The organism is Agromyces mariniharenae (genome assembly GCF_008122505.1).
GTDB lineage: Bacteria > Actinomycetota > Actinomycetes > Actinomycetales > Microbacteriaceae > Agromyces > Agromyces mariniharenae.
This window is the reverse complement of record NZ_VSSB01000001.1, coordinates 1,650,688-2,096,781: the sequence shown is the minus strand read 5'-3', so window position 1 is coordinate 2,096,781 and position 446,094 is coordinate 1,650,688. Positions and strand designations below refer to the sequence as shown.

Sequence of the window (446,094 nt, the reverse complement as noted above, 5' to 3'; positions counted from 1 at the left end):
GAGCGCGGCAAGCAGGTGCATGCCCCTGATTCTCGCAGGGGCATGATCGCGGGAATGTCACGGGATGCTGGGAATCCCGCCCGTCCGACGCTGGACCACGCTCGCCCACCGGGAGTACCGTCGAAGTGCAACGGGGGGTGAGCATGATGACCACAGCGGATGCCGCGCGGCCGATGCCGTGGCTCCGCCTCGCCCTGCTGGGGGTCATCGCCGCTGCGATCTGGCTCGCGTTCAGCCTGTTCTCCTCCGCGTATGCGGCATCGGCCGAGGAGGCTCCGCCCGATGCCGCGACGGATGCCGCGACCGCGGCCACGCCCGAGGTCGAAGCGCCCGCGCCCGAGGTCGAAGCGCCCGCGACCGAACCGCCCACGCCCGCGCCCGAGGTCGAACCGCCCTCGCCCGAACAGCCAGCGCCCGAACCGCCTTCGCCCGCGGTCGAACCGCCCGCGCCCGCGGCACCGCTCCCGGCGCAACAGTCGATCGTCGGTCCGGCCGCGCCCGAGTCGCCGTCGGCCGCTGCCGCGACCGCCCCGTCAGGGCCGCCCGACGCGGGCCATGCGCTGCCCGCGAAACCCGGGCAGGAGGCGATCCCGGTCGCCGGGGAGCACGCCGCCACCGCCGCCGACACGTCCCCGACGCCGCGGGGTTCGGAGGGGCGAGCCGTCGCCCCACCAGTCGACACCCCGGCCGCGGGGAAGGCGACTCCGCCGGCCCGACCCGACACGACCGCCCCGCCCGGTCTCGCCGACAAGCCGGCCGATCACGCAGCCCCGCCATCGCCGAGCAGTTCGGTGCCCATGGACGGGACGGCGCCCCAACCCGGTGCCCAGCCGGCATCGACGGGCAAGCCCGCCGACCGCACCCCGCCGGCCTCGCACGGCGCTCCCGCCCCGACGAGCACGGCGACTCCCCAGGACACGACGGCGTCGCAGCCGGTCGAACCGCCCGGACACGCGCAGAAGCCCGCCGACCCTCCCACAGTCGCGCACGTGCCCGCGGCGCCCGCGGTCGACCCCCTGCCGGTCCACCCGGTGACGACGGGCGACGTGCCACCCGGCCTCGTCGAGACGGCCGCGACGTCGACGACGGACGTGACGCCGACCACGACCGCGACGCCGACGGCGGCCGCGACGCCGACGACGGCCGCGACGACGGCCTTCGCAGCGACGGCCGACGAGGACGTCAGCGGGCCGATCGCCTGGGCGGTCGGCGACCCCGGCGCCTCCGCCGACGCGAACGTTCCCCACGACCCTGCGGGCGCGATCCTGCCCGCCGACGGCACGCCGAGCGGCCCGGCCGCGTCGGGTTCGCCCGCGGCGGGCGGCGGCGCCGGGACCGGTGGATCCGGTGCAGGTGCCGGCTCGGCCGGGGCATCCGGAACCTCGGACGCGATGCTCGCCGCGTTCGGCCTCGACGCGCTCGCGTCGCTGGTGCTCGGCTCGGTCGACGACGAACTGCCGTCGTCGCCGGTGTTCGGCACCGACACCACCCCTGACTGATCGGGGTCCGCTCCGCCTGCCCTGATGCAGGCGCAGACGGGCATGCTCCCTGCGCGGGAGCGAAATCCCCACCAGCCAGTCAGGAGGACCGGGTCATGCCGCGATCGACCGCCGATGCACGTCACGTGATGCGCCGCCCCCGCGTCCTCCGCCACGCCGCCGTCGAGCACGGGGCCCCCGAGCTCCGCAGCGGGAGGTCCCCGATGCGACGTTGACCGGGTGGAGTCCGGTGCACCGCCCCCAGCGCCGGGCCCCACCCCTCCCAGGCCGCGCAGCGACCCGACGCGCGCGGCCCCGGCCGCGATCTGGAACGCGGCCAGGTGCGGGGCGGCGGAGACACCCGCCCGCCGCCCCGCACCATCTCAGGCCCCGAGGGACATTCGGCTCGGAAGTGCTCGACTCGGAGTCGATCGGTGAGCTCTCGGCGGCGCCGGCGGTCGTCAGACGACCGACGCGAGGAGCTCGGGCTCGGGCTCGCCGACCGGCACGTGCCCGAGCGAGCGCCAGGCGCGGGCGAGCGCCTGCACCGCGGCATCCGTCGTCTCGGGGGAGTAGCAGACGGGCAGGCGCAGGAAGCGCTCGAACGCGCCGTCGATGCCGAACCGCGGCCCGGCCGCGACGATGAGGCCCTCGCGCCGGGCGGCCAGGGCGAGCTGCGAGCTCACCGGGGCGCCCAGGCCGACCCAGGTGACGATGCCGCCGTCGACGTGCGGCACCTCCCACTCGGGCAGGTGGCGGGCGACGAGCTCCTCGAGGCGGTCGCGGCCGGCGCGCAGCTGCTCGCGCCGCAGTTCGAGGATCTCGTCCATGCGCGGCATGAGCCGCGTGACGATGAGCTGCTCGAGGATGGGCGTGCCGAGGTCGCCGGGCGAGCGCACCGCGAGCAGGCGACGGATGAGCGGACGCTCGGCGCGGATCCAGCCGACGCGCAGCCCGCCCCAGACGGTCTTGCCGACCGAGCCGATGAGCACGGCCGGCCCGTCGGCGGCCATGGGCGGGAAGTGGCCGGGCCGGTCGATCGACAGCTCGGCGGTGGTCTCGTCGGCGACGACGACCGTGCCCTGGCGGGCGGCAGCGTCGAGCACACGCGCCCGCGAGGCTCGGCTCATCGTGCGGCCCGTCGGGTTCTGGAAGTCGGGGATCACGTAGGCCATGACCGGATTCGAGTGCCGGATCGCCTGCACGAGGCCCATGGTCTCTTCGCGGACGTCGACGTCGTCGTCGACGTCGTGCGGCGAGACGGGCACGGGAACGAGCCGGGCGCCCGCTGCCCGGAGCGCCTCGTAGGCGTGCGGGTAGATCGGCACCTCGGTGACCGCGCGGTCGCCGCGGCCGATGAGCGCCCGGGACAGCAGCGCGATGGCGTGCTGCGCGCCGATCGTGACCATGATCTGGTCGGGCGTCGTCGGCAGGCCGCGTGCGGTGTAGCGATCGGCGATCGCCTGCCGCAGCGCGGGCGTGCCGATCGGGTCGAAGCCGGCGTCGAGGAGGTGCGCTGGGAGGTCCTCGACGGCCTGCCGGGCGATCTCGGGCAGCCACGGCAGCGCGGGCGGCGCGGCCTTGGAGAAGTCGATGTACTCGGCCTCGGGCGGCGCGGGGAGGATGGCGGGCGCCCCGGTGAGGCGGGCGACACTGCCCGAGCCGCGCACGCTGTGCAGGTTGCCCTGTTCGCGCAGGTGCCGGTAGGCCGCGGTCACGGTCGTGCGGCTCAGCCCGAGCCGCTCGGCGAGGTCGCGCTCGGCGGGCAGGCGGGTGTCCACGGCGATGCGCCCGTCGACGATGAGCAGGCGGATGCGCTCGGCGAGCGCCTCGTAGGCACTGCCGGGTCCACGCCAGTCGCCGAGGAGGAGCTCGAGGGAACGCGCGGTCAGCGCGAGGTCGGCCATAAGGCCACTTTACGCGAATTGGCTCTATACGAGAAGGCCAATCATGGAATTGGATTGGGACATGCTTCGCCGACCGACCGATCCCGCGCCCGTGCTCGTCCGCCGATTCGTACAGCTCTTCGTCGGGCTGTTCCTCTACGGCATCGGCATCGCGCTCATCGTGCGCGGCGAGCTCGGCGTCGCCCCGTGGGACGTGCTGACGCAGGGCATCGCGAAGCAGACCGGCCTCAACTTCGGCCTCATCACGATCATCACGAGCGGCGTCGTGCTGCTGCTCTGGATCCCCATCCGGCAGAAGCCCGGCTTCGGCACGGTCATGAACGCGCTCCTCGTCGGCCCGTTCGCCGACCTCGGCCTCTGGCTCATCCCGCCGGGGCTCGACCTGTGGGTGCGTGCGCTCCTGCTGCCCGCGGGCATCGTGGTGCTCGCCATCGCGACCGGCCTCTACATCGGCGCGCACTTCGGTCCCGGCCCGCGCGACGGCCTGATGACGGGCCTGCACCGGGTGACCGGCTGGAAGATCTGGATCGTGCGCACGGGCATCGAGGTGATCGTGCTCGCCGCGGGCTGGCTGCTCGGCGGCAACGTCGGCATCGGGACGCTCGCCTTCGCGCTGCTCATCGGCCCGCTGTGCGGGTACACGATCCCGCTCTTCGCGATCCGGGGCTCGGGCCGGATGCCGGCGGATCGCGTGCCGGCGCGGCGGACGCGGGTCCGCACGCGGACGGGCGCCGTTCCGGTGGTCGAGTAATTCCGGCCGCACCAACCCGGTGGTCGAGTAGCGCCGGCCGCAGGCGGACGCGTATCGAGACCGATCATGTTGCGTCTCGATACGCGTCGCGCTCCGCGCGGCGCTACTCGACGACCGACCTAGAGGTTGCGCTCCGCGTACGCCGTCATCGCGTCGCGCACGAACTCGGCGCCGGCCTGGCCGCCGTAGTTCGCGCCGAAGCGCGGGTCCGCCACGTACATCTCGGCGAGTCCGAGGAAGTACTCCTTCGAGGGACCCTCCGCGCCGCCGCCGGGCGTGCCGGGAATGCCGCGGAGCCAGTCGAAGTGGCGCTGGGCGAGGGCCTGCGCCTCGTCGCCGGCGGGGTCGACGCCCCGCTCGTGCGCCGCGATCCAGTCGCTGCCGAGCTGCGCCGCGCGCTGCTGCCATGCGGCCTTGTCGTCAGCGCTCATCGAGCGCCACCACGCGTCGCTCCTCGCGTACGCGTCCTCGCCCCAGCGCTCCTCGACCTCGTCCTTGTACTGCGTGTGGTCGAAGCCGTCGAACATCTGCTCTGCCATGAGTCGTTCACCTCCCTCCAGAGCTCCGATGGTGCGTTCGACCGACGCGATCTGCCGCGCCAGCCGGTCCTGTTCCTCGCGCAGCCACTCGAGGTGGCGGCGCAGGGCGTGCTCGGCGTCGGCCTCGCGATCGAGCACCTCCGCGATCGCGGGGAGCCCGAGCCCGAGGTCGCGCAGCAGCATGATGCGCTGCAGCCGCACGAGCGCGTCGTCGTCGTAGTAGCGGTAGCCGTTGCCGCCGATGCGCGTCGGCGGCAGCAGCCCGATGTCGTCGTAGTGCCGCAGCGTGCGGCTCGTCGTCCCGGCGACCTTCGCGATCTCCTGGATCGACCAGTCGGCGACCCTCGTTCCCGTGTCCATGCCGTTCACGCTAAACGTTGACGCTGCGTCAATGTCAAGCGGTGCAGCATCCGATCGCTTGCATTCGCGCCAAACGCGATATATCGTGATCTCATCACAAACGCGATATATCGCGAAAGAAGGAGACATACCATGGCCATCGAGAAGTGGGTCATCGCACCCGGCGACTCCCGGGTCATCGACCTCGAACTCGTCCGCAAGCTCAAGGTGAGCCTGATCGGCGGCAAGGTCGACGTGATCGCCCACGACGAGCCCGGTGCGCGCATCGAGGTCTCGGGCGTCACCGGCAAGGACCTCATGGTCTCGATCGACGGCGACTCCCTCGAGATCGACCACCCGCAACTGCGGTGGGACAACTTCCTCGAGGCGTTCAAGGGCTTCGTGGGGAGCGCCAAGGCCGAGGTCTCGATCCTCGCGCCGCGCAGCGTCGCGCTGAAGCTCGGCGTGGTCTCGGGCGACGCGCTCGTGTCGGGCTTCGCGGGCGACGCCCGGTTCAGCACCGTCTCGGGCGACGTGGTCGTCGACAGCCACGAGGGCGACATCGAGCTCTCGAGCGTGTCGGGCGAGCTCTCGGCCGGCAACCACACGGGCCGCATCACCGCGCACACGGTCTCGGGCGACGTGGTCGCGACCGGCGACATCGTCTCGTTCAACGCCGACACGGTCGCGGGCAACATGATCGTCGACGCGTTCAGCACGCCGAGCCGCATCGACAGCAACACGGTGTCGGGCGACCTCACGGTGCGCTTCGAGCCCGGCTCGGGGGCGCGCTACCGCATCAACACCGTCGGCGGCACGGTGCTCCTCGACGACATGACCGTGAAGGGCATGCTCGGCAAGGGCTTCGAGCGCACCGTCGGCGAGCTCGCCGGCAAGTGGCTCGACCTCGGCGCGAACAGCGTGTCGGGCAGCATCTCGATCATGCGTCGCGAGGCGTCGGCGACGGCGGGTGCGGCGAGCGCCGCGGCCGGCACGGGCGCGGGCGACGGCGAGGCGTCGGCATGACCCCGCCGGTCTTCGCCCACGGCAACCTGCGCCTCTACCTGCTCGCGCTGCTCGAGGAGCAGCCCCGTCACGGCTACGAGCTCATCCAGGCGCTCTCCGACCGGTTCGGCGGCACCTACAGCCCCAGCGCCGGCACGATCTACCCGCGCCTCGCGAAGCTCGAGGAGGAGGGGCTCGTCACGAAGACCGCCGACGGCCGCAAGACCGTCTACGAGATCACGGCCGCCGGGCGCGCCGAGGTCGACTCCCGCCGCAACGACCTCGACGCCATCGAGGACGACCTCACCGACTCCGTGCGACGCCTCGCCGACGGCGTGCGCGCCGAGGTGAACGACGCGATGCGCTCGCTGCGCGCCGAGCTCGCGAGCGCCGCCCGCGAGGCGAAGCGTGCCGCGACGAGCACCTCGGCGAGCGCCGCGTCGAACGTGCCGGGCTACGGCACCGACACCAGCCGCGCCGTGCACGAGGCCGATCTGGTGCTCAACGAGTTCCGGCAGCAGCTGCGCACCGACCTGCGCACGCACGCCCACCGCGGCGCGGTGACCGCCGACTCGGTGGGGCTGCTCAAGGCCCGGCTCGCCCAGGTGCGCGCCGACGTGCTCGCATCGCTCGTCGAGCGCTGACGCCGCCCCCGCACGGCCTCGCGCCGTGTCGGGGGCCGGTGCTGTGATGGTCGCATGACGGATGTCACGCTCCATCCCTGGTCGCCCGACGACCTCGACCTGCTGCGCCGGGCCAACACGCACGAGCTCATGGACCAGCTCGGCGGGCCCGAGAACGACGAGCAGGTGCTCGCGCGGCACGAGCGCTACCTCCGGCTGCAGCGCGAGGGCACCGCGCACCAGTTCCGCATCGCGACCCCCGACCACCCCGAGGGCGTCGGCATCGTCGGATACTGGGACCGCGAGGAGGACGGCGAGCGGGTGCTCGAGGCCGGCTGGTCGGTCGAGGCGGCCTACCGCGGACAGGGCATCGCACCCGCGGCGGTCATCGCCATGCTCGAGTGGGCGCGCGCCAACGGAGACACGCTGCCGGTGCACGCCTATCCGCGAGTCGACAACCCCGCGTCCAACGCCGTGTGCCGCAAGGCGGGCTTCACGCTCGTTCGCGAGGCCGACGTCGAGCTCACGCCCGGCAACGTGCACCGCCTGAACGACTGGGTCGTCGAGCTCGCCCCCGCGCGGGCGTAGCCTTCAGGGGTGCTCGCCTACCTCGCCGTCGCCGTCGGCGGCCTCATCGGCACCGGCCTGCGGCTCGCATGCGACCTGGCGTTCCCCCACGGCGACGGCGACTTCCCCGTCGAGACGCTCCTCGTGAACCTCGTCGGCGCGTTCGTGCTCGGCTGGCTCGTCGGCGGCCTGTGGACGCGGCCGACCACCCCGGTCTGGTTCAAGGCCGGCCTCGGGTCGGGCGTGATCGGCTCGTTCACGACGCTGTCGGCCGTCATGGCCTCGCTCATCGTGCTCACCGGGGCGGGCGAGGCGTGGCTCGCGGCGCTCTACCTCCTCGTGTCCGTCGTCGGCGGCCTCGCCCTCGCGGCGGCGGGCCTGCGCATCGGCTCGCTCATCGCGCACCGCCCGATGCCGACCGAGATCACGGATGCCGGAGAGACCCTGTGACGGGCGGCCTGACCCCGGTCGTCGTGATCGCCGTACTCCTGGCCGGGGCCGGCGGCGCCCTGCTGCGGTACGCGCTGTCGCGCGCGCTCCCCGTGCGCCCGGGGCACCTGCCCGGCGGCATCCTCATCGTCAACGTCGTCGGCTCGGGCGTGGCGGGCGCCCTCATCGGACTGGCCGAGCGCGCGGCGCTCGACGGCGACCTGCGGCTCATCCTGGTCACGGGGTTCTGCGGCGGCCTCACGACGTTCAGCACCTGGACGGTCGAGACCGTGGAGCTGCTCGACGGCGGGCGCTGGCGCGCGGCGATCCTCAACGTCGTCGTGACCCTGTCTCTGGGGCTCGCGGCGGCGGCGGGCATGTACCTGATCACGCGCTGAAACATTGAACCCGACCCCGCTGAAACGCCGACTTGACTTGCGCCGCCGCGGGTGTAGTGTCGACCGCCGTGATGAACGAGGCGGACTCCCCCGCTGAACCCAGGTCGACTGAACCCAGGTCGGCCGAATCCAAGTCGGCGCCCGCCGAGTTGAAGTCGGCGAAGCACTGGATCATCGGCGAACCGCTGCCCACGGAGCATCTCGAGGGGCAGCTGCTCCCGAAGCGCTTCGCGCTCCCGATCTTCGCGAGCGACCCGCTCTCCTCCGTGGCGTACGCGCCGCAGGAGCTCGTGATGATCCTGCTCGTCGGCGGGCTCGCGTTCCTGTCGTTCACCCCGTGGGTCGCGCTCGCGGTCGTCGTGCTGCTCGTCACCGTCGTGGCGAGCTACCGCCAGCTCATCCGCGCGTACCCGTCGGGCGGCGGCGACTACGAGGTCGCGCACCGCAACCTCGGCGAGAAGGCCGGCCTCGTCGTGGCATCCGCCCTGCTCGTCGACTACGTCATGACGGTCGTCGTGTCGGTCGCCTCGGGCGTCGACAACATCATCTCGGCGATCCCCGAGCTGAATCCGTTCCGCGTCGAGCTCGCGATCGTGTTCGTCATCATCCTCGCGGCCGTGAACCTGCGGGGCGTCAGCGAGTCGTCGAAGGCGTTCGCGATCCCGACCTACCTGTTCATCGGCAGCGTCTTCATCATGATCGTCGTGGGCCTCACGCGCACCGCGCTCGGCGACCCGCCCGTGGCCGAGTCCGCCGCGTACGACGTACAGGGGGAGTCGCTCACGCAGGCCGCGATCATCCTGCTGCTGTTGCGCTCCTTCGCGAGCGGATGCTCCGCGCTCACCGGCGTCGAGGCGATCTCGAACGGCGTGCCCGCGTTCCGCCTCCCCAAGATCCGCAACGCGCAGGCGACCCTCGTCGCGATGGGCGGCATCGCGATCATCCTCTTCTCGGGCCTCACGGCGATGGCGCTCATCTCGAACGTGCACTACGCCGAGGACCCGTGCCACCTCATCGGCTGGGCGGAGTGCGCCACCGAGCCGCAGCCGAGCCTCATGGCACAGGTCGCGGCGGCGACGTTCGGCGGCGACTCGTTCCCGTTCTACGTGATCCAGGCGGCGACGGCGCTCGTGCTGCTGCTCGCGGCGAACACGGCGTTCAACGGATTCCCGCTGCTCGGGTCGGTACTGGCGCGCGACGGCTACGCGCCGAAGTCGCTTTCGACGCGCGGCGACCGCCTGATCTACTCGAACGGCGTGATCATCCTCGCGCTCGTGGCGATCGCGATCCTCGTGATCTTCCAGGCGAACCTGACGGTGCTCATCCAGCTCTACATCATCGGCGTGTTCGTGTCGTTCACGATCGGGCAGACCGGCATGGTGCGGCATTGGCTGCGGGAGCTGTCGCGTCGACGTCACCCCGCGAAGGGTGCGCCGAAGCGGCCAGCGGGGCGCGACGACGACGGCGCCCAGCCGCTCTCGCAGGGCGCGATCATGCGCGCGCTCGTGATCAATGCGATCGGCGCGGCCATGACCGCGGTGGTGCTGATCGTCGTCACGGTCACGAAGTTCACGCACGGCGCGTGGATCGTCTTCGTGATGATGCCGATCCTGTTCTTCCTCATGCTCGGCGTGCATCGCTACTACCGCGACGTCGAGCGGGAGATCGAGCCCGACCCGACCACGACCTTCGGCGCCGAGGGCGACCATGCGATCGTGCTCGTCGGCCGCATGCAGAAGCCCACGCTGAAGGCGCTCGACTACGCCATCGCGGCCCGCCACGACTCGCTCGAGGCCGTGCACGTGTCGCTCGACGAGGCGCAGACCAAGCAGCTCAAGAAGGACTGGGTGAAGCAGAACATCCACGTGAAGCTGCGCATCCTGTCCTCGCCGTACCGCGACCTGAGCTACCCGCTCATCCAGTACATCAAGCAGCACCGCGCGGAGCACGGCTCCGAGGTGATCACGGTCTACATGCCGCAGTACATCGTGGGCCACTGGTGGGAGAACCTGCTGCACAACCACAAGGCCCGCCGCATCCGCCAGAAGCTCATGCTCGTGCACGGCGTGACGGTCGCGCTCGTGCCGTGGCTGCTCGACTCCTCGGACCTGATCTACGGACGCCGCTCGCGCCCGCTGCCCGGCCAGGACCGTCGCGGCGAGCCCGTGCGTCCCGTCCCCCGCCGCGCGCCCGCGAACGAGAAGCCGACCGGGGCGGGCCGCCGGTAGACTCCCCGCATGGCCGACGTCGACCCCGAGGTCCGAGCGCTCATCGAGTCCGTACAGAACCCGGTGCGGCGCCGCGACGCCGAGACGCTCGTCGAGCTCATGTCGCGCGCGACCGGACAGCCCGCGCGGATCGCCTACTCGGGCATCATCGGGTTCGGCACCTACCACTACCACTACGAGAGCGGCCGCCAGGGCGACGCACCCGGCGCCGGGTTCGCACCGCGCAAGCCCTCGACCACGATCTACCTCAACGACGGCATCGCCTCGCACGCCGGCGAGCTCGATCAACTCGGCCCGCACACCACGGGCGTCGGATGCCTCTACGTCAAGGACCTCGAGCAGGTCGATCTCGAGGTGCTCGAGCGGGTCGTGCGCTCGTCGTACGAGACGCTGACGGCCGGCACGTTCGGCCGGCGGGCCCGCGAGGGCGACTAGAGCATCGCCATGATCTGGCGCGCGATCATGCGGCCCGCGCGGTTCGCGCCGATCGTCGACGCCTGCGGCCCGTAGCCCGCGAGGAAGATGCGCGGGTCGTTCCACGACGCGCCCTGTCCGACCGTGACGCCGCCGGCCTTCTCGCGCAGTCGCAGCGCCGCGAGGTGGCGCAGCTCGGGGCGGAAGCCCGTCGCCCAGATGATCGCGTCGGCGCGGGCCATGCCGCCGGCAGCGCCGTCCCACACGACGCGGTCGGGTTCGATGCGGTGGAACATCGGTCGGGCGACGAGCAGGCCGCGGTCGATGCCCGCGGCGATGCGGCGGCTCTTCGGCACGCCCGTGCCGCTCACGACCGAGGGCAGTGCGCGGCCCGATCGCGCGGCCTCGTCCTGCCGGGCGACCGCGGCGGACGCCCCCTCGAGGTCGAGCTCCTGGCGGTCGAGCCAGTCGATCGGCCGTCGTGAGACCCAGGTGAGCCCGGCCGCGACCTCCTCGAGCTCGAGCATGAAGCCGATGGCCGAGGTGCCGCCCCCGACCACGACCACGTGCCGGTCGCGGAAGTCCTCGGCGTCGACGAAGTCGGACGTGTGCACGTGCCTCCCCGTGAAGTCGGACATGCCGGGGTAGTACGGCACGAACGGCGCGCCCCAGGTGCCGGTCGCGTTCACGAGGAACTGAGTGACGATCCCGTGGCGCGGCGTCCCGGCCTCCTCGTACGTGCGGCGTCGGCGCCCGAAGAAGCCCCGCGTCCTCAGCTCCTCGATCGGCTGGGGCGACAGGTCTTCGTAGCTGACGAGCAGGTCCGCGCCGTCGTTGACCACCGAGCGCACGTTCATCGGCCGACGCACACGCAGGTCGAAGTGCTGCTCGAACCGGCCGTAGTAGTCGGCGACGACCTCCTTGGCGGGCAGCGTGCGGTCGGCCGTGTCGAAGCTCAGGCCCAGCTCGGCCATGCCGGGCAGGTCGTTCACGCGGTGCGCGGTGCCGAGTCGAAGGGACGACCAGCGATGCTGCCATGCCCCGCCGGGCCCCGGCGCACGGTCGAGCATGACGAAGTCCTCGTCGGCGACGAGCTCGAACCGACGCAGGTAGTAGGCGACGGAGAGGCCGGCCTGCCCGGCGCCGATCACCACGACCTTCACGCGTTCAGGGTCCGACATCACGGAGACCATCTCAGCACGTGATCCTGTGTGCTCGTGCACGTCGATCCCCCGTCCCGGGGGGCGGTCACGACGTTGTGCACCACCGCCGACCGAGCCCGATCCGCGGTGCTAAACTGGCAGTCGGACGAATTTCATCTATCAGAGAGCGCCGGGTGACGACCATCCCACCCGGCCAGACGTCGTAAGGGGGTCACGCATGGGGCGCGGCCGTCAGAAAGCCAAGCACACCAAGGTCGCTCGGGAGCTGAAGTACTTCAGCCCGAACACCGACTATTCGGCGCTTGAGCGCGAGCTCACCAACTCGCACCATGACGAGCACGATGACGAGATGTCGAAATGGTCGGAGTACGCCGACGACGACGACACCTACGTCACGGGCGACGAGCAACGCGCCTGAGCGCGAGCGACGTCGCAGCATCCCTGCGGATCACCTCCCGCCGCTGAGTCGGCGACTCGTCTCCTGAGGCGTCTTCCGCGGGCTGTTCGTGCACTGACGGGCCGTGTCGACCCGTCACGCCACGGCGTCGCGCCAGCGCGCCGTCGTCTCGGCGAACCGCTCGAGCTCGGCGAGCGTCCCGGTGGGCGTGATCGCGCGCAGCACGACCTCGTCGACGACGTCGAACGCGCCGAGGCGAGCCGCGTCGTCGACCGTCGCGTCGATCGCGCGGATCCCCGCCCGCTCGAAGTTCGCGGCGTACGACGGCACCGTCTCGTAGCGCCGGGCCTCCGCCTCGAGCGCCGGCCGCGCCGCCTCGTCGGCGATGGTGCGCACGTACAGGATGCTGCGCGCCGTCCGCGCGCCCGCGTCTCGCCGCAGCTCGGCGGTCGCCTCCGCCGCCACGTCGGGCGTGAGCCAGTTGAGGAGCACGCCGTCGGCCTCCTCGGCGGCGAGCCGCCGCATGCGCGGCCCGAGCGCGCCGACGACGACCGCGGCATCCGTCGCCCGTCGCAGTGCCGCGATGCCGTCGCGCACGAGGGCGAGCGGATGCCGCGCCCCACCCGACCCGATGCCGAGCACCGTGCGGTCGGCCGGGAGTCCGGCGAGGTCGAGCGCGTCGACCGGGCGACGATCGAGCGGGATCACGCCGGTCGCCAGGCCGAGCGTCGTGGTCGCGTCCGCCGCGACGCGGAGTCCGGCGAGCGAATCGCCGCCGGGGATGTCGTTGATCCACAGGGCGTGGAACCCCAGCCGCTCGACGAGGGCCGCGAGGGTGCGGACCGTCGCGGCATCCGTGCGCCCGGTGATGCCGATCGAGACCGCCGCGCGCATCGGGTCAGTCCGCGTACGCGCCCACGAGCCGCACGGCGCCGCCGTCGACGCCCTTGGCGCCCTGCTCGAATCCGTCGAGGTCGCGATCGCCGATCGTGACGGTCCCGGCGGGCCACGCCGGGAGGCCGAGCGCGCCGAGCGCGGCCACGACGTCGGACGCGGCATCCGCCGCCACGACCGCGAAGAAGCCGATGCCGAGGTTCCAGGTGCCCTCGGTCGATTCGAGCGTGGTGCCCGCGAGGTCGTTCAGCACGCGGAAGACCGGTGCGGGCGACCACGTCGACCGGTCGAGCTCGACCCATGAGCCGCGCGGCAGCACGCGCGCGAGGTTCGCCGCGATGCCGCCGCCGGTGACGTGCGAGAGCGAGTGCACGGATGCCCCGAGCCGCTCGTCCTCGAGGAGCTGCACGAGCGGGCCGGTGTAGAGCCGCGTCGGCTCGAGCAGCGCCTCGCCCCACGTGGTGCCCAGCTCATCGGACCGATCGGCGTAGCCGATCTTGGCCCGACGAATGATACTGCGGACGAGCGAGAAGCCGTTGGAGTGCAGGCCGCTCGAGGCGATCGCGATGACCACGTCGCCGTCGCGCACGCGCTCGGCGCCGAGCAGGCGGTCGGCCTCGACGACGCCGACCGCGGCGCCGGCCACGTCGTAGTCGTCGACGCCCATGAGGCCGGGGTGCTCGGCCGTCTCGCCGCCGACGAGCGCGGTGCCCGTCTCGGCGCAGGCGCGCGCGATGCCCGTGACGATCGCCGCGATGCGCTCGGGCACGACCTTGCCGCAGGCGATGTAGTCGGTCATGAAGAGGGGCTTGGCGCCCACCACGACGATGTCGTCGACGACCATGCCGACGAGGTCCTGGCCGATCGTGTCGTGCCGGTCGAGGGCCTGCGCGATCGCGATCTTCGTGCCGACGCCGTCGGTCGAGGTGGCGAGCAGCGGCCGTTCGTAGTCCTTCGCGAACGAGAGGTCGAACAGGCCGGCGAAGCCGCCGACGCCGCCGAGGACGCCGGGTCCGTGGGTCGCGGCGACGGCCTCCTTCATGAGTTCGACGGCCAGGTCGCCCGCCCGGGTGTCGACACCGGCGGCGGCATAGGAGGAATTCGCGTCGGTCACCCGTCAAGGCTACCCGCCGGCCGGAGGTGCCCGGCGTACAATGCCCCCATGAGCGCGGGGGGCACGCCGTCGTGGGTGATTCGCGAGAACGCGTCTCGCTCCGTCCTGCTCGCCCTCTACCTGCGCGAGGTGCTCGGCATCGCCTCGCCCGTCGAGCTCCCGCGGCTGCGTGACGTCGGCCCGGTCGGCGCACGGCTCGAGATGGACGACCACGACCTGCTCGAGCGCCAGTGGCGCGCATGGTGGGCCATGACGGTCGAGCCCGAGGTGCATCCGTCGCCCGTTCCGCTCGAGCTCGTCGACGCGTACGGCACGGAGGTGGCGCTGCCCGTGTCCGACGCCGAGATCCTCGCCGCCGCCATCGTGCCCCACGCCGAGGCCGCTCGGGCCTGGGCCGACTGGGCGCACCAGAACTACCGCACGGCGTCGGCGTCCCGGCGCGGCGACTCCTACCGCGCCTACGCCGGCACCATCGCCGAGCACGAGCGCGAGGTGGGCCGCCGGGCGCACTCGTTCGAGCTCAACGTCGAGGTCGTGCCGCTCGCCACGCAGGGCGTGTGGTGGATCGGTGCGATGACCGTCGCGGTCACCGACACCCTGCGGTCGGATGCCTCGGCGTTCGACGACGCGATCCACCCGATCATCGCCGAGCTCGCGTAGGTCAGGCCTTCGACCACGCGGGGCGGCGGGCTCGGTCGAGCACGACGGATGCCGCGAGCAGCACGGTGCCGACCAGGGCGAGCTGCAGGTCGAGGAACCACTGCATGACCGTGAACGGCGGGATGAACGCGAGCACCGCCGCGGCCACGATCGCCCACCCGGCCGGGCGCCGGAAGCCCTCGGGGATCGCCGTCGGGACGCGCTCGAACCGTGCCAGCGGAAGCGCGATCGCCCACACCGCCGCGAGCACGACGATGAGCACGACGGGGCGGCTCGCCCACCACGCGGGGCTCGCCGGCTCGGGAGCCGCGCCCCGGACGAGGAGGGACAGGCCGGCGATCGCGACGATCACCGGGAGGTGCCAGAGGTAGACCGTCATCGCACGGCTGCCCACGGCGAAGACGAGGGCCTGTGCGGGCCGTGTCTCCATGAGCCGTGCGAGCGGCGCGTGCAGCACCGTGAGCAGGCAGACCTGCGCGACTCCGAGCAGCATCAACGGCACGGTCGGGGGATTCAGGTTGGTCAGCATGTCGGGCGAGTACCAGCCGGCAGAGACGCCGGCCCAGATGACCAGGTAGGCGAGCGCGGCGAGGGCGACCAGTCGCGGGAAGGTGAGCCGGCGGAACCACCCGTCGGCGTACCAGAAGCCGAGCTGCTGCACGAAGCCCCAGGCGAAGACGAGGTTGAGGAGTCCGATCTCGTCGACGCCCGTCGCGACGCGCGCGGCGTCGACGGCGACCGCGGCGAGCGCGAGCACGGCGAGGGTGCGTCGAGGCGCCCGGGCGTGCCATCCGGCCAGGACGGGCACGAGGCACTGCACGAGCAGGAACGCCGCGAGGAACCAGAGGGGCGTTCCGACGCCGGCGGCGACCGTCTCGAGCAGGGCAGGGTCGACGCCCGCCAGGGTCGCCGCGCCGAGCACGACGGCGAAGAACGCGAACAGCACGAGCGCCGGCGTGGCGAGCCGCATCGTGCGGGCACGCACGAAGTCGGCGGCCGACCCACCGCGTCGGGTCGTGCTGCGCCACGATGTCAACGCCGTGAAGCCGCCGAGCGCGAAGAAGAGCGGCATGACCTGCCCGACCCAGCTCGCGGCGTCGAACCACGGCTGCGCCTCCAGCGGCCGGGAGACCACGATCGCGCCGGTGTCGTCGATGCCGACGCCGATCATGAGGAGGTGGATGACGACGACGAGGAGGATGCACGCCACGCGTGCGAGGTCGACGACGAGATCGCGACGGGCGAGGATCGCAGCGCGGGCCGTGCCGTCGACGTCGACGGCGCCCTTCGGGTCAGGCATGGAGACCATCATGCAGCAGCGCGCATGCCAGACTCGACGGCATGAGCATCTGGTTCGGCGAGCCCTCACTCGACTGGGCGACCTCCCGTCGCGAGGGCACCCTCCTCGAGACCCTCGACATCGAGCTGACGGAGCTGACCGAGGACGCGCTGAAAGGCAGGATGCCCGTCGACGGGCGGACGCGCCAGCCGGGCGGCGTGCTGCACGGCGGGGCATCCGTCGCCTTCGCCGAGACCCTCGCGAGCTGGGGCTCGACGTTCACGGTCGACCCCGATTCGTACTACTGCGTCGGCATGGAGATCAACGCGAACCACGTGCGGCCCGTCGCAGAGGGCTGGGTCCTCGGCGAGGCGCGACCGATCTCGCGCGGACGCACGACGCAGGTGTGGGACATCCGCATCACCGACGAGCAGGGGCGCCTCGTCTGCGTCTCGCGCTGCACCATGGCAGTGCTCGCGCGGCCGTCGGAGTACTGACAGCCGAGTACTGACAGCGGCGGGGCCGCGCGAATATCGTGGTCCCGTGAAGCCATTCGTCCTCCTCGCCACGCGCGCGGAGGACCTGCCCGCCGACGCGGAGTACGCGCTCTTCCTGCGCTACTCCGGCCTCGACGAGCGCGACCTCGTCCGGGTGCGGCTCGAGGCGGAGCCGATGCCGCACCTCGACCTCGATGCGCTGTCGGGCATCTTCGTCGGCGGTGGGCCGTTCAACGCGTCAGATCCACCCGAACGGAAGTCGGCGGCGCAGCACCGCGTCGAGGCGGAGTTCGCCGCCCTGCTCGACGAGGTCGTGGCCCGGGACTTCCCCTTCCTCGGCGCCTGCTACGGCGTCGGGCCGCTCGGCCTGCACCAGGGCGGCTCGATCGATCGCAGGTACTCCGAGCCGATCGGCGTGGTGCCGGTCACGCTGACCGACGCCGGCGCATCCGACCCGATCCTCGCCGGCGTGCCCCGCCTGTTCAACGCCTTCGTCGGCCACAAGGAGGCCATCCGGCAGCTGCCGTCGACGGCGGCCCTGCTCGCCTCGTCGCCGACCTGCCCGGTGCAGATGTTCCGGGTCGGCCGCAACGTGTACGCGACGCAGTTCCACCCCGAGCTCGACCTCGAGGGCATCATCCTGCGCATCCACGCCTACGGCGGCTACGGCTACTTCGCCGACGACGAGGTCGATGCGACCATCGCCGCGTCGAGCCGGGCGCCGGTCGAGCATCCGCGCCGGATGCTGCGCAACTTCGTCGAGCGGTACGCGCGGTAGGGCTCAGCCGACGCGCGCCACCTCGATCGCCCGCACCACCTCGGCCAGCGCCTCCTCGAACCGGTGCGCGGGCGGGGCGCCGAAGCCGACCACCATGCTCGGCGGCCGGTCCCCGGCGAGCGCGGGATCGGCGGCGTACGCGGCGAGGCCGTCGATGCGCAGGCCGCGGGCCGCCGCCGCGGCGGAGACGTCCGCCTCCGCGACCCCGGCGGGGAGCTCGAGCAGGCAGTGCAGGCCGGCGGCGAGTCCGCGCACGCTCGCGTCGGGCGCCCCGGCCGCCATGACCTCCTCGAACCGCTCCCGTCGCGCCCGATACGACTGGCGGAGCGTGCGCACGGTGCGGTCGTAGTCGCCGGCCTCGAGGAACGCCGCGAGCGTCAGCTGCGTGATCGCGTCGGTGGCGGTGCCCGAGCGTCGCCGTTCCCCGAGCACGTCGTCGAGCCACGTCGGCGGGATGATGCCCCAGCCGATGCCGAGGGCAGGCGAGAGCGACTTGCTCGCGGTGCCGCCGTAGACGACGTGCTCGGGGGCGAGGGCCTGCAGGGCGCCGATGGCCCGGCGGTCGAATCGGTACTCGCCGTCGTAGTCGTCCTCGATCACGAGCCCGCCACCCCGTTGCGCCCAGTGCACGAGGTCGGCGCGCCGTGAGGCCGAGAGCGGCACCCCGGTCGGGAACTGGTGTGCCGGCGTCAGCAGCACGGCGTCGACGGATGCCGCGTCGAGCCCGTCGGTCATGAGTCCGTCATCGTCGACGGGCACGGGCACGAGCTCGAGACCGGCCGCGACGAGCACGTCGCGGTGGGACGCGTGCCCGTATCCCTCGACCGCGATCCGCGTGCCGCCGCGGCGCGCGACGGCGCGCGCGACGAGGCCGATGAGCTCGCCGAATCCGTGGGTGACGACCACCGCGTCGGGCGCCGCGTGGACCCCGCGCGTGCGCGCGAGGTACTCCGCCAGGGCGGCGCGGAGCGGCTCAACTCCTTCCGTCGGGGCGTAGCCGAGCGCCGCCGTCGACGCCGCTGACAGCGCGCGGTGGGTCGCCGCCGCCCATGCGGTGCGCGGGAAGGCGGATCCGTCGGGGAGTCCACCGCGCAGGTCGAGGTCGAAGCGCGTCGACCGGTGGACCGGCGCGATCGTGACCGTCCGCGGCATCGGTCGGTCGGCGACCCAGGTGCCGGCGCCGACGCGCGCCTCGAGGCGTCCCTCGGCGACCAGCCGGCCGTAGACCTCCGCGACGCTGTTGCGGGCGATGCCGAGGTCGACGGCGAGCGTGCGGCTCGGGGGCAGGCGCGTCCCCGGCGCGAGCCGCCCGGAGGCGATCGCGTCACGCAGGCCGTCCTCGAGCGACGCGACCTTGCGCGTGCGGTCGACGACGAGGTGCAGGTCCAATCCAGAATCGGCCCAATCGCGCGCCATGGGATTGGACGGTACCAGCAGCAGGCCCGATCCGTAGCGTCGAGACATGACCATCACCGATGCCGCCACCACGCCCGCCACCGCCACCGCACCCGCCGTCGATGCTGCGCCCGACGCCTACGTCGTCCCGGTCCGCCGCCTCGACTTCGACGGGGTCGCGCCCGCGTTCGCCCGCGCCGTGAGTGCGCTCGACGACGCCGCCGAGGCGGAGGCCGATCGCGCGGGGCTCGGCGCCGGCATCCGCGAGCTCGTGCGGCTGCGCGCCTCGCAGCTGAACGGATGCTCCTACTGCGTCGACCTGCACTCGCGCGACGCCCGCGCCGCGGGGGAGCCCGAGCAGCGCGTCCACGCCATCGCGGTCTGGCCGGAGTCGAACTTCTTCACCGCGCGCGAGCGCGCCGCCCTCGGCCTCGTCGACTCGGTGACGCGCCTCTCGGAGACGCACGTTCCCGATGCGGTCTGGGCCGAGGCCGCCGAGCACTGGTCGCCCGACGAGCTCGCGGCCATCCTGTCGCTGATCGTGTCGGTCAACGCGTGGAACGAGCTCGCGGTGTCGACGCGCGGATGGCGGCCGCGGCTGCGGACGTGACGGCGCCCGCGCCCACGTGAGCTGCGGCATCCGCTGCCCACGACGACGCCCCCGTGCCGGAAGGAGTCACGGGGGCGCCGGGTCGGGGCGGGTCGGCGACCTACGAAGCCGCTGCCGCGGCGTACGCGGACTGCGCGACCGAGCCGTAGTACGGCCCGAACATCACGTTCGGGATGTTGTTGTACCCGAAGCTGTTGAGCGAGTTCTGCGCGCCCGACGACAGGAACCAGGGGCCGCCCGACGAGCCGCCGGTCATGTCGCAGGGGATGCCCTGCGACTGCGTCTGGCCGTAGGGGTCGGCGCTCGCGGTGCCGGAGCACGACTGCAGCGTCTGGCCGTCGAACGGCGCGGCGGCGGGGTAGCCGAACGCGTCGTACGCGAGGCCGCGTGCCTGGTTGAACGCGACCGGCGAGGCGCCCACGGCCTGGGCGAGCGTGCGTCCGTTCAGCGTGCCGACCTTCACGAAGGCCGTGTCGTAGGTGAGGTCGCCGCCCTTCGTCCACTGGGTCGGCGCCGAGAACGAGGTGGCCGCCCACTGGCCGTAGGGCGCCGCGCCGTTCTCGTAGGCCGGTACGAAGATCCACTTGCTGGCGTACTTGCCCTTGCCGCCGTGGACGCAGTGGCCCGCAGTCGAGACGACGCTGCCGTTGGTCGCGCTCACGGAGTTCGCGGAGCACACGTAGTTGCGTCCGCTCAACGTGAAGAACACCTTGCCGATGTTCGACACGGGCGCCTCGGCCGTCGCCTGCAGCTCCACGCCCCCGCCGGCCACGGGCTTGCCGTAGGTGACCGGCGCGCCCTTCGCGACGTCCGCCGCCGGTGTCGACGCGACCTTGTCGGCCACGAGCACGTCGGCCGGCGTCGCGGACCGCATGCGGTCGGGCGTCCAGTACTCGGCGGCCACCGCCGCCTCGTTCGACGGCACGGTGACGTGGTCGACGCCCGGCGACGACGTGGGCGGCGCGGCGAGCGCCGCGGTCGGCGTCGCGAGCAGGCCGCAGGCGACGAGCGCGGCGCCGGCGAGGCCGACGCGGAGTGAGGTCAGTCTCATGAACGATGCATCCTCTCTGATGCGGAGCGGCCCGATCCCCCATGTTCCGGTGCACCGGGGCCGCGGTGAACGGAATGCCCGAGAGCGTGTCACACGTGCCTCGTTCGGGGGGAGTGCTGTGCGACGAGTTCGTGGAGATCCACCAAGATCGGCGCGGAACCGAAGAATCCGACCCACGGATGCCGCGGAGGGGCTACGTTGATCGGCCGCCGCGAACGACCGGGCTCGGGGCTCGCGCTCGCGCTCACGTGAGCTGCGGCATCCGTTTCGCTCGCCCGTGCTCAGGTGAGCAGCGGCATCCGCTCAGCCGGCTCACACGCGCGGGTGTGGGAGGATGGAACGTCCAGCTCGGACGCTTCACCTCCACCCCCGAGGAGCCATCGCTCGCATGTGCGGCATCGTCGGCATCGTCTCCACCGAGCCCGTCAACCAGCAGATCTACGACAGCCTCCTCCTCCTGCAGCACCGCGGCCAGGACTCCACCGGCATCGCGACCGCCGACGGCCCCGTCTTCCACATGACGAAGGCGCGCGGGCAGGTGCGCGAGGCGTTCCGCACCCGCGACATGCGCTCGCTGCTCGGCAACATCGGCCTCGGCCACGTGCGCTACACCACCAAGGGGGCTGCCGAGCGCGAGGAGGAGGCGCAGCCGTTCTACGTGAACGCGCCGTACGGCATCATCCTCGTGCACAACGGCAACCTCACGAACACGCGCGAGCTCTCGAACGACCTGTTCTCCATCGACCGCCGGCACGTGAACTCCACGAGCGACACCGAGATGCTGCTCAACGTGCTCGCCACCGAGCTGCAGGGGCAGATCACGGGCCTCGAGCTCGACCCCGACCAGGTGTTCGACGCGGTGGCGCAGGTGCACGAGCGCGTCGAGGGCTCCTACGCGGTCATCGCGATGATCGCCGGGCACGGCCTGCTCGCGTTCCGCGACCCGTTCGGCATCCGTCCGCTCATCCTCGGCAAGCGGGTGTCGGATGCCGGCAAGACCGAGTGGATCGTGGCATCCGAATCGCTCGTACTCGAGAACGGCGACTACGAGGTCGTGCGCGACGTCGAGCCCGGCGAGGCGATCTTCATCACCCTCGACGGCGAGATGACCTCGCGGCAGTGCGCCCGCGACCCGCGGCTCGTGCCGTGCTCGTTCGAGTACGTGTACCTCGCCCGACCCGACTCGGTGATGAACGGCATCTCGGTGTACGAGGCGCGCCTGCGCATGGGTGACCGGCTCGCCGACACCATCGCCACGCACATGGACAAGGGCGACGTCGACGTCGTCATGCCCATCCCCGACTCGTCGCGGCCCGCGGCCATGCAGGTGGCGCAGAAGCTCGGCATCGAGTACCGCGAGGGCTTCTACAAGAACCGCTACGTCGGCCGCACGTTCATCATGCCCGGGCAGGCGCAGCGCAAGCGCTCGGTGCGCCAGAAGCTCAACGCCATGGGCACCGAGTTCAAGGGCAAGAACGTGCTCATCGTCGACGACTCGATCGTGCGCGGAACGACGTCGCAGCAGATCGTCGAGATGGCGCGCGCTGCGGGGGCCAACAAGGTCACGTTCACGTCGGCCGCTCCCCCGGTGCGGTTCCCGCACGTCTACGGCATCAACATGCCGAGCCGGCAGGAGCTCATCGCGCACGGACGCAAGATCCCCGAGATCGCGCGGGAGCTCGGCGCCGACCACATGATCTACCAGGAGGTCGAGGACCTGCAGGCGGCGATCACGCAGGGCACGTCGATCGACCGGCTCGACCTGTCGTGCTTCACCGGGGACTACGTCACCGGCACCGTCACCGAGGAGTACCTCGAGTGGGTGGAGAAGACGCAGCTCAGTTGAGCTGAGGTGGCGCGGCCGCGCTGCAGGCCACTACTCGTCGACGCGGTGCGTCGACTCGTGCACGACCTCGACCGCCCTCGAGCGCCTCGCGGAGGCCCGGTCGATGATGAGCGCAACGACGGCACCGAGGGTGGCGCCGATCACGCCGCAGAGCAGCAGCAGGAACCCGAAGACCTGGCCCTTGTCGAACCCGGGCTCGAGCTCGGGCTGGGCCGGCTCACCGGAGAAGGCGAACGTGAGGATCAGCGCGACCACCGCGCCGACGACCGCGCCGAGCGTGATGAAGCGGCCATAGCGGGGCGCACGGCGCACGGTGACGACGTCGTCCGTCACGTCGGTCTCGAGCGGCTCGCCGCTGTCGCCCTCGGGGCGGGGGAAGTCATCGGTGTTGCTCACCGGTCCATTGTCCCATCAGCTGCTGGGTGCTGGTGCCCGCCTGCAGTCACCCCGCTCGCGCGGTCGACCCACGCTCGGAACCCGACTCGTCGGACACGGCGCGCACGTCGGGCGGCAGCTCGAACCAGCGGCCGGCAGGACTGCGCCAGCGCACCACTCCGTCGGCGCCCTGCCACATGCGCCAGCCCGTGTGGTGCTTAAGCCGGTGGTGATGTCGGCAGAGGTGCGCGAGGTTGTCGTGATCGGTGCAGCCGCCGTGCTCGAACGCGGTGGTGTGGTCGAGGTCGCAGGCGATCGCCCGCTTCTCGCAGCCCGGGAACCGGCAGCCGCCGTCGCGCAGCCGCAGCCACTCCGCGAGCTCTGCCGGGACGCGTCGGCGCGTGCGGCCGAATCGGAGCACCACGCCCGTGACGGGGTCGGTGAGGATGGGTCGGATCGAGGGCACGTGCGAGGCGATGAGACGGGCGGTCTCGACGTCGATCGGGCCGTGCCCGTCGAGCGACGCCGGCACCTCACCGTGGCCGAGCAGCGACAGCGCCGGGATCGTGAGGTGCACCGTCGCGCGGACCGCTCCCAGGTCGCCGACCTGGGGCGCGGCGCTCGCATCGGCTCGACCGAGGAGCAGGGCGACGGCCGCGTCGGCCTCGCGCTGTGGCCGCGTGCGCTTGTCGTCTGCGGCGCGCGCGACGCACGCGGCGACGCGCGCCCGGATCGCCACCGCCTCCTCGGCGGCGCAGAACAGGTTGACCCAGGCCATGCCGTCGGGCGCGGACTCGATGACGAGCCGGCGGTCGTCGAGAGCGCGCTGCCTTCGCGCGACGGCTGCCGTGCTCGAGTAGCGATGCTCGAGCCGCCGCAGCGCCTTTCGGAAGGCGACCGGCGTCATGCGTCGCGCCTTGTCGAGCGCCTCGTGTTCGAACTCCTCGACGCGCTCCGTCGGGATGAGGGCCACCGAGTCGACGAGGTCGCGCACCTGCTGCAGCGACACGTCGCCCTCGGCGAGCGCGGATGCCGCCGACGTCAGTCGTGTCGCGAGGGCGACGGCGTCGTGCATCTGGCGCACGGCCGTGCGCTCGTGCACACGGAGAGCCGTGGCGAGCTCGGACGAGCATGCGCGATCGGCCCACTCCCGGTTCTCGCGGTCGGTGCGCGCCGGGTGCTGCTCGACCTCGCCCATCGCCACGCGCAGCTCGTGCACCCAGTGCAGCTGCTCGGCCTGCGCGGCACGGATCGAACGCTCGAGCCTCGTGATGTGCTCGAGCGCCGCTTCGAGTCGTGCGATGGGCTCCATGGATCCATCCGACCACGACCCTCCGACATCGGAATATCGCGCTGACCGGCGATTTTCCCTGTGGAGAATTCGAAGGAACCCGGACCTGTGGAGGACGAGTCCTCAGCCCTCGATCACCGGCAGGTGCCCCGTGAGATCCGCCCGCTGCCCCGACGCGTGCACGCGGCCGGCGGCACGCGCGTCATCCCACGACAGGTCGCCGCCGGCGAGCGCGATCCAGGTCGCGGCATCCGTCTCGATGACGTTCGGGGGCGTGCCGCGCGTGTGCCTTGGCCCCTCGACGCACTGCACCGCGGCATACGGCGGCACCCGCACCTCGACGGTGCCGCCCGGGGCCTGCTCGGCGAGCAGCTGCAGCGAGTAACGCACCGCGAGCGCGAGGGTCGTGCGGTCGACGGATGCCGCGAGCCCCAGTCCATCGCCGGATGCCGCGTGCCCCGCCGCGATCGCCCGCACGGTGGCGAACGCCGCGCGTCCGAGTTCGTCGTCGATGCGTGCCCGTGCCATGGCTCCATCCTCCCGCACGCCTGCGACGCACGGGCCGTGCGCCTGCGACGCAGGGGCCGCACCGGCCCCACGACCGGCCCGTCACACGGGGTCCCGCCCCGGGGCGCGCACACCCCGATCCGGTAGCCTGATCCGGTGAGAATCCTCGTCCTCGGCTCGGGCGCGCGCGAGCACGCCATCATCCTCGCGCTCCTCGACGAGGAGGCCGGCCACGAGATCATCGCAGCCCCCGGGAACGCCGGAATCGCGGCATCCGCGACCTCTGCGGCCCGCGACAGTGTGACCACGATCGCCCTCGACCCGACCGACCCGGTGATCGTCGCCGACTACGCGATCGACAACGACATCGAGCTCGTCGTGATCGGCCCCGAGGCACCCCTCGTCGCGGGCGTCGCCGACGCGCTGCGCACCCGCGGCATCGCGGTGTTCGGCCCGGGCAAGGCGGCCGCCGCGCTCGAGGGCTCGAAGACGTTCGCGAAGCGCATCATGGAGGCCGCGGGCGTGCCGACCGGTCGCGCGACGCTGGCCGAGACGCTCGCCGAGGTCGAGGCGACGCTCGACGAGTTCGGCGCCCCCTACGTCGTGAAGGCCGACGGCCTCGCCGCAGGCAAGGGCGTCCTCGTCACGCACGACCGCGACGCCGCGCTGGCGCACGCCACCCACTACCTGCAGCAGGGCCCCGTGCTCGTCGAGGAGTTCCTCGACGGCCAGGAGGTCTCGCTCTTCCTCCTCTCCGACGGCACCAACGTGCTGCCGCTCTCGCCCGCCCAGGACTACAAGCGCCTGCACGACGCCGACGCAGGCCCGAACACCGGCGGCATGGGCGCGTACTCGCCGCTGCCGTGGCTCGCCGACGACTTCGGCAGCGAGCAGGCGTTCGTCGACGAGGTGATCGAGACCATCGCCCTCCCGACCGTGCGCCGGCTCGCCGAGGAGCAGACGCCGTTCATCGGGCTGCTCTACGCCGGCCTCATCCTCACGTCGAAGGGCATCCGCGTCATCGAGTTCAACGCCCGGTTCGGCGACCCCGAGACGCAGGCGGTGCTGCCGCGCCTCGTGACGCCGCTGTCGGGCCTGCTGTTCGCCGCCGCCACCGGCGGGCTGGGCGAGCTGCCGCGGCCCGAGTTCCGGCCGGATGCCGCGGTGACGGTCGTGCTCGCGAGCGAAGGGTATCCCGAGGCCCCCGTGACCGGTCGCGTGATCGAAGGACTCGACGACGCGGCATCCGTGCCCGGCGTGCACGTCGCGCATGCCGCCACGGCCATCGGCGCCGCGGCCGGCGAAGGCCGCGAGGCGCCCCTCATCGCCACCGGCGGTCGCGTGCTCAACGTCGTCGCGGTGGGCGCCGACTTCGCCGAGGCCCGCAGCCGCGCGTACGACGCGCTCGGCCGCCTGCGCCTCGAGGGCGGGCAGTACCGCACCGACATCGCCGCGCGCGTCGCGGAGTGATCGCCGCGCACGCCGCGGAGTGAGGAGCACGACACATGAGCGGAACGGCTGACCTGCCCGGCTGGACCCACGTCTACTCGGGCAAGGTGCGCGACCTGTACGTGCCGAGTTCGGCGCTGACCGACGACGACACGTGGACCGGCGACCCGCTGCAGCTGAGCCGCATCGTGCTCGTGGTCGCGAGCGATCGCGTGAGCGCGTACGACCGGGTGCTCGAGCCCGCGATCCCCGGCAAGGGCGCCATGCTCACCGCGCTCACGCGCTGGTGGTTCGACCAGCTGCCCGACGTGCCCAACCACCTCGCCTACGCCGAGGACGACCGCCTCCACCTGCCGGCCATCCCCGCCGAGGTCGCCGACCGGGCCACGCTGGCCCGCACGCTCGACATGTTCCCCATCGAATGCGTCGTGCGCGGCTACCTCACGGGCGGCGGGTGGAAGGAGTACCAGGCCACGGGCGCCATCGGCGGCGTGCCGCTGCCCGAGGGCCTGCAGAACGGCGACCGATTCCCCGAGCCGATCTACACGCCCGCGTGGAAGGCGCCCCTGGGCGAGCACGACGAGAACATCACCTACGAGCGCACCATCGAGCTCGTCGGCGAGACCGTCGCCGAGCAGCTCCGTGCCATCTCGCTCGAGACGTTCGCGCACGCGTCGATCATCGCCGAGCGTCGCGGCCTCATCCTCGCCGACACGAAGTTCGAGTTCGGCGCCGACCGCGACATCGGCATCGTGACGCTCGCCGACGAGGTGCTGACGAGCGACTCGAGCCGCTACTGGGATGCCGACGCATACCGCACGGGAGCGACGCCCGAGCAGCGCATGGCGAGCTTCGACAAGCAGATCGTGCGCGACTGGCTCGCCGCGAACTGGGACCAGGCGGCCTTCGAGGCGCCGCCGACGCTGCCGCACGAGATCGTCGAGCAGACGGCCGAGCGCTACCGGGCGCTGCTCGACCGGCTGACGCTCGGGCTCTGAGCGAAAGCGCCGAGAACTCCGGGAACAGATCGGCCACAGCTCGGGTTAGAATTAGTTGTGACTACAACCAATGACCTCCCGTCGGGCGGGCTCCTGGCCGCCGACACCGGCATGGGCGCGGTGACGCTGCGCGTCGCCGACCTCGACGCGATGATCCGCTACTACCGCGACGGCGTCACCCTGCAGCTGCTCAGCCATGACGGCCCCGTCGCCGTGCTCGGACGCGGCACCACGCCGATCGTCATCCTCGAGCACGCGCCCGAGCTGAAGCACGCGTCGCCGCGCAGCGCCGGCCTCTTCCACACCGCGATCCTGTTCGACTCGCGCGAGGCGCTCGCGACCGCCATCTATTCGGTTGCGTCGAAGTACCCGGGCACCTTCACGGGCAGCGCCGACCACCTCGTGAGCGAGGCGTTCTACTTCACCGACCCCGAGGGCAACGGCGTCGAGCTCTACTTCGACCGCGACCGCTCCACCTGGAGCTGGACCCACGGGCAGATCGAGATGGCCACGATCTTCCTCGACCCGAACACGTACCTGCGCGAGCACCTCGGCCAGGCCGGGGCGGATGCCGCGGCATCCGGCCTCGGGCTCGGCGACGCCGTGGTGGGCCACGTGCACCTCTCGGTCGGCGACATCGACAGCGCCCGCGAGTTCTACGTGCACCGCCTCGGCTTCGAGACGACGGCCGACGGGTGGCCCGGCGCGCTGTTCGTCTCGGCGGGCGGCTACCACCACCACATGGCCATGAACACGTGGAACAGCGCCGGCGCCGGTCGCCGAGGCCTCGCGCTCGGGCTCGGCAAGGTCGAGATCGTCGTGCCCACGGCCGACGACCTCGGCGAGCTCGGCGAGCGGATGTCGCACTACGACGTCGCGACGCGCGACGACGGTCGCACGCTCGCGTTCGACGACCCGTGGTCGAACCTCGTGGAGGTGCGCGCCGAGGAACGGCGCTGACGCCGCTCAGCCCGTCGGCGCCGCTTTCGGCCCCTTCGCGTGCGACATGTCGTGGAACGCGTCGAACGACTGCCCCGCGCCCGGCAGCGGCGTGAGGTCGGGCCGGGCGCGGAGGCCGTCGAGCACGACCGTCAGCTGGCGCCGCCAGTAGGGCAGGTAGGCGCCGCCGTACTGCCCGATGGAGCCGAGCATGTCGACGAGCACGCCGAGGTCGACGGCCGTGACGTCCTCGCGCAGCGCGCCCTCGGACTTCGCCCGAGCGACGATGCCGTCCATCGTGTCCGCGAACTCGGCGCCGGGCTTGTAGTCGGGATCGAGCTCGGCCATCCGGCGCATCACGGCGGGGAGGTACGGCGACTCGGCGACCCAGGCACCCAGTCGCTCGAGCCAGAGCTCGATCGCGCGCCATCCGGTCTCGGCGCCGACGATCTCGGGTGCGAAGTCATGCAGGTCGCCGACCGCGGTGTCGTAGAGCTCCCGGATGAGCGCATCGCGCGTCGGGAAGTGCCGGTAGACGGTGCCCGCACCGACGCCGGCCCGCGTCGCGAGCTCGTCGAGCGGGGCGTCGATGCCGCGCTCCCCGAAGAGCACCCTCGCCTCAGCGAGGAGCCGCTCATGGTTGCGCCGTGCATCGCGACGCGGCGACGCGGTCGGGTTCACGACTTCACTGTACGCCCGGATGTCGGCTATCATTCGGAGAGTCGCCTCCGCTTCATTTCGGGACGTTGGCGGACGGCCCTCTTGGGGGAGAGGGACGCGGCGCGGCGGGTAGCATGCCGGTCTGACCGGGTGGGGGCGCCCGCCGCGCCCGATCCGCGCGAGGTGCCGCGGGCTAGGCTGATCACGTGCCCGAAGCCCCCGAACCCGAGCAGCCCGTCGCGGCCAACACGCGCCGCATCGAGGCATCCGTCGTCACCGACTTCAGCGATCGCATGAGCTACGGCGGGTACCTCGACCTGTCGACGCTGCTCGCCGCCCAGCGGCCGATCTCGCGGCCCGAGCACCACGACGAGCTGCTGTTCATCATCCAGCACCAGACCACGGAGCTGTGGCTGAAGCTCGTGCTGCACGAGCTCGAGACGGCGTGCGAGCTGCTGCGCGCCGACGAGCTCGCGCCGGCGCTGAAGTGCATCGCGCGCGTCAAGCACATCCAGAAAACGCTCACCGAGCAGTGGTCGGTGCTCGCGACGCTCACGCCCACCGAGTACGCACAGTTCCGCGGCGTGCTCGGCAACGCGAGCGGCTTCCAGTCCTACCAGTACCGCGCGGTCGAGTTCGTGCTCGGCAACAAGAACGCGAAGATGATGCAGGTCTTCGAGTCGGATGCCGCGGCGACCGCGATCCTCCGCCGTGCCCTCGAGTCGCCCAGCCTCTACGACGAGTTCCTGCGGCTGCTCGCACGGGCGGGCTACCCGATCCCCGCCAGCGTGCTCGAGCGCGACGTCACCCTCGCCTGGACGTTCCAGGCCGACCTCGTGCCGGTGTTCGCCGAGATCTATGCGAACCCCGACGAGCACTGGGCCGCGTACGAGACGTGCGAGGAGCTCGTCGACCTCGAGGACAACTTCCAGCTCTGGCGCTTCCGCCACCTGAAGACCGTCGAGCGCATCATCGGCTCGAAGACCGGCACCGGCGGGTCGAGCGGCGCGCCGTTCCTGCGGCGCGCGCTCGAGCTCACCTTCTTCCCCGAGCTCTACGCCGTGCGCACCGAGATCCCGGGATGAGCCGATGACCGACGCCCCCGCGGATCCGTTCACCGCACCCGTCATCGCGCTCGACCTCGGTCCGCTCGCCGTGCCGGTGCGGCGCTCGCTCAACGGCGACCACCCCGGCGAGACGGGCACCATGCTGCCGCCCCTCGTCGATCACCACGTGCACCTCATGCTCGTGGGCGCCGACGCGCTCGCCGACACCGCGATCGCCGGCATCCTCGACCTGGGGGCGCCGCTCGACCTCGTGGCGGCCCGCGTCCACCGCGACGGCCTGCCGCGGGCCGACTTCGCCGGCGCGTTCCTCACCGCGCCGGGCGGGTATCCGATCGGACGTCCGTGGGCGGCGCCCGGGTGCGCACGCGAGGTGGAGCCCGTGCGCGGCGACGGCCGGTCGGCGCTGCCGAGCGCCGCCGAGACGGCGGTCAGCGAGCAGCAGGCGTTCGGGGCATCCGTCATCAAGGTCGCGCTCAACGCCGACGTCGGGCCCGTGTTCGACGCGTCGACGCTCGACGCGATCGTGCGGGCGGCGCACGAGCGGGGCATGCCCGTGGTCGCCCACGTCGAGGGCGACGGGATGACGCGACTCGCGGTCGAGGCCGGCGTCGACGCGCTGGCCCACACGCCGTTCACCGAGCACGTCGACGACGCCCTCGTCGCCCGGGCCGTCGCGATCGGCCAGCGCTGGATCTCGACGCTCTTCGTCACCGGCTACGGCACGGTAACCCCCGAGTCCGAGCGCGCCGCCGACAACCTGCGGCGCTTCCTCGACGCCGGCGGACGCGTGCTCTACGGCACCGACCTCGGCAACGGCGACCAGCCGCTCGGCGTGAATCCCGACGAGCTCGCGCTGCTCATCGGGGCCGGCCTCGACGCGCCGGCGCTCCTCGCCGCGATCGCCGATCCGTGGCCGCGCCCGGCGCGAGCGGAGGGCATCGCGACGTTCGTGCCCGGCCCCGTGCCCGACATCCTCGACGACGTGCCCGCGTGGCTCGCGACCGCGTGCGTCGTGCCCACGGAAGACCTGGAGGCCCTGTGACCCTCGACCCGCACCTCGCGTACGCCCGGCGGATGGACCGCGCCGACGGGCTCGCGCACTACCGCAAGCGCTTCGTCGGCGCCGAGACCGACCTCGTCTACTTCGACGGCAACTCGCTCGGACGGCCCCCGGTCGCCGCGATCGAGCGGATGGACCGGTTCCTGCGGGAGGACTGGGGCGGGCGGCTCATCCGCGGGTGGGACGAGGCCTGGATGCAGCTGCCGTTCGAGATCGGCGACCGCATCGGCCGCGCCGTGATCGAGGCGAAGGCCGGGCAGACCGTCATCGGCGACTCCACGACCGTGCTGCTCTACAAGCTCGCGCGCGCCGCCGTCGACGCGCAGCTCGCCCGCGACCCCGGCCGCCGGGAGATCGTGGTCGACAGCGACAACTTCCCGACCGACCGCTACGTGCTCGACGGCATCGCGCGCGAGCGCGGCCTGCGCCTCCGCTGGATCGAGGTCGACACGTCGTCGGGCGTCACGCCCGAGCACCTCGCGGAGGCCGTCGGCCCCGACACGGCGCTCGTCGTGCTCTCGCACGTCGCCTACCGGTCGGCCTACCTCGCCGACGCCCAGGAGCTCACGCGCATCGCGCACGACGCGGGCGCCCTCGTGCTGTGGGACCTCTGCCACTCCGCCGGGTCGGTGCCGGTGCGAGCCGACCACTGGGGGTTCGACCTCGCGGTCGGCTGCACGTACAAGTACCTCAACGGCGGACCCGGATCCCCCGCGTTCGCCTACGTGCGCGACGACCTGCAGGACGTGCTCGCGCAACCCATCCAGGGGTGGATGGGCACCGCGGACGTGTTCGCGATGGGCCCCGAGTACCGGCCGGCCCGCGGCATCCGTCGCTTCATCAGCGGCACGCCGCCCATCGTGGGCATGCTCGCGATGGAGGAGACGCTCGCGATGATCGAGGAGGCGGGCATCGGGGCGATCCGCGCGAAGTCCGTCGCGCTCACGTCCTACGCGATGACGGTCGCCGACGAGTGGCTGGCGCCGCTCGGCGTGCAGCTCGCGTCCCCGGTCGACTCCGAGGAGCGCGGCGGGCACGTGACGCTGGAGCATCCGGCCATGCGCGAGGTCACGGCGCGGCTGTGGCAGCAGGACGTGATCCCCGACTACCGCGACCCCGGCGGCCTGCGACTCGGCCTCTCGCCGCTCTCGACGAGCTTCGAGGAGGTGCACCGCGGCCTCGCGGCCACGCGCGACCAGCTGCGGGCCGTGCTCACCGAGCGGGCCGGGCTGGCGTAGCCACCGGCTCGGCGGGCGCGTCCGTGGTGGTCCGTCGGTTTGGGAGCACGATCGCGAGGATCACGGCGAGCGCCAGGCCGAACTCGAACACCGCGGAGAGCCAGAGCTCGGGCGCAGTGACCACCAGCGAGACGCCGAGCACCACGTGCATGCCGGAGATCGTGAGGATGATCGCGCGGCCCGCGGCGGCCTGCGCACGGTGCACGAGCACCAGGCCGACGACGATCGCCAGCCCCATGAGCATGTTGTAGACGCCGACGTTGCGCGTCCACAGGGCCACCGCGTCGTACTCGTCGGGTTCGATGAGGAAGATCGGGTACAGCTCGGGGCTGCGGAAGAAGAACGACTCGAGCAGGCCGACCGTGATGAGCGTCAGCGCCTCGAGGGCGGCGAGTACGTGTGCGACGCGATTCATGGGCGCATCCTCGTCGGGTGCCGCAGCCGCCGCATCGGGGCCTTCCCCACCTTCTGACCGCGGATGCCCCGACCCCGACTAGCAGCCCGGTCGGCGCGTTGGCAAGCCCTCGGGTCCCTGCAGGCGGCTCCAGAGGAGCGCGCGTAGCATGACCGGATCGCAACGACGAGGAGGGTGGAACCATGACCGACACGGACCGCAAGATCGCCGACGCGACCCAAGCCGCACGCGAAGCCGCGTACAAGGTGACGGATGCCGCCGGCGATGCCGGAGACGAACTGCTCGACGAGGCGGGCGACGCCGTCCGCGACGCGAGCGCGGCCGCCCGCAGCACCGCCGACGAGCTCTTCGACGGCGGGACCGACGCGAAGGAGCACGTGGCCGCGGTCGTCGGCGACGTGATCGACGACGTGAAGGCCGCGGCATCCGATGCCGCCGAGGCCGTCACCGCGCAGGCCAAGGAGGCGTACGCGAACGCGAAGACCGCCGCCGACGACGGCGTGACCTACGTGCAGGCGCGCTACCGGGAGAACCCGGTGGCCGTGATCGCCGCAGGCGCCGCGATCGTCGTGGGCGTCGTGCTCGTGCTGCGGGGGATCTTCAAGCGCTGAGCCTGACGTGGGAGGCCCGGTCGGGCGTGCATCGCCGACCGGGCCTCCTCACGCGGTCACGGCGATCAGCACCTCGTCGCCGCGTCGATCGGGGGCTGTGATCGCGACGGGCGCCGCGATCACCCGTCGGGCACGGCCGCGCTCGACCCGGGATCCGCGATCACTGGCGTCCCGGGATGACGGCGCGCGAACCTGACGGCACGGCGCCGGAACGGCGCTCGAACGACGGGAGCCGACATGTCCACCTCATCCGCCTCCGCGCCCGCCTCCGGCTCCGAGTCCGGCTCCGGACCTGAGAGCGCAGCCCGCGACGCCCGCTGGCCGGAGCGGCGCCTGTACCGCACCGCCGGCCTCGGCGGCATCATCGCCGTCGGCGCCTGGCTCGGCCAGCCCGTGGTGGTCGCCGTGGCCTCCGCAGCCGCGGGCGACGAGTTCGCGACCATGGCGCTCCTCCAGGAGCGCCCGTACTCCGGAGTGATCGAGGCCGTGATCTTCCTCGGCATGGCCGTCGGCCTGTTCGCGTTCGTCCGTGCGTCATCGCGGCTCGTCCGACGTCGGACCGGCCCCGACGAGCTCACCTGGGCGAGGGTCGGCGAGGCGTTCGGGTATGTGGGCGCCGCCGCATGGATCGGGGTCGCGAGCGCGAGCCTCACTCCGTTCACGTCCGTCGGGCTCGGACTCGCGGAGACGTTGCCCGACGCGACCTCGCAGATGGCGGTCCTGTACGCCAACGCCTTCCTCATCACCGCCTTCGGCCTGACCGGAGCGATCGGCCTCGGCGGTTATGCGGCGTTCCTGGCGACCGCGGGGCGGCGCGCGGGGGTCATCGGCTGGCCGGTCGCCCTGATCGGGTTCGCGGCGACCGTCGCACTCGCGGTGCCCTTCTTCGTGCCGTTCTCCGCGCCGTGGGGAGCCGTCGGCGTCCTGACCTTCGTGCTCGTCGCCGGCGGCGCGTTCCTCCTCCGGAGCAGGCGGCCGGCGGTCGAGTGACTCGAGCCGGCAGGTCACCCTGCCTCTGGCAGGCGGATCGCCGCGGTGGCAGGATCGGGTCATGACGGGCGGGCAGGCCGCGCTCCTCGCCTCGCAGGCCGTCGTCGTGACGATCGGCCTGCTGGGTGCCGCCCTCGTGGTCGTGGCAGTCGCCCCGAGGCGAGGCGCGCCCATCGACCGACGCGTATGGCTGCCGGCGGCCGCCGTCGTGGCGATCCTCCTGAGTTCGGCCGTGGCCGCCGCGGTCCCGGTCGCCACGATCGCCTCGGCCGTCTGGTTCGGGGCCTTCCCGCTGCTCGCGGCGACCTACCCCGACGGGCGATTCGTCCCGCGGTGGTTCATCGCGCCCGTCGTCGTGCTCAGCGCGTGCATGGCCGCCGTGTTCGCGACCGGCGGCGCCATCACCGACGAGCCGTGGTGGATCCTCGTCGGATGGTCCGGCCTGCTCCTCGTCCTCGGGCAGGTCTACCGATATCGGTACCGGTCCGACACGCGGCAGCGCGAGAGCCTCCGGTGGGCGCTCCTGGGCATCCTCACGAGCGCCGAGCTCTTCGTCCTCGTCTTCGTCCTGGAAGGCGGCCCGATCGGCGAGCGGGGGCCTGGATTCGAGGCCGCCGCGAACCTGGCCATCGTGCCGGCGCTTCTGGGCTTCGTCATCGGCCTCGTACGACCGAGGCTCTGGAACGTCGATCCGCTGCTGCACGCCCTGCTCGTGTTCACGTTGGCCGCGCCGGTGCTCGCGTCCGCGTACTGGGCCGGGAGGTCGGTCGGTGCACCCGGAAGCGAGGCGGCCGGATGGATCGGGGCTGCCGTGGTCGCCGTCGTGGCTGTTCCCGTGATCCGGGCCGCCTCGTGGGTCGCCGAACGGGTGGTGTACCGCGGTCGCGTCGACCCCGCCGCGGCGGTCGACGCCCTCGGACGGGCTGTCGCCGACGAGCCCGAAGCCGTGCGGGTGCCCGAGGCGATCCTCCGCAGCGTGGTCGACAGCCTCTTCCTCGACGGCGCGGCCCTCCGCGGCGAGCAGGTCGACGCGCAGGTGGGCATGATCGAGGGCCGAACGGAGGAGTTCCCGGTCGTGCACCTCGGCGAGGAACTCGCCCGCCTTCGGATTCCGCCGCGACCGGGCGAGTCGGAGCTGACCGCACGCGACCGGGAGGTCGCGAAGGCGTTGGCCCTCCACGCCGGACCCGCCCTGCACGGGGTGCGCGCGCTCGCCCGGCTCACCGAGTCGCATGCGCTGCTCGTCGCGGCACGCGAGGAGGAGCGGCGTCGGCTGCGCCGCGACCTCCACGACGACCTGTCTCCCAGCCTGGCCGGGCTCGCGCTGAGTGCCGCGGCCCTCGCGCGACGCCTCGCAGCGACCGGCGGCGACCCGCAGCTGGTCGCGATCGCCGACGAGCTCCACCGCGACATCCGCTCGGTGATCGTGCGAGCCCGCGAGATCTCGCACGACCTGCGACCGGCCGTGCTCGACGAACAGGGCCTCGTGGCCGCCATCCGGTCGCGCGTGACCGCACCGCGTCCCGACGACATCGAGATCCGCCTCGAGGCCGACGACGAGCGGATGGCGCTCCCCGCCGCCGTCGACGTGGCGGCGCTGCGCATCGTGCAGGAAGCGGTCTCGAACGTCCGGCGGCACGCCGCCGCCACGACCTGCACGGTCTCGCTCCACCGCGAGGCGGATCACCTCGACGTCACCGTGCGCGACGACGGGATCGGGATGCCCGAGCGCGTGCCGGACGGGCTGGGCATCTCGTCGATCCGCGAGCGTGCACGGGAGCTCGGCGGCGTCGCCGAGATCGGACGCGATCCCGGCGGCGGGAGCCGCGTGCACGTGCGGCTTCCGCTCGAGTGGGGGGCGACGTGACCACGCTGGTGGTCGTGGACGACCATCCGCTGTTCCGGAAGGGACTCGTCGCGCTGCTCGAGGCGAGCGGCTTCGACGTGGTGGCCGAGGCGGCGAGCGCCGCCGAAGCGGTGGAGACCGTGATGTCCCATCGACCCGACGCGGTGCTCATCGACCTCGGCCTGCCCGATCGAAGCGGCCTCGCCGCGACCGAGCAGCTCTCCGCCGCGCTGCCCGAGACGCGGTTCGTGGTCATCACGATGTACGACGACGCCGACACGGTCCGGCGCGCACTCGAAGCCGGCGCCACGGCCTACGTCACGAAGGACGCCTCCCCCGACCACGTCGTGGCGGCCGTGCAGGCGGTGCTCATGGGAGCGCAGTGGCTCGACAGCGGCGTGCCACGGCCGCTCCTCGATTCCGGCACCGCGACACGAGCCGCCGTCGAGAGCCTGCCCGGGCTGACGCCGAGGGAACGTTCGATCGCCGAGCTGATCGGCAAGGGGCTGCCGAACGAGGCCATCGCCGAGCGGCTCGGCGTCTCACGGAAGACGGTCGCGAACTACGTGTCGAGCGTGCTGCTCAAGCTGGGGGCGGAGGACCGACCCGACGCGATCCGCATCGTCCGACGCGCGACCGATCGATGAGGAACGGCCCCGGGATCGGGGCACGCGCCGCCACCGTTAGAATCGAGGCATCCACACCCTCGACACCGGACGGAGAACCGCGGTGCCCACCATCGTCGTCGACGTGATGCCCAAGGCCGAGCTGCTCGATCCGCAGGGGAAGGCCGTGGCCGGCGCCCTCGCGCGCACGGGCCGCACCGGATTCACCGGAGTGCGCATCGGCAAGCGATTCGAGCTGACCGTCGACGGGCCCGTCGACGACGCGCTCAAGGCGCAGGTCCAGCAGATCGCAGAGGAGATCCTCTCGAACTCGGTCATCGAGGACGTCGTCGGCATCCACTACGAGCAGTCGAACGTCGAGCTCGCCGAGGAGGCCGCACACGCGGCAGCCGAGCACGCCGACACCGGCTACGTGGCGCCCGCGGGCGAGACCCACTGAGGCCGGCCGTCATGCGCATCGGCGTCATCACCTTCCCCGGCTCGCTCGACGACCGCGACGCCCAGCGGGCCGTGCGGCTCGCCGGCGCCGAACCCGTCGCCCTCTGGCACGGCTCGCACGACCTCGAGGGCGTCGACGCGCTCATCCTGCCCGGCGGCTTCAGCTACGGCGACTACCTCCGCTGCGGCGCGATCGCCTCGCTCAGCCCGATCATGACCGAGGTCGTGGATGCCGCGAACCGGGGCCTGCCCGTGCTCGGCATCTGCAACGGCTTCCAGATGCTCACCGAGGCGCACCTGCTCGAGGGCGGCCTCATCCGCAACGACCACGGCTCGTTCATCTGCCGCGACCAGGTGCTGCGCGTCGAGAACGCCGAGACCGACTGGACGAGCGGCTTCGAGGCCGGCCAGGAGATCACGATCCCGCTGAAGAACGGCGAGGGCGGCTTCATCGCCGACGACGAGACGCTCGACCGCCTCGAGGGCGAGGGCCGCGTGGTGTTCCGCTACGTCGACGTGAACCCCAACGGCTCGCTGCGCGACATCGCCGGTATCACGAACGCCCGCGGCAACGTCGTCGGGCTCATGCCGCACCCCGAGCACGCCGTCGAGCCGGGCTTCGGCCCCGACACCCCCGCCGCCATGCGGTCGGGCGTCGACGGACTCGGGTTCTTCACCTCGGTCGTGCAGCGCGCGCTCGTCGAGGCGTAGCCCCCCCGAACACGTCGAACGGCGGCAGGTCCCATGCGGGTCCTGCCGCCGTTCGCGTTCAGCGCGTCGGTGCCCAGCGTTCAGTACCTCAGCGCTCCGTGCGTCAGAACGAGGCCGGGATGATGCCGTCGTCGGTCTGGTAGCCGGTCACCGGAGCGTGGGGGATCTCCTCCCAGCGCGCCGGGTCCTCCTGCTGCACCTCGCCGGTCGCCATGCCGGTCAGCAGCTCCTGCAGCGCCAGCACGTTCTGCTTGATCGACTTGCCGCGCGCCTTCTGGCCGAGACTGCCGTCGGACGTGTTGCCGCTCGTCTCGAAGAAGATCGCCGGGTTGCTGTGGCCCTCGGGGTTGAGCCCGTCGTGGTCGAGTCCGAGCATCATCGCCGAGACGACCCCGCCCTTGATGTCGATCTCGAGGCTGCCGCCGACCTGGTAGCGGTCCATGTTGACGTACCCGGCCTTCGCGAGCTCGTCGTAGACGTGCACGTGCATCTGGCGGGTGAGCACGTCGTAGGCACCGCCCTCGACGCCCGGGAGGGTCGGGCCGCCGGGTGCCAGCGAGATGCCGAGCGACAGGGTGACGTCGTCGCCCGTGCCGTACTCGCGCTTCAGGCCCTGGTGGTGGATGTCGACCGCGAAGGCCGGGTCGACCATCGTCCAGTACTCGTAGAAGGCCTCGGACTCGACCGCCTCGAACTTGCCGACGCCCCAGTCGCGGTTCAGGTCGATCCGCTTCTCCGAGCCGTCCTGCAGGATCGTGTGCCGGATGTTCAGCTCCGAGCCGTCGGGGTTGTACATCGGGATGACGTGGAACGTGTAGGTCTCGCGGAGCAGGGTCCAGTCGGGCGATCCGTTGGTCCCGAGCTCCTTCAGCACCGCGAGGAGCGACTCGGCGCCGTAGGGCTCGTTGCCGTGGATGCGGCCCTGCAGCCACACGGCCTCGGGGCCCTCGCCGACTGTCGCGACGTAGAGGTCGCGACCCTGCTCCGACGTGGACACCTCGGTGCCCGCCTCCGCGAGCGTGAAGACGTCGAGGCCGAAGCGCGAGGTGCGCTCGAGCTTGTCGAGCTCGGCGACCAGGTCTGCATAGTCGAGGATGCTGGCGGTGCTGGTCTCGCCCTCGGTCGACGGGAAGTTCGCGTCGGCCACCGCGGGTGCGGTCGCGGCGAGCGGCGCCGCGATGGCGAACGCGGCACCGGCCGCGAGCGCCGCAGCGGTACGTCGGCGGCGGTTCGGTGATCTCGTGCTGATGGTCATCGGTGACTCCCCCTTCGGTACGGCATGCCGCGGTCGCGACACGAGCCCTCGGCCCGGCCGGAAGGGCCTTTCCCGAGGGCTTGCACGGGAGCCTACGGAGGAACTTCTCCGCTGCTCAATGGACGGGCGTCCGTATTGTGGAACGATCCCCCGCCATTTGTCCACTCGATGCCGAAAGTTGCAAGGTCGGCGACGGATGCCTCGCGTCGATCTGCATTCGTGGCCCCTCCATGGGCGGTTGAAGGGCAGCGCATAGCGACGGGCCCGATGCTTCGGAGAGCCGCGGGGATCCGCCCCGCTTCGCCGGAGGAGCATCATGACCGCCACCGCACCCCATCACCCGACCACGTGGGCCCCAGAGCCATCCACCGAAGCCGCACGGACCCCGTGGTACCGCCGCGCCTGGGTGCTGGCCGTCTCGGTCGTGCTCATCGCCGTGCTGGCGTTCTTCAGCGGGTTCGTCGCCGGGAACGCCACGGCGTTCCTCAACCGGCTCGGCGCCCCCGGCATGAGCGTCGACGGCCCGGGCTTCCCCGACGGCGTTCGACCCGGCGACGGCCAGCTGCCGCAGTTCCCGGGCGACGGCACGACGGACGGCACCGGGTCCTGAGCGGCCTCGCGACTCGGCGGAATCCCGCTCGTGTCGTGGAATCCCGATCGAACGGGATTCCGTCGCACCAACGGGATTCCTGCCGCGGAGTCGGCGCTCGTGGTGGCAAGCGGGGCAGGATGAGGGGATGACCTCCGCCGATGCATCCGCCCCCGAGCCGCTCACGCCCGAGCTCGCCGACACGATCGCCGACATCTTCGGCCGGCGCGACCGCGAGCACATGCAGCCGACGATCGACGCGTTCCTCGCGCTGCTCGCGGAGCACCCGAACCAGCCCGAGGTCCTCTACGAGGTCGGCGGCTCGTACGACACCGACGGCCAGGAGCAGACCGCGCTCGGCTACTACGAGGCCGCGATGGCCGCGGGCCTGTCGGGCGACGCGCTGCGCAGGTGCCTCCTGCAGTACGGCAGCACCCTGCGGCTGCTCGGCCGCCACGAGGACTCGGTCGTCGCCCTCGATCGTGCGCTCGCGGGCTGGCCGGAGTCGCCGTCGGTGCGCGCGTTCCACGCGCTCGGGCTGCACGCGGCCGGGCGCAGCGACGGCGCCGTCGGCGAGCTGCTGGCGCTCGTCGCGGAGGAGATCCGCACGCCCGACGTGCTCCGCTACGAGGCTGCGCTGCGCGGCAACGCCGGCTACCTCATCGGACGCGACCAGCAGCGGGGACGCTGACCGTCGCCGGTCAGGCGCCGTCCTGCACTGTGATCCAGGCCCGGATCAGCTCCTGCAGCGCATCGCGCTTCGCCGCCAGGTCGTCGGCGTCGACGAAGCGGGCGACGCGCGACACGTCGCCTTCGCCCTCGAGCAGGCCGTCGGGATCGGGGAGCGAAGCTCCGCGGTGGAACATCAGGCTCGCGTGGGTGCGCGTCTTCGGGTAGAACGACGCGATGTTGCCCTTGTAGACGAACGTCGGCGCCTGCCACTTGATGACCTCGGTCACGCGATCGTCGGCGTCGAGGATCGCCTCCCGCACGGCGAGCACGAGCTCGCGCTGCGGATTCTCGTATCGGTCGAACCAGTCGTCGACCTCGGGGTGGTGCCTCGCCATGAGGGTCTCCCTTCGTCGGAGCGGCGCCGCGGCATCCGCTGCTCAGTGCACGAGCGAGCCGAGCCAGATCATGATGATCCCGAGGCTCGCCGTGACGAGGGCGCTGAGCAGCCACCAGCCCCAGTGCCCGCCGCGCCGCTTGGCGGAGAACCATCCGATCACCGCGAGCACGACCGTGCCCGCCCAGAGCGCCAGGTAGTAGGCCACGTACTCGTCGAGCACGTCGATCACCGCGAGCAGCAGGAAGATCGTGGGCAGCACCATCGCCAGCAGCATCCCCGACGTGTGCGCGGCCGACGTACGGGCCGCGACGAGGATCGCGCGCAGGCGCGGCGAACCCGTGTCCTCGCGCGAGATCGTGCCGGCGTACACGTGCGCGAGCCAGAACACCACCATCGCGCCGACCGTGAAGCCCAGCACCTCGAGGTCGTCCTCCTCGTACCAGCCGATGGCGATGAGGGAGCTCACGAGCACGACGCCGTAGATCGCGGACTCGGTGCGATACGCGCGGAGGACGAGCGCGGCATCCTTCAGCATCGAGCGCGGATTGCGCTCCGGCGGCTCCGCGGCCGCCTGCGGCTCGTCGTCGATCCCGGACATGGCCCCTCCCGCCTCGCGAGCACATCGTATCGCCGGGCACCCGGTTCCATCCTTCGACGGATGCCGCGCCCAGCGGGCCTTGACACGATGGGAGGACCCCGAACCCTGGAGCACGTGTGTCACCGAAGCGCCTCTTCCGCGCCCTCGCCCTCGCCAAAGCCGTCACCTGGACGATCCTCATCGTCGCCATGATCCTGAAGTACGCCGCCGGCGTCGACGCCGCGGTACTCGTCGGCGGCTCGATCCACGGGTTCGTGTTCCTCGCCTACGCGTTCGCCGCCGTGCTCGTCGGCGTCAACCAGCGCTGGCACCTCGGCCTCATCGCGTTCGCCGTGCTGACGGCGATCGTGCCCTACGCCACGATCCCGTTCGAGGTCTGGCTCGTGCGCCGCGGCCGTCTCGAGGGCGAGTGGCGCCGTGAGGCCGGCGAGCACCCCGCCGACGGCCACTGGGTGAACCGGATGCTGCGCTGGTTCCTCGCCCGCCCGGTGCTGCTCACCGTGGTCGCGGTCATCGGCATCGCCGTCGTGTTCTCCGCGCTGCTGGTCATCGGCCCGCCCGGAGGCCGCGAGGCGTAGGCGTCGCCGCCCGCCCGCGAGGGCGCGAGAATGGACCGCATGCCCATCCTCAACAAGGACATGTCGGTGTGCATCTCGCTCGCCGGCCGTCCGTCGAACCTCGGCACGCGCTTCCACAACTTCCTCTACGACGAGCTCGGCCTGAACTTCATCTACAAGGCGTTCACGACCGACGACATCGAGGGGGCCGTCCGCGGCATCCGTGCGCTCGGCATCCGCGGATGCTCCGTGTCGATGCCGTTCAAGGAGGCGGTCATCCCGCTCGTCGACGTCGTGGAGCCCTCGGCCGCGGCGATCGAGTCGGTGAACACGATCGTGAGCGACGACGGCGTGCTCTCGGCGTCGAACACCGACTACGAGGCGATCGCGCAGCTCATCGCCGAACACCGGCTCGACCCGGCGCAGCGCGTGCTCGTGCGCGGCTCGGGCGGCATGGCGAAGGCCGTGGTCGCTGCGTTCCGCGGCGCGGGCTTCACGGATCTCAGCATCGTGGCCCGCAACGCCGACGCGGGCGGGGCGCTCGCCGAGAAGTACCGCTACCACTGGGTCGCCGACGATCCCGAGCCCGACTTCGACGTCATCGTGAACGTCACCCCGCTCGGCATGCACGGGGCGGATGCCGCGGCGCTCGCGTTCGCGCCCGAGTCCATCGAGCGCGCGAACACGGTGTTCGACGTGGTGGCGTTCCCCGCCGAGACCCCGCTCATCCGCGCCGCACGCGCAGCCGGGAAGCCCGTGATCACGGGCGCGGAGGTCATCGCGCTGCAGGCCGCGCGGCAGTTCGAGCGCTACACGGGCGTGCCGCTCACGCGCGAGCAGGTCGAACGGGCGTCGGCCTTCTCCCGGGAGGAGTAGCGCACGAGGGCGGGCTGCTCACCTGAGCAGCGCAGGTAGACTCGGAGGGTCCGGCATCCGCCCGCGGCATCCGCTCGCCGCTGTTCCCTGGAGCTCGCCACTCGTGACCACCGAAACCGCCGCCACGACCGCTGCCCCGACGACTCCGGCCCTCGACACCGTCGAGGTCGCCGCCGTCACGCCCGAGAAGGAGCAGCCGTACGCGGCGCTCGGCCTGAAGCCCGACGAGTACGAGCGCATCCGCAACATCCTCGGCCGCCGCCCCACGAGCGCCGAGCTCGCGATGTACTCGGTCATGTGGAGCGAGCACTGCTCCTACAAGTCGTCGAAGATCTACTTGCGCCAGTTCGGCAAGAAGGTCACGCCCGACATGAAGCAGCACCTCATGGTGGGCATGGGCGAGAACGCGGGCGTGCTCGACATCGGCGAGGGCTGGGCCGTCACCTTCAAGATCGAGTCGCACAACCACCCCTCGTACATCGAGCCGTTCCAGGGCGCAGCGACCGGCGTGGGCGGCATCGTGCGCGACATCATCTCGATGGGCGCGCGGCCCGTCGCCGTCATGGACGCGCTGCGCTTCGGCGCCATCGACCACCCCGACACGGCGCGCGTGGTGCACGGCGTCGTCGCGGGCATCAGCTTCTACGGCAACTGCCTCGGCCTGCCGAACATCGGCGGCGAGACGTGGTTCGACCCGACCTACCAGGCGAACCCGCTCGTGAACGCGCTCGCCGTCGGCGTGCTCCGTCACGAGGACCTGCACCTCGCCAACGCGAAGGGCGCCGGCAACAAGGTCGTGCTCTTCGGCGCACGCACGGGCGGCGACGGCATCGGCGGCGCGTCGATCCTCGCGTCGGACACGTTCGCCGAGGGCGGCCCCACGAAGCGCCCTGCGGTGCAGGTCGGCGACCCGTTCGCCGAGAAGGTGCTCATCGAGTGCTGCCTCGAGCTGTTCCAGCAGGACCTGGTCGAGGGCATCCAGGACCTCGGCGCCGCCGGCATCTCGTGCGCCACGTCGGAGCTCGCGAGCAACGGCGACGGCGGCATGTCGATCGTGCTCGACGAGGTGCTGCTGCGCGACCCCACGCTCACGCCCGAGGAGATCCTCATGTCCGAGAGCCAGGAGCGCATGATGGCCATCGTGCGCCCCGAGAAGCTCGAGGGCTTCCTGAGGGTCGTCGAGAAGTGGGACGTCGAGACGAGCGTGCTCGGCGAGGTCACCGAGACGGGCCGCCTGAGCATCACGTGGCGCGGCGAGGAGATCGTGAACGTCGACCCGCGCACGGTCGCCGTCGACGGCCCCGTCTACGAGCGCCCGGTCGCCTACCCGTCGTACCTCGACGCACTGCAGGCCGACGGGGCATCCGACCTCGCTCGGCCCCAGACCGGCGACGCCCTGCGTGCGCAGTTCATGGCGCTCGTGGGCTCGGCCAACCAGGCGGATGCCGCGTGGGTCACGAACCAGTACGACTCCTACGTGCTCGGCAACACGGCGCTCGGCGCACCCGACGACGCCGGAATGGTGCGCGTCGACGAGGAGTCGGGCCTCGGGGTCTCGGTCGCCACCGATGCGAACGGCCGCTACTCGCAGCTCGACCCGCGCCAGGGCGCGAAGCTCGCGCTCGCCGAGGCGTACCGCAACGTCGCCGTGACCGGCGCGAAGCCCATGGGCGTCAGCGACTGCCTGAACTTCGGCTCCCCAGAGAACCCCGAGGTCATGTGGCAGTTCTCCGAGACCGTCGAGGGCCTCAGCGACGGATGCCTCGAGCTCGGCATCCCCGTCACGGGCGGCAACGTGTCGTTCTACAACCAGACCGGCGACGTGCCGATCCACCCGACGCCCGTGATCGCCGTGCTCGGCGTGATTGACGACGTCGCCCGGCGCGTGCCGAGCGGGTGGCAGGACGACGGCCACAACATCTACCTGCTCGGCGACACGTCGGCCGAGCTCGACGGATCCGCCTGGGCCGGCGTCGTGCACGACCACCTCGGCGGCCGTCCGCCGGCCGTCGACCTCGGGCGCGAGAAGGCGCTCGCCGAGCTGCTCAACGCGGCCGCGCTCGAGGGCCTCATCGACTCGGCGCACGATCTCAGCGACGGCGGCCTCGCGGTCGCGCTCGCCGAGGCGGTCGGCCGCTTCGGCGTGGGCGCGCGCATCGTGCTCGACGAGGTGCTGCAGGACGCCGGCATCGACGCCGCCACCGCGCTGTTCTCGGAGTCGACCGGCCGCGTGATCGTGTCGGTCCCCCGCGAAGACGACGTGCGGTTCCGCGGGCTCTGCGAGGGCCGGGGCTATCCCGTGCGCCGCATCGGCGTGACGGATGCCGCGTCGGGCGCGCTCGAGGTGCAGGGCCTGTTCACCGTGCCGGTCGAGGAGCTGCGCCGCGTCAACCGCGCCCCGCTCGCCGACGCGTTCGGCCCGGTCGTCGGGTACTGACACGGCGGCACGGGCGGGACGCGCGGATCCGGCGATGAGCGACGAGCGGCAGCACTACACGGCGGGCTACGCCGCGGAGCACGGCCGGTTCACCGTCATCCCGGCGGCCTACGTGTTCCTGCTCGACGGCGGCCGCGTGCTGCTGCAGCTGCGTGCCGGCACCGGGTACTACGACGGCTGGTGGGGCGCCTCCGCGGCCGGTCACGTCGAGGCGGGCGAGTCGGTGTTCGACGGGCTCATCCGCGAGGCGGCCGAGGAGATCGGCGTCGGCATCGCGCCCGACGCGCTCACGCCGCTCACCACCATGCACCGCACCGGATCCTCGGCCGCGATCGACCAGCGCGTCGACTTCTTCTTCGCGTGCCGGGCGTGGACGGGCGAGCCGCGCCTGCTCGAGCCGAAGGCCGACGAGGTGCGCTGGTTCGACCTCGACGACCTGCCCGAGAACGTCGTGCATCACGAGCGCTTCGTGCTCGACGGCATGGTCGCGGGCAAGCTGCCGGTGATCACGGCGTTCGGGTTCTGAGGAGGCCCGCGTCATGGAAGCGGTGATCACCACCCTCGTCGTGCTGTTCGTGGTAGCGCTCGTCGTCGGCATGACCGTCCGCGCGGTTCGTGCTCCGCGCGGGCAGCGCCTGCGCGCCGCGTTCGGGCCCATCATGGGTGCCGGCGAGACCTACCAGGAGCTGCACACGGGCCAGAAGGGCCTGCAGGACACGGTCATCGAGTCGATCCAGGAGTCGGAGGTGCGCCCGTCGCGCACCGACGGTGACGACCGGTGAGCCGTCCCGCAGCGACGGTACCTGCGGTCGCATCGCCGCGCGCGATGCGGGTGCGCGCCGTCGTCGGCGCGCTCGCCTGCCTCGGTCTGGGCCTCGGGCTGCAGTTGCTCGATCGGTCGTCCGTCGTCGACCTGCTCGGCAGCGTGCTCTACGTGATGCTCGTGGGCCTGCTGGCGCTGCTGATGCGTCCGTCGCTGCGCGCGGTGACGGTCGCTGCGATCGCGCTCGCGTTCGCGACGCTGGTCGAGCTCCTGCAGCTCACCGCGATCCACGCCGCGGTCGTCGAGGCCGTCCCGATGGCCGGACTGGTGCTCGGCAACGCGTTCGACCCGATGGACCTCCTGGCGTACCTCGTCGGGGCCGTGGTGCTGGTGCCGATCGTCGCCGTGATCCGGCGCCCCGGGAACGCGGCGGGAGCGCGCGACGCCTGACACGGAATACCGACGCCCGACTCAGAAGACGATGACGCCCGCGAGGTAGCTGAGGGCCATGGTCACCGCTCCGATGGTGATGGTGCGCGCGAGCGCCCGCGGCACCGACGTGCGTGCGGAGATCGCGATCAGCACGCTCGTGATCGCCAGCGAGATCAACACGGCGACGAAGACCGCCCAGCTCTCCCACGCCGCCGGGTAGGCGAGCAGGATGCCGAGCGGGAGCGCGGAGCCGGCGGCGAAGGCCAGCGCCGTGGCGAACGCCCCCAGGTACTGCTCCGCCGGGCCGGTCGGTCCGGTGATGCCGTGCTCGGTCTCGAGCTGGGCGGCGAGCGCGTCGTGCGCGAACATCTGCTCGGCGGTCGAACGGGCGAGCCCGGGTTCGACGCCGCGCTCCTCGAAGTGCGCGGTGAGCTCGGCGAGCTCGTCGGAGGAGTCCTCGTGCAGGTCCTTCGTCTCGGCGGCGATCACCGCCCGCTCGGCGTCGCGTTCGGCGGCGAGCTCGGCGTACTTCGAGCCGAAGCCGGCGGCGGATCCCGCGACGAGCGCCGAGATCGAGGCGACGAGCAGCGTCGAGCTCGATGCTCCGGCGCCGGCGAAGCCCTGCAGCACACCGGCGGTGCCGATGATGCCGTCGGTCGCCGCGACCGCGAGCCCCCGGAATCCCGGCGATCGGTACCAGCCCATCTCAGGTCACGTCCCCTCGGGCGGATGCACGAGCAGGTCGACCCGGTCGCGCAGGTAGGCGTCGAGCGGCGTGAGGGCGTCGGGCTGCGCCGGGCTCCAGCGCACGCGCACCTCGCTCTCGCGCACGACGAGCGGGCCGGATGCCCCGACGCGTCCGAGCTCGTCGAGGTCCACGGCCGGCGCGTCGAAGTCCACGGTCTCGCCCTCGGGGATCCCGCCCTTCACCGCGGCCGCCCGCCACGCGCGCTGCTGCACGACCGCCTCCGCGGTGATGCTCTTGCGGGCGGCGCGTTCGGCGCGCACCACGTGCCCCGTCGCGTACGCGCGACCGGTCTCGTCGAGGAGGAGCACGCCGAGTCGCCACACCGGCCCGATCGGGGTCATGCGGGCGGCGCGGGGCATCCCGAGCACGCGTCGGGCGGGAGCGAGCTCCGCGAGCGTCTCGTGGCGGGCTCCTCCGTCGCGCAGGGCCGCGGCGGCCTCGAGCAGCAGCTCGCGGGCGCGAGCGACGGCGCCCGCGGCATCCGGTGCCGGGTCGGGCGGGCGCGCGGCATCCGTCATCGCGACCGGCCGATGAGCTCGAGCAGGGCCATGCCGTAGGCCTCGGCGACCTCGGGGTGCTCGAAGCGCCGTCGCTCGCCGCCGAGCTCCACGTCGACCGCGAACGTGTCGTCGAGGCGGGTGAGCGAGCGGAACGTGGCGCGCAGGAGCTCGCGGAGCTGGTCCTCGCGGGGCAGCCACACCGCGTCGACGAGCGCGACCGAGTCGAGCGCCCACTCGGTGGTGCCGTTGAAGGCGAGGATCGTGCCCGTGGGGTAGCGGCGCGCCTCGATGGTCATCTCGCTCACGGTGAAGACGTCGGCCTCGACCTCGGGCTCGACATGCTCGGGCAGGTCGAGCTGGAACCGGTCGCCCGACTCGGGGTGCCACACGAGCCCCGCGTCGCGCAGCTCCCGCGCCAGCTCCCTCGAGATCATCCCCCCATGCTGCCGTGAACCGGCCCCCGCGTCACGCCGGACACGGCCTCCGCACCGGCTGCGCCGCCCGACTCAGACGGGCCGACGACCGGGCGCCACGCCCACGCGCACGAACTCGCCCGTCGCCGCCTCGGCGATCGCGTCGTCGACCTCGGCGAGCGGATGCGTCGCACCCACGAGCTCGTCGAACGGCACGTTGCGCCACGACCGCTCGAGGAACGCGACCGCCCGGCGCAGCTGCGCGCCCGTGTAGTCGTGCACCGCCGAGATCGTCACGAGGCGGCGCGTGAGCGACGCCGGGTCGAGGCACACCTCGGATCCGGGCGGCACGTTGCCGACGAGCAACGCGACACCGCCCACGCCGAGCGCGCCGACCGCGGTGTGCACCGACTGCGGGATGCCGGTCGTCTCGACGGCGACGAGCACCTCGGGCACGTCGCGCGCCTCCAGGGCCGCGAGCGCGGTCGCGAGGCGTTCGGGCGACGGCGGACGTGCGGCCGGGTCCGCCGTCAGGGCGCCGAACCCGCGGGCGAATGCCCGCCGCGCGGCATCCGGGTCGGACACGATCACCTGGGCGCCCGCCTCGATCGCCATCGCCGCGGCGGTGAGGCCGACCAGTCCGGCGCCGGTCACGAGCACCCCGGTGCTCGCGAGGTCGACCCGGGCGGATGCCGCGTCGAGCGCCGCGACTGCGGTCGCCGTCGCGCACGAGGCCGGCGCGAGCACCCGGCTCGGCACCTCCTCGCTCACCCGCACGACCTCGGTTCCGGCGCGGAGCTGCACGTGCGTGGCGAACCCGCCCGAGAGCTCCCAGCCGCGGTGCACGCGCTCGTGGCCGTACTTCGCGAGCGACCGGCACCGCTGCGGCAGGCCCCTCAGGCACCGGTCGCACTCGCCGCAGCTCACGGTGACCGACCACACGACGCGGTCGCCGAGTTCGAGCGGCACGCCGTCGGACCGCACCGCCCCCTCGCCGATCGCGACGACGCGACCGACCTGCTCGTGTCCGAGCACGAGGGGCGTGGTGACCTGTCGCTCGCCGCGCACCATGCGCACGTCGGACTCGCAGATCGTGGCGAGCTCGACCTCGACGAGCGCCTCCCCCGGCGAGAGCCGCACTCCCGGCGCCGCGATGGCGTCGTGCGGGCGGCCGGGCTCGTTCCAGACCATGGCGACGGGCGAGGGCTTCACGATGACGTCGAGGGCGCCGACGCGCTGGACGGTGTGCACTCCGGCGCCTAGCGACGCGGGGTCGATCGGGCGGTGCCGGCGCGACGGCCGGTGCTCGCGGCGGCCTGAGACCCGAGCCCGAGCGCGTCGACGAGCAGGTCGATGTCGTGCTCGTCGACGTCGTCGATGACGTCGAACAGGTCCACGATGGTGCTGTGCCTGGACATGCAGGGCCCTCCTCACGACGACCCGCCATCGGGGCCGCTCCGCCACGCGGTGCGACCGCCCGCGATACCTTGCCTCGACGCTAGGGAGCGGTCGCCAACGACACTCGAAGCGGGGGTTGCGCGCAGGTGAACGACGCGCGGCGGTGGTGGCGCCGGCGCGGCGCACGGAGCGTGGTCGGGCCGCGCGATCCGGGCCGTCGGGCCACCGTCAGCCGCGGGCCCGAGCCGGTCCCATCGCGGCGCCGAGGCCGATGACGAGGATGCCCGCGAAGAGGAGGCCCCAGCGCGCGGTGAGCATCCCGATGAGCCCGAGCACCGCGCCGACCACCACGACGATGCGCGCCAGCACGAGCCGCGTGCGCGGCGAGAGGCGACGGCGCTTCTGCGGCTCGAGCGTCATGACGCCTCGCCGTCCGGCACCGGGAACGGGCGACCCGTCGTCTGCTCGGCGAACGCCCACACCCGGGCGCCGATCACCGGGTCGGATGACGCCCGGGTCGGCCGCTGCAGGGTCGGGACGCCGTGCGTCAGGTAGCGCGGACCCCAGAACTGCCCGCCCTCGACCTCCGGCGCGGTCAGCGCGTGCAGCGGCACCTCGGCGCCGCGGTGCTTGCCCTGCGACCACGGCGACTGCAGCGCGTCGGCGAACCGCTTGCCCCGGCTCGGCTCGTTGACCCCGGGCACCGTCGGCGTGCTGCCCGAGATCGAGTAGCCCGGATGCGCCACCACGCTCGCGACCGGCACGGACGCCGCCCGGAGCCGCCGGTCGAGCTCGAACCCCAGCGACTGCGACGCGATCTTCGACTGCGCGTAGGCGCGCCAACTGTCGTACCCGCGCTCGAGTTGCAGGTCGTCGACGCGGAACGTCGAGAGCTTCGTCGACAGCGACCCGAGCCACACGATCCGGGCGCCGGGGACGAGGTGCGGCAGCAGGCGTCCGAGCAGCGCGAAGTGGCCGAGCACGTTCGTCGCGAGCACGAGCTCGTTGCCGTCGACCGACTCCCGCCGCTGCTCCGGCGTGTGCACCATGCCCGCGTTGGCGACGACGCCGTCGAGCGGCCCCTCCGCGAGCAGCCGCTCGGCGCCGGCGTCGACCGACGCGAGCGACGACTGGTCGATGACGAGCGCCTCGACGGATGCCGCGGGCCGGGCGCCGAGGATCGCCGCCGTCGCGGCATCCAACCGCTCGCGGCTGCGCCCGGTCACCACGACGTGCGCGCCCGCCGCCGCGAGCCGCGCCGCGGTGAAGAACCCGAGCCCCCGGTTCGCGCCCGTGACGAGATAGCGGCGGCCCGCCTGGGGAGGCAGGGGGAACGGGTACCGGGTCACAGGCCGTCGCCGGGGCCGCCGTTGCCGGCGAGCTCCTCGTGGTGCTGGATGACCTCGGCGACCACGAAGTTGAACCACTTCTCGGCGAACGCCGGGTCGAGGTGCGCGTCGACGGCGAGCGCCCGGAGGCGGGCGATCTGCCGCTTCTCGCGCTCGGGGTCGCTCGGCGGAAGCCCGTGCTCGGCCTTCAGCCGGCCGACCTGCTGCGTGAACTTGAACCGCTCGGCGAGCAGGTGGATGAGGGCCGCGTCGATGTTGTCGATGCTCGAGCGGATGCCGAGCAGCTCGCTCATCGCCGCATCCCGTTCGTCGATGGACCCGTCAGTCATGCTTCGACCCTACCCGCGGGTCGGCGTCCCTCAAGCGGCGATGGCGGCCCGATCGAGCACCGGACGCGTCGCGAGGAGTCCGAGCCACACGATGCCGATCCCGGCCGCGAGCACGGCGGCGATGACCAGCAGCGACGCGGGTGCGACGATGAGCGACACCCCCGTGAGCGGCAGCATCACGATCGCGGCCGTGACCGCGGAGCCGATCGCGGTGATGCGCAGCGGCGACATGACCGCACGGCGGCGCGCGGCATCCATGGTGCCCGTCGGCATGCCGAGCATGCCGAGGCTGCGGTACAGGTCGCCGCGGTCGAGGATGCCGGCCGCCTGGTTGACGCCCACGGAGCACGCGACCATGAGGAAGGAGCCCACCACGGTGATGACGATGCCGGTGCGGATGTCGGCGAGCAGCAGGTCCGATTCGGCATCGGCCGACGTGCCCATGGCCTCGAGCACCGCGACCCCCGTGCCCGCGAACACCGCCATGAAGCTCGTCATCGCGACGCCGCCGACCTGCCGCCATGCGGCCTTCGGGGACTCCAGCACCGAACGGGCCGCGATGAGCCGGGCGGGCGTCTTCGCACGCCGCGCCTGGCCCTTCGCGACGAGCCGGATGACCCACGGTCCGATGAGGTTGAGCACGGCGAGCGATCCGCCGAAGGCGAGCGCGAGCATCCCGAGGATGACGAGCACCGACGGCGCGACCTGCAGTACCGACATGATGCCGAACGCCAGCGCGACCACGCCCAGCCCCACCACGAGGCGCAGCCAGTGCATACGTGGCGCCTCCTGGCGGGTGCGCACCCCGAGCGGCGAGATGACGACCTGGCGCAGCCCGAGCACGGCGCTCGCCGCGGCGAGCGCGCCGATCGCGAACGGCACCGCCACGAGCGCCCACCACGGCAGCAGCACCCCGGATGCCCCGAGCGGCTCGCCGCGGAAGTGGATGAGCCCGAGCAGCGGCACGCCGGCGAGGTACACGGCGACGCCGAGCACGGCGCCGACGAGGGCGAGCACGACCGATTCCAGCACCGCGAGCGCGGACACCGTCGCCGGCGTCGCGCCGAGCAGCCGGAGCGTGGCGAGCCGGTCGTCGCGGCGGCGGGCGCTGAGCCGCGCGGCCGCTCCCCCGAGCGACACGAGCGGCACCACGAGCAGCGCGAGGGCGATGACGGCGAGCGCCTGGTAGAGCACCCCGTCGTCGTCCTGCCAGGTCCAGAACGTCTGCGCGCCCCCGAGCACCGTGAGCAGCAGCGCCGTCACGATGGCGAAGGCGGTGACGGGCAGCACGGATGCCGCGGCGCCCGCCGATCCCGGGCGGGCCAGCAGCAGCGCGATGCGGGCGATCATGCGGCCACCCGCTCGCCGACGATCCGGCCGTCGCGCATGTCGACGATCCGCGAGCAGCGAGCGGCCACCTCGGCGTCGTGCGTGACGAGCACGAGCGTGCGTCCCTGGCCGGTCGTCGAGTCGAGCAGCGCCGTCATCACGTCGGCCGACGTGGCCGAGTCGAGGGCGCCCGTCGGCTCGTCGGCGAAGACGACGGCGGCGCCGGTCACCTGCGCCCGCGCGATCGCCACGCGCTGCGCCTGGCCCCCCGAGAGCTGGCCGATACGCCGATCCTCCATGCCGGCGAGGCCGAGGGCGGCGAGCCAGCCGCGCGCGTACTCCTCGGCGCGGGCGCGCGGCATCCCGTTGAGCATGAGTGCGAGCGCGACGTTCTCGACCGCGGTGAGCTCCGGGATGAGGAGCCCCTGCTGGAAGACGAACCCGAACGCCTCCCGGCGCAGTCGGGAACGCTCGCGCTCGCCGAGCCCCGTGACCGCCACCCGTCCGGTGCCGGCCCGGAAGCCGACGGTCCCGGCATCCGGACGGGTGATCCCCGCGAGGCAGTGCAGCAGCGTCGTCTTGCCCGAACCCGACGCGCCCATGATGGCGAGCGACTCGCCCGTGCGCACCGACAGGTCGACGCCCGCGAGCGCGCGTGCCGACCCGAACGACCTGCTGAGGCCTGCTGCCTCGATCACGTAGGAACTCATGCCCTCGAGCCTGCCCCGCGGTGACGCACGGCGCGTCGGGCCGGAGGCTGATCTCGCGCGGCATCCGTCATCCTGGGGAATGACGTGGCGGCGCGGCATCCGAGCCCCCGCCGGATGCCGCGCCGCGGCCTGTGCGCGCCTCGATCAGCGCGGCGTGGCCCGCCGGATCACCAGGTAGCCCGCCACGGCGCAGACCGCCGCCAGGCTGAGCAGGACCGTGAAGACGCCCACGATGCCGATGTTGCCGAACCAGTCGAACACGGCCGGCCAGGATTCGGTGAAGGTCAGGCCCGCGATCAGGGCGAGCACGACCGCGATGGCCCCGAACAGCAGGATCATCATGCCCTTCATGCGCCAGCGCATGAACACCGTGGTGATGCTCGCACCGATGAACAGCACGAGCAGCTGCAGCGAGAAGGTCGTGTAGAAGTCGACGAGCCAGCCGTTCTGCCCGTACCAGAGGGCGTCGAACATGCCCGCCCCGATCCACCAGCCGCCGGTCAGGATCTCGAGCTGCACGAGCGTCGCGATCGCCGCCGCCATCTCGATCGAGACGAAGAGGAACATCGCCGCGGTGCCGAGCCAGTAGTCGCGGCGGGTCGCGCCGAAGCCGAGGGCGAAGGGGAACGTGTACGCCACGGCCTGCACGCCGACGACGATCAGGTACCACTGCGGCGAGAGCACGGCCCAGGAGTAGCGGAAGCCGTCCTCGGCGTCGGAGATGCCGGCGCCGCGGAGGATGAGCGCGATGACCATGGTCACGGCCCACGCACCGCCGAGGATGATCCACGGCACGCCGAAGAAGATCGACGGGTTCACCGTGTGCAGGCGCACGATGCGCCAGATCTCGTGCGGGCGGAAGCGCGACGCGGTCTCGGTCACGGGTTCCATGACGACGGCGGTCATGCTGCGGCCTCCTGTTCGGTCGAGCCGGCGAGGTCGGCGCCGGTGAGGTGGACGATGAGCTGCTGGAGCGAGACGGGCGCGAGCTCGAGGCCGAGCTCGGCGGCGCGGAGGCGCTCGGCCTGGTCGAGTCGGCCGTCGATCGTGACGGACGCGAGGCCGCCGAGCGACTCGCGGCCGATCACCGGGCGGTCGGCGACGAACCCCTCGACGACGCCCCGCGCACCGGCGATCGTGGTGGCGGAGCCGCGCACCTCGTCGGCGTCGCGGTCGAGCAGGATCCGGCCCTGGTCGATGAGGATCACGTGCTCGAGGAGGTTCGCGACCTCGTCGATCAGGTGCGTCGACAGCACGACCGTGCGCGGGTGCTCGGCGTAGTCCTCGAGGAGGCGGTCGTAGAAGATGTGGCGGGCCACCGCGTCGAGGCCGAGGTACGGCTCGTCGAAGAACGTGAGCGGCGCGCGCGACGCGAGGCCGACGATGACGCCGACCGCCGAGAGCTGGCCGCGCGAGAGCTTCTTCACGCGACGCTTCACCGGGAGCCGGAAGTCGGCCACGAGCCGCTCGGCGTACTCCGGGTCCCAGTTCTCGAAGAACCAGGGCGCCGCCTTGAAGACGTGCGCCGGGGTGAAGTCCTCGGGGTACCGCTGCGCCTCGGCGATGAAGCACATCCGGCGCAGCACGTCGGAGTGCTCGGCGGGGGTGCGGCCGAAGACCTCGAGCTCGCCCTCGTTCGCGAAGATCTGCCCGGTGAGCAGCTGCATGATCGTGGTCTTGCCCGCGCCGTTGCGGCCGAGCAGGCCGTAGATGCGGTGCTCCTCGATCGCGAGGTCGACGGCGTCGAGCGCCGTGAACGTGCCGTAGCGCTTGGTGAGTCCGCTGGCGCGGACCACGGTGCGGGTCATGACTGGATCCTTTCGGCGCGGAGGAGTCCCGCGAGTTCGTCGATGTCGATGCCGAGCTTCTCGGCCTCGACGATGAGGGGTCGGATGTACTGGGCGGCGAATTCGGCCCGGCGACGTTCGATCAGCCGTTCGCGGGCGCCGACGGTCACGAACATGCCGATCCCCCGTCGCTTCTCCACGATTCCGTCGTCGACAAGGCGATTCACCCCTTTCAGTGCGGTGGCCGGGTTGACCCGGAGGAACGCGGCGAACTCGTTCGTCGACGGGATCTGGCTGCCCTCGGCCAGCGACCCCGCGATGATGTCGTTCTCGACCTGCTCGGCGATCTGGATGAAGATCGGTCGCGATTCGTCCATTCCGGCCCATCTGGTGCGGGTGGTGCGTGGTGCGCTGAACCTCGTTGGTTCATTACTTGTGTAACTAACCAACCATCCCAGCGCGGAGTTGTCAAGGCCCGGCCGGTGATCGAGTAGCGCCGCGCGAAGAACGACCCCCGACCATTGAGCGGCATTGCGCCACTGTGCCGCGCTCTGCGCCAGTTGGAGGGTGCGGAAGGCGCCGAAGTGGCGCAACGCAGGGGGCCGGGCGTGTGAGCAGGTCGCCGGGTCAGGCGGCGCGGCATCCGCTCGATCTAGGCAGCAGGCGCAGCGGATGCCGCGGCGCGCCGCCGCCCGAGCCGCAGGCGCCCCTGCGCGAACAGGATGCCCACGAGCACCAATGCGCCGCCGACGGGCTCGTGCCAGGAGAGCTGCTCGCCGAGCAGCAGGATGCCGAGGCCGACGCCCACGACGGGCGTGACGTAGGTCACCGTCGAGACGTTCGTCGGGCCCCAGGCGCGCAGCACGTTGATGTTCCAGATGTAGGCGAGACCGGTGCCGAGCACGCCGAGGGCGAGGAGGGACGAGACGATCGCCCAGTCGAGCTCCACCGGCTCGAGCGCGAGCCACGGTGTGAGCGCGAGCATGACGACCGCCGAGACGCCGATCGAGAGGAAGGCGAAGGTCGCCGGGGCGATCGGCCGCTGGCTGAGGAACTTCCGCTGGTACCCGAAGGTGAACCCGTAGCAGAGCGTCGCGACCAGGCAGGCGAGCTGCCCCGCGAGGCTGCCCGTGAAGCCGGCGATCTGCCACGGCCCGATCACGACGAGCACGCCGATGATGCCGAGCCCGACGCCGAACCAGCGGCTGCCCGAGAGTCGCTCGACACGGAACACGAGCGTCGCCATCAGCGCCGTCATGATCGGCGTGGTCGCGTTGTAGATCGACGCGAGGCTCGACGACACGTACTGCTCGGCCCACGCGAAGCACAGGTACGGGATGACGCAGGTCGTCACCGACACGACGAGGAAGTGCCCCCACACGACGGGCTCCCTGGGCAGCACGGGGCCCTGCCGGCCGTCGGGGGCGGTGACCCGCGGCCGCGTCACGAGCACGATGAGGCCGAGCGCGATCGCGCCCAGCAGGGTGCGCGACCAGGCCACCTGGCCGAACGAGACGCCCTCGAGGGCGACCTTCATGAACAGGAAGCTCGCACCCCAGATGACGCCCATCGCGAGGAACTGCAGCCACGCCGAGACCGCCCCCGGTCGGCCGACGGATGCCGCGGGCGGGGCTTCGACGGTAGTCGTGCGTTCGCTCACCGGTCGAGGCTACGTCGCCCGCCGGTGCCACCGTCACCGTTCCGGGGGTGCTTGTCCGGAATCCGCCGAAGAACGGCAGGGCGTGAGCCGCGTCGGATCAGGGATCGGTGGTGCTCGGCCTTCGGTGCGCTCCCTGATGTCCCGGGCTGGACGCCCGAGTAGCCTGCTGGTGGAAGCCTTCGGGGCCGTCCTGGCCCGGGCGCCGGGGGTGACGCCCAATGAGCACGATCATCGAGTTGCAGATCGGCGCCGGCGATGAGCCGGGCACCTATACCGCACGCGTCCTCCGATCGGCCGGCGTCGGCGCTGAGTCCGCCGAGTTCCGGCTCGACGTCGAGCGGCTGATCGCCGGCCTCCCGGTCATCCAGGCAACCGTGATCGCCTCGGCTCTGCCGGAACACGTGCTCGGCGCGGAAGACTTCGAGATCCACCACATCGGGCGCCAACTCTTCGACACGGTCTTCACCGGAAGCGTACTGACCGCGTATCGAGCGAGCGCCGCAGTGGCGAAGGCGAAGAGCGAAAGCCTCCAGGTCCGCCTGCGACTCACCGACCCACGACTCGCTGCACTCCCCTGGGAGTCGTTGTACGACTCGTCTGCAGATGCGTACCTCTGTCGCAAGGAACCGTTCATCCGCCAGTACCCGAGGCCGGACACGCTCGACGTCCTGCAGGTGGACCCGCCGTTGCGCGTCCTCGCCATGGTCGCCACGCCGCGGAATCTCCAGCCGATCGACGTGAAGTCGGAACAGCTCCTTCTCCGCTCCTCACTCGGTTCTCATATCGCCGATGGCAGGATCCAGCTCGAATGGCTGAACGAGGTCACGTGGACCAACGTGCACGACAAGCTGCTCTCGGCACCATGGCACGTGCTGCACTTCATCGGCCACGGTTCATACGATCCCTCGACCGAAGAGGGCCTGCTCGCCTTCGTCGGCCACGACGGGGACGCTCACAACATCAGCGCGCGGCGCTTGGCCGACCTCCTCGACCAAGCGGAACCGACACCTCGGCTCGTCGTGATCAATTCCTGCATGTCGGGTGCGGGAGGCAGGACCAATCTGTTCTCCGGCACGGCTGCAGCGCTCGTGCACAGCGGCATCAATGCCGTCGCGGCCATGCAGTTCGCCATCAGCGACCCGGCCGCACTGGCCTTCTCGCATGGGTTCTATACGGCGCTCGCCTACGGTCGCCGCATCGACGAAGCCGTCGTGAGCGGCCGGATCGGGATCCTCGGCCTGGGCGAGGACACACTCGAATGGGTGACGCCGGTCCTCTGCCTCCGTGGGGACGAGACACGGCTGTTCGACGTGTCGGGGCCGCCGGCCCCCGTGGAGCCCGGCACACGCCTGGACACTGAGCCACGCGACGTGCCGCAGGCGGCCGTAGAACGAGCATGGTCGGCGACCAGCGACGTTCCCGGCGCTGACAGAATGCTCAATGCGATGTTGACCGCGGGGTATCAAGACCTCATCAGGCTGCGCGATGCTCGAGGGGTCCATGAGCCGCCGCCTCCGCCGCCCACCGTCGTCAGCCCGGCGTACCCCTCGGGGAAGCCGCCGCCCGCAGATGCGCCCCCGCCCCCGCCCCAGCCGAAGCCGAGTGGACCACCGACCGAATCCGAGGACGCTCGTCGTCGAAGGATCATCACGATCCTGCTCATCGGCGTCCTCGTCGCGGTCGTCGTTGCAGCTGTCATCCTGATCGCCCTGTCTCTCGGAAACGGAGAGCGCCGTTCCCTCCCGGCCGACCTCTCGGTGGCTGGGGACTCCGGGCTGGCGTCGGTGCACGTCCGCTGCGAGGACGGGCAGCACCTCCACCTCTCCGCGACCGACGACGTGCAGGACGGCGGCTCTTCGGGAGCGTCGGCGACCCCCGACGGCATGAGCGGGGTGCTCATGGCTGACGATCCAATCCCGAGCGCGAACCACTTGGCACTCATCGGCAGGTTGGGTGGAACGACGTTCGTCGTCGGGACCGCGCTTTCGCTCGCGTGTCCGGCCGCGGGCGACCTCGAACTCGGCGTCAACGACGGCGAGCCCGCCGGGAACACGGGCGAGTTCACGGTGTCGATTCAGGATGTCACCGGCGACCCAGGGGTCGTACCCGATGCACTCACGCCCACGACCGTCAAGGTGGAGCCGAAGTCACCGTGGACGAGCACGCCGGTCGTCTGCGAGGCAGGTGCGATCTATCGGGTGCATGCGACCGGCACCATGTCGTGGGGGAATCCGGCGGAGACGACCGTCGATGCGGACGGGGTCGAGCAGGGAAGTGATGACCCCGGATCGGATCCCTCGAGAAGCCTCGAGGGTCTCGAGGACGAGGAACGGGGCATGCTCGTGGGTGCTCTCGACGCGCAGCCGCCGTACACGCCGCTCGGCGTCGACGCCCAGTTCACCTGCGACCGGGCAGGGCAGTTGCACCTTGGCGCGAACGACCTCGATTTCGACGACAACGACGGAGGGTTCGTCGTGACCCTGACTCGCGTCGCGGCGGGACCATGACCGATGACCGGTCAGCCCCTCCAGTTCCAGATTACCGCAGGGAGGGGGCCTTGCCGCAAGGCCCGGGTCGTGGGGGATGATGGTCGGTCTGCCGAACCCCCGGATCGGAGCCGTCGTCGTGAATCCCCTGACCACCAGCGTGTTCGACCTGCCCGAACGCCTCGCGCAGAAGGCTGACCCCGAGCTCATCGCCACCGACGAGGCGCACTTCGACGCCGTCGCCGAGTGCCTCGATCGATCGATCGCCGACGTCTCCGATCGCCTCGACGTCGTGCGGCGCGAAGGCGGGGGCGACGGCGACGGACAGGCAGCGCTCGACCGCGACCTCGAGGTGCACCGGCTCACCGGTCGGTTGCGCGTCCTCCGTCGCTTCGGGCTCGACCTGTGCCTCGGGCGCGTCGTGCACGCCGACGATCCCGAGCCCGTCTACATCGGGCGCAACGGCCTCGCCGACGAGACGGGCCGTCGGCTGCTCGTCGACTGGCGCTCCCCCGCCGCCGAACCGTTCTTCGCGGCCACGCACGGCGACCCGATGGGCCTCACCAGCCGTCGGAGGTACCGCTGGACCCGCGGGCGGATCAGCGACTACTGGGACGAGGTGTTCACGGCCGAGGGGCTCGAGCACCACGCCGCGCTCGACGACCAGTCCGCGTTCATCGCGAGCCTCGGCAGCAGCCGGTCGGACCGGATGCGCGACGTGCTCGCCACCATCCAGGCCGACCAGGACGCGATCATCCGCGCCGGGTCCCGCGGCGCGCTCGTCGTCGACGGCGGCCCCGGCACGGGCAAGACCGTCGTCGCCCTGCACCGCGCCGCCTACCTGCTCTACGCCGACCCCCGACTCGGCCACCGCCGCGGCGGCGTGCTCGTCGTCGGCCCGCACCAGCCCTACCTCGACTACGTGGCCGACGTGCTCCCGGGGCTCGGCGAGGAGGGCGTGCAGACGTGCACGCTGCACGACCTCGTGCCCGAGGGGGCAGCGGCCCTGCCCGAGGCCGACGCCCGCGCGGCCACGCTCAAGGCCTCCGCCCGGCTCGTGCAAGCCGTCGAGGCGGCGGTCACGTACTACGAACGACCGCCGAGCGGCGACCTCACCATCGACACGCCGTGGGCCGACGTCGACGTGGACCCCGAGGACTGGGCGGAGGCGTTCGAGGCCCCCGAGCCCGGCACGCCGCACAACGAGGCGCGCGACGAGGTCTGGGAGGACCTGCTGCGGATCCTGTGCGACAAGCACGACGACGTGTCGCCGCACCTCCTGCGCCGGGCCCTGGCGCAGAGCGAGGAACTGACCGGCACGTTCCGCCGGGCCTGGCCGGTGCTCGACCCGGCGGGCGTCGTCGCCGACCTGTGGTCGGTGCCGGCGTACCTGCGGCGATGCGCGCCATGGCTCGCCGCCGACGATGTCGCGGCACTGCAGCGTGCGAACGCCCGGGCGTGGACGATCGCCGACCTGCACTACCTCGACGCCGCCCGGCGCCGGATCGGCGACCCCGAGGCATCCCGTCGCCGCCGTCTGCGCGAAGCGGCCCTCGCCGACGAGCGCGAGCAGCGCGAGCTGGTGCTCGAGCACCTCATCGCGGCCGACGACTCCGAGATGGCCGTCATGTCGATGCTGCGCGGCCAGGACGTGCGGAACACGCTCGTCGACGAGGCCGCCCTGCCGACGGTCGATCCCGACCTGCTCGCCGGCCCGTTCGCGCACGTCATCGTCGACGAGGCCCAGGAGCTGACGGATGCGGAGTGGTCGATGCTCCTCGCGCGGTCGCCGTCGCGCAGCTTCACGATCGTCGGGGACCGCGCCCAGGCCCGGCACGGGTTCACGGCGTCGTGGCGGGAGCGGCTCGAGCGGATCGGCCTCGACCGCATCGACGTCGCGACGCTGAACATCAACTACCGCACGCCGACCGAGGTCATGGAAGAGGCCGAACCCGTCATCCGGGCGGTGCTCCCCGACGCCAACGTGCCCACGTCGATCCGCAGCACCGGCGTGCCCGTGACCCACGGCGCCGTCTCGGAGCTCGGCGCGACGCTCGACACGTGGCTCGCCGAGCACGCCGAGGGCATCGCCTGCGTCATCGCCTCGCCCGCGATCGAGGCCGACCGGCTCCCCGCGACGACGCGTGTGCGATCGCTGACGCCCGAGCTCGCGAAGGGGCTCGAGTTCGACCTGGTCGTGCTCATCGACCCCAAGCGATTCGGAACGGGCATCGAGGGCGCGGTCGACCGCTACGTCGCGATGACCCGGGCGACTCAGCGGCTCGTCGTCCTGACGAGCACCTGAGGACCTCCTGAGGCGCACATGACGCGACGGCACCGACGGTCCTAGGCTCTTGCGCATGACCGAACAGTTCGATGTCGTCGTCCTCGGCGCGGGTCCTGGCGGCTACGTGGCCGCGATCCGCGCCGCCCAACTCGGCCTGAAGGTGGCCGTCGTCGAGGAGCGGTACTGGGGCGGGGTCTGCCTCAACGTGGGCTGCATCCCCTCGAAGGCCCTCCTGCGCAACGCCGAGCTCGCCCACATCTTCCACGCCCAGGCCGCGACGTTCGGCATCTCGGGCGACGTGCACTTCGACTTCGGCGTCGCGTTCGACCGCAGCCGCCAGGTCTCGGAGAAGCACGTCAAGGGCGTGCACTTCCTGATGAAGAAGAACGGGATCACCGAGTTCGACGGCCGGGGCTCCTTCCGCGACGCGAACACGCTCGACGTGACCAGGGCCGACGGCACGGTCGAGTCGATCTCCTTCCGGAACGCGATCATCGCGACCGGCTCGCAGGTGCGGCTCCTGCCCGGCGTGCAGCTCTCGCAGAACGTCGTCACCTACGAGACGCAGATCCTGACGCGCGACCTGCCGCGCTCGATCGCGATCGTCGGCGCCGGCGCGATCGGCATGGAGTTCGCGTACGTGCTGCGCAACTACGGCGTCGAGGTCACGGTCATCGAGTTCCTCGACCGCGCCCTGCCCAACGAGGACGTCGAGGTCTCGAAGGAGATCACCCGGCAGTACCGCAACCTCGGCATCCCGATCCTCGCCTCGACGAAGGTGGAGACGGTCGTCGACAACGGGGCATCCGTCACCGTCTCGTACACCGGCGCCGACGGGCAGCCCGGCTCGCTCGAGGTCGACAAGGCGCTCATCTCGGTCGGCTTCGCCCCGAACGTCGAGGGCTTCGGGCTCGAGAACGCGGGCGTGCAGCTCACCGATCGCGGCGCGATCGCCATCGACGAGCGGATGCGCACCAACGTGCCGCACATCTACGCGATCGGCGACGTCACCGCCAAGCTCATGCTCGCCCACGTCGCCGAGGCGCAGGGCGTGGTCGCGGCCGAGACCATCGGCGACGCCGAGACCATGGAACTCGGCGACTACCGGATGATGCCGCGCGCGACCTTCTGCTCGCCGCAGGTCGCCAGCTTCGGCCTCACCGAGCAGCAGGCCCGCGACGAGGGCTACGACGTGGTCGTCGCGAAGTTCCCGTTCACCGCGAACGGCAAGGCGAACGGCCTCGGCGACCCGGTGGGCTTCGTGAAGCTCGTCGCCGACAAGCAGCACCTCGAGCTCGTCGGGGGCCACCTCATCGGCCCCGACGTCTCGGAGCTGCTGCCCGAGCTCACGCTGGCCCAGAAGTGGGACCTCGGGGCGCTCGAGCTCGCGCGCAACGTGCACACCCACCCGACGCTGTCGGAGGCGCTGCAGGAGGCGTTCCACGGCCTCACCGGCCACATGATCAACATGTAGGAGGGCGAGCACGAGATGAACGGGTTCCTGATCGGCCTCGGCGCCCTGATAATCGTGGTCGGCGGGGTCTGGACGCTGCAGGGCGTCGGCGTGCTCTCCGACTCGGTGATGAGCGGCGTGGCCCTGTGGGCGATCCTCGGGCCGATCGTCGCGCTCGTCGGCGTCGCACTGCTCGTCTGGGGGATCGCGCGTGGGCGACGCCGAGCTGGCGGCTAGCGGCCCTCCGGCGGATTCGCGGCCCGCTCAGCCGGTCGTCGGGAACGGGTCGTAGCAGTCGTACGCCTCCACCCGCCGGATCCGGTCGCCTTCGATACCGAAGCTGATCACGCTGTTCGAGTGCAACCGGGTGCCGACGGGCACCGAGCCGAGCGACTGCGCCACCCGGCCGTGCCAGTCGACCTGCACGACGACGTCGTCCCCCGACGCGACGACCCGTCGCACGTCGTAGCGCTGCTCGTCGATGATGCCCGCGCCGGCCGCGCTCGCCGCGAGGATCTCCGCCAGTCCGCGGCGACCGCCCTGCGGGTTCATGAGGCTGGGGTGGTCGACCTGCTCGACGTCGGGATGGAGGAACTCGAGGAGCGCATCGCCGTGCGTTCCGGACTCGATGGACCGGATGAACCGCTGGACGAGGTCGAGCTGCGGCGAGGTCGTTCCACTCATGGGCTCAACCTACCCACGCCGACGCACAGGGTGAAGGGGGCGGATGCTCGCGGCATCCGCCCCCTTCACTGCTATCCACGCGGCACGGGCAGGCGTTCCCGCCGCGTCGATGGCTGCCCGGCGGCCGGTCCCCCGACCACCGCCGGAACCCCTAGTGGCTCACCGCCTTCTCGGCGCCGATGCCGGTGAGCGAGCGCACCTCCATCTCGGACTGCTTCTTCGGATCCTCGGTCGTCTTGTCGAGCACGCTCACGATCCAGCCGAGGAGGAAGGCCAGCGGGATCGAGACGATGCCCGGGTTCGACAGCGGGAACCAGGCGAAGTCGATGGCCTCGGTCTTCAGCATCGACGTCTCGGAGCCCGAGACCACCGGCGAGAAGACGATCAGCACGATCGCCGAGATGAGGCCGCCGTACATGCTCCAGAGGGCGCCCTTCGTGGTGAAGCGCTTCCAGAAGAGCGAGTACACGATGGTCGGCAGGTTGGCGGATGCCGCGACGGCGAACGCGAGGGCCACGAGGAACGCGACGTTCTGGCCGTTGGCGCCGATGCCGCCGATGATCGCGACGATGCCGATGATGACCACCGTGCGGCGGGCCACCTTGACCTCGGCGCCCGGCTCGGGCTTGCCCTTCTTCACGACCGACGCGTAGATGTCGTGCGCGAACGAGGCGGCCGCGGTGATCGTGAGGCCGGCCACGACCGCGAGGATCGTCGCGAACGCGATCGCCGAGATCAGGCCGAGCAGCAGCGGTCCGCCGAGCGAGAACGCGAGCAGCGGAGCGGCCGAGTTCGGGCCGCCGGGCGCCGCGGCGATGACCGCCGGGCCGACGAGGGCCGCCGCGCCGTAGCCGAGCACGAGCGTGAACACGTAGAAGATGCCGATGAGCCAGATCGCCCAGACGACCGACTTGCGCGCCTCCTTGGCCGTGGGAACGGTGTAGAACCGCATGAGCACGTGCGGCAGGGCCGCGGTGCCGAGCACGAGGGCGAGGCCCAGCGAGAGGAAGTCGACCTTCGAGACATCCGACACGCCGTACTTCAGGCCCGGGTCGAGGATCGCGGGGTTCTCGGCCACGGCGACGGCCTTGTCGAGCAGCGCCGAGAAGTCGAACCCGTTGAGCGCGAGCACCCAAACGGTCATCACCCCGGCGCCCGCGATGAGCAGCACCGCCTTGATGATCTGCACCCACGTGGTGCCCTTCATGCCGCCGATCAGCACGTAGAGGATCATGAGCGCGCCGACCACGGTGATGACGAGAGCCTGTCCCACTTGGTCGCCCACGCCGAGCAGCAGCGACACGAGGCCGCCGGCGCCCGCCATCTGGGCGAGGAGGTAGAAGAAGCAGACGACGAGCGTCGTGGTGGCCGCCGCGATGCGCACCGGTCGCTGCTTGAGGCGGAACGACAGCACGTCGGCCATCGTGAACTTGCCGGTGTTGCGCAGGAGCTCCGCGACGAGCAGGAGCGCGACGAGCCACGCGACGAGGAAGCCGATCGAGTAGAGGAACCCGTCGTAGCCCGTCATGGCGATGGCGCCGACGATGCCGAGGAACGAGGCCGCCGACAGGTAGTCGCCCGCGATCGCCGAGCCGTTCTGGCCGCCGGTGAACGAGCGTCCAGCGGCGTAGTAGTCGGCCGCGGTCTTGTTGTTCCGGCTGGCGCGGAACACGATGACCATCGTGACGGCGACGAACGCGCCGAAGATGGCGATGTTGAGCCAGGGCTCGCCGGGCGAGGTGCTCGCCGCTTCGAAGTGCAGCATCAGCGCGCCTCCTCGTTCTCGAACGCGCCGGTCTCGATCTCGTCGCGGATCTCCTCCGCGAGCGGGTCGAGCCGCTTGTTCGCGTAGTGGACGTACCACATGGTCACGGCGAACGTCGTGACGACCTGGGCGAGGCCGAGGATCATCGCGACGTTCACGCTGCCGAACACGCGGGTCGACATGAAGTCGTGGGCGTAGCTCGCGAGCAGCACGTAGGCGAAGTACCAGGCGAGGCAGGCGCCCAGGACCGGGAAGACGAAGCTCCGATGCGTGCGCCGGAGCCGTTGGAACTCGGGTGATGCTTGGACCGCGCCGTAGTCGACCTCTGCGAGGGTCGTGCTGGTGGCGCTCGGGGCCTCGTTGCCCATGGCGTCTCTCCTTCGAGGGGGGATCGGCGAGGCCGACGGCCGCGCCGCTGCGTCGAGTTCGTCCCTGAGGACTCGGCAGTGCGACCATGCTTCCCCTCGGCTCGGAGCGCTTGGGGCGGTCGCCGCTCGTCGTCGCTGAGCGGCGTCCACGGTGCGACGAACGGCGGATCGGCGACGACGAACGACGGCTACGCTGGCGTGCATGCCCGAGTCGATGCTGCTCGCCGCTGCCGCCGGCGTCGTCGCCGGGGCACTCGCGGTCGGCGTGGTCATCCTCCTCCGGCGCATCGTGGTCGCGTCGAAGGACCTCGGCACCGACGTCGAGCAGGCGACCTACCAGACGCTGCACCTCGCGAGCCGGGCGGCGAAGCACCTCCGCGGGGGCATCGCCGAGGGCGACGCGGTCAAGGCCGGGCGGCACCTGCGCGCCCTGCTCGGCTGCGAGACGCTCGCGCTCGTCGGTCCGGCGGGCGACGTGACGGTCGAGGGCGACGACGCCGTGCGCGCCGTCGCGGGCCGGCTCGCCGCCGAGGCGCGCGCGTCGGGGCGTCCGCAGGTGCAACGACGCATCGGGCTCGGCGAGCGCGAGACGGATGCCGTCGCCGCCCCGATCCTCGCGAGCGGCGTGCCGGCCGGGGCGATCGTCGCCTTCGCGCCCCGCGTCCGGGCCGGGCTCGTGCGCGCGACGGGCGAGGTGGCGGACTGGGTCGCGGCGCAGGTCGAGCTCGGCGAGCTCGACGCCTCGCGCGCCGCCCTGGCCGAGGCCGAGGTGCGTGCACTCCGGGCGCAGATCAGCCCGCACTTCATCTACAACTCGCTCAACGCGATCGCGTCGTTCATCAACACCGACCCCGCGAAGGCGCGCGAGCTCGTGCTCGAGTTCGCGGACTTCACCCGGTACTCGTTCCGCCGGCACGGCGACTTCACCACGGTCGCCGAGGAGCTGCGCTCGATCGACAGCTACCTGAAGCTCGAACGGGCGCGATTCGGCGACCGCCTCACGGTCACGCTGCAGATCGCGCCCGAGGTGCTCTCGACGGTCGTGCCGTTCCTGTCGATCCAGCCGCTCGTCGAGAACGCCGTGCGGCACGGGCTCGAGGGCAAGGAGGGCGGTGGCCGCATCACGATCGAGGCGTCCGACCAGGGCGCCTTCGCCGAGATCAGCGTCGAGGACGACGGCGTCGGCATCGACCCCGCGGTGCTCGAACGCGCGCTCGCGGGCGGCGCTCCGGGCGAGCACGTGGGCCTGCGCAACGTCGACGCCCGCCTCCGGCAGGTGTACGGCGACGAGCACGGGCTCGTCGTCGAGACCAACGTGGGCGCGGGCACGCTCGTGCGGATGCGCGTGCCGAAGTCCCAGCCCGGTCGCGTCGCGGCATCCGCCGGCCCCGACCGGCTCGCAGCAACCCCCGATCGCCCCCGCGACGCCGATGGGAGACTGGAACCGTGATCTCCGTGCTCATCGCCGACGACGAGCAGCCCGCGATCGACGAGCTGGCGTTCCTGCTCGGGCAGGACCCGCGCATCGGGGTCATCCACCAGGCCGCGTCGGGCGCCGAGGCGATCCGGCTGCTCACGCGCGAGCCCGTCGACGCTGCCTTCCTCGACATCCACATGCCGGGACTCAACGGCTTCGACCTCGCCCGGGCCATGCAGCGGTTCGAGCGCCGGCCGGCGCTGGTGTTCGTGACCGCGGACGAGGAGGGCGCGCTCGAGGCCTTCGACCTCGCGGCCGTCGACTACCTGCTGAAGCCCGTGCGCACCGAGCGACTGCAGCGCTCGATCACCCGCATCGTCGAGGCGCTGAAGGCGCAGGCGACGCCGGCGACGGATGCCGCGGCATCCGCCCAGCCCGAGATGATCGCCGTCACGCTCGGCGGCACGACCCGCATGATCCGCCGCGACGAGGTGCGGTACGTGCAGGCCCAGGGCGACTACGCCCGCCTGCACACCGAGGAGGCGAGCTACCTCGTGCGCGTGCCGATGTCGGACCTCGAGCGGCAGTGGTCCGACACGTTCGTGCGGATCCACCGGTCGTACCTCGTGGCGATCCCGCACCTCGCGCGCATCCGGCTCGGCGGCGACCATCCGAGCGTGACCGTCGGCGCGGCCGAGCTGCCCGTGAGCCGGCGCCTGCTGCCCGCCCTGCGGGAGCGGCTCGAGTCGGCGACGATCCGGCCGCGGCCATGAGCGACGAGGAGCCGCCACCCCGGGTCCGCGTGACCGCGCCGCACGCCGGGTCGGCCGCGGCATCCGCCCGGCCCATGCCGCACCACGGCGCGGAGGCGCCGACGAGCGACATCGCGGGGGTCTACGCGCGCTCGCTGATCCGGTCGCAGCTGCGCCTCGGGATCGTGTTCGCCGTGGGCTTCGTCGTCGCCACCGCCCTCTTCGTGCTCGGCATCGCGTTCGTGCCGCAGTTCGACGAGACGTTCGTGTTCGGCGTGCCGCTGTCGTGGCTGCTGCTCGGCGCGGGCGTCTACCCGCTCGCCATCACGGTCGGCGGGCTCTACGTGCGCGCGGCGTCGCGCAACGAGGCGCGCTACCGGTCGCTCACGGAGGACGAGTGAACGCCGCGATCGGCTACATCTCGATCGCGGCCGTGGCGGTCGCGTCGGCGCTCATCGGGTTCTACGGCCTGCGGGTCTCGCGCACGACGAGCGACTTCTACGTGGCGAGCCGCACGGTGCGCCCGTGGTGGAACGCCTCGGCGATCGGCGGCGAGTACCTCTCGGCGGCGTCGTTCCTCGGCATCGCCGGACTCATCCTGCTCACGGGGTCGTCGGCGCTCTGGTTCCCGATCGGCTACACGGCGGGGTACCTGATGCTGCTGCTGTTCGTGGCCGCGCCGCTGCGACGCTCGGGCGCGTACACGATCCCCGACTTCACCGAGGCGCGTCTCGAGTCGGTGTGGGCGCGACGCGTCACGAGCACGCTCGTCATCGTCATCGGCTGGTTCTACATCGTGCCGCAGCTGCAGGGCGCGGCCCTCACGGTGCGGATCACGACGGGCCTGCCCGCCTGGGCCGGCTCGCTGGCTGTCGCCGTGATCGTCGCCGTCGTCGTGGCGGCGGGCGGCATGCGCTCGATCACGTTCGTGCAGGCGTTCCAGTTCTGGTTGAAGCTGACGGCGCTCGCGATCCCGGTCGTCGCGCTGCTCCTCCTCGTCGGCGACGTGCAGCCCGTCCTGCCCCCGGTCGAGGCCTTCCCTGCGAGCGCGGGCCCGGGCGACCTCGACGTGTACCGAACGGTGTCGCTCATGGTGGCGCTGCTGCTCGGCACGCTCGGACTCCCCCACGTGCTCGTGCGGTTCTACACGAACCCCGACGGCGTCGCGGCCCGGCGCACGACGGTCATCGTGCTCGTGCTGCTCTCGGTGTTCTACCTGTTCCCCACCGCGTTCGGGCTGCTCGGCCGCGCGTTCGCGCCCGACCTCGCCGCCTCGGGCGACGCCGACGCGCTCATCCTGCTGCTGCCCGACCGGCTCATCGCCGGGCCGCTCGGCGACGTGCTCACGGCGCTCGTCATCGCGGGCGCGTTCGCGGCGTTCCTCTCCACGTCGTCGGGCCTCGTGGTGTCGCTCGCCGGCGTGATCAGCCAGGACCTGCTCGGCGGCAGCGTGCGCGGCTTCCGCATCGCGGCGGTGCTCTCGTCGTTCGTGCCGCTCGTCGTCGCGCTCGCGACCGAGTCGACGGGGCTCGCCGGCAGCGTGGGCCTCGTCTTCGCGTTCACGGCCTCGACGCTGTGCCCCGTGCTCCTGCTCGGCATCTGGTGGCGCGGGCTCACGGCCCGCGGCGCGATCGCCGGGATGCTCACCGGCGCCGTGCTCTCGGGGGTCGCGATCCTGGGCGGCGCGCTCGTCTCGTCGTGGCTGCCCGCACTGCGCCCGTTCCTCGAGCAGCCGGCGGCCTGGACCGTGCCGATCGCGGTCCTCGTGACCGTGCTCGTCTCACGTGGTGATCGCCGCGGCATCCCTCGCGGCACCGACCGCTTCCTCACCCGGCTGCACGTTCCCGAGCCCGCACGGCATCACGGCCGCGACGGCTGAGCGCAGGGCCGCTCAGGCGCCGAGCCGCACGGGCTCCTCGCCCCACGCCGCGAGGCGTGCCTCGAGCCCAGCCCGCACCGAGGGCCAGTCGTCGACGATCACGGCGTAGACCGCGGAATCGCGCCATGACCCGTCGGCACGCGGCTTGTGCCGACGCGCGATGCCCTCGAACTGCGCGCCGAGCTTCAGGATCGCCGCCCGCGAGCGGTCGTTGCGCGCATCGGCCTGCAGCTTCACGCGGCCGAACCCGTGGTCGAAGGCGAGCCCGAGGAGCAGCAGCTTCGCCTCGGGGTTCACGGCCGTGCCCCAGACGCGCGGGTCGTACGCGGTCCAGCCGATGTGCGCCGACTCGCTGCCGAGGTCGAGATCGCCGAGCTTTGTGGCGCCGACGACCGTGCCGTGATCGGGTCCGCCCTCGAGGCGCACGGTGAACGGCATCGCCGCCGGGCCGCCGTCGTAGTAGTCGCTCGCGAAGGCCGTGAAGGCGTCGGCATCGGCCGGCAGCCCGGCGGGGCCGCCGCCGTAGCCGCCAGCGAACACCTCGGGGCGTCGCAGCGCACGCTCGAGCTCGGGAATGTCAGCGTCGGAATAGGGCGTGAGGCTGACGAACCGGCCGACGAGCGGCCGATCGGCGGGGCGGGTGGCGGTCACCCGTCGAGTCTGTCACGCCCGCGAGGGCCGAGGGTTCCGGTTCACCGGCCCGGACCCTACGATGGCGAGAGCACCGTCCGACGATGAAAGGTGGGGGACATGGGAGCGCTGGACGACCTGACGAAGAAGGCACAGGACTTCGTCGAGGAGAACAAGGACACGATCAACGAGGCGCTGAACAGCCAGCAGGCCGAGGACATCAGCGACAAGGTCCTCGATGCGGTCTCCGATGCCGCGAAGAAGGTCACGCCCGACGAGCACGACGAGAAGGTCGACGCCGTCCGCGAGAACATCGACAAGGCCATCGGCACCGAGCCCTGAGCCGAGCCGACCTCCAGGTCTTCGAGGGCGGATGCCGCGTGGTCGCGGCATCCGCCCTCGGCATGTGGGGCTACCGGAACGCGGCTTCGGGGTCGGGCACGAACCGCACGGCGTCGGGACCGGCGGCGCTGACCCGCCGGTGGTAGTCGGCCGGCGTGTAGCCCGTGAACCGCTTGAAGTCGCGGATGACGTGCGACTGGTCGTAGTAGCCGCCGTCGGCGGCGAGCTCGCTCCACGGCGCCGCGCCGGGCACGGGCGTCGCGTCGATGAGCCGGTGGAACCGCACGAGTTCGGCGTAGCGCTTGGGCGTCGAGCCGGTCGCCCGGCGGAACCGTGCGACGAACGCCGGATGCCGCAGTCCGTGCGCCGCGGCGAGCGGTCCGATCGGGTGCGCGGGATCCGCCTCGAGCCGCTCGATCGCGTCGCGCACGACGGGGTCGGGGGCGCCTCCCACGGCGAGGCGCTCGGTCAGGAGCGCCTCGATCGCGTCGAGCACGGCGTCGGCCGCGGCATCCGGCCCGAGCGCCGCCGGCCCGTCGAGCCACGGCTGCGACGTCACCGCGCCGGCGAGCCGCTCGGGGTCGAGTCCGAGCACGCGGAGTCCGTCGGCGCGCACCACCCCCCCGGCGTTCACGATCACGTCGGGCGCCTCGCTCACGACGAACCGCGATCGCATGCCCGAGCAGAACGCGGACCCGAGCGTGCGCCACGGGGCATCCGCCGACTCGAGCACCCGGTAGGGGCGGGGCGAGAGGTTCACGATGAGGTGGACGTCGGTCATCGGGAAGATGCGCTCGTACCGGGTCGGCGCGGGGCCGCGCAGGAACCAGAGCTCGCGCACCGCCTCGGCGAGCGGCCCCTGCGCCGGGCGACCAGCGACCTCCACGCGCCACCTCCGTGAAATCCATCCAATCGGATGCCGCGCCGGCCGGTCTAGCCTGCGCCTGAGGGCGGCACGAGGAGGATCCCATGAAGACCGCATTCACCGACGAGCAGTCGATCGCGGCCCCGGCCGACGCCGTGTGGACCCGGCTCACCGACTGGTCGGGCGCGCCGAACTGGATGCCCGGCGTCGAATCGATGCGCGCCGACGGACCGCTCGCGGTCGGCACCGTGCTGCGCTTCGTCGCGCGCGGCAAGGAGCGCACGTCGACGATCACGGCGATCGAGCCCGGCCGCGGCCTCACGATGCGCAGCGCCGTGGGCGGCGTGACCGCCGACTACGCGTACGCGATCGAGCCCGCCGCGGATGCCGCGGGCAGCCGCGTGCGCCTCGACGCCGCCGTGGCCACCCGCGGTCTCGTGTCGCTGTTCGCCCCGATGATCCGGGGCGCGATCGCGCGCGAGGACGGCATCCAGCTCACCCGGCTCAAGCAGTGGGTGGAGGGCTAATCCAGGAGGTCGTGGAGCTCGACGATCTCGTCGCGACCGGGGCCGACGCCGATGGCGGAGATGCGCGAGCCGCTCATCGCCTCGAGCTCGCGCACGTAGGCCTGCGCGTTCGCGGGGAGCTCCGAGAACTCGCGGGCACCCGAGATGTCCTCCTGCCAGCCGGGGAACTCCTCGTAGATCGGCACGGCGTGGTGGAAGTCCGACTGCGACACTGGCACCTCCTCGACGCGCTGCCCGTCGACCTCATACGCGACCGCGACCGGGATCCTCTCGAGGCCCGTGAGCACGTCGAGCTTCGTGAGCACGAAGTCGGTGACGCCGTTGACGCGCGACGCGTAGCGGGCGATGGGCGCGTCGTACCAGCCGGTGCGGCGACGGCGGCCGGTGGTCGTGCCGAACTCGAAGCCGCGCTCGCTGAGGAACTCGCCCCACTCGTCGAAGAGCTCGGTGGGGAACGGACCCGCGCCGACGCGCGTCGTGTACGCCTTCACCACGGCGATGACCCGGTCGATGCGATTCGGCGCGATGCCCGAGCCGGTGACGGCGCCGCCGCTCGTCGCGTTCGACGACGTGACGAAGGGGTAGGTGCCGTGGTCGACGTCGAGCATCGTGGCCTGGCCGCCCTCGAAGAGGACGGTCTCGCCGCGCTCGAGCGCCTGGTGCAGCAGCAGCGACGTGTCGGTGACCATCGGCCGCAGGCGGTCGACGTAGCCGAGCAGCTCCTCGACGATCTCGTCGACGCCGATCGCGCGGCGGTTGTAGACCTTCACGAGCAGGTGGTTCTTCTGGTCGAGCGCGCCCTCGACCTTCTGCCGCAGGATGTTCTCGTCGAACAGGTCCTGCATGCGCAGGCCGACGCGGTTGATCTTGTCGGCGTAGGCGGGGCCGATGCCGCGCCCGGTGGTGCCGATCTGGCGCTTGCCGAGGAAGCGCTCGGTGACCTTGTCGAGCGTGCGGTGGTACTGCGTGATGAGGTGCGCGTTCGCCGAGATGCGCAGCTTCGAGACATCCACGCCCCGGCTCGCGAGCCCCTCGAGCTCCTCGAAGAGCACCTCGATGTCGACGACCACGCCGTTGGCGATGACCGGCGTGACGCCCGGCGTGAGGATGCCCGACGGCAGCAGGTGCAGGGCGTACTTCTCCTCGCCCACGACCACGGTGTGCCCGGCGTTGTTGCCGCCGTTGAACTTCACGACGTAGTCGAGTCGGGAACCCAGTAGGTCGGTCGCCTTGCCCTTGCCCTCGTCGCCCCATTGCGCTCCGATGAGTACGGCTGCGGGCATGTCAGTCCTCTCCTGCCGCGTCGACGGCGGCGATGGGTTCGGCGAGCGGCTCGCCGGTGCGTGCTTCGAACTCGGTCGCGGGCGTGATGACGGCGGCGGATGCCACGATCGGCATGAGCTGGGTGGGCGTGAACTCCGACGCGATGCGGCCCGGCGCCTCGGCATCGGCGGAGGCCAGCTCGTCGGCGAGCCGTGCGGCGCGGTCGTCGAGGCCGAGCGCGAGGGCGGCCCGGCGCTGGGCGTCGAGCGCGCGCAGGTAGGCGCGGTTGGGCTCGTCCCGCCAGGGGACGGGCTGTCCCTGCTGCCATCCGGATGCCGCGAGCTGCTCGCGAGCGAGGTCGACGGCGACGGCCGCGTAGGCGAACGCCTCGATGGAGTGGCCCTCGGAGTCGGCGAGGTCGGCCAGTTCGGCCCACGCGAGCGGTGACGACGGATGCCCCGACACGACCGACGCGACGGATGCCCGATCGGCCTCGGCGAGCGCCTGCCGCACCTCGGGCTCGTCGGCGAGCGACGCCTCGCCCTCGGGTGCTGAATCGTCTGGGGTCACACTCGAGTGTATCGCGGGGCCATTTCGGGGCCCGTGGACGCGCGGACGCGCCCCGACACACGCGACGAGGGGCCGGACCGTGCGGTCCGGCCCCTCGCGCTGCGCGTCAGCGGATCACTGCACGGCGTTGAGGGCGTTCACGTTGCCCGCGCCGTAGAACCCGTTGCGCTCGCCGCCCGTGCACGTGGCCGGGAAGCCGGGACGCGGCTCGTACACGCCGTCGGGGCAGGCGATCGGCGTCGCCGTGCGCTCGAGGAACGACGCCAGCTGGCCGGGGTTCATGCCCGGGTGCGCCGACAGCGCGAGCGCCGCGACACCGGCCGCGTGCGGGCCGGCCATCGAGGTGCCCTGCGACCAGCCGTAGCCGCCGCCGGGGATCGTGGAGAGCACCGCGTCGGTGAGCGTGGACGAAACGCCGCCGGTGCGGAAGCGCGTGTCACCGCCGGGAGCCGTCACGTCGACGACGCCCTGGCCGTACGACGAGTAGTAGCTCTTCTGCTCGGTCGGGCCGACGGCCGACACCGTCACCACGCCGGGCGCCTCGGCCGGCAGGTCGCGGCACGCTCCGTTGATGGTGCGGTCCTCGACGGGGGAGCTGCCGTCGTTCGGGCTGCCCGAGTCGGTGAACTTGTGCTGCAGGTCGACGTTGCTGTTGCCCGCCGAGGCCACCGTCAGGGTGCCCTGCGCCGACGAGTAGCGCAGCGCGCGCTGCACGGCCTGCCAGACCGGGCGCTGGCGCGGGTCGTTCACGCAGTTGAACTCCCACGGGTCGATGAAGTAGCTGTTGTTCGTGACGGGCATGCCGTGGTCGGCGGCCCAGAGGTACCCGCAGATCGCGGCCTCGGGGTAGATGAAGCCGTCGTCGTTGACGACCTTCACCGATGCGACCTTCACGCCGGGCGCGACGCCCGCGATGCCGACGCCGTTGATCGCCGCGGCGATGGTGCCCGCGACGTGGGTGCCGTGCGACGAGTTCGTCGGGCTCCACGCGGCCTGGCTCGTGTCGACGACGCCGCCGAGGCACGAGGCGCTCTGGTCCTTCGCGACCTGGGTCGCGAGGTCGGGGTGGTTCGCGTCGATGCCCGAGTCGAGCACGCCGACGACGACCGACGGGTCACCCGTGGTGATCGCGTGCGCCTCGGCGACGTCGATCTGCTGCATGTCCCACTGCTCGCTCCAGCGCGGCTCCGCCGTGGGGTCGCCGGATGCCTCGACCGACGCCACGTCGGCGGCCTCGACGACCTCGTCGTCGATGAGCGTCGTGCCGAGCCCGTTCGTCGACGCGACGGACTCGACGCCCGCGCCCGCGACGGCGGTCTCGAACGACGTGTTCGTCGAGCGCGCCACGAGCACGCCGATCTGGTCGTAGGCGGCGACGACGGTGCCGCCGGCCGCGGCGACGCGGGCTGCGGCCTTGTCCGTGCTCTTGCCCTGCGGCGCGAGCACGAGGTAGGTGGTGTCGGGTCCGGCTGCGGCCGCCGGGACGGCGGCCGTTCCGATGAGCCCGACGGCGAGGGCGGCGGCACATGCCACGCCGATCACCTTGCGGTTCTTCATCCATTTCTCCGTTCAGTGCGAAAAGCGTCGCCGCCCTGTCAGGCGGCGACCCGGCTCGTCCAGTGGATGCGACGCGCGACGGCATCGGTGGAGCCGCGCGACCGGTGGCGCGAGTCTATGGGATACCGGCCCTCGAGCGGGGGTCATTGACACCGGTGCGCGTCGTCGTGCGATGATTCGCGCAAGTAGGCTGGAGGCCATGTCCAAAGTCCTCACGAGCCTCCCCGTCGGCGAGCGCGTCGGCATCGCGTTCTCGGGAGGCCTCGACACCTCCGTGGCGGTCGCGTGGATGCGCGAGAAGGGTGCGGTCCCCTGCACCTACACCGCCGACCTCGGCCAGCCCGACGAGCCCGACGTCGAGGCCGTGCCCGGTCGTGCGCTCGAGTACGGGGCCGAGATCAGCCGCCTGGTCGACGTGAAGACCGCGCTCGTCGAGGAGGGCCTCGTCGCGCTGCAGTGCGGCGCGTTCCACATCCGCTCCGGCGGCAAGACGTACTTCAACACCACGCCGCTGGGCCGAGCGGTCACGGGCACGCTGCTCGTGCGCGCGATGATGGAGGACGGCGTCGACATCTGGGGCGACGGCTCCACCTACAAGGGCAACGACATCGAGCGGTTCTACCGCTACGGCCTCATGGCCAACCCGCGCCTGCGCATCTACAAGCCATGGCTCGACCAGACGTTCGTCACCGAGCTCGGCGGCCGCGCCGAGATGAGCGAGTGGATGCAGCAGCGCGACCTGCCGTACCGGGCATCGGGCGAGAAGGCGTACTCCACCGACGCGAACATCTGGGGTGCCACCCACGAGGCGAAGAAGCTCGAGGACCTCGACGCGGGCATCACGCTCGTCGAGCCGATCATGGGCGTGCGGTTCTGGGACGACGCGGTCGTGATCGACGCCGAGGACGTCACCGTGCGCTACGAGCAGGGCCGTCCGGTCGCGCTCGACGGCGTCGAGTTCGACGACCCGGTCGAGCTCGTGCTCGAGGCGAACCGCATCGGCGGCCGCCACGGGCTCGGCATGAGCGACCAGATCGAGAACCGCATCATCGAGGCGAAGTCGCGCGGCATCTACGAGGCGCCGGGCATGGCGCTACTGCACATCACCTACGAGCGCCTCCTCAACGCGATCCACAACGAGGACACGATCGCGAACTACCACCAGGAGGGCCGCCGCCTCGGCCGCCTGATGTACGAGGGCCGGTGGCTCGACCCGCAGTCGCTCATGCTGCGCGAGTCGATCCAGCGCTGGGTGGGCTCGGCCGTGACCGGTGAGGTCACGCTGCGCCTGCGTCGCGGCGACGACTACACGATCCTCAACACCGAGGGTCCGGCGCTGAGCTACCACCCCGACAAGCTCTCGATGGAGCGCGTCGGCGACCAGGCGTTCGGCCCCGAGGACCGCATCGGCCAGCTCACCATGCGCAACCTCGACATCGCCGATTCGCGCGCACGCCTCGAGCAGTACGCGCACCTCGGCATCGTCGGCGGCGCGACCGCGCAGCTCGTGGGCGAGATCGCCTCCGGCCAGGCCGCGCAGATCGCCGCTGGCGAGGCCGAGACCGAGCTCGAGGCCGCCACGGATGCCGCGAACGAGGCCGCGGCGTTCGACCTCGGCACCGACTGACGCGACGCCGCGTACTGCGACGGCGGTACGCGAGGTTACCTCCTGGGGCGGACGCGCGGAGCACCGGCGCCGACCAGACTCGAGGTCGGTGCGCGACGTGCGCGCCGGACCCCCGAGAGGACTCGACATGGCGACCCCCATCCTGCAGGTCGACGACCTGCACAAGACCTACGGGCGAGGCGCGACGCGCTTCGACGCGCTCAAGGGGGTGAGCTTCGAGGTGCGCGAGGGCGAGTCCCTCGCGATCGTCGGCAAGTCGGGTTCCGGCAAGTCGACGCTCATGCACCTGCTCGCCCTGCTCGACCAGCCGACGTCGGGCAGCGTGCGCCTCGCCGGTCGCGACGCGAGCACCCTTCGGGGGCGGGAGCTCAACCGCGCCCGCAACCGCACGTTCGGCTTCGTGTTCCAGCAGTTCTTCCTCACGCCGAACGCGACCGTGCTCGAGAACGTCATCCTCCCGCTGAAGATCGCGGGCGTCGGTCGCGCGGAACGCCGGCGACGCGGCATGGCCGCGCTGGCGCAGCTCGAGCTCGACGACAAGGCGCGCAACCGGGCCTCCGACCTCTCGGGCGGGCAGAAGCAGCGCGTCGTGATCGCCCGGGCGCTCGTGAACGACCCCCGCGTGATCTTCGCCGACGAGCCGACGGGCAACCTCGACTCGGCGACCGGCGCGGTCGTCGAGGACATCCTGTTCGACCTCAACCGCGAGCAGGGCATCACGCTCATCGTCGTCACGCACGACGAGGAGCTCGCCGCCCGCTGCGACCGGCGCATCCACATGCGCGACGGCCTCCTCGTCGAGGAGCACGCCGACGCCGTCGAGGAGGTGTTCGCCGCGTGAAGACGACCGACGTGATCGCGAGCGCGATCTCCAACACGTTCCGATCGAAGACCCGCACGATCCTGACGATCCTCGCGATCTTCATCGGCGCGTTCACCCTCACCATCACGACCGGCCTGGGCACCGGCATCAACCGGTACATCGACCAGACGGTCGCGGAGATCGGCGCCGGCGATGTCATGACCGTGACGCACGCCCCGGCGGAGGACGCCGGCGACGGCCCGCAGGAGTACGTCGCCGACCAGGTGGCGCAGCAGCGCACCGCCCCCGGCCCGCAGTCGGGCCAGTCGATCGACCCGATCACCGCGTCCGACCTCGAAGAGCTCGCCGCGATCGACGGCGTCGTCTCCGTCGAGCCGGTGAAGGCGATCGACGTGGACTACATCCGGCACGACGACGGCACGGCGTACCGGATCGACGTGGGCTCGTTCATCCCGGGCATGCAGGTGCAGCTCGCGGCCGGGGAGCAGCCCGACGCGGCATCCGATGCCCTGCAGGTCGTCGTGCCCGTGGACTACGTCGAACCGCTCGGATTCGCCGACGACGCGGCCGCGCTCGGCCAGGAGGTCGTGCTCGGGCTGACCGACGGCAACGGCGTCGAGCAGACGATCACGGCGACCGTGGTCGGGGTCTCGGAGGCGGGCCTCGGGGGCGCCGGCGGCAGCGCCTCGCCGAACACCGCGCTGACCGACGCGCTCTACGCCGCGCAGGGGGTCGGCGCGCCAGCGGGGCAGGCCGAGTCCTACGGCTCGGCGACCGTGCGGTTCGACCCCGCCTCCACGCCCGAGCAGGTCGAGGCGCTGCGCACCGACCTCGCGGACGCCGGATTCCAGGCGACGACCGTCGACGACACGCTCGGCGCGTTCAAGACCGTCATCGACGGCATCGTGCTCGTGCTGAACGCGTTCGCGATCATCGCGCTGCTCGCCGCGAGCTTCGGCATCGTGAACACGCTCTTCATGTCGGTGCAGGAGCGCACGCGCGAGATCGGGCTCATGAAGGCGATGGGCATGGGCAGCGGCCGCGTGTTCGGGATGTTCAGCTCGGAGGCGACGTACATCGGGCTGCTCGGCAGCCTCGTCGGCATCGGCGTCGGGATGCTCGCGGGCACCGTCGCAGGCGGCGCGCTGTCGTCGACGCTGCTCGCCGACCTGCCCGGGCTGACGCTCATCGCGTTCGACCCCGTGTCGATCCTCACGATCGTGCTCCTGGTGATGGGCATCGCGTTCGTGGCGGGCTCGCTGCCCGCCGCCCGTGCGGCGCGGCTGAACCCGATCGACGCGCTCCGGTACGAGTAGCGGGGAGTCGCGCGTTGGGGAGGCCGACAGGCCTCCCCGACGCGCGCACGGCCCGCGGACACGGGCCTCCCCAGCCCGAAAGGCCCATGCCATACTCAGTCAACTGCTCCGCGACCGGACTGGGGAGGACGCGATGACTGCTGGTGGACCCTTCGTGTCGGGAGCCGGGCGTTGAGCGCCGAGCTGGCGAACCTCCTCGGCGGCATCCTGATCCTCGCCGACCTCGCCATCCGGATCGCCGCGCTGATCATCATCCCGCGCGACCGCAAGCCGACCGCCGCGATGGCGTGGCTGCTCGCGATCTTCCTCATCCCGTTCGTCGGCATCATCCTGTTCCTCGTCATCGGCAACGTGAAGCTGCCGAAGAAGCGGATGGCGCGGCAGAAGGAGATCAACGCGATCATCGAGCAGCGCGCCGAGGGCGTCGACCTCGACACCGACCCCGAGGCCTGGCCGTCGTGGTTCCGCACGATCTCGGAGCAGAACCGCCGCCTCGGCGCGCTGCCCGCGACCGGCGGCAACCGGGCCGAGCTCATCGGCGACTACCAGGCCTCGATCGACCGGATGGCCGCGGACCTCGACCTCGCCGAGCGGTTCGTGCACGTCGAGTTCTTCATCGTCGCGTTCGACGACACCACTCGCGGGTTCTTCGCGGCGATGGAGCGGGCGGTGCAGCGCGGCGTGACGGTGCGGCTCCTGATGGATCACATCGCCTCGGCCAAGGTGCCCATCCACAAGGAGACCGTCGCGGAGCTCGACCGGATCGGCGTGATCTGGCGGTACCTGCTGCCCGTGCAGCCGTTCAAGGGCCACTACCAGCGGCCCGACCTGCGCAACCACCGCAAGCTCGTCGTCGTCGACGGACGGGTCGCGTACACGGGATCGCAGAACCTCATCGACCGCAGCTACGACTCGCCGAAGAACCTCAAGCGGGGGCTCAAGTGGCAGGAGCTCGTGACCCGTATCACCGGCAGCGCCGTGACGGCGATCAACGCGGTGTTCCTCTCGGACTGGTATGCCGAGACCGACGAGAACCTGCTCGCCACCGAGCACGTCGCTGCGGCCGACGTGCCCGACGATCCCTCGCCCGACGCGCTCGTCTGCCAGGTCGTGCCGAGCGGTCCCGCCTACGAGCTCGAGAACAACCTGCGCCTGTTCCTCGGCCTGGTGAACGCCGCGCAGGAGCAGGTGATCATCACGAGCCCGTACTTCGTGCCCGACGAGGCGATGATGTACGCCATCACCTCGGCGCGCCTGCGCGGGCTCGAGGTGCAGCTGTTCGTGTCGGAGATCGGCGACCAGGGCTCGGTCTGGCACGCGCAGCGCTCGTACTACGGCGCGCTCCTGCGTGCGGGGGTGCGGATCTTCCTCTACCCCGGGCCGTACATCCTGCACGCCAAGCACCTCTCGATCGACGACGACGTCGCGGTCATCGGCTCGAGCAACATGGACATCCGCTCGTTCAACCTGAACTTCGAGATCTCGCTGCTCGTGCGCGGACGCTCGTTCGTGGCCGACATGCGCGAGGTGGAGGCCGAGTACCGAGCCCTGGGCCGCGAGCTCACGCTGGAGGAGTGGGAGCGGGAACCCGCGACGGCGACGTTCCTCGACGGCGTCGCGCGCCTGACCTCTGCGCTGCAGTAGGCGGATCGCGGACTCGCACGGGGGAGACGGATGCTGCAGGCGACCTGGCACGTGCTGCCGATCGCGATCGCCGTCGCGATCAGCTCGGTGCCGATCATGGCGACCATCCTGATCCTGCTGTCACCGAACCGGTCCCGGTCGGCCGTGCCCTTCCTCATCGGCTTCGTGCTCGGACTCGCCGTGGTGGTCACGCTCTGCACGCTGTTCGCGCAGGCCATCCCGACGCCGCGATCGTCGCGGCGGCCCGACACGGCCGTGGGCACCGCCGAGATCCTCGTCGGCCTGGCGCTCGTCGTGATCGCCGTCGTCGCCTGGGTGCGGGCGCGGCGGAATCCGTCCACTGCGGCGCCGAAGTGGCTCGAGGGGGTCAGCAGGCTCGGCCCATGGGGGTCGTTCGGCCTGGCGCTGCTGCTCAACGTGCGCCCCAAGGCCCTGCTGCTCGCCGTCGCCGCCGGCCTCGCACTCCGCGGCGACGGCGTGACGGCCACGCAGGCGGCGATCCTGATCGGGATCTACACCCTGGTCTCCGCGTCGACGGTCGCGGTGCCGATCATCGCCACCCTGGTCGACCACCGCCGGATGGAGCCCCGCCTCCTGCGGGCCCGCGAGTGGCTCGACCGCAACAGCGGGCAGGTGGCCGCGGTCATCCTGCTGCTCATCGGCGTGGTCATCATCGGCACGGGCATCGCGCGCCTGTGAGGATGTGCTACGAACTTGCACATGAGTGTGCAAGTTCGTAGCATGGTCGTATGCCGTCCGACATCGACGCGGGCCGTCGCCCTCGTCGAGACGCCACGGCCAACCGCGAAGCCCTCCTGGCCGCCGCCGCCGACGCGCTCGCCGAGGCATCCGACGCCCCACTCGAGCGCATCACGAGCGCCGCCGGCCTCACCCGCCGCGCCTTCTACGGGCACTTCGCCAACCGCGACGAGCTCGTCGTCGCCGTCATCGACGTGGGCGCCGCCCGACTGAACGCGATCGCCGCCGACACCGACGACCCGCACGCCCCCACCGCGATCGCGCTGCTCGGCGCTCGACTCTGGGGCGCCGTCGAGCACGTGCGCGTCCTCGCCGGCATGGCCGTGCGCGAGCCGTATTCCGCGCATGCCGCCGAGGCCCTGGCACCCGTGCGCGATCGCCTGCGCGCCCTCGTCGAGCGCGGCATCGCCGACGGCACCGTGCGTCCCGACATCCGGCCCGACGTGCTCGCCCGCCTCGTCGAGTCGGCCGCCATCGCCGTGCTGCTCGAGGCGGCCGTCACCGGCATCGACGACGCCGAGGGCCGCCGCCTCGTGATGCTCGCCGTGCTCGGCACCGCCGGACTCTCGTGGCAGGACAGCGCCGAGCTCATCGACACCGCGCCCGCGCTCGCTGCGCCGGCGGTCGCGTCGGGGGATCCCACGGCATGAGGATCGACCTGCGCGGCGTCGGCAAGGGACGCCGCACCGAGGCGCTGCCTGCGACCACCATCGGCTACGAGTCGGGCCGCGCAACGCTGGCACGCGCCGAGACCGAGCAGCGCCCGACCGTGCTGGGCCTGCTCGCCTCGGGCCGCATGCGACCCGACACCGGCACCGTGACCATCGACGGGCGAGCGGATGCCGCCGCGATCCGCCGCGCGATCGCCCTCGTCGACGCGCCCGACGTCTCCGATCCCGCGCCGAACGTGACCGTCGCCGGCGTCGCCGCCGAGGAGCTCATGTTCGCCGGCGTCCCCTCGAACCCCGTCTCGGTCGCCCGCCGGCTCGACAAGTTCGGTCTGCGCGACGTCGCGCGGATCCCGATCGCGAACGTGGACCCCATCGTGCGCCTGCGCCTGCTCACCGAACTCGCAATCCTCCGCGACGACATCGAGGGACTCGTGCTCGTCTCCCCCGACCGCCACGGCGGGGACCCGCTCGAGTGGTGGGAGCTCGCCAAGCGCCTCGCCGATCGCGGCTTCGCGGTGCTCGTCATCGCCGGCGACGCGTCGGCCGCCGCGATCGGCGCCGCCGCGATGATCGAGCGCATGCAGGCCATGGACGTCGACGAGGTCGCGGAGCACGCGGCCATCGCCGAAGGGGGCCTCGCGTGAAGGTGCCCCAGATGATCGCCGCCGAGCTCAGGCGGCTCACGTCGACGCGCATGTCGGTCATCGCGCTGCTCGCGCTCGTCGCCGTGCCCGTGCTCTACGGCGGGCTGTACCTCTGGGCGAACCAGGACCCGTACGCGAAGTTCCCCGAGGTGCCCGTGGCGCTCGTCGTCGAGGACGAGGGGACTCCGGCCGCCGACGACGCACCGGCGCGCAACGTCGGCGACGAGGTCGCCGACGAGCTGCTCGCCGACGGCGCCTTCGACTGGCACCGGGTCTCGGCCGAGCAGGCGACGACCGGGCTCGACGAGTCCACGTACGACTTCGCCATCACCATCCCGGCCGACTTCTCCGACTCGCTCGCCTCGGTCGGCACGGATGCCCCGCGGCGGGCCGAGATCGTGCTGTCCACGAACGACGCCACCAGCTACCTGGCCGGCACGATCGGGAAGCAGGCGGTGGAGCGGATCCGCGCCGTGATCGCCCAGCAGGTCGGACGCGAGGCCGCCTCGACGCTGCTCGACTCGATCGCGACCATCCGCAGCAACCTCTCCGACGCCGCCGACGGCGCCGCCCGCCTGGCCGACGGCGCCGCTCAGGCCGTCGACGGCGCGGGACGGCTCTCCGACGGGGCGTCCCGCCTCGCCGACGGGAGCACGCAGCTCGCCGAGGGCACCGCGCAGCTCGCCGACGGCTCGGCACAGCTGGCAGCGGGCGCGCAGCAGGTCGCCGACGGGAACGCGCAGCTCGCGGCATCCGCCGATCGCGTCGGGGCCGCCGTCGACGAGGCGACGGCCGCACTGCCCCAGGTGCGCGACGACGTCGCGGCCCGGCTCGCCGCGGCCGGCGTCGACCAGGCCACGATCGACGACGTGCTCGCGCGCCTCGACCCGCTCGGCGCTGACCTCGCCGCCGGCAACGACCGCGTGCAGGAGGTCGTCGGGCAGGTCGACCGGCTCGCCGCGGGCAGCGCGCAGGTCGCCGACGGCTCGGCGTCCCTCGCGGCGGCCACGCGCACCGCGGCCGACGGCGCGGCCGAGGTGGCGGCGGGCTCGAACGCGCTGCGCGACGGGATCGACACGCTCGGCGACGGGCTCGGTGCTCTCGGCGACGGCGCGGGCACGCTGCGCGACGGGCTCGCCGACGGCGTCGACGCGATCCCCGATTCCGACCAGGCCACGCGCGACGCCCAGGCGTCGACCATCGCCGACCCGATCGCCCTCGAGACGAGCCCGGTGACGCAGGCCGGCAGCTACGGCGCCGGGCTCGCGCCGTTCTTCGCCGCGCTCGCGGGCTGGATCGGCATCTACGCGCTGTTCCTCATCGTGAAGCCGATCTCGCGGCGCGCGGTCACGGCGCTGCACTCGCCGATCCGCGTGACCTTCGCCGGGTGGCTGACGCCCGGCATCCTCGGGGCCGTGCAGATGATCGGGCTGTTCGTCGTGCTCGCCGTCACGCTCGGGTTCCACATGGCGAACCCGGTCGGCACGCTCGGCGTCATGGTGCTCGCGTCGGCGACGTACGCGGCGATCATCCTCGCGCTCAACGTGTGGCTCGGGTCGGTCGGGCAGTTCCTCGGGCTCGTGCTCATGGTGCTGCAGCTCGTCACGGCGGGCGGCACGTTCCCGTGGCAGACGCTGCCCGCGCCGCTCACCGCGCTGCACCACGTGCTGCCCATGGGCGACGTGGTCGACGCCATGCGGCAGTCCATGTACGGCGGCGACCTGTCGCGGGCCGGCGCCGATGCGATCGTGCTGCTCGCGTGGCTCGCGGGCGGGCTGGTGTTCGCAGCGCTCGGCGTGACGCGGATGACGCACCACCGCACGCTGCGCGACCTGCAGCCGAGCCTGATCGGGTAGGTCTCAGGCCGGCGTCTGCTGGTGCGCGGCGACGCGCCAGGCGCCGTCGTCGTAGAGGTAGGTCGTCGACATGCGCAGGTCGGCCGTCTCGTCGCCGCGTCGCGCGACCGCGCGGTACACCAGCACGCCGGCGTGGTCGCCGAGGCGGATGACGGCGGGCTCGTGCAGCTCGTACGACTCCCACGGCGGGGCGCTGCGGAACGCCGCGCGCACCTCGTCGCGACCGAGCACCGCCCCCTCCACCACCATGAGGCCGTCGCGCGTCATCGCGCGCTGGTAGTGCTCGCCGCCATGCCCTTCGAGGATGGCCTTCCATCCGGCGTGCTCCTCGTGCAGGAGTCGGGCGGGCAGATCGTCGGTGATCTCGGTCATGTCCCCACGCTACCCGCCGGACCGACGCAATTCGATCAGAGCCAGCCGCGGCGCTTGAAGACGGCGTAGAGGCCGGCGGCGAAGCCGAGCATGAGCGCGACCGCGAACGGGTACCCCCACGGCCAGTCGAGCTCGGGCATGTACGCGAAGTTCATGCCGTAGACCGCTGCGATGAGGCTCGGCGCGAAGATGATGGCGGCCCAGCTCGAGATCTTCTTCGTCTGCTCGCTCTGCGCGAGCGCCGTCTCGGAGAGCACGCGGATCTCCTCGTTCTGCCGCTGCGCGACGAGCGCGGAGTGCACCTGCAGCGCGTTCTGCAGCAACTGGCGGAATCCGTCGCCGTGCTCGACGATGCGGATGACGTGGTCCTTCACGTCGCGAAGGTACCGCTGCAGCTCGAGGTCGACCCCGTACTTCTCGAAGCCGCGCTCGAGCGCGTCGAACATGCCGACGAGCGGACGCGTCGCGCGCTGGAACTCCATGACCTCGCTCGCGAGGTCGTAGATGCGCCGGGTCACCTCGGGGTCTCCGGAGAAGAGCTGCTCCTCGATCTCGTCGATGTCGTTCTCGAGCCCCAGGTCGACCGGCACGTACTCGTCGACGACCTCGTCGAGCACGGCGTAGAGCACGGCCTCGGGGCCCTTCGCGAGCAGTTCGGGGTTGCCCTCGAGGCGACGTCGCACGCGCGCGAGGTCGGGAGACTCCGCGTGCCGGATCGTGATGGCGAAGTCGGGGCCGATGAACACGTGCAGCTCGCCGAACTCCACCTGCTCGACGTCGTCGAGGTAGCGCGCCGGACGGAGCACGACGAAGAGGGTGTCGCCGTAGCGCTCCAGCTTCGCGCGCTGGTGGCCCTTCTTCGCGTCCTCGACCGAGAGCGGGTGCAGCCCGAACTCGCTCGCCAGCGCGTCGATCTCGGCGTCGAGCGGCCGGTAGAGGCCGATCCAGGCGAAGCCGCCGTGCGCCTCGCGGGTCTCGAAGGTCTCGGCGAGGGACGCCGGCGTGGCGACCCGGCGGCCGCCCCGGTAGATCGCATTGTCGACGACGGGCATCGGCTCAAGTCTCGTGCGCGGCGGGGCGCCGCGGCATCCGACACGCGGCGCGGTCGTGGGCAGCGCGCCCTGACCGCACCGGCGCGGCTCAGGCGCTGTCGCTCACGGCCCACTGGCCGCGCACGGCCGTCGGGCGCGACCGCTCGAGCGTGCCCGGGGCGAGCCCGAGCCGCCCCTCGGCCGCGGTGTAGACGACGTGGTCGGCCTCGGCGCGCGTGACCAGGCCGATGGCGTGGTGCTGCACGGCCATGCCGTCGACGAGCGCCGTGAGCATGCGCGCGTCGCCCGCGGGATCGTCGCTGCGCCCGAGACCGGCCTCGTCGAGGCGCTCGATGATGCGGGCGAGCCGCCGCTCGCAGTCGCGGTGGTGGCGCATGAGCGACGCGTGCAGCTCGGGGTTGCGCGGGGCCTCGCTCCAGGCGTCGATCCAGACGAAGTAGTGCTCGCGAGGCGTCGAGGTGAGCCAGTCGGCGAGCGCCTCCACGGGCTCGACGCGCTCGGCGACCTCCTCGTCGCCCTCGAGCTCGGCGAGCACTGCGGCGTCGAAGGCCGCCGCGACGAGCTGCTCGCGGGTGGCGAAGTAGTGCCGGATGAGGCCGTGCACCACGCCGACCTCGGCCGCGACGTCGCGCAGCGTGACGCGTGCGAAGCCGTCGCGCGCCACGAGGCGGAGCGTCGCGGCGAGGATCTGTTCCCGCCGCGCTGCGGGATCGAGCCGGTTCGCCATGCCTCCATGCTACCCCTCTTGTCCACGCGGACAACGACTGGTATCGTGTTATCCATGTGGACAAGAAGGGGTCCCGCGCTCGATGCGATCGATCGTCACCGCCGCCGCCTCACGGCCGGCGTCGTGGCCGCGACCGTGCTCATGTCCTCGGGCGCCATGGTCATCTTCCCCCTGCTGCCCGCGCTGCAGTCGCAGCTCGGCATCTCCACCGCCGACATCGGCTTCGTCGCCGCGGCGGGGTTCGCGGCCTCCCTCGCCGCCGAGCTCCTCGTCGCGCCGTTCGCCGACCGCGGCCGCGCCCGCACCATGGGCGTCGCCGGCGTCGTGCTCATGACCGCGGCCCTCGTCGGCTCGGCGCTCGCGACCGAGACCTGGCAGCTCGTGGGGGGCCGCGCGCTCGGCGGACTCGGCATGGGCGTCTTCATGGCCGCGGCGAGCGCGTTGCTCGTGCGCGCCGACCCAGCGCGGGCCGGCGAGGCCCTCGGGCGCCTCGGGGCCGCCGAGCTCGCCGGCATCGCGCTCGGCCCGCTCGCCTCGGGCCTCGCGATCGCGTTCGCGTCGCCGTCGACGATCCTGGCGTGGTCGGGCGTCGTGGTGGTCTTCGGCGTCGCCCCGGTCCTGCTCGCGTTCCGCGAGCGCACCGACCCGGATGCCGCGGCGGCGGGCCAGGCGGCGGGAGCCGCCGGGGCGCGTGCAGCCGGGGGCGGTTCCGCCGCGGCATCCGTGGACCCTGCGGCCCGGCCGCCGCGCGTGAGCTTCGACCTGCTGCGGTCGCCGATGGTGGTCGGCGTGCTGCTGCTCTACGGCGCCGTCATGGTGCCGACCGGTGCGTACGACGGCATCTGGCCGCGATTCATGGCCGACATCGGCGCGAGCGAGTGGCTCACGGCGCTGAGCTACACGCTGTTCGCGGTGCCGTTCGCGCTCGTCGCCGGCTGGGCGGGGCGACTGGCCGACCGCCGCGGCGGCGTCTCGGCGTTCGTGCGCGGAGCCGTCGTGCTCGTGCCGATCGTCGCCCTCTACGGCGTCATCGGCGATCCCTGGGTCGCCACGGGCGTCGGCTTCGTCGAGTCGAGCGGGCAGGCGCTCGCGTTCATCGGCGCCGCAGCCGCGATGGCGCAGGCCGTGCCTGCCGCGCGTGCCGGCGCCTCGCAGGGGCTCATGCGCGCGTTCGGCCTGCTCATGGCGACGATCGCGGCCGCCCTCTCGGGCATCGCCTACGAATCCGGCGGACCGCTCGCGCTGTTCGGCGGCACGGCGATCGTCGTCGTGGTGATCGTCGTGGCGGGGCTGCTCGTGATCCGGTCGGCGCGTCGGCGGGCGCGGGCGGATGCCGCGACGGTCGCGGCATCCGTGGAGCCGACCGTCGTCGGGGCGGCCGAGGTGCGGGAGCCGAGCGCCGTCGCGGCCTGCGCGACCGTCGCCGACTGATTCAGCGCCGAGCGTGCCGGCGCACCCACTCGTGCATGACGATCGCGGCCGCCGCGCTCGCGTTGATCGACCGGGTCGAGCCGTACTGCGTGATCTCGACGACGAGATCGGCAGCGGCGAGCGCCTCGGCGCTCAGCCCCGGACCTTCCTGGCCGAAGAGCAGCACGCAGCGCTCGGGCAGCTCGACGTCGTCGACCGGCACCGACCCCTCGACGTTGTCGACCGCGATGATCGGCAGCCCCTGGTCGCGTGCCCACGCGACGAAGTCGGCGACATCCGGATGGTACGCGAGGTGCTGGTAGCGATCGGTGACCATCGCGCCGCGCTTGTTCCAGCGACGGCGGCCGATGATGTGCACCGTCTCGGCGGCGAACGCGTTGGCGGTGCGCACGATCGAGCCGATGTTGAGGTCGTGCTGCCAGTTCTCGATCGCGACGTGGAACGGATGCCGCCGCGTGTCGAGGTCGGCGACGATCGCGTCGAGGCGCCAGTACCGGTAGCGGTCGACGACGTTGCGCCGATCGCCGTGCTCGAGCAGGTCGGGGTCGAGCCGCGGGTCGTCGGGCCACGCGTCGCGACCGCCCGGCCACGGGCCGACGCCCTGCGGCACGGTCGGCTCGTCGTGGGCGGCACCGTGCGACTCGTCGCGCACCGCTTCCGCCTCGGGCGCATCGCCGTCCGCAGGGGCGGCGGGCGCGTCGGTCTCGTGGCTCACGCTGCAACGCTACCCGCGCGGGCACGACGGCGGCGCAACACGGCGCGGCAGGGTTTCGGTATGCCGAAATCCATGTAATCTTTCGGTATGCCGAAATCTACGGATGCCGCAGCGACGCGGCCCCCGATCGAGACCCACCCGACCGCCGCCGGGCTCGATGCCGCGCCACCCGCACCGGCCCCCGAGTCCGCCGCATCGCAGACGGCCCATGCGCCGGTGCGGCCGACCATCCCGCGCCTCGCGTGGCTGATCGGGCCCGCCCTCGTGGCGGGCGTGGCCTACCTCGACCCCGGCAACGTCGCCAGCAACATGACCGCCGGCGCCCAGTACGGCTACCTGCTCGTCTGGGTCGTCGTGCTCGGCAACGTGATGGCGTGGCTCATCCAGTACCTGTCGGCGAAGCTCGGCATCGTCACCGGAAGGAGCCTCCCCGAGGTGCTCGGCGGCCGCATCCGCAACCGCTGGGGTCGACGCGCGTACTGGCTGCAGGCCGAGCTGGTCGCCATGGCCACCGACCTCGCCGAGGTCATCGGCGGTGCGGTCGCCCTCAACCTGCTGTTCGGCATCCCGCTCATCTGGGGCGGCCTCATCACGGGCACGGTGTCGATCGTGCTGCTCGTGCTGCAGTCGCGTCGTGGTCCGCGCACGTTCGAGTTCGTGATCATGGGCCTGCTCGTGATCATCGCGATCGGCTTCACGGTCGGCGTCTTCATCGCGCCGCCGAGCGCCGGCGGCATCCTCTCGGGCCTCGTGCCGCGCTTCGAGGGCGCCACCTCGGTGCTGCTCGCGGCGTCGATCCTCGGCGCGACGATCATGCCGCATGCCATCTACGCGCACTCGGCGCTCAGTCGCGACCGCTTCGCGACCCACCGCGGCGAGCAGGTCGGCGGTCGCGCAGGCGGTCCGTGGCACGGCTTCGGCATCCGCCGCGGCACGGATGCCACGCCCGAGCTCCTGCCCGGCACCGCGACGGCCGTGCCGACGAACCGGCTGCTGCGGGCGACGCGGTGGGACGTCTCCATCGCCATGGCGATCGCGGGGACCGTCAACCTCTGCATCCTGCTGCTCGCCGCCGTGAACCTCGCAGGCGTCGAGGGCACCGACACGCTCGAGGGCGCCTACGACGCGCTCGGGGTCGCGCTCGGCCCGGCCATCGCCACGCTGTTCGCGGTCGGGCTCCTCGCCTCGGGCCTGGCGTCGACCTCGGTGGGCGCCTACGCCGGCGCCGAGATCATGTACGGCCTGCTCCGCGTGCGGGTGCCGCTCATCCTCCGCCGGCTCGTCACGCTCATCCCGGCGCTCGCGATCCTCTGGCTCGGCTTCGACCCGACGCTCTCGCTCGTGCTCAGCCAGGTCGTGCTCTCGTTCGGCATCCCGTTCGCGCTCGTGCCGCTCGTGGCGCTCACCGCCAAGGCGGGCGTGCTCGGACGGTGGCGCAACCACTGGGCGACGACGGCGGCCGGTATCGCGGCATCCGTCTTCCTCATCACGCTCAACGCCGTGCTGCTCTGGCTGGTGTTCACGGGGGCGTAGCGCCCCGCGGTCGTCGCGGCAACGCCCACATCGCCGCGACGCGAGGGACCGCCCCGGGTGCCGGCACGGAATTGCGGAACCCGGGGCGGTCGTCTGGGCCGGACGACGGATGCGGCCGGAGGGGGAACCGGCGCATCCGTCACCCGGATGCTCCGACGACGTCAGTCGTCGAAGTCGGCGCTCCACTGCGAGGCGGCACCCTCGGCGATGGAGTACCAGGCGGTGGGGACGGCCACCACGTCGGCCTCGCCGGTGACGCGGACCTTGCCGTTCGCCGACGTGACCTCCTCGCCGTTCACGTAGTACGTGATGCCGGCGACGTTCGTCGGCACCTGCACCTCGTCGCGGGCCGTGCCGGGGCGATCCTTGAAGGTCGGCTCGCCCGGCGTGGCCGGCGTGGTGAGCACCGGCACCTTCGACCAGTCGAGGTCGCTCGCGAAGTAATACGACGTGTACGCCGGCTGGTTGTAGGTGGTCTGCTGGCGTGCGGTCTCGGCGCGGTACTGCACGTCGTGCATGAGCGTCGTCAGCTTGTGCGTCGTGACCTCGGTCGACGTGTAGATCCGCAGCGCGCTCGAGTCCGCCGTGCGCACGAGCAGCTCCTCGCGCCAGTCGCCGAACACGTCGGCGACGAGCGAGGGGTTGCCCTTCGTGCCGTTGTTCGTGCGCGTGTCCGTGGCGGTGAGCACGCGGCCGCGCTTCCAGTCGTCGATCGTCGTCGTCTGGTTGCCGCTGCCGTTCACGACCTGCGTGGTGAGGTCGGGCGACCAGCGGATCGACATGTTCGTGCCCGGCGAGCCGCCCGGGATCACGGTGCCGTCGGCGGCGCGCAGCCGCATGCCCCAGTTCTCGATGCCGGGCACCTCGGGCAGGATGTCGCCGATCATGCCACGGCCGGTGTCGCGACCGGAGTACTCGCCGAAGAGCACCTCGCCCGTCGCGGCATCCCGCATCGCGGAGCCGTACGGCGCCGACGTCGCACCCTCGTGCACGGTCCAGATCTCGAGGCCCGGACGCGCCGGGTCGATGTCGGCGACGTGCATGGCGTCGCCGTGCCCGAGGCGGGCGTTCTGGCCGGGCGCCGCGCTGCCTGCGGGCAGCACGCCGAAGGAGCTGTAGAGCAGGCTGCCGTCGTCGTCGATCGTCGCCGAGCCGTAGACGAGCTCGTGCTTCCCGTCGCCGTCGACGTCGGCCAGGCTCAGCGAGTGGTCGCCCTGCGTGGTGATCGTCGCGTACTCGGGGTTCGTGCCGTCGCGCCCGTGGGGCGAGTCGTTGAACGGGTTCGTCATGGGCACGTGGCCGCTGTCGACGTACCAGTGCTCCTTCAGGTGCTTGCCGTCCCAGTCGTACGTGGTGACGGTCGTGCGCGTGTAATAGCCGCGCGCGAACACCGCCGTGGGGTGCCGCCCGTCGAAGTAGCCCACGCCCGAGAGGAACCGGTCGACGCGGTTGCCGGGCTCGATCCGGGCCATCGCGTAGTCGCCCCAGAGCAGGCCGTCGTCGCCGCGGCCGGGCTTGTAGGGGATGGTCTGCAGCTCCTCGCCCGTCGCGCTGTCGAAGACGGTGAGGTACTCGGGCCCGTCGACGATGAAGCCCTCGAACTCGCGCAGGCGGTTGTTGACGCTGCGGCTCGGCGCGTAGACGTCGATGAAGTAGTCCGCGAGCTCCTCCGCGCTCTCCTGCGAGAGCGGGTACTCGTGCGTCACGGGCACCCCCCACGCCTCCTCGAGCGTCGCGGGCCACTGGCCCGACACGACCTCGGGGCGATCGCTCCAGCCCTGGAACACGTCGGCGAGGTGGTCCTGGTAGCCGGCGGCGCTGAGCCGGTAGTCGTCGGTGTGCGCGTAGCCCGCCTCGACGTCCTCCTCCGGCATCGTGACGAAGGCCTCGCTCGCGACCGATCCGTCGGCCTCGTAGCGGATCGACTTCGTGCCCGGCGCCGTCTTCAGCATGGTCTCCGAGCGGCCGTCGCCGTCGAAGTCGTAGACGAGGAACTGCGTGTAGTGCGCGCCGGCGCGGATGTTCACGCCGAGGTCGAGCCGGTTCAGCAGCGTGCCGTCGAGCTCGTACGTGTCGAGGTAGACCGGGCCGGTGTAGCCGCGTTGCGAGACGTCCTTCGAGTTCGAGGGGTCCCACTTCACGACGAACTCGTACTGCCCGTCGCCGTCGACGTCGCCGACCGACACGTCGTTGGCCGAGTACGTGTACGCCTCGCCCTTGGGGGTGACGCCGTCGGCGGGCTTCTGCAGCGGCAGGTCGTAGTAGCCCTGCGCCCAGGCGGTCACGGGGGCGGATGCCGCGAGCTCGATGCCGTTCACCACGGGGGCGACGGTGTACTCCGCGGTGGCGGTGCCCGCGGCATCCGCGTAGTCGGTGCTGTCGGTGACCGTCGCGAGCTTCTCGCCGTCGCGGTAGACGGCGAAGTCGGGACCGGCGAGGCCGGTGTCGGTGGCGCCGGTCGCCTCGGAGGCGAGGAGGCGCCAGCTGAGGAACACGCCCTGGGCGGTCGACACCGCGACGAGGCCCCGGTCGAGGGCCTCGAGCTGCGGGACGCCCGCCGGCACGGAGTCGGGCGGAGCGGCGGTCGCGGGCTGCGCGACGCCGGCGATCAGGCAGCCGGCGGCGGCGACCGCCAGCGCTGCGCGGAACGGATGGTGTCCGAGATTCATCGTCGAATCCTTCTCTGGGCTGGTGACCCGGGGCTGGGATAGCGCTTTCCGTGCGGGATCGAAACTATCCCCCCGACGAGGGGCGGTCAAGCCCCAGTCGGACGAGTGACACGAATCGCGGGCCGTGGCCGGGCTATCCTGAGGCCGATGCCAGCGACCAGCCCCGCGATCGAGGACTACCTCAAGACGGTGTACGCCCACACCGAGTGGCAGCCCGACCCCATCACGCCGAAGGTGCTCGCCGACCGGCTCGGGGTGGCGCCGTCGTCGGTCACCGAGATGGTGAAGAAGATGGCCGCGGCCGGGCTCGTGTCGCACGTGCCCTACGGCGCGGTGCGGCTGACGGATGCCGGGCTGGCACGCGCGCTCGCGGTCGTGCGACGGCACCGGCTCATCGAGACCTGGCTCGTGCAGGAGATGGGCTACGGCTGGGACGAGGTGCACGACGAGGCCGAGGTGCTCGAGCATGCGATCTCCGACCGGCTGCTCGAGGCGATCGACGTCCGCCTCGGGCGCCCCGTGCGCGATCCGCACGGCGACGCGATCCCGGCCGCCGACGGCACGCTCGTCTCCGAGCCGGCCGTGCGGCTCGACGAGGCGCCCGTGGGCCACACCGGCCGGGTCATCCGCATCAGCGACCGCGACCCCGCAATGCTGCGCGAACTCGAGGAGGCCGGCGTCGGCCCGGGCAGCGAGCTCGCCGTCGACGCGGCCGACGCGGCATCCGTCGCCGTGGCCGTCGCCGGGTACACGCGCGCCATCGCCCGCGACGCGGCGGCCTCCATCTGGGTCACCGCCTGACGAGCACCCTCGCGCCTCGCCGATCGCGGTCGCCTGTCCGCCCCTGACGAACGCCCTCCCCTTCCGCGCCTCCGTCGTGCACGATGGTGTGATGGGACACAAGGCACCCAAGATCACCCCTGAACTCACCGACTCCCAATGGGAGCGGATGCTGCGCTACGGCGTGTCCGTCGCCGCCGAGAAGGGCGACGTCCTCTTCAAGGCCGGCGACCGCTGGTACGACCTCATCCTCGTCGAGTCCGGCACGGTCGACGTCGTGCGCGAGCCGCTGAAGTGGATCGACGAGACCCTGATCGCGACCCTCGGACCGCGCACCTTCGTGGGCGAGCTCGGCCTGCTCAACGGACAGCACGCCTTCCTCACCGCCCGGGTCGCGGAGCCCGGCCGGATGCTCCGCGTCGACCACGACGCGCTCCAGCGGATGATGGCCGAGGACGACGAGCTCTGCGACCTCATGCTCCGCACGCTCTGGGCGCGCCGCGAGGAGCTGCGCCGCGGCCCCGCCGCGTGGACGCTGAAGATCATCGGGTCGGAGCGCTCGCGCGAGGCGGTCGCGCTGCGACGGTACGCCGAGCGCCTCGACCTCGTGCACACCTGGGTCGACGCCGACGATCCCGAGCGGGCGGCGGCGTTCGCCGGCCACGGCTTCACTCGCGACGACCTTCCGGTCGCGATCGTGCAGGGGGAGAACATCCCCCGCGCGACCCCAGGCCAGCTCGCCGAGCTGCTCGGTCTCGCATACGCCGGCGAGGACGACGCCACCGTCGACCTCGCGGTCGTGGGTGCGGGGCCCGCCGGCCTGGCCGCAGCGATCTACGGCGCCTCCGAGGGCCTCGACACCGTGCTGCTCGACGCCGTCGCGCCCGGCGGGCAGTCGTCGGCCACCTCGCGCATCGAGAACTACCTGGGGTTCCCGTTCGGCGTGTCCGGCGACGACCTCACGGCTCAGGCCTCACTGCAGGCGATCAAGTTCGGAGTTCGCGTCGTCGCGCCATGCGAGGCGGTGCGGCTCGAGTCCGACCCCGGCGCGCTGCGCCTCACGCTCACCGACGGCGCGGTCGTGAACGCGCGCGCGGTGATCGTGACCACCGGGGTCGCCTATCGATCGCTCGGCCTCGACCGCTGGAAGGAGTTCGAGGGCGCCGGCATCCACTACGCGGCCTCCACGATGGAGCTCCGCCAGGTGGCGGGGTCCGAGGTCGTCGTGGTCGGCGGGGCCAACTCCGCGGGCCAGGCGGCCCTCGCGCTCGCCGCGAACGGCTGCCACGTGCGCCTCGTCGTGCGTGCGAACGACCTCGGCCGCCAGATGTCGAGCTACCTGGTCGACCGCATCGTCGACGACGCTCGCATCGACGTCCACACGGGCACCCAGGTGGTGGGCCTGCACGGCGACGAGAACCTCGAGCGCGTGACCCTGAGCGGCGCGATCGAGGACACGGTGGACTGCCACGGACTGTTCTGCTTCATCGGCGCCGAGCCCGCCACCGACTGGCTCGCCGACGTGGAGCGCGACGAGCACGGGTTCGTGCACACCGGGGCCGACGTCATCGCCCTCGGCGATCCATGGCGCGACCTGGGACGGATGCCGCTCCCGTTCGAGACCTCGGTCCCGAGGGTGTTCGCGGCCGGCGACGTGCGGCGCGGCTCGATGAAGCGCGTCGCCGCCGCCGTCGGCGAGGGGTCGAGCGCCGTCGCCTCCGTGCACCGGGCGCTCGCCGCAGCCGAGGTGTTCGCGTGAGCGACCTCGCGCCGCCGCCGTCGGGCACCGGCTGCGGCGACTGCGACGCGGGCGGCGGCTGGTGGTTCCACCTGCGCCGCTGCGTCGAGTGCGGGCATGTCGGATGCTGCGACGCCTCCCCCGCGCAGCACGCCCGCCGGCACTCGGAGCAGACGGGGCATCCGGTCGCCACCTCGTTCGAACCCGGCGAGCACTGGTTCTGGAACTACGTCACCGAGTCGTCGGCGCCGCGCGTGCCGCTCACCCCGCCCTTGTCGCGGCCCGAGGAGCAGCCTGCTCCCGGACCCGAGGGGCGGGTTCCCGCGGACTGGGAGTCGCTGCTGCACTGAGCCGGCACGGCTCGCTTCGCAGCCTCCGGGGGACGCGCGACGAAGCACCCGCGGCATCCGCCGTTCATCGGGCTGTGACGTGCGCGCCCTAGGCTTGACGCATGGGACGACGTGAAGAGGTCGAAGCCTGGCTGACCGACATGGACGGCGTGCTCGTGCACGAGAACCACGCCCTGCCCGGTGCGGCCGAGCTCCTGCAGCAGTGGGAGGATGCCGGCACGCCGTACCTCGTGCTCACGAACAACTCGATCTTCACCGCGCGCGACCTCTCGGCGCGGCTCCGCGCGAGCGGGCTCAACGTGCCCGAGGAGCGCATCTGGACGTCGGCGCTCGCGACGGCGGACTTCCTCAAGCAGCAGCTGCCCGGCGGCACGGCGTTCGTCATCGGCGAGGCGGGCATCCTCACGGCCCTGCACGAGGCGGGCTTCGTGATGACCGAGACGAACCCCGACTTCGTCGTCGTGGGCGAGACCCGCAACTACTCGTTCGAGGCGATCACGAAGGCGATCCGGCTCATCGGCAACGGATCGCGATTCATCGTCACGAACCCCGATGCCACGGGCCCGTCGGCCGAAGGCCCGCTGCCCGCGACCGGCGCGATCGCCGCCCTCATCACGAAGGCGACCGGCAAGGAGCCGTACGTCGTGGGCAAGCCGAACCCGATGATGTTCCGCTCGGCGCTCAACAAGATCGGCGCGCACTCCGAGAACACCGCGATGATCGGCGACCGCATGGACACCGACATCGTCGCGGGCATCGAGGCGGGCCTGCACACCGTGCTCGTGCTCACCGGCATCAGCGACCAGGCCGAGATCGAGCGCTACCCGTTCCGTCCCGAGGAGATCCTCGAGGGCGTGCACGAGCTCGTGAACGAGCCGGCCGAGTCCGAGCTGTAGGGGACCTAGGCGAGGCGGCCGATCGCGTCGTCGAGCAGGTCCCAGAACCGGTCGACGTCGAGGGCGGTCGCCACCCACGCGTTCGGCTCGCGTCGCAGCATCCCGTCGAGGTCGACGCTCGTGGCACCGGCGGTCTCGGTGCCCGCGAGCTCGACGTCGAGGCGCGTGTGCACGCGGGTCACCACGTGCGGATCGACGAGCACCGCGACGGCGACCGGGTCGTGCAGCGGGCCGTCGGGCATGCCGAACACGTCGGCGTTCGTGCGGCAGAAGAACTCGAGCAGCTCGTCGCCGAACGCCGCCGTAGCCGTGCCGACCGCGGCGAGCCGCTCGCGCACGGCCGCGGTCACGAGCGCGGTGTGCGTGACGTTGAGGCCGACCATGGTGAAGCGCACACCGCTCTCGATGACGATCGCGAGCGCCTCGGGATCGACCAACGCATTGAACTCCGCGTAGGGCGTGGCGTTGCCGCGCCCGGTGGACCCGCCCATCCAGACGACCTCGCGGATCCGATCCGCGAGGTCGGGGCGATCGCGCAGCAGCATCGCGACGTTCGTGATCGGCCCGGTGGCCACGATCGCCACGGGCTCGTCGGCGCCGAGCAGCGTGTCGGCCATGAGTTCGAGCGCGCCGCGCGGGTCGAGGTCCATCGCGGGCTCGGGCAGCTCGGGTCCGCCGAGGCCGTTCTCCCCGTGGATCCACTCCGCCGTCTCGAGCGGCCGCGCAAGCGGCCCCGCCGCGCCCGCGGCGACGGGCACGTCGGCCACGCCCGCGACCGTGAGCGCGATGCGCGCGTTGCGGCTCGTGTGCTCGAGCGGCACGTTGCCGCCGACCGTCGTGACCGCGAGGAGCTCGAGCGACGGATGCCCCGCGGCCAGCCAGAGGCCGAAGACGTCGTCGTGACCGGGGTCGCAGTCGAGGATGACGGGAATGGTCATTCGCGTGCCCGGCCATCCGCTCCCGCGGTGCGCAGCACGGCCGCCCGCGACGCGTAGGAGTCGACGGTGCCGCGGGCCTGCACCGCGAGCGCGCCGGCCGCGACCGCGATCCGCAGCGCCTCCTCGAGCGGCCGCCCCTCGGCGAGGAACGCCGCGAGGGCACCGGTGAACCCGTCGCCCGCGCCCGTCGTGTCGACGGCGTCGACGGCCGGGGCGGGCGCGGTCCACGACCCGTCGACGGATGCCGCGACGGCGCCGGACCCACCGAGGGTCACGACGATCGAGCGCGCGATCCGCCCCACGGCGGATGCCGCGGCGTCGCGCCAGGCGTCGAGCGAGGCATCCGCGGCATCCGTGCCGATGCCGACCGCCCGCGCCTCGTGCTCGTTGAGGACGAGCGGGTCGGACGACGCGAGCGTCGCGGCGGCGACCGGTGCGGGCGGAGCGAGGTTGAGCACGAATCGCACGCCGGCGCCGGCCGCGAGCTCGGCGACCCGGTCGATCGTCGCGACGGGGAGCTCGCCCTGGGTCAGCACGAGCGCGGCCGACGCGATCCGCTCGCGCTCGGCGTCGACGACGGCGGGGGTGACCGCGAGGTTGGCGCCGCTCGTGACGATGATGGTGTTCTCGCCGGAATCGGCGACCGTGATCTGGGCGACGCCGGTCGGGGCATCCGCAGCTCGACCGATCGCGGCGGTGGGCAGGCCGAACCGCTCGAGCGTCGCCACGGCGAAGTCGCCCGCGGCATCGGCGCCGAGGCGCGCCACGAGGTCGACGGATGCCCCGACCACGTGCGCGGCGACCGCCTGGTTCGACCCCTTGCCGCCGAGCGCGACCTGGAATCCGTGCGAGCGGATGGTCTCGCCGGGCTCGGGGAACGCCCCGACGTAGCTCGTGGAGTCGACGTTGAGCGAGCCGACGACGACGACGAGACCGGGCGACCCCACGCTAGACCGCGGGTCCGGGGCCGGCGATGCTCGCGGTGAGCGGCTCGCCGCCCGCGCGGTTCGCGAAGCAGTAGTACGAGCGCTCGCCCGCGGCCCACTGCTCCTCGGTCACCGGGAACGCGGCCTGCACCTGCAGGTCTTCGACGCCCGAGACCGCGGCGACGTCGATGACGCCGGGCGCCGTGCAGAGCAGGTTCATCTGCGACGCGATCTCGGCTTCACCCGGGAACGGCGCCGCCTCGTCGCCGGGCAGCTGGCCCCGGTACACGAGCTGGGCCGCGTGCGGGGCCGCACAGTCGACGACGGTGAACTCCTCGGCCCAGGCCGACTCGAACGGGTCGATGCACTCGCCGCCGAACAGCGTGTTCCACGGATGCACCCCGGCCGGCTGCGGGGCCGTGGGCGCCGCGACCGGGGTCTCGGTCGGGGTCGGCGTCGCCGACGGGGCGGATGCCTCGCCGCCGCCTGACAGCTGGGTGCCGAGGAAGAACAGTCCGACGAGCACGAGCGCCGCCACGAGGCCTCCGGCCACCCAGGCGAGGACGCGCACGGTACGGTTGCCGCCCGAGCCCGATCCGCCGGTGTCCGTGCCGGAGCCGGAGCCGGAGCCCGAGGCGCCGCCGGTGCGCGGTGCGGACGTCGGACGAGGCGCAACGGCGGGAGCGGGCGCCGGCGAGGGTGCCGATGCGGACGCCGCGTAGGCGGCGAAGGGGCCCGCGTCGGCGGCGAAGCGATCGGCGGGGGCCGACGTGCCGGCCGAGGCGCCGAACGGGGATCCGGTGTTCCACGGGTCCTCGATGGGCTGCGGCTCCTGCGGCACCGGGCGCGCACCGAAGAGGGCGGCGAGCGGGTCGTCGTCAGGTGAACCGGTCGCATTCGGCCCGGCGGCCGGTGCCGACGGGAACATCGCGGTCGGGGCGTCCTCGCGCTGGCCGGGCGTCTCGTCGGGCGCATCGTCGCCGAACGACCAGTTCGGTTCGGCGTCGAAGTCGGAACCCGCCTCTGGCTCGGGCCAGGGCTCGGCCTGCGTCGCCGGCGGGATCGCGAACAGCGATGCCGTGAACGTCGGACGCTCGGCCGGCGGCTCGGGCGCGACGGGCTCGGCCGGCGGCTCGGGCGCAATGGGCTCGGGCGCGATCGGCTCGGGCTCCACGGCCTCGGCCGCCACGGGCTCGGGCTCCTCGGGCTCGGGCGCGATCGGCTCGGGCGCCACGGGATCGGGCTCCTCGGCGGAGAGCTGGGGGGCGCGCAGGAAGGGCGCGGGCTGCACCGGCTCGGGCTGCACCGGCTCGGGCTGCACCGGCTCGGAGGCGAACGGCACTTCGGGCTCGGGCTCGGCCCACTCCTCATCGAAGGAGCCCGGTCGGTCGGCCACCGCCGGTCCGTCGGCGTTCGGGTCGGCGGCCGAGGGGTCGGGGGTGAGGTTCCAGAAATACCCGGTCTCGGCGATCTCGCGCGCGATCGGCGACTCGGGCTGCGGCTCCGGCGCGGCAGGCGTGGGCGCGGGCGGCGGGGCGGCCGCGGCCGCGAACGGCGCCGCAGCGGCGGCCGGCGGCACGAACGGCGCGCCGACGGCGTCGTCGACGGCCTCGGGCTCTGGCCCAGGCGCGGCACCTGCGTCATCGTCGGCATCCGCGTCTCGACCGCGACCGAAGAGGCGCTCGCGGATGCTCGGGCGGGCCGGGCGCTCGTCGTCGACAGCCTCGTCGGGCTCGTCGTCCTCCTCGTCGTCGCCGAATGAGAAGCCGAGCGCATCGAACCCGCCGCCCGTGGGCGGGCCGCCGCGCTCGGGCGGGATTCCGGATCCGGCGTCGGTCGGGCCGCCGGCCGGGTCCGAGGCGTCGTCGTCGTGCGACGGACGCGCCGTGCCGGAGCCGAGCGCCGCGAGCAGGTCGTCGACAGGCTCGCCCGGCTCGGGCTCGCGGCCCGAGCGATCGCCCGTCGCGGCCACGAAGGCAGGGATGGGCGCGCGGCGGTTCACGGCGGATTCGGCCTGATGGCCGGGCTCGGTCACGGGCTCGACGGCCTCGCCGCGCACCTCGAGGAAGGGGAAGCCGCGCGGGGTCGTGTTCTCGCTCGGGATCGACGGCGTGAACGCGGCCGGTGCCGGCTCGGGCGAGCCGACGCTCGGCGACGACGGCATCGGCTCTGCGTCACGAGGAGCCGACGCCTCGATGAGCGCTCGGAAGGGGTCGGCAGCGTCGTCGCCGAACGTGTCGGAGGCGAACGCGCCGAAGCGTCCGCCGGTGGGCGCCGCAGGTGCGACCGGGTCGGGCGTCGGCGCGGGGCGGGCGGCGAGCTCGTCCCAGCCGGCGGGCGCGGTCGACGGCGCGATCGGATGCCGCACCGGCGCGACCGGCGGCACGGGAGGCTCCTCGGCGGACGCCATGCCCGGCGCGGGCGTGAACGACTGCCGCGCCACGGGCGGCGACGGGAACCCGGCGAACGGCGACTCGGAATCGTCGGATCCGGAATCGGCGGAGTCGAGCGGAGCGGACTCGGGAGCGGCGGACCCCGGAGCAGCGGACTCGAACGCGGCCGGTTCGGGCGCGGGCGCCTCAGGCGCGGGCGCCTCGAACACGGGTGCCTCGGGCTCGGACGCCGTCGGACCGGCGTCGCTCGACGGCCCCGAGAGGCTGCGGAAGGCGGCACGGATGGCGTCCTCGGAATCGAGGTCGCCACCGCCCCAGGTGAGCGCGAACGGGCCGGTCGGGGTCACCGGGCCGGGCGGCGGATCCGCGGGCTCCGCGACGGGCGACGACGGCTCGTCGGACGGCGTTGGAGCGACCGGAGGCGTCGCAGCCGGGCCGCCGACCATGAACGGCGGGCTCCAGGCGGGCAGCCCCGACGACGGTTCGGCGATCGGCGCGGGCGCGGCCGGCGGAAGCGGAGCCGCAGGCGGAAGCGGAGCCGCCGGCGGGAACGCCGCGGCGGGCGGCCGCGGAGCCGCCGGCGGGAACGCCGCAGCGGGCGGCTCCACGACGTCGGGCACCGTCGGCGCCGGGGGCGGGGTGCCGATGACGGGCAGGGCCCGCGTCGCGGCATCCGTCGCCGAGGGCGGCTCGGCGACCGAGAACCAATCGAGCACCTCCTCGCGGCGCGGGCCCGGCTCGATGGAGCGCGGCGGGACGACGGGTGCGGGGGATGCCGGCGCGGCATCCCCGGTCGGAGTGGCTGGAGGCGGAGCGACGGGCGGCTCATCGCGCGCCGCCGGGCCTGCCGCGAGTTGCGCGAGCAGCCAGTCGGCGGCGTCGTCGGAGTTGCGTCCGTCGCGTTCCATCAGGCCAATCCCAGGTCTTCGAGGCCGATCGCGGCCAGGTAGGGCACGCCCGCGCCCTCGATCACCTCGCGGGCACCGGTGGCGCGGTCGACGACCACGGCGACCGCCACGACCTCGGCGCCTGCTGCACGCAGCGCCTCGATCGCCTTGAGCGGCGAGCCGCCCGTGGTGGACGTGTCCTCGAGCACGACGACGCGCTTGCCCGCGACGTCGGGGCCCTCGACCTGCTTGCCGCGGCCGTGGTCCTTCGGCTCCTTGCGCACGACGAACGCGTCGTAGGCGAGACCGCGGGCCGCGCCCTGGTGCAGGACGGCCGTGGCGATCGGGTCGGCGCCCATCGTCATGCCGCCCACCGCCGCCACGTCGGGCACGTCGGCGATGAGGTCGAGCATGACCTGCCCGATGAGCGGGGCGACCCGGTGGTCGAGGCTCACCTTGCGGAGGTCGACGTAGTACGACGCCTTCTTGCCGCTGGTCAGGGTGAAGTCGCCGTGGAACACCGCGTCGGCCGAGATGTACTCGATGAGCTGTCGGCGGGCGTCGGTCGTTGCGTCCTGGGAGGCGAGTGTCACCCGAATACTCTACGACTCCGCCGCCTGAGAGGAAGGTCCGGATGCCCCGGTGACACCCGGAAACGACGAAGGGCCGCCCCGCGGGGTGTCCCTCCCCCGCGCAGCGGCCCTGCTCCCGGGCGCGAGCCCGGGGTGTCGCGCGACCTAGGCGGTGCGCGCGATGGTCGCCTTCGGCTGGCGACGGTAGCCGTCGCGAGCGGAGGTGACGATGGAGCCGACGATGCCGGCGACGGAGACGGTTCCGAGGATGGCGAGGAGCGTGAACACGGTGGTTCCTTTCAAGGAGAAGGTGGCTCGTCGAGCGACGGATGCGCCGTTGCACGTGTTCGACTCCTCCATTGTGACGTTCCAAACCTTGCAGCACAAGCGCACAATACTTCAATAACGATGTAGTCTGACTACATGGACGTACGACGCCTCGACCTGCTCAGGGAACTCGCCGAACGGGGCAGCGTCACGGCCGTCGCCGAGGCCACCGGCCGCACGCCGTCGGCCGTGTCGCAGCAGCTGAAGGTGCTCGAGCGCGAGGCGGGAATGCCGCTCACCGAGCGCAGCGGACGTGGGCTCGTGCTGACCAGCGCCGGCCACGCGCTGGCGCGCAGCGCGACCGACGTCGCGATCGCGCTCGAGCACGCCTCGGCCCTCTGGGACGAGTTCCGCAACCACCCGAGCGGCGAGGTGACGCTGCTCACGTTCCCGACCGTCGGCGCGACGCTGCTGCCGAGCGTGCTCAAGGACCTGGCACCGGTGGCCGGGCTCGTCGTGCGCTGCACCGACCTCGACCCCGAGCTCGCCGAGTTCCCCGACCTCACCGCGGACTACGACATCGTGCTCGCCCACACCATGCCGGGCGTGCTGCCCTGGGGCGGTCGCGGGCTCAGGGCCGTGCCGCTCCTGACCGAGCCGCTCGACATCGGGCTGCCCGCCGACCACCGCCTCGCCGGTCGCTCCCACGTGACGCCGGCCGACCTCGTCGACGAGACCTGGCTCGGCGTGCCGCCCGGCTTCCCGTTCGAGCGCATCCTGCACGCCATCGAGCAGGAGGGCGGCAAGCGGGTGGAGGTGAGCCAGCGCTTCAGCGACATGCGCATCATGGAGGCGTTCATCGTGGCCGGCCTCGGCATCGCGTTCGTGCCGCGCTTCACCTCCGGTCCAGTCGCGCCCGGCATGGTGCTGAAGCCGATCCGCGGTGTCGCGTCGGCGCGCCAGATCGTCGCGCTGGTGCGGCCGGATGTCGCGGAGCGCCTCGCCGTGCGCACGGTGCTCGACGTGCTCGTGGCGCGCGCCGCCCGGCTCGAGCAGGCGTACGGGCACCCCTCGCGCGGCGGCGGGGACCCGACTGACCTCTGACCGCCCGACTCGGATTCGCACGGCTCGTCCCTCGCCGTCGTGACTAGACTCCACGGACATGAGCAGCGCAGCCGAGGCCGACCCGATCCTGTTCCACGTGACCGACGGGCTCGCCCGCATCACGCTGAATCGGCCGGAGCGCCTCAACGCCGTCGACCCTGCCGCGATCGAGCGCTGGCAGTGGATCGCGCACGAGGTCGCCGGTCGTGACGACATCGGCGCGGTGCTCTTCGACGCGGTCGGACGCGCGTTCTGCGCCGGCGGCGACGTGGTCGCGATGGCGCATCTCGCGGGGGAGCAGTCGGATTCCAGCGCCACGATCCGGGCGCTCGCCGACCGCATCCACGACGGCCACCGCACGCTCCGCGAGAGCACGAAGCCGATCGTCGCCGCCGTGCAGGGCCCCGTCGCGGGCGGCGGGCTCGGGTTCATGCTCGTGGCCGACCTCGTCGTGGCATCCGATCGCGCGACCTTCGCCAGCCGCTACTCGGACGTCGGCCTCACCCCCGACTGCGGCGTGAGCACGCTGCTGCCCGAGGCCGTGGGCACGCGGCGCGCGCTCGAGCTCACCCTGACCTCGCGCACGCTCAGCGCCGAGGAGGCGCTCGACTGGGGGCTCGTGACCGAGGTCGTCGCGCCCGACGCGGTGGCCGACCGGGCACGCGGCATCGCCGAGTCGTGGCTGCGCGGCGCAACCGGCGCCTTCGGCCAGGCGAAGCGCCTCGTGCGATCGGGGCTCACTCGCAGCTTCCAGGAGGCGCTCGACGACGAGGCGGGCACGATCGGGGCGGCGTTCGCGACACCCGACGCGCAGGCCGCGATCGCCGCATTCGCCGCGCGGGCCTCGCGGCCGAGACCGACGGACTGACGGCACGCGAACGCGGACGCCGGGGCACGCCCAAGGTCGGTTCTCGGACCCGCCTGGTCCTCCACCTCGCGCGACTCCTGAAAACAAGGACACCGCATCCGCGACGGGAGCGGCTCATGTGCGCCTCGACTGCTCGATTCCCCCGTCCTTGTTTTCAGGAGTCGCCGAAAGGGTGGACTCGCCTCGACCATGCGTGGATGATCCCCGGCACGCGAACGCGGCCGGGCCCGCGTGGGAGCCGGCCGCGTCGCGGTCGATCAGTCGTGCTGCGGGAACCCGAGGTTCAGGCCGCCGTGGCTCGGGTCGAGCCAGCGCGACGTGATCGCCTTCTCCTGCGTGAAGAAGTCGAAGCCGCGCGGGCCGTAGGCCTTGGCGTCGCCGAAGAGCGAGTCCTTCCAGCCGCCGAACGAGTGGTAGGCCACGGGCACCGGGATCGGCACGTTGATGCCGACCATGCCGACCGTCACCTCGCGCTGGAAGCGCCGCGCGGCGCCGCCGTCGTTCGTGAAGATCGCGGTGCCGTTGCCGTACCGGCTCGAGTTGATGAGGTCGAGGCCGTCCTCGTAGCCGTCGACGCGCACGATCGACAGCACCGGGCCGAAGATCTCGTCGCGGTACACCGCGGACGACGTGGGCACCTTGTCGACGAGCGTCGGCCCGAGCCAGAAGCCGTCGGGCTCGCCGTCGACCTCGGGGTCGCGTCCGTCGACCACCACGGTGGCGCCGTCGGATGCCGCGACGTCGAGGTACCCGGCGACCTTGTCGCGGTGCTCGCGCGTGATGAGCGGGCCCATGTCGCAACCGCGGGTGCCGTCGCCCGTGGTGAGGCGCGACATCCGCTCGGCGATCTTGTCGACCAGCTCGTCGGCGACGGAGTCGACGGCGACGACGGCCGAGATCGCCATGCAGCGCTCGCCCGCGGAGCCGAAGCCCGCGTTCACGGCGGCGTCGGCGGCGAGGTCGAGGTCGGCGTCGGGCAGCACGAGCATGTGGTTCTTCGCGCCGCCCAGCGCCTGCACACGCTTGCCGTTGGCCGTGGCCGTCGAGTAGATGTACTGCGCGATGGGCGTCGAGCCGACGAACGAGATCGAGCGCACCGTCGGGTGGTGCAGCAGCGCGTCGACGGCGACCTTGTCGCCGTGCACGACGTTGAGCACGCCATCGGGCAGCCCGGCCTCCTGCATCAGCTTCGCCAGCCACACCGACGCGCTCGGGTCCTTCTCCGACGGCTTCAGCACCACGGTGTTGCCCGTCGCGATCGCGAGCGGGAAGAACCACAGCGGCACCATGGCCGGGAAGTTGAACGGGCTGATGATGCCGACCACGCCGACGGGCTGGCGCGTCGTGTAGACGTCGATCCCCGTCGAGACGTTCTCGGAGTACTCGCCCTTCGTGTAGCCGGGCATCGCGCAGGCGAGCTCGACGACCTCGAGCCCGCGCGCGATCTCGCCCGCGGCATCCGAGGTCACCTTGCCGTGCTCGCTCGTCAGGATGTCGGCGAGCTCGCCGGACCGCGCGTTCAGCAGCTCGCGGAACCTGAACATCACCTGCTGGCGCTTCGCGATCGACGTGTCGCGCCACGCGGGGAACGCGCGGGCCGCGGCCTGCACGGCGAGGTCGACGTCCTCGGTGGAGGCGAAGCGGACGCGCTTCGTCTCGACACCCTGGGCGGGGTTGTAGACGGGCCCCGTGCGGTCGGAGGCACCCGACGCGGATGCCCCGTCGATCCAGTGCTCGACGGTCGTCGTGGTGGCGGCCGACGTCTGGTTCTCGGTCAATGTCTGGCTCATGAGTCAGCCCTCTCCTTCGAGTGCGGTGCTCAGTACTTCATCGTAGATCGGCATCGCCTGGGCGACATCCTCGACCGTGACGACGCACGGGGGCACCACGTGGATGCGGTTGTCCTGGATGAACGGCAGCAGCCCGCGCGCCACCAGTCCGGACTTGATGCGGCCCATCGCGGCCGCGGGCAGCGGCTCGCGGGTCTCGCGGTCGGCGACGAGCTCGACGGCCCAGAACACGCCCTCGCCGCGCACCTCGCCGATGACCTCGTGGCGCTCGGCGAGCTCGACCAGCGCCGGGCCGATCTCGGTCTCGCCGATGACACGCGCGTTCTCGACGACGCCCTCGGACTCCATCGCGTCCAGCGCGGCGACGATCGAGGCCATCGCGAGCGGATGCCCCGAGTACGTGAGCCCGCCCGGGAAGACGCGGTCGTCGAACGTCGCGGCGATCGGGTCCGAGATGACGACCCCGCCGACCGGCACGTAGCCCGAGTTCACGCCCTTCGCGAACGTGATGAGGTCGGGCCGCACGTCGTAGCCGTCGAACGCGAACCAGCGGCCGGTGCGGCCGAAGCCCGCCATCACCTCGTCGAGGATGAGCAGGATGCCGTGCTGGTCGCAGAGCTCGCGGACGCCCGCGAGGTATCCGGGCGGCGGCAGCATGATGCCGGCCGTGCCGGGCACGGTCTCGAGCAGCACCGCCGCGATCGACGACGGGCCCTCCGCCTCGATCACGCGGCGCAGGTGGTGCAGCGCGCGCTCCGACTCCTCCTCGGGCGTCGTCGCCCAGAACTCGGAACGGTAGAGGTACGGGCCGAAGAAGTGCACGTGGCCGCGCGCGAACTCGTTGGGGATGCGGCGCCAGTCGCCCGTCGAGACGATCGCCGCGCCGGTGTTGCCGTGGTACGAGCGGTACGTCGAGAGGATCTTGTCGCGGCCGGTGTGCAGTCGCGCCATCCGGATGGCGTTCTCGTTCGCGTCGGCGCCGCCGTTCGTGAAGAACACCTTGTGGAAGCCGGACGGCGCGTGGCCGATGATGCGCTTCGCGGCCTCGCCGCGGGCGAGGTTCACGGTCGACGGCGCGATCGTGGTGATGAGCTCCGCCTGCTCGCGGATCGCCTGCACGACGGCCGGATGCTGGTGGCCGATGTTGACGTTCACGAGCTGGCTGGAGAAGTCGAGGTACTCGCGTCCGGCGTGGTCCCAGACGCGGCATCCGCGCCCGCTCGCGACCACGAGCGACGAGAGCTGGGACTGCGCGGACCAGGAGTGGAACACGTGGTCGCGGTCGAGCGTGCGGGCGAGCTCGTCGAGGTCCTCGGCGAGGTTCTCGGTCATGGCTTCGGTGCCTTTCTTGTCGGGCCGGTGGTCGAGTAGCGCCGGGCGGAGCCCGACGCGTATCGAGACCCGTGATGGATCTCGATACGCGTCGCCTGACGGCGGCGCTACTCGATCACCGGTGGAATCTAGTTGCCGCCCTCCTCGAGGGTGACCTCGATCGGCTCGTACGACTCGCCGAGCACGTCGACGCCGTCGCCCTCCAGGTTCTCCAGCGCCTGGTCGACGTACTCGTTCGTGTACGCCGTGTCGGGCGGGTCGGTCGTGATGACCTGCGCGCCGTCCTGGTTCTTCGTGCCGAGCGCCATCTCGACCGTGGCATCCCACGCGATCTCGTTGATGTGCCCGATGCCGTCGGTCGAGGGCCAGATGAGCTTGTTGATCTCGTTGGCCATCCAGAGCTGGTGGCTCGTGCCGAGCGTCGATCCCGCGGCGGTCACCGCGTCGGCGGCGGCCTGCGGGTCGTCGCGCTGGTCGATCCACCCGAGGATGGCGCCCTGGATGAGCTTCACCGCGGTGTCCTGGTACTCCTCGTCGCTCTCGAGCCGCTCGGTGTTCGCCCAGATCGCGTCCTGGAGCATCGAGGTGCCGACCTCGTTCCAGTCGATGACCGAGAAGTCCTCGGGCTGGTAGAGCTCGCCGGTCTCGGGGTTCACGGCTTCGAGCAGCTGCGCGTACTCGTTGTAGGTCATCGCCTGTGCGGCGTCGATCTCCTTGTTGAGCAGCGCGTTCATGTCGAAGTTCTGCTGCACGATCGTGTAGCCCGACGCGTCCGCCTCGGTGAGGCCCGCGAAGAGCTCCCACTCGTTGCCGAAGCCCCAGCTGCCGACCTGCTTGCCCGAGAGGTCGGCCGGCGTCGTGATCCCGCTGTCGGCCCAGGCGACCTGCAGGGTGCCGCTGCGCTCGAAGACCTGCGCGATGTTCGTGATGTTCGCGCCCGCCTCGATCGACGCGAGCGCCTTCGGCACCCACGCGATGGCGAAGTCGACGTCGCCGGCCGCCAGCACGTCCTGCGGCACGATGTCGACGGCGCCCGGGATGATCTCGACGTCGAGGCCGAGGTCCTCCCAGTAGCCGTTCGCCTTCGCCAGGTAGTACCCGCCGAACTGGGCCTGCGTGAGCCACTGCAGCTGGAGGGTGACCGGCGTGAGGTCGCCGCCTCCGCCGTCGGTGGCGTCGCCGCCGTCGGTGCCCCCGCTGGAGCATCCGGCGAGCGCCAGCGCGGTCGCGGCGGCTGCGGCCGCGAGCGCGGTGATCCTGTTGCGCTTCATCTGCGTTCCCTCTCTTGGTGGTGGTGCTCTGTGGTGCGGATCCGACCGGCAGGGGTGCCGGTGGCGTCGGCCGGGCGCCGTCGCCCGGCGTGGCTGGGGTCATCGGTGTCGGGAGGCGAGCCTCTCGATCAGGCTGGTGAGGGCGAAGAAGACGAGGCCGAGCAGGATCGCGCCGATGACGAACGCCCAGGCGCGGGCGTAGGCGCTGGATGCCGCGGCGGTCGTGATCGCCGAGCCGAGGCCCTGGCGCGGCCCGCCGAAGTACTCGGCGACGAGGGCCGAGATGACCGCGAGCGACGACGCGATGCGCAGGCCCGTGAAGAAGTGCGGGAGGGCGGAGGGGATGGTCACCGACCGGGTCTCCTGCCAGGGGGTCGCGGAGTAGGAGCGCATGAGGTCGCGGTGCACGGGGCGCACCTGCCGGAGCCCGCGCAGCGTGTTGAGGAAGACCGGCACGAACGCGGCGATCGACGCGATGATGATGCGCGAGACCTCGGAGGTCGACCCGAACATCGTGTACAGCACCGGCGCGACGGCCACGATCGGCACGACCGCCACGGCAGCGACGATGGGGGCGAGCATGCCGTCGATCGCGCGGATGAACGACGCCACGATCGCGAGCACGACGCCGATGACCGCGCCGATCACGAGCCCGATGAGCGCGTTGAGCCCGGTCGCGATCGTCGCCTGGAGCACCTGCGGCGCGTACTGCACGAGCTGCGCCCAGATCGCCGACGGGCTGGCGAGCACGAACGGGGGGATCCCGAGCGCCACCACGACGAGCTCGACGAGCAGCACGAGCACGATGAACAGCGCGATCGGCGGCAGCACGAGCCGCGCGAACCGGCGCCACGGACCGTCCTGGCCCCGACGGCGCTTCGCGGCGGCCGACGACGGCGGCGTGAGCTGCGTCGCGATGGCGGCGTCGGGCAGTCCGGTCATCGCACGTCCACCCCTCGAGCGGCTCCGGCCGCGGCCGCCGCCTCGGGTCCGTGCAGGGCCTCGCGGACGGCGGTGACGCCCTCGAAGAACGCCGCGTCCTCGCGCAGGTCCTCGCCGCGTTCGGCCGCCTCGCCGAGCCGCACGTCGATCTCGTCGGTGATGCGACCGGGCCGCGGCGACATGACAACCACGCGGTCGGAGAGGTACACCGCCTCGGGGATCGAGTGGGTCACGAACACCACGGCCGCGCCGGTCTCGGCGCGGATGCGGAGGAGCTCGGTCTGCATGCGCTCGCGGGTCATCTCGTCGAGCGCGCCGAACGGCTCGTCCATGAGGAGCAGGCGGGGCCGCTCGGCGAGCGACCGCGCGATCGCCACGCGCTGCTGCATGCCGCCCGAGAGCTGGTCGGGGTAGTGCCTGGCGAAGTCGGCGAGGCCGACGAGCTCGACGAGCTCGGCGACGCGCGCCTTCCGGTCGGCGGCGCCGACCCCGTGCAGCTGCAGCGGCAGCTCGATGTTCGCCGCGACCGAGCGCCACGGCAGCAGGCCGGCCTGCTGGAACGCGATGCCGTACGCCTGGTCGACGCGGGCCTGTCGCGCCGTCTTGCCGAAGACGCGGATGTCGCCCTCGGTCGGCTCGTCGAGGTCGGCGATGAGCCGGAGCAGCGTCGACTTGCCGCAGCCCGAGGGCCCGATGAGCGAGACGAACTCGCCGGCGTGCACCGTGAGGTCGATGCCCGTGAGCGCCGTGACCGTCGCGCCCTTCGCGCCGGCGAAGATGCGCTCGACCCCGCGGACGACGACGGCCTCGGCCGCGTCGGCGGTCCTCGTCGTCTCGGCGGCGGCGGCGGCAGCGGAGGCGGCGGGCGGCGGGCCGGCGGTCGGCTGGGGCGCGGGGGTGCTCATGCGACGGTCTCCTGTCGGCGGAACGGGCTGAGGAAGGCGGCGAGGAGGGCGACGAAGCCGGCGGCCACGAGGCCGAGCAGCACCGCGCCGAGGATGGGCGCCCAAGGCTTCGCGGGGTCGCTCGATGCGGCGACGGCGGTCTCGAGGATGAGCCGGCCGATGCCGCCCGAGAACCCGACCGAGATCTCGGCGACGACCGTGCCGACCACCGCGTTCGCCGCGGCGAGCCGCAGGGCGGGGATGAGGAAGGGCACGCTGGCCGGCAGGCGGAGGCGGAACAGCGTGGTCCACCAGCCCGCCGCGTAGCTGCGCATGAGGTCGAGGTGCGCGGCCTCGGGGCTCTGCAGGCCGCGCAGCGCGCCGACGGCGACCGGGAAGAACGCGAGGTAGCTCGCGATGATCACCACCGACATCCAGCTCTGCCAGGAGAAGTCGCCGAACGACAGCCGCGACCCCCAGTTGCGGATGAGCGGCGCGAGCGCGATCAGCGGCACGGTCTGGCTGAGGATGACGAACGGCAGCACGGCCCGCTCGGCGATGCGGAACCCGAGCATGAGCAGCGCCAGCGCGAAGCCGACGACGACCCCGACGAGCCAGCCGAGCGCCGCGACGCCGAGGCTGACGAGCGCCGCGAGGAGCACGACGACCCCGAGCGGCAGTGCGCCCTGCGCCCGCGTCACGGGCTCGACGGCCCGCGCCAGCATGTCCCAGGTGTGCGGCATGGCCTGGTCGCTCGTGCGCGGCAGCAGGCGGATGCCGCTGCCGGTCACGCCCTCCTGCGCGCCGACGAGCCAGCCGTCGGCCGGCCCGACGAGCTTGTACAGCTCCCAGAGCGCGGCGAGTGCGAGGATGCCGAGCGCGCCCCAGAGCACCGCGCGCCATCGACGTGCGCGCCTGGTCGCCGGGGTCGTCGTCGTCATGCCTTCGCCGTGATGTGCTCGGTCATGGCGGGGATCACCGTCTCGCCGTACACGCGCAGCGTCTCCTCCTTGTTGTCGTGCTGGAGGTACCCGGCGAACTGGTCGACGCCGAGCTCCGCGAGCTGCTTGAGCTTGTCGAGGTGCTGGTCGGCCGTGCCGAGCAGGCAGAACCGGTCGATGATCTCGTCGGGCACGAACTCGGTGTGCACGTTGCCGGCCCGCCCGTGCTCGTTGTAGTCGTAGCCCTCGCGGCCCTTGATGTACTCGGTGAGCGCGTCGGGCACCGTGCCGTGCATGCCGTACTTCGCGACGATGTCGGCGACGTGGTTGCCGACCATGCCGCCGAACCAGCGGCACTGGTCGCGCATGTGCGCCCAGTCGTCGCCGATGTAGAACGGCGCGGCGACGCAGAACTTCACCGACATCGGGTCGCGGCCCGCGGCCTCCGCGGCATCCCGCACGTGCTTGATCATCCAGGCGGCGATGTCGACGTCGGCGAGCTGCAGGATGAACCCGTCGCCCACCTCGCCCGCGAGCTTGAGCGCCATCGGGCCGTAGGCCGCGACCCAGACCTCGAGCTCCGAGCCCCGGCTCCACGGGAACTGGATCGTCGAGCCCTTGTATTCGACCGACCGCGAGTTGCCGAGCTCGCGGATCACGTGGATCGACTCGCGCAGCTCCGCCATCGTCGTGGGCCGGCCGTTCGTGACGCGCACGGCCGAGTCGCCCCGGCCGATTCCGCACACCGTGCGGTTGCCGAACATCTCGTTGAGCGTCGCGAACACCGACGCCGTCACGGTCCAGTCACGCGTCGCGGGGTTGGTCACGAACGGCCCGACCTTCACGCGCTGGGTCTGCGCGAGGATCTGGCTGTAGATGACGTACGGCTCCTGCCAGAGCAGGTGCGAGTCGAACGTCCACACGTGCGAGAAGCCGTGGACCTCCGCGAGCTTCGCGAGCTGGATCGTGCGCGACGCCGGCGGGTTGGTCTGGAGGACCGCTCCGAATTCCATGGTGTTCCCTTCCCAGGTCTCGATACGCGTGCTGCGCTCGCTACTCGACCACCGGACTAGATGAGGTACTGGCTGAGCCCGCGCTTCAGGTACTTCCCGTCGCCTGCATCGCCGAGGTACTCGTCGCCGTCGACGACGACCCTGCCGCGCGAGAGCACGGTGTCGACGTGGCCGTCGATCTCGTAGCCCTCCCAGGCCGAATAGTCCATGTTCATGTGGTGGGTCTTCTCGAGGCCGATCGAGGTGTGCCCGTTCGGGTCGTAGACGACGATGTCGGCGTCGGCACCGGGCTGGATGACGCCCTTGGTGCCGTAGAGGCCGAACATCCGCGCGGGCGTGGTGCTCGTGAGCTCCACCCAGCGCTCGAGCGTGATCTCTCCCGTGACGACGCCCTGGTACATGAGGTCCATGCGGTGCTCGATCGAGCCGATGCCGTTCGGGATCTTCCGGAAGTCGCCGAGCCCGAGCTCCTTCTGGTCCTTCATGCAGAATGGGCAATGGTCGGTGGAGACCATCTGCAGGTCGTTCGTGCGCAGCGCCTGCCACATCGCGTCCTGGTGGCGCTCCTCGCGCGAGCGCAGCGGCGTCGAGCACACCCACTTCGCGCCCTCGAAGTGCCCCCACTGCTCGCTCTCGGCGCCGAGCTGCTCCTCGAGCGAGAGGTACAGGTACTGCGGGCACGTCTCGCCGTAGACGTTCTGGCCCTTGTCGCGCGCCCAGGCGAGCTGCTCGACGGCCTGCTTCGCCGACACGTGCACCACGTAGAGCGGGGCGCCCGTGAGCTTCGCGAGCATGATCGCGCGGTGGGTGGCCTCCTCCTCCATCTCCCAGGCGCGGGCGATGCCGTGGTAGTACGGGTCGGTCTTGCCCTGCTCGACGAGCTGGGCCGCGAGCACATCGATCGCAGGGCCGTTCTCGGCGTGCATCATCGTCAGCATGCCCGTGTCGCGCGAGACCTGCATGGCCTTCAGGACCTGCGCATCATCCGAGTAGAAGACGCCCGGGTAGGCCATGAAGAGCTTGAAGCTCGACACGCCCTCGTCGGGCAGCCGGCGCATCGCCTCGAGCGAGGCCTCGTTCACGTCACCGACGATCTGGTGGAACCCGTAGTCGATCGCGCAGTTGCCCGCGGCCTTCTCGTGCCACGCCGCCAGGCCGTCCTCGATGCGCTGTCCGTAGGTCTGCACCGCGAAGTCGATGATCGACGTGGTGCCGCCGTGGGCCGCCGCCCGGGTGCCGCTCTCGAAGGTGTCGGATGCCTCGGTGCCGCCGAACGGCAGCTGCATGTGCGTGTGCGCGTCGATGCCGCCGGGGATGACGTACTTGCCGGTCGCGTCGATGACGCGGTCGACGGATGCCGCGACATCCGTGCCCAGCAGGGTGCTGCCGGGCTCGAGCACGGCCCGGATCGTCTCGCCGTCGATGAGGACGTCGGCGGCGGCGCGCCCGGTGGCGCTCACGACAGTGCCGCCGGTGATGAGGGTGGTCGCCATGGTTCGCTCCTTCGCGTGGCTCGTCGGCTACGGCTTCGGGATGGACGTGTACGAGTCGGGACGGCGATCGCGGTAGAACTGCCACGCGTTGCGCACGTCGCGGATCATGTCCATGTCGAGGTCGCGCACGACGACCTCCTCATCGGTCTCGGAGCCGTAGTCGCCCACGATGACGCCCTGGGGGTTCACGAACTGGCTCTTGCCGTAGAAGTTCACGGCGAGGTCGCCGTACTCGTTGTCCTCGAGGCCGACGCGGTTCGCGGCGCCGATGAAGTAGCCGTTCGCGGCCGCTGCCGCCGGCTGCTCGATCTCCCAGAGGCGGTTCGAGAGGCCCGGCTTCGTCGCGTTCGGGTTGAACACGATCTGCGCGCCGTTGAGGCCCAGCTCGCGCCAGCCCTCGGGGAAGTGCCGGTCGTAGCAGATGTAGACGCCGATCGGGCCGACGGCCGTGTTGAACACCGGATAGCCGAGGTTGCCGGGGCGGAAGTAGAACTTCTCCCAGAACTTGTCGAGGTTCGGGATGTGGTGCTTGCGGTACGACCCGAGGATCGTGCCGTCGGCGTCGACGACGACCGCGGTGTTGTAGTAGACGCCGGGCTGCTCCTCCTCGTAGATGGGCAGCACCATGACCATGCCGAGCTCCTTGGCGAGCGCGGCGAAGCGCTGCACGATGGGCCCGTCGGCCGGCTCGGCGTAGTCGTAGTACTTCACGTCCTCGGTGATGCCGAAGTAGGGGCCGTAGAACAGCTCCTGGAAGCAGATCACCTCGGCTCCCTGCTCCTTCGCCTGGCGGGCGAACTGCTCGTGCTTGTCGAGCATGGACTCCTTGTCGCCCGTCCAGGTCGTCTGCGTGATGGCCGCTCGGACGATCGTCATGTTGCCTCCTGAGTCGGTCGGCGCCGTTGCCGTCCGCTCGGTGCTCCTGGCATGGGACTCGTTGCGCAGGGGTCACCGGGCGATGCGTCGACGCCGAGGGGTGGTGGTGCGAGGGACTGCCGAACGGACCGTGCGACCCGTTCTGTTATTGTTCGGCGTGAACATTTCTCTTATGTTTCACATTGTGACGTTGTGGTTAATCATGATGTCGCGTGCTCCGTGAGGAGGCAATGGTTCGTGTCAGGTATTCGTGTGGTGCGCACATGACCGAGGTCCGAGTGGATGCCCCTGCGCTCACCGCGCTCGCCGACTTCCCCGACACGACTCCCCGCGGCATCGCCGGGGTCATCGCCCGGCTCGTGAACGCCGGCGAGCTGGGCGCAGGAGACCGCCTGCCCACCGTCCGGGAGCTGGCCGGCGCGCTCGGCGTGAGCCCCGCGACCGTGAGCCAGGCGTGGCAGGCGCTGTCGCGCGCCGGGCTCATCGAGTCGCGCGGCAGGGCCGGCAGCTTCGTGCGCGGCGCGGCATCCGCTCGGCTCGCGCCACGGATGCGTGGCATGGCGGCGCCGCACGACCCCGTGCGCCTCGACCTCTCGCGCGGCACGCCCGACCCGCTGCTCCTGCCCGCGCTCGGCCCCGCCCTGTCGCGCGTCTCGGCGCGCGCGGAGACCGGCAGTTACCAGGACGAGCCCGTCATCCCGGGGCTCGCGAGCGTGCTCGCGACCTCGTGGCCGTCGCGCGCCGAGGCGATCGTCGTGGTCGATGGCGCGCTCGACGCGATCTCGCGCACGCTCGACCAGGTCGTGCGGTTCGGCGATCTCGTCGTGGTCGAGCATCCGGGATTCCCGCCGTTCCTCGACCTGCTCGACGCGCTCGGCGCCGAGGCGGTGCCCGTGCCGCTCGACGAGCACGGCATGCTGCCGGGCGAGCTCGCGTCGGCGCTCGCGCGACGGCCGGTCGCGTTGCTGCTGCAGCCGCGCGCGCAGAACCCGACCGGCGCCTCGATGACGGTCGAGCGGGCCGAGGAGCTCGCCCGCGTCATCCGATCGAGCGACGACGCCGACGACCTCGTGGTCATCGAGGACGACCACTCGGGCCTCATCTCGACCGAGGGCGACGTGACGCTCGGCGCGTGGCTGCCCGACCGCGTCGTGCACGTGCGCAGCTTCTCGAAGTCGCACGGCCCCGACCTGCGCATCGCGGCGCTCGGCGGCCCGCGGCAGCTCATCGAGCGCATCATGGCGCGGCGCATGCTCGGACCCGGCTGGACGTCGCGCATGCTCCAGACGATCCTGCTCGACCTGCTCACCGACGGCGCCTCGATCGACGCCGTGGCCGAGGCGCGGCGCCAGTACTACACGCGGCAGCGCGCGCTCGGCGACGCGCTCCGCGAGCGCGGAGTCCCCGTCGCGCCGGCCGACGGCATCAACATGTGGGTACCGGTGCTGAGCGAGCGGTCGGCACTCGTGCAGCTCGCCGCGGCCGGCATCCGAGTGGCCGCGGGCACGCCGTTCCTCGCCGCATCGGATGCCGCGACGTCGGGCAACGGCGCACGCTCGCGACGCGACGGCGACTTCGTGCGCGTCACCGTCGGCGTGCTGCGCGACGGCGCCGACGAGGTCGCGGACGCGCTCGCGACGGCGGCGCAGCACCTCGTCGCGGGGGGCTACTGACGCGGCATCCGATCGGCGGGGGGTCGCGGCATCCGCTCGGTACCGGCATCGCCGTGCGTTCCGGGCCGATGCGGGCCAGCAGCACTGCGAGAGCGCGGTCGCAGGAAGTCGAGCACCCAGACTCCGGCCGCCATCAGCGGGAGGAACGCGAACTCGGCGGGCCGGCCCTGGACGATCACGACCGCCGTGAGCACGATCGCGGCCACGACAACTCCCGCCGTCGCGATGCGATGCCACAGCGGCCGCCGCTCGGTCGCACGCGACCACCACTGGAACACCCGGAACGGGCCCCTCAGCGGAATCCGGGTGTCACCCCAGATGCCCTCGGCCATGGTCGCGGGTTCCGCCACCATGGCGCCGGGAAGCTCGAGCGGGTCGAGTCGTCCGTCGGCGACCAGCGCCACCTCGGCCGGAACACCGCTGTACTCCGCCATTCGTTCGAAGGTCTGGAGCGAGCTCGTCGGCTTGCGGAGTTCGACCCGGAACTCCTGCCTCCGATCCGCACGGATCCGCGCTGCTTTCGTCATCACCGTGAACGCGGGGTCGACCTCGAGGAGACCTTCGACGATCTGCCGCACCGTGAAGCCGTCCTGGTCGACCTGCCAGCCGTCCGACGGATCCACGATCTCGAAGTGCTGATCCCACCAGCGGAAGTCCGACCGGAACCTGCCGTTCGCGGCCGCGAAGGCGCGACGCGAGTGCGTCGCCCACATGAGGACCGATCGACCCCGCCGCCAGTAACCGGAGAACACGAACGATTGGGGGTCGCTCGGGACGAGCAGCAAGCCGGAACCGAGCGGCGCCCAGATGACGGGTCCGCCGAGCGCCCTCGCGACGATCTCGGGCGAGCCGAACTGCTGGGACTCCGTATACCAGGCGAACGAGCGGATACCCCAGCCTTGGGCGAGCGGACCCGGACCGTCGCCGGGAGAATCCGGCTCGACGATCCAGGACGCGGCTCCGAAACGCTCGCGCAGTCGAGATCGGAACTCCTCGAGCTCTCCTCGCCCGAATCCCACTGCGCCCTCGTCGGGGAACCACAGCGCGGGAGCCCCGGACTCATCGACGAAGAGGATGCCGTACACCTCGGACGACGAATCCCCCGCGAGCACGTTGACCGCCCCCACGACACCCTCGGACGTGAGGAACTCGACGAGTTCGTCACTCGGGTCGCTTCCGTCGCGGACGGGCACACCGAACTCGACGACGCCGAGCGTCTCCACACGCTCCATTGCGGCTCCTCCGTCTCGACCGTGCGACGGCAATCGCCGCATCATCCGATCGTAAGGAGTGCTCGACACTCGATGCCCCGAGAGGGACAACGGTTCAGAGAAGATCCCGGTGCGATCGCGGCTGCTCGCGGCATCCACTCGGCGGGGGTTGCGGCATCCGCGGACCCGGCGCGGCGCGGTGCGGCATCCGTCGGCTGGACTCAGGCCTTCGCCGTGCTGGGCGCCTTCGCGTAGCGGTCGGGGGTGATCGTGAGCTCGGCCTGGCCGCCCGTCATCGAGCGCAGGTCGAGCACGTAGCGGGCGAGCTCGGCCTCGGGCACGGTCGCCACGACGCGGGCGCGTCCGTCCTCGGCGGACTCCGTCGCGCTGACGCGGCCGCGCCGGCCAGAGAGGTCGGTGAGCACCGTGCCCTGCAGGTCGGACGGCACCGTGACCGTCACGAGCGACACGGGCTCGAGCACGACCGTGCCGGCCTCGGCGAGCGCGGCCTTGACCCCCATCGCGGCGGCCGTACGGAACGCCATCTCCGAGGAGTCGACCGAGTGCGACTTGCCGTCGTAGAGCTCGACCCTCACGTCGACGACCGGATGCCCCTGCGGCCCGCCCTGCGCGAGGGCATCACGGGCGCCCTTCTCCACCGCCGGGATGTACGCGCGGGGCACCGATCCGCCGACGACCTTGTCGACGAACTCGAAGCCGTCGCCCGGAGGCAGCGGGGAGACCCGCAGCTGCACGACCGCGAACTGGCCGTGCCCGCCCGATTGCTTCTTGAGCTTGCCCTCGGCCTGGGCCGGGCCGGCGATCGTCTCGCGGTACGCCACGGGTGCGGGACCGGTCGTGACGTTGACCCCGAAGATGCGGGCGAGGCGCTCGACCGCGACCGCGACGTGCGTGTCGCCGAGCCCGCGCAGGATCGTCTGGCCGCCGGCGCGCTCGACCACGAGGGTCGGATCCTCGGCGAGCAGGCGACCGAGCGCGGTCGACAGCTTCTCGTCGTCGGACTGGGAGTTGGGCGTGAGGCTCACCGCGAACACGGGCGCGCGCCGGGGCAGCTGCGCCGGACGCGCGGTGCCACTCGAACGCGACCAGAGCAGCGATCCCGACGGCGATCCGGTGAGCTTGGCGACCGCGCCGACCTCGCCCGCGCGGAGTTCGCCGACGGGCAGGTGCTCGGCGCCGCGCAGGCGGAACAGACCGTGGATGCGCTCGTCGGCGCCGGTCGTCGCGTTGCGCAGCTTGTCGCCCGTGCGCAGCACGCCCGACAGCACCTTCAGCATTGAGATCTGCCCGACGAACGGATCGGCGACCGTGCGGAACACGTGCACGAGCGTCTCGCCGCCCGGGCTCGGCGCGACGCGATGCTCGGTGCCCGTGTCGCGGCCGCCGTCGGCGTCGTCATCGTCGTCGGCCGTCGCGCCGCCGATCATGATGCGGCCGTCGTGGTCGAGCGCCGTCGGCGAGAGGGCGCAGAGCAGGTCGGCCAGTCGGTCGATGCCGGTTCCCGTGACACCGGATGCCACGACCACGGGCACCGCCTCGCCGGTCGCGACCTCCGTGGCCAGCGTACGCTCGAGTTCCTCGGCCGGCGGCTCCTTGCCCTCGAGGTACGCCTCGAGCTGCTCGTCGTCGTGCGAGACGATCTCCTCGGTCACCTCGAGGTGCATCCGGTGCTCCTCGGCCTCCGCCTCGGGCGGCAGCGGCTCGTCATGGTGGCGACCCGAGTCGTCGTACACGAGGGCGTGCTCGCTCAGCACGTCGGCGATGGCGCGGAACGCCTGCTCCTCGCCGAGCGGCAGCTCGAGCGCCCAGAGCCGGTCGCCGAACGCCGCGTGCAGCTCGCCGAGCACGCGGCGGAAGTCCGCGCGCGCCTTGTCCTCCTGCGTCACGACCACGATGCGCGGCACGCCCGCGGCCTCGGCCGCCGCCCAGGCGAACCGCGTGCCCGCCGTGACGCCGTCGACCGCGCTCACGACGATGAGCGCGACATCCGCCACCGCCAGTGCCGTGTCGACGCCGCCGACGAAATCGGGATGGCCGGGGGTGTCGGCCAGGGTGACCGCGTGCGCGGTGCCGTCGGGGCCGGTCCAGTCGAAGTGGGCAAGGGAGAGCCCGAGGGTCGTGCCTCGCGCGATCTCCTCGGGCTCGTGGTCGCAGACGGTGTTCCCCTGCTCCACCGTGCCTGCTCTGCCGATGGCGCCCGCCCGGAACAGCAGGGCTTCCGCCAGTGTCGTCTTGCCCGAGCCTGCCCCGCCCACGAGGGCGATGGTCCGGTGGGTCGGGGTCGATGCCGAGTTCATGTGGCCTCCCGCGCCGGTGCGGTTGTGTCCGTCCATCGTGTACCCGTCGGGCCGGGATTACCAGTGCCGGCTGCCGGGTCGTCCTCGGCTGGTTGGGGCGTTCGGGCGCAGGGGTCGACCGCACTCGTCCTCGACAGCAGGACGCTGTCGCGAAACCGCATCAGTCTCCTCGCATCACCTCGCTGCGTGGTTCGGCCAGGCGCGAGGGTGCTGCACGTGGCTGTTCAACACCGGATCCTCACGTTGAAGTTCGTCGTGATCGGGCTCTCGCAGCCCGTGACTCGAATCGTCGATGTCTCGGCGTCGCTCCGGATGGCGGAGCTGCACGGACTGATCCTGCCCCTCTTCGCTTGGGAGGACTCTGCCTCGCACCGGTTCATCGATCATCCGATCGATGGGCCCAGGTTCGGCGACGACGAGTACGCCGGCTACGCGCGATCAGCGACGCGCCGCCGAGTCTGGGAGATGGAGCACTGGTGCCGTGACGCCGACGGGCACGTCAGCGAATGCGAATGGACCTCGACGGTCGGCGCGGCCTTCGATTCGCTTCCGTTCGGTTCGAGCGCGGTGCTCTACTACGAGTACGGATCGACCCAGTGTCCGGAGTGGAGATACGGTGAGCCGTGCCTGGCGCGGCAGCTGGACATTGCAGACGGCCGGCACCGGCACGGCTGGACGATCGCGATCTCAGTCGACGCCGTCCGTTCGGCTCGGCGTGCGGAGCCGGCCGCGCTCCTCCGAGGAACCGGGCGCGCACCGCTCGTGGAGGCCGGCGGCCCCGCCGCGTACGAGGAGATGCTCGGTGTGCTCACGGACCCGATGCACGCCAAGCGTCCAGAACTCTGCTCCTGGATCGAGGATCGAATCGGGGTCTGGGCGACATCCCAACCCCTCGCACGCGCCGACTTCGATGTCGAGGCGACACGGGTGCTGATCGCGTCGACTCGACGCGGCGCCTCCGATCACCGGGACCCGTCGCCATTTCGCGCCCTGCTCGCGCGGACCGAGCGATGGCACCCCGCCCACCGGATCGAGCTCCTGAGCGCCGCGCAACGTGCCGGAGTCGCGAGTGGAGGGCTCCCCGACCGGTCCCAGGCTGCGGCATTCACGTCTGCGGTCGCAGCGCGCCTTGCGGCGCTGTCGAGCACGCGAACGGAATCGGCGCCGATCGCGGCGGAATCGGCTCTGGTCACGTCGGACCCGCTGTCGGCTTCATTCGACGACGTGCTCCGGCGGCTCCGGTTCGCCTACCGGCGCAGCGGCGTCCTCTTGCGCAGTCGCGCCGGGGATGAGGCGCTCGTGGATCCGCGCGTCCTGCTGGACCGGTACGCAGCGCGCTACTGGGCCCTCCCGTCCGATACGGACCTGGCAATCGCCATCGCACTTGCTGTGGCGGAGGGCCTGCCCGACGACGAGCTTCCCGCGCGGGTCGAGCACGTCGCAGGCCTACGCCCTGGGTCGATCGACCGCGCCGACATCGACCCTTCGGTCAGGTATCTCGCGACCTGCGGAGGGGCGTCTCGCCAACCGCTCGAGGGTCGCGACCGCGCTGCACTCGCGCGGCTCGTCCTCCGATGGTGAGCGCGAAGGTCACGGGCGGAAGACCAGGGAGAGGGTGGCTGGCACACGCGTGGTCGGACTGGCCGAACGCGATCCACTCGTCCTCCACGACCATCGCGATGACCGCGAATCCACTGGCGATTTCGCGTTTCATCTGCGCTTTCTCGGGCTGCGGATGTCAGTGGGTGGGTGGAGGATCGAAGCATGACGCAGCCCCTCCCGGCGCTCGAGCCACTCGAGCAGCACATCGAGGAGGTGCACGCCGCCTGGGTCGGCGCGATGCCGGCGTTCGGAGCTTCCATCGAGAGCACGCAGGTCGATCTCGAGCAGATGAGCGACGCCGGACTCGTTCGCGTGCAGGAACTGCTCGCCCGGGTCCGCCGCGATACCGACGCCCTCCTCGCCCGAGCGGCGGCCGAGGTGGCTCGCCGATCCGGACCCGCCTTCGGCGAATCCGGACTGGCCAAGTCGCAGGGCTTCCACTCGGCGACTCGGCTCATCGCGGCATCGACCGGCGGCTCGCGACATGATGCCGCCCGCCTCATCGCGGTCGGCGAGGCGACCGCTGAGCGAGCATCGTTCACCGGCGAGCGGCTCCCGTCGAGGCATCCGCACGTCGCGCGCTCGGTCGTCGCGGCCGAGATCTCACTCGAGGCGGCCGCCGCCATCACGTCGATGCTCGACCGGGTCGCATTGCGCGCCGACCCCGATCTCGCCGACCGGGTCGAGGCGGCGCTCGCGCAGCTGGCACGGCAGGTGCCGCTCGACGTGCTGACGCGCGGCGTACGCGAAGCCGAGGCTCGACTCGACGCCGACGGAGTGGAGCCGCGCGAAGAGGAGCTGCGGCAGGAGCGTTCACTCACCTTCCGAGAGGACGCTCGCGGCGTGGTGCACCTGAACGCCCGACTCGATCCCGAGGGCGCCGCGCACATCAAGGCCGCGATCGAGGCGTTGGTGAGCGACGCACTTCGCCGCCGAGAGCAGGGCGGCGACGATGCACGTCCGATCGTCGACGACTCGCGCACGATCTCGCAGATCCAGGCCGACGCGCTGGCGCAGCTCGCCCGACACGCCCTGGGATGCGCCCAGACCTTGCCGGCGCTCGCGAAGACCACCGTGGTCGTGCGCATCGACCTCGAGTCGATGCGCGACGGCATCGGCATCGCGCACATCGACGGCATCGACCAACCGATCTCAGCCGGAACGGCTCGGCGGATGGCCGCCGATGCCGAACTCATTCCTGCCGTGCTGGGCGGCGCGAGTGTCCCGCTCGACCTCGGCCGCGCCGCTCGACTCTTCTCCCGTTCGCAGCGACTCGCCCTCGGTGAGCGCGACGGCGGCTGCGCGTCGTGCGGCCAGAACATCGCCTACGTCGAAGCCCATCACATCGACTGGTGGGAGCGCGATGCCGGACCGACAGATCTCTCCAACGGAGTGCTGCTCTGCAGCTCCTGCCATCACCGAATACATCGCGATGGGTGGGGCATCCATGCGACAGCGACCTCGGTCTGGTTCATCCCGCCACCGCACGTCGATCCCGAGCGACGACCGCGACTCGGTGGTCGAGCACGCTTCGATGTGGGCGCGGCGCTGATCGCGTAGCGTGGCCACGCTGCGCGGACACAAGCGGCATAGGTCACGCCGAGCGCGCGTCACGGCCGACGGCGGGTGTTGCCGAACGCGGGCGACCCCAAAGAGCGACCCGAGAAGAGGCAACCAGTGAGCGACGAGTGGATGCTGGACATCGAGCTTCGCGAGCTCCGGCGCGCGATCGAGCTTATCCTCCGTCACATCGAAGCGACCAACGGACCCAGGCTGGCCATCGCTGCCGAGGAGTTCTGGTCGGTCACCGCGCCGGCGATCTACGACGTCAGCACGACGCCGGAACTGACGATCGGCCAGTTGTCGGAGTCCTGGGAGAACCTTCGCGATGAGCGCGACGGGAACGACGACGACACGATCTCGTACGCGGCGGTCTGGCTCGGCGATCTCCTGAAGGCGATCGGACACCACGCAGCGCCCTGACCGCGGTCGGACGAGTCGACACGCCGCGCGACCGCAGTAGCGTGGATCCGTGCGGATCACGGTGCTCGCGGGCGGGGTCGGAGGCGCGCGCTACGTGCGCGGCGTGCGCGAGGAGGTCCGACGGCGGTGGCCCGACGGGAACGGCGGGAGCGCGGCATCCCTTCGACCGGCTCAGGACACCGCCGTCGACGTCGTCGTGAACACCGGCGACGACCTGTGGCTCGCGGGCGTGCGGCTCATGCCCGACTTCGACTCGCTGCTCTACGCGCTCGCCGGCGTCAACGACGCCGACCGCGGGTGGGGCCGCGCAGGGGAGACCGAGCGCGTCGCCGCCGAGCTCCGCGAATGGGGCGTCGGCTGGCCGTGGTTCACGCTCGGCGACCTCGACCTCGGCACGCACCTCGCTCGCACCGCGTGGCTCCGCGAAGGACGCACCGTGTCCGAGGTGGCCGAGCGCCTGCAGCGGCGCTGGCCGCTCGGCGTGCACCTGCTGCCGGCGACCGACACCGAGGTCGACACGCACGTGCTCGTGGCCGACCCCGAGGAGGTCGACGGCGAGCGCGAGCTGCACTTCCAGGAGTGGTGGACACGGTACCGCGCGAGCCTGCCCGCCCTCGCGTTCCGACAGCGGAACCTCGACGTCGCGCGGCCGGCGCGGGGCGTGGTCGAGGCGATCCTCGGCGCCGACGTCGTGCTCCTCGCTCCGTCCAACCCGGTGGTGTCCATCGGCACGATCGTGTCGATCCCCGGGATCCGCGAGGCCATCGCCGCGACGCACGCGCCCGTCGTCGGCGTCTCCCCCATCATCGGCGGCAAGGTCGTGCGCGGCATGGCCGACGCGTGCCTCCCCGCGATCGGCGTCGCGACCACGGCCGAGGCGGTCGGCCGCCACTACGGTGCGCGCAGCGCGGGCGGCCTGCTCGACGGCTGGCTCGTCGACGAGTCGGATGCCGCCGCGGTCGACGCCCTCGCCGGAACCGGGCTCGTCGCGGCATCCGTGCCCCTCTGGATGCGCGACCTCGACACGTCGGCCGCCCTCGCAGGCGCCGCGCTGGACCTCGCCGAGCGCCTCCGCGGGTCCTGATCGCCGGCGGCGGTGCCGCGCGACCCCCGCGGCAGTAGGATGACCGTGACCCCTCGGTCTGGATCTGACCGATGCGTGCAGCCCGGGATTGGGCCGCGAGTCGCCGACCTCGTCGGAATCACGCTTGCCTGCCTTCCCGGAGATGCCATGCCCGAATCCCCTTCCCCGACCCATCGGCCCGCCCGTCGCGCCGCCCTCGCCCTCGTGCCGGTCGTCGCGCTCCTGCTCGCGGGCTGCGCCGACGGTGCTGCCGGCACGGGTTCCGACCCCGCCGACGGCGCAGCGGATGCCGCGGCATCCGGCTACCCGCTGACGATCGACAACTGCGGCACCGAGGTCACGCTCGAATCCGCCCCCGAGCGCATCGTCGCGATCAAGTCGTCGACCGCCGAGCTGCTGCTCGCGCTGGGCCTCGAGGACCGCATCGTCGGCACCGCGTTCAGCGACGGTCCCGTGCCCGACGAGTACGCCGCCGCGGCATCCGGGCTCGAGGTCCTCTCCGACAAGGTGCCCTCGCAGGAGGTCACCCTCGCGGCCGAGCCCGACCTCGTCTTCGCCGGCTGGGAGTCGAACCTCTCGGCCGAGGGCGCGGGCGACCGCGCCACGCTGCAGCAGCTCGGCGTGGCCACGTACGTCGCCCCTGCGGCGTGCAGGGAACCGGGCTACATGCCCGACCCGCTGACCTTCGACGAGGTCTTCGCCGAGTTCGAGGAGGCCGGCGCCGTCTTCGGGGTGCCGGATGCCGCGGCCGACCTCGTGGCCGACCAGCGCGCGGCGCTCGAGGCGATCGAGCCGAACGGGGACGACCTCACCGCGCTCTGGTACAGCTCGGGCGACGACACCCCGTTCGTCGGCGCGGGCATCGGCGCACCGCAGATGATCATGGAGGCCGCGGGCCTCGAGAACGTGGCCGCCGACGTGCACGACTCCTGGACGTCGATGGGGTGGGAGGCGATCGTCGCCGCGAACCCCGACGTGATCGTGCTCGTGGACGCTCCGTGGAACACCGCCGCGTCGAAGATCGCCAAGCTCGAGGCCAACCCGGCCACGTCCGCGCTGCCCGCCGTGCAGCAGCAGCGGTACCTCGTCGTGGACTTCCCGTCGACCGAGGCCGGCGTGCGCAACGTCGGCGCGGTCGAATCGCTCGTCGACCAGCTCGGAGAGCTGGGCTCCTGATGTCACGGACCGCCGAGGGTCGGGCCGCGGACGCTTTCCGCGTCCCGGAGACCGCTCCCCCCACGGAATCCGGGTCGGCCGCATGGCCCGCCCGGCCCTCGGCCTCGCTCGACCGTCCGGGCGTCCGCTCCTCCGGACGCCGCACCTCCGGGCTCCGCACCGGCGCCTGGGCGGCAGTGCTCGGCGTGCTGCTCGCGGCATCCGTCGTGGTCGCCGTCACCATCGGGCCGGCCGGGCTCAGCCCCGCCGACGTGTGGGCGAGCGTGCTCGCGCACGTCGGCATCGGCGAGCCGACGCTGTCGCCCCTGCGCGACGGCATCGTGTGGCAGCTGCGGATGCCGCGGGTGCTCACCGCCGCAGCGGTCGGCGCAGGCCTCGCCGTCTGCGGCGCGGTCATGCAGGCGCTCACCCGCAACCCGCTCGCCGATCCGTACCTGCTCGGACTCTCGTCGGGCGCGTCGGTGGGCGCGGTGCTCGTGATCGTGCTCGGCATCGGACTCGTGCTGCCGCTCGCGGCGTTCGGCGGCGCCCTCGTCGCGCTCGTCGCGACGCTCGCCCTCGCGGGGGCGGGTGGCGCCCTGACGCCGACCCGCACCGTGCTCGCCGGCCTCGCGGTGTCGTCGGTGTTCGGCGCGATCACGAGCCTCGTCATCTTCTGGAGCGCCACGGGCGACAGCTACCGCGAGATCCTCAACTGGCTGCTCGGCTCGCTCGCCGGCACCGACTGGACCTCGGTCGCGATCGCGGGCGGCGCGATGCTCGTCGTCGGCCTCCCCCTCATCGCGAGCGCGCGCACGCTCGACGCGTTCGCGTTCGGCGACACGGCGGCGGCCGCCCTCGGCGTGCACGTCGGCCGCAGCCGCGCGCTGCTGCTCGGCGGCACCGCGCTGCTCACGGGCGCGCTCGTCGCGGTGAGCGGCGCGATCGGGTTCGTCGGGCTGATCCTCCCGCACGCCGTGCGGTTCCTCGTGGGATCGCGGCATCGCGCGCTGCTGCCCCTGTCGGCGCTCGCGGGCGCGATCTTCCTCGTGTGGGCCGACACCGGCGCACGCACGCTCTTCGACCCGCGCGAGCTGCCCGTCGGCATCCTCACCGCCCTCGTCGGCGGCCCGGTCTTCGCCGTGCTCATGCTCCGCAACCGGAGGCTGTCGTGACCGCCCCGAGCGACCACCGCGACCTGCACGCCGACCGCGTGCGCTTCACGCGCGGGCGCCGGCTCATCATCGACGACGTCGACTGCACCGTTCCGGGCGGGTCCGTCGGCGCGCTCCTCGGCCCCAACGGCGCAGGCAAGAGCACGCTGCTGCACCTCATCGCCGGCGTCGAGCACGCGGATGCCGGCGCAGCGCGCCTCGGCGACCGCGACCTCGCCGCGCTGCGACGTCGAGACCGTGCCCGGCTCGTCGCGCTCGCCGAGCAGGAGGTGCAGGATGCCCCGGGCCTCCGGGTCGCGGAGGTCGTCGCCCTCGGCCGCACGCCGTACCTCGGTGCGTTCGCGGGGCCCGACGAGCACGACCGCGCGGTCGTGCGGCGGACCCTCGACGACCTCGGGCTCGTCGACCTGGCCGACCGCGAGTACGCGACGCTCTCGGGCGGCGAGCGTCAGCGCGTGAACCTGGCGCGCGCCATCGCGCAGGAGCCCGAGCTGCTGCTGCTCGACGAGCCCACGAACCACCTCGACGTGCACGCACAGCTCACGGCGCTCGGGCTGCTGCGCGCGCTCGCTGGCGGCGGGCTCACGGTGCTCGCGGCGCTGCACGACCTCTCGCTCGCGGCGGCGTACGCCGACCATGTCGTCGTGCTCGCCGAGGGCCGGGTGCGTGCGGCGGGCGCGCCCGGCGACGTGCTCACGCCCGCCCTCATCCGCGAGGTGTGGAGCGTCGAGGCGGCCGTGCTCGAGCACCCGGCGACGGGGCGCCCGCTCATCGCGTACTCGGAGGTCGCGGAGCGTGCGGCCGTCACGTCCGACCGCGACGGGGCATCCGCCCGGGCGTAGCGAGACCGCGGAGACACGCATTCGAGCCCGGGCGTAGCCTTGACCCCATGGACACGGACTCCATGAACGAGGTGACCGACCGCCAGGTGCTGCTCGACTGGATCGCCGACGAGTTCCTGCACAACTCGTGGGCGGGTCGACGGCTCGTCGCGGTCGAGGGCGCGACGACCGGACCGGCGGCGCGCTTCGCGGACGACCTGGCCGGCGTGCTGTCGGAGCGCAGGCAGGTCGTGGTGCGACGGTCGCTGGGCGAGGTCGACGAGCCGACCCTCCGCAGCACGACGATCGAGCCGTTCCGGGCGGGCACGCTCGAGGGCGCCGAGGGCGCGGACACGGTGCTCGTCGTCGACGGCATGCGCCTGCTCAACGACTCGGTGCGCGGCATCTGGCACTTCTCGATCTGGACGCTCGTGGGCGACGAGCTCCCCCACTCGGGCGCGAACGTCATCGTCGACGACACCGACGAGTCCCGGCCGATGCGCTACTTCTACGACTACTGCAAGCTGCCGCCGAGCTTCGGCGAGCGCCGGGAGACGGCACCCGCCGCCGCGGAGTGAGCCGGCCCCGCGGCATCCGCTCGGCCTACGACAGCACGTCCTTCGTGAGGAACCGCCCGACCGCGAGCGCGCCGAACACCAGGATGTAGCCCGCCTGCAGCAGCGCGTTGTCGACGAACGCGTCCCAGACCATGGGCTCGCGCAGCAGGTCGACGAAGCCCAGCCAGTAGTGCGTGAACAGCCACGGATGCAGCCACTCGAGCTGCGGCAGCACGTCGAGGATCTGCGACACCACCGCGAGGATCGCCGTGGCCGCCATCGCCCCGACCGGCACCGTCGTGAGCGTGGAGAGGAAGAGCCCGATCGCCGACATGCCGAGCAGCGACACCGTGACGTAGGCGGCGATCGCGAGGAAGCGCAGCAGCGCCTCGCCGACGTCGATCGTCGCCCCCGAGAGCAGCGTCACCGGGCCGATGGGGAACAGCGCCCAGCCCACGAGCGTCCCGACGACGACCACGGTCAGCGTCGCGGCCGCGCAGAACGCCGCGGCGGCGAGGTACTTCACGAGGAGGAGCCGCACGCGTCCGGCCGGCGCGATGAGGAGGTAGCGCAGGGTGCCGTGGCTCGCCTCGCCCGCGATGGTGTCGCCGGCCACGACGCCGATCGTGAGCGGGAGGAACAGCGGGATCGCCACGATGAGTGCCGTCATGCCGACGAACAGCCCGTTGTTCGTGATCTCGCTGAGGAACGTCGGACCCCGGCCGCTCGGGGCCGGCCCCGCGATGATGAGCGCCACCCCGATGAGCACGGGGATGGCCGCGAGCGCGGCCAGCATGGCCCACGTGCGCAGCCGCCGGAAGAGGGTCAGCAGCTCGGAGCCGAGCAGCCAGAGGGTGCCGCCGCCCGACCGTCGGGCCGGCTCGGCGCGGGCGACGTCGACGACGGATGCCGCGGCGACGCGCTCGTCAGCGGCCTCACTGGACAACGTCGAACCCCTCCCCCGTGAGCTCCACGAACCGCTGCTCGAGGCTCGCGTGCACGGTCTCGAAGCCGCGCACCCGCACGCCCGCGCCGACGAGCGCGGCCACGACCGCCTCGGGCGCCGTCCCGCCGAGCCGCGCGGTCACGGCGCCGTCGGGATCGGCGAGGGCATCGGCCTCGATCGCACCGTCGCCCAGGAGCCCGGCGAGCGCCTCCCTGGCCGAGGCGACGTCGGGCGTGCGCACCCGCACGCGCGCCTCCCCCTCGTCGCGGAAGTCGTCGAGCGTGCCCTGCGCGACGAGCCGTCCGGCGCTCATCACGCCGACATGCGTGCAGACCTGCTCGACCTCGGCGAGCAGGTGGCTCGACACGAACACGGTCGTGCCGTCGTCGGCGAACGAGCGGATGAGCGCGCGCACCTCCCGCGTGCCCTGCGGGTCGAGGCCGTTCGTGGGCTCGTCGAGCACGAGCAGTTCGCGTCGCATCAGCAGCGCGTTCGCGATGCCGAGGCGCTGCTTCATGCCGAGGGAGTACGCGTGCACGCGCTTGCGGGCGGCGTGCGAGAGGCCGACGCGGTCGAGCGCCTCCGCCACCCGGTGGTCGCGGCTGCGCCGCGGCGCGTGCCGGTCGGCCGCGTCGAAGCGGCGCAGGTTCGCCGCGCCCGACAGGTACGGCGAGAACGCCGGCCCCTCGACGAGGGCGCCCACCCGCGGCAGCACCGCGTCGACGTGGCGGGGCATGTCGACGCCCAGTACGCGCGCGTCGCCCGCGTTCGCCGCGACGAGGCCGAGCAGCATCCGGATCGTGGTCGTCTTGCCCGAACCGTTCGGCCCCAGGAACCCGAAGACCGAGCCCCGCGGCACCGCGAGGTCGACGCCGTCGACGGCCACCTGCGAGCGGAAGCGCTTGGTGAGGCCGTGCGTCTCGATGGCGAGCTCGGACGTCGGCGCGGCCACGCTGCGGCCCGTCAGCGCGCGCTCGAGGCGACGGCGAGCAGGTGCTCGGGGGTCACGGCGCCGGCGAAGACGCGGCCGTCGTCGGTGAACAGCACCGTCACGAGCGACGTCGAGACGATGCGTCCGCCGTCGACGCGCTGCGTGATCGAGTCGAGCAGCGTCGACGCGTCGGCGAAGCCCTCGCTGCCCTCGGCGCCCTCGGCTGCTCCGGTGGCGCCCCCGGCTGCTCCGCCGGCGCCCGCGGGCAGCTCGACGACGGTCGACCAGCCCGACCCGTGCACGATCGGCCGCGGCATCCCCTCGGCGGCGGCACCCGGCTCCGCCTCGGCCTTCCACTGCTCGAGTTCGGCGACGGTCGGCACCGGCACCTCGTGCTCGGTCACCGTCGCGCCGTCGGGCGGCGTGAACGCGAACACCGAGGCATCGGGCGCCTCGAACGACACGTCGGTGAACGCCACGCTGAACGCCGGCTCCGCTGCGCCGGCCGCGGTGCCGGATGCCGCGAGCGCGACGCCCGTGTCGGCGTCGATCGCGACCGACACCTCGCCGACGAGCGTGGCGTCGTCGCGCGGCACGAGCACGAGCTCGTACGCCTCGCGTCCGGCCACGCGGGCGTCGGTGCCGACGGAGACGTCGGTCGTCTCGTCGAGCTTCGCGAGCGCGTCGTCGAGCACCTGCTCGGGCGTCGGCACCGTGCCGACCTCGGCCTCGACCTTCGCGCGAGCCTCGTCGGCGTGCGACTCGGCCTCCGCCTCGAGCGCATCGAGCGCCGCCTGGTCGACCGTGACGTGGGTGGCCGACTGCTCGCGCGAGTCCCAGATCCAGGCGCCCTCGCCCGTCGTGACGTAGACATCGCGCTCGCCGAGGCGGTCGAGCACCTGCAGGCGCGCGTTCGAGCCGTCGACGTAGACCTTCGCGGTGTGGTTCCCCGTGATGAGCGAGAGGAGCTCGTCGATGCCGTCACCGGATGCCGCGTCGCCGCCCGAGCCGTCGGAGCCCTCTGCGCCCGGGGCCGCCGAGGCGGATCCGCCCATGCCGCCGGTGAGGCCCGACAGGTCGGGGAGCCCGAGCTCGGACGTCTGCTCGACCGTGCCCGACAGCGCCTCGACGTCGCTCGACGCCGCGAGCTCGAGGAGCTCCTCGGGCGTGAGGTCGGGGAGGTCGACCGCGGCGTTCGCCTGCAACGGCACGAGCACGACGGCGACGCCGACCACGATGGGCGCGGCGATGGCTGGGATCCAGCGGGCGAACCTGCGGGACGCCCCGGAGTCGCGGGGGCGCATGCCCTCAGGCTACGCCTCCCCGCGGCATCCGGGACCAGGTCGGCGGCGAACGCTCAGGAACGACGGACGTGCGCGCACCGACGACGCATCCGGCGCAACCCGTTGCGGGGGCGCGGGCACGGGTCTACCGTGAGTGGCACCTGTCGTGTGTCACCAGTTCGGGGGGTTCGCTCATGGTCACCGTCGACCGTCGCCGTTCGCTTCGGCGCGCGGGCATCGCGCTCGCCGCCGCCACCTCGCTCGGGATCCTCGCCGCAGGCGCCCCGGCGACGGCCGCGCCGACGGCCGCTCCACCGGGTGCCTCGGTCACGACCGGGCGGCCCGCGCCGGCGGCCCCGTCGACCTCGACCGGCACGGGCGGCGCCGTCTCGTCGGTCGACGCCGAGGCGAGCCGCATCGGACTCGAGGTGCTGCGCGACGGCGGCAACGCCGCGGATGCCGCGGTCGCCACGGCCGCCGCACTCGGCGTGACCGAGCCCTACAGCGCGGGCATCGGCGGCGGCGGGTACTTCGTGTACTTCGACGCGGCCACCGGCGAGGTGACCACGCTCGACGGACGCGAGACGGCGCCCGTCGGCATGGGCCCGAACGCGTTCATCAACCCGGCGACGGGGACGCCGTATCCGTTCGCCACCGCCGTCTCGTCGGGGCTCTCCGTCGGCGTCCCCGGCACGCTCGCGACCTGGGAGACCGCGCTCGACCGGTTCGGCACCGACTCCCTGCGCGAGGCCCTGCAGCCGGCGATCGTGCTCGCGAATCGCGGGTTCACCGTCGACCAGACGTTCCGTCAGCAGACGCTCGACAACGCAGCGCGCTTCTCGCAGTTCTCCGACACGGCCGCGCTGTTCCTGCCGGGCGGCGACGCGCCGCAGGTCGGCTCCACGTTCAAGAACCACGACCTGGCGCAGACGATGAAGCTCATCGCGCAGCGCGGCACCGACGTGTTCTACGACGGCCCGCTGGCGGCCGAGATGGCGGACGTCGCGCAGCATCCGCGGCTCGCCCCCGACGCCACGATCGCCCCGCCGTCGGGCTTCCTGACCGCCGACGACCTCGCCGAGTACGAGGTGCTCGAGCAGGCGCCGACGCACGTCGAGTACCACGGCCTCGACGTCTACGGCATGGCGCCGTCGTCGTCGGGCGGCACCACGGTGGGGGAGTCGCTGAACATCCTCGAGGACTTCGCACTCTCCCCCGACGCGCTGCCGCAGAGCCTGCACCTCTACCTCGAGGCCACGGCACACGCCTTCGCCGATCGCAACCGCTACGTCGGCGACCCCGCGTTCGTCGACGTGCCGACCGAGACGCTGCTCAGCCAGGAGTTCGCGGACTCCCGCGCCTGCCTCATCGACCCGGCGCAGGCGCGCCCGAAGCCGGTCGCGCCCGGCGACCTCGCGGCGACGGGCTGCGAGCCGGCCGCTGCCGTGGCATCCGCCGACCAGGGCGTGTCGACCACCCACCTCTCGGTCGTCGACCAGTGGGGCAACGCGGTCGCCTACACGCTCACCATCGAGCAGACCGGCGGGTCGGGCATGACGGTTCCCGGCCGCGGGTTCCTGCTCAACAACGAGCTGACCGACTTCAACTTCGTCCCCGCATTCCCGGGCGACCCGAACACCGTCGAGCCCGGCAAGCGTCCGCGCTCATCGATGTCGCCGACGATCGTGGTCGACGGCGACGACGTGCGGTACGTGGTCGGTTCGCCCGGCGGCGCGACGATCATCACGACCGTCGTGCAGGTCCTGCTGAACCGGCTCGACCTCGGCATGACCCTGCCCGAGGCGGTGGCTGCGCCGCGGGCCTCGCAGCGGAACGCGGCGACGACCCCGGCCGAATCTGCGTTCATCGCCGCGTACGCCGACGACCTCGCGCCGTTCGGGCACGTGCTCGCCCCGGTGCAGGGCACCAACCCGAGCCCGCTGGCCGCCGAGATCGGCGCTGTGGCCGCCATCGAGGTGGACCAGGGCGGGCTGATCACCGCGGTCGCCGAGCCGGTGCGACGCGGCGGCGGAACGGCCCTGGTGGTCGAACCGGCGAACTGAACGCCGGCCGGTCACCAGGCCGCCATTCGGGGCGGGGGCTCGGGACGGCCCCCGCCCCGCAGTCGTTCAGCGCGCCCGCAGCCGCGGCGCCAGGTCGCGCTCGAACAGCTCGAGGAACCGCCGCTGGTCGTGTCCCGGCGCGTGGAAGACGAGGTGGTCGAAGCCCCAGTCCACGTACTGCCCGATCTGCTCGACGACCCAGTCGGGGTCGGAGCCCACGATCCAGCGCCCCGCGATCTCCTCGATCGGCAGGGCATCGGCGGCGCGCTCCATCTCGACCGGGTCGGTGATGTCGTGCTTCTGCTCCTTGGACAGCGACAGCGGCGACCAGAACCGGGTGTTCTCGAGCGCGGCCTCCTCGGTCTCCTCGTACGACAGCTTGATCTCGATCATGCGGTCGATGGCGTCGAAGGACCGGTTCCCGGCCTCGGCGCCCTCCTTGACCGCTGGGATGAGCTGGTCGACGTAGAGCTCCGCCCCCTTGCCGGAGGTGCAGATGAAGCCGTCGCCCGCGCGCCCCGCGTACTTCGCCACGGTCGGCCCGCCGGCTGCGATGTAGACGGGCACCGGGACATCCGGTCGGTCGTAGATCGACGCGTCGTGGGTCGAGTAGTACTCGCCCTCGAAGTTCACGCGCTCGTCCTTCCACAGGGCGCGCATGAGGCGTACGGCCTCGCGCAGCCGCGCGAACCGCTCGCGGAACTCGGGCCAGTCCTGCTCGCCCGCGCCGCGGAAGCCCGTCGCGATCTCGTTGAGCGCCTCGCCCGTGCCGAAGCCCGCGATGATGCGGCCCGGGTACAGCACGCCGAGCGACGCGAACGCCTGCGCGAGCACCGCCGGGTTGTAGCGGAACGTCGGCGTCATCACGCTCGTGCCGATCCGCACGGTCGACGTGCGCTCGCCGACCGCCGCCATCCAGGTCAGCGAGAACGGCGCGTGGCCGCCCGTGTGCCGCCACGGCTGGAAGTGGTCGCTCGTCCACACCGACTCCATGCCGTGCCCCTCGGCCGCGACCGCGATCTCGACGAGCTCGCGCGGGTCGAACTGCTCGGCCGAGGCCTTGTATCCGAGTGTGAGCGTCATGTGGTTCCCTTCCGATCGGCGAGGCGGGCCACGGCTTCGGCGGTGTGGTCGCCGACTCCATGGTGCAGCACGGTTTCGAGGCCGTCGACCGTGTCGACGTCACGCGTGAGGCCGGGAGTGTCGGATGCCGCGAGCTCCACGAATCCGGCTGCGGCGTGCCGCTCGGCCGAGCCCGGCCCGAACCGCGGGTCGAACGCGACGCCGGTGTGCGCGGTGGCGAGCGTCGTGCCCGTGCCGTCGGCGTCGCGCACGAACGCGAGCGGATGCCGCGACGCCGCGTCGAGCGCCCGGTCGAGCTCCTCGGGCCGCAGGCCGGGCAGGTCGCCGAGCAGCACTGCGACGGCCACGGGCTCGTCCGACCGCGCGTGGGCGATGCCGCGGCGGATGGCCGGGAGGAGGCCGCGCTCGGCCGTCGCGTCGCCGTCGGCGCCTGGCTCGGCGAGGTACTCCGCGCCGTCCGCGAGGTCGGGATCGTCGCCGACGACGATCACCCGGTCGACGGAGGCCGCCGCGCGGGCGGCCGCGATGGTGTCGAGCGCGAACGCGCGCGCCAGCTCGGCTCGTGCGGCATCCGCCACCGCCGGCGACAGCCGGGTCTTGCCCGCGGCGGGCGCCTTCACGGGGATCACGACGGTCCAGGTGGCCGGCCCCGCGGCATCCGGTGCAGCGTTCATGCCCGCAGCCCCGGCAGCACGTCGCGGCCGAAGACCTCGAGGAACTCGGCCTGGTTGCGGCCGACGTTGTGCAGGTAGATGCGCGTGAAGCCGAGGTCGAGGTGGCGCTGGATGTCGGCGCGGTGCACACCGGGATCAGCCGAGACGACCATGCGACCGGCGAAGTCCTCTGGTCGCACGGTGCGCGCGAGCTGGTCGAACTCGTAGGGCGAGCGGATGTCGCTGCGGGGGAACCGCATGCCGCCGTTCGGCCACTCGACGAGCGCGTTCCGCATGGCCTCCTCGTCGGTGGCCGCCCACGACAGGTGGAGCTGCACGACCTTCGGCATCGCGCGCGCGTCGCGTCCGACCTCGCGGGCCCCCTCGGCGAAGCGCTGGAGCAGCGGCGCGAGCCGATCGGTGGGCCCGCCGATCGTGATGAACCCGTCGACGCTGCGGCCGGCGCGGCGCGCGGTCACGGGGCCGGATGCCGCGACGAGGATCTCGGGGGCGACGGGCGGCATCGTCCAGAGCCGCGTCGACTCGAGCCGGAAGTGCGGCCCCGAGTGGCGCACGTCGCGACCGGCGATCGACCCCGCGAAGAGCTTGCGGATCACGTCGACCGCCTCGAACATGCGGTTGATGCGCTCGGGCGCCTCGGGCCAGTACTTCCCCACGACGTGCTCGTTGAGCGCCTCCCCCGAGCCGATCCCGAGCCAGTGCCGGCCGGGGTAGAGCGCGCCGAGGGTCGCGCTCGCCTGCGCGACGACGGCCGGATGCATCCGGAACGTGGGCGTCGTCACGCCCGGGCCGAGGTCGCCCGTCGTGCGCTCGCCGATGGCCGCGAGCACGCTCCACACGAACGACGACTCGCCCTGCGCGGGCACCCACGGCTGGAAGTGGTCGGTCGCCATGACGCCCCGGAAGCCGTGCGACTCGGCGAGCGCGGCGAGCGCCACCGCCTCGGCGGGCGGGAATCGCTCGAGCATGGCGGCGTAGCCGATGTGCGCTGACACCCCTCCATCCTCGCGTACGAGACGCTCACCCCGCGGAGTCGGCGACCCCTTCGGCCTGCGACTCGTCGAACCCGTCGCGGTAGCCCTCGGTGTACGCCTCGTCGGCGCCCACGCGGAAGAGGTCGCGCTCCGCCGGGCGGAGGATGCTGCGTGCGCCGGGGAGGTCGAGGTCGCCGACGTAGCGCCCGAGTCCGCGCACCACGGCGACCGGGACGCCCGACGACTTGCCCTTCACGAGCTCGGCCGCGCCGGCGAGCTGGTCGGCCACGCACGGCATCGTGACCGCGAGCGGTTTGCCCGAGGCATCCGCCGACCCGCGAAGGTCGTCGAAGACGTGCACGCCCGCGGCGCCGATCGCGATGTCGGTCTGCCCCTCGCGCCAGGGCCGGCCGAGCGTGTCGGAGAGGATGACGCCCACGTGCCGGCCGGTGAGCGCTCGGATGCCGGTCGCGAGGGCGCGCGCCGATGCGTCGGGGTCGACCGGCAGCAGCAGCACCGTGCCGTGCGGGGCGTTCGACGCGTCGACGCCCGCCGCGGCGCCGATGATGCCCTGCCGGTTCTCGACGATGCGGGTGATGCCGCCCTCGTACTCGCGCGTCGCCACGACGCGCACGGTCTCGGCGGTGATGGCGGCCTCGCGGTCGTCGGCCTGCACGATGCGGCCCTCGGCCTTCGACACGACCTTCGACGTCACGACCAGGATGTCGCCGTCCTCGAGCTCGACGGCGTCGGCGACGAGCTGGGCGAGGTCGTCGCCCGGTCGGATCTCGGGCAGTCCCTCGACGCCTTCGATGCGGTATGCCACGGGCATCGCCTCCCTCGCTCCTGCTTTCGATCCTTGCAGCATCGGGCGCGCCGCTGCCAGAATTCGGCTGGTGGGGCGCCCGTCCTGGGGCGAGAGGGGAGGCCGTCATGAGCGATGCGGTCCAGCCGGAGCCGGTCCGACCGCCGCCGGCTCAACCCGAGCCGATACCGGAGCCGATGCCGGCGACGGCGCAGCCGTACGACCAGTACGCGACCGCGGCACCCGCGAAGCGGCCGATCATCATGTGGGACCTGGTGACCACGATCGTGCTCCTGGTGCTGATGATCGGCGCGGCACTCCTCGCGTCGTTCTTCTCGCTCTTCCTCGCGTTCGCCGGAGACTCCTGCGGCGCGAGCTCCGTCTGCAACTACGACCTGATGGCCACGGGCATGATGGTCGCGATGATCGGCCCGCTCGTCGTGGGCCTGTTCGCGCTCATCGCCGCCGTGATCGTGCTCGTGCTGAAGCGCATCGCGTTCTGGATCCCGCTCGTCGGCATCCTGCTGATCGTCGGGGTGTTCATCGGCGGCTTCGCGCTCACCGCTGCGGGCGTGACGCCGGCCGCGTCCTGATCCGTCGGGCCCGCCGGCGCAAGGGGTTGAGCGCGGGGCCCTCCTCATGCCTACGATCGGGCATGAACGCGCGGCACGCCGACCCCCTCGACGACGACGCCGTCCCTTCCGACGGGCGTGACGAGACGCCCAACGAACGGAGCGACCGGCACTGGAACGACATCCTGCAGGAGCTGCGCGTCGCGCTGACGGGAACGCAGCTCATCGGCGGCTTCCTGCTCGCGGTGGCCTTCCAGCAGCGGTTCACCGAGCTCGACGGGTACCAGCTCGCGCTGTACCTGACGCTCGTCGCACTGGCGGGCCTCGCGACCGTGATCGGCCTCGCACCGGTGACCCTGCATCGCACGCTGTTCGGGCAACGGGTCAAGGGCCGCATCGTCCGGATCGGCAACCGGCTGCTCGTCGCGCACCTCGTCGTCGTCGCGCTGCTCGTGCTCGGCGTCACGTCCCTCGTGTTCGACTTCGCCCTCTCACGCGCGGCCGGCATCATCGCGTTCGTGCTGGGAGCGCTCATCCTCATCGGCTTCTGGGTGGTGCTGCCGCGGCTCCGGGCGATGCGCGGCGATGACGACGTGGCGAGACGCAGCCTCGCCGATGACGCAGAGGCCGACGTCGAGGCATGATCCTCGGGCCGTTCCGCGTCGGTGCCGCCGCATAGGCTGGCTGCATGCGCCTCGCCACCTGGAACGTCAACTCGATCCGCACCCGCGTCGACCGCGTCGTCGACTGGATGGTTCGCGAAGACGTCGACGTGCTGGCCATGCAGGAGATCAAGTGCAAGCCCGAGCAGTTCCCGGCGGCGCGCTTCGAGGAGGCGGGCTACGAGCTCGTCCTGCACGGCTTCTCCCAGTGGAACGGCGTCGCCATCGCGAGTCGGCTGCCGATCGAGTCGGTCGAGACCGCGTTCCCCGGAATGCCGGGCTTCGCCAAGGGCGTCGAGGGCCCCGACCAGCCGCAGGAGGCGCGGGCGATCGGCGCCACCGTCGGCGGTGTCCGCGTGTGGAGCCTCTACGTCCCCAACGGGCGGGCGCTCGGCGACCCGCACTACGCGTACAAGCTCGACTGGCTCGCGGCGCTCACCGAGTACACCCGCGAGCAGACCACGTCGTTCCCCGAGGTGCCGTTCGCTCTCGTCGGCGACTTCAACATCGCGCCGTTCGACGTCGACAACGGCGACCCCACGGTCATCGTCGGCCAGACGACGCACGTCTCCCGGCCCGAGCGCGAGGCGTTCTTCACGCTCGAGAACGCGGGGGTGAGCGACGTCGTGCGGTCGCGGGTGCCCGAGGGCCTGTTCACGTACTGGGACTACAAGCAGTTGCGATTCCCCCGCAACGAGGGCATGCGCATCGACTTCATCCTCGGCTCGGCGGCGTTCGCCGAGGCGGTGACGGATGCCTCGATCCACCGCAACGAGCGCAAGGGCACCGCGCCCAGCGACCACGTGCCCGTGCTCGTCGATCTCGCCCTGTCGCGGACCGACGACGACCAGCCGATGATCTTCGGCTGAGCCCGCACGAGCCCGCAGCATCCGCGGCATCCGACGCCGGCCGCCGTTTGCCGTAGCAGAGCGGATGCCGCCTGCCAATCCCCGCCGGAGGCTGGGCGGCTCTCAGGCGGGGCCGTTACCCTCGGAAGCGTGACGACCACCCCCAGCAGCGTGAAGGGCGACCCCTTCGCCGGTGCCACGCTCGGCGGCCGCTACCGCGTCGACGACCTCATCGGCCGCGGCGGCATGGCGACCGTCTACCGCGGCGTCGACCTGTCGCTGGGGCGTCCCGTGGCGGTGAAGGTCTTCGCCGAGGCCGCCGAGGGCATCGACGACGCCGAGCGGCGCCGCAGCGAGACCGCGCTGCTCGCGAGCCTCGCGCATCGCGCGCTGGTGCGGTTGTACGACGCGGCGCGCGACGACGAGACCGGTCGCGAGTTCCTCGTCATGGAGCTCGTCGAGGGTCGCGACCTGCGCGAGGCCCTGAAGCTCGGCCCCCTGAGCCCGGCGGATGCCGCAGGCCTGCTCGCCGACCTCGCCGAGGGGCTGCACGTGATCCACGACCGCGGCATCGTGCACCGCGACGTGAAGCCCGCGAACGTCCTCCTCGAGCCCGCGCACCTGCCCACCCGCACGTGGAACGCCAAGCTGGCCGACTTCGGCATCGCCCGGCTCATCGACGACGCGCGCCTCACCCGCACCGGACTCCTCGTCGGCACGCCCGGCTACCTCAGCCCCGAGCAGGTGAACGGCCGCCCGCCGACACCCGCCGCCGACGTCTACTCGCTCGGCCTGCTCGTGCTCGAGGCGCGCACGGGCGTGACCGCGTTCCCCGGCCCGGCCGTCGAGGCCGCGAGCGCGCGACTGGCACGCGATCCCGACATCCCCGAATCGCTCGGCCCCGACTGGGTCGCGCTGCTGCGCACGATGACCGCGCGCGAGCCCGCCGACCGGCCGACCGCACTCGAGGTCGCCGTGGCCGCCACGCAGCTCGACACCGCGGCGTCCGACGACCCCGGTGCCACGGCGCCGACGCTCGCCTTCACGGATGCCGCGGGGCCCGACACGGTGGCGGTCACGCCCGCCGCACCGACCTCCGACGACACGGTGGCCGTCACGCCCGCCGTCACGACCCCCGGCGACGCGGCGGACGCCACCGCCGCCACGCGCGTGCTGCCCACGCCCGACCGCTCGTTCTTCGCCACGCCCGCCGCGGCCAGGCCCGATGCCGAGGCCGCCTCCTCGAGGTCCCAGCTGCGCGCACAGGCCCGCGCCACCGGCGACCGCGAGCGCAACTGGGTACGCCCGCTCATCGCGATCGGGCTGCTCCTCGCGGTGCTGGGCGTCGCCGCCTGGATCATCATCGGCGCGCTCAGCGCACCCACGGCGGCGCCCGAGCTCGAGCCGCTGCCCGCCGTGCCCGGTGACCTCGGCGTGCACCTCGAGCAACTCGACCAGGCGGTGACGGGAGGCGGATGATGCGAATCGCGAAGCTCCGTCGGCGAACGGCCCTGCCCGCGGCGATGCTCGCGGCGGGGCTCGTCCTCGGCCTGTCCTCCTGCGCGGCCTCGAGTGAGAACACCGCGGCCGCCATGCACGCCTCGGTCGTGCAGATCTCCGAGCGCGCCGCGGCCGGCGACTACGCCGGCGCCCTCGCCGAGCTCGCCCTGCTCGAGCGCGACGTCGCCACGGCCGCCGAGAACGGCAGCATCGACGCCGCGCGCGAGGCCGAGATCCTCACGGCCATGGACGTCGTTCGCGCCGACCTCGAGGCGGCCGACGTGGCCACCACACCGGCGCCCGAGCCCACGACGGAGCCCACGCAGGAGGGCGACGACGATCCCGACCCCGGCGAGGACAACCCCAACAAGGGACCGGGGAACAACAACGGCAACAACGGCAACGGGAACAGCGGCAACGGCGGCGGCGACTGACGCGAGTCGCGGCATCCGTCGCCGCTCGGCCGGCGCGCCGCCCTCGGCCCGTGCCCCGGCGATTCGCGGCCGACGCCCAGCTTGCGCGCGTACGGTCTCGGCATGACCACGGAACTCCTGATCGCGATCTGCGCCGCCGGCCTCGCCGTGCCGATGCTGTTCGGCGTCGTCGCGCAGCGGCTCCGTTCGCGCCCGGTGCCGGTGCGCGTGCGCTCCACTGAGGGTCAGCGCCGCCCGGTGAACCGCTCCATCGAGCGGTAGACGCCGAACCCGTCGCCGATGATCCGGTCGAAGACCCGGGTCGGCAGGATGCCGCGCAGCGCGCGGGAGAGTCCGACGCTCCAGGGCAGCTCGACGAGCGGCGAGCCGGCGAGCATCGCCCGCCACACCCGGTCGACCACGACCTCTGGCTCGAGGACCGGCGCGAGCAACGGCCCCTTCGCGCCAGCGAACATGCCCGTGGAGATGTAGCTCGGCGTCACGGTGGTGACCTTCACGTTGCCGTGGTCGGCCTGCTCGAGCTCGAGCCGCAGGGAGTCGCTCCACCCGATGAGCGCGGCCTTCGATGCGGCGTACACGGCCATGCGCGGGTTGGCGAGCGTACCCGCCGCCGACGCGATGTTCACGATGCGCGACGGCCGGTAGGCGTTCGCGATCATGCCGGGGATGAACTCGCGCGTGATGTACATCGGGGCGAGCGCGTTCACCTGCATGGTCGGACGCGTGTCCTCGCCGGTGTCGGTCTCCCAGAAGTAGCGGTTGCCGCGCACGATGCCGGCGTTGTTGATGAGCACGTCGGGATTGCCGACCTCGCGCCGCACGCGCTGGGCGGTCTTCGCGATCGCGCCCAGGTCGCCCACGTCGACGACGTACGATCGCACGGCGGTGCGTCCGCGCGAGAGCGCGCCGAGCTCGTCGGCAGTGCGCGCCAGGGCCGCCGCGTCGCGGTCCCACAGGGTGACGGATGCCGCGTGCTCGACCACCGCGCGCTCGGCGTACATGCGTCCCATGCCGCCCGCCGCGCCCGTGATGAGCACCTTCGCGCCCTGCACCGTTCTCGTCATCGGTCCATCTTCGCGCACGCGGATGCACGCGCCGCACGCGGTCGCGCGCGGTCGCCGTGGGCCGGACGTCAGTCGCCGGACGCCTCGGCCTCGCGTCGCTGCCGGACGATCTGGGCCGACACGCGCGTGATCAGCTCGTAGGGCACGGGCTTCGCGTAGGAGAAGTTCACCGAGTCGGTCTTGGCGCGGAACGGCGCGATCTCGTCCTCGAGCGCGCCGTCGAACCGCGGCACCGGGTAGAGGCCGACGTGGTGCTTCCAGCCGGCGAAGTGGATGGCGTAGCGCCCGCCGAGCATGACCGCGGCGATGCCGTACCGCACCTTCTCCTCGCCGTCGGGCACGCCGGCGTGGATCGCGGCGCGCACCTGCTCGAGTACGTCGCGCACGTCGTCGGGGAAGGTGGCGAGGTACTCGTCCACCGTGTGCGGTCCGGCTGCCATGCCTGCAGCGTACAACACTGAACCGATCGGTTCAACGATGCGGCGGCGGTGCGTGCGAGCATGGGCGGATGACGACTCCCGACATCCGACTCGTCCCGAAGTCCGACGAAGCGACCGCCGCATGGCTGCCGATCGCGATGGCCGCCTACGAGGCGGCGCGGATGCGCGCGGGCGACACGCCCGAGCAGGCGGCGGAGGCGCGGAAGCTCTCGGAGCAGCAGTTCTTCCCCGGCGGGCGCCTGGTCGCCGGCCACTTCCTGTTCACGGTCGAGGTCGACGGCGAGGACGCCGGCTGGCTCTGGATCGGGCCGTCGAGCGACGCGTCGAGCTGGTGGGTGTGGGACGTCGCCGTGCACGAGCGGTTCCGCGGCCGCGGGATCGGTCGCGCGACCATGCTCCTCGCCGAGGACGTCGCCCGGTCGCAGGGCGCGGCGTCGATCCGGCTCAACGTGTTCGCCTACAACACGCCGGCGATCCGCCTCTACGACGAGCTCGGCTACGAGACCGCGTCGATGCACAAGCAGAAGCTGCTCTAGCCCGAACCCCGCGCGGCATCCGCCCGGCGCAGCAGCAGCTGCCGCTCGCGCTCGTTCGCGGTCATCGACGCCGCGCGCTCGAACTCCGCGGCCGCCTCGGCGCCGCGGCCCTGCCGCTCGTAGAGATCGCCGCGCACGCTCGGCACGAGGTGGTATCCGCGCAGCGCGGGCACGTCGTCGAGCTGGTCGAGCAGCGCGAGCCCGGCGGCCGGTCCGCGCGCCCGCCCGAGCGCCACCGCCCGGTTGAGCTCGGCGACGGGCGAGCCGGTGCGGCGCCCGAGCTGCTCGTAGAGCTCGGCGACGCGGTCCCAGTCGGTGCCGTCGACGGATGCCGCGCGCGCATGCTCCGCGGCGATCGCCGCCTGCAGCGCGTACGGGCCCGCCTCGGCGTCGGGGCCGGCGGTGGCGAGGAGGGCGTCGGCGCGGGCGAGGGCGTCGCGCCCGCGGCGGATGCGCGTGGCATCCCACCGCCGGCGGTCCTGCGCGTCGAGCAGGATCGGCTCCCCGCCGGGACCGGCTCGCGCGGCGAGGCGCGACGACTGCAGCTCCATGAGCGCGGCCAGGCCGTGCACCTCGGGGTCGTCGGGCACGAGCGCCGTGAGGATGCGGCCGAGCCGCACGGCCTCGTCGCAGAGCGCCGGGCGCATCCAGTCGTCGCCCTCGGTGGCGGAGTAGCCCTCGTTGAAGAGCAGGTAGACGACGCCGAGCACGGTCTCGAGGCGATCGGCCCGCTCGGGCCCCGACGGCTCCTCGATCGCGGCGCCTGTCTCGGCGAGCGTGCGCTTGGCCCGCGAGACCCGCTGCGCGATGGTCGCCTCGGGGGCGAGGTACGCCCGCGCGATCTCGCGCGTCGAGAGCCCGGCGACGAGCTTCAGGGTGAGGGTGGACTGCGCCTCCGGCGTGAGCGCCGGGTGGCAGCAGATGAACATGAGGCGCAGCACGTCGTCCTCGACGTGGTCGATGCCGGCGCCGGGGTCCTCGTCGACCGACTCCGAGAGCTCGCGCGCGAGCGCCGCCGCGGCCGCGTCGTGCTTGGCGCGGGCGCGGAACGCGTCGACGGCGCGACGCTTCGCCGTGGTCATGAGCCACGCGCCCGGGTTGGCGGGGATGCCGGAGGCCGGCCACTGCGCGAGCGCGGCCACGATGGCGTCCTGCGCGACGTCCTCGGCGAGGCCCACGTCGCGCACGATGCGCACGAGCGCCGCGATGAGCCGCGTCGACTCCAGCCGCCAGACCGCCTCGATCGCGGCGCGCGTCGTCTCGTCGCCCACGCGAGCATGAGACCACGCGCGCCGCGCGGGTGCAAGCGTCAGAACTCGGCGATCTGCCGGATCTCGACGCTGCCCTCGAAGCCGGGCCAGTTGTCCTTGTGGATCTGCATCAGCCGGCGGCCGAGCTCGAGCGCCTCGTCGTACGAGCGGACCTCGATGACCGCGTAGCCGCCGACGAGCTCCTTCGCCTCGGTGAACGGACCGTCGACGGCCTTGATGTTCCCGTCGACGAGCGAGACGATCGCGCCGGCGTCGCTGGGCAGCAGCCCCTGGCTGTCGATCAGCACGCCGTTCGCCCGGCCCCAGCGGTCGTACTCCGCCATCGCCTCGTAGACGGCTGGGGGCGTCTCGCCGTTCGACTCGCTGGACTTCATCAGGCACATGTAGCGCATGGGATCCCTCCTGGGTGCGGCGTGCTCGGTCGGCTCGCCCTCACGATAGCGTCGGCGGCTCGACGCCGTTCTCGACATGCGTCCGAAGAATTCCGAGATCGATGTCGAGAACGGATGCCGCGCCGCGACGCCATGGTGAACGACCCGATCGACCGGGTCACGACCGGAAGGAACGACGCCATGGACATCCGCACCGACACCGCGACCACCCGAGTCGCCCCGAGTACCGCGGGCCGCCGGCCGGCGCACGCCGGCGATCCCGCGACCCGCGCCCTCGTCACGGCGGGCGTGGTCGCGGGCCCGCTCTTCGTCGCCGTGGGCCTCGTGCAGGTGCTCACGCGCGAGGGCTTCGACCTGACGCGGCATCCGCTCAGCCTGCTCTCGCTCGGCGAGCTCGGCTGGATCCAGATCGCGAACTTCGTCGTCGCGGGCGTGCTCATGCTCGCGTTCGCCGTGGGCACCCGCCGGAGCCTCGGCGACGGCCCCGGCCGGATCTGGGCGCCCGTGCTGTTCGCGCTCTACGGCGTCGGCCTCGTACTCGGGGGCGCCTTCACCGCCGACCCGGCCCTCGGGTTCCCGATCGGCACGCCCGACGGGTATCCGACCGAGTGGACGTTCCACGGGACGGTGCACGCGTTCGCCGCACCGCTCGCGTTCCTCGCGCTCGTCGCCGTCACGTGGGTCGTCGCGCGACGGCTCACGTGGGAGGGGCACCGCGCGGCGGCGATCTGGTCGCGCGTGATCGGCGTGGCGTGCCTGCTGCTCTGCCTGCCGTTCGGGCCCGGGATGAGCGTGCGGCTGTTCGTGGGCGTCGCGCTCGGGTTCGCGTGGATCACCGCGTACGGAATCTCGCTGCTGCGGTCGACGCGCTAGTCGCCGCCGCTCACCAGGGCTCGCCGATCTCGGGGAGGAACGCACGGACCTTCTCGACGGCGTCGGGGAAGCACGCCTCGAGCACTTCGGTGGCCGAGACCTCGTTGCCGTAGTCGCCGGTGAGCCGCAGTCCGACGATGGCGTTGATGAGCATGCCGGTCGCCATGAACTCGCGGGTCTCCTCCGCCGAGAAGCCCGCCTCGTCGCGAATGAAGCGCCAGATGTCGCTGAAGCCGGCGCGGGCCACTCGCCCGATCTCGGGCTCGCCCCCGAGCGCCGTCGAGTTGGCGATGACCGGGAGCATGCCGCGCTCGGCGAGCAGGCCCGTGTACGCGCTGCCCATCCGGCCCGCCCGACCCTCGACGTCGCCCGGGAGCGCACGGCGGAACTCGTCGATGAGGCGCGCGTAGGCGCGCTCGATGACCGCGATGAACAGCTTCTCCTTGGTGCCGAACAGCCGCACGACGTAGGGCTGGCTCACGCCGGCGGCGCGGGCGACCTCGTCGGTCGTGGTGCCCACGTAGGTCTTGGCGCCGAACACGGCCGTGGCCGCCGCGAGGATCAGCTCCCGACGGTCGGCGGCCTTCATGCGAGCGGCCGGCGCGACATCCTGGATCGTCATGCTTGACATGTTATCAGTCGATTACTACAGTCCAAGTAATCATCCGATAACAACTTCAAGGAGCCGACGTGTCCACCGTCCTCGATGCCGCACCCGGGCCGCGCACGCGGTCCGCCGCCGGCCGCCGGCCGAGCCCGCTCTGGCTCGTCCTCGTAGCGACCGCGCTGCCGATGTTCATGGCCACCCTCGACAACCTCGTGATGACGAACGCGCTGCCCGTGCTGCACGCCGAGTTCGGGGCATCCGTCGAGGAGCTGCAGTGGTTCATGAACGCCTACACGCTCGCCTTCGCGAGCTCGATCCTCATGGCCGTCGCGCTCGGCGACCGCTACGGGCGCCGCACGCTGTTCCTCGTCGGCATCGTCGTCTTCACGCTGAGCTCGGCGTTCGCCGCCCTCGCCGCCGACCCCGGCCAGCTCATCACCGCCCGCGCGCTGCAGGGCTTCGGCGCCGCGGCGATCATGCCGCTCTCCCTCACGCTCCTCGCCGGCAACGTGCCGGTCGCCAAGCGGCCCCTCGCCATCGGCATCTGGGGCGGCGTCGCCGGCCTCGGCGTCGCGACCGGCCCGCTCATCGGCGGCGCCGTGCTCGAGGGCTGGGCCTGGCAGGCGATCTTCTGGATCAACGTGCCCGTCGGGGTCGTCTCGGTCGCGCTCGCGCTGCTCGCGCTGCCGAACAGCTTCGGTGCGCGCCTCCGGGCCGACGTGGTCGGGCTCGTGCTCTCGGGCGTCGGCCTGCTCGCCCTCGTCTACGGCATCGTCCGGGGCAACGAGGCCGGGTGGGACAGCCTCGAGGTGCTCGGCAGCCTGATCGCCGGCGGCGTGCTGCTCGCCGCGTTCGTCGCGTGGGAGTCCCGCGCCACGGCGCCGCTCCTGCCGCTGCGGCTCTTCCGCGACCGGAGCTTCTCGGTGGCGAACCTCGCCGGCTTCGGGTTCAGCTTCGGCGCGTTCGGATCGATCTTCATCCTGATCCAGTTCCTGCAGGTGGTGCAGGGCGCGACGCCGCTCGAGGCGGCGCTGCAGACCTCGCCGTGGACGCTCGCTCCGATGGTGGTCGCCCCGCTCGCGGGCTTCATCGCGCCTCGCGTCGGGACGCGCGCCCTCATCGTGTCGGGCCTGCTGCTGCTCGGCGGCGCGCTGTTCTGGCTCTCGGGCCTGCTCGACGCCTCGGTCGAGTACTCCACCTACATCGCGCCGTTCGTGATCGCCGGCGTCGGCATGGGGCTGGTGTTCGCCCCATCGTCGACGGCGGTGCTGGCCACCATGGTGCCCGACGACCACGCCAAGGCGAGCGGCACCAACTCGATGCTGCGCGAGGTGGGTGTCGCGCTCGGCATCGCGGTGTCGACCGCCGTGTTCACGGGCGCGGGCGGCGAGCTCACGCCGACCGACTACGCGGTGGGCGCCCAGCCGGCGGTGCTCGTGGGCGCGGCCGTGCTCGTGGCATCCGCGCTCGTCGCCATGCTGCTGCCCGCAGGGTCGCGCCGCGAAGGCCGCGGCGGCGTCGGAGCCTGCGACGACGGCCGACATGGCGGCGCCGACGGCGGCGGGCCCGGCCGAACCCGTCGGGGCCGGGGCATCCGTGGGCTGAGTCCCACCCATCGCACCCGAGGCCCGTCCCGCGCACTCGCGCAGGGCGGGCCTCGGATGCGTCGGCCGGCGGTCGCCGCTACGCGTTCGCGGAGACGCCGGCGAGGAAGAAGAAGCCCCAGATGAAGCCGAGGATGATCGTGACCAGGCCGATGATGATCGCCGCGTTGGCGAAGCCCTTGCCGCGATCGCCGCTCTTGCCCACCTGGTTGAGGGCGATGAAGCCGAGGATGACCGCGATGATGTTGAACCCGAGGAGCGAGATCACGAACGCGACGATCGAGAGCACGTTCCACTTGCCGGTCGAGGCGGGTGCCGGCGGCTGGTCGTAGTCGTACTCGGGCGGAAGAGCGGATCCGGACATGTGGCCCCCCACTGCGTGATGGATGACGGTCCCTGACCTGCATCGTGGCAGCAGCGCCTCAGGGGTGTCAACGGCCCAGATCGGGGCACCGCGAACAGCCCCAGACAGACGGAGTCCCCGCCGCCGACTCCTCGGAGCCGGTGACGGGGACTCCCGCGTCGATGCCGTGCGGCTAGTTGACGGTGACCGTCGAGTTCGCCATGAGCGCCGTGGCGAAGACGATCCAGAAGATGATGCCGATGATGATCGACACGAAGCCGAGGACGATCGCCCAGAGGGCGAGGCCCCGGCCGCGCTCGCCGGTCTTCTTGATCTGGTTGAGGCCGATGAAGCCCAGGATGATCGAGATCAGGCTGAAGCCGAGGAAGACGATCACGAACGCGACGATCGACAGGACGTTCCACTTCTCCCCGGTCGCCGGCGCGGGAGCCGCGGCGGCAGCGGGAGCGGGAGCGGGAGGGGCCGGAGCCGGCGCCGGCGTCGCGGCCGGAGTGGGCTCGGGCTGCGAAGCCGGGGGAGGTACTGAATCAGTCATGTGAGCGTTCCTCGCGATCTTGGTGGACGAATGGCCGTTCCGCATACTGGCAGCGCGCCGAACGGCTGTCAACGACCGACGACGGGCGAGTCGTCACCGGGTGACGCAACCGTGATCCGACGTCATACGGCGCGGCGCATCGCGCGATACGCGAGCCGGTCCTCGGGGGACAGGTGCTCGGTCGCGTACGACAGCATGGTGCGCGGCATCCGCGGGGCGTACTCGTCGAGGAAGGCGGTGAGCGCGCCGCGGTCGACGCGCTTGCCGACCTCGCGCAGCATCCAGCCGACCGCCTTGTGCATGAGGTCCTCTCGATCGTCGAGGAGCCGGGCCGAAAGCCGCAGCGTCGGCGCCCCGTCGCCGGCCTTGATGAACGCGAAGGTCGCGAGCACGGCGACCCGGCGCTCCCACAGCGAGGCGGATACCGCGAGCCGGTCGAGCAACGGGTCGTCGCCCCGTCGGGCGTCCACGAGCACCTCCCCGACCAGCCATTCCGCCGAGCTGTCGACGAGGTCCCAGTTGTTCACGCGCCCTGCGTGCACCGCGTGCAGGTAGGCCGCGTGGAGTGCGGCGCGCTCCGCATCGTCGCGGGTTCGGGGCCTTCCGGCGACCTGGAACCGCCGCACCATGATGAGGAGCGCGGCGAGGCGGTGCTCGTGGACGTCGCTCGCCAGCAGTCGGGAGACCTCGTGCGGCGGCAGGGCCGCGAAGCGGGCGACCACGGTACGCGTGTCGGGCACCGTCACGCCGATGAAGACGTCGCCCTCGCCGTACTGGCCCGGCCCCGTCTTGAAGAACCGCGCCGAGCCCGCGGCCCGCTCGGGGGAGGCGAGTCGGGCGAGGGCCTCCTGCACCGCCTCGGCGGTGAGGGCTGCGGGATCCGTGTCGCTCGCGGCATCCGTGGCGTGCCCCATGTGCGGCACCCTACCGGCACCGCCCGGCACGCGAACGAGCGCGGCGAGTCGTCTCCGATCTCGCCGCGCCCGTGAACGGACCGCAGGGGTGCCGCCCGTTCAGAACGAGCCTCCGTTGGGAGACAGGTCGTCGTCGACCGTGTCGTCCTGAGGCGTGGGCGTGGGTGCGGGGTCGCTGCCCTGGGTGGGCGAGACGTCGTCCTGCACCACGACGGGGGCGCTGCCCTTCAGCTCACGGACCGCGGCATCCGACCATGCCTGGCCGTACGCGCTGAGGCGCTGGCCCTGCATCTCGGCCGCCGTCACGTCGGCGGCGGCGTGCGCCTCGGCGTACTCGCTGAGCCGCGTGCCCTGCATGTCCGCGGCGCTCACTCCGGTCTGCGTGCTGCCCTTGAGCTCGCGAACGACGTCGGCGCTGAAGGACTTCTGCTCGACCGTCACCGACTGCGAGTGCAGCTCACGGCGGGCGTCGGCGCTGAACTCGCGCGCGCTCTGCTGCAGCACCGGCTGGGAGTGCAGCTCGCGACGGACGTCGGCGCTGAACTCGACGGGGCCCTGCACCACTGCCTGGGAGTGCAGCTCGCGGAGCGCGTCCGCGCTGAACTCGCGCGGCGCCTGCGCGGCCTGCTCGGCCATGCGGGCCGTGATGCGGTTCTCGACTCGAGTCGGCGAGAGGTCGTCGCGAACGATGACCTCGCCGTGGGCGAGACCGATCACGGATGCGGCGTTCGCCGCCGGGCGCAGGTCGTCGCGGACCTGTCCGCCCTGTGCGGCCACGCCGGCGCAGCCGCTCATCAGAACCACCAGCGACGCGATCGCGATGACCGGTGCCGCCGTCCTTGCATTCATGGTTCCTTTCCTTCCTGATAGGGGTCCACGAGGTGTGGGGTAGTCGTGAAGCTACGGATGCCACGACGACGCCGGATCCGGGACCCCACCCCGACCGGCCCCGAATATTCCTGAGCTTTTCTCAGTGCCAACCTCCGGCGTATGCTCCGAACGGAGGGGAGCGCACCCTGAGCCGGCCGCGCGGCGGAGGTGTGCGCGAGGTGGCGGAGTCCGTCGCGAGATCGCGCGTGCACGCAACAAAGCCGCACCGGACCGCAACACATCGCGGGAAGCCTGCGTCTAGCCTTGGAACACCGGCCGATCCGGCCGCATCGAGGTCGTACTCGCGACCTCGTCCACGCACCCACGGGGAACGGAGGTTCACATGTCGAACATCACGATCGACGCCATCATCGGCGAACCCGAGGTCCTCGAGGACGAGGTCACCGCAACCGACATCGCGCTCGCGCAGGGCGTCGAGTCCGACCCGGCGTGGCTCCGCCTGAAGGAGTCGGCCACGAAGCTGCAAGCCCTCCAGGTGAAGGACGGCTCCGTGCCCGAGGAGGGCGACCGGCCCGAGGCATCGGCGCTCGTCGACGCGGTCGTCGAGTCGATCGAGGCGCTCGCGCCGCGGTTCCCGCACGAGCGCGCGTACCTCGCGGCATCCGTCGCGGACTTCCGCCGCTGGCAGGCCGAGGGCTTCGGCGTGCCCGACTTCCTGGACTCGCTCGTCGAGTTCCAGCCCCAACGGCACCGCGTCGACGGCATCCGCCACCTCGTCGTGTTCCCCATGTACACGCAGAACGGCTCGGCCGATCGGCACGTCGAGGCGCTCGTGGTCGAGACCATCTGGCCCGAGTTCATCGCCGCGCTCGAGGCGGGCGACTACTCGAACAAGCTGTTCGTCTCGCTCCGCCTGGTGGACTTCACGCCCGGCTACGACACGAACTCGGCGGTGCTGTTCCCCGAGACCGTGGCCATGCGCGAGATCCCGCCCTTCACCTGGGGCGCGATCTTCCAGGACCGGGAGGCTGCCCGCTACCGCCGGGTGGTGCGCGCCGCCGCCGAGATCACGAAGCTCGAGCTGCCCGAGGACGCCGCCGCGTTGCTCGACGACCAGGAGCTCGCCGAGCGCACGTTCGTGATGTGGGACATCATCCACGACCGCACGCACATGCGCGGCGACCTGCCGTTCGACCCGTTCATGATCAAGCAGCGCATGCCGTTCTTCCTGTACTCGCTCGAGGAGCTGCGCTGCGACCTCACGGCGTTCCGCGAGTCGGTCAAGATCGAGCGGCAGCTGCGGGCCCGCACGACGGATGCCGAGGCGGTCCCGCTCTCCGAGGTCGAGCAGCAGCTGCTCGAGCACGCGAAGCTCGTGCAGTACGCCGTGATCTTCGACCGGATCTTCCGGTTCGCGATCACGGGGTCGCGCGTGCGGAACTACGACGGCCTCGGCGGCCAGCTGCTCTTCGCGTGGCTGCACCAGAAGCACGTGCTCGAGTGGACCGACGTCTCGCTGAGCTTCGACTGGTCGGCCGTGCCCGACGCGGTCGTCGAGCTCGGCGACGCGATCGACGAGCTCTACTGGAAGTCGATCGACCGCCCGAAGACGGCGCACTGGCTCGCGGCCTACGAGCTCGTGCGCGGCGTGCTGACGCCCAACCCCGCGTCGGTGTGGGCCGAGGGCCTGCCGCGCGAAGTGCTCGCCGGCCCGCCGAAGGGCTACACCGACCTCGTGATGGACGACGAGTTCCCGCTGTCGATGTTCTACGAGGCGCTCGACAAGAAGATGAAGCCGGTCATCGAGTCGACGGTCGGCATCACCGGCGCCTCGGAGGCCTGACGTGGCGGTCGCCGGCCGGACCGTGCTCATCGCGGGGGCGACGAGCACGGCCGGCCGGGCCGTCGCTCGGGCGCTGCTGGATGCGGGCGCCCGGGTGGTCGCCGTCGGCAGCGACGAGGGACGCATCCGTGAGCTCGAGCAGGAACTCCCGGGCGTCCTCGGCGAGAACGCCGACCTGACCGACGGCGACGACGTGCTGGAGCTGTCGATGCGGGTGCGCGCACGCACCGGCGACATCGACGGCGTGATCCACCTCGTCGGCGGCTGGCGCGGCGGCGGCGGCATCATGGGCCAGACCGAGGAGGACTACCGCGTGCTCGAACGGTCGTTCACGGCCCTGCGCTACGTGAGCCGCGCGTTCTGGCAGGACATGATCACGTCGACCGCCGGACGGATCGCGATCGTCTCCTCGACGACGGTCGAGAACCCGACCACCGGCAACGCGAACTACGCCGCCGTCAAGGCCGCGAGCGAGTCGTGGATGCACTCCCTCGCGAAGGGCTTCGCGCCGCGACCGGTCGACGCGGCCGGGGCACGGCAGCCCGTGGAGCCCGGCGGCGGGGCCGCCGTCATCTTCCGCGTTCGGTCGCTCAGCGGGCTCGAGGAGCAGCTCGCGGCATCCGTCGTGGACATGTGGAACGGCGCCGCGAGCGAACTCAACGGCGCCGTCATCACGCTGGGCGACTGACCTCAGGCCGCGGCGAACGCCCCGATCTCCAGCACCGTCGACCCGTCGGCGCAGACTGGGATCGGCGCGGCGCCGACGACGCCGGGGCCGGCACCATCCGAGGTGACGTAGGCCCGCAGGTGGTCGGCCTTCACGGCCTCGCAGCCCCACGCGGCCGGGTCGGGTGCCGTGCCGAGCACGACGGCGGCGTCGCCGTGCGCGAGGACGAACGGCTCGCCCATGTCGTCGCCGACCGCCCACGACCACCCGATCCGGGTGTCGTCGGCCGCCTCCACGACGAGACCGGGCCATCCCCAGATCGAGCACGGCGTGTCCGTCGCGTTCGTGAAGACCAGCTCGAATCCGGATGCCCCGACGACCGACAGGTCGGGCCGGGAGACGAACTCGAGGGTCAGCTGCTCGTCCTGGCACTTCGCAGGGAGCGGGGCCGGCTCCTCGGGCGCAGTGACCTCGCCCGGTGCGCCGTGCAGGGCGACCAGCGGTCCGAGCCAGAGCGACCAGGTCCCATCCGTGCAGACGGCGACCCGGGCGTCATCGACGATTCCGCCGGCTGCCCCGTCCGACGAGATGTAGGCGCGCAGGCGATCGGAGGTCGCCGCGGCACAACCCACCGCGGACGGGACGGCCGCACTACCCTCGGCGACGGCCTGGCCGCCGTTGGGCGGGAGGACCGCCAGCGTGCTCGTCGGTCCCGACGCGAGCGCCCACGTGAGCGTTGCGCCGTCGGCGTCCTCCGCGACCAAGCCCGGCCACCCGTCGAACGAGCACGGTCGCGACCCGACGTTCGTGAAGACGAGGTCGAACGCGGTCGCCTCCGCGGTCGACCGGTCGGGCCGCTCGCGGTAGTCCGCGGTGAGGTTCCAGTCCTCGCAGTGGTCGGGACCGGCCGCCGGCGCCGTCGCCCCCGCGACCGTCGCCGTCACCGCGTTCGAGACCCTGCTCGCCTCGGCGGCCAGGACCTCGCTCATCACCATGGAGGCGGACGCGCCGACGGGGTCCAGCCCGCCCGCGTCGGACGCGCCCGCCATCCACGCCGTTCCCCCGGTGAGCGTCGCCGTCAACGCCACCCCGGCGATCGCTCGAAACACCACCCTCTTGGTGTACATGTCGTTCCCCTTCCGAGCCACCCGATGAGACGGCTCCGTCTGGGCCGCCGATCAGGCGACTCGGGGGGACGCTAGCATATGGGCAGGTATCTTCCTATAGTTTCGGCAGATATCTTCCTATACAACTGGACGATATCTTCCTACACTGTTCCCATGCCACGCAGACGGGAAGGGCGGCTGGTCGACCTCGAGGTCGACATCCTCGGCGCTGGGATCGAGCTCCAGGCGGAAGACGGCGACTTCTACGGCTTCGCACTCGCCAAGCGCATCGCCGACCGCGCGGGAGCCACGGCGCTCACCGCGCACGGCACCCTCTACAAGGCGCTCAGCCGCCTCGCCGAACGCGGCCTGGTCGAATCCGAATGGGAGGATCCGGGCATCGCCGCCGACGAGGGCCGCCCTCGACGGCGGCTCTACCGGGTGACCGGCGCCGGCGTCGCCGCCTGTCGCGCCGAGACCGAGCAGCGCACCGCGCTCGCACCGAGCCCGAGGACGGCGTTCGCATGAGCGCCGTCACGCTCGAACCCGACGGCGGGCTCGGGCTCGAGGCATCCGCGCGCATTCGACATCGTGCTGCGGGGCGCGTCGACGCGACGGTGCTCGCCTGGTGCCGGTGGTACACCGCCGACCTGCCCGACGACGTCGCGTCCGAACGCCGGGCCGAGGTCGCCTCCGACCTCTACGAGGAACGCGAGCACTCGGGTGCCCGTGCGACGGGCTCGATCCTCGGAAGGGCCATCCGCGGCATCCCGGCCGACCTCGCCTGGCGCGGCGCCCGGTTGCGTCGCGCCGCGATGGGCGCCCCGAGGGGCACGTTCCCGCTCGCGATGCCGGCGCTCGCGCACCTCGCCGCGATCGCCCTCGTCGCCTGGGGCGGGTTCATCGTCTGGCGCGTGGTGCGGAGCGTGCTCATCGGCGACTGGCGCGGCGCGGCCGACGTCGCCGAGCTCTCGGTCGTCGGCCTTGTCCTGGCGCTCGTCGGGTCGTGGCTGCTCATGGTCGCCCGGCGACGGGCGTTCGCCGGGCTCGTGCTGGCGATCGCGGCGTACCTGCTCATCCGATTCGGCACCTACGCGCTCATGGAGACGAGCGTGAGCTTCACGGCGTACTTCTCGACCTCGACCGCGCAGATGGTGCTGCTGAACCGGGTCGCGACGGGTGCTGCCGTGCTGTTCTTCCTCTCGATGGCCGCGTGGTGGACCGCACCGAAGGCCGTGGCCGAGCCCGAGCCGGCCGCTCGGCCCGAGGACGGGGAATGAACGTCAGGCGACTGGCCGCTCCGATCGCCATGGGCGGCATCCTGGTCTGCGCGGCGGCGGTCGCGCTCACGGCCTTCGGCGCGTTCGGGACGTCCTGGTTCGAGCTCGCCGGCGACGACGTCGCAGCAGGCGGCGCGACCGTCGACCTCGACGCTGGGGACTCGGATGCCTCGACCGTCGATGCCATGGCCATGGAGGTGCCCATCTCCGACCTCTCGACGGTGGAGGGCCAGGAGGAGTACATGGGCCGGGAGCAGGTCATCGCCGAGTGCATGGCCGGCAAGGGCGCGACGTACGTGCCCGCGGCCCCGTGGCTCAACCAGGATTCGCAGCCGCGAGGGCTGAGCTTCGAGCAGTCGATCATGTGGCTCAACGCGTTCTACGGCGAGGCTCGCGACGACTGGTCGGTGCCGGCCTCGGACTGGAAGCAGCGCGGCTGCCTCGGCGTGGGGGAGCACGCCGTGGCGGTCGCCCGGGCAGCAGGGACCCCGCTCTCGGCGCCGGTGCCGGCGCCCGACCCGAACGCGATGACCGAGGAGGAGGAGATGGCGGCGTTCCAGGACGAGATCCGCGCGTGCCTGGCCGAGCAGGGCTTCGGCGAGTTCGACGACGGCACGGACGCCTGGTGGGTCGCGATGTACGGCGACGCGGGCACCGGTGCCGCCTACCGCTGGGAGGACGCCGGATGCCACGGCTACGCCGTCCATGTCCTCGGCAACGACAACATGCACTGACTGACCGGGCGGCCGCGGCCCTCGCGTGCCCTGGTCAGTCCTCGGTCTCGATCCCGATGCCGTCGGCGGGCGGCGGCTCGACACCCGAGCGCATCGAACCCGCCTGGTCGCTGCACCACTCGAGCGCGGCCTGCCACCGGCCGACCTCGCCGCGCGACAGGTCGGGCGGCATCGCCGGGAACCGGTTCGACGTGTCGGGCCCAGGGTTCCACCACTCCCAGTAGAGGTACTCGTGGCCCGCGTCGGCCATGCAGTCGCGGAGCACCTGCTGGAACGCGAGCCAGGACTCGCGCTCGGCCAGCGTCGGCGGCACGGTGACGTCGGGCACGCCGTGGGCGCGATCGGGATCGTCGGCGCCGGGTGTCGGAGTCGGTGCGGGGGCGGGTGTCGGCGTCGGCGTGGCCGGGGTCGCTCCCGATGCGCGATCGGGCGGGGTCGGCCCGTTCGACGCGACCGGCGCGCCACCCGCATCCGCCTCGTCGACGGCGCCGTCGGTCGTCGAGCCCGGATCCGCGCCTGCAGAAACGTCGTACCCGCCGGCGTCGGTCGGGGCGGGCGCCGGGTGACGCGCGTCGTAGAAGACCGGCGCGCCCGTGGTGGCCGCGGCGGCGCCGACGAAGGCGGCGGCGCCGACCGCGACGGCGACACCGAGGCTCACGAGCCACGCCTTGCGCATCCCCGCACCCCCGCCCGTCGTCCGCCGTCGGGGCGCCGGCGGCGGCGCCCGTGTCCGGACATGCTAGCGACGATCGGTGTCCCCCGAAAGGGGCACGGGGCTTCGTGACCGGATCGTCACGCCGTGGGCGGCGCCGCGGCATCCGCCGTGGGCTCGTCGCCCGTCTCGGCCGCCTGCGTGACCGTGCGCGCGGTGTCGGCCGGCGCCCGCTGCCGACGGCTGAGCAGCACGAACGGCGCGGCGAACGCCGTGATGACGCCGCTCCAGAGCATCGAGGCGCCGTAGCCGCCGAGGTCGGCCGAACGGCCGAGGATCGGCTGGAAGACCACGCCGCCCGCGCTGCCGAGCAGCGAGTCGAAGGAGAGCACCGTCGCGCGCTGCTTCGACGGGATCATGTCGTTGAGGTAGGCGCGATGCACCGGGTCGTCGATCGACGACGCGACGCCCCACGCGGCGATGAGCACGACGGCGATCCAGAAGTTCGTGGTGAAGGCGAGCGCGATGAGCACGGCCGTGCTCGAGAGCGTGGCGAGCAGGATGGTCGACGTGCGCTTGCGGAACAGCCGGCGCACCCGGGGTGCCAGGATGCCGCCGACGATCCCGGCGCCCGACAGCAGGGCGGCGGCGAGGCCCGCGATCGTGTAGGCCTCCTCGTCGCCCCACAGTTCGAGCAGGTACGGCTGCAGCGCGTAGAACGCGTAGATCCCGACGCCGGCGGTGAACGGCGTGGCGAGCATGAGCCAGCGCACGGGCGGGTTGCCGAGGCCGTACTTCACGGAGGCGCGCAGGACGTTGCCGGTGGCCTTGATCGGCCCGGCGCCGCGTTCGGGCGTGAACCCGAGGTCGCGCATGAGCAGCGCGGCCACGACGAGCATCACGACGAGGATGCCCGCCCGCAGCAAGAACGGGACGCCGAGGTTCGTCAGCTGCGCCACGATGCCGCCGAGCACCGAGCCGCCGAGCATGGCAACGTTGCCGACGATGATCGCGCGGCCGAAGACGGTCTCGAGGCTGCCCCGGTACTCGGTCGCGTGCAGCGCGTCGACGAGCCACGCGTCGACCGCGCCCGAGAAGAACGTGAAGCCGAGGCCGAGCAGCACCGACACGATCGCCCAGGCCCAGAACGGCGACTGCCAGACCCAGAGCAGCCAGTACAGCACCGTGGTCACGGCGAGCGTCAGCGTGCCGAGCAGGTACGACGCCCGGCGCCCGACCGTGTCGGCGACCACGCCCGTGGGGATCTCGAAGATGAACATGCCCGCGCTGAAGAACGCGTTGGCGGCGAACGCCTCGAGGTTCGAGAGCCCGGCGTCGAGCAGGAACAGCGTGTTGATGCCCCAGATGAACGAGGCCGCCAGCGTGTTCCCGAGCATGAGCGTGTAGTACACGCCCTGGACACGGCGGGCGGCCCGGTTCGGTCCGGCTTGGGTCATGCCGCTCCCCGTCGTGGCGTCACCCGTTCATCTTCCACCGCGGCGGCGCGCCACGCCAAGAGGTCGGATGCCGCGTTCGATACCCTCCGCTCATGGTGCGCCTCCTCATCCGCATCGCCGTCTTCCTCGGCGCGGCCGCGCTCGGCCTGCTCCTCGCGGCGCTGCTCATCCCCGGTTTCCACGTGCATGCGACCGGCTTCATCGTCGCGATCCTCGTGTTCGCCGCCGCACAGGCCCTCATCGAGTGGCTGATCGAGCGCATCTTCCACCGATCGGCGCCGACCGTCGCCGGCATCGCCGGCCTGGCGTCGACGTTCCTCGCCCTGTGGCTCGCGACCCTCCTCTCCGACGGGCTCAGCTTCGACGGCGTCGCGGCGTGGATCCTCGCCGCCGTGGTCGTGTGGCTCACGACCGCGCTGCTCGGCTGGCTCGCGGCGAAGTTCCTCATCGACCGCCGCCGGAGCGAACGGAAGGCCTGACCCGAGCGCTGCTCGCGGAGCCCGGATTCGGCCGGGATCCCGCGAAGCCGAGCATGATTCGGCGTTCGCCGCGCTCCGGGTTAGCATGCTCGTCGCCCCCTCCCCGCGGCGGGCCTCCCTTCATCGGCGCGCCGCGACCCCGACCCGAACCCGAAAGCCCCGCCCATGCGCAAGCGCACCGTCGCGCTCCTCGTCACCGCTGCCGTCCTGCTCGCCCTCGTCGGCGGCGTGTACTGGGCCGGCCGACACCTGTTCCACGAGCCCGCCGCGCGAGGCGTCGACTCCGTGGTCGGCGAGCTCGGCGGCACGCGCGTGCTCGGGGTGTTCGCCCACCCCGACGACGAGCAGACGGTCAACGGCCTGTTCTGGCGCGCCAAGCGCGACGACGGCGCCTACACCGCGATGATCACCGCGACGCAGGGCGAGGCGGGCGAGCAGTCGCCCACGGTCGGACGCCAGTCCGACCTCGGTGAGATCCGCACGGCCGAGGCGCTGAAGAACAGCTGGAACCTCGGCGTCGACCGGCACGTCGTGTGGGACTACCCCGACGGCGGCGTGCCCGAGGTCGACGGGGACGAGCTCGTCGAGCGGGTCGTCGCCGAGATGGAGCGGGTCCGCCCCGACGTCGTCGTCGGGTTCTGGCCCGAGTCGGGCGCGACCGGCCACGAGGACCACATGCGGATGGGCGAGGTCACCGAGCGGGCGATCGCCGAGCTCGCGGCATCCGACGGCGACTACCGCGGCCCCGAGCACTTCGTCTACACGATCAGCCCTTCGACGGCGCTGTCGATCTTCGGCGGCGAGACCGGGAGGTTCGTGGTCGAGCACCAGCCGAAGCCCGAGTACGCGATGCCCGCCGAGGTGCAGAAGAAGCACGAGGGCTGGAGCATCCACGCGTCGCAGGCGAACTTCCTGCAGGAGTCGTACCTGCTGCCCACGTGGCTCGTCTACGCCCTCTGGGACCAGGAGTTCTACACCGTGCGCGACCTCGAGGCCGACCCGATCCGCTGAGGGCTTGCCCGCACTTCCGCGCGGTTCCAGACTGGGGGCAGCCCGGATCACTCCGGCCGCCCACCCGAGGAACGAGGCGACGATGCCGACCATCACGAGCTCCGACGGCACCCGGCTGCACTACGTCGAGACGGGCGACCCGGCAGCCCGTCCGGTGGTGCTCATCGCCGGGTTCACGGCGGCCGCGACGAGCTGGTCGTACCAGGTGAAGCCGCTGGCCCGGGCCGGCCTCCGCGTGATCGCGTTCGACCGGCGCGGCCACGGCGCGTCCGAGGTCGGTCCCGACGACCACACCATGGACCGGCACGGCGCCGACATCCACGACCTCCTGCTCGAGCTCGGGCTCGACGACGTCACGCTCGTGGGCCAGTCGATGGGCGGCAACGCGATCTGGTCGTGCGTGCGGCAGTTCGGCACCGGCGGCATCCGGGACATCGTCATCGTCGACCAGACGCCGAAGATGCTGAACACGGCCGACTGGCCGTTCGGGTTCTACGACTACGACGCCTCGAACGTCGATGCCATGTTCGCGACCGGCATCCCCGACCCCGGCCGGCACCCGGCGAAGTCGAAGGGACTCGTGCGCATCGCCAGGGTCCTGAAGGCGATGGACCTGCCGAAGGGCGGCAAGCCCACCTTCACGTCCGCCGAGCTCGAGCTGCTCCACGACCACGCCACGCGCGACTGGCGCAGCACGGTCGCGGAGGTGGACGTGCCCGTGCTCTTCATCGCCGGCGCCGAGAGCGAGTTCTGGCCGGCCGAGCACGCCGCGGCATCCGCTGCCCTGAACCGGCGCGGGACGTCGACCGTCATCGAGCGCGACGGGCACGCCGCGAACATCGAGCAGCCGGGGCGGTTCAACGCCGAGCTGCTCGGGTTCCTGCAACGCTGACGTCCCGCGTCGCGTCCCGATGCCGGGCCCACGGATGCCGCGCCGTCAGCGCCGCTCGGCCACCCACGCCTCGGCGTCGGCGTGCGCGCGGTGCACCGCCTCGCCGATCCACTCCGAGCTCGCGTAGACGCGGTCGGGACCGAGGCGGTCGAGCAGGCCGCCCGCGGCGAGCTGGTTGCGGATCCGGTCGCCCGCGACCACGAGCCACAGCGTCGAGCCGCGCTGCTCGAGCTCGTCGAGGTAGCGTTCGAGCACCGCGACGAGCGAGAGCCCGAGCTCGTCGATCCCGCGCAGCCGGAAGATGACGACGGAACCGCGTGACGCGTCGTCGACCTTCGGCAGCTGCTCGTCGAAGACCGGCGCCGTCGCGTAGGCGAGGTTGCCGTACGGCTGCAGCACCACGACGCCATGCGGCGGGACGACGGCCACCGGGTCCGTCTCGCGCATGCGCCCCTCCCCGTGGAACTCGAGCTGGCGGACCCGCAGGCGGTTCGACTGCTGCGCCACGAAGAGGATGATCGCGAGGCCGACGCCGATGAGCACCGCGAACTGCAGCGGCACCACCAGCGTCAGGCCGAACGTGACCACCATGATGGTCGTCTGCAGCGCGCCCGTCTTCACGACCGAGTGGATGCGCAGCGGCTTGATCGCCTGGATCCCGACCACGATGAGCAGGCCGGCGAGCGCGGGCATGGCGACGAGCGCCACCACGCCCGAGGCCACCAGGATGACGATCGCCATGACCGTCGACGCGATGAACAGGGCGAGGCGGGTCCGCGCGCCGGCGGCGACGAGGATCCCGGAGGCGGACGTCGACCCGCCGACCGGCATGCCGCGGAACACCCCGGCCACGATGCTGCCCGCGCCCTGGCCGACGAAGTTGCGCGAGGCGTCGGCCGGCCTGCCGTCGGGGTTCGGCACGCTGCCCGCGACGCCCGCGCCCTGCACGAGGCCGACGAACGCGAGCGCGAATGCGGGCAGCAGCAGGTCGGGCACGTCGGCCAGGCTCGGGAGCACGGGCGCGGGGAGGGCGTTCGGCACGTCGGCGATGTCGCCGACGGTGAGCACCTCCCAGTCGAACGCGTACGTGAAGAGCGCGGCCAGCCCCGATCCGAGGACGATCGCGACGACGAGTCCGAGCGCACGCAGCGGGGTGCGAGTGAGCACGACGATCAGGCCGATCGTCACGAGCCCGACGACGAGCGTGGGCACGTGGAACTGCCCGAGGTGCAGGAGCGTGTCCATCGCCCGCACGAGCCGGTTCGCCCCGCGCCCGGTGTAGCCGGTGAGGTTCGCCAGCTGCCCGAACACGATGTTGATGCCCACCGCCGTCACGAAGCCGACCATCACCGCCGTGGGGACGAATCGGAGCAGCCGGCCGCCGCCGACCAGGCCCGCGACGACCATGATGAACCCGGTGAGCATCGCGAGCGTGTAGAGCGCCCGATCGGGGTCGGGTGCGTTGCCGACATCGCTGTCGGCGACGATGAGCGCCATCGCGCTGGTCGCGTTCACGGCCATGAAGGTGCTGCTCGTGAACAGCGCCGCCCCGGCCATGCCGAACAGGAACGCGTACAGGCCGGCCACCGGGTTGACGCCCGCGAGCAGCCCGATCGCGAGCCCGTCGGGCACGCTCTCGACGCCGAGGATCGTGCCGGCCACGGCGTCCTTGCCGAGCGTCTCGCGGCGGAACACCCCGCGGATCGCCCGCCAGCGGGCGGCGACCCACGACTCTCGCGGCGGCGCAGATGGCGTCGACGGCGTCGAGGGCTCGGCAGCCGTCCCCTCCGGTTCGTCCGGCGCCCCGACCATCGCGCTCCCCTCCGACCCCGAGGCTACGCCGGGTAGGCCTTGCCCGGGTTGAGGATCCCGAGCGGGTCCAGCGCATGCTTGATCGCGCGATGCAGCTCGATGACGCGATCGCCGAGCTCCGCTCGCGCGCCGGGCACCTTCAAGAGGCCGACGCCGTGCTCGCCCGTGACCGTGCCGCCGAGCTCGCGGCAGTCGTCGACGATCCGATCGAACGCGAGCTTCGCCCGCGCCTTCGCGTCGTCGTCGCCCTCGGGCGCGATGATCAGCGGATGCAGGTTGCCGTCGCCCGCGTGCGCGATGTTCGCGATCACGACGTCGTTCGCGGCGGCCGTCGCCTGGATGCGCGCGAGCATCTCGGGCACGCGCCCGCGCGGCACGCAGATGTCCTCGGTGAGCACCGGCCCGAGCCGCTCGAGCGCCGGATAGGCGAGGCGCCGGGCGAGGAAGAGCCGGTCCGCGTCCGCGGCATCCGCTGCCTGCTCGACCGACATCGCCCCCGCCTCGGTCATGATGCGGGCGACGGATGCCGCGAGCTCGTCGCCGGCCGCGCCGACCTCGTCGACCCGAGCGAGCAGCATGGTGTCGGCGCCGTGCGGGAGGCCGAGGCCCTGCCAGGCGTCGACCGCCTCGATGCAGGTGCGGTCGATGATCTCGAGCGCCGACGGCACGATGCCCGCCGCGGTGATCTCGGCCACCGCGACGCCGGCTGCGGTGAGCGAGCCGAAGGAGCCGACGATCGCCCGGTCCTCGCGCCCGCCGAGCGGCAGCAGCCGCAGCGTCACCTCGGTCACGATGCCGAGCGTGCCCTCCGACCCGACCATGAGCGCGGTGAGGTCGTACCCGGTCACGCCCTTCGCCGTGCGTCGGCCGAGCGACACGACGTCGCCGTCGGCGAGCACGACGCGCAGTCCCAGCACGTAGTCGCGGGTCACGCCGTACTTCACGCAGCAGATGCCGCCCGCGTTCGTCGCGACGTTGCCGCCGATGGTCGAGATGCGGTAGCTCGCCGGGTCGGGCGGGTACCAGAGCCCCTGCTCGGCGACGGCCTCGCGGAGCGTGTCGTTGATGACGCCGGCCTCGACCTCGGCGTACCGCTCGGCGGCGTTCACCTCGAGGATGCGGGTCATCCGCTCGAGCGACAGCACGATCGACCGCGCCATCGCGTTGGCGCCGCCCGAGAGCCCGGTGCCCGCACCGCGGGGCACGACGCGCAGGCCGGATGCCGCGGCGAGCCGCACCACGGCCGAGACGTCCTCCTCGCGCTCGGCGAGCACCACCGCGAGGGGCGGCTCGAACGGCGCCCACTCGGCGTCGTCGTGCGCGTAGGCGTCGAGCGACGCGGCATCCGCCAGCACCTGGTCGGCGCGCAGCATCCGTCGCAGGTCCTCGCGCACGACCGCGGGGTCGACCGCGCCCGCGTCGACGGCGGTGTCGATGCCCATGCGGATGCTCCTCGCGTCGGCGGCCGTCGTCGGCCGTGAGCCCATTCTGCGGGAGCCGGCCGCCCGCCGACTACGGTCGCGCGCGTCGTCGCAGGTGCGGCGGCAGCTCGCGCACGGCGTGCAGGCGGTGCTTCCAGTCCCGCGGCACGCGGTCGCGCGGCGCGGGCGAGCCCTGCTCGACCGGGCGGCTGCTCGGCGGCGCGAGCGCCGGGCCGGTCACCTCCTGCGAGGAGGCGTAGTCCCAGAACCAGTCCTCGCCCGGCTCGAACGACTGCGCGATCGGATGCCCCTGCTCGCGCGCGTGGCGCGAGGCGTGCTGCTCGGGCGAGCTGTCGCAGCATCCGACGTGCCCGCACTGGGTGCACCGGCGCAGGTGCAGCCACCACGTGTCGCCGGCGAGGCACTCGACGCAGCCGTCGCCGGTGGGCGGCACGTCGGGGTCGATCGCCGGCGTCTCGTCGGTCATGGCAGCAGGCTAGCCCCGCCCGAGGCCCGCCCGCTGGCGCCGCGGTGAACTCGGATCGATCGCTCTTCCGCAGCGGCTCGCGCCGGTGCTAGCCTGCCGCTCACCCTGGGAAGGAGGAGGTCGCTCGGTCGAGGTCCGCCTCCGTCCGCGCGCCGCCCGACGGAGCCAGGACCGAAGAGACGGAGGTCTGCAGCGTGGACAACTTCTGGGATCTGTTCTGGTGGTTCCTGTGGGTGTGGGTGTTCGTCGCCTACCTCATGGTGCTCTTCTACATCGTGGCCGACCTGTTCCGCGACCACACGTTGAACGGCTGGTGGAAGGCCGTGTGGATCATCTTCCTGATCTTCTTCCCGTTCATCACCGCATTGGTCTACATGATCGCGCGCGGTCGCGGCATGGCCGAGCGCTCCGGGCGCGAGGCGGCGCAGATCCGGACGGCGCAGGACGACTACATCCGCTCGGTCGCGGGCGCGAGCGCGAGCCCGACCGACGAGATCGCGAAGGCGAAGGCGCTGCTCGATGCCGGCACGATCGACGAGACCGAGTTCCAGGCCCTGAAGGCGAAGGCGATGGGCTGAGGCTCCGGCCCGGTCTTCGAGCGTCGAGGCCCGCGTCCCCGTGTCGGGGCGCGGGCCTCGCGCGTGCAGTCAGAACCTCCGGGCGAAGGGGAGCGGCTTCCGCATGCGCACGAGCAGCAGGATCGGGATGAGCACGTACGGCAGGTTGAAGGCGAGGAACTTCACCGGGTTCGGCGTGATCCACTCGGGCTCGCCGAAGAACTCGACGCCGAACACGACGACCCCGGTGATCGTCGCGATCATCGTCGCGTAGATCACGCTCGGCAGCTGGATCCGGTTCCAGCCCCGGACGAGCGAGATCACGAGCAGCACGGAGAACACCGGGTAGACGAACGCCGACAGCCCGGTGACGATGCGCATCCACACGGGCGGATCCATGAACAGCGGATCGGTGTCGTGCGCGTACCACCAGTTCGCGTTCACCAGGAAGTTCGGCGACGGCTGCGAGAAGTCCACGCCGAGCGTCGGCAGCATGTCGCTGATCATGCTCGTCACGGTGAACAGCGAGAACACGACGATGAAGAACCAGTCGAGCGGCCGCTGCCGCAGCGGCAGGTTCGGCGGCCGGCACGGGTCGGCGCCGGCGCCCGCTCGGGCGGCGGCGTTCGGGGCGTGGGCGTCGGTCGACGGCGCGGTCATGCGCATGGAGCGTAGCGGGTCGTGCGCCCGGGCGGCATCGCTCGTCCACATGGACGCCGGCCGATCGGATGCCGCGGCAGCTAGTCGTCGAGCTCGCGTAGCGTCGCGGTGCGGGCGCTCGGAGTGTCGCCCGTGTTCACGGTTCCCTGCGGCTCGATGAGCAGCGCCGACACCTCGCCGTCGGCACGCGGGCAGTGCTCCACGCCGCGCGGCACGACGTAGACGTCGCCCGGACCGAGCTCGACGTCGCCGCCGTCGGCCTCGCGCCGCTGGATCACGAGCCGCCCCGAGATCACGAGGAACAACTCGTCGGTGTCGGGATGCGAGTGCCAGGTGAACTCCCCCTGCGCCTTGAACACCTTGACGTCGTAGTCGTTCACGCTGGCGAGGCGTCTCGGCGACCACGGCTCCGCGAATGAGTCGAGGGCGGCCTGCAGGTTGCGCACGGGTCCGGTCATGACCCGATCATCGCGGATGCCGCGGGCCCGCGGCATCCGAATGCAGGACGAATCGACGACCCGACGGCGTGTCGGACCCGTCCGCTCGGCGTGCCGGCCGGAAGTTCCTTCGTTCGTGGCAACGAACGAGCCGGTTCATGGCCGAGGGTGCGGGCGGGCGAGCGAACACGGGAGAGGCGACTGGCACGAGAGGGTTGACGCGGCATCCGACTGGACCTATGGTTAAGGAAATCATTACATAAGGAGTTGCTTACATGGCAGCCGCGGACGACGAGCTCAGCCTCGTGTTCCAGGCGCTCGCCGATCCGACGCGACGCGCGATCCTCTCGCGTCTGCGCGTCGGGCCGACGACCGTCGGGGAACTGGCCGAGCCGTTCGCGATGAGCCGGCCCGCGATCTCGCAGCACCTCAACGTGCTCGAGCGGGCCGGGCTCATCGAGCGCACCGCGCACGCGCAGTGGCGCACCTGCACCCTGCGCACCGAGCCGCTCGACGAGGCATCCGAGTGGGTCGAACGGCACCGCGGCGAGTGGAACGAGCGGTTCGACCTGCTCGACCGGCAGCTCCGCCGCATGAAAGGGGAGACCTCATGACCGAGCGCACGCAGGAGGCGCAGTTCACCATCACCCGCGTCTTCGACGCACCCCGCGAGCTGGTCTGGCGAGCGTGGACCGAGTCGGCGGATGCCGCTGAATGGTGGCATCCGCGCGGCATCGAGATCAAGGAGGGCAGCGTCGCGATCGACGTCAGGCCCGGCGGACGGTACGCCTATACGATGGTGAACCCGGCCGACGGGGAGGAGTACCCGACCGTCGGCGTGTACCGCGAGGTCGACCCGCCGAGGCGGCTCGTCTTCACGTGGGCGTCGCCCGGCGATCCCGACGACACCGCGCCGCTCATCACCGTCGACCTGCGCGAGCTCGAGGGCGACCGCACCGAGATGCTCTTCCACCTGAGGGGGATCCACGCCGAGCCCGGCGACGAGGACGTCTACGACGGGTGGGACTCCGCGTTCGACCTGCTGGCCGAGCAGCTCACCGCCAGGGCGCGCTGATGGGCCGCCTCATCGTCGAGCAGGTCGTGACCGTCGACGGCTACGCCGAGGACGCCGACGGCGGGATCTCGTTCTTCGGCGCGATGGACGCCGACCTGACGCCGAACGAGCCCGGGCAGCTCGAGCTGCTCAGGCGGGTCGACGCGATCCTGCTCGGCCGCCGCACGTACTCGATGTTCGCCGACTACTGGCCGAAGGCCGACCCGGCCGTCGAGCCCGTGGCCGAGCCGATCGCCCGCCTGCCCAAGTACGTGGCGTCGAACACGCTCGACGTCGCGCCCTGGGGCGACGGCGCCATCGAGGTGCTGCGCGGGGACGCGGCAGAGTCGGTCTCGGCGCTCAAGGACCGCGCCGGGTCGATCATCGTCTGGGGCAGCCTCACGCTGACCGACGCGCTGTTCGCGGCGGGCCTCGTCGACGAGCTGCGGCTCCGCGTCGTGCCCGCGGTCATCGGGGCCGGCCGCTCGTTCACGCCGTCCGGCCTCGGCGAGCGCCGGCTCCGGCTCGACGACGTCGTCACCTACCCGGGCGGCCTCGTGACCATGCAGTACGCGGTGCGGTGAGGGCGGGGGTCGCGAGGCAGGAGGCGGACGACGCGGGCGCGCGAGACATCCGTCGCGTGACGGATGCCGCGCCCCGCCGCCGCGGCTAGCGTGAACGGGTGACCGCCGCAGCATCCGCCGCCTCGCCCGTCGTCGACGGCGTCGAGTGGGTGCGGCCCCGGCCGACGCCGGCGCAGCGGCGCAACGACCTGCTGCTCGCGCTGGTGCTCCTCGGCGGCACGCTCGGAAGCACCGCGCTGTACCGCGCGGCCGGCGTCGCCGACGGGGCGCCGTACTGGCACTCGGCGATCTGGGCCGCGACGATGTCGCTGCCGCTCGCCTGGCGCCGCGTCGCCCCCGAGGTCGTCGCGATCACGGCCTCGGTCGCGTTCTTCGTCGGCGCGATGGCCGAGATCGGCGAGCTGCTGTTCTCGAACATCACGCTGTTCATCGCGATCTACACGCTCGGTGCGTGGGGGCGCAGCCGCCGGATCGCGCTGCTGGTGCGCGCCGGCATCGTGCTCGGCATGTTCGTGTGGCTCATCTGGGGGCTCGTCGTCGCGGCGAACGCACCCGACCACCTGCCCGAGATGTCCCGCGAGGGCGGCCTCGTGTCGCCCTACGTCGCGTACGCGCTCATCAACGTGGTCACGAACCTCCTCTACTTCGGCGGCGCGTGGTACTTCGGCGACAACGCCTACCGTTCGGCGCGCGAGCGGGTCGCGCTCGAGCAGCGCACCGAGGAGCTCGCCGCCGAGCGCGAGCGCACGCGCGAGCAGGCGGTCGCGATCGAGCGGCTGCGCATCGCCCGCGAGCTGCACGATGTCGTCGCGCACCACGTGTCGGTCATCGGCGTGCAGGCGGGAGCCGCCCGCCGGGTGCTCGCCCGCGACCCTGACGAGGCTGCGGCATCCCTCACGGCCATCGAGCACAGCGCGCGCGAGGCGGTGGCCGAGCTCCACGGCCTGCTCGGCACCCTGCGGCAGGGCGACGGCGAGGGCGATGACGGCGACACGGACGCCCCAGCCGAAGCGGCCCCGCACGGGCTCGCCGACCTCCCCGGGCTCGTCGCCGAGTCCTCCGCCAGCGGCGTCCCCACGACGCTCGGCGTGATCGGCACGCCGCGCGAGACGAGCGGCGTCGTCGGCATCACGGCGTATCGGCTCGTGCAGGAGGCGCTGACGAACGTGCGCAAGCACGCCGGCGTCGGCGCCACCGCCGACGTGCGCGTGCGCTGGGCCGATGACGAGCTCGAGCTCGAGGTCAGCGACACGGGAGCGGGATCGACGGTCGCCGCCCGTTCGGGCGGACTCGGCCAGGCGGGCATGCGCGAGCGGGTCTCCGCGGTCGGCGGCGACCTCGAGCTCGGCGCGCGGCACCGCGGCGGCTACCTCGTGCGCGCGACGCTGCCGCTGCGTCGCGCCGGGGCCGTGTCGTGACGATCAGGGTGCTGGTGGTCGACGACCAGGCGCTCGTGCGCGGCGGCTTCCGCACGATCCTCGACTCTGAGCCCGGCATCGAGGTCGTCGGCGAGGCCGCCGACGGCGCCGCCGCGATCGCCGCCGTGACCGCGCTCGACCCCGACGTGGTCTGCATGGACGTGCAGATGCCCGGCGTCGACGGCCTCACCGCCACCCGGCGCATCGTCGCCGAGCACGGCGACCGCCCAGCCGTGCTCGTGCTCACGACGTTCAACCGAGAGGACTACCTCTTCCAGGCGCTGGAAGCGGGTGCGAGCGGGTTCCTGCTCAAGAACTCCAGCCCCGAGCAGCTCATCGATGCGGTGCAGGTCGTCGCACGCGGCGACGCGCTGCTCTCGCCCGACGTCACGCGCAAGGTCATCCAGGCGGCCGCGGCGCGCGGCGCGACGGCGACGCAGCCGACGGATGCCGCGAGCACCGCGCCGTCCGAACCGTCTGCATCGACCGCGTCCGCCCGCCCGGCACCGACCGCGCCCGCCCGGCACGCGGCATCCGACGCCAGACCCGTGCCGCCCGAGCTGGCGTCGCTCACCGAGCGCGAGCGCGAGGTGCTCGAGCTCCTCGCCGAGGGCCGCTCGAACGCCGAGATCGCGTCGCGCCTCTGGGTCGGAGAGGCGACGGTGAAGACCCACGTCTCGAAGGTGCTGCAGAAGCTGGGCCTGCGCGATCGCGTGCACGCCGTGGTGTACGCGTACGAGCACGGCGTCGTGCAGCCCGGCGCCTAGCCGCGGACCGCTCGACCCGGAGTGCCGCGGCTCAGCGACGCGGGTCTGCGGCCGCCTGCTCCTCCGCCCCGGGCTCGGGTGCGGGCACCGACTCGGTGGTGCCTGCGTACTCCGCGGAGAGCAGCCGGTACGACTTCGTCGTGAAGGCGAGCAGCGCCAGCACCACCATGATCAGGCCCGCGAAGAAGAACACGAGGGCGATGCCGCGGGCGTCGCCGTCGCCGAGCAGCCAGCCCCACGTCGCCTGCCCCTGCTCGGACTCCATGTACGGGATGATCCAGAACTGCGCGATCGGCGCGATGAGGAACGCGGTGACGGGCGCCGCCGCCGACTCGACGGCCGCGGCGAACCCGAACACGCGACCCTGGCGCTGGAACGGCACGACCTTCTGGATCACGGTCTGCTCGGACGCCTCCACCACGGGGATGATCGACATGTAGGCCCAGATGCCGAGGGCGTAGAGGAGCCACCACTCGCGGATCGTGAAGAACGCACCGAGCACGCCCATCGCGATCACGACGAGCAGCATCGTGCGGATCGGGTTCCTGCCGAGGCCGAACTTCGCGATCGCGAGGCCGCCGATGATGAACCCGGTCGCGGTGACGCCGAGCACGATGCCCCAGACCTCCACGGAGAAGATCGTGAGGCCGTAGGGGTCCATGAGCGCCATGTAGACGCCGCCGATGAGGTTGTTCAGCGTCGAGAACAGGATCAGCGCGAACAGCCCGGGCGCGTTCCGCACCGCCGCGACGCTCCCGCGGAAGTCGATCGTCGGGGCTCGCTCGCCCTCGGGCGGCTCGGGGCGCGGCTCGGGCACCTTCAGGAAGAGCAGGTGCACGAGCGCCACGAGCGTGAGGGCGATCGCGATCACGAGCGTCCACCCCATGCCGAGCAGCCCGATCGCGAGGCCGCTGAACACGCTCGTCACGATGAACGCGACGCCCTGGACCGTGCCGACCATGCCGTTGGCGTTCGCGTGGCGCTCCTCGGGCACGAGCAGGGTGACCGTCGTGGACAGCGCGATGTTGCGCATGTGCTCGACCACCGAGCCGAACAGGATGACGCCCGTGAACGCCCAGAACCACGGCCCGCCCAGGTCGAGGAGCGCCGATTCGGGCTGCAGGAGGAAGAGCACGCCCGCGACCACGAACGACCCGAGCGTCACGAGGCTCGAGAAGATCATCACCTGGAGCTTGCGATGCCGGTCGACGATGGTGCCGAACAGCATCGCGAAGAACGCGATGAGCAGCATGTACGCGCCGCCGATGATGCCCGTGGCGAGCACCGATCGCGTCTCGAGGTAGACCCAGAAGGTCAGCGCGAACCACAGGAAGCTCGTGGTGACGTTCGCGATCGCGGTGTTGGCGAGCACCTGCAGGAACGTGCGCATGCCGTGCGGCGGCGGCTGCGGGCTCGCCGCTCGCCCGGTCGCCGCTCCGTCCTCGCGTTCAGCCGTCGCTTCGGTCGCTGCTGTCGCCCCCGCCTCGGGGACGTCCGTTCCCTCGGTCACCATGCGAGGGTAACCAGACCCGCCGACATCGGGAACCCTTGGGAGGACGAGGAGCCGGCGCGGCCGGCGCGGGTGGCGTCGCGAGACCCCGCGACCTCCGCCTCCCCCGCGCGGCGGAGCCCCCGAACCATCCGGCCGACGGATGCCGCGCCGTCGCGGCATCCGTAGCGTGTGGCCATGCTCGAACTCCACGACCTCACGAAGCGCTACGGCGACCGCCTCGCGCTCGACTCCGTGAGCTTCACGGTCGGCGACGGCCGGCTCACGGGATTCGTCGGCGGCAACGGCGCCGGCAAGACCACCGCCATGCGGATCGTGCTCGGCGTGCTCGCCACCGACTCGGGCACCGTGACGATCGACGGCGCCGCGGTCACCGCGACCGACCGCCGCCGCTTCGGCTACATGCCCGAGGAGCGCGGCCTCTACCCGAAGATGCGCGTGCTCGAGCAGACGGTCTACCTCGCGCGGCTGCACGGCTGGGCGCCCGTCGCCGCGCGCCGCAACGCCGCCGAGCTGCTCGAGCGGCTCGGCCTCGGCGAGCGCCTCGACGACACCGTGGAGTCCCTCTCGCTCGGCAACCAGCAGCGCGCGCAGATCGCCGCGGCCCTCGTGCACCGGCCCGAGGTGCTCGTGCTCGACGAGCCGTTCTCGGGTCTCGACCCGATGGCCGTCGAGACCGTGCAGTCGGTGCTGTCGGATGCCGCCGCGCAGGGCGCGCCCGTGCTCTTCTCCTCGCACCAGCTCGACGTGGTCGAGCGCCTCTGCGACGACCTCGTGATCATCGCCGACGGACGGATCCGCGCCGCCGGCTCCCGCGAGGCCCTCCGCGCGGAGCACGGCTCCGAGCGCTGGGAGCTGCTCACGACCGGCGACGCGGGCTGGGTGCGGGGCGTCCCCGGCGTCGACGTCGTGAGCTTCGACGGCGGCTGGGCCCTCTTCGAGGCGTCGACCGAGTCGGCGCGCCATGCGGTGCTCGCGGAGGCCGTCTCGCGCGGCGACGTCGTGAGCTTCGGCCGCGAGCAGACCACGCTCGCCCAGATCTTCCGGGAGGTCGTCCGATGAGCTCGAAGCTCGACACGCGCGCGGGTCGCGCGCCCCGTCCGGCGGATGCCGCGGCCGAACGCCGCGAGCCGCGCTTCACGGAGGCCGCCTGGCTGGTCGCCTCGCGCGAGGTCACGTCTCGCCTGCGGAGCAGGGCGTTCGTCATCTCGACGATCGTGCTCATGGTCGCCGTGCTCGCCTCGGTGATCCTGGGCTCCGTGTTCGCCGCGAACAGCGAGCCCACGAAGGTCGCCGTGGTCGGCGCGGCATCCGATGTGGTGGCCGGTGCGTCCACGCTCGAGCCGGTGCCGGCCGACGACCTCGACGCCGCCGAGGCGATGCTCCGCGACGACGAGGTGTCCGCGATCGTGGCGCCGACCGACGTCGTCGCGGCATCCGGCCTCGAGGCGACCTCGGACTCGAGGTCGACGGATGCCGCGGCCGCCGGCCTCGACGTCACGGTCATCGGCCTCGACCAGCTCCCCGACGACGTGGCCGAGGCGCTCGCGGTGGTCCCGCCGATGGTGGTGCTCGAGCCGGCCCCCGCGGACCCGCTCCTCGCCTACCTCGTGGCCTTCGCCTTCGGCATCGTGTTCTTCTTCTCGGCGCTCACCTTCGGGCAGACGATCGCGCAGTCGGTCGTCGAGGAGAAGCAGACCCGCATCATCGAGATCCTGCTCTCCACGGTGTCGGCGCGCGCCCTGCTCACGGGCAAGGTGCTCGGCAACAGCGTGATGGCGTTCGGGCAGATCATCGCCATCGGCGCGCTCGCGATCGTGGGCCTCGCCGTGACCGGCCAGCGGGTGCTGCTCGGGGGGCTCGGGGCATCCGTCGTCTGGTTCGTGGTGTTCTTCGTGGTCGGCTTCGTGATGCTCGCCGCGCTGTTCGCCGCGACCGCCGCGACCGTCTCGCGCGCCGAGGACATCGGATCGGTGACCACGCCCGTGACGATGCTCGTGATGATCCCGTACTTCCTCGTCGTGTTCTTCAACGACGACCCGACGGTGCTCGCGATCATGAGCTACGTGCCGTTCTCGGCGCCGGTGGGCATGCCCGTGCGGATCTTCCTCGGCCAGGCGGAGTGGTGGGAACCCCTGCTGTCGCTCGTGATCCTCATCGCCGCGACCGTGCTCGCGGTGCTCGTGGGCGAGCGGATCTACCGCTACTCGCTCCTGCGCACCGGCGCCCGGGTGCCGTTCTCGGAGGCGCTGCGGGGGGAGCGTCGCCGGCCGTCGTGACGGCTCGTCCGGGTGCATGCCGGCCACGAAACACGAGGAATCCTTTCGCGGGAATGGGTGGACCTGCACATGCTCCGGCAAGTACGGTCGGGAACAGGCAAGGGGAGGGCCAATGGCGACAGCGGATGCCGCACGGCAGGTGCCGTGGGTCCGCTACGCCCTCCTCGCCGCGGTCTTCGCCACGCTGTGGCTCGCGATCAGCCTCTTCGCGTCGTCGACGAGCGCCTCGGCCGACGAGCCCGAGCCGAGCGGGCTCCTCGGAGCGGTGGGCTCCGTCGTCGGCACCGCCACCGAGGTCACCGGCGCGGCCGGTGACACGCTCGGCGAGGTGGTCGACACCGTCGTCTCGCCGGTCGGCGAGGTGCTGCAGCCCGTCGTCGCGGCGGCTCCCGCGCCGGTGCCCGAGGCCGCTCCCGCGGTCGTCGAGACGGCGACGGATGCCGCGAACGCCACGGTCTCGAGCGCGAACACTGCGGTGGGCACCGTCGTCGACGGGCTCACCGGCACCGTCTCCGACGTTGCCGGCGGCGGCACGGTCGGCGCCGTCACGGCGCCGGTCACCGGGCTGCTCGACGGCGTGGTCGGCTCGGTTCCGATCGTCGGCGACCTCGTCGGCGACGACACCCTGGGTGGGGTGGTCGCCCCGGTCGCCGGCCTCGTCGACGGCACGCTCGGCGCCGTCGTGGGTTCGACGGGGGAACTGCCCACCGACGGCAGCGGGATCCTCCCGCAGCTTCCCGTGATCCCGCTGTTCCCGGGCGCCCCCGGGTCGCCGGGCACAGGAGGACCCGGCGTTCCAGGGCTGCCGGGTGACGGCTCGAGCGCGGCTGCCGCCGCACCGTCGGGATCCGGGCTTCCGGCGGGCACGACACGCTCGTCCCCGGCACCCGTCGCTGCCACGGCTCCGCCTGGCACGATCACGCCCTCCGGCGGCGGCCTGCCGCCCGGTGGCGGCGACCTCCCCGCCTCGCCCGCCGGCAACGGCGGCGGCTCGGGCGCGGCCGGTGCCGGCGGTGCCGGCGGGGCATCCGGAACCTCCGACGCGGCCTTCACCGCGTTCGGCCTCGACGCGCTCGCGTCGCTGGTGCTCAACTCGGTCGACGACGAACTCCCGTCGTCGCCGGTGTACGACACCGACACCACCCCTGACTGATCGGGGTCTGCTCCGCCTGCCGTCCGGCGGGTGGAGACGATCATCGCTCCCTGCCCGGGAGCGACATTCCGAATCCAGTCAGGAGGACTGAACATGAAGCGATTGGCCTTGAGGGCGCTGTACGCGACCCTCTTCGCCGGGGGGCTCACGCTCCTCGGAGCCGGCGTGGCGCACGCGTCCGAAACGGGCGGCGACGACGGCATCCTCTCCGGAACCCAGCTCGGGATCTCGATCGAGGCCCCGGTCACGGTGAGCGGCAATGCGATCTCCGTCATCGGGGACTCGCACTCGTCGGATGCCACGACCCTCGTCGCCACGGGCGGAGGATCCGAGCCCGTCGCCGTCACCTCGGGTGACGACGGCATCGGCTCGGGGACGCAGGCCCTGGTCGACGTCTCGGCGCCGGTGACGATCGCGGGCAACGCGATCTCGGTGATCGGCGACAGCTCGTCGAGCGACGCCTCCACGGCGGTCGTGACGTCGGAGCCGGCTGCGGCATCCGAGTCGACCGCGGCATCCGGTGGCGGGTCGGCGACGACGAGCGGCGAGGACTCGATCCTCGGCGGCACGCAGGCGCTCATCGACCTGTCGGCACCGATCACCGTCAGCGGCAACGCGATCTCGGTGATCGGGGACGCGACGGCGAAGGACGCCGAGACCCGGGTCGCCACCGGCGGCTCCGGCGACGGCACCGCCCACGGCGGCGACGCGTGGACGTCGGGCGAGGACTCCATCCTCGGCGGCACCCAGCTGCTCGCGGACCTCGACCTCCCGGTCACGGTCGCCGGCAACGCCGTCTCCGTGATCGGGGACGCCAGGTCGAAGGACGCCGAGACCCGGGTCGCCACCGGCGGCTCCGGCGACGGCACCGCCCACGGCGGCGACGCGTGGACCTCGGGCGAGGACTCCATCCTCGGCGGCACCCAGCTGCTCGCGGACCTCGACCTCCCGGTCACGGTCGCCGGCAACGCCGTCTCCGTGATCGGGGACGCCACGTCGCGCGACGCGACGACGGTGGTGACGACGGGAACCGGGGGCGGTTCCGCCACGACGGACGGATCCGACGGGCTGCTCGGGGGAACACAGCTCATCCCGGTCCTGTCCCTGCCCATCACGATCGGCGGAAACGCGATCTCGGTCATCGGCGACAGCACGACGGACGGGGCGACGACCGTCGTCAACCCGCCCGTCGACCCGGTCGACCCCGTCGACCCGGTGGACCCCGTCGATCCGACGGATCCGACCGACCCGACCGATCCGTCGAACCCGACGGGCCCGGGCGGCTCGGACGGCTCGACGGTGGCGTCGTCGCACGGGACGAGGGTGATCCCGGCCGCAGCGACGCTCGCCTCCACGGGCGCGAACGCCGACCTCGCGGGACTGGCCGTGCTGGTGCTCATCGCCGGCGCGGGCCTGCTCCTCACGAAGCGGTACTCACTCCACCGTTGATCGGATGAGGGCCCGGCGCCGCCCTACCGGCGCCGGGTCCCCTCCCCGCTCTCCAACACGGCTTCCGTGCCGTCGGCGGGCGGCCGCGGCATCCGCTCGGTTCGGCGGCCGAACGGCCGGATGGCAGGATGGTCCGGTGACCGACCAGCTCCACGACCCAGGCTTCCGCGGCTTCGCCTCCGACAACTACTCCGGCGTGCACCCCGAGGTGCTCGACGCGATCGCCGCCGCGAACGGCGGGCACCAGATCGCCTACGGCGAGGACCAGTACACTGAGCGCCTGCAGGCGGTGTTCGCGGGCCACTTCGGCGAGGGCGTCGAGGTGTTCCCCGTGTTCAACGGCACGGGTGCCAACGTGACGGGCCTGCAGTCGATGCTGCCCCGCTGGGGCGCGGTCGTCTCGGCGTCGACGGCGCACATCAACTCCGACGAGGGCGGCGCGCCCGAGCGCGTCGGCGGCATCAAGCTCCTCACCGTGCCGACGCCTGACGGCAAGCTCACGCCCGAGCTCATCGACCGCGAGGCGTGGGGGTGGGGCGACGAGCACCGCGCGCAGCCGCTCGTCGCGTCGATCACGCAGACGACCGAGCTCGGCACGGCGTACACCGCCGAGGAGATCCGGGCGATCGCCGATCACGTGCACGAGCGGGGCATGCGCCTGCACCTCGACGGCGCCCGGCTCTCGAACGCGGCCGCGTCGCTCGGGCTGCCGCTCCGCGCCTTCACGCGCGACGCCGGGGTCGACGTGCTGAGCTTCGGCGGCACCAAGAACGGCGCGCTCGGAGCCGAGGCCATCGTCGTGCTGAACCCCGAGGCATCCGAGGGCCTGAAGTACCTGCGCAAGCTCAACATGCAGCTCGCCTCGAAGATGCGGTTCGTCTCGGCGCAGCTCGTGGCGCTCCTCGAGGGCGACCTGTGGATCCGCAGCGCGTCGCACGCGAACGCGATGGCCCGACGGCTGCGCGACGCGCTCGACGCCGGCATCGCCTCTGGCGACCTGCCCGGCCTCGGCTTCACGCAGGAGACCCAGTCGAACGGCGTGTTCGCCACCCTTCCGGCGGGGGTCGCCGACCGGCTGCGCGACCGCGGCTTCAAGTTCTACGACTGGGACGCCTCACGCAACGAGGTGCGCTGGATGTGCTCGTTCGACACGAGCGAGGCCGACATCGACGACTTCGTCACCGGCATCCGCGAGGAGCTGCACGCCGCCGCCTGAGGTTCCGCCGGAGAACTCGGTTCCGAAGTTCCGAGGTTCCGAAGTTCCGAAGTTCCGGCTGCGTCTCGCTGCGGCATCCGGAATATCTCCAGCTTCCATGCGTTGGAATGGACTGGGTCGACGGCGCCCCGGCAACCGCTCCATCGCTCGAAAGCTGATCGCTCATGACCCTCGTCACCGACCTCACCTCCCGCAAGGCCGACACCACCGCGCCGCTCATCCACCCGCTCGTCGAGCGCTGGAGCCCGCGCGCCTACGACCCCACGGCCGAGGTCTCGACCGACGTGCTCCGCACCATCCTCGAGGCCGCCCGTTGGGCGCCGTCGGCGAACAACACCCAGCCGTGGCGCTTCATCGTCGCCCGCCGCGGCAGCGACGCGTTCACGACCGTGCACGACGCGCTCATGGGCTTCAACCAGGCCTGGGCCGACTCCGCCGCGGTGCTCATCGTGAACATCGCCGAGACCGCCGACGCCGAGGGCAAGCCCCGCCCCTGGGCACGCTACGACCTCGGCCAGGCCGTCGCGCACCTCACCGTCCAGGCGCAGCACGAGGGCCTGCACACCCACCAGATGGGCGGCTTCGACGGCGCCCGCATCGCGCAGGCCTTCGGCCTCGCCGACCACCTCGAGGTCGTCTCGATCACCGCGATCGGCGTGCTCGGCGACGTCGACGCGCTCCCCGAGCCCCTGCGCGAGCGCGAGGTCGCTCCGCGCATGCGCAAGCCGCTCGACGAGCTGGTCGTCGCGGGCGAGTAGCCCACCCCGCGGCGCCCGACGGCGTCGAGCGAACACGAGCGGATGCCGGACCCACCCGGGTACGGCATCCGCTCGTCGTTTCAGTGGAGGTATCCCTCGAGCGCCTGCACGACCGGGCGGCCGATCCCGCGAGCGCCGTCGAGCACCACGATGCGCTTCGGCTGCAGGCGGGCGAGTTCCGCCTCGACGACCGGCGGGATCGACGAGGGCGTCACGAGCAGCAGGGGGCCGTCGAGCGCGTCGACGGTCGGTGCCGCCCGGAGTCCGACACCGCTCGCCACGTAGACGACCTCGACGCCGGGCGCGAAGTGCTCGGCCGAGTACTGCGCGGATGCCGCGAACACGTCGACCTCCGCGTCCGATCGCGGCGCGCCCTTCGATGCCGCGATCGCCTGCGAGATCATGCGGCCGATGACGCCCGGCTCGGTCCGAACCACGAGCCGGCGCGGGCCGAGCTCGTCGAGCGCGTCATGGACGACAGCCGGGATGTCGCGCGTCGACGGCTGCTGGACCTCCACCGGCTCGCTCATCCGTGCCGTCGTGCGGTACCCGGTCTTCGTTCCGGTCACCTCGACCGTGACGGTGGTGCCGGCATCGGCGGCAGTCAGCTCGTACCGGTCGTCCTCCGCGGCGGGCACCGGCAGCCCGTCACGGAACCACTGGTACGAGAGCTCGACCGGCGCCGGCTCCCATGCACCGGCATCGGCCGCGAGCGTCGAGCCGACGGAGGGGTCGCCCGTCACGATCGGCACGGGCGCCGACGTCAGCTCCAGCTCGGGCTCGCAGGAACCCGGATCGGTGAGCCGGAAGGTCCACTGCGCCTGGCCCGTCGTGCCCCAGCCGTCGTCGAAGATCGCGGTGACCACGTACGGCTTCCCGACCTGGATGCCCCACGGCTCGCCGTCGAGCTGGTCGCCGAACGTCTCGCCCCACGACCACCAACCGTGCGGGAAGTCCTCGAGCTTCAGGTGCGCCGGAGCGTCGCACGTGGCGTCCGTGAACGTCGGGGCCGGAACCGGCACCGCCTCGAAGACCACGTCGGAGTCGAGTTCGAAGTCGAGCGCAGCGAACCCCGGCACGTACGGCTTCGCGTCGTCGATCCCCGCCGGCCACTTGGACCACTGCGAGCCGTCGCGGGCCAGGGCCAACGTGTGATCGGTGGGCGTCGAGTAGCGGACCTGCACCAGCTCGGAATCCCCGGGCGCCCACGTCGCGGCGTCGATCGTGGCCGTCATCACGCCGGACGTGGACGGATCGCCCACCCACCAGACGTACTGCTGTCGGCCGAACCCGTCCTCGAACTGGAAGGACATCCACGTCACCGGCGCGTCGGTCTCCCACGCGATCCGCAGCTCACCGCCGCCGGCGAGCACGTCGGCGGACTCCCGCGTGACCGAGATCACGGACGGCACCGCTGCGAGATCGATGTCCGAGTCGACCGTGAACGCGAGGTCGTCGAGCCCGCCCTCGGGGAGCGCCGCATCGGCGATCCCGCTCGGCTCGCGGAAGACGACGTCGCCGTCGGCATCGAGCGACATCGATCCACCGAGCCATCCGTACTCGACCCCGTCGAACACGGTCTCTCCGCCCGACCACGTGGCGGTGTCGATCTCCACCCTGACCACGCCCTCCGTCCGTCGCACGTTCTCGCCGCCCGACCACATCGACCACCACGCGGTGTGCTGGACCCCCAGCCCGTCCCGGAGGCGGAAGATGATCCGATCGAGCGGTCGATCGGCGGTCCACGCGATCTCGAGCGTCTCGCCGTCGGCGAGCACGTCGGCCGAGACGCGCGAGACGCTCGTCAGCGACGCGGGCTTCGTGAGGTCGACGCCGGAGCGCACCTCGAACGGCGCCACGTTCATCGCGTCCCGGGCGGAGGGCAGGTCGGCGTCGGGGTCGCTGATGCTGACCACGTCGCCGTCGGCGTTCAGCACCGCCCACTCGGAGCCCGTGCCCCACCCCCAGGTGTAGTTCAGCTCGTGAAGCTGCACCGGACCCGCGGCCCAGTCGGCATCCTCCACGACCGCCCGGCTCTCGCCGGTCGCCGACGGCGTGCTGCTCCACCCGGAACTGAGCACGTGGAGTCGGCCGATCGCATCGCGCACGGTGATGTTCACCGACGCGACGGGGCCGTCGAACGCCCAGCGCACGACCACCTCGTCGCCGTCGACCACCACATCCGGCGAGATCCGCTGTGCCGAGAGCAGCTTCGGGACCGCGCTCAGATCGACCTCGGACTCGACCGTGAAGGACAGGAGGTCCGTGCCCCCCGGCAGGGTCGCGTCGGCGAGGCCGTTGGGACTGCGGTTCTCGACGTCGCCGTCCGCACCGAGCGAGATCCATCCGCCGGCCCAGGTGTACTCGACGCCGTCGAATGCCGTCGCGCCACCCGGCCACGCCGACGTCAGCACCGGAACACGCGCCACACCTTCGGTCGAAGGCGACCCGGTCTCCGACTGCCAGGCCGACCACTCCGCGAAGTGGCGGCCGCCGAACAGGTCACGGAACCGGAAGCGCACGGACTGCAGTGGTCGATCGGCCTGCCAGGCGACCTCGGCGACGTCACCGTCGCGGAGCGTGTCCGCGGAGACGCGCGTTGCACTGGTGAGCATCGGCGGCACGGACAGGTCGACATCCGACCGGACCTCGAACGGCGCCACCCCGAGCCGATCGCCGGCGGGCGACACCGCACCGACGCCCTCGCTCTTCCAGATCACCGCACCGGTCGCGTCGAGCTGCACGGACCTCCACCCGCCGTCCGCCGCCGTCCAGGTGTAGTACAGGCCGCCGAACACGGACGTGCCGCCGGGCCAGGTGGCCGTGTCGACCACGATGCGGGCGACGCCGGATGCCGCACCGCCGCTCCCGACCCAGGCCGTGGCGTACTGGACACCCCCCAGGCCGTCGCGAAGGGTCACCATCACCGATTCGACGGGCGCGTCGAAGGACCAGGCGATGGCGACCTCGTCGCCGTGCGCGACGACGTCACCGGATTCTCGCTGGAGGGAGACCAGCTGGGGCGTCGAGTCCTCGACGGCGACGGCCTGGGCGGGCTGCAGCAGCGAGGAGGTCGTGAGGAGTGCGATGAGCAGTGCGACGAGCGAGGTAGGGCGCCGTCGAAGCACGGTCGTATTCAATTCTGTGGGGTTCCTGTCTGTTCGGGCAGGTGCAGCATATGTGCGCCCGTGATGCGGCGGATGCACCCCGTTCGGGGGACACGACGACGCGGCATCCGCTCGTTTCGTTGCACTGCTGTGACCGTGCGCGTCGCTAGCATGAGCCGACCCGAACGACCCGAACCGGAGGCTCGATGACGAACGACGTCGCCCTGCAGGCGCCCGCAGGCTGGTACCCCGACCCCTCGGATGCGTCGTCGCAGCGCTGGTGGGACGGCGCCCGGTGGACCGGCCACGTCGTCCCCGCCCTCCGGCCGTACGGAGAGCACCTCGAGCCTCAGCGGGTACCGTCGGGGACACTCGTCGGCACCGTCTGGATCTGGCTCGTGGTGGCCGTGCCGGTGCTCCCCGTGCTGCTCCTGTTCGGGTTCGACATGAGCGACTACATGCTTCGATCGATGACCGATCCGTCCGCCGTGATGCTGATGTACCTCGACCCGTGGTACCTGGGCAGCGTCGTGGTCGGTTGGGGCGCCTACGGCGCGACGGTGCTGTTCGCCTACTTCGACTACGCCGCTCTGGGCCGGCTCCGATACGCCCGGCGATTCCATTGGGCCTGGGCGTTCCTGTGGTCGCTCGTCTACGTGATCGGCCGTTCGGTCCTCGTACGCCGACAAGCCGGCCGCGGCTCGGCTCCGATGCATGTGGCGATCTGGTCGACCGTGCTCGTGTTCGTCACGACGATGGTCTGGTTCACGATGATGAGCGTGGAGGCGATGTCGGGCATCGTCGACGTCGCCGAGACCTACGGGACGCGGCTGTAGCGAGCGTCGCTCAGCTCGTGCGCCGCTCCAGGAGGTACGCGCGAAGGTGCTCCACGACGAGGTCGTGGTCGTCCTGCTGCGGCAGGCCCGAGACGCCGACCGCGCCGATGACGACGCCGCCCTCGAGGCGGATCGGCACGACGCCGCCATGTGCGGCGTACTCCCGCGGGTCGAGCCGCGCGTGCGTGTCGAAGTCCTCGCCGTTCGCGCGGAACGCCTCGCCGACGAGCAGCGACGCCTGCCCGAACCGCTCCACGACGCGGTGCTTGCGGTCGAGCCAGCCGTCGTTGTCGGCGCTCGCGCCGGGCAGCGCCGCGTGGAACACGCGCTGCGGCCCGAGCCAGATCGCGATCGCGACCGGCAGCTCGCGCTCGGCGGCGGCCGCGCGGAGCCGGACGCCGAGCTCCCACGCGTCGTCGAGCGTGAAGGCCGCGAAGCGCAGTTCGGCGTCCTCGGCCACGAGGCGGTCCTGAAGCTCGCTCATGGCCGCAGCAGCACCTTGATCGCGCGGCGCTCGTCCATGGCGGCGTACGCCGCTGCGGCATCGCGGAGCGGGAGTTCGAGGTCGAACACCCTCCCCGGCTGGATCGCGCCCGACAGCACGTCGGGCAGCAGCTCGTCGATGTAGCCGCGCACCGGCGCGACGCCGCCGCGGACGCCGACGTTGGTGTCGAACATCCGCCGCAGCGGAAGTTCGGGACCGCCGTTCGGCACGCCGACGAACCCGACCATGCCGCCGGGCCGCGCCGAGCGCAGCGCCTGGTCCATCGACTCCTTCGTGCCCACGCACTCGAGGGCCCGGTCGGCGCCGATGCCGTGCGTGAGCTCCCGGACCGCGGTGATCCCGACGTCGCCGCGCTCCGCCACGATGTGGGTCGCGCCGAACTCGCGGGCGAGGGCCTGGCGGTCGGGATGCCGCGACATCGCGATGATCGTCGTCGCCCCGAGCCGGCGCGCCGCGATGATCGCGCAGAGCCCGACGGCCCCGTCGCCGACCACCGCGACGGAGTCGCCCGGCGCGACCCCCGCGGAGACCGCCGCGTGGTGGCCGGTGCCCATGACGTCGGAGAGCGTGAGCAGCCCCGGCACCAGGTCGTCGGTGATCTCCTCGCGCACCGGCACGAGCGTGCCGTCGGCGAGCGGCACCCGGATCCGCTCGCCTTGGCCGCCGTCGGCGAAGCCGCCGAGACGGTCGTCGCTCCCCCACCATCCGCCGTGCAGGCACGACGTCGAGAAGCCGTTGCGGCAGTTGATGCACGTGTTGTCGCACACGTAGAACGGCGCGATCACGAAGTCGCCGACCCGGATGCGCTCGACGCGGTCGCCGATGGCCTCGACGACGCCGACGAACTCGTGGCCGATGCGGTGCGGCTCGCGAGTGGGGGTGACGCCCCGGTACGGCCAGAGGTCGGAGCCGCACACGCACGAGGCGACGACCTTCACGATCGCGTCGCCGCCGGTCGAGAGCACGGGGTCGGGCACGGTCTCGACGCGGATGTCGCGGGGTGCGTGGATGAGCGTGGCGAGCATGGTCCGAGCCTACGCGCGCAGCCCCCGCGTGAGCACGCCCGGACGGCACCCTGCACGGCGCCGCGCCTCACACGTGCGGCACGAACGCCTGCCACGCGAGCCGCTTCGCGCGTCGCGGATCCGACTCGACCCGGTCGACGCGGTCGAACACGAGCGTGCGTCGAGCGGCCTCGTCGTACCGGGGCCACGTGGGCTCGGGTGCACCGGATGCCGCGAACGCCGTCCAGTGCCGCTGCATCCGCCGCCCGACCTCGCGGAACATGCGGCGACCGCCGAGCAGCGTGAGCCCGACTCCGGTCCAGGTATCGAACTTCTCGAACAGCGCGAAGAGGTCGAGGCCGTGCGTCGCGTCGAGGCCGATGAGCCGTGCGATGCGGGGCGCGGCGTCGAACCGGTAGAAGTACACCGGGGCGTAGCGCGAGTGCCGCTCGCCCACCTTCACGGTCGGGAACCAGAACGTGATGTCCCCGCCGAAGTCGGCGGCCGGACGCGGGTCGGGCAGCCCCGGGTACTGCCGCTTGATCGCCTTGCGCGCCTTCTTGCGCGTGTTCGCGAAGATCGCGCGGATGCGCGGCTTCGTCGTGGGCAGGATGCCGATGCGGCCCTGGAACAGGGATCCCTCCCGGTCGTTCGTGCCGATGATGAGCGGGATCCGGTGGGCGCCGCCGTCGCGGAACGCGTCGAGCGGACGCTCGGGGAGGAACTCGCCGTCGATGACGGGCGCGAGGCTGAGGGTGCCGGGCCGCTCGTCGGGCGTCCGCAGGGAGAGCGCCGTCGTCGCCTCGGCGAGCACCGTCGCGTCGGCCGTGCGGAGCAGGAGCGACGCGCCTTCGGCCGAGTCGGCGAGGTCGTCGTGACCCACCATGCCGCCGAGCATCCGCACGTACTCGTCGGCGACGCGGGCGGCGACGGCGGCCGTGTACACGGCGGCGGACGGCGCGCTCTGCGCGATCGCCCGGGCGAAGAGCCCCTCGGTCGCCGGGACGGTCATCAGCGTCGTCACCGAGTTCCCGCCCGACGACTCGCCGAACAGCGTCACGTTGCCGGGGTCGCCGCCGAAGGCCCCGATGTTGCGCCGCACCCATTCGAGCGCGAGCACCTGGTCGCGCAGGCCGAGGTTGCACTCGAGCGGATGCCGCTCCGTCGCGTACCGGCGGAAGTCGAGCCAGCCGAGCGCGCCGAGCCGGTAGTTGAGGCTCACGTAGACGACGCCGTGCCGCCGCACGAGCAGCTCGCCCTGCCGGGGGTACTCGCCCGACGATCCCACGCTGTACGCGCCGCCGTGGATGAACACCATGACCGGGCGACCCTCGACGGGCTCGTCGGGCGCGATGACGTTGAGGCTGAGGCAGTCCTCGCTGCGCGCGAGGCCCGGGTGCGCGCCGATGAACTGCCCGCGACGGTTCTGCGGCGCAACGGGTCCGAACTCGATCGCGTCGCGCACGCCGTCCCACCCCGGTGCCGGTCGCGGCGCGCGGAATCGATGCTCACCGGCCGTCGAATCGCCGTACGGGATGCCCCGCCAGCTGCGCACCCCGCTCCGGCGGACCCCGCGCAGGGCGCCCGCATCGGTCTCGACCAGTCGCGGCTCCGCCCCCGTCGCGCGCCCGAGCAACTCCGGCATGCTCCGAGCCTAGGTCGTGAGCGGGCCGGTGTGCGAGGTGCTTGCCACGGCCGATGTGCGCGATGTCGGCGGCATCCGCCAAGATGTTGCAGTGATCGGCATCAGGACGTTCTGGAGCGCACTCCCCACCGAGGGTCGCTGGCTGCTGTCGACCGTCGCGATCCAGACGCTCGGCCGCGGGCTCACGCTGCCGTTCACGATCATCTACCTGCACGAGGTTCGCGGCTTCGAGCTCGACCTCGCCGGCGCGCTGATGAGCCTCATCGCGATCACCGGCCTCATCGTCACCGGACCCGGCGGCTCCCTCATCGACCGCTACGGCGCCAAGGCGGTGCTGCTCGTGGGGCTGACCGCGATGATCGCCGGGTGCACGCTGCTCGCCTTCGCGACCCACCCCGCGGTCGCGGCCGTGGCGCTCGTGCTCATCGGCGTGAACTTCGGCGTCTCCTGGCCCGGGTTCAACGCGCTCATCGCATCGGTCGTCGACGGCGACCTGCGCCAGCAGTACTTCGGCGTCAACTTCGCGCTCGTCAACCTCGGCATCGGCGTGGGCGGCATCATCGGCGGGTTCTACGTCGACGTGAGCTCGCCCGAGACGTTCACCGTGATCTTCCTCGTCGACGCGGCCACGAGCCTGATCCCGATGGCGCTGCTGCTCGGGCCGCTGCGCCACGTCCGCACGCAGCACGCGCCCGCCGACGACGCCCCGGCCTCTGGCGGCTACCGCGAGATCATCCGGCAGCCCGCGGTCCTGTGGCTCAGCCTGCTCACCTTCATCGCGATGTTCATCGGCTACGGGCAGATGGAGGCCGGCTTCCCGGCCTATGCGCGCCAGGTCGCCGAGGTGTCGACGCGCACGGTCGGACTCGCGTTCGCGGTCAACACGGCCGTCATCGTGCTGCTCCAGTTCACGGTGCTGAAGCGCATCAGCGGCCGCCGCCGCACGCGGGTGATGCTCGTGATGGCCGCCGTCTGGGCTGTGTCCTGGCTCATCCTGGGCGGGGCCGGCCTGCTGCCCGACACCCTGACCGCGGCGATCGGCGTGCTCGCGTTCATGGGCGTCTTCGCGTTCGGCGAGACCCTGCTGCAACCCACCGTGCCGGCGGTCTACAACGACCTCGCCTCCGACCACAACCGCGGTCGTTACAACGCCATCAACTCGGCGGCGTTCCAGGCCGGCGCGATCACCGGTCCGATCGCCGCCGGGATCCTCCTCGACCAGGGGCTCGACGTCGCGTACATCGCGGTGATGGTGATCGGCTGCCTGGTCATCGGCGTCCTCGCGATCGCGCTCGAACGCCGCATCCCGGCGAGCGCGAACGGCGTGACCGAACCCGTCGAGGTGCCGCAGGCGCCGCCGGTGCCGCCGGTGCCGCCGAGCTGACCGGGCCGCGGCATCCGTTCATGTGCACCGGATGCCGCGGTGCGGCCGCGCCCGGCTACTCGATGATCTCCGCGTCGACGACTTCGTCGTCGGGTCCGCCGCCACCGCCCGCCGCGACGGGCACCTCGCCCCGCGACACCATGAGCGTCTCGCCGTCGGCCGCGAGGGCCACGAGCACCGAGTCGCCGTCGCGGATCTCGCCCGCGAGCAGCGCACGCGCGAGCCGGTCGTCGATCTCCTTCTGCATGAGCCGGCGCAGGGGACGCGCGCCGTAGAGCGGGTCGTAGCCGCGCTCGGCGAGCCACGCCCTGGCGTCGGGCGTGACGCCGAGCTCGAGCCGGCGCTCGTGCAGCCGGGCCGACAGCCGGTCGATGTAGAGGTTCACGATCTCGCCGAGCTCCTGCTCGCTGAGGGCCGAGAACACGACGATGTCGTCGAGGCGGTTCACGAACTCGGGCTTGAAGGCCTGCCGCACGGTCTGCAGCACCGCCTCCTCCTTCTCGGGCCATGAGAGGCCGGGGTCGATGAGGTACTGCGAGCCGAGGTTCGACGTGAGGATGAGGATCACGTTGCGGAAGTCGACCGTGCGCCCTTGGCCGTCGGTGAGGCGTCCGTCGTCGAGCACCTGCAGGAGCACGTCGAACACCTCGGGGTGCGCCTTCTCGACCTCGTCGAGGAGGATCACCGAGTACGGACGCCGCCGCACGGCCTCGGTGAGCTGGCCGCCCTGCTCGTAGCCGATGTACCCGGGGGGCGCGCCGACGAGCCTCGAGACCGAGAACTTCTCGCCGTACTCCGACATGTCGATGCGCACCATCGCGTGCTCGTCGTCGAACAGGAACTCGGCGAGCGCCTTCGCCAGCTCGGTCTTGCCGACGCCGGTCGGGCCGAGGAACAGGAACGAGCCGGTCGGCCGGTTGGGGTCGCTGAGGCCCGCGCGCGAGCGACGCACCGCGTCGGCGACCGCCGCCACGGCCGGCTTCTGACCGATGAGCCGCTTGCCGAGCTCCGACTCGAGCTGCAGCAGCTTCTCGGTCTCGCCCTGCATGAGCTTGCCCACGGGGATGCCCGTCCACGCCGAGATGACCGCGGCGATGTCCTCCTCGGTCACCTGCTCGTTGACCATGCGGGGCTCGCCGCCGGCGTTGCCGGAGGCATCCGCCTGCTCTGCCGCGTCGAGGTCGCGCTGCAGGTTCGCGATCGTCTCGTACTCGAGCTTCGACGCCTTGGGGTAGTCGCCCTCGCGCAGCGCGAGGTCGCGCTGCGTGATCGCCTCGTCGAGCTTCTTCTTCAGCTCCCCCACGCGGTTGAGGCCCTGCCGCTCGCGCGCCCAGCGCGCCTCGAGCTCGGCGAGTTGCCGCTCCTTGTCCACGAGGGTCTCGCGCAGCTTGGCGAGGCGCTCCTTCGAGGCGTCGTCCTTCTCCTTCTTGAGGGCGAGCTCCTCGAGCTTCATGCGGTCGACCTCGCGCTTCAGCTGGTCGATCTCGACCGGCGACGAGTCGATCTCCATCTTCAGGCGCGACATCGCCTCGTCGATGAGGTCGATGGCCTTGTCAGGCAGCTGGCGGGCCGTGATGTAGCGGTTCGAGAGGGATGCCGCGGCGACGAGCGCGGCATCCGTGATCGTCACGCCGTGGTGCGCCTCGTACCGGCCCTTGAGCCCGCGGAGGATCGCGACGGTGTCCTCGACGCTCGGCTCGCCGACGTAGACCTGCTGGAAGCGGCGCTCGAGCGCGGCATCCTTCTCGATGTACTCGCGGTACTCGTCGAGCGTTGTCGCGCCGATGAGGTGCAGCTCGCCGCGCGCGAGCATGGGCTTGAGCATGTTGGATGCCGCGACCGACCCCTCGCCGCCGCCCGCGCCCATGAGCAGGTGCAGCTCGTCGACGAACGTGATGACGCGACCCTCGGACTCGTCGATCTCCTTCAGCACGGCCTTCAGCCGCTCCTCGAACTGGCCGCGGTACATCGCCCCGGCGACGAGCGCCGAGATGTCGAGCGCCACGAGCTGCTTGTCCTTCAGCGACTCGGCGACGTCGCCCTCGACGATGCGCTGCGCGAGCCCCTCGACGACGGCGGTCTTGCCGACGCCGGGCTCGCCGATGAGCACGGGGTTGTTCTTCGTGCGCCGCGTGAGCACCTGGCTGACCCGGCGGATCTCGCTGTCGCGACCGATCACCGGATCGAGCTTGCCCTGCTTGGCGAGGTCGGTGAGGTTCACGCCGTACTGTTCGAGCGCCGACTGCTGCTCCTCCTGCGAGCTCGGCGCGCCCTGCATGTTGGCCACGGCCAAATCCTTTCCGGGAATACAGGCCTTCTTCAAACTTGAGTCTACCGAACTCAACTTTGCGAGGTGGGAGCGTTGTTCCGACCAGCTGCGCCGGAATCCCCCCGCGGTTCACGCTAGACCGATGGCCGAACCGGCGCCACCGTCACGGACGGCCCACCCGGCCAGCGGATGCCCGCCGCCGCACACCGCTCGGTCGACCGACCCACAGCCAGCTCATTGCCTCGAGCGTCATGCTGGAGAAACCCCGCCGTACGACAGGACCCCCGCATGCAGAAGCGCACCATCGTGACCATCTCGATCATCGCCGGAGTCCTGCTCCTCGGCGGCACCGCGGCCGTCGCGGGGCCGATCGTGTACCGGGACCTCATCGTCGGCGAGCAGGAGGCGGCGCCGACCGTGACCGCCGCGCCGCGCGCGACCGACGGCGCGAGCGGTGCGATCGACGCGTCCGACCTGTCGGGCGAGTGGACGGCCACCGACGGCTCATACGCCGGCTACCGGGTCGACGAGGTGCTCAACGACACGGATGTCACGGTGGTCGGGCGAACCGACGACGTGACCGGGACCTTCACGGTCGACGGCCTGACGCTCACCGCGGCCGAGATCACGGTCGACGTCGCCTCGATCGAGACCGACTCCTCGTCGCGCGACGCGTACTTCCGCGACATGGCACTGCGCACCGGCGAGCACCCGACGGCGACGTTCACGTTGACCGGCCCGGTGACCGCGGCTTCGACGCCGGCCATCGGGGAGGTGCAGTCCGTGACCGCGACCGGCGAGCTGACGATCGCCGGCGTGACACGCGAGGTGACCGTGGACCTCGAGGCGGTGCTGAACGAGGGCAGCGGGCAGGTCGCGGGCAGCATCCCCATCACGTTCGCCGACTTCGGCGTCGAGGCGCCGAACCTCGGCTTCGTCTCGGTCGAGCCCGAGGGCTTCGTGGAGTTCTCGCTCGTCATCGCTCCGGCCTGACGCATGCGCGACGCACCCGACGCACGCGCGCGGGAGTAGCGTCGTACGGAGGACACGAGGAGGACGGATGCCGCTCGAGGGCGAGTACGCACCCAGCACGTCGGGCTGGGCGAGGAAGCAGGCCGAGGAGTTCGAGGCGACCGACGGCGCGAAGGCGAACACGCTGCGCGGGCGCCCGATCATCGTGCTCACGACGCTCGGCGTGAACTCCGGGAAGCTCCGCAAGACCGCGCTCATGCGCGTGGAGCACGACGGCGAGTACGCCGTGGTCGGGTCGAAGGGCGGGTCGCACCACCATCCCAAGTGGGTGTCGAACGTGCGCCGGCACCCGCACGTCGAGCTGCAGGACGGCGCCGAGAAGCACGACTACACCGCCCGCGAGCTCGAGGGCGAGGAGCGCGAGCTCTGGTGGCGCCGCGCGAACGAGACGTGGCCGGCGTACGACGCCTACCAGGAGAAGACCGACCGGCTGATCCCGGTCTTCCTGCTGACGCGCATCGTGCTGTGAGGGCGGGACCTACAGCCAGCGCATCGTGAAGGTGCGGGCCAGCAGGGCCCGGAACGGCGGGATGCCGAGCACCCGCACGGCCGCGTTGCGCGTCCGCAGCCGCATGCCCGCCGCCGGCGCTCCCATGCGCATGTTGAACGCCGCCTGACGCAGGGCGCGGGACGCCGCCGACCGTCGCACCTGGTCGTACGCGTCGAACGCCTCGAACGGCGCGCCCACGGCCAGGGCCGCGGCGAGGTCGTGGTCCAGCCGCATCGCGTCGAGCCAGCCGAGGTTCATGCCCTGCCCGCCGATGGGACTCACCTCGTGCGCAGCGTCGCCGACGAGCGCGACGCGACCCTGCGACATCCGCGACGCCAGGTGCTGCCGCGCCTCGAACGCGCTCGGCTCGCCGGCCGCCGCGGCGTCGAAGGCGCCCCCGGCCCGCGACTGCACGATCGTCGCGAGCTGCCCGGCGGTCGCCTCGGCCGGCGGACGCCGCACCCACGCGACCCAGCGCCGCAGGTCGCCGGGCATCGGGAACGACTCCACGACGCCGGCCGGCTCGAAGTGCAGCAGCGCCGTCTCGGGCTCGCCGGTGTCGTCCCGCGTGTCGCCCATCACGTAGTGAGCGCGACCCCGCCGCTCCTGCCAGGCGATCCCGAGCGCGTCGCGGATGCCGCTGCGCACGCCGTCGGCCGCGACCGCGTACCACGCCGTCACGCTCACGGGCGCGCCGCCGCCGGCGCCCCCGGCGTCTCCACCTCCCGCGTCGCCGTCGCCCTCGCCGCCAAGCTCGACTCCCTCCACCACGACGTGCGTGCCGCGGTCGTGCACGGTGCGCACCTCGACGCCGCGGTGCAGGCTCCCCGGGCGGAGCTGCCCGAGCCGCGCCTCGAGCAGCTCCTCGGTCTCGAGCTGCGGCAGCGACAGCACGGTGCCCGCGCGGGCGAAGGACATCGAGCCGAGCGTGCGGCCCTCGCAGGTCACCCGTCCGGAGTGGATCCGCACCGCTCGCGCCTGCACCTCGTCGCCGACGCCCGCCCGTGCGAGGGCGCGCAGGCCCGGCGGGTGGATGCCGATCGCGCGGGACCGGCCCGCGCGAGCCGTCCGGCGCTCCAGCACCACCACGTCGAGGTGACGCCGCGCGAGCAGGCAGGCGAGCAGGAGTCCGACCGGCCCGCCGCCGACGATCACCACGTCGTGGCGCGGCTCGTGCGGCAGGCGTTCGCGCTCAGGCATCCGCGCCCCACACGACCTCGAGCCGCGACGGGAACCCTCGCCGCACGCTCCAGCCCGGCGGCAGCACGCCCGCGAGCTCGCGCGCCGTGTGGCTGCGCCGGATCGAGGTGAGTCCGTCGGGCCGGATGTAGGACCCCTTGAGCAGGTTCGGCTCGAACGGCAGCGTCCCGAGCGCGAAGCCCGCGTAGCCGAGCCGCGACCGCTCGATGTCGGCGTGCACCGCGACGCCGCCGTCGCGCGCGAGCCGCTCGGAGTCGGCGAGCAGCGCCCCGAGCGAGGCGCCGTCGAGGTGGTGCAGCACGTGGTTCGAGAGCACCACGTCGAAGCGCTCGCCGGCCAGGGCGAGCTCGGTGCTCGTGACGCGGCGCAGCACGAGCCCCGGCTGCGGCGGCTGCCGCAGCGCCCAGTCCAGCGCCCGCGGGTCGGGATCGACGGCGGTCACCTCGAGCCGCAACCCGTCGGCGTGCGCCCGGTGCAGCAGCGCGCGCGGCAGGTCGGCGCCGCCCGTGCCGACGTCGAGCACGCGCCGGGTGACGGTCGGCGAGAGCGCCGGACGCACCCAGCGGCGGTACACCGCGCCCACGTTCGACACCACCGCGTTCACCTGCGCGAACCGGACGTACGTGCGCTCGAGCGCGTCGAGGTCGGCGTCGGGGTCGTCCATGAGCTCGACCGCGTCCTCGTCGCGCTCGGCCAGCCACCTCAGCGGGCTCATCGGTAGCCGATCAGGCGCGCACCGTGAGCAGGGCCGACTCCACCGTCAGGCCCGGGCCGAAGGCCATGGCCGCGACGCGGTCGCCGTCGGCGGCGGCATCCGAGTCGAGGATGTTGCGCAGCACGAACAGCACCGTCGCGCTCGACATGTTGCCGTAGTCGCGCAGCGTCTCGCGCGCCGGCACGAGCTGCGCCTCGGTGAGCACGAGCCGGGACTCCACCTTGTCGAGGATGCTGCGACCGCCCGGATGGATGGCCCAGTGCTCGATCGCGTCGCTCGAGGCATCCGTCGCCAGCGCCTCGGCGAGCGCGGCGTCGTGGCCGAACAACGGCTCGAGCGCGCCCGTGATGTGGTCGTCGATGATCGCCGGGATCGCGTTGGACAGCACCATCTCGAAGCCGTGGTCGCCGATCTTCCACGCCATGTCGCCCTCGCCGACGGGCGTGATGCGCGTGGCGAACCGGTCGAGGTCGAAGGCGCGCTCGCCGTCCTCGAGCGGGCGCGCGGTGACGATCCCGGCGCCGGCGCCGTCGGCGAACAGTGACGAGGCGACGATCGTGTCGGGGTCGTTCGAGGAGCGCAGGTGCAGCGTGCAGAGCTCGACCGAGACGACGAGCACGACGGCCGCGGCATCCGCCTCGCACAGCTGCTTCGCGATGCGCAGCGCGGGCACGGAGGCGTAGCACCCCATGAACCCGAGGTGGTAGCGCTCGACGCCGGCGTCGAGGCCGAGCTCGCGCGCGATCACGAAGTCGGGCCCGGGGGCGTAGAAGCCGGTGCACGACACGGTGATGATGTGCGTGACGTCGGATGCCGCGAGGCCCGGCGTCGCGGCGATGGCCGCGCGGCCCGCCTCGACGTACAGGCTCGTCGCGAACTCGGCGTACAGCTCGTTGCGCGCCTTCGTGCCCGGGAACAGCAGCTCGCCGCTGTCGATGTCGAAGAACACGGGTTCGTCGGGATGGGCGTCCCGACTCAGCTCGGTGAGCACGGTGTGCCGCTTCTCGATGCCCGACACGTTGAAGCTCGTCGAGACGATGCGCTGCGCGAGGCGGTTCAGGCCCGGCTGCGCTCCGAAGACGTCCCGCACCTCCTCCTGGATCAGCACGGTGGGCGGAACGACGGTCGAGAGTCCCCTCAGCGCGACGGCCATGCCCCATCGTAGGGGGGCAGGCGGATGCACCGGCAAGGGCTGGGCGCCCGTTCGCAGGCAAGGCACAGGCCGGATGCCGCAGGCATCCTCAGTCGGCCGGTGACGCCGGCGCGCCCCGGGCGCACCGAACAGCGGCCGGGCCCCGCGTCTCGCGAGTGAGGGCCCGACCGCCGGTCGTGGTCAGCCGAGCAGTTTCGCCTTCGCCACGGCGAACTCGTCGTCGGAGAGGATGCCCTGCTCCTTCAACGCGGCCAGCTTCTGCAGTTCGGCGACGACGTCGGTGCCGCCGGCCGCGGCTGCCGGCGCGGCAGGCGCTGCCTGCGCGGCTGCGGCCTGCTGCTGCGCCACGGCCTGCTGCGCGGCGGCGTTCATCGCCGCCTGCTGCTGCTGCGCTTCGTACTGCTGCTGCTCGTACCGCTCCTGGTCCTTGTTCGCCTGGTGCCGCGCGACGCTGCCCGACACCGCGGTCGCGGTGCCCGCGACGACGGCCGTGCGGGCCGCCATCCCGACGAGCCCAGGACGTCCCATCCTCCTCAGCATGTGCTTCCCCTCACTCCGTAGCGGCGGCCTCGGCCTCTTCGGCCTCGGCCATGATGGCGTTGACGACCGGCGCCGGGATGCGCTCCGACTGCAGGAGCACGCCGCCCGACTCGGCGAACCGCGACGCGAGTCGCTTCGCCCAGACGAGCTCGATGGCGAGCATCGCGCCCGAGGTGCCCGGCGGGATCGCCCCGCCGAGGTCGTTCACGTCCTCCTCGCCGACGAGGCCGTTGGCCTCCAGCTCGATCTCGGTCACGTCGATCTCGTCGCCCAGGTCCTCGATCTCGACGATGTCGAGATCCCCGTTCTCGGAGCGCGAGACGACCACCGCATCGAGGAGCCGGATGTCACCGGCCTCGACGAGGTCTCCGATCGCCTCGAACGTCGCGGCATCGGGCCGCTCACCAGGGAACCCGACGACCAGGATCTCGACGGGTCCGTACTCGAATTCAGGCATGTTCCCCCTCTCACTGAGGGCAGCGTACGCCCGGCGGGACGGTTGGGGAAGAGCGGATCGACCCCCGCTTCCCGGGTCTATGCCGGGCGCGTCCGCCGCCGTATCATGCAGACACGATCAGTGGTCGATCGCGGTGGCGCGGCGGAACGGGGGTTCCTGTGAGCGTGAAGGTGGATGCGGGGACGAGCGGCGGCGCGGGCATCCGCTCGACGCGGCTCAGGGTCGAGTCGGAGGCGGTCTACGCGGGCACGGCGGCCGGCGTGGTCTGCGGGATCGTGGCGTTCACGCTGTTCATCGGGCGGATGACGCCGCTGTGGGGCGGCGACGGCCTGTGGGTGGGGGCCGTGGCCGCGATCGCGGCGCTCCTCGCCGGAATCATCGTCGGCTACGTGGGCTACTGGCGCTCTCGGCACCGCCCCGGCCAGGAGTGGCGCCTGCGCATCCGGCCGTGGAAGTTCGTGCTCGACGCGACCACCGTCGCGCTCGTGCACGCGGCCCTCGCGGCGATCTTCACGGCATCGGTGTTCGTCGTGCTGCAGCGCAGCTTCGACGGGCTCGAGGTCGACGTGATCATCGGCACGATCGCCGTCGTCGCGGCGGCGGGCGCGAGCGCGTATCTCATCTACCTGTCGGTGTCCGAGATCACCACCCGCAAGATGGCGACCCTGCTCGTCTCGTTCATGGCGCTGTCGACGCTCGCGTCGATCGCCGCGGTCGAGGACGAGTACTGGTGGGAGTACCACTTCAGCCAGCTCGGCACGGCCGGCGACTTCTCGGCCTGGATGTTCAACACGACGCTCATCGTCGCGGGGTTCTTCGTCACGACCTTCACGCTGTACCTGCACCGCGACCTCACGACCCTCGTCGAGCGAGGCGTCCTCGTGCACCGCTGGGCACCGCGCTTCCTGTCCGTGACGTTCGTCATCCTCGGCGTCATGCTCGCCGGCGTGGGACTCTTCCCCGTCGACGTGAACATGGCCGTGCACAACGGCTGCGCGTCGGGGATGGCCGCGGCATTCGCGGTCATGGTGCTCGGGTCGCCGTACATCCTGAAGGGCCTCCCGCGCCGGTTCTTCGTCATCTGCTACGTGACGTTCGCGGTGCTGATCGTGAGCTTCCTGCTGTTCACGCCCGTCGCGTACTACAACCTGACGGCGTTCGAGCTCGTCGCGTTCACGATCATCTTCAGCTGGATCACCGTCTTCATCCGGTTCGTCGACGCCGTCGTCGCCGCCACGTCGGATGCCGCGGCACCGCCGGCACCGCCGACCACCGAGGTCGTGCCCGAAGCCGTCAGCTGAGCGGGAGGAGCCGCCATGACCATCGCACTCGACACCCGGACCGACCAGGCGCTCCTGCCGCGCAAGGCGCGCCGCGACCTCGGACGCGAGGCGCGCACGCGCCTGCCCGTCGACGCCCACGGCGCCCTCGCGCCCTCGGAGCGCGACCCGATCGCCGTGCTCGAGCGCCAGGCCGAGTCGCGCGTGCCGAGCCTCATCGCGCTGCGCCACAGCCGCATGGCCTCGTCGGCGTTCGCGTTCTATCGCGGCGCGGCGGCCATCATGGCCGACGACCTCCGCGAGGTCCCCGACTCCGGCATCATCACCCACCTCTGCGGGGACGCGCACCTCTCGAACGTCGGCGTGTTCGCCTCGCCCGAGCGATCGCTCGTCATCGACCTGAACGACTTCGACGAGACGGCGCCCGGTCCGTTCGAGTGGGACGTGAAGCGCATGGCGGCCAGCTTCGAGATCGCGGCCCGCGCCCGCGGATTCGACGACGACACCCGGGCCAGGATCGTCATGCGCGTGGTGCGGGCGTACGGCGCCGCGATGCGACAGGCGGCGCGCACGCCCCTCGTCGAGCTCTTCACCGCGCGACTCGACATGGAGGACGTGCTCACGGGGCTGAGCAGCGAACTCGCGACCGAGGCATCCGAGCGCGCGCACCGCATCATCGCGAAGTCCCGCCGACGCGACAGCCGGCAGGCCGCGAACAGCCTGGCCGAGCGCGTCGACGGCGTCTGGCGATTCAGGTCCGACCCTCCGATCCTCGTGCCCTTCCGGCACATCGCGGAGGAGAGCGGACTCTCGAACGACGAGGCCGAGCAGCGCATCCGCGACATCTTCGAGACCTACCGCGAGACCCTCCCGCCCGAGCGTCGCCGCGTGCTCGACCGCTTCCGCATGGTGGATGCCGCGATGAAGGTCGTCGGGGTCGGCAGCGTCGGCACGCGGGCGTGGGTCGTCCTGTTCCAGGGCAACGGCAAGAACGACGTGCTCATGCTGCAGGCGAAGGAGGCGCAGCAGTCGGTGCTCGAGCGACCCGGGGAACCGAGCGCCTATGCGCACCAGGGGCAGCGCGTCGTGCACGGCCAGCGCATCATGCAGGCGCTCGGCGACGTGCTCGTCGGCTGGACCACCGGCACGGGCATCGACGGCCACGACCGCGACTTCTACGTGCGGCAGTTCCGCGACTGGAAGGGCTCGGCCGAGCCCGAGGTCATGGAGCCGTCGACGATGCGGATCTACGCCGAGTACTGCGGCATCATCCTCGCGCGAGCGCATGCCCGGGGCGGCGACCCGGCCCTCATCAGCGGGTACGTCGGCGACGCGAAGGAGTTCGCCCGGGCGATCCTCGACTTCTCGGTGGCGTACGCCGACCGCACGGAGTCCGACCACTCCGCACTCCTCGCGGCGATCGCCGAGGGTCGCGTCGAGGCATCCGCATCGTGACGCAGGCCACCCCGCCGCGCGGCGCACCCACGACCGCCGCGAAGAGCGCATCGCGTGCGGTGATCCCGCTCGCGATCGCGCAGTTCATCATGGTGCTCGACAGCTCGGTGATGAGCGTGTCGATCAGCCAGCTCGTCGAGGAGTTCGACACCACGGTGTCGATGATCCAGCTCGCGATCACGCTCTACGCGCTCGTCATGGCGGCGCTCATGCTCACGGGCGGCAAGATCGGCGACCTGTTCGGGCGCCTGCGCATCTTCCGCATCGGGCTCGTGATCTACGCGATCGGATCGCTGATGACCGCGCTCGCGCCGACCGTCGGCGTGCTCATCCTGGGTTGGTCGTTCATCGAGGGGGCCGGCGCCGCCCTCGTGCTCCCAGCGCTCGCGGCCCTCGTGGCCGGCAGCTACCAGGGTGCGGCGCGCGCCCGCGCCTACGGCATCATCGGCGGCGTGGCCGGTGCCGGCATCGCGATCGGCCCGCTGCTGGGCGGCTGGCTCACGACCGAGTACTCCTGGCGCTGGGTGTTCGCCGGCGAGGTCGTCTTCGTCGTCTTCGTGCTCGCGGTGAGCTCGTGGATCACCGACGACCACGTGCGCGAGAAGTTCCGCCTCGACGTCGTCGGGGCGATCCTGTCGGCGCTCGGCCTCGCGCTCGTCGTGGTCGGCGTGCTGCAGAGCGGCACCTGGGGGTGGATCCAGCCCGTGCAGTCGCCGATCACGCCGTTCGGCTTCGCGCTGACGCCGTTCGTCATCGGCGCGGGGCTGCTGGTGCTCTGGGCGTTCCTCGCCTGGGAGCGCCGGGTCGCGAACCGAGGACGCGTGCCACTGCTCGACGTGGCCAACCTCCGGATCCCCGCACTCCGGTCGGGGCTCGCCAGCCTCCTCGCCCAGAACCTCGTGCTGCTCGGCATCTTCTTCGCCGTGCCGCTCTACCTGCAGATCACGCAGGGCATGGATGCGTTCCAGACCGGCCTCCGCCTGCTGCCCACGTCCATCGCCATGCTCGCCGCCGCGGCGATCGGCGCTCGACTCGGCGGCCGCTTCGGAGCGCGCGCGCTCGTGCGGGTGGGCCTGCTCACCATCGCCGTCGCCTGCCTCGTCATCATCGCCACGATCGAGCCGCAGCTCGCCACGACCCCGTTCGCCATCGGCATGGCCCTCGTCGGCCTGGGCACGGGCCTGCTCGCCTCGCAGCTCGGCAACGTCGTGCAGTCCTCGGTGCCCGCGGACGCGCGCAGCGAGGCCGGCGGCCTCCAGTACACGGCGCAGAACCTCGGCTCGTCGCTCGGCACGGCCCTGATCGGCTCCCTCATGGTCGGCGCGCTCGCGGCATCCGTGCTCGGCCTCATCGCCGACGACCCCGACATCGAGTCGGCGGTCTCCGACCAGGTCACCGTGCAGGTCTCCTCGGGCATCGAGTACATCCCGCCGGCGCAGGCCGAGCAGGCGCTGCTCGACGCGGGCATCCCCGCCGACCAGGTCGACGACCTCGTGGCGAACTACTCAGCCGCGCAGCTCATGGGCATCAAGGTCGGCATGCTCGCCTGCGCGGCGGCCGCGCTGCTCGCGCTGCCGTTCACCCGGCGGCTCCCCGACCGCAAGGGCACGATCCCCGCCGACTGAGTGTCGGAGGCGCAGGCCGGTGCGCCCAAGGCTTCGGACCACCCGCTCGGCACTCCAACGGACGTGTCCCCGGCGGACACTCCTGAAACCAAGGACGTCAGCGGGCGGCGAACTGCGTCCTCGTATTCCGGAGTCCACCGGGAGTGGAATCCCATGTCATCGAGACTCAGCCTGCTGCAGCGTCCGTCGACGGAGCACCCGTGTCGGCCACGTCGGCGGCGATGGCGCCGTTCCCCTCTGGATGGCGCCGGAGCTTCCGCTCGGCCTTCGCAGCGGCGTCCTCGGCCTCCATGACCTTCTTCGCCTCGTCGAAGTCGCCGAGCGCGGCACGCGTCCACGCCATGTTCGGGTTCGAGTCGACGAGCAGCATGCGCACCAGCAGCGTCAGCGGGATGGCGAGGATGGCGCCCATCGGCCCGAGCACCACCGCCCAGAACAGCACCGAGAAGAACGTGATCGACTGGCTCAGCGCCACGGCGTTGCCGACGACCCGGGGCTGCACGAGCGACTGCACCACGGCGTTGATGATGCCGTAGACCACGATGACCGCGACGACGAGCGGCCAGCCGCCGACGAGCGCGCCGAACACGATCGGCGGGATGATGGCGATGAAGTAGCCGACGTTCGGGATGAAGCTGCAGAGGAACGCGAGCACGCCCCACAGCGCGGCGCCCGGCACGCCGAGCAGCACCAGGGCGATCCAGTTGATCACGCCCTGGGCGATGCCGAGGAACGTCGTGACCACCATGTAGCGGCGCACTCCGAACGTGTAGGCGAACGCGGCCGTGGCGAGCAGGGGCCGGCGCGGGTACAGCTCGCGGACGAGCGTGCGCACCGGCGACGAGTCCATCGCCATGAGCATGAGCATTGTCAGGAGGATCACGGCCGCGGTCACGAATCCGGCGGCGCTGCCCACGACGCTTCCGATGACGTCGAGGACCTTGCCCGGATCGAACCACGTGGTGATCTCGTCGATCTGCTGCTGGCCGAGGCCGAGGCTCGACAGCCATGCGCCGGCATTGGACGCCCAGGTCTGCAGCTCGTCGGTGTACTGCGGGAGCAGGGCGAGGAACTGGGCGAAGGAGAAGAAGAACGCGAACGCGAACGCGCCGAGCAGCAGCACGACGGCGAGGATCACCGCGACCGTCGCGACGCCCCGCTTCACGCCGTGCCGTTCGAGCCACGACCGGAGCGGGTAGACGCAGATCGTGAGCACCAGCGCGAAGAACGTCCAGACGAAGATCTCGGAGATCGCGGCGATGCCGAAGGACGCGACGACGGCGCCCGCGAGCCCGATCATGATGTAGGCGGTGCGATGCGGCGACACCGGCGCGGTCTGGACCGGCGGCGCGTCGGGCTCCGGCGTCACGGGCGGCGCGGTCTCAGCCTGCTTGCGACGGTTCCACCACATGGGGACTCCCCTCCTGGGCCGGGTTCCCCGACAGGCGTCGGAGCGTTTCGGCACGATCGTCGGGCTCCACGAGCAGCGCTCGCACGAGCAGGGTGAGCGGGATGGACAGGATCGCCCCGATGGGCCCGATGACGAAGGCCCAGAAGACGACCGAGAAGAACGAGAGGGTCAGGCTGAGGTCGACGGCGTCACTGACGAACTTGGGCTGGATGAGCACCTGCAGCGTCACGTTGATGACGCTGTAGGCGAGCACCACGACGAGCGCGAGCGGCCAGCCGCCGACGACGAGGGCGAGCACGGCCGGTGGGATGAGTCCGAGCACGAAGCCGATGTTCGGCACGAAGTTCGTGACGAAGGCGAGGATGGCCCACACGATCGGGATCGGGATGCCGAGCGCCCAGAGCAGCAGGCCGTCGAGCACGGCCACGATCGCACCGAAGGTCGCGTTCACGACGTAGTAGCGGCGCACGCCGCTGAAGTACCGAGCGCCGATCCCGTCGGCGCGCGCGCCGCCGAACACGGTGCGCAGCCGGCCGAACCGTGCGGCATCCGCGGCCATGAAGATGACGTAGGCGAGCACGAAGAAGAACGCGGTCGCGAACCCGAGCGCGGCGTCGGCGACGGATGCCGCGACGCCGACGAGCGTGCCCGGGTCGAGGATCGACGACGTCGCGTCGGAGGCCTCGTCGGAGAGCCCGAGCGACGAGAGCGTGTCGGCGATGGACGCCGCGGTCGCCTGCAGCTCGTCGGCGTAGTCGGGCAGCATCGCGACGAACTGCGCGGAGGCGAAGACGAGCAGGCCGGCGAGGATCGCGAGGATGAGGTACGCCACCACGATGACGATGGTCGTGGCGGCCCATTTCGGCCACCCACGACGCTCGAGCGGGAACCGCACCGGGTGCGCGATGATCACGACGACGGCCGCGACGGCGAGCGGCGCGAGGATCTCGCGTCCGAACCAGATGCCGGCGAACGCGACGACCGCGGCGGCGACGGTGAGCAGCACGCGCGTGCCGTGCGCGAGCCCGGCCCGACCGGCGCCCGCCCCCGTGGGGGCATCCGTCATCGCCGGCCCCGTCATCTCAGAAGCTCCCGATCCCCTTGCCGATGACGACCACGCCGATCACGAGCAGCAGCACGGCCATCACCGTCGCGTTGTTGTGCACGAGCCACCCACGCAGCGACTCGAGCGGCCGGGCCATGCGGGCGGATGCCACGAGGTAGGCGATCACGGGCACCGCGACGGAGCTCGCGGCGATGAGCGTGAACAGGAGGATCACGACGACGTCCTCGCCGATCGTGAGGCCGCCGGTGCCGATCGTGATGCCGGCTCCGACCGCCATGATGAGGTTCTTCGGGTTGACGGCCGAGAGGAGGAAGCCCAGGCCGAACCCGCGACCGGCGTTCATGTCATCGATGGCCGCCATCCACTTCGGCAGCGGCGGCTCCTCGCCCGGCTTGGGACGGCTCCGCCACTGCCGGAACGCGAGCAGCAGGAGCAGCACGCCGAGGACGATCTTGATCGTGCCCGAGACGGGCTTCGAGGCATCGGGGTCCTGCTCGGGGAGGACCGACGCGAGCAGCGTGAACACGACGACCGCCACGACGATGCCGACGACCCAGCCCAGCAGGAAGCCGACGCTGGTGCCCTTCGCCTTCGGCGAGAGCAGCATGAGGATCGCCGCGATGATCGGGATCGGACTGATCGCGATCCCGACCGCCAGCGGCAGGATGTCCCCGAAGACGGCTCCCAAGACGTTCCCCTCGTCGACCCTGCTCAGCGGTGCTGATTGCACACTAGCGTCGGATGCCCCGAGCGGGCGGGAATCCCGTTCACGGCGTCGGCGCGGCGAGCGCCGCGATGGCCGCGCGGTTCGTCTCGTAGACCGGCCGCTCGCCCAGCAGGCCCAGGTCGGCGAGGCGACGATGCGCGTCGGGGCGGACCCGGCTGAAGGCGAGCGCGACGTTCCGCTGGTCGAGCCACGTGAGCAGGGCGTCGAAGCTCTCTGCGCCCGTGATGTCGACGTCGGTCACGGCCTCCATGTCGACGACGAGGTGCCGCACGGGCCCGTGGCCGGCGCCCTCCGCCGCCGTGACGGCGCGCTTGACGGCGTCGCCGAACACCGTGCCGTTGGCGAAGAACAGCGGCGCGGCGAGCCGGATGACGATGACGCCCGGCGCCGTGACCGCGCCGCTGGGCGCCTCGTCGAGCAGCGAATCCGTGGGCTCGCCGCCGGCCTCGAGCACGTCGATGGCCGGGTTCGCCGCGCGCTTCGCGAGGTTGACGAGCGCGAGCACGAACGAGACGAGGATGCCGGGGATCGCGCCGATGAACAGCGTGACGAGGAAGCAGGCTGCGCCGACGACGAACTCGAACCGGTCCTGCCTCCAGAGCCGCACGAAGTCGCGGAGGCCGAGCAGCGGCAGGATGGCGACGCCGACGATCGCGCCGATCGCGGGCGACGGGATGTCGGCGAGGAGCGCGGTACCGAAGAGCAGGAGCAGCAGCGTGCCCAGCGCAAGCACGAGCGACGGCAGCTGCGTGCGCGATCCCGCCTGGTCCATCGCCGCGGTGCGCGACGTCGACGATCCGACGCTGAAGCTGGCGCTCGCGCCGGCGGCGATGTTGCCGAGTCCGAACGCGAACAGGTCGCGGTTCGGGTTCGTGGGGTAGCCGCGCTTCTCGCCGTACGACCGGGACACGAGCAGCCCCTCGGCGGTCGTCACGAGGGTCAGCGCGATCGCCGACGGGATGAGCATGAGCCACGTCGACCAGTCGATGACCGGCCACGTGATCGCGGGCGGTCCGGCGGGCACCTCGCCGAGCACGTCGACGCCCGCCTGGTCGTCGAGGTCGGCGATCACGACGACGATCGTGGCGAGCACGAGCACCACGAGCGCCCACGGCACGACCGGCAGGAAGCGGCGGCCGAGCAGCAGGATCGCGACCGAGACGACCGAGATCGCGAGCGAGACCAGGTTGGCGGTGCCGAGCCCCGTCACGAGGCCGACGACCTTGTCGACGAACTCGCCGCCCGAGTCGATCGACACCCCGAGCATCTTCGCGACCTGGCTCACGAGGATGTCGAGCGCGAGGCCGCCGACGAACCCCACGAGGATCGGCTTCGAGAGGAAGTTCGCGAGGAAGCCGAGCTTCAGCACCGCGAGCAGCACGAACAGGATGCCGCAGATGATCGCCTGGGCCATCGCGAGGGTCGCGTAGTCGGCACTGCCGGCGGTGGCCAGGCCGCCGATCGACGAGGCGACGAGCGCGGCCGCCGCGGCATCCGGTGACGCCACCAACTGGCGGCTCGACACGACCAGCGCGTAGACGATCGTCGGCACGATGAGCGCGTAGAGGCCCGCCGTGGCGGGCAGGCCGGCGATCTGCGCGTAGCCGATGTTCAGGGGGATGGCGATGGCGAGGAGCGTGACGCCGGCGGTGAGCTCGCGAACCAGGTTGCGGCGGCTCAGCCCCGCCAGCGGCTTCTGCATCGTGTCAGCGGCCCTCCGTCTCCTTGCCCGAAGCTGCCATGGCGGCGGCATCCTCCGCGTGGTACTGCGCGACCAGCTCGACCTCGCGCTGCTTGCGCGGGAAGAAGAAGAACACGAGGATCGCGCCGATCACGACGGCCACGAGTCCGGCGGTGTACGCCCAGTGGTCGCCGGCGAGGAACGACTCCTTCGCCGCCGCCGTGATCTGGTCGGCGTACTGCGGGTACTGCTTCGCCATCGCGGCGGCGCTGTCGAACGACTTCGTGAGCTGCGCCTCGGTCGCGGTCGAGATGGAGGACGCCTCGGACGACGCCGCGATCTGCTTCGAGAACGCGGCGGCGTAGCCGGCCGTCAGCAACGCGCCGAAGATCGACTGCATGAGCGCGCCGCCGAGGTCGCGCTGCAGGTCGGCGGTCGCCGACGCCATGCCCACGCGCGTCGGCGGCACGGAGCCCGTCAGCGAGTGCGCGGCGGGCGTCTGGGCGAAGCCGACGCCCGCGCCGACGAAGGCGTAGGCGAGGCCCACCTCGAAGTACCCGGATCCCTCGCGCCAGAGCACGAGCATCGTGAGGAACCCGAGGAAGACGAAGACGTAACCCGACAGCAGCGTCATGCGCGACCCGATGCGGTCGACGAGCCGCGCCGAGATCGGGGCGATCAGCACCATCAGGATCGCCGTCGGAAGGATCGCGGCGCCCGCCTCGATGGTCGTGTACCCGAGCACGTTCTGCAGGAACTGCTGCCCGACGAACATCGCGCCCATGAGCGAGCCGAACACGATGATGCCGGCGACCGCAGCGACCCAGAACGGCGGCCTGGCCGCGACGTGCAGGTCGTACAGCGGGTTCGGCGCACGACGCTGCCGCAGGACGAACGCGATGACGCCGACGAGCGTGATCGCCGACAGCACCAGCACGAGCGTCGTGGAGTCGGGGACCGCCGCGAAGTTGATGGCGAGGATGAGCGAGCCGACGAACACGATCGAGATGATGCCGCCGAGGTTGTCGACCTTCTCGGTCGACTCGTTCACGTGGGCGGGCACGAAGATTAGCGCCATGATGAACGCGACCACGGCGAGCGGGACGGTGACGAGGAAGACCGAGCCCCAGTCGAACTGGCCAAGCAGCCAGCCCGACAGGAGCGGGCCGAGGGCGGCGATCGCGGCCCCGATCGCCGACCAGAGGGCGATCGCCCGCGTGCGCTTGGCGCCGCCCCAGAGCGCCGCGATGAGCGCGAGCGTCGTCGGGAAGCACATGCCGCCGGCGATGCCGCCGAGCATGCGGGCCACGACGAGCACCTCGATCGTCGGCGCGAACGCCGCCAGCAGGCTGAACGGGATGGACGCCAGCGACCCGAGCAGCAGCATCAGCTTGCGGCCGTAGCGGTCGCCGAGGGCGCCGAGGTAGAGCACGGATGCCGCGAGGCCGAGGCTGTAGCCGACCGCCGTGAGGTTCAGCTGCGTCTGCGACGCGTCGAACGCCGCGCCGATCGTGGGCAGCGCCACGTTGGCCACGGCGAGGTTGAGGTTCGCGATGGCCGCGCCCAGCACGAGCGCGATGAGGACGAGGATGGCGCGCGGAGGGCTGTCGGCCTTGGTCGTCGACGTGGCCGCGGCCGATGGTGTCCCGTGCTCTGACATGGCGTGCATCCCCTTCGCCGTGAGCGGGCCGGGAGCGGTGCGCTCACGCACACGCTATTGCACGGAGGTGCAACGGCGACAGAGCCCGGTCGAGGGGTCGACTCCCGTCAGCGCTCCTCGGTGCGCGCCATGGTGCTCGGCAGCTCGCTCGTGACGAGCACGTCGGGCCCTCGATCTGCGAGCGCCGCCGCGAGCGCGACCACGACGGCACCGCCGGTGGCCTGGCTGCGGCCCGGCTCGTGCCACACCTGCACGCGAGCGGTCATGCGGTCGGCGCCGATCGTGATGGCCCGGGCCCATGGCGCCTGGTCGGCGGGCTCCGTGCGCACGCCGTCGACGGATGCCGCGACCCGCTCGAGCTCGGCCAGCACCGCCTCGACGCCGAGACCGCCCAGCGGCGTGCGCACCTCGAGCTCGGTGCGGTTGGCCCCGAACGCGGACCCGTTCACGAACGGGTTGTTCAGGAACGCGGAGTTCGGGATGTGCACCGCACGGCCGTCGAACGACCGCACGACGACCGACCGGCTCGTGAGCTCCTCGACGGTGCCGTCGTAGTCGGGCGTGGCGACCTGGTCGCCGGGCTGCACGGGCTTGCGGGTCTGCAGCACGATACCGGAGGAGAAGTTGTCGGCGATGCCGCGCAGCACGAGGAGGGCGACGATCGCCACGATGATGACGATCGCGAGCACGGGCTGCAGCGGCGCGCCGAGGAAGCTCAGCGCGACGCCGACCCCGAGCAGCAGCACGATGATGCCCGAGATGCTCGCGACCCGGCGACCGGTCTCCGCGGAGATCCCCTCGAGTCGCGCCATGAGCGCGAGGATGCCGCGGCGCACGAGTCGCGATGCGATCCACCCGGCGACGACCGAGAGCAGGGCGAACGTGACGTCCCAGGCGCTGAGGGTGGACCAATCGAGGAACTCGCCGCTCACGCGCCCCACGATACGACCTGCGATCCCCGCCGCTTCGGCTGACACGGCACGATTGCCGCTACCCCCGCGGCATCCCGCGCGATAGTGTGCACCCGGGAGACACCGAGATCAGGGGGATCGCAGGCTCCAGTCGGACCGGCGCACCCCGGATGACGGGCGCGACCCGTCGCCGCCCCCAGCGGCGGCATCCGACATTCTGAAAGGGCTCCAATGAGTTTCTGGAACAGTCTGGGCGACATCCTCTGGTGGACCCTCTGGTTCTTCGCCTTCTTCGCCTACCTCTGGGCGGTCATCGCGATCATCACCGACCTCTTCCGAGACCACAAGCTCAACGGCTGGTGGAAGGCCGTGTGGATCATCTTCCTGGTCTTCGTGCCGTTCCTCACCGCGCTGGTGTACCTCATCGCCCGCGGCAGCGGCATGGCGGAGCGCGCGCAGAAGGAGGCCCGCCAGTACCAGCAGGCCACCGACGACTACATCCGCCAGACGGCCGGAACGGCGGCCAGCCCGTCCGACGAGATCGCCAAGGCGAAGGCGCTGCTCGACGCCGGCACCATCTCCCAGGCCGAGTACGACCAGCTCAAGGCGCGGGCGCTCAGCCACGGCGCCTGATCGGGACGACGCGAGGGGGCGGGTGCTTCGGCACCCGCCCCCTCGTCGTTTCCAGCACGCGCGCGTCAGGCGGCGGACTTGAGCTCCCGGCCATGCACGGTGAGCGCGTAGATGACGATGATGTCGAGCGTGAGCACGATGAGCGACCACCACGGCTGCACGGGGAGCAGCGCGAGCTGCGAGAGCCCGTTGAACGCGACGAGGATGATCGCCACCACGCGGGCCCACGTCGCCCCGGTGATCAGCGCGAGGCCGATGAGCACCAGCGCGACGCCGAGGATCAGGTGCCACCAGCCCCATCCGGACACGTCGAAGAGGAAGAGGCCGCCCTCGCCCACCACGAAGTACGAGCTCTGCGGCATGAGGATCGCGACGAGACCGTACAGGGCGTCGAAGACGCCCGCGATGATGATGATGATCGCCGCGAACCAGCCCCAGCCGACCCATCCGGAACCTGCAGTGTCTGACATGTGATCCCCTCTCCATCGGCCGCGTCCCCAGGTGGACGCGTGCCGGTACGCGCATCATCCTCCCGGCTGAGCGCGCACGTCAACAGGTTCGTGCTCAGGTGAGCGCGGGCGCTCCGGCGGGATCGCCGACGGCGTCGGGGTCGGCGTCGCGGTCTCCGGCCGGGCGAGCCGCGTCCGCGGGCGCCTCGGGGCGGATCACGCCCGCGTTGCGCAGGAACAGGATGATCCAGCTGAAGATCAGCACGCCCGCCACGAGCTCGACGGCCGTGAGGTTGTAGTAGCCGATCGCGAAGAAGACGCCGAGCAGGACCACGACCGCGACGTAGACGTACCCGAGGATCACGAACACCTTCGGCATCGACGGGACCAGGCGCGGCAGGGCGAACACGATGACGGCGTAGGTCACGGCCATGCCCGTCGCCACCGTGTTGTGCAACGCGAAGAACTCGTCCACCGGGAAGATGCCGACGCACGCCAGCAGGACGCCGATGAGCGCGAGCATCGCGCGCACGATGCTCCGTCGACGGACTTCCACGGGTGTCGACGTCGGCAGGTTCGCCGTGCCGTAGCGCGCGATGATCGTGACGATCGCCCCGGCGATGATGAGCGTCAGGTTGAACGCGAGCGACGAGATGTCGTCCGTCATGCCGAGCGCCGAGAGGTTCTTCTGCCACCAGAGCGGATCGCTCGAGCTCAACATGGCAGCCAGCGCCCCCACCACGAGGAACACCGCGACCACGAGCGACAGGAGCATCGGCGTGAGCCGGGCCGCCGAGAGGAACACCGCGTACCCGGTGACGGCGAACGCGGTGCCCGCGAGCACGGCCGCCGGGAACGTGAAGACGACCGCGCCGATGAAGCTGCGCTCCAGCACGTCGGCGAGGCCGATCCAGCCGAGCAGGACGATCACGGCATGGGCCACGGCGAGCGCGACGACGTCGAACCAGTGCAGTCGCGCACCCGAGACCTCGAGGCCGTCGTCGACATGGGACCGCAGCGCCGGCGCGGGCGTTCGCAGGACGATCCGACCGAGCAGGAAGGCGATGAACGCCACCGCAGCGCCGCCGACGCCGGCGAACTGGCCGAGCGACCCCGCGCCCGAGATCGGCACGTCGTCGCCCCAGAAGACGATCCACCCCACGGCGAGCCCGATGACGAACGCCCCCGCGCCCACCACCAATGCGACGGACTCGAGCGTCTCCGCATTCTCGGCCGGGTGCCGCAGTACGCGGCGGATCGAGGTGGACGGCTGCGTGCTGCGCGCCGCCGGTGCGCGGGTCGGTGCGGTCATCGGGGCATCCCTCCCGCGGCCCCAGGCGGCCGCTGTGGGGATCACACTGCCAGCCGGAGCCCCCGCTTGTCACGCATCACGTGGCCGCCGCGCCGCGCAGGCCCCCCGCGGCATCCGCTCGGGTCAGGAGTCGGTCGGGTCGAGCACCTCGAGCATCGAGCCCTGCACGAAGCCCGCCCACTCGTAGGCCGCGCGCAGGTAGTCGTCGCGCGTCTCGTCGGCCTCGTCGTCGTCCTCCTCGACGATGCCCACGCGCTCGGCGAGGATGAGCCGAAGGTCGGTGAGGAACGTGAGCCAGCCCCACGCCTCGGACTGGTCGAGCTCGATCTGCACGACGCCCTCGTCGCCATCGGTCACGGCGGTCGCATCGCGCACGCGCTGCGCGGCCTGGCGCTTGCCGTCGACGAGGCTCTCGCGCGTGTACCGGCCGAACTCCTGCGACGCCGGCGCATCGTCGGGGTAGGCGTTCGGCAGCAGCCGCCCGAGCGCCGGATCGTCGGCCTCGCCGAGCAGGAGCACCGAGTCGACCTGGTCGGCGAGCTCCGACAGGAGCATCGCCTCCTCGACCTCGAGCACGATGCGCACGCCCTCGCCGCCGCTGCGCCCGGCGACGATCACGGCTCGCCCCTCGACACCGTGGCCTGCAGGCCGTAGCCGTGCATCGCCTGCACGTGCCGCTCCATCGCCTCGCGATTGCCGGATGCCACGACGGCGCGCCCCTCGTGGTGGACCTGCAGCATCAGCCGCTCGGCGACCTCGCGCGGGTACCCGAAGTACGTGCGGAACACGTACGTCACGTACGTCATCAGGTTGACCGGGTCGTCCCACACGATCGTGCGCCACGGCTGCTCCGACACGTCGCGGGTGGTCGTGTCGGCGTCGAGCTGTTCGAGCGTGGACGTCACCCGTCCAGCCTTCCACGACCGCCGTCCCGACGGAACCCGGATCAGCCGTCGGCGCGATCGGATGCCCCGGCCGACGGTCGCGGCGGGTACACGAACGTCACGAGGACCACCGAGATGATCATGAGCAGGAACCACGCCACGAGCTTCGACACCGACACCGGTTGCCATCCGTCGGCCTGGTCGGGGTAGAACCAGGCACCGGCCCAGGTGGCGATGTTCTCGGCGAACCAGATGAACACGGCGACCAGGGCGAAGGCGGCGAGGAGCGGCATCCGGTAGGTACGCCGCCACACGCGGAAGTGCATGACGGTCGGCCACCACAGCAGCACGACGGCCGCGAGCAGCACCCAGCGCAGGTCGACGATGAAGTGATGCGTGAAGAAGTTCGCGTAGATCGCGGCGGCGGCGATCACCGTGAGCCAGCGGCGCGGATACTGCGTGAAGCCGAGGTCGAAGAGCCGGTGCACGCGCACGAGGTAGGACCCGACCGCGGCGTACATGAACCCCGAGAACAGCGGCACGCCGGCGATGCGCAGCACGCCGTCGCCGTCGTAGGCCCACGACCCGACATCCGTCTTGAAGATCTCCATGACCGTGCCCGTGACGTGGAACAGCACGACGACCCAGAGCTCCCGGCCCGTCTCGAGCCGCGTCGTGACCATGACGACCTGGATCACCACCGCCGCGATCGTGAGCGCATCGTTGGGTGCGAGCGTCGCATCGTCGGGATACCAGAGCCGAGCCGCGACGATGACGGCCAGCAGCGCTGCGCCGAACACGCAGGCCCACGCCTGCTTCGCCCCGAACACGAGGAACTCGATGAGCCCGGCACGGATGCCGCGGTCGGACGCGTCAGCGAGCAGGCGGTGGGCCGCGCGGTCGATCGCGCGCTCGACCGGGGTGAGCCGCTGCTGATGCGCCGAGGTCGGGTCGGCCGGCGCCGACGCCGGCGCCGGCCGCGCACGCGCCGGTTCGCTGTCGGTGCGATCCTGCTCGTCGGTGCTCATTCCGGCCGCCGCGATGCGGTGACGGTGAACTTCGGGTTGCGCGCGACCTGTCGGGTGGATCCGACCGCGCGCTCGAGCAGCGGCCGGTAGTGCAGGTGCGAGTTCCACACGCACCACAGCTCGCCTCCGGGCGCGAGCACGCGCGCCGCGTCGTCGAACAGGTGCGCCGCGATGCCGGTGTGCAGTGCGGCATCCGAGTGGAAGGGCGGGTTGAGCACCACGAACGTCTCGCTCGCGTCGGGCAGGCGCTCGAGCGCGTCGGCCTGGGTCACGGTCACGCGATCGGCGACGCGGTTCACCTCCGCGGTCTCGCGAGCGGATGCCGCGGCGGCCGCCGAGCGGTCGGTCGCCGTGACCCGCAGCCCAGGGCGGCTCCGGGCGAGCCACGCCGCCACGACGCCCGACCCGCTGGCGAGGTCGACGGCGGACGGGGCATCGGGCATCGCGCCGCCGAGCTGCTCGAGCAGGAACCGCGTGCCGATGTCGACGCCGGTGCCGGCGAAGACGCCGCCGTGCGCGACGACCGTGATGCCGAGGTCGTCGTGCCGCTCGCCGCGCGGCCAGCCCGGCGCGGGCGGCTGCCGCTGCTCGTGCGCGCCGCGCGCCGTGAGCACGCGCGACTTCTGCCGGGCGTGCGACACGTCGACCCGGTCGAACCAGGCGCCGAGCACGTCGTTCATCGCGAGCGACATGTGCTTGATGCGCCCGCCCGCGACGACGACCACGTCGGATGCCGCGTGCCGGGCCACGAGCCCTGCGAGCTCGTCGAGCCGGTCGAGCGAGCGCGGCAGGCGCAACAGCACGAGCCGCGCGCCGCGCAGCAGCTCCGCCCCGAGCGGCAGCGACCGCACTCGGTCGGCGAGGCCCGTGCGCTCGGCGTTCCCGGCGAGCGCCCGCTCGCCCGTGACCAGGTCCTGGTGCACGCGGATGCCCCGGGCGCCCGCCGCGGCGGCGCCGAGTGCGAGGGCGCCGTAGGCGTCGTCGATCACGACGAGATCGCCGTCGCCGGCGCCCGCCACGAGCGGCGCGGACTCGTCGAGGATGAGGCGGTCCGCGGCATCCGAGGCCTCGAGCCCGTGCCCCTCGACGTCGGGGTGGCGACGCAGCAGGGCGAAGTCGAGGGGCATGGCCCAAGGCTACGCGCGGCCATGCAACCCGGTGCGGCTCCCGGTTCGGTTTGCTACCCTCGTGCCCGCATGCGTGACGCAGGACAGCAGGTCCGGGGAGAACGGCGCGCGGCGAGGATCCACGCCGCGAGCCGCGAGCATCGCGCCCGGATCGGTCGGCGGCTCGCACCGCTCGCGGCCGCGTTCGCCGTGCTCTCGCTCGGGCTGACCTTCGCGCTCACGCCCCAGGCGCCCGCCCCGGCGCAGATGCCCGGCGCGAGCGAGGCCTTCTCGGGCGACACCCAGACCGTGAGCGTGGCCGCCGACGTGGCGGCACCCGACGTGTCGCACGAGTCGTACGTCTCCACGACCGGCCCCGAGACGCTCGTCGAGTCGGGCACCAACCACGACTGGGCGAAGCTCGTGCTCATCTCCGGCGACTTCCCGCTGACGCAGGCGAACATCGACGTGATGCTGCGCTGGATGCGGCAGGAGAACGGTCCCGACAACTGGTGGAACCGCAACAACCCGCTGAACAACGGCAACGGCTCGGGCGGCGGATCGGGCCTCGGCAGCTACGCGACCCTGTCGATCGCGGCCGAGTACGCCGCCGACAGCCTGCGCCGATACGCGTTCTACGACGCGATCGAGGCCTCGCTCGAGGCCGGAACCGACGCGAACGCCACGGCGCAGGCGATCTGGGCGTCGCCGTGGGCCACCAGCCACTACGGGTACGGCTCGCACTGGTCGACGGCGCCCGTGAAGGTGATCACGGCGCCCGAGTCGGCCTGGGGCTGAGCGCCCCTCGGCGAACCCTGACGCCGTGACGTCGTGACGTAACGCGCCGTCGACGTCGTCAGGGCACGACGATGTCGAAGTCGGGGTCGCCCTCGTCGAGCACGCCGATGAGCTGCTTCAGGACCTCCAGGTCGCCCGTCACCTCGACGCCGTCGGATGAGACGTCGCCGCCGGCGAGCCGCAGCAGACGCGGCTTGTCGAGGACCAGGTGCAGCGCGGCATCCGTCGCCGGCTCGCGCTCGACGTACACCAGCACGCCGTTGCGCAGCGTGAGGTGGAAGCTGCGGCCGAGGTCGGTGAGCGTGAGGTCGAACGCAAGGTCGAGGTCCCACGCCCTCGGGCCGTCGACGCGGATCGCGACGGCGTCGAACAGCTGCTCGGGCGTCAGCTGCGCGAGGATCGCCGGCGCGTTCGCCGTGGTCGGGGTGCCGAAGTTGCCGTCGCGCAGCTCGGTCGCGCCCGAGAGGAAGAAGTTGCGCCACGTGCCGTTCTCCGACCCGTACGCGAGCTGCTCGAGCGTGTCGGCGTAGAGGGCGCGGGCGGCCTCGTGCGCGTCGTCCGTGAACACCGCGTGATCGAGGAGGGTGGCGGCCCACCGGAAGTCGCCCGCGTCGAACGCCGCCTGCGCGAGCTCGACGACCCGATCGAGGCCGCCCATCGCGTCGACGTACCGCTGCGCCAGCGCCTGCGGCGGATGCGGCCAGAGCCGGGCCGGGTTGCCGTCGAACCAGCCCATGTACCGCTGGTAGATGGCCTTCACGTTGTGGCTCACCGACCCGTAGTAGCCGTGCGTGCTCCAGGTGCGCTCGAGGGCCGGCGGGAGCTGGATGACCTCGGCGATCTCGGACCCCGTGAGGCCCTGGTTGAGCATGCGCAGCGTCTGGTCGTGGAGGTACGCGTAGAGGTCGCGCTGGATGGCGAGGAATCGCCGCACCTCGTCGGCGCCCCACGTCGGCCAGTGGTGTGACGCGAACACCACGTCGGTGCGCTCGCCGTAGCGCTCGATGGCCTCGGTGAGGTACTGCGACCACACGTGCGGGTCGCGCACCAGCGCGCCGCGGAGCGTGAGCAGGTTGTGCAGGTTGTGGGTGGCGTTCTCGGCCATGCACAGCGCCCGGTAGCCGGGCAGGTGGAAGTGCATCTCCGACGGGGCCTCGGTGCCCGGTGCCATCTGGAACTCGATCTCGACGCCGTCGATCGCGTGGGTCTCACCGGTCTCGCGGATGTGCAGGGTCGGCACGATCATGGTCGCCTCGCCCACGGAGGTCGTCTGGCCGAGGCCGGCGCCGACCTGGCCCTTCGGCCCGCGCGCGAGCACCGCGCCGTACATGTACCCGGCGCGGCGGCCCATCGCGGTGCCGGCGTAGACGTTCTCGGCCACGGCATGCTCGACGAAGCCCTCGGGCGCGACGATCTGCACGGCACCGGAGTCCACCTGGTCCTGGGTCACGATGCCGAGCACGCCGCCGAAGTGATCGATGTGGCTGTGCGTGTGGATCACCGCGACGATCGGGCGTTCGCCCCGATGCGCGCGGTACAGCCCGAGGGCTGCGACGGCCGTCTCCTTCGAGATGAGCGGGTCGACCACGATCACGCCGGTGTCGCCCTCGATGAACGACATCACCGAGAGGTCCAGTCCGCGCACCTGGTAGATGCCGGGAACCACCTCGTAGAGTCCGTGCTTCGCGACGAGCTTCGACTGCCGCCACAGGCTCGGGTTCACCGAGTCGGGCGCGTCGCCGTCGACGAAGTCGTACGACGAGGCATCCCACACCACCGCGCCGCGGTCGTCTCGGATGACCGGGTCGTCGAGCGTGCCGATGAATCCGCGGTCGGCGGCGGCGAAGTCGGCGTCGTCGTCGAACGGCAACGTGGCCGACAGGGCCTCGTTCGCGGCGATGACGGCGTCGGACGCTTCCCGTTGCTGCATGCGTGTGCTCCTTCCCCCCGGGGGAGCTTCCCCCTGAGCGAGCCTTCCGCATGCAGCGCGACGCGCGCAAGGAAGGAGCGGACCCGCGCTACTCGCGGTCGAGGGGCCGCCACACGACGACGGCGTTCTCGCGGCGCACGCGCGTGCCGGTGCGGACCGACACGATGTCGCCCGCGGAGCCGGCGGCGAAGACCCGGCGTCCGGGGCGGTTGAGCATCTCGTCGGCGAGCGCGGCCTCGAGCTCGCGCACGCGGGCACGGAGGCCCTGCACCTCGTCCTCGAGGCCGAGCACGCGGCGGATGCCCTCGAGGCTCACGCCCTCGCTCGACAGCTGCGCGATCTCGCGCAGCTGCATGACGTCGCGCATCGAGTACCTCCGCGACTTGCCGGCCGTGCGGGTCGGCGAGACGAGCCCCATGCGGTCGTACTGCCGCAGCGTCTGCGGGTGCATGCCCGCCAGGTCGGCCGCGACCGAGATGACGAACAGCGGGCTCGACTCGTTCATCGCTGGCTCCTCGCCTTCGCGAGCAGCTCCTCACGCGGGTCCTCGTCGGGCAGCAGCGCCGCGAACTCCTCGAGCTTCTCGCTCGCGTCCTTCGAGAGGTGCGACGGCACGGCCACCTGCACCACGGCGAGGAGGTCGCCCGTGCCCTTCTTCGTCTCGACGCCGCGGCCCTTCACGCGCAGCACGCGGCCGCTCGGAGTGCCGGGCGCGACCCGCAGCTTCACGGGCTCGCCGCCGAGCGTCGGCACCTGGATGGTGGCGCCGAGCGTCGCCTCGGCGAACGTGACCGGCACCGTCACGCGGAGGTTCAGGCCGTCGCGCTCGAACACCGGGTGCTTGCGCACGTTCACCGTGAGGATGAGGTCGCCGGCCTCACCGCCGTCGGGTGAGGGGTGGCCCTTGCCGGGCAGCTTGATCTTCTGGCCGTCGGCCACGCCCGCGGGGATGCGCACCGTGATCGGCTTGCCCTCTGCGGTCTGCAGCGTGATCTGGTCGCCCTTGGTGGCGGTGATGAAGTCGAGCGTCGTGGACGCGGTGACGTCGCGGCCCTTGGTGGGTCCGCCGAAGCCGCGGTAGCCGCCGCTCGGCGTGCCGAAGCGACCACCGCCGAACAGGCCGCCGAGCAGGTCGTCGTAGTCGCCGCCCTGCTGGAACGTGTAGCGGGTGCCCCCGCCGCCCTGGCCGCCGAACATGCCGCCGAAGACGTCCTCGAAGCCGCCGGCGCCGCCCGCGCCGGGCGCGGTGAACCGCGCGCCTGTCCCCATCGCACGGATCGCGTCGTACTCCTTGCGCTCCTCGGCATCGGCCAGCACCGAGTGCGCCTCGCTGATCTCCTTGAAGCGCGCCTCGGCCGCGGCATCCCCCGGGTTCTGGTCGGGGTGGTACTTGCGCGCGAGCTTGCGGTACGCCTTCTTGATGTCGGCGTCGCTCGCGTCCTTGGAGACGCCGAGCACCTGGTAGAAGTCCTTGTCGAACCAATCCTGACTGGCCATCGGCACCTCCTTCCTGAAGTCTGCCTGAAACGATGTGGGCCGGCCCGCGACATCCGGTGCATCGGATGCCGCGAGCCGGCCGAACGGGTTACTGCGGCGTCTTGACGACGACCTTCGCCGCGCGCAGCAGCGTGCCGCCGAGCAGGTACCCCGTCTCGACGACGTCGGCGACCGTGTCGGTGTCGACCTCGTCGGACGGCTGCTGGAAGATCGCCTCGTGCCGCGTCGGGTCGAACGGCTCGCCGACCTCGCCGAACGGCGTCAGCCCGAGCTTCTCGACCGCCGCGCGGAGCTTCGCCGCGATGGTCGCGAAGGGGGCGTCGCCCTCGAGGTCGCCGTGCTTCTCGGCGCGGTCGAGGTCGTCGAGCACGGGCAGCAGCACCGAGACCGCCGCGCCGACCGCGCGCTCGCGCTCGACCTCGCGGTTCGCCTCGGTGCGCTTGCGGTAGTTCGCGTACTCCGCGGTGACGCGCTTGAGGTCGGCGAGGTGCTCGTCGCTCGGCTCCTGCACCTCCGCCTGCGCGGCGTTCAGGATGTCGTCGACCGTGAGCACGTCCTCATCGCCGGGCTCGGCCGACGCGGCATCCGTCGCCTCGACCTCGCCCTCGTGCGCGCCCTCGGGCTGCCGAACCTGACCCGTCTCGGGGTCGATCCGCCGCTTGTCGCGGATGATCGGCTCGTCGTGGTTCTGGTTCTCGTCCGACATGATTACTTCTTCTCGTCCTCGTCGTCGATGACCTCGGCGTCGACCACGTCCTCGTCGGAGGAGCTGCCGCCGTCGGTGCCGCTGGCGGAGGCGTCCTCACCGGGGTTGCCCGGGTTGGCGCCCGCGGGCTGCTGCTGCGAGGAGGCGTAGATCGCCTCGCCGAGCTTGCCCTGCGACTGGGAGAGCTTGTCGAACGCCGACTTCACGGCCGCGTCGTCGTCGCCGGCGAGCGCCGACTTCAGCGCGTCGACGTCGCCCTGCACCTCGGACTTCACGTCCTCGGGGAGCTTGTCGTCGTTGTCCTTGATGAGCTTCTCGATCTGGTAGACGAGCTGCTCGGCCTGGTTGCGCGTCTCGGCGGACTCGCGGCGCTTCTTGTCGTCGGCCGCGTGCTCCTCGGCGTCGCGCACCATGCGCTCGATGTCCTCCTTGGGGAGGCTCGAGCCGCCCGTGATGGTCATCGACTGCTCCTTGCCGGTGCCCTTGTCCTTGGCGGACACGTGCACGATGCCGTTCGCGTCGATGTCGAAGGTGACCTCGATCTGGGGGATGCCGCGGGGGGCCGGGGCGATGCCGGTCAGCTCGAACGTGCCGAGCGGCTTGTTGTCGCGCGTGAACTCGCGCTCGCCCTGGAAGACCTGGATCGCGACCGACGGCTGGTTGTCGTCGGCGGTCGTGAAGGTCTCGCTGCGCTTGGTCGGGATGGCCGTGTTGCGCTCGATGAGCCGCGTCATGATGCCGCCCTTGGTCTCGATGCCGAGGCTGAGGGGGGTGACGTCGATGAGCAGCACGTCCTTGCGCTCGCCCTTGAGGACGCCCGCCTGCAGGGCGGCGCCCACGGCGACGACCTCGTCGGGGTTCACGCCCTTGTTGGGCTCCTTGCCGGTCTCCTGCTTCACGAGCTCGGAGACGGCGGGCATGCGGGTCGAGCCGCCGACGAGCACCACGTGCGCGATGTCGGACACCTTGATGCCGGCCTCGCGGATGACGTCCTCGAAGGGCTTCTTGGTGCGGTCGAGCAGGTCGCTCGTCATGTTCTCGAACTGCGCGCGGGTGAGCGTCTCGTCGAGGTTCGCGGGCCCGTTCTCGGTGAGCGAGAGGTAGGGCAGCTGGATGTTCGTGGACATGGAGCTCGAGAGCTCCTTCTTCGCCTGCTCCGCGGCCTCCTTGAGGCGCTGCAGCGCGATGCGGTCCTTCGACACGTCGACGCCGGTGGTGTCCTTGAAGCGCTTGATCAGCCACTCGACGATGCGCTGGTCCCAGTCGTCGCCGCCGAGGCGGTTGTCGCCGGCGGTCGCGCGGACCTGGATGGTCGAGAAGTCGTCGTCCTTGCCCACCTCGAGGAGGGAGACGTCGAAGGTGCCGCCGCCGAGGTCGAAGACGAGGATGAGCTCGTCCTCCTTGCCCTTGTCGAGGCCGTAGGCGAGGGCCGCGGCGGTGGGCTCGTTGATGATGCGGAGCACGTTGAGGCCCGCGATCTCGCCCGCCTCCTTGGTGGCCTGTCGCTCGGCGTCGTTGAAGTACGCGGGCACGGTGACGACGGCGTCGGTGACCGTGTCGCCGAGGTACTGCTCGGCGTCGCGCTTCAGCTTCTGCAGGATGCGCGCCGAGATCTCCTGCGGCGTGTACGTCTTGCCGTCGATCTCCTTCGACCAGTCGGTGCCCATGTGGCGCTTCACCGACGCGATGGTGCGGTCGACGTTGGTGACGGCCTGGCGCTTGGCGGTCTCGCCGACGAGCACCTCGCCGTCCTTCGTGAACGCGACGACCGACGGGGTCGTGCGGAAGCCCTCGGCGTTCGCGATGACCGTGGGCTCGCCGCCCTCGAGCACGCTCACGACGGAGTTCGTGGTGCCGAGGTCGATTCCTACTGCTCGTGACATGTGTGTATCTCCTTCTGCCGGGAGCCTGCGCGAGCGGATGCCGCGCGCACTCCATCGGCGGTCGGCCCGGCCGTCCTGGCCCGCGACCGAAGTCAGTGGCGTCGGAACTTGAGTCCCAACGGCTCAAGTGTGCCAAGTGCTCGAGGAACGTGTCAAGTCGGATCCGCCGAAGTTGAGCCCAGTCGACTCAACTCACGGCTGGTTCCCAGTATTCGGGCTGCACGTGCGCCTGACGCCGTCGAGCGTCGCCGCCTGCGTCGCGACGCTTGCGGCGGCATCCGGCCTGCGCTAGACACGGGATCGGGCCGTGCGCCCGCCCTGCACCGTTCGCACCTGGGGGATCGAGCACTGGGGAGGGACGACCGATGACGACCGCCGCCGAGACGTCGACGACGACCTCGAAGCTCAGCCTGCCGGCCCTGACGGCCATGGTCGTCGGCTCGATGGTCGGCGCCGGGGTGTTCCAGCTCCCCGCGCGCTTCGCGAGCCAGACGGGGGTCTACGGGGCGCTGATCGCCTGGGCGATCGCCGGGCTCGGCATGCTGACGCTCGCCCTCGTGTTCCAGACGCTCGCGGTGCGCAAGCCGAAGCTCGACAACGGCGTGTACGTCTACGCGCGCGAGGGGTTCGGCCTCTATCCCGGCTTCCTGTCGGCCATCGGCTTCTGGGCGTCGGCGTGCGCCGGCAACGCGTTCTACTGGGTCCTCATCATGACGACGCTGAGCCAGCTCTTCCCCGACCTCGAGCCGCTGCTCGGGCAGGGCGACACCTGGCCGGCGTTCCTCATCTCGGCGGCCGCGGTCTGGGGCTTCTTCCTGCTCATCCGACGCGGGGTGAAGGAGGCGGCCGGCATCAACCTCATCGTGACGCTCGCGAAGCTCGTGCCGCTGGCGCTGTTCCTCGTGCTCGTCGTGTTCTTCCTCGACTGGGACGTGTTCGTCGCGAACCTCGGCGGCGGCGCCGACGCGCCCGGCGGCGAGTCGCTGTTCGAGCAGGTGCAGGGGACCATGCTCATCACGGTCTTCGTCTTCCTCGGCATCGAGGGCGCGAGCGTGTACTCGCGCTACGCGAAGCGCCGCGAGGACGTCGGCCGGGCCACCGTGCTCGGGTTCCTCTCGGTGCTCGCGCTGTTCGCGTCGGTCTCGATCCTGTCGTACGGCATCCTGCCGAAGTCGGAGCTCGCCGCCCTGCCCCAGCCGTCCGTCGGCGGCGTGCTGGAGGCCGCGGTGGGCCCGTGGGGCGGCGCGTTCATCCGGGTCGGGCTGATCATCTCGGTGCTCGGGGCGTACCTGGCGTGGCAACTCCTCGCCGCCGACGTCGTGTACGCCGCCGCGCGCGACAACGACCTGCCCCGCCACTTCGCCGCGCTCAACCGGCGCGAGGTGCCCGAGCACGCCGTGCTCTGGACCTCGATCTTCGTGACGGCGATCCTCTTCGCGGTGCAGTTCGTGCGGAACGCCCTCGACTTCACGCTCGACCTGACCGCCGCGCTCGCCCTGGCGCCCTACGCGCTCGCGAGCGCCTACGCCGTCAAGATCGCCCTGCGACGCGACGGGTACGCCGACGTCGAGCCCGCACAGCGCACCCGCGAGCTCGTGATCGCGTCGGTCTCGACGATCTACACGCTCTTCCTGATGTGGGCGGCCGGGTACGTGTTCCTGTTCCTCGCCTGCATCCTGCTCGCGCCGGCAACCGTGCTCTACTTCCTCGCCCGGCGACAGCAGGGCGCGCGGGTCTTCACGCGGCCGGGCCTGGCGGTCTTCATCGTCGTCCTGGCCTTCGCGCTGGTCGGGGTCGTGCTGCTCGCGACAGGGGTCGTGCAGATCTGATCACGTGCAGCGGATGCCGCGCGCACGACGGAAGGGAGCGTTCATGTCCACCACGTTCGGGGTCCACTCCGAGGTCGGCAGGCTCAACCGGGTGCTCGTGTGCCGCCCCGGACTCGGGCACGAGCGCCTCACGCCGAGCAACAACGACGCGCTGCTGTTCGACGACGTGCTCTGGGTGCACAACGCGAAGCGCGACCACCACGACTTCGTGCTGAAGCTGCAGGATCGCGGCGTCGAGGTGGTCGAGCTCCACGACCTGCTCGCCGAGACGCTCGGCGTGCCCGGCGCGCGGGAGTGGCTGCTCGACCGCAAGATCACCGCCAACGAGGTCGGATACGGCCTCGTCGGCGACACGCGCGCCTACCTCGACTCCCTCGACGAGGCGCTGCTGGCCGAGCTGCTCATCGGCGGGCTCTCGACCCGGGAGCTGCCCGACGACTTCCGGTCGGACGCCCTCGCACTCGCACGGGAGTCGTCGGGCGTCGACGAGTACCTCATGGCGCCGCTGCCGAACACGATCTACACGCGCGACACGACGTGCTGGATCTACGGCGGCCTCACCCTGAACCCCCTCTACTGGCCCGCACGACACGGCGAGACCCTGCTCATGAAGGCGATCTACGAGTTCCACCCCGAGTACACGGGCAACACCGTCTGGTGGGGAGACCCCGAGGAGGACTGGGGACAGGCGACGCTCGAGGGCGGCGACGTCATGCCCGTCGGCAACGGCGCGGTGCTCATCGGCATGAGCGAGCGCACGTCGCGACAGGCCATCACGCAGGTCGCCGCGAGGCTGTTCGAGGCGGATGCGGCGACCCGGGTCGTGGTGGCGGGGATGCCGAAGCTCCGCGCGGCGATGCACCTCGACACGGTGTTCACGTTCGCCGATCGCGACCTCGTGACGTACTACCCCGACATCGTCGACGGCATCCACGCGTTCTCGCTGCGACCGGCCGACGACGGCGGCCTCGAGGTCACCGAGGAGCGCCGGCCGTTCGTCGAGGTCGTCGCCGACGCGCTCGGCCTGCCCCGCCTCCGCACCGTCGAGCCCGGCGGCGGTTGGTACGCGGGCGAGCGCCAGCAGTGGGACAGCGGCAACAACGCGGTCGCCGTCGAGCCCGGCGTCGTCTTCACGTACGACCGGAACACCCACACGAACACACTGCTCCGCAAGGCCGGCGTCGAGGTGATCACCATCGTCGGCGCCGAGCTCGGCCGCGGTCGTGGCGGCGGCCACTGCATGACCTGCCCGATCTCGCGCGACCCCGTCGAGTACTAGACGACGCGCTCGAACAGCGGATGCCGCGGCGGAACCCGGCGGCGACCGACCCCCGTCCCGGGTCTTCCGGCGCATGCGTGCCGAGGGCTAGGGTTTCGCCCAAGTGCGTCATACGGAACGGCTGAGGGAGGACTCGTGAACAGGTTGCGGACACGGATGCTCGGCGGGGCGACCGCCGCGCTGGTGGTGATCGCGGGGCTCGGCACGATCGGCGCGGCCGCCGCGCCCAAGGGGCCCGGACCGCGCTACACGGCGGGGGCCGACGGCGCGGGCGACCCGTACTTCCCGTATTCGGGCAACGGCGGCTACGACGCGCAGCACTACGACCTCGCCGTCACCTACACGCCCCCGGCTGCGGCGCCCGCGCCGCTCGAGGGCGAGCTGGCGGGCATCGCGACGATCGACCTCGTCGCCACCCAGGACCTCGACCGGTTCAACCTCGACCTGCGCGACATGGACGTGACAGCGCTCAGCGTCGACGGCAAGGCCGCTGCCGAGGTGGCCGTGCCGGCGGCCGGCGTCGAGGTGGACGGCGCCGCCTACTGGCAGGTGCAGGATGACGACGCACGCATCTGGGAGCTCACGGTGCAGCCCCGCCCGAAGATCAAGGCCGGCCAGCACGTGCAGGTGGTCGTCGAGTACGAGGGCACGACCACGCAGCCCGAGGACATCGAGGGCGCGCTCTACGGCTGGGTCACCATGCGCGACGGCGCCATGGTCGTGAGCGAGCCGGAGGGCTCGATGACGTGGTACCCGGTGAGCGACCACCAGACCGACAAGGCGACGTACAGCTTCGAGATCACGGTGCCCGAGGGGAAGGTCGCCGTCGCGAACGGCACGCAGTCGAAGCCCGCGGAGACGGCCGACGGCTGGACGACCTGGTTCTGGAATGCGCCTGACGCGCAGGCCAGTTACCTGACGACGGCGTCGGTCGGCGACTTCGTCATCCGACCCACCTACTGGTCGACCAGTGGCGTGCCGATCATCGACGCGGTGGACGCGAACCTGACCCCCGCCCGCTTGGCCACGACGAATGCGAGCCTGGCCCGCCAGGTCGAGATGATCGACTTCTTCGAGAGCCGGTTCGGCCCGTATCCGTTCGGCTCGGCCGGGGCGATCGTCGACGACGACACGGTCTTCTACGCCCTGGAGACCCAGACCCGGCCCGTCTACTCGCGTCAGGCCTCCGAGGGCACCGTCGCGCACGAGATCGCGCACCAGTGGTTCGGCGACGCCGTGAGCCCCGAGGGCTGGAAGGACATCTGGCTCAACGAGGGCTGGGCGACCTACGCCACGTGGCTCTGGAACGAGCAGGAGGGCGACGCGACCGCGCAGGAGTCGTACAACGAGTGGTACGCCGAGGAGCCCGCCGACTCCGACTACTGGGAACTCCAGATCGGCGATCCGCAGCCGCTCGGGCTCTTCCTCGGGCCGGTCTACGACCGCGGCGCCGGCACGCTCCACGCCCTGCGCCTCGAGGTCGGCGACGACGCGTTCTTCGAGGGCGCGCAGCTCTGGCTCGACCGCTACGACGACTCGACGGGCTCCGCCGAGGACTTCCAGGCCGTGTACGAGGAGGTCTCGGGCCAGGACCTCGACGAGTTCTTCCAGACCTGGCTGTACGACCAGGAGAAGCCGCCGGCCACCTGGACGCTGCCGTAGGCAGCCGGCCATCCATCGGCCCTCGCGCGTCGGAGCTCCGGCCCGCCGCGCGGGGGCCGATCGTCATTCCCGGCCGGGCGGGCGGGCGACCGAGGCGTGCACCGCGAACCGGTCCAGGTTCGGGACGGCCCGGCGCACCCGTCCCTCGGCCTCCGCGGCGACGGCCTCGGCCGCTCGCAGGGTCGGGTCGCCCTCCAGTACGACGTCGGCATCTCCCGAGAGCCGGTGCCCACTCCACCGCAGACGCACGGATGCCACGCCGGCCACACCGTCCGCATGGGCGAGCGCGTGCTCGGCGCGATCGAGCAGGTCGGGCTCGATCCCGTCCATGAGCCGTCGACCGACACTCCGCACGGTCCCCCAGAGCAGCACCATGATGACGGCCGAGATCGCGAGCCCGATGATCGGGTCGGCGATCGGGAAGCCGAGCGCGACGCCCGCAGCGCCGAGCACGACGGCGAGCGAGGTGAACCCGTCGGTGCGGGCGTGCACGCCGTCGGCGACGAGGGCCGCCGAGCCGATGCGGCGCCCCACACGGATGCGGTAGATCGCCACCGCCTCGTTGCCCGCGAATCCGATCAGGCCCGCGAGCGCGAGCAGCGCGAGGTGCTCGACGGGCCGGGGATGGATGAGCCGGTCGATCGCCTGCCACGCCGCGACGACCGCCGAGAGCGCGACGACCGCCACGATGAAGAGCCCCGCGAGGTCCTCGGCCCGACCGTAGCCGTACGGATACCGACGCGACGGCAGCCGACGGGCCAGGGCGAACGCGATCCAGAGCGGGACGGCGGTCAGTGCGTCGGCGAAGTTGTGCACGGTGTCGGCGAGCAGGGCGACCGAGTTGCTGAGGAACACCACCGCCAGCTGGAGCACCGTGGTCGCGAGCAGCACGAACAGGCTGATCTTGAGGGCCCGCACGCCCTGGGCGCTCGCCTCGAGCGCGTCGTCGACCGAGTCGGCCGCGTCGTGCGTGTGCGGCACGAAGAACTCGCGCAGCACACCGCGGATGCCGCGTCCGTGCTCGTGCAGGTGGTCGTGGTCGCTGCGGTCGTCGAGCGGGTGGTCGTGGTCGTCGTGGTGCTCGTGCACGTGGTCGTGCCCGTCGTGGTCGTGACCGCGCGCATGCCGATGCGGGCTTCCGGTCATGCGGTCCCCCCTCCGTCGGACGCCCGGTGGTGGCGCGGGTGCGCAGATATTCGCACACGACGGATGCCGCGGCAATGCCGGGGACGAGCACGACGACGACGCGGCATCCGCCCATCGATGCCGTTGCGAGTCAGCCGAGCATCATCCCCTCGCTCGCGCCCGACGGCTTGGGATCGGGCAGTCGACGCATCCGGAACCCGTTCAGGATGCCGAGCACGCCGGCGAGGATCGGCACGAAGAGGGCGACCTGCAGGGCGATGTTCCGCGACTCGGTGTTGATGCTGATGATCTCGGCCTGCACGTCGGCCGGCTCGTCGGCGAGGAGCTCCGCGAGACCGGTGTTCGACATGATCTCGGCGTCCTCCTCGAGCACGGTCGAGACCTGCTGCTGCTCCTCGGGCGAGAGCACCGTGCTGGCGTCGGCGCGCGCGGTGAACGTGAACGCGAGGGTCGCGAGCATGATCGCCCCGGCGAACGCGAGCCCGAACGAGAGGCCGAACGAACCGGCGGCGGAGTTCACGCCCGCCGCTTCGCTGACCCGCTCGTCGGAGATCGGCGAGAGCGTGTAGTTGTTGAGCTGCGACACGAGCAGGCCGAGGCCGCAGCCCGAGATGATGAGCGGGATCGTGAGCCACCAGCCCGAGTCGGCGATCGGCACGATCGGCACGAGGATCGCGAGGCCGGCCACCACGAGGACGAATCCCCACAGGATGACGACCGCGGGGCGGCGCTTCAGTCCGCGGCCTGCGAGCAGCGCGATGACGAACATGCTGAGCGACAGCGGCGCGATCGAGAGGCCCGCCTGCAGCGCGTTGTACTCGAACACCATCTGCAGGTAGATCGGCAGCACGATCATGGTGCCGCCCAGTGCGACCTGCTGCAGCAGCTGGCCGGATGCCCCGGCGCGGAACATCTTCGACTCGAAGAGGGTCGGGTCGAGCAACGTGGCCTTGCCGCTCGCCTTGCGCCGACGGAGCCACCACACCAGCCCGCCGAGCGCCACGACGCCCAGGCCGATGATCACGCCGACGTAGCCGCCGCCCTCCTGCCACACGAGGATGCCGGTGACCACTCCGCCCATGCCGATGATCGAGAGCGCGGCGCCGACGAGGTCGACCGACCGGTCGCCGTGGTACGGCACGTCCTTCACGAGGCCGATGCCCGCGAGCACGACCGCGATGATCACGGCCTCGAGCAGGAAGCCGACGCGCCAGGAGAGGAACGTGGTGATGAAGCCGCCGAGCAGCGGCCCGACGGCCGCGGCGATGGCGGCGGACGCCCCGACGAGCGCGTACACCCGCTTCTGGTGCGCCCCCTCGAAGTTGCCGTGGATGAGGGACTGCATCGAGGGGAGCAGCAGCGAGGCGCCGATGCCGCCGATGATCGCCCAGAAGATGATGATCGCGCTGAGGTTCTGCGCCAGCGTCATGGCGATGGCGCCGACGGCGTAGCCGAGCAGGCCGAGGATGTAGGCGAGCTTGCGGCCGATGAGGTCGCCGGTCTTGCCGCCGATGAGGATGAACGCGGCCGAGACGAGCGCCTCGAGCGCGATCGCGCCCTGCACGCCGCTGACGGTCGTGTCGAGGTCGTGCACGACCGCGGAGATCGACACGTTCATCAGCGACGTGTCGACGACGAGCACGAACATCGCCATCGCGAGGAGGATCGCGAGACGGAAGTTGAACGGCGCCCCAGGCGCGCCCTGCCCACCCATGACAGAACACAACCACAGTCGGACCGGCGGGGATAGACCCAAACCGCGCGCCGCCGTCACCCGGCGCTGGCAGAATGGGGAACCGGATCACGGAGCACTCGCGAAGGAGCCACGACATGGCTGAACCGATCGAGGTCGGACTCGTCTCGTACACCCTCTCGGCCGACTACTACGCGGGCGTCGGAGCCGACTTCGACACCGAGGCGGTCGACGACGCCATCCTCGCGCGTTTGAACGAGCTGGTGCCGACGGGCGTCGTGGTGCACCGCAACGGCCAGGCGTTCGCCGAGCCCGACGTCGCCGACGTCGCCCGCGAGCTCGACTGGCAGCACCTGCTCTCGCAGATCGACATCGACCAGATCCTCGCCGACCACGCCCGCTGAGCCCGCCGGCTGAGACCGCCGGCTGAGCGCCGCCGACCGGTGTCAGCGCCCGACGGCGTCGAGCAGGCGCAGCATCGGCTGCGGCATCCGCTCGAGCGGCAGCACCTCGACGACGTCGGCGGCGAACCAGGTCTTGCGGCCGGCCGCCGTGCCGGCGAAGCGGCGCAACTGCGCCTCGATGGGCCGGTCGCGCTGGTAGGGCTGCTGCTGGAACGTGCGGAACCGCGCGAGATCGCGGTGCTCGGCGAGCACGCCCTCGATCACCTCGGGGCCGGCGGCGCGGATCAGCTCGTCCTCGAGGTCGAGCGTGCAGGCGAAGAAGCCGAGCGCCTCGAGGTCGTCGGTCGTGTCCGCCGGACCCCGGCCGGCCGCCGTCAGCATGCGGGCGACGTGCGCCTGCTCGCCCACGTCGAACAGGCCGAGCACGCGCGGCGGCGCATCCAGCGCATCGAGCTCGGCGAGGTGGTGGCGCAGGTTCGTGACGCCGTCCATCGGCACGACCTCGGCGCCGGATGCCGCGAGGTCGCGCTCGAGGCGGCGCGCGAGCGCCGCGAGCGCTCGCCGGTCGCTCTCGCCCTCGACGAGCACCACCGTGGCCTCCCTGCGCATGGCAGCACCCTATGCCAGAGTCGGAATCGCCGAAGGGAGCTGACGTGGCGGTGATGCTGTTCGCCCCGGTGACGTTCAACCTCGCCGAGACCACGCGCATGATCGAGGTGGCCCGCGCGCTCGGCCCCGGCCACCGGGCCGAGTTCATGGGCTACGAACACGACTTCGTGCAGCTCATCCACGATGCCGGTTTCCCCTACCATCCACTGGAACCGGCCTGGACGGCGGCGCAGCGGAAGCAGGCGCTCGACTTCGACCAGGGCCGGGCGATCCGCAGCCCGTTCACCAAGGAGCTCGTCGCGGCGCGCGTCGACGCGGAGCGCGGCCTGATCCGCGGGCTCGGGGCGTCGGCCGTGGTGATCGGCTCGAACATCACGTCGCTCATCTCGGCGCGTGCCGAAGGCGTGCCGCTGTTCTATCCCGTGCCGTTCGCGCTCACTGGCCCGCAAGTGACGCAGACCCGGCGCATGCACCTCGTGCCCGGCACGGGCGCCGTCGCCCGCGCGGCCGACCGCGTCGCCACGGCGGCGTTCCGATGGCTCTACACGCGCGCTCCGGTCGCGCCGCGCGCGTTCACGTCGGTGGCCCGTGCGAACGGGGTCGCGCCGCTGCGCACGGTCGCCTCGATGCTCGAGGCCGACGTCAACTTGCTCACGGTCATGCCCTGGGAGCTCGAGGGCTACGACCTTCCCGACGACTACCGTCGGGTCGGGCCGATCTTCGCCCGGATCGACGCACCGCTGCCGCCGATCGTCGAGGAGCTCGCCGCAGCGCCCGAGCCGCTCGTGTACCTCGGCCTCGGCTCGTCGGCCGACCGCAGACTGGCGCTCGCGGCCGCGGAGGTGCTCGGCGGCCTGCCCGTCAACGTCGTCGCGCCGATCCGCCACTACCTCGAGCCCGGCGACGCGGTGCCCGCGAACGTGCACGTCACCGAGCTGCTTCCGGCGCACCGGCTCGGGGGACTCGTCGACGCGGCCGTACTGCACGGCGGACAGGGCACCGTGCAGACCGCGTGCGCGACCGGCATCCCGTTCGTCGGCATGGGCCTGCAGCCCGAGCAGGTGTGGAACGTCGAGGTGTGCGTGCGGCAGGGCAATGCGCTCCGCGTGCCGCCGAAGCACGTGCGCCGGCCGCAGTTCCGGGCGGCGGTCGAGCGCGTGCTGTCGGATCCGGGGATGCGCGTCGCGGCGGCTCGGGTGCAGCGCGAGTTCGCGGGCGAGGACGGCGCCGCGGCGAGCGCCCGCATCATCGAGGCGGCTGTCGCCCGGTAGGTGGGCGTCACCCGGTGAGCGGCGCCGTCGCCGCGTGCACGCGTCGAATCGACCATGGACAGGGCGGCGGGCAGCGCGTATGCTCGCCTGCGGACCGCGCCACGCGGCATCCATGCCCGAGATCGGAAGGAGAGAACGATGAACACCGTCCTTGTCGCGCGCCTCATCGCAGACACCCTTCCCTGCGAGGCCGCCCGCCCGTAGCGCTCAGCGCCGCGTCCGGTGGCCTCCACGATCTCGGAGAACCACCGTGAACTTCCTCTCGTCTCTCGACGATTCCGGCGCGCCGTCCGGCGCGCCGACCGCCCTCGCGTTCCAGGCCGCCGAGCCCGGCGAGGGCCAGCGCTGGTCCACGTGGCCGGCGACCATCCCATCCGAACGCGGCCCCGAGCCGCGCCCCGACTGGCTCGTCACCTCCGCCGCGGCGATCGACACCGAACTCGGCGTCGTGAAGACCGGCAAGGAGGCGAACCTCCACCTCATCGAGCGGGCGATCCCGGATGCCCCGGCCGACGTGCCGGGCAATCGGGTGCTGCTCGCCGCCAAGCGGTACCGCACGAGCGAGCACTCGGACTTCCACCGCTCGGCGATCTACACCGAGGGTCGCGGACTGCGCCGCACCCGCGACGTGCGCGCCGTGGCCAAGGGCACGTCATTCGGTCGCGCCGTGGCCCGCGTGCAGTGGGCCTACGCCGAGTTCGACGCGCTGACCCGGCTCACCGAGCTCGGGGCATCCGTGCCCTACCCGGTGCAGGTGCACGAGACCGAGGTGCTCATGGAATTCATCGGCGACGGCCGCGTGGCCGCACCGCGCCTGGCCCAGCAGCGGGCGGATGCCGCGACCCTGCGCGACCTGTTCCAGCAGGTGGCGGACTTCATGCGGGTGCTCGCCCGGGCCGGCCTCGCGCACGGCGACCTCTCGCCGTACAACCTGCTCGTGCACCACGGGCGGATCGTGGCGATCGACCTGCCCCAGGTGGTCGACCTCGTGTCGAACCCGCAGGGCTTCGACCTGCTGCACCGCGACTGCGTGAACGTGTGCGACTGGTTCACCCGGCAGCGGCTCGAGTGCGACGGCGAGGAGCTGTTCGGCGAGCTCGTGGGCGAGGTCGGGTTCTAACGGCGCCCTCGCGAGGGGACGAGACACGCCCATCCAAGCGTGAACACCGCGGCGTGTTGCGTCCCTTCGCGAGGTGCGCGCCGTTCGGGGGTGCGCGCAAGGGGTTCCGGATGCCGCGGGCGCGGCCTACGCTCGCCGGATGCGGCTCGTGACGTGGAACGTGCTGTGGCGGTTCGAGCCCGACTGGCGGGCGCGGGAGCGCGGCATCCTCGCGACGCTCGAACGGCTGCGACCCGACGTCGTGGGCCTGCAGGAGTGCTGGGCGACCGACGAGACGTCGCAGGCGCACGTCGTGGCCGAGCGGCTCGGGCTGCACGCCGAGTTCCTCGCGCCGTCGCTGCCGCCCGTGCCGATGCCGCCCGAGCATCCCGAGCAGGCGGATGTCGCGATGGGCGTCGGCCTCGTGAGCCGGTGGCCGATCGGGACCGTCACGCGGCACGTACTGCCCGTGAGCCACCGCCAGGTCGCGCCCGTCGCGCTCGAGGCCGAGGTGCGGCATCCGGATGCCGCGTTCCGCGTGATCGTCGCCGCGACCGAGTGGGAGCCGGAGTACGCCGACGACCACCTCGCGCAGGCGACGATGCTCGCCGAGCTGCTCGCGGGTGCCGCGAAGACGGGTCCGGCGTTCCTCCTCGCCGACCTCAACTGCGACGCGACGCAGCCGGAGTTCGCTCCACTCGCCGCCGTGGCCGACGACACGTGGGAGCTCGGCGGCGGCGACCCCGAGGCGGTCACGCTGAGCTCCGCGGTGCCCTTCGCACCGCTCGAGGCCGTGAAGGAGATCGACCGCCGCGTGGACCACGTGCTCGTGTGCCGTGGCGCCCGCGTGACGGTGCGATCCGCGTCGATCGTCCGCGAACCGGTCGACGGCCTGTTCCCGTCCGACCACTTCCCGGTCGTGGCCGACGTGCACCTGCCGTGACCCGGTGACGCAGCCCTCTCGCGCGCGGGGGATCGGCGGCGTTACAGTGCAGCAGGATCAGCGACGATCCCCGGCCGATGCGGTGGCGCTCAGCGCCGCGACATCCGCCGTTCACCCGAACGAACGAGGCTCTCCCACATGACCCAGCACTCCGAGTCCTCCGGCGCGACCGATCACCTCGAACCCGTGACCGGACTCGAGTTCCAGGGCGACCACCGGATCCCAGCGAAGCAGGTCTGGTCGTGGGCGCTGTGGGACTGGGCGACGCAGCCGTTCAATTCGGTGATCCTCACGTTCGTGTTCACGGCGCTCTACCTCACGAGCGACGCCTTCCTCGACCCCTCGGTCGCCGCCCTCGGCGAGAACGACCCGGCGAACGAGCAGGGCCTCGCCGACCTGGCGAGCGGGCTCGGCTGGGCCATCACGATCGCCGGCATCCTGATCGCCCTGCTCGCGCCCGTGCTCGGCCAGCGGGCGGATGTCTCGGGCCGCCGCAAGGTCTGGCTCGGCGGTGCGACGATCGCCCTCATCGCCACCATGTTCGCGCTGTTCTTCGTACAGGCGTCGCCGGCGTACTTCGTGCTCGGCATCGCGCTCATCGCGGCGGGCACGGTGTTCAGCGAGATCGCGGGCGTGAACTACAACGCGATGCTCGTGCAGGTGTCGACGCCGAAGACGGTCGGCAAGGTCTCGGGCCTCGGCTGGGGCCTCGGGTACATCGGCGGGATCATCGCGCTCGTGCTCGTGGTGATCGCGACGACGTTCGACTGGTGGGGCATGCCCACCGACAACGGCCTCGCCTACCGCGTCATCGCGGTCGGCTGCGCGATCTGGGCGATCCTGTTCGCCTGGCCGATCTTCGCGTACGTGCCCGAGGCGCCGCCCGCCGCGCACCGCGAGAAGGTCGGCTTCTTCCGCGGCTACGTCGTGCTCGTGCGGGACATCCGGGCGCTCTGGCGCGAGTCGCGGCCGACGTTCTGGTTCCTGCTCGCGAGCGCCGTGTTCCGCGACGGGCTCGCGGGCGTGTTCGCGTTCGGCGCGGTGATCGCCGCCGTCGCCTTCCATTTCACGAGGGACGAGGTGCTGCTCTTCGGCGTCGCCGCGAACCTCCTGGCCGGCCTCTCGACGATCCTCGCCGGCCGGTTCGACGATCGCTTCGGCGCCCGCGCCGTCATCCTCGTCGCCCTCGGCGGCCTCGTGATGTCGGGCCTGCTCGTGTTCTTCCTGCACGATGCGGGCAAGCTCGTGTTCTGGGTCTTCGGGCTCGTGCTCACGCTCTTCGTGGGCCCGGCCCAGGCGGCGTCGCGGTCGTTCCTCGCGCGGGTCACGCCGGCGGGCCGCGAGAGCGAGATCTTCGGCCTCTACGCGACGACCGGCCGCGCGGCGAGCTTCCTCTCGCCGCTGCTCTGGTCGCTGTTCATCGGGGTCGCGGGCGCGACGTACTGGGGCATCCTCGGCATCATCATCGTGCTCGCCGCCGGCTTCGTGATGATGCTGTTCGTGCGCGTGCCCGAGCGTGCGGAGGCGCCGGCGGCGTAGGCGGCGCCGGGCGGCGCCACGTCTCGGGTTGGATGACATCACGGATTCAGGCACTCGACGCGCATTCAGGCCGGAATCGCACGTCCGTGCCTGAGAGGGCGACGAAGGCCTGAATCGGGCGCGAGCGCGTCAGCCGCGCTTCAGGCGATCGACGAGTTCGTCGATGGTGCGGCTCAGGATGCGCGGCATGTCGATCGCCTCGGGCTCGAGCAGCCACTGCACCTGCAGGCCGTCCATGATCGCGATGAGGGCGGATGCCGCGTCGTCGAGCTCCTGCTGGTCGGTGTTCCCCGACACCTCGCCGAGCACGCCCGCGATCTTCGCCCGGAGCACGTGGAACCGCCCCTGGAAGTAGTCGTGGGCCGGATGCCCGTCGGTGACCGACTCGCCCGAGAGCACCGAGTACGCCTGCACGACGCCGCGCCGGTGCGTGTTCTCCTCGACCGTGTCGACGAGGTGCTGCAGGAACGCGGGGCCCTCGGTCTGCGCCCGCGCGGGGACGCCGGCGACCTCCTCGCCGTCGCGGTACTTCAGCATCGCGACGAGCAGGCCCTCCTTGCTGCCGAAGTGATGCAGGACGCCGGCGTGGGTCATCCCCGCCTGCTCGGCCACCTCCACGAGCGCGCCCTTGTTGTAGCCCCGCGCGCCGAAGACGTTCATCGCCGCCTTCAGCACCGCCTCGCGACGCTCGGTCGTGCGGGCCTGCGGGCGCTGCACGCGCTCGGCGGCGGGCCGGCTGCGCGTCTCGTCTCGCGCTGTCTCCACCACGGTGTTTCCCTTCCTGTGCGGCTCGTCGCCGCGGCATCCGCTGCACTGCCGGAGGCGCCGACGAGGCTCGCGAGTCGAGTGCAGCACTCGTGACGCGGCCCCGGAACGGGCCCGGGCACGCCGTTACCGAACTGTGACTCTTCCAAACTTACTTACAAGTCAGTAAGTGTGCCAGCATGTCCTTCGTCACTCAACGACGAGCTGTGAATGGAGTATAGGCGTGACCCCAACGACCGCCACCGGCGCCCTCGACGAGAGCGGAGCCCGCTCCGGCACCGAGACGATCGCGCCGGGCCCGGGCTTCGACGCCGCGGCCGTCGCCGCCTCGCTCCCCCTCGACGAGAAGGTGGCCCTGCTCACGGGCGCCGCGACCTGGACGCTCCGCGAGATCCCCGCGATCGGCCTGCGCACCATGACGGTCTCCGACGGCCCGATCGGCGTGCGCGGCACGGGCGACGACGGGCTGCCCTCGGCGCAGCTGCCGGCGCCGTCGGCGACCGCCGCCACGTGGGACGTCGACCTGCAGGCCCGCCTCGGAGCGCTCATGGCGGCCGAGGCGCGGCGCAAGGCGGTCGACGTGATCCTCGCCCCCGTCGTGAACCTGCAGCGCAGCCCCGTCGGCGGCCGGCACTTCGAGTGCCTCGCCGAGGACCCGCTGCTCACCGCGCGCCTCGCCGTCGCCTTCGTCGGCGCGATCCAGGAGCAGGGCGTCGCGGCGTGCGTCAAGCACTTCGTCGGCAACGAGACCGAGACCGACCGCACCGAGTACCTCTCCCGCATCGACGAGCGAACCCTGCGAGAGGTCTACCTCGCCCCGTTCGAGGCCGTGGTCGACGCCGGCATCTGGACGATCATGGCCGCCTACAACGGCCTCGCCCGCGACGGCGTCGACGCCACCGCGACCGCGCACGGGCCGCTGCTGAACGGCATCCTCAAGGACGAGTGGGCCTTCGACGGCATCGTCGTGAGCGACTGGCTCGCCACCAAGACCGCCGTCGAGCCGGCGCTCGGCGGGCTCGACCTCGTGATGCCCGGGCCCGGCGGCCCGTGGGCCGAAGGACTCCTCGACGCGGTGCGCGACGGACGCGTGCCCGAGTCGGCGATCGACGACAAGGTCGCGCGCATCCTGCGCCTCGCCGAGCGGGTCGGCGCGCTCAGCGGCCTCGCCGGCCACCTGCTGCCGTACGACGCGAGCGGCGCGACCGAGGACCCGGCGTCCGACGAGGTCGCCGCACTCCTCACCGAGGCTGCGGCCCGATCGACCGTCGTGCTGCGCAACGAGGGCGGCCTGCTCCCGGTCGCGACCGGCGCCGACGGCCCGCGACGCATCGCGCTCATCGGCCACAACGCGGTCGTGCCGTTCACCCAGGGCGGCGGCAGTGCGTTCGTCACCCCGCCGCACGTGAGCGCGCCGATCGACGCGCTGCGCGACGCGCTCCCTCATGCCGAGGTCGCCCTGGACCGCGGCGGGGCCGCGACGGTCGGCGCCCCGCTCGCCCCGGGCGAGCTCCTGACCACACCCGACGGCGAGCCGGGCATCCGCATCGACCTCCTCGACGCCGACGGCGTCGTGCGCGAGTCGCTGCAGGTTCCGGATGCCGCGAGCCTCTGGTTCCCCGTGCACGACGCCGGCGTGGCATCCGCTCGGCTCACCACCGACGTCGAGCTGCGCGCGGCCGGCCGGCACGTGATCGAGCTCGCGCCCGTGGGCGCGCACCGCGTCACGGTCGACGGAACCCTGCGTGCGGCGTCGGACGAGCCCGTGGGCGTCGAGGTCGTGCTGAACTCCAGCTACGCGAACCCGCCGAGCGTCGAGGCCGTGGTGGAGGTCGACGCTCCCCGCCTCGCGCGGGTCGAGGTCGACGCGCAGGTCGTCGACGGCGAGTCGTACGGGCGCTTCGTGCGCGTGCACTTCCGCTACCGCGCGCCCGGCCTCACGATCGACGAGGAGCTCGACGCGGCCGTGGCCGCCGCCGCGGCATCCGATCTCGCGGTCGTCGTCGTCGGCACCAACCCCGAGACCGAGTCCGAGGGCTGGGACCGCCCCGACCTCGCGCTGCCCGCCCGGCAGAACGAGCTCGTGCGCCGCGTCGCCGCCGCCAACCCGCGCACGGTCGTGGTCGTGAACGCGGGCGCACCCGTGATCCTGCCGTGGCTCGACGAGGTGCCCGCGGTGCTCTGGTGGTGGCTGCCCGGCCAGGAGGCCGGCACGTCGCTCGCCGCCGTGCTCACGGGCGCGATCGAGCCGAGCGGCCGCCTGCCGTGGACCCTCCCCGCCCGCGAGGAGGACGTGCCCGTGCCGCACGGCATCCCCGTCGACGGCGTCATCGAGTACACGGAGCGACTCGACGTGGGCCACCGCGGCTGGGACCGGCTCGGCCGCACGCCCGCCCGTGAGTTCGGGTTCGGGCTCGGGTACGCCGCGTGGGAGTACCGGTCGGTCGAGCTCGTCGACGCGGCATCCGTCGACGCGACCGACGCACACGTGAACGCAGCCGGCACCCCCGCGGACCCGCGTCCCGCCGTCGTCGTGCGCGTCACGATCGCGAACACCGGCGCCCGCGACGGGCGCGAGGTCGTGCAGTGCTACCTCGCCGCCGACCCGGCCGACGCGGCATCCGACCCCGACCGTCCGCTGCGCTGGCTCGCCGGCTTCGCGGTCGTCGACGTCGCCGCGGGCGGCACCGCCACCGTGGACCTGCCCATCGACCGGCGCGCGTTCGAGACGTGGTCGACGGATGCCGCGCGCTTCACCCTCCGGCCCGGCGCGTACCGCGCGCACGTCGGCCGGTCCTCCCGAGACCTCCGCCTCGAGATCGACGTCCCGATCCGCGGCTGAGCACCACGCAACACGCATCACCACACGCACGAACAACAGAAATGCAAGGAGGCATGGAAATGCGAAAGAGCATCCTCGCCGCCGGCGCCATCGTGGTCGCCGCCGGCCTGGCGTTCACCGGGTGCAGTGCCGGCGGTGGCGGGGGCGGTGACTCGAGCAACAAGGTGCTGACGATCGGCATGCCGAACGGCCCGCAGGCGCCGAACCAGAACCCGCTCGCCACCGGCTCGGCCTCGCTCTCGCTGGGCTACGCGTACGTCGTGTACGAGTCGCTCATGCAGATCAACGAGCTGCACCCGACCGACGAGCCCACCCCGTGGCTCGCCGAGTCGGTCGAGTGGAACGACGACTCGACGCAGGCGATCATCACCGCGCGCGACGGCGTGAAGTGGTCGGACGGCGAGGACTTCACCGCCGACGACATCGCGTACTCGATCCAGCTGCGCAAGGACACCCCCGAGCTGAACATCGACTTCCCCGACCAGTACGGCGACATCTCGGTCGACGGCAACCAGGTCACGGTCGACTTCACGACCTCGCAGTACGTGAACCGCGACAAGCTCTACAAGCTGCTCATCGTGCCCGAGCACATCTGGGCCGACGTCGACCCGGTGCAGTTCACCGACGACGAGATGATCGGCACCGGGCCGTACCTGCTCGACCAGTTCACGCCGCAGTCGGTCACGATGAAGCCGAACCCCGGCTACTGGGGCGGCCAGCCGAAGGTCGGCACGCTGCGCTACGACACGTTCAACGACAACAACGGCCTCACCACGGCGCTCACCACCGGCGAGGCGCAGTGGGGCTGGACGTTCATCCCCGACTACGAGAACACGTTCATCGCCAAGGACCCCGAGCACTTCCACCAGGTGGCGGGCGGCGGCTTCGGCGTCGACGTGCTGTACCTCAACAACGAGACGAAGCCGTTCGACGACCCCGCGTTCCGCCAGGCGCTGAACCTCGTCGTGGACCGGGCCGAGATCTCCGAGAAGGCCGGCTACGGCGTGTGGCCGCAGATCTCGAACGTCACCGGCCTGCCGCAGCCCTCGGGCGACGCCTACATCGCACCCGAGTTCGACGGCGCCGAGCTCGAGGTCGACGTCGACGGGGCGAAGCAGCTCCTCACCGACGCCGGCTACACCTGGGACGCGTCGGACAAGCTCGTCGACCCCGACGGCACGGCCGTGACCTTCACGCTCACCAACCCCGCGGGCTGGAGCGACTACCTCTCGGCGCTCGACATCATCAAGGCCGGCGCCGAGGAGCTCGGCGCCACCGCGACCGTCGAGCCGGCCGTGCAGGACACGTGGTTCAACGACATCATCCCCTTCGGCAACTTCCAGGCGACCCTGCACTGGACCGACGGCGGCTCGACGCCGTGGAACCTCTACTCGAACATCATGGACGGCGCGTCCTACGTGCCGCTCGGCGAGACCGCGAACTGGAACTTCGGCCGCTACCAGAACGACGCGGTCACCCAGGCGCTCGCGGCCTTCAAGGGCGCATCGGATGACGCGACCCGCGCCGAGGCGATGCAGGTGATCCAGGACGCGTTCGTGAACGACGCCCCCGGCCTGGTGATCTGGTCGCGCCCCGCCGTGGCACAGTACTCCACGGTGAACTACACGGGCTTCCCCTCGGAGGACGACCCCTACGCGAACCCGCAGCCCACGGGTCCGCAGGCGGCGCTCATCCTCTCGAAGCTGGAGCCCACGAAGTAGCGGAGGTGCGGTGCGGCGGATGCCTCCCCGAATCCGCCGCACCGCACCCGGCCGCTCCCCGGCCCGCCGAGGCCAGAACCGACCCGAACCCCGGTGAGTGAGATGAGCAACGAAGCCCACGAACCCGAATCCCCCGTGCTGCAGGCGGTGCGCCTCAGCAAGCACTTCCCCGTCCGCGGCATCCGATCGAAGGACGTCGTGCACGCCGTCGACGACGTCGACCTCGAGCTGCACCGCGGCCGCGTCGTCGCCCTCGTGGGCGAGTCGGGCTCGGGCAAGTCGACCATCGCCCGCCTGCTCGCGCAGCTCATGCCCCCGACATCGGGCACGATCCTGTTGCACGGGTCGGATGCCACGGCGAGGGGGCGCCGCGCGTTCCGCCGATACGTCGGACGCGTGCAGATGATCTTCCAGGACCCGTTCGGGTCGCTGAACCCCGTGCACACCGTGCGCTACACGCTCACCCGCAGCCTGCGCATCCACCGCGGGCGACTCCGCGGCCACGAGCTCGAGGCCGCGCTCGACGAGCTCCTCGACCGCGTGCAGCTCCGCCCGACCGAGCGCTATGTCGACAAGTACCCGCACGAGCTCTCGGGCGGCCAGCGGCAGCGCGTCGCGATCGCCCGCGCCCTCGCCGCGAACCCCGAGGTGCTGCTCGCCGACGAGCCGATCTCGATGCTCGACGTGTCGATCCGCCTCGGCATCCTCAACCTCCTCAAGGACCTCCGCGACCGGCTGCGCATCGCCATCCTCTACATCACGCACGACATCGCCTCGGCGCGGTACTTCGCGGACCGCACGATGGTGATGTACGCCGGACGCGTCGTCGAGACCGGCGACAGCGAGTCCGTCACGCAGGATCCGAGGCATCCGTACACGCAGCTCCTCATCCGGTCGGCGCCCGACCCCGACGACCTCGAGGCGCGCGCCCACGGCGCCCGCGGCGAGGCGCCGAGCCTCGTGCGTCCACCGAGCGGATGCCGCTTCAACCCGCGCTGCCCGTTCGCCACCGACCTCTGCCGCGCCGAGGTGCCCCCGCTCGAGACGGTCGGCGAGGGCCGGAAGGCCGCCTGCTGGGGCTACTCCGACCGCGACGGCCGCCCAGAGCTCGGCTCGGTGCTCGAGGCCTTCGGCGAGCGCCCGACCGTCGAGGAGCCCGTCGCATGAGGTTCATCGGCCGTCGCCTCGTCTTCTACGTGATCACCCTCTGGGCCGCGGTCACGATCAACTTCTTCATCCCGCGGCTCATGCCCGGCGACCCGGTCAAGGCGCTCATCGCGAAGAACCAGGGCCGCATCTCGACCGACGCGATGGACTCGCTCTACGCGCTGTTCGGGCTCGACGAGCAGGTGCCGCTCTGGCAGCAGTACCTCGACTACTGGAAGACCCTCCTCAGCGGCGACCTCGGCACCTCGTTCGCCTACTTCCCGACCCCGGTGAGCGACCTCATCAACCAGGCGCTGCCGTGGACCGTCGGCCTCGTGGGCGTCGCGACGATCATCAGCTTCCTCATCGGCACGCTCATCGGCACCGGCATCGGCTGGCGCCGCGGCACCTGGGCGGACTCGCTGCTGCCGATCTCCACGTTCTTCTCGGCCGTGCCGTACTTCTGGCTCGCGCTCATCGCGATCTTCGTCTTCTCGGTCACGCTCGGCTGGTTCCCCGCGAGCGGCAGCTACGACCGGTCGCTCGTGCCGGGATGGTCGTGGGAGTTCGTCGGCTCGGTCATCTACTACGGCACGCTGCCCGCGCTCACCATCGTGATCTCGTCGATCGCCGGCTGGATCCTCGGCATGCGGAACATGGTCGTGACCGTGTCGTCGGAGGACTACGTGACCGTCGCGCAGGCGAAGGGCCTCTCCGAGCGGGCGGTGCGCACCGGCTACGCCGCGCGCAACGCCGTGCTGCCCCAGGTGTCGAGCTTCGCGCTGTCGCTCGGCTTCATCGTGGGCGGCACGCTCATCATGGAGATGGTCTTCAGCTACCAGGGCATCGGCTTCATGCTCTTCAACGCCGTGAACGCCAAGGACTACCCGCTCATGCAGGGCTGCTTCCTCGTCATCACGCTGGCCGTGCTGGTGGCGAACATCCTCGCCGACTTCGTCTACGCCGCGCTCGACCCCCGCACCCGGCAGGAGGGCTGACATGACCGTCGACATCACGCTCATCGAGGAGGACCAGGTCACCGGTCCGTCGGGCGCACCCGTGACCGGCGTCATGCCGTCGGTGCCCCGCCGTCGGCGACGGCCCGGCCGGTTCGTGTTCCTGCGCAACTCGAAGGCCGTCACGGGGCTGGTCATCCTCGGGTTCTTCACGCTCATCGCGATCATCGGCCCGTGGATCGCGCCCTACGACCCGAGCGCGCAGAGCGACGACATCCTGCAGCCCCCGTCGTGGGAGCACTGGGTGGGCACGACCCACCTCGGGCAGGACGTGTTCTCGCAGCTCATCGTGGGCACGCGCGGCGTCATGGTCGTGGGCTTCGTCGCCGGCATCCTCGCGACGTTCATCGGCGTCGTGGTCGGCGTGACCGCGGGCTTCATCGGCGGCCTCGGCGACGAGTCGCTCTCGGCGCTGTCGAACATCTTCCTGGTGATCCCGCAGCTGCCGCTCATCATCATCATCGCCGGGCAGCTGCCGAGCGCCGGCGGGCTCACGGTGGCCATCGTCATCGCGGTGACCGGCTGGGCGTGGGGCGCCCGCGTGCTGCGGGCGCAGACGCTCTCGCTGCGCAAGCGAGACTTCGTCGAGGCGGCACGGGCCAACGGCGAGCGCACGTGGCGCATCGTCATGGCCGAGATCCTGCCGAACCTCACGGCCATCATCGCGTCGGGCTTCGTCGGCACGGTCACGTTCGCCGTGCTGTCGCTCATCACGCTCGCCTTCATCGGCATCGGCTCGGGCGGCGAGTGGAACTGGGGCACGATCCTGTTCTGGGCGCAGAGCCAGCTCGCGCTGCAGCGCGGCGCGTGGTGGTGGTTCATCCCCGCCGGGCTCTGCATCGCGCTGCTCGGCATGGCGCTCACGCTCATCAACTTCGGCATCGACGAGTTCGTCAACCCGCGCCTGCGCTCCACCGGCCTGCACGCCCGCACGCTGCGCAAGCGCGGCATCCGGCCCCGCATCGGGTTCACGCCGGTCGTGCACCGTGCGCCCTCGGTCTCCGCGAAGGCCGGCACATCCGCGAAGGAGGACCGCGCATGACGCTCACCAGCCCCGCCGGGCGCGGGGGCGCCCTCGCGCCCGTGAAGGATCCCGTGCTCGAGATCCGCAACCTCTCGGTCGACTACGGCTACGACGCCGACCCGGTGCACGTGCTGCGCGACGTGTCGCTCACGCTCGGGCGCGGCGAAGTGCTCGGGCTCGCGGGCGAGTCGGGCTGCGGCAAGTCCACGCTCGCCTACGCGGCGACGCGGCTGCTGCCGCCGCCCGGACTCATCACCGGCGGCGAGGTGCTCTTCACCGACCGCGACGGCACGACCACCGACATCCTGCGGCTGAACGACACCCAGCTGCGCGCGTCACGGTGGCAGGACCTCGCGATCGTGTTCCAGGGCGCGATGAACTCGCTCAACCCGGTCTTCCGCATCGGGCGGCAGATCGCCGACGGCATCCGCGCCCACCGACCCGACGTGTCCCAGCAGGAGGCGCTCGAGCGCTCGGCCGAGCTGCTCCAGCTCGTCGGCATCTCGCCCGACCGACTGCGGTCCTACCCGCACCAGCTCTCGGGCGGCATGCGCCAGCGCGTCATGATCGCGATGGCGCTCGCGCTCGACCCGCAGGTGCTCATCATGGACGAGCCCACGACCGCCCTCGACGTGGTGATGCAGCGGCAGATCGTCGAGCAGATCGCGGAGCTGCGCGAGCGCCTCGGGTTCTCGGTGATCTTCATCACGCACGACGTGTCGCTGCTCATCGAGATCGCCGACCGCATCGCGATCATGTACGCCGGCGAGATCGTCGAGGACGCGCCCGCGCTCGACATCTACCACCGCCCGCGGCATCCGTACTCGTCGGCGCTGCTGCACTCGTTCCCCCCGCTGCGCGGGCCGCGGCGGGAGCTGTCGGGCATCCCGGGCTCGCCGCCCGACCTCGCGCGCCTCGGCGCCGGATGCCCCTTCCGCGACCGGTGCGCGTTCGCGTTCGACGCCTGCGCGACCGTCGATCCCGGGCTCACGATCCCCGACGTCGCCGGCGACGACCCGCGCCGCGCGGTCGCCTGCCTGCGGCACGACGCGGCCGCGGTGCGCGCCGCCGGGTTCGAGCCGCAGCCCGTGCCCGTGGAGCTGTCGCTGCGCTGACTCGCGCGCGGCATCCGGTCGCCCGACCACCCGCGCGTCCACACCCACCCCCTCACCCGCGCACCCATCCGCCCACCCCGGATTCAGGCGATCGGGCGCGATTCAGGCGGGAATGCGCGGAAACAGCCTGAACTGCGAGCGATCGCCTGAATCGCGACCGAGGGCGACGGATGCCGCGGCGGTCAGCCGTGGGTGCGGCCCCAGGCCTCGGCGAAGCGGGTGAGGAGCCGGGCGAACGCGGCGCGGTCGTCGGCGGAGAAGTCGGAGAGGGCGCGCTCGATCGACGCACGGCGGTGGTCGAGCACCGCCGAGAGCGCGGTGCGTCCGGCGTCGGTGATCACGAGGATGCTGCGGCGTGCGTCGTTCGGGTCGACCTCCCGCCGCACGTACCCGGCATCCACCGCGGCCTGCACGAGCCGGCTCGCGCGCGGCTGGTCGACGCCGACCGCGGCGGCGAGGTCGCCGACCGAGCTGGGGCCGCGGTGCGACAGCACCATGAGCAGGCGCATCGCCGCGTGACCGCCGCGGCCCCCGGGTCCGCCGTGCCGCACCGGACCGCCGTGGTCGTGGTGCGCGTGCGAACCGAACGGGCCGTCGTGCCCCTCATGGCCGCCGGGCCTGCCGCCCCAGTGGCCGGAACCGCGTCCGAACGGACCCGGACCGAACCCGGGACCGCCGGGTCCGCCGGGTCCGCCAGGTCCGAAGGGTCCGGGCCCCCAGGGACCACCGGGTCCGCGTCCGCGGAACGCGCCGAGCGCCGCCTCGATCGCGGCGACCGGGTCGGTCGACGGATCATCCGCGCCGCCGGCGCCGGGTCCGTCAGATCCTGCGGCGCCGCCCGAACCTGAGGATCCGCCGAGTCCGCCTTGACGACCTGCGCTCATACATGTCATCCTACATATACATGTCACATGACATACAACATCGAATGGACGCGCATCGCGCGCCGGGCGCCCACGTGGCGCACCGAGGAAGGAACACCATGACCACCGATCAGATCAACCCCGATCAGCCCGACCGCCCCGACGAGGAGCCCACCGCGGCATCCGCCGGCACCGACCGCCCCTTCGGCTTCTGGCTGAAGGTCGTCGACCGTCGCCTCGCCGAGGAGATGGAGACGCTCTTCGCCGCCGATGGCATCACGCGCCGCGATTGGCGACTGCTCAACCTGCTCGCCGATTCGGCGATGGACGAGCGGCTCGCCGAGCGGCTCCGCGCCAAGCCCCACGCGCTGCACCACCTGGCGGAGCGCGGCTGGGTCGAGGGCGCACCGCCCGCGCTCACCGACTCCGGACGTGAGGCGCTCGCGCGCCTCGAGGAGCAGGTGCGCACCCTGCGCGAGCGCATCGCCGGAGCGGTGCCCGCCGAGGACTTCGCGACCACGCTGCGGACCCTCGAGGCCGTGGCCCGCGAGCTCGGCTGGGACGAGTCGCAGCCCATGCCCCGCGGCAAGCGCGGCGGACGCCGGCACGGCTGGGGCCACCGGCACGGCTTCGGACGTCGCTTCGGCTTCCCGCACGGCTTCGATCCCGAGGCAGCGCAGGGCTACGGCCCGCGTCCGGGCTTCGGCCCCCGCCCCGGCTTCGGCGGCCACCCGGGCCACGCCGGCCACCACGGTCACGCCGGCCACCAGGACGTGCACGTCCACGTGCACGTGCACGACGACCGGAAGGGCAAGGGCAAGGGCCACGGCCGCGGTCACCACGGCCGGCCGCACCCCGAGGCCTGACGCCGCCCGAGGGCGGACCCCTGATCCGGAGCCGGGAGCACTCGACGAGTCGCTCCCGGCTCCGTCGTCTCATCCGCGGCGAACGGCGAAGCCCATGTACGACAGGGCGAGCGACTCCACGCGACCGAAGTCGAGCCGCCGGCTGAGCTCCCCGTAGCCGATCCGCCCCCGGCGCCCCGCGCGCAGCGCCCCGACGATGGTCGGCCACGGCGCGCGGGGCGCCAGTCCGGCCATTTCTCCGAGCTCCAGCCCGTGCCCGTCGAGCGTCGCCTCGAGCTCCGCCGGCGTGATGAACATCGACCACTCGTGGATCGACGTGTCCACGATGCGCGTGAGGCGCCACTCCTGCATGGCCCTGATCGCGAGCAGCCTGCTGCGACGCGTGCGGTTGATCGTGTCGAACAGGTACAGCCCCCCTGGCCGGAGCACGCGCGCGGTTTCGGCGATCACGCGATCGAGGTCGCGCACGTGCTCGAGCACGTCGCAGCAGGTGACGAGGTCGAACGCGGCATCCGGGAACGGCAGCTCCTCGCCGGCGCCGACGATGTACTCGATCGCCAGCCCGCCCTGCATCGCGTGCACCCGGGCCGTCTCGATGGCGACCGACGACGGATCGATGCCCGTCGCCGTGAAGCCCAGGCCGGCCAGCTCCTCGGTGATGAAGCCGGCGCCGCATCCGATGTCGAGCGCCCGCCCGCCGTCGACACCGCGACGCGCGAGCACGTCGCGGAAGTACGCCATGCGCCCCGGCGTGCAGCTGCCATGCAGCATGTTCAGCGGGTTGTCCTCGTCCCACCATCCCGCCCCGAGGCGGTCGTAGACCTCGTTGTCGATCGGCACCCGATCCCGCCCTCGCTGCGGCGTGCGGCAGCCTGACTAGACCCCGCCGGCCCCGCGCGCGTTGTAGACGACGGCGTCCGAAGCGCCGAACGCGCGGAACACCTCGATCGCATCGTCGTGCCCCTCGCCGACCGACACGCGGATGCCGCGCCGCTCGAACTCCCCGATCCAGTCGTCGGGCATCGGCCCCTCGTCGAACCCGGTGAGCTCGTCGACCTCCGAACCCTCACCGGCGATGAGCAGCGATCGTACGCCCGACCACATCGTCGCGCCGTAGCACATGACGCACGGCCGCCAGTTGACGACGAGTTCGAGGTCGGCGTCGTCGGCCCCGAGATCCCAGCGTCCGAGCCGCTGCTGCGCGAGGCTCAGCGCCATGACCTCGGCGTGCAGCGAGCTGAGGCCCGAGGCGAGCACCACGTTGACGCCGACCGACACGAGGGCACCGGATGCCGCGTCGACGACGATCGCGGCGAACGGGCCGCCGTTGCCCGCCCGCCAGTTCTGGTCGGCGAGGCGGTTGGCGAGCGCCATCCGCTCGGCCTCGGTCTCGAGCGGGCCGTTCGCGGCGAGGGCCGGCAGTTCCTCGACCAGCCACGCGGGCAGCGACGCCCGGAACTCACTCGCGACGCTGTCCATGTCCCGTCACCTCACGGTGCCACGCGGATGGTGACCGTCTGGGTCGTGGCGTTGCCCGAGTCGTCGGTCGCTTCGAACGTTACCGCGTAGGTCGCCCCCTGGCGAGCGAGCACCTCGACCGTCGTGTCGGAGAGCTTGCGGATCTCGGCCTTGTGGCCGGTGGCCTCGACGCCCACGATCTCCACCGTGACGTCGGCGTCCACGTTGTCGGTCGCCACGACGTCGAACGTGATCGAGCGCCACCTGGTGTCGGGCGGGAAGACCACGTCTTCGGAGGCGGTCACGTCGAGCTCGGGTGCGATGACGTCGAGGTCGAGCCCCACGATCACGGGATCGTGGTCGCTCGACCGCCACTCGTCAGGGGCGAAGAGCGCGTCCTGCGCCGCCTTCTTGAACGTCATGTCGTAGTCGATCAGGCTCGGCTCGTCGGAGTTGATGTGCCACGGCTCGGCGCCCGTGACGCGGTCGACGATTCCGGTGCCGCCGAGCGCGTAGTCGAGGTACCCGAGCTGGCCGTCGAACACGTAGGAGTACGCGTCCTCGCCCTGGAACTCGTGCACGAGGTCGGTGTACCCGGCCGCGCGGAACGCGTCGATCGGGTCCTCCTGGTCGTAGGAGTTCAGGTCGCCCATGATGAGTTCGTTGCCGGCTCCCTGGCCCGTCGGGTCTCCCGCCAGCCACTCCGAGAGCGCCACCGCGGCCTTCGTACGGGTGAGGTTGCAGTTGCCCGCACCGTCCTCCTCGTCGGGGTCGCCCACCGCGTCGCAGTCGGAGCCCTTCGACTTGAGGTGGTTCACCACCACCGTCACCTCGCCGCCGGCCTGGAGGTCGGTGAACGTCTGCGCCAGCGCCGGACGGTTGAAGTCGGTCTCGAAGTCGGGGTCGACCGACGAGTCGAGCACGGCGTGGTCGCCCACGGGCGCCACCTCGGACGGCTTGTAGATGAGCGCCGTCGTGATGACGTCGGTCCCCAGCTCGCCCGTCGAGATGAAGTCGTAGGTGCCCTCGCCCATCTCGTCGTTCAGCGCGTCGACCAGGGTGCCCACCGCGACGTCGCCGTTGTTCTCGATCTCGATGAGGCCGACGATGTCGGCGTCGATCGCGGCGATCGCCGAGACGATCTTCGCCTCCTGGCGGTCGAACTCGGCGGCGTCGTTCGCGCCGCGCGAGCCCAGCGTCGTGAAGTAGTTGAGCACGTTGAAGCTCGCGACCTTCGTCGTGCCGCCGACCTCGGGCACCGGGTTGGCGGCACGGGTGTTCACGGCCTGGTAGTCGGCACCCTGGGTGGGCTGCACGGCCCAGGTGTCGAAGCGGTAGTCGAGCACGCCGGTCGCGTTCGCGACGAGGTCGCCGCCGCGGAAGGAGTTCTCGAGCGAGAACGTCTCGCCGTTCGGGTGGATCGCCGGGTCGGGGTTCTCCTCGCTGCGGCCGTCGTCGAGCGTGATGCTGTCGAGCGCGTTCGCCGCAGCCAGGTCGATCGCGGGCTGTCCGGGCTCGACGACCGCGGTGGGCGTCATGTGGCGCTCGCTGCCGAGCGTGATCGTGCCGAAGCGGCCGTACTCGAAGAACTCGAGGATCGACAACGACTGCGGCAGCGTGACGCGCATGCCCTCGAACGGCTCGTAGACGTCGGGCGACGCCGCCGGCAGGGTGATCGCGGCGGGGGCGGGAAGCGGGGCACCGTGGTCGCAGATCGAGTTGGCGGTCGCCGTCACCTCGGTCATTCCGAAGAACTCGCTCACGGTGCCGGCGATGTGCACCACGTCGCCTGCGGTGACGTCGAGGCCGGTCGGAGCGTAGACGAAGATGCCGTCGGACGTCGCGGCGTTCCCGTCACCGGCATCCTGCAGGTAGTAGCCGTCGAAGCCGCCGACCTGGAAGTCGCCGGTCACGACGCCCTCGATCTCGACGGATGCACCGGCCACCGGCGACGCGGCGCCGGCGCCCTGCACGGAGCCGATCGTCACGACCGGGGCCGCGCAGTCGGCCGGAGGCAGCGGCACGACCACGACCGTGAGCGAGTTGCGGACGCCGGGAGTGTTCGCCGCCTCGCCGCTGACGAGCGTGCCGGTGTTGCCGGGGATGCCGGCCTTGTCGAAGTCGTTGCGCACCCAGTCGGCCGTCGAGTCGGTGTCGGCGCCGTCGGGGATGCGCGAGGCCGCGCCGACCGCGAAGGCGCCGCCGTCGTATGCAGCGGTGAGCACCGTGTTCCCGTAGGCCCGGTCGCTCCCGCCGCCGTCGTGGACCGCGACCGAGTCGACGATCGCAAGCCCGTCGACCGCATCGATCAGGCCGTCGTCGTCGGCGTCGAGGTCGTTCCCGAGCGCCCCCGCGAAGCCGGTGACGAGCAGCAGCGACATCGTGCCGTTCTCGAGGGCGTTGGCGGGAAGCCACGCGAGCGAGCGGCCCTCGTCGTCGGGGGCGCCGAATGCGATGACCTCGTCGACCACGCCGAGGGAGGTGCCGGCGTCGCCCTCGATCTCGAGGACGCGGACGCCGCTGAGGTCGGTGCCGGGCTCGGCGAGCAGCTCCACGTACTCGACGTCGGTGCCGGCGGTGGACGCGGAGAACTCGTTGATCACCGTCGGCTGCGGCCCCGCCTCGCCGCAGGTGTGCGATCCGAGCCCGTCGAACGTGTTCGAGGCGTAGCCGACCCATTCCGCGGCGGGGTCGAACGCGTTGGTCGGGTCGGTGTCGCCCGTGCACACGGTCTCTGCGCGGCGGAGCGTGTTGTCCTGGGTGGAGGTCAGGCCGGTTCCCCATTCGGCGCCGGGATCGACGCCGACCTGCCCGATCGAGTCGACCACGGTCGTGCCCTTCGAGAGGACGAGCGCGTCGTTGCCGTTCCACAGGCCGGCACCGCTCGTCTGGTCGGCCACCGCGAGGATCCCCGCTGCCGACGACGCGTGCGCGAAGACGAAGGCGTCCCCCGCCGCGAGGGTTCCCGTGAGCGCCACGCTGAGGCTGGCGGACGAGCTGCCGTTGGAGTACTGGCGGAGCGTGTACTGGCCGAGGTCCACGGATGCCCCGGTGGGGTTGTAGATCTCGATCGCCTTGTTGTTCGAGGAACCTTCGACGTACTCGCTGATGAGCACCTCGGTCGGGACCGCGGCCTCGGCCGCCGCCGCCGGAGCGGCGACCAGTCCGACGGCGAGCAGCGAAGCTGCGGCGACCATGACGGTGACAGAGCGGACGGACCGGATCATCGGAGCTCCCCAGCTTCATCGCGCGGGGTGCCCACTGCCCCCGAGACGTCGCCAGACTAGGCGACCGGATGCCGGCGGTGGAAGGGTCCCGAGGGTGAAGCGTCGGTGAACCGCGCCGATGTGCGCGGCGGCGCGGCATCCGTGCACATCTGAGCAGGCCTACCGACGCTGCTGCTCCGACCCCGACAGCCGCTGCGCGATGTAGATCGGCACGATCGACACGACCACGAGCACGACCGCGATCACCGACACGATCGGCGCCTGGTTGGGCCGGAACATGTTGTTCAGGATGAAGATCGGCAGCGTCGTCACGCCGGAGCCCGCGGTGAACGTCGTCACGATGATCTCGTCGAACGAGAGCGCGAAGGCGAGCAGGCCGCCCGCGAGGAGCGCCGACCGCAGCTGCGGGAACGTCACGAGCCGGAAGGTGGTCCAGACGCCGGCGCCGAGGTCGCTCGACGCCTCCTCGAGGTTGGTGCCCTGCCGGCGCAGGCGCGCGATGACGTTGTTGAACACGGTCACGATGCAGAACGTCGCGTGCGCGATGACCACCGTCCAGATCGACAGCGGGACGCCCATGATCGTGCGGAAGAAGTTGTTCAGCGCGATACCGGTGATGATGCCGGGCAGCGCGATCGGCAGGATCACGAGCAGGCTGATCGCGTCGCGGCCGAAGAACGAGAACCGCTGCAGCGCGAGCGAGATGAGCGTGCCGAGGATCAGCGAGATGACCGTCGCGATCGCGGCGATCTGCACGCTCGTCCAGACCGCCTCGACCGCGCCGGCGCTCTGGAAGGCGCGGCCCCACCACTCCAGCGTGAAGCCGGGCGGCGGCCAGGTCAGCGACGTCGAGGTCGAGAAGGAGTTCACGAGCACGACGAAGAGGGGCACGTAGACCACGAGGAGGATCAACGCGGTGACGACGGCGAGGATCGCGCGGGAGAGTCGTGAGAGTCGCATCCGTCGTCCCTAGAGGTTGTCGAGGGCGCCGGTGCGGCGCACGAGGAAGAGGTAGCCGAAGATGATCACGATCGGGATGAGCGCGATCGCCGACGCGAGCGGCAGGTTGTTCGCCGCGCCCACGTTCGTGTAGACGAGGTTTCCGAGCATCTGGCTCGCGCCGCCCACGATGTTCACCGTGATGTAGTCGCCGAGCGAGAGCGCGAAGCTGAAGATCGTGCCCGCGATGATGGCGGGGAAGATGAGCGGCAGCACGATGAGCCGCAGCGTCGGCCAGGTCTTGCCCCCGAGGTCGCCGGATGCCTCGAGCAGCGAGTCGGGCACCCGTTCGAGTCCCGCGTAGATCGGCAGGATCACGTAGGGCAGCCAGAGGTACGAGAGCGTGATGATCGTCGCCGGGAGCCCGTAGCCGGGCGTGTGCCCGCCGAACGGTGCGAGGAGCCACTCGAGGATGCCGTCCTGCGAGAGCACGGAGCGCCATGCGTACGCCTTGACGAGGTACGACGCCCAGAGCGGGGTCAGCACCATGATGACGAGCACGCGCTGCATCCGCGGCGAGGCGACCTTCGCCATGAAGAACGCGATGGGCAGCGCGAGCAGCACGTCGATGACCGTGACGAGCAGCGCGACGCCGAGGGTGCGCAGCGTCACGACCTGGTACAGCGAGCCGGTGACGACCTCGATGATGTTGTCGAGCGTGAACTCGGTCGTGATCTCGCCGGTGAAGCTGTCGACCGACCAGAACGCGGTGACGAGCAGCAGCGCGAGCGCCACGATGTAGACGACGACGAGCCAGAACAGCGGCGCGGTCAGCAGGAAGGCCAGTCGCGCCCTCGGATGGGTCGCGAGGAAGGCCGACCCCTTCCGCGCGACCGTGTCGCGGGGGGATCGGAGCGGTTGCCTCGTCGGGGCGTTCGTCGTCATGCGGCGTTCCTGTCGGACGGTCTTCCGTCGTGGATGGGGAGGAAGGGGCGGCCCGTTCGGGTCCGGGCCGCCCCGGTCATGCGGGCGTCAGCCCTTGATCTCCTGCCAGGCCTCGGTCCAGGCCGCGTAGTCGACGCACTGCACATCGGTGCGACCGTCGACGCAGTCCTCGATCGGGGTGGTCCAGTACCAGATCTGCGACGCGTAGTCGGCGTCACCGGCGTGGTAGGCCTCGCAGTCGTCGCGGTACTCGCAGGCCTCGTCGCTCGAGGGCGCCTCGCCGAAGTACGCGGTGGCCGTGGCGTTCGCCTCGGGGCTGGCGATGTAGTCGAGCCACGCGTACGCGCAGTTCGGGTTCTTCGCGTCCGACGAGATCATCCACGTGTCCGACCAGCCGGTCGCGCCCTCCTCGGGCAGCACGACGTCGGTCGTCGCGCCCTCGGACGCGAGCACGTTCTGGATGACCTGCCACGTCGTGCCGACCACCGAGTCGCCGGTCGTGAAGGCCTGGATCTCCTTGAGGTAGTCCGACCAGTACTCGCCGACGTGGGCGCGCTGCTCCTTCAGCAGGTCGACGGCGGCCTGGAACTGCTCCTCGTCGAGGGCGTAGGGGTTCTCGATGCCGAGCTCGGGCTGGTGCGCCATCAGGTACACCGCGGCATCCGCGATGTAGATGGGCGAGTCGTACGCCGTGACCTTGCCGGTGTAGTCGCCGGCCTTGTCGAACACGACGTCCCACGAGGTCGGCGCCTCGGGGAAGACCGTCGTGTTGTACATGAGCAGGTTCGCGCCGTAGCCGTGCGGCACGCCGTAGGGCACGCCGTCGACCGAGTTCCACTCCTTCTCCTTGAGGAAGTCGTAGATGTTGGCGTAGTTCGGGATGAGGTCGGTGTTCACGGGAGCCACGTCGCCCGCGGCGATGAGCCGCAGGGTCGCATCGCCCGAGGCCGACACCACGTCGTACTCGCCGGTCTTCATGAGGTTGACGGCCTCGTCGGAGGTGCCGAACGTCTTGACCGTCACCTCGCAGCCCGTGTCCTCCTCGAACGGCGTCACCCAGTCGACCTCGGGGTCGTTCGAGCCGTCTTCGACGTAGCCGGGCCACGCGAGGATCGAGACCTGGCCCTCCATCTCGCCGAGCTCCTCGGCGGCCTCGCCGCCTCCGGATCCGGACCCGCCGGACGTTCCACAGGCCGTGAGCAGTGCGACCGAGGCGATCGCGAGCCCCACGGTCGCGCCGCGAGCGGCGGTGCGCATTCGCATCATGGTTCTCTCCTTGTTCTGTGCAGTGCAGGTGGTGCGGTGATGTGCAGTTGCAGGTGCGGTGGGCTTGGTCCGGCCGGCGGATGCCTCAGCCGGAGATCCCGGGGAGCACGCCCGGTCCCAGCGGCACGACGTCGTCGTCGTGCCACGAGACGACCACCCGGTCGCCGCGCTCGTCGTCGTGGACGCGATCGCGGTCGTTCTGTTCGAGCACGCTGACGCGCGTGCCGTCGTCGAGGTCGACGACGAGGCGCACGCCGCTGCCGAGGTAGATGGCCTCGACGACGGTGCCCGCGACGTTCACGACGCCCGCGCCCTGCAGGCCGTCGCGGGTGACGGTCATCTTCTCGGGGCGGACCGAGTGGTGGCCGTCGCGGCCGAGGATCGTGCGCGAGCGCTCGTCGTCGAAGAGGTTGGAGGTGCCGACGAAGTCGGCCACGAAGCGGGACGTCGGCTGCTCGTAGAGCTCGGCGGGGGTGCCGAGCTGCTCGATGCGGCCTGCGTTGAACACCGCGATCCGATCGGAGAGCGTGAGCGCCTCCTCCTGGTCGTGGGTCACGAAGATGAACGTGATGCCGAGGTCGCGCTGGATCTGCTTGAGCTCGACCTGCATCTGCTCGCGGAGCTTGAGGTCGAGGGCGCCGAGCGGCTCGTCGAGCAGCAGCACCTTGGGCTCGACGACCGTGGCCCGGGCGAGCGCGACGCGCTGGCGCTGGCCGCCCGAGAGCTGCGAGGGCTTGCGGTCGGCCATCTGCTCGAGGCGCACCGACGCGAGGGCACGGCGGGCGCGCTCGTTGCGCTCCCTCCGGCCGATGCCGCGCACGCGCAGCCCGTAGGCCACGTTGTCGAGCACGTTCATGTGCGGGAACAGCGCGTAGTCCTGGAACACCGTGTTCACGTCGCGGTCGAACGGCGCGCGCTTGGTCACGTCGGTGCCGAACAGCTCGATCGTGCCCGAGGTGGGCTGCTCGAACCCGGCGATGAGCCGCAGCACGGTGGTCTTGCCCGAGCCCGACGGCCCGAGCATGGAGAAGAACTCGCCCGCCGCGATCTCGAGGTCGACGTGGTCGACGGCGGTGACGGCGCCGAACTCCTTGGTGAGTCCGGTGAGCCGGATGGCCGGCTGCTGGTCGGTCATGACGCTCTCCCCTTCGATGTGCGTTCGTCTAAATCATATGGATCCAGATGTCTACGTCCAGTCCTGCGTGTTACGGTCTTGTCACGGATTTCCAGACGCCGGGTACGGGAGGAACGGATGCCGCAGGCGACGGGCCGCGCTGATGCGACGCGCGCGGTCGTGTTCTCGCCGCTCGACGGGGCCGGCCGCGCCGAACTCGTGGAGCAGCGGCTGACCGACGCGATCGTCGCCGGCGTGCTGCGCGACGGCGAGCGCCTGCCGAGCGAGTCCGACCTCGCGCGCAGCCTCGGCGTCGCCGTCGTCACCGCGCGCGAGGCGCTCGTCGCCCTACGCGACAAGGGCCTCGTGCAGACCCGGCGCGGCCGCGACGGCGGCAGCTTCGTCACCCACGACCGCGACGCCGCCAGCCGCATGGTCGACGACCGCGTGCGCGCCCTCAGCCGCATCGAGCTGCGCGACCTCTCCCTGCACTACGCGGCCATCGCCGGCATGGCGGCCGAGATCGCCGCCGACCGCGCGAGCGAGGACGACCTCACGAGCCTCGTCGAGATCGACGCCCGCGCCGACCTCACGACCCCCGGCGGAGCCCGCCGCGCGGTCGGCCGATTCCAGCTCGAGGTGGCCGCCGTGAGCCAGTCGCCGCGGCTCGTGCACGAGGAGCTGCGCCTGCAGGCGGAGGCCGGGGCCTTGCTCTGGCTGTGCATGAGGGAGCAGGATTCACGTGATCGCAGTCGCACCGCTCGGCTCGAGGTCATCCAGGCGATCCGCGACGTGCAGCCCGAACGTGCACGGCGCGCGACCACCGACCACATCGCGTCGGCCGTGGAGTGGCTCATCGACGAGAAGGTGCGCCTCGAGCAGGCGCCGACGCCGGATGCCGCCGAGGCATCCGGCGGTGCGACACCGGAAGGAGGGAGGCCATGACCGTCACCGTCGACGTCGCCGCGGAGCACATCGCGCGGCGCATCGCCTCCACGATCGACCCCGTCTTCGCCATGATCGACGGCTGGCGGGACGTGCTCGAGCGCGAGCTCGAGGGCCCGTTCGCGGGCGCGTTGAGCGGCGCGGCCGAGCCATCCGCCGCGACCCTCGACCCCGTCGTCGCGGCCCTCGTGAGCGCCGAGCTCGAGCGCGACGGCACGCTCATCACGGGCGCGGGCTTCGTCGCCGCACCGGGATTCCTCGCCGACGCGCCCTGGCACCTGGCCTGGTGGCTCAGCGGCACGAACACGTTCGGCGCCGGACCCGACGCGAAGCTGCGACGATTGGAGGTCGTGAGCGATCCCGATTCCGAGCAGTTCCGCGACTACACGACCCTCGAGTGGTGGCGCGTCCCCGCGCGCACCGGAACGCGGCACCTCACCGGTCCCTACGTGGACTACCTCTGCACCGACGACTACACGGTCACGATCACCACGCCCGTGCGCGTGGGCGGCGAGATGGCGGGCCTCGTGGGCACCGACCTCTACGTCGCGCGGCTCGAGGGCGTGCTGCTGCCGGTGATCCGCGAGTCGGGGCATCCGTGCACCCTCGTCAATGCCTCGGGACGCATCGTCGCGTCGACCGACGCGCGCCGGGCCACCGGCGCGCTCCTGCGCCTCGACGGCCTCGCCGACGCGCTCACGCCGCTGCGCGACGACGCCACGGCAACGGATGCTGCGAGCCTGCCGGGCGGCGAAGCCGTCGTCCCGTGCGGGGACACGTCGCTCGCGCTCGTGCTCGAAGCGTGACGGCGCTCGGCCGCAACGGACGAGGGGTGGGCTCGGCCGTGACGATCACGATCCGCGAGAAGCGGCGCCGTCGGCAACGGCAGCGTGCGCTCGCCTATCTCGGGGTGACCGCCGCCTGGGCGCTCTCGATCTGGGTGAGCCAGCTGCTCTCCCCGCCCGACTGGCTGCACGTGATCGCGCTGTTCGGGCATCTGGCCGCGCTCGTCGTCGGGCTCGGGGCGGTGCTCGCGATCGACTGGCATGCGCTGCTCTGGGCCACCGGCTGGAGCTCGGTGCGCGAGCTCCGGCAGGCCGACCGCACGCTCATCATTCCGATCTGGGCGGGCCTGTTCGGGCTGCTCGCGACCGGCGCGCTGCTCGAGCCGCACCTCGACAGTCCGCTCACCATCATCAAGATGGTCGCGGTGCTCGTGCTCTCGCTCAACGGCGTCGCGCTCACCCGCTGGACGGCCGATCTCGCGCGCGTTCCACCGACGGCCAGGTACGCCCAGCTGCCCAAGTCGGCCCGCGTGGGCTTCATGACGAGCGCGATCGTCTCGCAGGTCGCATGGTGGACCGCGGTGTTCATCGGCATGTTGAATGCCACGACCTGAGCCGGCTCGATGCGACGACCTGAACGCCGCCCGAATGCTTCCTGTGTGCACGCTCGGCTTCTCCACAGGGTTCTGAGATAGGCTCACGACGATCCCAGTACCCCCGGACTGAAGGATTCTTCGATGCGCCACGCATTGGACGCCCGTTCCGCCCGCACTGACCGCCCGCCCTACACCGGCCCGTGGCGGTTCGAGGCGACGCCATGAGCGCGGGCCTGCCGTCGCGCAGCAGCGACCGGCGACAGCTTCGCGAGGAGCGCCGTCGGCGCCGCCGGCGGGTCGTCTGGGGTTCCGCGGCCGCCGTGGCGGCCATCGTGCTGCTCGCCGCCGGCGGCGTGACCGCAGCCGTGCTCATGAACCAGGGCGACGGCCAACCCGAGACCACCGCGTCGACGCCGAAGCCCGCCGAGCCCGTCGTCTTCGAGGATGACGAGCCCGCCGCCGCCCAAGGCGCCGAGCCGTGCACGCAGGTGAAGATCATGGCCTCCCTCGAGAACGCCGAGATGGTCACCAAGCTCGCCGAGGGCTACAACGCGCAGCCCCGCGACGTCGAGGGCAACTGCGTCAGCGTGGCGGTCGTCAAGGACAAGTCGGGCATCGCCGCCGAGGACGCGGCCGCCAACTTCAAGGACCTGCCCGAGGACCAGCGGCCCATCGTCTGGATCCCCGACGCGAGCTCGTGGCTCTCCGTCGCGCGGTACAGCGGCGGCGGTGCGAGCGTGCCGAAGGCGGCCGACAGCATCGGGTACTCCGACATCGTGCTGGCCATGCCGCAGTCGCTGGCCACGGCCATCGGATGGGACCAGGAGCGCCCCACCTGGGACGAGATCTTCGGGGCCGCCGACGACGAGAACCTCTGGACCGACCTCGGCCACCCCGAGTGGGGCGCCTTCAAGCTCGGCAAGACGAGTCCGCTGATCGCGAGCTCGGGCGAGGCCGCGCTGCTCGCCTCATACGGCGCGGCCTCGGGGTCCCTCACCGACCTCACGTCCGAGCAGATCGAGGACGAGGAGATCACCGACGAGGTGCGCCAGCACGAGCTGAGCACCAGCCACTACATGGCGACGCCCGAGCACTTCCTCTGGCACGCGCGCCAGGCCGCCGACACCGGATCGGTCGCCGACTTCCTCTCCGCGGTGATCGTCGACGAGAAGTCCGTGTGGGACTACAACCGCGGCATCACGAGTCGCGACGGCGTCAACCGCATCGAGAGCACGCCGCCGGCCGAGCCGCTCGTGCCGATCTACCCGAGCGACGGCTACTACATCGCCGACAACCCGGGCGCCGTGCTCTCCGGCCCCTGGGTCGACGAGACCGAGCGGGCCGCCGGTGCGGACTTCATCCGCTACGCCCGCACCAGCCAGGGACAGCAGATCGTGCGCGACACGGGCTACCGCGACCTCAACGGAGGACTGAGCCCGATCGTCCAGTCGGTCGGCCTGCTCGGCGACCCCACCGAAGCGGGCGGCCTCCCCTTCCCGTCGCAGCGCGTCGTCGTCGCAGCGCACGAGGCGTTCCCCGACGTGCGCAAGCGCGCCCAGCTGCTGTTCCTCGTCGACGTGTCGGGTTCGATGGAGGAGCCCATCGCGACCGGCGAGACGAAGCTCGCGGCCGCGAAGGACGCCATCACCGAGGCGCTCGGGCACTTCTCGGGCGGCGACAACCTCGGCCTCGCCGCGTTCTCGTCGGTCGACGACGGCCCGATCACGCCCGGCAACGTGAGCCCCGTGCAGGACATCGGCGACTCCCGCCCCGACTTCCTTCGTGCGCTCGGCGGCCTGCAGCCGATCGAGTTCACCCCGCTCTACGCGGCGGTCGACACGTTCGCCAAGGAGCAGGCTGCCAACTTCCAGCCCGACCGCATCAACGCGATCGTGCTGCTGAGCGACGGCAAGAACGAGACGATGACGCCGACGATCGACGCCAACCAGATGATCGCGAACCTGAAGGCGCTGCACCACGACACCCCGGTGCTCATCTTCACGCTGGCGTACGGCGCCGACGCGGATGTCGCGACGCTGCAGTCGATCTCGAGCGCCACGGGTGCGCACTACTACGACGCCACCGACCCGACCAAGGTCAGCGACGTGCTGGGCGACCTCGTCACGAGCTTCTAGGCGGGGACGCGGCTCGGCCGGCGCTTCCTCGATCGTGTCCGGTTGCTGGAGGGCGCCGATCGGGCTTGCCCCGCGTCAGGCGGCGAGGTCGTCGACCTCGAGGAATCGGCGCACGACGTCGTCGGGCGCGCCTGCCGCGACCAGGCGCGGCGCGATCGCACGGCGGGCAAGCGCGTACGGCTCAGCCGAGCCCGACATGACCGACTGGGCGTTCGCCGCATCGAGGAGGGCCACGAACTCGAACGCGAGCAGCGCGGCATCCGTGCCCGCGTCGAGCTCGCCCTGCTCGATCGCGTAGCCGACCGAGATGCGCAGGTAGTCGTTCCAGCTCCGGTAAGCGGCAGCGATCGCGTCGCGCACGGGCCCGGGCTTGGCGTCGAAGTCGACGAGGGCGGCGGCGAAGAAGCAGCCGCCGGGGAAGACGCGGTCGCGCGAGTAGGCGATCCAGGCGTCGAGCAGGGCCGCGATGCGGCGGACGCCCCGCGGTTCGACGCGCGCCGGCTCGAGCACGTGCTCGCGGAACCGCTGCGCTGCGGCCTCCACCGTCGCGAGCTGCAGTCGCTCCTTCGAGCCGAACAGCGTGGCGACGCCGCTCTTGCTCACGTCGGCCGCAGCGGCGAGCCGGCCGATCGAGAGCCCGTCGAGTCCCTCGACCGATGCGAGGTCTGCTGCGCGCTCCAGCACGACGCGCCGTGACGCGTCGCCGCGAAGCCGTCGTCCGTCGACCTGGTCCATGTCTTGTATTTTACGCACGATCGTTCGTATAATCTACGTACGATCGTTCGTATTCATTGAAGATCGACCCGCGGATGCCGCGAGCCACGACCATCGGAGGCCGTCATGAACCCCGCCACCACCCTCGCCGTCTCAACGGTCCGCGCCGCCGACCGCGTCTCCCCGTCGCTCGCCGGACGCCTCGCCCTGCCGCTGTTCCGACAGGTGCGGCCCGTGCTGCCCGTGCGCCCGAGCGACCGCGCCGTGCACGAGCAGGCGTCTCGCGGCGCGATCACGGTGCGCGGCCGCGAGGTCGTCACGTACTCGTGGGGCCACGGGCCCGAGACGGTGCTCGTCGTGCACGGGTGGCGCGGGCGCGCGTCGCAGTTCGGGCCGATCGTGCGCGAGCTGCGAGCGGAGGGTCTCCGCGTCGTCGCGTTCGACGCCCCTGCGAACGGCGAATCGGCCGGGCACCGCACCGACATCCGCGATTACCTCGCCGGCATCGAGGAGATGCAGCGCCGGCACGGGATGTTCCGGCTCGTGATCGGCCACTCGTTCGGCGCCCTCGCAGCGCTCACCGCCGTGCGCGAGGGCACCGCGACCGGCGGCGTCGTCGCGATCGCGGGCATGGGCGACGCGCGCTACCTCGTCGACTCGTTCGCCGAGCGCGTCGGCGTCGGCCACGCGAGCGCCGACGTGCTCGCCCGCGAGTTCGCGCGGCGCGTCGTGCCCGACGTCGCCGAGCCGTTCGCGCGCGTCGACGCCGTCTCGAGCCCGCTGCCCGACGGCGTACCGCTGCTGCTCGTGCACGATCGCGGCGACCGCGAGGTGTCGGTCACCGAGTCGGTCCGCCTGCACGACGCCCACGGCGAGCGCTCGCGGCTGGTGGTCACCGATGGCGCGGGCCACGCGCGCGTCCTCGGCGCCGACCCGACGCTCGACGCGGTCACGGCGTTCGCGCTGCGTGGGCTCGCCGGCGTCGACGCGGCGGGCCTCGGCGCGGCGGTCGTGCCCGCGGCATCCGCCTGATCGGGAGGAGATTCCCGCCGCGTGCGTCAGACCGCCGCGAGCACCGCGTCGACCGCGCGCATGATGCGCAGCGTCGCGGCGTGGCTGCTGAGCTCGTGCTCGATCCGCCCGTCGCGCAGCGCGTCGGCGACCGCCTCGAGCATCGGCACATATCCGTTGCCGATCTTCGGGATCAGCACCTCCTCGCGGTCGAGCTCGACGCCGCCGACGGGGCGCTCGAGCACGAAGCCCTCGGTCGCCCAGAACGCGGGCAGGATCCGGATTCGGCCGGCGGTGCCGCCGATCCACGCGTCGCACGGCAGCAGCGAGCGCAGCGACGTCGCGAGCGTCGCCTGCCGCCCGTCGGCGTAGCCCAGGAGCACGGCCAGCTCGCCGTCCACGACGGTCGGCGCGCCGTCGGGGCCGAGCCGCGAGCCCGTGGCCGCCAATGACGCGTACGGCCCGAAGAGCAGGTCGGCGAGCGCGAGCGGGTAGACGCCCTGGTCGAGTGCAGAGCCGCCGCCGTGCTCCGCGTCCCAGAGCCGGTGCGTCGGATCGGGGATGACGAACCCGAACGTCGCGGCGAGGTTGCGCGGCTCGCCGATCGCGCCCTCGGCGAGCAGCGCGGCGACGCGGCGGATGGCGGGGTTGAACCGCATCCACATCGCCTCCATGAGGAAGACGCCGCGCTCGTGCGAGAGCGCGACGAGCTGCTCGGCCTCCGCGGCATCCATCGTGAACGCCTTCTCGAGCAGCACCGGCAGGTCGCGCTCGAGCGCGCGGCGCGCGAGCTCGAAGTGGCTGTCGTGCGTGGTCGCGATGTAGACGAGGTCGAGGTCGTCGCGGCCGAACAGGTCGTCGACCGATCCGGGGTGCGGGATGCCGCGGGCCTCCGCGAAGGCGCGCGTTCGCTCGCCATCGCGCCCCGCGACGGCCACGAGCTCGAACGCGTCGAGGGCTCGGAAGTCGGGCACGATCATGTCGGACATCCAGCCGGTGCCGATGATGCCGACGCGGATGCGGGGAGGGTTCTCCATGGCGGCAACGCTAGCCGAGCCGACGGATGCCGCATCGAGCCGGCCCGCGTCGGGAAGACCCGGGTCGAGCCATCCGGCGTCGGACCGACCGACTCGTCGAGCGGGCAGGCGAGCAGGTGCGAGCATGGACGCATGGCGCAGCGCACCCCCGCCCTCGTGGGCATCTCGCACGGCACCTCGTCGCCCGAGGGGCAGCGCGCCGTGCGCGGCCTGCGCGACGCCGTCACCGAGGCGGTGGGGCAGCGGCATCCGGATGCCCCGCCCAGCGTGCGACTCGGACACGTCGACGTCGAGCAGCCCGACGTGCCCGCGACCCTGGCCTCGCTCGACGGCGGCGAGCCCGCGGTCGTCGTGCCGCTGCTGCTCTCGGCGGGATACCACGTGTACGTGGACCTCACCGAGGCCGTCGCCGACGAGACGACCCGCGCGGTCGTGCTCTCCGGAGCGCTGGGTCCCGACGACCGGCTCGCGACCCTGCTCCTGCGCCGGCTCGAGGAGGCGGGCCTGCGCGACGACGACCGGATCGTGCTCGCGGTGGCGGGCTCGAGCGACCGGCGCGCCGTCGAGGACTGCCGCGACCAGGCCGCGCGGCTCGCCGCGGCATCCGGCCGGGAGATCTCGCTCGGGTTCCTCTCGGCCGCCGAGCCGCGGCTGCCCGACGCGGTCGCGGCGGCCAGGGCCGCGGCCGGCGAGGGAGCCGGCGGCCGAGTCGTGGTCGCGAACTACCTGCTCGCGCCCGGCTACTTCGACGACCTCGCGCGGGCGGCCGGCGCCGACGTCACGGCGCAGCCGCTCCTGTTGCCTGATGGGGCCGCGCCGACGGAACTCGTGGACGTCGTGCTCGACCGGTACGCCGAGGCCGCGGCGACGCTCGAGCGAGCCGGCGGTCAAGCTCGCTGAACGCGCGCCGCGTCAGGCTCCGTCGCGGGTGATGTCCCGCAGCGCCTCGAGGTGCCGTGCGAACGCCTCGCGCCCGCTCGGCGTCACGCGCAGCCAGGTGCGTGGGCGCTTGCCGACGTACCCCTTCTGCACGGACACGAATCCGGCGCCCTCCAGCACGGCGACCTGCTTGCTCAGGACCGAATCGCTCACCTCGACGGTGTCGCGGACGAACGCGAACTCGGCCGAGTCGGTCGCAGAGAGCGTCGCCATGATCGAGAAGCGCACGGCGTGCAGCAGCGACTGCTCGAGACGGTGGCGCGGGTGCTCGCCGCCGCCCGCGCTCGCGCCCGGCACCGTGGCCGTCATTCGCGGATCTCGAGCGCGATGCCGACCATGAGCGGCACGGCGCTCACCACCGCGATGGGCAGCCAGTACGCCAGCTGCCCGGGGAAGAGCGGAAGGCCGATGCCGAGCGCCGCCCCGAGGACGACCAGCCAGACGAGGACGACGCGCCACCATCGGCGCAGCTGCGGCCGAGCGCCTGAGATGTCCGTCGCGAAGAACAACGCGGACACGCTCGTGATCACCGTGCCGAGCAGGCCCGAGAGCATGGCGACCCAGACCCAGTCGGTGCCGGCGGCGCCGACTCCGGTGAGGTAGAAGGCGCTCGCCCCCGCGACGGCGGCGAGCCAGCCGACGACGTTCTGCGACGTGCGCGCCTGCACGAGGGCCGCGATGCGCTCGGCGTCGGCGAGGGACCGCGCGGCAGCGGACTCGCTCGGTTCGTTCATGGCGACCTCCTTTGTTGCTTTCCATTTTGGCAAGTACTTTCTGCTAGGTCAAGGACAATGTCCGACCCAACCGAAACGGAGGCAATCGTCCCATTACCCCCGCGGAGTCGAGCGCAACCCCTCGTGTCGAACAACGACGTCATGTGACGCAATGCGACGGGCCGTGACCGGTCGTGACACAACACCTGTTCGCGGGTGGCCGACTCGCCTACGTTCGAGCGGACACCACCGCGCAGAACGCGCCGGCCGAGAGGAGGACGCCCGTGACGACACCGCCCACGACGACGGGGCCCGCGCCCGCGCGCCCGGCCCGCACCGAGCGCCCGGCCCGGCCCGAGCGTCCGGCAGGCGACCGACCGGTCCGGGGCGATCGCCCCGCCCGCCCGGCCTCCCGCCCCCACGGACAGTGGAAGGTCGACGGCACCGAGCCGCTGAACGCCAACGAGCAGTGGAAGCAGGAGGATGGCGGCCTCGCCGTGCGCGAGCGCATCGAGCGCATCTACGCCGACGGCGGGTTCGCCTCGATCGACCCGACCGACCTGCACGGCCGCTTCCGCTGGTGGGGCCTCTACACGCAGCGCAAGCCCGGCATCGACGGCGGCCGCACCGCCACGCTCGAGCCGCACGAGCTCGAGGACGAGTACTTCATGCTGCGCGTCCGCATCGACGGCGGGCAGCTCACGACCGAGCAGCTGCGCGTCATCGGCGGCATCTCGACCGAGTTCGGTCGTGACACCGCCGACCTCACCGACCGCCAGAACATCCAGCTGCACTGGATCCGCGTCGAGGACGTGCCCGAGATCTGGCGCCGGCTCGAGGCGGTCGGCCTGGGCACGACCGAGGCGTGCGGCGACGTGCCCCGCGTGGTGCTCGGCTCGCCCGTCGCCGGCATCGCCGCGGACGAGCTCATCGACCCGACCCCGCAGATCGACGAGATCACGAGCCGCTTCATCGGCGACGAGTCGCTCGCGAACCTGCCGCGCAAGTTCAAGTCCGCCCTGACCGGCCACCCCAGCCAGGACGTGGTGCACGAGATCAACGACGTCGCGTTCGTCGCGGTCGAGCACCCCGAGCTCGGCGTCGGCTACGACCTCTGGGTCGGCGGCGGCCTCTCGACGGCGCCGCGCCTGGCCGAGCGCCTCGGCGTGTTCGTCGCCCCTGAGCGCGTCGCCGAGGCCTGGCACGGCGTCGCGCAGATCTTCCGCGATTACGGCTACCGGCGGCTGCGCAACAAGGCCCGCCTGAAGTTCCTGCTCGCCGACTGGGGGGTCGCGAAGTTCCGTGAGGTACTCGAGACCGAATACCTCGACGCGCCGCTGCCCGACGGCCCTGCGGCGCCGACGCCCACCACGCCCGGCGACCACGTCGGCGTGCACCGCCAGAAGGACGGCCGGTTCTATGTCGGCGCGACCCCGATCGTCGGTCGCGTCTCCGGCCCGATCCTGACCAGGCTCGCCGACCTCGTCGAGGCGCACGGGTCGACCCGGCTGCGCACCACGCCGCACCAGAAGGTCGTCATCCTCGACATCCCCGAGGACCGGGTGGAGTCGCTCATCGCGGGCCTCGACGAGCTCGGGCTCTCTGCGCGGCCGAGCCTCATCCGCCGCGGCACGATCGCGTGCACGGGCATCGAGTTCTGCAAGCTCGCCATCGTCGAGACCAAGGCGTACGCGACGGCCGCGGTGCTCGAGCTCGAGGAGCGCCTCGCGGGCTTCGACCTGCCGCACCCGATCAGCCTGCACGTCAACGGCTGCCCCAACTCGTGCGCCCGCATCCAGACGGCCGACATCGGCCTCAAGGGCCAGCTCATCATGGACGACTCCGGCGAGCAGGTCCCCGGCTACCAGGTGCACCTCGGCGGCGGGCTCGCCTCGCTCGACCGGGACGAGGCCGGACTCGGCCGCACCGTGCGCGGCCTGAAGGTCACGGCCGACGGCATCGCCGACTACGTCGAGCGCGTGGTCACGCGGTTCCTCGCCGAGCGCGACGGAGCCGCCGACGAATCGTTCGCGCAGTGGGCGCACCGCGCCGACGAGGAGGCCCTGCGATGAGCGCACGCAACATCGCCCCCTCCGGTGGTCGAGTAGCGCCCGGCGCAGCCGGACGCGTATCGAGACCCGGTGACGAGGCGTCTCGATACGAGTCGCCTCCGGCGTCGCTACTCGACGACCGGAGGTCGGCCGACGAGCTGCGCGCCCTCGCCGAGGCGGGCAACCTCGAGCTCGGCAGCCTGACCGACCACGAGGCATCCGCCGCCGAGGTCGTCGCGTGGGTCGCCGAGCACTTCGCGACGGATGCCGCGGCGGTCGCCTGCTCGATGGCCGACGCCGTGCTGCCGCACGTGATCGCCGAGCAGCTGCCCGGCGTCGACGTGCTGTTCCTCGACACGGGGTACCACTTCACCGAGACGTACGTGACGCGCGACGAGGTCGCCCGCGCGCTCGACGTGCGGATCGTCGACGTGCTGCCCGAGCAGACCGTCGCGCAGCAGGACGCCGAGTTCGGCGCCGAGCTCTTCGCCCGCGATCCGGGCCTCTGCTGCGCGCGCCGCAAGGTCGCGCCCCTGCAGCAGGCGCTCGGCGGCTACGAGGTGTGGTTCACGGGCGTGCGCCGCGAGGAGGCGCCGACGCGCACGAACACTCCGCTCGTGTCCTGGGACGAGCGCAACGGGCTCGTGAAGGTCAACCCGCTCGCGGCATGGACCTTCGACGAGCTGCTCGACCACGCCGGCGCGCACCAGGTTCCCGTGAACCTGCTCATGTCGCACGGCTACCCCTCGATCGGCTGCGAGCCGTGCACGAAGCCCGTCGCCGCGGGCGAGGACCCGAGGTCGGGCCGCTGGGCCGGCCTCGCCAAGACCGAATGCGGGTTGCACCTATGAGCGAGATCACAAGCCCCGGTGGTCGAGTAGCGACGGCGGAGCCGACGCGTATCGAGACCGACACGACGCGTCTCGATACGCGTCCGGCTACGCCGGGCGCTACTCGACGAGCGGACGAGGTCGCTCCTCGACCCGCGAGCCGCTCCCTCTCCACCCTCGACGCGCTCGAGTCGGAGTCGATCCACATCATCCGCGAGGTGGTCGCCGAGTTCGAGCGCCCTGTGCTGCTGTTCTCGGGCGGCAAGGACTCCGTGGTCGTGCTGCACCTCGCCGCGAAGGCGTTCTGGCCCGCGAGGGTGCCGTTCCCGGTCCTGCACGTCGACACGGGCCACAACTTCCCCGAGGTCATCGACTTCCGCGACCGCACCGTCGCGCGGCTCGGGCTGCGGCTCGAGGTCGCCGCCGTGCAGGACTACCTCGACGACGGACGCCTCCAGGAGCGCGCCGACGGCACGCGCAACCCGCTGCAGACCCAGCCGCTGCTCGACGCGATCGCCGCCGGCCGCCATGACGCCGTGTTCGGCGGCGCCCGACGCGACGAGGACAAGGCTCGCGCCAAGGAGCGCATTCTGAGCCTGCGCGACGAGTTCGGCCAGTGGGATCCGCGCAACCAGCGCCCAGAGCTCTGGGACCTCTACAACGGCCGCCACACGGTCGGCCAGCACGTGCGCGCGTTCCCGATCTCGAACTGGACCGAGCTCGACGTGTGGCGCTACATCGAGCGGGAGGGCATCGAGCTCCCGCCACTGTACTACGCGCACGAGCGCGAGGTGTACCGCCGCGACGGCATGTGGCGGGCCGTGTCCGACGTGTCGCCGGCGCGCGAGGGCGAGGCGATCGAGCGTCGCGTCGTGCGCTACCGCACGGTGGGCGACATGAGCTGCACCGGCGCGGTCGAGTCCGACGCGGCATCCGTCGCCGACGTGGTGCGCGAGGTGGCCACCTCGACCCTCACCGAGCGCGGCGCGACCCGCGCCGACGACCGGATCTCGGAGGCCGCCATGGAGGACCGCAAGAAGGACGGGTACTTCTGATGGGCGACGCGCTCTTCCGCTTCGCGACGGCCGGCTCGGTCGACGACGGCAAGTCGACCCTCGTCGGGCGCCTGCTGCACGACTCGAAGGCGATCCTCGCCGACCAGCTCGAGTCGGTGGCCCGCACCTCCGCCGAGCGCGGCTTCGGCGGCGAGCCCGGCGCGATCGACTTCGCGCTGCTCACCGACGGCCTGCGCGCCGAGCGCGAGCAGGGCATCACGATCGACGTCGCCTACCGCTACTTCGCGACGGGCCGCCGGTCGTTCATCCTCGCCGACTGCCCCGGTCACGTGCAGTACACGCGCAACATGGTCACCGGCGCCACCACGGCCGACGCGGTCGTCGTGCTCGTCGACGCGCGCAAGGGCGTGCTCGAGCAGACTCGCCGCCACCTCGCCGTCGTGCAGCTGCTGCGCGTGCCGCACGTCATCGTCGCGGTGAACAAGATCGACCTGCTCGACTACTCCGAGGCCGCGTTCACGCGCGTCGCCGACGAGGTCACGGCGCTCACTCGCGAGCTCGGCCTGCCGGAGGCGCACGTGATCCCGGTCTCCGCGCTCGCCGGCGACAACATCGTCGACCGTTCGGCGAACACGCCCTGGTACGCCGGGCCCGCGCTGCTCGAGCTCCTCGAGGCACTGCCGTCGCTCGACGAGCTCGAGACCGAGCTCGAGGCGCTTCGGATGCCGGTGCAGCTCGTCGTGCGGCCGCAGGGCGCGCTGGCGCCCGACGTCGCCGACGCCGAGGCGTTCCGCGACTACCGCGCGTTCGCCGGACGCATCGCCTCGGGCACCGTGCGCGTCGGCGACGCCGTGCAGGTGTTCCCCGGCGGCGCCACGACGACGGTCGTCGGCATCGACGCGGGACCGGCCGAGCTCGAGTCCGCGTCGGCGCCGCAGTCGGTGTCGCTGCGGCTCGCCGACGAGATCGACGCGGCGCGCGGCGCCGTCATCGCGGCATCCGGCTCGCTGCCCGAGCCGCGTCGCGAGCTCGACGCATCCGTCTTCCAGCTCGACCCCCGGCCGCTCGTGCCGGGCGCGCGCGTGCTCGTGAAGACCGGCACGTCGACCGTGCAGGCGCTCGTGACGGCCGTGCACGGCCGCCGCGACCTCGGCACGCTCGCGCTCGAGCCCGCCGAGCGGCTCGACGCCAACGACATCGGCCAGGTCGCCCTGAAGCTCGCCGGCGAGCTCCCGGTCGAACCGTACGCCGACCACCGACGTGCGGGTGCGTTCCTCGTGATCCACCCGCAGGACGGCGCGACCCTCGCGGCCGCGATCGTCACCCCGCCCGTCGCACCCGCGACGGACACCCCCATCCGCACGACCACCACCGAAGGAGCAGCAGCATGAACGCCACGTCCCGCGTCCGATCCCGCCTCGGCCTGGTGGGCGGCATGATGATGGCCGGCGCGATCGTCGCCTCGGCCGTCCTGACCGGATGCAGCGCCCAGTCGGCCGCCGGCGAGACCGCCGCGGCATCCGCCGACGCCGGCACCCCATCCGAGGAGCTTCGCCTCGGCTACTTCGCCAACGTCACGCACGCCCCCGCGCTGGTGGGCCTGCAGGAGGGCCTCTTCGAGGAGGCGCTCGGCGACACGACGCTGTCGACGCAGGTCTTCAACGCCGGACCGGCCGCGATCGAGGCGCTCACCGCGGGGGCCATCGACGCGACCTACATCGGGCCGAACCCGTCGATCAACACGTTCATCCAGTCGGCCGGCGAATCGGCGCGCATCGTCGCCGGTGCCGCGACCGGCGGCGCGGCGCTCGTCGTGCGCGACGACATCGACTCGCCCGAGGACCTCGAGGGCACCACACTCGCGACCCCGCAGCTCGGCAACACGCAGGACGTGGCGCTGCGCAGCTGGCTCGCCGACGAGGGCTTCACGACCGACACCTCGGGCGGCGGCGACGTGCACATCACGCCGACCGAGAACGCCCAGACGCTGACCCTGTTCCAGCAGGGCCAGCTCGACGGCGCGTGGCTCCCCGAGCCGTGGGTCTCCCGGCTCATCGTCGACGCCGGCGCGAAGGTGCTCGTCGACGAGGCCGACCTCTGGGAGGACGGGAACTTCCCGACGACCGTGCTGCTCGTGAACGCGACCTTCCTCGCGGAGCACCCGCAGACGGTCGAGGCGCTGCTCGAGGGCCACCTCGCGTCGCTGGCGTGGCTCGACGAGCACGCGGACGAGGCGGCGACCGTCATCAACGCCGCCCTCGAGGCCGAGACGGGCAAGCCGCTCGCCGACGAGGTCATCACGCGGTCGCTCGAGCACGTCACGTTCTCGGCCGACCCGCACGCCGAGACGTTCGCGACGCTCGTCGAGAACGGCCTCGAGGCCGGCACGCAGAAGGCCGGCTCGATCGAGGGCCTGTTCGACCTGCGACTGCTGAACGGGCTGCTCGAGGATGCCGGCGAGGAGCCGGTCTCCGCGGGCGACCTCGGCGAGGAGTAGGGAGTCGACCCATGAGCGGGCAGACGGCCATCCGCATCGAGCACCTCGGCAAGCGCTTCGGCGCCGGGCCGCTCGTGCTCGACGACGTGAACCTCTCGATCACGGCGGGTGAGTTCGTCTGCCTGCTCGGGGCCTCCGGCTGCGGCAAGTCGACGCTGCTGAACCTCATCGCTGGGCTCGACCAGCCCACGACGGGCTCGATCGACACACCGGCCGAGGGCTCCGCGGTGATGTTCCAGGAGTCGGCGCTCATGCCGTGGCTCACCGCCCGCGCGAACGTCGAGCTCGCCCTGCGTCTGCGCGGCGTGCCGCGCGCCGCCCGCCGCGGCGAGGCGCTCGAGCTGCTCGACGTCGTCAACCTCGCGGATGCCGCCGAGAAGCGTCCGCACGAGCTGTCGGGCGGCATGCGCCAGCGCGTCGCGCTCGCCCGGGCCCTCGCCCAGGACCGGCCCGTCCTGCTCATGGACGAGCCCTTCGCGGCCCTCGACGCCATCACGCGCGACCTCCTGCACGAGGAGCTCGAGCGGGTGTGGCGTCAGACCGGTCGCACCATCGTCTTCGTCACCCACAACGTCCGCGAAGCAGCCCGGCTCGGGCAGCGGGTCGTGCTCCTGTCGAGCCGCCCCGGCCGGGTCGCGGGCGAGTGGCGCATCGCCGAGACCGCCGGGCGGCGCATCGAGTCGCCCGAGGTCGCGGCGCTCTCCATCGAGATCACCGACCAGCTGCGGAAGGAGATCCGCCGAAATGCCGCGTGACACCCTGCTGGAAGCCCCGGTCGCCGCACCGGCGGCCACGGACCACGACGACCTCCGCAGCCTGGAGGCCGGCCTCGACCGACTGCAGACCACCCCCGAGCGCCGCGCCAGCGCATGGCGCCGGTTCACGACCAGCGTGCTGCCGCCGATCCTGTTCGTGGCCGTGCTGGTCGCAGCGTGGCAGCTCTACATCGTGATCGCGCAGCCGCGTCCCGACATCGTGCCCGCACCGGCCGACGTCGTGAACGCGATCTCGGCGGCCTGGGAGTCGGGCCGGCTCCAGCTCGCGATCACCACCAGCCTCGAGCGCGGCATCCTCGGGTTCCTCATCGCGATCGCGGTCGGCACGCCGCTCGGCCTGCTGCTCGCCGAGGTCCGCCCGCTGCGGCGGGCCGTCGGACCGATCATCTCCGGCCTGCAGGTGCTCCCGTCGGTCGCCTGGGTGCCGGCCGCCATCATCTGGTTCGGGCTGTCGGACGCCACGGTGTACTTCGTCATCCTCATGGGCGCGATCCCGTCGATCGTGAACGGCCTCATCGCCGGCGTCGACCAGGTGCCGCCGCAGCTCCGCCGGGTCGGCACGGTGCTCGGCGCCCGCCGCTGGGAGCTCGCGACGCTCGTCGTCCTGCCCGCCGCACTGCCCGGGTACGTCGCCGGCCTCAAGCAGGGCTGGGCGTTCTCGTGGCGCTCGCTCATGGCCGCGGAGATCATCGCCATGGGCGGCACGATCGGCTTCGGCCTCGGCTCGATGCTCCAGCAGACGCGCGAGCTCGCCGACCTCGCGGGCGTGCTCGCGACGATCCTCGTGATCCTCGCGATCGGCATCCTCATCGAGCTCGTGGCCTTCGCCCCGCTCGAGCGACGGATGCTGCGCCGCCGCGGCCTGCTCGTGGAGCGGGACCGATGAGCGGGGTCGGCCGCGTCGTCCTCGTGGGCGCCGGCCCCGGCGACGCGGGCCTCCTGACCATCCGCGGACTGCGTGCGCTCGAGGCCGCAGACGTGATCGTCGCCGACCGCCTCGGCGCCCGCGGGGTGCTCGACGGCCTCGCCGCCGAGGGCGTGGAGCTGCGGGCCGAGGTCGTCGACGTCGGCAAGCTCCCCGGCCACCACGCCGTGCCGCAGGACGCCATCAACGAGCTGCTCGTGACCCTTGCCCGCGCCGGGAAGCAGGTCGTGCGGCTGAAGGGCGGCGACCCGTTCATCTTCGGACGCGGCGGCGAGGAGCTCGCCCACTGCCGCGACCGCGGGATCGACGTCGAGGTCGTGCCCGGCATCACGAGCGCCATCTCGGTGCCGGCGATCGCCGGCATCCCGCTCACCCACCGCGGCCTCGCGACGACGTTCACCGTCGTCACCGGCCACGACCAGATCCGGGCCCTCGGCGGCGGCCGCGACCACACCGTGGTGCTGCTCATGGGCATCGGCACGCTCGCGAACTCCGCGATCACCCTCGCCCGCGGCGAGCGCGGCGGCGACTGCCCCGTCGCGATCATCGAGGACGGCTACGGACCGCGCCAGCGGGTCACGATCGGCACGCTCGACACGATCGCGCTGCAGGCCGCGCGTCGCGGCATCCGCTCGCCCGCCGTCGTCGTGGTCGGCGACGTCGTGACCCTGAGCCCCTATGCACCGGACGCCCTCACCGCCGCCGCCACGGCCGAGCTCGCCGACGACTGACCCCTTCCCCCGACCGACTCCCCGGATCACCCTCGAAAGGCCATGTCCCCATGACCCTCTCCCTTCGCGTCGCGATCGTCGGAGCCGGCCCCGCCGGCATCTACGCCGGCAACATCCTCCACCGCCAGGTCACGGAGGCGGGCGGCGAGGTCGCCATCGACCTGTTCGAGTCGCTGCCGGCGCCCTACGGCCTGATCCGCTACGGCGTCGCGCCCGACCACCCGCGCATCAAGGGCATCGTGAACTCGCTGCACGAGATGCTCGACGCGGGCACGATCCGGCTCATCGGCAACGTCGAGGTGGGCCGCGACGTGACCGTCGAGGAGCTCCGCGAGCGCTACGACGCCGTCGTCTTCGCGACCGGCGCGCTGAAGGACGCCCCCCTCGACATCCCCGGCATCGACCTGCCCGGGTCCTACGGCGCCGCCGACCTCGTGGCCTGGTACGACGGGCACCCCGACGTGCCCCGCGAGTGGCCGCTCGAGGCGGAGCAGATCGCGGTGATCGGCAACGGCAACGTCGCGCTCGACGTCGCCCGCGTGCTCGCGAAGCACCCGAAGGACCTGCTCACGACGGACGTCCCCGCGAACGTCGTGGCGGGCCTCGAGGCGTCGCCCGTGACCGACGTGCATGTGTTCGGCCGCCGCGGCCCGGGCCACGTGAAGTTCACGCCGATCGAGCTGCGCGAGCTCGGCGAGGTGCCCGACGTCGACGTGATCGTCTACGACGAGGACTTCGAGCGCGCGGCCGGCGACCCGCACGCCGAGCAGCTGCACGCGTCGAACAACCAGGTGAAGGTCATGACCCGCACGCTGAACGGGTGGCGCCCCACTCCGGAGACCACCCGCACGGCGTCGCGTCGCCTGCACCTGCACTTCCTGTACAACCCGGTCGAAGTGCTCGGCGACGGGCGCGTCGAGGGCGTCCGGTTCGAGCGCACGCGCCCCGTCGGCGACGGCAGCGTCGCGGGCACGGGCGAGTTCGTCGACGTGCCCGTGCAGGCCGTCTACCGCGCGGTCGGCTACGCGAGCTCGCCGGTCCCGGGCGTCCCGTTCGACGAGCGCAGCGCCGTCATCCCGAACGACGGCGGCCGGGTGACGGATGCCGCGGGCGCCCACCTCCCGGGCGTCTACGCCACGGGCTGGATCAAGCGCGGTCCCGTGGGCCTCATCGGCCACACCAAGGGCGACGCGCTCGAGACGATCACGAACCTGCTCGCGGATGCCGCGGCGGGCGCGCTCCCCGCGACGCTCGTCGAGGCCGCCGGGGGCGACGAGGTGCTCGAGCTGCTCGAGGCCCGCGGCATCCGCTACACGACCTGGGCCGGCTGGCTCGAGCTGGACGGGCACGAACGCGGCCTCGGCGAGGCCTTCGAGGGCGTCGAACGCGAGCGCGTGAAGGTCGTGCCCCGTGACGAGCAGGTGGAGATCTCCCGCGCCGGCGCCCTGGTCGCCTCGTGACGTACGTCATCGCCCTGCCCTGTGTCGACGTCAAGGATCGGGCCTGCATCGACGAGTGCCCCGTCGACTGCATCTACGAGGGTGAACGCTCGCTCTACATCCACCCCGACGAGTGCGTGGACTGCGGCGCCTGCGAGCCCGTGTGCCCCGTCGAGGCGATCTACTACGAGGACGACCTCCCCGAGGAGTGGGCCGACTACTACACGGCCAACGTCGAGTTCTTCGACGTGTCGACCCCCTCGGGCCAGGCGCTCGGCTCGCCGGGCGGTGCCGCGAAGGTCGGGGCGCTCGACTTCGACCACCCGCTGGTCGCGACGCTGCCGCCGCAGGGCGACGGGCACTGAGGCGAAGGCGGTGCCTCGGCCGAGGCCGGGGTCTCTCAGGCCTGGCGGCGGCCTCGAGGCCGCTCGCCGTCGCTCGCCGCCGGTTCGGGTTCGCCCTCGAGCCCGAACCGAGCCGCCTCGACCGCCTCGGCGTAGGCGGCGGCCTCGCCCTCGGGCATCCCGAACAGGAGCCCGGCGATCGAGGTGAGCGCGGGGACCTCCTGGCGCGCCATCAGCCGGTAGTCGTCGTCGTCCCTGCCCTGCGGGTCGACGATGTCGTCGTCATCGCCCGTGCCGGGTGCCATGGCGCGGTTCTCGGCGAGCTTCGCGACCCGTGCCCGCATCTCCTCGGCCGTCGTCGGCGCGGCCGAGGCCTCGAGCAGGTCGGCGATGCGTCCGGCCTCCCGGATCGTGAACGTCGACCGGAGCGCCCCGGGGACGAGCCCGAGCACGTCGTCGCGCTGCCGCGCCGACGAGACCAGCACCAGGTCGGCGTCGCGGATCGCGGCCTCGGAGATCTGCCGAGCCCGGTGCGCCGATCCGTCGGCGCCGAGCGCCTCGGCGATGACCTTGGAGCGCCGGCCCATGGTCGAGCCCTCGGGGGCGCGCAGTCCCGCACTCGTGATGCGCACCTCGCCCGTGGCCTCGGTCGGCAGGTACCACCCCGCCCACGTGTCGAGCAGCACGTGCCCGAGCGCCGACCGGTTCATGTTTCCGGTGCAGACGACGAGCACCGTGAACGGGGCGCTCATGCCGGCTCCGCTGCGCTGATCGCAGCCGACGCTCGCGACCGCTGTCGTACGGCCTCGAGCACCTCACGGTAGAACACGGCGTGCGCCTCGGCCACGGCCGAGTCGTCGAGGAGCCCGGGCGTCGCCGCCGCCGCCGCCCCGAGCCGCTCCCGCAGGGCGGGGCTCTCCCCGAGTCGGCGCAGCACCTCGGCGAGGGACTGCACGTCGCGCGCCGCGAACCGCAGGCCGTTCACGTCGTCGTGGACCCACTCGAGCGGCCCGCCCTCGTCGGCCACGACCACGGCGCGACCGGAGGCGAGGTACTGCAGCACGTTCTGGCCGAGGGGCTCGGGACGGGTCGACGCCTGCACGGCCACGTCCCACGCGTCGATGAGCGCATCGACGTCGTCGACGTGCCCGTGGAACACCACCCGGTCGGCGATCCCGAGCTCGGTCGCGCGATCCTGCAGCGCGCCGAGGAAGTCGTCATGGCCGAACGGCGCCGAGCCGGCGAACTCGACGCGCGCATCGGTGCCGGCGAACGCCTCGGCGAAGGCCTCGAGCAGCACGAGCTGGCCCTTCCAGGGGTCGATCCTGGCGAGCATGCCGACGCGCAGGGCGCCCTCGGTGCGCGCCGGCGGCGCGGCGCGCAGCCGGAGTCCGGACGCGCTCGGGATGACGCGCGCGACCGCGTCGGATCGCAGGTACGGACGAGCCGAGTCGAGCGGCGGGTTGGTGTCGCTGACGACGCCGTCGGCGCGCGGGAGCACGAACCGCGTCATGAGGAGATGGCCCGTGCGGCCGAGCGCCTCGGCGTCGACCATGTCGCGGAGGTGCACGACGAACGGCACTCGCGACGTCCAGGCGGCCAGCGCGCCGTAGGCCGCGGCGCGGGCGGTGTTCGCGTCGACGACCTCTGCGCGGTCGAAGCCGCGATGCAGGCGGGTCGCGATCGCCTGCGCGACGAGCCGGAGCGCAGCGACGACCTGGAGGCCGGGACCGCCGGAGCTCACGCCCGCGGGCTGCCGCACGCCGACGACTCGGCGCGGCACCTCGTCGGGGATGTCCGCGTAGACGCCGAGCCCGTCGTCGGTGGGCGCGAGCATGACGGCCGGGGCCCACGGCGCACCGGCACGCAGCATCCGGACGAGCGCGAACTCGGCGCCGCCGGGGACCGTCGTGTGGTCGAGGTGCAGGACCCTCGGCGTCGTCGCCGCAGTGCGGGCACCATCGGCCACTGGCTCTTCCCCCAAGGTTCGGCCGCTCGGTCGCGTCCCCCCGTGGCGACTCGCGCTGGGTGGCACGCGCACGCACGGATATCTTGTATCTGTCGAAGGCAGTCTACGTTGAGGGGGCGGTGTGCGCGCGCTGAGGGTCTCGCACAGCGCCGTCGTCGATGAATGGCGCGGCCGTGAACGGGCCGTGGCGAGCCTGGGCGTCGAGGTGGCGCTCCTGAGCGCGCGGGCATGGCCCGAAGGAGGCGCGCTGGTGGCCCTGCGCCCACGACCGAGCGAGCGCGTCGAGGGCGTCGCCACGATCGGCCGGCACCCCGCGCTCTTCCTGTACGACCCGCGGCCCCTCTGGCGACGCCTCGGCGAGCACTGGGACGTCATCGACGTGCACGAGGAGCCGTTCTCGCTCGCGACCGCGGAGCTCCTGCTGCTCCGCGGCCTGCGCCGCAACCAGGCGCCCGTCGTCCTCTACACCGCGCAGAACCTCGCGAAGCGCTACCCGATCCCGTTCGGGTGGCTCGAGCGGCACGCCCTGCGCACCGCCTCCGGCGTCTCGGCCTGCAACACGGATGCCGCGCGCATCGCCGAGGCGAAGGGCTTCGCCGGTCGCGCCCGCGTGATCCCGCTCGGCATCGACCTCGAGCGCTTCAGCGACGGGCACGCGGATGTCGCGACGGACGCCCCGGCCGCCGCCGGCGACGCGGCGACCGACGCTTCCGACGCAGCCGCCCGCATCGTCGTCGGCTTCGCCGGCCGCCTCGTTCCCGAGAAGGGCCTCGGTGTGCTCTTCGACGCGATGGCGCGCGACCGCCGCCTGCACGTCCGCATCGCGGGCGGGGGGCCGATGGCGGCCGACCTGCCCGACATCGTGGCGCGACGCGGCCTCGCCGATCGCGTCGAGGTGCTCGGAGCGCTGGCGCCCGAGGACGTGGTCGCGTTCTACCGCTCGATCGACGTGCTCGCCGTGCCGTCGCTCCCGACGCCGACCTGGACCGAGCAGTTCGGCCGCGTCGCGATCGAGGCGATGGCGTGCGGCGTGCCCGTCGTCTCCAGCGATGCGGGGGCGCTCCCCGACGTCGTCGGCGGCGCGGGCATCGTGGTCCCGATCGGCGACGCCGACGCGCTTGCCGCGGCACTGGTGGACGCGGCGGGCCCGCGCGCGGGCGAGCTGCGGTCGCTCGGACGCGAGCGTGCGGCATCCTGCGACTGGAACGAGGTGGGTCGCGCCTACCTCGACCTGTACCGATCAGTGCTGCACGACGGCGACGCGACGGCGCCCGTTCGCTCGCCCGGCGCGGCGGACCACGACCGCGAGATCGAGGTGGTCGTCGTGGCGTACGGCGCCCCCGAGCTCCTGCGTCGGGCGCTGGAGCCGCTGGCCGGCCTGCCGGTCACGGTCGTCGACAATTCCTCGCTGCCCGAGATCGCGGCGCTCTGCGACGAGCTGGGCGTGCGGTACCTCGACCCGGGCCGCAACGGGGGCTTCGCCGCCGGCGTCAACGTCGCGCTGGCCGACCGGCTCCGACCCGGCGCCGACGTGCTGCTCGTCAATCCCGACGCCGTGATCTCGCGCGCCGACATCGACGCGCTGCACGCGGCGCTGCTGGCCGCGCCCGACCTCGCGAGCGTGGGCCCCGCCCAGGTCGACGAGCAGGGCGAGCCCGCGCGGGTGGAGTGGCGGTATCCGTCGCCGACCGCGGCCTGGCTCGAGGCGCTTGGACTGGCCGGGCTCCGACGCGGGCCGACGTTCGTCATCGGCTCAGTGCTCATGCTGCGCGCCGAGGCGCTCGACCAGGTCGGGGGCCTCGACGAGGGGTTCTTCCTCTACGCCGAGGAGACCGACTGGGCCTACCGCGCGCACCGGCTGGGCTGGCGGCACGCCGAGGTCCCGGCCGCTCGCGCCGTGCACACGGGGGCCGGCACGAGCAGCGACCCGTCGCGCCGCGAGGCGCATTTCCACGCCTCGCTCGAGCGCTACCTGCGCAAGCACCACGGGACGGTCGGGTGGCAGACCGCCCGCACGGCGCAGTGGATCGGCTCGATGGCCCGGTCGATCGCGCTCCCCGGCGAGCGCGGCCGAGCCGCCCGCAAGCGCGCCGCGCTCTACCGCCTGGGCCCGGCACGGGTGGAGGCAAGGTACCTCGAGTCGTCGGACGGGTCGGTCGCATGACCCGCATCGTGCAGATCGTGCCGTTCATCGGCCCCGGCTCGGGCGTGGCCGGCGTCGCGTGGAACCTCGAGCAGCAGTTCCGGGCGCTCGGGGCGAGCGTCGAGCGCTACACCTTCGACGACGCCCGGCGCGGACGGCCCCGCCCGTGGCCGCGCTCCAAGCTCATGCGCCGACTCGCGCGCGGCTGGCGCGTGGTGTGGTTCAGCACCTTCGGCACCGCTCGCGCCCGCCGCTTCCTCGCGGAGCGGCCCGACGCGGTCTCGATCTGCCACAACGACGTCATGGCGGGCGACGTGTACGTGAACCACGGCGTGATCCTCGGGTCGATGCGGGCTCGCGGGAACCCCGCGTGGCTGATGGTGCGCAACCCGTTCCACATCTTCGTCCACCTGCGCGACCGCGCCCGGTACCGGGGGCGCACCCATCGAGCCGTGGTCGTGCTGTCGCAGCAGGATGTCGCGGAACTGCGCGACGCGTACGGACGCGTACGGCCCCGCACGGTCGAGATCCCGAACGGCGTCGACCTCGGGCGCTTCCGGCCGCCGACGCACGAGGAGCGCGTCGAGGCGCGGAGCGCCCTCGGCCTCGGCACCGACGAGCGCGTGGCGGTGTTCATCGGGCACGAGTTCCACCGAAAGGGCCTGCGGTACGCGATCGAGGGACTGCGTTACGCGCCGTCGGTCCTGCTGCTCATCGTCGGAGGCTCCGACGACATCATCGCGGAGGCGAACGCGTCGGCACAGGGGCTCGGCGTCGGCGACCGCGTGCTGTTCGTCGGCCCGCGACACGACCTCGCACCGTTCCTCGCGGCATCCGACATGTTCGTGCTGCCGAGCGCCTACGAGGCGAACGCGCTCGTCGTGCTCGAGGCGCTCGCGAGCGGGCTGCCCGTGGTGACCACACGGGTCGGCTACGCGCCCGAGATCGTCGTGGACGGCGACAACGGCTACCTCGTCGACCGTGATCCGCTCGCGGTGGGCGAGCGACTCGAGGAGCTCGCGGGGCTGGAGGACGACGAGCTCGCCGGGTTCCGCCGGCGTGCCCGGGCCAGCGTCGAGGGCCACTCGTGGCGCGCGACCGCCGAGCGCTACCTCGCCCTCGCCGACGAGCTGCTCGCCGAGCGCACGGCCGCGAGCAGACCCGGAGCGCCCGGCGGCACCGAGGCGAAGGCGGCGCCATGACGCGCATCGTGCAGATCGTCCCGACGATCCGGCCCGGCAGCGGCGTGGCCGGCGTCGCGTACGCCCTCGAACGGGAGTTCGCCGCGGCGGGGGCGATCGTCGAGCGCTTCACCCTCGCCGAGGCCGGCAAGCGGCCCGGCCGGTCGACCGGTCGCACCGCGATCGGCAACCACCTCGAGGGCGCCCGCAACGTGATCTGGTTCAGCACGGTCGGCACGCGCCGCGCACGCCGGTTCCTCGCCCAGCGTCCCGACGCCGTCTCGATCTGCCACAACGACGTCATGGCCGGCGACGTCTACGTCAACCACGGACTGCTCCAGGCGGCGATGCGGGCACGGGGGCACTACGCCTGGCGGATGGTGCGCAACCCCGTCCACCTGTTCACGGCGGTCCGCGACCGGATCCGGTACCGCGGACGCACCCACCGCGCGATCGTCGCCCTCACGAGCGCGGAGGCGGACCTGCTGGTCGCGACGTACGGACGCGTGCGCGCCCCCATCCACGTCATCCCCAACGGCGTGGACATCGAGCGGTTCCGTCCACCCGACGCCGATGAGCGCTCGCGGGCGCGTTCCGCGCTCGGCATCGACGACGAGCGCACGGTCGCGGTGTTCGTGGGGCACGAGTACGAGCGCAAGGGACTGCCGCTCGCGATCGAGGGCCTCCGCCGCGCGACCGGCATCACGCTCGTGGTGGTCGGCGGCACCCCCGACATGATCCGTCGTGCCGAGTCGGAGGCGCGCGAGCTCGGCGTCGCAGACCGCGTGCGCTTCGTCGGCACGCACGACGATCCGGTGCCGTACCTCTGGGCCGCCGACGCCCTCGTGCTGCCGAGCGCCTACGAGGCGAACGCGCTGGTGCTGCTCGAGGCGCTGGCGTGCGGCCTGCCCGTCGTGGCGACGCGGGTGGGGTTCGCGCCCGACCTGGTGCGCGACGGCGAGAACGGCCACCTCGTCGACCGCGACGCGGCATCCGTCGGCCATCGCCTCGACGAGCTCGACCGGATCGACCGCACTGCGCTGCGCGGCGCCGCCAGGGCCACGGCCGAGCAGTACTCGTGGCCCGAGGTCGCCCGACGCTACCTCGACCTCGTGGAGTCGCTCCGCGCGGAGCGCGGGGTGCGTCGGTGAACGGCCCGATCCGCATCCTGCACGCGATCCGGTCCGACGGGTTCGCCGGCGTCGAGCAGTTCGTGCTGCGCCTCGCGCTCGCGCAGGCGGCCGACGGCCACGACGTCGCCGTCGTCGGCGGCGCGGCCGAGCGGATGCGTCCCGCCCTCGCCGGGGCCGGCGTCGAGCACGTTCCCGCCGCCCGCACGATCGAGGTCCTGCGAGCCGTGCGGCGTCGTGCCGCCGGCATCGACGTCGTGAACACCCACATGACGGCCGCCGACGTGGGGGCCGTGTTCGGGCTCGCCGGACGGCGGCAGCGCCCGGCCGTCGTCTCCACGCGGCACTTCGCGCAGCCGCGCGGGCGCCTCGGCCCCGTGCCGATCGATGCGCTCGTGGGAGGCCGCATCGACGCGGAGGTCTCGATCAGCGCCGCGGTCGCGGCATCCGTCGATCGCCCGAGCACGGTGGTGCACACCGGTGTCGATGCGCGCCCGCTCGGCGACGGTCGCCCCCGCGATCGCACGGTGCTCATCGCGCAGCGGCTCGAGCCCGAGAAGCACACGCATGTCGGCGTGCGCGCGTTCGCCGCGTCGGGCCTCGCCGCCGACGGCTGGACACTCGAGGTCGCCGGCGACGGGTCCGAGCTCGGCGCCCTGCAGGCGCTCGTCGGCGAGCTGGGTCTCGACGGGGTCGTGCGGTTCTCGGGGTTCCGCTCCGACCTGCCCGCCGTCATGGACCGGGCCGCGATCCTCATCGCGCCGTGCCCCGTCGAGGGGCTCGGGCTCACCGTGCTCGAGGCCATGGCCGGCGGGCTCCCCGTGATCGCCGCCGAGGCGGGTGGGCACGTCGAGCTCCTCGAGGGCCTCGACGAGCGCACGCTGTTCGCGCCCGACGACGCCGACGACGCCGGCCGACGGCTCCGGGGACTGGCGGACGACGAGCCGGGGCGCGCCGACCTGGGCGCGGCGGAGCGCGCGCATCAGCAACAGGCCTTCTCGATCCGGGCACAGGCCGACGGGACCGAGGCCGTCTACCGGGGGGTGCTGTGACCGACCTGGTGGTGGTGTCGCTCGAGCGCTGGGACGACGTGTGGCGACGGAACCAGCACCTCGTGGCCGGGCTGCTCGCGGCCGATCCCGCGCTGCGCGTGCTGTTCGTCGAGCCGCCGGCCGATCCGACGCACGACCTGGCGTCGCGCCGACGTCCTCGCTTCGGGGCGCGCGTGCGCGAGGTCCCCGGCGGCGCGGCCGGTCGGCTGCACGCGGTCCGGCCCGTGAAGTGGCTGCCGCGCCGGTTCGACCGCCGCGCCGACGACCGGCTCGCGCGCGCGATCATGCGCGCTGCGAACCGGCTCGGGATGCGGCATCCGCTGCTCTGGATCAACGACCCCGGCATGGCGCCGCTGGCCGAGCGGTCCGGCTGGCCGACGCTCTACGACGTCACCGACGACTGGCTGGCGGCCGACCGGCCCGCGGCGGAGCTGCAGCGCACCGCCGCGAACGAGGCCGCGCTGTTCCGCGTCTCGCGCGAGGTCGTCGTCTGCTCGCCCGAGCTGGCCCGCCGCAAGGGCGAGCAGCGACCCGTGGTGCTCATCCCGAACGCGGTCGACGTCGACGCCTACCGGCGCCCCCGGCCGCGTCCCGCCGACCTGCCCGCGGGACCCGTCGCGCTCTACCTCGGCACCGTGCACGCCGACCGCATCGACATCGCCCTCTGCGAAGCCACCGCACGGGCGCTCGGACCGACCGGGACGCTCGTGCTCGTGGGCCCGAACCTCCTGGGCGCCGACGACGTGCGACGGCTCGAGGACACCGGAGCGCGCCTGCTCGGCCCCCGACGCCGCGACGAGGTCATCGGCTACCTGCAGCACGCCGACGTGCTCGTCGTGCCCCACGTCGTCGACGCGTTCACCGACAGCCTCGACCCGATCAAGCTCTACGAGTACCAGGCCGTTGGCCGTCCGGTGGTCTCCACGCCGGTCGCCGGCTTCCGTGATGCATCCGATCCGCGCGTTACGATCGCCGACGGCACGGGGTTCGCAGCGGCGGTCGCCGCGGCCGTGCCCGCGCGGTCGGCGTTCCCGGTCGGCGCCGACGGGCCGGTGCCCGACTGGGCCGACCGCACTGCCGCGATGGGCGAGGTGCTCGATCGCCTGCGGGCCGGCAGCGCTCCCGACGCGCGCTCGACGGGGTCCTGACGCCGATGCGGCCCTGATCGGCCGCCAACGGGGGTCCTGCCGCGGCTCAGAGGGTGTCGAGCACCGACCGGAGGTTCGACCACGCCCACGACCAGTCGTGCTCGAGGGCACGCGTCCGGGCCGCCGCGCCCAGCCGATGCCGGAGCCCGCGGTCGTCGGCGAGCTCCGCAAGGGCGGCGGCGAGGGCCTCGGGATCGTCGGGCGAGACGTAGCGGCCCGCCGAGCCGATGACCTCGGGGATGCCGCCGATCCGGCTCGCGACGACCGGGAGCCCGCTCGCGAGGCCCTCGCCCGCCGTGAGCGGGCACGGGTCGGCCCAGCGCGACGGCACGACGAACACGTCGGCGCTCCGCAGCAGGTCGGGGACGGACGCGCGGTCGACGAAGGGCTCGAACGAGACACGGGCACGCCCGTCCCCCGCGAGCCGACGGAGCTCGAGCTCGTACGGCGACGTGTCGGCGTACCGGTCGAAGCCCTCGCTGCCCACGAGCACGAACTCGATGTCATCGCGCCCGAGCAGGCCGGCCGCGCGCACGAGCACGTCGGCGCCCTTGTCGCGGATCATCCGGCCGACGAACAGGACCCGCAGTGGTTCCCCGGCCGACCGCGACGGCGCGGCTGCCGCTGGCGTGAACACCTCGCAGTCGACGCCGTTCCGCACGACGTGGAGGCGTTCGGCGAGGCGGTCGGGGAGGGAGCGCCTGAGCTGCGTCGCGAGCGACTCGCTGACGCACGCGATGCCGGCGACGTCACCGAGCATGCGATCGGCCTCCGCCCTCGTGTAGGTGCCGAGCAGGTCGTTGTGCGCGTAGAGCACCACGTGGTGCGGGGAATCGCGCAGCAGCCACGCCAGGACCGGCGCGTTGTGGGCGAGCACGATCGCCGGCGGCCGGTCGGCGACCGCCGCCGCCGCAGGGGCGAAGTACCGGCCGGCGGCGCGACGCGGCAGTCCGAGCCGACCGAGTCCGACGTCGGTTAGCCGCTGGGCCCGGGTCGGGCCGGGCACGCCCGCGTACTCGATGGGCGTCGCGCTGTCGTAGCGGGGACGCATCGTCGAGGCATCCACCGCTACGAACTGCCGGAACCCCGACCCCTCGCGGCCCGCCGCACCCGCGAGGCCGTGCACGACCGTCGACGTCGCGGACCCCGTGCGCGGCGAGTAGTGGTCGCCCGGCGTGATGACGTGGATGAGGTCCGGCACGACGACATGCTACGACCCCGGTGCGGGTAGCATTCGAATTCAGCGTGCACGCGCCCTCCGCGGCGACGGGCCCACTCGCCCACTCCCGATCGGACCCAGATGCGAACCACCGTGATCACCCCGCCGACGCGGCTGCCGCTGCCTCGGTGGCGCGAGCTCTGGGAGGCACGCGAAGTCGCCCTCCGCTTCGGCCAGCGCGACGTCGTGCTGCGCTACCGGCAGACGGCGATCGGCGTCGCCTGGGTGCTCATCCAGCCGCTCGCCGCAGCCGGCATCTTCTCCATCGTCTTCGGCGGCGTCGCGCAGCTGCCGACCGGCGGCACGCCGTACTTCCTCTTCACCTTCGTGAGCATGCTGGCGTGGACGCTCTTCGCGAGCATCGTCGGCCGCTCCGCGCCGTCGCTCGTCAGCAATCAGGCGCTCGTCTCGAAGGTGTTCTTCCCGCGCATGCTCGTGCCCCTCTCGACGGTCATGTCGTCGCTGCTCGACTTCGCGGTCGGCCTCGGGCTCGGCGTGGTGCTGCTCATCGTCTACGGCGTGAACCCCGGATGGGCCGTGCTCCTGCTGCCGGTCTGGGTGCTGCTCTTCGTGCTGCTCGGCCTCGGCATCGGGCTGGCCGCCTCTGCGTGGATGGTCCGCTATCGCGACGTGGCCTACGTGCTCCCCTGGATCATCCAGGTGGGCCTCTTCGCGACACCCGTCGCGTATTCGCTCGACGCGGTGCCCGCGAACCTCGAACCGCTGTTCCTCGCGAACCCGCTCACGTGGCTGATGGAGGCGTTCCGCTTCTCCATGCTCGGCACCGAGGTGCCCCCGGCGTGGCAGCTGATCGGCGCCGTCGTCGTCAGCGTGGTCGTGTTCTTCGCGGGCGCGATGGTCTTCCAGCGCAACGAGCGGTCGTTCGCCGACCTGATCTAGGCGCGCCCCGCCGCTCCTGCTGCACGGCGACGGATGCCGCGGCACGACGAAGGCGGTGCCCCCACGTTTCCGTGGGGCACGACGACGGATGCCTCGGCACGACGAAGGCGGGTGCCCCCACGTTTCCGTGGTGGCACCCGCCTCGGTCTGGCCTCGTTCGGCTGCTACCCGCAGTCGGGCGGCAGGATGACGCCGCAGCCCGGGTTCTGGATCGGCGGGGTGTCGGCGAACGAGAAGTCGTCGACGGCCGGCGGGTGGTTGTCGGGGTCGGGCGGCGTGGGCGTGTGGCCCCACGGGATCGACACGGAGCCGTTGAGCGACTGGTTGGCGCTGTTGCCGTTCTCGCCCGCGTTCATGATGATCGCGATGGTCTCGCCGTCCGCCAGTTCGAGCGGGAACGTGAGCACATCACCGGTGGTCGCGTCGATGGCCGCCTGGAAGAACAGCGTGATGTCGGGATTGTCCTCGGTGAAGGTGATTTCGAACCCCGCCTGGTTGTACAGGAAGATCGTCTTGCCGGTGTTGTTCGTGATCGTGACGTCGAACACGTAGCCCTTGACGAAGACGTCGCCGCACGAGTTGCCGGGCAGCTTACAGGCGTCGCCGACGACGATGGTGGGCGGGCCGCCCGAGGCCGCGTATGCGGGTGCCGGGACGGCGAGGGCGATAGCGGGCACGGACCACGCCATCGCCTTGGCGACCGTGCGCCGCGAGACGCCGGTCTTCTGCTCTTCGAGGTCGCTCATGCGTGGTCCTCCTGGGTGCTGTGGTCTGGGAACGGATGGCCGTGGCATCCGTTTTGTTCGGGTTGCCTGAGAGTTTGCGTCTCTCGGCCTGAGAGTATCGGGTTTGCGCAGCCAACTCTAGAGGAGAAGCAATCCTCAGTCATATCGAGGAGACCCCGCATTCGGGTGACACGACGCGGATGTTAGCGTGTGAGGCACCGCCTGCGCACCGCGAGCGGCCCACTTGCGAACGAGGAATCGAATGGCGAACGGCACGGCCATCGCGGTCTCGAACCTCTCGAAGACCTACCGCATCAGCCATCGCCACCGCACCAATCGGGCCACCGAGGCGATGGTCGAGTTCATGCGCCGCCCGTTCCGTCGGGCGGAGGTCGAGGAGTTCGCCGCCCTGCGCGGGCTCGACTTCACGATTCCACAGGGCGAGGCCGTCGGGATCATCGGCCGCAACGGTGCCGGCAAGTCGACGCTGCTGAAGCTCCTCACCCGGATCACTGCGCCCACGACCGGCCGCATCGAGCTGAGCGGCCGCGTCGGCAGCCTGCTCGAAGTCGGGACCGGCTTCCACCCCGAGCTGACGGGGCGCGAGAACATCTACCTCAACGGCACGCTGCTCGGCATGCGCCGACGCGAGATCCGGCAGCGATTCGACGAGATCGTCGACTTCGCCGGTGTCGAGCGGTTCCTCGACACCCCGGTCAAGCGGTACTCGTCGGGCATGTACGTGCGGCTCGCGTTCGCGGTTGCCGCACACCTCGACACCGAGATCCTGGCGATCGACGAGGTGCTGGCCGTCGGCGACGCGGAGTTCCAGCGCAAGTCGATCGCCAAGATGCGGGATGCCGCAGCGCACGGTCGAACGGTGCTGTTCGTCAGCCACCAGATGCACACCGTCATGAACCTCTGCACCTCGGCGCTGTTCCTGCAGGCCGGTGAGCTCGCGTACCAGGGCGATGTCGACACGGCCATGCAGCGCTACCGCGACACGTTCGACGACCACGCGCAGGCCCAGCGGGAGGCCTCACGTCGGCCGGGTTCCGGACAGCTCAGGGCCGACGCCGTGACCGTCTCCAAGCCCGCCTACGCCTCGGCCGAGCGCAAGCAGGTCACGATCGGGATCCCCAGCGGGCCGTCGGAGATCGGCCAGTACTACGTCTCCTGCCACGTCACCGACGCGAACGGCGTGACGGTCGTGCAGTGCGACTCGCGGCTCGTCGGCACGTGGCTCGACCCCGAGGTGCCGCACGAGGTCGTCCTCGGGATCGAGGACCTGATGCTGCGCCCCGGGCGCTACTCCGTCGACGTGTTCCTCTGCGCCGCGGGCGTCATGGACGCCTGGGAGGGCGCCGCCGTGTTCGAGGTGCTGCCCACGCTCCCGTACCCCGAGTCGGCCACGGAGGACGCGTGGAGCCACGGCACGGTGCTCTGCGACTTCACCTACCAGGACACGTGAGTCACGACCTGCGTGCGACCTTCGCGAACGCGCCACGCGTGAAGCCGGCCGGCGAGATGCGCACGCCGTCCCAGAGGTCCGCCGCGGCGTCGCCGAATTCGCGCCGACGCAGCCGTTCCGCCACCCGGCCCGGAACGGCCGCGGCCATCATCGACCGGTACCGACGCAGGTTGCGGCGGAGCAGCCGTGCGCTCCGCTCGTCGCCCATCGCGTTCGCGTCGGCGACGTTCGTGCGGATCGCGCGAACACTCGCCCGATAGCGCTCACGCCAGTCCGCGAGCGTGACGTTGCGGTCATGGCGGCGATAGTCGACCACGGTCGTGCCCGTTCCCGCCATGGGGCCGACCCGCAGCATCCGCAGGATGAACTCGTCATCCTCGGCGAACCGGAACGACGGGTCGAATCCGCCCGCCCGCAAGATGGCCTCCCGACGGACGACGAGGGTCACGATGCGCGGGATCGGCGTGGCGCCGCTGAGGAACGCCTCGGGGGGCGCCTCTTCCGTCGTCCACGTGCCGAACGGTCGACCATCAGTGTCGACGTAGCGCCCGTCGCCGAACGCGGCCACCGCGTCGGGCCTCGCCTCGAGCACGCGCACGAGCTGGTCGAGCCGTTCGGGTGGCCAGATGTCGTCGTCGTCGAGGAAGGCCACGAACTCCCCGTCACCGGCGGCGATCCCCGCGTTCCGGCCCACCGAAAGACCTGCGCTCGCCTGGTGCAGGACGATCGCGTCGGGACCCGCGAGTCGTTCGAGCCCGGCGGGGTCTTCGGAACCGTCGTCGACCAGGATCAGCCGCCGGTTCGCGTAGGTCTGGTCGCGCACGGACTGGAGCGCGACGGCGAGGTAGGGGAGCAGGCGGTTCGTCGCCACCACCACATCGACCGTCGGGCGCGCGCTCATCGCTCGGGCCCCCGCGAAGCACGCCGCAGCCGCGAGACGTCGCGGGCGCTGGCGACGACGCCGGCCGCCGTGCCGGCGGTGTCGACCACGGCGCGCCATCCGCCCCCGGCGAGGCCGCGTGCCTTCGAGCGCAGGTCGGGCCGCTCGGGGTCGCCGATCGAACGGACGCCGTCGATGACGTTGCGTCCGATCTGCCGGGCCGCCGTCCGCATCCAGCTGCGGAAATGCGGGTCGCGATAGCCGAGGGTGGTGGCGAGCAGCACGACGTGGTTGCGCGCGCCGAAGTAGCGGTACCTCGCGTCGAAGCGACGCCCCTTGGCGTAGACGCCGGCCACGTGGCGCACGACCGCGAAGGGCGTGTACACGATCCGCATCCCGGCCCTGCGCATGCGCAGCGCGATGTCGGTCTCCTCGCGCAGGCAGGTGCCCGGGTAGAGGTCGCGGATGCCGCCGAGCTCGCGCACCACGGACATCCGGACCGACATGTTGGCTCCGAGCATGTGGTCGACGTCGAGCACTCGCCCGGGGTCCGCGGCGAAGAAGCCCGTGAGCCGCCCGTCGGGCAGCAACAGGCCGATCTGGCCGAGCCCCTCGCGATCCTCGCCGGGCTGGTCGTTGAGGGCGCGACCGCCCACTGCGGCCACCGCCTGGTCGTCGTAGGGCTTCAGCAGCTCCTCCAGACAGTCGGGCTGGGCGAACGCGTCGTCGTCGAGGAACGCGACGACGTCCTCCTCGAGGTCGGCGACGCCGATGGCGCGGCTCGTGGCCGTCGTGCCGATGCCGCGCTCGTTCCGCCGGTACTCGACGCCGGCATGCCGTGCCACGACATCGCGAGTCGCGGTGTCGGGTGACGCGTCCACGACGATGGTGCGCACCGGGCGCACGGTCTGGCGCTCGAGGTGCGCGAGGCACTCCTCGACGAACGTCGCGCGCTGATAGGTCGCGATGACGACGGAAACCGTCGGACGCGTCATCTGGGTCTCCTCGGCTCGGGCACGATGGATTCTAGCCGGGGGTTCGGCGGCGATCGCGCCGCCCGCGTCGAGCGAGCCCGTCGTCGTAGATCCGCTCGTAGGCGTCGACCACCCGTCGCAGGTCGAATGCCCGCGCCCGGCGTGACCCCGCATCGGCCAGCGCCGCCCGACGTCGGGGATCGGTCAGGAGGTCGGCGATCACTGCGCCGAGTTCACCGGGCTGGGCGAGGACTCCCGCGCGTCCGTCGTCGGTGACGAATCGTGCGCCGATGTTCGGCGTGGCCACGACGGGCAGGCCGGCCGCCATGGCTTCGGCGTATGGGATGCCGAAGCCCTCGTACGTCGACGGCAGGCAGAAGACCCACGCCCGCCCGTACTCCGCGACGAGGTCGGCGTCGTCCAGGCGCCCGAGGGCGTGCACGGCGACCGGCAGCGCATCGGGCGCATCGCGCGTGACCATGCGGAGCTCGGCGTCGGGCACCCTGGGGAGCACCTCGCGGACGAACGCCTCCGCGAGCATCGACCCTCGCTTCCTGGCCCCCCAGGTTCCCACGAACAGCACGGTCGGGCGCTCGGCCTTCGCGCCTGAGGTCGTGAAGCGCTCGACGTCCACGCCGTTCGGCACGACCGTCGACACCCACGGCATCCAGCGCCGGGTCCCCGGCGAGACGAGCACGGTGCGGTCGGCCACGAGCGTCGCGAGCGTCTCGGTCACGCCCAGCAGCAGCATCCGGAGCCGTTCCTTGGCGCCCCTGATCCGAAGCGCCTCCTCGAAGCACGATCCGTGCATGGTCCGGACGTGGACCGGCGCACGACGCCGCCACAGCCAGTAGTCGTCGCCGTGGGCGTGGATCACGTCGAACCCGGCGAAGTCCTGTTCGCGCAACGCGAGGGCGAACCTGAACGTGCGCAGGGATCCCGTGAGCGGCACCGCTCGGTGTCCGTACCGGGCGCCTTTCACCGGGGGGCTCGGGCTGAACATGACGACCTCGTGGCCTCGTTCGGCCAGTTCCGTCGCCAGCTCGTGCGCCTGGTAGCCGACGCCCATCTTGCTGTCGCTGGGCAGGTAGTTCGAGACCATCGCGATCCGGAGCCGCCGCGTTCCGTCGTCGGGAGCCGTCATCGCGGTGCGCTCATGCCGGGGAGCGCGGCCCGCTCGCGGTAGAGCCGCTCGTACGCGTCCACGGTGGCAGCCCAGGTGAACGCGGTGACGCGTTCGGCGCCGGCATCCCCCAGTCGAGTCGCCAGCGCCGGATCGCCGAGGAGCTCCTCGAGCGCCCGCCCGAGCGCGACCGGATCCTCGGGGTCGACGAGATACCCGTCTCGGAGGTGCGAGACGAATTCGGCAGGACCGCCGTGATCGGTCGCCACCACCGGCAGGCCGGCGCGCCAGCCCTCGAGCACGACGATGCCGAACGCCTCCACCCGGCTCGGGACGACGAGGAGCGTCGCGCCCGCCATCGCGCGAGCGACCCCGTCGGGATCGAGGCGGCCGAGGAACTCCACGCGGTCGGCGAGGCCGAGACGGTCGACGGATGCCTCGAGTGCGCGCCGCTCGGGTCCGTCTCCGCCGAGCACGAGTCGTGCGCCCTGCGGGAGCGACGCCGCGCGGAAGCCCTCGAGCAGCAGGTCGAACCCCTTCACGCGGACCATGCGCCCGATGGCGAGGACCGTGGGAGCGGCTCCGGCCGCCCCGACGGGCGCGATGGGATCGAGCTCGGGGTCGCGCGCGTCTGGTGCGTCGAGCGCGTCGACGCCGTTGAACACCACGTCTCCCCCGTGCAGCCCGAAGCGGGCGCGGAGATCGGCGAGCGTGTACTCGGAGCAGCCCGTCACGAAGGCGGCCCGGCCGAACGAGGACCTGAGCGCTGCGCGCAGCAGCGCGGACTGCCCGAACACGTCGTCCTCGTCCATGAAGGTCTCGCCGTGAGAGCTGACGGCCAGCGGGATCCGGAAGCGGCGGCTCAGCGCGAGCGCGTAGACGCCGTTGGGGCCGAAGCACTGCACGTGCAGGAGGCTCGGCCGGAATGCCTTGACCGCGTCCGCCCACGCGTTCCAGGCGCGCGGGGCGGACCGGACGAAGCCCGAGAGCGACCGAACCGCCCTCGCCGGGAGCGGCGCGGGCAGACGGAGCACGGGCACGTCGTCGACGACGTCGCGGCTCGGTACGCCGTCGCGGGCGACGGTCCACACCTCGACGGCGTGGCCGCGGGACGTGAGCTCGCGCGCGACGTGCCGCACGTGCTGCTCCACGCCGCCGGGGCTCGGGTACGCGGATGACGCGACCAGGGCGATCCTCGCCCGCACCGGTTCCCCGGGCTCAGCGCTGGGGTCGCGACGGCGGGCAATGGGCGTGGCCATCTCGGTCCCCGGGCCTCCGGCGGTCGGCGTCAGCTGCGCCGACCGCGACGGGCAGCCGGGGTGGTCTCGGGCTCGAGCTCGTCATCGAGCACCGGCGGCACCTCGGTGGAGGTCCCGGCGGGCACCACAGGCACTTCGTCGCCCTTCGCCTTCGATGCGGGGGTGTACTCGCGCCGGTACTCGTACGAGTACGCCGTCGCGTCGGCACCGCGCAGCGGCGCCTTGTTGAGCACGATGCCGAGGGGACGACCACGCGCCTTGCGGAGCGTGTCGAGCGCCTTGTCGAGCAGGTCGTAGGTGGTCTTGCGCAGGGTGACCACGACGAGGGCGCCGTCGGCCTGGTGGGTGAGCACCGCGCCGTCGGTCACCGGGAGCAGTGGCGGGGCGTCGATGATGACCGTGGCGTGCTTCGTGAGGTCGGCGATGAGCGTGTGCATCCGCTCGGAGCCGAGCACCTCGCTCGGGTTCGGGGGCACGCTCCCCGCGGCGAGCACGAGCAGGTTGTTCGACCTGGAGGTGCGCTGCAGGACCTCGGCGAGGGCTGCGCGCCCGGCGAGCACGTCGCTGAGCCCGGCTCCGCCAGGCAGGCCCATGGTCTTCGCGACCATCGAACGGCGCAGGTCGCCGTCGACCAGGACCACCGTGGTTCCGGCAGCCGCGAGCGTCAGCGCGAGGTTGCACGCGATGGTGGACTTGCCGTCGCCCGGCAGCGGGCTCGTGACGACGATGGTCTTCGGCGGGTGGTCGACGTCCATGAACTGCAGGTTCGTGCGCAGCGCCCTCAGCGCCTCCGTGACCGCGAACGTGCCGTTCTTGCCCGTGCTCCCCGACTCCTTCGGGTCGACCAGGCGGGATTCGTCGTCGAGGCCCGGCACGATCGGGATGGTTCCGACGACCGCGACGCCGGTCTTCGACTCGACGTCCTCCGCCGCCCGGATGCGACGGTCGGAGACCGTTCGGATCATCGCGAACGCGATGCCGAAGCCGAGGCCGAGCACGCCGCCGACGATGACGGCCGTCTGCACATCGGGGAACGACGGCGTCGTCGGAAGCGACGCGGAGTCGCCGGCCACGACCGTGACGGCGGCCGAGCCCCTGGAGCCGTCGCCCTCGATCGCGTCGATCTCGACGATCATCGCGCTGATCCACGCCTCGGCGAGATCGCGCGCACCCTCGGGCGTGTCGGCCTCCGCGCTGATCTTCAGGATGACCGTGTCGGCCGGGTTGGAGACCTCGATCCGCTCCACGAGCGCCTCGGGGGTGGTGTCGAGTCCGAGCTCCTCGATGGCGTTCTCGGCGACCGACCGCCAGCCGGCGATGTCGAGGTAGGACTGCACGCGCGACCGGGCGAGCGTGTCGCCGAGCGTGGACGTTCCGATGTCCTCCGTCTGCCGTGAGGCGACGTACCCGCTCGCGCCCGCCGTGTAGACGGGCGTCTGCACCAACGTCCAGGCGTAGCCCGCGCCGACGCCGATGAGCGTCATCAGGAGGATGGCGATCCAATGCCTGCGCAGTCCGCGCAGGTAGTCGCGAAGCTCCATGCAACCTCCGGTGTCGTCCGAGGCTGACCGCGGCGCGGCAGACCATCGATGAGTAGGCTCCATGGTATGCCAACCGCCTTTGACGTGCGCGCGCTGACCTCCACGGTGCGGATCGAGCTCGACGACACCCTCCCCGCCGAGGCGCGTGCGTCGATCCGCTCGAAGTGGACCGACCTCCTGGTCGAGGGCGACGCAGCCCCGACCGCGACCATCACCGGACGGGTCGCGTCCGTGCCCGACGAGACGAAGGCCGGCCGCTCGAAGACCATCGCGCTGCGCTCCGCCGACGACGTCGAGGAACGCATCATGTCCGAGATCACGCTGGCGGCCATCAGCGAGCTCAGCGGGGAGGCGCTCATGCTGCACGCCGCGGCGGTCGCCCTCGACGACGGTCGAGTCGTCGGATTCGTGGGCCCGTCGGGTCGCGGCAAGACGACGGCCGCCCAGGCGCTCGGGCGCGCCTACGACTACGTCACCGACGAGACGCTCGCGGTCCGCCCCGACGGCTCGGTCGTCCCGTACCCCAAGCCGCTCTCACTCGGCCTCCGCCCCGAGCGCAAGCAGGCCGAGTCCGCGTCCGCGCTCGGGATGCGTCCGACGCACGCCGACGACCTCCGGCTCGCCGCGATCGTGGTGCTCGATCGCCGTCCCGGTGTCGAATCACCCTACGTCGAGAGCGTCGGGCTCATCGACGCCCTGCACGACCTCGTCCCCCAGACGAGCTACCTCGCGGCGCTCGACCGGCCGCTCCGCACGATGGCGGAGCTCGTGGCGGCGACCGGTGGGGTGCGCCGGGTCGTGTACTCCGAGGCGGAGACGCTTCCGGGCCTCATCGACACCATCCTCTCCACCGTGCAGGCGGAGCAGCCGGTGCTGTCCGACGTCGTCGCGGCGTACCGTCGCGACTGCGACTGCTTCGCGCAGCTGCTCCCTGGCGCGCCGATCCTGACGGAGGATCCCGAGGGCGTCGTCGTCCGGCCGGGCAGCTACCAGCGGAGCAACCAGACCGACGCGATCATGGTCGACGACCGGCTGGTCGTGCTCCTGCGGTACGACGTGTACGTGCTCGAGGGTCTCGGGCCGATCGTCTGGCTCGCAGCCGACCTGCTGCTCGAGGAGGAGCTGCTCGACGTGGTCGAGCGGCAGCTCCCCGAACCGCCCGAGGGCGTCGATCCGGCCGCGGCCGTCTCCGAAGCCCTGGCACAGCTCGTGGCGGCCGGACTGCTCTTCCGGCGCAGCGGCATGCGACGGCGGTCCGATCCGGCATCCGACGGCGCGGCAGAGCTCGAGCGGGCCGGCGAGACCGCCTAGCTCACCGGAAGACGCCGCAGCGCGGCATCCGATCTCAGTTCGTCACCGACGAGATCGGGATCTCGGGTGCCCTCCCGTGCCATCGCGCCGAGGCAGATGCCGGCGATGACGAACGGGATCGAGACCTGCGCGGCGATCCAGAACAGGTCGAACTGCGCCTGCACGAACCGGCAGAGCACGACGGCGACCGCCAGCGTGCCGAACCGCGGGTCCACCCGCCAGAGGACGACGATGACGCCGATCCACATCACGAGGAAGCCGACGAGCCCGATGATGCCGGCCGACGCCAGCATCTCCATCTCGGCCTGCGGCGGCTGGTAGGGGATCGCGCCCTCGGTGTACCAGTACCGCAGCCCGTGGCCGAAGACCGGAGCCTCGAGCCAGTACGCGTAGACCTCCTTGAACCAGTCCAGCCGCTGGAGCACCGAGTTGTGGCGGTTCTCGGAGCCGAGCTGCTCCACCACCATGTTGACGACGAGCCAGCCCGCGGGGATCAGGAGGAGCAGCACCAGGCGCGAACGCCGTGTCGTGCTGCGGCGCAGCACCGCCACGATGATCGCCGCCATCAGGCCGATGAGCGCCTGGCGGGACTGGGCGAACAGGAGGGCGGCGACGAGCAGCCAGAATGCGAAGCTCGCGTGCGCCTTCTTCCAGCCCACCCAGTCGGGATTGAGGTACGCCACGATCGCCGCGAAGGCCACGACCGTCCCGACGAAGTTCTTGTGCAGTTCGATCGGCCACAGGGGGTACGCCGGCCCGAAGTTGCCGGTGGCGACCTGGAGCACGCCCTGGACCACCGTGAGCGCGGCCATCACGCACGCCGTGACGACGATGAGCGAGAGCCCGAGTCGCGCGTACCCACCGGCGCCGACCGCCCACCCCACGACGAGGGCGCCCGAGACCAGGAGCCAGGCGTGGAACCACTCCACCGTGTTCGCCAGGTACGGGTTGACGATCACGGTGAAGAGCGTCGTGAACTGGTAGAAGAGGTTGATCCAGAGCAGGCTCCGCAGCGGCTTGCTGAATGGACGCTTCCCGAGGAGCACCGCTGCTCCGAACGCCGCGGCGAGCGCCGCGTCGGAGACCGAGAGGTCGCCGCCCCCGATCCCGATGCGCTGCGGGATCAGCAGGAGCGGCATGGAGAGCAGGACGATGGCGAGCGGCATCGAGCCGCTGAGGGCCGCGCCGATGACGAAGACGGAGACCACGATCGCGAGCATGGACCCGTTCTGCACACCCTGCTCGAGCAGTAGGTACGTCGCCGTGACGGCGCCGAACGCCATGAGCACCCAACGCCACGCGTTGGCCCAGAGATCGGCGATGCGCTCCCGCCAGATCTCCGCGCGCGTGCTCGTCGAAGCCATGTCCGCGTCCTTTGCTGAGATTCGCTCCAGTATCGCAGGTGCGCGGCCGAGTTCGAGCGGTCAGGCGGACGCCTCGACGAGCAGCCCGCGGGCGAGCAGCTCCTCCACGAACGCCTCGACGTCGTCGCGGACGTCCGAGATCGAGGCTCCGGTCGCCTCCGCGACGCGCTCGGCGATGGATGCCCTCGACCCGTCGCATGCCGCGACCCAGATGGCCGCGGCACCGCCGTCGAGGACGACGATCGGTCCGGCGGGCAGCACGGCCGCGTAGACGATCTCGCCGTCGTCGACGTGCGCCACCCCGGGCGCCGGCCGGAGGCCGGTCATCGTCGCGCCCCTCGCCGCTGCATCCCCTGCCACGCTTCGCCGATCGCCCGTGCGGGCCGGCCGAAGAACTCCGCGACGACTTCGCGGCGCGTCGGGCGGCGCCCGAGGCGGGCAGCCAGGTGGTCGACGTTCACGAGCGGCGCGCGAGCGATCACGAGCAGGGACTGCGAAAGGGTGGGCGCCGCCCGAACCCGCGCCCACCACTCCTCGGTGCGGCTGCCGCCCGAGGACACCACCTTCCACAATCGGTAGTCGCGCGCTCCGCGATACTGCTCGAGCTCGCCGACGGCGGCGGCGAACGCCACGTGGGCATCGAGGTCGTCGACGAGCGACGTGATCCCGACACGGCGCTCGTCAGGAGCATCCCGCCAGACGGCCGCCAGGTCGTACCGCGCGGCCGATCCCGCACGAGCCGCGTTGAGGATGAGCACGAGCGCCTGCGCAGGCACGTCGGGGACGTTGCATCCGATGCCGGCGATCTCGATGCGGTGCCGGTCGTTCCACAGGCGTTCGAACGCCGGCCCCGGCGCGACGCGGATGCCGGGGAAGAAGCGATGGACGTCGATGTACCCCCACGCGTCGTGGAGGTAGGTCTGGGCATGGCCGAACGGCGAACCCGACGCGAAGGTCGTGTAGAGGATCCACCCGTTCGCGCGCAGCGCGGCGTCGAGGCGAGCGAAGTGGTCGGGACGCACCATCACGTCGACATCGGTACCCGCGTAGCCGCTCGGCCGCAGCGCAGGATCCACCGCGGCGCCCTTGATGTGCAGCAGGTCGACCCCGATCGAGTCCGCGAGGTGCTGCACGGCGGCATGTCCGAATCGCAGGCGCACCGGAAGTGGAACGTCGACTCGAGACTCGCTCACGCCCGCTGCACCACCCCTTCGATCACGTCGGTGAGGCGCGCGACGTGATGGTCGCGTCCGAAGGTGCGACCCCAGGCCCGGCACGCCTCTGCGTCGAGCCGGCGCGCCAGCAGGATCGCCTCCGCGAGCCCGGCCGGGGTCTCGGATGCCGCGTGGAAGCCGTTCACGCCGGGATCCACGGTCTCGAGGTAGCCGCCCGCCGCGACGGTCGCCGCCGGGGTGCCCTCGAGCGACGCCTCGACGACGGTGAGGCCGAAGTCCTCGCGTCCGGCGCCGATGACCACCGCGGCATGGCGGTACAGCCAGCAGAGCTCGGCGTCGCCGATGCGGCCCAGCCCGAAGACGCCGGACTCGGGCTCGTCGAGCGCCTGGGATCCCGATCCGACGATCACGATGGGCAGGTCCGCGAGGCGTGCCGCCGCGACGGCGAGGCCCACGTTCTTGTAGCCGCGGTCGCGGGCGACGATGACGGCGAACTCGGCGGGGAGCTCCCGATCGGGCGCGACGGCGACCGGCGCGACGGGCTCGACCGGCGGATGCACGACGATCGACTCGATGCCGTAGCAGGTGCGGATCCGCTCCCGCGTGACCGCCGAGTTCGCGACGACTGCGCCCGCCCGGCGCATCGCCTCGAGGTCGCCACGCTTGAGCAGCGGCGTGCTGAGGGTCAGGCCGGCGCGCCGAACGCGGCTGAGACGCATCCGGTAGTCGTCGGCGGCGTACAGCCAGCGTGCCGGACTGTGCACGTAGACGACGTGCGGGATCTCGAATCGGAAGCGGTGCGCCCAGCCGCTGCTCGACACGAGCGCGACGTCGCCGCCGTCGACGATGGTGCGCGCCGCGATCGACGGCAGGGCCGGCAGCATCCACTCCACCTGGTTCGCGAAGGCGCTCGGGATCGTCGCACGCACGTCGAGGTCGTCGAACTCGTCGAAGGTCGATCCGGGCGCATGGGCCAGCGTCACGATGCGTCGCGCGCCGAATCCGGCCGCCCACTCCGCCACGACGCGCTCCGCGCCGCCCACCTGCACGAGGTAGTCGTGGGCGAGGATCACCTCGGGCACCGTTCCCCCTCCCGCCATGACCCTGCCGACAACGCGGCCATCGTCGTCATCGTACCTGCACCGGGTCGAGGGCGCAGGCGACCGCGGACGACGCGACTCCCGCGGTCAGCGCCCGGCGGACCCGGCCTCGGTCACGCCGACGTCGGTGCGGTGGAAGTTCTGGAACGACCGCGACGCGGTCGGCCCGCGCTGCCCTTGGTAACGGCTCGAGTAGTCGGCCGAGCCGTAGGGCTTCTCGGCCGGCGACGAGAGCCGGAAGAAGCACATCTGGCCGATCTTCATGCCCGGCCAGAGCTTGATCGGCAGCGTCGCGACGTTGCTCAACTCAAGGGTGACGTGGCCGGTGAACCCCGGGTCGATGAAGCCGGCCGTGGAGTGCGTCAGCAGGCCGAGCCGGCCGAGCGAGCTCTTGCCCTCGAGGCGCGCCGCGACGTCGTCGGGCAGCGTGACCGCCTCGAAGGTCGACGCCAGCACGAACTCCCCCGGGTGCAGGATGAACGGCTCCTCGGGCCGCACCTCGATGAGGTGGGTGAGCTCGGGCTGGTCCTCGGCGGGGTCGATGAACGGGTACTTGTGGTTGTCGAACAGCCGGAAGTACCGGTCGAGTCGCACGTCGATCGACGACGGCTGGATCATCCCGGGCTCGTACGGCTCGAGCCGGATGCGCTCGCGATCGAGCTCCGCCCTGATGTCACGATCCGAGAGCAGCATGCTGGTCAGCCTACCGAGCGACGCGGCCTCGTTTCGCCCGTCGGTGCGGGCGTGGGAATGGGGCTCGCAGTTGCTACGATGGTCACCGCTGCATCCACGGATGCCGCTCGCCGATGTAGTTCAATGGTAGAACTTCTGCTTCCCAAGCAGACAGCGCGGGTTCGATTCCCGTCATCGGCTCCGTGATACTTGACCGGTGAAGACGAGCGCGGCCCGCAAACCCATCAACCGCGAGGATCGCGGCTTGACGATCGTCGGTCTGGTCTTGCTCGCGCCGGCTCTGGGAGCACTGGCTTGGTACGCGGTCGTGGTGCTCTTCGTCGGCGACCGCTGCAATCCGCCCGTGACCGAGTGCAACCGCGAGATCATCCTGGCCGGCCACTACATCGCGAGGTTCGGCACGATCGCCGTCGGCATTGTGGCGCTCGTCACATCGATCGCGCTCCTCCGAGCGCGGCGGCGGGCGGCGTGGGTTCCACCGCTCGCTCTGGGCCTCGCGCTCTGCGTGTTCATGGGCGGAGGCGAGTTCGCGAAGCTGGGCGCGCAGCCCTGAACCGGCGTCACGTCGGTTCACCTGAACTCACCCTTCCGAATGAATGCAGCCTCGTGAGACCGGGTGAACCCGAGTGATCCACGTCGTCCTCGAACTCGCGGACCGGGACCACCGATCGGCAGGCCTACCAGACGGTGCCGCCGCCGACCGAGATGCCGCCCCACGTGAGCGCGATGAAGATCGCGGCGAACACGACGGGCGCGATGCCCTTCCCGTTGCGCGCGAGCCCCTTCAAGAGGGCGATCACGGCGAGGACCGCAGCGACGATGGAGAGGCCGCCGCCCACGATCAACCCGATGAACAATGGAATCGGCATGAGCACGAGACCGGCCAGTGCGAACCAGAACGCGGCCCAGGCGGTCGGGTTGGAGCGGGGCTCGACGGAAGATGACATGCGCCCAGTATCTCGTGTCCGCGGATTCCCACCGCCGTCATGGGCTCCGATCGGGGTCACCGACGCGAGAGCCCGTGCACCGAGCGCTCCGCCATCCGCTTCAGGCCCATGCGGTCGACCTTTCCGGTCGCGGTCGACGGCATCTCGTCGAGCACGACGATCTCCTCGGGTGCCTTGTAGCCGATCTTCGCTCGCGCGAAGCGGATCAGCTCGACGTCGGGGGGCCGCTCGCAGCCCTCACGCAGTGTGATGTACGCGCGCACGTTCTCTCCGTGGACCTCGTCATGGATTCCGACGACCCCGACGCTGTCGACGCTGGGATGCTCCAGCAGGACGTCCTCGATCTCCTGCGGGCTGATGTTCGATCCGTCGTGCACGATGATCTGCTTCCGGCGACCCGTGAAGTAGAGGAAGCCGTCGTGATCCGCGCGGAGGACGTCGCCCGTGTCGAGCCATCCGTCGGCGAAGGCGGCATCCGTCGCGGCGGCGTCACCCCAGTAGCCGACGCAGGCGCCCTTGGTCTTGATCCACGCGCGACCCTCGCCCCCGACCTCGACCTCGGCGCCGAGGTCGTCACGGATCGAGAGCGAGACGCCGGGTGCGGCCAGGCCGACTGAGCCGATCCTGATCTCGGCAGGTGGACTCACGCTCACGAGCCCGGTCTCCGACAGCCCGTAGGCCTCGTCGATCGTGGTTCCGCTGAGCGCGATGAACTCGCGTTCGAGTTGGGCGGACACCTTGTCGCCAGCGGCCCGGCACAGGCGGAGGGACGAGAAGTCCTCCTGCGTGGCACCGTGGTCACGGGTCAGTGCGAAGAGGGCCGACGGCAGCATCGAGAGCACGGTGGGGCGATCGTCGCGCAGGAGCGCAAGCAGCTCGTCTCCGTCGAACGTGCGGGCGACGGCGATGCCCGCACCGGCACTCAGCGCCCCGAACGACACGTAGAAGGCGCCGACGTGCGAGAGCGAAGATCCGGCCAGCACGAGGTCACCGGGGCCGAACTCGAGCGCTGCCGCAGCGGTCGCGAACATCCAGCCGAGCGTCCGTTGCGTGTGCGTGACGCCTTTCGGGGGTCCCGTGCTCCCCGACGTGAAGAAGATGACCGCGGGCGCGGTGGGCTCCGGTGGCTCCAGCGGCCTGGCCGGCCCACCGCGCTCCAGCAACTCCTGGAACGCGGCCCCGCCATGCTCGGCCTCCCGGTAGCCGATCGTGCCCAGCGGGAGCTGCGCCACCCGCTCGCTTGCCGCCAGGTCTTCGTCGCGCTCGACGTGGGCGAGCAGCATCCGTGCGCCGCTGATGCCGAGCGCGTGGTCGATCTCGGCCACCGTGTAGCGGTAGTTGAGCGGGGTCGCCACCAGGCCCGCCTTGAAGCAGGCGAGGTAGTGGACGATGAGTTCGTACCGGTTGGGCATGAGCGACGCGATCCGGTCACCCGGCTCCAGGCCGAGCTCGAGGTACCCGGATGCGACCCGTTCGGTCACGTCCTCGAGCGCCTGCCACGACAGGCGCGCCCGCGCCGAGACGAGCGCGAGCCCGTTCGGATCGCGCTCGAGACCGGCACGCAGCAGGTCGCTCGGCGTTGCCGGCTGTCGCAGCTCTGCTCCGGAGTAGGTCCCCACCAAGGTCTCCCGACGGCGTGTGGCAGGAGCCTACGCCCCTGCCCGTCTCGCCACCACGGCGTGTCTTCACGAACCGCGAGTCCGGGTTCGATCGCGATCATCGCCTCATCACTCCTGTGCTGCGCCTCCACTGCGGTCGCCGGCCGGGCCCCAGAGCCCCATCAGCGCGAGCACCTCCCACGCCGTGTGGGCCGCGGCGAGTCCGGTGATGCCCGCGTGGTCGTACGCCGGCGCGACCTCGACCACATCGCCGCCGACGATCCGGAGCCCGCGCAGCTGCCGGAGCACGGCGAAGAGCTCGCGCGTGGTGATCCCGGCGACCTCGGGCGTACCCGTTCCCGGCGCCTGCGACGGATCCAGCACGTCGATGTCGATCGAGACGTAGACCGGGCCGGATCCGAGCCGCCGACGGACCTGGTCGGCGATGCTCTCGATCGACCGGTGCTGGAACTCCTCGCTCCGGATCGACTCGAACCCGACGCGGCGGTCGTCGGCGAGCTCGTCGGGGCCGTAGACGCCGCCGCGGATGCCGACGTGCTGGCAGTGCTCGAAGTCGAGCAGCCCCTCCTCGGCGGCACGCCGGAAGGGCGATCCGTGCCAGATCGCGGCGCCGTGCAGCGTGTCCCAGGTGTCGAGGTGCGCATCGAAGTGCAGGACCGCCAGCGGCCCGTGCACGGCGGCGGCCGCCCGCAGCAGGGGCAGCGCGATCGTGTGGTCGCCTCCGAGCGCGAGGATCCTCGAGCCGCCCTCGATGAGCCGCGCGACCGTGGAGTGGATCTCCTCGACGGCCTGCTCGATGCCGTAGGGCCCGACGCCGACGTCGCCGGCGTCGGCCACCTGCTGGTCGCGGAACGGGAACGACTCGTGGAACTGGTGGTACGGATGCAGCTGGCGGGAGTGCTCCCGGATGTGCGCCGGGCCGAATCGGGCCCCGGGCCGGAAGCTGGTGCCGGAGTCGAACGGGATGCCGACGACGGCGACGTCAGCGTGGTCGACCTCCTCGAGCCTCGGCAGCAGGGCGAACGTGGCGATCCCCGCGTACCGCGGCAGGTCCGGATCCTCGCGCTGGCCGATGATGTTCCGCTCCGTCGTCACCGCCGGCACCTCGCCTTCCACCCGGGACCGCCGTCCTCGCCGAACGGTCACCTCGCATCGTGCCACGTCGCACCTCCTCCGCGCCCGGCCGGACCCGGGGGCCGAGTCGGGTCCGAACGGCCAGTGCAGCGAACAGGATGACGACGACCCCGCCGACGACCGTGGGCCAGGTCAGCTCCTCGTGCAGGATCATCGCAGCCCACCCGATGGTCAGCACGGGCTGCACGAGCTGGATCTGGCTGACCTGCGCCATCGGCCCGATCGCGAGCCCGCGATACCAGGCGAAGAAGCCGAGGAACATGCTCACGACCGCCAGGTAGCCGAACGCCAGCCACTGCGCGGATGCCGCGACGGGCGGCTGCTCGACGGCCGACCACGCGGTGATCGCGGCGGTGAGCGGCGCCGACAGCACCAGCGCCCACGAGACCGTCTGCCACGACCCGAGCTCGCGCGCGAGCAAGCCGCCCTCCGCGTAGCCGACGGCCGCTGCGACGACCGCCCCGAACAGCAGCAGGTCCGACCATCCGAGCCGTCCGACGCCGCCGTACTGCAGCGACGCGAACACGACCGCCGCGCCCGCGCCGAGCAGCGAGAACACCCAGAAGGACGTCGACGGTCGCTCCCGGCCTCGGATGACCGCCATGACCGCCGTCGCGGCGGGCAGCAGTCCGACCACGACCGCGCCGTGACTGGCGGGCGCGGTCGTCAGCGCGAACGAGGTCAGCACGGGGAATCCGAGCACCACGCCCCCGGCGACGACCCCGAGGCGCACCCATTGCGTGCCGCGCGGCCGCCGCTGGCGGGTCGCGGCCAGGGCGATCGCCGCGAGGACCGCCGCGACCACCGCTCGCCCGGCACCGACGAACACCGGCGAGAGGCCCTCCACCGCGACGCGCGTGAACGGCATCGTGAACGAGAACGCGACCACGCCCACGAGCCCCCACCAGACCCCGGCTCGCGTGAGTAGTGCTTTCGGTGCGGAGAGAGTAACGCTACCCTGTGCTGACATGAGCAACGATAGCACCGAGCGGATCGTCGCCGCGCTGCGCGGGCGGATCGCCGCGGCATCCGTCGGCACGCGCCTGCCGTCGAACCGCGAGCTCACGCTCGAGTACGGCGCCAGCCCGGTCACGGTGCAGAAGGCGATGCGCCGGCTGAGCGCGCTCGGCCTGATCGAGGCCAGGCCCGGCGTGGGAACGTTCGTCCGCGGCATCCGCCCGCCTCGACCGGTCGACCACGGCTGGCAGACCGCGGCGCTCGGCTCACCGCACGCGCGCATCCCGGCGCTCTCGTCCACGCAGCAGACGGTCTCGCCCGACGCGATCGCCCTGCACTCGGGATACCCGACCGCCGACCTGCTGCCGACCGGGTTGGTGCGCGCGGCGATCTCGCGCGCGGCCCGCACCGCGTCGGCGGTCACGCGGTCGCCCGCCGCGGGGCTGCCCGACCTGCAGGCCTGGTTCGCGGCCGAGCTGGCGGATGCCGCGGCGGCGGGCGGCTCGACCGTCACCGCTCGCGACGTCCTCATCCTCTCGGGGAGCCAGAGCGGGCTCAGTTCGATCTTCCGCGCCGTCGTCGGGGTCGGACAGCCGCTCGTCATCGAGTCGCCCACCTACTGGGGCGCGATCCTCGCGGCCGCGCAGGCCGGGGTCACGCTCGTCCCGGTGCCCTCGGGCGCGGACGGGCCCGACCCCGATGATGTCGACCGGGCCCTCGCCGGGTCGGGTGCCCGGGCGTTCTACGCGCAACCCACGTACGCCAATCCGACCGGCGCACAATGGTCGGCCGACCGCTCGCTTGCGATGCTCGACGTCGTCCGGCGCCGGGGCGCGTTCCTCATCGAGGACGACTGGGCGCACGACCTCGCCATCGACACCGTCCCGCACCCGATCGCCGCGATCGACGACGACGGGCACGTGATCCACCTCCGATCCCTCACCAAGAGCGTCTCCCCGGCCCTGCGCGTCGCCGCCGTCGTCGCGCGCGGCCCGGTCCGCGACCGGATCCTCGCCGATCGCGCCGCCGAGGCGATGTACGTGAGCGGACTCCTCCAGACCGCCGCGCTCGACGTGGTCACCCAGCCCGCCTGGCGCACGCACCTCCGCGCCCTGCGCCCGCAGCTGCGCGCCCGGCGCGACGCGCTCGTGGCCGCCCTCCGCGAACACGTGCCCGATGCGCATGTCGAGTGCACGCCTGCGGGCGGCCTCAACCTGTGGGTGCGCCTCCCCGACACCGTCGATCTCCCCGAGCTCGTCCGCGCGGCGGCGGGCCGGAACGTCGTCGTCGCACCCGGCACGGAGTGGTTCCCCGCCGAATCGGCCGGTCCGTACATCCGCCTCAACTACGCCGGCCCCGACCCCGAGCGTTATCCCGAGGCCGCCCAGGTGATCGGCGAAGTCCTCCGCGAGCAGGTCTCGTAGGCTGGGAGGGTCCACGAACGCGTTCCCACGGCGAAGGAGGCGGACGACGATGGAGCACCGGATCTTCGGCCTGAGCTTCGCGAGCATCTACCCGCTCTACGTGCAGAAGGTCGAGCGGAAGAACCGCAGCCAGGACGAGGTCGACGAGGTCATCTGCTGGCTCACCGGGTACGACGACGCGGGCCTCGAGCGCGCGATCGACGACGGGGTCGACCTGCGCACCTTCTTCGCGGATGCCCCCGAGATGAACCCGAACGCGTCCCTCATCACGGGCGTGATCTGCGGCATGCGCGTCGAGGAGATCGAGGATCCGCTCATGCAGCGCATCCGCTACATGGACAAGCTGGTCGACGAGGTGGCTCGGGGCAAGAAGATGGCGTCCATCCTCCGGGGGTCATGACGAACGCCCGACCCGTGGTGCACGGCGCCACCGTCGACGACCAGACCCGGTGCATCCACTACCGCACCGAGCTCGACGTCGTCGCGATCCGATTCGCGTGCTGCGACCGGTACTACCCGTGCCACGCCTGCCACGCCGAAGCCGAGACGCACCCCGCGCGGCAGTGGCCGCGCGACGCGGGCGGCGAGCACGCGATCCTGTGCGGCGTGTGCCGCACCGAGTTGACGATCGACGCCTACCGGGCCACCGACGTATGCCCGGCCTGCGGCGCCGCGTTCAATCCCGGGTGCCGCCTGCACGCGCACCTGTACTTCGAGGACTGAGTCACGTCACGAGCGCGTGGAACAGCTCGTAGACCATGAACGCCGGCCAGAAGATGCCCTGGAAGAACGCCCAGATGAACTCCCAGAACTGATCGGCCCGCTGGAAGAAGAACACCCAGGCACCGATGATCCCGAGCCCGTAGATCGCGCCGCCGCCGGCGAAGCAGCCGGCGTTCGAACTCCTGTCGCTCATGTCGACCTCCGCGGGCCACGATACGCCCGCGCGTGACGCCGCACGGGCCATTCGTCCCATCCGCGATGCGGGGACGCCCACGTGCGAAGCCGGCCCGGTCGGAGGAAGATCGCACACCGCGGACACGACGGACCCCCGCCCGGGGGGAGGGCGGGGGTCCGTCGCTTCGGGTCGCTGAGGGGGGTCAGTGCTTCCCGGAACCGGGGGCGTCCCCGGAACTCTGCTGGCCGGTGGCGCCCTTGTCGTCGGCCGCGTCGCCGGCGCCCTCGGTCGCCTGCTCGGCGTTCTCGAGGCCGGCCTCGCGCTGCTCGACCGCGTTGTCGAGGCCTTCCTGGCCCTGCTCGCTGGCGTTCTCTCCGGCGGTCTCCATGCCGTTCTGGTTGGCGTCGTCGGCGTTCTCGAGTCCGGTCTGGCGCTCGTCGTCTGCCGGCTTGCCCGCGTTCTCGGCGGTTTCGATGCCGAACTCGCTGTTCTCGACGCCGGTGTCGCTCACGTGCTCCCCGCCGGGGTGCCCGGTGACCTGCTCGAAGACCTGCTGCGCGGGGCCGGGGAGGGCGCCGACGGCACCCGCCGCACCTGCTCCTCCGACGCCGACGGCGAGCGCCGCGCCCGCTCCGATCGCGATCTTCGTCGCGAGCCCGAGGCTCGCAAGTCCGGTGAATGCCACTCTTCTTCTCCGTGTTCTCGGCGACGACGCGGGGGTGAGCGCCGTGGCCGGGGTGGTTGCCGGTAGGGACGGCGAGATCCGCTCGGCTCGTTCGAGGTCGAGGCGCAGGGCGAGCTCGGCCGACGGCCGAGGGGGCGCCTGGAACGCCGCCTGCCGCATCTCGGCGACGGCCTCCGCCAGCGCGGTCAAGTCCTCGCGGCCTGCGGGGACCCGACCGCGCAACAGCGCGGGGGCCTCGTCGTCGGTGATCCGGTGCGTGTTCATCTCACTCCCTGCCATCGACGGATGCCCCGAAAGGGGTACGGGTTCGCGCCAACTTCTTGCGCAGCGATTCGAGCGCCCTGCGCTGCAGCGCCTTCACGGCGCCGGGACGCTTGCCGAGCACCTCCGCGGCCTGCTCGATCGTGAGGTCGGCGACGATGCGCAGCAGCATCACGTTGCGCTGGTCGGGTGCGAGGCCGTCGAGGAGCGCTCGCGTCGCGGCATCGCCGAGGCTCGACGTCGCCACGTCTTCGGCGCTCGGACTGCGCCGTGGGTCGCGCTCGTCGACCCACTCCTCGTGGACCCCGTGCCGCGAGCGCCGACGAAGCTCGTCGGTGAGCCGCCGGTAGGCGATGGTGAAGACGAAGGCACGGAAGGCGGGCTCGTCGCCGCGGAAGCGATCGAGCTGGTCGAACACGGCGAGGAACACCTCGCTCGTCAGGTCGTCGGGCTCGAGCGACCCCCGTGCCCGCAGGAACGCGGCGACGGCCGGGGCGTAGTCGACCCACAGGTTCGTGCACGCCCATTTCGCGCCGGCCTGCGCCGCGAGCAGCACGGCAGGGAAGGCGTCGGCGGAGCCTCGGGCGGCGGATGGGCGCGCGGATGCCGCGCTCCTGGACGTCGCGCGTGAGATCGCGCCCTCGTTCTCAGCCATGGCGCGGACGAGTGTAGGCGATGCGACCTGCACGCGCGCCGATGCATCCACAGGGCGGCTCCGCTCCCCGCCTGCTGCGGCGAGCGCTATCGGCCCGACGCGCCCGATTCGTCGGGCCGGTCGGGCCCATCGGAGTCGCCGCCGCCGTGATCGTCGGAGCCGGACGCGCCGGGCTCGTCCGCCCACTTCGTGCCGTCGAGATCGCCGCGGAGCGTCCCGGTGATCTCGTCGACGGCCGCACCGACGGTCGGGGCGAATCGGTCGGGCGTGAACCGGTCGGTCACGCCGTAGGCGCGCAGCACGTCGACGACGGGGTCCTTCATCTCGGCGAGGATCAGCCGGACGCCGTGCGACGCGAGGTACTCGTCGAGCTCGACCAGCTCGTCGATCGCGGTCGTGTCGATGCCCGTGATCGGCTCGGCCGCGAGGATGACCGTCTGGACGCCCGGCCCGGCCGCCTGCACGCGGGACCGCACGAAGTCGTCGAAGATCCCGCCGTTGGCGAAGAACAGCGGCGCGTCGAAGCGCACGATGACGACGCCGGGGATCCGCTCGCCCTCGGGATAGCGCGACAGGTCGTGGTAGCCGCGCAGGCCGCTCACCCGGCCGAGCTCCGCCCGGTAGGGCCGCCACGACTGGTTCACGAACGCGAGCAGGCTCAGCGCGATCGTGACCGCGATGCCCTCGAGCACGCCCACGGCGAGCACCCCGACGAAGGCCGCCAGCGAGAGGAACGCGTCCACCCGGTCCATGCGGACCAGCCGCACGAATCCCCGCACGTCGATGAGCCGCGACGCCGCCGCGATCACGACGGCGGCGAGCGTCGCCTCGGGCAGGAACGCCGTGAGCCCGGGTACCAGCAGCATGAACGCCACGATGAGGAGCGCGCCCACGACCCCGGTGAGCTGCGTCTTCGCGCCGGCCTGCTCGGCCACCGGCGTGCGCGACGAGGAGGCGGAGATCGGGAAGCCGCCGAACAGCCCGCCCGCCACGTTCGCGGCGCCGATCGCCGCCATCTCCCGACTCCCATCCACCGACTCGCCGCGGCGGGCCGCGAGCGTGCGCGAGAGCACCGCGCTGTCGGTGAACGCCACGAGGGCGATGCCGGCGGCCGGCAGCGCGAGCGCCGCGACATCCGACCACTGCAGGCCGCCGAGCGCCGGCGCGGGAAGCCCCTGCGGGAGGGCGCCCACCATGGGCATCAGTTCGGCGAGCCCGAAGATCCACGTGGCGAGGGTCGCCACCACGACCGCCACCAGGACCCCGGGCACGGGCGATCGCAGCCACGTCAGCACGACGATCACCGCGAGCGAGCCGAGCCCGAACGCCGTCGCGATCGGCTCGATCTCGCCGCCCGACGCACCCTCGACGATGTGCGCGACCTGCGTGAACGGCGATCCGGACTCGATCGAGAAGCCGAGCAGCTTCGGCACCTGGGAGATGATCACCAGCAGGGCCACCGCGTTGAGGTAGCCGACGCGGATGGGCTTCGACAGCAGGTCGGTCACGAACCCCAGGCGCAGGAGGCCGCCGACCACCAGGATGGCGCCCACCATGATCGCGAGCAGGCCGGCGAGCGCGATCGCGCGATCGTCGTCGCCGAGTGCGAGCGGGAGGATCGCGGCCGCGATGATCGGGGCGAGCGCCGAGTCGGGCCCCAGGACGAGGATCCGCGACGGCCCGAGCACCGCGTAGACGAGCAGGGGGACGATCGTCGCGTAGAGGCCGGCTTCGGGCGGCAGGCCTGCGACCTGGGCGTAGCCCATTCCGGCGGGGATCAGGAGCGCCGTCACGACGACCCCGGCGCGCAGGTCGGGCACCAGCCACGCGCGCCGGTAGTGCCGGGCGGTGGCGATCCCCGGCAGCCAGGTCGGCCCGCGGTGGTTGATCATCGCCTGCGCATCGCCCCCTCCACCGCGAGCACCACGGCGACGAGGACCACGGCGATCGCGAGCGCCGCCATCGCGGGCACCACGGCAAGCAGGGCGACGGATGCCGCGAGCAGCAGCGTCCCGACGACCCGCACGACCGGCCACCGCCCCTCGGCGAGCCGCGCGAACACCGCCGTCGCGGCGATGTAGGCCGCGAGCCCCGCGGCGAGCGCGGACGCGCCGAACCAGCCGAATGCCTCGGCGTCGCCGATGTGCGCCATCGCGTCCTCGACGCCGAGCGCAGCGAGGATCACCCCGGCGACCACGACCAGGTGCACGTACGTGTACGCATCGATCGCGAGCTGGACGCGCGCGGCATCCGATCGCCGCTCGAGGGCGTGCTCGCCGGCCTCGGCGAGGCGAGCGAAGTACGCCCACCAGAGCAGCACCGAGAGCGCCACCGCGAGCGCCGACCCGATCGCGATCGCCGGCCCGATCGGCTCGCGGGCGACGCCCACGCCGATGGCGACGATCGACTCGCCGAGGGCGAGGATGACGACGAGCCCGTATCGCTCGGCCCAGTGCGCGGTCGAGTGGATGCGCCATCCGCCGACGCTGCGCGAGCTCAGGTACGTGAGTCCGGCGTCGTAGAGCCAGGCCGCCAACCAGATCCAGGTCTGCCACGGCGAGCCGAGCCAGACGCCGACGAGCAGCGCGGCGACGGCCGGCACCATGGCGACCGCCTGCGTGACGAGCACCTGGCGTCGCAGCCCGGCGTCCTCGCCCGCGGCTGCGAGGTAGAGCGTCGCGTGGATGATCCGCACCGCCGTGTACGCGAGCACGAGCACGAGCGGGCCGTTCCACCCGCCGGGCAGGTCCTCGTACGCCTCGGGGATGGTGAGGGCGGCGATGAACACCGCGATCATCGCCGCGGTCATGCCGATCCGCATGCCGGCCTGGTCGGCGGGCGCCTGGTTCGCGAGCCAGCCGAACGCCGCCCACGTCCACCACATGAGCGCGAGCACGATGAGCGCCTGCAGGATGCCGAACGCGCTGTGCGTCTCGGCCATCAGGCGGCTCACCTGGGTGAACGCGAAGACGTACACGAGGTCGAAGAAGAGCTCGAACGTCGTGACGCGGCTCGACTCGCCTGCGGTGCGGAGGCGGCCGACGCGGCCGCCGGTGGTGCCCGATGCATCCTGCATCGCACCAGCATGCACGACCGGCGCCGACGCGATCCAGAGCGGGTGACGGATGCCGCGCCCGCCGCCTCACCGCGACGCGTCGTGCGACGTCCGCACCCAGATCGGCGGGTGCGGCATCCGTTGCTCGCGGTAGAGCCGTTCGGCGAACGGCGCCCACACGATGACCGCCACGCCGGCGCCCACGAGCATGCCGCCGATGGTGTCGGAGACCCAGTGCGCGCCGAGGTAGGTGCGGCTCAGCATCATCAGCACGGTGTAGGCCGCGCCGGCGACCCACACCCAGGCGCGCAGGAAGATGATGCCGAGCGCGGTCGCCACGACGGCCGCGTTCGCGCTGTGCCCCGACGGGAACGAGCCGAAGTCGGGGTGCACGAGGATGTCCTCGGGTCGCGGGCGCGCGACGACGACCTTGATGACGCGCGTGACGGTGGCGCTCGCGAGGGCGGCGACCACGTAGTAGACCGCACCCCACGGCCGTCGCCACAGGAGCAGGCCGCCGACGATGACACCCGGCACGACGAGCGTCGAGATCACGCCGCCGCCGAGCGCGTTGAACACGAGCGCCGGCACGGTCAGCAGGTCGGTGCGGGTCGCCACGAGCACGCCCATGACCTCGACCTCGAACCCGAACGGCTTGTTGCTCTCGCGGTAGACGATGACGAGGCCGAGGAGCACCACGAGTGCGAGCGCCGCGCCTCCCGAGACCACCCACCAGAGGCGGGAGACGCGCACCGGCGCCGGAGCGCCTGCCTCGGGCGGGAGCGCAGGAGTTCGGTCGGGTCCTGCCGCGTCGCCTGTCGGTTCCGGCACGCGCCCGGTCATCCGAGTCCCTCGTTCCCCGGACGCTCGGCGTCGCGTTCGGAGGCCGCGACTTCGGCGGGCGACCCCACGCGCACCGTGCGCCAGGTGTCGACCGCGATCACGATCCCGAGCACCACGAGCGACAGGAAGATCGAGCCGAGGGCGTCGGTGGCCCAGTGGTAGCCGAGGTAGATGCGGCACGCGGCCGTCAGCGCCACCACCGCAGCGGCCGCCGAGTACGCGAGGGCGGCGATCCGGGCGCTTCGGTGACGCGAGAACACGAGGTAGGTCGTGATGAGCAGGAAGTCCGCGACGCCCATCACGTGGCCCGACGGGAAGGACGCGGTCGTGTCGACGTCCATGAGCATGTCCTGGGCCGGTGGGCGCTCCCGATCGATGAGCGGCGCCATGACCTGCACGATGATCACGCCGAGCAGCATGCCGCCCGCGAGCAGCAGGGGGCGCCACGCGTGCTTCGCCAGCACGCCCCACCCCACCGTGGTGACGACGATGATGATCGGCATCACGACCGGCCCGAAGACGACCGCGATGACGCTCATCACGACCGTCAGCCAGTCGCTGCGCGCGGTCTGCAGCCACGCCTCGACCGGGGCGTCGATGCGCGAGAGGTCGTCGGCCTCGACCACGGAGTCGAACACCACGACGAAGCCGACGAGACCGAGCGCGACGAGACCGAGCGACGCGAGCTGCAGGCCACGGCGAGCGGATGCCGGGACCACGCGCTCCTCGACGAGGAACCGCTCGTTGAAGCGGCGGAGCCGCCCGTGGCGCTGCCTCGTCTCGGTGGTCATGCCACCATCCTGTGCCGATGGGACCGCCGCCCGGCAACGGGTTGACGGGGGATCAGCCCCCTGCGCGGCGCCCGCGTCGCAGCCGGTCGACGGTCTCCATCGCGGCCACCACGACGAGCACGCCCGTCGACACCGCGCCGACGGCGAGCGGCGTGAGGAACGGCGAGAACGCGGCGATCGCGACGATGCCCAGCACCCCCGCGACCTGCGCGGTCGGCCAACGACGCTCGAGCAGCCGCCGGAACAGGAGCGTGCCGGCGAGGAACAGCAGCGGGCCGCCGAGCACCGTCACCACCGCCGACGCGCTCTGCTCGTCGGGGTGCCCGAGGAGCTCCTTGTCGCCGACGCTCACCAGCACGACGCCGCCGATCACGAGCAGGTGCACGAAGGTGTACGCCGTGCGGGCGAGGCGGCCCGGGCTGTCGGAGTCCTCCATGGCCTCGGCCCCGATGCGCTCGCCGTGGTCGAAGTAGATCCACCACATCGCCGCGGCGGAGGCGAACGCGAGCAGCATGGCGGTCGCGGAAGCGAACGTGACGTCGAGCTCCACGAACGAGAACCCGGTGACGAGCAGGCCCTCGCCGAGCGCGATGAGCACGAACAGGGCCGACCGCTCGGCGATGTGCGCGCCCGAGAGGTCCCAGCGGCCCATGTCCATCGGCCCCATCATGGGCAGCGGGAAGCCGAGCAGGGCGCCGAGCACCTCGAGGCCGAGCGCCATCGCCCAGAGCGGCAGCTGCGCCGGCAGTGGCAGGAGCGCGCCGACGATCCACAGCACGCTGCCCGCGGCCGTCCATGCGAGCACGCGCGCGAAGTCGAGCGCCGCGTGCCGGTCGTGACGCCACGTGGCGTACACGATGAACCCGGTGCGGCCGAGCTGCAGCACGACGTAGGCGATCGCGAACATCCACGCCCGCTCGCCGAACGCGTCGGCGATGGAGATGCTCATGACCATCGCGACGAGCGCCAGGGCGATGACGGCGCCGCGCACCGGCAGCTTCACGGGATCGAGCCAGTTCGTCACCCACGTGGTCGCCACCCACGACCACCACAGCGCGACGACCATGATCGCGCCCTCGACCGCGCCGAGCGGATCCTGGTGCTCGTAGAGGTACGCCGACAGCTGGGTGAGCGCGAAGACGTAGACGAGGTCGAAGAACAGCTCGACGTAGGTCACCCGGTCGGCGCGCGGCGTCCCCGTGGGGCGGAGCACGTCGCGACGGAGTCCGAAGGGCATGCCACATGATGGCACGGGCGGCAAGGGGGCGACCGGTTCGCGGTGCGTCGCGTCGGGCGTCGCTAGCGTTGGGGGAATGGCGGGCGGCACCTCGGACAGGCAGCGGCAGGTCGCGACGGTCGCCGACCCGTCGCTGCCCGACGGGCGGCAGTTCGCGGTGACGTGGGGCGTCCCCGAGCCGTTCGGCGGCATGACCTCGGCCCTGCTGCACCGCTCGCGCGCGTTCGTGCGGCTGGCGGGCCGCGAGGTCGACGTCGTGACCTTCGACCCGCGCCCCGACCTCCCGGCGGCGCGCGAGCGCCTGGCCCGAGCGGGTGAGCTCATCCCCGGCATCCGGCTGCGAAACCTCTGGGAGGACCTGCGGGGCGGCCCGGGCGGCACCGCGGTGGCCACGCCGCGCGACGACGGCGCGTCGCTCGTCGAGCACCTCCGGGGCGACGGCAGCCTGGCCGCGCGCGACGAGCGGTTCCCAGCGCACGCGGCGGGGCCGTCCCGCCGTATCACGACGTACGACGCCGGCGGTGCCGTCCTGCGGCAGTGGACCCGTGCGTGGGACTGCTACGCGGAGTGGCTCGACGGCGTCGTCGGCGACGAGCGGGCATTCGCCGTCACCGACAGCAAGACGGCCGCCGAGTTCATGGCGCGGTATCGCCGACCGAACGTCGTCTCCCTGCACCTCGTGCACAACTCCCACCTCGTGGGTCCCGACCGGCCATGGGGCATGCTGCGGCCGTCACGCCGACGCGTGTTCGCGCACCTCGAGCGGTTCGACGGCGTGGTCTTCCTCACCGAGCGGCAGCGCGCGGATGCCGCGACCCTCCTCGGCGACCCCGGCAACCTCACCGTGGTCCCCAACGGCATCGACCCCCTCGACGGCGATCCGGCGCCCGACGCCGAGCGCGATCCGGCGGCCGGCGTCGTGCTCGCCCGCCTCACCACCCGAAAGCGCGTCGACCACGCGATCGAGGTGGTGCGCCGGTGCCGCGACCGCGGCGTGCCGGTGACGCTCACCGTCTACGGCGACGGTCCGGATGCCCCGGCCCTCCGCCGCCGGGTCGACGACGCCGGCCTCGGCGACGCCGTGACCTTCGCGGGGCATCGCAGCGGCGCCGCCGATGCGTTCGCCGACGCGTCGTGGACCCTCGTGACGAGCACGTTCGAGGGCTCGCCGCTCGCGCTGGCCGAGGCGATGGCCCGCGGCTGCCTCCCCATCGCGTACGACATCCCCTACGGCCCGGCCGACCTCATCGCCGACGGCGTCGACGGCGTGCTCGTGGCCGACGGCGACCTCGACGCGGCGGCCGACGCCGTGGCCCGCCTGGTCGCGCTGCCCGCGCCCGAGCGCGAGCGGATGCGGCGTGCGGCCCGGGCGACCGCCGCGCGGCACGACGACGCGCACGTGGTCGAGGCGTGGGGCCGGGTGCAGCGCGCCGCCGCCGCCCGTCACGGCCGCACGTCGCCACCGCTCCACGTCGAACTGGAGCGCCTCAGGATGCGGTTCCGGCGCAGGCGCCTGCGGGTGTCGGTGCGGCTGCGCGGCGTGCCACCCGGTGCGTCCGTGACGATCACGCTGCGCCGGCGCGGGCGCGGTGCGCTCGTGCGGGAACGACGCCCGGCACGGGACGGCCGCACGATGTGGCGCCTCGGCGAGCGCGCGTCGCGCCTCGTTGGCGGGCGGCATCCGCTGACCTGCATCGTCGAGGTCGAGCACCTCGGCGCCGTGGTGGAAGCCGGACGCGTCACCGCGCACCCCGATACGCGCTCGGTCCCGCGCCGAGCTGCGCAGCGCGTGCTCGGGCGGTTCGGCCGGCGCCGACGCTAGGCGGAGGCCCGGCCCCGTCGGCCCAGGAGCACCCCGAGCAGGATCATGGCGACGGCGAGCGCGCCGTGCAGCCAGTTGTCGGCGGTGTTCACCGGCACGACGTTGGCCGGGTGGTCGCCGCTCACGAAGAGCCCGTAGACGAGGATCAGCCCGTAGACGACCCCGCCCCAGATGAGGTAGTTGCGCGACCCGGCGAAGCTCGAGGCGAGCCAGAGCCCGGCCGCTCCGAACAGCAGGTGGACGATGTTGTGCAGGATCGACACCTGGAAGATCCCGAGCAGCATCGCGCCCGAGTCGCTGCCCCAGAAGAGCAGGGCGTCGACGTCGGTCGTGAGGCCCGGGATGAAGCCGGCGATGCCGACGGCCAGGAAGACGATGCCGAAGATCAGCGCGACGACCTGCACCGGTGTGCCGGCGTACTTCGCCGTGGTGGACGGTTGGGCGACGCTGTGCATGAGAACCTCCTCGTCTCATCCCGGCACGCCCGGTGCCGGGGGTCGCGGAGCGGGAGGCTCCGCTCACCTCCATCATCCGCCCGCACGGCGGGGGATGCGAGCGATCGGCGGGGCTACGCCCGCGGGCAGACGCCGAGCTCCTGCATCTTCGCCGTCGCCTGGTCGGCCGACCAGGGCAGCTCGATGAGGGGCTGCTCGCCGCCGGCCGCGGGCGGCGCCTTCGATGCGAGCGAGGCGAGGGCGAACGCGACCTCGCGCACGAACGCGGGTCCGGGGGTCGAGTTGTTGAGCGCGACCACGACCGTGAGGCCGCTCGCGGCGTCGGTGAACGCGGCGGTGAGCGCACCGGCCGTCTCGCCGGCGGTGCCGCGCATCGGTCCGTACTGCGCGCCGCCGAGGCCCGCGGACTGCCACGCGGGAGCGTCGCCGCCGAGCGGGACCGTGTTCCACTGGGCGCGCGCCGTGCGCTCGCTGAGGAGCGCGCCCGTCGCGAACGCCTCGCTGAGGGAACGTGCGTCCTCGAGCGTCGAGATCGCGCCCGCGGCCGCACCGCCCATCGAGCTCGACGCCTCGGTGTCGTCGAGCAGGACGGCGCAGTCGACCGCTCCCGTCACCGTGATCGACGAGTAACCGCCCATGACCCCGGCATGCTCGGTCACGGTCCCGGGCGGCAGCGAGGTCTCCTCGAGGCCCAGCGGACCGAGGACGTACTGCTGGGCGAGCTCGTCCCACGTCTTGCTCGTGCGCCGCTCGAGCGCGAGCGCGAGCAGCAGGATGCCCGTACGCGACTCGCGCACCTGCTCGCCCGGCGGTCCGATGCGGTTCAGGGCCATGCCGTTCGCGAGCAGCTCGTTCGCCGGCCAGACGCGGCCGGGATTCGCGCCGAAGGTCGGGCGCAGCACGGGGTAGTAGTCGGCCAGGCCCGAGGTGTGGAGGCACAGCTGCTCGAGGGTGATGCCGTCGAGCTTCGGGATCCAGTCGACGTACTTCGCCACGGGGTCGTCGAGTTGCACCTCGCCCTGGTCCGCGAGGCGCAGCAGCACGGTGCAGGTGATCTCGGTCGTCACGGTGGCGAGTCGGAACCCGGTGTCGGTCGTCATGGGCGGTGGCTTCTCGCCGAAGTCCACGGTGCCGGATGCCGCGGTCCACTCGCCCGCCCACGGCGCCCACACGCCGGCGACGCCGCCGCTCGACCCGCTCAGCGCCACCGCCTGGTCGAGGACGCCCTGGAGTCCATCGGCGAGATCACCGCCGAGCGGGGCATCGACGGGCGAGAACTGCGCCGACGGATCGACGGCCGTGCCGAAGCATCCGGTCAGGGCGATCGTGAGGGCCGCCGCCATCGCGGCGACAGGTCCTCCCCGCCGCCGGGACCTCCCCAGACGGTCAGCCACCGAGCCCCCCTCGCTGTGCGTTCCGCTGCGATTGTAACCCGCAATGGCAGGTCGGCCGATGTCCCATGTCGTCGCGGCTTCGCCGGAGTCGCCGCGGAACGCTGCGGATGCCGCGATCGGATGCCGTCCGCCGCATGTCCCCCGGCGACCAATCCGTTCCTCGAGGCGCGCCGAACCACCCGCATACCCGGCGATCGCCGGGACCATCGAAGGAGGCACCTCATGCGCAACTCCCCGAACCGCATCGTCGCAACCGTGTTCGGCGCGGTCTACGTGCTCGTCGGGTTGCTCGGCTTCGCCGTCACGGGCGGCGTCGGGTTCATCGCCACCGAGGGCGGACTGCTGCTCGGCATCTTCCAGGTGAACCCGCTCCACAACGTGGCGCATCTCCTGATCGGGGCCGCGCTGCTCATCGCCGGGATCGTGTCGGCCGCCGCCGCCAAGACGGTGAACATCGTCGTGGGCGGCGCCTACCTGCTGCTCGGCATCGTCGGCTTCTTCCTGGCCGGCACCGCGGCGAACATCCTCGCCCTCAACACCGCCGACCACTTCCTGCACCTCGCGAGCGCCATCGTGCTGCTCGGCGTGGGGCTCGCGGCCGAGCGCTCGCCACGCGTGGCGACGGCCTAGGGATCCGGGCCGTGCACGCACTGCCGGCGCTCGCGCGAACGTGGCCGATGCTCTGCGCCCTCGGCGCCGGGCTGGTGCTGCTCGCCCTCGCCGCCGGCGCCGGGGGGATGGCGGGGGGCGTCATGGCCGCTGCCGGTGCGTCCGGCCTCGGCTGGGGCGTCCTCTCGCTGCGGGCGGGTCGCGCACTGGTGCCGGGCGTCGTGCTCGGCACGGGCGCGGCCCTGCTCGTCGGGGCAGGGGTGCTCGTCGGCAGCGGCCTCGCCGAGGCGGCCGGCGTTCCGGTCGGCTCGCTGCTGGCGGCATCCGTGTTCATCGCCGTCGTCGCGGGGCACTGCGCCGTGGTGGTGCGCGGGCGGAGCGGCGCCGACGGCGCCCGAGCCGGGCGATCGGATGCCCCGGCACCTCGTGCAGCTGCCGTCGACGGGCGGCTCCCGCTGGTCGGCCTGGTCGTCGGCGCGCTGCTCGTCGCGGGCCTCGCCACGCCCGCGCTCGCGGCCACCGAGGCGGGTCGCGTGGCGGTGCCGCACGGCGAGCACGACCACCAGCAGCACCACTGACGGCGGTCGGGGGCGCGTGGCGACGACGCCCCCGGCCGCATCCCGGGGCGGCGTGCGACGGGGGCGCGCCGCCCCACTCCGCCGTGTTGCGCACGGGCGGGCCGCAACCGGTTCGGCTGGTTACGGCTCCGACGTCGGCCCGACCGCGTCCGCGTCGATCTCGCGCATGGCGCCGGCCATGAACCGCTCGACGTCGCGGTCGACCATGATGTCGCTCGGGCGCAGTGGCCGGGCCAGGTAGAGGCCGTCGAGCGCCGTGAGACGACTGAGCGCAACGTAGGTCTGCCCGGGGCTGAAGGCGCGCGACCCCAGGTCGACGACCGCCGTGTCGTAGCTCGCCCCCTGCGACTTGTGGATCGTGACCGCCCACGCGAGCCGCAGCGGGAACTGCGTGAACTCGGCGACGATCTCGCGCTCGAGCTTCTTGCGCACGGGATCCCACGAGTAGCGGTACTTCTCCCAGGTCGCGGGCTCGACCTCGTGCTCCTCGCCGTCGACCTCGACGCGCAACTCGCGCGTGAGCGACGTCACCGTGCCGATCGTGCCGTTGACCCAGCGCGGGCCCTCGCCGCGCAGGGCCACGTCGTTGCGCAGGAACATGACCTGCGCACCGACCTTGAGCTCGAGGCGCTCGTCGGCGGGGAACGCGCGACCGCCGAAGTCGCCGTTCACCTCGGCCTCGTTGGCCTGCGAGTGCCCGGGCAGGCGATGCAGCTGCTGGGCGTTGATGCGGTTCACCGTGTCGTTGCGGGTGGCGAGCGTGATCGCCCCGTGCTCGGGCAGCGGCCGGCGCGCGCCCACGTCGTTGAGCACGCCCGCGATCTCGGCCGTGACGCGACCGTGCCGCACGGCGTTGAGCATGAACTTGAACTCGTCGTCGTGCTGGCGATGCACCTCGCCGAGCTCGAAGATGCGCAGGTCGGCCTCGCGCCACACTTGCGCGTCGAAGAACCACATCGACTCGTAGGTGTCGGCGAAGTACCGGCGCTCGTCGCCATCGCCCGGCACGGGTGCGAGCTGGTAGGGGTCGCCGAACAGCACGACCTGCGCGCCGCCGAACGGCTCGTGGGGCCGCTGCCGCGCCTGCCGCAGCGACCGGTCCATCGCGTCCATCAGGTCGGCGTTCACCATCGACACCTCGTCGACCACGAGGGTGTCCATGGCGTTCAGGAGCTTGCGCACCGCATCGTTCTGGTCGATCTCGCGGTCGGCGATGACGCCGATGGGCAGCCGGAAGAGCGAGTGGATCGTCTGCCCGCCGACGTTGAGCGCCGCAACGCCCGTTGGCGCGCAGATCACGATCTGCTTCTGCGTGTGCCAGTTCAGGTGGTTGAGCAGCGTCGACTTGCCGGTGCCCGCGCGCCCCGTGACGAAGACGTGCTCGCGGGTGCCCTCGATGGCCTGGAAGACCGCGGCCTGTTCGCGGGTGAGGGTGACGTTCTGCACTGGTGGCCTTCGGCGAGCGGATGCCACGGGCCCGTCCCGCGGCGGCGCCCCTCCGGGCGCGCTCCCACTGTAACCTCGGCGCGGCTCGGATCGACCCGGACGGCGGACGCCTGTGGGCGCGCGCGCACGCCTGGGGATATCCGGGCGTGGATCCGGCGCCCGCTTAGACTGTGCGGGTGGGGAGCTCGGGCGCGCGACGGGGACCGGTGTCGCCCGCCGCGATCGCCGGCTGGGCGATGATGGCGGTGCTGCTCGTCGGGGCGTTCCTCGCCGCCCTGGGCTCGCTGAACCAGACCATCTACGGCGCGTCGAGCTTCGTCGAGCGCTACCTCGAGGCGATCGCCGACGACGACATCGGCGCCGCCTCCACGACGCCGGGGGTCGCCCTCGACGCGGCCGAGCTGGCGGAGCTGGGGCTGCCCGAGAACGTCTCGACGGCGATGTTCCGCTCGGGCGTCGTCGAGAGCGGCCCCGAGGACATCCGCATCGTGAGCGACGTGGCCCTGCCCGACGGATCGCACTCGGTCACGGCGAGCTACCGGCTCGACGTCTCGATCGTCGAGACCACCTTCGACGTGCGGCCCATCGCCCCGCTCTACGGCGTGCTGAACCGCTGGGAGTTCTCGGTCAGCCCGATCGCCGTCATCGACGTCACGGCCGCGCACAATCCGCTGTTCACGGTCGGCTCGCTCACCCTCGACACGCGGGCGACGAAGTCGGGCGACGAGCTCACCGCCTTCACCCAGACCGCCCCCTACCTCGCGATCGCACCGGCGGTCTACGAGTTCGGCTACACGTCGACCCTGCTCGAGGCGGTGCCGACGGCGCTGCCGGTCGAGCCGTCGTCGCGCCCCGCGGTCACGGTCGACTCGCTGCCCACTGCGACATTCGTCGAGCGCGTCCAGGTGCAGGTGAACGGCTACCTCGACCAGTGCACGGCCCAGCCGGTGCTCCAGCCCGCCGGATGCCCCTTCGGGATCGAGATCGACGACAAGGTCGTGAGCGATCCCGTGTGGACGATGGTCACCTACCCGCCCGTGACCCTGGCTGCGGGCGAGAGCGCCTTCGAGATGCCGCCCACCGAGGGCATCGCGCACATCTCGGTCGAGGTGCAGTCGCTCTTCGACGGCGAGTTCTCGCAGCTCGAGGAGGACCGGTCCTTCATGCTGTCGCTCACGGCCACGATCAGGCCCGACGGCAGCATCGCGATCCAGCTCAGGTAGCGACCCGCCACGGCGGCCCGCGGCATCCGCCCGCGCTCAGCCGTGCGCGTCGTGCTTCGCGATCGCCGCGAGCCGCGCGTTGTACTCCTCCAGCTCGGCGTCGCCCGTGCGGTCGGCGTGCCGGTCGCGGCGCCTCGACTCCTTCTCGTCGCTGCGCGCCCACTGCACGGCCACCGTGATCGCGAGGGCGACCGTGGGGATCTCGCCGACCGACCACGCGATGCCGCCACCGAGTTGCTGGTCGGCGAGCGCGTCGGTGCCCCAGCCCATCGCGCCGTACCAGTCGCTGAGCAGCAGCCCCGTGCCCGACATGATCGCGAGGCCGAAGAACGCGTGGAACGCCATCGTGCCGAGTAGCAGCACGAGGCGGAACGGGTAGGGGAGCCGGTACGGCACCGGGTCGATGCCGATGAGCGACTGCACGAAGAGGTAACCGGTGATGAGGAAGTGGGCGATCATCCACTCGTGGCCGATGTGGTCGGTCATCGTCCATCGGAAGAGCGGCGAATAGTAGAACACCCAGAGCGAGCCCACGAAGAGCACCGCGGCGACGATCGGGTTCGCGATGATCGACGCGAACCGGGAGTGCACGGCGAGCAGGATCCACTCGCGGCCGCCGCGGGAGCCGTCCTTCCGCGGGTGGATCGCACGGGCGGCGAGCGTCACCGGCGCACCCGGCACGAGCAGCACCGGCACGCCCATCGTGAGCGCCATGTGCGCACCCATGTGCGCCGAGAAGAGGTACTCCTCGTAGACGTTCACGCCGCCGTTCGTGATGTAGGCGAGCAGCAGCAGGCCCGCGACCCACAGCACGGTGCGGTACACCGGCCAGTGGTCGCCGCGGCGGCGGAGGCGCCACACGCCGGCGAGGTAGAAGAAGATGCCGAACCCGCAGAGCAGCAGCCAGATGAGGTCGACGTTCCACTCGGTGAAGTAGCGGTACCACTCGGGCCACGGCGGCAGCGGCACGCCCGTGAGGATCTGCGCCGGCGTGCGTGCGACCGAGCCGACCTCCTCGGTCACGGGCGTGGCCGTGCGGGCGAGTGCCGCCGCGACACCCGACGCGAGGCCCATGAACGCGAGCTCGATGACCACGAGGAACCAGAAGTCACGGCTCGCGGATGCCTCGCCGCGGGCGATCCTGTTGATGAGGAAGCGGCGCTGCAGCGCGCCGAAGAGGCCCAGCGCGATGAGCGCGGCCACCTTCGCGAGCACGAGCACGCCGTACTGCGTGGCCAGCTGGTCCCACGTGCCGATGCGCAGCGCGGCGCTCGCGTACCCCGAGATCGCGACCACGATGAAGCTGATGAGCGCCACGGTCGAGTAGCGGGCGAGCACGACCGGCAGGCGGTCGGCCTCGAGCTGCCGGCGAAGCAGCACGATCGTGAGCAGGCCGCCGAGCCATGCGGCGGCGAAGACGAGGTGCAGTCCGAGGTCGGCGACCGCCGCGTTGTGCCCGGCGGCGCCCGCGGCGTGGCCCTGCTGCGCCATGGGCACGAGGGAGAAGACGGCCAGGGCCGCGACGAACACGAGGGCGGTGTGGTTGCGCACCGCGAAGGACAGCACGGTGACCGCGGCCGCCACGAGCGTGGTCGTGAGCCACGCCTGGCCGAGCTCGATCGACGTGACGAACAGCCCGAGCTTCTGCCCGAACGCCTCGCCCAGGTCGAGCGTCTCGCCGGTCACGACGAGGAAGGTGAGCACGCCCGTCGCGGCGCTCGCCACGGTCATCACGGCGGCGGATGCCGCGGCGATGTCGAGTGCGAGGTCGAACTCCTTCTTCGCCGGCGCGAGCGCCCACACGGCGAGCACGAGCGCGCCGATCATGCCGGCCGCGCCGAGGTTCACGAGGAGCTTCGCGACGGGGAGTCCCCAGCGTGCGATCGGGCCCGGGTCCTGGATGGGGAAGGGTGCCGCACCGCCGCCGTACGCGAGGGCGCCGAACGTCGCGAGGAGCGCGACGGCGAGGAGCACGGCGGGGCCGAGCACGCGGACGGAGCGGGGCACCGAACCAGCCTAGACGGCTGGACCCGTGCGGGCGCTCGGAGCGGGCCGCCGCGGCATCCGCCCCGCTCCCCCGCCCCCCGGTCCCCGCTCCCCCGCTCCCCCGCTCCCCGCTCCCCCTCCCCGCGCTTCAGGCGTGTGCGAGGCCATGGCCGCCTTCAGGTCACGCGAACCGTCGCAGACGCATGGTCTGATGCGTCCCGACTGTGCACCTGCGACGGTTCGGCGAAGCGTGCGCTGGAACCCGGGCACGACGAAGGGGCGCACGGACATGCCGTACGCCCCTTCGGAGGTCGGATGCTACTTGGCGGCAGCCTTGAGCTTCGAACCAGCCGACACCTTGACCGAGTAGCCGGCCGGGATGTCGATGGTCGCACCCGTCTGCGGGTTGCGGCCGGTGCGCGCGGCACGGTGCGTGCGCTCGACGGCGAGCCAACCCGGGATGGAGACCTTGGTGCCCGAACCGACGGACTCGGCGAGCGTGTCGAAGAGACCGCCGAGCACGGCGTCGACGGTGGCCTGGCTCTGGCCGGTCGACGCAGCGATCTTCGCGACGAGCTCGGTCTTGTTCAGCGACTTGTCAGCCATTGAATGTCCTCCTCGGACTTTCCGCTGTTTCGGTACAGCTATCGATGAGTACTCGGGAACGATCGAACAATCGCCCCCGTGGCCGATCAGGCCGCCTTCAAAGTAGCAGAGAACCGCGGAATCACGCGGATTTCCGGGGCATTCGGTGGCATCGGGGCACGGCGTGTCGCCACACCGTGCCCCGATCCGCCCGCTTCGGACTACTTCAGGAACTTGAACAGCGCCGTGCGCGTCTGCCCGTCATCGAGCTTCAGGGCGAACGTGCCGCACTTGCCCGCCCAGCTCTTGTCGGTCTTCCAGACGTACACGTACTGCCCGGCGACGGGGTCGTACGTGAGGCTGCTGCCGCCCGCCGTCACCGTCGACTCGATCTCGTCGACGGTGGCACCCGTCGAGCACGTCGTGAACGTGACCTTCGGATATCCCGCGGCGATGATGTCGAGGCCCTGGTCGCCGCCGAGGCTGAACTTCATCGGCACGGCGCTGCCGGCCTTGACCGAGTTGACCACCCCGCCCATGTCGACCGGACGGAAGAAGCCGTCGAAGTCGTAGATCACGGAGTACTCGCACGACTTGGCTTCGGACTCGTTGCCGGCCTTGTCGACCGCCGTTCCGGCCGGAGCGACCGCGACCTTGGATCCGACGCTCGACGTGTCGAGCGCGATCGAACCGCTCGGGGCGGTCGCGAGGCCGGAGCCGCCGAGCTCGTCGGCCGCGGTCCAGGTCGCCTCGGCCACCGAGTCGAGCAGCACCGTCGTCGGGCAGGTCAGCACGACGACCGGCGGGGTGCGGTCGACGACGGTGTAGCCGCACGTCGTCTCGAGCGAGGCGTTGCCCGCCCTGTCGTGCGCCGTTCCCGCCACTGCCGTCGCGATCTTGTCGCCGAGCGTCGACGTGTCGAGCTGGATCGAGCCGCTCGACGGCGCCGCGATACCCGAGCCGCCGTCCTCGTCCGTGGCCTCCCACGTCGCGTGGGCGACCGATCCGCGAGCCACCTCGGGCGGGCAGGTCAGCACGACGACGGGCGGCGTCGTGTCGACGACGGTGTACGAGCAGGTCGCCTCGGCCGACGGGTTGTTCGCGTTGTCGACGGCGGTGCCGGCCGGTGCGATCGCGGTGCGGATGCCGAGCGCCGAGGTGTCGAGCGGGATCGTGCCGCTCGACGCGGTCGCGAGGCCCGAGCCGCCCGCCTCATCCGAAGCGACCCACGAAGCGGAGGCCTCGGCGCCCCGACTGACGGGCGCGGGCGGGCAGGTGAGCACCACGACGGGTGCGGTCGTGTCGGCCGGAGGCCCGCTGACGCAGTTCTCGACCTTCCAGGTGACGTCGACCGTGTCGGTGCGCGCCAACGGATCGTCGTTCTCGGCCGTGCCCGACACCTGGTACGTGACACTGCCGTCGAAGGATCCGTTGGCCGTGCCCGCCGCGACCGTGATGGTGGAACGCGACGATGGACTGCTCGCGTGCGAGTTCGGATCGAGGTCGTCCCAGCCTCCGGGGAGGGTGATCGAAGCCGGATTCGGGTCGGTCGCCGAGACGCTGCTCTCGGCGGCGACCGAGTACGTCGCGGTGGACCCGCTCTGGAACGTGTTGTTGGCGGCGTTGCTGGTGCGGCGGATGAACATCGACACGTCGATCTGCTTCGTCGATCCGCACGCGAGCACGCCCAGGTTCGCCGGCGCCGAGATCTCGAGCGAATCGACGCTCAGGTCGGTCTGGAGGTCGTCGGCGTACGCGATCCCACCCCCACCCAGCACGAGGACGGCGGCCGCAGCCACCCCGGTGATCGATCTACGCCAGCGATTCATGTGCTTCCCCCATCGGGCCCGTGGTTCATTCGCATGCATGCATGCGCACTCGGCTCACGGTATGGGAGGAGGATCGAGCACGGGCAGGCCCCCGAGGTGGTGCCCCCTCAACGGGAGTCCCCCGAATCGGGCGTCCCCCGAGCGAGCGACACGCGCCACGCGGCATCCGTCGACCGCACGGGCCGCCCCAGGGACGACGACCAGGGACGACGAAAGGGGCGCCCCATTCGGGACGCCCCTTTCGCTTCAAGCGATGCTTACCAGCTCGACTTCGTGATGCCGGGCATCTCGCCGCGGTGGGCCATGTCACGGAAGCGGACGCGCGAGACGCCGAACTTCGTGAGCACGCCACGGGGGCGGCCGTCGATCGCGTCGCGCGAGCGGACGCGCACCGGCGAGGCGTTGCGGGGAAGCTTCTGCAGGCCGACGCGGGCGGCCTCACGGGTCTCGTCGGTGCCGTTCGGGTCGACGAGCGCCTTCTTCAGCTCGAGGCGCTTGGCCGCGTAGCGGTCCACGACGGCCTTGCGCTGCTCGTTGCGCGCGATCTTGCTCTTCTTCGCCATGTCTTAGCGCTCCTCTCGGAAGTCGACGTGCTTGCGCACCACGGGGTCGTACTTCTTGAGCACGAGACGGTCGGGGTTGTTGCGACGGTTCTTGCGGGTCACGTAGGTGTACCCCGTACCGGCCGTCGAACGGAGCTTGATGATGGGACGGATGTCCTGCTGCTTCGCCATTAGAGCTTCACCCCACGAGCCTGGATGTCCTTGACGACGGCCTCGATGCCACGGGCGTCGATCACCTTGATGCCCTTGGCGGACACGTTCAGGGTGACGTTACGACGAAGCGACGGCACGTAGTAGGTCTTCTTCTGCACGTTCGGGTCGAAGCGGCGCTTCGTCCGGCGGTGCGAGTGCGAGATGTTGTGTCCGAAGCCGGGAACGGCTCCGGTCACCTGGCACACTGCTGCCATTGGTCTTTCCTCCAATACCGAGGGGCGGATGCCCCTCCCAAGGTCTCTTGTCTGCTGACGCTCCCCATGCCGAAGCCCGCGATCGCTCGCGTTCTCGGGTGTGGATTGTCGCGGTCTGGGCAGTGGAAGTACCCAGCCAAACGTCGAGTCTAACAGACGGGCCGATCGCGACCGAAATCGAGCGGATGCCGCGGGGCCGGTCGGCTGCCGATCACTCCGCAGGGAAGTCCTGCACCGTCCCGTGGAGCGGATACACCTCCTCCAGCGTCCCCGATGCCGGCGCGATCACGAGGTCGTCCCGTCCGATGCGTCGAAGTCCAGCGTGCCGACCATGGTGAACTCGTCGAGCACGAACGGCAGGCTGCGTCCCGCGAAGAGGTCGGGCCGGTCCAGCAGGCCGAAGTGCAGGTGCGGCCCGAGCGACGGCCCGGTGTTCCCGAGCCTGCCGATGACGTCACCGGTCTCGACGGTGTCGCCCACCTCGACGGTGATGCTGTCGGCCTGCACGTGCTCGTATGCGGCGTAGACGTCGTCGTCGATCTCGATGATCACGTAATTCCCACCGAAGCCCGACTTCGCTTCGGGTGACTGCGCGACCAACGGCGCCGATTCGGCGACGCCCTCGTTGATCGCGACGACGGTGCCGTCGGCGACCGCGTAGAGCTCCTCGCCGAACGTGTAGTACTGCTCGTTCCGGCTGCCGTCGCCCTCATAGAGGCGGTCGTCCTGCATGCGCGCCCAGTCGACGGCGAAGGTCTCCGCGGTCGCGATGCGCCGTCCGTCGATCGCGAGTCGCAGGTCGCGATGCACGTTCGGCGAGCAGCAGGCGGTCGTGACCACCCAGTCGTCGCCGGCGACCGGAGGACGGATCACCGTGGCATCCGTGCGGTCGATGGCGACCTCCGGGCCGTGCACGATCGTGTCGTCGACGATCACGGCACCGGCCGAGTCGGCGGGGAGGGTGTAGTCGATGCGGTGCGTCACGCGCGCCGGAACCTCGCCGGGCGGCAGGATCAGGTCGACGTCGACCGAGACGGCCGCCGACGGTGCGACGACGGGCGATGCCGCCTTGGTGAACAGCTCCTGCGTGGCCGCCGCGAGCGTGCCGCCTTCGACCTGCTGGAGCTCCTCGCCGTCGGGACCGATCACCGTCACCCTCATCAACGTCACGGGATCGCTGAACACGTTCACGACGAGGAGCTCGTACTCCACGTGCTCCATCTCGTCGCTGCCCAGCACCACCAGGGCGTCCTGGATCGGCTGGACGAGGATCGCGCTGACCTGGTCGGTGGGTTCCGACGGCGGTGCGGATGCCGCGGGCGTCTCCGTCGGCGGTGGCTCCGACGCGCCGGTCGTGCCGGTCGTGCCGAAGAAGCCCGTCTGGTCGAACCCCGTGCACGCGGTGCTCGTGAGCAGCACGGCAACGGCGACGGACGTGATCAGGAAGGTTCGAGCTCGCATCGGATCATCCCCCCACGAGTGACACGACAGTCGTCATGATACGCGCGGGCCCACGGGGGCTGCGGCGGGGCATCCGCCGGCGTAGCCTCATCGCCATGGCGACGTGGGACGACGTGCGCGAGCTGGCGCTGGCCCTGCCCGAGGCGACCGAGCACGTCTCGCGCGGCAGCGCCCAGTGGAAGGTTCGCGCGAAGGGATTCGTGTGGGAGCGCCCGCTGCGTCGCGCCGACCTCGACTCGCTGGGGATCGTCGAGCAGCGCGGGCCGGTGCTGGGCGCGAAGACCGAGGATGAGGCGGTGAAGCTCGCGCTCATCGCAGAGGATCCGTCCGTCTTCTTCACGACGCCGCACTTCGACGGCTACGCCGCCGTGCTCGTGCACCTCGACCGCATCTCGCGGCGGCGACTCTCCGAGCTCGTCGCCGAGGCGTGGGCGGCAGTCGCCCCCGCGCGGCTCGTGCGCGAGCACTTCCACCACGAGTCCGACTAGGCGCTCAGGGCAGCAGGTGGTGCTGCGCGGCGTACGCAGCTGCGGCGGCCCGTGAGTTCACGCCGATCCTGCCGAAGATGTTGCTGATGTGACGATGCACCGTGCGCTCGCTGATGTAGAGCTGGGCGGCGATGGCGCGGTTGGTCATCCCCGCGGCGACCAGTCGCAGCACCTCGATCTCGCGTTCGCTCAGCCCGTCGGGCGCCGCTCCGGCAGTGGTCGCGAGGGACTCGACCCGTCGGAGGTCGGGCGTGGTGCCCAGCTCGGTGAACAGCTGCCGCGCCGACTCCAGTTCGACTCGCGCGCCCTCCTCGTCGCCGAGGGCTCGGCAGGCTCGGGCGATGAGCACGCCGGTGCGCGCCGTCTCGTACGGGGCGGAGAGCCCACGCCACGCGTCGGAGCTGCGCCGCAGGTGCGGCAGCGCGGCCTCGGGTCGGGCGGCTGCGAGCTCGACCTCGGCCCGCGCTCGCGCGGCTTCCGCATCGAGCGCGGAGCTGCCGAGGTTTCGTGCCAGCTCGTCGAGCTCGGCGAGCGCGCGCTCGGCCTCGGCGACCTCACCCGCTTCGAGCGAGACGGTCACCAGCGAGGGCAGGAGGCGTGCTCGCGCCGCCGGAGCTCCCGTTTCCTCCGCCACAGCGCGACGGAGCCCGTGGAGTGCGGCGTCCAGGTCTCCCTGCCGGAGTCGCAGCAGGGCCAGCCCGGGCTGCACGCTCCGGCCGAGCGCGGTGGCCCGACGGTAGGCGACCTCGGCCGCCTCATCCTGGCCGAGCAGCCGATGCACCTCGCCGAGCTCGTAGCACGCGTGACCGGCGACCAGCACGCCGTTGCCGTCGGCGAGGTTTCGGGCGGCCCGATCCAGCTCCGCTTCGGCCTCGGGCAATTGTCCTCGCCGCCGCAGGAGAGCGGCCCGGTAGACCCGGCAGTTGTCGAGGAGCGCCCCGCCGTACGACGTGGGGAACGACGCCATCCAGCGTTCCAGCGCCCGGGCCCACTCCTGGGCGTGGGCGAGCTCGCAGGCCTCCTCCTCGCAGATGCCGATGGCGGCGCAGTACAGCATGCTCGTCATGCGCGGAGACGTCTGCCCGCCGGTGACCCGCACCATCGCATCCTCCAGGCGCGCCATGCCCTCCCTGATCCGGCCCGCCGTCACCATCGATCGGCCGGTGAGCAGGATCGCGTAGGTCTCCAGGTCGGTCTCGCCGCGTTCTCGACCCTGCGCCAGGGCACCGGTGAGCGCGGTTCGTGCGTCGTCGTACCGTTGCTCGACGATGGAGCGGCGTGCCTCGGTGATGGACAGCCAGCCGGGCTCCGCAGCGCCGAGCGTCTCGGCGAGATCGCCCAGCCGCGCCATCCAGCCGCCGGCCCGGGCGAGCTCACCGGCGTAGAGGAACTCCGAGTACAGCCAGAAGGCGCCGGTCGCCGCCGCGGTCAGGTCGGCGGCTGCCGAACGGAGTTCGAAGGCCCGCTCGAGGGCCGACACGGCCTCCTCGTGGCGTCCGGTCAGCTGGGCGACCTCGCCCAGTAGCTCCAGGTCCTCCACGCCCAGTCCGTGCTCGGCGTCGGCCGCGATCCACTCGCGGCAGGCCTCGTCCCAGCGTGCCTGTCGATGAAGCTCCCGCGCGTGGCGGATCCGCTCATCCCGTTCCGGCATCAGCCCGATGATGACACGTCGTGGCGATGGCCCGGAATACCCATCGGGCTCCCGACAGCTCGGCCCGCCCTTCGGATGCCTCCGTCCGCTGGTGCCGCGAGATTGGTGCTGTCCGAAGCAGACCATCACACCACAGGGAGGACATCATGAAGGTCCAGGTGAGCACGATGATCGCGCGTCCGCCGTCCGAGGTGGCGGCCTTCACGTCCGACGCGCGCAACGAGGGACGGTGGCACACCGACATCCTCGAGATGGAGGTCACCAGCGGCGACGGTGTCTCGGCGGGCACCACGTACCACGTGCGGACCAGGCCCGGAATGGGCGTCTCCGAAGGCACGGGGACGGTCCTCGAGCACGAGTCCGACCGCACGGTCTTCGAATGGCGACTCGGCGACCTCACGTCGGTGATCACCCACGCGGTGACGGCGGACGTCGGCGGCACCCGGTTCGTCAGGACCGTGGACCTGCGCTTCCCGCAGCCCATGCGACTGGCGTCGCCGATCATCCGCCCGATGGTGCGCAAGGGCAACACGCGGTTCGTCGCGAACCTCAAGCGCATCCTCGAGGACGGATGAGCGCGCGCTTCCGCACCGTGCGAGTCGGTGCCTCGCCTCGCACGACGGATGCCCCGGCCGCACGCACGCGGCACGGGGCATCCGTCGCTCAGCCCTTCGGGATCGTGCGCCGCGAGAGCAGCGCCGCGACGAAGAAGCAGACCGCGCCGAGCGCGGTGCCGGCGTTCGCCCAGATCTCGTTGAGCAGGGTGCCGCTGTCGGGGATGACGTAGGCGCCCACGGCCGAGATGCCGAAGAAGACGGACCCGACGAGGTTGAGCCAGGTGCCGTGCCAGGTGCGCGCATCCCTGTCCCAGAGCTGCCCGCGGTCCTTCGTGGCGACGACGGCGAGCGTGCTCGCCACGAGGAACGCGATCGATCCCCACGCGTCGGGCCGCCAGCCGATGCCCACCGCGTCGGGGCGCGCGATGGCCGCGGCGAGCGCGGCGCCCGTCGAGATGTTGAACAGCAGGGTGCCGGCGAACTGGACGGCGGCCGCCCACCAGTCCGCGCGGTCGGCCCGGTTCATCTTCGCGTGCGGCGCGACGCGCCCGCTCAGGCTGAGCTGGATGAACGCGGCGAGCGTGAAGAAGATCGAGCCGACGAAGAACGTCAGGTTCGCGCCGACGACGCCGACCCAGTCCGCGTACCAGGGCAGCGCGCCGACGAAGAAGCACAGCGAGCCGACCGCGAAGCCCCAGGCCTCGCGGCGAAGTCGTCGCACGGTCGTGACCGGATGCCGCGTGGCCCCGCCCGCGGCATCCGGTGCGCTCGCGGCATCCCGCTCGCCCACCGCACCCCCGTCGCTCGTCGAACCCGGGTCGCTCATCGCACCTCGCGATCAGTGGTGGAACGTCGGCCCGATGCCCGGATGCGGCATCGGCTGCTCGAGCGCGTCGAGGTAGGCCGTCTCGGTCCTGATGTCCCGCATGAGGTCCTCGGCGAGGTCGCGGCTGAGGCCGTTGCGGCAGACGATGCGCATGACCGTCTGGTCGGCCTGCTTGCCCGACAGCGGGTAGGCGGGCACGAGCCAGCCACGGATGCGCAGCCGCTCCGAGAGGTGGTAGAGGTTCCACTTGTCGGTGTGGCCGGGCTTCAGCCGCCACGCGAACACCGGGATGTCGGAGCCGTCGGTGATGAGCTCGAAGGCGTCGAGCTCGCCGACGCCGTGCGAGAGGTAGCGCGCGACATCCTGCGAGGCCTGCTGGATCGCCGTGTAGCCGTCGCGGCCGAGGCGCAGGAAGCGGTAGTACTGCAGCAGCACCTGGGCGCCCGGCCGGGAGAAGTTCAACGCGAACGTCGGCATCGAGCCGCCGAGGTAGCTCACCTTGAAGACGAGGTCGTCGGGCAGCGCGGCGACGTTGCGCCAGACGATCCAGCCGACGCCGGGGTAGACGAGTCCGTACTTGTGGCCCGAGGTGTTGATCGACTGCACCCGCTTCACGCGGAAGTCCCACTCGAGGTCGGGCTGGAGGAAGGGCGCGACCATGGCACCGGATGCCCCGTCGATGTGCATCGGGATGTCGAGGCCGGTCTTCGCCTGGATCTCGTCGAGCTTCGCGGCGACCTTCGTGACGGGCTCGTACGCACCCGTGTAGGTGACCCCCATGAGCACGACGACGCCGATCGTGTTCTCGTCGACGACGTCCTCGAGGCCCGTGCCGTCCATGAGCGGGTGCTCGTCGGACGTGTCGATGAACCGCATCTCGACGTCGAAGTAGTTGCAGAACTTCTCCCAGCACACCTGCACCGCGGAGCTCATGATGAGGTTCGGCTTCTCGGTGGACTTCCCCGCCGCCCGGCGGGCGTGCTGCCAGCGGCGCTTCAACGCGAGCCCGCCCAGCATGCACGCCTCGGACGAGCCGATCGTGGACGTGCCGATGACGTCGGTCCGATCCGGTGCGTTCCACAGGTCGGCGAGGATGCGCCAGCAGTACTCCTCGATCGCGGCGGTCGCCGGGTACTCGTCCTTGTCGATCATGTTCTTGTCGAACGCGTCCTTGTAGAGGCGATCGGCGTGCTCGTCCATCCACGTGCCGACGAACGTCGCGAGGTTGAGTCGCGCGTTGCCGTCGAGCATCGTCTCGTCGCGCACGATGCGGTAGGCGGTGTCGGGGAGCATCGCGCCCTCCGGGATCCGCGTGTAGCGCGCGGTGGTGGCTTCGCCCTCGCGCGTGAATGTCGGCTCGAGCGCCTCGTCCTGCATGACCATGTCCCCTCCAGGGTCGCTGGATCCCGGTCCCGCACCGGCCGCGGGAACCCGGGAGGCGTCGACCCCAGGAGGTGCCGGACCCCCCGGCCGGTCACCATCTACAGGGTGACACTACGCCGAATGGCCGCCGGAGCACATCACTCACTTCGGGTGACGGCGGGCGTGGCTCCGCGGCGCGGCGGTTGCGTCCGCGCGAGGGTGGCCTCAGCGCGCGTCGGCGCCGAGCGCCTTCGTGCAGTTCGCGCACAGCCCGAACACGTCGACGACGTGGGCGGCGCCCGTGAACCCGTGCTCGGCCGCGACGCGCTTGGCCCACGACTCCACCTCGTCGGCCGCGATCTCGACCGTGAGCCCGCAGTTGCGGCAGATCAGGTGGTGGTGGTGGCCGGTCGTGCTGCACGCGCGGTAGAGCGCCTCGCCCTCCGGCGACTGCAGCGAGTCGGCTTCACCGTTGGCGGCGAGGTCGCCCAGCGCCCGGTAGACCGTCGCCAGCCCGATCGGAGACCCGCTGGCGTGCAGCGTCGAGTGCAGCGCCTGCGCGCTGATGAAGCCCTCGGTCTCGTCGAGCGCCTCGCGAACGGCTTCGCGCTGCCAGGTGTTGCGTTTCATGCGATGCGTGCGTCCTCTGCGGTCTCCACGGGGATGGCGACTCGGTTCAACGGTAGTCCGCGCAGCTTGGAGATACCCAGCGCGAGCGCGAAGAAGGCGGTGGCCGCGAGCACGATGCTCGGACCGGCCGCGACGGCGAGCGCCCGCGATGCCAGCACCCCGATGACGCCGGATGCCGCGCCGATGAGCGGTGCCGTCCACAGGATCGCCCGGTACGTCGGCACGACCAGCCGGGCCGCGGCGGCGGGCGCGGCGATGAGCGCGATCGCGAGGATCGCCCCGACCGCCGGCAGCGCGCTCACGACCGTCGCGGCGATCAGGGCGAGCACGAGCAGCTCGATCGGCCACTCGCGATAGCCGGCGGCGCGGAAGCCCGACGGGTCGAATGTTGAGAACGCGATCTCCTTGCCGAACATCGCGACGAGCACGACGGCGATGAGGGCCACGGATGCCGCGAGCACGATGTCGGCGTCGGACACCGTGAGGATCGAGCCCACGAGCAGCGACTCCGCCCGCACCGGCAGCCCCGGGATGACCGCCTGCAGGATCGCGCCGATCGCGAACCCGCCCGTGAGCACGATGCCCGCGGCGACCTGCGCGCCCTGGCGTCGCACGCGGGCGATGCCCGCCATCACGGCCACGAGCACGACGGATGCCGCGGCCGCCCCGAGCGGCACGCTCACGCCGAGCGCCGCCGCCGCGACCGCGCCCGGGTACGTGCCGTGGGTCAGGGCCTGCGCGAAGAACGTGCGGCGGCGAAGCACGACGAGCGCGCCCACGAACCCCGCGCCCGCGCCGATCACGATCGCGGCGACCAAAGCGCGCTCGAAGTAGCCCATCAGCGCCCCTCCCCCGCCACGGCCGCGCGTGCCTCGCGGGCGTCGTCGAGCGGCCGCTCATCGTCGGGCCGCGGCGCGATGCTGCGCGTGCGGCCGGCCGCCCATGCCACCAGCAGCACGAGTGCGTACCCCGCGACGAAGGTCGCGACGATGGTGCTGCCGGCGGGCAGGTCGACGCCCCAGCCGACGGATCCCCAGAACCCGACCGCGAGCCCGAACCACGAGCAGAGACCCGCGAACACCGCCGCGGCGGGGAACAGCAGCCACAGCCGCTGCGTCGCGAGCCGCGCGACCGCGCCCGGCACGATGAGCAGAGCGAGCACGAGGAGCGTGCCGACCGTGCTCGCCGCGGCCACCACCACGAGCGCGACGGCGCCGTTGAGCACGAGGTCGAGCACGAAGGCGGAGTTGCCGGCAGCCCGGCTGCCGCCCGCGTCGAACGCGCGGAACAGCTGCTGCTTCAGCGAGAGGCCCACGGCGATGAGCGCGATCGCGCAGACCACCACGAGCGGCAGCACCTCGGCCGGCGGGATCGTGAGGACGCGCCCGAACAGGAGCGCCTCGAGCTCGCCCGCGTAGTCGTCGCTGCGTGACACCACGATGACGCCGACGCTGAAGGTCGCCGTGAGCACCACCGCGATCGCCGCGTCGGACGTGACGCCGGCCCGGTCGAGCCAGGTGAGCACGAGCGCGGCCGCCAGCGCGGCGATCGCGGCACCGGGGATCAGGCCTGCCGTGCCGCCCACCGCCAAGCCGATGGCCAGACCGGGGAAGACCGCGTGGGTGAGGCCGTCGCTGATGAACTCGAGGCCGCGCAGGTTGACGAGCACGCCGACGACGCCCGCGACGACGGCGAGCACGAGCATGACGAGCAGGGCGCGGGCCATGAACGGCACCGCGAACGCACCGAACAGGGCGTCGAGCAGGCTCATCGGCCACTCCCCCGGCCTCGGTGGATGCCCGCCGCCACGGTGCATGCCGCGTGCGGCATCAATGCCCCTCGTGCCCGGGAACCACCAGCGTGTGCTCGTCGATCTCGACCTCGACGCCCTCGAAGCACTCCTGCACGTTGCCCAGGGTCAGCACGTCGTCGACGGGACCGAACGCGAGCTGCGTGCCGTTCACGAGCACCACCGCGTCGCAGACGAGCTTCGCGAGCTCGAGGTCGTGCGTCGAGACGAGCACGGCCACGCCCTGCGCCTTCAGCGCGTGCAGCGTGGCGATGAGCGCGTCGCGGTTCTGCTGGTCGAGGCCGTTGAACGGCTCGTCGAGCAGCAGGAGCGCGGGCTCGGAGGCGAGCGCCCGGGCCAGGAGGCCGCGCTGGCGCTGCCCGCCCGACAGCTCGCCGAAGCGGCGCTTCGCCAGCTCGGCCAGTCCGACGGTCTCGAGCGCACGGCGCACCGCGCCGCGATCGGCGCGCCCGGGCCAGCGCAGCAGGCCCATGCGGCGGTACCGACCCTGCATCACGACCTGCTCGAGGCTGATCGGGAAGTCGGGGTCGAGGTCGGCCGACTGAGGGAGGAAGCCGATCATGCCGTTGCGGGCATGCGCTCCGTCACGAGCCGTCGTCGCGGCATCCGACGAACTCGTACCGACGTGCATGCTGCCGGCCGTGAGCGGCACCAGGCCGAGGATGCCCTTCAGCAGCGTCGACTTTCCCGCGCCGTTCGGCCCGATGAGCGCCACCGCCTCGCCCGGCGCGATCTCGAGCTCGAGGTCGGCGACGCCGCCTCCGCCCGGATGCGTGAAGGCGGCATGCTCGAGCCGCAGCACGGAGGAGTCGGTCATGCGGTCATCCTTGCAGCACGGCGGGGAGCGGGGAAGGCGTGACGCCCCACGACTCGAGGATGAGGGTCGCGTTGTGCACCTGGCTGCCGAGGTAGGTCTCGCCGGGCGACCCCTCGACGCCGAGCGAGTCGCCGTAGAGTGCGTCGTCGCCCGAGTAGACGGTGACGCCCGCCTCGGACGCGATCGTCGCGGCCGCCTTCGGCGAGATCGACGCCTCGGAGAAGACCGCCTGCACGCCGGTCGCACGGATCTTCGCGACGAGGTCGTCGATCTCGGCCGCGCTCGGCTCGGCGTTGTCGTCGAAGCTCGGGATGACGCTGCCCACGAAGGTGAGGTCGTACGCGTCGATGAAGTACGTGAACGCGTCGTGGTTCGTCACGAGCAGGCGCTGCGCCTCGGGGACCGTGTCGACGTTCTCCTCGATCCAGGCGTCGAGCGCCTCGAGCTGCGCGAGGTAGGCGTCCTCGTTCGCGGTGACGGCGCCCGCGTCGATGCCCGGCACGGTCTCGAGGCCGTGCGCGATGTTGTGCACCATGTGCTCGGCGAGCTCGGGGTCGGTCCAGATGTGCGGGTTGCCGTCGCCGTGGTCGTGTCCGTCGTGGTCGTCGGATGCCGCGTGGTCGTCGTGCGCGTCGGCGTCGGTGCCTGCGTCGTCGTCGGACGTCGCGTGGCCGGCGTCGGCCGCGGCATCCGCGTCGTCGGCGTCGGCGTCGTCGTCGTGGTCGTCGGTGCCGTAGAGCTCGATGCCGGTGCTCGCGTCGATGAGCACGCCGTCGAAGCCCGACGCGCTCACGGCGTCGTCGAGCCAGCTCTCGAGGCCGGCGCCGTTGACCACGAGCGCGTCGGCGTCGGCGAGCGCGAGCAGCTGCGCGGCCGAGGGGTCGAAGCCGTGGGCGCTCTGGGCGGGCGCGAGCAGCTGGGTGACGTCGGCCGTGTCGCCCACGAGCTCGCGGGTGAAGTCGCCCACCTGGGTGGTCGTCGCCACGATCGACGGGCCCCGCTCCCCCGCCGTGCCGGATGCCACGGGGCTCGCGCACGAGGCGAGCGCCAGGACGCCGGCCGCCAGCGCGGCGCCGACCGCCGTCGCGGTGAGGACACGGCGGCGCACGGAACGCTGGCTCGGGGTCATGGATCGACCGTATCGCTTATTGATAATGATTGTCAAAACCATCTGGCGCATGGGTGCGCGTGCCGGTGAGGCCCTCGGTCATGCATGCAGGAACGCCCACGTCGTCGACGTCATTCCGCGTCATCGTTCACGCCGTGGTTGTGGAGCGTTTCGGCGAGTGTCGCACCGACATGCGAGCATGAAGCACGTGGACCTGACGACGACGCCCCTCACGTTGCACCCGTTCACCGTCGCCGACGCCCAGCGCGTGCTGTCCGGCGAGGTCGACCCGCACGACGGCTGGGAGGGCGGCTACGCCTTCACCGACGAGCCCGAGCTCCTGAGCGAATACGTGCGTGCGGTTCGCGAGACCGGCGACCCCGCCCCATTCGGTCCCTACCTCGTGCGTCGCCAGCGCGACGGCCTGGCCATCGGGGGAGTGAACCTCTTCGGGCCGCCCGACGCCGACGGCGTGGTGGAGTTCGCCTTCGGGCTCGTCCCCGCCGTGCGCGGCCAGGGGCTCGCGGTCGACACGGTGGTCGAGGTGCTCGGGCTCGCCCGCTCCGCGGGCGCCGCCGCAGTGCGGGCCGAAGCCGAGATCGGCAACCTGCCCGCGCGTCGCGCGCTCGAGCGGGCCGGCCTCTTCGAGTCCGGCCGCCTCGGCGACGTGATCACCTACGAGGCGCGACTCTAACCGTCCGTCGTTCGGTCAGACGGTCGCTCGCGCACCGCTCACTCGAGCAGGAGCGCAGGCTCCTCGATGATCGACGCGACGTCGGCGAGGAACCGGCTCGCCACGTCGCCGTCGACCACGCGGTGGTCGAACGACGCGCCGATCGTGGTGACGAAGCGCGGGCGCACCTCGCCGTCGACGACCCACGGCTTCTGCTTGATGGTGCCCAGGGCCACGATGGCGACCTCGCCGGGGTTGAGGATCGGCGTGCCCGTGTCCATGCCGAAGACGCCGATGTTCGTGACGGTGATCGTGCCGCCCTGCATCTCGGCCGGCTGGGTCTTGCCCTCGCGCGCCGTCAGCGTGAGCTGCTCGAGCGCCGTCGCGAGCTCGACCATGGTCATTCCCTGCGCCTCCTTGACATTGGGCACGAGGAGGCCGCGCGGGGTCGCCGCGGCGACGCCGAGGTTGACGAAGTGCTTGACGATGATCTCGTCGTCGGTCCACTGCGCGTTGACCGTGGGGTTGCGCCGCACGGCCCAGATCATGGCCTTCGCCATGATGAGCAGCGGCGAGACCCGCACGCCGGCGTAGTCGGGCGACGCCTTCAGGCGCTTGACGTACTCCATCGTCCGCGAGGCGTCGACGTCGACGAACACGCTCACATGCGGCGCGGAGTATGCGCTCTGCACCATCGCGTTCGCGATGGCCTTGCGCACGCCCTTCACAGGCACGCGCGTCTCGCGGTCGGTGGGCAGCTCGGGCGTCTGGATGTTGCGGAACACGCTCGCCTGGCTCGCCTCGCGGATCACGTCGTCGCGCGTGATCTCGCCCATCGCGCCGGTCGCCGCGACGCGCGAGAGGTCGACGCCGAGGTCCTTCGCGAGCTTGCGGATCGGCGGCTTCGCGATCACGGGCACGCGCGACTCGGGCCGCACGGGCGTCGTCGCGGGCACAGCCACGTCCGTGTCGCCGCCGGCAGCGGGAGCGGGAGGAGCGGGTGCCGGGACCTCGGGCTCGGCCCGCGTGGCGAGCCGCTCATGGGCCCCGCCGGGGATCGGATGCCGCTTCCGCCGCGTCGGCGCGGGGCCCGACGAGCCGTGGCCCACGAGCACGGCGCCGCCGCCCTCCGACGCCGCCGGCGCGTGCGACGCGACGGTGCCCGACGGGGGAGCCGGCACGGTGGGTGCCGTCGGCGCCGCGGCCGCCGGTGCAGGCGCCGCGGCATCCGCGTCAGGGGCATCCGTCTGGATCACGAGGATCGGGGTGCCGACGTCGACCGTGCGGCCCTCGTCGACGAGCAGCTCGGAGACGACGCCCTCGAACGCGCTCGGCAGCTCCACGAGCGACTTCGCCGTCTCGATCTCGACGAAGACCTGGTCGAGGACGATGCGGTCGCCGGGCGCGACGCGCCACTGGACGATCTCGGCCTCGGTGAGTCCCTCACCGACATCGGGCAACGGGAATCGGATCTCGCTCATCTCACGCCTCTCTCGGGTCGCAGCCGGAGCCGCGGGTCAGTACGCCAGGGCGCGGTCGACGGCCTCGAGCACCCGGTCGGGGCTCGGCAGGTACTCGGACTCGAGCGCGGCGGGCGGGAACGGGGTGTCGAAGGCCGAGACGCGCAGCACCGGGGCCTCGAGCGAGTAGAACGCCCGCTCGGCGACGGTCGCGGCGATCTCGGAGCCGACGCTCACGAAGCCGTACGCCTCCTGCGCCACGACCAGCCGGCCGGTGCGCTGCACCGAGTCGAGCAGCGGCCCGTAGTCGATGGGGGAGAGCGAGCGAAGGTCGACGACCTCGATGCTCGTGCCCTCGCCCGCGGCGATGTCGGCGGCCTGCAGCAGCGTCGAGATCATCGCGCCGTGGCCCACCACGGTGATGTCGGTGCCCTGGCGGATGACCCGGCTCGCGTGCAGCGGCATGCCCGAGTGGTCGAGGTCGACCGGTCCCTTCGGCCAGTAGCGGCTCTTGGGCTCGAAGAACAGCACGGGGTCGTTCGACGCGACGGCCTCCTGGATCATCCAGTACGCGTCGTGCGGGCTCGACGGGCTGACCACGCGCAGGCCCGGCGTGTGGGCGAAGTACGCCTCGGGGCTCTCCTGGTGGTGCTCGATCGAGCCGATGTGGCCGCCGTACGGCACGCGGATCACGACGGGCATCGAGATCGAGCCGTCGTGGCGAACGGTCTGGCGTGCGAGCTGCGTGGTGATCTGGTCGAAGGCGGGGAAGATGAACCCGTCGAACTGGATCTCGCACACGGGGCGGTAGCCGCGCATCGCGAGGCCGATCGCGGTGCCGACGATTCCCGACTCCGCGAGCGGCGTGTCGAGCACGCGCTTGTCGCCGAACTCCGCCTGCAGGCCCTCGGTCACGCGGAACACGCCGCCGAGCGGGCCGATGTCCTCGCCCATGAGCAGCACCTTGTCGTCGCCGCGCATGGCCTCGCGCAGACCTGCGGTGATGGCCTTCGCCATCGAGAGGGTCTGGATGCCGCGCATGCCGCTCTCGGCATGTTCGGTCGTCTCGGCTGCCTCGGTCGTCGAGACCTCGGCGCCGTCGGTCGCCGCCTGCGCCTCGGCGGATGCCACGTCGGCCTGTTCCTCGATCGCGTCGGCCACCGCGCGCTCCTCCTCGGTGCGCGCGCTCATGCCGCACCTCCCTCGAAGCCCGACTCGTAGGACTCGAGCCAGGCCAGTTCCTCGTCCATGAGCGGATGCGGCTCGCTGTAGACGTGGGCGAAGATCTTCTCGCGCGTGGGCGCGGGCAGGTCGAGCGCACGACGACGGACGTCGGCCGCGGCATCCGCTGCCTCGCTGTCGGCGTCGTCGAAGAACGCGGCGGATGCCCCGCGGCCCTCGAGCCACGCGCGGTACCGCGTGATCGGATCGCGTTCGGCCCAGTAGGCCACCTCGGCGTCGGTGCGGTACTTCGTCGGGTCGTCGGCCGTGGTGTGCGCGCCCATGCGGTAGGTCTCGGCCTCGATGAGGCTCGGCCCCTCGCCGGCGCGCGCCTCCTCGAGCGACTGGCGGGTGACCGCGTAGCTGATGAGCACGTCGTTGCCGTCGATGCGCACGCCCGGCATGCCGAAGCCGCCGCCGCGCAGCGAGAGCGGGCTGCGGGACTGGCGCGAGACGGGGACCGAGATCGCCCACTGGTTGTTCTGGATGAAGAACACCTGCGGCGTCTGGTAGCTCGAGGCGAACAGGAGCGCTTCGCTGGCGTCGCCCTGCGAGGTCGACCCGTCGCCGTAGTAGACGAGCACGGCGGTGTCGGTCTCGGGATCGCCCGTGCCCGAGAGTCCGTCGAACTGCACGCCCATCGCGTAGCCCGTGGCGTGCAGCGTCTGCGACGCGAGCACGAGCGTGTAGAGGTGGAAGTTGCCGTTCTCGGCGGGGTTCCACCCGCCGAGGGTCGCGCCGCGCAGCAGCGACAGGATGTTCACGGGGTCGAGCCCGCGGATCATGCCGACGACGTGCTCGCGGTACGAGGGGAAGATGTGGTCCTGCGGGCGGGCCGCGTGCGCCGAGCCGACCTGCGCGGCCTCCTGCCCGTGGCTCGGCACCCAGAGCGCGAGCTGGCCCTGGCGCTGCAGGTTCGCACCCGCGACGTCGATGCGGCGCGAGACGAGCATGTCGCGGTAGAACCGCTCGAGCAGGTCGTCGGGAAGCGCCTCGACGAGGGGCAGGTAGGCCTCCGCCTCGGGGGTGGGACGGAGTTCTCCGGTGGGGGTCAGGAGCTGGACCGTCGGCGCGGTGAAGGCTCTCTCGCGGGCTGCCACCGTTCCACGCTACCTGCTAGGCCGGGTGCCCTTCTTGTGAGGCCGGTACAAGCTCACCCAGAATCCTGAGGAGGGTTTCGACAGACTCGGGCTCGCCGACCGAGACGCGGATGCCCTCGGGCGGGAAGGCCCGCGTGACGAGTCCGGCATCGAACAGCCGCTCCGCGACCTCCACCGTGCGGTCGCCCGTGGGCAGCCACACGAAGTTGCCGTGCGCCTCGGGAACGGGCCAGCCCTGCTCGAGCAGCGCCGCGCGGAGGGCCTTGCGCCGCCCGGCGATCGTCTCGACGCGGGCCAGCAGCTCGCGCTCGGCCTCGGGCTCGAGCGAGGCCAGCGCCGCGGCGGCCGACGCGGCGGTCACGCTGAGCGGGATCGCCGTCGACCGCGCGGCGTCGAGGATCGGCACGGGGCCGATCGCATAGCCGACCCGCAGGCCGGCGAGGCCGTAGGCCTTCGAGAAGGTGCGGAGGATGACGAGGTTGGAGTACCGGTCGAGCATGCGGCGGCCGTCGACGGATGCCCCCGGCCCGGTCGGCTCCGTGCGCACGAACTCGATGTAGGCCTCGTCGAGCAGCACGAGCACGTCGTCGGGAACCCGGGCCATGAACGCCTCGAACTCGTCGGCGGTGACGATCATGCCCGTGGGATTGTTGGGGGAGCAGACGATCGCGACGCGGGTGCGCTCGGTGACGGCGTCGGCCATCGCATCGAGATCGTGACCGTGGTCGTCGCGGTTCGACACCTGCACGCTCGTCGCGCCCGAGACCGTGACGAGCCCGGGATACGCCTCGAACGAGCGCCAGGAGTAGACGACCTCGTCGCCGGGACCGGCGGCGGCCGCGATGAACTGCGCGAGGAGCGACACCGAGCCGGCGCCGACGATGACCTCGTCGACCGAGACGTCGAACCGCTCGGCGAGCTTCTCGCGCAGGGCGAGTGCAGTCGCGTCGGGGTAGCGGTTGATCTCGTTCGCGGTAGCCGCCACCGCCGCGGCGACACCGGGGAGCGGCGGGAAGGGGTTCTCGTTGCTCGACAGCTTGTAGCCGTCGGCCGGCGCCGGGCGCCCCTGTCGGTATGCGGGGAGGGCGGCGATCTCGGGGCGGAGGCGCACGCGCGTCGGGGTTGGCTCCGTTGCGGTCACGCGTTCCACCGTACCCCTTCGATCGTGGGGCCTCGTCTGCCAGAGTTGGACCCATGCGGTTCATCGTCAAGGTCATCGTCGTCGCCTTCGCGCTGTGGCTGACCACCTTCATCGTCTCGGGAATCCGGGTGGTGCCGTACGAGGAGACGACCCTCGCCACGGTGCTCACGTACCTGCTCATCGCGCTCATCTTCGGCCTTGTGAACGCCATCGTCGGCACCTTCGTGAGGATCGTCGCGTTCCCCTTGTACGTGCTCACGCTGGGCCTCATCTCGTTCATCGTGAACGGCCTGCTGCTGCTCCTCGTGGCGTGGATCAGCAGCCTGATGGGGTTCGGGCTCGTCATCGACGGCTTCTGGTGGGGCGTGCTCGGCGCCCTGGTGCTCGGCCTCATCAGCTGGCTGATCGGGCTCATCGTGCGCCCGTCGCGGGACTGACCTCGCGGGTCGCGACCCAGTCGCTGCGCAGGCCGGCGGTGCCGCCGGTGACCTCATCGACCAGCACCCGGAACTCGACCAGCCGCTCCTCGTCGGAATCGTCGACGAGAGCGGCGGTCTGCCGGTAACGCGCGAGCTCGTGCGCGGGGACCGCCGACGCGTACTCGCGATCGGGGTCGAGCACGCTGCGCGTCACGGTGACGCGATCGGGTGACGGATGACCTGCGCCGCCGGTCGCGGGAACGAGGTCCTCCTCGTGCTCGAGCGAGAGCAGCCCGACGCCCTCCCGCGTCGGCGCCGAGGCGACCGGTCCGCCGAGGTTCACCGCGCCGACGGCGCCGAGCTCGGGATCGGCGGCGAGCTTCGCCGCGATGATGCCACCGCCCGAGTAGCCGACCGCGAGCAGCGGTTCCCCGGGCTGCGCACCCGCCTCGTCGAGCGCCGCCCGCACCGCCCGCTCGCCCGCGGCCGTGTCGGCACCCGTGAACCGCAGCCGATCGAGCTTCGCGTCGTCGGCGACGCCATGCGTGTTGCTCGTCATGTCGGCGGGCTCGGCGCCGGTCACGAGCCCGAAGTCGGCGGTGCCGCCGACGTAGACGATCCAGCGCGGATCGTCGGCGGTGCCGTAGCGCTCGATCCGGATCTGCGGCGCATCGTCGCCCGAGGGCACTCGGTCGGCGAGGTCGCCGATGCCGGCGGGCGGTGCCACGACGTCGCCCTGGCGAGCCGCCGCCTCGGCGGGGTGCCCGGAAGGTGCAGCATCCGCTCCGGCTCGATCGGCAACGGATCCGCGAGCCCCCGCCTCGACGCGCGTCACCCGCACCGGGCCGTCGACCAGCACCCGGTTGCCGACGGTGCCGAGCAGCCCGGCCGCGGCCAGCACCATCGACGCGCTCTCGGGCGCGCCGATCACCGCTCCGAGTCCTCCCGGCACGGGCAGGTGCAGCGCAGCGGAGAAGGTCTCGTCGGCGTGGTCGGCGGCCAGACGCACCAGCCGGACGAACCCCGGGTCGGAGAGGAGGTCGCGGTGCTCGTCGAGCCAGGCTGCGAGCGGCGTCGGTCCCCATCCGGCCGCCCGCCAGATCCCGGATCCGGCCCATTGGCCGCCCGCGGCGAGCAGCGCGCCGACGACGAGCACGGGCGCGTGCAGGCCGAGCCAGGGCGCCGCGACCGCCGCGCCGAGCTGCCAGAGCCCGTCGACGAGCCGCTCGGTGACGCCGTACCGCTCAGCCGCGTCGAGCAGCGACGACCGCAACGTGAGCGCCAGGTCGCGGGACTGCTCGAGTCGGACGCACCCGACGCCGGCGTGCCAGGCCGGCGACGCTGCGTCGACGGCCGCGACCGGCTCATCGACGTCGAGCAGGTCGAGCCCGCGCCGCAGCACGCCCGCTCGGGCGAGCCATCCGTCGACGACCGGCGCCACCGCGCCGAGCGCCGCGGCCGCGACGAAGAGCTCGTCGACCGCGACGGCGACCGTGCCGCCGCCCGACACGACCAGCCCGCTCCCACCGTCGTCGGGACCGGTCGGCGCCCCACTCACCGGAACCTCGCCGTCGCCTCCGCCTGCACCTCGAGCTGCTGCTCCAGGCGTCGGATGCGCACCTCCAGCGCGGCCTCGGCCTCGGCGAGCGCGCCGGCGGCGCCCGCGAGCCGGACCCGCAGGTCGTCGAGCCGTACCGCGCAGGCATCGGCCGCGGCGGAACGCCAGGTTCGCGGCGGCCCTGGGAGCAGCGCCGGCCACGTGCTGCGCACCTCGTCGAGCAGCGAGCGCAGCATGAGGAGGTGCCGTCGCGCACCCTCGACCTGCTCGGCGCTCACGACGCGGCCGGTGAGTGCGGCGATGATCGGGTCGTCGTCCATGGCGTGAGCCTCGCAGCGCTGCTGGTCGCCGCGAGCGGTGGGCGCGGCATCCGTACGCACCGCACGAGCACGACGGGATGTGGAGGACGGGCCCGGACCGACCCGGGAGACTCGGCGCACGCTCGGCCGCCGAACTGCGCTCAGTCGAGCTGCACCTGCTCGAGCACGTCGGACGCCACGCGCCCGAACGAGCCCGCCGGACCGGTGCGGTCGACGACCGCGCTGGCGATCACGAGCGCCCATCCGCGGGCGCGGTCCCACGTCGCCTCGTCGACGCCGCGGCGCGCCTCGAGCTCGGCGCGGAACACCCGGCGAGCGCGGGCGTCGAACGTGAGCCACGCGGTCGCGAGGTCGGTCGCCGGATCGCCCGCGGTGATGTCGCCGAAGTCGACCACCGCGACGAGCCCGCCCGACGGCGCGAGCAGCAGGTTGTGCGGGTGAAGGTCGCCGTGCAGCCACACGGGTGGGCCGGGCCACGCGGATGCCGCGAGCGACCGGTCCCACACCCGAGTGAGTCGCGCGGCATCCGGGATCCGTCCCCGAGCCAGTCGAGCCCGCACGTCGTCGTCGCGGTGCGCGAGCGGGACGCCGCGATACGCGTTGGCCGGGGCATCCGGCGGCGCCGGGATCGCGCCGAGCTCCGCGACGAACGCGGCGAGGCCGTTCACCGCGACGCCGCGCGTCTCGGCGTCGAACGCGAGCCCGCTCGCGCCGTCGAACCACGGGACGATGCTCCACGGCACGTCGTAGCCGAGGTCGGGGGCGGGCCGTCCGTTCCGCACGGGCGCGGGAACGGCGACCGGCAGGCGCGGGGCCAGCCGGGGGAGCCAGCGCTGCTCGTTCCACATGAGCCCGACCGCCTCGCGACGCCGCGGCATCCGCACGGCCAGTCGGTCGCCGAGCCGGAACATCGCGTTGTCCCAGCCGTTCGCCACGAGCCGTACCTCGCCCGCGAGGTCGGGGTGCTGGTCGGCCACGAGCCGTGCCGCGAGCGCCTCGTCGACGTGGAAGTCGGGCGCAGGGGCATCCGTCATCTCGACCCCCTTCTCAGCGCGGATCGCCCAGCGTAGCGCAGGCGCCATCCACCCCTGTGCGGCCGGGGAGATCTCGTCCAGAATGGGAGGCATGACGCGAGCGGAGCCCGCGGGGGACGCCGCGCAGCCCTTCCGAGTGTCCTTCGTGTGCACCGGCAACATCTGCCGCTCGCCGATGGCGGAGGTCGTGCTGCGCTCCCTCGCCGAACGCGCGGGACTCGGCGATCGCATCGCCATCGAGTCGGCCGCGACGGGGGACTGGCATGTCGGCGAGCAGGCTGACCAGCGCACCATCGACGCCCTCGAGCGCCGCGGCTACGACGGCACCCACCACCGCGCGCGGCAGTTCGACGCGGCGGACTTCCCCGCGCTCGACCTCGTGGTCGCGTTCGACCGCGGCCAGGCCCGCATCCTGCGCAACCAGGCGCCCTCGTCGGTCGACCTCGACAAGGTGCGGCTCCTGCTTGAGTTCGACCCCGAGCTGGCGCCGCTGCAGGACGTGCCCGACCCCTATTACTCCGACGATGCGACCTTCGATCGGGTTCTTGGGATGATAGAGCGGTCGACGTCGGCGCTCTTCCGGCAACTCGCCCCCGCTCTCAGACAAGGAAACCGATGACCTCGCTGCCCCCCCAGCCGCTCAGCCCGCTCGACGGACGGTACCGCGCCGCAGTCGAAGCGCTCGGCGAGTACCTGTCGGAGGCCGGGCTCAACCGCGCCCGCGTGCACGTCGAGGTCGAGTGGCTCATCGCGCAGACCGACCGCGGGTTCTTCGGCTCGTCGCCGCTGTCGGCCGAGCAGAAAGCGCAGCTGCGGTCGGTCGTCACCGAGTTCGGCCAGGTCGACATCGACGAGCTCGCGTCGCTCGAGGCGACCACGCGCCACGACGTGAAGGCCGTCGAGTACTACGTGCGCCGCCGCCTCGAGCTGCTCGGCCTCGACGACATCGCCGAGCTCACCCACTTCGCCTGCACGAGCGAGGACATCAACAACCTCTCCTACGCGATCACCGTGCGCGACGCCGTCGAGCGCGTCTGGCTGCCGAAGTATCGCGGCGTCATCGATGCGCTGAGCGCCCTGTCGGTCGAGCTGCGGGATGCCGCGATGCTCTCGCGCACGCACGGACAGCCCGCGACGCCCACCACGATGGGCAAGGAGCTCGCCGTCTTCGCCTACCGCCTCGAGCGCATCGCCCGCCAGGTCGAGGCCACCGAGTACCTCGGCAAGTTCTCGGGCGCGACCGGCACGTTCTCGGCGCACGTGGTCGCGGCGCCCGATGTCGCGTGGCCCGACGTGTCGCGCGAGTTCGTCGAATCGCTCGGGCTCACCTGGAACCCGCTCACGACCCAGATCGAGTCGCACGACTGGCAGGCCGAGCTCTACGCGAAGGTCTCGCACGCGAACCGCGTGCTGCACAACCTCGCGACCGACATCTGGACCTACATCTCGCTCGGCTACTTCCGGCAGATCCCTGCGGCGGGCGCGACCGGCTCGTCGACCATGCCGCACAAGGTGAACCCGATCCGGTTCGAGAACGCCGAGGCGAACCTCGAGCTCTCGAGCGCCGTGCTCGACTCGCTCGCCGCGACGCTCGTCACGAGCCGGCTACAGCGCGACCTCACCGACTCGAGCGCGCAGCGCAACATCGGCGTGGGCTTCGGCCATTCGCTCCTCGCCCTCGACAACATCGAGCGCGGCCTCGGCGAGATCGACCTCGACCGCAGCCTGCTGCTCGCCGACCTCGACGTGAACTGGGAGGTGCTCGGCGAGGCGATCCAGACGGTCATCCGCGCCGAGGTGGTCGCCGGGCGGTCGACGATCGCCGACCCGTACGCGCTGCTCAAGGAGCTCACCCGCGGCAAGCGGGTCGGCGCGGCCGAGCTCGCGGCCTTCGTCGAGGGCCTCGAGATCGGCGAGGACGCCAAGCGGCGCCTGCTCGAGCTGACTCCGGCGACGTATACCGGGCTCGCATCCGAACTCGTCGACCGGCTCTAGCCTTCGCTGCTCGACGAGCGCCGCGCGGCACCTCGCCTCGAGCCCGCTCTGCGCCACTTCCGCTCGGTGTGCGCCACCTGTACCGGCGCGGAGGGCGCCGAAGTGGCGCAGCGACGACGTCCGCGCATTCGGATGCCGCGTCCGCGCCTCCGCCCTTCCGGCGGGCGGTGATCCGCGGGAGGATGTCGGCATGGTGACCGTCGAACGGTCGCACTCCCGCTATGCCCGACGACGCGTGCTCGCTTGGTCGGCCGTCGGCCTGTCGGCCCTCTGTGTGGCCGCGTACGCCGCCCAGCGCGCAGCGGCGAGACGTGACGCGCGTCGATTCCCGCCGCCCGGCCGCCTCGTCGACCTCGGCCGCGTCCGACTGCACCTCGACGTCCGTGGCGAGAGCCGGGGAGCGCCGACGGTGGTGCTCGAAGCCGGTCTCGGGTCGTTCTCGCCGAACTGGCACTGGGTCCAGCTGGCGTTGGCCGATCACGTGCGGGTCGTCGCGTACGACCGTGCCGGACTCGGCTGGAGCGACCCGAGCCCGGCGCCCCGCGACGGTGCGACGATGGCCGTGGAGCTGCACGGCGCGCTCCGCACCGCCGGGATCGATGGTCCGTACATCCTCGCCGGGCACTCATTCGGCGGGTTGGTCGTGCGCGCGTTCGCCGAGCTCTATCCGCGCGAGACCGCCGGCCTCGTGCTCGTCGACGCGTCGCATCCCGACCAGTGGGCGCGTTGGCCGGTACCGCAGGCGCATCGGCTCCAGGTCATCTCGCTGAGCGCGTCGGCCGCACTGGCGCGGTTCGGCCTGTTCCGCATCGTCGACGCGTTCGGCGCCGTCTCAGACGGACTGCCCGACCGGAAGGTCGCCGAACTGCACGCCGGCTTCGTGCGACCCTCGACCTCGGCGACCGAGGCGGCGCAGATGCGGGAGTGGGAGGCGACCACCCGACCGTTCCTCCACCGCGCCGCTCCGCTCGGCGACCTGCCGCTCGCCGTCATCGGGGTCGGCGTGCAGCCGATAGGCGCCGAGACGCTCACCGCCCTGCAGGAGGAGCTGCCCGGACTCTCGACGAACTCCGCGCGCCGCGTCGTGGCCGATGCCACCCACGAGTCGCTCATCGCCCACCGCGACCATGCGGACGCCGTCGCGTCGGCGATCCTCGCAGTGGTCGACGCGACGGGTGGCGCGCGCGTGGATGACGCGTGGGCGCCGCGCGCCGACTAAGCCCTGCGGTTTCGGCGGGCTGCCGTCGCTGCGCGTCGGCCGTCAGTGCGCGGGCGGCGGCGCCTGCGGGCCGTCGCCGGGGCCGTCGGAACCCGCGTCGCGCGGGCCGCCCGGCTCGCGCGACCCGTCGCCCGCGGCATCCGTCGACTCGTGCCGGTGCGCCTCGTCGTCGCGCAGCTCGGCCGACTCCGACGCGTCGGGCTTGACCGCGAGCGCGAACAGGGCGAGCGCGACGAGCACGATGATGAAGACGCCGCCGGTCGCGATGAGCGCGAGCGTGAAGTCGCGCGTGACCACGAGCGTGATGACGCCCGTGAAGATCGCGGCGATGGCGGAGCCGCCCACGTACTCGACCGGCCGCAGCATGTCACGCCGGCTGGGCTTGTAGTCGCCGGGACCCTGGGTCACGAGTGCTGCTCCGATCCGGATGCCGCGGCGCCCGGCGCCGCAGCCCACTTCAACGAGAACCCGCCGATGACGAGGTAGACGCCGAGGATCACGAAGTACGCGCCGAGCAGGCCGACCGCCGTGACGGAGTCGGGCGGCAGCAGCAGGAACACGATCGCGGCCACGGCCGTGAACGCGCCAGCGGCGATCCAGTCGCGCGCCGCAGGCGTGCGGCCTCGGGCGCGCAGGCCCGCGTAGAGCTCCATGAACCCGGTGACGGCCGCCCACACGCTCACGAGGTAGAGCAGGTAGGGGAGTCCGCCGGGGATCGTGACCGCGAGCAGGCCCGCGGCGGTGGTCGCGACGGCGTTCACGAGGAACAGCGAGCGGATGCCGCGCTCCTCGATGAGGCGCATCGACAGCGCGCCGACGACGAGCCCGGACACGATCGCCCACGCGCCGAACACGACGAGGCCGAGCTCGGGCGCGTGGTTCTGCGAGAACGTGATCACCGCCGCCGGCACGAGTGCGAGGAGTCCGCGCACGACCGGGACGACCCAGTACTGGGTGCGCTCCGGAGCGGCATCGCGGGCGGTGGCCACGGCGACCTCTTTCACATCGGAGGGGGGTACCGATCCATCCTACGTGGGCCGCCGGGCCGTCCCGAATCGGACGGATTCCGGCTCCGAACGGCCGCTTCCCGGCGGCGCACCCGTCGCCGCCCCGGCCGCGTCTCAGCCGCCGTTGCGCTCCACGAGCACGCGACCGAGCCGCATCAGCTCCGCGCGGAGCGACGCGGGCTCCTCCACCTCGAGGTACTCCGCCCAGCCGGCGAGGCCGCGCGCGAGCAGCTGCTCGGTCGGCGCCGTGATGCGCGCCCGGGAGCGCATCGCATCCACGGATGCCTCGTGCACCGCGCGCTGGCCGAACTGCGTGTGCAGCAGCGGCACGATCCCGGTGTCGACGATCACCGTCGCCGAGGCGGCCGCCCGCTGCTCCTCCACCTCCGACGTCACGCGCTCCCAGAGCTCAGCCAGGTCGAGGTCGTCGGGGCGCTCCGCCGGCTCGTCGGTCACGGAAGCCTCGAGCATCCGATCGACGCGATAGGTGCGCTCGGCGCCGTCGACCGCCCCGAGCAGGTACCAGTGGTCGCGCTTGCGCACGAGGCCCCACGGATCGACGAGCCGGTCGACGGGGTCGCGATTCCACGCGGCGTACCGCAGGCGGATGCGGCGGCGCTGCACCACCGCCGACTCGAGCACCGGCAGCAGCTCGGGGCGGTCGGATGCGTCGCGACCCCACTCGCCGGGATCGATGACGACCGCGTCGGCGGCGGCCGCGGCATCCGTGCGGAAGCTCTCGGGCAGCGCGCGCACGAGCTTGCGCAGCGCGGCCTTGGCGTCGGGGTCGACGGATGCCGCAGGCCCCACGAGCAGGAACAGGGCCCGTGCCTCGGGCGCCGTGAGCCCCGACAGGTCGGTACGCGCGCCGCCGAGGAGCTGCCAGCCGCCGCCGCGGCCCGCCTGCGGGTAGACGGGGATGCCGGCAGCCGACAGCGCCTCGAGATCGCGGCGCGCGGTCGCGACCGAGACCTCGAGCTCCTCGGCGAGTTGCGCCGCGGTCACGCGGCCGCGCGCCTGCAGGGTCAGCAGGGTGGCCACGAGGCGATCGGCGCGCATGTTCCGATTCTCCTCGGAAAAGTGGTCAGAGGGTGAGCACTTCTGCGTTGGAGACTGGGATCAGCAGCACGAAGACACGAAACCGGATGATCCGGTCACACGAGAGGAACCGTCCATGCTCAGGGGATTCGCCACCGTCAGCTACTACGCCGCCGACCTCGAGGCCGCCGCCGCCTGGTACGGCGAGGTGCTCGGCATCGAGCCGTACTACCGTCGCCCGGGCTACACCGAGTTCCGCGTCGGCGACACCGGCGACGAGCTCGGGCTCATCGACGCGCAGTACCGGCCGGCGGGCCCGACCGAGCCCGCCGGCGAGGTCGTCTTCTGGCACGTCGACGACCTGGCCGGATCGTACGAGCGCCTCCTCGCGCTCGGGGCGACGCCGTACCAGCCGCCGATCGAGCGCGGGCCGGGCTTCGTGACGGCGGTCGTGGTCGACCCGTTCGGCAACCTCCTCGGAGTCATGTACAACCAGCACTACCTCGACGTACTCGCCGCTGCTCCGGTCGTCGAGTAGCGCCGCCGTAGGCGACGCGTATCGAGACGTGGTCGACGAAGCGTCTCGATACGCGTCCGGCTCCGCCGGCCGCTACTCGACGACCGGCCGAGCCCGGCTACAGCGCCTTCACCGCCGTGAGCACCTTGGTGAGCGAGTCCTTCGCGTCGCCGAAGAGCAGCGTGGTCTGCGGCTCGTAGAGCAGCTCGTTCTCGATGCCCGCGAAGCCCGGCCGCATCGAGCGCTTCAGGAACACCACCTGGCGCGCATCCTCGACCTCGAGGATCGGCATGCCGTAGATCGGCGAGCCCGGCGTCGACTTCGCCGCGGGGTTCACGACGTCGTTCGCGCCGACGACGAGCGCGACATCCGCCTGCTTGAACTCGCCGTTGACCTCGCTCATCTCCTTCAGCGACTCGTAGGGCACGTTCGCCTCGGCGAGCAGCACGTTCATGTGGCCGGGCATGCGGCCTGCCACGGGGTGGATCGCGAACACCACCTCGGTGCCCCGGGCCTCGAGCGCGGCCTGCAGCTCGGCGACCGTGTGCTGGCCCTGGGCCACCGCGAGGCCGTACCCCGGCACGATGATCACGCGCTGGGCGTAGCCGAGCAGCACCGCGACGTCCTCGGCGCTCGACGAGCGCACCGGTCGGTCGGATGCCTCGGTGGACCCCGCCGTGGAGCCGCCGCGGAACGCGCCGAACAGGATGCCCGAGACGCTGCGGCCCATGGCCGACGCCATCGCGCGGGTCAGGATCGTTCCGGAGGCGCCGACGAGCGTGCCCGCCACGACGAGCAGCACGTTGCCGAGCACGAGGCCCGACGCCGCGACCGCGAGTCCGGTGAACGCGTTGAGCAGCGAGATCACGATCGGCACGTCGGCGCCGCCCACGGGCAGCACGAGCAGCACGCCCGCGACGAGGCCGAGCGCGAGCAGCACGACCGCGAGCCAGGCCTCGCCCGTCAGCACGACGAAGACGGATGCCACGATCGCCGCGACGAGGGAGAGTCCCATGAGGACCGGAAGACCGGGGAACACCACCGGCCGGGTCGTCATGAGCTCCTGCAGCTTCGCGAACGTGACGAGCGAGCCCGAGAAGGAGACGGCGCCGACGAGCAGCGTGAACACGATCGCGAGGCGCACCCACGGGTCATCCGTGTGCGGAAGCTCGAGCAGCGCCACGAGCGCCGCTGCACCGCCGCCCACGCCGTTGAAGAGCGCGACGAGCTGGGGCATCTGCGTCATCTGCACGCGACGGGCCACGGGCGCCGCGATCGCCGAGCCGATCGCGATGGCGGCGAGGATCCACGGGATGTTGTCGAGCTTCGTCGAGAGGAACACCGTGATCACGGCCACGAGCGCGCCCGCCGCGCCGATGAGGTTGCCCCGGCGCGCGGTCTTCGGGGAGCTCAGCCCCTTCAGGGCGAGGATGAAGCAGACGGCGGCGACGAGGTAGAGGATGGCGGTCCAGGTGGGGGAGAGGATCGTCATCGACCGGACTCCTTCGGGTCGGTGGAGGCGGCGGCCTCGGCGGGCTTCGGCTTGCGGCCGCGGAACATCTCGAGCATGCGGTCGGTGACGACGAAGCCGCCGACGAGGTTGGCGGTCGCGAGCACGACGGCGACGAGGGCGATGGTGAGCGTCCAGCCGTCGGCGGCCTGGCCGGCGACGATGATCGCGCCGACGAGGATGATGCCGTGGATGGCGTTCGCGCCCGACATGAGCGGGGTGTGCAGGGTGCTCGAGACCTTCGAGACCACCTCGAAGCCCACGAACACCGCGAGCACGGTGATGGTGAGCAGTGCGACGCCGTCCATCAGCGCGCTCCTTCCTGTGCGTCGGTGGCGAGGGCCTCCGCGGTCGCCGGATGCCGCACCTCGCCGTCGTGGGTGAGGCACGCGTCCATCACCACCACGTCGCCGAAGTCGGGCTCGACGGAGCCGTCGTGCGTCATGAGTGCGAGGAGGTTGGCGACGTTCTTCGCATACAGGCGGGAGGCGTCAGCGGGCATCGTCGACGCGGCATCCTTCATGCCCACGACCGTGACCGTGCCCCCGCCGTCGGCGGTCGGCACCGCGACATCCGACCCGGCGACCGACCCTTCGACGTTGCCGCCCGACTCGGCCGCGAGGTCGACGACCACGGAGCCGGGACGCATCGCCCGCACCATGTCGGCCGTGACGAGCAGCGGCGCCGGGCGCCCCGGGATCGCGGCGGTCGTGATGAGCACGTCGGCGTCGGCGACGTGCGGCGCGAGCAGCTGCCGCTGGCGGGCCGCGCGGTCGGCGCCGAGCTCCTTCGCGTAGCCGCCGCTCGCGTCGGCGGCGTCGAGGTCGAGGTTGATGAACGTGCCGCCGAGCGACTGCACCTCGTCGGCGGATGCCGCGCGCACGTCGTTCGCCGACACCCGCGCGCCGAGCCGCTTCGCCGTGCCGATCGCCTGCAGCCCGGCGACGCCCGCGCCGAGCACGAGCACCCGGGCGGGTGGGATCGTGCCCGCAGCCGTCATGTACAGGGGGAAGAATCGCGGGAGCCGCATCGCGGCCTCGAGCACGCAGCGGTAGCCGGCGACGAGCGCCTGGCTCGTGAGGGCGTCCATCGACTGCGCGCGTGAGATGCGCGGCACGAGCTCGAGGGCGAACGCGGTGACGCCGGCGTCGGCGAGCGCGCGCACGGTCGGCAGCTCGGTCGACGGCGAGGCGAGGCCGATCGTGATGGCGCCGCGACGCAGCCGCGGGGGTGTCGCGGGGTCGAGCGGGCGCACGTGCAGCAGCACGTCGAGGTCGCCGAGCTCGAGCACCTCCTCGATCGCCGCGCCGGCCTCCTCGTACGCCGCGTCGGGGTGTCCGGATGCCTCACCGGCGCCGTGCTCGACGAGCACCTCCAGACCCAGGCCGACCAGCTGGCGCACGGTCTCGGGCGTGGCGGCGACCCGGCGTTCGCCCTCTCGTCGCTCTCTCGCGATGCCGACCCTCACGGGCTCTCCTCTCACACGGGAGTGCAGCGGAACCGGGCGTGGGAAGTCCCATGCTGCGGCACTGCTGCACGTGTCGTCCACAGTACGTGCCGACGCGGCATCCGAGCCATGGTTCGCCCGCTTCAGGGGCGAAAGATCGCAGGTTCTTTCACGCTTCGGAACTGCGGGTGTCGACGGATGCCGCGGCGGCATCCTCCACCCGACGGAACGGGATCGAGCTCGCGAGGCACAGCACGACCAGGCACGACGCGGCGAGGATCGCGACCCATGCGCCGCGGGGCTGGTCGAGCGCGAGCCGGATGCCACCGATGGCGGGGACGGTCGCGACGATCCCGCCGATCACCGCGAGTGCGAGAACGCCGCAGGTGATGCGTCCCCAGAGCGGGCCCCTGCCCGACACCGCGAACCCGCCGGCGATGGCCGTGAGGGCGACCGCGACCGCGCCACCGCCGAGGCCCTGGGTCACGAGTGCGATCAGCGCCCCCGGCATCGTGAGCGGCAGGACGGCGAACGTGAGCGGCGCGAGGGCGAGCCAGCGCCAGTGGCGGCGCCCACCGGTGCGCCGGAAGTACTCGGCCAGCCCCAGGAGCACGCCCGTGATCGCACCCGCACCGATGATCGCCACGACCGTGCCGTACCAGTCGACCCGCGAGGCACCGCCGACGATCTCCGACATGTAGGTGCGGAACGCGGCGCCCCACGCGATGCCGCAGACGGCGCCGACGAGTACGTCGGCGACCGCCGACGCGCTCGATCGCGACGGCGCCGTGTCGCGGTTCGGCTCGACCTGCTCGACGACCATGTCGATGCACCTCCATGTCCTCGGGCTGCCGCCCGCGTGCGGCCAGCATAGGTGCGGCGCGGCGAGCCGCCATCGGGGCAGGCCCCGGTGCGGCATGGCGGGCAACCGCCGAGACGACGCCCCCGCCCCGGTCGATGTCGAGATCCGGCTCCCGGATCCGACCCAGTGGTGGAAGCCCGTTGAAGGAGGCATCATGACCATCATGACGACATCGCGCGAGCAGGGCGTCGCCGCCGGCCCGATCGACGCATCGTTCGACGCCGTGCTCGAGAAGAGCCCGGCCGCCGGCGGATGGACCTACCTGATCTGGCCGGAATCGCCCGCGTACTTCGGCACCCACGGACTCGTGAAGGTGTCGGGCGAGGTCGACGGCGTGCCGTTCGACGGCTCGTTCATGGCGCTCGGCGACGGCCGCCACAAGCTCGCCGTCACGGCCGCGGTGCGCCGGGTCATCGGCAAGGAGGCCGGCGACACCGTGCACGTGCAGCTCACCGAGCGGCGTTCCTGACTCGCGGCCGCGGTCCCCGACGACCGCGCGTCAGGCGTCGCGTGGATTCAGCCCTGGCCCTTGGGTCCGCATCCTCCCCACATGCCGTGACGGTGCGGTGCGACGTCGTCGACGACGAGGACCTGCCCGCCGAGCGTCACGATGAACGCCGTGTCTCCGACGAACGACAGCGACGTGGGCCGGTCGAGGTCGTCGACGACGACCGTGAAGGAGCCGTCGCCGTTGAGCCGCAGGAGCTCGCCGCTGTTCGGGAGCCCGGGCGTGCCCGGCTCGACGTCGCCCGGCGAATCGCCCTGCGAGACGGCGTAGAACCCGCAGGCGGCCGCTTCGACGTCCGTGATCAGGCTGAAGCCCGATGCGACGGCACGCTCCGACGGATGCCGCGGGTTGAGCACGACGACCCTGCCCGTCGCCGGGTCGTGCGGGATCGGCCCCGCCTCGGCCATGTACACCCTCGATCCGTCGACCTGCAGGCCGGTGGGCACGATGTTGGCGAACTGCGCGACCTCGGAGACGACGCCGTCGAGCCCGGCGGACAACAGCCGGTTGTGATGGCCGTCGGTGACGAGGAACCCGTCGCCGTACGGCACGAACGCGTACTGCACCCCGCTCGGCACGAAGAAGTCGGCGTCGGGCGGGTTGTCGATCGACCACGTCGCCGTGTCGGCGATCAGCGTCGTGTCGTCGACGTCGTCGATGCGGTAGACCCCGCCGATGTCGCTGCCGCCGACGTCGGGTCCGACGACGCTGATGAGCGCGTACGCGGTGTCGCCGATGAACGCCACGTCGAAGACGCCGCCCGGCGCAGTGACCGGGAGTCCGGCGGCGTAGGTGCTCTTCGCGCCCGTCGTCGTGTCGACGCGCACGACCGCACCACCGGCGCGGTCGGCCACGTAGAGTGCGCCGTCGGGTCCGATGGTGCTGCCGATCGGGCCCGTCAATCCGCTGGCAAGCACCTCGGCGACCGGCGCGGGCGCGTCGCCCGGAGGTGCTGCGTTCGCGGCCGCCGGCAGGAGTGCCACCGGTGCCAGTGCAGCCGTCAAGATCGCGGCGAACGTCGCCGCTCGTCTGGTTCCCATGTCCTGCTCCCCCTCGCATGTGGAACGTGGAGCCACGCCGCCGAGCGGTGCGACCCACTCGCGCAGCCCGGCGCAGGATCACGGATGTCGCTGCGACACGAGCAGCACCGGCCCAGCCTCCTCCTGCCCTGCGAAGAAGTCAAGGAATCCTCAGGATATGACGGGAGCGGTCGGGTCGTCGTCGGGTCGGGGTGTGCGGCCGTCGACGAGCGCCGGTAGGGTCGCGCCATGGCCGAGTCATCGTTCGACGTGCACGTCGTCCGCGAGTTCGACGCGCCGATCGAGCGCGTCTGGGCCGCCTGGACGACCCCTTCCGACCTGCGCGAGTGGTGGGGTCCCGACGGGTTCACGTGCCCGCGAGCCGAAGCAGACGTACGACCCGGCGGTCGGATCCTCGTCACCATGCGGGCACCCGACGACTGGGGCGGCTTCGAGCAGCACAGCGCCTGGGAGATCGTGGAACTGGAAGCCCCGCGCCTCCTGCGCTACGTCTTCCGGTTCACGGATGCCGCGGGCGCCCCGATCACGCCCGCGGATGCCGGGATCCCCGCCGACGGCATCCCGGAACGCGGCGAGCACGAGGTCGTATTGAGCGAGGTCGGCGACGAACGGACTCGTCTCGACATGACCGAGCACGGCTACACGACCGTCGACGCGCGGGACATGTCGCAAGCGGGCCTGGAGCAGTGCCTCGACAAGATGGCCGCGCTCGTCGATCGGCGACCCCTCGGGTCGGGGCGTTGACGCACCCCGTCGAATCCAACGGCTTCACCCCGTCTGGAATCGCCTACGACGAAGCCCCGGGGCCCGGCCTGCCCGTCGTGCTGATCCACGCGGGGATCGCCGATCGCCGGATGTGGGATGCGCAATGGCCGGCGCTGACCGCATCACGACCCGCGGTGCGGCTCGACCTCCGCGGGTTCGGGGACTCCGCGGCGGAGCCCGACGGCGAGCTGTCGCACGCCGCGGACGTACTCGAGACACTGGATCACCTGGGCGTGAAGAGGTGCCATCTCGTCGGCGCGTCCTTCGGCGCCGGCGTGGCCGTCGAGTCGACGGTGACGAGGCCCGAGCTCGTCGAGTCGCTCCTCCTCTGCCCGCCCGGGGGCGCGCTGCTCGCCGAACTGACGGCGGACCTGCAGCGCTTCTTCGACGCCGAGAGCGCCGCGCTCGCTCGCGGCGACCTCGACGCGGCGGTCGAGGCGAACGTGGACACGTGGGTGATCGGGAATCGACGAGCCTCCGCGGCGGTCGATCCTGCTGTCGTCGACGCGGTGCGGAGGATGCAGCGGCGCGCGTTCGAGATCTCCTCCTCGTGGCCCGCGGACGTCCCCGAGGCGCAGCTGGAGCCACCGGCGCTCGAGCAACTGTCCGAGATCGCCGCCCGCACCGTGGTGGTCGTCGGCGGTCATGATCTCGATACGACGCACGACGCTGCGGCTCGAGTGGTCGCCGGCATCTCGGGGGCCCGGCGAATCGATTGGCCCGAGGTCGCCCACCTGCCGTCGATGGAGCGACCGGAGGAATTCCTCGACCTCATCCTCGAGTGGACGACCTAGGCAGGTCGTCCACTGGGTCGGCCCCGAGGAGCAGCTCGAATTCGAGCTCATGGTCGATGCCCACGCCGAACTCGTCACGCAGCGGGATCGAGGGCTTCAAGCGGCGAGCGGTCGCGACGCCGTTGCGGGAGAACGCGCACAGGTCCATGCCCAACCGCTGGTAGAACGCGATCGCGCCGACGTTGTCGTTCGTCGTCGTGAGCCACACTCGACGACAGCCCCGCTTGCGGGCGTCGTCGAAGCATCGCAGCATCAATGCTCGTCCGACCCCTTCACGCCTGACCGTGGCCGACACCGACACCACTTCATATTCATCGCCGCGGACGCAGAACAGGGCCAGTCCGACGGGTTCGCCATGGCGAACAGCGACGAACCCCGGCAACGCGGTGGTGTCGAGCAGTTCGCCTTTGCGCGCGACCGTGCTGGATCCCCACATGGCCGCTTGGGTGAGGTCGACCCATTCTCGGTCCCGTGGTCCGAGCGGTCGCACGGAGAGCGTTCGATCCGTCACGTGGTCCATGTCGCCGGTGTCGTCTGGCGCCTCAGGCCGCCACGGCCTCGGGGGTGAGCTGACGGATCGAGTCGAGCACGACGTCGGCGAGCGCGAGCGCATCGTCGGCGGGCGGGTACGCACGGTTGGGTACGGCCACCACCCGCATCCCTGCCGCGTGCGCCGAGCGGAGCCCGTTCGAGGAGTCCTCCACGGCCACGCAGGCTGTGGGCGCGACGCCGAGGCGCGAAGCGGCCTCGAGGTAGACATCGGGCGCGGGCTTGCCCCGCTCGACCTCCTCGCTCGAGACGACAGCCCGGAACAGGTCGGCCAGTCCCGCGAGCGACAGCGCCAGTTCGATCAGCTCCCGGTTCGACGACGAGGCGACCGCGAGCGGATACCGTGCCGCGAGTGCACGCACGGCCTCGTCCACGCCGGGGATGAGGGGCAGGTCGGCCCGGTAGGTCGCCTCGATCTCGGCGACGACGCGTCGTCCGATCTCGGCCGGAGTGCCGGGGACGCCGAGATCGTCGTGCAAGTACGCCTCCCACTCAGGCGCGCTCATGCCCTGCATCCTCCGCGTCGCCTCATCGGGATAGGGCCGACCTGCGTCCAGGACGAGCTGCCGGCGCACGGCCTCCCACCGCTCCTCGCTGTCGACGATCACCCCGTCCATGTCGAACACGACTGCCTCGATCATGCCCCGAAGCCTACCGAGCACGCCGGGTGGGGTCGTGGCTCGATTCGCAGACGTACGGGTTCTGACCGACGCAACCGGAGGTTGCGTGAGCGTCGCTACGCGGAGGCTCTCAGGGGCTCGAGGGCCGCGAGGATGAGGTCGAGACCGAAGATGAACTCCTCCGCCGGGTCGTAGCCGGCAGCGAGGAGCGCCGCGGCGGATTCGTTGAGGTAGGGAAACTCGTCAGGAGGAAGCTGGGGCAGGTAGACGTCTTCGGCCATGTCCGCGAGCTCATCGGCGGTGTCGAACGGCAGGCCGGCTTCCTGCAGGGCGAAACCGTAGACATAGCTGTCGAGCAACCAGTTGGCGTGCGTCGCCATCAAGACCGAGAAGCCGGCCCTCCGCAGGCAGGCGGTGACCGCTTCGTGGTGGCGGAGGTTCGCGGGCCCTGGCGATGTCCGCGACTCCATCAGGCCGTTCGCCCATGGGTGGCGTGCGAGAACCTGTCGTGCGGACACCGCTCGACGGCGCAGCGCCGACTGCCAGTCGGTGCCTTCGGGCGGGAGCTCGATCTCCTCGAACACGACGTCGATCATCGCGTCCAGCAACTCCTCCTTGCTCGCCACGTAGTGGTACAGCGACATCGCGCCCGCGCCGAGGGCGCCGGCCAGCCGGCGCATGCTCAGCCCGTCGACCCCCTCGCGGTCGGCGAGCCGGATCGCCTCGACTACCACCCGCTGCTTGCTCAGCCCCGCATCTGACGCGACCTGGCGTTGTTCCCTCGCAGTCACGGGTCTCCTCGCTCGTCTCGAATGACTTGACAATCGTACAGCGTACGGTCATAGTACAGCGTACGCGTACGGTGTACGAGCCAGCGAGGGTCGCGGCACGGATGAGGAGGCTTCTGTGGGAATCGAAGAGCGATCGGATGCGGGAGCTCGCCTGGTGCCGGCGGCGAACCCGACCGGGGCGGCGACGATGCGGGCCGCCGTCCAGCGCCGTTACGGCCCGCCCTCCGTGCTCGAGTCGTCCGAGGTCGGGCTGCCGGTGCCCGGTCGAGGCGATGTGCTCGTCCGGGTGGGCGCGGCCTCGGTGCATCCTGGCGACTACTTCGTCATGACCGGTGAGCCGTACGTGGTGCGGCTGGTGTTCGGGCTCCGCCGGCCGCGCCACGGCATCCCCGGCAGGGACCTCGCCGGCGTGGTGGTGGCGGTCGGGAAGGAGGTCACCGCTCTCCGCCCCGGCGACAGGGTGTTCGGCTGGAGCATCGCTGGAACCCTCGCGGAGTACGCCTGCGTCCCGGCGGACCACCTCGTGTCCATGCCCGCCGACCTGTCGGTCGTGGACGCGGCAGCAGTGCCCACGTCGGCCATGACGGCGTTGCAGGCGCTCCGCGAGATCGCGAAGGTCCGACCTGGCCAGACGGTGCTGGTCACGGGCGCGTCTGGCGGCGTGGGCTCCTTCGCCGTACAGATCGCCAAGGTGTTCGGCGCCGAGGTGACGGGTGTGTGCAGCACCCGCAACGTCGACTTGGTCCGGTCGCTCGGTGCCGACCACGTCGTCGACTATACGGAGACCGACTTCACCGGCACCGGGAAGCACTACGACGTCATCCTCGACAACGTGGAAGCCCAGCCCCTGGCTGCTGTCCGCCGAGCGCTGACGCCCACCGGCACCCTCATCCCCAACAACGGACTCGGCGGCCGCTGGTTCGGCCCTCTCGGTCGGATCGCCAAGGCGCGCGTGCTGTCCGGGTTCACCCGTCAGCGGCTGAGGCCCTTCACGTCGGTCGGGAAGCGCCAGGACCTGCTCGCCCTGGCCGACCTGCTCACGACCGGGCAGGTCACGCCCGCCATCGACCGCACCTACACCCTCGACGAAGCAGCCGACGCGCTCCGCCACGTCGCGGCCGGCCACGCCCGAGGGAAGGTCGTCGTCACCATCTGACGACCGGACCGACGAGAACGACCAACCCCCGCGTTTGCACGCCCAGACCTGCCGCCACTCCGGCGGAGGGACCGCCCCTCGAGAAAGAGGAACTGATGACCATCCGAACGACAACCCCGAACCTGCTCGACAACGTGCCGATCCCCGTGCAGGTCAAACTCGCCGCCGCATGGACCAGCTTCATGTTCCTCTACATCTACGTCGACCTCTTCAACTTCTACAAACCCGGCGTAGTCGACGGCATCCTGAATGGTCTCGTCTGGAGGTTCGACATCAGCTCGACGTTGTTGACCATCTTCCTCGTGTCCGTGTCGATCCCGGCCCTGATGGTGGCGCTCTCCATGACGCTGCCCGCCGGGGTGAACCGCGCTACGAACCTCGTCGTTGCATCGCTCCTCATCCCCTATTCGATGTTCAACGCGGCAGGGGCGACCTGGGAGTGGGCCGCCTTCTACGGCCTCTCGATCGGACTCGAGGTGCTGCTCCTGGCCTTCATCCTGCGCTCCGCCTGGACATGGCCGCGAACCCCCGCCGTCCCTGCGGGTCCCGCAACGACCGACCTTCGAGAGGACCTTCGACAGTAGCCATCCGTGTAGGTCCTCGGCGTGAAGCCGCCGCGTGGACGCGCGCCGACCGTGACCGGCTCAGTCGCGGAGGATGCGCAGAGAACCTGCTCACGGTCGGCCCGGTGTCCACGCAACGCATGGCGGTCATGGACGCTGTAGGTTCGACGTCGACTTGGCACTGGACCGAGGCTCCGGGGTTACCGCGAGAGCAATCCCCGGGCAGAATCAGCTGGCACCCGTTACCCGTACATTGCGAACTCAGGGACGCCGTGCGGGAGCATCGGGCCGAATGTCACACCCACCCGCCCGACTCCCGGAATCCGGGTCGACATGACCAGGTTGGTCTCGCGCTCGGCGAGCAGGACCCGCCGGCCCCAGCCCGGCCACGCGGTCACGAGGGCGTCGACGACGGATTGCGCCTGCGCGGGAGTGAGGTGGCGGCAGCCGATGACATCGGAGCTCGGGGTCGACCCGCTCGCGATGTAGGCATCGACCTGGGCGTCGAAGGTCAGGAATCTCGGGCCGGCGGCGAGTACGGCGGCGGCATCCTCGGGGAGGTGGGCCAACGCGGCGTCCCGGTCAGCCGTCGTCGCGAATACACCCCGGTCCGCCCGCATGACCTCGGCGCACACCGCGTACCCGGGTGGTACGTACGCCGTCGTCTCGCGCTGCGCCCACGCGTCGGCGGGCAGCCAGTCGCCGAACCGGATGAGCTGGCCGATGACCTGGTTGAACGCGTCGATCTCATCGACGGCCGGCCAGGGTTGCCAGGCTGCGGTCAGCACGCCGTCGACGCGAAGCTGCACGAACGCGCCCGACCCGATTCCCTGGAGAGGCCCCACGTACCTGTCCGGCCCGAGGATGCCGCTGGCGGTGATCCCGGCCCGGAGCAGCTCGAGGCCGCCCGGGGTCAGCCGCTGCTGCTGCCAACCTCCCGCGCCGTTTGTGGATACGACCCGCCCATCGTCGTACACGTATTTGAAGTTGTCCCCCAGGCCGGTGCCCCAGTGCGTGTAGAACGAGGCGACGAGCTCGGCGCTCGCCACGGGATACGCGGGAACCAGTTCTGCCTTCGTTACCGCGGGCTCCGGCCCGCGCTCACTGGTCGCTCCCGCGAACCCGAACGCGAGTCCGGTCGCCAAGACGACCGCCAATGAGGCCACGACCGCGGTGACCGCGACACGTCGTCTGCGCAGCTTCGCATGCTGCTTCGCTTCTTCGATGAGGGCTTCGCCGCCCCGGTCCGGCTCGACGGTGGATTCGGCATCGCGGGAGTCGGGCTGACGCGGCGGTGCGATGACCGCCATGATCCGTCCCTTCCGCGGATAATGCTAGCATCATTAGCATCATGGTGCACCTCGAAGTCGACAAGGACGACCCCGTCGACCTGCACGAACAGGTCGCCGGCGAGATCCGCCGCGCCATCGCCGACGGCGAGGCCAATCCCGGCGACCGGCTCCCACCCGCGAAGGACCTCGCCGCCGTCCTCGGCGTGAACGCCAACACCGTGCTGCGCGCGCTGCGCACCCTGCGCGACGAGGGCCTGCTGGAATTCCGCAGAGGCCGAGGGATCTCCGTGGCCGCCTCACCAGAGCGAGGCGAAGTCGTGCGCCGCTCGCGCGAACTCGTCGACTACGCGCGACGACACGGCTACCGACTCGACGAGCTCATCGACATCATCCGCAGCGTCGGGTGAACGGGAGCACAGCCGCGTCGGCTACACCTGCACCATGTCGGCGAACCGCGAGAAGTGGCCGTGGAACGCGACCGTGATGGTGCGGGTGGGGCCGTTGCGGTGCTTGGCGACGATGAGGTCGGCCTCGCCTGCGCGGGGGCTGTCGCGCTCGTAGGCGGACTCGCGGTGCAGCAGGATCACCATGTCGGCGTCCTGCTCGATCGAACCCGACTCGCGCAGGTCGGAGAGGGCGGGCATCTTGTCGGCGCGCTGCTCGGGGCCACGGTTGAGCTGCGAGAGGGCGATGACCGGCACCTGCAGCTCCTTGGCGAGCAGCTTGAGCGCACGCGAGAACTCCGAGACCTCCTGCTGGCGGCTCTCGACGCGCTTGCCGCTCGTCATGAGCTGCAGGTAGTCGATGACGACCATCTTGAGCCCGACGCGCTGCTTGAGGCGCCGGCACTTCGCGCGGATCTCGACGAGCGTCATGTTCGGCGAGTCGTCGATGTAGAGCGGCGCGTCGTTGATGCGCCCGCGCGTCGCGGCGATCGTGGTCCAGTCGCGCGAGTCGACCGTGCCCTTGCGCATCATCTGCAGTGGCACGGATGCCTCGGCCGAGAGCAGGCGCATGGCGATCTCGCTCTTGCCCATCTCGAGGGAGAAGAAGATCGAGGGAAGGTCGTTGCCGATCGCCGCCGCGCGCGCGAAGTCGAGCGCGAGCGTCGACTTGCCCATAGCAGGACGCGCGGCGACGATGATCATCTGCCCGGGGTGGAAGCCGTTCGTCAGCTCGTCGAGGTCGGCGAATCCGGTGGGTACGCCGGTGAACTTGCCGTCGGTGTGCTTGGCCGCCTCGATCTCGTCGATCGCGGCCGTGACGGCCTCGGTGAGCGGGACGTAGTCCTCGCTCTCGGTCGAACCCGTGACCGAGTAGATCTCGGCCTGCGCGTTGTTGACGAGCTCGGTGACCTCGCCCTCGCCGGCGTAGCCCATCTGCACGATGCGCGTGCCGGCCTCGACCAGGCGGCGCAGGAGCGCGCGCTCCGCGACGATCGACGCGTAGAACCCGGCATTCGCCGCGGTGGGCACGAGGCTCGTGAGCGTGTGGAGGTACTCGACGCCGCCGGCGCGCTGCAGCTCACCGGTCTTCGTGAGCTCGTCGGTCACGGCGATCACGTCGGTGGGCTCGCCGTGCGAGTAGAGCGAGAGGATCGCGTTGAAGACGACCTCGTGCTTCGGCACGTAGAAGTCGATGCCGCGGACGGTCTCGATGACGTCGGCGACGGCGTCTTTCGAGAGCATCATGCCGCCGAGCGCGCTCTGCTCGGCGAGGAGGTCGTGCGGCGGAGTGCGCTCACCGCGGCGGGCGTCGTCGTCGACCGGTTCGGCGAGTCCGATGTGCGCGATCGACAACTCCATGACCTCCGATTCGGCCTTCGCCGGCAGCGTGCTGGCGCCCGCACTTCAGTGTGGCCGGAGCCTCTGACATGGGCTTTCCGACCGGGGTACACCCGCTGATCGAAGGACGCTGCTTCACGATATGGAAGCGTCGTCCACAGCACAAGCCAGCCTGTGGATAACTCTGGGGACAAACTGGGCGAAACGCCGCGGAACGTGTGCACATCCCCTGTGGAAAACTGTGGAAATCTGGGGAATTACACCGGTTGAATTTCAGAACGATCAGGTGTTTCGCGTTTCCACACCTGTGGGGGAAAACTTCTTCGAGAATCCACGGACGCCCCATGCGCACCTGTGCACAACCATCACAGGATGTCCACAACCTCGTCTTGCGGGCGGGGCCGCGACGGTGTAGACCTGTGCAATCGAAACGGGGGCATCCCGGCCGGCGAGGGGGACGGCCGGGCGGGTCGAACGCGCCCTCCCGAGCACGGCCCCGGAGACACGGAGACGGCGGCCCGGGCCGAAGCCCGAACCGCCGTCTCGGAGTGCGTGCGAACTACTTCGCGGCGACCACCTGGAGGGTGATCGTGGCCGAGACCTCGTCGCGGAGGCGAACGGTCGCCTCGTGCTCGCCGACCGCCTTGATGGGGGTCGGGATCTCGATCTTGCGCTTGTCGAGCTCGCCGAGGCCGGCGGCCTCGACGGCCGACGCGACATCCGCCGTCTTGACCGAGCCGAAGAGGCGACCGCCGAGGCCGGCCTTGACGGCCAGCTTCACCTTGGTCGACTCGAGCTTGGCCTTGAGGGCCTGCGCGTCCTCGAGCGAGTGGAGCTCGCGGGCCGCACGGGCGGCCTTGATCTGCTCGACCTGCTTCTCGCCACCGCGGGTCCACGGCGTCGCGAAGCCCTGGGGGACCAGGTAGTTGCGCGCGTAGCCGTTCTTGACCTCGACCACGTCGCCGGCGGCACCGAGGCCGGTGACCTCGTGCGTGAGAATAACCTTTGCCATTGTCGTGCTCCTTAGCGGCCGGAGCCCGAGTAGGGCAGGAGCGCCATCTCGCGCGCGTTCTTCACGGCACGGGCGATGAGGCGCTGCTCCTGCACGGAGACACCGGTGATACGACGGGCGCGGATCTTGCCGCGCTCCGAGATGAACTTGCGAAGGGTGGCGACATCCTTGTAGTCGATGACGCCGACCTTGATGGACTTCGCCGGGGCGGCGTTCTTCGCGCCCTTCCCGCGGCTCGGCTTGCGGCGGTCGCCGCTGCTCTTTCCAGCCATTGTTGATCCTTTGGTGAGTGCTCGCCGGTCGAGGAACCGGCGTGGATGTTAGAAGGGGGTCTCGTCGCCGTAGTTGGTGCCCGGCGTGTTCCAGACGTCGCCGCCGGCGGCCGCGCCCGACTGGGCGGCAGGCGCGCTCGGAGCCCATGCGTCGTCGGACTGGCCGCCCCCGAAGGAGCCGCCGCCCACGCCGCGGTTGGACTGCGCGCGAGTGACCTGGGCGGTCGCGTACCGGAGCGAGGGGCCGATCTCGTCGACCTCCAGCTCGATCGTGGTGCGCTTCTCGCCTTCCTTGGTCTCGTAGGAACGCTGCTTGAGACGCCCGGAAGCGATGACCCGGGAACCCTTGGTGAGTGAACCCGCGACGTGCTCGGCGAACTCGCGCCAGCAGCTCGCGCGCAGGAACAGCGCTTCACCGTCCTTCCACTCGTTCGCCTGACGGTCGAACGTGCGGGGCGTGGACGCAATGGTGAAGTTGGCAACCGCCAGCCCGTTCTGCGTGTAGCGCAGCTCGGGATCTGCAGTGAGGTTGCCCACCACGGTGATGATGGTCTCGCCGGCCATGGGGACTAGGCGTCCTTCTTGGCGGGGGCCTTCGCGGCGGCGGCGGCCTTCTTCGCGGCGCGCTCCTCCTGGGCCTTGGCGACGGCGGCCACCTGGGCGATGGCCTCCTCGGCGCGGAGCACCTTGGTGCGCATGACGGCCTCGCTGAGGTTCAGCTGGCGGTCGAGCTCCTTGGTGGTCGCGGGCTCGGCGGTGAAGTCGACGACGGCGTAGATGCCCTCGCTCTTCTTCTTGATCTCGTACGCCAGGCGACGGCGTCCCCAGATGTCGACCTTGTCGACGGTGCCGCCATCGTTGCGGATGACGTTGAGGAACTTGTCGAGGCTGGGAGCAACGGTGCGCTCGTCGATCTCGGGATCGAGGATGACCATCAGCTCGTACTGGTGCATGACAGACCCACCTCCTTCGGACTCAAGCGGTCACAGACGGTCTGTGACAGGAGGGTGTACATGCGTCGCACCGAGGAGGCCGCGAATGCGGCGCTCGGGCAACCTGTCAATGGTAACGGATGCCGCGTCGCCGCGCCATTCGACGCTGAGGATGCCTCGTGGTCGATGACGGCCGGCGGCGAGGGCGACCGAAGCGTCAGGCCCGCTCGCGCGCCGCCCACCAGTCGAGCAGGCGCTCCTTCGCGGCATCCGGGCCGATCGGGCCCTCGTCGAGCCGCACCTCGAGGAGGTAGCGGTACGCCTCGCCGACCACCGGTCCGGGCTTCACGTCGAGGAGCTGCATGATCTGCTGCCCGTCGAGCTCGGGGCGGACGGCCGCGAGCTCCTCCTCCTCGGCGAGCACGGCGATGCGCTCCTCGAGGTCGTCGTAGGCGAAGCCGAGGCGGTCGGCCTTGCGGCGGTTGCGGGTGGTGACGTCCGCCCGGGTCAGGATGTGCAGGCGCTCGAGCTGGTCGCCCGCATCGCGCACGTAGCGGCGCACCGCCGAGTCGGTCCACGCGGCATCCGCGTAGCCGAAGAAGCGCAGGTGCAGCTCGATGAGCCGGGAGACCGCCGCGATGGTGTCGTTGTCGAAGCGCAGCTCGCGAAGGCGCTTGCGGGCGAGCTTCGCGCCGACGACGTCGTGATGGTGGAACGACACGGCGCCGCCGGGCTCGAGCCGGCGGGTGGCGGGCTTGCCGATGTCGTGCAGGAGCGCCGCGAGGCGCACGACGAGGTCGGGGGAGTCGAGCACGCCACGCGAGACCTCGTAGTCGATCGCCTGGTCGAGCACGGTGAGCGAGTGCTCGTACACGTCCTTGTGGTGATGGTGCTCGTCGACCTCGAGGCGCAGGGCCGGGATCTCGGGCAGCACGCGCTCGGCGAGGCCCGAGTCCACGAGCAGTCGGATGCCGCCGCGAGGCGCCGGCGTGAGGAGGAGTTTCGACAGCTCGTCGCGCACCCGCTCGGCCGAGATCCGGTCGATCTCGGGGGCGAGCTCGGACATCGCCGCGCGCGTGCCCGCCTCGACCTCGAAGCCGAGCTGGGCCGAGAACCGGGCGGCCCGCAGCATCCGGAGCGGATCGTCGCCGAACGACTGCTCTGGTGCGGCCGGCGTGCGCAGCGTGCGGGAGAGGAGGTCCTCGACGCCGCCCGACGGGTCGACGAGCGCGAGCTGGGGGAGTCGCAGGGCGAGCGCGTTCACCGTGAAGTCGCGTCGGGTCAGGTCGTCCTCGAGGCTCGTGCCGAAGATCACTTCAGGCTTGCGGGATGCCCCGTCGTAGGCGTCGGCGCGGTACGTCGTGATCTCCACGGTCTCGCCGGCGACCTTCGCGCCGATGGTTCCGAACGCCCGGCCGATGTCCCAGTGCGCCTCGGCGATGGGCTTCACGATCGCGAGGATCGCGTCGGGCGTGGCATCCGTCGTGAAGTCGAGGTCGTTCGTGCCGCGACCGAGGAAGGCGTCGCGCACCGGACCGCCGACGAGGGCGAGCTCGTGGCCCGCGGCCGCGAAGGCCTCGGCGAGCTTCGCGACGGTCGGCGAAGCGGCCAGCTCGCCCAGCCGGTCGAGGGCCGCCGCGACACTCTGCATGCCCCCTATGTTAAGCGGGACCCGGCGCTCGGCCATCGGAGGAGGACCTCGTTCGGGGGGTCTCCGTGCGCTGTGGACGTCGAGCGGGCGCCCGGACCCCAACCCGTAGAATCGCCTGCATGGTGCCCGAGTCGAACCCCGCGCTTCAGCGTGCCGACTCGACCGACTCCACGCCCCGCCGCACGTCCCGACGCTCCCGCCTGGCCCTCGCGGGCCTCGCCCTCGCCGCGCTCACGGGCGCGGTGGCGACCCCGCTCGCGGCCAACGCGGGCGTCGATCCGTCGTCGGGCCTGCAGGCGATGCTGGGTCTCGGCGACCCCGGGCCCGCCGCCGAGGCCGGCCTGACCGCATCCGCTCCCGTGCAGGCCATCGGCGCGGAGACGACCGGGCTGAACGTGCGCGTGTCCCCCACCATCTCGACGACCATCTCGCTCGGCGAGCCGGTCGCCCTCTCGGTCGAGATCGAGAACGCGACCGGGGAGGCGCTGGCCCCCGGAACGGTGCGCCTCGTGCGAGCCGAGGGCGCCATCGACGACCAGGCGGAGCTCGACGAGTGGCTCGCCGCCGACGCGCAGGACACCACGGGCGTCGCCGGCGACGCGGTCACGCTGGGCGAGGCCGAGTCCCGGGGCCTCGCCGCCGGCGGCGCCACGCTCGTGTCGTTCACGGTCCCGGGCGAGGTGTTCGAAGACCTCGCGGGCTCGCCCGTGCTCGGCCTCGGCGCCGACTTGCGAGTCGGCGACACCGTCGTGGCCGCGAGCACCGCGGCGTACGCGAACGCCGACGTCCCGGCGTCGGGCTCGGTCGCCGTGGCGCTGGCAGCGCCGCTCACGACTCCCACCGGCACGGTCCCCGCCGGGCTCATCCCCGCCGACCAGCTCGAGAACTGGACCTCGCCGACGGGCCTGCTCACGCGCCAGCTCGACGCCCTCGCCGGACGCCGCGTCGCGATCGGGCTCGACCCCCGCATCGTGGCGTCGATCCGGGTGCTCGGCACCAGCGCTCCGGCCTCGGCGACCGCATGGCTCCAACGCCTCTCGAACGTGCCGAACGAAGTATTCCCGCTCGCGTATGCGGATGCCGACATCGCGGCGCAGGCGCAGCTGGCACTGCCTGGCCTGCTGGCGCCGACGTCGTTCGGCGACGTGCTCGACCCCGCGAACTTCGCCACCTCGCCCGAGGCGGACGGCGCCGACGGTGCCGCGGCGGACGGCGCGCCCGCGACGGACCAGCCCGTCGAGCCCGAGCCGACTCCGGGCGGCGTGCCGACCACCGAGGAGCTGCTCGCCTGGCCGTACACGCGCGCCGACCTCGCGTGGCCCGCCGACGACACGGTGGCGGCCGGCAACCTGGGCTACCTCGACGCTGCGGGGCTCACCACCACGCTGCTCGCGCCGGGCAATGTCGAGCCCGTCGAGGGCCCCTCCTCGTCGTCCGCGAACGTCGACGGCTCGACCGCGCTCGTCGCCGACGCCGAGCTCACCGAGCCCCTGCGCGCGGCATCCGACGCCTCGACCGACGTCGGATGGCGCGAGGCGACCGGCCGGCTGCTCGCCGAGCTCGCACTCGACGCGGGCACGGCGCGCACGACGGTGCTCGCGACGTTCGACCGCGGCGACGCGGCGCAGTCCGGGCGCGTCTCGGCCGTCATCGACGAGATCTCGGGATCGGGCTGGTCGTCGCTCGCCGGCCTCTCCGACGCGATCGGCGCGCCGCCCGAGGCCCGCACCCTCGTCGACGAACCCGAGGCCGAGGGCCGGCTCTCCGCGATCGCCCGGATGGTCGAGACCGAGGCCCGGCTGGCCGAGTTCGCCACCGTGCTCACCGACGAGAGCCTCATCACGGGCCCGACGCGACGCCAGCTGCTGTCACTCCTCGACGTCGCCTGGCTCGAGGACCCCGACGTGTGGGAGGCCGAGGTCGCGGAGTGGCTCGTCGCCCAGCGCGCGACGCTCGGGTCGGTCTCCGTCGTGCCGAGCAGCACGATCAACGTCGTGTCCACCGAGACCGGCGTCCCGACCACCATCGAGAACACGCTCCCGTACCCGGTCACGGTCGTGGTCGACGTCGCGCCATCGAACGGCCGGCTCATCGTCGAGGATCAGGTCGAGGCCACCGTCGAGCCGCAGTCCCGCTCCACCGTGCGCGTACCCGTCGCCGCCGGCGTCGGCAACGGCGAGGTGTCGCTCGCCGTGTCGCTCACCTCGACCACGGGCGTGCCGATCGGCGACACCGTGGAGATCCCGGCCAACGTGCAGGCCGACTGGGAGGGCCTCGGCGCCGCGATCCTCGCCGTGATCGTCGTGCTCGTGTTCGGCATCGGCCTCTGGCGCAACATCCGTCGCCGCCGACGGGCGCGGCTCGCGGCCGCCGAAGGCGGGGCGGGCGCAGCGGATGCCGCGACGGACGCGGATGCTGCCGTCGACACGGGTGACGCGGCATCCGCTGCCCCCGTCGCAGCCGACGCCGACGCTGCTCCGACCGACGCCACCCCGACCGAGGCTGCTCCGACCGGCGCCACCCCGACCGGCGCCGACGAACCGACGGGACCCGAGCGTGGCTGACCCCGACCGGATCGGCCGCGCGAGCGCCTTCCTCGCTTCAGGCACGATCGTCTCCCGCGTGCTGGGCTTCGTGAAGGCCATCGTGCTCGCGGCGGCCATCGGCGTCGTCGGGTCGACCTCCGCCGACGCGTTCGCCGTCGCCAACGGCCTGCCGAACACCGTCTACGTGATCGTGGCGGGCGGCGTGCTCTCGGCCGTGCTCGTGCCGCAGATCGTGCGCGCAAGCACGCACACCGACGGCGGCAGCGCCTACATCAACAAGCTCCTCACGCTCGCGCTCACCGTGATCGGCGCCGCCACCGTGCTCGCGACGGCGCTCGCCCCGGTGCTCACCTGGATCTACGCGGGCTCGAACACCGAGATCCTCCCGCTCGCGGTCGCGTTCGCGTGGTGGTGCCTGCCGCAGATCTTCTTCTACGGGCTCTACACGCTGCTCGGCGAGGTGCTGAACGCCCGCCGCAGCTTCGGGCCGTTCACCTGGGTGCCCGTGCTCAACAACGTGGTGGCGCTCATCGGCCTCGTGATCTTCGGCATCCTCTTCGGGTTCGACCCCGACGGAACCCGGGCCATCGACGACTGGACGCCCGGCATGGTCGCGGTGCTTGCCGGCTCCGCGACGCTCGGCATCGTCGTGCAGGCCGTCGTGCTCTTCTGGTTCTGGCGTCGCGTCGGTCTGCGCTACCGCCCCGACTTCCGGTGGCGCGGCGTCGGGCTGGGAGCGGCGGGCCGCATGGCCGGCTGGACGTTCGGGATGCTGCTGCTCACGACGTTCGCCGGCATCGTGCAGACCCAGGTCGTGCTGCTCGCCTCGGGCGAGGGGGCATCCGTCGCGGCGATCGACAACGCGTGGCTCGTGTTCATGCTGCCGCACTCGGTCATCACCGTCTCGATCGCGACCGCGTACTTCACCCGCATGAGCGAGCACGCGCACGCCGGCGACCTCGACCGGGTCCGCGACGACCTCTCGAGCGCCGTCCGGGGCGTCAGTGTCATCCTCGTGCTCGCGGCGGTCGTGCTCATGGTCGTGGCCTACCCGTTCGGCGCGGTCTTCCAGCCCGGACTCACGCTCGCGTCCGCGCTCGGCAACGTCATCATCGCATTCGCCATCGGCCTGGTCGGGTTCAGCATCCTCTTCGTCGTGCAGCGCACGTTCTACGCGCTGGGCGACACTCGCACCCCGTTCTTCTTCACGCTCTTCCAGGTGATCGTCTTCACAGTCGCCGCGCTCTCATGCATCCTGCTGCCGCTCGAGTGGACGGCGGTCGGCATCGCCCTCTCGACGACGCTCGCCGGAACGGCGCAGCTCGTGCTCGCGCTCGTGCTGCTGCGGCGGCAGCTCCACCGGCTCGACGGACGGCGCATCGCGGTGAGCCTCGGACGCGACCTCGCGGCGGCCGTCCTGCCCGTCATCGCCGGCGTCGTGCTCCTCGTGCTGCTGGGCGGCACGACCGAGGACGGATTCGCTGTCAGCAACCGGGTCGGCGCGATCGTCTCCATGGCGATCATCGGCGCCGTGATGGCGGCGCTCTACTTCGGGGTGCTGTGGGCGCTGCGCTCGCCCGAGCTGCGCGGATTCGCCGAACCGCTGGTCGCGCGAGTGCGGCGACGCTGAGGCATCCGACGCGCGAGCGCCCGGTCGGCGGCGGAATACCCGCCGCCTAGACTGTGTTCACCATGACGTGCCTTTCCAGAACGTCGAGGTTGCCGAAACACCAGTGACCACAGGAGTGAAGTTGCGCGACATCATCATCATCGGCTCGGGCCCGGCCGGATTCACGGCCGCGATCTACGCCGCACGCGCAGAGCTCAAGCCCCTGCTGATCGCCAGCTCGGTCGAGATCGGCGGCGAGCTGATGAACACCACCGAGGTCGAGAACTACCCGGGCTTCCCCGAGGGCATCATGGGCCCCGACCTGATGGCGAAGTTCCAGGCGCAGGCCGAGCGGTTCGGCACCGAGGTCGTCTACGACGATGTCGTGGAGCTCGAGCTCGACGGCCCCGTCAAGCGCGTGAAGCTCGGCAGCGGCGAGGTGCACGAGGCATCCGCCATCATCTACGCGACGGGCTCGGCCTACCGCAAGCTCGGCCTGCCCGAGGAGGAGATCCTCTCGGGTCACGGCCTCTCGTGGTGCGCCACCTGCGACGGCTTCTTCTTCCGCCAGAAGACCATCGCGGTCGTCGGCGGCGGCGACTCGGCGATGGAGGAGGCCACCTTCCTGACGCGATTCGCCGACAAGGTCTACGTCATCCACCGTCGCGACTCGCTGAAGGCGTCGAAGATCATGCAGCAGCGTGCGTTCGACAACGAGAAGATCGAGTTCATCTGGAACGCGGAGGTCACGCAGATCCACGGCACCGAGCAGGTGTCGGGCGTGACGCTTCGCGACACCGTGACGGGCGAGCTCCGCGCGCTCGACCTCGACGGCCTGTTCGTCGCGATCGGCAACGACCCGCGCACCCACCTCGTGCACGGCAAGCTCGAGCTCACGCGCGAGGGCACGATCCACGTCGAGGGTCGCTCGTCGCGCACGTCGGTTCCCGGCGTGTTCGCCGCCGGCGACGTGATCGATCCCTTCTACCGCCAGGCCGTCACGGCCGCCGGCACGGGCACCGTCGCGGCGCTCGACGCCGAGCACTACCTGGCCGCCCTCGCAGAGGCGCCGTCGCCCGAGATCGCCGAGATCGAGGCCGAGGCGATCGAAGAGGCCGCAGCCGTCGAGAACTTCGCCCGCACGCGCTGAGTCGTCCCACACGACGAGCGCGGCATCCGCTTCACCAAAGGAGAAACACATGACTGCACGTGCCGTGAACGAGGCCACCTGGGAGCAGGAGGTCCTGAACAACGAGAAGGCCGTCCTCGTCGACTTCTGGGCCGAGTGGTGCGGGCCGTGTCGCATGGTCAGCCCGATCCTCGACCAGATCGCGACCGAGCACGCCGAGAAGCTCGACATCGTCAAGCTCAACGTCGACGAGAACCCCAACCTCGCGATGAAGTACCAGATCACCGCGATCCCCGCGTTCAAGGTCTTCCAGAAGGGCGAGGTCGTCAAGACCGTCGTCGGCGCCAAGCCGAAGCCCGCTCTCGAGGCCGACCTCGCCGCCTACATCTCGTAGTCGGCCGCCTCGCACACGCAGAGACCCGTCCGGCACCCGCCGGGCGGGTCTTTCGCGTATCCGGATCGACCCCGCCTGCACTCGGCGCTCTGGCGCTGACGCGGTCGATCGAGCGGATGCCCCGGGCGTGACGTCACGCGAACGGGCCGCCCGAACCCAGTGACTAGCATGGAAATCCTGAGCAGAAACGGAAGCGACGTGACCTCTGACGTCCCCCAGCGGACCGGCAACAACCTCGACCCCTGGTACGCGAACTACGCCGAGCGAGCCTCCGGCCTCGCCGCCTCCGAGGTCCGAGCCCTGTTCGCCGTCGCGTCGCGCCCCGAAGTGGTGTCGCTCGCGGGCGGCATGCCGTTCGTCTCGGCGCTTCCGCAGGAGCTCATCGTCTCGTCGATGGAGCGGGTCATGCGAACACAGGGCCCCGTCGCGCTGCAGTACGGATCGGGGCAGGGAATCCCGCAGTTGCGCGAGCACATCCTCGACGTCATGGCGCTCGAGGGCATCCGTGGCTCGGTCGACAACGTCGTGACGGCCACCGGCTCGCAGCAGGCGCTCGACCTCGTGGCGAAGCTCTTCATCGACCCGGGCGACGTGATCCTCGCCGAGTCGCCGAGCTACGTGGGCGCGCTCGGGGTGTTCCGGTCGTACCAGGCGAGCGTCGTGCACGTCGCCATGGACGACGACGGCCTCATCCCCGAGGCACTCCGCCAGACGATCGCCCACCTGCGCGGACAGGGTCGGCGCATCAAGTTCCTCTACACGATCCCGAACTTCCACAACCCGGCAGGCGTGACCCTCTCGGCCTCGCGTCGCCCCGAGATCCTCGAGATCTGCCGCGAGAACGAGATCCTCGTGCTCGAGGACAACCCCTACGGCCTGCTGCACTTCGACGAGCCGGCGCCGAACGCCCTGCGCTCGCTCGACGAGGACCACGTCATCTACCTCGGCTCGTTCTCGAAGACGCTCGCCCCTGGCTTCCGCGTCGGATGGGCGCTCGCGCCGCACGCCATCCGCGAGAAGCTCATCCTCGCGGCCGAGTCGGCGATCCTCTCGCCGAGCTCGTTCAGCCAACTGGTGGTCTCCGAATACCTGTCGACCACCGACTGGCGCGCCCAGATCGACACCTTCCGGGGGGTCTACCGCGAACGCAAGGACGCGATGATCGAGGCGCTGGGGGAGTACCTCCCGCAACTGCGATGGACGAACCCGAACGGCGGCTTCTACGTCTGGGTCACCATGCCCGACGTGCTCGACTCCAAGCAGATGCTGCCGCGCGCGGTGAAGGAGCTCGTCGCATACACGCCCGGCACCGCGTTCTTCGCCGACGGCCGTGGTCGCCACGCGATGCGGCTGTCGTTCTGCTATCCCACGCCCGACGCCATCCGGGTCGGCATCCGTCGCCTGGCCACGGTCGTGAACGGCGAGCTCGACCTTCTCGACACGTTCGCCGGCACCGGCCCGCTGCAACTGCCGCCGAGCGCCGACTTCGACTCCGCCCCGCCATCCGACCTCAAGTGAGCACGCGCATCACAGTTTGGAGAAATCCCAGATCATGAGCGATTCCAGCGGTCTGTACGTGGTCGTTCTGGCCGGCGGCATCTCGCACGAGCGCGACGTGTCCCTGCGTTCGGGTCGTCGCGTCGCCGACGCCCTCGCCGAGGCCGGCCACCGCGTCGTGCTCCGCGATCCCGATGCGGGACTCCTCCCGTATCTCGCGAACGAGCATCCCGATGTGGTGTTCCCGGCGCTGCACGGCTCGAGCGGCGAGGACGGCTCCCTGCTCGACCTCCTCAATGCGCTCGGCGTGCCGACGGTCGGCTCGACCGGCGCCGCTGCGCGACGCGCGTGGTCGAAGCCCGTGGCCAGCTCGCTCGCGACGCACGCCGGCCTCGCCGTGCCACGGTCGATCGTGCTGTCGAACGAGGCGTTCCGCGAGCTCGGGGCCGCCAGCGTGCTCCGCGTGGTGCGCGAGGCGCTCGAGGGAGACCTCGTCGTGAAGCCCGGATCGGGCGGGTCCGCCCAGGGCGTCACCATCGTCGACGAGCCGAACGAGCTTCCGCGCGCGATGGTCGAGGCGTTCACCTATGACGACGTGGCCGTCGTGGAGCACCGTGTGCACGGCACCGAGATCGCAGTCGCCGTGATCGACACCGGTGACGGCCCGCGCGCGCTCACGCCCGTCGAGATCGAGCCGCGGACCGGCGTCTACGGGTTCCAGGCCCGCTACAACGCGGGGGAGACCACCTTCTATGCGCCCTCGCGACTCAGCGATGCGGTCAGCACGTCAGTGGCGGATGCCGCGGTGCACGCGCATCGCACGCTCGGGCTGCGCGACCTCTCGCGTATCGACTTCATCGTCGACACCGAGGGCACCCCGTGGTTCCTCGAGGCGAACGTGATTCCCGGGCTCACCGAGACGTCGCTCGTACCGCTCGCGATCGAGGCCTCGGGCACGGATGCCGCGACGGTCTACAGCGGTCTGGTGCGCGCCGCGGCGGCACGCGCCCAGGTCTGAGCTGAGGTCCCGACCAGCCGTGAGGCCGATCGTCGACCCCGCCCGCGGGCTCCTTCAAGTGGTGCCACAGCTCAGGCGGCTCAAACTGGCTCGCGTGGCTCGCGTGGCGCGAAGCAGGGTGTTTTCAGTTCACCAGGAGCCGTTCTCCGGGCGATCCGGGGTCAGACGCCCTCGAGTTCCTCGCCGAGGTCGCTGAGGATGCGACGGAGATCCTGAACCGTCGCGAAATCGATGCTGATCTGGCCTTTCCGGGCACCGATCGCGATCTTCACACGGGTGTTCAGGCGGTCCCCGAGGCGGGTGGCGAGATCGTCGAGGAAGTCCTGCCGCTTGCCGGCGGCGGGCTTCGCGCGGGACGGCTTCGGGCTGCTCGCCGCGAGCGCCTCGGCGGCGCGCACCGACAGCTCCTCGTTGACGATCTTGTCGGCGAACCGCTGCATCTCCTCAGGATCGTCGCTCACGGCGAGGATGGCCCGCGCGTGGCCCGCGCTCAGCACGCCGGCCGCGACTCGGAGCTGCACCGCCTCGGGGAGCTTGAGCAGGCGGAGGGTGTTGGATATCTGCGGACGGGAGCGACCGATGCGGGAGGCCAGCTCCTCCTGGGTGATCCCGAAGTCGGCGAGGAGCTGCTGGTAGGCGGACGCCTCCTCGAGCGGGTTGAGCTGCGACCGGTGGAGGTTCTCGAGCAGCGCATCGCGCAGCATGTCCTCGTTGGCCGTGTCCTTCACGACCGCCGGGATGGAGTCCAGGCCGGCGGCCTTCGTCGCACGCAGTCGGCGCTCGCCCATGACGAGCTCGTACTTGCCGGGCTCACCGGGGTGCGGGCGGACGACGATGGGCTGCAGGACGCCGAACTCTCGGACGCTGTGGACGAGTTCCTCGAGGTCCTCGGGGTCGAAGACCGTGCGGGGCTGCTGCGCGTTGGGGACGATGTCGTCGGGGCTCAACCGCGCCAGGCGCGCGCCGGGAACCGTGAGCAGGCCCTCCGTCGCGGCGGCCTGCTCGACGGCGGCGATGGCCGTGGCGGGCGTCGAGTCGGCGTCGGGAAAGAAGACGTCGACCGGACGAGTCGCGCGGGCTGCATCATCGACGGTGGGGATGAGAGCGCCGATTCCACGGCCGAGTCCGGTGCGCTTGGTAGCCATCAGTGCATGTCCTTCTGGGTGTTCTGGTTCGCGAGGCCGCGCCGTGCGATCTCCGCCGCTGCTTCGCGATAGGAGAGCGACCCGGTCGAGGCGAAGTCGTAGCTGATCACGCTCTGGCCGTAGCTGGGCGCCTCCGAGACCCGGACGGAGCGGGGGATGATCGTTCCGAGCGTCTGCGTCGGGAAATGATCCCGCACCTCCTGGGCGACCTGCTGCGCGAGGTTCGTGCGCGAGTCGTACATCGTGAGGAGGATCGTCGAGAGCCGGAGGTCGGGATTGAGGTGCTTCTCGATGAGCTCGATGTTGCTCAAGAGCTGGGACAGGCCCTCCAGCGCGTAGTACTCGCACTGGATGGGGATGAGCACCTCGCGCGCAGCGACGAACGCGTTGATCGTGAGCAGGCCGAGCGACGGCGGGCAGTCGATGAACACGTAGTCGTACGGTCGGTCCATCGCGGCGAGGTGCGCGTCGAGCGCACGGCGGAGGCGCTGCTCGCGAGCGACGAGGGACACGAGTTCGATCTCCGCGCCGGCGAGGTGGATGGTCGCGGGAACGCAATCCAAGCGCTCGTGCTCGGTCGACGGTTGGACCACCTCGGAGAGGGGGAGGTCCGCGACGAGCACTTCGTAGACGCTCTGCTGCTCCGACCGGTGATCGACCCCGAGGGCCGTCGACGCGTTGCCCTGCGGGTCGAGGTCGATGACCAGCACATGCGCACCGGTGCGAGCCAGCGCCGCGGCGAGATTGACGGCCGTCGTCGTCTTGCCGACGCCGCCCTTCTGGTTCGAGATCGTCATGATGCGCGTGCGCGCGGGCAGGGGAAGGACCTCACCCTCGAGTGCCTGGCGACGTCGCGTCTCGTCGGCGAGTTGATCGGCCAGGGGAGTTCCTCCGTACTGAGTGGACGTTTCACGTGAAACGGTGGTCGCGGGCTCCTGCGCGGTGGTTTCACGTGAAACGGACGCCGGAATGTCGATGGTGGGCAAGCTCGGCGGGTCTGTCTGGATGCGATCCAGCACAGGCTCGTTGGGCGATTCCCGAGGATCAAGCGTACCGGGCACGACCGTCGCCGACGATGCGGGCTGCGGGTCTGGGTCGGCTTCGATCACAGGATTCTCGGCCTGAGCCTCGTCGACGGAAGTGCTGGCCGGGGCGCTCGGGGGAGGCGTGTCAGTCGCGAGCCGCTGATCGATCCGGGCATCCCATTGGCTGGCGCCGCCCACCGTCGCCGACGTCGCTTCGTCGGCGATCGTGGACGCTGCCGGCGTCGGCTCCGTCCATGGCTCGGCGGCAACGGGGTGCTCGTGCACATCGGCGACGCTGGGCGGTGACGTCTCCCAGGTCGGTGCGAGCTCCAGCCCGTCCTGTTGGACTTCATCCACGTGCTCGTCTGCGCTGCGAGTGACTTCCTGGGCTTCGTGCGGCTGGCCCTCCTCGGCCGACCGAACGGTTGACTCGCTCACGTCCGTTCGCGGCGTCTGCAGTGATGAGACCGTGTCTGCCGCCGCATCACCGACGATCTCGCGGATGAGATCCTCGAGCAGGCGGTCGGGTGAGGTCTTCGGAAGCGAGTGAGGCAATGCGGTGTCATCCGCACCTGTTTCATCCGTGAGCGCGGCAGCGGTCGCGACATCCCAATCGATGCTCGTCGTAACGGGTGGAGGTGACGCTGCAGGAGCTGCCTCACCTGCCGGCGACGTCGGATTCGATGCAGGCCCCGGCAACGATGTGGACGGAGCGGCGGAGCCGGCGTCACCCGCGGTGCCCGAGTTCGCAGGCCCGGTCGGCGACTCGCCCCGTGGGCCAGCCGTCGGCTCACTGGTCACGGAAGCGGTGGGTGCTCCGAACGATGCCGGGGGCGATGACGGGGGTGCCCACTCCGGCGATGCCGTCCACGACTCGGTGGTGGGGTTGGATACGGGAGGCGGTGGCGTTGCTGTCGCGTGCCACGCTGGAACCGTGACGGGCGCAACCTGGTCGGGGATGCTCGGAGAGGCCGCCTCAGGATCTCGGGCCTCGGGGCTCCATTGCTCGTTGTCATCGGAGACGACGACCGACGACTGGGTCAGGGGCGTGCCGGCGTTCCAAGAAGTACCGGGCGTCGGAGTCTCGCTCGACTGAGGGCCGGCAGCCGATCGGGAATCCGGTGCGGGCGGTCGAAGCGTGCTCGCGTGCGTCGTGCCGTTGTCTGGTTCAGGGTCGGGCTGTTGTCGCTTCCGGTGGAACCATCCGCGACCTCCACCCTGTGCCATACCCGCTGCTCCCCGTCAGTCCGCTGCACCGATCGTCGTGCGTTCGGCTCGAGAATCCAGCCTAACCGCCACACCCGTCGGCGCCACGGTTGGATTCCCGTGTCCGCCGGATGGCCCAGGGTTCGTCGTTGTTGAGGACGTGCGTGGCTCGGCGGTCCGCCTGAGTCCCGAGGGTGAGGACGTGTCCATGGTTCGGAGCGACGCATCGCGAACCACCACCGTGGGGTCGCCTGCGCTCCGTCCGAGATCGGGGTCATCGGGCGTAGACGTGGTCGTGCGTTGGTGACATTCGGGAGTTGCATGTTTCACGTGAAACGGCTCTCGTTGTTCGAGGGTGCACGATTGTGGGTGGAGTTCATCCGGCTGCGGTCTTGCCTCGCGCCTCGTTTCACGTGAAACGGCGATCATCCCGTTGGCACTGACGTGCCGCGTCGTCGGCGCCCTCTCGTCATTTGAGACTTCGGTCGACGTTTCACGTGAAACGTCGACCGATCCTCGGCCTCTGGACCACCTCAGTACCCCACTCGTTACGTGAGCCCCTCGCACGAGCTCGCCTCTGTCGGGCCCATGACCGTGGGGCCTTGGTGCAAGCCCGCGCGGCGCCCGCGGCGCCGTTCCAGTCACCCCACCGTTGCCGCCGCGTGCCGCCCCCAGCTCGTCACGCTCCCGTCCCGTCGGGTCCGTAACGTCAGCCGTTCCCGCATCGCCCGCCGTTCCCGCGCTGCCCGCCGTTCCCCGCTGCCCGCCGTTCCCGCGCCGCCCACCGTTCCCGCGCTGCCCACCGTCCCCGCGCTGCCCGCCGTTCCCGCGCTGCCCGCCGTTCCCGCGCCGCCCGCCGTTCCCCCGCCGCCCGCCGTTCCCCCGCCGCCCACCGTCCCCGCGCCGCCCACCGTCCCCGCGCCGCCCGCCGTTCCCGCGCTGCCCGCCGTTCCCCCGCTGCCCACCGTTCCCGCGCTGCCCACCGTTCCCGCTTTCGCCCGCCGTCCCCGCTCCGCCCGTTGTTTCGGACATGTCGGCCATTCCCGCGCTGCCCACCATTCTTTCGCTTCCCCCACCGTCCCCGCTCCGCCCGCTGTCCCTCACGCTTGCCGTCTGCGGCCACGGCCCGTTGCCGCGCGCTGCCCACCGTTCCCGCTTCGCCCGCCCTTCCCGTTCCGGTCATCGGTTTCCGACACGTCGGCCGTTCCCGCTCCGCCCACCCGTTGCCGCCTCGCCCACCCTTTCCTCACCTCCGCAGTTCCCGCTCCGCCCGCCATCACCATTCCCGCCTCGTCCGTCGTTCCCGTCGCACCGATCGCGGGCTTTCGGGGTGAGGGGTCATCTCTCTGCCGTGCGGGTGCGGTCTCCTCCTCGCACAGCGACCGACTGCTTCGAGGGATTCAGACGGGCACGATCACGTCGCACGAGGATCATGTAGTGATGGCGCCACGCCGTCTCACCACCGTTGAGACTGCGCCGGAGCTCCCCGAGGCCGCTCCGTGGGGACTTCGTGGGGACTTCGCGACGGATACCGCCGCGTGGTGGTGGGCCCGGTGAGTGCAGTCAGTGAAGGACAGATTCGGTCGAGTCAGACGTGTTCGATCGATTGCGCGACCGCAGAGGCGACCCGAGCCAAGCACGCTCATCACCGCCGGCGGACTCCGGGGGACGGCGGATCGCCTCGGAGGCGAGCTCATTCAGGAGGGCGTCGGCCACAGCCGGGAGTCGATCGCCTGATCTTGGTCCGGGCGCGCCGGCGCGGGCGCGGGGGGTTGCACGGCAGGAGGGGGTCGGCCACAGCCAGGAGTCGATCGCCAGCTCTTGGTCCGGGCGCGCCGGCTCCTGGGCGGGGGGTTTGCACTACGACGATGCGGGACGTGCGCGACGCCGCCGAATGACGTGCATTCAGGTGTTGCACCGACCCACATGGCTGGACTCCGTGCTCAGTCGGACAGGCGAGGGGGAGTGGGGGCAACTACTCGTTCGGACGATTGCGAGAGAGGTCCTGAGCGCAATCGGGACGCGTGGCTAGCGCGGACGGAGCTCTCGGGCGGGGTGGCTGCTCCGCCGTAATCAGCCGATCCAAAACAGAGCATGTCGAGGAGGCGGCGTACAGCTCCCAGGCACGGTACGTCAGCCAGCCTGCCGGTTGCCCGCGCGCGATGCGGAAATGTGGCGGCGCACTGTGCCAACGTCCCGAAAGGTGAAGATCGTGCCCGTCTCACCCCTTCGCGGGCATGCTCAGACCACTCACCGTCGTCGTCGACATCGGTCGACTGAATCATCGCCGTGCGTCCGCACTTGGAACCGTCCGCCCGAGGGAGGGAAACGGGCCAGTCCCCGCGCGCTCGTTGTGCATTCGAGGTGATTCGTGGCGACCATGGGCCTGCCGGATCGGGCATTGAGCGTCGGATGGAGACACGACGCTCTGCCAATCGCCGGGTGTCACTGACGTCTTCGCGCACCGATCCGAGATCAGCCGGATCGAATGCCCGTGGGCCCCTCGTACGTTCAGCCTTGCTCGGGATGTTTCACGTGAAACGTCCCCGCGAAGCGTCGCTTCAGATCAGAGCCGTGGATGATGGCGACGAGCGGCACCGGTCCCCGCGTCGCCATGATGCGCCTCCGCACCACCGTGCAGCATGTGGGCACCGACGACCCGTCGTCGTCGCCACCGCGTACGTTCCCGAACGAGCGAGCCGGCAGCCGTCACCGACGAAGCGCTCAGCCCACCGTCGCGCGGAACACTCGCGTGACCTCGCTCACGACGCCCTCACCGAGCACGAGCACCTCTGCGTCGTGCACCTTGTACTTGCGGATCGCCTTCTCGGCGGCCCCGATCTCGCCGTCGACGCCGGCGCCCTTCATGAGCACGAGCTCACCACCCGGGCGGAGCAGGGGAGCGGTGATGGGGATGAGGGTGCGGAGTGCGCTGACGGCCCGCGCGGTCACCTGGTCGAGTGCGCCCTTCAGCTTTGCCTCCTCAGCGCGCGCCCGGACGACCTCGACGTTGGCGAGCCCCAACTCGTCGACCTGACGCTCGAGCCACGCGACGCGCCGCTCCATCGGCTCGATGAGGACGAATGACACGTCGGGACGCATGATGCCGAGCACCAAGCCAGGAAGGCCCGCGCCCGATCCGACGTCACCGACCCGGCCCGGACGGAGCAACGGAGCCACAAGTGCGCTGTTGAGCACGTGGCGCGTCCAGAGGCGGGGGAGTTCCAGTGGTCCGACGAGTCCGCGCTCCTCGCCGTGGCGTGCCAGCGCCTCGGTGAACTGCCGTCCCTTCGCGATGTGCTCGCCGAACAGGTCGGCGGCCGCCGCGGGCTCGGGCTCGAGACCGTCGGTCATCGTTTCACGTGAAACGTCGTCGGGTTCAGGCACTGCGAGTGATGACCGTGTGCCGGTCGGCGCCCTCGCCTCGCGACTCCGAGTAGAAGCCGCGCTCGCTCACGAGATCGTGCACGAGCTTCCGCTCATACGACGACATCGGGGGGAGCGCTGCCTCAGCGGCCCCGCCTTCGATGCGCTCCACCGCACGGGAGACGAGACCTGCGAGCTCGTCGCGGCGCGCGTCGCGCGAGCCGCCGATATCGAGGATCAGTCGCGAGAACGCACCGGTCTTGGTCTGCACGGCAAGGCGCGTGAGTTCCTGCAGAGCGCTCACCGTCTCGGGCTTCGACAGCATGCGGAGGTTCGCACCCTCGCCGGCGTTCACCGAGACGTACGCGCGGCCGTTCCGGGCGTCGATGTCGATGTCACCGTCGAGGTCGCAGATGTCGAGGAGTTCCTCGATGTAGTCCGCGGCGATGTCGCCTTCCTCCTCGAGCTGGGCGATCGAGCGGTCCTCGGCTTCGTGCTGCACGTTCGTCATCGTCTACTTTCCGCCCTGCTTCTTCGCACGGGCCTTGCCCATCGGCTGCTGGCGCTGCGTGGTCGTCGGCTTCTTCGGCTCGGCGACGTCGTTCTCGTGCTTCTCCTCGACGACGAGCTTGCCCTTCTTGGCGAGGCGAGCTTCACGAGCACGGGCCGCTTCGGACCCGGGGGTCGGCATGTTGCGGATGACCAGGAACTGCTGACCCATGGTCCAGAAGTTCGAGACGAGCCAGTAGAACATGACGCCGAGCGGGAAGGCGACACCCGAAACCGCGAACACCAGCGGGAGCAGGTACAGCAGGATGCGCTGCTGGCGGAACATGGGGCTCGCCTTGGTCTCGGGCGACATGTTCTTCGAGACGATCTGCAGCTGCGTGATGAACTGCGATGCGGTCATCAGGACGATCATCACCGACGCGACCACCATGGTCTGCCACGGCTGACCGCCGTTGTTCCACGCCTCGATGAAGGTGGAGTTCAACGGGGCTCCGAGGAACACGGCATTCGCGAACGAGTCGGCGAGCTCCTGCGAGAGGGCACCGACGCCGGCTCGGTCGTGCACGGACGCGTCGTTGAGCACCGAGAAGAGGCCGAAGAAGATCGGCATCTGGAGCAGGAGCGGGAGGCACGAGGAGAGCGGGTTGGTCCCGGTCTTCTTGTAGAGCTCCATCGTCTCGCGCGACATGGCCTCGCGCGAGAACTGGTCCTTCTTGCCCTTGTACTTGTCCTGGATCTTCTTGAGCTGGGGAGCGACCTCGAGCATGCGACGCTGGCTCTTGATCTGGCGCACGAAGATCGGGATGAGCGCCGCGCGAACGACGATGACCAGCCCGACGATCGAGAGCACCCAGGTGACACCCGCATCGGGGTCGAGCCCGAAGAACGTCCACATCGAATGGAAGGCGACGAGGATCAACTCGATGGCCCACTTGATGGGCCAGAGGATCAAGCCGAGAAAATCAGGCATGGAACGAGTCAGTCCTTCCGGGACAGGTTGGGGGAGGAGTTCGCGAGGACCGGCTCATCGGCGCGGGGCTCGGCGGCGGCTCGGTGCTCGAGCTCGTGGGCGAGGCGGGCGGCCGCGGCATCCGCTTCGGCCTTGGGGAACATGCCGGCCGGCACGACCCATCCGAACTTCGTGATGCGGTACCGGTCGTGACGCGCGGCGCGCACCTCGTCGATGCCGCCGGCCGTCCACGGGTTGCACCGGACGATGCGCCAGGCCGTCAGGGCGGAACCGACCACCAGTCCGCGCTGCTGCACGGAGCCGAGGCCGTATGCGGAGCAAGAGGGGTAGTACCGGCACACGTCCCCGTAGAGGGGCGAGATCACGGCGCGATACGCGCGGAGCAGCAGGACGCCGAGGTTGCGCGGGATGAGCAGGATGAAGAACGCCAGGTTGCGCATCGTCAGCCGTCCTTCATGGCGGCGGCCGCCGCGACGGCCTCAACCGGGCGGGCGGCGGCACGTGCCGGCCCGCGGGTGAACGCGGCGAGCACCTCGCCGCGCAACTCGGACCATTCCACCTCGGCCGCACCGGGCAATGCCCGGACCACCACATCGACGCCGTGGACGCCGTCGCCCAGGGCTTCGTGGCAGACGGCCTTGAGCCGTCGGCGCAGGAGGTTGCGTCGCACCGCCGTGCCGACCTTCTTGGAGACGATGAAGCCGAAGCGTGCGTCGGTGCCCGACTCCCGTGAGCGCAGATAGCTCACGGTGTGGGCACCGGCGACCTTCGCACCCCGGCGCACGACGGCTCGGTAGTCGTCGGCGCTCGTGATGCGATTGGCTTTGGCGAGCACCGAGGGACTTACGCGGAGAGTTCGGTGCGACCCTTGGCGCGGCGAGCCGAGAGGATGGCGCGGCCCGCGCGGGTGCGCATGCGAAGGCGGAAGCCGTGCTTCTTGGCGCGACGACGGTTGTTCGGCTGGAAGGTACGCTTGCTCATTCTTCTTCTCCGGCTGTCGGAATCTCCGCGCCGCGCAGCGAGTGCGATGCTCCGGAGGGAAACTGGGTGCCCGAAAGGGCTGGGGTCAACCTATTAAAACTACGGCCTCCCGGACCCGTGGTCAAACCAGGCGAAGTCCGAAGCCGGCATAGTGCGAACGGAAGAGTATCCCGCATACCTCGGGATACCCTGTGGATCGACACGCGGGAGGCGTCGAATCCCTCCTCCGGCATTTGTCCCAGGGGGCGAGTTTCGCTAGCGTGTGAGACCAGTTATCCCCAGCCTTGCACGCGGAATCCCGGGCGTCTCGCCGATTCTGCACACAGCCGGTGGATAACGGTGAACACTTCGCCTCGCGCCGCTCGTTCCATCGATCGGGGGATCGATGAGCGGCACACGACGGCACCGAGGGATTGCGGGGAACGATGACAGAGCAGCCCATCTCCGATACATGGGCCACCGTCCTCGACCGACTCAACGACGACGACGCGATCACCCCGATGCTGCAGGGGTTCCTCAACCTGGTCGAGCCCAAGGGCATCGCCGCCGGCACCTTCTACCTCGAGGTCCCGAACGACTTCACGGCCAGCATGCTCAACCAGCGGATGCGCGTCTCGCTCCTCTCGGCGATGAGCGCGATCGAGTCGCCCTCGTCGGTGACCTCCTTCTACGTGGTCGTGAACCCCGAGCTCGAGGAGACGCGGGCGCCCGAGCCGAAGCCCGCCGCGTTCGACGACTACCCCAACCCGGTCGAGCTGCCGGCCTCCCCGCAGTCGGTGTTCGAGAACACGAGCCCCGACCGACCGCGCGACGCACGCCTCAACCCGAAGTACTCGTTCGACAGCTTCGTCATCGGCCAGTCCAACCGCTTCGCCCACGCGGCCGCGGTCGCCGTGGCCGAGGCGCCGGCGAAGGCCTACAACCCCCTCTTCATCTACGGCGACTCCGGGCTCGGCAAGACGCACCTCCTGCACGCGATCGGCCACTACGCGCAGAGCCTCTATCCCGGCATCCGCGTGCGGTACGTCTCGTCGGAGGAGTTCACGAACGACTTCATCAACTCGATCGCGAACAACCGCGGCTCGCTGTTCCAGCAGCGCTACCGCAACATCGACATCCTGCTCATCGACGACATCCAGTTCCTGCAGGGCAAGGCGGAGACGCAGGAGGCGTTCTTCCACACCTTCAACACGCTGCACGACCACAACAAGCAGGTCGTGATCACGAGCGACGTGCCGCCGAAGCACCTCACGGGGTTCGAGGACCGGATGCGCAGCCGCTTCGAGTGGGGCCTCATCACCGACGTGCAGGCGCCCGACCTCGAGACCCGCATCGCCATCCTCCGCAAGAAGGCGCAGTCCGAGCGGCTCCAGGTGCCCGACGAGATCCTCGAGTACATGGCGTCGAAGGTCTCCTCCAACATCCGCGAGCTCGAGGGCACGCTCATCCGCGTCACCGCGTTCGCGAGCCTCAACCGCACGCCCGTCGACATGCCGCTCGTGCAGACCGTGCTCAAGGACCTCATCACCGACGACACCGACAACGTCGTCGCGCCGGTCGACATCATCACGGCCACGGCCGACTACTTCAAGCTCACGGTCGACGACCTCTACGGCTCGAGCCGGTCCCAGGCCGTCGCTACCGCGCGGCAGATCGCCATGTACCTCTGCCGTGAGCTCACGAACCTGTCGCTGCCGAAGATCGGACAGCTCTTCGGCAACCGCGACCACACCACCGTGATGTACGCGAACAAGAAGATCTCGGAGCTCATGAAGGAGCGCCGGTCGATCTACAACCAGGTCACCGAGCTCACCGCACGCATCAAGCAGAACGCCCGCTACCGCTGACGGATGCCGCGAACGGGCGTCGCACGGATGCCGCGCGCCCGCGTCGAACGGATGCCGCGCCACCGCGCGACACCCTCGCACGACGTCATCGAGCCCGCTTCCGCGCCCTCCGCAGGCGCTCCGTGACCCCTGAACGGGCGATTCCCACAACTGTGGAAAAGTTGTGGATTGTTAAGGGGACGGCCCGCAACGCCTGTTGAGACGGCGGGGGAGCCTGTGCAAAACCCCACCCGGCCCACGCGGCCCGCTCGACGCTTCCCGGTCGAATCGCACACGCTGTGCACAGCTCCGATCGGCAGACATCGGCGTGGTTCCGCGCATCGCAGCACACCATCCACAGTTTCCACAGCGGTTAACACCGTTAAGAGAAAGATGGATTAAGCGCGGGCCCGACAACATCGAGGGCGTCGGGGTCGGAGCCGAGGTCTCACATCGTGCGACTCGCGACCCGATGTCGACGGTCGAGGGGTGTGGAATGTCCGTCGCCGTGGTTCAGTCGCGCCCGCAGGGCACGCGACCCTGGGCGCTCACCTCGATGCACGCGGACCCGGGGCGTGCGCCGCGCACCACCGCGTCGACCTGTCGCTCACGACCGCGGTGACGATGCCCGAGCGCACACGGAATGTCCCGACACCGTGCGGAACAGTCCGGATAGCATGGGTGAGCCAGCCAGCAGCACGAGGACGGGAGAACCGTGAAGTTCCAGGTCAATCGCGACGTCTTCAGTGAGGCCGTGTCCTTCGCCGTCAAGCTCCTGCCGCAGCGCACGACGCTGCCCATCCTCTCCGGCGTGCTGATCCAGGCGAACGACGACGGCCTCGTGCTCTCCTCCTTCGACTACGAGGTCTCGTCGCAGACCGAGATCCAAGCCGACGTCGAGGAGTCGGGCACGGTCCTGGTCTCGGGTCGCCTCCTCGCCGAGATCGCCGGCCGCCTGCCGAACGCGCCCGTGCACGTCGCGACCGAGGAGTCCCGCATCTCCGTGACCTGCGGCTCCGCGAGCTTCACCCTCCTCTCGATGCCGGTCGAGGAATACCCGTCGATCCCCGAGGTGGGCACCGAGTCCGGCGTGGTCCCGGCCGAGGAGTTCGCCACGGCCGTCGCGCAGGTCGCCGTCGCGGCATCCCGAGACGACGTGACCCCCGTGATCACCGGGGTGCAGCTCGAGGTGCGCGAGAACAACCTCAGCCTCGTCGCGACCGACCGGTATCGCGTCGCGATCCGCGAGATCGAATGGGACGGCGGCGGTGTCGCCTCCGAGGAGACGCTCGCGGCGCTCGTGCCTGCCCGCACCCTGCAGGAGGTCGGCAAGACCTTCGGGCACTCGGGCACGATCTCGGTCGCGATCACCAGCCGCGACGATCGCGAGCTCATCGCGTTCAGCGCCGACCGCAAGACCGTGACGTCCCTCCTCATCAAGGGCAACTTCCCGCCCGTGCGCCGGCTCTTCCCCGAGACCGTCGACAACTACGCGGTCATGAACACGGCCGAGCTCATCGAGGCCACCCGCCGCGTGGCGCTCGTGCTCGAGCGCGAGGCCGCGCTCCGCTACAGCTTCACCGCCGACGGACTCACGCTCGAGGCGATCGGCAGCCAGCAGGCCCAGGCCTCCGAGACGATCGACGCCATCCTCACGGGCGACGACACGGTCGTGTCGCTCAAGCCGCAGTTCCTGCTCGACGGCCTCGGCGCGGTGCACTCGGAGTTCGTGCGCATCTCCTTCACCAAGACGGAGAACCCCAACAAGCCGGGTCCCGTGCTCATCACGAGCCAGACGTCGCGCGACCAGGCCGGCGCCGACACGTACCGCTACCTGCTGCAGCCGAACCTGCTGCTGCGGTGACGTTCTGCCGGCGCTACCCGACCACCGGGGTGGTGCGATTCCGCGGCCGCTGCTCGACCACCGGAGTCGGTCGGCGCGGGTAGCGTTGAGGCGTCCGGCCGAGGAAGGGAGCCCAGCGTGCACGTCGCCCGCCTCTCCCTCACCGACTACCGCAACTACGAGCGCGCCGAGCTCGTGCTCGGTCCCGGCGCCACCGTGTTCGTCGGCCGCAACGGGCAGGGCAAGACCAACCTCGTCGAGTCGATCGGCTACCTCGCGACGCTCGGGTCCCATCGCGTCTCGGGAGACCAGGCGCTCATCCGGGCCGGGGCGGATGCCGCGATCGTGCGCGCCCTGCTCGCGCACGGCGACCGCGAGCTCCTCATCGAGCTGCAGCTGAACCGCCAGGGCGCCAATCGGGCGCAGCTCAACCGATCACCGGTGAAGACCCGCGAGCTGCCACGCTACGCGCACAGCGTGCTCTTCGCCCCCGAGGACCTCGCGATCGTCCGCGGTGAGCCCTCCGTGCGCCGCCGCCTGCTCGACGAGCTGCTCGTGCAGCGCACTCCGCGCCTCGCGGGGGTCATGGCCGACTACGAGCGGGTGCTGAAGCAGCGCAACTCGCTCCTGAAGAGCGCCCGTGCCCGAGGCCTCGCCGCGGCCCAGCTCCCGACGCTCGACATCTGGGACGAGCGGCTCGTGCAGCTCGGCTCCGAGCTCATCGACCAGCGCGTGGCGCTCGTGGGGGAGCTCGCCGCCCCGCTCGCCGCGGCCTACCACTCCATCGTCGACGCCGATCACGCGCCAGGGCTGCGTCCGCTCCTCTCGATCGACGGGGCCGACCCCGAGTCCGAGACCCCGGCGGATGCCGCGCCGCGGTCGGCCGCGGCATCCGAAGCGATCGCCGCCATCGCCGGCGACGGGGCATCCGCCACAGCCGTCCGCTTCGCCGAGGCGATCCGCAACCTGCGGCCGAAGGAGCTCGAGCGGGGGATCACGCTCGTCGGCCCGCACCGCGACGATGTGGTGCTGCTCCTCAACGGCCTGCCCGCGAAGGGGTACGCGAGCCACGGCGAGTCGTGGTCGTTCGCGCTCGCGCTGCGCCTGGCATCCGCGGAGCTGCTGCGCCGGGACTCGACCACCGGCGACCCGGTGCTCGTGCTCGACGACGTCTTCGCCGAACTCGACCGGCTGCGCCGGGAGCGCCTGGCCGCGGCGATCGGCGGGTTCGAGCAGGTGCTCGTGACCGCGGCGGTGCTCGAGGACGTGCCCGAGCCGCTCATCGCACGCATCGTGCACATCGACGCCGGCCACATCGTCGAGGAGGAGGCGACGACGGATGCCTGAAGCTCCCGAGCGCTCCGAGGCCGCGCGCGTCTACCAGCACTTCCGCGAGATCTTCGGCGACACCCGTCCACGCCCCGGTCGCGCACGCAGCCGCACCCGCGACACGACCGGCGGCGAGCCATTCACCCCCGGCCGCGACCCGAAGCCGCTCGCCGACGCGATCGACGGGCTCACCAGCCAGCTCGGCTGGACCGCGCCGCTGTCGCAGCACGAGGTGCTCGCCTCGTGGTCCGAGGTCGCCGGCGACGAGATCGCGCGGCACTCCGACGCGATCGCCATCGAGAACGGCGTGCTGCAGGTGCGCTGCGAGTCGACGGCATGGGCGACGCAGCTCCGGCTGATGCGTTCCGAGCTCGTCACCCGCATCCTCGACCGGTACCCGGGAGCCGGGGTCGAGACGATCCGCTTCCAAGGACCCGATGCCCCCACCTGGAAAAGGGGTCCCAGATCGGTTCCAGGGCGTGGTCCGCGCGATACCTACGGCTGAGGTGGCAAATTCGGTCACTTCCCCTGCGTCATCGCCTCAGATCGGCGCTTCCGGGCCGGTGAGGACCCTCCGTTTGATAGGATTGAGAGTCGCCAGAACGACGGTCAGGAGCCCGATTCACCCATGACAGCGGAACCGACGAAGGCCCAGCAGACGCCTGAATACGGTGCAGACGCGATCCAGGTTCTCGAGGGCCTCGAAGCGGTTCGCAAGCGCCCCGGTATGTACATCGGTTCGACCGGGCCACGGGGTCTCCACCACCTCGTCTACGAGATCGTCGACAACTCGGTCGACGAGGCGCTCGCGGGCTTCGCCGACGACATCGACGTGACGATCCTGCCCGACGGCGCCATCCGCGTGATCGACAACGGCCGCGGCATCCCCGTCGACATCCACAAGACCGAGGGCCGTTCGACGGTCGAGGTCGTGCTCACGGTGCTGCACGCCGGCGGCAAGTTCGGCGGTGGCGGGTACGCCGTGTCCGGCGGACTGCACGGTGTCGGGTCATCCGTCGTCAACGCCCTCTCGTCGCGCCTCGAGGTCGAGGTGAAGCGGCAGGGCCACGTGTGGCGCCAGTCCTACACGGTCGGCGTTCCCGATGCCCCGCTCTCGCAGGACGAGGCATCCGAGGCCACCGGCACGACGATCACCTTCTGGCCGAGTCCCGACATCTTCGAGACCGTCGAGTTCGACTACGAGACGCTGCGCACCCGCTTCCAGCAGTACGCCTTCCTCAACAAGGGGTTGCGCATCACCCTCACCGACCTGCGGGTCGGGCACATCGAGATCGATCCCGAGGACACGGCCGAGTCCGAGGCGGATGCCCCGGAGCCGCGTTCCGACACCTTCTTCTACGAGCGCGGCCTCGTCGACTACGTCGAGTACCTCAACCGCTCGAAGAAGGCCGACCTCGTGAACGACGAGATCATCTCGTTCGAATCCGAGGACACCGAGCGCAAGATCGCGCTCGAGGTCGCGATGCAGTGGACCACCGCCTATACGGAGTCCGTGCACACGTACGCGAACACGATCAACACGCACGAGGGCGGCACGCACGAGGAGGGGTTCCGCGCGGCGCTCACCACGCTCATGAACCGCTACGCGCGCGAGAAGGGCATCCTCAAGGACAAGGACGACAACCTCTCGGGCGACGACGTGCGCGAGGGACTCACCGCGGTCATCTCGGTGAAGCTGTCCGAGCCGCAGTTCGAGGGCCAGACCAAGACGAAGCTCGGCAACACCGAGGCCAAGTCGTTCGTGCAGAAGGTCACGGGCGACCAGCTCGGCGACTGGTTCGAGCGCAACCCCAACCAGGCGCGTGACATCATCCGCAAGGCGATCCAGGCGGCCACGGCCCGTATCGCCGCCCGCAAGGCGCGAGAGGCCACCCGACGCAAGGGCTTCCTGGAGTCGAGCGGCATGCCCGGCAAGCTCTCCGACTGCACGAGCAAGGACCCGACGATCTCCGAGATCTTCCTCGTCGAGGGCGACTCGGCCGGCGGCTCCGCCAAGACGGGTCGCAACCCCGAGACGCAGGCGATCCTGCCGCTGCGCGGCAAGATCCTCAACGTCGAGAAGGCACGACTCGACCGGGCGCTCGGCAACGCCGAGATCCAGGCGATGATCACCGCATTCGGAACCGGCATCGGCGAGGACTTCAACGCCGAGAAGGCCAGGTACCACAAGATCGTGCTCATGGCCGACGCCGACGTCGACGGCCAGCACATCACGACCCTGCTGCTCACCCTGCTGTTCCGCTACATGCGGCCGCTCATCGAGATGGGCTACGTGTACCTCGCGCAGCCCCCGCTCTACCGGCTGAAGTGGACGAACGCCGAGCACGAGTACGTCTACTCCGACCGCGAGCGCGACGCGTTGCTCACGGCCGGCCTGGCCGAGGGCAAGCGCATCGCCAAGGAGAACGGCGTGCAGCGCTACAAGGGCCTCGGCGAGATGAACCACCAGGAGCTGTGGGACACGACGATGAACCCCGAGACCCGCACGCTGCTGCAGGTCACGGTCGACGACGCGGCCGCGGCCGACGAGATCTTCTCCACGCTGATGGGCGACGACGTCGAGAGCCGCCGCAGCTTCATCCAGAAGAACGCGAAGGACGTGCGTTTCCTTGACATCTGACGTGATCAACCCCGGCGGCGACGGCGAGGGCTTCGGCATCCACGGTCGGATCGACCAGGTCGACCTGCAGCTCGAGATGCAGCGGTCGTACCTCGACTACGCGATGAGCGTGATCATCGGTCGTGCGCTGCCCGACGTGCGCGACGGCCTGAAGCCCGTGCACCGCCGCGTCATCTACACGATGTACGACGGCGGCTACCGACCCGACCGCGCGTTCTCGAAGTGCACGCGCATCATCGGCGACGTCATGGGCCAGTTCCACCCGCACGGCGACACCGCGGTGTACGACTCGCTCGTGCGCCTCGTGCAGCCGTGGAGCCTGCGCTACCCGCTCGCGCTCGGCCAGGGCAACTTCGGCTCGCCCGGCAACGACGGCGCCGCGGCGCACCGGTACACCGAGACGAAGATGGCCCCGCTCGCCATGGAGATGGTGCGGGACATCGACGAGGAGACCGTCGACTTCCAGGACAACTACGACGGCCGCACCCAGGAGCCGACCGTCCTGCCGAGCCGGTTCCCGAACCTGCTCGTCAACGGGTCCGTCGGCATCGCCGTCGGCATGGCGACGAACATCCCGCCGCACAACCTCCGCGAGGTCGCGTCCGGCGCGCAGTGGTTCCTCGAGCACCCCGACGCCTCGCGCGAGGAGCTCCAGGAGGCGCTCATCCAGCGCATCAAGGGGCCCGACTTCCCGACCGGTGCGCAGATCCTCGGGGTGAAGGGCATCAACGACGCCTACCGCACCGGTCGCGGGTCGATCACCATGCGCGCCGTCGTCAACGTCGAGGAGATCCAGGGCCGCACCTGCCTCGTCGTCACCGAGCTGCCCTACCAGGTGAACCCCGACAACCTCGCGATCAAGATCGCCGACCTCGTGAAGGACGGCAAGATCGCGGGCATCGCCGACATCCGCGACGAGACCTCGGGCCGCACCGGCCAGCGCCTCGTGATCGTGCTGAAGCGCGACGCGGTCGCGAAGGTCGTGCTCAACAACCTGTACAAGCACACGCAGTTGCAGGACAACTTCGGTGCCAACATGCTCGCGATCGTCGACGGCGTGCCGCGCACCCTCTCGATCGACGGCTTCATCGCGCACTGGGTCGACCACCAGATCGACGTCATCGTTCGCCGCACCCAGTTCCGCCTGCGCCAGGCCGAGGAGCGGATGCACATCCTGCGCGGCTACCTCAAGGCGCTCGACGCGCTCGACGAGGTCATCGCCCTCATCCGCCGCTCGCCGACGGTCGAGGACGCGCGCGACGGACTCATCGACCTGCTCGGCGTCGACGAGGTGCAGGCCCGCGCCATCCTCGACCTGCAGCTCCGTCGCCTCGCGGCCCTCGAGCGCCAGAAGATCATGGACGAGGCATCCGAGCTCGAGACGAAGATCGCGGACTACAACGCGATCCTCGCGAGCCCGACCCGCCAGCGCAGCATCATCTCCGACGAGCTCGCCGAGATCGCCGCGAAGTACGGCGACGACCGCCGCACGCACATCCTCCCGGGCTTCGACGGCGACATGTCGGTCGAAGACCTGATCCCCGAGGAGGAGATGGTCGTCACCGTCACGCGCGGCGGTTACGTCAAGCGCACCCGCAGCGACAACTACCGCTCGCAGCACCGCGGCGGCAAGGGCGTGAAGGGGGCGCAACTGCGCGCCGACGACGTGGTGGAGCACTTCTTCGTCACGACGACGCACCACTGGCTGCTCTTCTTCACGAACATGGGCCGCGTCTACCGCGCCAAGGCCTACGAGATCCAGGAGGGCGGCCGCGACGCCAAGGGCCAGCACGTCGCCAACCTGCTCGAGATGCAGCCCGACGAGCAGATCGCCGAGATCCTCGACATCCGCGACTACGAGGTGGCGACGTACCTCGTGCTCGCCACGCGCGACGGGCTCGTGAAGAAGACCGATCTCACCGCCTACGACACCAATCGCTCCCGCGGAATCATCGCGATCAACCTCCGCGAGGGCGACGAGCTCGTCTCGGCGATGCTGGTCGACGAGCACGACGAGATCCTGCTCGTGTCGCGCAAGGGGATGTCCCTCCGGTTCGAGGCGACGGATGACGCGCTCCGCCCCATGGGCCGGTCGACGTCGGGCGTGAAGGGCATGTCGTTCCGCTCGGGCGACAGCCTGCTCGAGGCATCCGTCGTGCCCGGATCGAACGGCAACGAGGCCGAGATCGAGGCCGTCGACGCATCCGCCGAGGACAACGGCCAGAAGCTCAGCCCGAGCGACACCTACGTGTTCGTCGTGACCGAGGGCGGCTACGCGAAGCGCACCAGGGTCGAGGACTACCGCAAGCAGCAGCGCGGCGGACTCGGCATCAAGGTGGCCAAGCTCAGCGAGGACCGCGGCGACCTGGCCGGCGCCCTCATCGCCTCCCGAGGCGACGAGGTCCTTGTGGTTCTTGCCAGCGGCAAGGTGGTACGCTCTGACGTCGCCGAGGTTCCCGCCAAGGGCAGGGACACGATGGGCGTCGTGTTCGCGAAGTTCGCGGACGACGACCGGATCATCGCCATCGCGAGGAATTCCGAACGGAATCTCGTGGAGGAGGCCGCAGAGTCCGAAGCGGCCGAGCCCGCGCGAGAGGAGTAACCGTCAATGAGTAGCGTCGCCGAGAAGCTGGCCCGCAAGTCGAACCGCCGGCCCCCGGCCAAGCAGGTGCGCCTGCGCCTCGTCTACATCGACTTCTGGTCGGCGGTGAAGCTGTCCTTCCTCGTGGCCGTGTGCTTCGCGGTCATCAGCATCGTCGTGACCTTCCTGATCCACACGGTGCTGAGCTCGACCGGCATCTTCGAGCAGGTCAACTCGCTCGTGCAGGACGTGGCCGGCTCGAGCGGCGACCTGACCGCGGTGCTCTCGCTCGGCAACGTGATGGGCTTCGCGGTCGTCGCCGCGCTGCTCAACCTGGTCGTGACCACCGCGCTCGGCGCGATCGTGGCCGTGCTCTACAACCTCAGCGTCAAGATCACGGGCGGCCTGCTGGTCGGCTTCACCAACAACTGACGCCGACCTCGGCTCGATTCGGAGATTCCCGCACCGTCGGGTAGTCTTTCCTTCGGCCGAAATTCGGGGATATAGCTCAGGCGGTTAGAGCGCTTCGCTGATAACGAAGAGGTCCGAGGTTCAAGTCCTCGTATCCCCACTCCACAACTCCACACCCGCGGATGCCGCGACATCCGCTCGGGGGCCTTAGCTCAGTTGGTAGAGCGCCTGCTTTGCAAGCAGGATGTCAGGAGTTCGAATCTCCTAGGCTCCACCCAGTCTTCATCGGCTCGCCTGTCCAGTCAGGCGAGCCGCGGTCGTCTCAGGGGACGGCGACGATCATGTCGATGAGCTCCTGGGTGCTGTAACCCTGCTGGCGTGCGAACGCCACGAGTTCGCGGGTGCGTTGGAGCACCGCGCCGCGCTCGGGGACCCCCGCTACCGAGATGCCGCGCCCGCGCCGGAACTCGAGCAGTCCCTCGTCTCGCAGGAGGCGCAGCGCGCGCAGCACCGTGTTGGTGTTCACGTCGAGTACGGCCGCCAGGTCTCTCGCCGGGGGCAGGCGATCACCCGGCAGAGCCTCGCCATCTGCGATCGACCGACGGATCTCGGCGGCCACCTGCTCGTAGAGGTCGGTCCGATCGTTCCGATCGAGCTTGACATCGATCATGGTGCTAATGATAATATCGTCATTGGTTGGAGCAGGCAACATGAGCACCACCACCTCCGAACACGTGCCCCCTTCCGTCGACGATGACGGTCCGGTCTCCAGCGAGCACTTGGCCAGAGCCGAGAGCGCCGATGACTCCTTCGCCGATGCTCCGCCCGTCATTGAGGACGGTGCGATCTCCGACGCACGTCATCATGCACGCCAGCGTCGGAGTCGGATCACGCTCATCGTCGTGGCATCCGCCGTTGTCGTCGCTGGAGGCATCGCGGCGTTCTTCTCCGACACGGCTGGAAGTCGGGTCGCGGCGCCCGAACCGAACGGGCCACCGGCAGCGGATGCTCCGGCGTCCGCAGCGACCGTGAAATATCGATGGGCCAGGATCCACGTCGGCTGGGCATACGTGTACGACGACGGCTTGGTGCTCTCCTACGCGGATCGACCGCCGATCCGCGCACGCCACCTGAGCCCACTCGGCATGACGCTCCTCAGCGATGGGGTCTTCGATGCGGAGGACCTCGTCGGGCCGGCCGGGACCGTCCCCGCTGAGGCGTGGGCCGACGAGCGCTCCGGGGCTTACCGAGCGACGGAGTACGCGTTGTGCCACCTCGCGAAGGTACCCGCTCCCGAACCGGACTTCCTGACTGACGTCGGCACGATAGCCATGAAGCTACCGCGTCCGGTCCGAGCGCTCCTCGAGCACGCCGACGTGCGGAGCTTCACCCAACCCGTCCTGGACGAGGATGGGCGCTTCGTCGGGATCGACGGCCATCATGGCGATCCCGGTCCCGGGGTGGACTGTCACGTGATGAGCGCGGACCTGGTCCGTGCCATCTGGGCGCACACCCGTCCGGATCTCGGCCAGACCGAGCAGGACGTCCGTTTCCGCACCGACGATTCGGCGTTCGCGACCATGGACGGGATCGACGGCAGCGAGATGATCCTGATCTCGATCCCGATCATGCCCCACGGCGGCTGGGTCCTTTGGGGCGGCTGAACGCCGACTCGGTGTCCATCATCGGTTGGAGCAGGCAACGTGAGCACCACCACCACCGCACGCGCACACCCTTCCGTCGACGGGTCGTCGCCGCCGGTTGAAGCCGGCGTCATCCGGGAGGCCGGGATCCGGACACGGCATCGGCATCTGCGCTACGCCATCGGCGTCGCCCTCGGCGTGTTGCTGCTCGGCGCAGGAGCGCTCGCGATGTCGGGCGGTCCATGGTCCTCGTCTGAGGAGAGGACTGCCGAGGGAATCCCACCACCGATCGCTGGAGCGACGTTCGATGACGGACGGATCCTGGCGCAGTGGAGCAAGCTCCACGTCGGGTGGCTGTACGTCTACGCGGACGGTCGGGTGCTCTCCTATCCCGATCGCCAGGCGGCTGCGGGCCATCCGAACGGTGGGATACTCGAGCGGCGACTCAGCCCCGTCGGCGTGGAGATGGTGCGGACCGGCGAGGTCGAGCTCCGCGAGTTCCTGTCGCTGTCCGACCCGCTTCCGACGGCCGCCTGGTCGGACCCGTCCGCGGCGAACTACCGGCCGTCGAGGTTCGCGTTGTGCCATGCACCCGTCAGCGAGAGCCCGCCGCGCGAGGGGCTCCGCGACGTGAAGCTGATCGGGGATCAGATCCCGATCCAGCTGCGCTCGGTTCTCAGCGGCACCGAGCGGAGCTTCGCCGATCCGGTCGTCGGGCCGTGGCCCGGAGTGGACTGCTTCGTCCTCGATGCCCGCGAGGCCGGGGTGGTGTGGGACGTGAGCCTGCCTCGGGACGATCCCGCGATGTACCCGAGTGATGCGAACTACACCACGTTGACCGCCACGAACGGAGCCGAGCTCGACGTCGTGCTCCTTCCGATCCTTCCCCACGGCGGATTCGTGCAGTGGGGTGGATGAGGCGCGCGTTCGGGTCGCCCGGAAGGACATCATGATGAAGGCACCGTGTGCCGCCGTAGCGGTGGCCCTCGCACTCATGCTGGTCGGGTGCGCCAGCATCTCGAACCGGACCGCGGCGAACACGTCCTCGCCGCCTTCGTCCCCATCCGCTTCCTCGAACACGGCCCCGCTGGTCGCTCTCGAACCGGGGACGCAAGCCGCCCCGAGCTTCTGGCCGCCGCTCACCTTCACAGTTCCCGCCGGATGGCTCACCGAGCCCGCGGCCGAGGGACAGCTCACGCTCGTGCCCGACACGTCCGAGAACCGCGAACTGATCGGAAGCGGTGGGTATCCCACCATCTTCCTCAACGTCTTCCCCAGCATCCAAGTCGCGGCCGAGGACTGCAGTGATGAAGCCGCTCCCGGAGTGGAGTGGACGGCGGACGACATCGTCGGCGCCCTCGCGACCCGTCCTGGGCTGAGCACGGAGGAACCCGTCCCGGTCGCCGTCGGCGGACTCTCGGGGCAGCAGATCGACCTCGCCATCGACCCCGATTGGACGGCGAACTGTGGAGGCGACGGGCCCTACGTGCCGCTCCTGTACTCGCAGGACTTCATCACATGGGGGGCCGAGCCCGATGAGCAGTGGCGGATCATCGTCCTCGACGTCGCCGGCCTCCCGAGCGGGATGTACGCCACGGTCATGGTCGTCGTCTACTCCGCTGCGGCAGAAGGGTGGGACGACCACCTGGCGGCCTCGACCGCGGTCATCGAGTCGTTCGAGTTCGACACGACCCCGCCCGGTCCTTGATCCGGCGGGGGCTGACCGACCCTCGCCGACGGGAGGCAACAGTGCGAGGATGGCGTCGGAAGAGGGGGACCGACGCGGATCGACCGCACGCACTCGAGTCCCGCACGCCGCCGGTGGCGCACGGGTTATGTCGTCGCGGCCGTCGCGGCGGTGGTCGCCTACGCGAGCGTGGGGGCGCTGGCCGTGGTCGGGGCATCCGACACGGCCGGCCAGGCACCTGCCGCGGCGGCCGAGCGGGCCGACGTGAGCGGGCATGACGAGGACGACGCGAACATCATCGCGGCGTGGAGCCGGCTGCGTATCGGGTGGATCTACGTGTACGGGGACGGGCGCGTCGTGCTCCGGCACGACAACGGGCGGCTCCTCACGTCAGAGGGCAGCGTCTCGTACGGGATCATCCAGCGGCACCTCAGCCCGTTCGGCCTGCGCCTCGTGCAGTCGGGGGCCGTCAACTTCGCGGCCGTCCTGGGCGAGCCCGACAACGTCGAATCCAGCTTCTGGTCGCCGACGGCGGCGGCGCTCTACCGACCGACCTCGTACGCGCTCTGCCTGGTCAACACGTCGCCGAATCCGGCCCCCGACCAACTGCTGCTCGACGTCCCCGACATCATCGACCGCGTCTCGGGCGCAGCTCATGAGGTGCTCCGGGACGGCATCGTTCGCAGCTTCACCGACGACTTCCTCGATGAGGACGGGAACTTCGCCGGCCTGGCCGGATTCCACAGTGCGCCGGGACCGGGCGTCGAGTGCATCCTCCTCGACAAGGCGGGCATGCTCAGGCTGTGGGCGCAGACCAGGCTGCCGCTCAGCGGACCCGACGACCGCGGCGTCCTGCGGTTCAGCGACGCGACGTTCGGCGTCCTGACCGATGTCGACGGGGTGGAGGAATACCTCGTCGCTGCGATCCCGATCCTGCCGCACGGCGGCTGGGTGGTCTGGGCCGGGTGAACCCGATGGCCGCTGTCGTACAGTGGCCGGATGGACATCCGCATCGCCGCGTATGGCGTGATCATCCGTGACGGCGAGATCCTGCTCGCGCACTGGAACGAGCACGGCCGGTCCGGGTGGACGCTGCCGGGCGGCGGTATCGAGGGCTCGGAGCACCCGGTCGAGGCGGTCCGGCGCGAGATCTTCGAGGAGACGGGGTACGAGGCATCCGTCGACCGCCTGCTCGGCATCGACACGATGGTCGTGCCCGCCGAGCGGCGGCACTCGGGCGACGTGCCGCTCTACGCGATGCGGGTCGTGTACCGCGCGACGGTGACCGGCGGCGAGCTGCGCAGCGAGGTCGGCGGTTCGAGCGACGATGCCCGGTGGTTCCCGCTCGCCGAGGTGGCCCGGCTGAAGCGGGTGAGCCTGCTCGACATCGCGCTGCGGCTGAACGCCCAGGAGCCGGCGGACGGCTTCCCGCCCGCCGCCCCCTGAGCGTCGGACCCCAGCAGCCGCGACGACGACGACGGCGACGACGACAGCGCAGCGGCCCGTGCGGCCGATGCCCTCTCGACGTCGCCGTCGTGCGTTGCCGAGACCCCCGCGGAGCACATCCCCGTCGAGCGGGATGGCGTCCCGGGATGCGGATGGTTCCGCGGGGGCTCGGTGTGTACGGTGCCCATGATCAGATGAGGCCGGCACCGCCCAGCGCGAGGCGACGGAACTGCTCGTCGCGGGCGCGGGTGGCGTCCTGCTCGGTCTGGCGGCGCAGGGTCACGGCGTCGGTGCTCCGACGCTCCTCCTGGCGACGGCTCCACGCGAGCAGCGCGAGGCCGGCGCGGCGGGCCAGTCGCTCGCGCAACTGGCGTGCCTGGGCACTCATGGTGGTGGCTCGGCTCTGCTGAGCCGAACCGGCGGTGAGTGATGTGGTATTCACGATCATTCCTTCTGGTGGTGGGTTCCCGGCCGGACGATCGCCGGTCGGGGTGGTGCGATCCGTGGTGTGCGAACTGCGGGAGGCGAGCCCTCGGACGGATCGGCGCGAGGGCGCGCCAGTGGGGACGTTCCGGGCGCGCGGGCGCGCCGGCGAGGCGGGAAGCCTGGCGGCTCCGGGCTGCTGTCCGGCGCGGCATCCGATGGTCGGGGTGATCGATTCGATCGGGTCGACGGATGCTGCGGCGGATGCCGCAGGGTCACGCCCGAGTGGGCTGCGCTCGAGTGAACGCTGTGACGGTCAGGCGCTGAGGCGCCGAGTGCCGGTGCGGGCTAGCAGGCCGGGTACGCGAGGAGGACTCCCGTGTGCGGCTCAGTGAACGAAATGATGTGCATCATCGGTATCAACTCCTCTCCGGTTTCGTGTTGCCAGGACCGAGAGTTGACAGTAGCGGGATTCTCAGGTGGAACGCAAGGCGATTTCCCAGATTCGTCGGAATCGGTTCGGAATTCAGTACCAGCACTGAGGTCGAGCGCTCGGCGGAGACGACGAAGGGCCCCGCCTGATCGGATCAGGACGGGGCCTTCGCGGAAGACCTGGTTCAGGCGGCGGGCGTGCCGCTCGCCGTGCCGGGCTCGTCGTCGGCGACCCAGAGCTCGTCGTCGGCGCGGAACGTCTGCCAGACGGCGTAGGCCACGCCGACGGCCGCGACGATGCCGGCGCCGATCGCGAGGTACGTGCCGACGCCCGGGCCCTTCTTCTGCTCGACCACCGCGGCGGCGCGCGGCGAAACGCGCTCGACGGCGCGGCGGACCCGCGCGTCGTTCGCGATGTCGCCGATCGCGAGCAGCGACCCGAGGGCGTTGCCGAGGCCCACCTGGGCGGCGTCGCCCGCCGAGCGAGCGTAGCCGCGTGCGGTGTCCATGCCGGGTCGTACGTAGCTCTCGTAGCCCGAGCGCATGCGCGGAACGACCTCTTCACGGGTGACGTGGCCGAGCTGGCGGCTCGCCTCCCTGGCGACCGAGTTGGCGTGCGCGAGCACCTGCTGCTGGTTCCCCCAGAGTTCTTCCGCACTGCTGCGCAGTCGCTTGAGTTCCTTGCGGCGCTTGCGTGACAGGCTCATCTCGACCTCCATCGTTGTGCAGCGAACCACTCCATCTTGCCACCGAAACCGCTGGAAACGGGGTGGGAGTCGCAATCCTGCATGCCGGTTGACGAATCTGCGCGTGACAGAATAATGGCCATGGCGAATCCCACCGCAGTCGCGACGATCAACACGAACCACGGCCCCATCAAGGTCGACCTCTACGGCCACCAGGCCCCGAAGACCGTCAAGAACTTCGTCGGCCTCGCGACGGGCGAGATCGAGTGGACCCACCCCGGCACGGGCGCGACGTCGAACGACCCGCTGTACGACGGCGTGATCTTCCACCGCATCATCCCGGGCTTCATGATCCAGGGCGGCGACCCGCTCGGCCAGGGCGTGGGCGGCCCGGGCTACCAGTTCGACGACGAGATCAGCCCCGAGCTCGACTTCACCGAGCCCTACGTGCTCGCGATGGCGAACGCCGGCCGCGACCGCGTCACGGGCGGCGGCACCAACGGCTCGCAGTTCTTCATCACCGTCGGGCCGACCACCTGGCTGCAGGGCAAGCACACCATCTTCGGCAAGGTGACGGATGCCGCGAGTCAGGCCGTGGTCGAGAAGCTCGCCTCCGTGCCGACCGACGGTCGCGACAAGCCCCTCGAGGACGTCGTCATCGAGAGCATCACGATCGAAGAGGCCTGATCCGCAGGTGAGCACCGAGCCTGCCGGGGAAGACCGCGACGCCGAGCGGCCCGACGTCTGCTACCGGCACCCCGATCGGCCGAGCTACATCCTCTGCCAGCGATGCGGCCGCACGATCTGCCCCGAGTGCCAGACGCAGGCGCCCGTCGGCGTCATCTGCCCCGAGTGCATGCGCGAGCAGCGCGCGTCGGCGCCGCGCACGAAGTCGGCGGTGCTCAAGCGTGCCCGCTCGGCGGCCGGGCGCGGCGCGCCGGTGGTGACGTATACGCTCATCGGCATCACGCTCGCGGTGTTCGTGCTGCAGCTGATCCCCGGGCTCGCGGTCACCGATCGGCTGCTCTACGCCGGCGTCTACTCGATCCCCGGCAACTTCGAGCCGTGGCGCATGCTCACCTCGGTGTTCGTGCACTCGACGGGCCTGATCTTCCACGTGCTGCTGAACATGTACACGCTGTGGATCTTCGGGCAGTTGCTCGAAGGACTGCTCGGGCGGTGGCGCTTCCTGACGCTCTACCTCGTCTCGGGCCTCGCCGGCTCGGTGGGGGTGCTCTGGCTCGGTGATCCGCGCACGGGGGTCGTCGGGGCATCCGGGGCGATCTTCGGCCTGATGGGCGCGTTCCTCGTGATCCAGCGCCGACTCGGCGGGGACGCCACGCAGCTCTTCGTGCTGCTGGGCATCAACCTCGTGATCGGATTCGTGCCGGGTTTCAACATCGCCTGGCAGGCACACCTCGGCGGACTGGTCGGAGGTGCGATCGTCGGACTCATCCTCGTCGAGACCCGCAAGCGGTCGCAGCAGGCACTCCAGGTGGGGCTGCTGGTCGCGTTCGTCGTGGTATTGCTCGTGCTCAGCCTGCGGTACTTCTACTTCCCCATCACCTGAGGGTTATCCACATCCCCGTCCACAGGTGGGGAGAGTTACACGCGTGTAGTTGTGGCCATTCCGGGGGACACGGGCGTATCCACAGGGGTATCCCCTTGTGGACAACATGTGGAGAACTCGCGCCCCGCGGCATCCGCGAGCACACGAAACGGGCGGATGCCGCAGCATCCGCCCGCTCGGTCGCGTGGAGCCGGCTAGCGCCAGCGTGTGGTCATCAGGAAGCCGACGAAGGCGATGCCGAAGCCGATGAGGATGTTCCAGGAGCCGAGGTCGGCGATGGGCAGCCGGCCCTGGCTCACGTAGAAGACGATGATCCAGGCGAGTCCGAGCAGCATGAAGCCGAACATCACGGGCTTGAACCAGACCGGGTTCGGCGCCTCTTCGCCGCTCGCCTGCTCCGCGCGCGCGGGCTTCGATGATTTCGTACGTGCCATGCGGGCGATTCTATCCGAGCCGGATGCGTACTCCCAGTCGAGGGGCTCCGGGCCGGGAATAGAATCGCTCCCATGTCCGACCCGCAGCCCGAGCACGGTCGTGCAGCCGGCGCTTCCGGAGGCGCCCGGGGGCGTCGCCGGGTCGGCGTCGTCGGGGTGATCGGGGAGCTCCTCGTCACCGCGGGCGTGCTGGTGCTGCTGTTCCTCGGGTGGCAGCTGTGGTGGAACGACGCGATGATGGCGGGTCAGCAGTCGAACGCGGCATCCGACCTCAGCAGCCGATGGCTCGAGCAGGGGCGCGCCGCCCACGGCGGCACCGAGCCGCCCGCGCCCCCCGACTACGGCGACCCCGTCGTCGATACGGCGGACCATGCGAACGGGGAGGCGTTCGCGGTCATGTACGTGCCGCGGTTCGGGGCGGACTCGCAGCGGAACATCGCCGAGGGCACCGGCCTCGACGTGCTGAACAGCACCGAGCTCGGGGTGGGCCACTATCCCGACACGCAGATGCCCGGGGCGGTCGGCAACTTCGCCATCGCCGCGCATCGCAGCGCGTACGGCGGCGGGATGCACGAGATCGACCAGCTGCAGCTCGGCGACGCCATCTACATCCAGACGCGCGACGGCTGGTACACCTACCGGTTCCGCGACCTCGAGTACGTCACGCCCGAGACGGTCGAGGTGCTCGCACCCGTGCCGCACCACCCCGACCTGCAGCCGGTCGACCGCATCATCACGCTGACGAGCTGCAACCCGCTCTACTCGACGGCAGAGCGCATCATCGCGTACGGCGTGCTCGAGTCGTGGCAGCCGGCCGCGGCCGGCCCGCCCGCGGAGATCGCCGACGTCGTCGCAACCTGGGGGGCCTGAGATGTACGCTGCTCTGTGGCGGATCCTGCCCGGCCCGGCCTGGGTTCGGGTCATCCTGCTCCTGCTGCTCCTCGCAGCAGTGGTCTTCGCCCTCTTCACCTGGGTGTTCCCCTGGGTGGACGGCATCGTCAATCCGATCGAAGTCACGGTGGACTCATGACCCGCGTTCTCGTCATCGACAACTACGACAGCTTCGTCTACACGCTCAACGGCTACCTGCAGGAGCTCGGCGCCGAGACCGAGGTGGTGCGCAACGACGACATCGACGTCTCCGACGTGCCCGCGCGCATGGCGGAGTACGACGCCGTGCTCATCTCGCCGGGGCCCGGCAAGCCGGGCGACGCCGGCGTCTCGATCCCGGTCGTCGAGGCGGCACTCGCCTCGGGGCAGCCGCTGCTCGGCGTGTGCCTCGGCCACCAGGCGATCGCCGAGGCGTTCGGCGCCACGGTGACCAACGCCGAGGAGCTCATGCACGGCAAGACGTCGCGGATCACGCACGACGACAGCGACTTCTACGACGGCGTGCCGCAGCCGTTCACCGCGACGCGGTACCACTCGCTCGCCGTGGTCGACGGCACCGTGCCGTCCGAGCTCGTGGTGACGAGTCGCACCCAGGGCGGCGTGATCATGGGGCTCCGCCACGAGTCCGCACCCATCTACGGCGTGCAGTTCCACCCCGAGTCGGTGCTCACCGAGGGCGGCTACCGCATGCTCGGCAACTGGCTCGCCGTCGCCGGGCTACCCGAGGCGCGCGAGAAGGCGGTGGGCCTCAATCCGCTGGTGCGAGCGGACTGAGGGGATCAGCCGGCGCAGTAGGTGAGCTCGACCTCGGAGCGCTGCGGAACGTCGCCCGGCGGCAGCGACTGCTGCGTGACCGGTGAACCGGGCTGCGACTCGCACGACGGGTCGGGCTTCGGCACCGGGGTCAGCTGCAGGTTCTCGGCCGACAGGTACGACGAGGCCGCGGCCAGCGTCTGCCCGGTCAGGTCGGTCAGGGTGACGAGGCCGCTCGAGATGCGGAAGTCGACCGACGACCCGGCCTCGGCCGAGGTGCCGGCCTCGGGCGTCGTGCCCATGACCGTGTCGGCGGGCACCGTCGGCGAGTTCTCGCGATTCTCGGTGCCGGGCACGAGCCCGGCCGCCTGCACGTCGGCCTTCGCCTGTTCGAGCGTCTTGTTGCGCACGTCGGGGACCGTCACGGGTTCTCGACCCGACGAGACGTAGACCGTCACCGCGGTGTTGGTGTCGACGATCTCGCCCTCGGGCGGGTCTGTGCGGATCACCTGGCCCGCGGCCACCGTGTCGTTGGTCTCGTCGATGCGCGTCGCCGGCAGCCCGAGCTCCTGCAGCTGCGAGACCGCCTCCTCGTAGGTGACGCCGGCCAGGGCCGGGATCTCGCGCGCGTTCGACGGGAGGTCGTCGGTCGGCTGCAGGTTGAACGCCCAGTACATGACCGCGATCACGATGACGACGACGCCGATGATGCCCGACCAGATCCAGATGGCCGGAGGACGCCGCTGGGTGCGCGACATCGTCTCGTCTTCGGTGAGCTGGCGGAGCGCGAGCTCGGAGCTCGTCAGCGAGCTCGTGGGTGCGCCGAACAGCAGGGTCGCCTCGTCGGGCTGGCGGTGCACGGGCACGCGACCGGATGCCGCGATGTCGACGTCGGCCCGGAACTCCGCCGCCGTCTGATAGCGCTCGTCACGGTTCTTGGTGAGCGCGTGCAGCACGACGGCGTCGAGCGCGGGGGAGACCTTGGGGTTGATGGCGCTCGGCTTCACCGGGCGCTCGCTCACGTGCTGGTACGCGACCGCGACCGGGGTGTCGCCGCGGAACGGCGGCCGGCCCGTGAGCATCTCGAACAGCACGACACCCGTCGAGTAGAGGTCGGTGCGCGCGTCGACGGTCTCGCCCTTGGCCTGCTCGGGCGAGAAGTACGAGGCCGTGCCCAGGATGGCCGTGGTCTGCGCGACCGTCGTCGACGAGTCGGACACCGCGCGCGCGATGCCGAAGTCCATCACCTTCACCTGGCCGGTGGTGGTGATCATGATGTTGCCGGGCTTGATGTCGCGGTGCACGACGCCCGCCCGGTGCGAGTACTCGAGTGCGGTGAGCACCCCGTCGATCACGCGCACGGCGGCGACCGGCTCGAGTGGGCCGTCGTGGATGATGTCCTTGAGCAGCCGTCCCTCGACGAACTCCATCACGATGAACGGCAGCTGCACCTCGTGTCCGGCGGAGTCGACGACCGTCTCCTCGCCGGCATCGAACACGCGGACGATCGTGGGGTGCGCCATTCGCGCCGCGGACTGCGCCTCCTGGCGGAACCGCATGCGGAAGGCCGGGTCGGTGGCGAGCTGTGGCTTCAGGAGCTTGATCGCGACCTTGCGGCCGAGTCGAGTGTCGGAGCCGACGTGGACGTCGGACATGCCGCCGCGACCGATGAGCGCGCCCACGCGATACCGCCCCGCGAGCACGCGTCCCTCATCGCTCACCCTGCAGCTCCGTCCTTCGTCCTGTTCGCCTCGGTCAGTTCTCGATGCCCACCGTGAGGGGAGGCGAGAAGGGCGAGTCGAGCTGGCCGCAGAAGTAGCGGAACGTGACGTCGAACGAGCCGCCGGGCGTGTTGTTCACGTTGACCTGCGCACTGGTCGTGCCGGGGCCGAACACGGGGTTGTTCGGCACGGAGGCGTCGCCGGTGACGGCGACCTCGTAGCCGCTCAGCGTCTGGCCCGCCGGGCAGCTCTGGGCCGGCCAGTTGACCGTGATCTGGCCGACGTCGGGCTCGACGGGGTTCGTGTTCGTCGTGGGCGGCGACGAGGGCGCGCTCGGTGCCACGGGGTCGGTGAGGTACGTCAGCGTGATCGTGGTGCCGGGCTGCACCGGGCCGCTCGGGTTGACCTCCGACACCGTGTTGGCGAGCCCGGGCTCCGTCGCCGCCGCGCCGGCCTCGCGCACGACGGGCAGGCCGAGCGCCTCGATCTGCGCCGCCGCCTCGTCGACGTTCATGCCGATGTAGGCGTTGCGGTCGACCTGGATCGTCTGCGGAGCCTCGGTGGTCGGCGGTGCGCTCGGCGTGGTGGGCGGGGCGCTCGTGGACGTGGGCCGGCCGGTGGTCGCCGGGGGATCGTCGTTGCCCTGGTTCAGCGCCAGGGCGATGAGCGTGCCGATGAGCACGATCGCGAGGATGGCGATGAGCACGATGAGCGGCCACGTCCAGGGGCTCCGCTTCTTGGGAGCTGCCTCCTCCTCGATCGTCTCCTCTTCGCTCATGCCGGCTGCGCCGATCCCGGCGCCCGCGGAGGGGAGCACGGTGGTGGCCGCGGTGGCACCGGCGGCCGCGGGCATGAGCATCGTCGCCGCGGTGGCACCGGCGGCGCCGAGCACCGCGGGAACCGCGGCGGCCGCACCCTGCACGTCGCCGCGCCGCAGCGCCTGCGCGGCACGCGCGAGGTGCGCCGCCGACTGCGGACGGTCGGCAGGGTTCTTCGCGATGCACGCGTAGACGAGGTTGCGCACCGGCTCCGACACCGTGACGGGGAGGTCGGGCGGCGTCTCGTTGATCTGCGCCATCGCGATGGCGACCTGCGACTCGCCCGTGAACGGGCGGCGCCCGGCGAGGGCCTCGTAGGCGACGATGCCGAGCGAGTAGATGTCGGTCGTGGGTGACGCGGGGTGCCCCGACGCCTGCTCGGGCGAGAGGTACTGCACCGTGCCCATGACCTGGCCGGTCGCGGTGAGCGGCACCTGGTCGGCGATGCGCGCGATGCCGAAGTCGGTGATCTTCACGCGCCCGTCGGGCGTGATGAGCAGGTTGCCGGGCTTGATGTCGCGGTGCACGAGGCCCGCCGCGTGGGCGGCCTGGAGCGCCGCGGCGGTCTGGGCGACGATGTCGAGCACCTTGTCGGTGGAGAGCACGTGCTCGCGCTCGAGGATCGTCGAGAGCGCCTCGCCCGGGACGAGCTCCATCACGAGGTAGGCGCTGCCCTCCTCCTCGCCGTAGTCGAAGACGTTGGCGATGCCCTCGTGGTTCACGAGCGCGGCGTGGCGGGCCTCGGCGCGGAACCGCTCGAGGAAGCCGGGGTCGCCGAGGTACTCGTCCTTCAGGATCTTGATCGCGACCTGCCGCCCGATGACGAGGTCGGTGGCCTGCCACACCTCGCCCATGCCGCCGATGGCGATCCGGGACTGCAGTTCGTAGCGCCCTCCGAAGGTGAGCCCTGCGCTCGGTCTCATGTGTTCAGCACCGCCTCTAGTACCTGCTTTGCGATGGGTGCGGCGATGAGATTGCCGTACCCCTCCTGACCAAGTCCCCCGCCATCCTCCACGAGTACCGTGATCGCATACTGAGGGTTGTCGGCGGGGGCAAAACCTGTGAACCAGAGAGTGTAGGGGTCACTCTCTCCGTTCTCTGCTGTACCCGTCTTACCGGCCACGCTGACGCCGTCTATTCTTGCATTACTCGCGGCCCCGTTCTCGACGCCGTTCACCATCATCTGCACCATGGTGTTCGCCGTCTCCTCGCTGATCGCACGGCCGAATTCCGCGGGCTCGAACTCCTGCAGCGGCGTGAAGTCGGGAGCCGTGATGGCGTCGACGAGGTTGGGGTTCATCACGATGCCGCCGTTGGCGATCGCCGCGGAGACCATCGCCATCTGCATCGGCGTCGCGCGCACGTCGCCCTGTCCGAACGCGGTCAGCGCGGTCTGCGGCTCGTCGAGCACGCGGGGATAGGTGCTCACCTCGGTGAGGTTGGGGATGACGAACTCGGAGTTGAAGCCGAACTTCTCGGCCTGGTCGCGGATGGCGGCGTCGCCGAGCTCCATGCCGAGCTCGGCCATCGGGATGTTGCACGAGAGTCGCAGCGCGTCGGCCAGCGTGACCTCGGCGCCGGGGCCGCAGGTGCCACCGCCTGAGTTCCGCACGACCGCGTCGGTGCCGGGAAGCGTGAGCGACGCAGGGTTCGGGAACGTCGACTCGGGCGTGTAGCGCCCGGACTCGAGGGCCGCGGCGGTGACGACGAGCTTGAACGTCGATCCGGGGGGGTTCATGTCGCCGCCGGTCGCGCGGTTGAACAGCGGGTCGCTCGGGTCGGCGAGCAGGCCGTCGAACGTCGCCTGCACCTGCTCGCTGTCGTGCACCGCGAGCGAGTTGGGGTCGTACGTCGGCTTCGTCACCATGGCGAGGATGCGTCCGGTCGCCGGCTCGGTGAGGATGACCGCGCCCGTGTAGTCGCCGAGCGCGTCCCATGCGGCCTGCTGCGCGACGGGGTCGATGGCGACCTCCACGGACGCCCCCATCGGGTCCTGGCCGGAGATGATGCGGTTGAGCGAGTCGAAGAACTGGCTCGAGCTCTGCCCGCTCAGGTAGTCGTTGAGCGAGCGCTCGAGGCCGGTCGCCTCGCCGTTGACGGGGATGTACCCGGTCACGGGCGCGAACAGCGGGCCATTCGGGTAGACGCGCTGGAACTTGTAGACGTCGTCGGACGGCTGCGAGAACGCGATCGGCTCGCCGCCGACCAGGATCGGGCCGCGCTCGACCGAGTAGCTCTCGTAGAGCGTGCGCGAGTTGCGCGGGTCCGCGGCGAGGGCCTCGGCCTGGGCGTACTGGATGACCGTCGTCGACACGAAGAGCGTGAGGAACATGAGCAGCACGACGATCGTGACGCGCTTGAGTTCGCGGTTCATCCGTCGATCACCAGCCTCGGATGGTTGCGCACGGTGTCGGACAGCCTGAGCAGCAGCGCGACGATGATCCAGTTCGCGACGAGCGACGAACCGCCCGCAGCCAGGAACGGCGTGGTCAGGCCCGTCAGCGGGATGACACGGGTGACGCCGCCCACCACGATGAAGACCTGCAGGGCGATGACGAACGCGAGTCCGACGCCGAGGAGCTTGCCGAAGTCGTCCTGGCCGGCGAAGCCGATGCGGAACCCGCGCGCGACGAGCAGCACGTAGAGCGCGAGGATCGCGAAGATGCCGGCCAGCCCGAGCTCCTCGCCGAGGCTCGCGATGATGTAGTCGCTCTGCGGGACCGGCGTGATGTCGGGCCGGCCCTGTCCCCAGCCGGTGCCGATGAGGCCGCCGTTCGCGAGGCCGAACAGCCCCTGCACGAGCTGGTAGCTGCCGCCGAACTCCTGGTCGAAGCGGTCGGGGCTGAACGGGTCGAGCCAGTTCGCGAAGCGGTTGCTCACGTAGTCGAGCGTCTGGCTCGCCACCAGTGCGCCGCCGATGAACAGCGTGAGTCCGAGCACGACCCACGACAGGCGGCTGGTGGCGACGTAGAGCATCACGAGGAACAGCCCGAAGTAGAGGAGGGCGGTGCCGAGGTCGCGCTGGAACACGATGACGGCCATCGACAGGGCCCAGACGACGAGCAGCGGACCGAGGTCGCGGGCGCGCGGGAACTGCATGCCGAGGAACTTCGTGCCCACCATCGACAGTGAGTCGCGGTTGCGCACGAGGTAGCCGGCGAAGAACACCGCGAGCGCGATCTTCGCGATCTCGCCGGGCTGGAAGGTGGCGAAGTCGCCCACGCCGATCCACACGCGCGCGCCGCTCACCTCGCGACCAATGCCGGGCACGAGCGGCAGCAGGAGCAGCACGATGGCGATGAGACCCGAGAGGTAGGTGTAGCGGAACAGCACGCGGTGGTTGCGGATCAGCAGCATCGTGGCGATGGCGGCCACGATCGCGATCGCGCTCCAGACGATCTGGCGCACCGACGCGCTCTCCCAGCCGCCCTCGCCGTTGGCGATGTCGATGCGGTAGATCATCGCGATGCCGAGTCCGTTGAGCACGGTGGCGATCGGCAGCAGGAACGGGTCGGCGTCGCGGGCGACGAAGCGCATCGCGATGTGCAGGCCGAACACGAGCGCCGAGAGGCCGGCGCCGAGCAGCACGAGCTGCGTGTCGATGCGGCCCATGGCGCCGAGCTGCACGAGCACGATCGCAGCGGAGTTGATGATGCACGCCACGACGAGGAGCCAGAGCTCCATGTTGCGCAGCTTCTGCGGCAGGCGGATGCGACGCACGGATGCGGTGGGCGGCCCGCCCGAGCGGGGTGCCTCCGCCGTGCGTCCTGCGGCGTCAGTCAACGGAGTCCTCCAGTCGCTGGACGATGCGGTAGGCCTCGGAGAACGAGCTCGCGCTGATCGTCTGCTCCACGCGCTGCTGGTCGTACGTGCGCAGGTCGGCCACGTCGATGGTGGTCTCGGTGTGCAGCTCGTGCAGCGAGATCGGCCCGAGGTCCTGCTGGATGCCCTGGTAGATGGCAACCCGGCCGTTGTACTCGCCCACGTAGTAGCGCGTCTGCGTCCACTGGTAGCCGAGCACGAACGTCGTGACGATCGCGGCGACGAGCAGCACGATCCAGAAGCCCCACATCCAGCGGCGACGGCGACGGCGACGCGCGTCCTCCTCGATGAGCTCGTCGAAGTAGTCCTGGGAGTCGGGCTCGAAGTGCGTCTCCTGCACCGGGTGGGGGCGCAGGGTGGGTAGGCGGATGCCGCGGGCGCGCACCGGCTCCGCCGCTGCGCCGAACGCGAGCGGGGCGGCCGCCGAGCCGACGACGAGGGGCGGCGTCTCGGGGGCGGGCGGATCGCCCACGTCGATGACGACCACGGTCACGTTGTCGGGCGCTCCGCCGTCGAGCGAGGCCTTCACGAGCCGGTCGGCGACCTGCTTCGCGCCGGCGTCCGCGGACATGAACTCCTGGATCTCGTCGAACGAGACGACACCGGACAGGCCGTCGGAGCAGAGCATCCACCGGTCGCCCGGAGCGGTGTCGAGCACCATCGAGTCGATCTCGGGCGAGCTCTCGACGTCGCCGAGCACGCGCATGAGCACCGAGCGACGCGGATGCACCATGGCCTCCTCGGCCGTGATGCGACCGGCGTCGACGAGACGCTGCACGAACGTGTGGTCGGTCGTGATCTGGCTGAGCTCGCCGGAGCGCAGCAGGTAGATCCGGGAGTCGCCGATGTGGGCGATGACGACGCGGTCTTCCTCGAGGAGCAGCGAGCTGACGGTCGTGCCCATGCCGGTGAGCTCCGAGTGGTCGGCGACCGTCTCGGCGAGCTGGCGGTTGGCGGCGACCAGGGCACCCTCGAGGGCGGCCGCGGCCTCGGGCGCCGTGCCGTAGTCGGCGTCGGCCTCGGCGATGCGGCGGGTCGCGATGGCGCTCGCGATGTCGCCGCCGGCGTGTCCGCCCATGCCGTCGGCGACGAGGAAGAGCCGCCGCCCGGCGTAGCCGGAGTCCTGGTTGTTCGAGCGGATCCGGCCGACGTGCGAGACCGCCGCGCTCGCCTTGACGTTCGCCATCGGCTACCGTCGCAGCTCGAACGTCGTCGCTCCGACCTTGACCGTGGCTCCGAGCGGGATCGGCGTCGGCACGGTCACTCGGGAGCCGTTGAGGAACGTGCCGTTCGTGGAGTCGAGGTCCTGGATCATCCAGCGGCCGTTCCACAGCATGAGTCGGGCGTGGTGGGTGGACGTGTAGTCGTCGCGGATGATGATCGCCGAGTCGCTCGACCGGCCGATGGTGATCTCGTCGCGGCCGAGCGGGAACTCCGCCCCGGCCTTCTGCCCGCTCGTGATGACGAGGCGGGTGGCGTTCTCGGTGGAGGCGGTCTCGCCTCCGGGGCCCGAGGCGGGCGCGGCCGGGTGAGCCGACGGGGCGGGCGCTGCGGCGGGGAAGGCGGCCGCGGGCGCCGGCGCGGCCGCCGCGGCTTCGGGCTGCAGCTTGCGCACGCGCTGTCCGAACAGGTCGCTGCGCAGCGAGTACACGATCGCGAAGACGAAGACCCAGAGCAGGACGAGGAAACCGAGTTGGAGGACCAGGAGGGTGAGTTCGCTCATTCGCCGGGCCCCCAGAACCCGCCCATGTCGTGGCGCTGCGTGGCGGGGTCGGCGCCATGGCCGGCGGGCGCGGAGGCCTGGGCCAGCACGCGGAACACGATCCGCGAGCGGCCGATGGTGATGACGGCGTCGGGCTCGAGCACGGCCTCGCGCACGGGCGCGCCGTTGAGCTGGGTGCCGTTCGTCGAGCCGAGGTCGCGCACGCGGGCGCGCGTGCCGTCCCACTGCACCTCGGCGTGACGACGCGAGGCGCCGGAGTCGTCGAGGGTCAGGTCGGCGTCGCTGCCGCGGCCGATGACCGTGCGGCCCTTCAGGATCGGGTAGCGCTTGCCGCCCACGTCGAGCACGGGCGTCCAGGCGACCTGGCCCTTCACGTTGCGGGAGTCGACCTGCACCATCCCCTCGGAGAGGCCCGGATCGGGCTGGAGCGCGATCGAGATGCCGCCCGCGAACTGGAAGCGCTGGCTGGCGGCGTGCTTCTGCACGAGGTCGGTGAGCTCGTCGATGAGGGCCGGGCCGAGGCCCGCCATGCGGTCGTGGTCGGTCGGCGACATGCGCACGGTGAACGTGTTCGGCACGAGCACGCGGTCGCGCGAGACGACCGCCGCCTTCGTGTCGATCTCGCGCTTCAGCGCCGCCGTGATCTCCACGGGCTGCAGCCCCGAGCGGAAGGTCTTCGCGAATGCGCCGTTCACGGCGCGTTCGAGACCCTTCTCGAAGTTGTCCAGTAGGCCCACAGGTCTCCCGATCCCGTTCGTGATGGTGTCATGGTAGCCGCAGCGGCTGTGAACGCCCGATGTCAGTCGATCGGAATCGCCGTTTCCTCCTCGTCGACGTCGAGCGACAGCGTGGGGATCGATGCGGTGAGCAGCGTGCCGTCCGCGCGGCGCGATCCGGCGACGTCGCGCATGGTCGGAGCGCCGTACAGCCGGGGGCCCTGGCCGTCGAGCGGGACGCTGACCGGGGCATCCGCCGTGACGACCACGTCGGCGCCGCGCACCTTCACCCGCGCCTCGTCACCGGCCTCCACGACGAACGTGATCGACTCGGCCTCGAGCTCCACGCGCAGGCGGGTTCCGCGAAGCGTCAGGCGGTAGACCAGCTTGCGCCAGTCGTCGGGCAGGCGCGGGTCGAACGAGAAGACGCCGTTGTGGTCGCGGAACCCGCCGAAGCCCGACACGAGCGCGGCCCACACGCCGCCCGTCGAGGCCACGTGCACGCCGTCGGCCGCATTGTGGTGCAGGTCGGCGAGGTCGACGAAGAGCGCCGATCGGAAGTACCGCATGGCCAGCTCGTGGTAGCCGACCTCGGCGGCGATGATGGACTGCACGACCGCCGACAGCGTCGAGTCGCCCGTGGTCAGCGGGTCGTAGTACTCGAAGTTCGCGCGCTTCGCCTCGGTCGAGAACCGGTCGCCCTGCAGGTACAGCGCGAGCACCACGTCGGCCTGCTTCAGCACCTGGAACCGGTAGATGACGAGCGGGTGGTAGTGGAGCAGCAGCGGCCGGCGGTCCTCGGGGGTGTTCTCGAGGTCCCACAGCTCCTTCTGCAGGAACGCGGAGTCCTGCGGGTGGATGCCGAGCTGCTCGTCGTAGGGGATGTGCATGTGCGCGGCCGCGCGACGCCAGCTCGCCACCTCGGCCGGGGTGACCTCGAGGCGTGCGACCAGCTTGTGGTACGCGATCGGGTCGTTGACCTGCAGGTTGTCGACCGCGGATGCCGCGGCAGCGAGGTTCGCCCGCGCCATGACGTTCGTGTAGAGGTTGTCGTTCACGACCGTCGTGTACTCGTCGGGCCCGGTGACGCCGTGGATGTGGAACACGTCGTCGGCGCCCGTGCGCCAGAACCCGAGGTCCTCCCACATGCGCGCGGTCTCGACGAGGATGTCGATCGCGCCGCGGGCGAGGAAGTCGACGTCGCCCGTCGCGGCCACGTACTGGCAGAGGGCGAAGGCGATGTCCGCGTCGATGTGGTACTGCGCGGTGCCGGCCGCGTAGTACGCGCTCGACTCGAGGCCGTTGATGGTGCGCCAGGGGAAGAGGGCCCCGCGCTGGTTGAGCTCGAGCGCGCGGCCGCGGGCGGCGTCGAGCATCCGCTGCCGGAATCGCAGCACGTTGCGCGCCACCACGGGGGCCGTGTAGCTGAGGAACGGCATGACGTAGATCTCGCTGTCCCAGAAGTAGTGGCCGCCGTAGCCCGACCCCGAGACGCCCTTCGCGGCGACGCCGTCGCCGTCGGTGCGCGCGGTGGCCTGCGCGAGCTGGAACAGGTTCCAGCGGATGGCCTGCTGCAGCGCCGGGTGGCCCTCGATCTCGACGTCGGAGCGCGCCCAGTAGTCGTCGAGCCACGAGTGCTGCTGGTCGAAGATCTCGGCCACGCCGAGCTCGGCCGCCCGATCGAGCGTGCGGTCGGCGCGGTCGACGAGCTCGCGCGCCGGAACGGTGCGGGCCGTGTGGTAGCTGATCGCCTTCGTGATGCGGATCGGCTGGCCCTGCTTCGCGTGCACCCGGTAGATGTGCTTGGCGAGGTCGTCGCCGATCGTGCCCGACTCGGTGAACTCGTTCTCGGTCTCGATCGAGTGCTCGGCGCCGATCGCCATGGTCATGCCCGAGTTCGTGGACTGGTAGCCGAGCATGTAGCGCGATCCCTCGGCGCGCTTCACTCGCGGCTGCAGCACGCGCTCGGTGAACTGCTCCGCCTTGCGCGGGTCGAAGGCGCCCTGCGGCTCCTGCACGCCCGACCGGTACTCGTCGCGGCCGTCCTGGCGGTTCAGGATCTGGCTCGAGATGGTGACCGCGGCATCCGCGTCGAGCAGTTCGACCTCGTAGTCGATGAGGGCGAGGTGCCGGTCGGTGAACGACACCATGCGCCTGCTCGTGATGAGCACGCGCTTGCCCGACGGCGTGCGCCACTCGATCGAGCGCGAGAGGGAGCCGAGGCGGAAGTCGAGTCGGCGCTCGTAGGCGAGGATCTCGGCGACCGTGATGACGAGCGGCTCGTCGTCGACGTAGAGGCGGATGACCTTGGCGTCGGGTGCGTTCACGATCGTCTGGCCGACGCGGGCGAATCCGAACGCCTCCTCGGCGTGACGGATCGGCCATGTCTCGTGGAACCCGTTCACGAACGTGCCGTGCATGTGGCCGTCGCGGCCCTCCTCGACGTTGCCGCGCAGGCCGAGGTAGCCGTTGCCCACGGCGAAGAGGGTCTCGGTGCGGCCCATGTCGGCCACGCCGAACTCCGTCTCGATGAACGCCCACTCGTCGATGGGGAACCGGCTGCGGTTCAGCGGGTCGTGGTCGGCGAACCTCATGCAGGTTCCTCTCGGGTGCTGGGGGCGGGGGAGTCGGTGGGGTTCGGGGGGACATCGGAGGCCGCGGTGCCGGCCGATGCGGTGCCGGATGCCGCGGCGGCGCGCTCGACGGCGGGGATGAGCTCGTCGAGCTCGTCGACGATCACGTCGGCGCCGAGCTCCCGGAGGGCATCGCGGCCGACGCCGCGATCGACCCCGATGACGATACCGAACTCTCCCGCCGCTCCGGCCTTCACGCCGGACTCCGCGTCCTCGACCACGGCGCACTCCGCGGTGTCGAGGCCGAGCAGCTCGGCGGCGCGCTCGAAGGTGTCGGGCTCGGGCTTGCCGGGCAGGCCGTCGCGGGCGGCGACGGCGCCGTCGACGACGACCTCGAACCGCTCGGCGAGGCCCGCGGCGGCGAGCACCGACGGCGCGTTCTTCGAGCTCGAGACCACGGCGACCCTCGCTCCCGCGCGCGTGACCGCGTCGAGGAACGCGACGCTCGCCGGATAGGCCGCCACGCCCTCCTCGGCGAGCGTGGCGTTGAAGGCGTCGTTCTTGCGGTTGCCGAGGCCGTGGACCGTGTCGGCGGTCGCGGCATCCGTCACCTCGCCCTCGTCGACGACGATGCCGCGGCTGGCGAGCAGCGACCGGACCCCGTCGTACCGGGGCTTGCCGTCGATGTAGGCGAAGTAGTCGTCGTCGGAGTACGGCTTCGCGCCATGCGCCTCAAGGAAGGGCGTGAACAGCCGCGACCACGCGTGCATGTGCACGACCGCGGTGGGCGTGAGCACGCCGTCGAGGTCGAACAGGTAGCCGCGGATGCCGCTGAGGTCGGCCGCCTCGGGGGCGATGGGGGAATGGGTCACGGGGCGATCCTTTCGTCTCGTCGCGTCGGTGGGGGAACGTCTCGTCGCTTCGGTCGGTGCGGGCGCCAGAACCTCTGTCGATGCTAGGGCTGCATCGAGGGTGAGCGCGAGGGCCGGATGCCACGTTGCCGGGGTGGTTGCGGGTCGGGGGTCGGGTCTGGGAGCATGGGCGCCCCTCGGCGGGGGCGTGTCGCGAGCTCGGGGTGGCCCGACCGGCGATGCAGGAACTCCCGGGTCGACCACGGCGTGTCGGGGTCAGCTGAGCGGCGAGTCTCCGATTCCTTCCTGCATCCGGTGCTCGATTCGGAGGCCGTGGCCGCCGAATGGCGATCGCCGCGACGAGATGTTAGTCTCGGTTGGCTGGTTCGCACCTGTGTGCGTCGCAGCATGCGCAAGTGGCGGAATAGGCAGACGCGCACGGTTCAGGTCCGTGTGCCCGTGAGGGCGTGGGGGTTCAACTCCCCCCTTGCGCACCAAGGTCAGACAGAACGGCCCGGGTCATCGACCCGGGCCGTTCTGTCTGTCGGGGCCGACCCCCCGACGAAGACGGTGCTGAGCAGCGTCAGGACCGCTCAGTCGCAGAGACCCCTGGCGATCTCCTTCTTGCCCTGGCCGCCGACGGCCGTGACGACGTCTCCGACGTTCGTGAATCCGAGGGCGCCTTCGGTGTTGATGGTCTTGTGCACCTGGCCGAAGCAGGCAGCATCGGAGGGTGCGGCGTGGGCGGCGCCGGCGGCGCCGACGACGCCGAACGCAGCGAGAGCGGCGATGAATCCGGTGGCGAGAATGCGCTTCATTGGAATTCCCTTCAATCGGCGGGCGCGAATGCACCCGATACCAGTACTTCTCCTCCCGGGGCGGGTTCGGATGCACGTCGTCGCATGATTCTTCCGGCCGGGCCCGGTGGCTAGGCTGCGGGCATGCGCTCGTTCCTCCGCTCGTTCGTCCTTCCGGGGCTCGGGGCGATCGCGGTGCTCGCCGCAACCGGTCGAGTCGTACGGCTCGTCGGCGGCGACAACCCCCTCGAGGACCGGCCGGTACGCGCGCTGCAGGCGGCGTTCGGCCACCGGCCCGACGACGACGGCGCGCTGCTCGATCCGCCCGAGACTCGCGAGCTGCTCGATCGCGTCACCGCCCCGCTCTCCTGGTACTCGGGGGTGCCGCAGACGATCGCGAACGGGGCGTTGTGGTGCGGCGTGACGTGGTGGCTCACGCGCGACCGCCGCTCCGCCATCGCCCCGGGTGCGGTCCTCGCGCTCGAGACGGCATGCTTCGTCGGATCCGCGGCACTCGTCGGACGGCCGCGACCCCGGGGCGTGTGGCGGCCGGAGCATCCGCACGCGACGTCGTCGTTCCCGTCGGGGCACACGGCGGCGGCGGTCGCGATCCACACCACCCTCGCCGACCTGCTCGAACGGCATGGAGGCCGCGGCACCCGCGTCCTCGGGCCGCTGCTGCGGTACGGGATTCCCGGTGGCATCGCGCTGTCGCGGATCTACCGCGGCCAGCACCACATCTCGGACACGGTCGCGGGCGTGCTGCTCGGGCGCTGGAGTGCAGCCGTGGTCCGGCGGGAGCTGCTCTCGGCCGAGCGGTGACGCGCCACCGCTGCACCACTTCGGCGTGGTCTGCGCCAGTCGAATGGGCGCGTCGGAGGCCGAAGTGGCGCAGAACCGCCGGGGAAGACCGGTCAGGCGGCGGCGGCCGCCGCGTCGGGGATCTCGTCGATCGAGGCGTAGACCGGGATGCCGCGCTCCCGTGCGATGGCGACGTCGAGGTCGGCCCCGCGTGAGTCGCCCGGCAGGCGCAGCACGGCGTCGCAGTGCTGGAGGAGCCGGTGCGCGGTGGGGTAGACCACCTCATCGGCCAGGGGATCGGCGATGCCGGCCGCGCCGGCGCTCGAGAGCACGGGCAGCGCGACCCACTCGCCGATCATCGGCACGTGGCCCTTGCGGAAGATCGGCCACGCGGCCTCCTCGAGCCGGCGGAGGTTCCGGTCGAGGAGGACGGGGTCGTCGCCCGTGCCCGAACGGTAGGGGCCGGCGATGAGGATGAGCTTGGATTCCATGGTTCGACACCATAGTATGGATAAACGCGCAAAAACAAGGAGAACCGTGTGCTGACTGCGCAACGCCGGGATCTGCTGCTCGAACGACTCCGTCGCGACGGACGGCTCGTCGCGCGCGAGATCGCGGGCGAGCTGGGCGTCACCGAGGACATGATCCGCCGCGACCTGCGCGAGCTCGCCTCCGCGGGACTCGTGCAGCGCGTCTACGGCGGCGCGCTCCCCGTGTCGCCCGCCGTGGCCGACTACGCCGCGCGCACCTCGGTCGCGCCCGGGGGCAAGCGTCACGTCGCGGCATCCGCTGCGGCCCTCGTCACGCCGGGATCGGTGGTCGCCCTCGACGGCGGAACGACCGCGCTCGCCGTGGTCGATGCGCTGCCGCGCGACCTGCGGGCGACGATCGTGACGCACAGCCCCACGATCGCGGTGGCGCTCGCCGGCCACCCCGACATCGACGTGGAGATCATCGGCGGCCGGCTGTTCCGGCACTCGATGGTCGCCTCGGGCGCGACGGCGCTCGAGGCCGTCTCCCGCCTGCGGGTCGACCTGTTCCTGCTCGGCGTCACCGGCGTGCACGCCGAGGCGGGACTCACGACCGGCGATCGCGACGAGGCCGCGCTGAAGCGCGCGATCGCGGCGCGGGCCGGTGACACCTACGTGCTCGCGAGCTCCGAGAAGATCGGCGCGGCATCCGCGTTCGAGGTGCTGCCGCTGGCGGCCGTGAGCGGCGTCGTGACCGACGCCGACGACGGCCCGGCGATGGCGGCGCTCGCTGCGGCCGGGGTGCAGCTCATCCGCGCCTGACGTCGTCGGGCGCGACGGATGCCGCAAGGGCCGCCTCGAGCGCCGCGAGCCGCTGCACCGGGGTGCCCGAGATCTCCACGACGGCGGCGTGCTCGCCGACGAGACCGGTGTCGTGGACGAGCTCGAGCAGGACGTCGTTCATCGCCTCGCGAAGCGCCGGGTCCTCGGACCCGTCGACGTCGATGCGATCGGAGCCCGAGCCGAGGGGGAGCACGACGAGCAGGTCGATGCAGCGCATGCCCGCCGCCGCCAGCGGCTCGGCGCGCGCGGTGAGATCGGCCGATCGGCCACCACGGTCGAGCTCGTCGAGCGCCATGAGATAGGCGAGGAAGTCGAGCGGCGATCGCTCGGCGATCGCTCGCTCGCCCGGACCGTGTTCGCCGGAACTCCGCACCGCGAGCTGCAGTTGGCGGAAGAAGCTGCCCGCATCGGGCGCCTCGAGGTCCTCGTCGAGCCACTCGTAGGGCTCGGGCTCGTGCTCGTACTCTCGATGCGCCGCCAGGAAGTCGGCGACGAGCGTGCTCTTGCCGCTCGCGTGCGTGCCCGCGACCGCGATGCGCATCAGATGAGCGGGGCGTGCGTGGTCGACGCGATGAGCGCGTCGCGGCGGTGACGGGCCTCGGATGCCTCGGCGGCGAGGCGGACCGCCTCGAGGTGCTGCGCGCGTCGGCGCAGGGCGTGGGCTCGGCCCCAGGCCTCGAGGGCTCGGCCGGCGCGGATGGCGGCGGCGGCGATCCCCGTGGCGGGGGAGGCGGGTCGGGTGAGAGTGGCGCTCATGACGGGTCCTCCGTTCGTGCGTCGTGTTCGGTTCGTGCGTCTTCGGTTCGTGCGTCGTCTTCGGTGGCCGCGCCCCGCACGAGCGGGAACGCGTTGAGGTGCAGCTGCACCGGGCGTGCGCCCGGCGAGGGGTTGCCGCGGAATCGGTCGATGTAGCCCTGCACGACGACCTCGACGTCGCGCGCGACGGCGCGGAGCTCGTCGGGCGTGAGGCGGAGGTTCACCGTGTCGCTCGTCGCGGCGTCGATCCATTCGGGACCGAAGGCGCCCTCCCCCTCGACGAGGAACTCGTGGTAGTTCTGCTGGCGCCCGCGCTCCCACTCGTTGGTGATGAGCTGGGTCGCCAGGCGCTCGGCGCTGCCGGCTGCGAAGACGCGGGCGTCGGGGGTGGCGATGCCGCCGGGCCGACGTTCCCACCAGCGCTCGCGTGCGGTGCCGCGCCCCTTCACCTCGCGCACGAGGTCGTGCTTCTCGAGCTGCCGGAGGTGATAGCTGGTCGCTCCGCTCGATTCGCCCAACCGGTCGGCCAAGCCGGTCGCCGTGAGCGGCCCGTAGGCCGAGAGCTCGTCGAGGATGCGGATGCGGAGCGGGTGGGCGAGCGCCCTCAGGGCCGCCGCATCGAGCATCGCCTCGTGCAGCTTCGGGGTCTCGTCGTGCTCGCTCATGATGCAAAGGTACCTCTGCAAAGTTTTATTTGCAAGTGTTTCTTTGGAAGATTCCGAACGTCGGGCGCGCCTGTCACACTGGGGCCATGGCCGAGGGGATCGTCACGACGACGGACGCCGAGTTCCGCGGCATCCTCGAGGGCCGCCCAGAGGCGGTCGTCGAGGTCGCGCTCGCTGCGCGCCGCCTGATCCTCGACGTGTTGCCGCAGACGGTCGAGGTCGTCTGGCCGACGCAGCGCAGCGCGGGCTACGGCACGGGTCCCCGCAAGATGACCGACCACTTCGCGTGGATCCTGCCCTACGACCGGCACGTCGCGATGGCGTTCCCGTACGGCGTCGAGCTCGACGACCCGGCTGGGCTGCTGCAGGGCACCGGCGCAAAGATCCGCAACGTGCGGCTCGCGACGCTCGACGACGTGGCGCGCCCCGAGCTCCGCCGGCTCCTCGAGACGGCGATCGGGCATCGGGTGCCGCCGCCGCCCGCCGAGATCACGGTCGAGTCGTAGTCGATCCGGCGGGCGCATGCCGCGACGAACCCGCCGGATGCCGCGTCCCGCTCGGTGAGCGTCGTCGTCACGGCATCCGCAACCCTCTGCTGCTTCGTCGGCACGCTCCGTAGCGTGGCGACGGAGAGTGAGGAGAGATCATGCCCACCTACCGCGTCGGCTACTTCGTCGGGAGCCTGTCGTCGACCTCGATCAACCGCGTGCTGTCGAAGGCGCTCATCAACCTGGCGCCGCCCGACCTCGAGTTCACCGAGATCCCGATCGGCAGCCTGCCGCTCTACAGCCAGGACTACGACGACGACTACCCGCCCGAGGCCATGGAGCTGAAGGAGGCGATCGGACGCTCGGACGCCGTGCTGTTCGTCACGCCCGAGTACAACCGGTCGATCCCGGGAGCCCTGAAGAATGCCATCGACTGGGCGTCACGCCCGTGGGGCCAGAACTCGTTCGACCACATCCCGGCGGCCGTCATCGGGGCATCCGTCGGCTCGATCGGCACGGCTGTCGCGCAGCAGAGCCTGCGCGCCGTGCTGAGCTTCTGCAACGCGCGGCAGATGACCGCGCCCGAGGCCTACATCCAGTTCTCGCCCGAGGTGTTCCGGGACGACGGGAGCGTCGCGAAGGAGAGCACCGAGGCATTCCTCACCGAGTTCATGCGGGAGTTCCGCGTGCACATCGAGCGCGTGCTGACGGTGCTGCCTCGGCAGTGACGACGGGCGTTGTCGTCGCCGGGTCGATGTGCGACGGCCCGGACGATGCCGGCCGCGGCGGCGGAGGAGAATGGCCGACATGATCGACGCGATCCCCGCCCTCACCGAGATGCCGTCGCCGCAGTACGTGATGTCGGGCGACGGCCGCCGCATCGCGACCTACCTCTGGGGCGAGGAGGACGCCCCGACCGTGCTCGCGGTCCACGGGTTCGCGTCGAGCTGCCGCGACAACTGGGTGAACACGGGCTGGGTGCGCGACCTGACGCGCGCGGGCTACCGCGTGCTGGGCGTCGACCAGCGCGGACACGGAGCGAGCGACAAGCCGCACGACCCGGGTGAGTACACGATGGACGCCCTGGTCGGCGACCTCGTCACGGTGCTCGACACCTACCTCCTCGACACCGTGCTCTACGTCGGGTACTCGCTCGGCGCGCGCGTGGGCTGGCAGGTCGCCGTGCAGGTGCCGCATCACGTCGAGCGCGCGGTGCTCGGCGGCATCCCCGACGGTCGCCCCCTCGCGCGCCTGCAGATCGACCAGGCCCGCGCGTATGCCGAGCACGGCACGCCCGTCGAGGACCCGGTCACCCGGAACTACGTGACGCTCGCCGAGCGCGTCGCGGGCAACGACCTGCGTGCGCTCATCGCGCTCGCCGAGGGCATGCGGCTCGGCGACGCCGACCCCGACCCGTCGAATCCGCCCGCGCAGCGCGTCCTGTTCGCGACGGGCTCCGAGGACGCGATCCTCGAGCGCTCGCGCTCGCTCGCCGCGGCCACGCCGAACGGCACGTTCGTCGAGCTGCCCGACCGGCACCACTTCAATGCGCCGGGGTCGCGCGTGTTCCGCACGGCCGCGCTCGAGTTCCTCGCCGGGCGCGACTGAATCGCGCCGTCCGGCCGCGGCATCCGCTCGCTTGACACGCTCGATGCTTTTGTGGCAAAACTGTTCACACCACGGAGCAAGGAGGCCCCTCGTGCGCATCGTCATCGTCGGAGCCGGGATCGGCGGACTCGTCGCCGCGCTGAGCCTGCACGCGGCCGGGCACCGCGGCATCCGGGTCGTCGAGCGGGTGCGCGAGCTGCGGCCCCTCGGCGTCGGCATCAACCTGTTGCCGCATGCGGTGCGCGAGCTCACCGAGCTCGGCCTGGGGGAGCAGGTGGCGCGCATCGGCGTCGCACCCGCGCGGCTCGCGTACTTCAACCGCCACGGCCAGCCGATCTGGAGCGAGCCGCGCGGCCTCGAGGCCGGCTACCGCTGGCCGCAGCTGTCGGTGCATCGCGGCGAGTTCCAGCTGCTGCTCGTCGAGGAGGTGGAGCGGCGGCTCGGCGCCGGCACCGTGCGGCAGGGCCTGCGGCTGACCGCGGTCGACCACGGCGCGGGCGACGGCGGCGCCGACGTGGCGCGCTTCGCCGACGCATCCGGTGCGATCACCTCGATGGAGGCCGACGTGATCGTCGCGGCCGACGGCATCCACTCCGCGATCCGCCGGCAGCATCATCCCGACGAGCACGGCCCCGTCTGGAACGGGCTGGTCCTCTGGCGCGGCACGGCGATCGTGCCCGCCTACCTCGACGGCCGCACGATGATCATGGCCGGCGACGGCGAGCAGAAGTTCGTCGCGTACCCCCTGGCGGCACCGGATGCCCCGGCCGGCCTGTCGCGGGTCAACTTCATCGCCGAGCGACGCGCGCCCGAGGGCGCTGAGGCCCAGTCCGACTGGAACCGCCCGGTCGACCCCGCGCCGATCGTCGACCTGTTCGCCCACTGGAGGTTCGACTGGCTCGACGTGCCGTCGGTCATCGGGTCGGCGGAGCGCATCCTCGAATACCCGATGGTCGACCGCGACCCGATCCCGCGGTGGACGTTCGTCCGCACGGTGCTCCTCGGCGACGCTGCGCACGCGATGTACCCGAACGGCTCGAACGGCGCGTCGCAGGCGATCCTCGATGCCCGCACCCTCGCGCATCGGCTGGCGACGGAGCCGACGATCGAGGGCGCGCTCGCCGCGTACGAGGACGAGCGTCGACCGGCCACGGCGCGCCTGCTCGAGATGACCCGGCGTCTCGGCCCCGAGCAGGTCATGCAGCTCGCCTACGAGCGCGCGCCGGGCGGCTTCGCCGACGTCCACGACGTGATCCCGCAGGCTGAGCTCGAGCGCATCGCCCGCGACTACAAGGTGGCCGCCGGCTTCGACCCGGCGCGCCTCAACGAGCGGTCGTCGCTGAGCGTGCCGGCCACGTCGCCGCAGGGGGTGTGACGGATGCCGGATACCGCCGCCAGGCTCGGCAGCCTCATCTCGCCGCTGCGTCGTTCGCTGCTCCGGGTCGCCCGGTCGTCGGAGCACCTGCCCGAGATCCCCGACGCGCAGGTCGAGCTGCTCCGGGCGCTGCCCGCCGGGCGCGAGTCCTCGCCGGGCGAGCTCGCCGACGAGCTGGGCCTCAGCCGCCCGACGATCAGCAACCTGCTGCGGGACATGGAGCGCGCGAAGCTCGTGACCCGGCGGGGCGCCACCGACGATCGTCGCAGGGTCGTCGTCGCGGCATCCGATCGAGCCCTCGACCTCCTCGCGCGGTTCGACCGGGCCAGCGCCGCCGTGCTCGCCGAGGTGCTCGGTCGGCTGAGCGACGACGACCGTCGCGCGCTCGACGCCGCCCTGCCCGCGCTCGAGCGATTGCGCGACGCGGTCGAGGACGTGTCGCATCACCGCGCCGAAGGAGGCCTCCGATGACGGCTCCATGGGGACATCGGCGCAAGGGGTCGCCGATCTCGGGCCCGGGTGTCAGGATCGAGCCATGAGCACCTGGACGAGCGACGAGCTCGACCGCATCGCGGGAGCGGAGGAGCTGCGCGTCTCCTCCCGCCGCCGAGACGGCAGCTTCAGCAGGCCGATCATCATCTGGGTCGTGCGCGTCGGCGACGACCTCTTCGTGCGCAGCGCGTACGGGCCCGACAACCCCTGGTTCGTCAACGCGCGGCGTCGCGGTCGCGGGCGCATCACGGCGGGCGGCGTCGAGCGCGAGGTCGACTTCGCGGATGCCTCGGGCGCCGATCCCGAGGCGATCGATGCGGCGTACCACGCGAAGTACGACCCCATCAGCAGCCCGCGCATCGTCGCGACGGTCGTCGGCGAGAAGGTGCATCCGCTCACGCTGCGGCTCGACGCGCGCGGGGACTGAGCGCGACGCGCTCGGGCACGACGCGCGCCGCGGCAACGGCGCAGCCCCCTCAGCCGAGCGGCTCGATGAGCGTCGCGTCGTCGGGGTTCGCGGTGCGCGAGTTGTTGACCTTCCGGTCGACCTCGTAGCTCGTGATCGACGAGGCGACCTTGTCGGACTCGCCCGTGAGCAGCGCGACCATCTGCTCCTTGCCGGAGTCGTCGAGCTTGACGGGCGCGAGGTACTCGTCCCACACGTCGCGCTCGAGGAACACGGGCATGCGGTCGTGGATCTCGCCCGAGGCATCCTTCGCCTCGCGCGTGATGATCGACATCGAGACCTCCCACTCGTCGTCGACCTTGCGCGCGGTGTAGATGCCGGCCGCGGCGAGCAGCGGCGCCTCGCCGTGCAGGAACCAGGCCTGCTTGCTTCCCGGCTCACCCGTCCACTCGTAGTAGCCCCGCATCGGCACGAGGCAGCGCGAGGAGGCGAAGGCGCCCTTCCACAGCCCGTTGGTGGCGACCGTCTCGATGCGCGTGTTGAACTGCGGCCGCTTCGAGTCCTTCATGAACGACGGGTGGAAGTTCCACACCGCGGCGTCGACCGAGCGGGTGACCTCGCCCGTGTCGGAGTTCTTTCGCTCGCGCACGATCGGCACGACCTGCGTAGGTGCGATCGAGTACGAGGGCCTCCAGTCGCGGTAGTCGCCGCCCTCGGCGACGAACTCCTGGATCATCTCGTCGACCTTGGCGTCGTTCGCGAAGCGTCCGCACATGCTGCCAGTCTGCACCCGCCCGCCGACACGGGGTACCCGTCGAGCGCGGAGCTAGGCGCCCTGCGCCAGCGCGAGCACCTCGGCGTTCGGCAGCGCCGCGAGGAACGACCCCGGCACGAGCAGCTTCGAGCCGCGGATGCCGCTGCCGATGATCAGTCGCTCGTGCGTCGCCACCGACTCGTCGATGAGGATCGGCCAATCGGCAGGCAGCCCGACGGGCGTGATCCCGCCGTACTCCATGCCCGTCAGGGCGACGGCGTCGTCCATCGAGGCGAACGAGAGCTTGCGCGCGTCCAAGTGGCGGCGCACCACGCCGTTCACGTCGGCGCGGTCGGAGCCCCGCACGAGGCACGCCGCATGCCAGGTGCGCTCGCCGCGGCGGGCCTGCACGACGACGCAGTTGGCCCCGTCGGCCATGGAGATCTCGTAGTGCTCGCAGAAGGCGGCGGTGTCGGCGAGGCCCGGGTCGATCTCGGCGACGAGGGCGCCCGCGGCATCCGCCGTCGACTCGGCGTCGGTGGCGGCGAGGAACTCGGCGGTCGGTGCGGCGAGCAGGTCGGGGCGTGCGAGGGCCGGCACGAAGTCGAGCGTTCCGAAGCGCATGCAGCGAGCCTACGCGGATGCCGCGCGCAGCGGTCGTCGGGGCATCCGTCTGCTCAGGCGGCCGTCAGCGGCCGGCGTCGTCTCCCGCGGGTTCGGGCGCTCCGCCCGACGCGGTGTCGGCGGCCACCGTCTCGTCGCCGGCTTCCTGCTCCTCGGGCAGTCGGATGTCGTTGCCGTCCGGCCGATCGCGGTCGGCACCGTCGCCGGTGCCGTCGTCGGGGTTCTCGCCCGGGCCGTCGGGCTCGGTGGGGGTGATCTCCGGATCGGACATGGGACTCCTCACGCTCGGGATGCGTCGACCGTAGGTCTCCTCCCGACCCGGCGTCGAGGCCCTTGCGGGGCGCGGGTCGGCGGGGGTATGCATCGAGCGCCGGCGCTCGCGGTTCCGCCCGGCGACCCCTGCGGCGGCTGGCCGGCGACCCTTGCGGAGGGCCCGCGAGCGACCCTTGCGGCGGGCCCGCGCCGCGAGGAGGATGCGGACATGCCCGAGAGCCTTCGGGACGCGCATCCGCCCGACCCGCACCCCGAGCCCGAGCCCGGACCGCCGGCGATGATCGTCGGGGTCGACGGCTCGGAGTCCTCGATCGCAGCGCTCCGCTACGCGGCCGGACTCGCCCCGCGACTCGACCTGCGCGTCCGGGCGCTCGCCGTGTGGAACTACCCGTCGTTCATCTACGGCGGCTACTACCCGCAGCTCGACTGGACCCCCGAGGACGACGCCGAGCGCATCGTGGGCCGGGCCGCCGACGAGGTGTTCGGCGAGGTGCGCCCCGAGTGGTTCGCGACCCGGACGCGCCGCGGTCGACCGGCCGAGGTGCTCATCGACGAGTCGGCGCACGCCGAGATGCTCGTGCTCGGCAGCCGCGGGCACGGCGGTTTCGCCGGGCTCCTGCTCGGATCGGTGAGCGCCGCGTGCGCCGAGCACGCGCACTGCCCGGTGCTCGTCGTTCACGGGCGGTGAGCGGATGCCGCATCCCGCTGTCAGCCCGGTGGTGCACACTGGACGCGTGATCGCCGAGCACGAGCTGACCTGGAGCCCGCGGCATCCGACCGACCTGGTGCAGACCGTCGGCTCGCTGCGCCGTGGCCCGGCCGACCCCACGTACCTCCGCGACGCCTCGGGCGCCGTGTGGCGCACCACGCGCACCGACGAGGGCGTCGCCACGCTGCGCTTCACGCAGCCCGCGGCCGACGAGCTCCGCTGCGAGGGGTGGGGTCCCGGAGCGCGTGCGGCGGTCGCGACGGCGCCCGACGTGCTCGGGGAGCGCGACGATCCCGCGACGTTCGCCCCCCGCATCGGCCTCCTCGACGACGCGCACCGCCGCAACCCCGGCCTGCGCATCCCGCGTACCGGCCGCGTGTTCGAATCGCTCGTGCCCGCGATCCTCGAGCAGAAGGTCATCTCGGTGCAGGCGCACGACTCGTGGCGCACGCTCGTGTGGCGGTTCGGCGAGGAGGCGCCCGGTCCGACGCCGCGCCGCATGCGCGTGACCCCGTCGCCGTCCCGCTGGGCCTCGATTCCGACGTGGGAGTGGCACAAGGCCGGCGTGGACCCGCGACGGGCGCGCACGATCGCGAACGCCGCCCGCTACGCGTCACGCCTCGAGGAGGCGGCGGGCATGAGCACGACGGATGCCGCAGCTCGCCTCACCCTGATGCCCGGCGTCGGCGCGTGGACTGCGGCCGAGGTCGCGCAGCGCGCGTTCGGCGACGCCGACGCGCTGTCGGTGGGCGACTACCACCTCTCGAACTACGTCGGCCACGCGCTCTGGGGCCGTGACATGACCGATGACGAGATGCTCGAGGCGATGACGCCCTGGGCCGGACACCGCTACCGCGTCGTGCGCCTGCTCGAGGCGGCGGGCGTGCGCGGTCGCCCGCGGCGCGGGCCACGCATGTCGTTCGTCGACCACCGGGCGATCTGACGCGGCATCCGTCGTCCGAACGCCCGACGTGTTCAGGCGCTCGGCGTGATGCCCTGCGCGGAGGCGAACACGCCTCGCGGGTCCCACGTCGACTTCACCTCGCGGAGTCGCTCGAGGTTCTCCGCGAAGTACTGCGCCTCCCAGTCCTCGATCGCACGATTCGGGAAGTTCTGGTAGCTCTCCCTGGGCGTGTGCGGGTCGAGCACGTCGATGGCCGCGGCCGTCCACTCCTCGAGATCGGCGACGAGCGAGGCATCCGTGAGGTTCGCCCAGACCGGCGTGGGCCGCAGCAACGACGTCATCCCGCGATGGACGTAGGCGGTGTCGGTGCGGCCGACGGCATCGATCACGGGCCCGCCGACCCACCCGATCATCCAGAACTGCACGTTGGTGGTCGCCGAGCGGCTCGGTGCGTCCGCCAGCAGGTCGACGACGCGTGCGAGCGCCGCCTCGGGCAGGGGTGCGTCGGCATACCGCGAGATGTCGCCCCACGAGTGGTTCTCGGATGCGGGGTTGGTGAAGCGGGGGGCGACCTCCCAGAACGGCTCCACCCGGACATCGGTGGTCGACGGTTCCGCCGCCTCGAGGAGCGGGGCCACGATGGCCCGGAAGTCCTCCTCGGATCCGAGGAACTGGCCGCGCACGAAGACGTCCATCGCCGCCCGGGGTCCGTCGTCGCCGACCGGCGTGGCCTGCACGCCCGCCGACGCGATGAACTCGGCCGGCGCCGACTGCTGGATGCGATCGAGTTCCACGAGGACGGCGAGTGCGGCATCCGCGCCCGTCCACGCGAAGCGGTAGTAGACGATGTCGTCACGCGGCACCCGGGCGGCGTCGAACCGGAACTCGGTGACGACGCCGAAGGTGCCGCCCGTGCCGCCACGCAGCGCCCAGAACAGGTCGGGATGCTCGTCGGCGCTCGCGTCGACGACCTCGCCGTCGGCCGTGACGACGCGCGCCGATCGCAGGTGGTCGCTCGTGAGTCCCGCCCAGCGGGAGTGGTAGCCGATGCCGCCCCCGAGCGCGAGCCCTCCGACGCACACGCTGAGGCACGTGCCGGCGGGGAGCAGCCAGTCGCTACCGACTGTCGCCTCGAGCACGTCGGCGTTGGTCGCCGCGCCGCCCACCGTCATCAGCCCATCGGACCCCACGTCGACGTCGGAGAGCTGCGACAGGTCGATCACGAGGCCCCTCGTCGTCGAGAGGCCGCCGTAGCTGTGGCCGCCGCCGCGCACGGCGATCGGCAGCCCCTGTTCGGCGGACCACGAGAGGCACGTCGCGACGTCACGGTCGTCGGCGACGCGGACGGCGAGCTGCGGCACGGTGTCGGCGTACCGCCCGTTCCGCGGCATCCAGGCCTCGGTGAAGCCGCCATCGCCCGACACGAGGACCGTGCCGCGGATCCGGCGCCGCAGTGATTCGACGGCGGATGCCTCGAGCCGCACCCAATCGGTCGGGAACGTGCATCCGGCGAGACCGACGCCCGCCGCGGCGAGTGCCCCGGCGAGCAGGAAGGTGCGGCGGTCGATCGTCGACACGTTGCCGACGCTATCGAGGCGTGCGGTCGGGCGCCAGACCGCGAGCGGGGGTCGCCGCGCTCGCACCGGATCGGTGTCATCGGGTGCGCTCACGGCAGTTGCTGCAGCACGATGGATTATGTCCAAGGCGTTCGTCGATCGGAGCACGATGCACTACGGCCACGAGTTGCAGTTCGGCACCTTCGTCACGCCGCGGAACGACCCGCCCGACTTCGCGGTGCGGCTCGCCCTGCTCGCCGAGGCCTCGGGCTTCGACCTCGTGACGTTCCAGGACCACCCGTACCAGCCGCGGTTCCACGACACGTCGACCCTGCTCGCGTGGGTCGCGGCGCGGACCGAGCGGGTGCACCTCGCGGCGAACGTCGCGAACCAGCCGCTGCGCCAGCCCGCCGTGCTCGCCCGGGCGACCGCGAGCCTCGACCTGCTCTCGGGCGGTCGATTCGAGCTCGCCCTCGGCGCCGGCGCCTTCTGGGACGCGATCGAGGCGATGGGCGGTCGTCGGCTCTCGCCCGGGCAGGCCGTCGACGCGCTCTCGGAGGCGATCGACATCATCCGCGGCATCTGGGATCCCGCGGATCGGACCCGTTTCGAGGTGGACGGCGCCTACCACCACGTCAGCGGCGCGAAGCGCGGACCCGCTCCGGCGCACGACATCCCGATCTGGATCGGCGCCGTGAAGCCGCGGATGCTGCGCCTGACCGGCCGCAAGGGCGACGGCTGGGTGCCGTCGCTCGCCCGGCTCGAGCCCGGCGCGCTCGCCGAGGGCAACGCCCGAATCGACGAGGCCGCGGCCGACGCCGGACGCGACCCGCGCGAGATCAGGCGCCTGCTCAACGTCGGCGGACGCTTCTCCGCCGACGGCACCGGATTCCTCGACGGACCGCCTGCGGAGTGGGTCGAGGACCTCCTGCCGTACGCGATCGACGACGGCATCGCGACGTTCATCCTCGCGAGCGACGACGCCTCGACGATCGAGCGCTTCGCGGCCGAGGTCGCGCCCGCATTGCGCGAGGCGGTCGCGCGCGAACTCGCGCGGTAGGGGCGTCGGCACGCATCGGTCCGCGTGGGGCATCGGCGCAGGTGATCGGGTCGTCTCTCGGAAACGAAGTGCCGAAGTTCCGAAGTTCCGAAGTTCCGAAGTTCCGAAGTTCTGGAACACTCGGTGCCCTAGTGCCCTAGTGCCCTAGTGCCCAAGTGCCCCAAGTGCCCTAGTGCCCAAGTGCCTAAGTGCCCGAGGTTCTCAGGTCGAACGATCGCGAGGACTGTTGGATGCGCTCGGACCGTCGGCCCGAGCGGACGGTGGTGGTCGTCGGCCGCCGGCGGCGGTGAGCCAGCCGAACGGGCCATCGGACCCCTCGGACGAGTGGTTCAGCCGAGCACGGCGTCCAGGCTCGGGTGCAGGTGCCGCGTCGTGAGCACGGATGCCGCGTGCCGGGCGCCCGCCCGCAACGCGTCGGGCACGTCGGCGCCCGCGAGCGTCGCGTCGAGCACGCCCGCCATGAACGCGTCGCCCGCGCCGTTGGTGTCGAGCACCTCGACCGGCTCCGCCAGGACGCGGTGCCGCTGCATCCGCGCGTCGACCGCGACGGCGCCCTCGGCGCCCAGCGTGCAGACCACGAGCGAGGCGCCACCGGCGATGCACCGTTCCATGAAGGGGAGCGGGTCGCCGCCGAGCCCGTCGGCGTTCATGAAGATCGCGTCGGCCGACTCGATGAACGGGCGGTGGAACTCCGCGGTGCCGTCGTAGTCGTGGATGTCGGTCCAGATCGGGCGGCCGGCAGCGCGCGCGGCGGGGATGAGATCGACCGACAGGGGTGCGAGGTCGAGCACGATCGCCGCGGCATCCGACATCGCGGCGATCGCCTCGGGGGAGGGGGGCTCGTCGCGGGGCTGCGGCGTCGCGAGGTAGAGCGAGACGCGGCCGCCGTCGCGCGTCATGAGGTTGAGGTGCCGCTCCGTCGTGACGCCGTCGCCGACGAGCAGGTCGACGCCCGCCGCCGTCAGTGCGTCGCGCACGCGGTCGCCCTCGACGTCGCCGCCGAGGAGGGCGTGCAGCGTGACGAGCCGCCCGAGTGACGCCAGGCTGAGCGCCTTGCCGGCCGACGTGCCGCCGATCGTCTCCCAGTCGCCGAGCGCGAACTGCATGTGCGGCACGGGCTCGGGCAGGCGGTCGAGCTCGACGATGCGGTTCCAGGAGGCGGGGCCGGCGATGAGGACGTGGTCGGTCACCCGTCCATTCTGGTGGCGGGACCCGACGCGCGTGCGCCGTCAGCCGGCGACGCCCGGCACCGACGGGCCCCGGGGAGACTGCTCCTTTCCGCAACGCGCGCACCGAAGGTAGCCCTCGCCCGTCTCGGGTTCATGATCGGCCACCCACTTGTGGATGCCCAGCCGGCACCGCAGGGTCTTCCCGGCCATGATCCCCTCCCGTCTCCGTCGTCAGGGGGAACTGAGGCACAGGGTACTCCGGTGACGGCGCAGCCGCCCGCACCGGCCGGGGCAGACTACTCCAGCCACTCCGTCTCGAACGTCGGGTTCGCGTGGATGTTCGTCGAGACGAACGGGTCGGAGCCCATGACGGCGAACTTGTGCGGCGTGAACGCGGGCACCACGAGCACCTGCCCGCCGACCGCCTCGAGCCGCTCGTCGCCGACCGTGAACAGCGCGCGGCCGTGCCGCACGACGAACGTCTCGGTGTACGGATGCCGGTGCAGCCGCGGTCCCGCGCCCTCCCGGGTCGAGTACACCATGATGAGCGACACCTGCGAGCCGATCGTCTCGCCCTCGATGGACTCGTTCCAGCCCACGTCGTCGGTCGCGGCATCCGCTCGCTCGTGTACGAGCACCATCGGACCACTTCCCCTCGCGTCGAATGCGCCGCCACGATAACGCCGCGGGCCGGATGCCGCCACCGGCGCCGCGCGCGCCGAACCTGTCGCTCGGGCCGCCCGGTGTGGTGGGATGACTGCGTGGGGGCGATCGTCGCGAGTGCAACGGGCCTGAGCTCCGCGGAGGTCGCGGAGCGCGTCGCGCGCGGCGAGACCAACGCGTTCGAGAGCCCCACGAGCCGCAGCGCGTGGAGCATCATCCGCGCCAACGTGTTCACGCTGTTCAACGGCATCGTGCTGGCGTGCTTCATGGTGCTGCTGCTCATCGGCCGTTGGCAGGACGCGCTCTTCGGGTTCAGCGCCATCGCGAACACGATCATCGGGTCGGTGCAGGAGTTCCGCGCCAAGCGCTCGCTCGACAAGCTCGCGCTGCTGCACGCACCGAGCGCGCGGGTGGTGCGCGACGGGGGCGAGGCCGAGATCGCGATCGCCGACGTCGTGCTCGGCGACCTCATCGTGCTGCGCGCCGGCGACCAGGTGCCGGCGGATGCCGCGGTCGCGACCTCCGAGCGCCTGCAGCTCGACGAGTCCATGCTCACGGGCGAGTCCGACGCCGTCGACAAGCAGCCCGGCGAGGCCGTGCTGTCGGGGTCGATCGTGATCGGCGGAGGCGGCACCGCGGTCGTCGACAAGGTCGGCGCCGATTCGTTCGCGAACCGGCTCTCGAGCGAGGCCAAGCAGTTCTCGCTCGTGGCATCCGAGCTGCGCAACTCCATCAACAAGGTGCTGCGCTGGGTCGCGTGGATCATCGGGCCGGTCTTCCTGCTCGTGCTCAACGCGCAGATGATCGTGGCGGGCGGCTGGGTCGAGGCGATCGAGCAGGACGACTGGCAGGATGCCGCGGTCGGCACGATCGCCGCGATCGTCGCGATGGTGCCGCTCGGGCTCGTGCTCATGACGAGCATCGCGTTCGCGGTCGGCGCCGTGAAGCTCGCGAACCGCAAGGTGCTCGTGCAGGAGCTGCCCGCCGTCGAGGGGCTCGCCCGCGTCGACCTGATCTGCCTCGACAAGACCGGCACGCTCACCGAGGGCGACATCGTGTTCGACGCGTCCCATGCGCTCGCCGACGCGCCGCCCGACGGCTGGACCGACGTGCTCGCCTGGTACGGCGCCGAGCCCGAGGCGAACGCCACCGCGCGGTGCCTCGTCGAGCCGTATCCGGTGCAGCGCGTGCTCGACCCGGGCGCCCGCATCGCCTTCTCGTCGGCGCGGAAGTGGAGTGCCGTCGGGTTCCCGGGCCGGGGCACGTGGGTGCTCGGCGGCCCCGAGATGGTGTTCGCGGCATCCGGTGACGACACGAGCACGGATGCCGCGGGGCGCGCGGACCTCCGCACGCGGGCGGCCGACCTCGCCGCGACCGGCCGGCGCACGCTCGTGCTCGCGCACAGCCCCGAGGAGCTCACCGAGGAGCGTGCCGACGCCGAGCGCCTCCCCGGCGCGCTGACGCCCGTGTCCCTGCTCACGTTCCGCGAGTCGGTGCGACCCGACGCGAAGGAGACGCTCGAGTTCTTCGCCGAGCAGGGTGTCGCCGTGCGCATCATCTCGGGCGACAACCCGCAGACCGTCGCCGCCATCGCCCGCGAGGTGGGCGTCGACGCGCCGCAGGGCTTCGACGCGCGCGACCTGCCGGCCGACCTCGACGAGCTCGGCGAGGTGCTCGAACTGCACAAGGTGTTCGGCCGGGTCACCCCGTCGCAGAAGAAGGACATCGTGCTGGCGCTGCAGCAGCGCGGGCACACCGTGGCGATGACGGGCGACGGCGTGAACGACGCGCTCGCCATCAAGGAGGCCGACATCGGCATCGCGATGGAGTCGGGGTCTGCGGCGACGAAGGCGGTCGCCCGGCTCGTGCTGCTCGACGGGCGCTTCTCGCGGCTGCCGGGCGTCGTGGCCGAGGGGCGCCAGGTCATCGCGAACATCGAGCGCGTCTCGATGCTGTTCCTCACGAAGACCGCGTATGCCACGGGGCTCGCGTTGCTCTTCGGCGTCATGCTGCTGCCGTTCCCGTTCCTGCCGCGCCAGCTCTCGGTCGTCGACGGGCTCACGATCGGCATCCCGGCCTTCTTCCTCGCCCTCATGCCGAACACACGTCGCTACATCCCCGGGTTCCTGCGCCGGTCGCTGGGCTTCGCGCTGCCCGCGGGAGCCGTCATCGCGCTCACGCTCGCGCTGTACAGCCAGATGGCGACCGACGCCGGCATTCCCGTGACGGAGCTGCGCACCGGCTCGACGCTGATCCTCGCGATCGTCGGCCTCTGGGTGCTCATCGTGCTCTCGCGGCCGATCGACGGCTGGAAGATCCTCATCATCGGCGCCATGATGGTCGGCCTCGTGCTCGTCTACGCGATCCCGTTCATCAACGACTTCCTGCAGTTCGACGACCCGTCGCTCACGACCACGCTGCTCGTGATCGCATCGTCGGGCATCGCGATCCTCGGCGTCGAGGTCGTGCGGTTCGTGCACCGACGGGCCGTGGCGCGTATGGAGTATGTGCCGGCGCCCGCGCTCGTCGCGGCGATCAAGCAGCAGGAAGCGCTCGCGAACGCCGGAAGAACTCCGCCGACCGCCCCGCCCACAGCGCCAGGATGACGAGCGCCGAGAACAGGCCGCCGATGCCGAGCGACCACCAGCTCGAGGCATCCGTGGGGCTGATCACGACGTCGACGATCGAGAGCACCAGCGAGATCGACATCAGCACGGTGACGAAGATGCGCGCCGAGTTGCGGCCGCGCGTGAGACCCGACGCCATCGCGATCGTGAGCAGGCCGAGCAGGATCATCGCGGCACCCCACAGCGTGACCGAGTAGGCCTCGCCGTCGGCCTGCACGACGTCGTCGTAGCGCAGCAGGATCAGCAGGATCCCGGCGATGATGTCGAGGATGCCCGCGATGTAGGTGAGCACCACGACGACGATGACGCGCGCCGGCGGGCGCGGCCGGTCGATGCCGTCCTCGTCGCGCATGTCGCCCCCTCCCGGCGCCGCCTGCGGTTCGTGACCAGCATACGAGCGACCGCCCGCGCGCCGGCAGCCCCGCCGATAGCATGACGCCATGCTCAGGGGAACGGATGGCGCCGGCGGCGCGCCGGCCGGCGGCTCGCTCGCGATCGACGCGGGCCAGTCGGGCATCAAGGTGCGCCACGCGGATGCCGCGGGTGCGAGCGAGTGGGCCGGACCCGGCATCCGCACCGACCTGCCGCTGCTGCCCCAGCTCGCCCGCGTGATCGAGCAGGCGCTCGAGCAGGATCGCGCCGCCACGACCGTCGGCCTCGGCGTCTCGGGCCTCACCGACGACGTCGCCGACGCGGGCTATCTCCTCGCCGCAGCGTCGGCGTTCGGCGTTCGCAGCGTGCACCTCGCGCACGACTCGATCACCGCGTACCTCGGCGCGCTCGGCGACGAGCGCGGCGCCGTGGTCGCGTCGGGCACCGGCGTGGTGACCCTCGCGGTCGGCGCCTCGGAGGTCGCGCGGGTCGACGGCTGGGGCTACCTCATCGGCGACGCGGGGAGCGGCTACTGGCTCGGCCGCGCCGCGCTCGACGCGGTCATGCGCGCCCACGACGGACGCGGGGCGCCCACCGCACTCACGGCGATCGTCGCCGCAGACTTCCCCGACCTCGAGCGCGCGTACATCGACCTGCAGTCCGATCCCGAGCGGGTCGGGCGCATCGCGGCGTATGCGCGTCCGGTGGCCGATCTCGCCGAGACCGATGCCGTCGCGGGCGCGATCGTCGAGGCCGCGGGGCGCGAGCTCGCGGCATCCGTGGTCGCCGGCCTTCGACGGGTGGGCGAAGCGGATGCCGCAGCCCCGCGCGTGCGCGCCATCGGCGGGGTCTTCGGGGGCACCGCGCTCGCCCGCGCCTTCACGGCGGCGGTGCTGGAGCAGGTGCCGACCGCCGACGTGCGGATCGGCGAGGCCCATCCGCTCGACGGCGCGGCCGCGCTCGCCGGGGTGGCCCCGACGAGCGCCCTGGCCGCGCGCATCGCGACCGCGGGTCGCTAACCCCGAACCAGGAACGCCTCGATGCGGTCGAACGCGCCGACCCACACCATGGTCGAGAAGAAGTCGCGGATCTCGGGCGTCGGGAAGCCGGTCTGCTCGACGGTGACGAGGGTGCCCGCCTCGATCGCCTCGAAGGTGACGACGACGTGCGTGGTCATGGTCTGCCCGCTCGGGTCGCTGCCCGACGACTCGGTGACGAGCCGGTGCGGGCGGTCGATCTCGAGGAACACCTGCTCCTCGCGGAACAGCGTGTCGCGGTTGGGACCCCACACCGCGACCTGCCTGCCGCCGACCCGGAGGTCGACCTCGATCTCGACGATGCCCGGCTCCTCATCGAGGATCGAGTACCAGATCTTCTGCTTCTCGGCGTCGGTGTAGGCGTCGAAGACCTCCTCGGGCGTCGCTGGGAGCTCCCGCGTCATCCGCAGCCCGATGGTCTCGCTCGTGTCGATGTCGCTCATGATTCCGTTCCCTTCCTGAGGGTGAAGTAGACCTGGAGGCCGTCGAGGCGGCGCTCCCAGAGTCGCTGGTAGAAGCTGATCCATGCCATCGCGTCGTCCAACCGCTCGGTGCCGAGCTGGACCTGCCGCACGCGGCCGACCTTCTCGGTGGTGACGAGGCCCGCCGCCTCGAGCACGTCGACGTGCTTGCGGATGCCGGTGAGCGTCATGCCCGCCGGCTCGGCCAGCTCGGTGATCGTCGCCGGGCCGTCGCCGAGGCGCGTCAGGATGTTGCGCCGCGTCTCGTCGGCGAGGGCGGCGAACGCCCGATCGAGTGCCTGTTGCTGAACCATGTGGTTCAGTGTATAACACTGAACCGATAAGTTCAATGTTGAATCGGATGGTGGTGGTCGGCTTGTCGCCGTCGATTCGCGAGTCGAAGGACGGATGCCGCGACACGCCGAGCTGCGGTCGGCGTGTCGCGCGAGGCATCCTTCGACTGGCGGATCCACGCGCGCGGCCGCGCGTCAGGCCGCGCTGGTCAACTCCTCGCTGACCGGTCGGCTACGAGCGCCGGAGCGCGCAGGGGCTCGGGGTGGCGGCTCGGCTGCGCGAACTCGAGTAGCCCGCGGCATCCGCTCGAGCTCAGGCCATCGTGTCGAGGATCGCCACGAGATGCTCGAACGTCGTCGTCGGGTTCACGATCGCGAAGCGGGTGTTCGTGCGACCCGCGTGCGAGCTCGGCGTGACGAACGCGCGCTGCTCGTCGAGCAGGCGCGCCGACCAGCGGTCGTAGTCCGCCTTCGTCCAGCCCTCGCGCTCGAAGACGACGACCGAGAGCTGCGGCTCGCGCACGAGGCGGAAGCCGTCGCGTGAGGCGATCTCGCGGGCGATGTCCTGCGCGAGTTGCAGCGAGTGCGTGATCGCGTCGCGGTAGGCCGCCGCGCCGTGGGTGGCGAGCGAGAACCAGAGCGGCAGTCCGCGGGGCCGGCGCGTGAGGTGGGCGGCGTAGTCCGAGGGGCTCCACTCGCTCGTCTCGGTGAGCGTGTCGAGGTACTCGGCGTGCTGCGTGTGCGCGCGGCGTCCGGTCTCAGGGTCGCGGTAGATGAGCGCGCACGCGTCGAACGGCGCGAACAGCCACTTGTGCGGGTCCACGATGACGGAGTCGGCGCGCTCGACGCCCGCGAACCGGTCGCGCGCGAGCGGCGAGAGCATCGCCGCGAGGCCGTAGGCGCCGTCGACGTGGAGCCAGAAGTCGTGCTCGTCCTTCAGCGCGGCGATCGAGGCGATGTCGTCGACGATGCCGAAGTTCGTCGAGCCCGAGGTGGCCACCACGGCGAACACGGATGCCCCGTGCTCCTCGAGCGCGGCCCGCACGGCGTCGCCGCGCAGCATCCCGTCCTCCCCGGGGGCCACGGGCACGACGTCCACGTCCATGACGCGCGCCGCGGACGCGATCGACGAGTGCGCCTCGGCGCTGCACACGACCTTCCAGCGGCCCGGGGCATCCGTGCCGGCCTCGTGCAGCGTCGCTCGGGCGTGCTCGCGCGCGGCGACGAGCGCCGAGAGGTTGCCGAGTGTGCCGCCCTGCACGAACACGCCCCCGGCGGTGGCGGGCAGGCGGAACTCGTTCGCGAGCCAGGCGAGCACCTCGTTCTCGGCGTAGACGGCGCCCGCGCCCTCGAGCCACGAGCCGCCGTAGAGGGCGCTCGCGGACACGACGAGGTCGAACGCGATCGCGGCCTTCGTGGGCGCGGTCGGGATGAACGAGAGGTACTGCGGATGGTCGGTCGTGATGCAGGCGGGCGCGAGCACGTGCTCGAACAGCGAGAGGGCGCGGCCGGCGCCGATGCCGCGCTCGTCGATCGTGCGGCCGGCGAGCCGCGCGAGGTCCGCTTCGGTGCTCGGCTTGTCGAGCGGGGTGTCGCTCGAGAGCATCCGGCGACGCGAGTAGTCGAGCACGAGGTCCACGAGGCGCGTGGTCTCGCTCGAGACCTCGTGCATGCGGGTCGGGTTCGACGTCAGGGGCTCGGCGTGCACGCGGCATCCTCTCGCTCGGCGCGGGTGTGGGTCGGGGGGCAGCCAGCAGCGTGTCACACGTCGGCGCATCCGCAAAATTCGCGAGCGATCGCTGCGCAATGCGCACGGAAGGGTCATCGAAACCTCGATCGACGCAATGGACCGTGGCACTCGTGGCGATTCCGTGCAGACACCTGTGCGCGGTCCGACGTGCCGTTCCGCCGCGACTCCGTGCGACCCCTGATGCCGGCTCCACACCGGAGGGGTAGACCTGTCCTGAGGAACCCTCAGAGTCGTGGGGCCGGGCGCGGCCCGGAGCACGGAGGCACATCATGGACATCGACGAGCGATCGACGAAGACCCGCGCGGACGTGACCGGCGCACCGGACGTCCCGCCCGACGCCGCGACGGGCGAGGCCGCAGGCTTCGACCCCGGATTCCTGAGCGTGCCGGCGACGATGCCGACGATGCCCGACCCGCAGGCCGCGGCATCCGTCGAGCTCGCCTACGAGCACTTCACGGTGATGCTCGAAACCACGCGTCGCTTCGCGGGCGTGACCGGCGTGAACATCGACGGCACCCGGCTCGTGCAGGTGCCGCGCGACGACCGCTGGGTCTTCGACGACCGGATCCCCGAGGAGCTGCAGGCGGGACCCGAGGTCTACGCCGACAACGACCTCGACCGCGGGCACCTCGTGCGCCGGAACGACCCGGTGTGGGGAGAGCCCGCCGAGGCGGCACGGGCGAACACCGACACGTTCAGGTTCACGAACGCGGCGCCGCAGGCGTCGGGGTTCAACCAGTCGCGGGAGCTCTGGCTCGGCCTCGAGGACCACGTGCTCGAGCACGCCCGCGTCCACGAGCTGAAGCTCAGCGTGTTCACGGGTCCCGTGCTCGCCGACGACGACCCGCCGTACCGGGGCATCCGGATCCCGCTGCGGTTCTGGAAGGTCGAGGCCTGGCACGACGGCACGGGCCTCGCCACCACGGGGTTCGTGGTCGACCAGTCGCCGCTCGTCGACGTCGACAAGCTGCCGCGCGAGCTCGGCGCGGTGCCGCCGCTCGGGCCGTTCCGCACGTTCCAGGTGCGCATCGCCGACATCGTCGCGCTGACTGGGCTCAGCATGCCCGACCTCGTCGCCGCCGAGCACCTGCCGCGCGGGGTCGAGGGCTGGCGCGCCATCGAGTCGCCCGAGGACATCCTCGTCTGAGGGCAGCGACCGACCGTCGGCATCCGCTCGGACCGGGGACCGGGAGGGTGCCGGCGGTTCGAACGCAGTCGGCCCTTCGCGGGTGTGCGTGCGAGCGCGGTTCGCGTGCGCGGTTCGGCGGTTCGCGCGCGACGTGTCGGCGGGTCGTGGTCGAGTGGGCGCATGGGCTTCGACGCGCGCTTCCTGGGGGTGGTCGCGGCGCTGCCGCGGGTCGACGAGGCGGATGCCGCGAGCTCGGTCGAGCTCGACTACGTGCACTTCACCGTGGTGCTCGACACCGTGCGCCGCCTCGCGCGCGTGACGGGCGTCAATGTCGACGGTGCCGAGCTCGTCGAGATCGAGCGCGGCGACCGGTGGCGGTTCGACGATCGCATCCCCGTCGACTGGCAGGCGGGCCCGGCGATCTACGCCGACAACGACCTCGACCGCGGGCACCTCGTGCGGCGGCGCGATCCGGTGTGGGGTCAGCTCGACGTCGCGGCGCGCGCGAACGCCGACACCTTCCGCTACACGAACGCCGCACCGCAGGCGTCGGGCTTCAACCAGTCCGAGCAGCTGTGGCTCGGCCTGGAGGACCACGTGCTCGAGCACGCCAGGGCGCACCGGCTGCGGTTGAGCGTGTTCACGGCGCCGGTGCTCGCGGCGGGCGACCCGCCGTATCGCGGCATCCGGGTGCCCCTGCGGTTCTGGAAGATCGCGGCGTGGAACACCGGCGTCGACGACACCCTCGCGGCGGTCGGCTTCGTCGTCGACCAGGCGCCACTCGTCGACACCGGGGTGCGCGAGCCCGCGCCCGGTGAGGCGCCGCCGCTCGGACCGTTCCGCACGTTCCAGGTTCCGATCGCCGACATCGCCGCGCTGACGCGCCTGTCCATGCCCGAGCTCGTGGCGGCCGACCGCATGCCCGCGACGGTGGCGGCGGCCGGCTGGCGGCAGGTCGAGGCGCTCGACGAGATCCTGCTGTAGGGCCGCGCGCGTCGGCGTCGGCGTCGGCGTCGGCCGTCGGTGCCGGTCCGGTCCATCCCAGCGCATGTGTCGGCCGAGCGCGGCACCCTCTGGTCGCCGTCGCCGGCGGATGCCACAGTGGAGGCATGGCCGGGGGCGAGGAGCTGCGCACCGACGTGCTCGTCGTCGGGGCGGGCCCGAGCGGGCTCATGCTCGCCGTCTGCCTCGCGAAGCAGGGCGTCGACGCGATCATCGTCGACGGCAAGGACGGCCCGACGCGCGAGTCGCGGGCGTTGGCCGTGCAGGCCCGATCGATGGAGCTCTACGAGCAGCTCGGCCTCGTCGACCGGGTGCTCGCCGAGCGGTCGCCCGCGGTCACGGTCGTGCCGGGAGCGGGTCGGCGGGCGTTCGGCCGCGTCGAGCTCCGCGGGATCGGGAAGGGGACGACCCGGTACACCGAGCTCACCGTGTTCGAGCAGAGTCGCAACGAGCGGCTCCTCGTCGACGCGCTCCGCGACCTCGGTCGGGAGGTGCGGTGGGGGCACGCGCTGGCGGGACTCGAGGTGCATGACGGGGACGAGGGCGGCGCGGCATCCGTCACCGCGACGCTCGACGGACCAGACGGGCCGGTCACCGTGCGCGCCAGGTACTGCGTCGGCGCCGACGGGTCGCACTCGCGCGTGCGCGAGGCGCTCGGCATCCCGTTCGAGGGCATCACGAACGTGCACACCTTCTACGTCGCCGACGCGGCGGGCGTGACCGGGCTCGTCGAAGGCGCCGTGAACATCCGGGTCACGGCCGAGCACTTCCTGCTCGCGTTTCCCATGGGGCCCGGGCGGATGCGCCTGCTCGGCGTCGTGCACGACCGCGACCTCGATGCCTCGGGTGAGCTGCGCGAGGCGAACGTGCTGGCGCTCGTGCACCGCGAGTTCGGCGTCGACTACGCCGAGTCCTCATGGTTCGCGACCTATCGCCTGCACCACCGGCTCGCGGCGCGGTTCCGCCAGGGTCCGTGCTTCCTCGCCGGCGATGCGGCGCACATCCACTCGCCCGTCGGCGCGCAGGGCATGAACACGGGGCTGCAGGAGGCGCACGACCTCGCGTGCGCGTTCGCCGACGTGCTCGTGCGCGGCATGCCGGATGCGCGCCTCGATCGCTACGAGGCCGAGCGCCGTCCGGTCGGCCGCACGCTCGTCGCGACGACCGACCGGGCGTTCGCAGTCGTGACGTCCGACGGCCGGATCGCCCGGTTCGTGCGCGGCCGCATCGTGCCCCTCATCGGGCCGATCGTCGTGCGCGTGGTCCCACGCATCGCGGGCGGCTCGCGGGTGTTCGGCTACCTCTCGCAGACCCGCATCCACTACCGGATGTCGTGGCGGCACCCGACCCGTGACCGAATCGTCGGGCGCCGGCTGCCGTGGACCGGCGGCGAGCCCGACAACTTCGCGGTGCTGCGGTCATTCACGTGGCAGGTGCACGTGTACGGCGCGTACGAGCCCGAGGTGCGGGCCATCGCGGCGTCGCTCGGGCTCGAGGCGCACGCGTTCCCGCCCGACCCGTACCGACGGCTCGACCCGTCGCTCGTGTACCTCGTGCGTCCCGACGGGTTCGTCGCCGCCGCGGCATCCGCTCGCGCCGTGCCCGGCGGCCCGCCGGCGTTCCGCGAGCAGCTCGCGGGCTGACGGGCGTCGGGTGGACCCCGCCCACCCTCGAGCCATGCGGACGGCACCCGGCCGCGGTCGGCGTATCGTCGTCGGGTGACCCGACCCACGCGCTCGGCGCGCGGGCAAGTGTGCAGGAATGCACACCCGCTGTGCGGGATACGCGATTGCCGCTCACCAGTGCACATGGTGAGAATCGCCTGCAGCGCGTCCCCCTAACCCGCGTCGCCAACTACAAGGAGGTAGTCGACCATGGCCGTCGGCAATTCGACCCAGGGCACGTCCCAGCAATCCCCATCGTCCGGGGCATCCGGCTCGACCGCGCGCAGCGGACTGCGCAAGGTCGTCGCGGCCTCGATGGCCGGCACCATCGTGGAGTGGTACGAGTTCTTCCTCTACGCCACCGCCGCCACGCTCGTCTTCAACGTGATCTTCTTCCCGCCGAGCGAGAACCCGCTCGACAACATCATCAAGGCGTTCCTCACCTACGCGGTCGGCTTCATCGCCCGCCCGCTCGGCGGCATCGTGTTCGGCCACTTCGGCGACAAGTACGGCCGCAAGCGCCTGCTGCAGCTCGCGATCATCCTCGTGGGCGTCAGTACGTTCCTCATGGGCTGCCTGCCGACGTTCGACGCGATCGGCTACGCCGCGCCGATCCTGCTCGTGGTGCTCCGCTTCTTCCAGGGCTTTGCGGTCGGCGGCGAGTGGGGCGGTGCCGTGCTCCTCGTCGCCGAGCACTCGCCCGACAAGGAGCGCGGTTTCTGGGCGAGCTGGCCGCAGGCCGCCGTGCCCGCCGGCAACCTCATCGCGACCGTCGTGCTCCTCACGCTCTCGTGGACGCTCTCCGAGGAGGCGTTCCTCAGCTGGGGCTGGCGCGTCGCGTTCTGGCTGTCGGTCGTGATCGTCGCGGTCGGCTACTACATCCGCACCAAGGTCACCGATGCGCCGATCTTCATCGAGGCGCAGGCCGAGGCCGAGCAGGACAAGCGCACCCGCTACGGCGTGCTCGAGGTGCTCAAGCGCTACCCGCGCGGCGTCTTCACCGCCATGGGACTGCGCTTCGGCGAGAACATCATGTACTACCTCGTCGTGACGTTCTCGATCACCTACATGTCCGCGCACCTCGGCATGAACACGTCGACGATCCTCACGCTCATCCTGTTCGCGCATGTCGTGCACTTCGCGGTGATCCCCGTCGTCGGCCGCTTCAGCGACAAGCTCGGCCGCAAGCCGGTCTACGCGACCGGCGCCGTGCTCGCGGCCGTCTGGGGCTTCATCGCCTTCCCGCTGTTCGACACCGAGAACGACTGGCTCATCGTCGGCGTGCTCATCCTCGGCCTCATGATCCACGCGCTCATGTACGCCGGCCAGCCCGCCATCATGGCCGAGATGTTCCCGACGCGCATGCGCTACTCGGGCGTCTCGCTCGGCTACCAGGTCACGTCGATCGTCGCCGGATCGCTCGCGCCGATCATCGCGACCCTGCTCCTTTCGACCTACGGCTCGTGGGTGCCCGTGGCGATCTACCTCGCGCTCGCCGCGGCGGTCACGCTCGTCGCGGTCATCGCGCTCCGCGAGACGGTGGGCATCTCGCTGCGCTCGATCGACGACGCCGACCGCGAAAAGCTCGCCGAGCGGGTCGAGGCGTAAGGGCTCAGCGGATGCCGCGGGCGGCTGGTACTCCGGAACCGGCCGTGCCGCGGCATCCGTGCGCGTCCGCCTCCCCGACGATTCCCTCACCTTCCCCGCACATCCCGCGAGTGGGCGATCTCGGCGCGGCATCGGCGCCGGGATTCGCCGGGACCGCCCACTCGTCGCGTCCTTCGATTCAGGAGTCACCATGACCGAACCCGCGACCGGAGCGACAACCACCGCGACCGAACCCACCGGCACTGCCGCGACCGCGACCGCCCGCAGCCGCACGATCACGGGCGCCGTGCTCGAGGAGCTCGGGCGCGACTGGCCCTACGCCGACTCGAAGCCGATCACCGTCTCGGAGCTCCAGCTCGAT

At 71.7% G+C, this 446,094-nt stretch carries 441 protein-coding genes, 4 tRNA genes and 3 pseudogenes (2 of these 448 cut by a window edge); 215 read left to right on the top strand and 233 right to left on the bottom strand.

Features of this window, described 5'->3' with window-relative positions; all coding sequences use genetic code 11:
* Positions 1-21 carry the 5' portion of an efflux RND transporter permease subunit gene (locus FYC51_RS09730; RefSeq protein WP_148733356.1) on the bottom strand. 3,159 nt of this gene lie to the left of the window's left edge, so only the first 21 of its 3,180 coding nucleotides appear in the window; its start codon is at positions 19-21; its stop codon lies beyond the left edge, outside the window.
* A 122-nt stretch (positions 22-143) separates the two neighbouring features.
* Here FYC51_RS09730 and FYC51_RS19220 point away from each other — a divergent pair, with 122 nt between their 5' ends.
* Positions 144-1,499, top strand: a complete 1,356-nt coding sequence (locus tag FYC51_RS19220; RefSeq protein WP_187432566.1) for a hypothetical protein — start codon at positions 144-146, stop codon at positions 1,497-1,499.
* Between the two features lie 440 nt (positions 1,500-1,939).
* Here the strand turns inward: FYC51_RS19220 and yczR are convergent, their stop codons facing one another.
* Positions 1,940-3,385 carry a MocR-like transcription factor YczR gene (gene yczR / locus FYC51_RS09715; RefSeq protein WP_148733354.1) on the bottom strand — a complete coding sequence of 482 codons (1,446 nt, stop codon included), beginning with the start codon at positions 3,383-3,385 and terminating at the stop codon, positions 1,940-1,942.
* Between the two features lie 61 nt (positions 3,386-3,446).
* Here yczR and yczE point away from each other — a divergent pair, with 61 nt between their 5' ends.
* Positions 3,447-4,136: a membrane protein YczE gene (gene yczE / locus FYC51_RS09710; protein ID WP_148734231.1), complete on the top strand. Its 690-nt coding sequence runs from the start codon at positions 3,447-3,449 to the stop codon at positions 4,134-4,136.
* 119 nt (positions 4,137-4,255) lie between these two features.
* Here the strand turns inward: yczE and FYC51_RS09705 are convergent, their stop codons facing one another.
* Positions 4,256-5,035 carry a MerR family transcriptional regulator gene (locus FYC51_RS09705; protein WP_148733353.1) on the bottom strand — a complete coding sequence of 260 codons (780 nt, stop codon included), beginning with the start codon at positions 5,033-5,035 and terminating at the stop codon, positions 4,256-4,258.
* Between the two features lie 132 nt (positions 5,036-5,167).
* On the opposite strand from FYC51_RS09705, the gene FYC51_RS09700 reads away from it, so the two are divergent.
* The 7 genes from FYC51_RS09700 (at position 5,168) to FYC51_RS09670 (ending at position 10,699) form a co-directional block, all read left to right on the top strand.
* Positions 5,168-6,040 (top strand): DUF4097 family beta strand repeat-containing protein, encoded by an 873-nt coding sequence (locus FYC51_RS09700; protein WP_148733352.1) that lies wholly within the window; start codon positions 5,168-5,170, stop codon positions 6,038-6,040.
* A complete protein-coding gene (locus FYC51_RS09695) occupies positions 6,037-6,663 on the top strand; it encodes a PadR family transcriptional regulator (protein ID WP_148733351.1) in 627 nt (208 codons plus the stop codon). The genes FYC51_RS09700 and FYC51_RS09695 overlap by 4 nt, the downstream gene beginning before the upstream one ends.
* A 54-nt stretch (positions 6,664-6,717) precedes the next feature.
* Positions 6,718-7,230 (top strand): GNAT family N-acetyltransferase, encoded by a 513-nt coding sequence (locus tag FYC51_RS09690; RefSeq protein WP_148733350.1) that lies wholly within the window; start codon positions 6,718-6,720, stop codon positions 7,228-7,230.
* A 9-nt stretch (positions 7,231-7,239) separates the two neighbouring features.
* Positions 7,240-7,659, top strand: a complete 420-nt coding sequence (locus FYC51_RS09685; protein WP_148733349.1) for a fluoride efflux transporter FluC — start codon at positions 7,240-7,242, stop codon at positions 7,657-7,659.
* Positions 7,656-8,036: a fluoride efflux transporter CrcB gene (gene crcB, locus FYC51_RS09680; RefSeq protein ID WP_238476286.1), complete on the top strand. Its 381-nt coding sequence runs from the start codon at positions 7,656-7,658 to the stop codon at positions 8,034-8,036. Before FYC51_RS09685 ends, crcB begins: the two co-directional genes overlap by 4 nt.
* 170 nt (positions 8,037-8,206) lie before the next feature.
* Positions 8,207-10,264: an APC family permease gene (locus FYC51_RS09675; RefSeq protein ID WP_238476365.1), complete on the top strand. Its 2,058-nt coding sequence runs from the start codon at positions 8,207-8,209 to the stop codon at positions 10,262-10,264.
* A 9-nt stretch (positions 10,265-10,273) separates the two neighbouring features.
* Positions 10,274-10,699 (top strand): DUF1801 domain-containing protein, encoded by a 426-nt coding sequence (locus FYC51_RS09670; protein WP_148733348.1) that lies wholly within the window; start codon positions 10,274-10,276, stop codon positions 10,697-10,699.
* Here FYC51_RS09670 and FYC51_RS09665 read toward each other — a convergent pair.
* Positions 10,696-11,859: an NAD(P)-binding domain-containing protein gene (locus FYC51_RS09665; RefSeq protein WP_148733347.1), complete on the bottom strand. Its 1,164-nt coding sequence runs from the start codon at positions 11,857-11,859 to the stop codon at positions 10,696-10,698. The genes FYC51_RS09670 and FYC51_RS09665 overlap by 4 nt on opposite strands.
* Before the next feature lie 199 nt (positions 11,860-12,058).
* Between FYC51_RS09665 and FYC51_RS09660 the strand changes: the two genes are divergently transcribed.
* Positions 12,059-12,259: a DUF3073 domain-containing protein gene (locus FYC51_RS09660; RefSeq protein ID WP_148733346.1), complete on the top strand. Its 201-nt coding sequence runs from the start codon at positions 12,059-12,061 to the stop codon at positions 12,257-12,259.
* A 114-nt stretch (positions 12,260-12,373) separates the two neighbouring features.
* On the opposite strand, the gene FYC51_RS09655 is transcribed toward FYC51_RS09660, so the two are convergent.
* Complete coding sequence (locus FYC51_RS09655) at positions 12,374-13,132, bottom strand: LLM class flavin-dependent oxidoreductase (protein ID WP_148733345.1); 759 nt, start codon at positions 13,130-13,132, stop codon at positions 12,374-12,376.
* A gap of 4 nt (positions 13,133-13,136) precedes the next feature.
* Positions 13,137-14,246, bottom strand: coding sequence for a phosphoribosylformylglycinamidine cyclo-ligase (gene purM / locus FYC51_RS09650; protein ID WP_148733344.1), 1,110 nt, complete (start codon positions 14,244-14,246; stop codon positions 13,137-13,139).
* Positions 14,247-14,294: 48 nt separating this feature from the next.
* Here purM and FYC51_RS09645 point away from each other — a divergent pair, with 48 nt between their 5' ends.
* Positions 14,295-14,906 (top strand): zinc-binding alcohol dehydrogenase, encoded by a 612-nt coding sequence (locus tag FYC51_RS09645; RefSeq protein ID WP_148733343.1) that lies wholly within the window; start codon positions 14,295-14,297, stop codon positions 14,904-14,906.
* 1 nt (position 14,907) lies between these two features.
* Here the strand turns inward: FYC51_RS09645 and FYC51_RS09640 are convergent, their stop codons facing one another.
* Positions 14,908-16,206, bottom strand: coding sequence for an acyltransferase family protein (locus FYC51_RS09640; RefSeq protein WP_148733342.1), 1,299 nt, complete (start codon positions 16,204-16,206; stop codon positions 14,908-14,910).
* Positions 16,207-16,247: 41 nt separating this feature from the next.
* Between FYC51_RS09640 and FYC51_RS09635 the strand changes: the two genes are divergently transcribed.
* Entirely contained in the window at positions 16,248-16,682 is a 435-nt protein-coding gene (locus FYC51_RS09635) for a hotdog fold thioesterase (RefSeq protein WP_148733341.1), read from the top strand.
* A gap of 46 nt (positions 16,683-16,728) precedes the next feature.
* Positions 16,729-17,460: a glutamine amidotransferase gene (locus FYC51_RS09630; protein WP_148733340.1), complete on the top strand. Its 732-nt coding sequence runs from the start codon at positions 16,729-16,731 to the stop codon at positions 17,458-17,460.
* Between the two features lie 3 nt (positions 17,461-17,463).
* Here FYC51_RS09630 and pdxR read toward each other — a convergent pair whose 3' ends face one another.
* A complete protein-coding gene (gene pdxR / locus FYC51_RS09625) occupies positions 17,464-18,876 on the bottom strand; it encodes a MocR-like pyridoxine biosynthesis transcription factor PdxR (RefSeq protein ID WP_148733339.1) in 1,413 nt (470 codons plus the stop codon).
* Between the two features lie 46 nt (positions 18,877-18,922).
* On the opposite strand from pdxR, the gene FYC51_RS09620 reads away from it, so the two are divergent.
* On the top strand, positions 18,923-19,465 hold the full coding sequence (locus FYC51_RS09620; protein WP_148733338.1) for a carboxymuconolactone decarboxylase family protein: 543 nt from the start codon (positions 18,923-18,925) through the stop codon (positions 19,463-19,465).
* A gap of 100 nt (positions 19,466-19,565) precedes the next feature.
* Here FYC51_RS09620 and FYC51_RS09615 read toward each other — a convergent pair whose 3' ends face one another.
* Complete coding sequence (locus FYC51_RS09615) at positions 19,566-20,516, bottom strand: trypsin-like serine peptidase (protein ID WP_148733337.1); 951 nt, start codon at positions 20,514-20,516, stop codon at positions 19,566-19,568.
* A 388-nt stretch (positions 20,517-20,904) separates the two neighbouring features.
* Here FYC51_RS09615 and purF point away from each other — a divergent pair, with 388 nt between their 5' ends.
* Positions 20,905-22,362: an amidophosphoribosyltransferase gene (gene purF / locus FYC51_RS09610; protein ID WP_148733336.1), complete on the top strand. Its 1,458-nt coding sequence runs from the start codon at positions 20,905-20,907 to the stop codon at positions 22,360-22,362.
* 30 nt (positions 22,363-22,392) lie between these two features.
* Here purF and FYC51_RS09605 read toward each other — a convergent pair whose 3' ends face one another.
* From FYC51_RS09605 to FYC51_RS09595, 3 genes are all read right to left on the bottom strand, one after another.
* The gene (locus tag FYC51_RS09605; RefSeq protein WP_238476285.1) at positions 22,393-22,758 is read right to left on the bottom strand and encodes a potassium transporter Trk; all 366 of its coding nucleotides are present in this window, start codon (positions 22,756-22,758) and stop codon (positions 22,393-22,395) included.
* A 46-nt stretch (positions 22,759-22,804) separates the two neighbouring features.
* On the bottom strand, positions 22,805-24,049 hold the full coding sequence (locus FYC51_RS09600; protein ID WP_148733335.1) for an HNH endonuclease signature motif containing protein: 1,245 nt from the start codon (positions 24,047-24,049) through the stop codon (positions 22,805-22,807).
* Between the two features lie 102 nt (positions 24,050-24,151).
* A complete protein-coding gene (locus FYC51_RS09595) occupies positions 24,152-24,556 on the bottom strand; it encodes a sterol carrier family protein (RefSeq protein WP_148733334.1) in 405 nt (134 codons plus the stop codon).
* Positions 24,557-24,691: 135 nt separating this feature from the next.
* On the opposite strand from FYC51_RS09595, the gene purD reads away from it, so the two are divergent.
* From purD to FYC51_RS09580, 3 genes are all read left to right on the top strand, one after another.
* On the top strand, positions 24,692-26,005 hold the full coding sequence (purD, locus tag FYC51_RS09590) for a phosphoribosylamine--glycine ligase (protein WP_148733333.1): 1,314 nt from the start codon (positions 24,692-24,694) through the stop codon (positions 26,003-26,005).
* 35 nt (positions 26,006-26,040) lie between these two features.
* Entirely contained in the window at positions 26,041-26,982 is a 942-nt protein-coding gene (locus FYC51_RS09585; RefSeq protein ID WP_148733332.1) for a phosphoribosylaminoimidazolesuccinocarboxamide synthase, read from the top strand.
* A gap of 111 nt (positions 26,983-27,093) precedes the next feature.
* On the top strand, positions 27,094-27,942 hold the full coding sequence (locus FYC51_RS09580; protein ID WP_148734227.1) for a VOC family protein: 849 nt from the start codon (positions 27,094-27,096) through the stop codon (positions 27,940-27,942).
* Between the two features lie 6 nt (positions 27,943-27,948).
* Here FYC51_RS09580 and FYC51_RS09575 read toward each other — a convergent pair whose 3' ends face one another.
* Complete coding sequence (locus FYC51_RS09575) at positions 27,949-28,602, bottom strand: TetR/AcrR family transcriptional regulator (protein WP_187432565.1); 654 nt, start codon at positions 28,600-28,602, stop codon at positions 27,949-27,951.
* A gap of 185 nt (positions 28,603-28,787) precedes the next feature.
* Between FYC51_RS09575 and kynA the strand changes: the two genes are divergently transcribed.
* The 3 genes from kynA to FYC51_RS09560 are packed head-to-tail and all read left to right on the top strand — an operon-like array spanning position 28,788 to position 31,946.
* Positions 28,788-29,666, top strand: coding sequence for a tryptophan 2,3-dioxygenase (gene kynA / locus FYC51_RS09570; protein ID WP_274379485.1), 879 nt, complete (start codon positions 28,788-28,790; stop codon positions 29,664-29,666).
* A 4-nt stretch (positions 29,667-29,670) separates the two neighbouring features.
* The gene (locus tag FYC51_RS09565; protein WP_148733330.1) at positions 29,671-30,690 is read left to right on the top strand and encodes an amidohydrolase family protein; all 1,020 of its coding nucleotides are present in this window, start codon (positions 29,671-29,673) and stop codon (positions 30,688-30,690) included.
* A 32-nt stretch (positions 30,691-30,722) separates the two neighbouring features.
* Positions 30,723-31,946 carry a kynureninase gene (locus FYC51_RS09560; protein WP_148734225.1) on the top strand — a complete coding sequence of 408 codons (1,224 nt, stop codon included), beginning with the start codon at positions 30,723-30,725 and terminating at the stop codon, positions 31,944-31,946.
* On the opposite strand, the gene FYC51_RS09555 is transcribed toward FYC51_RS09560, so the two are convergent.
* Positions 31,921-32,361, bottom strand: a complete 441-nt coding sequence (locus tag FYC51_RS09555) for a DUF1304 family protein (RefSeq protein WP_148733329.1) — start codon at positions 32,359-32,361, stop codon at positions 31,921-31,923. The two genes, FYC51_RS09560 and FYC51_RS09555, sit on opposite strands and share 26 nt — an antisense overlap.
* 182 nt (positions 32,362-32,543) lie before the next feature.
* On the opposite strand from FYC51_RS09555, the gene FYC51_RS09550 reads away from it, so the two are divergent.
* The 6 genes and pseudogenes from FYC51_RS09550 (at position 32,544) to purQ (ending at position 37,583) form a co-directional block, all read left to right on the top strand.
* Positions 32,544-32,972, top strand: coding sequence for a hypothetical protein (locus FYC51_RS09550; RefSeq protein WP_148733328.1), 429 nt, complete (start codon positions 32,544-32,546; stop codon positions 32,970-32,972).
* 237 nt (positions 32,973-33,209) lie between these two features.
* The gene (locus tag FYC51_RS09545; RefSeq protein WP_148733327.1) at positions 33,210-33,962 is read left to right on the top strand and encodes a hypothetical protein; all 753 of its coding nucleotides are present in this window, start codon (positions 33,210-33,212) and stop codon (positions 33,960-33,962) included.
* A gap of 61 nt (positions 33,963-34,023) precedes the next feature.
* Complete coding sequence (locus tag FYC51_RS09540; RefSeq protein ID WP_148733326.1) at positions 34,024-35,829, top strand: sensor histidine kinase; 1,806 nt, start codon at positions 34,024-34,026, stop codon at positions 35,827-35,829.
* Positions 35,826-36,455: a response regulator gene (locus FYC51_RS09535; RefSeq protein WP_148733325.1), complete on the top strand. Its 630-nt coding sequence runs from the start codon at positions 35,826-35,828 to the stop codon at positions 36,453-36,455. The genes FYC51_RS09540 and FYC51_RS09535 overlap by 4 nt, the downstream gene beginning before the upstream one ends.
* An 82-nt stretch (positions 36,456-36,537) precedes the next feature.
* A pseudogene (gene purS, locus FYC51_RS09530) lies at positions 36,538-36,771 on the top strand (phosphoribosylformylglycinamidine synthase subunit PurS); the annotation flags it as partial.
* A gap of 113 nt (positions 36,772-36,884) precedes the next feature.
* Positions 36,885-37,583, top strand: coding sequence for a phosphoribosylformylglycinamidine synthase subunit PurQ (purQ, locus tag FYC51_RS09525; RefSeq protein WP_148733324.1), 699 nt, complete (start codon positions 36,885-36,887; stop codon positions 37,581-37,583).
* A gap of 103 nt (positions 37,584-37,686) precedes the next feature.
* Here purQ and FYC51_RS09520 read toward each other — a convergent pair whose 3' ends face one another.
* Positions 37,687-38,838 carry a M14 family zinc carboxypeptidase gene (locus tag FYC51_RS09520; RefSeq protein WP_148733323.1) on the bottom strand — a complete coding sequence of 384 codons (1,152 nt, stop codon included), beginning with the start codon at positions 38,836-38,838 and terminating at the stop codon, positions 37,687-37,689.
* A gap of 316 nt (positions 38,839-39,154) precedes the next feature.
* On the opposite strand from FYC51_RS09520, the gene FYC51_RS09515 reads away from it, so the two are divergent.
* On the top strand, positions 39,155-39,448 hold the full coding sequence (locus tag FYC51_RS09515; protein WP_148733322.1) for a hypothetical protein: 294 nt from the start codon (positions 39,155-39,157) through the stop codon (positions 39,446-39,448).
* 127 nt (positions 39,449-39,575) lie between these two features.
* Positions 39,576-40,118: a tetratricopeptide repeat protein gene (locus FYC51_RS09510; protein WP_148733321.1), complete on the top strand. Its 543-nt coding sequence runs from the start codon at positions 39,576-39,578 to the stop codon at positions 40,116-40,118.
* A 10-nt stretch (positions 40,119-40,128) separates the two neighbouring features.
* Here FYC51_RS09510 and FYC51_RS09505 read toward each other — a convergent pair whose 3' ends face one another.
* Positions 40,129-40,494, bottom strand: a complete 366-nt coding sequence (locus FYC51_RS09505) for a DUF1801 domain-containing protein (RefSeq protein ID WP_148733320.1) — start codon at positions 40,492-40,494, stop codon at positions 40,129-40,131.
* Positions 40,495-40,536: 42 nt separating this feature from the next.
* Positions 40,537-41,094 carry a hypothetical protein gene (locus FYC51_RS09500; RefSeq protein ID WP_148733319.1) on the bottom strand — a complete coding sequence of 186 codons (558 nt, stop codon included), beginning with the start codon at positions 41,092-41,094 and terminating at the stop codon, positions 40,537-40,539.
* Between the two features lie 116 nt (positions 41,095-41,210).
* Between FYC51_RS09500 and FYC51_RS09495 the strand changes: the two genes are divergently transcribed.
* The 6 genes from FYC51_RS09495 to FYC51_RS09470 all read left to right on the top strand — a co-directional run bounded on the left by FYC51_RS09495 (position 41,211) and on the right by FYC51_RS09470 (position 46,177).
* The gene (locus tag FYC51_RS09495) at positions 41,211-41,672 is read left to right on the top strand and encodes a DUF3817 domain-containing protein (protein ID WP_148733318.1); all 462 of its coding nucleotides are present in this window, start codon (positions 41,211-41,213) and stop codon (positions 41,670-41,672) included.
* Between the two features lie 39 nt (positions 41,673-41,711).
* Positions 41,712-42,527, top strand: coding sequence for a shikimate 5-dehydrogenase (locus FYC51_RS09490; protein WP_148733317.1), 816 nt, complete (start codon positions 41,712-41,714; stop codon positions 42,525-42,527).
* 103 nt (positions 42,528-42,630) lie between these two features.
* A complete protein-coding gene (gene purL / locus FYC51_RS09485) occupies positions 42,631-44,964 on the top strand; it encodes a phosphoribosylformylglycinamidine synthase subunit PurL (RefSeq protein ID WP_148733316.1) in 2,334 nt (777 codons plus the stop codon).
* Positions 44,965-44,998: 34 nt separating this feature from the next.
* Positions 44,999-45,490, top strand: a complete 492-nt coding sequence (locus tag FYC51_RS09480; RefSeq protein WP_148733315.1) for an NUDIX hydrolase — start codon at positions 44,999-45,001, stop codon at positions 45,488-45,490.
* A 13-nt stretch (positions 45,491-45,503) separates the two neighbouring features.
* Complete coding sequence (locus FYC51_RS09475; protein ID WP_148733314.1) at positions 45,504-45,746, top strand: hypothetical protein; 243 nt, start codon at positions 45,504-45,506, stop codon at positions 45,744-45,746.
* The gene (locus FYC51_RS09470) at positions 45,743-46,177 is read left to right on the top strand and encodes a ribosomal maturation YjgA family protein (protein WP_148733313.1); all 435 of its coding nucleotides are present in this window, start codon (positions 45,743-45,745) and stop codon (positions 46,175-46,177) included. The genes FYC51_RS09475 and FYC51_RS09470 overlap by 4 nt, the downstream gene beginning before the upstream one ends.
* A 21-nt stretch (positions 46,178-46,198) precedes the next feature.
* Here the strand turns inward: FYC51_RS09470 and FYC51_RS09465 are convergent, their stop codons facing one another.
* The 14 genes from FYC51_RS09465 to FYC51_RS09405 all read right to left on the bottom strand — a co-directional run bounded on the left by FYC51_RS09465 (position 46,199) and on the right by FYC51_RS09405 (position 56,382).
* Positions 46,199-46,864 carry a VIT1/CCC1 transporter family protein gene (locus tag FYC51_RS09465; RefSeq protein WP_148733312.1) on the bottom strand — a complete coding sequence of 222 codons (666 nt, stop codon included), beginning with the start codon at positions 46,862-46,864 and terminating at the stop codon, positions 46,199-46,201.
* A 6-nt stretch (positions 46,865-46,870) separates the two neighbouring features.
* Positions 46,871-47,425, bottom strand: a complete 555-nt coding sequence (locus FYC51_RS09460; protein ID WP_148733311.1) for a hypothetical protein — start codon at positions 47,423-47,425, stop codon at positions 46,871-46,873.
* Positions 47,422-47,841 carry a pilus assembly protein CpaE gene (locus FYC51_RS09455; RefSeq protein WP_148733310.1) on the bottom strand — a complete coding sequence of 140 codons (420 nt, stop codon included), beginning with the start codon at positions 47,839-47,841 and terminating at the stop codon, positions 47,422-47,424. Before FYC51_RS09455 ends, FYC51_RS09460 begins: the two co-directional genes overlap by 4 nt.
* 72 nt (positions 47,842-47,913) lie before the next feature.
* Positions 47,914-49,071: an alcohol dehydrogenase catalytic domain-containing protein gene (locus FYC51_RS09450; protein WP_238476284.1), complete on the bottom strand. Its 1,158-nt coding sequence runs from the start codon at positions 49,069-49,071 to the stop codon at positions 47,914-47,916.
* Between the two features lie 8 nt (positions 49,072-49,079).
* Positions 49,080-49,238, bottom strand: a complete 159-nt coding sequence (locus FYC51_RS19215) for a hypothetical protein (RefSeq protein ID WP_187432563.1) — start codon at positions 49,236-49,238, stop codon at positions 49,080-49,082.
* Positions 49,239-49,446: 208 nt separating this feature from the next.
* Positions 49,447-49,638, bottom strand: a complete 192-nt coding sequence (locus FYC51_RS09445) for a hypothetical protein (RefSeq protein WP_148733309.1) — start codon at positions 49,636-49,638, stop codon at positions 49,447-49,449.
* Positions 49,635-50,567: an SDR family NAD(P)-dependent oxidoreductase gene (locus tag FYC51_RS09440; protein ID WP_148733308.1), complete on the bottom strand. Its 933-nt coding sequence runs from the start codon at positions 50,565-50,567 to the stop codon at positions 49,635-49,637. Before FYC51_RS09440 ends, FYC51_RS09445 begins: the two co-directional genes overlap by 4 nt.
* Positions 50,564-50,896, bottom strand: coding sequence for a chorismate mutase (locus FYC51_RS09435; RefSeq protein ID WP_148733307.1), 333 nt, complete (start codon positions 50,894-50,896; stop codon positions 50,564-50,566). The genes FYC51_RS09440 and FYC51_RS09435 overlap by 4 nt, the downstream gene beginning before the upstream one ends.
* Before the next feature lie 30 nt (positions 50,897-50,926).
* A complete protein-coding gene (locus tag FYC51_RS09430; protein WP_148733306.1) occupies positions 50,927-52,246 on the bottom strand; it encodes an FtsX-like permease family protein in 1,320 nt (439 codons plus the stop codon).
* Positions 52,243-52,935 (bottom strand): ABC transporter ATP-binding protein, encoded by a 693-nt coding sequence (locus FYC51_RS09425; RefSeq protein WP_148733305.1) that lies wholly within the window; start codon positions 52,933-52,935, stop codon positions 52,243-52,245. Before FYC51_RS09425 ends, FYC51_RS09430 begins: the two co-directional genes overlap by 4 nt.
* Positions 52,936-53,079: 144 nt before the next feature.
* Complete coding sequence (locus FYC51_RS09420) at positions 53,080-53,841, bottom strand: hypothetical protein (protein ID WP_148733304.1); 762 nt, start codon at positions 53,839-53,841, stop codon at positions 53,080-53,082.
* Positions 53,838-54,743, bottom strand: coding sequence for an ABC transporter ATP-binding protein (locus tag FYC51_RS09415; RefSeq protein ID WP_148733303.1), 906 nt, complete (start codon positions 54,741-54,743; stop codon positions 53,838-53,840). The genes FYC51_RS09420 and FYC51_RS09415 overlap by 4 nt, the downstream gene beginning before the upstream one ends.
* Positions 54,740-55,099: a GntR family transcriptional regulator gene (locus FYC51_RS09410; RefSeq protein WP_148734222.1), complete on the bottom strand. Its 360-nt coding sequence runs from the start codon at positions 55,097-55,099 to the stop codon at positions 54,740-54,742. Before FYC51_RS09410 ends, FYC51_RS09415 begins: the two co-directional genes overlap by 4 nt.
* 275 nt (positions 55,100-55,374) lie before the next feature.
* Positions 55,375-56,382: a DMT family transporter gene (locus FYC51_RS09405; RefSeq protein ID WP_238476283.1), complete on the bottom strand. Its 1,008-nt coding sequence runs from the start codon at positions 56,380-56,382 to the stop codon at positions 55,375-55,377.
* 218 nt (positions 56,383-56,600) lie between these two features.
* On the opposite strand from FYC51_RS09405, the gene FYC51_RS09400 reads away from it, so the two are divergent.
* The 4 genes from FYC51_RS09400 (at position 56,601) to FYC51_RS09385 (ending at position 62,845) form a co-directional block, all read left to right on the top strand.
* The gene (locus FYC51_RS09400; protein WP_148733302.1) at positions 56,601-58,889 is read left to right on the top strand and encodes a CHAT domain-containing protein; all 2,289 of its coding nucleotides are present in this window, start codon (positions 56,601-56,603) and stop codon (positions 58,887-58,889) included.
* Between the two features lie 118 nt (positions 58,890-59,007).
* Positions 59,008-61,173, top strand: coding sequence for an RNA polymerase recycling motor ATPase HelR (gene helR, locus FYC51_RS09395; RefSeq protein WP_148733301.1), 2,166 nt, complete (start codon positions 59,008-59,010; stop codon positions 61,171-61,173).
* 55 nt (positions 61,174-61,228) lie between these two features.
* Positions 61,229-62,629 (top strand): dihydrolipoyl dehydrogenase, encoded by a 1,401-nt coding sequence (gene lpdA / locus FYC51_RS09390; RefSeq protein ID WP_148733300.1) that lies wholly within the window; start codon positions 61,229-61,231, stop codon positions 62,627-62,629.
* A 15-nt stretch (positions 62,630-62,644) separates the two neighbouring features.
* Positions 62,645-62,845, top strand: coding sequence for a hypothetical protein (locus tag FYC51_RS09385; RefSeq protein WP_148733299.1), 201 nt, complete (start codon positions 62,645-62,647; stop codon positions 62,843-62,845).
* 27 nt (positions 62,846-62,872) lie between these two features.
* On the opposite strand, the gene FYC51_RS09380 is transcribed toward FYC51_RS09385, so the two are convergent.
* The 3 genes from FYC51_RS09380 to FYC51_RS09370 all read right to left on the bottom strand — a co-directional run bounded on the left by FYC51_RS09380 (position 62,873) and on the right by FYC51_RS09370 (position 65,425).
* On the bottom strand, positions 62,873-63,292 hold the full coding sequence (locus FYC51_RS09380; RefSeq protein ID WP_148733298.1) for a nuclear transport factor 2 family protein: 420 nt from the start codon (positions 63,290-63,292) through the stop codon (positions 62,873-62,875).
* A 151-nt stretch (positions 63,293-63,443) separates the two neighbouring features.
* Complete coding sequence (locus FYC51_RS09375; protein ID WP_148733297.1) at positions 63,444-65,057, bottom strand: solute symporter family protein; 1,614 nt, start codon at positions 65,055-65,057, stop codon at positions 63,444-63,446.
* Positions 65,057-65,425, bottom strand: coding sequence for a DUF485 domain-containing protein (locus FYC51_RS09370; protein ID WP_148733296.1), 369 nt, complete (start codon positions 65,423-65,425; stop codon positions 65,057-65,059). The genes FYC51_RS09375 and FYC51_RS09370 overlap by 1 nt, the downstream gene beginning before the upstream one ends.
* Before the next feature lie 202 nt (positions 65,426-65,627).
* Here FYC51_RS09370 and FYC51_RS09365 point away from each other — a divergent pair, with 202 nt between their 5' ends.
* Genes FYC51_RS09365 through FYC51_RS09350 form a run of 4 tightly spaced genes read left to right on the top strand, consistent with a single transcriptional unit; the run spans position 65,628 to position 69,473 of the window.
* Complete coding sequence (locus tag FYC51_RS09365) at positions 65,628-66,875, top strand: sensor histidine kinase (protein WP_148733295.1); 1,248 nt, start codon at positions 65,628-65,630, stop codon at positions 66,873-66,875.
* A complete protein-coding gene (locus tag FYC51_RS09360; protein WP_148733294.1) occupies positions 66,872-67,615 on the top strand; it encodes a LytR/AlgR family response regulator transcription factor in 744 nt (247 codons plus the stop codon). Before FYC51_RS09365 ends, FYC51_RS09360 begins: the two co-directional genes overlap by 4 nt.
* Positions 67,612-67,995: a DUF485 domain-containing protein gene (locus tag FYC51_RS09355; RefSeq protein WP_148733293.1), complete on the top strand. Its 384-nt coding sequence runs from the start codon at positions 67,612-67,614 to the stop codon at positions 67,993-67,995. The genes FYC51_RS09360 and FYC51_RS09355 overlap by 4 nt, the downstream gene beginning before the upstream one ends.
* Positions 67,992-69,473 (top strand): sodium/solute symporter, encoded by a 1,482-nt coding sequence (locus FYC51_RS09350; RefSeq protein WP_148733292.1) that lies wholly within the window; start codon positions 67,992-67,994, stop codon positions 69,471-69,473. The genes FYC51_RS09355 and FYC51_RS09350 overlap by 4 nt, the downstream gene beginning before the upstream one ends.
* Positions 69,474-69,485: 12 nt before the next feature.
* Here the strand turns inward: FYC51_RS09350 and FYC51_RS09345 are convergent, their stop codons facing one another.
* Positions 69,486-70,124 carry a GNAT family N-acetyltransferase gene (locus FYC51_RS09345; RefSeq protein ID WP_148733291.1) on the bottom strand — a complete coding sequence of 213 codons (639 nt, stop codon included), beginning with the start codon at positions 70,122-70,124 and terminating at the stop codon, positions 69,486-69,488.
* 99 nt (positions 70,125-70,223) lie between these two features.
* On the opposite strand from FYC51_RS09345, the gene FYC51_RS09340 reads away from it, so the two are divergent.
* On the top strand, positions 70,224-70,445 hold the full coding sequence (locus FYC51_RS09340) for an Rv0909 family putative TA system antitoxin (RefSeq protein ID WP_148733290.1): 222 nt from the start codon (positions 70,224-70,226) through the stop codon (positions 70,443-70,445).
* 70 nt (positions 70,446-70,515) lie between these two features.
* Here the strand turns inward: FYC51_RS09340 and FYC51_RS09335 are convergent, their stop codons facing one another.
* Positions 70,516-71,331: a helix-turn-helix domain-containing protein gene (locus FYC51_RS09335; RefSeq protein WP_148733289.1), complete on the bottom strand. Its 816-nt coding sequence runs from the start codon at positions 71,329-71,331 to the stop codon at positions 70,516-70,518.
* 83 nt (positions 71,332-71,414) lie between these two features.
* Between FYC51_RS09335 and FYC51_RS09330 the strand changes: the two genes are divergently transcribed.
* Positions 71,415-71,837 carry an SRPBCC family protein gene (locus tag FYC51_RS09330; protein ID WP_148733288.1) on the top strand — a complete coding sequence of 141 codons (423 nt, stop codon included), beginning with the start codon at positions 71,415-71,417 and terminating at the stop codon, positions 71,835-71,837.
* Here the strand turns inward: FYC51_RS09330 and FYC51_RS09325 are convergent.
* From FYC51_RS09325 to FYC51_RS09315, 3 genes are all read right to left on the bottom strand, one after another.
* Complete coding sequence (locus FYC51_RS09325) at positions 71,834-73,120, bottom strand: adenylosuccinate synthase (protein WP_148733287.1); 1,287 nt, start codon at positions 73,118-73,120, stop codon at positions 71,834-71,836. The genes FYC51_RS09330 and FYC51_RS09325 overlap by 4 nt on opposite strands.
* Position 73,121: 1 nt before the next feature.
* The gene (locus FYC51_RS09320; RefSeq protein WP_148733286.1) at positions 73,122-73,670 is read right to left on the bottom strand and encodes a DUF3151 family protein; all 549 of its coding nucleotides are present in this window, start codon (positions 73,668-73,670) and stop codon (positions 73,122-73,124) included.
* A 114-nt stretch (positions 73,671-73,784) separates the two neighbouring features.
* Positions 73,785-75,227 (bottom strand): S8 family peptidase, encoded by a 1,443-nt coding sequence (locus FYC51_RS09315; RefSeq protein ID WP_148733285.1) that lies wholly within the window; start codon positions 75,225-75,227, stop codon positions 73,785-73,787.
* A 199-nt stretch (positions 75,228-75,426) separates the two neighbouring features.
* Here FYC51_RS09315 and argG point away from each other — a divergent pair, with 199 nt between their 5' ends.
* From argG to FYC51_RS09275, 8 genes are all read left to right on the top strand, one after another.
* A complete protein-coding gene (argG, locus tag FYC51_RS09310) occupies positions 75,427-76,854 on the top strand; it encodes an argininosuccinate synthase (RefSeq protein ID WP_148733284.1) in 1,428 nt (475 codons plus the stop codon).
* A 127-nt stretch (positions 76,855-76,981) separates the two neighbouring features.
* Entirely contained in the window at positions 76,982-77,695 is a 714-nt protein-coding gene (locus FYC51_RS09305; RefSeq protein ID WP_148733283.1) for an ABC transporter ATP-binding protein, read from the top strand.
* The gene (locus FYC51_RS09300; RefSeq protein ID WP_148733282.1) at positions 77,692-78,993 is read left to right on the top strand and encodes an ABC transporter permease; all 1,302 of its coding nucleotides are present in this window, start codon (positions 77,692-77,694) and stop codon (positions 78,991-78,993) included. The genes FYC51_RS09305 and FYC51_RS09300 overlap by 4 nt, the downstream gene beginning before the upstream one ends.
* A 171-nt stretch (positions 78,994-79,164) precedes the next feature.
* Positions 79,165-80,637, top strand: coding sequence for a cardiolipin synthase (cls, locus tag FYC51_RS09295; RefSeq protein WP_148733281.1), 1,473 nt, complete (start codon positions 79,165-79,167; stop codon positions 80,635-80,637).
* A 30-nt stretch (positions 80,638-80,667) separates the two neighbouring features.
* Positions 80,668-81,336 carry a GAP family protein gene (locus tag FYC51_RS09290; protein ID WP_148733280.1) on the top strand — a complete coding sequence of 223 codons (669 nt, stop codon included), beginning with the start codon at positions 80,668-80,670 and terminating at the stop codon, positions 81,334-81,336.
* A 50-nt stretch (positions 81,337-81,386) separates the two neighbouring features.
* Complete coding sequence (locus tag FYC51_RS09285; protein ID WP_148733279.1) at positions 81,387-82,046, top strand: TetR/AcrR family transcriptional regulator; 660 nt, start codon at positions 81,387-81,389, stop codon at positions 82,044-82,046.
* Complete coding sequence (locus tag FYC51_RS09280; RefSeq protein ID WP_187432562.1) at positions 82,043-82,711, top strand: hypothetical protein; 669 nt, start codon at positions 82,043-82,045, stop codon at positions 82,709-82,711. Before FYC51_RS09285 ends, FYC51_RS09280 begins: the two co-directional genes overlap by 4 nt.
* Positions 82,708-84,567 carry a YhgE/Pip family protein gene (locus FYC51_RS09275; RefSeq protein WP_148733278.1) on the top strand — a complete coding sequence of 620 codons (1,860 nt, stop codon included), beginning with the start codon at positions 82,708-82,710 and terminating at the stop codon, positions 84,565-84,567. The genes FYC51_RS09280 and FYC51_RS09275 overlap by 4 nt, the downstream gene beginning before the upstream one ends.
* A 3-nt stretch (positions 84,568-84,570) precedes the next feature.
* Here FYC51_RS09275 and FYC51_RS09270 read toward each other — a convergent pair whose 3' ends face one another.
* The 3 genes from FYC51_RS09270 to FYC51_RS09260 all read right to left on the bottom strand — a co-directional run bounded on the left by FYC51_RS09270 (position 84,571) and on the right by FYC51_RS09260 (position 86,718).
* The gene (locus FYC51_RS09270; RefSeq protein ID WP_148733277.1) at positions 84,571-84,939 is read right to left on the bottom strand and encodes a nuclear transport factor 2 family protein; all 369 of its coding nucleotides are present in this window, start codon (positions 84,937-84,939) and stop codon (positions 84,571-84,573) included.
* Between the two features lie 35 nt (positions 84,940-84,974).
* A complete protein-coding gene (locus FYC51_RS09265) occupies positions 84,975-85,991 on the bottom strand; it encodes a magnesium and cobalt transport protein CorA (RefSeq protein WP_148733276.1) in 1,017 nt (338 codons plus the stop codon).
* Between the two features lie 88 nt (positions 85,992-86,079).
* Positions 86,080-86,718: a TetR/AcrR family transcriptional regulator gene (locus FYC51_RS09260; protein ID WP_148733275.1), complete on the bottom strand. Its 639-nt coding sequence runs from the start codon at positions 86,716-86,718 to the stop codon at positions 86,080-86,082.
* Between the two features lie 54 nt (positions 86,719-86,772).
* Between FYC51_RS09260 and FYC51_RS09255 the strand changes: the two genes are divergently transcribed.
* A complete protein-coding gene (locus tag FYC51_RS09255) occupies positions 86,773-88,149 on the top strand; it encodes an MFS transporter (protein ID WP_187432561.1) in 1,377 nt (458 codons plus the stop codon).
* A 1-nt stretch (position 88,150) separates the two neighbouring features.
* Here the strand turns inward: FYC51_RS09255 and FYC51_RS09250 are convergent, their stop codons facing one another.
* A complete protein-coding gene (locus FYC51_RS09250; protein ID WP_148734220.1) occupies positions 88,151-88,801 on the bottom strand; it encodes a TrmH family RNA methyltransferase in 651 nt (216 codons plus the stop codon).
* 150 nt (positions 88,802-88,951) lie between these two features.
* Between FYC51_RS09250 and FYC51_RS09245 the strand changes: the two genes are divergently transcribed.
* A complete protein-coding gene (locus FYC51_RS09245) occupies positions 88,952-90,397 on the top strand; it encodes an Nramp family divalent metal transporter (RefSeq protein ID WP_148733273.1) in 1,446 nt (481 codons plus the stop codon).
* A gap of 161 nt (positions 90,398-90,558) precedes the next feature.
* Here the strand turns inward: FYC51_RS09245 and FYC51_RS09240 are convergent, their stop codons facing one another.
* The gene (locus FYC51_RS09240; protein ID WP_148733272.1) at positions 90,559-93,066 is read right to left on the bottom strand and encodes a rhamnogalacturonan lyase; all 2,508 of its coding nucleotides are present in this window, start codon (positions 93,064-93,066) and stop codon (positions 90,559-90,561) included.
* Positions 93,067-93,213: 147 nt separating this feature from the next.
* On the opposite strand from FYC51_RS09240, the gene FYC51_RS09235 reads away from it, so the two are divergent.
* The 4 genes from FYC51_RS09235 to FYC51_RS09220 all read left to right on the top strand — a co-directional run bounded on the left by FYC51_RS09235 (position 93,214) and on the right by FYC51_RS09220 (position 96,830).
* Positions 93,214-93,867, top strand: a complete 654-nt coding sequence (locus tag FYC51_RS09235) for a metal-dependent transcriptional regulator (RefSeq protein WP_148733271.1) — start codon at positions 93,214-93,216, stop codon at positions 93,865-93,867.
* Positions 93,868-93,958: 91 nt separating this feature from the next.
* On the top strand, positions 93,959-95,605 hold the full coding sequence (locus FYC51_RS09230; protein ID WP_148733270.1) for an FAD-dependent oxidoreductase: 1,647 nt from the start codon (positions 93,959-93,961) through the stop codon (positions 95,603-95,605).
* Entirely contained in the window at positions 95,602-95,934 is a 333-nt protein-coding gene (locus FYC51_RS09225; protein ID WP_148733269.1) for a UBP-type zinc finger domain-containing protein, read from the top strand. Before FYC51_RS09230 ends, FYC51_RS09225 begins: the two co-directional genes overlap by 4 nt.
* A gap of 101 nt (positions 95,935-96,035) precedes the next feature.
* Complete coding sequence (locus FYC51_RS09220) at positions 96,036-96,830, top strand: HAD-IIA family hydrolase (protein ID WP_148733268.1); 795 nt, start codon at positions 96,036-96,038, stop codon at positions 96,828-96,830.
* Between the two features lie 5 nt (positions 96,831-96,835).
* On the opposite strand, the gene FYC51_RS09215 is transcribed toward FYC51_RS09220, so the two are convergent.
* The 5 genes from FYC51_RS09215 to FYC51_RS19720 all read right to left on the bottom strand — a co-directional run bounded on the left by FYC51_RS09215 (position 96,836) and on the right by FYC51_RS19720 (position 102,834).
* Positions 96,836-97,768 carry a nucleoside hydrolase gene (locus tag FYC51_RS09215; protein WP_148733267.1) on the bottom strand — a complete coding sequence of 311 codons (933 nt, stop codon included), beginning with the start codon at positions 97,766-97,768 and terminating at the stop codon, positions 96,836-96,838.
* The gene (locus tag FYC51_RS09210; RefSeq protein ID WP_148733266.1) at positions 97,765-98,715 is read right to left on the bottom strand and encodes a ribokinase; all 951 of its coding nucleotides are present in this window, start codon (positions 98,713-98,715) and stop codon (positions 97,765-97,767) included. Before FYC51_RS09210 ends, FYC51_RS09215 begins: the two co-directional genes overlap by 4 nt.
* A gap of 1 nt (position 98,716) precedes the next feature.
* Positions 98,717-101,995 (bottom strand): septum formation family protein, encoded by a 3,279-nt coding sequence (locus FYC51_RS19425; protein ID WP_222863280.1) that lies wholly within the window; start codon positions 101,993-101,995, stop codon positions 98,717-98,719.
* On the bottom strand, positions 101,995-102,567 hold the full coding sequence (pyrE, locus tag FYC51_RS09200; RefSeq protein WP_148733265.1) for an orotate phosphoribosyltransferase: 573 nt from the start codon (positions 102,565-102,567) through the stop codon (positions 101,995-101,997). Before pyrE ends, FYC51_RS19425 begins: the two co-directional genes overlap by 1 nt.
* Positions 102,568-102,711: 144 nt before the next feature.
* Positions 102,712-102,834, bottom strand: coding sequence for a hypothetical protein (locus tag FYC51_RS19720; RefSeq protein ID WP_274379484.1), 123 nt, complete (start codon positions 102,832-102,834; stop codon positions 102,712-102,714).
* Between the two features lie 135 nt (positions 102,835-102,969).
* Between FYC51_RS19720 and FYC51_RS09195 the strand changes: the two genes are divergently transcribed.
* Complete coding sequence (locus FYC51_RS09195) at positions 102,970-103,917, top strand: LysR family transcriptional regulator (RefSeq protein ID WP_148733264.1); 948 nt, start codon at positions 102,970-102,972, stop codon at positions 103,915-103,917.
* Between the two features lie 58 nt (positions 103,918-103,975).
* On the top strand, positions 103,976-104,785 hold the full coding sequence (locus FYC51_RS09190; RefSeq protein ID WP_148733263.1) for an enoyl-CoA hydratase/isomerase family protein: 810 nt from the start codon (positions 103,976-103,978) through the stop codon (positions 104,783-104,785).
* A 257-nt stretch (positions 104,786-105,042) separates the two neighbouring features.
* Here FYC51_RS09190 and FYC51_RS09185 read toward each other — a convergent pair whose 3' ends face one another.
* The 9 genes from FYC51_RS09185 to FYC51_RS09145 form a co-directional block, all read right to left on the bottom strand.
* On the bottom strand, positions 105,043-106,575 hold the full coding sequence (locus tag FYC51_RS09185; protein ID WP_148733262.1) for a CoA-acylating methylmalonate-semialdehyde dehydrogenase: 1,533 nt from the start codon (positions 106,573-106,575) through the stop codon (positions 105,043-105,045).
* Between the two features lie 3 nt (positions 106,576-106,578).
* Positions 106,579-107,907 (bottom strand): aspartate aminotransferase family protein, encoded by a 1,329-nt coding sequence (locus FYC51_RS09180; RefSeq protein ID WP_148733261.1) that lies wholly within the window; start codon positions 107,905-107,907, stop codon positions 106,579-106,581.
* A 128-nt stretch (positions 107,908-108,035) separates the two neighbouring features.
* Complete coding sequence (locus FYC51_RS09175) at positions 108,036-109,178, bottom strand: ABC transporter substrate-binding protein (RefSeq protein ID WP_148733260.1); 1,143 nt, start codon at positions 109,176-109,178, stop codon at positions 108,036-108,038.
* Between the two features lie 99 nt (positions 109,179-109,277).
* Positions 109,278-110,120 carry an ABC transporter permease gene (locus FYC51_RS09170; RefSeq protein ID WP_148733259.1) on the bottom strand — a complete coding sequence of 281 codons (843 nt, stop codon included), beginning with the start codon at positions 110,118-110,120 and terminating at the stop codon, positions 109,278-109,280.
* A complete protein-coding gene (locus tag FYC51_RS09165; protein WP_148733258.1) occupies positions 110,117-111,025 on the bottom strand; it encodes an ABC transporter ATP-binding protein in 909 nt (302 codons plus the stop codon). Before FYC51_RS09165 ends, FYC51_RS09170 begins: the two co-directional genes overlap by 4 nt.
* Positions 111,022-111,945 carry an ABC transporter permease gene (locus tag FYC51_RS09160; protein WP_148733257.1) on the bottom strand — a complete coding sequence of 308 codons (924 nt, stop codon included), beginning with the start codon at positions 111,943-111,945 and terminating at the stop codon, positions 111,022-111,024. Before FYC51_RS09160 ends, FYC51_RS09165 begins: the two co-directional genes overlap by 4 nt.
* Entirely contained in the window at positions 111,942-112,958 is a 1,017-nt protein-coding gene (locus tag FYC51_RS09155; RefSeq protein ID WP_148733256.1) for a TIGR03842 family LLM class F420-dependent oxidoreductase, read from the bottom strand. The genes FYC51_RS09160 and FYC51_RS09155 overlap by 4 nt, the downstream gene beginning before the upstream one ends.
* Positions 112,959-113,014: 56 nt before the next feature.
* The gene (hydA, locus tag FYC51_RS09150; RefSeq protein WP_148733255.1) at positions 113,015-114,451 is read right to left on the bottom strand and encodes a dihydropyrimidinase; all 1,437 of its coding nucleotides are present in this window, start codon (positions 114,449-114,451) and stop codon (positions 113,015-113,017) included.
* Between the two features lie 27 nt (positions 114,452-114,478).
* Positions 114,479-115,327, bottom strand: coding sequence for a nitrilase-related carbon-nitrogen hydrolase (locus tag FYC51_RS09145; protein ID WP_148733254.1), 849 nt, complete (start codon positions 115,325-115,327; stop codon positions 114,479-114,481).
* Between the two features lie 263 nt (positions 115,328-115,590).
* Here FYC51_RS09145 and FYC51_RS09140 point away from each other — a divergent pair, with 263 nt between their 5' ends.
* Positions 115,591-117,000, top strand: coding sequence for an aminotransferase-like domain-containing protein (locus FYC51_RS09140; RefSeq protein WP_148733253.1), 1,410 nt, complete (start codon positions 115,591-115,593; stop codon positions 116,998-117,000).
* Here FYC51_RS09140 and FYC51_RS09135 read toward each other — a convergent pair.
* Positions 116,994-118,232: a hypothetical protein gene (locus tag FYC51_RS09135; RefSeq protein ID WP_148733252.1), complete on the bottom strand. Its 1,239-nt coding sequence runs from the start codon at positions 118,230-118,232 to the stop codon at positions 116,994-116,996. The genes FYC51_RS09140 and FYC51_RS09135 overlap by 7 nt on opposite strands.
* A gap of 200 nt (positions 118,233-118,432) precedes the next feature.
* Positions 118,433-120,529, bottom strand: coding sequence for an elongation factor G (locus tag FYC51_RS09130; protein WP_148733251.1), 2,097 nt, complete (start codon positions 120,527-120,529; stop codon positions 118,433-118,435).
* Between the two features lie 216 nt (positions 120,530-120,745).
* On the opposite strand from FYC51_RS09130, the gene FYC51_RS09125 reads away from it, so the two are divergent.
* From FYC51_RS09125 to FYC51_RS09085, 8 genes are all read left to right on the top strand, one after another.
* Entirely contained in the window at positions 120,746-122,110 is a 1,365-nt protein-coding gene (locus FYC51_RS09125) for an IS1096 element passenger TnpR family protein (RefSeq protein WP_148733250.1), read from the top strand.
* 183 nt (positions 122,111-122,293) lie between these two features.
* Positions 122,294-123,691 carry an HNH endonuclease signature motif containing protein gene (locus FYC51_RS09120; protein ID WP_148733249.1) on the top strand — a complete coding sequence of 466 codons (1,398 nt, stop codon included), beginning with the start codon at positions 122,294-122,296 and terminating at the stop codon, positions 123,689-123,691.
* 117 nt (positions 123,692-123,808) lie between these two features.
* A complete protein-coding gene (locus FYC51_RS09115; protein ID WP_148733248.1) occupies positions 123,809-124,114 on the top strand; it encodes a hypothetical protein in 306 nt (101 codons plus the stop codon).
* A 49-nt stretch (positions 124,115-124,163) separates the two neighbouring features.
* The gene (gene cofD, locus FYC51_RS09110) at positions 124,164-125,198 is read left to right on the top strand and encodes a 2-phospho-L-lactate transferase (RefSeq protein WP_148733247.1); all 1,035 of its coding nucleotides are present in this window, start codon (positions 124,164-124,166) and stop codon (positions 125,196-125,198) included.
* Between the two features lie 147 nt (positions 125,199-125,345).
* Positions 125,346-126,374 (top strand): putative F420-0 ABC transporter substrate-binding protein, encoded by a 1,029-nt coding sequence (locus FYC51_RS09105; RefSeq protein ID WP_148733246.1) that lies wholly within the window; start codon positions 125,346-125,348, stop codon positions 126,372-126,374.
* Positions 126,374-127,528, top strand: coding sequence for a putative F420-0 ABC transporter permease subunit (locus FYC51_RS09095; RefSeq protein ID WP_222863225.1), 1,155 nt, complete (start codon positions 126,374-126,376; stop codon positions 127,526-127,528). The genes FYC51_RS09105 and FYC51_RS09095 overlap by 1 nt, the downstream gene beginning before the upstream one ends.
* On the top strand, positions 127,525-128,370 hold the full coding sequence (locus FYC51_RS09090) for an ABC transporter ATP-binding protein (protein ID WP_238476282.1): 846 nt from the start codon (positions 127,525-127,527) through the stop codon (positions 128,368-128,370). Before FYC51_RS09095 ends, FYC51_RS09090 begins: the two co-directional genes overlap by 4 nt.
* 47 nt (positions 128,371-128,417) lie before the next feature.
* Positions 128,418-128,927: a nucleoside/nucleotide kinase family protein gene (locus tag FYC51_RS09085; RefSeq protein WP_148733245.1), complete on the top strand. Its 510-nt coding sequence runs from the start codon at positions 128,418-128,420 to the stop codon at positions 128,925-128,927.
* Between the two features lie 25 nt (positions 128,928-128,952).
* Here FYC51_RS09085 and FYC51_RS09080 read toward each other — a convergent pair whose 3' ends face one another.
* The 3 genes from FYC51_RS09080 to FYC51_RS19210 all read right to left on the bottom strand — a co-directional run bounded on the left by FYC51_RS09080 (position 128,953) and on the right by FYC51_RS19210 (position 132,087).
* Positions 128,953-129,753 carry an ABC transporter permease gene (locus tag FYC51_RS09080; RefSeq protein ID WP_238476364.1) on the bottom strand — a complete coding sequence of 267 codons (801 nt, stop codon included), beginning with the start codon at positions 129,751-129,753 and terminating at the stop codon, positions 128,953-128,955.
* Positions 129,754-129,841: 88 nt separating this feature from the next.
* Positions 129,842-130,804 carry an ABC transporter ATP-binding protein gene (locus tag FYC51_RS09075; protein ID WP_238476281.1) on the bottom strand — a complete coding sequence of 321 codons (963 nt, stop codon included), beginning with the start codon at positions 130,802-130,804 and terminating at the stop codon, positions 129,842-129,844.
* 11 nt (positions 130,805-130,815) lie between these two features.
* A complete protein-coding gene (locus FYC51_RS19210; protein ID WP_187432560.1) occupies positions 130,816-132,087 on the bottom strand; it encodes a LolA family protein in 1,272 nt (423 codons plus the stop codon).
* A gap of 173 nt (positions 132,088-132,260) precedes the next feature.
* On the opposite strand from FYC51_RS19210, the gene ggt reads away from it, so the two are divergent.
* Positions 132,261-134,129 carry a gamma-glutamyltransferase gene (gene ggt, locus FYC51_RS09065; RefSeq protein ID WP_148733243.1) on the top strand — a complete coding sequence of 623 codons (1,869 nt, stop codon included), beginning with the start codon at positions 132,261-132,263 and terminating at the stop codon, positions 134,127-134,129.
* A 66-nt stretch (positions 134,130-134,195) separates the two neighbouring features.
* On the opposite strand, the gene fgd is transcribed toward ggt, so the two are convergent.
* The 4 genes from fgd to FYC51_RS09045 are packed head-to-tail and all read right to left on the bottom strand — an operon-like array spanning position 134,196 to position 137,692.
* Positions 134,196-135,212 carry a glucose-6-phosphate dehydrogenase (coenzyme-F420) gene (gene fgd, locus FYC51_RS09060; protein WP_148733242.1) on the bottom strand — a complete coding sequence of 339 codons (1,017 nt, stop codon included), beginning with the start codon at positions 135,210-135,212 and terminating at the stop codon, positions 134,196-134,198.
* On the bottom strand, positions 135,209-135,886 hold the full coding sequence (gene cofC / locus FYC51_RS09055; protein ID WP_148733241.1) for a 2-phospho-L-lactate guanylyltransferase: 678 nt from the start codon (positions 135,884-135,886) through the stop codon (positions 135,209-135,211). Before cofC ends, fgd begins: the two co-directional genes overlap by 4 nt.
* The gene (locus FYC51_RS09050) at positions 135,883-136,881 is read right to left on the bottom strand and encodes a TIGR03557 family F420-dependent LLM class oxidoreductase (RefSeq protein ID WP_274379483.1); all 999 of its coding nucleotides are present in this window, start codon (positions 136,879-136,881) and stop codon (positions 135,883-135,885) included. Before FYC51_RS09050 ends, cofC begins: the two co-directional genes overlap by 4 nt.
* Before the next feature lie 25 nt (positions 136,882-136,906).
* A complete protein-coding gene (locus FYC51_RS09045) occupies positions 136,907-137,692 on the bottom strand; it encodes a coenzyme F420-0:L-glutamate ligase (protein WP_187432559.1) in 786 nt (261 codons plus the stop codon).
* On the opposite strand from FYC51_RS09045, the gene FYC51_RS19420 reads away from it, so the two are divergent.
* The 6 genes from FYC51_RS19420 to FYC51_RS19205 all read left to right on the top strand — a co-directional run bounded on the left by FYC51_RS19420 (position 137,680) and on the right by FYC51_RS19205 (position 141,942).
* Positions 137,680-138,258 carry a DUF6264 family protein gene (locus FYC51_RS19420; protein ID WP_222863224.1) on the top strand — a complete coding sequence of 193 codons (579 nt, stop codon included), beginning with the start codon at positions 137,680-137,682 and terminating at the stop codon, positions 138,256-138,258. The two genes, FYC51_RS09045 and FYC51_RS19420, sit on opposite strands and share 13 nt — an antisense overlap.
* Positions 138,259-138,320: 62 nt before the next feature.
* Positions 138,321-138,881 (top strand): DUF6328 family protein, encoded by a 561-nt coding sequence (locus FYC51_RS09035; protein ID WP_148733239.1) that lies wholly within the window; start codon positions 138,321-138,323, stop codon positions 138,879-138,881.
* 44 nt (positions 138,882-138,925) lie between these two features.
* Positions 138,926-139,768: an exodeoxyribonuclease III gene (locus FYC51_RS09030; protein WP_148733238.1), complete on the top strand. Its 843-nt coding sequence runs from the start codon at positions 138,926-138,928 to the stop codon at positions 139,766-139,768.
* Positions 139,769-139,897: 129 nt separating this feature from the next.
* Positions 139,898-141,226 carry a serine/threonine-protein kinase gene (locus FYC51_RS09025; protein ID WP_148733237.1) on the top strand — a complete coding sequence of 443 codons (1,329 nt, stop codon included), beginning with the start codon at positions 139,898-139,900 and terminating at the stop codon, positions 141,224-141,226.
* Complete coding sequence (locus FYC51_RS09020) at positions 141,223-141,681, top strand: hypothetical protein (protein ID WP_148733236.1); 459 nt, start codon at positions 141,223-141,225, stop codon at positions 141,679-141,681. The genes FYC51_RS09025 and FYC51_RS09020 overlap by 4 nt, the downstream gene beginning before the upstream one ends.
* 102 nt (positions 141,682-141,783) lie before the next feature.
* The gene (locus FYC51_RS19205) at positions 141,784-141,942 is read left to right on the top strand and encodes a hypothetical protein (protein ID WP_187432558.1); all 159 of its coding nucleotides are present in this window, start codon (positions 141,784-141,786) and stop codon (positions 141,940-141,942) included.
* Here the strand turns inward: FYC51_RS19205 and FYC51_RS09015 are convergent.
* Positions 141,906-142,745, bottom strand: a complete 840-nt coding sequence (locus FYC51_RS09015; RefSeq protein ID WP_148733235.1) for an SDR family oxidoreductase — start codon at positions 142,743-142,745, stop codon at positions 141,906-141,908. The two genes, FYC51_RS19205 and FYC51_RS09015, sit on opposite strands and share 37 nt — an antisense overlap.
* A gap of 68 nt (positions 142,746-142,813) precedes the next feature.
* A complete protein-coding gene (locus FYC51_RS09010; RefSeq protein WP_148733234.1) occupies positions 142,814-143,185 on the bottom strand; it encodes an iron chaperone in 372 nt (123 codons plus the stop codon).
* A gap of 68 nt (positions 143,186-143,253) precedes the next feature.
* Between FYC51_RS09010 and FYC51_RS09005 the strand changes: the two genes are divergently transcribed.
* Positions 143,254-143,721, top strand: coding sequence for a GNAT family N-acetyltransferase (locus tag FYC51_RS09005; protein ID WP_148733233.1), 468 nt, complete (start codon positions 143,254-143,256; stop codon positions 143,719-143,721).
* Here FYC51_RS09005 and FYC51_RS09000 read toward each other — a convergent pair.
* On the bottom strand, positions 143,718-144,992 hold the full coding sequence (locus FYC51_RS09000) for an RNA polymerase sigma factor (RefSeq protein ID WP_148733232.1): 1,275 nt from the start codon (positions 144,990-144,992) through the stop codon (positions 143,718-143,720). The two genes, FYC51_RS09005 and FYC51_RS09000, sit on opposite strands and share 4 nt — an antisense overlap.
* A gap of 38 nt (positions 144,993-145,030) precedes the next feature.
* A complete protein-coding gene (locus FYC51_RS19200; protein WP_274379492.1) occupies positions 145,031-145,375 on the bottom strand; it encodes a YciI family protein in 345 nt (114 codons plus the stop codon).
* A 189-nt stretch (positions 145,376-145,564) separates the two neighbouring features.
* Between FYC51_RS19200 and FYC51_RS08990 the strand changes: the two genes are divergently transcribed.
* Positions 145,565-146,257 carry a DUF998 domain-containing protein gene (locus FYC51_RS08990; RefSeq protein WP_148733230.1) on the top strand — a complete coding sequence of 231 codons (693 nt, stop codon included), beginning with the start codon at positions 145,565-145,567 and terminating at the stop codon, positions 146,255-146,257.
* A gap of 10 nt (positions 146,258-146,267) precedes the next feature.
* On the opposite strand, the gene FYC51_RS08985 is transcribed toward FYC51_RS08990, so the two are convergent.
* Positions 146,268-146,879, bottom strand: coding sequence for a TetR/AcrR family transcriptional regulator (locus tag FYC51_RS08985; protein WP_187432556.1), 612 nt, complete (start codon positions 146,877-146,879; stop codon positions 146,268-146,270).
* A gap of 68 nt (positions 146,880-146,947) precedes the next feature.
* Here FYC51_RS08985 and FYC51_RS08980 point away from each other — a divergent pair, with 68 nt between their 5' ends.
* On the top strand, positions 146,948-148,594 hold the full coding sequence (locus tag FYC51_RS08980; protein ID WP_238476278.1) for a DHA2 family efflux MFS transporter permease subunit: 1,647 nt from the start codon (positions 146,948-146,950) through the stop codon (positions 148,592-148,594).
* Here the strand turns inward: FYC51_RS08980 and FYC51_RS08975 are convergent.
* The 4 genes from FYC51_RS08975 to FYC51_RS08960 form a co-directional block, all read right to left on the bottom strand.
* A complete protein-coding gene (locus tag FYC51_RS08975) occupies positions 148,548-148,832 on the bottom strand; it encodes a DUF4190 domain-containing protein (RefSeq protein WP_148733228.1) in 285 nt (94 codons plus the stop codon). The genes FYC51_RS08980 and FYC51_RS08975 overlap by 47 nt on opposite strands.
* A gap of 172 nt (positions 148,833-149,004) precedes the next feature.
* A complete protein-coding gene (locus FYC51_RS08970; RefSeq protein WP_148733227.1) occupies positions 149,005-149,367 on the bottom strand; it encodes a DUF4190 domain-containing protein in 363 nt (120 codons plus the stop codon).
* A gap of 122 nt (positions 149,368-149,489) precedes the next feature.
* Positions 149,490-150,281, bottom strand: a complete 792-nt coding sequence (locus FYC51_RS08965; RefSeq protein WP_148733226.1) for a DNA alkylation repair protein — start codon at positions 150,279-150,281, stop codon at positions 149,490-149,492.
* Between the two features lie 99 nt (positions 150,282-150,380).
* Positions 150,381-151,130, bottom strand: coding sequence for a hypothetical protein (locus tag FYC51_RS08960; RefSeq protein WP_148733225.1), 750 nt, complete (start codon positions 151,128-151,130; stop codon positions 150,381-150,383).
* 364 nt (positions 151,131-151,494) lie between these two features.
* Here FYC51_RS08960 and FYC51_RS08955 point away from each other — a divergent pair, with 364 nt between their 5' ends.
* Together FYC51_RS08955 and FYC51_RS08950 are read left to right on the top strand one after the other, a co-directional pair.
* Positions 151,495-152,955 carry a DUF6421 family protein gene (locus tag FYC51_RS08955; protein WP_148733224.1) on the top strand — a complete coding sequence of 487 codons (1,461 nt, stop codon included), beginning with the start codon at positions 151,495-151,497 and terminating at the stop codon, positions 152,953-152,955.
* Position 152,956: 1 nt separating this feature from the next.
* Positions 152,957-153,643 (top strand): SDR family NAD(P)-dependent oxidoreductase, encoded by a 687-nt coding sequence (locus FYC51_RS08950; RefSeq protein ID WP_238476277.1) that lies wholly within the window; start codon positions 152,957-152,959, stop codon positions 153,641-153,643.
* A 2-nt stretch (positions 153,644-153,645) separates the two neighbouring features.
* Here the strand turns inward: FYC51_RS08950 and FYC51_RS08945 are convergent, their stop codons facing one another.
* Positions 153,646-154,749 (bottom strand): DUF4232 domain-containing protein, encoded by a 1,104-nt coding sequence (locus tag FYC51_RS08945; protein ID WP_148733223.1) that lies wholly within the window; start codon positions 154,747-154,749, stop codon positions 153,646-153,648.
* A gap of 153 nt (positions 154,750-154,902) precedes the next feature.
* On the opposite strand from FYC51_RS08945, the gene FYC51_RS08940 reads away from it, so the two are divergent.
* Genes FYC51_RS08940 through FYC51_RS08930 form a run of 3 tightly spaced genes read left to right on the top strand, consistent with a single transcriptional unit; the run spans position 154,903 to position 156,742 of the window.
* Positions 154,903-155,256, top strand: a complete 354-nt coding sequence (locus FYC51_RS08940; protein ID WP_148733222.1) for a PadR family transcriptional regulator — start codon at positions 154,903-154,905, stop codon at positions 155,254-155,256.
* Positions 155,253-156,008 (top strand): hypothetical protein, encoded by a 756-nt coding sequence (locus FYC51_RS08935; RefSeq protein ID WP_148733221.1) that lies wholly within the window; start codon positions 155,253-155,255, stop codon positions 156,006-156,008. Before FYC51_RS08940 ends, FYC51_RS08935 begins: the two co-directional genes overlap by 4 nt.
* Positions 156,005-156,742: a hypothetical protein gene (locus FYC51_RS08930; protein ID WP_148733220.1), complete on the top strand. Its 738-nt coding sequence runs from the start codon at positions 156,005-156,007 to the stop codon at positions 156,740-156,742. The genes FYC51_RS08935 and FYC51_RS08930 overlap by 4 nt, the downstream gene beginning before the upstream one ends.
* Before the next feature lie 34 nt (positions 156,743-156,776).
* Here the strand turns inward: FYC51_RS08930 and FYC51_RS08925 are convergent, their stop codons facing one another.
* Together FYC51_RS08925 and FYC51_RS08920 are read right to left on the bottom strand one after the other, a co-directional pair.
* The gene (locus tag FYC51_RS08925) at positions 156,777-157,418 is read right to left on the bottom strand and encodes a hypothetical protein (RefSeq protein ID WP_148733219.1); all 642 of its coding nucleotides are present in this window, start codon (positions 157,416-157,418) and stop codon (positions 156,777-156,779) included.
* A gap of 116 nt (positions 157,419-157,534) precedes the next feature.
* Positions 157,535-158,851, bottom strand: a complete 1,317-nt coding sequence (locus tag FYC51_RS08920) for an MFS transporter (RefSeq protein WP_148733218.1) — start codon at positions 158,849-158,851, stop codon at positions 157,535-157,537.
* A 92-nt stretch (positions 158,852-158,943) separates the two neighbouring features.
* Here FYC51_RS08920 and FYC51_RS08915 point away from each other — a divergent pair, with 92 nt between their 5' ends.
* The 3 genes from FYC51_RS08915 (at position 158,944) to FYC51_RS08905 (ending at position 161,233) form a co-directional block, all read left to right on the top strand.
* Complete coding sequence (locus FYC51_RS08915; RefSeq protein WP_148733217.1) at positions 158,944-159,330, top strand: phage holin family protein; 387 nt, start codon at positions 158,944-158,946, stop codon at positions 159,328-159,330.
* A gap of 165 nt (positions 159,331-159,495) precedes the next feature.
* Positions 159,496-160,341: a PIG-L deacetylase family protein gene (locus tag FYC51_RS08910; RefSeq protein ID WP_148733216.1), complete on the top strand. Its 846-nt coding sequence runs from the start codon at positions 159,496-159,498 to the stop codon at positions 160,339-160,341.
* 82 nt (positions 160,342-160,423) lie between these two features.
* A complete protein-coding gene (locus FYC51_RS08905; protein WP_148733215.1) occupies positions 160,424-161,233 on the top strand; it encodes an alpha/beta fold hydrolase in 810 nt (269 codons plus the stop codon).
* A 45-nt stretch (positions 161,234-161,278) separates the two neighbouring features.
* Here FYC51_RS08905 and FYC51_RS08900 read toward each other — a convergent pair whose 3' ends face one another.
* From FYC51_RS08900 to FYC51_RS08890, 3 genes are all read right to left on the bottom strand, one after another.
* Positions 161,279-163,045, bottom strand: a complete 1,767-nt coding sequence (locus FYC51_RS08900; RefSeq protein WP_148733214.1) for a SulP family inorganic anion transporter — start codon at positions 163,043-163,045, stop codon at positions 161,279-161,281.
* A 23-nt stretch (positions 163,046-163,068) separates the two neighbouring features.
* On the bottom strand, positions 163,069-164,487 hold the full coding sequence (locus FYC51_RS08895; protein ID WP_238476276.1) for an FAD-binding oxidoreductase: 1,419 nt from the start codon (positions 164,485-164,487) through the stop codon (positions 163,069-163,071).
* A 70-nt stretch (positions 164,488-164,557) separates the two neighbouring features.
* Positions 164,558-164,953, bottom strand: coding sequence for a UBP-type zinc finger domain-containing protein (locus FYC51_RS08890; protein WP_148733213.1), 396 nt, complete (start codon positions 164,951-164,953; stop codon positions 164,558-164,560).
* A 257-nt stretch (positions 164,954-165,210) separates the two neighbouring features.
* Between FYC51_RS08890 and FYC51_RS08885 the strand changes: the two genes are divergently transcribed.
* Positions 165,211-165,531: an SHOCT domain-containing protein gene (locus FYC51_RS08885; RefSeq protein WP_187432647.1), complete on the top strand. Its 321-nt coding sequence runs from the start codon at positions 165,211-165,213 to the stop codon at positions 165,529-165,531.
* Between the two features lie 69 nt (positions 165,532-165,600).
* Here the strand turns inward: FYC51_RS08885 and FYC51_RS08880 are convergent, their stop codons facing one another.
* Both FYC51_RS08880 and FYC51_RS08875 read right to left on the bottom strand, forming a co-directional pair.
* A complete protein-coding gene (locus FYC51_RS08880; protein ID WP_222863223.1) occupies positions 165,601-166,170 on the bottom strand; it encodes an EXPERA domain-containing protein in 570 nt (189 codons plus the stop codon).
* Between the two features lie 80 nt (positions 166,171-166,250).
* Entirely contained in the window at positions 166,251-166,628 is a 378-nt protein-coding gene (locus FYC51_RS08875) for a cupin domain-containing protein (protein ID WP_148733211.1), read from the bottom strand.
* 254 nt (positions 166,629-166,882) lie between these two features.
* Here FYC51_RS08875 and FYC51_RS08870 point away from each other — a divergent pair, with 254 nt between their 5' ends.
* The 5 genes from FYC51_RS08870 to FYC51_RS08850 all read left to right on the top strand — a co-directional run bounded on the left by FYC51_RS08870 (position 166,883) and on the right by FYC51_RS08850 (position 170,430).
* Positions 166,883-167,221: an ArsR/SmtB family transcription factor gene (locus FYC51_RS08870; protein WP_148733210.1), complete on the top strand. Its 339-nt coding sequence runs from the start codon at positions 166,883-166,885 to the stop codon at positions 167,219-167,221.
* A complete protein-coding gene (locus FYC51_RS08865) occupies positions 167,218-167,682 on the top strand; it encodes an SRPBCC family protein (protein WP_148733209.1) in 465 nt (154 codons plus the stop codon). The genes FYC51_RS08870 and FYC51_RS08865 overlap by 4 nt, the downstream gene beginning before the upstream one ends.
* Complete coding sequence (locus FYC51_RS08860; RefSeq protein ID WP_148733208.1) at positions 167,682-168,245, top strand: dihydrofolate reductase family protein; 564 nt, start codon at positions 167,682-167,684, stop codon at positions 168,243-168,245. Before FYC51_RS08865 ends, FYC51_RS08860 begins: the two co-directional genes overlap by 1 nt.
* Before the next feature lie 98 nt (positions 168,246-168,343).
* Positions 168,344-169,663 carry a sensor histidine kinase gene (locus FYC51_RS08855; RefSeq protein ID WP_238476275.1) on the top strand — a complete coding sequence of 440 codons (1,320 nt, stop codon included), beginning with the start codon at positions 168,344-168,346 and terminating at the stop codon, positions 169,661-169,663.
* Positions 169,660-170,430 carry a response regulator gene (locus FYC51_RS08850; RefSeq protein ID WP_148733207.1) on the top strand — a complete coding sequence of 257 codons (771 nt, stop codon included), beginning with the start codon at positions 169,660-169,662 and terminating at the stop codon, positions 170,428-170,430. The genes FYC51_RS08855 and FYC51_RS08850 overlap by 4 nt, the downstream gene beginning before the upstream one ends.
* A 31-nt stretch (positions 170,431-170,461) precedes the next feature.
* On the opposite strand, the gene FYC51_RS08845 is transcribed toward FYC51_RS08850, so the two are convergent.
* The gene (locus FYC51_RS08845) at positions 170,462-171,820 is read right to left on the bottom strand and encodes an MFS transporter (protein ID WP_148734208.1); all 1,359 of its coding nucleotides are present in this window, start codon (positions 171,818-171,820) and stop codon (positions 170,462-170,464) included.
* 297 nt (positions 171,821-172,117) lie between these two features.
* Here FYC51_RS08845 and FYC51_RS08840 point away from each other — a divergent pair, with 297 nt between their 5' ends.
* The 6 genes from FYC51_RS08840 to FYC51_RS08815 all read left to right on the top strand — a co-directional run bounded on the left by FYC51_RS08840 (position 172,118) and on the right by FYC51_RS08815 (position 178,795).
* Positions 172,118-173,002, top strand: a complete 885-nt coding sequence (locus FYC51_RS08840) for an ABC transporter ATP-binding protein (RefSeq protein ID WP_148733206.1) — start codon at positions 172,118-172,120, stop codon at positions 173,000-173,002.
* A complete protein-coding gene (locus FYC51_RS08835; protein WP_148733205.1) occupies positions 172,999-174,219 on the top strand; it encodes an ABC transporter permease in 1,221 nt (406 codons plus the stop codon). Before FYC51_RS08840 ends, FYC51_RS08835 begins: the two co-directional genes overlap by 4 nt.
* Positions 174,220-174,331: 112 nt before the next feature.
* A complete protein-coding gene (locus FYC51_RS08830; protein WP_148733204.1) occupies positions 174,332-175,372 on the top strand; it encodes a hypothetical protein in 1,041 nt (346 codons plus the stop codon).
* A 93-nt stretch (positions 175,373-175,465) separates the two neighbouring features.
* Complete coding sequence (locus FYC51_RS08825; protein WP_148733203.1) at positions 175,466-176,821, top strand: chaplin family protein; 1,356 nt, start codon at positions 175,466-175,468, stop codon at positions 176,819-176,821.
* Between the two features lie 136 nt (positions 176,822-176,957).
* Positions 176,958-178,037: a threonine aldolase family protein gene (locus FYC51_RS08820; protein ID WP_148733202.1), complete on the top strand. Its 1,080-nt coding sequence runs from the start codon at positions 176,958-176,960 to the stop codon at positions 178,035-178,037.
* 164 nt (positions 178,038-178,201) lie between these two features.
* Positions 178,202-178,795, top strand: coding sequence for a nitroreductase family protein (locus tag FYC51_RS08815; RefSeq protein WP_148733201.1), 594 nt, complete (start codon positions 178,202-178,204; stop codon positions 178,793-178,795).
* Between the two features lie 80 nt (positions 178,796-178,875).
* Here the strand turns inward: FYC51_RS08815 and FYC51_RS08810 are convergent, their stop codons facing one another.
* Positions 178,876-181,923: a hypothetical protein gene (locus FYC51_RS08810; RefSeq protein ID WP_148733200.1), complete on the bottom strand. Its 3,048-nt coding sequence runs from the start codon at positions 181,921-181,923 to the stop codon at positions 178,876-178,878.
* Positions 181,924-182,108: 185 nt separating this feature from the next.
* Here FYC51_RS08810 and FYC51_RS08805 point away from each other — a divergent pair, with 185 nt between their 5' ends.
* Positions 182,109-182,738 (top strand): DUF2510 domain-containing protein, encoded by a 630-nt coding sequence (locus tag FYC51_RS08805; protein WP_148733199.1) that lies wholly within the window; start codon positions 182,109-182,111, stop codon positions 182,736-182,738.
* Between the two features lie 10 nt (positions 182,739-182,748).
* On the opposite strand, the gene FYC51_RS08800 is transcribed toward FYC51_RS08805, so the two are convergent.
* The 3 genes from FYC51_RS08800 to FYC51_RS08790 all read right to left on the bottom strand — a co-directional run bounded on the left by FYC51_RS08800 (position 182,749) and on the right by FYC51_RS08790 (position 185,892).
* Positions 182,749-183,222 carry a heme-degrading domain-containing protein gene (locus FYC51_RS08800; protein WP_148733198.1) on the bottom strand — a complete coding sequence of 158 codons (474 nt, stop codon included), beginning with the start codon at positions 183,220-183,222 and terminating at the stop codon, positions 182,749-182,751.
* Entirely contained in the window at positions 183,219-184,268 is a 1,050-nt protein-coding gene (locus tag FYC51_RS08795; RefSeq protein WP_148733197.1) for a zinc-dependent alcohol dehydrogenase family protein, read from the bottom strand. The genes FYC51_RS08800 and FYC51_RS08795 overlap by 4 nt, the downstream gene beginning before the upstream one ends.
* 67 nt (positions 184,269-184,335) lie before the next feature.
* A complete protein-coding gene (locus FYC51_RS08790; protein WP_148733196.1) occupies positions 184,336-185,892 on the bottom strand; it encodes a carboxylesterase/lipase family protein in 1,557 nt (518 codons plus the stop codon).
* A 91-nt stretch (positions 185,893-185,983) separates the two neighbouring features.
* Between FYC51_RS08790 and FYC51_RS08785 the strand changes: the two genes are divergently transcribed.
* Positions 185,984-187,276, top strand: a complete 1,293-nt coding sequence (locus FYC51_RS08785) for an MFS transporter (RefSeq protein ID WP_238476274.1) — start codon at positions 185,984-185,986, stop codon at positions 187,274-187,276.
* Positions 187,277-187,331: 55 nt separating this feature from the next.
* Here the strand turns inward: FYC51_RS08785 and FYC51_RS08780 are convergent, their stop codons facing one another.
* The gene (locus tag FYC51_RS08780) at positions 187,332-189,554 is read right to left on the bottom strand and encodes an ATP-dependent Clp protease ATP-binding subunit (protein WP_148734206.1); all 2,223 of its coding nucleotides are present in this window, start codon (positions 189,552-189,554) and stop codon (positions 187,332-187,334) included.
* 279 nt (positions 189,555-189,833) lie between these two features.
* On the opposite strand from FYC51_RS08780, the gene FYC51_RS08775 reads away from it, so the two are divergent.
* Entirely contained in the window at positions 189,834-190,538 is a 705-nt protein-coding gene (locus tag FYC51_RS08775; protein ID WP_148733195.1) for a YceI family protein, read from the top strand.
* A gap of 67 nt (positions 190,539-190,605) precedes the next feature.
* The gene (locus FYC51_RS08770; protein ID WP_148733194.1) at positions 190,606-191,046 is read left to right on the top strand and encodes a nitroreductase family deazaflavin-dependent oxidoreductase; all 441 of its coding nucleotides are present in this window, start codon (positions 190,606-190,608) and stop codon (positions 191,044-191,046) included.
* 9 nt (positions 191,047-191,055) lie between these two features.
* Here FYC51_RS08770 and FYC51_RS08765 read toward each other — a convergent pair whose 3' ends face one another.
* The 5 genes from FYC51_RS08765 to FYC51_RS08745 all read right to left on the bottom strand — a co-directional run bounded on the left by FYC51_RS08765 (position 191,056) and on the right by FYC51_RS08745 (position 195,132).
* Positions 191,056-192,267, bottom strand: a complete 1,212-nt coding sequence (locus FYC51_RS08765; protein ID WP_148733193.1) for an FAD-dependent oxidoreductase — start codon at positions 192,265-192,267, stop codon at positions 191,056-191,058.
* Positions 192,260-192,982 carry a methyltransferase domain-containing protein gene (locus tag FYC51_RS08760; protein WP_148733192.1) on the bottom strand — a complete coding sequence of 241 codons (723 nt, stop codon included), beginning with the start codon at positions 192,980-192,982 and terminating at the stop codon, positions 192,260-192,262. Before FYC51_RS08760 ends, FYC51_RS08765 begins: the two co-directional genes overlap by 8 nt.
* Positions 192,983-192,992: 10 nt before the next feature.
* Positions 192,993-194,135 (bottom strand): type III polyketide synthase, encoded by a 1,143-nt coding sequence (locus FYC51_RS08755; protein WP_148733191.1) that lies wholly within the window; start codon positions 194,133-194,135, stop codon positions 192,993-192,995.
* A 180-nt stretch (positions 194,136-194,315) separates the two neighbouring features.
* Complete coding sequence (locus FYC51_RS08750; protein WP_148733190.1) at positions 194,316-194,663, bottom strand: SHOCT domain-containing protein; 348 nt, start codon at positions 194,661-194,663, stop codon at positions 194,316-194,318.
* Positions 194,664-194,685: 22 nt separating this feature from the next.
* The gene (locus tag FYC51_RS08745) at positions 194,686-195,132 is read right to left on the bottom strand and encodes a DUF6325 family protein (RefSeq protein ID WP_148733189.1); all 447 of its coding nucleotides are present in this window, start codon (positions 195,130-195,132) and stop codon (positions 194,686-194,688) included.
* Positions 195,133-195,290: 158 nt separating this feature from the next.
* Here FYC51_RS08745 and FYC51_RS08740 point away from each other — a divergent pair, with 158 nt between their 5' ends.
* From FYC51_RS08740 to FYC51_RS08730, 3 genes are read left to right on the top strand one after another with little or no spacing between them, the layout of a single operon-like run.
* Positions 195,291-196,433, top strand: a complete 1,143-nt coding sequence (locus FYC51_RS08740) for a DUF998 domain-containing protein (RefSeq protein ID WP_148733188.1) — start codon at positions 195,291-195,293, stop codon at positions 196,431-196,433.
* Between the two features lie 15 nt (positions 196,434-196,448).
* Positions 196,449-197,867, top strand: a complete 1,419-nt coding sequence (locus FYC51_RS08735; RefSeq protein ID WP_148733187.1) for a DUF2252 domain-containing protein — start codon at positions 196,449-196,451, stop codon at positions 197,865-197,867.
* A complete protein-coding gene (locus FYC51_RS08730; RefSeq protein ID WP_222863222.1) occupies positions 197,864-199,492 on the top strand; it encodes an MFS transporter in 1,629 nt (542 codons plus the stop codon). Before FYC51_RS08735 ends, FYC51_RS08730 begins: the two co-directional genes overlap by 4 nt.
* 166 nt (positions 199,493-199,658) lie before the next feature.
* Here the strand turns inward: FYC51_RS08730 and FYC51_RS08725 are convergent, their stop codons facing one another.
* From FYC51_RS08725 to FYC51_RS08700, 6 genes are all read right to left on the bottom strand, one after another.
* The gene (locus tag FYC51_RS08725; protein ID WP_148733186.1) at positions 199,659-200,903 is read right to left on the bottom strand and encodes an AI-2E family transporter; all 1,245 of its coding nucleotides are present in this window, start codon (positions 200,901-200,903) and stop codon (positions 199,659-199,661) included.
* A complete protein-coding gene (locus tag FYC51_RS08720) occupies positions 200,875-201,969 on the bottom strand; it encodes an AI-2E family transporter (RefSeq protein ID WP_148733185.1) in 1,095 nt (364 codons plus the stop codon). The genes FYC51_RS08725 and FYC51_RS08720 overlap by 29 nt, the downstream gene beginning before the upstream one ends.
* Positions 201,970-201,985: 16 nt before the next feature.
* The gene (locus tag FYC51_RS08715; RefSeq protein ID WP_148733184.1) at positions 201,986-202,657 is read right to left on the bottom strand and encodes a GAP family protein; all 672 of its coding nucleotides are present in this window, start codon (positions 202,655-202,657) and stop codon (positions 201,986-201,988) included.
* A 79-nt stretch (positions 202,658-202,736) separates the two neighbouring features.
* Positions 202,737-204,398 carry a SulP family inorganic anion transporter gene (locus FYC51_RS08710; protein ID WP_148733183.1) on the bottom strand — a complete coding sequence of 554 codons (1,662 nt, stop codon included), beginning with the start codon at positions 204,396-204,398 and terminating at the stop codon, positions 202,737-202,739.
* Between the two features lie 4 nt (positions 204,399-204,402).
* Positions 204,403-206,037, bottom strand: coding sequence for a DHA2 family efflux MFS transporter permease subunit (locus tag FYC51_RS08705; protein WP_148733182.1), 1,635 nt, complete (start codon positions 206,035-206,037; stop codon positions 204,403-204,405).
* 107 nt (positions 206,038-206,144) lie between these two features.
* On the bottom strand, positions 206,145-206,969 hold the full coding sequence (locus tag FYC51_RS08700) for a mechanosensitive ion channel family protein (RefSeq protein ID WP_148733181.1): 825 nt from the start codon (positions 206,967-206,969) through the stop codon (positions 206,145-206,147).
* Positions 206,970-207,179: 210 nt separating this feature from the next.
* On the opposite strand from FYC51_RS08700, the gene FYC51_RS08695 reads away from it, so the two are divergent.
* Positions 207,180-207,581: an SHOCT domain-containing protein gene (locus FYC51_RS08695; protein WP_148733180.1), complete on the top strand. Its 402-nt coding sequence runs from the start codon at positions 207,180-207,182 to the stop codon at positions 207,579-207,581.
* A 65-nt stretch (positions 207,582-207,646) separates the two neighbouring features.
* Here FYC51_RS08695 and FYC51_RS08690 read toward each other — a convergent pair whose 3' ends face one another.
* The 6 genes from FYC51_RS08690 to FYC51_RS08665 all read right to left on the bottom strand — a co-directional run bounded on the left by FYC51_RS08690 (position 207,647) and on the right by FYC51_RS08665 (position 212,381).
* A complete protein-coding gene (locus FYC51_RS08690; RefSeq protein ID WP_148733179.1) occupies positions 207,647-208,051 on the bottom strand; it encodes a DUF7144 family membrane protein in 405 nt (134 codons plus the stop codon).
* A gap of 94 nt (positions 208,052-208,145) precedes the next feature.
* Positions 208,146-209,342: a hypothetical protein gene (locus FYC51_RS08685; RefSeq protein WP_187432554.1), complete on the bottom strand. Its 1,197-nt coding sequence runs from the start codon at positions 209,340-209,342 to the stop codon at positions 208,146-208,148.
* A 123-nt stretch (positions 209,343-209,465) separates the two neighbouring features.
* Positions 209,466-209,960 (bottom strand): DUF2017 family protein, encoded by a 495-nt coding sequence (locus tag FYC51_RS08680; RefSeq protein WP_148733178.1) that lies wholly within the window; start codon positions 209,958-209,960, stop codon positions 209,466-209,468.
* The gene (gene clpS, locus FYC51_RS19195; protein ID WP_187432660.1) at positions 209,957-210,247 is read right to left on the bottom strand and encodes an ATP-dependent Clp protease adapter ClpS; all 291 of its coding nucleotides are present in this window, start codon (positions 210,245-210,247) and stop codon (positions 209,957-209,959) included. The genes FYC51_RS08680 and clpS overlap by 4 nt, the downstream gene beginning before the upstream one ends.
* 41 nt (positions 210,248-210,288) lie before the next feature.
* Positions 210,289-211,254, bottom strand: coding sequence for a DUF817 domain-containing protein (locus tag FYC51_RS08670; protein WP_148733176.1), 966 nt, complete (start codon positions 211,252-211,254; stop codon positions 210,289-210,291).
* Positions 211,251-212,381, bottom strand: coding sequence for a class I SAM-dependent methyltransferase (locus FYC51_RS08665; RefSeq protein WP_148733175.1), 1,131 nt, complete (start codon positions 212,379-212,381; stop codon positions 211,251-211,253). The genes FYC51_RS08670 and FYC51_RS08665 overlap by 4 nt, the downstream gene beginning before the upstream one ends.
* Before the next feature lie 69 nt (positions 212,382-212,450).
* Here FYC51_RS08665 and FYC51_RS08660 point away from each other — a divergent pair, with 69 nt between their 5' ends.
* Positions 212,451-213,158 carry a hypothetical protein gene (locus tag FYC51_RS08660; RefSeq protein WP_238476273.1) on the top strand — a complete coding sequence of 236 codons (708 nt, stop codon included), beginning with the start codon at positions 212,451-212,453 and terminating at the stop codon, positions 213,156-213,158.
* A gap of 58 nt (positions 213,159-213,216) precedes the next feature.
* Here FYC51_RS08660 and FYC51_RS08655 read toward each other — a convergent pair whose 3' ends face one another.
* From FYC51_RS08655 to dnaK, 5 genes are all read right to left on the bottom strand, one after another.
* Positions 213,217-215,088 (bottom strand): alkyl/aryl-sulfatase, encoded by a 1,872-nt coding sequence (locus tag FYC51_RS08655; RefSeq protein WP_148733174.1) that lies wholly within the window; start codon positions 215,086-215,088, stop codon positions 213,217-213,219.
* Between the two features lie 88 nt (positions 215,089-215,176).
* Entirely contained in the window at positions 215,177-215,593 is a 417-nt protein-coding gene (locus FYC51_RS08650) for a heat shock protein transcriptional repressor HspR (protein ID WP_148733173.1), read from the bottom strand.
* On the bottom strand, positions 215,590-216,585 hold the full coding sequence (locus FYC51_RS08645; protein WP_148733172.1) for a DnaJ C-terminal domain-containing protein: 996 nt from the start codon (positions 216,583-216,585) through the stop codon (positions 215,590-215,592). The genes FYC51_RS08650 and FYC51_RS08645 overlap by 4 nt, the downstream gene beginning before the upstream one ends.
* An 88-nt stretch (positions 216,586-216,673) precedes the next feature.
* Entirely contained in the window at positions 216,674-217,291 is a 618-nt protein-coding gene (locus FYC51_RS08640; RefSeq protein ID WP_148733171.1) for a nucleotide exchange factor GrpE, read from the bottom strand.
* A 2-nt stretch (positions 217,292-217,293) separates the two neighbouring features.
* A complete protein-coding gene (dnaK, locus tag FYC51_RS08635; protein ID WP_148733170.1) occupies positions 217,294-219,174 on the bottom strand; it encodes a molecular chaperone DnaK in 1,881 nt (626 codons plus the stop codon).
* Positions 219,175-219,539: 365 nt separating this feature from the next.
* On the opposite strand from dnaK, the gene FYC51_RS08630 reads away from it, so the two are divergent.
* From FYC51_RS08630 to FYC51_RS08620, 3 genes are all read left to right on the top strand, one after another.
* Complete coding sequence (locus FYC51_RS08630) at positions 219,540-221,003, top strand: basic amino acid/polyamine antiporter (protein ID WP_148733169.1); 1,464 nt, start codon at positions 219,540-219,542, stop codon at positions 221,001-221,003.
* 43 nt (positions 221,004-221,046) lie between these two features.
* The gene (locus FYC51_RS08625; RefSeq protein ID WP_148733168.1) at positions 221,047-222,282 is read left to right on the top strand and encodes an arginine deiminase; all 1,236 of its coding nucleotides are present in this window, start codon (positions 221,047-221,049) and stop codon (positions 222,280-222,282) included.
* Positions 222,283-222,417: 135 nt separating this feature from the next.
* Positions 222,418-223,944 carry a M1 family metallopeptidase gene (locus tag FYC51_RS08620; protein ID WP_238476272.1) on the top strand — a complete coding sequence of 509 codons (1,527 nt, stop codon included), beginning with the start codon at positions 222,418-222,420 and terminating at the stop codon, positions 223,942-223,944.
* Between the two features lie 63 nt (positions 223,945-224,007).
* On the opposite strand, the gene FYC51_RS08615 is transcribed toward FYC51_RS08620, so the two are convergent.
* Positions 224,008-225,090 carry a cation diffusion facilitator family transporter gene (locus tag FYC51_RS08615; RefSeq protein ID WP_148733167.1) on the bottom strand — a complete coding sequence of 361 codons (1,083 nt, stop codon included), beginning with the start codon at positions 225,088-225,090 and terminating at the stop codon, positions 224,008-224,010.
* Between the two features lie 130 nt (positions 225,091-225,220).
* Complete coding sequence (locus tag FYC51_RS08610; protein ID WP_148733166.1) at positions 225,221-226,804, bottom strand: MFS transporter; 1,584 nt, start codon at positions 226,802-226,804, stop codon at positions 225,221-225,223.
* Positions 226,805-226,920: 116 nt separating this feature from the next.
* Between FYC51_RS08610 and FYC51_RS08605 the strand changes: the two genes are divergently transcribed.
* The gene (locus tag FYC51_RS08605; RefSeq protein WP_148733165.1) at positions 226,921-227,187 is read left to right on the top strand and encodes a hypothetical protein; all 267 of its coding nucleotides are present in this window, start codon (positions 226,921-226,923) and stop codon (positions 227,185-227,187) included.
* A 42-nt stretch (positions 227,188-227,229) separates the two neighbouring features.
* On the opposite strand, the gene FYC51_RS08600 is transcribed toward FYC51_RS08605, so the two are convergent.
* Positions 227,230-227,796 carry a TOPRIM nucleotidyl transferase/hydrolase domain-containing protein gene (locus FYC51_RS08600; RefSeq protein WP_148733164.1) on the bottom strand — a complete coding sequence of 189 codons (567 nt, stop codon included), beginning with the start codon at positions 227,794-227,796 and terminating at the stop codon, positions 227,230-227,232.
* A 53-nt stretch (positions 227,797-227,849) separates the two neighbouring features.
* Between FYC51_RS08600 and FYC51_RS08595 the strand changes: the two genes are divergently transcribed.
* From FYC51_RS08595 to FYC51_RS08580, 4 genes are all read left to right on the top strand, one after another.
* Entirely contained in the window at positions 227,850-229,067 is a 1,218-nt protein-coding gene (locus tag FYC51_RS08595) for a glycosyltransferase (RefSeq protein ID WP_238476363.1), read from the top strand.
* A gap of 250 nt (positions 229,068-229,317) precedes the next feature.
* Positions 229,318-230,187, top strand: coding sequence for a serine protein kinase RIO (locus FYC51_RS08590; RefSeq protein ID WP_148733162.1), 870 nt, complete (start codon positions 229,318-229,320; stop codon positions 230,185-230,187).
* A gap of 139 nt (positions 230,188-230,326) precedes the next feature.
* Positions 230,327-231,109: an endonuclease/exonuclease/phosphatase family protein gene (locus tag FYC51_RS08585; protein ID WP_148733161.1), complete on the top strand. Its 783-nt coding sequence runs from the start codon at positions 230,327-230,329 to the stop codon at positions 231,107-231,109.
* A 138-nt stretch (positions 231,110-231,247) separates the two neighbouring features.
* Positions 231,248-232,648: an MFS transporter gene (locus FYC51_RS08580; protein ID WP_148733160.1), complete on the top strand. Its 1,401-nt coding sequence runs from the start codon at positions 231,248-231,250 to the stop codon at positions 232,646-232,648.
* Between the two features lie 129 nt (positions 232,649-232,777).
* Here FYC51_RS08580 and FYC51_RS08575 read toward each other — a convergent pair whose 3' ends face one another.
* Positions 232,778-233,416 (bottom strand): TetR/AcrR family transcriptional regulator, encoded by a 639-nt coding sequence (locus FYC51_RS08575; RefSeq protein ID WP_148733159.1) that lies wholly within the window; start codon positions 233,414-233,416, stop codon positions 232,778-232,780.
* A 220-nt stretch (positions 233,417-233,636) separates the two neighbouring features.
* On the opposite strand from FYC51_RS08575, the gene FYC51_RS08570 reads away from it, so the two are divergent.
* The 6 genes from FYC51_RS08570 to FYC51_RS08545 all read left to right on the top strand — a co-directional run bounded on the left by FYC51_RS08570 (position 233,637) and on the right by FYC51_RS08545 (position 242,277).
* The gene (locus tag FYC51_RS08570; RefSeq protein WP_238476271.1) at positions 233,637-236,255 is read left to right on the top strand and encodes a beta-glucosidase; all 2,619 of its coding nucleotides are present in this window, start codon (positions 233,637-233,639) and stop codon (positions 236,253-236,255) included.
* A 59-nt stretch (positions 236,256-236,314) separates the two neighbouring features.
* Positions 236,315-237,976, top strand: coding sequence for an ABC transporter substrate-binding protein (locus FYC51_RS08565; protein WP_238476270.1), 1,662 nt, complete (start codon positions 236,315-236,317; stop codon positions 237,974-237,976).
* Between the two features lie 102 nt (positions 237,977-238,078).
* On the top strand, positions 238,079-239,143 hold the full coding sequence (locus tag FYC51_RS08560) for an ABC transporter ATP-binding protein (RefSeq protein WP_148733157.1): 1,065 nt from the start codon (positions 238,079-238,081) through the stop codon (positions 239,141-239,143).
* Positions 239,140-240,120 (top strand): ABC transporter permease, encoded by a 981-nt coding sequence (locus FYC51_RS08555; RefSeq protein ID WP_148733156.1) that lies wholly within the window; start codon positions 239,140-239,142, stop codon positions 240,118-240,120. The genes FYC51_RS08560 and FYC51_RS08555 overlap by 4 nt, the downstream gene beginning before the upstream one ends.
* A gap of 1 nt (position 240,121) precedes the next feature.
* Positions 240,122-241,180: an ABC transporter permease gene (locus FYC51_RS08550; RefSeq protein ID WP_148733155.1), complete on the top strand. Its 1,059-nt coding sequence runs from the start codon at positions 240,122-240,124 to the stop codon at positions 241,178-241,180.
* Positions 241,177-242,277: an ABC transporter ATP-binding protein gene (locus FYC51_RS08545; protein WP_187432552.1), complete on the top strand. Its 1,101-nt coding sequence runs from the start codon at positions 241,177-241,179 to the stop codon at positions 242,275-242,277. The genes FYC51_RS08550 and FYC51_RS08545 overlap by 4 nt, the downstream gene beginning before the upstream one ends.
* A 182-nt stretch (positions 242,278-242,459) precedes the next feature.
* Here FYC51_RS08545 and FYC51_RS19715 read toward each other — a convergent pair whose 3' ends face one another.
* The gene (locus FYC51_RS19715; RefSeq protein WP_274379482.1) at positions 242,460-243,161 is read right to left on the bottom strand and encodes a MarR family winged helix-turn-helix transcriptional regulator; all 702 of its coding nucleotides are present in this window, start codon (positions 243,159-243,161) and stop codon (positions 242,460-242,462) included.
* Positions 243,162-243,259: 98 nt separating this feature from the next.
* Here FYC51_RS19715 and FYC51_RS08535 point away from each other — a divergent pair, with 98 nt between their 5' ends.
* The gene (locus FYC51_RS08535) at positions 243,260-244,006 is read left to right on the top strand and encodes a MarR family winged helix-turn-helix transcriptional regulator (RefSeq protein ID WP_148733154.1); all 747 of its coding nucleotides are present in this window, start codon (positions 243,260-243,262) and stop codon (positions 244,004-244,006) included.
* A 69-nt stretch (positions 244,007-244,075) separates the two neighbouring features.
* Here FYC51_RS08535 and ubiG read toward each other — a convergent pair whose 3' ends face one another.
* The 7 genes from ubiG to FYC51_RS08500 form a co-directional block, all read right to left on the bottom strand.
* Positions 244,076-244,846: a bifunctional 2-polyprenyl-6-hydroxyphenol methylase/3-demethylubiquinol 3-O-methyltransferase UbiG gene (ubiG, locus tag FYC51_RS08530; RefSeq protein WP_148733153.1), complete on the bottom strand. Its 771-nt coding sequence runs from the start codon at positions 244,844-244,846 to the stop codon at positions 244,076-244,078.
* A 36-nt stretch (positions 244,847-244,882) separates the two neighbouring features.
* The gene (locus FYC51_RS08525; RefSeq protein ID WP_148733152.1) at positions 244,883-245,485 is read right to left on the bottom strand and encodes a nucleoside deaminase; all 603 of its coding nucleotides are present in this window, start codon (positions 245,483-245,485) and stop codon (positions 244,883-244,885) included.
* A gap of 11 nt (positions 245,486-245,496) precedes the next feature.
* Positions 245,497-248,691 (bottom strand): ExeM/NucH family extracellular endonuclease, encoded by a 3,195-nt coding sequence (locus FYC51_RS08520; protein WP_148733151.1) that lies wholly within the window; start codon positions 248,689-248,691, stop codon positions 245,497-245,499.
* A gap of 159 nt (positions 248,692-248,850) precedes the next feature.
* A complete protein-coding gene (locus FYC51_RS08515) occupies positions 248,851-249,651 on the bottom strand; it encodes an ABC transporter permease (protein WP_148733150.1) in 801 nt (266 codons plus the stop codon).
* A gap of 9 nt (positions 249,652-249,660) precedes the next feature.
* Positions 249,661-250,575: an ABC transporter permease gene (locus tag FYC51_RS08510; protein WP_148733149.1), complete on the bottom strand. Its 915-nt coding sequence runs from the start codon at positions 250,573-250,575 to the stop codon at positions 249,661-249,663.
* A gap of 87 nt (positions 250,576-250,662) precedes the next feature.
* Positions 250,663-251,841: an ABC transporter substrate-binding protein gene (locus FYC51_RS08505; protein ID WP_148733148.1), complete on the bottom strand. Its 1,179-nt coding sequence runs from the start codon at positions 251,839-251,841 to the stop codon at positions 250,663-250,665.
* A gap of 85 nt (positions 251,842-251,926) precedes the next feature.
* Entirely contained in the window at positions 251,927-252,976 is a 1,050-nt protein-coding gene (locus FYC51_RS08500; protein WP_148733147.1) for an ABC transporter ATP-binding protein, read from the bottom strand.
* A gap of 117 nt (positions 252,977-253,093) precedes the next feature.
* On the opposite strand from FYC51_RS08500, the gene FYC51_RS08495 reads away from it, so the two are divergent.
* The 4 genes from FYC51_RS08495 to FYC51_RS08480 all read left to right on the top strand — a co-directional run bounded on the left by FYC51_RS08495 (position 253,094) and on the right by FYC51_RS08480 (position 257,416).
* A complete protein-coding gene (locus FYC51_RS08495; RefSeq protein ID WP_148733146.1) occupies positions 253,094-253,900 on the top strand; it encodes a FadR/GntR family transcriptional regulator in 807 nt (268 codons plus the stop codon).
* Entirely contained in the window at positions 253,897-254,706 is an 810-nt protein-coding gene (locus FYC51_RS08490) for a PDC sensor domain-containing protein (RefSeq protein WP_148733145.1), read from the top strand. The genes FYC51_RS08495 and FYC51_RS08490 overlap by 4 nt, the downstream gene beginning before the upstream one ends.
* A gap of 38 nt (positions 254,707-254,744) precedes the next feature.
* A complete protein-coding gene (locus FYC51_RS08485) occupies positions 254,745-255,299 on the top strand; it encodes a hypothetical protein (RefSeq protein WP_148733144.1) in 555 nt (184 codons plus the stop codon).
* Between the two features lie 203 nt (positions 255,300-255,502).
* Positions 255,503-257,416 carry a vWA domain-containing protein gene (locus tag FYC51_RS08480; protein WP_148733143.1) on the top strand — a complete coding sequence of 638 codons (1,914 nt, stop codon included), beginning with the start codon at positions 255,503-255,505 and terminating at the stop codon, positions 257,414-257,416.
* Positions 257,417-257,491: 75 nt separating this feature from the next.
* Here FYC51_RS08480 and FYC51_RS08475 read toward each other — a convergent pair whose 3' ends face one another.
* Positions 257,492-258,151: a TetR/AcrR family transcriptional regulator gene (locus FYC51_RS08475; RefSeq protein ID WP_148733142.1), complete on the bottom strand. Its 660-nt coding sequence runs from the start codon at positions 258,149-258,151 to the stop codon at positions 257,492-257,494.
* A 105-nt stretch (positions 258,152-258,256) separates the two neighbouring features.
* On the opposite strand from FYC51_RS08475, the gene FYC51_RS08470 reads away from it, so the two are divergent.
* Complete coding sequence (locus tag FYC51_RS08470) at positions 258,257-259,162, top strand: alpha/beta hydrolase family protein (RefSeq protein WP_148733141.1); 906 nt, start codon at positions 258,257-258,259, stop codon at positions 259,160-259,162.
* Positions 259,163-259,188: 26 nt separating this feature from the next.
* Here FYC51_RS08470 and FYC51_RS08465 read toward each other — a convergent pair whose 3' ends face one another.
* Positions 259,189-260,178 (bottom strand): Gfo/Idh/MocA family protein, encoded by a 990-nt coding sequence (locus FYC51_RS08465; protein ID WP_187432551.1) that lies wholly within the window; start codon positions 260,176-260,178, stop codon positions 259,189-259,191.
* A gap of 132 nt (positions 260,179-260,310) precedes the next feature.
* On the opposite strand from FYC51_RS08465, the gene FYC51_RS08460 reads away from it, so the two are divergent.
* Complete coding sequence (locus tag FYC51_RS08460) at positions 260,311-261,078, top strand: sirohydrochlorin chelatase (protein WP_148733139.1); 768 nt, start codon at positions 260,311-260,313, stop codon at positions 261,076-261,078.
* Positions 261,079-261,090: 12 nt separating this feature from the next.
* Here FYC51_RS08460 and FYC51_RS08455 read toward each other — a convergent pair whose 3' ends face one another.
* Together FYC51_RS08455 and FYC51_RS08450 are read right to left on the bottom strand one after the other, a co-directional pair.
* Complete coding sequence (locus tag FYC51_RS08455; protein ID WP_148733138.1) at positions 261,091-261,426, bottom strand: winged helix-turn-helix domain-containing protein; 336 nt, start codon at positions 261,424-261,426, stop codon at positions 261,091-261,093.
* On the bottom strand, positions 261,423-261,851 hold the full coding sequence (locus FYC51_RS08450; RefSeq protein ID WP_148733137.1) for a hypothetical protein: 429 nt from the start codon (positions 261,849-261,851) through the stop codon (positions 261,423-261,425). The genes FYC51_RS08455 and FYC51_RS08450 overlap by 4 nt, the downstream gene beginning before the upstream one ends.
* Positions 261,852-262,114: 263 nt before the next feature.
* On the opposite strand from FYC51_RS08450, the gene FYC51_RS08445 reads away from it, so the two are divergent.
* From FYC51_RS08445 to fdxA, 10 genes are read left to right on the top strand one after another with little or no spacing between them, the layout of a single operon-like run.
* Positions 262,115-263,902, top strand: coding sequence for a nitrite/sulfite reductase (locus FYC51_RS08445; protein ID WP_148733136.1), 1,788 nt, complete (start codon positions 262,115-262,117; stop codon positions 263,900-263,902).
* Positions 263,899-264,732, top strand: a complete 834-nt coding sequence (locus FYC51_RS08440) for a phosphoadenylyl-sulfate reductase (protein WP_148733135.1) — start codon at positions 263,899-263,901, stop codon at positions 264,730-264,732. Before FYC51_RS08445 ends, FYC51_RS08440 begins: the two co-directional genes overlap by 4 nt.
* A complete protein-coding gene (gene cysD / locus FYC51_RS08435) occupies positions 264,729-265,766 on the top strand; it encodes a sulfate adenylyltransferase subunit CysD (RefSeq protein ID WP_148733134.1) in 1,038 nt (345 codons plus the stop codon). Before FYC51_RS08440 ends, cysD begins: the two co-directional genes overlap by 4 nt.
* Positions 265,766-267,118 carry a sulfate adenylyltransferase subunit 1 gene (locus FYC51_RS08430; protein ID WP_148733133.1) on the top strand — a complete coding sequence of 451 codons (1,353 nt, stop codon included), beginning with the start codon at positions 265,766-265,768 and terminating at the stop codon, positions 267,116-267,118. Before cysD ends, FYC51_RS08430 begins: the two co-directional genes overlap by 1 nt.
* The gene (locus FYC51_RS08425) at positions 267,115-268,224 is read left to right on the top strand and encodes an ABC transporter substrate-binding protein (RefSeq protein ID WP_148733132.1); all 1,110 of its coding nucleotides are present in this window, start codon (positions 267,115-267,117) and stop codon (positions 268,222-268,224) included. Before FYC51_RS08430 ends, FYC51_RS08425 begins: the two co-directional genes overlap by 4 nt.
* Positions 268,225-268,235: 11 nt before the next feature.
* Positions 268,236-268,979, top strand: a complete 744-nt coding sequence (locus FYC51_RS08420) for an ABC transporter ATP-binding protein (protein WP_148733131.1) — start codon at positions 268,236-268,238, stop codon at positions 268,977-268,979.
* The gene (locus FYC51_RS08415; RefSeq protein WP_148733130.1) at positions 268,969-269,886 is read left to right on the top strand and encodes an ABC transporter permease; all 918 of its coding nucleotides are present in this window, start codon (positions 268,969-268,971) and stop codon (positions 269,884-269,886) included. The genes FYC51_RS08420 and FYC51_RS08415 overlap by 11 nt, the downstream gene beginning before the upstream one ends.
* A complete protein-coding gene (gene cobA, locus FYC51_RS08410) occupies positions 269,883-270,656 on the top strand; it encodes a uroporphyrinogen-III C-methyltransferase (RefSeq protein ID WP_148733129.1) in 774 nt (257 codons plus the stop codon). Before FYC51_RS08415 ends, cobA begins: the two co-directional genes overlap by 4 nt.
* A 50-nt stretch (positions 270,657-270,706) precedes the next feature.
* Entirely contained in the window at positions 270,707-272,116 is a 1,410-nt protein-coding gene (locus tag FYC51_RS08405; RefSeq protein WP_148733128.1) for an FAD-dependent oxidoreductase, read from the top strand.
* Positions 272,113-272,460 carry a ferredoxin gene (gene fdxA / locus FYC51_RS08400; RefSeq protein ID WP_148733127.1) on the top strand — a complete coding sequence of 116 codons (348 nt, stop codon included), beginning with the start codon at positions 272,113-272,115 and terminating at the stop codon, positions 272,458-272,460. Before FYC51_RS08405 ends, fdxA begins: the two co-directional genes overlap by 4 nt.
* A 35-nt stretch (positions 272,461-272,495) precedes the next feature.
* Here fdxA and FYC51_RS08395 read toward each other — a convergent pair whose 3' ends face one another.
* Positions 272,496-273,191: an arsenate reductase/protein-tyrosine-phosphatase family protein gene (locus FYC51_RS08395; RefSeq protein WP_148733126.1), complete on the bottom strand. Its 696-nt coding sequence runs from the start codon at positions 273,189-273,191 to the stop codon at positions 272,496-272,498.
* Positions 273,188-274,408 (bottom strand): glycosyltransferase, encoded by a 1,221-nt coding sequence (locus FYC51_RS08390; RefSeq protein ID WP_148733125.1) that lies wholly within the window; start codon positions 274,406-274,408, stop codon positions 273,188-273,190. The genes FYC51_RS08395 and FYC51_RS08390 overlap by 4 nt, the downstream gene beginning before the upstream one ends.
* A 121-nt stretch (positions 274,409-274,529) precedes the next feature.
* Here FYC51_RS08390 and FYC51_RS08385 point away from each other — a divergent pair, with 121 nt between their 5' ends.
* The 5 genes from FYC51_RS08385 to FYC51_RS08365 are packed head-to-tail and all read left to right on the top strand — an operon-like array spanning position 274,530 to position 281,062.
* Positions 274,530-276,572: a glycosyltransferase gene (locus tag FYC51_RS08385; RefSeq protein ID WP_148733124.1), complete on the top strand. Its 2,043-nt coding sequence runs from the start codon at positions 274,530-274,532 to the stop codon at positions 276,570-276,572.
* Positions 276,569-277,753, top strand: coding sequence for a glycosyltransferase family 4 protein (locus tag FYC51_RS08380; protein WP_148733123.1), 1,185 nt, complete (start codon positions 276,569-276,571; stop codon positions 277,751-277,753). Before FYC51_RS08385 ends, FYC51_RS08380 begins: the two co-directional genes overlap by 4 nt.
* Positions 277,750-278,883 (top strand): glycosyltransferase, encoded by a 1,134-nt coding sequence (locus FYC51_RS08375; RefSeq protein ID WP_148733122.1) that lies wholly within the window; start codon positions 277,750-277,752, stop codon positions 278,881-278,883. The genes FYC51_RS08380 and FYC51_RS08375 overlap by 4 nt, the downstream gene beginning before the upstream one ends.
* Entirely contained in the window at positions 278,880-279,914 is a 1,035-nt protein-coding gene (locus FYC51_RS08370) for a glycosyltransferase (protein WP_187432550.1), read from the top strand. Before FYC51_RS08375 ends, FYC51_RS08370 begins: the two co-directional genes overlap by 4 nt.
* Positions 279,911-281,062: a glycosyltransferase gene (locus FYC51_RS08365; RefSeq protein WP_148733120.1), complete on the top strand. Its 1,152-nt coding sequence runs from the start codon at positions 279,911-279,913 to the stop codon at positions 281,060-281,062. Before FYC51_RS08370 ends, FYC51_RS08365 begins: the two co-directional genes overlap by 4 nt.
* 46 nt (positions 281,063-281,108) lie before the next feature.
* Here the strand turns inward: FYC51_RS08365 and FYC51_RS08360 are convergent, their stop codons facing one another.
* Positions 281,109-282,263, bottom strand: coding sequence for a glycosyltransferase family 4 protein (locus FYC51_RS08360; RefSeq protein ID WP_148733119.1), 1,155 nt, complete (start codon positions 282,261-282,263; stop codon positions 281,109-281,111).
* A gap of 99 nt (positions 282,264-282,362) precedes the next feature.
* On the opposite strand from FYC51_RS08360, the gene FYC51_RS08355 reads away from it, so the two are divergent.
* Complete coding sequence (locus tag FYC51_RS08355) at positions 282,363-283,181, top strand: ABC transporter permease (RefSeq protein WP_148733118.1); 819 nt, start codon at positions 282,363-282,365, stop codon at positions 283,179-283,181.
* Between the two features lie 164 nt (positions 283,182-283,345).
* On the opposite strand, the gene FYC51_RS08350 is transcribed toward FYC51_RS08355, so the two are convergent.
* Entirely contained in the window at positions 283,346-283,927 is a 582-nt protein-coding gene (locus tag FYC51_RS08350) for a hypothetical protein (protein WP_148733117.1), read from the bottom strand.
* A gap of 241 nt (positions 283,928-284,168) precedes the next feature.
* Between FYC51_RS08350 and FYC51_RS08345 the strand changes: the two genes are divergently transcribed.
* Entirely contained in the window at positions 284,169-285,377 is a 1,209-nt protein-coding gene (locus FYC51_RS08345; RefSeq protein WP_148733116.1) for an ABC transporter ATP-binding protein, read from the top strand.
* Between the two features lies 1 nt (position 285,378).
* On the opposite strand, the gene FYC51_RS08340 is transcribed toward FYC51_RS08345, so the two are convergent.
* Genes FYC51_RS08340 through FYC51_RS08320 form a run of 5 tightly spaced genes read right to left on the bottom strand, consistent with a single transcriptional unit; the run spans position 285,379 to position 291,154 of the window.
* The gene (locus FYC51_RS08340) at positions 285,379-286,278 is read right to left on the bottom strand and encodes a glycosyltransferase family A protein (RefSeq protein WP_420797227.1); all 900 of its coding nucleotides are present in this window, start codon (positions 286,276-286,278) and stop codon (positions 285,379-285,381) included.
* The gene (locus FYC51_RS08335) at positions 286,275-287,252 is read right to left on the bottom strand and encodes a glycosyltransferase family 2 protein (RefSeq protein ID WP_187432659.1); all 978 of its coding nucleotides are present in this window, start codon (positions 287,250-287,252) and stop codon (positions 286,275-286,277) included. Before FYC51_RS08335 ends, FYC51_RS08340 begins: the two co-directional genes overlap by 4 nt.
* A gap of 31 nt (positions 287,253-287,283) precedes the next feature.
* On the bottom strand, positions 287,284-288,375 hold the full coding sequence (locus tag FYC51_RS08330) for a glycosyltransferase family 4 protein (RefSeq protein ID WP_148733113.1): 1,092 nt from the start codon (positions 288,373-288,375) through the stop codon (positions 287,284-287,286).
* Entirely contained in the window at positions 288,372-289,613 is a 1,242-nt protein-coding gene (locus FYC51_RS08325) for a glycosyltransferase family 4 protein (RefSeq protein ID WP_148733112.1), read from the bottom strand. Before FYC51_RS08325 ends, FYC51_RS08330 begins: the two co-directional genes overlap by 4 nt.
* Before the next feature lie 29 nt (positions 289,614-289,642).
* Complete coding sequence (locus FYC51_RS08320; protein WP_187432548.1) at positions 289,643-291,154, bottom strand: tyrosine-protein kinase domain-containing protein; 1,512 nt, start codon at positions 291,152-291,154, stop codon at positions 289,643-289,645.
* 66 nt (positions 291,155-291,220) lie between these two features.
* On the opposite strand from FYC51_RS08320, the gene FYC51_RS08315 reads away from it, so the two are divergent.
* A complete protein-coding gene (locus FYC51_RS08315; protein WP_148733110.1) occupies positions 291,221-292,465 on the top strand; it encodes a hypothetical protein in 1,245 nt (414 codons plus the stop codon).
* Here the strand turns inward: FYC51_RS08315 and FYC51_RS08310 are convergent.
* The 5 genes from FYC51_RS08310 to dcd all read right to left on the bottom strand — a co-directional run bounded on the left by FYC51_RS08310 (position 292,462) and on the right by dcd (position 296,797).
* A complete protein-coding gene (locus FYC51_RS08310) occupies positions 292,462-293,829 on the bottom strand; it encodes an O-antigen ligase family protein (protein WP_148733109.1) in 1,368 nt (455 codons plus the stop codon). The two genes, FYC51_RS08315 and FYC51_RS08310, sit on opposite strands and share 4 nt — an antisense overlap.
* 60 nt (positions 293,830-293,889) lie before the next feature.
* A complete protein-coding gene (locus tag FYC51_RS08305) occupies positions 293,890-294,156 on the bottom strand; it encodes a PqqD family protein (protein ID WP_148733108.1) in 267 nt (88 codons plus the stop codon).
* Positions 294,153-295,022: a nucleotidyltransferase family protein gene (locus FYC51_RS08300; protein ID WP_148733107.1), complete on the bottom strand. Its 870-nt coding sequence runs from the start codon at positions 295,020-295,022 to the stop codon at positions 294,153-294,155. The genes FYC51_RS08305 and FYC51_RS08300 overlap by 4 nt, the downstream gene beginning before the upstream one ends.
* A complete protein-coding gene (locus FYC51_RS08295) occupies positions 295,019-296,086 on the bottom strand; it encodes a glycosyltransferase (protein ID WP_187432547.1) in 1,068 nt (355 codons plus the stop codon). The genes FYC51_RS08300 and FYC51_RS08295 overlap by 4 nt, the downstream gene beginning before the upstream one ends.
* Positions 296,087-296,191: 105 nt before the next feature.
* Complete coding sequence (dcd, locus tag FYC51_RS08290; protein ID WP_148733105.1) at positions 296,192-296,797, bottom strand: dCTP deaminase; 606 nt, start codon at positions 296,795-296,797, stop codon at positions 296,192-296,194.
* A gap of 109 nt (positions 296,798-296,906) precedes the next feature.
* On the opposite strand from dcd, the gene FYC51_RS08285 reads away from it, so the two are divergent.
* Together FYC51_RS08285 and FYC51_RS08280 are read left to right on the top strand one after the other, a co-directional pair.
* Positions 296,907-296,977, top strand: a tRNA-Gly gene (locus FYC51_RS08285).
* Positions 296,978-296,993: 16 nt separating this feature from the next.
* A complete protein-coding gene (locus tag FYC51_RS08280; protein ID WP_148733104.1) occupies positions 296,994-297,350 on the top strand; it encodes a hypothetical protein in 357 nt (118 codons plus the stop codon).
* Positions 297,351-297,474: 124 nt separating this feature from the next.
* Here FYC51_RS08280 and FYC51_RS08275 read toward each other — a convergent pair whose 3' ends face one another.
* The 4 genes and pseudogenes from FYC51_RS08275 to FYC51_RS08260 form a co-directional block, all read right to left on the bottom strand.
* Positions 297,475-297,744 (bottom strand): hypothetical protein, encoded by a 270-nt coding sequence (locus FYC51_RS08275; protein WP_148733103.1) that lies wholly within the window; start codon positions 297,742-297,744, stop codon positions 297,475-297,477.
* Between the two features lie 56 nt (positions 297,745-297,800).
* Positions 297,801-299,363 carry a class I adenylate-forming enzyme family protein gene (locus FYC51_RS08270; RefSeq protein WP_222863220.1) on the bottom strand — a complete coding sequence of 521 codons (1,563 nt, stop codon included), beginning with the start codon at positions 299,361-299,363 and terminating at the stop codon, positions 297,801-297,803.
* A 108-nt stretch (positions 299,364-299,471) separates the two neighbouring features.
* Positions 299,472-300,458, bottom strand: a complete 987-nt coding sequence (gene speB / locus FYC51_RS08265; protein ID WP_148733102.1) for an agmatinase — start codon at positions 300,456-300,458, stop codon at positions 299,472-299,474.
* A 97-nt stretch (positions 300,459-300,555) separates the two neighbouring features.
* Positions 300,556-301,467 (bottom strand): annotated as a pseudogene (locus FYC51_RS08260) (DMT family transporter); the annotation flags it as partial.
* Here FYC51_RS08260 and FYC51_RS08255 point away from each other — a divergent pair.
* The 3 genes from FYC51_RS08255 to FYC51_RS08245 are packed head-to-tail and all read left to right on the top strand — an operon-like array spanning position 301,466 to position 303,601.
* Positions 301,466-302,878 (top strand): aminotransferase-like domain-containing protein, encoded by a 1,413-nt coding sequence (locus FYC51_RS08255; protein ID WP_148733100.1) that lies wholly within the window; start codon positions 301,466-301,468, stop codon positions 302,876-302,878. The pseudogene FYC51_RS08260 and the gene FYC51_RS08255 overlap by 2 nt on opposite strands.
* A gap of 49 nt (positions 302,879-302,927) precedes the next feature.
* Positions 302,928-303,278, top strand: coding sequence for a DUF2200 domain-containing protein (locus FYC51_RS08250; protein ID WP_148733099.1), 351 nt, complete (start codon positions 302,928-302,930; stop codon positions 303,276-303,278).
* Positions 303,275-303,601 (top strand): CHY zinc finger protein, encoded by a 327-nt coding sequence (locus FYC51_RS08245; protein WP_148733098.1) that lies wholly within the window; start codon positions 303,275-303,277, stop codon positions 303,599-303,601. Before FYC51_RS08250 ends, FYC51_RS08245 begins: the two co-directional genes overlap by 4 nt.
* 1 nt (position 303,602) lies before the next feature.
* On the opposite strand, the gene FYC51_RS08240 is transcribed toward FYC51_RS08245, so the two are convergent.
* The 8 genes from FYC51_RS08240 to FYC51_RS08205 form a co-directional block, all read right to left on the bottom strand.
* Complete coding sequence (locus FYC51_RS08240) at positions 303,603-303,794, bottom strand: hypothetical protein (RefSeq protein WP_148733097.1); 192 nt, start codon at positions 303,792-303,794, stop codon at positions 303,603-303,605.
* A gap of 184 nt (positions 303,795-303,978) precedes the next feature.
* Positions 303,979-304,725 carry a hypothetical protein gene (locus tag FYC51_RS08235; protein WP_148733096.1) on the bottom strand — a complete coding sequence of 249 codons (747 nt, stop codon included), beginning with the start codon at positions 304,723-304,725 and terminating at the stop codon, positions 303,979-303,981.
* Position 304,726: 1 nt separating this feature from the next.
* Positions 304,727-305,377, bottom strand: a complete 651-nt coding sequence (locus FYC51_RS08230; RefSeq protein ID WP_148733095.1) for an RNA polymerase sigma factor — start codon at positions 305,375-305,377, stop codon at positions 304,727-304,729.
* Positions 305,378-305,463: 86 nt separating this feature from the next.
* Positions 305,464-307,269 (bottom strand): SulP family inorganic anion transporter, encoded by a 1,806-nt coding sequence (locus FYC51_RS08225; RefSeq protein WP_148733094.1) that lies wholly within the window; start codon positions 307,267-307,269, stop codon positions 305,464-305,466.
* The gene (locus FYC51_RS08220; protein ID WP_148733093.1) at positions 307,266-308,453 is read right to left on the bottom strand and encodes a low temperature requirement protein A; all 1,188 of its coding nucleotides are present in this window, start codon (positions 308,451-308,453) and stop codon (positions 307,266-307,268) included. The genes FYC51_RS08225 and FYC51_RS08220 overlap by 4 nt, the downstream gene beginning before the upstream one ends.
* Before the next feature lie 66 nt (positions 308,454-308,519).
* Complete coding sequence (locus FYC51_RS08215; protein WP_238476269.1) at positions 308,520-309,263, bottom strand: phosphatase PAP2 family protein; 744 nt, start codon at positions 309,261-309,263, stop codon at positions 308,520-308,522.
* A gap of 8 nt (positions 309,264-309,271) precedes the next feature.
* Positions 309,272-310,066, bottom strand: coding sequence for a phosphatase PAP2 family protein (locus FYC51_RS08210; RefSeq protein WP_148733091.1), 795 nt, complete (start codon positions 310,064-310,066; stop codon positions 309,272-309,274).
* 52 nt (positions 310,067-310,118) lie between these two features.
* Positions 310,119-311,303: a low temperature requirement protein A gene (locus FYC51_RS08205; RefSeq protein ID WP_187432546.1), complete on the bottom strand. Its 1,185-nt coding sequence runs from the start codon at positions 311,301-311,303 to the stop codon at positions 310,119-310,121.
* A gap of 76 nt (positions 311,304-311,379) precedes the next feature.
* On the opposite strand from FYC51_RS08205, the gene FYC51_RS08200 reads away from it, so the two are divergent.
* On the top strand, positions 311,380-313,125 hold the full coding sequence (locus tag FYC51_RS08200) for a glycosyltransferase (protein ID WP_187432545.1): 1,746 nt from the start codon (positions 311,380-311,382) through the stop codon (positions 313,123-313,125).
* On the opposite strand, the gene FYC51_RS08195 is transcribed toward FYC51_RS08200, so the two are convergent.
* Positions 313,122-313,580, bottom strand: coding sequence for a DUF4383 domain-containing protein (locus tag FYC51_RS08195; protein ID WP_148733088.1), 459 nt, complete (start codon positions 313,578-313,580; stop codon positions 313,122-313,124). The two genes, FYC51_RS08200 and FYC51_RS08195, sit on opposite strands and share 4 nt — an antisense overlap.
* Before the next feature lie 113 nt (positions 313,581-313,693).
* Positions 313,694-314,923, bottom strand: coding sequence for a serine hydrolase domain-containing protein (locus FYC51_RS08190; RefSeq protein WP_148733087.1), 1,230 nt, complete (start codon positions 314,921-314,923; stop codon positions 313,694-313,696).
* Positions 314,924-315,196: 273 nt separating this feature from the next.
* Between FYC51_RS08190 and FYC51_RS08185 the strand changes: the two genes are divergently transcribed.
* Positions 315,197-315,604, top strand: a complete 408-nt coding sequence (locus FYC51_RS08185; RefSeq protein ID WP_148733086.1) for a DUF4383 domain-containing protein — start codon at positions 315,197-315,199, stop codon at positions 315,602-315,604.
* Between the two features lie 11 nt (positions 315,605-315,615).
* Entirely contained in the window at positions 315,616-316,161 is a 546-nt protein-coding gene (locus FYC51_RS19190; RefSeq protein WP_187432544.1) for a hypothetical protein, read from the top strand.
* 120 nt (positions 316,162-316,281) lie between these two features.
* Here the strand turns inward: FYC51_RS19190 and FYC51_RS08175 are convergent, their stop codons facing one another.
* Positions 316,282-317,607, bottom strand: coding sequence for an ATP-dependent DNA helicase (locus tag FYC51_RS08175; protein WP_148733085.1), 1,326 nt, complete (start codon positions 317,605-317,607; stop codon positions 316,282-316,284).
* A gap of 176 nt (positions 317,608-317,783) precedes the next feature.
* Here FYC51_RS08175 and FYC51_RS08170 point away from each other — a divergent pair, with 176 nt between their 5' ends.
* Positions 317,784-318,830, top strand: coding sequence for a hypothetical protein (locus FYC51_RS08170; RefSeq protein ID WP_148733084.1), 1,047 nt, complete (start codon positions 317,784-317,786; stop codon positions 318,828-318,830).
* A gap of 36 nt (positions 318,831-318,866) precedes the next feature.
* Here FYC51_RS08170 and FYC51_RS08165 read toward each other — a convergent pair whose 3' ends face one another.
* The 7 genes from FYC51_RS08165 to FYC51_RS08135 form a co-directional block, all read right to left on the bottom strand.
* Positions 318,867-320,837: a bifunctional copper resistance protein CopD/cytochrome c oxidase assembly protein gene (locus FYC51_RS08165; protein WP_222863219.1), complete on the bottom strand. Its 1,971-nt coding sequence runs from the start codon at positions 320,835-320,837 to the stop codon at positions 318,867-318,869.
* 297 nt (positions 320,838-321,134) lie between these two features.
* Positions 321,135-321,422 carry an HU family DNA-binding protein gene (locus FYC51_RS08160; protein ID WP_148733083.1) on the bottom strand — a complete coding sequence of 96 codons (288 nt, stop codon included), beginning with the start codon at positions 321,420-321,422 and terminating at the stop codon, positions 321,135-321,137.
* Positions 321,423-321,622: 200 nt separating this feature from the next.
* Entirely contained in the window at positions 321,623-323,200 is a 1,578-nt protein-coding gene (locus tag FYC51_RS08155) for a PxKF domain-containing protein (protein WP_148733082.1), read from the bottom strand.
* A gap of 287 nt (positions 323,201-323,487) precedes the next feature.
* Positions 323,488-323,793, bottom strand: a complete 306-nt coding sequence (gene rpsN / locus FYC51_RS08150; RefSeq protein ID WP_148733081.1) for a 30S ribosomal protein S14 — start codon at positions 323,791-323,793, stop codon at positions 323,488-323,490.
* 3 nt (positions 323,794-323,796) lie between these two features.
* Complete coding sequence (gene rpmG, locus FYC51_RS08145) at positions 323,797-323,964, bottom strand: 50S ribosomal protein L33 (RefSeq protein WP_021760158.1); 168 nt, start codon at positions 323,962-323,964, stop codon at positions 323,797-323,799.
* Positions 323,964-324,200 carry a 50S ribosomal protein L28 gene (rpmB, locus tag FYC51_RS08140; protein WP_136708936.1) on the bottom strand — a complete coding sequence of 79 codons (237 nt, stop codon included), beginning with the start codon at positions 324,198-324,200 and terminating at the stop codon, positions 323,964-323,966. The genes rpmG and rpmB overlap by 1 nt, the downstream gene beginning before the upstream one ends.
* Positions 324,201-324,485: 285 nt before the next feature.
* On the bottom strand, positions 324,486-325,661 hold the full coding sequence (locus FYC51_RS08135; RefSeq protein WP_148733080.1) for a M23 family metallopeptidase: 1,176 nt from the start codon (positions 325,659-325,661) through the stop codon (positions 324,486-324,488).
* A 95-nt stretch (positions 325,662-325,756) separates the two neighbouring features.
* Between FYC51_RS08135 and FYC51_RS08130 the strand changes: the two genes are divergently transcribed.
* The gene (locus FYC51_RS08130) at positions 325,757-326,149 is read left to right on the top strand and encodes an MmcQ/YjbR family DNA-binding protein (RefSeq protein WP_148733079.1); all 393 of its coding nucleotides are present in this window, start codon (positions 325,757-325,759) and stop codon (positions 326,147-326,149) included.
* Positions 326,150-326,153: 4 nt separating this feature from the next.
* On the opposite strand, the gene FYC51_RS08125 is transcribed toward FYC51_RS08130, so the two are convergent.
* Entirely contained in the window at positions 326,154-327,800 is a 1,647-nt protein-coding gene (locus FYC51_RS08125) for a LuxR family transcriptional regulator (protein WP_187432543.1), read from the bottom strand.
* A gap of 146 nt (positions 327,801-327,946) precedes the next feature.
* Between FYC51_RS08125 and FYC51_RS08120 the strand changes: the two genes are divergently transcribed.
* Positions 327,947-328,375, top strand: a complete 429-nt coding sequence (locus FYC51_RS08120) for an SRPBCC family protein (protein ID WP_187432542.1) — start codon at positions 327,947-327,949, stop codon at positions 328,373-328,375.
* A gap of 88 nt (positions 328,376-328,463) precedes the next feature.
* Here the strand turns inward: FYC51_RS08120 and FYC51_RS08115 are convergent, their stop codons facing one another.
* The 7 genes from FYC51_RS08115 to FYC51_RS08085 all read right to left on the bottom strand — a co-directional run bounded on the left by FYC51_RS08115 (position 328,464) and on the right by FYC51_RS08085 (position 334,931).
* Positions 328,464-329,183: a YrhK family protein gene (locus tag FYC51_RS08115; protein ID WP_187432541.1), complete on the bottom strand. Its 720-nt coding sequence runs from the start codon at positions 329,181-329,183 to the stop codon at positions 328,464-328,466.
* A gap of 12 nt (positions 329,184-329,195) precedes the next feature.
* Positions 329,196-330,566, bottom strand: coding sequence for a glutamate decarboxylase (gad, locus tag FYC51_RS08110; RefSeq protein ID WP_148733076.1), 1,371 nt, complete (start codon positions 330,564-330,566; stop codon positions 329,196-329,198).
* 204 nt (positions 330,567-330,770) lie between these two features.
* Positions 330,771-331,175, bottom strand: coding sequence for a Fur family transcriptional regulator (locus FYC51_RS08105; RefSeq protein ID WP_148733075.1), 405 nt, complete (start codon positions 331,173-331,175; stop codon positions 330,771-330,773).
* Positions 331,172-332,014, bottom strand: a complete 843-nt coding sequence (locus FYC51_RS08100) for a metal ABC transporter permease (RefSeq protein WP_148733074.1) — start codon at positions 332,012-332,014, stop codon at positions 331,172-331,174. Before FYC51_RS08100 ends, FYC51_RS08105 begins: the two co-directional genes overlap by 4 nt.
* Positions 332,014-332,946, bottom strand: a complete 933-nt coding sequence (locus tag FYC51_RS08095; protein WP_187432540.1) for a metal ABC transporter permease — start codon at positions 332,944-332,946, stop codon at positions 332,014-332,016. The genes FYC51_RS08100 and FYC51_RS08095 overlap by 1 nt, the downstream gene beginning before the upstream one ends.
* Before the next feature lie 58 nt (positions 332,947-333,004).
* Entirely contained in the window at positions 333,005-333,802 is a 798-nt protein-coding gene (locus tag FYC51_RS08090; protein ID WP_148733072.1) for a metal ABC transporter ATP-binding protein, read from the bottom strand.
* Between the two features lie 4 nt (positions 333,803-333,806).
* Positions 333,807-334,931, bottom strand: a complete 1,125-nt coding sequence (locus FYC51_RS08085; protein WP_148733071.1) for a metal ABC transporter substrate-binding protein — start codon at positions 334,929-334,931, stop codon at positions 333,807-333,809.
* 187 nt (positions 334,932-335,118) lie between these two features.
* Here FYC51_RS08085 and FYC51_RS08080 point away from each other — a divergent pair, with 187 nt between their 5' ends.
* The gene (locus FYC51_RS08080) at positions 335,119-335,604 is read left to right on the top strand and encodes a GNAT family N-acetyltransferase (protein WP_187432539.1); all 486 of its coding nucleotides are present in this window, start codon (positions 335,119-335,121) and stop codon (positions 335,602-335,604) included.
* Positions 335,605-335,642: 38 nt separating this feature from the next.
* On the opposite strand, the gene FYC51_RS08075 is transcribed toward FYC51_RS08080, so the two are convergent.
* The 4 genes from FYC51_RS08075 to FYC51_RS08060 all read right to left on the bottom strand — a co-directional run bounded on the left by FYC51_RS08075 (position 335,643) and on the right by FYC51_RS08060 (position 340,505).
* Entirely contained in the window at positions 335,643-337,064 is a 1,422-nt protein-coding gene (locus FYC51_RS08075) for a dihydrolipoamide acetyltransferase family protein (protein WP_148733069.1), read from the bottom strand.
* 36 nt (positions 337,065-337,100) lie between these two features.
* Positions 337,101-338,084 (bottom strand): alpha-ketoacid dehydrogenase subunit beta, encoded by a 984-nt coding sequence (locus tag FYC51_RS08070; protein WP_148734196.1) that lies wholly within the window; start codon positions 338,082-338,084, stop codon positions 337,101-337,103.
* Between the two features lie 146 nt (positions 338,085-338,230).
* Complete coding sequence (locus tag FYC51_RS08065; RefSeq protein WP_148733068.1) at positions 338,231-339,364, bottom strand: thiamine pyrophosphate-dependent enzyme; 1,134 nt, start codon at positions 339,362-339,364, stop codon at positions 338,231-338,233.
* A gap of 16 nt (positions 339,365-339,380) precedes the next feature.
* On the bottom strand, positions 339,381-340,505 hold the full coding sequence (locus FYC51_RS08060; protein WP_238476268.1) for a histidinol-phosphate transaminase: 1,125 nt from the start codon (positions 340,503-340,505) through the stop codon (positions 339,381-339,383).
* 53 nt (positions 340,506-340,558) lie between these two features.
* Between FYC51_RS08060 and FYC51_RS08055 the strand changes: the two genes are divergently transcribed.
* Positions 340,559-340,942 carry a phage holin family protein gene (locus tag FYC51_RS08055; protein ID WP_148733067.1) on the top strand — a complete coding sequence of 128 codons (384 nt, stop codon included), beginning with the start codon at positions 340,559-340,561 and terminating at the stop codon, positions 340,940-340,942.
* On the opposite strand, the gene FYC51_RS08050 is transcribed toward FYC51_RS08055, so the two are convergent.
* From FYC51_RS08050 to FYC51_RS08040, 3 genes are all read right to left on the bottom strand, one after another.
* Positions 340,917-342,482, bottom strand: coding sequence for a hypothetical protein (locus tag FYC51_RS08050; RefSeq protein WP_148733066.1), 1,566 nt, complete (start codon positions 342,480-342,482; stop codon positions 340,917-340,919). The genes FYC51_RS08055 and FYC51_RS08050 overlap by 26 nt on opposite strands.
* Positions 342,479-342,802, bottom strand: a complete 324-nt coding sequence (locus FYC51_RS08045; protein WP_148733065.1) for a hypothetical protein — start codon at positions 342,800-342,802, stop codon at positions 342,479-342,481. The genes FYC51_RS08050 and FYC51_RS08045 overlap by 4 nt, the downstream gene beginning before the upstream one ends.
* A gap of 140 nt (positions 342,803-342,942) precedes the next feature.
* On the bottom strand, positions 342,943-343,929 hold the full coding sequence (locus FYC51_RS08040; RefSeq protein WP_187432538.1) for an aminoglycoside phosphotransferase family protein: 987 nt from the start codon (positions 343,927-343,929) through the stop codon (positions 342,943-342,945).
* On the opposite strand from FYC51_RS08040, the gene FYC51_RS08035 reads away from it, so the two are divergent.
* The 3 genes from FYC51_RS08035 to FYC51_RS08025 all read left to right on the top strand — a co-directional run bounded on the left by FYC51_RS08035 (position 343,928) and on the right by FYC51_RS08025 (position 347,050).
* Positions 343,928-344,455, top strand: a complete 528-nt coding sequence (locus FYC51_RS08035; protein WP_148733063.1) for a low molecular weight protein-tyrosine-phosphatase — start codon at positions 343,928-343,930, stop codon at positions 344,453-344,455. The genes FYC51_RS08040 and FYC51_RS08035 overlap by 2 nt on opposite strands.
* Positions 344,452-345,831: an adenylosuccinate lyase gene (gene purB, locus FYC51_RS08030; RefSeq protein WP_148733062.1), complete on the top strand. Its 1,380-nt coding sequence runs from the start codon at positions 344,452-344,454 to the stop codon at positions 345,829-345,831. The genes FYC51_RS08035 and purB overlap by 4 nt, the downstream gene beginning before the upstream one ends.
* Positions 345,832-346,021: 190 nt before the next feature.
* The gene (locus tag FYC51_RS08025) at positions 346,022-347,050 is read left to right on the top strand and encodes an alpha/beta hydrolase (RefSeq protein ID WP_148733061.1); all 1,029 of its coding nucleotides are present in this window, start codon (positions 346,022-346,024) and stop codon (positions 347,048-347,050) included.
* 42 nt (positions 347,051-347,092) lie between these two features.
* Here the strand turns inward: FYC51_RS08025 and FYC51_RS08020 are convergent, their stop codons facing one another.
* From FYC51_RS08020 to FYC51_RS08010, 3 genes are all read right to left on the bottom strand, one after another.
* Positions 347,093-347,458, bottom strand: a complete 366-nt coding sequence (locus FYC51_RS08020) for a hypothetical protein (RefSeq protein WP_148733060.1) — start codon at positions 347,456-347,458, stop codon at positions 347,093-347,095.
* Positions 347,455-348,039: a DUF308 domain-containing protein gene (locus FYC51_RS08015; protein ID WP_148733059.1), complete on the bottom strand. Its 585-nt coding sequence runs from the start codon at positions 348,037-348,039 to the stop codon at positions 347,455-347,457. Before FYC51_RS08015 ends, FYC51_RS08020 begins: the two co-directional genes overlap by 4 nt.
* Before the next feature lie 132 nt (positions 348,040-348,171).
* Positions 348,172-349,116, bottom strand: a complete 945-nt coding sequence (locus FYC51_RS08010) for a helix-turn-helix transcriptional regulator (protein WP_148733058.1) — start codon at positions 349,114-349,116, stop codon at positions 348,172-348,174.
* A gap of 115 nt (positions 349,117-349,231) precedes the next feature.
* Here FYC51_RS08010 and FYC51_RS08005 point away from each other — a divergent pair, with 115 nt between their 5' ends.
* Positions 349,232-349,633 (top strand): VOC family protein, encoded by a 402-nt coding sequence (locus FYC51_RS08005; RefSeq protein ID WP_148733057.1) that lies wholly within the window; start codon positions 349,232-349,234, stop codon positions 349,631-349,633.
* Between the two features lie 97 nt (positions 349,634-349,730).
* Here the strand turns inward: FYC51_RS08005 and FYC51_RS08000 are convergent, their stop codons facing one another.
* From FYC51_RS08000 to FYC51_RS07985, 4 genes are all read right to left on the bottom strand, one after another.
* Entirely contained in the window at positions 349,731-351,104 is a 1,374-nt protein-coding gene (locus tag FYC51_RS08000) for an NAD(P)(+) transhydrogenase (Re/Si-specific) subunit beta (RefSeq protein ID WP_148733056.1), read from the bottom strand.
* Positions 351,101-351,430, bottom strand: a complete 330-nt coding sequence (locus FYC51_RS07995) for an NAD(P) transhydrogenase subunit alpha part 2 (protein ID WP_148733055.1) — start codon at positions 351,428-351,430, stop codon at positions 351,101-351,103. Before FYC51_RS07995 ends, FYC51_RS08000 begins: the two co-directional genes overlap by 4 nt.
* Positions 351,430-352,590 (bottom strand): Re/Si-specific NAD(P)(+) transhydrogenase subunit alpha, encoded by a 1,161-nt coding sequence (locus tag FYC51_RS07990; protein WP_148733054.1) that lies wholly within the window; start codon positions 352,588-352,590, stop codon positions 351,430-351,432. The genes FYC51_RS07995 and FYC51_RS07990 overlap by 1 nt, the downstream gene beginning before the upstream one ends.
* 148 nt (positions 352,591-352,738) lie before the next feature.
* Positions 352,739-353,392 (bottom strand): hypothetical protein, encoded by a 654-nt coding sequence (locus FYC51_RS07985; protein WP_148733053.1) that lies wholly within the window; start codon positions 353,390-353,392, stop codon positions 352,739-352,741.
* Between the two features lie 193 nt (positions 353,393-353,585).
* Between FYC51_RS07985 and FYC51_RS07980 the strand changes: the two genes are divergently transcribed.
* Entirely contained in the window at positions 353,586-353,900 is a 315-nt protein-coding gene (locus FYC51_RS07980) for a DUF1905 domain-containing protein (RefSeq protein ID WP_238476267.1), read from the top strand.
* A 47-nt stretch (positions 353,901-353,947) separates the two neighbouring features.
* On the opposite strand, the gene FYC51_RS07975 is transcribed toward FYC51_RS07980, so the two are convergent.
* Complete coding sequence (locus tag FYC51_RS07975) at positions 353,948-354,979, bottom strand: ScyD/ScyE family protein (protein WP_148733052.1); 1,032 nt, start codon at positions 354,977-354,979, stop codon at positions 353,948-353,950.
* Between the two features lie 228 nt (positions 354,980-355,207).
* On the opposite strand from FYC51_RS07975, the gene FYC51_RS07970 reads away from it, so the two are divergent.
* Both FYC51_RS07970 and FYC51_RS07965 read left to right on the top strand, forming a co-directional pair.
* Positions 355,208-355,723: an SRPBCC family protein gene (locus FYC51_RS07970; protein ID WP_148733051.1), complete on the top strand. Its 516-nt coding sequence runs from the start codon at positions 355,208-355,210 to the stop codon at positions 355,721-355,723.
* Positions 355,720-356,538, top strand: coding sequence for an alpha/beta fold hydrolase (locus FYC51_RS07965; protein WP_148733050.1), 819 nt, complete (start codon positions 355,720-355,722; stop codon positions 356,536-356,538). The genes FYC51_RS07970 and FYC51_RS07965 overlap by 4 nt, the downstream gene beginning before the upstream one ends.
* On the opposite strand, the gene FYC51_RS07960 is transcribed toward FYC51_RS07965, so the two are convergent.
* From FYC51_RS07960 to FYC51_RS07950, 3 genes are all read right to left on the bottom strand, one after another.
* On the bottom strand, positions 356,516-357,058 hold the full coding sequence (locus FYC51_RS07960; protein WP_187432537.1) for a GNAT family N-acetyltransferase: 543 nt from the start codon (positions 357,056-357,058) through the stop codon (positions 356,516-356,518). The genes FYC51_RS07965 and FYC51_RS07960 overlap by 23 nt on opposite strands.
* Positions 357,059-357,080: 22 nt before the next feature.
* Positions 357,081-357,728, bottom strand: coding sequence for an HAD family hydrolase (locus FYC51_RS07955; RefSeq protein ID WP_148733048.1), 648 nt, complete (start codon positions 357,726-357,728; stop codon positions 357,081-357,083).
* Between the two features lie 95 nt (positions 357,729-357,823).
* Positions 357,824-358,498 (bottom strand): TetR/AcrR family transcriptional regulator, encoded by a 675-nt coding sequence (locus tag FYC51_RS07950; RefSeq protein ID WP_148733047.1) that lies wholly within the window; start codon positions 358,496-358,498, stop codon positions 357,824-357,826.
* 115 nt (positions 358,499-358,613) lie between these two features.
* Between FYC51_RS07950 and FYC51_RS07945 the strand changes: the two genes are divergently transcribed.
* Together FYC51_RS07945 and FYC51_RS07940 are read left to right on the top strand one after the other, a co-directional pair.
* On the top strand, positions 358,614-359,654 hold the full coding sequence (locus FYC51_RS07945; protein WP_222863218.1) for an NAD(P)-dependent alcohol dehydrogenase: 1,041 nt from the start codon (positions 358,614-358,616) through the stop codon (positions 359,652-359,654).
* 95 nt (positions 359,655-359,749) lie between these two features.
* The gene (locus FYC51_RS07940; RefSeq protein ID WP_148733046.1) at positions 359,750-360,238 is read left to right on the top strand and encodes a DUF6326 family protein; all 489 of its coding nucleotides are present in this window, start codon (positions 359,750-359,752) and stop codon (positions 360,236-360,238) included.
* 221 nt (positions 360,239-360,459) lie between these two features.
* Here FYC51_RS07940 and FYC51_RS07935 read toward each other — a convergent pair whose 3' ends face one another.
* On the bottom strand, positions 360,460-361,527 hold the full coding sequence (locus tag FYC51_RS07935) for a hypothetical protein (protein WP_148733045.1): 1,068 nt from the start codon (positions 361,525-361,527) through the stop codon (positions 360,460-360,462).
* Positions 361,528-361,568: 41 nt separating this feature from the next.
* Here FYC51_RS07935 and FYC51_RS07930 point away from each other — a divergent pair, with 41 nt between their 5' ends.
* The gene (locus FYC51_RS07930; RefSeq protein WP_148733044.1) at positions 361,569-361,916 is read left to right on the top strand and encodes a GntR family transcriptional regulator; all 348 of its coding nucleotides are present in this window, start codon (positions 361,569-361,571) and stop codon (positions 361,914-361,916) included.
* Between the two features lie 21 nt (positions 361,917-361,937).
* Here FYC51_RS07930 and dnaB read toward each other — a convergent pair whose 3' ends face one another.
* From dnaB to FYC51_RS07900, 6 genes are all read right to left on the bottom strand, one after another.
* Positions 361,938-363,308 carry a replicative DNA helicase gene (gene dnaB, locus FYC51_RS07925; RefSeq protein ID WP_148734192.1) on the bottom strand — a complete coding sequence of 457 codons (1,371 nt, stop codon included), beginning with the start codon at positions 363,306-363,308 and terminating at the stop codon, positions 361,938-361,940.
* A 544-nt stretch (positions 363,309-363,852) separates the two neighbouring features.
* The gene (rplI, locus tag FYC51_RS07920; protein WP_148733043.1) at positions 363,853-364,305 is read right to left on the bottom strand and encodes a 50S ribosomal protein L9; all 453 of its coding nucleotides are present in this window, start codon (positions 364,303-364,305) and stop codon (positions 363,853-363,855) included.
* A gap of 11 nt (positions 364,306-364,316) precedes the next feature.
* Positions 364,317-364,577: a 30S ribosomal protein S18 gene (gene rpsR, locus FYC51_RS07915; protein WP_056727560.1), complete on the bottom strand. Its 261-nt coding sequence runs from the start codon at positions 364,575-364,577 to the stop codon at positions 364,317-364,319.
* A 48-nt stretch (positions 364,578-364,625) separates the two neighbouring features.
* A complete protein-coding gene (locus tag FYC51_RS07910) occupies positions 364,626-365,141 on the bottom strand; it encodes a single-stranded DNA-binding protein (RefSeq protein ID WP_148733042.1) in 516 nt (171 codons plus the stop codon).
* Between the two features lie 5 nt (positions 365,142-365,146).
* Positions 365,147-365,530, bottom strand: a complete 384-nt coding sequence (rpsF, locus tag FYC51_RS07905; protein WP_148733041.1) for a 30S ribosomal protein S6 — start codon at positions 365,528-365,530, stop codon at positions 365,147-365,149.
* A 196-nt stretch (positions 365,531-365,726) separates the two neighbouring features.
* Complete coding sequence (locus FYC51_RS07900) at positions 365,727-367,160, bottom strand: CCA tRNA nucleotidyltransferase (protein ID WP_148733040.1); 1,434 nt, start codon at positions 367,158-367,160, stop codon at positions 365,727-365,729.
* Positions 367,161-367,279: 119 nt separating this feature from the next.
* Between FYC51_RS07900 and FYC51_RS19565 the strand changes: the two genes are divergently transcribed.
* From FYC51_RS19565 to FYC51_RS07875, 6 genes are all read left to right on the top strand, one after another.
* Entirely contained in the window at positions 367,280-369,724 is a 2,445-nt protein-coding gene (locus FYC51_RS19565; protein ID WP_238476266.1) for a DUF6049 family protein, read from the top strand.
* Complete coding sequence (murJ, locus tag FYC51_RS07895) at positions 369,717-371,336, top strand: murein biosynthesis integral membrane protein MurJ (protein ID WP_238476265.1); 1,620 nt, start codon at positions 369,717-369,719, stop codon at positions 371,334-371,336. The genes FYC51_RS19565 and murJ overlap by 8 nt, the downstream gene beginning before the upstream one ends.
* A 121-nt stretch (positions 371,337-371,457) precedes the next feature.
* On the top strand, positions 371,458-372,465 hold the full coding sequence (gene trxB / locus FYC51_RS07890; protein ID WP_148733038.1) for a thioredoxin-disulfide reductase: 1,008 nt from the start codon (positions 371,458-371,460) through the stop codon (positions 372,463-372,465).
* Positions 372,466-372,514: 49 nt separating this feature from the next.
* The gene (gene trxA / locus FYC51_RS07885; protein WP_148733037.1) at positions 372,515-372,838 is read left to right on the top strand and encodes a thioredoxin; all 324 of its coding nucleotides are present in this window, start codon (positions 372,515-372,517) and stop codon (positions 372,836-372,838) included.
* Positions 372,839-373,006: 168 nt separating this feature from the next.
* Positions 373,007-374,356 carry an aminotransferase-like domain-containing protein gene (locus tag FYC51_RS07880; RefSeq protein ID WP_148733036.1) on the top strand — a complete coding sequence of 450 codons (1,350 nt, stop codon included), beginning with the start codon at positions 373,007-373,009 and terminating at the stop codon, positions 374,354-374,356.
* A gap of 34 nt (positions 374,357-374,390) precedes the next feature.
* Complete coding sequence (locus tag FYC51_RS07875) at positions 374,391-375,353, top strand: D-alanine--D-alanine ligase family protein (protein ID WP_148733035.1); 963 nt, start codon at positions 374,391-374,393, stop codon at positions 375,351-375,353.
* 161 nt (positions 375,354-375,514) lie between these two features.
* Here the strand turns inward: FYC51_RS07875 and FYC51_RS07870 are convergent, their stop codons facing one another.
* From FYC51_RS07870 to rpmH, 8 genes and pseudogenes are all read right to left on the bottom strand, one after another.
* Complete coding sequence (locus FYC51_RS07870; protein ID WP_148733034.1) at positions 375,515-376,498, bottom strand: ParB/RepB/Spo0J family partition protein; 984 nt, start codon at positions 376,496-376,498, stop codon at positions 375,515-375,517.
* The gene (locus tag FYC51_RS19560; RefSeq protein ID WP_274379491.1) at positions 376,498-377,379 is read right to left on the bottom strand and encodes a ParA family protein; all 882 of its coding nucleotides are present in this window, start codon (positions 377,377-377,379) and stop codon (positions 376,498-376,500) included. Before FYC51_RS19560 ends, FYC51_RS07870 begins: the two co-directional genes overlap by 1 nt.
* A 4,074-nt stretch (positions 377,380-381,453) precedes the next feature.
* Complete coding sequence (rsmG, locus tag FYC51_RS07855; RefSeq protein ID WP_148733032.1) at positions 381,454-382,083, bottom strand: 16S rRNA (guanine(527)-N(7))-methyltransferase RsmG; 630 nt, start codon at positions 382,081-382,083, stop codon at positions 381,454-381,456.
* A 25-nt stretch (positions 382,084-382,108) separates the two neighbouring features.
* On the bottom strand, positions 382,109-382,606 hold the full coding sequence (locus tag FYC51_RS07850) for a Jag family protein (RefSeq protein WP_148733031.1): 498 nt from the start codon (positions 382,604-382,606) through the stop codon (positions 382,109-382,111).
* Between the two features lie 3 nt (positions 382,607-382,609).
* Entirely contained in the window at positions 382,610-383,575 is a 966-nt protein-coding gene (gene yidC / locus FYC51_RS07845) for a membrane protein insertase YidC (RefSeq protein ID WP_148733030.1), read from the bottom strand.
* Between the two features lie 149 nt (positions 383,576-383,724).
* A pseudogene (yidD, locus tag FYC51_RS07840) lies at positions 383,725-384,015 on the bottom strand (membrane protein insertion efficiency factor YidD); the annotation flags it as partial.
* A 2-nt stretch (positions 384,016-384,017) separates the two neighbouring features.
* Positions 384,018-384,410: a ribonuclease P protein component gene (rnpA, locus tag FYC51_RS07835; RefSeq protein ID WP_148733028.1), complete on the bottom strand. Its 393-nt coding sequence runs from the start codon at positions 384,408-384,410 to the stop codon at positions 384,018-384,020.
* 8 nt (positions 384,411-384,418) lie between these two features.
* On the bottom strand, positions 384,419-384,556 hold the full coding sequence (gene rpmH, locus FYC51_RS07830; RefSeq protein WP_022889115.1) for a 50S ribosomal protein L34: 138 nt from the start codon (positions 384,554-384,556) through the stop codon (positions 384,419-384,421).
* Positions 384,557-384,981: 425 nt separating this feature from the next.
* Between rpmH and dnaA the strand changes: the two genes are divergently transcribed.
* The 9 genes from dnaA (at position 384,982) to FYC51_RS07785 (ending at position 395,461) form a co-directional block, all read left to right on the top strand.
* Positions 384,982-386,403, top strand: coding sequence for a chromosomal replication initiator protein DnaA (dnaA, locus tag FYC51_RS07825; protein WP_148733027.1), 1,422 nt, complete (start codon positions 384,982-384,984; stop codon positions 386,401-386,403).
* Positions 386,404-387,097: 694 nt separating this feature from the next.
* On the top strand, positions 387,098-388,246 hold the full coding sequence (gene dnaN / locus FYC51_RS07820; RefSeq protein WP_148733026.1) for a DNA polymerase III subunit beta: 1,149 nt from the start codon (positions 387,098-387,100) through the stop codon (positions 388,244-388,246).
* 117 nt (positions 388,247-388,363) lie between these two features.
* On the top strand, positions 388,364-389,572 hold the full coding sequence (gene recF / locus FYC51_RS07815; RefSeq protein WP_148733025.1) for a DNA replication/repair protein RecF: 1,209 nt from the start codon (positions 388,364-388,366) through the stop codon (positions 389,570-389,572).
* Positions 389,565-390,059, top strand: a complete 495-nt coding sequence (locus tag FYC51_RS07810) for a DciA family protein (protein ID WP_148733024.1) — start codon at positions 389,565-389,567, stop codon at positions 390,057-390,059. Before recF ends, FYC51_RS07810 begins: the two co-directional genes overlap by 8 nt.
* Before the next feature lie 123 nt (positions 390,060-390,182).
* Entirely contained in the window at positions 390,183-392,195 is a 2,013-nt protein-coding gene (gene gyrB / locus FYC51_RS07805; RefSeq protein ID WP_148733023.1) for a DNA topoisomerase (ATP-hydrolyzing) subunit B, read from the top strand.
* 76 nt (positions 392,196-392,271) lie between these two features.
* Entirely contained in the window at positions 392,272-394,797 is a 2,526-nt protein-coding gene (gyrA, locus tag FYC51_RS07800; RefSeq protein WP_238476360.1) for a DNA gyrase subunit A, read from the top strand.
* A gap of 6 nt (positions 394,798-394,803) precedes the next feature.
* On the top strand, positions 394,804-395,208 hold the full coding sequence (locus FYC51_RS07795; RefSeq protein WP_148733021.1) for a DUF3566 domain-containing protein: 405 nt from the start codon (positions 394,804-394,806) through the stop codon (positions 395,206-395,208).
* Positions 395,209-395,273: 65 nt separating this feature from the next.
* Positions 395,274-395,347, top strand: a tRNA-Ile gene (locus FYC51_RS07790).
* 41 nt (positions 395,348-395,388) lie between these two features.
* Positions 395,389-395,461: transfer RNA gene (locus FYC51_RS07785), tRNA-Ala, on the top strand.
* Between the two features lie 48 nt (positions 395,462-395,509).
* Here the strand turns inward: FYC51_RS07785 and FYC51_RS07780 are convergent.
* Complete coding sequence (locus FYC51_RS07780) at positions 395,510-395,857, bottom strand: GntR family transcriptional regulator (RefSeq protein WP_238476262.1); 348 nt, start codon at positions 395,855-395,857, stop codon at positions 395,510-395,512.
* A gap of 40 nt (positions 395,858-395,897) precedes the next feature.
* Here FYC51_RS07780 and FYC51_RS19185 point away from each other — a divergent pair, with 40 nt between their 5' ends.
* From FYC51_RS19185 to FYC51_RS07755, 5 genes are all read left to right on the top strand, one after another.
* Complete coding sequence (locus FYC51_RS19185; protein ID WP_187432536.1) at positions 395,898-396,851, top strand: hypothetical protein; 954 nt, start codon at positions 395,898-395,900, stop codon at positions 396,849-396,851.
* Between the two features lie 39 nt (positions 396,852-396,890).
* Positions 396,891-397,748 (top strand): hypothetical protein, encoded by an 858-nt coding sequence (locus FYC51_RS07770; RefSeq protein ID WP_148733019.1) that lies wholly within the window; start codon positions 396,891-396,893, stop codon positions 397,746-397,748.
* A gap of 61 nt (positions 397,749-397,809) precedes the next feature.
* Complete coding sequence (locus tag FYC51_RS07765; RefSeq protein ID WP_148733018.1) at positions 397,810-398,538, top strand: hypothetical protein; 729 nt, start codon at positions 397,810-397,812, stop codon at positions 398,536-398,538.
* A gap of 150 nt (positions 398,539-398,688) precedes the next feature.
* Positions 398,689-399,486, top strand: a complete 798-nt coding sequence (locus FYC51_RS19180) for a hypothetical protein (RefSeq protein ID WP_187432535.1) — start codon at positions 398,689-398,691, stop codon at positions 399,484-399,486.
* A 30-nt stretch (positions 399,487-399,516) separates the two neighbouring features.
* Positions 399,517-399,963: an NUDIX hydrolase gene (locus FYC51_RS07755; RefSeq protein WP_148733017.1), complete on the top strand. Its 447-nt coding sequence runs from the start codon at positions 399,517-399,519 to the stop codon at positions 399,961-399,963.
* A gap of 190 nt (positions 399,964-400,153) precedes the next feature.
* On the opposite strand, the gene FYC51_RS07750 is transcribed toward FYC51_RS07755, so the two are convergent.
* Positions 400,154-400,351, bottom strand: coding sequence for a hypothetical protein (locus FYC51_RS07750; protein WP_148733016.1), 198 nt, complete (start codon positions 400,349-400,351; stop codon positions 400,154-400,156).
* 652 nt (positions 400,352-401,003) lie between these two features.
* Positions 401,004-401,525 (bottom strand): hypothetical protein, encoded by a 522-nt coding sequence (locus FYC51_RS07745; RefSeq protein ID WP_148733015.1) that lies wholly within the window; start codon positions 401,523-401,525, stop codon positions 401,004-401,006.
* A gap of 120 nt (positions 401,526-401,645) precedes the next feature.
* Here FYC51_RS07745 and FYC51_RS07740 point away from each other — a divergent pair, with 120 nt between their 5' ends.
* Both FYC51_RS07740 and FYC51_RS07735 read left to right on the top strand, forming a co-directional pair.
* Entirely contained in the window at positions 401,646-402,191 is a 546-nt protein-coding gene (locus tag FYC51_RS07740) for a peptidylprolyl isomerase (protein ID WP_148733014.1), read from the top strand.
* Positions 402,192-402,198: 7 nt separating this feature from the next.
* Entirely contained in the window at positions 402,199-403,074 is an 876-nt protein-coding gene (locus tag FYC51_RS07735) for a rhomboid family intramembrane serine protease (protein ID WP_238476261.1), read from the top strand.
* Between the two features lie 194 nt (positions 403,075-403,268).
* Here FYC51_RS07735 and FYC51_RS07730 read toward each other — a convergent pair whose 3' ends face one another.
* Positions 403,269-403,508: a cell division protein CrgA gene (locus FYC51_RS07730; RefSeq protein WP_148733012.1), complete on the bottom strand. Its 240-nt coding sequence runs from the start codon at positions 403,506-403,508 to the stop codon at positions 403,269-403,271.
* Positions 403,509-403,580: 72 nt separating this feature from the next.
* On the opposite strand from FYC51_RS07730, the gene FYC51_RS07725 reads away from it, so the two are divergent.
* From FYC51_RS07725 to FYC51_RS07720, 3 genes are read left to right on the top strand one after another with little or no spacing between them, the layout of a single operon-like run.
* Complete coding sequence (locus FYC51_RS07725; RefSeq protein WP_148733011.1) at positions 403,581-404,378, top strand: class E sortase; 798 nt, start codon at positions 403,581-403,583, stop codon at positions 404,376-404,378.
* Position 404,379: 1 nt separating this feature from the next.
* The gene (locus tag FYC51_RS19175; RefSeq protein WP_187432534.1) at positions 404,380-404,538 is read left to right on the top strand and encodes a hypothetical protein; all 159 of its coding nucleotides are present in this window, start codon (positions 404,380-404,382) and stop codon (positions 404,536-404,538) included.
* Positions 404,535-405,173, top strand: coding sequence for an anthranilate synthase component II (locus FYC51_RS07720; RefSeq protein ID WP_148733010.1), 639 nt, complete (start codon positions 404,535-404,537; stop codon positions 405,171-405,173). Before FYC51_RS19175 ends, FYC51_RS07720 begins: the two co-directional genes overlap by 4 nt.
* A gap of 5 nt (positions 405,174-405,178) precedes the next feature.
* Here FYC51_RS07720 and pknB read toward each other — a convergent pair whose 3' ends face one another.
* The 9 genes from pknB to FYC51_RS07675 all read right to left on the bottom strand — a co-directional run bounded on the left by pknB (position 405,179) and on the right by FYC51_RS07675 (position 417,397).
* On the bottom strand, positions 405,179-406,873 hold the full coding sequence (gene pknB / locus FYC51_RS07715; RefSeq protein WP_148733009.1) for a Stk1 family PASTA domain-containing Ser/Thr kinase: 1,695 nt from the start codon (positions 406,871-406,873) through the stop codon (positions 405,179-405,181).
* Between the two features lie 34 nt (positions 406,874-406,907).
* The gene (locus tag FYC51_RS07710; RefSeq protein ID WP_148733008.1) at positions 406,908-408,614 is read right to left on the bottom strand and encodes a protein kinase domain-containing protein; all 1,707 of its coding nucleotides are present in this window, start codon (positions 408,612-408,614) and stop codon (positions 406,908-406,910) included.
* Positions 408,611-410,065: a peptidoglycan D,D-transpeptidase FtsI family protein gene (locus FYC51_RS07705; RefSeq protein WP_148733007.1), complete on the bottom strand. Its 1,455-nt coding sequence runs from the start codon at positions 410,063-410,065 to the stop codon at positions 408,611-408,613. Before FYC51_RS07705 ends, FYC51_RS07710 begins: the two co-directional genes overlap by 4 nt.
* Positions 410,062-411,474, bottom strand: a complete 1,413-nt coding sequence (locus FYC51_RS07700) for an FtsW/RodA/SpoVE family cell cycle protein (RefSeq protein ID WP_420797225.1) — start codon at positions 411,472-411,474, stop codon at positions 410,062-410,064. The genes FYC51_RS07705 and FYC51_RS07700 overlap by 4 nt, the downstream gene beginning before the upstream one ends.
* Complete coding sequence (locus FYC51_RS07695) at positions 411,467-412,699, bottom strand: PP2C family protein-serine/threonine phosphatase (RefSeq protein WP_148733006.1); 1,233 nt, start codon at positions 412,697-412,699, stop codon at positions 411,467-411,469. The genes FYC51_RS07700 and FYC51_RS07695 overlap by 8 nt, the downstream gene beginning before the upstream one ends.
* Before the next feature lie 3 nt (positions 412,700-412,702).
* Positions 412,703-413,236, bottom strand: a complete 534-nt coding sequence (locus FYC51_RS07690; RefSeq protein WP_148733005.1) for an FHA domain-containing protein FhaB/FipA — start codon at positions 413,234-413,236, stop codon at positions 412,703-412,705.
* Entirely contained in the window at positions 413,233-413,973 is a 741-nt protein-coding gene (locus FYC51_RS07685) for an FhaA domain-containing protein (RefSeq protein ID WP_148733004.1), read from the bottom strand. The genes FYC51_RS07690 and FYC51_RS07685 overlap by 4 nt, the downstream gene beginning before the upstream one ends.
* Before the next feature lie 62 nt (positions 413,974-414,035).
* On the bottom strand, positions 414,036-416,546 hold the full coding sequence (locus tag FYC51_RS07680) for a glycoside hydrolase family 65 protein (protein ID WP_148733003.1): 2,511 nt from the start codon (positions 416,544-416,546) through the stop codon (positions 414,036-414,038).
* Complete coding sequence (locus tag FYC51_RS07675; protein ID WP_238476260.1) at positions 416,543-417,397, bottom strand: HAD family hydrolase; 855 nt, start codon at positions 417,395-417,397, stop codon at positions 416,543-416,545. The genes FYC51_RS07680 and FYC51_RS07675 overlap by 4 nt, the downstream gene beginning before the upstream one ends.
* A 389-nt stretch (positions 417,398-417,786) precedes the next feature.
* On the opposite strand from FYC51_RS07675, the gene FYC51_RS07670 reads away from it, so the two are divergent.
* Positions 417,787-417,873, top strand: a tRNA-Leu gene (locus FYC51_RS07670).
* A gap of 96 nt (positions 417,874-417,969) precedes the next feature.
* Here the strand turns inward: FYC51_RS07670 and FYC51_RS07665 are convergent.
* On the bottom strand, positions 417,970-418,194 hold the full coding sequence (locus FYC51_RS07665; RefSeq protein ID WP_148733002.1) for a hypothetical protein: 225 nt from the start codon (positions 418,192-418,194) through the stop codon (positions 417,970-417,972).
* A 123-nt stretch (positions 418,195-418,317) separates the two neighbouring features.
* Here FYC51_RS07665 and FYC51_RS07660 point away from each other — a divergent pair, with 123 nt between their 5' ends.
* The gene (locus FYC51_RS07660) at positions 418,318-418,995 is read left to right on the top strand and encodes a phosphatase PAP2 family protein (protein ID WP_148733001.1); all 678 of its coding nucleotides are present in this window, start codon (positions 418,318-418,320) and stop codon (positions 418,993-418,995) included.
* A gap of 92 nt (positions 418,996-419,087) precedes the next feature.
* On the opposite strand, the gene FYC51_RS07655 is transcribed toward FYC51_RS07660, so the two are convergent.
* Positions 419,088-419,465 carry a TIR domain-containing protein gene (locus FYC51_RS07655; protein ID WP_148733000.1) on the bottom strand — a complete coding sequence of 126 codons (378 nt, stop codon included), beginning with the start codon at positions 419,463-419,465 and terminating at the stop codon, positions 419,088-419,090.
* A gap of 48 nt (positions 419,466-419,513) precedes the next feature.
* On the opposite strand from FYC51_RS07655, the gene FYC51_RS07650 reads away from it, so the two are divergent.
* Positions 419,514-420,266: a DeoR/GlpR family DNA-binding transcription regulator gene (locus tag FYC51_RS07650; RefSeq protein ID WP_148732999.1), complete on the top strand. Its 753-nt coding sequence runs from the start codon at positions 419,514-419,516 to the stop codon at positions 420,264-420,266.
* Here the strand turns inward: FYC51_RS07650 and FYC51_RS07645 are convergent.
* Genes FYC51_RS07645 through FYC51_RS19415 form a run of 3 tightly spaced genes read right to left on the bottom strand, consistent with a single transcriptional unit; the run spans position 420,253 to position 421,708 of the window.
* Positions 420,253-420,828, bottom strand: coding sequence for a DEAD/DEAH box helicase family protein (locus tag FYC51_RS07645; protein WP_148732998.1), 576 nt, complete (start codon positions 420,826-420,828; stop codon positions 420,253-420,255). The genes FYC51_RS07650 and FYC51_RS07645 overlap by 14 nt on opposite strands.
* Positions 420,828-421,043 (bottom strand): hypothetical protein, encoded by a 216-nt coding sequence (locus FYC51_RS07640; RefSeq protein WP_148732997.1) that lies wholly within the window; start codon positions 421,041-421,043, stop codon positions 420,828-420,830. Before FYC51_RS07640 ends, FYC51_RS07645 begins: the two co-directional genes overlap by 1 nt.
* Positions 421,040-421,708: a winged helix-turn-helix domain-containing protein gene (locus tag FYC51_RS19415; protein ID WP_238476259.1), complete on the bottom strand. Its 669-nt coding sequence runs from the start codon at positions 421,706-421,708 to the stop codon at positions 421,040-421,042. Before FYC51_RS19415 ends, FYC51_RS07640 begins: the two co-directional genes overlap by 4 nt.
* 86 nt (positions 421,709-421,794) lie before the next feature.
* Between FYC51_RS19415 and FYC51_RS07630 the strand changes: the two genes are divergently transcribed.
* The 6 genes from FYC51_RS07630 to FYC51_RS07605 all read left to right on the top strand — a co-directional run bounded on the left by FYC51_RS07630 (position 421,795) and on the right by FYC51_RS07605 (position 426,098).
* Positions 421,795-422,214 carry a DUF1801 domain-containing protein gene (locus FYC51_RS07630; RefSeq protein WP_148732996.1) on the top strand — a complete coding sequence of 140 codons (420 nt, stop codon included), beginning with the start codon at positions 421,795-421,797 and terminating at the stop codon, positions 422,212-422,214.
* A 140-nt stretch (positions 422,215-422,354) separates the two neighbouring features.
* Positions 422,355-422,924, top strand: coding sequence for an NADPH-dependent FMN reductase (locus FYC51_RS07625; protein ID WP_148732995.1), 570 nt, complete (start codon positions 422,355-422,357; stop codon positions 422,922-422,924).
* A 79-nt stretch (positions 422,925-423,003) separates the two neighbouring features.
* Entirely contained in the window at positions 423,004-423,804 is an 801-nt protein-coding gene (locus FYC51_RS07620; RefSeq protein WP_148732994.1) for an alpha/beta fold hydrolase, read from the top strand.
* 91 nt (positions 423,805-423,895) lie between these two features.
* A complete protein-coding gene (locus FYC51_RS07615; RefSeq protein ID WP_148732993.1) occupies positions 423,896-425,179 on the top strand; it encodes a flavin-dependent oxidoreductase in 1,284 nt (427 codons plus the stop codon).
* A 3-nt stretch (positions 425,180-425,182) separates the two neighbouring features.
* The gene (locus tag FYC51_RS07610) at positions 425,183-425,650 is read left to right on the top strand and encodes a MarR family winged helix-turn-helix transcriptional regulator (protein WP_148732992.1); all 468 of its coding nucleotides are present in this window, start codon (positions 425,183-425,185) and stop codon (positions 425,648-425,650) included.
* Positions 425,651-425,714: 64 nt separating this feature from the next.
* The gene (locus FYC51_RS07605) at positions 425,715-426,098 is read left to right on the top strand and encodes a DUF2255 family protein (RefSeq protein ID WP_148732991.1); all 384 of its coding nucleotides are present in this window, start codon (positions 425,715-425,717) and stop codon (positions 426,096-426,098) included.
* Positions 426,099-426,147: 49 nt separating this feature from the next.
* On the opposite strand, the gene FYC51_RS07600 is transcribed toward FYC51_RS07605, so the two are convergent.
* From FYC51_RS07600 to FYC51_RS07590, 3 genes are all read right to left on the bottom strand, one after another.
* Positions 426,148-426,852: an SOS response-associated peptidase gene (locus FYC51_RS07600; RefSeq protein ID WP_148732990.1), complete on the bottom strand. Its 705-nt coding sequence runs from the start codon at positions 426,850-426,852 to the stop codon at positions 426,148-426,150.
* Between the two features lie 51 nt (positions 426,853-426,903).
* A complete protein-coding gene (locus FYC51_RS07595; protein WP_148732989.1) occupies positions 426,904-427,455 on the bottom strand; it encodes a YbaK/EbsC family protein in 552 nt (183 codons plus the stop codon).
* Positions 427,456-427,519: 64 nt separating this feature from the next.
* Positions 427,520-427,726: a hypothetical protein gene (locus tag FYC51_RS07590; RefSeq protein WP_148732988.1), complete on the bottom strand. Its 207-nt coding sequence runs from the start codon at positions 427,724-427,726 to the stop codon at positions 427,520-427,522.
* Positions 427,727-427,936: 210 nt separating this feature from the next.
* On the opposite strand from FYC51_RS07590, the gene FYC51_RS07585 reads away from it, so the two are divergent.
* Together FYC51_RS07585 and FYC51_RS07580 are read left to right on the top strand one after the other, a co-directional pair.
* Positions 427,937-428,416 (top strand): universal stress protein, encoded by a 480-nt coding sequence (locus tag FYC51_RS07585; RefSeq protein WP_238476258.1) that lies wholly within the window; start codon positions 427,937-427,939, stop codon positions 428,414-428,416.
* Between the two features lie 46 nt (positions 428,417-428,462).
* Complete coding sequence (locus tag FYC51_RS07580; protein WP_187432533.1) at positions 428,463-429,380, top strand: DNA-3-methyladenine glycosylase family protein; 918 nt, start codon at positions 428,463-428,465, stop codon at positions 429,378-429,380.
* A 32-nt stretch (positions 429,381-429,412) separates the two neighbouring features.
* Here FYC51_RS07580 and FYC51_RS07575 read toward each other — a convergent pair whose 3' ends face one another.
* Positions 429,413-430,918: an FAD-binding oxidoreductase gene (locus tag FYC51_RS07575; RefSeq protein WP_148732987.1), complete on the bottom strand. Its 1,506-nt coding sequence runs from the start codon at positions 430,916-430,918 to the stop codon at positions 429,413-429,415.
* Between the two features lie 118 nt (positions 430,919-431,036).
* Between FYC51_RS07575 and FYC51_RS07570 the strand changes: the two genes are divergently transcribed.
* Complete coding sequence (locus tag FYC51_RS07570; RefSeq protein ID WP_338014682.1) at positions 431,037-431,957, top strand: LLM class flavin-dependent oxidoreductase; 921 nt, start codon at positions 431,037-431,039, stop codon at positions 431,955-431,957.
* 329 nt (positions 431,958-432,286) lie between these two features.
* Here FYC51_RS07570 and FYC51_RS07565 read toward each other — a convergent pair whose 3' ends face one another.
* Together FYC51_RS07565 and FYC51_RS07560 are read right to left on the bottom strand one after the other, a co-directional pair.
* The gene (locus tag FYC51_RS07565; RefSeq protein ID WP_238476257.1) at positions 432,287-433,147 is read right to left on the bottom strand and encodes a carbohydrate kinase family protein; all 861 of its coding nucleotides are present in this window, start codon (positions 433,145-433,147) and stop codon (positions 432,287-432,289) included.
* A gap of 275 nt (positions 433,148-433,422) precedes the next feature.
* Positions 433,423-433,767 (bottom strand): cupin domain-containing protein, encoded by a 345-nt coding sequence (locus FYC51_RS07560; protein ID WP_148732986.1) that lies wholly within the window; start codon positions 433,765-433,767, stop codon positions 433,423-433,425.
* A 120-nt stretch (positions 433,768-433,887) separates the two neighbouring features.
* Between FYC51_RS07560 and FYC51_RS07555 the strand changes: the two genes are divergently transcribed.
* Complete coding sequence (locus tag FYC51_RS07555; protein ID WP_187432658.1) at positions 433,888-436,395, top strand: HAD-IC family P-type ATPase; 2,508 nt, start codon at positions 433,888-433,890, stop codon at positions 436,393-436,395.
* Here the strand turns inward: FYC51_RS07555 and FYC51_RS07550 are convergent.
* On the bottom strand, positions 436,325-436,768 hold the full coding sequence (locus FYC51_RS07550; RefSeq protein WP_148732984.1) for a DUF7144 family membrane protein: 444 nt from the start codon (positions 436,766-436,768) through the stop codon (positions 436,325-436,327). The genes FYC51_RS07555 and FYC51_RS07550 overlap by 71 nt on opposite strands.
* 88 nt (positions 436,769-436,856) lie before the next feature.
* Between FYC51_RS07550 and FYC51_RS07545 the strand changes: the two genes are divergently transcribed.
* The gene (locus FYC51_RS07545) at positions 436,857-437,807 is read left to right on the top strand and encodes an N-acetylglucosamine kinase (protein WP_148732983.1); all 951 of its coding nucleotides are present in this window, start codon (positions 436,857-436,859) and stop codon (positions 437,805-437,807) included.
* On the opposite strand, the gene FYC51_RS07540 is transcribed toward FYC51_RS07545, so the two are convergent.
* From FYC51_RS07540 to FYC51_RS07530, 3 genes are all read right to left on the bottom strand, one after another.
* A complete protein-coding gene (locus FYC51_RS07540) occupies positions 437,804-438,268 on the bottom strand; it encodes an SRPBCC family protein (protein ID WP_148732982.1) in 465 nt (154 codons plus the stop codon). The two genes, FYC51_RS07545 and FYC51_RS07540, sit on opposite strands and share 4 nt — an antisense overlap.
* On the bottom strand, positions 438,265-438,600 hold the full coding sequence (locus FYC51_RS07535) for an ArsR/SmtB family transcription factor (protein ID WP_148732981.1): 336 nt from the start codon (positions 438,598-438,600) through the stop codon (positions 438,265-438,267). The genes FYC51_RS07540 and FYC51_RS07535 overlap by 4 nt, the downstream gene beginning before the upstream one ends.
* A gap of 292 nt (positions 438,601-438,892) precedes the next feature.
* Positions 438,893-440,251, bottom strand: coding sequence for a pyridoxal phosphate-dependent decarboxylase family protein (locus FYC51_RS07530; RefSeq protein WP_148734184.1), 1,359 nt, complete (start codon positions 440,249-440,251; stop codon positions 438,893-438,895).
* A gap of 347 nt (positions 440,252-440,598) precedes the next feature.
* Here FYC51_RS07530 and FYC51_RS07525 point away from each other — a divergent pair, with 347 nt between their 5' ends.
* The 5 genes from FYC51_RS07525 to FYC51_RS07505 all read left to right on the top strand — a co-directional run.
* Positions 440,599-441,477 carry a DNA/RNA non-specific endonuclease gene (locus FYC51_RS07525; protein ID WP_238476256.1) on the top strand — a complete coding sequence of 293 codons (879 nt, stop codon included), beginning with the start codon at positions 440,599-440,601 and terminating at the stop codon, positions 441,475-441,477.
* A 162-nt stretch (positions 441,478-441,639) separates the two neighbouring features.
* Positions 441,640-442,443, top strand: a complete 804-nt coding sequence (locus FYC51_RS07520; RefSeq protein WP_148732980.1) for a DNA/RNA non-specific endonuclease — start codon at positions 441,640-441,642, stop codon at positions 442,441-442,443.
* Positions 442,444-442,568: 125 nt separating this feature from the next.
* The gene (locus tag FYC51_RS07515) at positions 442,569-444,104 is read left to right on the top strand and encodes an FAD-dependent monooxygenase (RefSeq protein ID WP_148732979.1); all 1,536 of its coding nucleotides are present in this window, start codon (positions 442,569-442,571) and stop codon (positions 444,102-444,104) included.
* A gap of 231 nt (positions 444,105-444,335) precedes the next feature.
* Entirely contained in the window at positions 444,336-445,733 is a 1,398-nt protein-coding gene (locus FYC51_RS07510) for an MFS transporter (RefSeq protein ID WP_148732978.1), read from the top strand.
* A gap of 190 nt (positions 445,734-445,923) precedes the next feature.
* A protein-coding gene (locus FYC51_RS07505) for an alcohol dehydrogenase catalytic domain-containing protein (RefSeq protein WP_148732977.1) crosses the window boundary here: on the top strand, positions 445,924-446,094 show its 5' portion. The gene runs 1,017 nt beyond the window's last position; the window shows 171 of its 1,188 coding nt (coding positions 1-171); the start codon lies at positions 445,924-445,926; its stop codon lies off the right edge, out of view.

Excerpts from the sequence above, each read along its gene's own strand:
- FYC51_RS08535 (WP_148733154.1), top strand. The coding sequence starts at position 243,260 with ATGACCACCGATCAGATCAACCCCGATCAGCCCGACCGCCCCGACGAG.
- FYC51_RS07610 (WP_148732992.1), top strand. The coding sequence starts at position 425,183 with ATGCCGGATACCGCCGCCAGGCTCGGCAGCCTCATCTCGCCGCTGCGT.
- FYC51_RS08255 (WP_148733100.1), top strand. The coding sequence starts at position 301,466 with ATGAGCAACGATAGCACCGAGCGGATCGTCGCCGCGCTGCGCGGGCGG.
- FYC51_RS09445 (WP_148733309.1), bottom strand. The coding sequence starts at position 49,638 with ATGACGCTCGAGCCGCAGAAGCGCCGTCGCCTCTCGCCGCGCACGCGG.
- FYC51_RS09175 (WP_148733260.1), bottom strand. The coding sequence starts at position 109,178 with ATGAAGCGCAACAGGATCACCGCGCTCGCGGCCGCAGCCGCCGCGACC.
- FYC51_RS08755 (WP_148733191.1), bottom strand. The coding sequence starts at position 194,135 with ATGGCCGTCGCGCTGAGGGGACTCTCGACCGTCGTTCCGCCCACCGTG.
- lpdA (WP_148733300.1), top strand. The coding sequence starts at position 61,229 with ATGACCGAACAGTTCGATGTCGTCGTCCTCGGCGCGGGTCCTGGCGGC.
- FYC51_RS08250 (WP_148733099.1), top strand. The coding sequence starts at position 302,928 with ATGGAGCACCGGATCTTCGGCCTGAGCTTCGCGAGCATCTACCCGCTC.
- FYC51_RS08945 (WP_148733223.1), bottom strand. The coding sequence starts at position 154,749 with ATGTACACCAAGAGGGTGGTGTTTCGAGCGATCGCCGGGGTGGCGTTG.
- FYC51_RS08585 (WP_148733161.1), top strand. The coding sequence starts at position 230,327 with ATGCGGCTCGTGACGTGGAACGTGCTGTGGCGGTTCGAGCCCGACTGG.
- FYC51_RS08310 (WP_148733109.1), bottom strand. The coding sequence starts at position 293,829 with ATGGCTTCGACGAGCACGCGCGCGGAGATCTGGCGGGAGCGCATCGCC.
- cofC (WP_148733241.1), bottom strand. The coding sequence starts at position 135,886 with ATGAACGCTGCACCGGATGCCGCGGGGCCGGCCACCTGGACCGTCGTG.
- FYC51_RS09315 (WP_148733285.1), bottom strand. The coding sequence starts at position 75,227 with ATGAAGAACCGCAAGGTGATCGGCGTGGCATGTGCCGCCGCCCTCGCC.
- FYC51_RS08335 (WP_187432659.1), bottom strand. The coding sequence starts at position 287,252 with ATGACGCGTCCGACGGTTTCCGTCGTCATCGCGACCTATCAGCGCGCG.
- FYC51_RS08230 (WP_148733095.1), bottom strand. The coding sequence starts at position 305,377 with ATGGCTGAGAACGAGGGCGCGATCTCACGCGCGACGTCCAGGAGCGCG.
- FYC51_RS08920 (WP_148733218.1), bottom strand. The coding sequence starts at position 158,851 with ATGACCCAAGCCGGACCGAACCGGGCCGCCCGCCGTGTCCAGGGCGTG.
- FYC51_RS09400 (WP_148733302.1), top strand. The coding sequence starts at position 56,601 with ATGAGCACGATCATCGAGTTGCAGATCGGCGCCGGCGATGAGCCGGGC.
- FYC51_RS08095 (WP_187432540.1), bottom strand. The coding sequence starts at position 332,946 with ATGAGCCTGCTCGACGCCCTGTTCGGTGCGTTCGCGGTGCCGTTCATG.
- FYC51_RS08090 (WP_148733072.1), bottom strand. The coding sequence starts at position 333,802 with ATGACCGACTCCTCCGTGCTGCGGCTCGAGCATGCCGCCTTCACGCAT.
- FYC51_RS07540 (WP_148732982.1), bottom strand. The coding sequence starts at position 438,268 with ATGAGCGACATCGACACGAGCGAGACCATCGGGCTGCGGATGACGCGG.
- FYC51_RS08505 (WP_148733148.1), bottom strand. The coding sequence starts at position 251,841 with ATGATGCGAATGCGCACCGCCGCTCGCGGCGCGACCGTGGGGCTCGCG.
- FYC51_RS09160 (WP_148733257.1), bottom strand. The coding sequence starts at position 111,945 with ATGACGACGACGACCCCGGCGACCAGGCGCGCACGTCGATGGCGCGCG.
- FYC51_RS08035 (WP_148733063.1), top strand. The coding sequence starts at position 343,928 with ATGACGCGAGCGGAGCCCGCGGGGGACGCCGCGCAGCCCTTCCGAGTG.
- FYC51_RS09505 (WP_148733320.1), bottom strand. The coding sequence starts at position 40,494 with ATGGCGAGGCACCACCCCGAGGTCGACGACTGGTTCGACCGATACGAG.
- FYC51_RS09185 (WP_148733262.1), bottom strand. The coding sequence starts at position 106,575 with ATGAGCCAGACATTGACCGAGAACCAGACGTCGGCCGCCACCACGACG.
- FYC51_RS08665 (WP_148733175.1), bottom strand. The coding sequence starts at position 212,381 with ATGCCCCTCGACTTCGCCCTGCTGCGTCGCCACCCCGACGTCGAGGGG.
- FYC51_RS08190 (WP_148733087.1), bottom strand. The coding sequence starts at position 314,923 with ATGGCGGCGGCCCTCACGATCGCCCTGACCGGATGCTTCGGCACGGCC.
- FYC51_RS09030 (WP_148733238.1), top strand. The coding sequence starts at position 138,926 with ATGCGCCTCGCCACCTGGAACGTCAACTCGATCCGCACCCGCGTCGAC.
- FYC51_RS09085 (WP_148733245.1), top strand. The coding sequence starts at position 128,418 with ATGGACACGGACTCCATGAACGAGGTGACCGACCGCCAGGTGCTGCTC.
- FYC51_RS07795 (WP_148733021.1), top strand. The coding sequence starts at position 394,804 with ATGAGTAGCGTCGCCGAGAAGCTGGCCCGCAAGTCGAACCGCCGGCCC.
- FYC51_RS09005 (WP_148733233.1), top strand. The coding sequence starts at position 143,254 with ATGACGACTCCCGACATCCGACTCGTCCCGAAGTCCGACGAAGCGACC.
- FYC51_RS09660 (WP_148733346.1), top strand. The coding sequence starts at position 12,059 with ATGGGGCGCGGCCGTCAGAAAGCCAAGCACACCAAGGTCGCTCGGGAG.
- FYC51_RS08340 (WP_420797227.1), bottom strand. The coding sequence starts at position 286,278 with ATGAGCGCGCGCCCGACGGTCGATGTGGTGGTGGCGACGAACCGCCTG.
- cobA (WP_148733129.1), top strand. The coding sequence starts at position 269,883 with ATGAGCGGGGTCGGCCGCGTCGTCCTCGTGGGCGCCGGCCCCGGCGAC.
- FYC51_RS08245 (WP_148733098.1), top strand. The coding sequence starts at position 303,275 with ATGACGAACGCCCGACCCGTGGTGCACGGCGCCACCGTCGACGACCAG.
- FYC51_RS08795 (WP_148733197.1), bottom strand. The coding sequence starts at position 184,268 with ATGCTCGCCACGCTCATCCACGCACCCCGCGACATCCGCGTCGAGACC.
- FYC51_RS08115 (WP_187432541.1), bottom strand. The coding sequence starts at position 329,183 with ATGAGCGACCCGGGTTCGACGAGCGACGGGGGTGCGGTGGGCGAGCGG.
- FYC51_RS09270 (WP_148733277.1), bottom strand. The coding sequence starts at position 84,939 with ATGACCGAGATCACCGACGATCTGCCCGCCCGACTCCTGCACGAGGAG.
- FYC51_RS07870 (WP_148733034.1), bottom strand. The coding sequence starts at position 376,498 with ATGGCTACCAAGCGCACCGGACTCGGCCGTGGAATCGGCGCTCTCATC.
- FYC51_RS08185 (WP_148733086.1), top strand. The coding sequence starts at position 315,197 with ATGCGCAACTCCCCGAACCGCATCGTCGCAACCGTGTTCGGCGCGGTC.
- FYC51_RS08125 (WP_187432543.1), bottom strand. The coding sequence starts at position 327,800 with ATGCCGGAACGGGATGAGCGGATCCGCCACGCGCGGGAGCTTCATCGA.
- FYC51_RS09010 (WP_148733234.1), bottom strand. The coding sequence starts at position 143,185 with ATGGCAGCCGGACCGCACACGGTGGACGAGTACCTCGCCACCTTCCCC.
- FYC51_RS08875 (WP_148733211.1), bottom strand. The coding sequence starts at position 166,628 with ATGACCGGACCCGTGCGCAACCTGCAGGCCGCCCTCGACTCATTCGCG.
- FYC51_RS08105 (WP_148733075.1), bottom strand. The coding sequence starts at position 331,175 with ATGAAACGCAACACCTGGCAGCGCGAAGCCGTTCGCGAGGCGCTCGAC.
- FYC51_RS08045 (WP_148733065.1), bottom strand. The coding sequence starts at position 342,802 with ATGGACGACGACCCGATCATCGCCGCACTCACCGGCCGCGTCGTGAGC.
- FYC51_RS08720 (WP_148733185.1), bottom strand. The coding sequence starts at position 201,969 with ATGACGGATGCCCCCACGGGGGCGGGCGCCGGTCGGGCCGGGCTCGCG.
- FYC51_RS08475 (WP_148733142.1), bottom strand. The coding sequence starts at position 258,151 with ATGGACCAGGTCGACGGACGACGGCTTCGCGGCGACGCGTCACGGCGC.
- FYC51_RS09375 (WP_148733297.1), bottom strand. The coding sequence starts at position 65,057 with ATGCTGCACTTCGAAGCGGCGAGCACCTCGCCCGGCGAGCCCTGGCTC.
- FYC51_RS08075 (WP_148733069.1), bottom strand. The coding sequence starts at position 337,064 with ATGAGCGAGATCCGATTCCCGTTGCCCGATGTCGGTGAGGGACTCACC.
- FYC51_RS08565 (WP_238476270.1), top strand. The coding sequence starts at position 236,315 with ATGCGAAAGAGCATCCTCGCCGCCGGCGCCATCGTGGTCGCCGCCGGC.
- dnaK (WP_148733170.1), bottom strand. The coding sequence starts at position 219,174 with ATGTCACGAGCAGTAGGAATCGACCTCGGCACCACGAACTCCGTCGTG.
- FYC51_RS07875 (WP_148733035.1), top strand. The coding sequence starts at position 374,391 with ATGAGCGATTCCAGCGGTCTGTACGTGGTCGTTCTGGCCGGCGGCATC.
- FYC51_RS07510 (WP_148732978.1), top strand. The coding sequence starts at position 444,336 with ATGGCCGTCGGCAATTCGACCCAGGGCACGTCCCAGCAATCCCCATCG.
- FYC51_RS09355 (WP_148733293.1), top strand. The coding sequence starts at position 67,612 with ATGAGCGACGAGGAGCCGCCACCCCGGGTCCGCGTGACCGCGCCGCAC.
- FYC51_RS07745 (WP_148733015.1), bottom strand. The coding sequence starts at position 401,525 with ATGAGCCTGTCACGCAAGCGCCGCAAGGAACTCAAGCGACTGCGCAGC.
- FYC51_RS08005 (WP_148733057.1), top strand. The coding sequence starts at position 349,232 with ATGCTCAGGGGATTCGCCACCGTCAGCTACTACGCCGCCGACCTCGAG.
- FYC51_RS08415 (WP_148733130.1), top strand. The coding sequence starts at position 268,969 with ATGCCGCGTGACACCCTGCTGGAAGCCCCGGTCGCCGCACCGGCGGCC.
- FYC51_RS08320 (WP_187432548.1), bottom strand. The coding sequence starts at position 291,154 with ATGGAGCTTCGCGACTACCTGCGCGGACTGCGCAGGCATTGGATCGCC.
- hydA (WP_148733255.1), bottom strand. The coding sequence starts at position 114,451 with ATGGCGACCACCCTCATCACCGGCGGCACTGTCGTGAGCGCCACCGGG.
- pdxR (WP_148733339.1), bottom strand. The coding sequence starts at position 18,876 with ATGGCGCGCGATTGGGCCGATTCTGGATTGGACCTGCACCTCGTCGTC.
- FYC51_RS09155 (WP_148733256.1), bottom strand. The coding sequence starts at position 112,958 with ATGGAATTCGGAGCGGTCCTCCAGACCAACCCGCCGGCGTCGCGCACG.
- FYC51_RS08325 (WP_148733112.1), bottom strand. The coding sequence starts at position 289,613 with ATGGCCACGCCCATTGCCCGCCGTCGCGACCCCAGCGCTGAGCCCGGG.
- FYC51_RS07880 (WP_148733036.1), top strand. The coding sequence starts at position 373,007 with ATGGAAATCCTGAGCAGAAACGGAAGCGACGTGACCTCTGACGTCCCC.
- FYC51_RS08420 (WP_148733131.1), top strand. The coding sequence starts at position 268,236 with ATGAGCGGGCAGACGGCCATCCGCATCGAGCACCTCGGCAAGCGCTTC.
- FYC51_RS07690 (WP_148733005.1), bottom strand. The coding sequence starts at position 413,236 with ATGAGCGAACTCACCCTCCTGGTCCTCCAACTCGGTTTCCTCGTCCTG.
- FYC51_RS19205 (WP_187432558.1), top strand. The coding sequence starts at position 141,784 with ATGACCACGGAACTCCTGATCGCGATCTGCGCCGCCGGCCTCGCCGTG.
- FYC51_RS07530 (WP_148734184.1), bottom strand. The coding sequence starts at position 440,251 with ATGCACGAGGTCTCGAGCGAGACCACGCGCCTCGTGGACCTCGTGCTC.
- FYC51_RS08655 (WP_148733174.1), bottom strand. The coding sequence starts at position 215,088 with ATGCAGCAACGGGAAGCGTCCGACGCCGTCATCGCCGCGAACGAGGCC.
- FYC51_RS07660 (WP_148733001.1), top strand. The coding sequence starts at position 418,318 with ATGCGCTCGTTCCTCCGCTCGTTCGTCCTTCCGGGGCTCGGGGCGATC.
- FYC51_RS09385 (WP_148733299.1), top strand. The coding sequence starts at position 62,645 with ATGAACGGGTTCCTGATCGGCCTCGGCGCCCTGATAATCGTGGTCGGC.
- FYC51_RS08840 (WP_148733206.1), top strand. The coding sequence starts at position 172,118 with ATGCTCGAACTCCACGACCTCACGAAGCGCTACGGCGACCGCCTCGCG.
- FYC51_RS08500 (WP_148733147.1), bottom strand. The coding sequence starts at position 252,976 with ATGACCGACCAGCAGCCGGCCATCCGGCTCACCGGACTCACCAAGGAG.
- FYC51_RS07710 (WP_148733008.1), bottom strand. The coding sequence starts at position 408,614 with ATGAGACCGAGCGCAGGGCTCACCTTCGGAGGGCGCTACGAACTGCAG.
- FYC51_RS09370 (WP_148733296.1), bottom strand. The coding sequence starts at position 65,425 with ATGGGCAACGAGGCCCCGAGCGCCACCAGCACGACCCTCGCAGAGGTC.
- FYC51_RS07850 (WP_148733031.1), bottom strand. The coding sequence starts at position 382,606 with ATGACGAACGTGCAGCACGAAGCCGAGGACCGCTCGATCGCCCAGCTC.
- FYC51_RS19565 (WP_238476266.1), top strand. The coding sequence starts at position 367,280 with ATGGTGCCCGAGTCGAACCCCGCGCTTCAGCGTGCCGACTCGACCGAC.
- FYC51_RS07585 (WP_238476258.1), top strand. The coding sequence starts at position 427,937 with ATGCCCGAGAGCCTTCGGGACGCGCATCCGCCCGACCCGCACCCCGAG.
- FYC51_RS08555 (WP_148733156.1), top strand. The coding sequence starts at position 239,140 with ATGAGGTTCATCGGCCGTCGCCTCGTCTTCTACGTGATCACCCTCTGG.
- FYC51_RS09280 (WP_187432562.1), top strand. The coding sequence starts at position 82,043 with ATGAGGATCGACCTGCGCGGCGTCGGCAAGGGACGCCGCACCGAGGCG.
- FYC51_RS07940 (WP_148733046.1), top strand. The coding sequence starts at position 359,750 with ATGACCATCCGAACGACAACCCCGAACCTGCTCGACAACGTGCCGATC.
- FYC51_RS08450 (WP_148733137.1), bottom strand. The coding sequence starts at position 261,851 with ATGAACGAACCGAGCGAGTCCGCTGCCGCGCGGTCCCTCGCCGACGCC.
- FYC51_RS08610 (WP_148733166.1), bottom strand. The coding sequence starts at position 226,804 with ATGGGTGGGCAGGGCGCGCCTGGGGCGCCGTTCAACTTCCGTCTCGCG.
- rpsN (WP_148733081.1), bottom strand. The coding sequence starts at position 323,793 with ATGGCGAAGAAGAGCAAGATCGCGCGCAACGAGCAGCGCAAGGCCGTC.
- FYC51_RS07705 (WP_148733007.1), bottom strand. The coding sequence starts at position 410,065 with ATGAACCGCGAACTCAAGCGCGTCACGATCGTCGTGCTGCTCATGTTC.
- rsmG (WP_148733032.1), bottom strand. The coding sequence starts at position 382,083 with ATGACCGACGGTCTCGAGCCCGAGCCCGCGGCGGCCGCCGACCTGTTC.
- FYC51_RS08240 (WP_148733097.1), bottom strand. The coding sequence starts at position 303,794 with ATGAGCGACAGGAGTTCGAACGCCGGCTGCTTCGCCGGCGGCGGCGCG.
- FYC51_RS08085 (WP_148733071.1), bottom strand. The coding sequence starts at position 334,931 with ATGACCCCGAGCCAGCGTTCCGTGCGCCGCCGTGTCCTCACCGCGACG.
- FYC51_RS09260 (WP_148733275.1), bottom strand. The coding sequence starts at position 86,718 with ATGGCGAACCGGCTCGATCCCGCAGCGCGGCGGGAACAGATCCTCGCC.
- FYC51_RS08895 (WP_238476276.1), bottom strand. The coding sequence starts at position 164,487 with ATGGGCATCGACACCGCCGTCGACGCGGGCGCGGTCGACCCCGCGGTC.
- FYC51_RS07535 (WP_148732981.1), bottom strand. The coding sequence starts at position 438,600 with ATGGTTCAGCAACAGGCACTCGATCGGGCGTTCGCCGCCCTCGCCGAC.
- FYC51_RS19420 (WP_222863224.1), top strand. The coding sequence starts at position 137,680 with ATGCCACGGGCATCGCCTCCCTCGCTCCTGCTTTCGATCCTTGCAGCA.
- yczR (WP_148733354.1), bottom strand. The coding sequence starts at position 3,385 with ATGGCCGACCTCGCGCTGACCGCGCGTTCCCTCGAGCTCCTCCTCGGC.
- gyrA (WP_238476360.1), top strand. The coding sequence starts at position 392,272 with ATGCAGCGGTCGTACCTCGACTACGCGATGAGCGTGATCATCGGTCGT.
- cysD (WP_148733134.1), top strand. The coding sequence starts at position 264,729 with ATGAGCGAGATCACAAGCCCCGGTGGTCGAGTAGCGACGGCGGAGCCG.
- FYC51_RS08070 (WP_148734196.1), bottom strand. The coding sequence starts at position 338,084 with ATGCGCGGCATCCAGACCCTCTCGATGGCGAAGGCCATCACCGCAGGT.
- FYC51_RS19200 (WP_274379492.1), bottom strand. The coding sequence starts at position 145,375 with ATGTGCCTGATGAAGTCCAGCGAGTCGAACGGCGAGACGCCCCCAGCC.
- FYC51_RS08960 (WP_148733225.1), bottom strand. The coding sequence starts at position 151,130 with ATGAATGCAAGGACGGCGGCACCGGTCATCGCGATCGCGTCGCTGGTG.
- FYC51_RS08025 (WP_148733061.1), top strand. The coding sequence starts at position 346,022 with ATGGTGACCGTCGAACGGTCGCACTCCCGCTATGCCCGACGACGCGTG.
- rpmG (WP_021760158.1), bottom strand. The coding sequence starts at position 323,964 with ATGGCGAAGCAGCAGGACATCCGTCCCATCATCAAGCTCCGTTCGACG.
- dcd (WP_148733105.1), bottom strand. The coding sequence starts at position 296,797 with ATGCTGCTCTCGGATCGTGACATCAGGGCGGAGCTCGATCGCGAGCGC.
- FYC51_RS09215 (WP_148733267.1), bottom strand. The coding sequence starts at position 97,768 with ATGACCATTCCCGTCATCCTCGACTGCGACCCCGGTCACGACGACGTC.
- FYC51_RS07810 (WP_148733024.1), top strand. The coding sequence starts at position 389,565 with ATGCCTGAAGCTCCCGAGCGCTCCGAGGCCGCGCGCGTCTACCAGCAC.
- FYC51_RS07620 (WP_148732994.1), top strand. The coding sequence starts at position 423,004 with ATGATCGACGCGATCCCCGCCCTCACCGAGATGCCGTCGCCGCAGTAC.
- FYC51_RS09045 (WP_187432559.1), bottom strand. The coding sequence starts at position 137,692 with ATGCCCGTGGCATACCGCATCGAAGGCGTCGAGGGACTGCCCGAGATC.
- FYC51_RS08975 (WP_148733228.1), bottom strand. The coding sequence starts at position 148,832 with ATGTCCGGATCCGCTCTTCCGCCCGAGTACGACTACGACCAGCCGCCG.
- FYC51_RS07640 (WP_148732997.1), bottom strand. The coding sequence starts at position 421,043 with ATGAGCGCCACTCTCACCCGACCCGCCTCCCCCGCCACGGGGATCGCC.
- FYC51_RS08685 (WP_187432554.1), bottom strand. The coding sequence starts at position 209,342 with ATGACCGCACCGACCCGCGCACCGGCGGCGCGCAGCACGCAGCCGTCC.
- FYC51_RS07545 (WP_148732983.1), top strand. The coding sequence starts at position 436,857 with ATGCTCAGGGGAACGGATGGCGCCGGCGGCGCGCCGGCCGGCGGCTCG.
- FYC51_RS09480 (WP_148733315.1), top strand. The coding sequence starts at position 44,999 with ATGAGCGACGAGCGGCAGCACTACACGGCGGGCTACGCCGCGGAGCAC.
- FYC51_RS08805 (WP_148733199.1), top strand. The coding sequence starts at position 182,109 with ATGACGAACGACGTCGCCCTGCAGGCGCCCGCAGGCTGGTACCCCGAC.
- FYC51_RS19185 (WP_187432536.1), top strand. The coding sequence starts at position 395,898 with ATGAGCACCACCACCTCCGAACACGTGCCCCCTTCCGTCGACGATGAC.
- FYC51_RS09255 (WP_187432561.1), top strand. The coding sequence starts at position 86,773 with ATGTGGACAAGAAGGGGTCCCGCGCTCGATGCGATCGATCGTCACCGC.
- FYC51_RS08750 (WP_148733190.1), bottom strand. The coding sequence starts at position 194,663 with ATGGGACGTCCTGGGCTCGTCGGGATGGCGGCCCGCACGGCCGTCGTC.
- FYC51_RS08490 (WP_148733145.1), top strand. The coding sequence starts at position 253,897 with ATGACCGTCACCGTCGACGTCGCCGCGGAGCACATCGCGCGGCGCATC.
- FYC51_RS09585 (WP_148733332.1), top strand. The coding sequence starts at position 26,041 with ATGAGCGGAACGGCTGACCTGCCCGGCTGGACCCACGTCTACTCGGGC.
- FYC51_RS08775 (WP_148733195.1), top strand. The coding sequence starts at position 189,834 with ATGCAGAAGCGCACCATCGTGACCATCTCGATCATCGCCGGAGTCCTG.
- FYC51_RS08580 (WP_148733160.1), top strand. The coding sequence starts at position 231,248 with ATGACCCAGCACTCCGAGTCCTCCGGCGCGACCGATCACCTCGAACCC.
- FYC51_RS08860 (WP_148733208.1), top strand. The coding sequence starts at position 167,682 with ATGGGCCGCCTCATCGTCGAGCAGGTCGTGACCGTCGACGGCTACGCC.
- FYC51_RS09670 (WP_148733348.1), top strand. The coding sequence starts at position 10,274 with ATGGCCGACGTCGACCCCGAGGTCCGAGCGCTCATCGAGTCCGTACAG.
- FYC51_RS08710 (WP_148733183.1), bottom strand. The coding sequence starts at position 204,398 with ATGCAGAAGCCGCTGGCGGGGCTGAGCCGCCGCAACCTGGTTCGCGAG.
- FYC51_RS08695 (WP_148733180.1), top strand. The coding sequence starts at position 207,180 with ATGAGTTTCTGGAACAGTCTGGGCGACATCCTCTGGTGGACCCTCTGG.
- dnaA (WP_148733027.1), top strand. The coding sequence starts at position 384,982 with ATGACAGAGCAGCCCATCTCCGATACATGGGCCACCGTCCTCGACCGA.
- FYC51_RS09600 (WP_148733335.1), bottom strand. The coding sequence starts at position 24,049 with ATGGAGCCCATCGCACGACTCGAAGCGGCGCTCGAGCACATCACGAGG.
- FYC51_RS07655 (WP_148733000.1), bottom strand. The coding sequence starts at position 419,465 with ATGGAATCCAAGCTCATCCTCATCGCCGGCCCCTACCGTTCGGGCACG.
- FYC51_RS09425 (WP_148733305.1), bottom strand. The coding sequence starts at position 52,935 with ATGAGTTCCTACGTGATCGAGGCAGCAGGCCTCAGCAGGTCGTTCGGG.
- FYC51_RS09140 (WP_148733253.1), top strand. The coding sequence starts at position 115,591 with ATGACCGAGGTCCGAGTGGATGCCCCTGCGCTCACCGCGCTCGCCGAC.
- FYC51_RS07930 (WP_148733044.1), top strand. The coding sequence starts at position 361,569 with ATGGTGCACCTCGAAGTCGACAAGGACGACCCCGTCGACCTGCACGAA.
- FYC51_RS08640 (WP_148733171.1), bottom strand. The coding sequence starts at position 217,291 with ATGTCGGACGAGAACCAGAACCACGACGAGCCGATCATCCGCGACAAG.
- FYC51_RS08460 (WP_148733139.1), top strand. The coding sequence starts at position 260,311 with ATGGCGCAGCGCACCCCCGCCCTCGTGGGCATCTCGCACGGCACCTCG.
- FYC51_RS08100 (WP_148733074.1), bottom strand. The coding sequence starts at position 332,014 with ATGGGCTACTTCGAGCGCGCTTTGGTCGCCGCGATCGTGATCGGCGCG.
- FYC51_RS08990 (WP_148733230.1), top strand. The coding sequence starts at position 145,565 with ATGGACATCCGCACCGACACCGCGACCACCCGAGTCGCCCCGAGTACC.
- FYC51_RS07665 (WP_148733002.1), bottom strand. The coding sequence starts at position 418,194 with ATGAAGCGCATTCTCGCCACCGGATTCATCGCCGCTCTCGCTGCGTTC.
- FYC51_RS09645 (WP_148733343.1), top strand. The coding sequence starts at position 14,295 with ATGAGCGCGGGGGGCACGCCGTCGTGGGTGATTCGCGAGAACGCGTCT.
- FYC51_RS08120 (WP_187432542.1), top strand. The coding sequence starts at position 327,947 with ATGAAGGTCCAGGTGAGCACGATGATCGCGCGTCCGCCGTCCGAGGTG.
- gyrB (WP_148733023.1), top strand. The coding sequence starts at position 390,183 with ATGACAGCGGAACCGACGAAGGCCCAGCAGACGCCTGAATACGGTGCA.
- FYC51_RS07525 (WP_238476256.1), top strand. The coding sequence starts at position 440,599 with ATGGACATCGACGAGCGATCGACGAAGACCCGCGCGGACGTGACCGGC.
- FYC51_RS08560 (WP_148733157.1), top strand. The coding sequence starts at position 238,079 with ATGAGCAACGAAGCCCACGAACCCGAATCCCCCGTGCTGCAGGCGGTG.
- FYC51_RS09265 (WP_148733276.1), bottom strand. The coding sequence starts at position 85,991 with ATGCCCGTCGTCGACAATGCGATCTACCGGGGCGGCCGCCGGGTCGCC.
- rpmH (WP_022889115.1), bottom strand. The coding sequence starts at position 384,556 with ATGAGCAAGCGTACCTTCCAGCCGAACAACCGTCGTCGCGCCAAGAAG.
- yczE (WP_148734231.1), top strand. The coding sequence starts at position 3,447 with ATGCTTCGCCGACCGACCGATCCCGCGCCCGTGCTCGTCCGCCGATTC.
- FYC51_RS19210 (WP_187432560.1), bottom strand. The coding sequence starts at position 132,087 with ATGCGCCCCCGCGACTCCGGGGCGTCCCGCAGGTTCGCCCGCTGGATC.
- FYC51_RS08235 (WP_148733096.1), bottom strand. The coding sequence starts at position 304,725 with ATGAACACGCACCGGATCACCGACGACGAGGCCCCCGCGCTGTTGCGC.
- FYC51_RS08515 (WP_148733150.1), bottom strand. The coding sequence starts at position 249,651 with ATGCGACTCTCACGACTCTCCCGCGCGATCCTCGCCGTCGTCACCGCG.
- FYC51_RS08010 (WP_148733058.1), bottom strand. The coding sequence starts at position 349,116 with ATGCGCGCCGATCGCCTCGTGGCCACCCTGCTGACCCTGCAGGCGCGC.
- FYC51_RS19715 (WP_274379482.1), bottom strand. The coding sequence starts at position 243,161 with ATGAGCGCAGGTCGTCAAGGCGGACTCGGCGGATCCTCAGGTTCGGGC.
- FYC51_RS09415 (WP_148733303.1), bottom strand. The coding sequence starts at position 54,743 with ATGACCCGCACCGTGGTCCGCGCCAGCGGACTCACCAAGCGCTACGGC.
- FYC51_RS07755 (WP_148733017.1), top strand. The coding sequence starts at position 399,517 with ATGGACATCCGCATCGCCGCGTATGGCGTGATCATCCGTGACGGCGAG.
- FYC51_RS08470 (WP_148733141.1), top strand. The coding sequence starts at position 258,257 with ATGAACCCCGCCACCACCCTCGCCGTCTCAACGGTCCGCGCCGCCGAC.
- FYC51_RS07980 (WP_238476267.1), top strand. The coding sequence starts at position 353,586 with ATGACCATCATGACGACATCGCGCGAGCAGGGCGTCGCCGCCGGCCCG.
- FYC51_RS09305 (WP_148733283.1), top strand. The coding sequence starts at position 76,982 with ATGGCGACCCCCATCCTGCAGGTCGACGACCTGCACAAGACCTACGGG.
- argG (WP_148733284.1), top strand. The coding sequence starts at position 75,427 with ATGTCCAAAGTCCTCACGAGCCTCCCCGTCGGCGAGCGCGTCGGCATC.
- FYC51_RS08735 (WP_148733187.1), top strand. The coding sequence starts at position 196,449 with ATGACCATCGCACTCGACACCCGGACCGACCAGGCGCTCCTGCCGCGC.
- FYC51_RS08830 (WP_148733204.1), top strand. The coding sequence starts at position 174,332 with ATGGCGACAGCGGATGCCGCACGGCAGGTGCCGTGGGTCCGCTACGCC.
- FYC51_RS07515 (WP_148732979.1), top strand. The coding sequence starts at position 442,569 with ATGGCCGGGGGCGAGGAGCTGCGCACCGACGTGCTCGTCGTCGGGGCG.
- FYC51_RS08845 (WP_148734208.1), bottom strand. The coding sequence starts at position 171,820 with ATGCGCACGTTCCTGCAGGTGCTCGCCAACACCGCGATCGCGAACGTC.
- FYC51_RS08275 (WP_148733103.1), bottom strand. The coding sequence starts at position 297,744 with ATGTCATCTTCCGTCGAGCCCCGCTCCAACCCGACCGCCTGGGCCGCG.
- FYC51_RS08985 (WP_187432556.1), bottom strand. The coding sequence starts at position 146,879 with ATGACGATCCAGGATGTCGCGCCGGCCGCTCGCATGAAGGCCGCCGAC.
- FYC51_RS08375 (WP_148733122.1), top strand. The coding sequence starts at position 277,750 with ATGACGCGCATCGTGCAGATCGTCCCGACGATCCGGCCCGGCAGCGGC.
- FYC51_RS09135 (WP_148733252.1), bottom strand. The coding sequence starts at position 118,232 with ATGGAGCGTGTGGAGACGCTCGGCGTCGTCGAGTTCGGTGTGCCCGTC.
- FYC51_RS08690 (WP_148733179.1), bottom strand. The coding sequence starts at position 208,051 with ATGTCAGACACTGCAGGTTCCGGATGGGTCGGCTGGGGCTGGTTCGCG.
- FYC51_RS07560 (WP_148732986.1), bottom strand. The coding sequence starts at position 433,767 with ATGGTGCTCGTACACGAGCGAGCGGATGCCGCGACCGACGACGTGGGC.
- FYC51_RS08480 (WP_148733143.1), top strand. The coding sequence starts at position 255,503 with ATGAGCGCGGGCCTGCCGTCGCGCAGCAGCGACCGGCGACAGCTTCGC.
- FYC51_RS07630 (WP_148732996.1), top strand. The coding sequence starts at position 421,795 with ATGGCCGAGGGGATCGTCACGACGACGGACGCCGAGTTCCGCGGCATC.
- FYC51_RS09105 (WP_148733246.1), top strand. The coding sequence starts at position 125,346 with ATGCCCGAATCCCCTTCCCCGACCCATCGGCCCGCCCGTCGCGCCGCC.
- FYC51_RS08890 (WP_148733213.1), bottom strand. The coding sequence starts at position 164,953 with ATGACCGACGAGACGCCGGCGATCGACCCCGACGTGCCGCCCACCGGC.
- FYC51_RS07935 (WP_148733045.1), bottom strand. The coding sequence starts at position 361,527 with ATGGCGGTCATCGCACCGCCGCGTCAGCCCGACTCCCGCGATGCCGAA.
- FYC51_RS09500 (WP_148733319.1), bottom strand. The coding sequence starts at position 41,094 with ATGTCCGGGATCGACGACGAGCCGCAGGCGGCCGCGGAGCCGCCGGAG.
- FYC51_RS07550 (WP_148732984.1), bottom strand. The coding sequence starts at position 436,768 with ATGCGCGACGAGGACGGCATCGACCGGCCGCGCCCGCCGGCGCGCGTC.
- FYC51_RS08955 (WP_148733224.1), top strand. The coding sequence starts at position 151,495 with ATGTCGAACATCACGATCGACGCCATCATCGGCGAACCCGAGGTCCTC.
- FYC51_RS08510 (WP_148733149.1), bottom strand. The coding sequence starts at position 250,575 with ATGACGACGAACGCCCCGACGAGGCAACCGCTCCGATCCCCCCGCGAC.
- rpmB (WP_136708936.1), bottom strand. The coding sequence starts at position 324,200 with ATGGCAGCAGTGTGCCAGGTGACCGGAGCCGTTCCCGGCTTCGGACAC.
- FYC51_RS08670 (WP_148733176.1), bottom strand. The coding sequence starts at position 211,254 with ATGAGCACCGACGAGCAGGATCGCACCGACAGCGAACCGGCGCGTGCG.
- FYC51_RS09130 (WP_148733251.1), bottom strand. The coding sequence starts at position 120,529 with ATGAACTCGGCATCGACCCCGACCCACCGGACCATCGCCCTCGTGGGC.
- FYC51_RS09700 (WP_148733352.1), top strand. The coding sequence starts at position 5,168 with ATGGCCATCGAGAAGTGGGTCATCGCACCCGGCGACTCCCGGGTCATC.
- FYC51_RS09695 (WP_148733351.1), top strand. The coding sequence starts at position 6,037 with ATGACCCCGCCGGTCTTCGCCCACGGCAACCTGCGCCTCTACCTGCTC.
- FYC51_RS09545 (WP_148733327.1), top strand. The coding sequence starts at position 33,210 with ATGTCCACCTCATCCGCCTCCGCGCCCGCCTCCGGCTCCGAGTCCGGC.
- FYC51_RS19415 (WP_238476259.1), bottom strand. The coding sequence starts at position 421,708 with ATGAGCGAGCACGACGAGACCCCGAAGCTGCACGAGGCGATGCTCGAT.
- FYC51_RS08210 (WP_148733091.1), bottom strand. The coding sequence starts at position 310,066 with ATGACCACCGAGACGAGGCAGCGCCACGGGCGGCTCCGCCGCTTCAAC.
- FYC51_RS08790 (WP_148733196.1), bottom strand. The coding sequence starts at position 185,892 with ATGCCGGAGTTGCTCGGGCGCGCGACGGGGGCGGAGCCGCGACTGGTC.
- FYC51_RS07985 (WP_148733053.1), bottom strand. The coding sequence starts at position 353,392 with ATGGTCGTCGAGCAGGTCGAGCCGAACCGCGACACGGCGCCGTCGCGA.
- FYC51_RS07995 (WP_148733055.1), bottom strand. The coding sequence starts at position 351,430 with ATGGACGGCGTCGCACTGCTCACCATCACCGTGCTCGCGGTGTTCGTG.
- FYC51_RS08825 (WP_148733203.1), top strand. The coding sequence starts at position 175,466 with ATGAAGCGATTGGCCTTGAGGGCGCTGTACGCGACCCTCTTCGCCGGG.
- FYC51_RS07740 (WP_148733014.1), top strand. The coding sequence starts at position 401,646 with ATGGCGAATCCCACCGCAGTCGCGACGATCAACACGAACCACGGCCCC.
- FYC51_RS08355 (WP_148733118.1), top strand. The coding sequence starts at position 282,363 with ATGCGAACCACCGTGATCACCCCGCCGACGCGGCTGCCGCTGCCTCGG.
- FYC51_RS08605 (WP_148733165.1), top strand. The coding sequence starts at position 226,921 with ATGGCTGAACCGATCGAGGTCGGACTCGTCTCGTACACCCTCTCGGCC.
- FYC51_RS09615 (WP_148733337.1), bottom strand. The coding sequence starts at position 20,516 with ATGAGACTGACCTCACTCCGCGTCGGCCTCGCCGGCGCCGCGCTCGTC.
- FYC51_RS08395 (WP_148733126.1), bottom strand. The coding sequence starts at position 273,191 with ATGAGCGCCCCGTTCACGGTGCTCGTCGTCTGCACCGGAAACATGAAC.
- FYC51_RS09640 (WP_148733342.1), bottom strand. The coding sequence starts at position 16,206 with ATGCCTGACCCGAAGGGCGCCGTCGACGTCGACGGCACGGCCCGCGCT.
- FYC51_RS08195 (WP_148733088.1), bottom strand. The coding sequence starts at position 313,580 with ATGCACAGCGTCGCCCAACCGTCCACCACGGCGAAGTACGCCGGCACA.
- FYC51_RS09285 (WP_148733279.1), top strand. The coding sequence starts at position 81,387 with ATGCCGTCCGACATCGACGCGGGCCGTCGCCCTCGTCGAGACGCCACG.
- FYC51_RS09195 (WP_148733264.1), top strand. The coding sequence starts at position 102,970 with ATGGACGTACGACGCCTCGACCTGCTCAGGGAACTCGCCGAACGGGGC.
- FYC51_RS09515 (WP_148733322.1), top strand. The coding sequence starts at position 39,155 with ATGACCGCCACCGCACCCCATCACCCGACCACGTGGGCCCCAGAGCCA.
- FYC51_RS08055 (WP_148733067.1), top strand. The coding sequence starts at position 340,559 with ATGCGGTTCATCGTCAAGGTCATCGTCGTCGCCTTCGCGCTGTGGCTG.
- FYC51_RS09380 (WP_148733298.1), bottom strand. The coding sequence starts at position 63,292 with ATGAGTGGAACGACCTCGCCGCAGCTCGACCTCGTCCAGCGGTTCATC.
- FYC51_RS09465 (WP_148733312.1), bottom strand. The coding sequence starts at position 46,864 with ATGGGCTGGTACCGATCGCCGGGATTCCGGGGGCTCGCGGTCGCGGCG.
- rpsF (WP_148733041.1), bottom strand. The coding sequence starts at position 365,530 with ATGCACCAGTACGAGCTGATGGTCATCCTCGATCCCGAGATCGACGAG.
- FYC51_RS08965 (WP_148733226.1), bottom strand. The coding sequence starts at position 150,281 with ATGGGGCACGCCACGGATGCCGCGAGCGACACGGATCCCGCAGCCCTC.
- FYC51_RS07720 (WP_148733010.1), top strand. The coding sequence starts at position 404,535 with ATGACCCGCGTTCTCGTCATCGACAACTACGACAGCTTCGTCTACACG.
- FYC51_RS09555 (WP_148733329.1), bottom strand. The coding sequence starts at position 32,361 with ATGAATCGCGTCGCACACGTACTCGCCGCCCTCGAGGCGCTGACGCTC.
- FYC51_RS09565 (WP_148733330.1), top strand. The coding sequence starts at position 29,671 with ATGACCGACGCCCCCGCGGATCCGTTCACCGCACCCGTCATCGCGCTC.
- rpsR (WP_056727560.1), bottom strand. The coding sequence starts at position 364,577 with ATGGCTGGAAAGAGCAGCGGCGACCGCCGCAAGCCGAGCCGCGGGAAG.
- FYC51_RS09520 (WP_148733323.1), bottom strand. The coding sequence starts at position 38,838 with ATGACCATCAGCACGAGATCACCGAACCGCCGCCGACGTACCGCTGCG.
- FYC51_RS08660 (WP_238476273.1), top strand. The coding sequence starts at position 212,451 with ATGCGTGACGCAGGACAGCAGGTCCGGGGAGAACGGCGCGCGGCGAGG.
- FYC51_RS19220 (WP_187432566.1), top strand. The coding sequence starts at position 144 with ATGATGACCACAGCGGATGCCGCGCGGCCGATGCCGTGGCTCCGCCTC.
- FYC51_RS08835 (WP_148733205.1), top strand. The coding sequence starts at position 172,999 with ATGAGCTCGAAGCTCGACACGCGCGCGGGTCGCGCGCCCCGTCCGGCG.
- FYC51_RS08650 (WP_148733173.1), bottom strand. The coding sequence starts at position 215,593 with ATGAACGAGTCGAGCCCGCTGTTCGTCATCTCGGTCGCGGCCGACCTG.
- FYC51_RS09235 (WP_148733271.1), top strand. The coding sequence starts at position 93,214 with ATGCCAGCGACCAGCCCCGCGATCGAGGACTACCTCAAGACGGTGTAC.
- fgd (WP_148733242.1), bottom strand. The coding sequence starts at position 135,212 with ATGACGCTCACACTCGGATACAAGGCCTCGGCCGAGCAGTTCGACCCG.
- FYC51_RS08200 (WP_187432545.1), top strand. The coding sequence starts at position 311,380 with ATGGCGGGCGGCACCTCGGACAGGCAGCGGCAGGTCGCGACGGTCGCC.
- FYC51_RS08910 (WP_148733216.1), top strand. The coding sequence starts at position 159,496 with ATGCGCAAGCGCACCGTCGCGCTCCTCGTCACCGCTGCCGTCCTGCTC.
- rplI (WP_148733043.1), bottom strand. The coding sequence starts at position 364,305 with ATGGCAAAGGTTATTCTCACGCACGAGGTCACCGGCCTCGGTGCCGCC.
- FYC51_RS08425 (WP_148733132.1), top strand. The coding sequence starts at position 267,115 with ATGAACGCCACGTCCCGCGTCCGATCCCGCCTCGGCCTGGTGGGCGGC.
- FYC51_RS09190 (WP_148733263.1), top strand. The coding sequence starts at position 103,976 with ATGAGCAGCGCAGCCGAGGCCGACCCGATCCTGTTCCACGTGACCGAC.
- FYC51_RS07680 (WP_148733003.1), bottom strand. The coding sequence starts at position 416,546 with ATGAGGTTCGCCGACCACGACCCGCTGAACCGCAGCCGGTTCCCCATC.
- FYC51_RS08380 (WP_148733123.1), top strand. The coding sequence starts at position 276,569 with ATGACCCGCATCGTGCAGATCGTGCCGTTCATCGGCCCCGGCTCGGGC.
- FYC51_RS08465 (WP_187432551.1), bottom strand. The coding sequence starts at position 260,178 with ATGGAGAACCCTCCCCGCATCCGCGTCGGCATCATCGGCACCGGCTGG.
- FYC51_RS08595 (WP_238476363.1), top strand. The coding sequence starts at position 227,850 with ATGCTGTTCGCCCCGGTGACGTTCAACCTCGCCGAGACCACGCGCATG.
- FYC51_RS09705 (WP_148733353.1), bottom strand. The coding sequence starts at position 5,035 with ATGGACACGGGAACGAGGGTCGCCGACTGGTCGATCCAGGAGATCGCG.
- FYC51_RS09340 (WP_148733290.1), top strand. The coding sequence starts at position 70,224 with ATGGGAGCGCTGGACGACCTGACGAAGAAGGCACAGGACTTCGTCGAG.
- FYC51_RS09655 (WP_148733345.1), bottom strand. The coding sequence starts at position 13,132 with ATGCGCGCGGCGGTCTCGATCGGCATCACCGGGCGCACGGATGCCGCG.
- FYC51_RS09330 (WP_148733288.1), top strand. The coding sequence starts at position 71,415 with ATGAAGACCGCATTCACCGACGAGCAGTCGATCGCGGCCCCGGCCGAC.
- FYC51_RS08525 (WP_148733152.1), bottom strand. The coding sequence starts at position 245,485 with ATGGACAGCGTCGCGAGTGAGTTCCGGGCGTCGCTGCCCGCGTGGCTG.
- FYC51_RS08770 (WP_148733194.1), top strand. The coding sequence starts at position 190,606 with ATGCCGCTCGAGGGCGAGTACGCACCCAGCACGTCGGGCTGGGCGAGG.
- FYC51_RS08405 (WP_148733128.1), top strand. The coding sequence starts at position 270,707 with ATGACCCTCTCCCTTCGCGTCGCGATCGTCGGAGCCGGCCCCGCCGGC.
- FYC51_RS07520 (WP_148732980.1), top strand. The coding sequence starts at position 441,640 with ATGGGCTTCGACGCGCGCTTCCTGGGGGTGGTCGCGGCGCTGCCGCGG.
- FYC51_RS07570 (WP_338014682.1), top strand. The coding sequence starts at position 431,037 with ATGTCCAAGGCGTTCGTCGATCGGAGCACGATGCACTACGGCCACGAG.
- FYC51_RS07900 (WP_148733040.1), bottom strand. The coding sequence starts at position 367,160 with ATGCAGAGTGTCGCGGCGGCCCTCGACCGGCTGGGCGAGCTGGCCGCT.
- FYC51_RS09690 (WP_148733350.1), top strand. The coding sequence starts at position 6,718 with ATGACGGATGTCACGCTCCATCCCTGGTCGCCCGACGACCTCGACCTG.
- FYC51_RS07975 (WP_148733052.1), bottom strand. The coding sequence starts at position 354,979 with ATGGGAACCAGACGAGCGGCGACGTTCGCCGCGATCTTGACGGCTGCA.
- FYC51_RS19215 (WP_187432563.1), bottom strand. The coding sequence starts at position 49,238 with ATGTCCAGGCACAGCACCATCGTGGACCTGTTCGACGTCATCGACGAC.
- FYC51_RS08870 (WP_148733210.1), top strand. The coding sequence starts at position 166,883 with ATGGCAGCCGCGGACGACGAGCTCAGCCTCGTGTTCCAGGCGCTCGCC.
- FYC51_RS07955 (WP_148733048.1), bottom strand. The coding sequence starts at position 357,728 with ATGATCGAGGCAGTCGTGTTCGACATGGACGGGGTGATCGTCGACAGC.
- FYC51_RS08160 (WP_148733083.1), bottom strand. The coding sequence starts at position 321,422 with ATGGCTGACAAGTCGCTGAACAAGACCGAGCTCGTCGCGAAGATCGCT.
- FYC51_RS09035 (WP_148733239.1), top strand. The coding sequence starts at position 138,321 with ATGAACGCGCGGCACGCCGACCCCCTCGACGACGACGCCGTCCCTTCC.
- FYC51_RS07645 (WP_148732998.1), bottom strand. The coding sequence starts at position 420,828 with ATGCGCATCGCGGTCGCGGGCACGCACGCGAGCGGCAAGAGCACGCTC.
- FYC51_RS08935 (WP_148733221.1), top strand. The coding sequence starts at position 155,253 with ATGAGCGCCGTCACGCTCGAACCCGACGGCGGGCTCGGGCTCGAGGCA.
- FYC51_RS09665 (WP_148733347.1), bottom strand. The coding sequence starts at position 11,859 with ATGTCGGACCCTGAACGCGTGAAGGTCGTGGTGATCGGCGCCGGGCAG.
- FYC51_RS08760 (WP_148733192.1), bottom strand. The coding sequence starts at position 192,982 with ATGAGCCCGCTGAGGTGGCTGGCCGAGCGCGACGAGGACGCGGTCGAG.
- FYC51_RS09220 (WP_148733268.1), top strand. The coding sequence starts at position 96,036 with ATGGGACGACGTGAAGAGGTCGAAGCCTGGCTGACCGACATGGACGGC.
- FYC51_RS09020 (WP_148733236.1), top strand. The coding sequence starts at position 141,223 with ATGATGCGAATCGCGAAGCTCCGTCGGCGAACGGCCCTGCCCGCGGCG.
- FYC51_RS08205 (WP_187432546.1), bottom strand. The coding sequence starts at position 311,303 with ATGCCCTTCGGACTCCGTCGCGACGTGCTCCGCCCCACGGGGACGCCG.
- ggt (WP_148733243.1), top strand. The coding sequence starts at position 132,261 with ATGGTCACCGTCGACCGTCGCCGTTCGCTTCGGCGCGCGGGCATCGCG.
- FYC51_RS08900 (WP_148733214.1), bottom strand. The coding sequence starts at position 163,045 with ATGGTCGGGGCGCCGGACGAACCGGAGGGGACGGCTGCCGAGCCCTCG.
- purF (WP_148733336.1), top strand. The coding sequence starts at position 20,905 with ATGTGCGGCATCGTCGGCATCGTCTCCACCGAGCCCGTCAACCAGCAG.
- FYC51_RS08630 (WP_148733169.1), top strand. The coding sequence starts at position 219,540 with ATGACGACCGCCGCCGAGACGTCGACGACGACCTCGAAGCTCAGCCTG.
- FYC51_RS08645 (WP_148733172.1), bottom strand. The coding sequence starts at position 216,585 with ATGGCCAGTCAGGATTGGTTCGACAAGGACTTCTACCAGGTGCTCGGC.
- FYC51_RS08040 (WP_187432538.1), bottom strand. The coding sequence starts at position 343,929 with ATGCCTCCCATTCTGGACGAGATCTCCCCGGCCGCACAGGGGTGGATG.
- FYC51_RS08345 (WP_148733116.1), top strand. The coding sequence starts at position 284,169 with ATGGCGAACGGCACGGCCATCGCGGTCTCGAACCTCTCGAAGACCTAC.
- FYC51_RS07910 (WP_148733042.1), bottom strand. The coding sequence starts at position 365,141 with ATGGCCGGCGAGACCATCATCACCGTGGTGGGCAACCTCACTGCAGAT.
- FYC51_RS09620 (WP_148733338.1), top strand. The coding sequence starts at position 18,923 with ATGACCATCACCGATGCCGCCACCACGCCCGCCACCGCCACCGCACCC.
- FYC51_RS08330 (WP_148733113.1), bottom strand. The coding sequence starts at position 288,375 with ATGACGGCTCCCGACGACGGAACGCGGCGGCTCCGGATCGCGATGGTC.
- FYC51_RS08305 (WP_148733108.1), bottom strand. The coding sequence starts at position 294,156 with ATGACCGGCCTCCGGCCGGCGCCCGGGGTGGCGCACGTCGACGACGGC.
- FYC51_RS07780 (WP_238476262.1), bottom strand. The coding sequence starts at position 395,857 with ATGATCGATGTCAAGCTCGATCGGAACGATCGGACCGACCTCTACGAG.
- FYC51_RS19175 (WP_187432534.1), top strand. The coding sequence starts at position 404,380 with ATGTACGCTGCTCTGTGGCGGATCCTGCCCGGCCCGGCCTGGGTTCGG.
- FYC51_RS09560 (WP_148734225.1), top strand. The coding sequence starts at position 30,723 with ATGGACCGCGCCGACGGGCTCGCGCACTACCGCAAGCGCTTCGTCGGC.
- FYC51_RS08780 (WP_148734206.1), bottom strand. The coding sequence starts at position 189,554 with ATGCAGGGCGCGCCGAGCTCGCAGGAGGAGCAGCAGTCGGCGCTCGAA.
- FYC51_RS08765 (WP_148733193.1), bottom strand. The coding sequence starts at position 192,267 with ATGCCTGAGCGCGAACGCCTGCCGCACGAGCCGCGCCACGACGTGGTG.
- FYC51_RS08885 (WP_187432647.1), top strand. The coding sequence starts at position 165,211 with ATGGTGCTCTTCTACATCGTGGCCGACCTGTTCCGCGACCACACGTTG.
- FYC51_RS19425 (WP_222863280.1), bottom strand. The coding sequence starts at position 101,995 with ATGGAACGCGACGGACGCAACTCCGACGACGCCGCCGACTGGCTGCTC.
- FYC51_RS09240 (WP_148733272.1), bottom strand. The coding sequence starts at position 93,066 with ATGAATCTCGGACACCATCCGTTCCGCGCAGCGCTGGCGGTCGCCGCC.
- FYC51_RS08600 (WP_148733164.1), bottom strand. The coding sequence starts at position 227,796 with ATGCGCAGGGAGGCCACGGTGGTGCTCGTCGAGGGCGAGAGCGACCGG.
- FYC51_RS08130 (WP_148733079.1), top strand. The coding sequence starts at position 325,757 with ATGGCGACGTGGGACGACGTGCGCGAGCTGGCGCTGGCCCTGCCCGAG.
- FYC51_RS08225 (WP_148733094.1), bottom strand. The coding sequence starts at position 307,269 with ATGATCAACCACCGCGGGCCGACCTGGCTGCCGGGGATCGCCACCGCC.
- FYC51_RS09015 (WP_148733235.1), bottom strand. The coding sequence starts at position 142,745 with ATGACGAGAACGGTGCAGGGCGCGAAGGTGCTCATCACGGGCGCGGCG.
- FYC51_RS09095 (WP_222863225.1), top strand. The coding sequence starts at position 126,374 with ATGTCACGGACCGCCGAGGGTCGGGCCGCGGACGCTTTCCGCGTCCCG.
- FYC51_RS09435 (WP_148733307.1), bottom strand. The coding sequence starts at position 50,896 with ATGACTGACGGGTCCATCGACGAACGGGATGCGGCGATGAGCGAGCTG.
- FYC51_RS07750 (WP_148733016.1), bottom strand. The coding sequence starts at position 400,351 with ATGAGTGCCCAGGCACGCCAGTTGCGCGAGCGACTGGCCCGCCGCGCC.
- yidC (WP_148733030.1), bottom strand. The coding sequence starts at position 383,575 with ATGCCTGATTTTCTCGGCTTGATCCTCTGGCCCATCAAGTGGGCCATC.
- FYC51_RS08520 (WP_148733151.1), bottom strand. The coding sequence starts at position 248,691 with ATGATCCGGTCCGTCCGCTCTGTCACCGTCATGGTCGCCGCAGCTTCG.
- FYC51_RS08315 (WP_148733110.1), top strand. The coding sequence starts at position 291,221 with ATGCCAACCGCCTTTGACGTGCGCGCGCTGACCTCCACGGTGCGGATC.
- FYC51_RS09365 (WP_148733295.1), top strand. The coding sequence starts at position 65,628 with ATGCCCGAGTCGATGCTGCTCGCCGCTGCCGCCGGCGTCGTCGCCGGG.
- FYC51_RS08745 (WP_148733189.1), bottom strand. The coding sequence starts at position 195,132 with ATGCCTGAATTCGAGTACGGACCCGTCGAGATCCTGGTCGTCGGGTTC.
- purB (WP_148733062.1), top strand. The coding sequence starts at position 344,452 with ATGACCTCGCTGCCCCCCCAGCCGCTCAGCCCGCTCGACGGACGGTAC.
- FYC51_RS07695 (WP_148733006.1), bottom strand. The coding sequence starts at position 412,699 with ATGGCGAACGTCAAGGCGAGCGCGGCGGTCTCGCACGTCGGCCGGATC.
- FYC51_RS09490 (WP_148733317.1), top strand. The coding sequence starts at position 41,712 with ATGCCCATCCTCAACAAGGACATGTCGGTGTGCATCTCGCTCGCCGGC.
- FYC51_RS09165 (WP_148733258.1), bottom strand. The coding sequence starts at position 111,025 with ATGAGCACCCCCGCGCCCCAGCCGACCGCCGGCCCGCCGCCCGCCGCC.
- FYC51_RS08865 (WP_148733209.1), top strand. The coding sequence starts at position 167,218 with ATGACCGAGCGCACGCAGGAGGCGCAGTTCACCATCACCCGCGTCTTC.
- trxA (WP_148733037.1), top strand. The coding sequence starts at position 372,515 with ATGACTGCACGTGCCGTGAACGAGGCCACCTGGGAGCAGGAGGTCCTG.
- FYC51_RS08135 (WP_148733080.1), bottom strand. The coding sequence starts at position 325,661 with ATGCGAGCTCGAACCTTCCTGATCACGTCCGTCGCCGTTGCCGTGCTG.
- FYC51_RS07595 (WP_148732989.1), bottom strand. The coding sequence starts at position 427,455 with ATGCGCTTCGGAACGCTCGACTTCGTGCCGGCCCTCGCACGCCCCGAC.
- FYC51_RS09290 (WP_148733280.1), top strand. The coding sequence starts at position 80,668 with ATGCTGCAGGCGACCTGGCACGTGCTGCCGATCGCGATCGCCGTCGCG.
- FYC51_RS08220 (WP_148733093.1), bottom strand. The coding sequence starts at position 308,453 with ATGCAGGATGCATCGGGCACCACCGGCGGCCGCGTCGGCCGCCTCCGC.
- FYC51_RS09145 (WP_148733254.1), bottom strand. The coding sequence starts at position 115,327 with ATGACGATCGTCCGAGCGGCCATCACGCAGACGACCTGGACGGGCGAC.
- FYC51_RS09540 (WP_148733326.1), top strand. The coding sequence starts at position 34,024 with ATGACGGGCGGGCAGGCCGCGCTCCTCGCCTCGCAGGCCGTCGTCGTG.
- FYC51_RS08495 (WP_148733146.1), top strand. The coding sequence starts at position 253,094 with ATGCCGCAGGCGACGGGCCGCGCTGATGCGACGCGCGCGGTCGTGTTC.
- FYC51_RS08000 (WP_148733056.1), bottom strand. The coding sequence starts at position 351,104 with ATGACGATCCTCTCCCCCACCTGGACCGCCATCCTCTACCTCGTCGCC.
- FYC51_RS08440 (WP_148733135.1), top strand. The coding sequence starts at position 263,899 with ATGAGCGCACGCAACATCGCCCCCTCCGGTGGTCGAGTAGCGCCCGGC.
- FYC51_RS08625 (WP_148733168.1), top strand. The coding sequence starts at position 221,047 with ATGTCCACCACGTTCGGGGTCCACTCCGAGGTCGGCAGGCTCAACCGG.
- FYC51_RS07725 (WP_148733011.1), top strand. The coding sequence starts at position 403,581 with ATGTCCGACCCGCAGCCCGAGCACGGTCGTGCAGCCGGCGCTTCCGGA.
- FYC51_RS09230 (WP_148733270.1), top strand. The coding sequence starts at position 93,959 with ATGGGACACAAGGCACCCAAGATCACCCCTGAACTCACCGACTCCCAA.
- FYC51_RS09475 (WP_148733314.1), top strand. The coding sequence starts at position 45,504 with ATGGAAGCGGTGATCACCACCCTCGTCGTGCTGTTCGTGGTAGCGCTC.
- FYC51_RS08925 (WP_148733219.1), bottom strand. The coding sequence starts at position 157,418 with ATGCGCAAGGCGTGGCTCGTGAGCCTCGGTGTCGCCGTCGCGGTCGGC.
- FYC51_RS08430 (WP_148733133.1), top strand. The coding sequence starts at position 265,766 with ATGGGCGACGCGCTCTTCCGCTTCGCGACGGCCGGCTCGGTCGACGAC.
- FYC51_RS08915 (WP_148733217.1), top strand. The coding sequence starts at position 158,944 with ATGGTGCGCCTCCTCATCCGCATCGCCGTCTTCCTCGGCGCGGCCGCG.
- gad (WP_148733076.1), bottom strand. The coding sequence starts at position 330,566 with ATGGTCATGCAGGACGAGGCGCTCGAGCCGACATTCACGCGCGAGGGC.
- FYC51_RS09170 (WP_148733259.1), bottom strand. The coding sequence starts at position 110,120 with ATGACCGGACTGCCCGACGCCGCCATCGCGACGCAGCTCACGCCGCCG.
- FYC51_RS09420 (WP_148733304.1), bottom strand. The coding sequence starts at position 53,841 with ATGACCGCCGTCGTCATGGAACCCGTGACCGAGACCGCGTCGCGCTTC.
- FYC51_RS09120 (WP_148733249.1), top strand. The coding sequence starts at position 122,294 with ATGACGCAGCCCCTCCCGGCGCTCGAGCCACTCGAGCAGCACATCGAG.
- FYC51_RS09595 (WP_148733334.1), bottom strand. The coding sequence starts at position 24,556 with ATGGCACGGGCACGCATCGACGACGAACTCGGACGCGCGGCGTTCGCC.
- FYC51_RS09460 (WP_148733311.1), bottom strand. The coding sequence starts at position 47,425 with ATGACGGATGCCGCGCGCCCGCCCGACCCGGCACCGGATGCCGCGGGC.
- FYC51_RS09455 (WP_148733310.1), bottom strand. The coding sequence starts at position 47,841 with ATGATCTCGAGGGAGCTGGCGCGGGAGCTGCGCGACGCGGGGCTCGTG.
- FYC51_RS09180 (WP_148733261.1), bottom strand. The coding sequence starts at position 107,907 with ATGACCGAGAACCTCGCCGAGGACCTCGACGAGCTCGCCCGCACGCTC.
- FYC51_RS08970 (WP_148733227.1), bottom strand. The coding sequence starts at position 149,367 with ATGACTGATTCAGTACCTCCCCCGGCTTCGCAGCCCGAGCCCACTCCG.
- purQ (WP_148733324.1), top strand. The coding sequence starts at position 36,885 with ATGCGCATCGGCGTCATCACCTTCCCCGGCTCGCTCGACGACCGCGAC.
- FYC51_RS09580 (WP_148734227.1), top strand. The coding sequence starts at position 27,094 with ATGGGCGCGGTGACGCTGCGCGTCGCCGACCTCGACGCGATGATCCGC.
- FYC51_RS08815 (WP_148733201.1), top strand. The coding sequence starts at position 178,202 with ATGACCCTCGTCACCGACCTCACCTCCCGCAAGGCCGACACCACCGCG.
- FYC51_RS07970 (WP_148733051.1), top strand. The coding sequence starts at position 355,208 with ATGGCCGAGTCATCGTTCGACGTGCACGTCGTCCGCGAGTTCGACGCG.
- FYC51_RS08545 (WP_187432552.1), top strand. The coding sequence starts at position 241,177 with ATGACGCTCACCAGCCCCGCCGGGCGCGGGGGCGCCCTCGCGCCCGTG.
- FYC51_RS08930 (WP_148733220.1), top strand. The coding sequence starts at position 156,005 with ATGAACGTCAGGCGACTGGCCGCTCCGATCGCCATGGGCGGCATCCTG.
- FYC51_RS09550 (WP_148733328.1), top strand. The coding sequence starts at position 32,544 with ATGACCGACACGGACCGCAAGATCGCCGACGCGACCCAAGCCGCACGC.
- FYC51_RS07605 (WP_148732991.1), top strand. The coding sequence starts at position 425,715 with ATGAGCACCTGGACGAGCGACGAGCTCGACCGCATCGCGGGAGCGGAG.
- FYC51_RS07590 (WP_148732988.1), bottom strand. The coding sequence starts at position 427,726 with ATGTCCGATCCGGAGATCACCCCCACCGAGCCCGACGGCCCGGGCGAG.
- FYC51_RS07960 (WP_187432537.1), bottom strand. The coding sequence starts at position 357,058 with ATGGACCACGTGACGGATCGAACGCTCTCCGTGCGACCGCTCGGACCA.
- FYC51_RS09430 (WP_148733306.1), bottom strand. The coding sequence starts at position 52,246 with ATGATCGCCCGCATCGCGCTGCTGCTGGCCCGCCCGGGATCGGCGGGC.
- FYC51_RS09635 (WP_148733341.1), top strand. The coding sequence starts at position 16,248 with ATGAGCATCTGGTTCGGCGAGCCCTCACTCGACTGGGCGACCTCCCGT.
- FYC51_RS08550 (WP_148733155.1), top strand. The coding sequence starts at position 240,122 with ATGACCGTCGACATCACGCTCATCGAGGAGGACCAGGTCACCGGTCCG.
- FYC51_RS08350 (WP_148733117.1), bottom strand. The coding sequence starts at position 283,927 with ATGAGCGACCTCGAAGAGCAGAAGACCGGCGTCTCGCGGCGCACGGTC.
- FYC51_RS07730 (WP_148733012.1), bottom strand. The coding sequence starts at position 403,508 with ATGGCACGTACGAAATCATCGAAGCCCGCGCGCGCGGAGCAGGCGAGC.
- FYC51_RS08705 (WP_148733182.1), bottom strand. The coding sequence starts at position 206,037 with ATGTCAGAGCACGGGACACCATCGGCCGCGGCCACGTCGACGACCAAG.
- FYC51_RS08800 (WP_148733198.1), bottom strand. The coding sequence starts at position 183,222 with ATGAGCGAGCTTCAGGACCGCCTCGTGGCCGAGGACGCCGAACTGCGC.
- FYC51_RS09510 (WP_148733321.1), top strand. The coding sequence starts at position 39,576 with ATGACCTCCGCCGATGCATCCGCCCCCGAGCCGCTCACGCCCGAGCTC.
- FYC51_RS08905 (WP_148733215.1), top strand. The coding sequence starts at position 160,424 with ATGCCGACCATCACGAGCTCCGACGGCACCCGGCTGCACTACGTCGAG.
- FYC51_RS07600 (WP_148732990.1), bottom strand. The coding sequence starts at position 426,852 with ATGTGCGGACGCTTCGCGAACGACGCCAAGGTCGACGAGATGATCCAG.
- FYC51_RS09245 (WP_148733273.1), top strand. The coding sequence starts at position 88,952 with ATGCCGAAATCTACGGATGCCGCAGCGACGCGGCCCCCGATCGAGACC.
- FYC51_RS08725 (WP_148733186.1), bottom strand. The coding sequence starts at position 200,903 with ATGTGGTGGAACCGTCGCAAGCAGGCTGAGACCGCGCCGCCCGTGACG.
- FYC51_RS08940 (WP_148733222.1), top strand. The coding sequence starts at position 154,903 with ATGCCACGCAGACGGGAAGGGCGGCTGGTCGACCTCGAGGTCGACATC.
- FYC51_RS07625 (WP_148732995.1), top strand. The coding sequence starts at position 422,355 with ATGCCCACCTACCGCGTCGGCTACTTCGTCGGGAGCCTGTCGTCGACC.
- FYC51_RS09325 (WP_148733287.1), bottom strand. The coding sequence starts at position 73,120 with ATGCCCGCAGCCGTACTCATCGGAGCGCAATGGGGCGACGAGGGCAAG.
- FYC51_RS09410 (WP_148734222.1), bottom strand. The coding sequence starts at position 55,099 with ATGGACGAATCGCGACCGATCTTCATCCAGATCGCCGAGCAGGTCGAG.
- FYC51_RS08880 (WP_222863223.1), bottom strand. The coding sequence starts at position 166,170 with ATGACCGCGCCGTCGACCGACGCCCACGCCCCGAACGCCGCCGCCCGA.
- FYC51_RS08455 (WP_148733138.1), bottom strand. The coding sequence starts at position 261,426 with ATGACGGCCACGGTGCCGGGCGCGAGCGCGGGCGGCGGCGAGCACCCG.
- FYC51_RS08615 (WP_148733167.1), bottom strand. The coding sequence starts at position 225,090 with ATGACCGGAAGCCCGCATCGGCATGCGCGCGGTCACGACCACGACGGG.